A 461,373-nucleotide genomic window follows, 5' to 3' on the forward strand; every position below is an offset into this window, starting at 1 on the left:
GAATCCAATAAAGGGGGGATTAAAGATCCTCTTTAATAAAACTAAGCTTAAGATCTTTTCTCTTTTTTCTTGAGTATCCAAGATAATCCCATAAACTCCAAAGCTCCACCATATGGTAGTATTCGCCATGTAGTAGAGAAGGGTATAAGGTGTAGCAATATCTCCAAAAAGAGCTTGGGACATGGGAAGCCCTATAAAAATAGAGTTAGAAAGAGAGAAGATTCCTGCTAAAAGTCCTCTCCTTCCTTTTCTTGTTTTAAAGATTATGGCTAAAAGGTATCCCAAAAAGTAGGATATAAGGATTGATAAAAATGGAATAATAAGTCCTTTTGCAGAAGAAATAAGGTCATTTTTTGTGAAAAAAGAAGAGATATTTACAATCATGCTTAGAGGAAGACTGAGATTTAAGACTATTTTGGCAAAAAGATCTGCGGTTTTTCCCTCAAACCATTTTTTATGGGTGAGTATATATCCTATGGCTATAATAATAACTATTTCTAATACTCCTTGTAGAGCAGAGAAAAATACCCTCATAACTTCCTCCGTTTTTTTTAATAAAGAATAACACAGATTGTTTTTTTAACTAAGATGAAAAACTTAAATTTGAAGTATGTAATATAGCTTTGCTCCTTTCATACATGTTGCAATTTTGTGTTTTGAACAAGCCTTGCTTATTTTCATTGGGAAGCCTTTTTAGGAGGGAGTCTGATCTTATTACTGCAAGTAAAGAAAATTTTCTAAGGAAAATTTAAGCTTCTTCTAAATCTCCTTTAAGAGTGTCCATTTACAATTAAAACCGAACTCAAGGGAAACCTTGAGAAAAAAATAAAAAGTGGAGGTGGTATCATGAAGTTTAAAGGATTTGCAGTTTTGAGTTTAGTGATTTTAGGATTGCTTTCCTTAGCTTATGCTTATGGCCCTAGGTTTGGAGGATATCTTGCTCAAACTAATGTACAACTTACCAAAATATCGGGTACAGTTAGTAAAATACTAAATACTCCTGCGTTGACAATAACAGTAAAGACAGCAAGTGGAGATAAAGAAGTAATTCTTGGACCCGCATGGCTACAGATAAAGGAACTGAAAGTAGGAAGCAAGATAGAGATAGAAGGATTTGAGTCTCCAGTAAGCAAGAATTTTAAAGCAGTTAAAGTTGTAGTGGATGGAAAAGAAGTTTTGAATTTATCAAAGAGTGTAAGTTATGGAAATCCAGGCTTTGGTAGTCCAAGAGGAAGAAGAGGTTTTAAAAATTATCAAAATTGTCCATGTTTAAGTTTACAGACTAATTAAAGAATAAAAATGAATTACAATTCTTTGGGGAAGCCTAAAAAGCTTCCCCTTTTTTTTAATTTTCAGAGAGAGCTTTTTTAATAGTAGAAATTGCCTCTTCGGTATTCATGTTTCTTATATCCACACCTACATGTCTTGTTCTATCAAAGCCTGCTTTTTCAAAAGCATCTCTAAACATTTTTGCTTGCATTTTAGGGTCACATCCTGCAATAACTAATTTTTCAATACTATCTCCATCTTTTACAAAAGTTGAAAGGAAATTGTCTCCATCATCAGCACAAAGCTGAGGATGAATAGCTACAAAATCAATAAGTCCCTCTCTCCTTAAAGTATTTGCTATCTCAAAAATGTTCATGTTCTGAAAAGATGGACAGGTTCCTTGACATACACAAAGAAGAAGTCCCTTCATTGTAGTTCACCTCCATCGGTCATAATTTTTACTTTATCTCCTACAAAACTTATTGCTCCCGTAGGGCATGCACCTTTTAAGCATCCCTTACAAAAATCTACACATTCTTCTGGTCTTACTACTATAGGTTTTTTATCTTTTACATCGTAAACTCCATGTGGACAAAAGTTTACGCAAGCAAGACAACCTATACATTTTTCATAATTAATAACAGGATACCAAGTTTTGGACATGCTTTTTAACCTCCCTTTTTATGAGTGTTTATTTATTTAAAACTTCCTTTGCAATTTTCTCTGCTATTCTTTCCACATCTTCATCATCAAAATCTAAAGTAGGAGCTTTTTCTATACCTTCTTTCGCTATGGTTATCTCGTATGTAGGCTCAATTCCCTGATTTCTTATTACTTTTGAGGCACATTCTAATTGACATCCATTTATAACTATTAATTTTCTTGCATTTTTAGCAATATTAATATGGACTTTTGAGCCTGCAGCTATGGCACTCAAACAGCACATTCTTGCTCCTTCATTTTCTTTTGTTAATTTAATTGCCACTTCATTTCCTACTTGTCCTACCGAGGAGGCACCATCACAGGCCACTATAATGTCAAGATTTTCAGCTTCCGAAGCACAGTGTGGTAAAATTTGCCACCCACCCTTAGACATAACTCATCATCTCCTTTCAAAATTTTCATTTCACTGCTTTTGCTATTTCTGACCAACGAGGATCATTTACTCCTATTACGCACTTATTTTCTTCCCTTAAAGATACCCTTAATTTTAAAAGCTCCATATTTCTTGAGATTAGTTCATTGGGAATACTTAAAACTGCTTTATATATATTTTTTAAAAACTCATCTTCAGGATCTTTTATGGAATAAAGTACTCCTCTTCCTACTCTCTTTTCTTTTACTAGCCCTTCTTTTTTAAGGTCATTTAAATATTTGGAAGTATTATAGTGAGACTCTTCAAGAGCATCGGCAATCTCGCAAACATAATACTCTTCTCCCATTTTAAGAAGAAGAGAAAAAACTTTTAATCTTTTTTCTTCGGAAAGGACTTTAAATATCCTCTCATATCTTTCCATTTATAACCCTCCATATGCTAATTTTTCCATTTGCCCATATTAGCATATGAAAAATTAAAATTCAAGTTAAAGTTGTGTTAAGACATTTTTTTGATATAATTTTTAAAAAGTATTTCCCAAGGAGGTGTTCTATTTCATGGAGAATACTGCTCTTTTGAAAAAGAGATAGATTCTTATATTTTTAGGAATAATCATCTATGTTTGTCTTGGGACTGTTTACTCATGGAGTGTATTTAGAAAGCCTCTTGAAAGTATTTTACAGATTTCGGCTTTTCAAAGTGGACTTCCCTATATGCTCTTTTTATTCTTCTTTGTTCTCTTTATGGCATTCTCTGGAAGATATATCAGTAGGTTTTCTCTCAAATTAATTATTTTCGTAGGAGGACTTTGGGTTGGTATTGGTTGGATCCTTTCTGGAATTTTTAAGAGCATAAATGTCATTGCCATAACTTATGGAATTATCGCAGGAAGTGGAGTAGGAATAGTATATGGGGTACCTATTTCAGTAATTTCCAAATGGTTTCCAGATAAAAGGGGACTTGCTATGGGGCTTGTAATTTCTGGATTTGGGTTATCTCCCCTTTTACTGCACCCTTAGCAAGGTATTGATAGTGCTTATTGGTATGGTATTTAAGCTTCCTCCAGCTAATTTTTCTGTGGGTTCTGTAAAACTTGAAAAGAAAAAGATATTATCAGAGTTAACCACAAAAGAGATGTTAAAGAACCCTAAGTTTTATGGGCTTTGGTTATGTTATACTGTAGGTACTTTAATAGGGCTAATGATTATAGGAATAACGAGTCCTGTAGGAGAAGAAATAGTAGGACTTGATCCTAAATTTACTGCAAGTTTGGTTTCCTTTTTTGCAATTTTTAATGCTGTAGGAAGACCCCTTTTTGGATGGATAACAGATAAGATTTTTCCAAGAAAAGCAAGTTTTATCTCTTATCTTATGGCTATAACTGCATCTTTCTTTATGATTATAACTGGTGGTAATAATTTGACATTGTATATAATTTCTTTTTCTCTTTTCTGGTTAATTTTAGGATCTTGGCTTGCTATTGCTCCTGCATCTACCGTTATTCTTTTTGGAGAGAAGAATTATAGACAAAATTATGGTATAGTTTTTACTGCTTATGGTTTTGGAGCAATTCTTGGTGGAATCATTTCAGTTATGTTGAGGGATATTTGGGGAAGCTATTTTTATGTATTCCATGTAATAATAGGATTGGGTATTATTGGTATGCTTATTGCAGGAATATTATTGAAAGAAGATTAAATTACCTCTTTTAAATACTCCTTTACTTCCCATAGAGAATTAAAGACTTTATAGGCTCTTTTGAGGGTTTCAGGATGGGGTGGCTTAAAGTCAATAATAAGAAGGGGGGTCATCCCAGCCCTTTTTGCTGCAAGCACTCCATTATCTGAATCCTCAAGAACAATACATTCCTTAGGGTTAGCCTTAAGTCTTTGAGCAGTAAGCAAAAATATATCAGGCTCTGGTTTGCTTTTTTCTACATCGTCTCCACACACAATCACGTCAAATTTATTTAAAATTTTAGCTCTTTCAAGAAGGGGAATAGCCCTTTCCCTCTCTGTAGATGTAGCTATTCCTCTTGGTATCTTCTTTTCATCAAGAAAATCTAAAAGTTCAAAGAATCCGCCCTTTACAGGTAGACCATTTTTCTCAATATATTCCTCTATAAGCTCCTTTTTTCTTTTATATATCTCGTCAAAGGGTATATCTCCTAAATACTTTTTAAAAATTCTTTCTGTCTCTAAAATGTTAACTCCCACAGTCTCATAATAAATCTCTTCGTTTATAATATATCCAAACTCTTCTAAGGCTTTTTTCCAGAAGATATAACCCAGCCTCTCAGTATCAAAAATGACTCCATCCATATCAAAAATTACTGCCGAAACCTTCATATTCTCCTCTTCAAAATTTTTATAATAAAAATAGTAAAACATATTGATTTTTGTTTTTCAAGGGTAATGGATATTACTGACTATGATTTAGAGGTTGAATATGCCCAAGAGATGAAGAAAAAGAATCAGGCAAAAAGTATGTGAAATTTGAAAACAGAATGATTTTAATATAAAAAGTTAAAATCTATCTTTTCAAGGCATGGAATATAGTTTTTGCATACATTTTAAGGGACAGTAAAGAGAAGAGCTATTCCATTAAGTGTTGATGAAGTTCTTATTTCCTTAAAAGGCAGGACAATACAAAATAGGATTTGGGTTATAAATAGAAGTAAGTCGTTGGACTGTTTTTTAAATCTTTGATCTTGAAGGAATTTTTTGTTTTTTCTATACTTTAATTGATAGATAAAAGTTGGGAGGCATTTATGGTTAAGTATAAATTTCCTGAGGGTTTTTTGTGGGGGACTGCAACCGCATCTCATCAAATTGAGGGCGACAATTTTTACAATGATTGGTGGGAATTTGAAAAACAAGGCAAGGTGAAAAATGGACAAGTTTCTGGAAAAGCTTGTGATAGTTGGAATAGGTATGAAGAGGATTTTGATCTTATTGAAAAGCTGAACAATAATGCCTATAGGTTCTCCATAGAGTGGAGTAGGATAGAACCCGAGGAAGGAAGGTTTGATGAGTCTGCTCTTGAAAGATATAGATCTATGCTTATTTCTTTGAGAAGGAGAAACATAGAGCCGTTTGTTACTTTGCATCACTTTACTAACCCCTTATGGATGGCCAAAAGGGGTGGATGGCTAAATCCAGATATTATTGATTATTATTTACGCTATGTAAAGAAGATTGTAAGTGAGTTTAAAGATCTAGTAAATTATTGGATGACCATAAATGAGCCCAATGCCTATGCTTTTATGGCATATCTTTATGGACAATTTCCACCCCAAGGAAAAAGTTTAATAAAGATGCTCCGAGTTTTGAATAACATGGCAAAGGCTCACGCTAAAGCCTATGAGGTTATCCATCAGATATCTCCTGACGCAAAGGTAAGCATTGCCTATAATGTGATCTATTTTGAACCTAAAAACCCTAATTCTTTTATAGATAGAAAATTTGCTAATTTTGGGGATAGAATTTACAATAGGGTATTCATAGAAACTCTTCTTACTGGGAAATTTTCCTCTCCCTTTATTAAAGAAGAAATTCCATACGCAAAGAATACCTTAGACTATCTTGGAATAAACTATTACACTAGGATACTTATGGGGCTAAAGATGGGATCTCCTGAGGGAGAAACTTCAGATTTTGGTTGGGAGATTTATCCTGAGGGAATTTATAAAGTAGTAAAAAGATTTTACGGTTTAACAAAAAAGCCTATTTACATTACAGAAAATGGGATATCTGATGCCAAGGATGAAAAAAGACCAAAATATCTCATCTCTCACCTTATTCAGCTTCATAGAGCTATAGAGGAAGGAGTAGATGTGAGGGGATATTTCCATTGGTCATTGATGGACAATTTTGAGTGGGCTGAAGGATTTTTACAAAGGTTTGGACTTTTTGAGACCGATTTTAATACCTTTGAGAGGAAATGGAGAGAAAGTGCCAGGATATATAGTGAGATTGCAAAAAACAATGGAATAACAGAAGCTATGGAAGAAAAATTTCTTAAATAGTATAGATTTTATCTTCGGGGATGTAATTTTTAACTTTTGAGGATATAAAATTTAAAAGTTCTTCTTTTGTGGAAGGAGAGTAAGTATAGGCATCTATATCCTCTACATAAGGGAAGAGAGTAATCTCATTTTCAAACTTTTTTCTCATCCTTTTTAAATACTCCTTAGGAATTCTAAATACACCTATGGTGATATCTTGAATTTTAGATGCTGGTATTTCACTAAATATATAATCTATAAATTTTTTATAAATCTCTTTCCAATTTTCCACGAGTATTATAGGATCAAAGCTCAATCTTACTTTCCATCCATCATGAATTGCCCTCTTTATGGTATTTATCCTTAAAGAAAGATTCGGAGTTTTCTCATACCTTTCAATAATCTCTTGGGGAAGGAGGGTCCAGGCTAAGATAATATTAGGGGACGGCTTTAAATTTTTAATTGCCGTATAATTGACACTTTTTGTTCTCACTTCAAGAATTAGATTTTCTTTTGAATAAGCATAATTTACAAATCTGCTAAAAAAGGGCACTATTTCTTCCATAGCTAAAAGATCAGTCTCATAAGAAGGAGACAAATAAAGGGGATGTTTTTTAAGGATTTCATCTATCTCTTTAAAGTAATCTTCTATATTAACAAATATAACTATGTTAGCAGAAGAGTACATGCCCTTTAAGAAACAATAATCACAGTTGAAAATACAATTTACTATAAGATTGGCGTAATAAAAATATGGGTGTCCAAAATTTTGGCAAAGGGATGATGCAGGGGAGAGGAATTTTTCTCTTTTTTTTGCAAGGATTAATTTTTTACTCAGCTCTTGTAATTTATAATTTTGTCTTGGCCTTGAAAATACCTCTTTATAATGGTTAACAGTGATTATTTGAGAATTGGGAAATTTTTTAAGGATCTCCTTAGTTATTTCATGAGATATTATCTCCTTTTCCACATATATATGGGAAAAGGGTTTAGAAAGTAAGGAAGTTCTTAAGCTTTTCAAAGTATTCTTTACCTTCCTTCTTTGAATTTACTTTTATATTTACAAACTCTTCTATTTCCTCAGGAATTTGTTTGTATCTTATAAGATATATTTTCAAAAGCTTTTTTAATTCTATCTCCATAGATCTTGTAAGATGTAAATTGCTTTTTAGCTTTTCTAAAATCTCTTTGATTTTTTTATCTTCTCTTCTTTGAAGATATTTTTCATTAAGAGTTAAAAGAGAATTAATAAAATTTTCTATCTTAAAGATATTTTTTATTATAATTTCTTGAACCATTTTGGGATCAATCTTATCAAAATCTAAAAGGTCATACACTATTTTTATACAGTGAATGTTATGGGAATACAAAAAAGAAGAAGCGGCCTCAAAAAATCCTGCCCCCTCCATATCTACAATGTCCCCCTCTATCTCTTCTTGATGACATTTTCTTACAGGAAAATCAAAACTCTCAAGGGATGCTTCCTTCATATCGTGGCTAATTAAAATGTCAGGATAAAATGCTCTTTTAGAATTGTGGTTGATTATTTTATTACATAAGATTAAATCTCCTTTCGAGAAACCACCGTCTTTTGCCCCACAAATACCTATATTTAATGCAATATCTTCATTTTTCCAGCCATATTTCGTTAATAAATAAGTAGTAGCTATAGCAGAGTTTATATTACCTTCTCCGCTTATTATTAAAAAAATCTCATCTTTATTGAAAATTTGAAATTTTGATGAATCATTTAACTTTTTAAGATTGAAGTAGTCTATAATAGGCTTTCCTTCAACATAAAAGGCGATAGTAATGTAGATCATAAGAAGCTAAGGAAAAGGGTTATATTTAGCAGAGTTACAATAATCCCGATGGTAATTAAGATAATATTATCTATCTTTGAGTTTTTAAATTTTCCCATAACTTTTTCCCAGGAAGTAAGCCTGATTAAAGAAAAGATAGTGAAAGGAAGTTGAATACTCAGCATTATTTGACTCCAGATTAATCCCTGAAAAGGATTAGAAATAAAAAATATTACAAAAAGTGCTCCTATTAAAGTAATTAATATTCCTATACGGGTATGATTGTCTTTGACATCAAAAGGCTCATTAGACATTCCAGCCCATGTGCTTCCTCCTGCCATCCCTGCGGTCATGGAGGAAGAGAATCCTGAGAAGATAAGAGCAATAGCAAAGACGTATGAAGCAAGGTGTCCTAATAGGGGTTTCAAAGTTAAATAAGCTTGAGGAAGCTCTGTGATCAAAATACCATTTTTATAAAAGGCTTCTGCAGCAATAAGGATCATGGAGCTGTTTATTGCCCAGCCTACAAGCATTGCTCCAATGGTATCTAAGTATTCATATTTCAGTTGTTTTCTTATGATGCTCTCATCTTCTAAATTCCATTGTCTGCTTTGGATAATCTCCGAATGCAAGAAAAGATTATGGGGCATAACTACAGCTCCTAAAACACTCATGATTATGGGAATGGAATTTTGAGGAAAAGAAGGAATTATCCATCCTTGTATTGCACTTTTCCAATTTATTTTCACTAATGAAAGCTCAAAAAGAAAAGAAAGACCTATAAGAGATACAAAGCCAATAATATATTTCTCAATTTTTCTATAGCTATTAGAAAGTAGCATCAGTATTACCACAATAGTAGTAATGAATGCCCCTATATTTATAGGAATGTTAAAAAGCATATTAAGCCCAATAGCAGCTCCTAATATCTCTGCAAGGGCAGTAGAGATAGAGGCAAGCATAGCAGTAACAAGGACAAAATAACGAAGAAATTTAGGGAAATATTTAGAGATAGCTTCTGAGAGACAAAGTCCTGTAGCAATTCCTAAGTGGGCTGCATTATGTTGTAAAAATATGAGCATTATGGTGGAGAGGGTTACCATCCAAAGTAATTTATACCCAAATTGCGATCCTGCTGCCATATTAGAGGCCCAATTACCAGGGTCAATAAACCCAACAGTTACTAAAAACCCAGGACCTATATATTTTAATATCTCAAGAGCTCCTAAAGTGGGCTTATGTCCTTTCAAAAATCTCTGCATAAATTTTCTCATATATGATATAGATTTTATTACATAATTTTTCTCTTTGCAATTAATGACAGTGGTTTCAATCCCTTATAGGTACGCTACAAACAAGTCTGGGACGTGGTCGAACTTGTTGAGATTTTGAAGTTTCAATCCCTTATAGGTACGCTACAAACAGAGTGCCCGGGGTAGGCTTCTACCCCGGGAGATCCTGTTTCAATCCCTTATAGGTACGCTACAAACTGGATGGATACATGGGTAGGCCAAAAAAATCTAACACGGTTTCAATCCCTTATAGGTACGCTACAAACCTCCTCGCTTTTTCTTCTTCTTTCTGTTTAATTTTGGTTTCAATCCCTTATAGGTACGCTACAAACTTGTGAATTCTGAAATGTATGTGTTCTCATTTCGTTGTTTCAATCCCTTATAGGTACGCTACAAACCAATAGCTACGTCATAAACATCTTGGTCTGTCGCTGGTTTCAATCCCTTATAGGTACGCTACAAACTTTAAAGGAATAACTGCTTCTGCTCCTTTTTCCCCGAGTTTCAATCCCTTATAGGTACGCTACAAACTGCTTTGCCAAGTGTCTTTTACAAGCATATCCCAAAGGTTTCAATCCCTTATAGGTACGCTACAAACAGCCGAAAAAGAATTCGACGAATATTTGGTAGAATTCGTTTCAATCCCTTATAGGTACGCTACAAACGTATACCCAATCCTCTTCTATGTGGAATTCCACGAGAGTTTCAATCCCTTATAGGTACGCTACAAACATGATCCTGAAATATGGCAGGAGATCCTCAAGGCAATGTTTCAATCCCTTATAGGTACGCTACAAACGAATACAAAGAGAAAAAGATGAACAGGCGGTCCAAAGTTTCAATCCCTTATAGGTACGCTACAAACTGTTTGAATGATACTGCTGCGGCAGACTACCCTGGTTGTTTCAATCCCTTATAGGTACGCTACAAACGTTTCCAAAGAATTTTTGGAAGGGGAGTGAAGAGAAGTTTCAATCCCTTATAGGTACGCTACAAACGATGTCTGAAACATTTGCTGAAATGGAAGCAGCGGCGTTTCAATCCCTTATAGGTACGCTACAAACACGGAGACTGGACGATATCGGAGGCGTAGTATGGAAGGTTTCAATCCCTTATAGGTACGCTACAAACTTCTCCTTTAGAAGTTTTAGGAGAAGTTAAAGATGTGTTTCAATCCCTTATAGGTACGCTACAAACATAACGGTTAAGGACTTAGGAGACGGTACTTACAAGTGTTTCAATCCCTTATAGGTACGCTACAAACCTGATGAAGAATACGAAAAACTCGAGGAGGAATTTTGTTTCAATCCCTTATAGGTACGCTACAAACGATGTCTGAAACATTTGCTGAAATGGAAGCAGCGGCGTTTCAATCCCTTATAGGTACGCTACAAACCTCCAACCTCTTGTACATAAGAAAATACGGATACAGTTTCAATCCCTTATAGGTACGCTACAAACTGATAAGACGATCGAAAAATCAACAGAGGCACTTACGTTTCAATCCCTTATAGGTACGCTACAAACATTGATTCCTCCAAATTTTCCATTCAAACAAAAGAGGGTTTCAATCCCTTATAGGTACGCTACAAACCTCCCTCCTTCACGTTTATCTTGGCCTCAAGCCTTTGTTTCAATCCCTTATAGGTACGCTACAAACGAAGCCCGTGCTGACTCACGAAGAGCATCCATGGCTGTTTCAATCCCTTATAGGTACGCTACAAACAGATGGAGAGAAGCTGTTTAAGTACGGCGTATGGGAGTTTCAATCCCTTATAGGTACGCTACAAACAGAGACAAGTACTGTTATTTTGAAAAGAGGGATAAGGTTTCAATCCCTTATAGGTACGCTACAAACCGTGAAAAAGAGCCAGTAGCCGATTTTGAGGTTGCTATAGTTTCAATCCCTTATAGGTACGCTACAAACCACTTGTGGAAATCACGAGCCAGGGAGTCTCACTCCTGTTTCAATCCCTTATAGGTACGCTACAAACTTGAGGAAGTTTCCACAAAGAATAAAATCGGCGTAAGTTTCAATCCCTTATAGGTACGCTACAAACAGATGGAGAGAAGCTGTTTAAGTACGGCGTATGGGAGTTTCAATCCCTTATAGGTACGCTACAAACAAATTAGGATGTGATAAACTTACATCTCCACTTGACAGTTTCAATCCCTTATAGGTACGCTACAAACTCCAACTTCTTGTGTAGGCTCATTTATTTCCTCCAAGGTTTCAATCCCTTATAGGTACGCTACAAACGGCTTTTCCATTGGCTGGCGCTAAAGCAAGATGGAAGTTTCAATCCCTTATAGGTACGCTACAAACTTAAGAAATTCATCCACATTTTTATAATGTTGGTTGGTTTCAATCCCTTATAGGTACGCTACAAACGTAATTGAGAAGAATCGTTATGGAGACAAGGGTGTCAGTTTCAATCCCTTATAGGTACGCTACAAACAGATTTTGTAAATATCAACGAACCTGAAAAAATTTTTGTTTCAATCCCTTATAGGTACGCTACAAACAAAGTAGCCCCCACAACTTTTTGGAAATATCCCAGGGTTTCAATCCCTTATAGGTACGCTACAAACACTTCATCTCTATCGATTACCAAAATATTTCCTATTTCGTTTCAATCCCTTATAGGTACGCTACAAACTAGCCAAAATCCTCATAAAAATCTGGGAAATCTTCTTTGTTTCAATCCCTTATAGGTACGCTACAAACTACTTTTTATCAACCAGACCGAACCAAAACTACTCCTGTTTCAATCCCTTATAGGTACGCTACAAACTTTACTCATCCTCAAATTCATAGGAAAGGAGGTGAAGTTTCAATCCCTTATAGGTACGCTACAAACTTAAACTAAAAATCATCGGGCAAATCTGGCAAATTAGTTTCAATCCCTTATAGGTACGCTACAAACTCAATACCCACTGCCCCAATAGTTTGAAAACAGGAAAGTTTCAATCCCTTATAGGTACGCTACAAACGTAAATAAACCATCCAACCATGAATTACTAGAAAATGTTTCAATCCCTTATAGGTACGCTACAAACGCAAAGAAGAAAGGCATTTCTATTTCAAGGGTTGCTTGTTTCAATCCCTTATAGGTACGCTACAAACTTTCTATGTTATCAAATATACTCCTTGCCCTTCAGCTTGTTTCAATCCCTTATAGGTACGCTACAAACATGTTATATAAGGAGATAAAATGAACAACGATGAATGTTTCAATCCCTTATAGGTACGCTACAAACGAAACCTTACTTCAAGCCTGTCTCCATAACGTCCATGTTTCAATCCCTTATAGGTACGCTACAAACTTTCTTTTAATTCGATATATAATTTCGCAAAATCTAAGTTTCAATCCCTTATAGGTACGCTACAAACGAAATTTTGGCTGTTTCTACAAGAAAAGTAATAAGAAGTTTCAATCCCTTATAGGTACGCTACAAACCTTCAATGGGATGCTTTTGTAGGTTTGCAAGTGCAAGTTTCAATCCCTTATAGGTACGCTACAAACCCGTAAAAAGGGCAAAAAAGCTACCGCTTAAAATTAACTACCCTTATAGGTACGCTACAATTTTGAGGATAATATAGCATAAAAAGAATAAGATGTAAAGAGGTATGGAATGGAAAATTTATAGGTCTGTCGATCCCCCGGGGTTTAGGGGGTTATTGGGGGTCGACGAAGAAATAAGCTTTTAAGAATAAAATTAAAAACTTTTAAATGAAGTATTTAAGAAGATTTTAGAGAGATTCTACTCAGAAAAGTTAGAAAATTTTTATGAAATTGAGTAATAATGAGGTTTTTCTTTAAAAATTTGCTTTGATTTTTTGTTACAATTTCTGTCGATCTTAAAAAGTTTAGATAAAATAATGTTTTTGTTGAATGGTATTATGTAACAAATTTAAAGCCTACCAGCTGAGATGAGTTTATGCCTCAGCTGGTAGATTATAAAGTTAGGAAGAAGTTTTTCCTGAGAGATTAAGTATTGCTTGAGACAATTCATTTATTGCTTTTGTAAGATTTTCAAGTCTTGTTTCTATTCTTATAAGAAGGATCAAGGAAACCACAATGGGAAATCCTAAATTACTTATAAGTTGAGTGATGTCAGTCATTTTTACACCTCCATATGGATATACTTTTTTAATTTATCGATCTTTACATAAGAAAATCCAAGTTTTTGCGCCATTTCGTAGGCTTTTTCAATATCATTGCAGGTTATATCACATGCCATTCCTTTCATATGTTTTGAATTTGGAACTCCTTTAACTTCCTTGTTATGCTTCTCACATCTATATCCGCTAGTAATTTTTATTTTTAGCCCACTGGCAATTAATTTTTCCAAATTTTCCAAAAGAGTGGGATGAAGCATTACTTTATTACAACATGGACATTCAAAATCCTTCAAATAAAAGTTTTTGGATACTTTTATCTCATTTATCCTAAGCATTTTTATCCTCCCTATGTTCCATGCTTAAAATAATCTTTGATATGAGAAGGGGAAGAAATTGCTTTTCTAAAAAAGTAGGAAAGCATTCTGGACATATTGGATTTTCGTCTATGAAAAATATGAAATTTTTCTTTTTACCACAGATTTTACAAGTGTAGGCAGGAAAAGCTTGGTAGAGGAAACTAAATTTGAATTGTACCTTTTTAATAATGCTCTCTAACATGGATTTTCCTCCCTTTTAATGGGGCGGATTCTCTCCGCCCCAAGTTTTATTTTTTATTAGTCATAATAATCACTTATATTGGTCTCTATTACTCTTGCATCAACTTTTTCTACCAAGTCTCCTGATCTTCCTTGGAATATATTTTGGCTTATAATAATATCCATAGCATTTAATATTTCTTGCTCCGTTATATTGTCCTTAGGTTCTGGAACTCTTATAGTAAAATTGCTTCCACCGCTGTCTTTAAAGATCATTCTTATGTATCTTCTTGAACTATAGGTTGCCATTTTTTCACCTCCTTTTAGGTTAATCTTTTAAAGAATTAGGCTTCTATAATCTCTTCGTCATTGGTTCTTACTACTTTTACTACAGGATACTTTTGTAAACTTCCTAAAACTTGAGCAACAGTATATACTGCTTCATCAGTAGCATCGGGCTTTATATTGTTAAAACTTCTGTTTCTTAATACTGGATTTCCAGATTGAACCCCAATCTGCACTCTTAAGATGAGACGAGAATTGTAAGGTAAAGATTGTACTGGCATTTTTTTCACCTCCTTTCTTTTTGATCTCCAATAAATAAATCCATGGGGTGGGTGACAAAAAGGAAAATTTTTATGTGATATAATGAGGTTAAAAATTTTATGGGGGGTAGAAAAGATGAAATATAAGCTTTTTATTTTAATTTTTTTGATTTTTATTATTACCACTGTTTTTTCCCAAACTTCTCTTGTGGTTTATCAACAAAATATAGGTGTTTTTTCTTTTGATAAAGAAGTGGAGTTAAAAAAGGGATTAAACTTTGTTTCTCTTGAAGAAGTTGGAGGTAGCGTCTCTTATAATAATTTATTTGTTCTTTCCACTTTTGGAAATACTATAAGAGAGATTGTTTATCCCTCCTTAGGGGTTTGGATTGAAGCAAAAGAGGACACTAAAGACATTTTAAAAATTTATATTATAGTTCCCAATATTAAGTGGAGCTCCAATCATATGTTTTTGATTGATGGAAATAAGATAAGATTTTTTACCGAGGTAATTATACAAAATTCATCAGATATGAACTTTCAAAAGGTTAAAATGGCTCTTCTTTTAGGAAGTTTAAGTATGGAAAGAGATTCGTATGGTGTTTCAAAAATGTCTCCTCTTTTAGCTGAAGCTACACCTTCGTTACCAGAGGTAGAATCTATTGAGGGTTATAAACTTTTTGAGATTCCTGGTGAGTGGAGTATATCTCGGGGTGCTATAAAGCTAATTCCTCTTATTGATACGGTAGTAGAGGACCCTATTAAAAGATATGTGTTAGGATATATGGGGAATATGAAAAATGTCTATATCCTCTGGAATATTGAGAATAAAAAAGAAAAAGGGCTTGGAATTCCAATTCCCTCAGGAAAAGTGAATATTTTTACTATGGAAAATGGCAGAGTTGTCTTCTTAGGTAGCGCCAATATTTCTGATGTATCGGAGGGAGAAAAGATAGAGGTTGTTCAGGGACAGGATTTTGATCTTACTTCTGAAAGAAGGATCCTTGAGGAGAAAAAGAGGATAGAGGGTAAATATGAAATTACTGAAAGATCTGTTTCTATCATTATAAAAAATGCTAAGAAGGAAAAAGTTTTAGTAGAGGTTTGGGAGTATATTTCAGGAGACGAGATAGAAATAAAGAGTAGTAATTTTAGATATGAGAAGATAGATAAAAACAATTTTAGGTTTTATGTAGAAGTGGAACCAGGTAAAAGTGCAGTTTTAAATTATACATGTAGTATTAGAAATTTGCGATAAAGCGATGTTCATTTTTTCCTAATAATGAGTTATAATTTTTCTCATGAAAAGGAGGCGATTTTTCAGCTTAAGAAGTTTATGGCAAACCATAAGCTTAATTGTTGTTAATTCCTATTTTTTAGCGCCTTGGGGCAAGTATATTCCTGTGCCAGTTTTTAATTGTTATTCTTGTCCTTTGGCAAATTTTGCATGTCCTATTGGTACTTTGCAGCATTTTATTGTTCTTCATAAATTTCCCTTTTTTACCTTAGGAGTTTTATTTCTTGCTGGCATTCTTTTAGGAAGATTTTTCTGTGGATGGATATGTCCTTTTGGATTTATTCAGGATCTTCTTTATAAAATTCCCACAAAAAAGCTTGCAATTGAGAATAAATTTGCTACTTTTATAAGATGGAGCATTTTTATAATTTTAGTGATAATTATTCCCTATATAACCCTGGAGCCTTGGTTTTGTAAACTATGTCCTGCTGGAACCCTTGAGGCAGGTATTCCTCAAATACTTCTTCATCCTCCTTTAAGAAGTTTAATCGGATTTCTTTTTGGGATTAAAATCCTTATCCTCATAGGTTTTATTATCTCTAGTATATTTATCTCAAGACCTTTCTGCAGGTTTGTATGTCCTCTTGGAACGATTCTTTCTGTATTTAATAAGATTTCTTTTTATCATCTTGAGGTGAAACCAACCTGTCCGGAATGTAGCCTTTGTAAGCCTAAGTGTCCTATAAATATTGAAGTGTATAAGGATCCAAATTCTCCTCATTGTATAAGATGTCATGAGTGTTTCTCCTGTGGACAGGTTAAATTGAAAATTAGATAAAAGAAGGTGAGATTTTATGAGAATTACCTTTTATGGGGCTGCAGGGGAGGTTACTGGATCATGCTATCTTTTGGAAAATAATTTTAAATATCTTGTGGATTGTGGTATTTTTCAAGGGAGGTCAGAAAAAGAAAATGAAAATCCGTTTTTATTTGACCCTACGGAAATAAAAGCAGTTATTCTAACTCATGCCCATTTGGATCACTCAGGAAGGATTCCTAAACTAGTTAAAGAAGGCTTTAAAGGTAGAATTTATGCTACTTACCCTACTATAGAGCTTTGTGAGATTCTTTGGCTTGATACTGTAAAGTTAATGAAGGAAGAAACAGAAAGGATAAATAGGAAAAATTTAAGATCAGGAAAGCCTCTTGTAGAACCCCTTTATACCGAAAAGGAAGTAGAGATGGCAATGAAACTTTTTGAGCCAGTCCCCTATGATGAAATGGTAGATCTTTCTGATATAAAAATAAGGTTTAGAGATTCGGCTCACATATTGGGAGCTTCCTCTTTAGAGCTTTGGAGTAATGATACAAAAATTGTTTTTTCAGGAGATATAGGTCCTCAAAATAATGTAATGGAAGGACGGCCCTCTATTATTGAGGATGCTGATTATGTAGTTATAGAGTCTACCTATGGAGATAGATTGCACAAGACTTTAGAGGAGACTCGAGCAGAATTTGAAAAGGTAGTGCTTGATGCAATAAATTCTCAGGGTAAAATTCTTATACCATCCTTTGTGGTAGATAGGGCTCAAAGGGTTATGTATGAGCTTATGCTCCTTTCCTATAAATATCCTTTTTTTTCTAAAATTCCCATATTTTTTGACAGTCCTATGGGCAAGAAAGTTACAGCGGTTTATGAAAAGCATAGCAATCTTCTTTCAGGAGAAATACAAAAGTATTTTCTTGAAGGAATAAATCCCTTTGAACTAAAAAATTTAAGATATTTGACAACTCCTGATGAGTCAAAAAGTATAAATGAGCTTGATACAGGGATTATTATTGCAGGGTCTGGAATGTGTACTGGAGGAAGAATTTTGCACCATCTAAAACATAATTTGTGGAAGGAAAATACTCATGTCATATTTGTGGGCTATCAAGCACAAGGAACCTTAGGAAGAAGGATTGTGGATGGAGAAAAAGTGGTTCATGTGATGGGAGAAGAAATTACTGTTAGAGCAAAAATTCATACTATAAATGGTTTTTCTGCTCATGCCGATCAAAAGGATCTTATAAAGTGGACAGAATATTTTAAAAATGATCCTATATTTTTAATAGTTCATGGAGAACCTCAAGCCTCTCAAGCCTTAAGTCAGCTATTGCAATTAAAAGGGAGGAAAACCATTGTCCCATCTTATACCCAGAGTTTAGATCTGGAAAAGAAAGAGATTATAGCGCCTAAAGTTGCTCCTTCTTTTGATATAGAATCTTTACTTGATGAGCTTAGTTCTTATATAACTCAGCTTAAAGCTTCTCCTATTCTTCAAGATTTAGAGAATTATTCTTTATTAAAATCTGCTCTTCATCTTTTAAAAGAGGTAAGTGATAGGAGTAAAAATTTATGAGAAAAATTAGTAAACTAATTGCTTTTTTAGTCATCTTACTATTACTACTTTCTTCGATAAGATCAGATGTTAGGGGAGACTATGCTCTAATGGTTATAAGGGAGCTTTCTGGAGTAGAGTATAAAGGAAGGCAGGCAGGAACTTTTGAGAACTTAAGAGCTTTGAAGTTTATTGAGAGAGAATTGAAGAAGTTAGGTTTGAAAGATGTTTTTTATCAAGAATTTCCTGTAGAGGTTTTTTATTATGATGGAGCTCCTGAATTAGTTTTAAAGGGTAAGGGAAAAGTTTTGAAAAAGTATATTTATAGAAAAGATTTTAGGGATAGATTTTCAGGAAGCTACGACTTAGAGGCAGAAATAAAGAATAATTTAAAGGATATAAAAGGTACCTTTTATTTTGTTAAGGATAGATATGCAGACAAGTATATTCTTTTGGCTCATGCCTATGGAGCAAAGGGAGTAATTCTTGGACTTCCCGAGGATAGGGCTGAGATTATACTACAAAAGTCTATGTTTTTTCTTAAGGAAGATTTGCCTGTAATTTATATAACTCCTGAAGTTTTTGATGAGATATCAAATTATATGCATAGTGAAGGAAGACTTAAAGCTTATTATAGAATTAAGTATAAAAAAGAGATGGCAAAAGCATTTAATTTGTACTTTTTTATCCCTTCTTTGACAAAAACTGAAAAAACTATAGTTATCACTGCTCACGTGGATCATGTGGGGGAAGACTATGATGGTAGCTATTTTCCTGGGGCAAATGATAATGCATCGGGAGTTGGGGTACTTTTAGAGATAGCTAAGGAGATCTGGGAAAGAGGTAATTTTTCTCCCTATAATCTTTTATTTTTAGTAACCAATGGGGAGGAGAAAGGTCTTCTTGGCTCGGAGTATTTTGTAGATTATCCTCCTATTCCTATGGATAATATAGTGTTAAATATAAATTTTGATTGTGTAGGAAAAGGCGAAAATCTTATTATAAGTTATAATACTTATGCAAGTAAATTAGTAAGTAATCTTAGGTTTACTAACAATAATCTGTATTTCGTAAGGGAGTATTATCTTAATGAATCGGATCAATATGCCTTTCATTTGTATGAGAAGCCATTTTTATTTTTCATAGCCATAGATAAAAATGAAGATATTCCAGATCTTCATAAAAAAACCGACACTGTTGACAAAATTTCAAAAAATATGCTCTCTTTTACTATAAATACCTTTTTTGAGATTCTTGATATTCTGTCCCATAATTCTTTAAATTAGTTTTAAATTTTAAAAAGTAAAATTATAATAGGATAGAATAGTGAATAGGATATATGAGGAGAAATTTTGGGGATATAATATTTAAAATAATAGCTATTTTGTCAAGCTTGATCTTAATTGCGCTTGTAGTCTTTCTGTTTATAGAACTTCTTATCTATTCCTTTCCTAGTATTGAGAAATTTGGAATTAAATTTTTAATTGAGAAAGTATGGGATCCTGTGGCTGAAAAATACGGTGCCCTTCCCGCTATTTACGGAACCCTTGTTACTTCTTTCCTTGCTCTTTTGATTGCTTTTCCTTTGAGTATAGGAATTGCAATTTTTATCTCTGAGCTTTCTCCTCCTCTTTTGCAGAGACCTCTTTCTTTTATTATTGAACTTTTAGGGGCGATTCCAAGCCTTATATATGGAATGTGGGGACTTTTCTCTCTTGCCCCTTTGATTCAGCTTAAGGTTGGCCCTTTCTTGCAGAAGATTTTAGGATTTTTGCCCTTTTTTCAAGGTTATCCTATTGGAGTTGGATATTTAACTGCAAGTTTGGTTCTTTCTATAATGATAATTCCTACAATCTCTTCTCTTTCCAGGGAGATTTTAATGGCAGTTCCAAAGGATCAGAGAGAAGCAGGTTATGCCTTAGGAATGACAAAATGGGAAGTAATTTGGAGGGTAGTTCTTGGTAATGCAAGGTCAGGAGTTTTCGCAGCGGGGATATTAGGTCTTGGGAGGGCTCTTGGGGAAGCAGTAGCGGTTACAATGGTTATAGGTAATTTTTATGATATAGCTATATCTTTATTTTCTCCAGGAGTTACCATAACCAGTGTTATCATAAATGAATTTGCTGAAGCAACAGGAAAACTAAAGATTTCTGTTCTTATGGAACTTGCCCTCATACTCTTTTTGATTACTTTTTTAGTTATGGGTTTTGCTAGGTATTATATTCTTAAGAGGACTGAGAGAAGATGAGTTATAAAAAGAGAAAAGCTATAAACAAAATAATGTTATTTATAAGTATCTTAACCTTTTTTATAGGAGCTTTTTTTCTTTTTTGGATTCTTGGAGATATATTTTTGAAGGGTGTAAGGTATATTAACTTTAGAATGTTTTTGGAGCTTCCCAAACCACCTGGAGTTCCTGGAGGAGGAATCGGTAATGCCCTTTTAGGAACTTTTATTCTTACCTTACTTGCAAGTATTATTGGTATTCCTCTTGGAATAATGGTAGGAGTCTATGTAAATGAATATGGAGCGGGAAGACTTGCTTGGTGGACTAAATTTCTTGCGGAGGTTTTAACAAGCTTTCCTACCATTATTATTGGTGTTTTTGTGTATCTTGTAGTGGTAGTTCCTATGAAATCTTTCTCGGCTCTTGCTGGTGGAATAGCCTTATCAATCATTATGTTACCTATTGTTGCAAAAGCTGCCGACGAATCTATAAAAATGGTTCCAATATCTTTAAGGGAAGCTGCTTATGCTCTTGGTGTTCCTAAATGGAGAACTATTTTAAAGGTGGTAATTCCTTCTGCCTCAAGTGGAATTATTACAGGTATAATGATAGCTATAGCTAGGGCTATGGGCGAGACTGCACCTTTACTTTTCACTTCTCTTAATAATGTTTACTGGAGTGTAAGTTTAACAAAGCCTATAGGAAGTCTTACAGTGACTATTTTTAACTATGCCACATCTCCTTATGATGATTGGAGACATATGGCATATGCATCTGCTCTTGTTTTAGTATTTATTGTGTTAGTGTTAAATATTATTGCAAGGTTTTATGGAGGAAGGAAGAAATAGATTTAAGGGAGGAATAGAAGTTGGATAAAATAAGGGTTGAAAATCTCAATGCCTGGTTTGGAAATATGAGGGTTTTAAAGGATATTAGTCTTTCTATAAAAGAGAGACAAATTACTGCTATAATTGGACCCTCAGGATGTGGAAAGACTACCCTTTTGAGATGTTTTAATAGGCTTCATGAATTAAGTCCAGGGGCAAGGGTGGAGGGAAAAATATTTTTAGATGATCTAAACATATATAATAAAAATGTGGATCCTGTTATGGTGAGAAGAAGAATTGGAATGGTCTTTCAAAGACCTAATCTTTTTAATCATATGAACCTTTATGATAATGTGATTGCTGGATATATTCTTAATAATAAAAAATTGCCCAAGGAAGAATTGGATAAAATAGTAGAGGAGAGTTTAAAGCTGGCAGGAATTTGGGATGAGGTTAAAAACAGGCTTAAGGATTATCCTTCTGCCCTTTCTGGTGGTCAACAACAGAGAGTTTGTATTGCAAGAGCTCTTGCAGTAAAACCAGAGGTACTTCTTATGGATGAGCCTACATCAGCTCTTGATCCCATTTCTACTTACCGAATTGAGGAAACTATAAAGGAGTTAAAAGAACATATAACTATAATCATTGTTACTCACAATATGCAACAGGCAGCAAGAGTTTCTGATTATACTGCCTTTATGTATATGGGGGAGTTAATTGAAGTAGGTCCAACCCCTCAGATATTTACTAATCCTAAGCAGAAGCTGACTGAAGATTACATTACAGGAAAGTTTGGCTAATTATTCGTGGAGTTCTTTTAATTCTCCCGTCTCCATGTAATATATTCTTTCAGCTACGTTGGTTACGTGGTCGGCAACTCTTTCTAAGAATCTTGCAATCATAAGTAGTCTTATTTGCTGCGGGGCAGTTTCAGGAGCGTGTTCTATTTCTTCTACAATTTCGTCATAAATTTTATAATAAGTTCTATCTATGGCATCATCTTGCTCAACTACACTTATTATGAAGTTTACATCCCTATTTACAAAGGCTTCAAGGGAATCGCAAAGAATCTTTTCCACAAGCTCAAACATTTTTATTAAGGCTTCATTAATGGGAAGAGAAGGCATTTTTATGAGTTCTATGGTAAATTTCGCTATATCAACACAATAATCTCCCATTCTTTCAATATCACTTATGATCTTCATGGCAGCAGCAATTACTCTTAGATCATGAGCCATAGGCTGTTGAAGGGCAAGAAGCTTTAAACATTTATCCTCAATATCCCAATTATATTTATCTACTATATCATCCATTTCAATTACTTTCTTTGCTAATTCTTCATCTCTTTCTAAAAGCGCAGTTTTGCTATTTTCAAGCATTTGTTTTACCACATTCCCCATTTCTAATAATGAATTCTCTAACTTTTTAAGCTCTTCTATAAAACTCTGCCTTAGCAAAACTTTCCCTCCTTTTTTAAAGCATTTAAAAATTATAACAAAAAATTTTACCCCTAAGCAACAAGATGTAGATTGTTGACCCCTGTAATCAGTATTATACCTCCTCAAACATTAGGACTAATCTTTGGTAAACCCAAATTTATTAGGCTGATCATTCCCTTCTCTAACTCTTTTAGATCCTTCCAACCCTACTTGTTGCCTCACATAATTTTCTATATGAAATAGGTATTCGTTGCCTCATTAAAATTCTATACGAAATCATTCTTCTCTTCCTTGTATCTGTGAGCCTTCCATAACTTTCCCCATGCTTTCTCTATATCCCTCTTTTATTTCTTCTATCTCTTCACATTCCAATACTCTCTCATAAGGGGTCTTTGGTTTATCATAACTCTTTATTACCTTACTACCTCTTCTTTCCTTCTTAACAAGCTTTACTACAGGAAGAAAAAAGTTTACAAATAATCTATAATACTGATAAAGCTCATTTAGAAATTTTAATTCTTTCTCTGTATTATACCTAAAATATCCTACAGCCCTTCTCACTACACTATAATTCTTCTGTTCTACAAAACAATTATCATTTTTCCTATAAGACCTTGTCCTTGTAAAACTTATCCTTTCAGCCTTACAATACCTTAAAAGATGAGCATTGATAAATTCAGAGCCATTATCAGAATCTATACCTAAAAGAGGAAAGGGGACTTGCCATATCTGCTAAAGGTCTATATGAATATGAGATAAAAGATGATGAAGAAAAAACCATTGCACTGACGTTAATTAGAGCTATAGGATGGCTCTCCAAGGAACTTCCATCAAGATATACGATAGCAGGACCTATTATTGAGACCCCTTCAGCTCAATGTCTAAGGAAACTTTATTTTGAATATGCTATTATTCCCTTTAAAGGAAGTTATGAGAATATTCTTAGAAATAGTTTAGATTTTATTGAGGATATAAAAGTTTTTTATGGGGGAAAGTATCCCAAAAGTTTATTCTCTTTTTGAAGTAGATAAACTTATCAGAAATACAATTTAAAAACCTCCCCAAAACAGATTTTGGGGAGGTGAACTTTCAATTAGGCACTTCTAAAAAACTTTGTTAAGACAAACTCTTTATGATTAAGTACTTCGGCACATGTTAGTTTCCCAGAAATAACTCTCAATAAATAATTCCAAAGTTTTTCTCCTGCTTCATCTAAACTTTCTTCCAAAGTTAGAACTTTACTTACATCTACATCTATATGTTCACTCATAGTACTTACAGTTTTAGGATTTCCTGATATCTTAATTACAGGAATAACAAGATTCCCTACCACATTTCCTTGCCCTGTAGGGAAAAGATGCACTACTGCCCCACCTGCAGCAAATAAAGTAATAGCCTCCGCCGCAGCGGAAGAGGTATTCATAAAATAAAGTCCTCTACCGGGAGGAGTTTCTGCCATCTCCAATACACCATCTATTTGAGCCTTTCCAATTTTTTGAATATTTCCTAAAGCTTTTTCTTCTATACTACTTAATCCCCCTTTTATATTTCCTTCGGTAGGTTGAGATCCCAAAAGATCTACCCCTTCATTTTTTATAAATTCTTGATACTCATTAAACATATCCCAAAATCTCTGTCTTTGTTTCTCATCTTTAATTCTCTGAGCAATAATATGCTCTCCTCCTGTTAATTCAGACGTTTCTCCAAAAAGAACTGTCCCTCCATAAGAAAGTAATTTCTCAACAACTTTTCCTACAGTAGGATTTGCAGCAAGCCCTGAAGTAGTATCCGATTCTCCACACTTAATACTCATTACAAGTTCTGAGATATCAACCTCTTCTCTTTCTATTTCAGAGGCATCTTGGACTAGTTTCATAGCAACTCTGGAAGCTCTTTCGATAGTCCTTAAATCACCGTAACCTTCAATATAAAATGCCTCTACAGGTTTTCCGGTTTTAGAAATTCCTTCTGCAATCTTATTTGCCCAATTTTCTTCTATTCCAATTACTATAGCAGAAGCTATGTTGGGATTAGCCCCAGTTCCTATCATGGTGCGAAAAAAAAGATCCAAGTCTCTACCAAATTGAAGTCTTCCATAAGGATGAGTAACAGGAAGTGTACCGGAGATTAACTTACAAATTCCTTCCACTGCGGTATTAGATATATCATCCACAGATATTATTGCCACATAATTTCTAACTCCTACTCTACCATCTGGTCTTCTATAACCTTTAAAAGTTATTCTTTCCATTTTTACCACCTCCTACTTTTTATATTATGAATATGCACATGTTCTCCCTTTTTAATTTCTTTTACTGCCTCACCTATTACTTCTCCATATTTGATGATCAAATCCTTCTCCGATAAATCTTGAAGAGCAATTTTATGCCCTAAGGGAATATCGTCCAAGGCTTCTAATTCTATCCATTTACCTCCTTCTAAGTAATATCCTTTCACTTTCTCCCCTTTTTTTATATCTGCTACTGCAACCCCCACGTTATCCTTTTCATGATGGACTAAAAATTTATGATTCATACTTATCTAACCTCCTTTATTTCTGATTTCTCAAGATAGTTTTTTAAAGCTACTTCCTTTGTATTTCTTATGTGGAGTTTCATATACTCTTCAGCAAGATTAGGATTCCTTTCTTCCAATGCTTTAAGTATGTTTTTATGTTCTCTGAGAGATTCTTCTGCTCTTCCTAGAATATTTACAGAGCTTGCCATAAGAAGTCTTATTTGGCTTCTAATATTCTCGAGAAATCTAAATAGCCTTTTGTTTTTACTCTTGTTCCAAATAGTTTTGTGGAATTTTTCATCAATATCTGAATATTTTTTCAGTTTGCCCTGAGCTATAAATTTTTCTCCTTCCTCTAAAAGTTCTTTTAGCTCTTTTAATGTTTCCTCATCTAAGTTTTCACAAAATTTTCTTACTGCAAATCCTTCTAAAACCTCTCTTAATTCATAAATCTCAATAGCATCTTCAATATCAATTCTTGCCACAAACATCCCTTTTCTTGGAATGTTTTCTACTAAACCTTCCCTTTCCAATCTTACTAAAGCTTCCTTTACAGGGGTTCTGCTTACTTTTAGCTCTTCACTCAACATATCTACTGTTAGCTTTGTTCCTGAAGGGAACTGTCCAGAGATTATTGCTTCTCTAATACTTTCATAAACTTTTATAGATATGAGTGATTCTTCGATAGGCTCTAAGCTTTTCATTTTTTCTCCCTCTTTTCTATATTTTAATTTATTTCAAATTATACATTTTAAATTTAAAATTTTCAACTTGACATTTTAAATTTAAACTGATAAAATTTTTTGCAAAAAGAAAAGTAAAAGGGGAGCGTAAAAATGGTAAAAACGATAAATGTTTATAATCCTTATGATGGAACTATTGTAGAGACTATTCCTGAGTCAACTCTTGAGGACGTAGATAGAGCTATAGAAAAAGCTGAAAAAGGCAAAAAAATTATGGCTGAGATGAGTCTATTTGAAAGATCTGAAATCCTTAGAAAAACTGCAGAAATAATAGAAAAAAATAAAGAAGATTTTGCATCAACCTTGGTTAAAGAAGTCGGAAAGACGATAAAAGAAGCAAGAATTGAAGTAAGAAGGGCTGTTGAAATTTTTAAATTGGCAAGTGAGGAGGCTAAAAGAATTCATGGAGAGACTCTTCCTTTTGATAGTATTCCAAATGGAGAAAAAAGAGTAGGTTATTTCATAAGAGTTCCTGTGGGTATTATAGCTGCAATAACCCCTTTTAATGTTCCTTTAGTTCTCGCCTCTCATAAAATTGCTCCTGCCATAGCAGGAGGAAATTCCATCGTATTTAAACCTTCTACAATAACTCCTTTGGCAGATATTAAATTAGCAAAGGCACTTATAGAAGCAGGACTTCCTGAAGAAGCTATAAATGTAGTGGTAGGACCTGGAAGTACTGTTGGAAATGCTATTGTAAAAGATCCACGGATAAGAATGATAAGCTTTACAGGAAGTAAAGATGTGGGTATGGAGATACTCAAAAACGCTGGCTTGAAAAAAATTAGCTTAGAGCTTGGTTCTAACTCTGCTTTAATCCTTTCCAAAAATGGAGACATTTCTTCTGCAGTTTCTGCTACTATTAAAGGTGGATATGCTGTAGCAGGGCAGGTTTGCATCTCTGTACAGAGAGTTTTTGTCCAAAAAGAAATATATGATGAATACTTAGAAAAATTAATTGAAGGAGTGAGAAATATTAAAGTAGGAGACCCTATGAAAGAAGATACTGATATGGGACCAGTAATTAGCGAAGAATCCGCAAAAAGAATAGAAGAATGGATAAAAGAGGCTGTAGATATGGGAGCAAAGGTAGTTTTTGGAGGTAAAAGAGAAAAAACATTATTTGAACCCACTGTAGTAATAAATGTTCCCACAGAGGCAAAACTATTTTCAAAAGAAGTTTTTGGCCCTGTTGTAGTTGTCAATTCCTTTAATAAGCTTTCTGAGGCTATTGAGATGGCTAATAATTCGGAGTACGGTCTTCAAGCTGGTATCTTTACAAACGATATTGAAGAGGCTTTTTACGCTATCAAGAAATTAGAAGTTGGGGGAGTAATGATAAATGATGCTCCTTCCTATAGAGCAGATTTTATGCCTTATGGTGGAGTTAAGGGAAGTGGCATTGGAAGAGAAGGAGTTAAGTACGCTTTAGAAGAGATGACAGAAATAAAAACTGTTTGCTTTAACTTGAGAGGAGGTGTAGAATGAAGCTTTTTCTTGATACTGCTAATATCCAAGAAATAAAGGAAGCTTGGAGTTTAGGAATTATTGATGGTGTAACTACAAATCCTACTCATATCTCTAAGGAAAATAAAAAATTTAGAGAGCTTATAGAAGAAATTTGTTCTATAGTAGATGGTCCTATAAGTGTGGAGGCTGTGAGCCTTAAAGCTGAAGAAATTGTTAGAGAGGCAGAGGAATTATCTAAAATCTCTCCTAATATTGTAGTTAAAATTCCAGCAATAAAAGAAGGAATAAAAGCTGCAAAAATCCTTTCTGAAAAAGGTATAAAAACAAATATTACACTTGTTTTTTCTCCCTCTCAAGCTCTTTTAGCGGGAAAGGTAGGAGCTACTTATGTAAGCCCATTTGTAGGTAGACTCAATGATATTAGTGAAGAGGGAATAAATTTAGTGGCAGATATAAAGAAAATATATTCTAATTATGGCTTTAAAACTCAAATAATTGTTTCCGCTATTAGAAATCCTATGCATGTGGTAAAAGCTGCTTTGATTGGTGCTGATGTGGCAACCATGAGATTTGATATCTTAATGTCTCTTTTCAGACATCCAATGACTGACCTTGGATTAGAACAATTTTTAAAAGATTGGGAAAAGGTTCCTAAGTAAAAAAAATGTTTAGTTATTACCTTCCATATGGCAAAAATAAAATAGAGATTATAATTCCATATAAGGCTGATATTCTTGAGCCTAAAAGGGTAAAGACTAATAAATCTAAAGATTTGTTGATCTATGAGGCCTTAGATAATCCTTTAGGTCTTAATTCTTTATCTGTTTTTTTAAAATCTAAAAATAATATAGCTATCAGCATAGAAGATGATACTCGGCCTATAAATAATAAGGAGATTCTTAGAATTTTATTTAATTATCTTCGTGAAAAAGAAATTAAAGGTAAAAATATAAAAATTATAGTAGCTACAGGTCTCCATCAGGATAAAACACTTTATGATTTCTCGGATATAAGTTATGATTTTTCTGTTGAAGTAATAAAGCATGATCCTGATAAAGGTTTGATCTTTTTAGAAGATGAAAATTTAGAAAGGGTAGGAATTAATAAAGAATTTATAGAAGCAGATGCAAGAATTATAATAGGAGATGTTGTTCCTCATCAAATTTTTGGATTTTCAGGTCCTCCTAAAAGTATAATTCCAGGACTTGCTGATAGAGAGACTATAAACAAGACTCATAAACAAGTACTTTTTCATGAGCTTAAAGCTGGCATTGAAGATAACATAGTTTTAAAGTGGGTTGTTAATTTTAGCAAGAAAATTCCCAACATTTTCTCTATTAATCTCATCCAAGATGTAGAAAAAAATATAATAAATGTTATAGCTGGAGAAATAACAGAATCATTTAAAAAGGCAATAGAAAAATCAAAAGAACTATATTGTATAGAGGTTAGCAAAGAGTACGATGTAGTGATCACATCTCCAGGAGGCTATCCTGAAGATCAAGACTTATATCAAACTCAAAAAGCATTTAGACATGCCAGTTATATTACAAAAGAGGGAGGAAAAATCATAGTCTTTGCTCCTTGCTCAAGAGGATGGGGCTCTGAAGACTTTAAAAGAATAACAGAAGAGCTATATGACGTTGACAAAACAATAGAAGAGCTTAAATTCAATTTTTCGGTTGGTAAACATAAACTTTTATTTTTTCTAGAACTTGCTAAAAAATACAAGCTATATCTGTATAGTGACTATGACTTTTCAAAAAATATATCTCGTTTTGTTACTGGAGTTACAAGTACAGATCTCGCAGAGATCTTAAATCAAGAAGATAAAAATATAGCAATATTGTATGGAGGAAACTTTTTGGTACCTGTATTAAAAAAATCTAAGGGGGGTGAAATAAGTTACATAGCTTAAACAATAAAAGTTTTTTTAAAAAGTTTCAGAAAATAAAAGATTCTAAGGGGGGTTATAAAAATGAGAAATAAAATAGGTTTTCTCTTGATATCATTAATTTTAATCCTAAGTTTTGTTCTGGCCCAAGCAACACCTTATAAAACTACAATAAATGTATTGGTTTGGGATGATGCTCATACTAAAGCTGTGAAAAGTTTAATTCCAGAATTTGAAAAAGTAACAGGTATTAAGGTTAATTTTGTAGCGCTTCCTACCCGATCTGTACTTGAAAAAGCAGCTGTAGGTATATCTTTAGATAGAACAGATTATGACTTAGTTGCTGTTGATGAACCCTTTGTTCCCCAATTTGGAGAACTGTTAATTCCTTATACTTTATGGCCTAAAGGTAGGGTTTTTGAAAAAGTAGATTTAAAAGACATTGTGGAAGGAGCTGTTAACGCTGCTATCTGGGAGGGAACTCCACGAGGCTTGCCTATAAATGGTAATGTTTATGTTTATATATACAGAAAAGATTTATTTGAAGATCCCAAAAATAAAGAGGAATTTAAGAAAGAATATGGTTACGAATTAAATCCACCAAATACTTTTAAAGAGCTTTTGGATGTTTCAAGATTCTTCTCTAAGAAACCCAATATGTATGGTTTTGGACCATTTACTATAAAAGCTGAGGGGGTAACAGCAGAAGCAGTATTCATTATGTCCTCCTTCGGGACAGATATTCTTAAAGCAAGTGGAAAAACTGTAAGATTAGTTCTTGATAAGAAAAAAGCTGTAGAGGCTATAAAATTCTATAAAGATCTTTTAGAAACAGCACCTCCAGGTAAACTTTCTTTTGGACACACAGAGAGAATTCAAGCATTTAACATGGGACAAATTGCAGTAATGTTTCAATGGCCTGCTTTAATTCCAAATCATGAAGATCCAAAACAGTCCTTAGTAGCGGGGAAAATTGGTTATATTGTTCCACCCGCAGGTCCTGCAAGAAGAGTTGCTGTTACGGGATGTTGGATTCTTGGAATTCCAAAGGCATCTAAGAATAAGACAGCAGCTGCAGAATTTGCTTATTGGTGGGCTTCAAAAGAGGCAGGGAAGAAGCTTATAGAGGCAGGAATGTCTCCTGTTAGAAAGGATCTTCTTTCTGATCCAGACTTACAAAAGACAAGAAAATGGTATCAAGCTACTTTAGAAGCCTTTAAATATGGAATAAGTAGGCCAAGATTTAAAGATTACGCAAAAGTATCAGAAGTAATTCAAGTTTACTGGACAAAAGGTATAAGTGGAGAACTAACCCCGGAACAAGCAGTAGATTCTATGTATAATGAAATATACAAGATACTAAAGGAGGGGGGCTATGTTCAGTAGAGAAAGTAAAATTGGCGGGGCAAAGCCCCGCCACCTAATAAATAATATCATATTTCTCGGCCCTACTATTACATTTCTAACTTTAATGTTAATTTATCCTTTAATATATTCTTTTTATATGTCCCTTCATAAATGGGAACTTACACAAACTAATCCTCCTTCCTTTGTTGGTTTTGGAAATTATCTAAATCTTTTTAAAGATCCTCTTTTCTGGCATGCTTTAAAAATTCAGATAATCTTTGTTTGTACTGCTATTCCTTTAGAATTAATTATAGGGCTTTTAATTGCATTGCTTTTTCAAGTAGAATTTAAGGGTAATAGTATCATGAGAACTTTACTTCTTCTTCCCTTTTTTATTCTTCCATCACTTTCAGGAACAACCTGGAGATTTATTCTTCACCCTACATATGGAGTTTTTGGAGCCATTTATAGATTTTTGGGGAAAAAGCCTGTAGACTGGTTAAGTAATGGAACATTAACATTTATTGCTGTTATACTCCAAGACATATGGAGAACATGGCCTTTTATGTTTATAACTTTATATGCTGCTTTATCAAATTTCCCTCAAGAGCTTAAAGAGGCTGCAGCTATTGATGGTGCAAACAAATTTCAAATCTTTTTCCGCATCATTCTTCCTCTTTTAGTTCCCGCAATAATAGTTGCAGTTTTTTTAAGATTAATTGATGCCTTGAGAATTTTCTCGGAAGTCTACGTAATGACGGAAGGTGGACCGGGTAATGCAACTACTTTTTTATCAATCTTTATTTATAAAAATGCCTTTAGATTTTTTGACATGGGATATGCAAATGCTGCGGGTTATGTATTAACTACTATTGCTATGATTGTAAGTGCAATTGGACTCACAAGAATATTTAGTAGGGAAGTCTATGAATATTGAGGTGATAATGTGAGAAAAAAATTAATTAAAAGCTTAATATTTATTCTGGCATCGGTTATACTCATAATTGAGCTTTTTCCTGTAATATTACTCTTTCTAACAAGTATAAAAACAAACATGGCTATTTGGACTTCACCCACCCCGTTTCACCCTTTCAAACCAACAATAGAACAATACGTAGGAGTATTTCGAGAAACAACCTTTTTTAAGAATATTTTTAACAGTACTTATATAGCTCTCTGGACAACCTTCCTCTCAGTATTAGGCGGCTCTTTAGCTTCTTATGCTTTAGCAAGATTCCCTTTAAAAAAGAGAAGAGAAATAAGTATGGGAATAATATTTACTAGAATGATACCTCAGATTGCTTTAGCAGTGCCTATTTATTACTTGTTTAGAAGAATAGGATTATTAGATACTTACACTGGAATGATTTTAGCTCATACAACTTTCAATCTTCCATATGTAGTCTGGCTTCTTTTGCCCTTTTTCCAACAAATTCCTAAGGAATTTGAAGAGGCAGCTTTAATTGATGGTTGTTCCCATGTAAAAGTATTCACTAAAATATTTCTTCCTTTAGCGTCTTCAGGCATTATTGTTGCAATAATATTCTGTTTCTTAGGATCATGGAATGACTTTATATATACCTTGGTTCTAAGTAATGTTAAAACTACAACTGCTCCTATGTTAGTTACAACTTTTGTAGGGATGTATGCTCCTGAAGTAGGCAAAATGAGTGCTGCTGGGATTTTAATAATTTTGCCTGTTTTTATACTCGCATTAGTATTACAAAGATACATTATCATGGGGCTTTCGGGAGGAGGTATAAAAGGATAGATGTATATAAAAGTAAAAAGATTAAGGGAATACAAAATTGAGAATGGAATCTTTTCAGGGATCTTAGAGTTAGAAGATCAAACACTCTTAGGAATAAAAATAACATTATATGAAAATAACATTTGGAGATTACAAATTTATAGCGATAAAGATAAAACTTCAAATATTAATCTCCCTACAAAATCTATAGAAATAAAAAGAGAAGATGAACTGATTAAATTGTCCGGAATACAAACAGAGCTTATAATTCTTTCTGAGCCTTTTTTCTTTGGTTTTAAGAAGGGTGATAAATTAGTACTCTCTTTAGATAATCATAGAAATGTAGGGCTACTTCATTTAACTCCCCCTTTAGCTAAAAAAGAAAGAGGATTTTGTGGCACTTTTTCTTTAAGTTATGAGGAAAAAATATTTGGATTAGGGGAATTCTTTACACCTTGTGAAAAACATTCCCAATTCTTAGAAATATGGGTAAATGATGCTTATGGGACTTTTACACAAAGAGCATATAAGCCTCTCCCTTTTCTTTGGAGCACAAGAGGGTGGGGTATTTTATTCAATACTAGTTATAAGACAAGGCACTATATAGCTTATCCCTATAAAAATCTTGTAGGGTATTACTGGGAAGATCTTTCTTCTAATTTAGATCTCTTTATATTTTTAGGTAAAGATCCTAAGGAAATCATACAAAAATATCATGCAGTTACAGGAGAACCTGAAATTCCACCGTTTTGGAGCTTTGGACTTTGGATTTCTCGTTGCTATTATTGGAATGAAGAGGAAGTTTTAAAAGTAGCAAGAACTTTAAGGGAAAAAAATATACCTTGTGACGTTATAAATTTAGATGGAAGAGCTTGGCTTAGACATGGATATCAGACTGATTTTCAATGGGATTTAGAAAGATTTCCTGATCCTAAGCGACTAATCTCAGAATTAAAAGAATTAGGATTCAAAATTTGTCTATGGGAAAATCCATATATTTCAGAGAAATCGCCACTTTTTAAAGAAGCAGAGGAAAAAGGGTTTTTTCTTAGGGACTTAAAAGGTAATATAAAGAAAATTAAATGGGTACCTGAAGAATTTCAAGGACTTCATAATCCTCCATTAGCAGGTATCGTAGATTTGACAAATCCTAAGGCAAAAGAGTGGTATAAAGATCTTCATAGACCTCTCCTTAGAATGGGAGTAGATACTTTTAAAACAGATTTTGGAGAAGAAATTCCCGAGGATGTAATTGCATATAATGGAATGAGAGGAGACGAATTGCATAATTATTATGCTTTTCTATATAACCAGACAGTTTATGAGGTGGTAAAAGAAGAAAAAGGAGAAGGAATTGTTTGGGGAAGATCGGGTTATATAGGATCTCACAAAATTCCAGTACAATGGGCAGGAGATACAGAGAGCTCTTATGAAGGAATGTTTACATCTCTAAGAGGTGGCTTAAGTTATATGCTCTCTGGGGGGAATTTATTATGGGCTCATGATCTTGGTGGATTCTATGGAGCAAAACCTAATAGTAAACTCTATATAAGATGGGCTGAATTTGCTTTGCTCAATTCTCTAACAAGAGCTCATGGTACTACCCCAAGAGAACCATGGGAGTTTGGAAAAGAAGCAGAAGTTGTTTTCAAAAAATTTACATATCTTAGGTACTCTCTCCTTTTTTATCTTTATTCCTTTGCAGTCTTAGGGAAGAAAACCTCTGTTCCTGTTATGCGTCCCCTAATATTAGAATTTCCTGATGACTATTTATCACCATTTATAGAAGATGAGTATCTTTTAGGCGAAGATCTTTTGATAGCTCCAGTATTTAAAGAGGAAGATGAAAGAATTGTTTATCTTCCTCCTGGCATTTGGTATAGTTTTTGGGAGAAGGAACGTTTTGAGGGAGGTAAAGTTTATAATTTAACTGTAGCTTTGCATAGAATACCAATTTTTGTAAGAGAAGGGGCAATTATACCAAGATTATTAAAAATAGGAAGAAACACTGAGGAAATTAAGGACTTACTCATAGAAGTATGGTTTCCTAAAAATCAACAAATAAAAAATTTCTATTCTCCTTTTGGTGAGCTAAGTGTAAATTATAAATACGTTGACAAAGACTATTTATATATCCAAGTAAAAAATGCTACTGAACATAAGAACATTTATTTACATGTTTTAGGAATAAATGAGGTTAAACACTTAGAACCTTTAGAAGAGTACAAAATTACTCCTTATGGCTTAGTTTTAAAACTCAAAGATCAAACTACTAATGTTCTGATAGAATTTTAAGGAGGAAAAGTAAAAAATGCTTAAATTAGGATTTTTAGGAGTGACTCAAAAGACTTTTAAAAGTCAAAAAGAAGATATTTATAACAGATCTATAGATGTATTATTGAAACTTTCCCAAAAACTTTCTTTTGAACTAATATACTCTCCATCTCTCATAGAGGATCCTTTTATATTGCAGAAAATTTTAGAGGAATGGCAAGACAAAATTGATTTTCTCTTGTTTCAAACTACAACTTTTGCGGGAGGTTTTTTAGGAGAAATATTGGCAAAGTCAGATTTACCTGTAATTTTCTGGGCTATCCCAGAACTAGAGATAAAGGGAAATCTCAAATGGAATTCTCTATGTTCTCTAAATTTCTTTGCAAGTCTAATTAAAAAATTTAATCCTAAGAAAAAATTTGATTGGATATATACATTTCCTGAAGAAGAAAATAAAGAGCTCATAGAAATACTGAAAGTGTTAAAAATACTAAAAAATCTTAAGAGTCTGAAAATAATTCATTTAGTAGGAACTGCTCCTGGTTTCTTTAATTTAGAAGTTTCTTATGAATTATTAAAATCTAAATTTGGAATTGAAATTAAGAATTATCCTTCCCTTGATATTATTGTAGAAATTATAAAATCTTTAGACAAAAATGAATTAGAAAAAACAAAAGAAGAAATTAAAAAAATTATAAACATTCCAATAGAGGAGAAATGGTTAGATGAAGGGTTAAAAATTGCAATAGCTCTAGAAGAACTTGCTAAAAAAGAGAATGCAAAAGCTATTGCTTCCCGATGTTGGCCCGATTTTAGAGAAACTTTGTCTATATTTCCTTGTTTCAGCTTTGCAATTGTTTCAGAAAAGATTCCCGTTTCCTGTGAAGGAGATATATTAAGTGCCTTAGGAATGTATATATTGAAAGAAATTTCAGAAAAGCCAACATCTGTTTTAGATTTAGTCTATTATGATAATAAGAGTATAATTCTCTGGCATTGTGGAAATACATCACTTTCCCTTACAAAGCCTCCTATAAGTTTAGACTATCAATTTAATCATCCAGGAATGGGATCAACTATTGATAGTAAATTCAAAGAAGGAGAGGTAACTTTATTCTCCTTTAACCAAGACTTGAAAAATGCTTTAATCTTTTCTGGAAAAATTTCCTATCCCTTCGAGAGCAAATTTAAAGGAAGCTTTGCATACATAACAGACTTACCTATAAAGCCAAGGGAATTATTTGATACTATAGTGAAAGAGGGTTTTCCTCATCACTTGGTACTCTCTTACGGGAATTTTGTGGCTTTGATAAAAAAAGTTTTATATTGGTTAGAAATTCCAAGTATAACTTTTTAAATTTTACCAAAAGATTCCAATCTTAACTGGCAAAATTCTACATAATCGATATCTTCCACTTTAGTAATGGTGGGGTTCTCTCCACAAATAGGTCAGGATCTATCCTTAGGAACTTTCACTATGTGGAAACTTCCCTCTAAGGCGTTAAAGATTAAGAGTCTGTTGTAAAAAGTTCTCCTATACCCAAAATATATTTTAAAACTTCATTAGCTTGAATTATTCCTATTATTCCTGCGGTAGTACCTAAAATTCCTGCCTCTTGACAGCTGGGTATCAGACCTGGAGGGGGAGGAGAAGGGAAAATGCAACGATAGCAAGCACTTTTACCAGGCAAAATAGTAATCACCTGACCATCGAATCTTAATATACCTCCGTGGACCAAAGGCTTACTCAACAAAATACAGGCATCATTTACTAAGTATCGGGTAGGAAAATTATCAGATCCATAATAGTAGGGAACAACTTCCACATCGGGATTTATCGCATTAATTATGTCTTTTGCAGATTCTACCTTCTACTTCGGGTAAAATAATTTGTTGTCTTGAAGATCTTTCTATCTGATCTTCTCTTAATAACATCTTATTATCCCTCCCGCTATAGCTAGAATTATAGAAAACTCATCACCATCTTTTAGTGGGGTCTTTTCCATTTCTAAAAAGCGAATATATCTTCTTCGTTCACATAGATGTTAATAAATCTTCTTAAATTGCCATTTCCATCACAGAGTCTTTCTTTAATATCTGGAAATTTTTTATCTAAGTTTTCAATGAGTTCTTGAATGTTTCTTGCCTCTATTTACACTTCATTTTTGTTATCAGTATATTTTAGTAAAGGATTAGTAATTCTAACTTTGATAGACATTTTCCACCTCCAGACTTAATTTTTCTTCAAAAGAGGAAAGATTTGGCTTTATTTTTACTATCTCTCCAAGTTTATCCAAGACTACTTCTTGAGTTTTTAAGCCATTACCCGTTATACAGATCACAATAGATTCATCCTTAGATATTATTCCTTGCTCAATAAGTTTCTTGGCTACTCCTAAAGTAACTCCTCTTGCAGTCTCTGTAAAAATCCCCTTTGTGGACGCTAAAAGTTTTATTGTCTCAACCACCTCTTCATCAGAGACACTTTCTGCCCATACTCCTTCTGCATAATAGGGGCGAAGATTAATGTTTACAAAAGCCCACTTGTATTTTTGTGAAATTTCTGTACATAATCTATTTACTTGGTCATAGTTCCCTTCTACAGCTATTACTCTTGGTTTGTACACAAGGCTTGCTACTATCTTGCCTGTCTCAAGATTTGCAGGAATAAAAATATAACTCTTAAGTTTTGCAATGGCAGCCTGAGCAGATACAGAGTTTGCTAAATTCCCAGTAGAGGTACAGGCAACAGTATCAAATCCAAATTCCTTAACCTTTGAAAGTGCCACTGCTACAACTCTTTAACCCCTAAAACCTTTTCCAAATTCCTTGTTCTTATCAATGGGGTAAAGCCTGAATATAATCCATCAGTAGGCTCTCCATCTATGGGCAAAAGCTCTTTATAACGCCAAAGATTCTTTGGTCTTTTTGAAATGATATCTTTATTAAGCACCTTTTTTTATTTCCTCATAATCATATTCCACCTCCAAAGGGCCAAAACAATCTTCACAAAAATATAAAGGCTCTTTTTGATATGTTTTACCACACTCTACACACTTTAAACCCTTAACATAACTCATTTTCTAATCCCTCCTTCCTTATTTCAATTTTTTGACTTTTATGGAAAAATAATTATTTACTCTTTTAATTTCTAAAATTTCTTGCCCATTATTTTCTAAGCTCCTAGGAACATTTCCTATGGGTTCTCCATCATCAAGAAATATTTCCACCATATCTCCAACATTAAGATTTTCTAAAAATAGCTTTGCCTTCACATAATTTATGGGGCAAGGAATTCCCTTCTTCACTCTCTTCAGATTTTCTCGTTGGAAAATTAAAGTTTGAATCCATGTTTTTATATAACTCTTTTATATGTTCAAAAAACTCTTTTGCATAAGAGAGCTTTTCTTTTCTCTCCTCTAAGGAGGTTTCTTCCTTTAATAGAGATCTTGCTGAGAAAAGTAGAGCTTTTTTAATTTTTTGAGGAGAATAGTCTTCCTTCTCTGCTTCTTCCAGGGTTATTTTTGCATCATGAAGGTCTGCCTCTATCATGTCCAAAACTCCCGCTCTACATTCTCCAGGGCCTATTCCTGCTAAAGGGAATTCTTCTTCTCTTCCCCAATCTATATAGGAAATCTCTATTCTCCTCATAGGGGGAACATAACTATATTCCTCCAAAAGCTCATATATCTTTTTCTCTCTATTATCAAGAAATTCGTAGATCTCGTCATCTTCTTTAACTTCTTCTTCTATCTTCTCTAAGAAACTCTTTAAAAAAAGAGGAACATTTTTAGCAGGGATTAATTCCCACTTCTTTTGCTAATCTTGTAAGTTCCCTTCTCTTCTTCCTCCTAAAAGAAACATATAGAAGGGAACAGATCTACCATAAACTCTTATTACCAAGCCATAAAAGGCAATTTTTCCTATGGGATGTTGTCCACAGGCATTGGGACAACCATTAATTTTAATATCCAATTTGTTAAAAACCTTTTTACCAATAAATTCCTCTACTACCTTTTCAAGCTCCTTGGCAAGTCCCACAGAATTACACAAACCCAAATTACATGTCAAAGCACCCTTACATACAGTAATGTTCAGTAAAGTTTTGGGATATAAAAAGTCTGTAAAAATAGTTTTTAATCTTGAAAAAAAGCTTATAAAGATCTTTCTTCCTTACCCAGGCAATTATCAGATTCTGGTTCTGAGAAGTGCGAAATTATATTCCTTCAAACTCCTGCTCTAAATCCGCCAACGCATGAATCTTTTCTGCAGATATATCTCCTCGAAGAATGCGAAGTTCTATGAAGGCAAAACCCTTCTGTTTTTTGAGAGTAAACATTATATTTTAAGAACTCTTTATAATCTTCCTCTTCCCCATTAGGAATCTCCTCGTCTATTTCTTCTCTCTCCTGAAGATCAATTTTTCTTAATACGACATACTCCTCTTTTAATCTTCTAAACTCATCTCTATAAAGCTTCTTAAGCTCTTCTATTCCTATGTCTTCTATTAAAAATCTTAAACGATTGTGATGCTTATTGCGTCTGAATTTTATCATAAGAAAGAATATTTTAAAAGTATTTTATATTATGAAGATAAAAAGTATTGAAACGTTTCCAAAATATTTTTTGTGTGATATAACACCAATTTGTGTATTTTCTTTTCAGGAGGTTGACTTTTATGAAGGAGGTCTCAACGGAGAGGTTAAATCGTGCTCTTTCTCTTTTAAGTAAGGTAAACCAAAACCTTTTGAAAATTGAAAGGGAAGAGGAAGTATTTAGTAAAGTTCCAAGGATCATAGAAAATATAGAAGGGTATATAGTTTGCATACTTATTATATCTTCCAAAGATTCTCCATTTAAAGTAGTACTAAAAATGAAAGACCCTGTTATTGTAGAAGGGTTTGAAAATATTATAAAGGAATGTAGCGGTGTTCTTCCTAAATCTTTGATCAGCAAAATTAATGAGAAAAAGATAAGCTCCGCTATATTTTCTTTCCCATGTATTTTAAGGATGAATGGATAGGAATTTTTATACTTTTTACTCCCCCCTCCAGAGTGAAGAAGAATTCAGAATTCTAAAGGATCTTTCTGAGGACCTCTCTTATGTGATCTATTCTTTAAGAGTGAGAGAGGAAAAGGAGAAAATAAACAAAGCTTATGAAACAATATTCAAAATCTCACCTATAGGACTCATAGAGGTAGATCTTTCAGAAATAAAAAATTTCATGAAAGAACTTCTTAATGAGAAATTAGATTTTCCTTCAGAAGAAGAGTTCCTTCAGTTCTTTGAAGAATTTATGAAAAAGTTAAGAATTATAAGAATGAACGAAGAAGTGTACAAAATTTTTGAAATTGAGGATAGAACTGATGCTGAAAAGAACAGAGTAGGGTTTATAAAAAATAACTTAGAAATTCTGAAAGAAAATTTATTTTATATTAGTCTTCCTCCTCTTCTATATGAACGGGAAATAACAATATATACTTTAAAGAAGAATAAAAAGACATTGAAAATAAGAGCAGTCCCCTTCCCTGGCTGTGAGGAAGAGCCTTCCCATGTTATCCTTGTTATTATGGATATTACAGAAGAAAAAGAAAGTATTCAAAAGATTAATAGACTCCTAAATCAAGTAGTAGAAACCCTCGCAGAGATAGTAGAGAAGAGAGATCCTTATACCGCAGGACATCAGAAGAGAGTAGCAAAACTTGCATTTTTCATTGGAAAAGAGATGGGGCTTTCTGAAGAAAAATTAAAGGGCCTCTACATGGCAGGACTTCTTCATGATATAGGAAAGATTGCTGTCCCTACAGATATATTAAATAAGCCTGGAAAATTGGATCCTATTGAATTTGAACTTATAAAGAAGCATCCAGAAGTAGGCTATGAGATACTAAAGAATATAGAATTTCCATACCCTGTTGCTGAAATAGTTCTTGAGCATCATGAAAGAATTAATGGGTCAGGTTATCCTAAAGGACTGAAAGATGGTGATATATTAATTGAGGCAAGGATACTTGCTGTTTCGGATGTGGTAGAGGCCATGTCTTCTCACCGTCCATATCGTCCTGCCTTTCCTCTTGAAACTGCTCTAAGGGAAATCTCAGAAAAGAAAGGAATTCTTTATGATGAAGAGGTGGTAGACGCTTGTATAAAACTATTTAAAGAAAAGAATTTTAGGTTTGAATAGAGGCACTTGGTATAGACATAGATACCACTTTTAAGGAATAAAGATAAATTCTTTGTAAATAGACCATATTGGGAGAGAAGAAAATAAATTAGTAGAGATTAACATTTCATAAGGAGTTTTACCATCCATACCTATACCAAAGCTTGGTCTTACCATATTCCATCATATCCATAAGATATTTAGCTTCTTTCACTTCCTATACAAAACTCTTGTCCGTTGTCTTTCTCAACCACAGAGCAACAAAGATGATAAAGGAGAAGCCATTCATATTGAGGAAGATTGTATTTAATCATGTGCTTATACACATCAGGAGGGAGAGAATTTTTATCAAGAAGATGTTTAGTATCCAGCTTTTCAGGGTTCTTCTTACGGTTTTTCTTGATATACCAAGGATTTTAGCAGTTTTAGATATGTTGCAATTATTTTGTTGATAGAATTTGATCTTTGTCTCCCCTCCTTTGGGAAAGGAGTAAGAAAATTATACCAAGGAGAAGGGATACAGCCTCAATTCTTTTTATCTTCTTTATTATTCCTAATATTCTTCATACTGGTACCTGTCTCCATATACCTAATATGGTGAATACTCTTAGGAACTGACCTGTAATCAGTATTAAAAAAGAATACCTCTTTTACCTCTATCAGAAAAGAGCAAGGAAGTTTTTTCTCTTCCTATTCAAGTTAACTTAGCTGGTTCCTTCATAAATGAAGAGTTCTTTCTTTTGCAATTCCTATAGGAGGTAGAGCCTTACCTGTTCTCAACACATCTTTACTCCTTCCTATTGATAGCTAATGAAATTCCTTACGAATAAGAAGATGTATTTCATCATAAGGTTAAAGGGGAAATTAATATTTCCACTAATATTTTTGTGAGAGGATATATTTCAGAGGAGAGATAAGCTGGGAGCTTTACAGAGAAAGGTCAGGTGGTATAATAAAAAATTAAGGACATTAGGAGGATAAAATATGGCGGGGATTCTTACTGGAAGAAGAATGGTTATTACAGGGGCATCAAGGGGTGTTGGTTTTGAAATATGTAAGTTATTCCTTAAAGAGGGAGCAAGTATAATTGGTGTAGGAAAGGATGAGAAAAGGTTAAAAGAAGCAGAGAAATTTTTAAAAGAGATTGGAGATTTCGAAGGGGTAGTTGCTGATTTGGAGGATGAGAATTTTACATCAAAGATAGTAGAAAAGGTAGAAAAAAAGTGGAATGCTTTGGACATATTGTTTAACAATGCAGGAGTTATGCTATCTTATGGTGGATTTTTGGAGGAAAGTGATGAAATTTTTGAAAAAACTATGGGGGTCAACCTTTATGCTCCTTATAAACTTGTAAAGGCATTAATTCCCTTCTTACTTAAAGGGAAAGAGCCAAGGATTATTAATACAAGTTCTGGGGCTGGCACTTTTGATGATATAAGGAAAAAATATGACATTGCAAGTTATAGGTTAAGTAAGTTTGCCTTGAATGGTTTTACCGTTATTCTTGCTAATGAGCTTAAGGATAAAGTAGCGGTGAATGCTTTTGATCCAGGATGGGTAAAGACAGACTTAGGAGGACCGAATGCTCCTGGATTGCCTGAAGATTCTGCAAAGGGCGCTCTCGCTGTAGTGACTTTACCTTTTGAAATAACAGGAAAATTTTTTAAAGATGGCAAAGAGATAAACTTTTAATTTTGCAAATGTATTAAATTAAGTAGGGGAAGGGGATATTTTTTATGAAATTTCCTTTGGGGCAGGAAATTTATAAAAGGACACCAGTCTACCTTATAAACCTAAAAGAGCTTATATCCTGGTTTAGGCTTGAAAGGTTTAATGGTGTATTGGTAGAAGAAGTGTCAAATGTTAATACTCAAGTTCTTGTTTATGATGGCATAATTCCTAAGGCTTTTACGGAAAGAAATGGGGAGATATTGGCTGAAGATAGTAATGCAATAGAGATATTTGTAAATGATTATTTGGCAAGGAACGGATTTTTATCTCTCTTTTCTTATGATAAGGAATTAATACCTCCTTTATTAATTTTGTACTTTTCAACTCCTAATATTTTTCGTGAAGAAAGTTATCTATTTATTCCTGAAAGGTTAATTGAGGAGAGTAAAAAAGAAAATAGCATTTCTCATATTTTGATTGAAAATTCTGAAGATAAAGTTCATTTTCTTTTTTATGATGGAAAGTTTAAAGGATATTATTCGGAAAAGGATGGAATTATTAAAGAGGATATAAGTTTTCTTTCTGAGTTGTTTAATAAAAGTGATTCTTTTATTAGTTTTTATCAAATATCTTGTGGAGAATTTCATAAGTTAAATATTCCTTCCTTAAAATTTTCTTTCATTGAAGAGGAAATAACCAAATGGGTAGAAAAACTTTTAGAGTATGTCAATTTTATTATGAGATATTATGAAAGTCATGGTATGTATATTGAGAATACTAATAAAATTTTGGATGGACTCAATATTTTATGTAGTTCATTAGTGTGTTTAGATAACAAATTTATTATTAAAAAAGAGATAATGGGAAGTTATGAGGAAGTTGAAGGAGAAATCGTGGAGGTTATAAGGAGAATAAATAGAGAGCTTTCAGATCTTTGGGGAGAGAAATTTGTACATCAAAAGTACATTCAGGGATATAAAAAGTTTATTGAGGAATATAAAAATGATAAGAAAATAATAGAACTTCTTGATAGAATAAATCCAGAAAATATTGAATTTTAGGGGGAGGGGAAGTATTATGAGTATGAGTTTAGAAAGAAGGATTTCCATTTTCTTTCTTATTCTTTTTATGGTTCCTTTTTTAATCTTTTTGTCTATAGAGGGTAAACTTTTAAAAAATGAATCTCTATATCCTCTCTTTTACCAGATAGCAGAAATCCTTTCCTTAATTATTGCTATTTATTATTTTTCAAAAATTGGGAGAGTATGGCGTGGATGGCTGGGTTGGCTTTTTGTTGTTTTAAGCTTGGTGCTGCTTTTTATTGCAGACTCCATATGGAATTTTTATGCCATATTTAAAGGGGAGGAAGCACCTTTTCCTGGAATATCTGATATTTTCTATATGCTTTTTTATGTATTTGCTTTTGTCTTTCTTATTTATTTTATAAGGCTTTTGAGGCTTGAGTTTGATGTTTCAGAGAAGTTTTTAATTCTTTTAATTTCTCTAATATTTCTTGTCCTTTTGGTGCAAGGTATTTTAATTCCCGTGTTAAGGTCTCAAGAAATGACAATTTTAAGTAAAATCTTAAATATATTTTATATTGTAGGAGATTTTATCCTCATAATTCTTGCCTTTATGTTAATAGTAAAACTTTGGGGTGGGAAGGTCGCAAAAAACTATTCTTACTTTATTCTTGCTGTTTCTTTGACTACCATTGCAGATATTTTATTTGTCTATATTTTTAGAGATTATGGAATCTCCAATTGGGCGGATATATTTTATCTTGCTTCTTTCTTACTTCTTGCTTATTCGATTGTAAGAGAGAGTTTGCTCCATATTTCTAAATGATTATTAAAAGAGGGGGATAAAATGAGAAAGATTTTAATAATTTTTTTAATGGTTTTGCTTTTCACCATCATTTATGCTCAGGAAGATGAGAAGGCAATTTCAGAAAAATTTATCTATCTTCTTGTAAGTGGTAGGTATGAAGAGGCAAGAGATTTTTTCGACCCTTCTGTAAAATCTATGATTTCTGTTGAAAAATTGGAAGAATTATGGAAATCCCTTGAAAAACAAGTGGGGGATTTTAGGAGCATATTAGGATATAGGACGGAAGGATCAGGAGTATATAGAATAGTTTTTGTTACTTGCGAGTTTAATCTTATGGATGTGGATATAAGGCTTGTTTTTGCTAATAAAAAAATAGTGGGTATGTTTTTCCAGCCTGCGCCTCCTCGCAAGTCCTATACTCCTCCATCTTATGTAGATGTTAATTCTTTTGTAGAAAAAGACATTAAGATTGGAAAAGAATTTTCTCTTCCTGGAAAACTGGTAATTCCGAAGGGAAAAGGTCCTTTTCCAGTAGTTATTTTAGTCCATGGGAGTGGACCCAATGATATGGATGAAACCATAGGGCCCAATAAGCCTTTTAGGGATATTGCTTGGGGACTTGGAACCTTAGGTATAGCAACCTTAAGGTATGATAAAAGAACAAAGATTTACCCAGAAAAATTTAGTGAATATAAAGATGGGTTTACAGTTTGGGAAGAGGTAATAGAGGATGTACTTTTTGTTATAGAATTTTTGAAAACTCAAGAAGAGATTGATAGTAACAAGATATTTATCTTGGGGCATAGTCTTGGAGGAATGCTTGCTCCAAGAATTGCAACTTACACCAAAGATGTAACAGGATTAATAATAATGGCAGGTCCTACAAGATCTCTTGAAGACTTAATTCTTGCTCAAACAGAGTATCTCTTTGGTATTGATGGAACTATTGATGAAAAAGAGAAGGCTCAACTTGAGATTATAAAAGGTGAAATTCAAAAAATCAAAGATCCGGATGTTTCTAAGAAATATCCACTAAGTTTTATGATTCTTGGAGCGCCTGTAAAATATTGGGCAGATCTTAAAAGTTATGATCCTGTTCTTACCCTTTCAAGCTTAGAGATTCCTGCATTAATTCTTCAGGGAGAAAGGGATTATCAAGTAACTTTAAAAGATTTTGAAGGGTGGAGCAAGCTTTCTCCTTTTGAGAGAATTACTTTAAAAACCTATCCTAAGCTAAATCATCTATTTATGGAAGGAGAGGAAAAAAGCATTCCTCAAGAGTATTATGTGGAAAGCCATATTCCTGAGTATGTGATAAAAGATATTGCCAATTGGATAAAATCATTTTAGGGGGAGGAAATTACTCCTCCCCTTTATGCCTTTCTTATCCATACCTGCATAGGACCCTGTTCTCTATTTGCCCATGCATAATAGGGTATTAAGGTAAATTCTATCTCAATTCTTTTTGAGTTAAGGACCTTTTTAGGTAGGTATAAATTCTTTTTCCACAGATCCTTCTCAGGAATATATCCTTTTCCTTTTATAGTTACGACTCCTTTAAGTATTTCCGAATATATTGGGACGAGGTCTTTTTCTATATCTACTTCTAAATCACATATAGGGAAATTGTTATCTATTTGCTCTATGCAATAAACAATAGGGCCTCTTTTTACCGCAATTTTTCCAATATTGTCTTTTACTTTTGGATTAGAAACTATAATTTCTGGCTTCATATCTAAACTTATTCTTATATTATCTCCTTTTTTCCAATCCCTTTCTATCTTTGCATAACCATTTACTATTTGTGGTTCTTCATCTTTATGGTTTACAAATATGGAATATCCTTTTGCCCAACCAGGGACTCTTAAAAAGAGTGAGAAGTGAGCATCACTATTTATTGTTATATCAATCTCTCCATCCCATGGATAATTGGTTTTTACTTCCATTTCTATAATACTGTTATTCCATTCAATTTTGGCTTTATTGGGTGTATATAAATGAAGCCATATACCTTCATAAGATTTTGTGTACACATATCCTGGAAGGCTTGCAATAAGCCTTGCAATGTTAGGAGGACAACAGGCACAGGCAAACCATTTTTGTCTTCTATGCTTTCCATTATCAGCAAGAGGATTTACATAAAAGTAATGCATACCGTCCAAGGAGATTCCTGAAAGTAATCCATTGTAAAGGGTTTGTTCCATGATATCTGCAAATCTACCTTCGGGTATGGCAAAGAGCATTCGGTAGTTCCACATGAAGCTTGCAATGGCTGCACAGGTCTCTGCATAAGCTGTTTCATTGGGAAGCTCATACTCTTCTCCAAAGGATTCTCCTTCGTATCTTGCTCCAGCACCTCCTGTGATATACATCTTTCTTTCAGTAAAGTTTCTCCAAAGTCTCTCTAAGGCATTTAGTATGGAGATATCACCAATCTCTAAGTAGAGATCTGTAGCTCCACAGTTTAAGTAAAGGGATCTTACTGCATGACCTACTATCTCATCCAAATCTCTAAAAGGCTTATGATCTATGTGATATAAATCTCCTCCGACAAGACCTTTTCCTCTTTCATCTATAAAGAATTTTGCTAAATTTAAGTACCTATAGTCTCTTGTTTCTAGGAAAAGTTCCACAAGTGCCATCTCAATTTCAGGATGTCCACTAGTACCTTCTCTTTTCCCAGGACCAAAAACCGAGTCAATATGATCTGCAAACTTTATTGCTACTTCAAGTAGATTGGTTTTCCCTGTTGCTCGGTGATGGGCTACAGCTGCTTGAATAAGATGTCCTGCGCAGTATAACTCGTGCATATCCTTAAGGTTTGTCCATCTTTCCTTTTTTCTTTCAAAGGTAAAATAGGTGTCTAAATATCCATCCTCATCTTGAGCCAATTTAATCTCTTCAATTACCTGATCCAATAGTTTGTCTAAGTCGTCGTCCCATTCCCATATTAAAGTATAGGATACTGCTTCAATCCATTTATAAACATCAGTATCGTTAAAGAAAAACCCAAAATAATCTCCTTGGGTTTTCCCTGCAGCTCTTCTAAAATTAAAAAGCCTTTGAGTCTGCTCCAAAAGTTCGTATTGGGTTGGTATGGTGATTTCTTTTATGGTTCTTAATCTTTCTGCAAGAAGCCCATCGGTAAAGCTTACTTCTGATATGGCTACAGGGAGTAGCTTTGAATAGGGACTATTTGTGGTATTTATAATGAAAGTATCGGGCATAGTTTTACCTCCTTATCTTATTAACGATACCTTTTTTCAATCTCTTCTTGCCAGATTTTGTAAAACCTATCAATTAATAAACTGATTTTGTTTAGATCTTTATTTTTTATAGCTTCAAATAACTCTCGATGATAAGAATAAGTTTTTTCTGCGAATACTGGATTCTCTTGTGGATCAATCCATGAAAGATAAATATTTTTTAAGCCATCTAAAAAACTAAACAGGAATTTATTATTAGAAAATTGGTAAATTGTACTATAGTAATTCCAAATTTCTTCTAAGCCTGAATCCCCTCTTCTTATTGCTTCTTCAAGAGTTGTTAATAACTTTTCCAGTCTACTAAGTTTTTCTGGATCGATATTTTTTAATGTTTCCTCAATTGCTAATTTTTCTAAAACTTTTCTTACTTTTAATGTCTCTAATAATCTCTCTTTTTCTTGTAAATCAATATGCAAGACTAAATAAGAAAAATCTGGCCCTAAGGGATTTTTAATGAATATTCCACTCCCTGGCTTTACTTCTATTAAATTTAGCCCCTCCATTACTCTTATGGCCTCTCTGAGTAGAGGCCTGCTTACTTTAAGGGCTTTTGAGAGATCTCTCTCTGAGGGCAGTCTATCTCCAACCTTTAAATTTTGAGAGTTTACATATTCCATAATGGCTTTTATTATACTTTCTGTGAGCTTTGTTCTTGTTACAGGCTTCATTTTAAACCTCCTTTAAATGTTTTCTTACTTGATGTCTGAGAATATTCTGCTTCTGGAATAAGTGTGAATTCTACTGTGCATACTTTATAACTACAACTTCTGCTGATGGACTTACAAAAACTAAACTAACAATGAGAATCAAAAGAATTAATAATACTCTTTTCATCTTTGATCCCCCTTCCTAAAAGTTTACTAAAAAGGAAATTTTTAATTTCACCTCCTTATTGGTAAAGTGGTCATACCACTTTAGGTTTAAGTATACCTTAAAAAATTTTTTTTGTCAAGAAAAGGAATAAAGAGAATATTTAGGAATGTGAACTTCTCACAGAGCTAAAAAGGGGCAGTTTCAAAACGTATTGCAGAATACAAGTATTTTAGTTAGAGAAGGGCATTTAAGCCCTTCTCTTTTTGTTTTACCCCTCAAGGATTAAAACCTCTCTTGGGTGAATATCAATTAAGCCTTCAAATTCTTTTCCTGAAAGTAAATCTTTTCTCTTAGAACCTATATTTATAGTTTTTATTTCTTCCGTGTGGTTTAGTACAAAGGTAAAAGTTTTTCCATCTTTTACCCTTTGAGTTATTTCTAATCCATATGGAACATCTTTTAAGATAGGCTCTATATTATGTGTTTTTGATAAATATTTTACAAATTCTTTCAAAAAATCCTTCGATGGGAATGTGCCAATATAGTACGCATATCCTTCCCCATATTTGTTTACCGTTATACACGGATATCCTTGATAATAATCTTTACTGTAAACTCCAATGGCTTTAGCATTATTACTTTCCAAGTGAATTACGTCAAATACTAAATTGCATTCATACTTTTCTTTTGAAAATTCTTTTTTGAACTCATCTTGTATTATAATTTCATTTTTCATTTCAGGAGGAAGGGCATCAAATTCTTCTACCCAAATTCCAAGAACATCTCTTAAAGGCTTAGGATATCCACCAATATAAACTAAATCATTTTCATTTACAAGTCCACTTAAGGTTGTGGTTATAAAAATTCCACCTTTTCTAACATAATTCTTTATTTTTTCTGCCCATTCTTCTTTTACCATATATAAAAGAGGAGCAACAATTAATTTATATTTTTCAAAGTTGTCTTCTACTCCTATCACATCCACCCCTAAGGTATTTTCAAAGATGGCTCTAAAATATTTTTCAACTCCTTCTACATAATTTATGGCAGTACTTGGACCTTGAGAATTTTCAAGAGCCCACCAATTTTCCCAATCAAAAACTACCGCTGTTTGAGATTTTACTCTACTTCCAAGGATAGTATCTCCTAATTTTTTAAGTTCTTCCCCTAATTCTTTTACTTCTTTAAAAACCCTTGTATTTTCGTGTCCTGCATGAGATATTACCGCACCATGGAATTTTTCTGGTCCACCCCTTGATTGTCTTAACTGAAAGAACATTACAGTATCTGCTCCTTGTGCTATGGCCTGATAGCTCTGAAGCCTCATTACTTTTGGCCTTTTTATATAGCAGTAAGGTTGCCAGTTAGTTTGGCTTGGGGTTTGTTCCATAAGCATAAAGGGTTCACCTTGCTTTAATCCCCTCATAAGGGAGTGCCTAAAGGCGATGTTTACGTAATCATCGGTAAGGTATGGATAACTATCCCAGGAAACTACATCCATATGTTTTGCCCATTCAAAGTAATTAAGGGGTTTAAAGGCACCCATAAGATTTGTGGTTACAGGTATATTAGGGTTATATTTTTTGATGATATTGTATTCGTTGAGATAACATTCTAAGATACTTTCCGACATAAAGCGATAATAATCAAGAACCATTCCTTGGGCTACTGTGGATAATTTTCCTGTCCACCAATGATGAAACATTACGCTTCTTAGAGTAGGTGCATTAATCTCATTCCAATCATAAAAGGTCTGACTCCAGAAGGTAGTGTACCATCTTTTGTTAAGTTCTTCTAAGGTTCCATATTTCTTTTTTAGCCAATCTCTAAATTCCTTCACACAATTTTCACAGAAACAATAAGTCCCATATTCGTTAGCTATATGCCATGCTACTATTCCTGGATGGTTAGCATATCTTTCGGCAAGTTTTTCTACAAGTTTTCCTGCAAAATACCTATATATTTTGCTGTTAGGACAAAAATTTACTCTTCCTCCATGTTCTCTCTTATGCCCGTTAATGTCCACAGGAAGAATTTCAGGATATTTTACCGACATCCAATGGGGTTGAGAAGCTGTTGAAGTTGCAAGACATATATGAATACCATTTTCCCATAAATTGTTTATGATTTCATCAAGCATAGAGAAGTCATATATATCTTCTGATGGTTGTAAAAGTGCCCAGGAGAAAACGTTCACTGTGGCAATATTTATGTTTGCAAGCTTAAAAAGTCTTACATCTTCTTTCCATACTTCTTTGTCCCATTGCTCAGGATTGTAGTCTCCACCATACCAAATGTAGGGCAGTTTCGGATTTATCATAAAAAATACCTCCTCGTTTTTTTTATATATGATTATTATGATAGAGCAAAGTATGTTTTGATGTAAAGCTTTTCTTTATTGTTTCATGGAACCTAAGATGCTTTGTATAAAGTAATTTTGTAAGGTAAAGAATACAATAATCATTGGTAAAGTAGCTATAACTACAGCAGTCATTATTACGCCAAAATCTGGCGTGTAGCCAGAGGCTAATGTGGATATAAGTAAGGTCATAGTTTTCTTCTCTTCGCTCTGTAGAATTACTAAGGGCCAAAGGTAAGAATTCCAGCTATTCATAAATGCCCAAATAGCACCTGCTGCATAAGCAGATCTCATAGAAGGAAAAACAATAGAGAAAAATATTTGTAATTCGTTTGCTCCATCAACTCTTGCTGCCATGATAATTTCTTTTGGATACATCTTGAAATTTTGTCTAAAGAAGAAGATAAGGAATACTGAGGAAAGCATGGGTAGGATAACTCCCCAATGGGAGTCAATAAGATTGAAGGAGGTCATCAATTTAAAGAGTGGAACCATGAGAGCTGCAAAGGGAATCATCAGGGTTCCAAGGATTATAGAGTATATTTTTTCTCTAATGTTGGATGCATAGATTTCAAATCCATAGGCTGCTAAGGAGGAAATCAATAAAGCACCCACAGTAACTATTAATGATATCTTTAGAGAATTTATGAGAATTTTTCCTAAATTATAACTTGCTAAAAGATTTTGAAAATTTTCTAATAGATTGTTTCCAAAAGTAAACTTGCCTCTCAAAATATCTACTGATTTATTAGTAGTTCCGATGATCATCCATATAAATGGAAAAAGAGAGATAAAAGATACTATTATGAGAAATAAATAAGTAAAAATAGTACTTGTTTTTAACCTTTTCATTCTCTTTCACCTACCGTTCTTAATTGGATGAAGGATAAAATAGCAACAATTAAAACTAAAATATAAGAGACTGCTGAGGCATAACCAAAGTTTGGTGCATACTTAAAGCAAATATTATAAATATATACCGAAGGAGTAAGAAGTGAGTTTCCTGGTCCTACACTTGATCCGGTAACTACACCTGCTGCAAGGTTCATAGGTTCATCAAAAAGTTGTAAAGTACCTATAGTGGACATTATAGATGTAAATATGATAATTGGTTTGAGCAGAGGAATAGTGATTTTAAAAAATTGAACAGATTTGTTTGCACCATCTATTTCTGCTGCTTCATATATCTCGGTAGGGATGTTTTGAAGGCCAGCAAGATAAAAAATCATATTATAGCCTGTCCATCTCCATGTAAGCGCAAAAATTAAAGTTACCTTTGCCCAAAAAGGATCCAAAAGCCATGGAATAGGCTTAGATATTAGTCCTAAGGAGATTAAAAATCTATTTATCAGGCCGTCGGTGGTAAACATCATTTTAAAAAGCACTGTATAAGCTACTAAAGAGGTTACTGCAGGAAGAAAAATAGCGGTTCTAAAAAATCCATTAAACTTTATCTTCTGATTATTCAATATGACAGCAAGAATTAAAGCTAAGAAAAGCATTATAGGAACTTGAATTATTAAAATGATAAGAGTGTTTTTAAGAGCAAGGATAAAATTTGAGTCTTTAATTAGTCTTAGGTAATTTCCAAAGCCGACAAAAGTTTGAACTATTCCTCTTGTGGTAAAAGTAGAAAGATATAAAGAGTAAAAAATAGGATATAAAAGAAAAAGAGTTAATAAGAATAAAGCAAATATGACAAATAACCATCCCCATAGGTCAAGATATCTTTTATATGTAATTTTCATTTTTTAAATTCCCCCCTTTTGGAAAGGGGGAAGTTTAAACTTCCCCCCAAATATTACTTACCTATGGTATTCTTAAGTTGTTCTTCTGCTTTTTTGAGAGCTTCATCAATTGTCAATTTCCCATTGTACACATCAGGCATTACTCCCATTATAGCTGCATCTGCTTCATAGGTGTAAAGTCCAAAATTAATAGCAGGAACCTTCCTCATCCATGTAGAGAAGTAGGTGAATACTTTTTGATTTCCAAAGAATGGATCAGCTGCAGTATAGGCGGATCCTCTTTGAGCAGGCAGCCATGTTCCTACAGCTCCTCTTTCAATTAATATCTTCTGATAGAAATCCACATCTTTTGCATATATTTGTTTTAAGAAGTCTATAGCTACGTCTCTATACCTGGAGTTTTGGAGCACATACCAACTAGATCCACCAAGGTTAGACGCATTTACTGCTCCAGGAACGTTAAGTCTTGGAATAGGAAGTACGCCCCATTTACCAGATTGATCTTTTGCAGCCTTAATAGAACCTATGATCCATACTCCGGTGATTACAGAAGCAACCTCACCACTATTAAAAGATGCAACCCATTCATTCCATCCGCTAACTTCTTTTGATATTCCAGAATCTCTTAGAGTCTTGTAAAGTTTTACAGCTTCTTTTAGTACTTCGTTATTGGATATGGTGATATTTCCATCTTTATCAAAGTACCAGCTTCCAGCGGAGTGCAATAATATTCTCATTAATCCTCCATCAAATGGATCTCCAGATATCATGTATTTTCCAGTTTTTTGTTTTAAAGTTCTTCCGATTTCTATGAATTTTTCCCAAGTTATATTTTGAAGTTTTGCTGGATCAAGTCCTGCTTGTTTGAAGTAATCTCTTCTATAGAACCAACCTGTAACTCCTGAGTCAAAAGGAACACCATATACTCTTCCTTTTACAGTCATAAGTTGTACTTTATATGGGGCAAATTCTTTATAGTTGAAATGGTTAGTAAGATCTGCAAAGGCACCTGGATAAGAGGTTAAATATTTTTGGGCATTGTAGTCTTCTATTAATACTATTTCTGGGAGATTAGTTTTTACTCCAGAGGCAAGAACAGTATTTAATTTTTGCTCTACATCTGCTTTAGCCATACTTACTATATCAAAATCTACATTAGGATTAATTTTCTTATATCTTTGTGCAGCTTCTTGCATTATTGGGATGTTAAAGTTAGGATCCCATGCCCATATGGTGATTTTTGGTTTCTCCTGAGCCCCGCCAATACTTAAAAGAACTAAAACGAATAAAGTAATTAGAATAATTGAAAATTTTTTCATACCTCACTCCCCCTTAAAAGATTTTGAAAAGAGAAAATTGAAAATTTTTGACTTTAAACTTTTTTAAAGTATCACCTCCCTTAGATAGTACTTTTTCTTATTACTAACTCTTCAGGAATTACAATTTTTAGAACCACATCATAGGGATTAATAATTCTGTTATATAAGTGATCTACTGCTACTTTGCCAAGAGTTTCTCTAAATACCCTTACAGTGGTCAATGGAGGATCTAAATGTTGAGCTATATCTATATCATCATTTCCCACAATAGATATATCTTCTGGAATTCTTAATCCCTCTTCTTTAATAGCTCTTATAGCCCCAATAGCAGAATGATCGTTGGTGCAATATACGGCTGTGAATTTTTTTCCTTTTTCTAAAAGTTTTTTCATGGCTCTATAACCACCTTCTGGCAATAAATCACTATATTCAATAAGGTCTGGATCTATAGGATTTCCCATTCTTTCTAAGGTAAAGATAAAGCCTGCTGCTCTTTGAACTACATCATATTGATCTTGAGGCCCATCAATAAAGGCAATTTTTTTGTGTTTTTCTAAGAGAAATTTGGCGACTTTACATGCTCCGTCAAAGGCATCAGTAGTTATACAATCTACCTCCAATTCAGGGAAATAGTCTTCCATTACTACTGAGGGTATGGATAATTTTAGTATTTCTTCTACTAATTTAGCGTTGGATAAATTTACTAAGAGTAGGGCGTCTACCTTTAGGCTTTTAACTTTTGAAACCACTTCTCTAATTTTATCGTCGGTGTTTTGAACTACTGTGTATATTAATCTTCCCCCTAATTCTTCAGTTCTTTTTTGCGCTCCTCTTAATATGGCTGAGAAGTAAACGTTTTGAGTAGGATCGTTTTCCAGTTCCCTTATTACAAATCCTACTGTCCCAAGAGTACCTCTCCTTTTTATCTCCATTTCATATCCTAATGTAATTGCAGCTTTTAACACTTTTTCTTTTATTTCTTCGTTTACATTGTCTGCCTTATTCAATACTCTTGATACAGTTCCTACAGAGACTCCTGCCTTTTTAGCTATATCGCTTATGGTTACTTTCTTTTTACTTCTTGACATCTATGTCACCCCTCTACTTTAAAATTATAAAAAATTTTTATGAAAAATTCAATAGAATTTTTAAGTTATTTTTAATGAAAATTTCATGAATATTTTTATCGAACATTTTACTTCTAAATATTTTAATCTAATTTTTATCAAATTTTATTAATTATATTAATATCTTGACTAATTAAATAAGCATATTTATAATATATCGTTAAAGTTTTAACGATTTGGAGGTGATTTTTTATGGATGTAAAACCTAACTATACCCTTGACGTGAGAGGAGAGGTTTGTCCAGTTCCTGATGTGGAAACCAAAAGAAAGCTGAAGACAATGCAGTCTGGAGAGATTCTTGAGGTTCTTATTGATTATCCTCTCTCTAAGGAAAGGATTCCTCAAGGGATTAAAGAGGTAGGAGGAGAAGTTTTGGCTATTGAGGAAATAGGACCAAGCGAATGGAGAATTCTCATTAAGAAATTATAAGTAAAATTAACTAAAGGGGAGGGATTATAAATGATTTGGCAAGGTTTAATAGTGGGTATTCTTTTTGGCGTAGTTTTGCAGAGATCAAGGATGTGCTTTAACTCTGCTATAAGGGATATTAAGTTTAATAAAGACAATTACCTTGCTAAGATGGCTGCTGTAGCTATTCTTTTAGAAACCCTTGGTTTTCATCTTGTGGCGTCTTTGGGATGGATAAAGCTTAACCCTCTTCCCTTTATTCCATTGGCTCAAATTATAGGTGGATTTTTATTTGGAATGGGTATGGTTCTTGCAGGTGGATGCGCCAGTGGTGTGACTTATAGAATTGGAGAGGGATACATTACTGCAATTTTAGCGGGTCTTTCCTTTGGAGTTACTGCCGCAGCAGTGAGAGGTGGGGTCTTGAATTTTGTTAATTCTTGGTTTGGATCTCCTATTACTGTAACTATGCAAGATCCAGGTATATACAACGCAGTAGAAGGAAAGGTTAGTCCAACTATTGCAAATGTTTTTGGTATTAATCCCTGGATTGTAGCTATTATTTTTGCAATTCTTCTTGCTGTTTATATTTGGGGCACTAAGACTACCGAAAGGCAAGTTTCGGGATTAAACTGGCTTACAGGTGGAATTGCCCTTGGAGTTGTAGGGATCCTTGGATATTTATCTCAAAAGACTTATGCCCTTGGGATTACTGGTGGATGGGTAAATCTTTTGAAAGGTACTGTAGCAGGAGTTCCCTATAATTGGATTGGAATGGAGGTTCTTGGAATAATTATAGGTGCATTTATATCTGCTGTTGCTTCTAAGGAATTTAAATTAAGAGTTCCCAAGGATCCAAAGACATATTTACAAGTTATTCTTGGTGGGATCTTGATGGGTTTTGGAGCAGGGGTTGCTGCTGGTTGTAATATAGGTCATATATTATCTGGACTCCCCCATCTTGCTTTGAGTTCTATCCTTGCTACAATCTTTTTTGTACTTGGTAATTGGTTCATGTATTGGTATTTATATGCAAGAAAATAGGAGGTTAAGATTATGTATATTGTTATTCAAGTAAATGTTCCACCTTATACCTATGAGGATTTGGATACAGCTATTCATCTTGCAGAAGCAGCACTTAAAAGGGGTCATAAAGTATCCATCTTCTTGTTTGCCGATTCAGTGCTTTCGATAAACTCAAAGGTAAAACCTTTAAGGGTTGATAGGAATATTCCTTTGAAGATGAAAGAACTTTCTGAAAAGGGAGTTGAAATACATATTTGTGGCCTTTGTGCTGAGTATAGAGGTATTAGTTCTGAGAATGCTGTAGAAGGTCCAAAATTCTCTGGTGTTCCAGAGATGGCTTCTTTAATATTTAATGCAGACAGATATGTAAACTTGATGCCGTAAGGGAGGAAATATTTATGAAAAGAGTTCTCTTTGTAGTTTACCAGAGTCCAGCTGGATCTATATGGGTAAATGAGGCACTAAGAAGTGCCTTTGGTATGTATGGAGAAGATCTGGAGCCTTCTATTCTCTTTATGGAAGATGCAGTGGTAGCAGTAAATAAAAATACCCATCCTGAAAATTTAGGGTGTCTCTCTTTGAGTATGTCCTTTAAATATCTTGAAAGATATGGAACTCCAATTTATGTAGTGAAAGAAGATTTGGAAAAGAGAAAAATAAAAGAAGAAGATGTTGAGCCCACATGGAAAGCAAAGATTATATCTCAGAATGAAGTTTCAGAATTTATCCATTCCTTTGATAGGGTAATAATCTTCTAAAGGGGTGAAAAGATATGGCATTAATAATTATAAAGAAAAGTCCAAGGGAAGAAATTAGTAAAAGAATTATAGAACTTGCAGTAGAGGGAGACACTATTCTTTTTGTTCAGGATGGGGTTTTATATGCTATAGATGAGACTACAAAAGAGTTTATTAAAAGTGGAGTTTCAGTTTTTGCTTTAAAAGAGGATTTAGAAGCAAGGGGATATTCTGAGAGTTTAAGCCTTTTCCCTTGTATAGACTATGAAGGATGGGTAGAATTAATAGAAAAGAATGAAAAAATAATTTCGTAGGAGGATTAAAGGGGATGGAAAAGTTTGATGTGATATTTTTAGGGGCAGGATCTGGAGGTTATGTGGGAGCTATAAGGGCAGCAGACTTAGGGAAAAAGGTATGTATCATTGAGGCAAGGGAGCTTGGTGGGACTTGTCTGAATAGAGGTTGTATTCCTACTAAGGCTCTTCTAAAGAGTGCAGAGGTATTTCGTACCGTAAAGGAAGCAAAAACTTTTGGTGTAAATGTAGACTCTTATTCTTTTGATGTAAATGGTATCTACTCTTGGAAGGAAAATGTAGTAAAAAAACTTGTATCAGGGGTTGAATACTTGTTAAAGTCAAGAAAAGTAGTAATAAAAAAGGGAAGAGGTAGAATAATTGACAATGAAACAGTAGAAATAGAAACTTCCGAAGGTAAAGAAATAGTTCAAGGAGAAAATATTGTAATTGCTACAGGCTCAGAACCAGCTATGATTCCTACCTTTAAAATTGATGGAAAAAATGTCTTAACTTCTGATGATGCTTTGACTCTTGGAGAAATACCTAAGGATATAGTAATCATAGGAGCAGGTGCTATTGGTATTGAATTTGCAACCTTTTATAGTACTTTTGGTACTAAGGTTACCATAGTAGAAATGATGCCTCAAGTAGTTCCAACTTTGAAGGATAAAAAAGTAGCAAATTACCTTCAGAGAATATTAAACAAAAAAGGTATTGAGGTTAAGGTAGGAGCAAAAATAGAAAGTGTGGAAGTAAAAGATGGAAAAGTTTATTCTACTTTATCTACAGGAGAAGTTTTGGAGAGCGAAAAGGTTTTAGTTTCCATAGGAAGAAAATTAAATTCAGACAATATAGGGCTTGAAAACATAGGAGTTAATGTGGATAGGGGAAGAATAGTAGTGGATGAATATCTAAGGACAAATGTTAAAAATGTATATGCTATAGGTGATGTTATAGGTGGACTTTTGCTTGCTCACAAGGCAATGAAGGAAGGAGAAGTAGTAGCAGAGATCATTGCAGGAGAAAATAAAAAGATGGATTATAGAGTAGTACCCTGGGCCATATTCTCATCTCCAGAAATTGCAGCCTGTGGTCTTACCGAGGAAGAGGCAAAAGAACAAGGTATAGATGTAATAACAGGAGAATTTCCATTTTCTGCTAATGGAAAAGCAGTATCCATGAATGCTACCGATGGTTTTGTAAAGGTGGTTGCAAGAAAAGAAGATAAAGTAATAATAGGAGCTCAAATTATAGGCCCTGAGGCTTCAGTAATGATCGCTGAACTTGCCCTTGCTATACAAAATAATCTGACCCTTGATGATGTAGCGGATACTATTCATACTCATCCCACACTACCCGAAGCTATAATGGAGGCTGTAAAAGTGCCCCTTGGGAGTGTGGTACATATTTACTTAAGGAGATAATTTTAAAAATTTTTTTTCGGACCCCTTGACAATTTTTAAAGTTGTGTTAAAATTATAATTGCCACAGGCATCAAGGGGTCCGAAAGGCTCCTGAGTGCACTTGGCTGGGACTAAGTAAGTCCCGGAGGCTCAAGGAAAGGTAAGGGGTAAAAACCCTTACTAAGTACTTGAGATCTAGAAAGTAACAGGGGTATTGATAAAGCTCGGTACCTCTGTGAAATCTGGAAGAATCTGGGATGAAAGGTCTCAGAGGGTGCAAGGGAGAGGCTGAGTAGGGTCCGTTGAGCCTGTGGCACCTTTTTTATTGGGAACTTTTGAAATGGATATTATCATATCTTTGGGAAGAAGGGACTTCTTTTTTGTATGCACTCTCTGAGGAGAGAATATTTCTATAGAGGGGAAAGGAATTAAAATTTCTCAATCTCAGCCTATTTTCCTTTATGATTGCCAAAATATCAACCTTTTTTATAAATTCTTGCTCTTAATGTAGAGATGAGTGTATTGCCTTGACAGGAATTACTAATTGGGAGAGGTTTTGTGAAAAGGTCATTATAGAAAATTGTATAATGGAGACAAGGTCAGCAGGGATTAGTTCTTATGATAAAATTGATGATATAGATTTTCAGATCCTTGTACATGTATGATTAATTATCTTTTTTGGATTATTTCATCAGGGATAACGATATATTTACTCCTCTACTCAAGAGGTTTTTATCTAAAGGTCTTTTCTTTTCTAATGCGGGATTTTTATCTTATAAATGTGATAGATAAGTTTTTATTTATTGCTCTTTCTTTTATTGCTCTTGGTTTTATTGTTTATCTTGAGAGTTTTTATAGAAAGAATAAGAAAGTTTTTTATAAGTTCTTGCTTATAACGGGGATCCAGTTAATAATTTTGTTTGTTTTTCAATTTACCCCTTATTTACTCTTTGGAATAGTGCTGTCTTATAAGGAAATTTTCTTTTTGATATTGGAAATAATTCTTGGCGGATTTTTTATAGGAATTTATATCTCTAATCAACGATACCGCATTTTATAGCTATTAAATTTTTTATAAAACTAAAACTTCTTTATACTCATTTTTTAAGGGACCAATTTTGACCCCTATATTTTTTATTATATGGTTAGCCTAAAATTTGGAGGTGAAGGTTTATGAAGAGGTACTCTAAAATTTTTCTTAGTGCTTTTTTAACTTTAGTCCTTCTTTTTAGCCTTAATTTTGCTCAAACAAGTCCTAAGATTTACATTAACAAAATAAACAGTCCAGATGGTGGATTAATTGAGCCTGCAAGAGCAAAACTAATTGATATCTTGATGTCTAAGGGATATGTGGTTACAGGAAATAAGGATGAAGCAAACTATATGCTTGATCTTATAATTGTAAGCGCAAACAGTAGAAGAAGTTTTAATTGGGTGTTTCTTATTTTACCTATATGGCCTATAGTTCCAATTACTACAGTTCAAGGAGAGGCAGTAGTAGCTGTAAGAGTATTTGATCAACAGGGAAATGAAGTATTATTTGACCAAACTGGAGTTGTGAAAAATGGAATGTGGTTTTTCGGAGATTTTGTCTCAGGAAGCTCTGTAATAAAAGGAGCAGTAATTGATTGTATAAATATTCTTACCTTCAGGATGAATTTGAGGTAATTAATTAAGCTTTAAGAGGAAGGCAGCAATGCCTCCCTCTTTTATTTTTAGTTTATAGAAATAATTTCTTTTTGCGTAAAAATTGCCGTTTTAAAATATCCTTAGTTAATTCTTAATAAACCTTTATATGTCTTCATTCTATCAGGTTTTAGGCTTTATGAAATTAATTTTTAGGACATATTTTTAAACTTTTATCAACATGGTATACTTAATTAAAAATAAGTGGGAGGTGTCTTATGAGGAAGAAAAGTATTCTTTTTGTGATCCTAACCATAACTCTTTTATTTTTGATGATTGCTAATTTAGGAGCTCAGACTAAAAAAGTAAGACTTAGTATTATAGATGTGGCAGGTAATTTACAATTAACAAAAACAGCCATTGAAGCTTTTAAAAAAGCTCATCCCGATTTAATCGAAGATATCGAATATCTTAAAGCTACAGCTCCAGAACTTCCAGCAAAGATAAAGGCACAGCAAATGGCAGGAAATGTTACAACTACTATGGTGCTTACTGGATATGATGCTATGGCTTCTGGTCTTGAAATGGATCTTTGGGAGAACATTTACCCCACTTATAAACAATATTTTCCAAACTTAGAAAGTAGATATTTACCTGGAGCAAAAGCTGCTTTTGATCTTTTTAAAGGTTATGGAATAGTAGTAACCTATTGTCCTGGTGGTCCTATGTTTACTTATAATCCTGAGAAGGTTAAAAGGGTTCCACAAACTGCCGAAGAATTACTTGAATGGGCTAAGCAAAATCCAGGAAAGTTTATGTATGCAAGACCTGCTAATTCTGGACCTGGAAGAGCTTTCTTGCAGGGTTTACCTTATATTCTTGGAGATAAGAATCCAAAGGATCCTAAAACTTGGGAAAAGACATGGGCATACCTTAAAGAGCTTGATAAATATATAGATTATTATCCTACAGGGACAGCTATAACTTTTAGAGAATTAGCGGAAGGTACAAGATGGATTATAGCAAGCCATCTTGGTTGGGATATGAATCAAAGAATATTGGGTGTGATTCCTTCAAATTTTAAGGCATTTTTCTTAAAGAATACTACTTGGGTTACAGATGCCCACTTCATGTGTATGCCTAAGGGGCTTGATGAGGCAAGAAAGAGAGCTACACTACAACTTATGTCATGGCTTTTGAGGGCTGAGATGCAAGCACTAACCTATGATGATGGCTATTTTTATCCTGGCCCTGCAATTAAGGGTGTACCATTAAGTGCTGCTCCAAAGGAGACTCAGGATAAGATAAAAGCAGCCATGAGAACAGAGTATGAAAGGGCTATAAAGGAATTTCCATCAACCACACAACTTGGTGCAAAGGAGCTTGTAGAAGCATTTGATATGTGGGATAGAATGATAGGAGCAAAGGTTAAGTAAAAGATAAATTGACGAGTAAGGAGGGGGGTAAAAGAAAAAATCTTGGAAATATAGGGGGCAAAAATGAGGGAATTTAATGAGCTTAGAATTACAGGATTAAATAAATATTATGGAAACAAAAAGGTTGTAGATAATTTTAATCTGACGATTAAAAATGGAGAATTTGTAACCTTATTAGGTCCTTCTGGCTCTGGTAAATCCACTGTTTTAAATTGTATTGCTGGATTAGTTCCTATAGATGGAGGGAGTATTTATATTGATGATGAATGTCTTGATGATGGAAAGAAATTTGTTCCTCCTGAAAGAAGAAATTTTGGGATGGTATTTCAAAATTATGCTTTATTTCCTCACTTAAGCGTTTTTGATAATGTTGCTTTTGGTTTAAAATTGAGAAAACTACCTAAGGATATAGTTAAAGAAAAAGTTATAGATGCCTTAAAAATGGTCCATTTAGAGGAGCATATCAACAAATACCCAAGACAGCTTTCAGGAGGAGAACAGCAAAGAGTTGCTCTTGCAAGATGTATTGTAATGGAACCAAGGGTGATGCTTCTTGATGAGCCTTTATCTAATTTAGATGCCCTTTCAAGAATTGAAATGAGATATGAGCTCAAAGCTCTGCATGAGAGATTGAAAATAACTACAATTTATGTTACTCATGATCAGCAAGAAGCTTTAGCTTTATCCGACAGAATTGTAGTGCTTAATAAAGGTAAAATTCAGCAAATAGGAACTCCTGAAGAAATTTATTCTTACCCTGCTAACTTATTTGTGGCAAATTTTTTGGGATTTAGAAATATCTGGGAGGTAAAGATTTCAAGATTTGAAGGAGATAGAGAAGTTCATATTAATTTGGGGAATATAAATCTAAAAGCTATTCTTCATGAGAAATACAAAGTCCATGTAAGAAATATCTTTGAAAACAATAAAAAACCATATATATCTGTAAGACCTGAAGATATAGAGTTAGGAGAAGGTCCAGAAAACAATATAGAAGTAAAGATTGATGTTATAGAATATTTAGGACAACATAAGCAGTTTTGGGGCATAACTTCTGATGGAATAAATATAGAAATTTCTAAGGATGCAGATATAAGTCTAAAACCTGGAGATAATGTGAAAATCTGGATACCTCCTGAAAGAATTCTCGTCTTCTCCGGGGAGGATTAAACTATGGGAAAACGTAATATTATTACTATACTCTTGTTTCTGCTCCCTGCCTTTTTTTATTTATCCTTCCTGTTTATTTATCCTTTTTTATATGGACTAAATCTTAGTTTAACTGATGAAAAGGGCAATTTTACTTTAGAAAATTTTATACGCTTTTTTAGTGATCCTTGGGATGCTAATACCATATGGATTACATTAAAAATAGCCATTCCTGCTACTTTGTTAAGCATATTGATTGCTATACCTCTTGCTTATTATATGAGGCATGGAGTAAGAGGCGAAAAATTTGTTACCTTGTTGCTGATTCTTCCTATAACCTTAGGAAGTGTATTTATTGCTGAAGGTATGCTTACTTATATGGGACCTAATGGATGGTTGAATAAACTTTTGATGTTTTTAAGAATTACTGATAAACCTGTGAAATTGACCCATAATTATTGGGGGGTTTTGATAGCTCTTATTATTCAAGGTTTTCCTTTTGTCTTTCTTATGCTTCTTGGTTATATCTCCGGTATAGATCCTAATTTGGAGAAGGCTGCAAGTGTGCTTGGAGCAAACAGGTGGCATATATTTTGGAAAGTTATACTTCCTCTATGGCTTCCTGGGATTACTATGGCTATGTCTTTAAATTTTGTGATGAATTTTACAGTTTTTCCTTCTGCGGTACTTCTGGGCCAGCCTTCTGGACCTACAAGGGTAATATCTATTTCCGCTTTTCAATGGGCTTTTGAAAAATTTAATTTTCATATGTCTTCAGCTGTGGCTATAATTATGGGGATAGTAGAGCTAATATTTATACTTATTGTCATGTTTATTAGGCAAGGATTATACAGAGGCTCTACAGTAGCAGGAAAAGGATAGGGGGAGTAAAATGAAAAGAATGGGTTTATCAAAAGCACTTTTTTGGTTTACTATAATAGTATATTCTTTTAATATTCTTGGGATTATACTTACTGTAGTCTTAAACTCTTTAAGTAAAGAGTGGTATGGAGAATTATTTCCCAAAATATTTACCTTTGAATGGTACGCCTATATGGCAAGAGAACATGATCTTCCTCAACTTCTTTACGCCACTTTCATAGTAGCGATCTCAGTGGCTTTAATAGCTCTAATAATTGGACTTCCTACAGCCTATGTTTTAGCAAGATATGATTTTAGACTCAAAAATGTAATCTTATCCTTTTTATTACTTCCTATGTTGATTCCTCCAATGACCTATGGCATCCCTCTTGCTGCACTACTTTATAAATTGAGACTTGCAACAAAACTCTCTGGGGTTATACTTGCAAACCTTGTGCCGGTAGTCCCCTATGTAACTCTAATTTTGACGCCTTTTATTGAACAGATAGATATTAGTTATGAGTCTGCAGCAAGAATTTTAGGAGCTAATAGGTTTCAGACATTTTTTAAAGTACTTCTTCCTTTAATAATACCAGGAATTTTTACTTCTGCTCTTTTGTCTATTGTAAGAACAATTGCTATGTTTGAGTTAACCTTTTTAGTAGCAGGCCCCAAGTCTCAAACGGTAGTAGTAGCCCTTTATTACGATGCTTATGCTGCTGGAACTCGTCCGCCCCAAGCTATTGATGCTCTTGCAGTGGTATATTTCTTGATTACTATGACCTTTCTTGTGATTGCTTTAAGGTTTGCAAGTCCTACTCAGTTTGTTTATAGAGGAAAATAGGGGGAACAAAATCCAAAGTTCCCCCTTTAGAAGTTATATACCATTTATTTTAGAGTTTCTACAGGCTAAGGTAATTGTTACATTATCCTCTTTTGTAGGGACAGTCCTCCATTTAACAACGAATTTATAGGCGACAAAAGAAGAGTTAGCAAGAGAATTAGGAGCAACAAGATCTGCTTTTTTTTAAAAGTAATCCCAACAAAAGGTTGGATATTCTGGGAATAGATTATTGAATTTATGAAGAGAATTAAAATTATTGACCTCTATGTATCCAAGCTCATAAGCTTTTTGAGATGAAATGGTTCCTGCAATTATCTGAGATAAAATATTTATATTGAGTTCTATCTCGGGTTCTAAATTTTCTTTTTTCTCTAATTTTACTTTTCCATTTTCTATTTCTATTTCCCATATGCCATGATTCCAGTTAGCATGCTCGTCTTTAATTTTTATTACAATCTTATCTTTTATATTCTCATCATATTTTAACGAGGAAAGAGCTTTTTCCACATCAATGACCCTTATCATAAAAGTTGGTTCAACAAGACATTCACCTCTTGGATTTGGAAGAATGAAAGGTAAAAGGTCATTGAGAGGAACGGTCCATTCAACTTCTTCTATGGTCATGGCTTGTCTTGAAAAAAGGCTTAAAAATCCTCTATAGGCAGAGTTATTCAGGCATATCATTTCTCTAACCACAACTTTGTTTATATTTGTCTTTTCTACACTATAAAGAAGATATCCTTCTATATCTTTGTCCTCATAGATGTAAAGATAGGTTAAAGTACGAGTTCTAAAAATTATACTTTCCCATCTTTCTTCAGTTCTTTTTATGGTACCTGAAAAATTTTTAGAGTGTTTGTCATATACAGGTTTTATAATTTTCCAGTCTTCAAGAGGTATCCTTTTTACTTTTTCCATCTCAGAAAATTTAGGTATAGAGTAGGTTTTTATTTTATATCTTTTTTGGAATCCTCCAAGCTCCCAACCAAAGTTTCTGTAAAATTCAAAAGAAAAGGGATATAAAGAAGAAAAAGCACTACCACTTTCCTTAGAGATTCTTATAGACTCTTTTAGTAGATAATGTACATAATTTTTGCCTCTTTTTTCTGGGAAAGTTGCCACTCCCCCTATTCCTGAAAAAGAAAAAAGCTCTCCTCTTACATAACCCTCCATAGGGATGATATTTAAGGCTGAAACTAATCTATTATTTTCAATGGCTCCTATACAATTTCTTATGCTCTTTTCATTTACCCATGTGCTTACCTGCTCATAGGGAAAAGCAAAAGATTGGCTCCAAAGCTCAATTAATTCATCCATATAAGAAGGATTTAATCTTATGATCTCCATCTTTATCCCTCCCAAAATTTTTGGTGAATGAGCTTTACTAAGGTATGTCCCTTGAAGGGATAGTCTTGAGTTACCTCCCAGAACATGATTCCCCCAAGATTATTCTTGATCACATAATTGCATTTTTCTAAAATAGATTCTTCATCGTCATAGGAGTACATAATTTTTTCTTTTGGATTCCAAAGCCAAGGAACTTTTGCATACTTATCTCTGAACTTGATGTAGTTGGGGTCATTTTCAATAACTCCCTTTATGAAAAAGAAGGGGTTACTTCCTGAAGGATGATCCTCGTTATCAAATATTCCATAAGGGATTCCTTTTACTTTTGCAAAAAGTCCATTATGTCCATCATCTTCACATATCCATCCTTTTCCATAAAAAGGTACCCCAAGAACAATCTTCTCTGGAGGTATGCCAAATTTTAAATACTCCTTCACTGCAAAATCACAATTTGCCCTTTCTCTACTTTTTTCATCAGGGTCTTTAGGATTTCCATAAAGGGGAGAATGATGGTTAGTATATTTGTCCCATATACCATGAAAGTCGTAGGTCATAAGGTTTATGAAATCAAGAAATATGTGGTATTTATCTGGTTCTGTATTATGGATTTGAGTATAACTTGCTGGTGCTGCTATGGTAAGGAGATAATTCTCGTTTTCTTCTTTTAGTACGTCTCTTAAAGTCTTTAAAAGTAGGGTAAAATTTTCTTTATCTTCAGGACGAGCTTTATTAGTAGGAAGTCCTCCACTCACAGGAAATTCCCAGTCAATATCTACCCCGTCAAGATTAAATTCTTTTACTAATTCTAAAGCGCTTTTTGCAAATTTTTTCCTATTTTCCTCATTTAATGCTACATCAGAAAATTCTCCAGAATCTGTCCATCCCCCTACAGAAATCAACACCTTTACATCTCTATACTCTTTTTTATATTCTTTTATCTTTTCCATGTTGGAATAAAAAAGATCTTCCTCAATGGGATGTAATTTTCCCTCTACGATTTTGGCGAAGGCATAATTTATGTGAGTTAGAAGTTTCCAAGGAATATCTTCTACGGAGTAATTTAGGTATTCATCCTTTACTTTCCACTCGGGGAAGTAGGCAATTATTCTTTTTGGAGACATTTGTAAACCTCCCTTATAAAATGTTAATCTTATTTTAACACACATTCTCTTAATTTTTATTTTACTTTAAATGCTATTTAAATTTTATTGTATATGCTCTAATCTGGAAGAAAAATTTGAAAGGGGGTCTCTAAGGATGAAAATGGATAGAATTATTTCTAAAGCACTGCTACTCTCAGTTCTGATCCTAACTTTTGTTTTCTTTTCCTCTCCTTTAGGGATAGCTCTTCAGTCTTCCTCCTCCCTTTACAAAGGGAAACCTGTAAAATATATTTTTTGGTTTATTGGAGATGGAATGGGTTTAAATCATGTTTATTTAACTGAGACTTTTCTTAGTAGAAATTCTCAGTCTCCCTCTATTCAAAAATTAAGTTTTACTCAATTTCCCAATACGGGATTGATGACTACTTATGCGGCCGATAGCTATATTACCGACTCCGCTTCTGCTATTACTGCTATGGCTTCAGGAAAAAAGACCAATGATGGAGTAATTAATATGGATCCTCAACTTAAGTTTAAGTATAAGACTGTAGCTGAAACAGCAAGGGATTTAGGGTATAAGGTAGGAGTTTTGACCAGTGTCTCTATAGATCATGCAACTCCTGCAGGTATGTATGCTCATCAACCAAGTAGAAATAAATATTATGAAATAGCTCTTGAACTTTTTGAGAGTAAATTTGATTATTTTGGAGGAGGAGGTTTCTTGCAGCCAAAAGGAAAGGATGGAAAGCAAAAGGATGTATATGAAATAGCAAAGGAGAAGGGATACAGAATTGTGGATAAGATTGATGAGTTTTGGAAGTTAAGAAAAGGAGACAGTAAAGTAGTTGCCATAAATCCAATATTAGACTCTTCCAAGGCATTACCCTATGCAATAAACCGCTTGAGAGGAATAGATATGGGACTTTCTCTTGCAGACTTTACAAGAAAAGCTATAGAACTCTTAGACAATCCTAATGGTTTCTTCATAATGGTAGAGGGTGGAAAGATAGATTGGGCTGCTCATGCTAATGATGCTGCTACGGTCATTTATGATGTTTTAGATTTCAATGAGGCTATAAAGGTGGCATTAGAATTTTATAAGAAGAAGCCTTTTGAGACACTAATCATTGTAACCGCAGATCATGAAACAGGCGGTTTGAGTATAGGTTATGCTGGAACAAGATATGAAATTTACCCCGAAGTTCTTTCTTACCAAAAGATATCCTACGATGAGTTTTCAAAGATAGTTAATGATTATAGAGGTAGGGTAAAGAAAGAAGAAGCTAAACTTTCTGATCTTCTTCCTCAAATTAAGGAGTATTTTGGACTTGAGGTGCTGAGCCCTGAAGTTAAGAAGGAGCTTGAAAATAAGGCAAAATCTGGAGACAAAGAGGCAAAAATTAGGTTGCAACTTGCTCTAAATGATATGGAACTTGATGAGCTTGAAAAAGCTTTCAGACTTTCCATGATGGATCCTAAGGAAAGACCAAATGATTATAAGACATATCTCTTATATGGTGGATATGATCCTTTAACGGTAACTATAACTCATATCCTAAATCAAAAAGCTGGAATATCTTGGACTTCCTATTCTCATACTGGTATGCCTGTTCCTGTATATGCTGTTGGTGTTGGATCCTATATTTTTGCTGGATATTATGACAATACCGATCTTTACAAAAAACTCATGAGTTTAATAGGAGCAGATCCCTATAAAGATAATACTCTTTCCTTGGCTAACATTAAAGAATTAGCATTAAGCAAGTAAAATTTTAGGGGAGGGCTCTCCCTCCCCCTTTTTGAAGGAGGGATTTTATATGATTATTGAAGGATATTTGGAGATTTTTGATCTTCTTATGTTGATAAGTTTTCTCTCCTACTCTAATAAAAGTGGTATTCTTATGTTGGGGGTGAATCATAATGAGGGTGTCATATTTTTTAATAATGGAAATATAGTAGATGCTTTTATAGATGGAAAGCAAGGTGAAGAAGCTCTAATGCATCTTGTTTTAAATTACCCTGTGTTGAGCTTTAGTTTTTATCAAGGGGAAATTTTGCGAGAAAACAAAATTAATAAATCTTCTGAAAAATTAATACTTGAACTCCTGAAGGTTTTTGATGAAAAAAATAATAAAGATATTCTTTTAGTTGGAGGTTAAAGGTGATTAAGAAGAGAATTCTCTTTATATGTACCCATAATTCTGCAAGGTCTCAAATGGCAGAAGGAATTGTGAATGCCTTATATAGAGATAGATATGAAGCTTATTCTGCAGGAACAGAACCCAAAGGGGTAAATCCATTGGCAATAGAAGTTTTAAAAGAAATAGGGATTGATATTTCTCATCATAGAAGCAAAAGTATTGAAGAATTCAAGGGGCAGGAGTTTGACTATGTAGTTACCGTTTGTGATAATGCCAAGGAAAATTGTCCCTTTTTTCCAGGAGGTAAGAGATATATTCATAGGGGGTTTATGGATCCAGCAAGCGTAGAGGGAAGTTATGAAGAAAAACTTTCTGCTTTTAGAAAAGTTAGAGATGAGATTTTAAATTGGGTAAAAGAGTTTTTTATTGAGAATAAAGAGGAAGGAGTATCCTTCTTTACCCCATTGAATAAAATTTAAAAGGAGAGGTCTCTTATGATTGTCAAAGATAGAGTGAAAAAACTTGAAGAAATTATCAATACTCTTGAGGAACTCAAAAATAGATTCTCCTTAGAAGATATAAAAAGGAATAAAATAACTCAATGGGCATTAAAATATGGGATTTATCTGTGTATAACCGGAATAGGCGAGATTGCTTGTGGAATTATAGACGAAAGAAAATTAGGTAATGCTAAAAACTATAAGGAATGTATTGCATTATTAGGAGATAATAACATCTTGGACAAATCATCCGTTGAGAAATTAATAAGCTATATAAATATAAGGGAGATGTTGAAACGCTCTTATATTGATGTGGATCTCGAAAAGCTCTATCTTCTTACTGAAAAGCTTGATTTTTTTAAGGATCTTATCAGCAAGTTTAAGAACTTTGTTTGATCATTATTTGTTCTTGCTAAGAAATTCTAATATCTCATTTACATCAGGAAGTTCCCTTATAGGATATATTTTGAAGAAAACTATTTTGCCATTTTCGTCTATTATTATGTTTGCTCTTTCTGAAAATCCATCTTCCTCTTGGAAAATGTTATACAGCTCTGCTACCCTTCCATGGGGCTAAAAGTCAGAGAGAATTTTTAGGTTTTTTAAGTTTAGGTTTTCGGCCCATGCTTTTTTAGATGGTACAGGATCAACACTTATACCCACGGGTATGGTATTGAGTTCTAAAAACTTATTATAGTTTTCTTCAAGAGAAAGCATTTGTTTAGAGCATACAGAAGTCCATGCAAGAGGGTGAAAAGAAAGAAGTATTTTCTTCCCTTTATAATTTGATTGCCTATTTCTAACTCTCTTTTATTCATTTTTAAACCTCTTTAAAAAGAGTAGATAACTCAATGTATTAGAGCAAAAAGGCTGAAAAAAATTTATACACAATCTCTTGACAAATATATTTTTTAGGTGTATATATGTATGTAGCATATATATGGAGGTGAAATGATTGAAAGGTTTTGGACGTGGATTGGGAATGGGAAAAGGAATGGGATTTGCTCCTGGATTTTGGCTTAGGGCTTTTGTTCTTTTTGCTCTTTCTAAGAAAGAGCTCCATGGGTATGAACTTTTAAATATGATGGAGAAATATTTTCCAGAGTTTAGTTTTTATAAAGGACCTTCAGGAATGGGAACAGGATACAGGATTTTAAGAATGCTTGAGATGGAGGGTCTTATTGGATCTCGTTGGGAGACAGGGGAAGGACCTGCTAAAAGGGTATATTTTCTCACTCCATTGGGAGAAAGGGTTAAAAATGAGATTATTGAATATATCAAAGATATGAGAGATAGAATTGAAAAATTTTTAGAATTTGCAGAAGGAAAGGAGGTGTAAAAAGATGAGATGGTGGTATGGCCGTGGTTGGGGTCGTGGATGGGGCTTTGGTGGTTATGGCGCTCCTTGGTGTCCATGGTCTTACTGGAACTTAGGTCGTAGATGGTGGTGGAGAGGCCCTGGCTATTATCCTTATGGGCTTACCAAGGAAGAGGAAAAAGAGCTTTTGGAAGAATGGAAGAAGGATCTTGAGGCGGATTTGGAAGACATAAAGAGACGTTTAGATGAAATTAAGTAAGAAATGGGGCGGGATTTTTCCCGCTCCTCGAATTAGAAAGAAGATTTAGAAATGGATGTTGGAGATATTTACCTTATACGAGAAGAGTAAAGGGGGAGATAATATGCAAAATTGGATAACTGGTTTTATATTATTTGGTTTTACCTTAAGTTTATATATTGTCTACTTTGGAAAAAAATAGAAATAAACTCACAAAAACTTTTAAAAAGTCTCTAAGAATGTTTATCCAAAATTCAATTAGAATTTTTGCCATATTTGTAATAATAGGTCTTTTAGAAAATTTTCTTTCTAAAGAAGCAGTAGGAAATTTTCTTTTAAATTTTTCAGGGTTAAAGGGGATTCTCTTAGGAGATTTAATAGGAGCTATAATGATGGGACCTATTGCGTCAGGATATCCTATCAAAGGAAAGTGGCTTTAAAGGTATGCTAATAGGTGCTATCTGGGGAACTTTAATGGTAGGGCCTGCTTATGCCTTCTTTCCATTTTTCAGGGAGATGATAAATAAAGGAGCAAGAGTAGGGGTGATAGCAACTACAATAGGTGCTTGGGCAATAAAAGTTCCTTGGATACCTTTTGCTATAACTCTTCTTGGGATAAAATATGTACTTTTGTTAAATCTCTTTGTTTTTGTATATGCTATGCTTTCAGGTTTATTTGTTGAGTATTTTATGACTCATTTTGGGAAAGGAGGTCAAAAATGAGAGGATTTCATAATCATGAACATCATGAACATAGAAGTGGATTAGGACCTGAGGGTTATTGCATATGTCCTAAATGTGGGTATAAAAAAGTTCATACCCCTGGAATTCCTTGCCGAGATGAAAGATGTCCCAATTGTGGTGTTGCTTTAATTAGAGAGGGTTCTGAACACCATAGGGTGATAGAAGAGAGGAGAAAAAAGAATGAGAAATGAAGATATTTTAAAACAAAAAGAGAAGATCAATGAAAGAATGAGCAAAATTAAGAACAAGATTGTGGTAATGAGTGGAAAAGGTGGAGTTGGTAAAAGTACTGTTGCAGTAAATCTTGCTATCTCTTTTGCCTTAAGGGGATACAAAGTGGGACTTCTTGATGCTGATATTACAGGTTATAGTGTACCTAAACTTTTAAATTTAACTTCTGAAAGACTTTATAACGCTGATGACGGGATACTTCCTGCGGAAACTAATATGGGAATTAAAGTGGCATCTGCGGGTTTTCTTGTGGAAAATGAGGAAGCGCCAATAATATGGCGGGGTCCTTTAAAGGTTTCATTGATTAGAGAATTTTTATCAAGCATTATTTGGGGAGACCTTGACTATCTTATAATTGATCTTCCTCCTGGAACAGGTGATGAGCCATTAAGCATAGCACAAGATATACCTGATATAAGTGGAGCGGTAATCGTCACTATACCATCAGATCTATCTCAGAAAGTAGTAAGGAGAGCTGTAAATTTTGCAAAGGCATTAAACATGCCTATTATTGGAATAATTGAGAATATGAGTGGTTTTGTATGTCCTCATTGTGGAGCAAGGGTTGACATATTTAGTAAGGGGGGAGGAGAAAAGATTGCAAAAGATTTAAACGTACCGCTTCTTGGGAAAATCCCATTGGATCCAAGGGTAGCAGAAAGCGGAGATAATGGTATTCCATTTATTATCACTCATAAAGATTCTGAAGTATCAAAGGTATTTATGGAGATTGTGGAGAAAATTGAAAATTTTTTAAAAGGGAGGTAGAGAAGATGAAGATTGCAGTTGCGTCTAATGATGGAAAGAAAATTTCTGCTCATTTTGGAAGAACAAAAGGTTTTGTTATCTTTGAGATTGAAAATGGAGAGATAAAAAGTAGAGAGTATAGATTGAATACTTTTACAGGACATGCAAGAGGCTTTAGCCATGATGATCCAGAGCACCATAAATATACTCATCCTGCAATAATAGAAGCCCTAAAAGATTGTAAAGTAGTAATATCTCATGGAATGGGAAGAAGACTTTATGATGATTTGACTTCTGCAGGAATAGAGGTATATGTCACCGATGAAACTGATGTGGATAAGGCAATAGAGCTTTATCTTAAAGGAGAACTTACTAATGTATCAGAACTTCTTGACTAAGATTACAGTACTTTGTGATGATAGGCTATCTCCCCCTCTTTTTTCAGAGCATGGGTTCTCAGTGCTTATTGAGAGAGAGGGGGAGTCCCCTATTCTTTTTGATACAGGAAGCTCTGATGTATTTATTAAAAATGCAGAAGTTTTAGGAAAGGATCTATCAAAAGTAGAAAATATAATTATAAGTCATGGACATTATGACCATGCAGGGGGCCTAAAATATCTTTCTAAATCTCATAGGAGGTTTAGGATTTTTCTTAGGGAAGAGGCTTTTTTACCTAAGTATAGTGATGAAAGATTTACTGGAGTAGATTGGGAAAGTTTAAAAAGTTTTTTAGAATTTGTAATAGTTAAAGATGAAGTATTAAAAATATCAGATTCCATTTATATTTTTGGATCCGTCCCATTTCAAAATGATTTTGAAGAACCAGATCCTCATTTTTATGTAGTAAAAGAAGGGAGAAAATTAAGGGACTTTTTTGATGAAGAAATAAACTTAATAATAGATGAAGGAGACGGCATTATTCTTATCACTGGGTGTGCTCATAGGGGAATCGTAAATATAGTAGAATATGCCATAAAAAAGTTTAATAAAAAGATTAAACTACTTATGGGAGGCTTTCATCTTTATAAGGCACCAAGCTCAAAAGTAGAAAAAGTAATAAATATCTTACAAAAATTTAACATCGATAAAATTATTCCTTACCATTGTTCAGGGGAGGAAATGATAAAAATTTTAAATGAAAGAGAAAACTTTAGAAAAGCTTAGAGATTACTTTGCTAAACAAAGAATATACTTAGGAAATATCCTTATGCTAACAAGTTATTGGCTCTTAATAACTTGTTAGCATAAGGATATATTTAGTTATCCTTTTATCTTGAAAGGACTGCGATGAAATACATTCCACCTCCTGTAGGAAAATTACAACTTATTAAAAGTCCAGAATTAGGATCATATTCAAACTGAGCGATAGGGGATCCACTAAACTGCACCTGGGTTAAAATTCCTCCGTATTGCCCTCTCCCTGCAACAGTCCACGAAAATCCTATTTGGGGAATATTTAAAATAGAATTTGTTTTAAGCAGTTGAGGATGGATATAAAAAGGACCTACATATTGATTACCATAGCTTTTAGATGCTTTAGAACCATATGAAGTATTCATTTGGCTTGAAAAAGTGAGAATAGAACCTGTGCTTTTAGCTAAACTATATGATGTTGTTCCAAAGGGAGTAGGGTTTGAAAGACTTGTTGTTCCTCCAAAAAGACTTACTGAGGAGTAGAGCTGATAACTAGGTGATGCTTTTACAGCAGGAGGCATGGTATTTATGGAGGGTAATGAGGTCTGGTACACTCCTAATAGGTCAACGTTTATTACTGTAGAAGAACCATCTCCATATTTTTCTAAAATTCTTACTTGTTGTATCAAACCATTTTTGTCGTAAACAAAAAAGTACCTAGTCATGGATTGATAATCTGAAGATTCTAAAAGGTAGTAATACAAGTTATTTCCTGCAGTTCCTGTTTCTTGCCTCATTCCTTGTGGAAATCCTGCAGCTTGAGCTTTTCTAACCTCATCTTGTACTTCCTTAGGGTCTAAATATACAACACCTTTTAAGGGTTTAATACTGGAACTATATGAGGGATATCCTGCTGCAATAAATATGTCAAAGCCAATGCCATAAGCCATATTGTTTTCAATATTGGTTATAACGTAAATTTGATATCCTTGACCAGTACCTGCTGATGTTTGATCTCCTGATCCTCCCTGGAATTTATAAACTGCAACTAATCCAGGCTTTATCCAAGAAGGAACTTTGTTAGATTCAGGTAGCAGATCTTGTAACGTTAGTCCTTGCTGAGCAGAAGCTGAAAAAGACATTAAAAGAAGGGAGATTAAAAGGAAGATTAATATGAGTTTTGTTTTCATATTATTTCCCCCTTAAATTAGACTTATAACTATTATAATCTTTATAAAATTAAAAATCAATGATAAAGAATAAAAGGTATCCTCTCCTCTTAAAGAGAAAATTTTTCTCTTATTTCTTTTGTAGTATAATTTTTAACATGAAAATATTAATAATTGAGGATGAGAAAAAGTTAGGGACAGCTCTTAAGAAGGGATTAGAAAAAGAGGGTTATGTAGTAGATTTAGCTTTTGATGGCGAAGAGGCAAAATATATTATAGAAAATAATTTTGAAGGTTATGATTTGGTAATATTGGACATTATGCTACCTAAAATAGATGGCATTTCTTTATGTAAAGATTTGAGAGCAAAAAATTTTCAAGCCCCTATATTAATGCTTACTGCCAAAGATAAAGTAGAGGATAAAATCTTAGGACTTGAAAGTGGGGCAGATGATTATTTAGTAAAACCTTTCTCTTATGAAGAATTGTTAGCTCGGATTAGAGCTCTTCTTAGAAGACCTAAGAATCTGATGCCTACAGTCTTAAAAGTAAAAGATATTTCCTTAGATACAGTTTCTAAAAGAGTTTTTAGGGGAGATATAGAGATCTTACTAACAAACAAAGAATTTGCTATCTTGGAGTACCTTATGAGGAATGTGAATAGGATTATAAGTAAAGAACAAATTATATCTCATGTATGGGGCTACGAATCTGATACTCTTAGTAATGTAGTAGAAGCTCATATAAAGAATTTGAGAAAAAAATTAGAAAGGAAAAGGGATGAAAATATTATTGAGACCATTAGGGGAATGGGTTATCGGATTAAGGAGTAATATATTTATAAAATCAAGGATAAAGTTGACATTAGTTTATATAATAATTACTTTATTTATTCTTATCTTTTTTAGTTACTTGCTTTATACCAATTACTCTAGAGAGGTAGAAGGAGATTTTGAGGGAGATATTAGTGACAAAGAGCAATTAGTTTTGGCTCAAAGAAGCTTGGAACGATTAAGAATTCAAATAGTAATGGTAAGTGGAATTACTTTAGGATTAGTTGGAATTGTTAGCTTTATTCTTTCAGGAATTACTTTAAAGCCTATAAAAGAAAATATGGAAAGGGAAAGAAAGTTTATATCTGATGTAGCACATGAATTAAGGACTCCTCTTGCTATTATGAAAACTGAGTTAGAAGTTAGTTTAAAAGATCCTAAAATAAATAAAAAACAATTATTGTCTGTTTTACAGAGTAACTTAGAAGAGGTAGAAAGACTTACTAAGTTGGCTGAAGATCTTTTGTACATTTTTAGGTTAGAAATCAATGAAGTCGATTCTAATCTTGAAAGAATTTCTATCAAAGATATATCAGAAAAAGTAATAAAACTAATGACTCCCTATGCTAAAAAGAAGGAAATAGATATAGAGTTACAAGCTTCGGAGGATCTTTATATATTAGGAAATCCTGAAGAGATTCGAAGGATTCTTTTTAATCTTATAAAAAACGCCATTGATTACAATAAATATAAAGGAAAAGTAAAAGTAAGGTTTATAAAAGATAATAAATATTTAGTATTAGAAATTGAAGATACAGGAATAGGAATACCTAAGGATGAGATTCCTCTTATATTTAATAGATTTTATAGAGTAGATAAATCCCGTTCTTCTCAGATACAGGGGACAGGATTAGGATTATCTATAGTTAAAGGTATTGTTGACAAATATAATGGAAAGATTATAGTAGAGAGCAAATTAGGAGAAGGCACTATTTTTAAAATACTTCTTCCTATTTAATCTGAATCTTCATCTAAAATTCATTTTATCTTCATTTTGTCTTCATCCTCCTTTCCTATAATCTTTCTTGAAATTGAACGGAAAGGAGGTGAAAAAATGAAAAAATTACTTATCTTTTTAGGAGTGGCTATTCTTACCTTAGTGGTAGTTTTTGGAGTATCCAATATAACAAAACAAAAGGTATATGCTCAAACATCAACACTAACTCAGACCTCTACCACAATTCAGACTCAACAAAAAGCTGTAGATAACGATCAAGAAATAAAAGATGATCAAGAGATAGAAAAAGGAGAAGTAGAAGAAGCAAAAGAAGTAAAAGAGATTGAGGATGACAATCTTCCAAACGGTGGGCATCAAGATCCTGAAGGAGTAAATGTGGATCACCAATTTGAAGGAGTAGAGTAAAGGATTAGTAGAACCCTCCCAGTTTGACCCTCACCAAAGTCTTTTTAATGGGACTTTGGTGAGGGTTTTTTATTTTTTATGTTGACTATTTTCATTTTTTATATATAATTAGTTTAAGCTAATAATGTTAGCTCAAACTAATTTAGAAGGTGAAAAGATGTATGAATTAATAATTTATCTTGCTAAAAGTAAAGGTGTTTTAAGTTTAAAAGATTTAGAGGATATTACAGGTTTAGATAAAGAGGAACTACAGGAATATATAAAAGATTTTCATGTGAGACATGTCTCTTGAGAAGCATATGTGGAAAAGGAGGAGAGGTTAGAGATGAATCTTTTTCTTACAGAAAGTCTTGAAGATTATATTCTCTCTATTTATGAATTGCAATCTCGAATTGTGAGAATAAAGGATATTGCAAGACTTAAGAAAGTAAAACTCCCATCAGTTGTGAATGCTATAAAAATTCTTTCTGATATGGGTTTGGTTGAACATGAAAAGTATGGGTATGTTACTCTTACTGATTATGGTATAGAGGTTGCTCAGGAACTTTATAGAAGAAGAAAATTACTTTTTAGATTTTTTACAGAAATACTTGGGGTAGATGAAAACACTGCTTTACAAGATAGCCATAGAATAGAGCATGATTTATCTCCTAAGTCTTTAGAAAAGCTTACAGAGTTTACAGAAAGATTTATTAAATCCAGAAAGGAGGAAAAAGACATGCCTTTAACCCTAAAGGATTTAAAAGTAGGCGAGGAAGGGAAAATTGTAGAACTTAGAGGGGGTGGAGGAATAATTAGTAGACTTCTTTCTATGGGAGCTGTTCCCGGCACTATTGTAAAGGTGGAAAAGATAGCACCCTTAGGAGACCCTATAGAGATTTTAATTTTAGGATATCATCTTTCTTTAAGAAAAGAAGAAGCAGAAAAGATTTTAGTGGAGAGGATATGATGGCTTTATCATTTGTAAAAGAGGGACAGGAAGTAAAAGTTATAGCCATACGTGGAGGAAAAGGTGCTGTTCAAAGACTTGCAGAGATGGGGATTTTGCCAGGGGTAAGGATAAAAGTAATTTCAAATTCTGGAGGACCTATAGTTATTGCCTTGGGAAATTCAAGAATAGCCTTAGGAAAGGGTTTAGCTTCTAAAATTATTTGTGCTTAAAAGGAGGAAAATCTCTATGGAGAAAAAAGTTGTAAAAGTTGCTTTAGCAGGGAACCCTAATAGTGGGAAATCTACAATTTTTAACGCCCTTACAGGAGGGCATGCTCATGTGGGAAACTGGCCAGGAGTTACAGTGGAAAGAAAGGATGGTACCTTTAGGTATAGAGACTACGAGGTGATAGTTACTGATCTTCCTGGAACTTATAGCCTTACTGCCTTTTCTATTGATGAAAGGATAGCTCGGGACTTTATACTTAAGGAGAAACCTGATGTGGTAGTTTGTGTGGCTGATGCTACAAATCTTCTAAGAAGTCTTTATCTTTTTGTTCTTTTAAGGGAGTTGGGAGCTAATGCTATATTAGATTTAAATATGGGAGATTTAATAGAGGGAAAAATAAAGGTAGATATAGAAGGAATGGAAAAAGCTTTAGGAGCTCCTGTGGTTATAACTTCAGGGATAAAGGGTACTGGAATTAATGAACTTAAAGAAGAAATTGTAAAGGCAAAAGATAGGGAGGTAGCTCCCTTTAGAATTAACTATGGAGATATTGAAGAAGCCATAAGAAAATTAGAGGATAAGCTTTCTGGTTATTCTTTACCTTATGATAAAAGATTTTTAGCTATAAAGCTCTTAGAAGGAGATCCTATTTTCAAAGAAGAGCTAAGAAGTTTGGGATATGAAGAAATAGTAGAATTAGCAGAAAAAGAGGCTTTAACATTCGAACAAAAATTTGGATATGATTTGGAGACAGCAATTATTGAAAAAAGATATGGTTATATTGATGCTATTGTAAGAAAATATACTCAAAGAATTGCACCTATAGAGGAAAAACTTTCTATTTCAGATAAAATAGATAAGATTGTTATTAATAAGTATTTAGGCATTCCTATTTTTGCTTTGTTTATGTGGATAACCTTTGAACTAACTTTTAGAATTGGAGGCTTCTTCTCAGATTATATAGATTCTTTCTTTAGTGGTTTAGGAGGAATTCTTGAAAATTATCTTACCTCTATTAATGCTCCTTTTCCATTAATATCTTTTATAAAAGACGGTATAATTGGTGGATTAGGGTCTGTGATTGTTTTTCTACCGAATATTTTAGTTCTATTTCTATTTCTCTCATTCTTAGAAGATGTGGGATACATGGCAAGAGCTGCTTTTGTGGTGGATAAAGCTATGTATACTATAGGGCTTCCTGGGAGATCTTTTATACCTATGATTTTAGGATTTGGCTGTAATGTTCCTGCTATTATGTCTACAAGAACTATTCCTGAGGAAAGGGATAGAATATTAACAATTCTTATAAATCCCTTCATGTCTTGTACTGCAAGGTTGCCTATATATGTTCTTTTTACAGGAATATTCTTTGAGAAAAATCAAGGTCTAATCATACTATCTTTATATGCTTTAGGGATTTTTGTTGCTATTTTCTCAGCAAAGATCTTTAGAACTATCATTCCTTCTCTTAAAGGTCCTATTTCACCGTTAATTATGGAACTTCCTCCTTATAGGCTTCCTACCTTAAAAGGGGTATGGATTCATGCTTGGGAGAGGAGTAGGGAATTCTTAAAAAAAGCCGGAACTATAATTTTCCTTGGAGTTGTATTGATTTGGTTCTTAGCAAGTGTACCTTTTTCATCTGAATACGGTAGTGAAGAAAGTATTATTGGAAGATTAGGGAAAATAATAGCTCCTCTTTTAGGACCTGCAGGATTTCCCTATTGGCAAATAGCAGTAGCTTTGCTTTTTGGAATTTTGGCTAAGGAAGTGGTGATAGGAACCTTAGGTACCTTATTTGGGGGAGAAGAAAATCTTGCGAAGACTTTACAAAATCTTTTTACTCCTCTTTCTGCTTACTCTTTTATGATAATGTCACTGCTTTATATGCCATGTTTGGCTACTATTGGAGTAATTAAGAGGGAAACCAATTGGAAATGGGCTCTATTTTCTGTATTTTACAGCATTTTGGTAGGATGGACTATAAGTGTACTTTTTTACCAGATAGGTAGAGTTTTTGCAAAATAAAGGTTATTGATAAGAAATTTTTAAATGGTAAAATATAATCCAATATGGAGATTTTTAACAAATATTTTAAAGAATATGATTGGTGGTATGAAGAAAATAGGTGGGTCTACCTTTCAGAGGTAGAAGTCCTAAGGAAGGTAATTCCAAAAGGCAAAAAGGGTTTAGAGATAGGTGTTGGTACAGGAAGATTTGCAAAAGAGCTTGGTATTGAATACGGTATAGATCCATCTGAAAAGATGCTTTCAATTGCTAAAGAGAGGGGAATAAAGGGTTTTGTGGGGAGGGGGGAGAGCTTACCTTTTTCTGATAAAGAATTTGATTATGTGGCTCTGATTATTACATTGTGTTTTGTAGAAAACCCTGATAATGTAATAAAGGAATCAAAAAGGGTTTTGAAAGATGGTGGGAAAATAATTATAGGGATAATAGACAAAAATAGTTCCTTAGGAAAACTTTATTTAGAAAAGAAAAAAGAAGGACATAAATTTTATAAATATGCTACTTTCTTTTCTGTAGATGAAGTGGTAGACTTATTGAAAAGGCATGATTTCAGGGATTTTGTTTTTTATCAAACTCTTTTCAAGCCTTTAGAGGAGATAAAAGAGATAGAAGAACCTAAGGAGGGTTTTGGGGAAGGAAGTTTTGTAGTTATTTCAGCAGAGAAAAGTGGAAAAATAGATTAAATACGTGATATTCTCTAAAAAGTTTTATAAACTAATGGGTATGACTTTATGGACCTTCCTATAGATATAAAAAAGAAGTTAAAAGAATTGAACATAGGTATAATATATCTTTTTGGATCTACAGTTTTAGGAATAGCAAAGGAACATAGCGATATAGATATAGGAGTTGTATTTATAGATCCTTCTGTATTAGAAGATGTTAGATTATCATTGGAAATTTACAATACTCTTTATGGAATTTTTTCTACCCTCTTTCCCAAAAAAGAGATAGATATAGTCTTTCTGGATAAAGTACCTTTAACATTGAAATTTGAAGTTGTTAATTCAGGAGAAATTTTATATAGCATATCTAAAGACTTTCTGGCAAACTATAAGGAAAGAGTATTAAAAGAGTATATAGATTTTAAGCCCTTAATGGATGAACAGGATAAAATTTTGCTAAAAAGGTTAAAATGATTATTCCTTTAAATAAAGAAGTAATTCTTTCAAGAATAAGGGAAATAGAGAAAGGAAAAGAGAAACTTTTGAGATTTAAGGATTATTCCTTAGAGGAGTTTAAAAGTGGAGAAAATTTTGCTATTGCCGAACATTATTTAAGGAGGGCATTAGAAGCGGTTTTTGATATTGGCAACCATATTCTATCAAGAATTCCAGGAATAAGAGTTTCTACTTATAAAGATATTGCTTTAAAATTGGGGGAGTATGGCATTATTCCAGGAAAATTTGCAAAAGAAGTACTTGTGAAAATGGCAGGATATAGAAATAGACTTGTCCATTTTTATGCTGAAGTTTCAATAGAGGAGTTGTATTATATAATTCAAAATAATTTAAACGATTTTGACGAATATTTGAAATATATTAAAGATCTACTGGAAAATCCTGAAAAATTTGGTCTTACTCTTGAATAAAAAGATTAAGAAAATTGTACTAATCTTTCTACTTATGTGGTAACTCTCTCAAAATCCGACCTGTAATCAGTATTAAAAAAGGATGCCTCATCATAAATAGGGAGTTCTTTCCTTTGCAGTTCCCATAGGAGGTAACTAATATGTCTTTACTCCTTCTTGTTAAGAGCTAATGAGATTCCTTAGATTAGTCCTAATGTTGAAGAAATATAAGAATGGTTACAGGTTAGGTCTTGATTTTTGTTGCAAAATTTTAAGATTCAATATATAAAATAATAACAAGTAACCTAAACAATAGGAGGTTTCTAAATGGCAAGTATCAGGGATGTAGCAAAACGTGCGGGAGTAACAGTGACAACTGTTTCAAGAGTATTAAATAATAGGGGTTATATAAGTGAAGAGACAAGAAAAAAAGTTTACAAGGCTATGGAAGAACTTAATTATCAGCCTAATGAGCTTGCAAGGGCGTTATATAGAAAGCGATCATATTTTATTGGCTTGATAATACCTGATGTTTCTCATCCTTTTTTTGGTGAAGTTGCAAAATACATAGAGTATTATGCTTACTTAAGAGGGTATAAAATCCTACTTTGTAATTCATATTTAGATGAAAAAAAAGAAAAAGAATATATCAATATGTTGAAAAGACACCAAGTAGATGGAATAATCATGGGAAGTCATACTTTAGATGTGGAAGATTATAAAAAGGTTAATTTACCTATAGTTGCTTTGGACAGAGTTTTGTCAGAAGATATACCTTATGTTACCTCTGATAACTATAGAGGCGCTGTTATGGCTACAAATCTTTTAATAGAAAAAGGATGCAGATTTTTGGCACATATTAGTGGGCCTTTACAATTAAATACTCCTGCCAATGATAGGTATTATGGATTTATGCATGTAGTTTCTCAAAGGAGTGTAAAACATGTAGTAGTAGAGACCAGATTAAACAAATTTGACATAAACGAATATAAAGACATTGTTAGTCAACTGTTTAAGAAGTATCCAGAGATTGATGGGGTTTTTGCAAGTAGCGATTTAATAGCAGCAGTAGTTATTAGAGTTGCTGAAGATTTTGGAAAAAAGGTTCCTGAGAGTTTGAAGGTTGTTGGTTTTGATGATGTTAATATTGCTTCTATTATGAAACCTTCCATAACTACTGTGAGGCAATATAAAGATAAAATGGCTCAGAAGGCTATCGATTTAATTATTAACAAAATAGAAGGAAATAATGTAGAAGTTAGCAATGTTATTCCAATTGATTTGATTGAAAGGGAGTCGACCTAATCATAGTTTTTTTTGTTTTCTCTGTTAACCGGTTGACATATAAAAATTTTTACTGTAAAATTTATTCTGTAGATTTTTAATGAATTTATATGTTAACCGGTTGACATGCAATTATTTGTAAGAAAAGTTGGTTTTAAGCATAAAAGGAGGTGATTTAGAGGGGTTAAATGACGAGAGCCACTTAGTCTTCTCTTATTTTAATATAAGTCTAGTGGGGAGGTGTTTATAAATGAAGTTGAGGAAGGTTTTAAGTTTAATTTTAGTTTTGAGTTTTATTATCTTTTTGAATTTGGGAGGTCTTAATGCAGCTGAAAAGGTAAAGATTACATTGTTAAGTACAAAAGGGGAAATTAATGCTGCTTTGGAAGGAGTAGCAAAGGATTTTTCTAAGGATTATCCTAACATAAGTTTAGAGATTATTCCTGTTGGGGTTGGCCAGTCTCCTTTTGAAAAACTTTCTACAATGTATGCATCAGGTAATGCACCTACTCTTGCAATGATAGATGTAAATGATGTGCCTAAGTTTAAAGAAAATTTCTTAGATCTGTCTAATGAAGAGTGGGTAAAAGATGCAGTAAAAGGAGCCTTGAATGATATAACCTTTGACAAGAAAGTGATGGCTTTTCCTTTTACTATTGAAGGGTATGGCTTAATATATAATCAACAGGCTATTGAAAAAGTCATAGGTAAATTTGATCCTAAAACTATTGATACAAGAAACAAATTAGAAGCTTTATTTAAGAAATTAGAAGAGAAGGGTTTAACTCCTATTGTGGTATCACCTTTAGACTGGTCTTTAGGGGCTCATTTTTTAACTATAGGTTATGTTACCCAATCTTCTGATCCTAAAAAGATTGATAAATTTATTGAAGATCTGAAAGCAGGGAAAATAGATTTGAGTAAAAACAGAAAGATGAATGGCTTATTAGATACTTTGGATATGTGGAAAAAATACAACTATCTAAAGAGGTCACCTCTTGCAGGAACCTATGAACAAGGAGCTCAGCTTTTAGCAACTGGAAAGGTTGCATTTTGGTTTATGGGAAATTGGGCATGGCCGTTAATTAAAGAGGTTAATCCTAATAATGTACAATATGGTTTCCTACCTGTTTTTGTAAGTAATATTCCTAATGACTATGGTAATAGAGAAATTCCTGTAGGAGTAACTAAAGTGATAGGAATAGATATGAAACAGAATAGCAGAGAGCAACAAGAAGCAGCTAGGACATTTTTAAACTGGCTTGTTTATAATAAAAACGGACAGAATGCTTGGGTTAACAAACTTAGTGTTATAACTCCATTTAAAAATGTAAAATTGACTCCTAACGATCCTCTTGCGAAATCAATATTTGAGTATATGAATCAAGGAAGAACTTTAAGATTTTTGGTCACATTGCCTCCAGATCATTGGCCTACTGTTGGTGCTTCTATGCAAAAATACTTAGCTAATGTTATTAGTAGAGAACAGCTTTTCAAAGAAATAACTGATTATTGGAGAAAAGTTAAGTAATTTAAGTAGTCCTCAGGGGAGAGGGTAGTTTAGATTTTAACTATCCTCTCCCTAAGAATATTTTTGGGAGGAAGAAAGAATGATTAAACCTAAAAATATTAGAAATCTTAGGACTTATATAATCTTTGCCGGTATACCTACATTAGCTTTTCTTACAGTAGTAATTTTACCGTTTATATATGGAGTTTATCTAACATTTACCGATTTTAATGCTGTTGAAACTGTGAACCAGTTTTTAAGTAAGTTTGTTGGCTTATCTAATTATGTGAAGGCAATTTCTGACTCTGCTTTTAGAGAATCGTTTTTAAAGACCTTTAAGTATGTATTTTATACTATGGTATTTACTAATCTTATAGCTTTCTTTTTAGCTTATATACTGACAAGTGGGATTAAAGGACAGAATTTTTTTAGGGTTGCCTTTTTTACTCCAAACCTTATAGGTGGAATTATATTAGGCTTTATCTGGCAGTTTATATTCAATAGTGCATTTCCTTATATAGGGTATAAACTAAATATTCCTCTTTTTTATGATTCATGGCTTGCTACACCTCAAAAAGCATTCTGGGCATTGGTAACAGTTACTGTGTGGCAATATGTGGGGTATATGATGATGATCTACATAGCAGGGTTTGTTAGTATACCTCAAGATTTATTAGAAGCTGCTACCATTGATGGTGCTGGAAAGTGGCATAAGTTAGTAAGAATTATCTTACCCCTTATGGTTCCGTCGTTTACAGTTACAATATTTTTAACTTTACAAAGGAGTTTTATGGTATATGATTTAAATCTTGCTTTAACTAGGGGAGGTCCCTTTAAAAGTACTGAGCTTGTATCGATGCATGTCTATAATGAGGCTTTTTTATATCAAAGGTATGCTATAGGTCAAGCAAAAGCACTTATTTTATTTATTACTGTAGCTTTAATAACCATGATTCAAGTTTATTTCAGTAAGAAGGCTGAGGTGGAGATATAGATGAATATTGTCCAAAAGTTAACAAATTTTTTGAAATTCGCAGCTATTCTAACTATAGCAATATTTTATATGTCTCCTTTTCTAATGGTTATTGTTAACTCATTTAAGCAAACCTCTGAGATTATATTAAATCCCTTTAAATTACCGGAGAGTTTTTCTTTTGCAAATTATCTTAGTGCTGCAATCAAAATGAAGTATTGGAATGCCTTCTTAAATACCTTGATAATTACATCTTTTAGCATCACCTTAATTGTTATTTTTTCCTCTATGGCTGCGTATATATTTGTTCGTAAGAATTGGAGTATAAATAAAATTGTATTTTCTATGATGATTGCTTCTATGATAATCCCGTTTCAGTCCATAATGATTCCTCTTGTTAAAATATATGGATCACTTAACCTACTTAATAACAAGTGGACTTTAATTTATATGTACTTAGGCTTTGGTACTTCTTTTGCGGTTTTTATGTATCATGGATTTATTAAAGGGATACCTTATGAATTAGAGGAGGCAGCGTTAGTTGACGGAGCTAGTGAGTTTCAAACCTTTTGGAAAATAGTTTTTCCTTTATTGAAGCCGGTTACTTATACGATTGTAATACTTGATAGTTTATGGATATGGAACGATTTTTTATTACCAAGTCTTGTATTGATATCTGCTGAGAAAAGAACACTGCAGCTTTCTACTTTTTATTTTTATGGAACCTATAATACAGATTATGGTTTAGCTATGGCTGCGCTTATGTTAGCTATAATTCCAATAATTATTATATATTTATTATTGCAAAAATATATAATAGCTGGTATAATGAAAGGAGCGATAAAATAACATGGCTTTTGAAAGAAGTTTTAAAAAAGTTGACAAGAAAAATGCTTATTCTCAATTGGAGAAGGCAAATCTTTTTGTTAAGGAGCATAAGAAATATGTAAATCCTAAATATAGACTTGTATATCACCTGATGGGAGAATATGGATGGATTAATGATCCAAATGGATTTATATATTTTAATGGGATTTATCATTGTTTTTATCAACATAATCCCTTCAATTCTTGTTGGGGACCAACTTATTGGGGACATGCAATAAGTGAGGATTTGGTTAAATGGCAATATTTACCCATAGCTTTGGCTCCGGATTCGGAATATGATAAAGATGGATGTTTTTCGGGGAGTGCTATTGAAAAGGACGGGAAAATATATATCCTGTATACAGGACATGTCAAGAAGAGTGACGAAGAATATATGCAAACTCAATGTTTAGCATGGTCTAATGATACTATAAATTTTATCAAGTATGAAGGGAATCCTGTAATAGGTCTTGACAAGATTCCAGGGGGAGCAAGTAAAAAGGACTTTAGGGATCCTAAGGTTTTTAAAAGAGGAGATAAATATTATGTGCTTGTTGCGTCTAAGGATTTAAATGGGAAAGGACAAATTTTATTCTATGAATCTCATAATCTTATTGACTGGAATTTTGTTAATATCTTATTTAAGAGCGATATAGATAGGGAACACATATTGGAATGTCCCGATTTTTTTTCAATTGATAATAAAGATGTTTTGATTTTCTCTATTCAGTATATTGAAAATAATAAAGTAATAAGGAGTGAAACTCGTTATTGTACTGGATTAATAGATTGGAATAAAGGAGTTTTTAATTTGGAATACTGTGATCTGATAGATTATGGTACTCATTTTTATGCTCCTCAAACGACTTTGGGAAAAAATGGTTGTAGAGTAATGATTGCTTGGATGGATGTATGGGAAAGAGAGTTTCCTACCCATAAACTTGGACATAATTGGGCTGGAGCCCTTATCTTGCCAAGAGAAATTTATTTAAAAGGAAACAAATTGTTTTTTAGACCAATAAAAGAAATTGAGAAATATAGAAAGAACGAGCAAATTTTTGAAGGGGTTTTAGAAGGTGAACATATAAGACTTCCTCTCGAAGATAATTGTTTTGAGTTAGATATGACTGCGGAGTTTTTTGTAGACACTGAGATGAACTTAGAATTACTTTCAAGGGAAGATTCTGGGAATGACCTAATCAAGTTAACCTTCAAATACTCCTTTGGAGTCTTAGAACTTACTGTGACTATTAGAGATAGTGTCAATAATAATGAAAATCAATCACTTCTTATTGATTCTTTGAGTTCAAGATTAAATTTAAGACTCTTTATGGATAAATCATCCTTAGAGATGTTCATTAACGAAGGGGAGAAAGTCATAACTAAAAGAGTGTATCCATTTAAGAAATATGACTTAATAAATATTAGTTCCCAAAATGCTTGTAAAGTTCGATTAAAAAAATGGAATTTGCAAATCACTTGAGATTAAAAAGAAGACTAAAGATCTTTTTTCAACTAGGTTTTCTTTTATCAAAGGTCATGGCTCTTTCTTAGGAATTCAATTCATATTTTTTCTTAGTTAAGGAACAATATCGTTTGAGCCTAAGATCTCAAAAGTTTCTGAATAAGTTTTAGAGGTGATTTGAGATATTTATGCCCATTATAGGTTCATATTCTAGGCTAAAAGAGCCAAAATATAAATAGGACAACGATAATTTCTCAACTTTGTCTTGGATCTTTGAAAAATCTCTCATGGTATAGTATAGCTTTTAGTTTGATATAATTTAAAATATCCTTAGGACAAATACTGAAAGGAGGCTAAAAAGGGAATGTTTGATGTTTTAAGGGGGATCATTTCAAAAGTTCCTGCTGATTATGTAGATATCCGATATGAAAAAATGAGTGAAACTAAAATTGTGCTAAACAATAGAGAGATATTTCAGCTTGGCACCAATACAGGGGATGGATTTGTGGTAAGGGTGCTTAAAAACGGTGGATTTTCCTCTATAGCCTTTACTAAGGTTGAAGATGTCGAAAAGGCTATAAAGATTTGTCTTGAAAATGCAGAATTGATTTCAAAAAATTCAAAGAAAAAGGTTAAACTTGCAGAAGTAGAGGTTATTAAAGATACTTTCATTCCTTCTTTAAGGGAGGATCCAAGAAAAGTCTCCATAGATGAGAAACTTGAACTTTTGATGCATTATAACGAAATTCCTTTAAAGTTTGAAAATATTACTACTAATATGCAGTATACAGAAGTTATAAGGGAAAAGTATTTTGTAAGTTCTGAAGGCACAGAGATAAGGGAGGATTTAATAACCACTGGAATAAGGGGAATGATCATAAGTAGAGATGGATCTTTGGTGCAAAACGTAAGGGTAGGGATTGGAGGAAGCGATGGCTTTTATAGGTTAAGAAATAGAGAAGAGGAGTTTGAAAAAAAGACTAAAATTGTTCTTGATCTTTTAAAAGCTGAGCCAGTAAAAGGTGGAGTTTATAACGTTATATTGAATCCCGACATGACGGGAGTTTTTACCCATGAAGCCTTTGGACATTTTTCTGAGGCAGATTTGATAGAAGATAATCTCTCCATGAGAGAAAAAATGAAGATAGGGGCAAAACTTGGCAGTGACATTTTAACCATAATTGACGATCCTACTATACCTAATCAACTTGGATTTTATAAATATGATGATGAAGGGGTGAGAGCAAGAAGAACCTATTTATTAAAAGATGGGGTACTTTCTGGAAGACTTCACTCCAGAAGAACTGCAGCGGAGTTTGGTGAACCCATAACTGGTCATTGTGTGGCTGAAGATTATAGGTATGCTCCTATTGTAAGAATGGGAAATATATTCATTGAGCCTAAGGATAAGTCTTTTGAAGAGCTTTTAGATCTTCTTGGAGATGGCCTTTACATATTAGATGCAAAAGGGGGACAAACATCTGGTGAAAACTTTACCTTTGGAGCTCAATATGCCTTTGAGGTGAAAAATGGAAAGATAGTAAAGATGCTTAGGGATATAAATATTTCAGGTAATCTTTATAAAACTTTAATGGATATTGTGGCTATAGGGAGGGACTTTGAGCTTTCAGAGGTGGGGGGATGTGGTAAAGGACAGCTTAATATAAGGTCTTGTCATGGAGGACCACATATATTGGTTAAGAATGTGGTGATAGGAGGTGTTAAGTAATGCTTGAAAAGTTAGTTGAAATAGGGAAAAAGTATGCTGATGAGGTTGAGATATATCAAGTTAATAATTTCTCCTCAGGAGTTTCCTTTGAAAATGGAGTGTTAAAAGATGTTGAAACCTCAATTCAATCAGGGATATCTTTGAGGATAATTAAAGATGGAAAGTTGGGTTTTTCTTATACTAAGAATCTTCTTGATCCTGAAGGATTTGTTAAGAATGCTATTGACTCATTAAAAGGGGATATAAAGGTAGAGTTTTCTTTTCCTATAGGAAAAGAATTGAAAACCCTTAATACTTATGATCTCGAAATAGAAAATCTCACTAATACCAAGATGGTGGAAGAAGGTCAAAGAATCTCTGATATATTATCTCAGGCTACAAATACTCAAGTTAATGTGGGTTTAGTAAAGTCAGTTTCGGAGATAAGAATAATAAATAGCAATGGGGTAGATTATAGCACTAAAAATTCCTTTTATATGTGCTATGCAGCAGCAATGTATCCTGGATCTTATTCTTCAATTACAAGAGTGGTTGCGGATAAAAAATTCAAGGAGTTTTCAAAGGAAGATTTTGATTATATTACCTTTCTTTATAACAGTTCCAGAAAAGAGGTAAAGCCAAAGAGCGGAAAGATGAAAGTAATGTTTCTTCCTAACACCATGTATGTACTGATATGGAGACTTGTCTATGGTACTAACGGTAAAAATGTGTACGAAAAGACTACTCCATTGATTGATAAGATAGGCAGTCAAATTTTTGATCCAGCAATAAGCATATACAATGATCCTTTTGATGATACTATTCCTGGGTCAAGGGCTTTTGATGATGAAGGAGTAGAAAGCAAAATTCTTCCTATAGTAGAAAATGGAGTTTTAAAGAATTTTTACTATGACCTTTATTATGGGAGCAAGATGGGAGTTGGATCTACAGGAAATGGATATAAAGTCTCTGACTGGGGTGGCGAAATTATTAGGGTAAGACCTACACCATCCCTTGAGCATCTTCATATGAAGCCAGGAGATAAAGATTTTTATGAGATGATTAAGTCTATGGATAAAGGGATAATAGTAGCACAAGCTCTTGGTGCTCATAGCGGAAATATTCCTAATGGAGATTTTTCCATTGGGCTTTCTCCAGGTTTATATGTAGAAAATGGAGAAATTTTGGGACATGTAAAAGATGCAATGGTAGCTGGAAATATTTATGAGGTTATGAGAAATGTGTTAAGTCTTGAAAATAAAACTTATATGGCTAATATGGGAGTTTTTCCATCGGCTATTTTTGAAGATGTTAGTGTAGCCATAAGAGAGTAAAAGGAGGCTTTTAAAAATGATTTATGTTGCAGATTCTAAAAGGTATGAGGTTATGATTTATAGGCGGTGTGGGAAGAGTGGTCTTAAGCTTCCTGCCATATCCTTGGGTTTTTGGCATAATTTTGGATATAATGACTCCTTTGAGAATATGAGAAATATGGTAAGAAAAGCTTTTGATTTAGGAATTACTCATTTTGATCTTGCAAATAACTATGGCCCACCACCTGGATCTGCTGAAGAGAACTTTGGGAGGATTTTAAAGTTTGACTTAAAGCCCTATAGGGATGAAATTGTGATCTCTACAAAGGCAGGATATAAAATGTGGGATGGACCCTATGGAGATTTTGGTAGTAAAAAATACTTGATAGCAAGCCTTGAGCAGAGCCTTAAAAGGATGGGACTTGATTATGTAGATATTTTTTATCATCATAGACCAGATCCTGAAACTCCTATTGAGGAAACCATGGAAGCCCTTTACCAAATTGTAAGACAAGGAAAAGCTCTCTATGTAGGAATTTCTAATTATGGACCTGAAGAGACAAAACTTGCTTATGAAACTTTATCTAAAATGGGAGTAAGGCTTATTGTAAATCAAATTTTGTATAACATGTTTTTTAGAAAACCAGAAGAAAAACTTTTCGGTGTTATGGAAGAGCTGGGTATAGGAGCTACCATATTTTCTCCCCTTGCTCAAGGGCTTCTTACAGAAAAGTATCTTAACGGAATTCCTGAAGATTCTCGGGTAAAAAGATCTGGAATTTTCTTAAAGGAGAGCGATATAACTCCTGAGAAAATTGAAAAGGTTAGAAAACTTTCCCAAATAGCAAAGGAAAGAGGACAAAGTGTAGCTCAACTTGCCATATCTTGGATTTTAAGAAATAATGTGGTCTCTTCAGTAATTATTGGGGCAAGCAAACCCGAGCAGATAGAGGAAAATGTCAAGGCAATTTCCATCTTAAAATTCTCTGAAGAAGAATTAAAGAGAATAGATGAAATTTTAGAATAAATTCTTAAAAAAGGGGGAAGCCTAATAACTTCCCCCTTTATTTTACTCTTCTACTAACTCCACATTGGCAAGATAAATGGTAGTTGCAATACTTTTCTCACTAACTTTCCCCATATCAAACACTACAATATGTCCATCTTTCTTAGGAGTAAATTCCCATTCAAACTTTTGCATTTCGGTAGTTAAATCAAAAACCTTGCTTTCCACAATTTCCCAAGTTTGATCTTGAATTACTCTAACTTGTAGGTCTCTTGCTGCATCTGCTTTTGCTTCAAAGGTGATTTTGTATTTCTTTCCTGCAGGGATAGGTACATGGGTTCCAAACTGTATATGCCAGAAGGCATCTCCAGGATTTTTAATTTTAACATAAAAAGCTCCATTTTTAGCCCCATATTCTTCAACCTCTGCTGTACCCTGAATCACAATATACCAGTTAGAAGGTGCGGAAAACATCAAATTTTCAGTAAAAACTCCCAGTTTAGTAACATTAATAACCTGGGCTTTTCCTTCGGGAGTGGTTACTTCAACTACACCAGAGGTAGTTTCTTTTTGAGATACTTGAGGAGCACTTGCACATCCTGCGATAAAAATAATGAAACTAATTAATAATAAAAGAAGATAAAATTTTTTCATAAATAAACCCCCTTTTATGAAATTTTTTTGAAATTAGTTACAAAACATCATAAAAAATTAAATAAAAATACCCTTTATACCCTTTTTGTTAATTCACCTCCCTTTTTAGGTTTACCCTTTTAAAGTATATTACGTTTTTAAACTTTCTTCAATCTTATTTTAACAAAATTTTAATTGAGGAAGTAGATTTTTATCTTTAGAATATATCGTGAAAAATATAACGTTAAAAATAGAACGATATGAGGAGAGATTATGAAAAAATTGATTTTAACTCAGGAGATAAGTTGTCAGTATTGTTATAAATGTCTTAGAAATTGTCCCGTTAAGTCCATAATGTTTAATAAAGGTAAATCCTATGTTATTGATGATGAATGTGTATTGTGTGGAGTATGTATAGAGGTATGTCCCCAAAAGGCAAGAACTTATGTAAAAAGCACTCATTTATTAGAAAACTTTAAAGGTAAACCCTTTTTAGTATCCATTGCTCCATCTTTTTTTGCTCATTTTGACGAGCCTTTTAAAGTTATTACTTTTTTGAAAAACTTTGGTGCTGCTGTAGTACAGGAAACGGCTGTAGGGGCAGATATAGTTTCTTACTATTATAAAAAATTTATTCAGGGTAAAAATAAGACAGTTATAACTACTGCTTGTCCAGTTGTTTTTGAACTTGCAGAGAAGTATTATCCCGATGTAATTCCTTATTTAATTCCCTTTCTTTCTCCCATGAATGCCCATGCTCTTTTTATGAAAAAATATTTTGGAGATTTCCCTGTAATCTATTTGGGACCTTGTATAGCTAAAAAACGAGATGGAGAAAACTATGTAGACCTTGTCTTAACCTATGAAGAACTCTCTTTATATATGGAGAGAAGTGGGATCAATATAACAGAACTCGAGGAAAGTTTACCTACTCCTCCATATCCTGAGAGAGGGAGAATTTATCCTGTAAGTGGCGGGATAAATTCAACCCTTGATGGATCTTGGGAAAACTACCTTGTAGTTGAGGGGATAGAAAATATCATAAAAGTTTTTGAAAATATCTCTTCCTATGGAGAGGGTTTTGTGATTGAAGCTTCCTCTTGTTTTGGAGGATGTATAAATGGTCCAGCCATAAGAAAGGATATAGGAATATTGGAGAAAAGAAAAAGGATTCTTTCCTACATGGAGAAGTTAAAGGAGATAAATGGGGAAATTATAAAGCCCGAACTTATCAACTTGGATTTAAAGAGAAACTTTTCATCCCAGAAGAAAATTATTGAAATTCCAGAGGAGAGAATAAGAAAGGTTTTAAGAGAGATGGGAAAGGATAACCCTAAGAAGGAGTTAAATTGTGGGGCTTGTGGTTATCCAAGTTGTAGAGATAAAGCCATAGCAGTTATTCTTGGAAAAGCAGAAAAAGAAATGTGTATTACTTATCTTATTGATAAGGTAAGTTCGGTAAGCAGTGCCATAATTGAAGAGTTCCCTAATATTGTCATTATATATAAGGATGGAAAACCCATCTATTTAAATCCAGCAGGAGAAGACTTCTTCTTGAATAAAGAGGCTTTACTGGGTTTTATTATTGATGAGATTGAAGAAGGGAAAAATCCCTTGGAGATATATATAGATAATGAAGAATATTACTTCTTTGTAAAAAAATTTAACCTCCCCGATGATAACGGAAAGGTGGCTCTCCTTCTTGATATTACTAATGAGAAAAAGAGGGAAGATGAACTTAACAAATTGAAAAAGGAAAGCGCTGAAAGAATTGAAGAGTTGATTAATCGCCAGATGCTTCTTGCTCAGGAGATTGCAAGTCTTCTTGGAGAATCTATTGCAGAAACCAAGAGTCATTTTGCCCAATTTAGGAAGGTGTTGGAAGAGGATGCTCACCTGTGATGTGAATTTTGCTTTTAAGAGTAAAGAAGGAGAAGAAGTTTGTGGTGATTCTATTAAAATTAAGAGAAGCGAAGATAAGGTAGTGGTTACCGTTTCGGATGGTCTTGGAAGTGGGATAAAGGCAAGTATTCTTTCTACCCTTACTGCTTCTATGACTACTACTATGCTTTTCAATGACATGCCCATGGATGAGGTAATGAAAAGCGTCCTTGCAACTTTGCCAAAATGCAAAGTAAGAGATATTAGTTATGCTAATTTCTGTAGTGTACTTTTCAAAGCCAAAGAAAACACTTGCTATATAGCAGAATATGAATTTCCAGTAGTTCTTTTATTTAGGAAAAATGAATTTATAGATTTTGAAAAGAAAAGACTATTAGTAGAAGATAGAGAGATAAAAGAAAGTTATTTTGTTCCTCAAGATGGAGATCTTCTGTTTGTAATGACCGATGGAGTTTCCCAAGCTGGTCTTGGCACCAGACTTTATCCTCTGGGATTAGGCATTGAAAATATAAAGAGAGAGATCTTCAATCTTACAAGATACAAAGTTCCTCCTAAGGAGATTGTGAACTACCTTATTGAAAAGGCAAAAAGGTTAGATAAGGGGATAAAAGGTGATGATGCTCTTTTATGTGTTTTGTATTTTAGAAGCTTTAATAGGTTAAACATCATGGTAGGTCCACCCTCCGATCCTAATCTTGATGAATACGTAGCTTATAAATTCTTAAACATGCCTGGAAGGAAGGTGATATGTGGGGGTACTACTGCTCAGATAGTAGGGAGGATTATGGGAAGTGAAGTTTCTCTTGATTTAAAAACCGTCTCTGAAGATTCTCCTCCTGTAGGATATATGGAGGGGGTAGATTTAGTAACCGAGGGAATTATCACTCTTACCCAGGTTTTTAGATATCTTGATGGTCAGATAGAGAAGGTAGGTTATGGGGCAAGTCTTATCATTGATCTCATAGAAAAATCCGACGAGATATGTTTTATAGTAGGGAAAGCTATAAACCCTGCTTATCAGAACCCTCTTTTCAGTTATGATATGTCCCTCAAATTCAAGATCGTTAAAGATATTATGGATATTTTGAAGAATAAAGGAAAGATTGTGAAAATTGAAGCTTATTAAAAGGAGGTAGAAAAGTGAAGCTAAAAAGAAATTTTACAAAAGTAGAGGAGATTCTTAAAAAACATGAGTATCGTAAAGACAATTTAATAAAGATCCTTTTAGATATTCAAAAAGAATATCGTTATATTCCAGAGGATGTAATCAACTATATTGGGGTTGCTCTTGATATTCCTCCTGCCAAAATTTATGGTGTTGCTACTTTCTATGCTCAATTTTCCTTAAAGCCAAAAGGTAAATATACCATTCTTGTCTGTGATGGAACTGCATGTCATATGGCAGGATCTACGTCCCTTATAGGAGCTATAAAGGAAGAACTGAATATTGGACCTGGGGAAGTGACAGAAGATTTGATGTTTAGCTTAGATCAAGTAGGATGTCTTGGTGCTTGTGCCCTTGCTCCTGTGATGGTCATAAATGAAGAGGTTTATGGAAATCTTACTCCTGAAAAGGTGAAAGAGATTTTGAAAAATTTAAAAGAAAGGGAGATGAAAAATGCTTAGGAGTATGGATGAAGCTATTCGGTATATTGAAGAAAAGAAGATTGAAAGAAAAAAGAAATTAGAAGATCTTAATATTTATGTATGTGTGGGAACGGGTTGTGCTGCAAAGGGATCAATAAAGGTCTATGAAGAATTAAGGAGGATTTTTAAAGAAAATAATGTAAAGGCTAATTTACAGAAATTGGAAGAAAAGGAAGAAAGGGTTAGAAAAACAGGGTGTTGTGGTAGATGCTCTTCAGGACCTTGGGTAATAGTTATGCCTTATGGATATTTTTACTCCGAGGTAAAGCCTGAGGATGTAAAGGAGATTTATGAGGAGACAATACTCAAAGGCAGACCTGTGGAAAGACTTCTTTTTACAGATCCTGCAACAGGTGAAAGAGTAGAAAGGCTTGAGGATGCAAAATTCTATAAAGTTCAATCCTTCTATATTATGGAGGATATAGGAAAGTGTGAATGCGATAGTATTGATGACTACATGGGAAGGGGAGGATATCTATCCTTTATTAAAGTCCTCAAAGAGGGAAATCCTGATAATGTTATAAAAACCATTAAAGATTCTGGACTTCGTGGAAGAGGTGGAGCAGGATTTCCCACAGGAGTAAAGTGGGAGATAACCAAAAACAGTAGGGGAGATAAAAAATTTGTGGTATGTAATGGAGATGAGGGAGATCCTGGAGCCTTTATGAATAGGACTCTTTTAGAAAGGGATCCCCATGCAGTATTAGAAGGGATGCTTATTGCAGCATATACTATTGGGGCTCAAAAGGGTTATGCCTATATTAGAGCGGAATATCCTGTAGCGGTAGAGATGTTCCGAAAGGCTATAGAGGATGCAAAGAGATTAGGACTTATAGGAGAAAATATTTTAGGAACTGGTTTTTCTTTTGATATAGAGATAAAAGAGGGAGCGGGAGCTTTTGTATGCGGAGAAGAAACCGCCCTTCTTGCCTCTATTGAGGGAAAAAGAGGAGTTCCTCGTCCTCGTCCACCCTATCCTGCTCAGGCAGGTCTTTGGGGGTATCCAACCCTTATAAATAATGTGGAGACTTATGCCAATGTACCTAAGATCATAAGAGATGGGGCTGAAAATTATAGAAAAAGAGGAGTTCCTAACTCTCCTGGCACTAAGATGTTCTCAGTGACAGGTCCAGTAAAACTTACTGGAATAATAGAAGTGGAGTTTGGGACTACCTTAAGACAGATTGTGTATGAGATATGTGGGGGTCTTACTGGAGACAATGAGTTTAAAGCAGTGCAAATAGGTGGACCTTCAGGGGCATGTCTTTCGGAAGCTTTTCTTGATTTGCCTTTGGATTATGACTCTTTAAAATCTGCTGGAGCTATGGTAGGTTCTGGAGGTATTGTGGTTCTATCAAAGAAAGCCTGTATGGTTGAGGTGGCAAGATTTTTCCTTGATTTTACCAAGAGAGAATCCTGTGGTAAGTGTATTCCATGTCGTGAGGGTTTGATGCAAGCTTATCGTATCCTTGAGAGATTCACACAAGGCAAAGGAACCTATGAGGATTTAGAGAATCTGGAATTTCTTGCAGGTCTTATAAAAACTGCTTCTGCTTGTGGGCTCGGGCAAACAGCTCCAAATCCTATATTAAGTACATTAAGACTGTTTAGAGATGAATATATTGCTCACATCGAAGGGATATGTCCTAGTGGAATGTGCACTGCCTTTAAGAGATATGTTATAAATCCTGAGCTTTGTAAAGGATGTGGGCTTTGTGCGAGATTCTGTCCTCAAAATGCCATCTCTGGTGAAAGAGGAAAACCTTATGTGATTGACCAAGAAAAGTGTGCTAAATGTGGAGTTTGTGTTGAAAAATGTAAATTTAAAGCCATTGAAATTAGGTAAGGAGGAAGATAGTTATGAAGATATTTGTGGATGGAAAAGAAGTAATAATAAAAGATGATGAAAGAAATCTTCTTGAGGCTTTAAAAAATGTAGGTATTGAAATACCAAATCTATGTTATCTTTCGGAGACATCAGTTTACGGGGCTTGTAGGTTATGCCTCGTAGAAGTGGATGGAAAAAGTATAGTTACCTCTTGTAATCTAAAGCCTTATGAAGGAATGGTTGTTAGAACAAATACTCCTGAGATATATGAAATAAGAAAAGGAATTCTTGAACTTCTTCTTGCCTCTCATAATAGAGATTGTACCACCTGTGAGAGGAATGGCAGCTGCAAATTGCAGGAATATGCAGAGGCTTTTGGTATAAGAAAGATAAGATTTGATAATATTCTCAAAGATGGTGGAATGGACAATAAGTCGCCTATAGTAAGGGATAATACAAAATGTATCTTATGTGGTGATTGTGTTAGGGTTTGTGAAGAGGTTCAAGGAGTTGCTGCCATAGATATAGCAGGAAGGGGTTTTCTATCAAAGGTTACTCCTGCCTTTGGGCATAGCCTTTCTGAGGTGGAGTGTGTATATTGTGGGCAGTGTGTTGCTTATTGTCCCACAGGAGCTTTATCTATAAGAAATGATATTGATAAGCTTTATAAGGTTTTAAAGAGTAAGAAAAAAGTAGTCATAGGAATGATTGCGCCAGCGGTAAGATCTGCTATTCAGGAAGAGTTTAAGTTAGAGTCCGATCTTTTTATTGCAGGAAGGTTAAATACTTTCTTAAAAATGCTTGGATTTTCAAAAGTCTTTGAAGTACCTTTTGGGGCGGATCTTGTGGCTTATGAAGAGGCTCATGAGTTTCTTAATAGATTAGAAAAAGGAGAAAAACTTCCTCAGTTTACTTCTTGTTGTCCTGCATGGGTTAAATATGTGGAGGAATTTTATCCTTCATATATTGATAATCTATCCACGGTAAGATCGCCCCAACAGGCTATGGGAAGTGTCATAAAAGAGATTTATTCTAAGGAAATAGGAGTTTCCAAAGAGGATATTTATTTAGTATCCATAATGCCTTGTACTGCTAAAAAGTTTGAGGCTGAAAGGGAAGAACATAAAGGGGTAGTTGACTTAGTAATTACTACTAAAGAGCTTGCCCAAATGATTAAGGCAAGTGGTATTGATATATCCTCTACAAAGCCTGAGCCCTTTGACAAACCCTTTAACCTTTACTCTCAAGGAGGACTTGATTTTGGAAAGACAGGAGGAGTTCTTGGGACAGTTCTTGCAGTAATAAATCACAAAGTAAAGGTTAAAAATGTGAAAGAGGAAGAGATAGATAAGGGGATAAGGCTCTTTAATGTGGAACTCGCCGATGGAAGAAATATAAAAGCTATGGCTGTACATAGCTTGGGTAAGGCAAAAAGAGTTTTAAAGGATATAAAGGAAGGGATACTTGATGTGGATATAATAGAGGTTATGGCATGTAGTTTTGGTTGTATTGGGGGAGGTGGACAACCTTATCCTAATGACAGCAAAATAAGGCAAAAGAGAGCAAAGATACTTTCTGATATGGTAAATATAAATCCTATAGCATCGCCTCAAGAAAATCCATATCTTATGGAGCTTTATGAAAAATATTTAGAGCATCCTTTAAGTCACAAAACTCATGAAATCCTTCATACATCCTACTCTCCCAAAAGGAGAGTTCCAGAACAAGATATAGAAATTCTCCCACTTCCTATTCCAGAAGAAGAGAAGGTTAAAGTAAGAGTATGTCTTGGAACATCCTGTTATCTCAAGGGTTCTTATAAAATTCTTTCTGATCTTATTGAAATTGTAAGAAAGGAAGAATGGGCTAAAAACATAGAAGTAGTAGGTACTTTTTGTACTGAAAATTGTAGTAATGCTCCTAATGTACTCATAGATGATATACTTATAAGTGGGGCTGATACTAATAAAGTAAAGGAGATGTTGAGGGAGTATGTCAGGAGAAAACAGGAAGGAGTATCTGATGTTTCCTAAGGCAACTCTTGAAAGGCTTAAGCTTTATCATAGACTTCTCTCTGAGGAGAAAGAAGAATACATATCGTCGGAAGAGATTGGGGGAAGACTTGGCATTCCTCCAGAGCAGGTAAGAAAAGACCTATCATATCTTGAGTATAAAGGAAAACCAAAGGTGGGATATCACGTCAAAAGTCTCTTGGATGAGCTTAATAGACTCTTTGGGTTGGACAAAAAAGTCAAGGTAATAATAGTTGGGGCAGGAAACTTAGGTACTGCTCTTACCAATTATCCTGGCTTTTCTAATTACAATATTGAAATAGTGGGAATATTTGACAAAGATCCTGCAAAAATTGGCAAAAAAGTTGGCGATCTTGTGGTTTTGCCAATGGAATATTTGGAAAGGGTCATAAAAAGATTTAATGTGGAGATTGGAGCAATATGTGTGCCTAAGGAATCAGCACAAGAGGTAGCAAACCTCCTTGTGGAAAATGGGATAAAAGCCATATGGAATTTTGCTCCTGCCTTGATAAGTGTCCCTGAATATGTAATAGTAAGGAATGAGGACATTACCTTAGGGCTTCTTTCTTTAAAGCATATGCTTGAGGTAAAAAATACTCAATCTAAGCAAGGTTAAAAATTCGATCTGCAATTTCTCTCTCTTCTTCCTCCTGGTGGCTTACCATCAGGAGGGTTATTTTTCTATCTTTTAGGTGATCTTTTAAAACTTCCTTTACTCTTTTTTTTCTCTCTGGATCGAGAGATTTAAAAGGCTCGTCTAAGATAAGCAAATTGTGGGGTATAGAGAGGGCTCTTACAAAGGAAAAAATTTGTTGATATCCCCCACTAATTTCTGAGGGGTAGAGGTGAAAAAAATCTCTTAGGGAAAAATATTCTATTAAATTTTTTAATATTTCTTTGTCTCTGACAAAAAGTTCTAAATTTTCCATCATGGAGAGCCATGGAAAGAAGACTACATTTTGAAATTGAAAAGATATCTGAGGCTTTACCAAAAAGTCAATACTTCCTTCATCGGGAAGAATAATTCCTGCAATAATTTTAAGTAGTGTGGTTTTTCCTACACCATTTGGTCCCTTTATTATTACTCTTTCTCCTTTGTAAACCTCCATAAAGACACCATCAAGGACCTTCTTTTCATCAAAGCTCTTTTTTATATTATTAACCCTCAGAAAAACCATAGTTTTTGTCTCCTTTTAAAATCCCAGATTTTATAAATATTAGTTCAAGAATTTTGCTTAAGATAAATAAAATCACTGCGTAAGCATAAACCTCTTCAATATTTAGAAAGGCCTTTGCATAGCTTAAAAGAAACCCAATTCCACTTTCTCCTGATAAAAACTCTGCCATTGCGGTTATTTTTAAAGAGGAAATTGTTGAATTTGCAAGGTTAGGAAGTATAAAAGGCTTAAGGTATGGGATTAAAAATTTTATTAAGTAATTTTTTCTACTTATGGGATATATTTTAAAAAGTTCAAGGTATTCCTTAGGAATATTATTTATAGCATTATAAGTAACAAGATAAAAATTGGGGAAGAGAACTATAAATACAGTAAATATTATAGTTTTATTCCCAAAACCAAACCAGAAAAGGGCTATGGTGATCCATACAATCAATGGATTGCTCTGAAAAATATCAATGATATTTCTTATAGTACTATAAAAAAACTTATTCTTAATATATCCAAGAAGAAAACCTGAAAAGAGAGCAATAAAAAGCCCTAATGTTGATCTTATGAAGGTTATAAAAAGATGGCTATAGAAATCTTTATGTTTAAAAAGATCTAAAACCTTATAAAGTACCTTATGGGGAGGGGGAAGAATAAGGTTAGAGTTTATGATAGTCCCCATAAGGTACCATATAATAATAAAGGATATCCAAAAAATTAATTTAAAGAGTAAAGAATTTCTCATCAGGAATATTTCCTATGGTCTGGGGATTTTTTTCGTATATAAATTCTAAGTACTTTATTAACTCATTTTTTATTGAAATTCCTTGATATAAAAAAGAAAGTCTTTTAAGAGAAAGCTCTATGATTTTCTTATCCAATTTTAAGATCTCCGATGCCTTTTCTATATAGTCCTTAGGGTCCTGAGAGAATTTCTTAAAATTTTCTCTAAATATGGAATCAATTTTTTGAGCTTCTTTTTTATCTATATTTCCCCTTACTGCTATAGAGGTTATAGGAAGAAATCTTCCCTTGGAGATTTCTCTATAAACCCTTTGAATATCAAGAATAATTCTTCCTCCATTATTTACACCCATGGATACATAAGGCTCTGGAAGTAGGGCATTGTTTACTTTTCCTGCTATAAATAAAGATGTGATCTCTTGAGGAGTAGAATAATAGAGATTAATTTTATCTTTTAGATTTCTTTCTTGTAAATAGATGTTAAAAATTATATCTTGAGTAGATCCCTTTTGGGCAATGTAAAGGTTATCTCCGATAATCTCATTAAATCTTTTAGCTTTGTTGCTTATCAAATAAAAGGAGGCAAAATTAAAGGTAGAAAGATATTTTATATTAACTCCCTTATTATATAAATTAACTAAGGTAGTAAAGGGTGCGATTATTACATCATATTTATTATCCCTTGCTTTTACCACGAGTTCGTCTAAAGTTCTCCATATGGTAAAGTTAAAATCAGGATTTTCCGAAATCATAGTAGAAAAGGGAATAATAGTTGGTCCTAAAGGTATTAATACTTCAATCTTTTTATTTTGAGAAAAGATTGGATTCATAATGATGAGTAGAGCAAGCATTATTAATATGAATACTTTCTTTTTCATCTTTTCACCTCCTATAAATCGTTAATTATTTCACGATAAATTATAGCAAATAAATTTTTAAAACATGTTAAACTTTAACCTTTATTTTTCTTTTGATATAATTACTTTTGTTTATGGATGGAAATAATATTGTTCAAAGGATAAAAAGAATATTTATAAAGCAAAGTGTTACTGAGGCAGCAATTCTCATTACCCTTCTTGCTGCAATAAGTAGGGTTATGGGATTTTTAAGAGAAATGATGATTGCTGCCTTTTTTGGTGCGAAAAAGCTCACCGATAGTTTTGTAGTAGCACAGGCAGTACCAGGAGTTCTTGCAGGACTTGTTTCAGGGGCTTTGTCCTCAGTATTCATCCCTCTTTATGCAGAGTGGAAAGAGAAAAGAGGTAAAGAAGAAGCAGAAAGATTTGCCTCTATATTAGTTTCAGATCTATTTGTAATCCTTCTTGGGGTTACCATTTTTTCCTACGTCATTTCTCCTTTAATAGTTGAAATTCTTGCTCCAGGATTTTCTCAAGAGACAAGAAGATTAACCCTTGATTTTACCTATATAATGCTTCCTGGAATTATTTTCTGGGGTACTTATGGTCTTATTACGGGCTTATATAACTCTAAAAAGAGTTTTGTGATTCCAAATTTGGCTGGTGTTCTCGGAAATGTAATTTTCATAGTTTCAATCTTCTTTCTTCATAATGTCTTTGGGGCTTATATTCTTCCTTGGGGATATCTTGCTAATGTAGTTGTTCAATATATTTTGTTACTTCCTTTTCTGAGGAGGATAGGAGTAAGAATAAATTGGGAACTTAATTTTAAATATGATGGACTAAAAAGGGCTCTAATCCTTATAGGACCTATTTTTCTTGGACAGAGTGTGGGAATCTTAAATATGGCTGTGGATAGAATTTTTGGATCTTTCCTTCCCGAAGGAAGTATATCTGCATTAAATTATGCAAGCAGGCTTTATCAACTTCCTATAAATCTTTTTGTAAATGCCCTTGCCACTGCCATATATACCGATCTTGCCTTTCAGGCTCAAAGTGATGATTTGGATCAGTTCAAAAACTCTCTTAATAAAAGTTTAAGAGCAGGGCTCTTCTTTTTAATTCCAGCTTCCTTGGGACTTATACTTCTTGCCAAACCCATTGTTCAACTTGCTTTTGAAAGAGGAGCCTTTGATGCTCTTGCCACAAAAAGAACCTCAGAAGCCCTTATATTTTACTCCTTGGGTTTGACTTTTATGAGTATTAATATCATCATTGTAAGAGGATTTTATGCCTTACATGATACAAGAACTCCTACGATGAATTCTATAATTGCTCTTTTATCAAATATTGTTTTAAATGCCATATTTATAAAACCTCTTGCTCATATGGGGCTTGCCCTTGCCACATCCCTTGCATCTTTAATTTCCACTATCCTTTTAGTAAGGTCTTTAGAAAATAAAGTCCCAGGTATATTTTCAAAAAATCTCCTCTCTAATACTCTTAAATTTACCTTAGGAGGTGTATTTATAAGCCTTCTTGCTCTTTTATCTTTTAATTTTATTTACAGCCATATTTCCCGTGGACAATTAGGACTTGCTGTTTCTTTACTTATATCTGTAATTATAGCTTTAGTGGTTTATCTCCTCCTTGGACTTAGGTGGGGCGTTGAGGAAGCAAAAAGGATATTTGGTATTATAAGAAAAAATATAGAATTAATTGCTCATTTGATTAGATAATTTTATAAGGATTTTTTCAAAAGGGGAGAGAGGGTGTGAGTAAGAGGTATATGGCTGTTTTTATATCCTTTGCATTATGTATTATGTTTACCGTTATTTCTAATGTGAGTTTTAAACTTTCAGTGCAAAATAAAGATCTTAAGAACTTTATCTTTTGGCAGGTAATAGGCAACTTAACTGGGTTTTTCTCGGTTATTGCTTATACCTATCTCCTTACATTGGTACCTTTTTATATAGGCTATGCTTTAACTACTGCTTTTGGGCAAATTTTTGTTCAAGTTTTTGGAGCAAAGTGGTTTTTCAAAGAGGAGATATTGCCTTCTCAATGGATTGGAATAATCCTCATAATGATTGGAACTCTTTTCCTTGTTAAGACTAAATGATGGGAAAATTATTTCGTTTCATAATAATAAATTTTGATCATTTCTTGAGCAAAATTCAAGGAGTGAAGATTTTTACTGATAATCCTGAATGTATTTTAAGGTATAAATTGGTAAGAAAAAAGAGCAAAACTTTTGTTGAGCTTCATCTTTGGAATGAACATCTACCTCAAATACCTTCGGAAGGTATAGATCTTTTTTGGGGAAAAAGATTTCAGAGATTATTTTTTAATTCTTTAAAGGAGCTTTTAGATTTTGTAGAGAGATCTTCTTTTAGTGATGTGGAATGGTTTATGGGAGAAATTGCCTTTTTCTTTAAAAATCAAGATAAGGTAGTAAGGTTCTTGAAAAAATTGGGATTTATGGTCTATCCAATAGAAGGTAGGAATATTTTTCAAAGATTTTTTATCTTTCTCAAAAATGGATATAGCTTTTGTTTAATTTATGCCTATAATCCTAATAGTTTGCGAGGAAAAGATTTTTTCTCAAGAAAAAGATATCAATTATGGATTGAAAAAGATAAAATAAGGAGTGTATATGAAGAGGCTAAAAAAGTATATAAAACATAATTTGCACTTTTTTATATCTGCCATATTTTGTGCTGTTTTTGCCCTTTCCCTTGATATGTTTAATCCTAAAATTGTGGAGATGATTATAGATAGAGTAATTTTGAAAAATAACATGGATCTTCTTCCACGTCTTCTTTTATTTATGGCCTTAATTACCTTTTCTCGGGTTGTTCTGGGCTATTTTAAGGAATATTTTATGGATCTTGGGGGATCAAGGCTTGCCTACGAATTAAGGGTGGATCTTTTTGAACATTTGCAAAAACTTCCTTTCTCTTTCTTTGATAGGATAAATACAGGAGAGCTTATGTCAAGGATAAAGGAAGATATTGATAATATATGGTTTACTTTTGGTTTTGGCTTAGTCTTTTTTATAGAACAACTCTTTTATTTTCTAATTGCAAGTGTTATTTTGTTTTCCATAAACTGGAGATTAACTCTCATAGTTCTTACCCTTGTGCCCTTTATAGGATATATAGCCTATAAACTTGAGAGGGAGAATGATGAAATTTATGGAGAGATATCCGATCAGGGAGTAAGATTAAATACTACTGCTCAAGAGGATATAGCTGGAATAAGGGTGGTTAAGTCTTTTGGTAGGGAAAAGTATGAGATAGGGAAATTTTTTGAAGAGAATAGAAAAATTTTTGAGTTGAACGTGAAACAGGCAAAGATATTTGCCAAGTATTTTCCATGGATGGATTTTATTACTAATATATCTATTGCCCTTACTATAACTCTTGGAGGTTTATGGGTTATAGGAGAAAAAATGTCCATTGGTACTTTAGTAGCTTATTCAGGATATGTTTCTATGATTGTTTGGCCTGTAAGGCTTGGAGGATGGATTGTTAACATGCTTGCTCAGTGTGTTGCTTCTTTGAAAAAGATTGAAAGGCTATTTAGGGAAAAACCAGAAAAAGAGGTCATAAAGGAAAGGGTAGAAATCAAAGAAATAAGAGGGGAGATTATCTTTAAAAATGTTTCTTTTAAATATAAAGATGAGTATGTATTAAAAAATATAAGTTTTCATGTAAAGCCAGGAGAAACTCTTGCCATAATGGGACTTACGGGATCTGGTAAAACCACCATAGTAAATCTCATTGGAAGATTTTACGAGCCTTGGGAAGGAGAAATATTAATTGATGGGGTAGATATTAGAAAGATTGATCTCAAAACTTTAAGGGAAAATATAGCTTATGTACCTCAAGATGTTTTTCTTTTTTCCGATACTGTTAGGGAAAATATTAAGCTTGGTAAAGAAGTGGAAGAAAATGTAATAAAAAAAGCTTTAAGGGATGCAAGGGCACTTCAGTTTGTAAAAAACCTTCCTGAAGGTCTTGAAACCATAGTCGGAGAGAGAGGATTAGGACTTTCAGGAGGTCAAAAACAAAGATTAACTATTACAAGGGCTCTTGTAAGAGCTTTAATTGGATCTGCAAAAATTCTTATTCTTGATGATGTAACATCAGCCCTTGATATGGAGACAGAACTTTATATTCAAAAAGCTCTTGAAAAGTACCATCTTACAAAAATTATCATAGCTCACCGAGTTTCTTCAGTCAAAAATGCTGATGAGATTATCCTCCTTGATAATGGAGAAGTTGTGGAGAGAGGAACTCATGAATATCTTTTGTCTCTTAAGGGAAGATATTATGAGATATATCAGGAACAATATGGAAAATATGTATTCATGGAGGAGACTGTATAAATGCCATATAGTTTGAGAGAGGATGAAAAGTTAGAGGAAAAAATAAGTATTGATATCTTAAGAAGACTCTTTAGATATTTAAAGCCCTATAAAAAGGAGATATTAATTGTACTTTTTTTCATCTTCGTAGTTATGACTGTAGATCTTGCGAATCCTTATCTTATGAAGATTGCTATTGATAGATTTATAAAGAATAAAGATCCAAAGGGGCTTATTACTGTAGGATTTATAGTGCTTCTTTTGAATTTAATATCAGCCCTTTGTGCTAAGAAGCGAACAGAAAGGATAGCAAAAATAACCCATAGGATAATTTTAAATATTAGACAGGATCTTTTTAATCATGTTCAAAAGCTTTCTTTTGCCTTTTTTGATGAAAGACCTGTAGGAAAGATACTTGCAAGGATTATAGGGGATGTAAATTCATTGACTAATCTCTTCAACATGAGTGTGACTAACCTTATTCCTGACACTTTCACCATAATTGCCACTGCAACTATCATGTTTTATCTTAATGCCAAGCTTGCCTCTTATGGACTTTTGATGTTTCCTTTTCTTTTAATCACTCTTTTCTCTATTCAAACCATAAGCAGAAGGAGATGGCAATTAGTAAGAAAGAAGAACTCTACTTTGAATGCTTTTACTCATGAAAACTATTCAGGAATAAGAATAATAAAGTATTTTAATGCAGAGAATTATAGGAAGAATATTTTTACTGAGCTTGCTTGGGATGTAAGGCAGGCTTTTGTAAGGGCAGTAAGAATTAACGACCTTTTCTGGCCCATGGTAGAATTTTCTTGGGGGGTAGGATCCATAATTACTTTCTATTTTGGGATAAAAATGATAAAGTCAGGAAGTATTACTGTTGGTCTCCTTATAGCTTTTTCCAATTATATTGCCATGTTCTGGAGGCCTATTATGAATCTTAGCAATTTTTATAACAATTTAGTTACTAGTATGGCAAGTGCAGAGAGAATCTTTGAAATCATGGACATTAATCCTAATATTGTGGAGGATGAAGAGGCTGTAGAGCTGGATATAAAAGGAGAGGTGGAATTTAAAAATGTATCTTTTTCTTATGATGGAAAGAAAAAAGTTCTTGAAAAGGTGAGCTTTAAAGTATATCCAGGAGAAAGAATTGCTCTTGTGGGGCATACAGGTGCTGGGAAAACTACTATAGTGAATCTTATTTGCAGATTTTACGATCCTGATGAGGGTGAGATATTAATTGATGGGGTGGATATTAGAAAGATAAAACTTGAGAGTTTGCGAAGGCAACTTGCAGTAATGTTTCAGGATACTTTTCTCTTTTCAGGAAGTATAATGGAAAATATAAGGTATGGAAGACTTTCTGCTTCAGATGAAGAAGTAATCAATACCGCGAGGGAGGTCTATGCTCACGATTTTGTAGTGTCCTTAGAAAAGGGCTACGATACAAGAGTGCAAGAGAGGGGACTTAGACTTTCCACAGGACAAAGGCAACTTGTTTCCCTTGCAAGAACTCTTATTGCAAACCCCAAAATTCTCATTCTTGACGAGGCTACCGCAAGTATTGATACCCATACAGAGAGACTTCTTCAGAAAGGAATTGAGAAACTACTACAGGGAAGAACATCCTTTATTATTGCTCATAGACTTTCTACCATTCAAAATGCTGATAGAATTTTTGTCATAGAAAACGGAAAAATAGTGGAAGAGGGAAATCATGAAGAACTTATGAAAAAGAGAGGCATTTACTATAACATGTTTATATCTCAATTTAAGCTTTGGAGTGAAGAGAAGGAAATTGTCTCTTAAAAAAAATAAAACCCCCTGAGAGGGGGGACTCAGGGGGAGGGGGTGAGAGGGGGAGGTGTCTTTGCTTACTTATTTATTTTTTACACTTTTTTAGACTTTCAAACTTTATTTTTTATTCCAAACTTTTTTATTTTTTCCTTTTATATTTCCGTCAACTTTCGTTAAGTAAGATATCAAATATTAATAGGGGTGTCAATAAATTGGAGTTAAAGTTATATTAAATATTTTAAAAAATTGTTAACAACTATAAATTAAGACCCATAAGCTGTAGAATTAATACAATCTGACCCGCATGATAACAATCATGGCTTATTATACCATAAAGATTGTCCTCTAAAGTTCCGTATTCGCCTAAACTTTTGTCCAGATCTTCATCGGTTTTGCCCTTTAAAATTTCTATAAGCTTATTATGAACTTCTTCCAATTTTTTAACAGTGTTTTTCCAAGCCTCCTCCGAGGTATCATCAGGGGTTTTAAAATCATCCTCAGATGGAATTTCCTTACCTTCTAAGATGTTTATTAAATACTCTTTCCCAAAGATTAAATGATTCACAATTTCCCAAATGCTGTGTATATTTTATAATACATCCATAACCGAATGAGACCAAAGACCCGCATCCCTCTTAAAGGCATCATTCATATACTTTATGATCCTCTCAATTCTCGTAGCCATTTTTCAAACCTTCCTTTGGAGTTTTATACACAAAATCCTTTGTTAATAGTTTAGCATGTATGGCTTAGTAATTGTTTTAAAATTTTATTTTTTGTAAAATATTAAATCATGAAGAGGGAAATATTTCTTTTAAAGCTCTTCTTTTTTATATATTTTTCTGCATGGGTATTTATTTTCTCCTTTATCCCTGTGTATTTGAGAGAAGTTAAAAATTTTTCCATAGGAATGATTGGAGTTTTATCTGCTATTTCTTCTCTTTCGGGTGCCCTTTTTCAAGTTTATATAGGATATCTTTCTGATAAATTTGGTAAAAGAAAGCCTTTTATTCTCATAGGTTTTATTGTACTTATATTGATATATACTTTTATCTTTCCATCTTTAAAAAATTTTTGGTCCTTTCTAATAGTCTATTTTATTGTAGGAATATTTACAAGCACTATCACTACTATGGCGAATGTTCTTGTTATGGATTACGCAGTGTCAGAGAGAACAGGCTCTCATTATGCCTCCATAAGGATATGGGGAAGTATAGGATTTCTTCTGGTTATGCTTGCAACAGGATTTTATCCAAAATTGGTGGAACATAAGGTAATGTTTTTGATGATTGGCTTAATATACCTATTGGGATTTATTTTAAGTATTGTAATAAAAGAGTCTCCTGTTAAGACTGGCATCTCTAAAGTGGATTTTAGAAGTGTAAAAAAAATAATATTAAAGCCTGAAGTAAGGAACTTTTTAATCTTTTATGTGATTTATTTTATTGCTCTCTTGGGAGCATCCTCCAATGTTAACCTGTTAATAAGATCCTTGGGTGGAGAAAGTAAGCATATAAGTTTTGCTTATTCTGCAAGTTCTTTTTCAGAGATCCCCTTTATGCTTATTTGGGGTTATCTGTCAGACAAGTTGGGAAGAAAACCCATACTTATATTCACTTCTATTGCTCTTCCTATAAGAATTTTTCTATATACTTTAACTAACAATCCATGGCATATCATTCTTATTCAATTTATGCATTCCTTAACTTTTGCAGTAATAGGGACCATACCTATTGTTTATATGAATGATCTGGTGCCTCCTGAGGAAAGAGCAACAGCTCAAGGACTATTAGGCATGGCTATGGCACTTTCATCTACTTTAGGTCCTGCTATTTCAGGATTTGTAGCTGATCTTTTTGGACTTCCTGGAATGTATCGCTTTTTAACCTTTGTATCTCTAATCTCTACAGTACTTGCTATAACTTCTTTAAAGGAGTCAAAAAATAGGGTGTCCTCTTAAATCTGAGGACACCCTACCAAGATTTTTCTTTTTTTACTTTTCTACTTTGTTAATTTCTTATGGCAGAACCACCAGTCAAAGCATTCAATTTCACCTTTCTTAGCTGCTTCAAGTCTTGCTTTAACAGTCTCCACATCACCTGCAGGAGGAATAATTACATGATCCTTTCCTACTACTTCACTGTCGGGCCATTGAGCTGGAGTTGCTACTCCATATTTATCGGTAACTTGTAGTGCCTCTACTGCTCTCAAAATCTCGTCAATATTTCTTCCTACCTCTTGTGGATAGTAGAGGATAAGCCTTACTATGCCCTTGTCATCTACCACAAATACTGCTCTTACTGTGTTGGTTCCTTTTCCAGGGTGAATTAATCCGAGCTTTTCTGCTACCTTTCCTGTATCATCAGCGATAATTGGAAATTCAATTTCTACTCCTAATTTTTCCTTAATCCATTCTACCCACTTAATATGGCTAAATACTTGGTCAATACTAAGCCCAATAAGCTCGGTATTTAGAGCTCTAAACTTATCATATCTCTTTTGAAAGGCTACAAATTCAGTGGTACATACAGGTGTAAAGTCTGCAGGATGGCTAAAAAGTACGAACCATTTTCCTTTGTAGTCATTAGGAAGAACTTTCTCACCATGGGTAGTTTTAACTTTCATCTCTGGAAAAGGCTCTCCTAAAAGGGGAATTCCTTTTCTCTCTAAATTTTCCATTTTTATCCACCTCCTAATAAAAATTATTATTATTTAGAATTATTATTATTTTCAAGTATATATTACCATAAATGAAAAATTTTTGCAAGAGGAGATTATAAGAAAGGCTTCTAAAAACATAGGGTTTAGTTACTAATAAAAATTAATTATACTAAAGTACGTTGAATGTCTCAATGATATTTATTTCTTTAAGAACCTATATTTTTATGGTATATTATGATGTAAGGTAATGAGAAGAAAAAATTTATTAGAGATTTTGAGGGAATGTTTTTGAGGAGAAGAAATTTATTTAAGATACCACGTTCAACAATATTTAGGATATTTGTAGATTTTGCATTTTTTATTCTATCTATTTATTTTTCCTTTTTGTTAAGGTTTGAATTTATACCTCCTTCTAATTATATTAAAATACTACCTCTTGTTATATTTAGAGAATTTCTTATTTTCTTTATTATTTATTTCTTTGCTTTTAAGCTCTATCGCACTTTATGGGAATATTTTAGCCTTGAAGCCCTGAAAGAGTTGACCCTTGCGATTACACTTGAAAAAATAATATTTTATTTATCTTATTTAATTTTTCCAATTCAAGGACTTCCAAGATCAATAATTCTCATCTCTTACTTTACGTCTCTTTTACTTTTATTCTCAGTAAGGGCTTTTACTCGCTGGGTTTACGAGAGTAAAAAGAGTATAGATAAAGTTAATTATGCTCAAAAAAAGAGAGTAGTTATTATTGGAGCTGGTGATGCTGGAGAAAAGATATTAAGAGAGATAAAGACACATAAAAACCTAAATTATGATGTGGTAGGATTTTTGGATGATGATCCTAAAAAAATTGGAAAAACAATTCATGGAATTAAAATATTAGGACCTATATCTTCTTTGCACAAAGTTGTTAGGGGGAATGGAGTTCAGGAAATTCTTGTTGCAATTCCTTCTGCACCTCCTTCGCTTTTGAAAAATATTTTGAGTATGGCTTCTAAGTTGAAACTTCCTGTAAAAACCCTTCCTGGAATATGGGAGCTTATAGATGGGAAAGTGACCATAAGTAAAATTAGGGACGTAAAGATAGAAGATCTTCTTGAAAGGGACGTTATAGATTTGGATTCTGAAAAAATAGGTGAATACTTAAGAGGAAAAAAAGTACTTGTTACTGGAGCTGGAGGATCTATTGGGGCGGAAATTTGTAGGCAGGTTGCAAGATATGGACCACAAAAACTTATTCTTCTGGGAAGAGGAGAAAATAGCATATTTAATATTGAATTAGAACTTAAGAATACTTACCCTAATTTAAATATCTGCTCTTATATTGCAGATATAAAGGATAGAGATAGGATATTTTACATATTTTCCATGGAAAAACCTGAGATAGTCTTTCACTCTGCTGCCCATAAACATGTGCCTTTAATGGAGGAAAATCCTGACGAAGCGGTGTTTAACAATGTTTTTGGTACCATTAATGTAATGGATGCTTCAAAAGAATATGGAGTAAAAAAATTTATCTTTATTTCTACCGATAAAGCAGTGTATCCAGCAAATATAATGGGTGCGACAAAAAGAGTTGGAGAAATGTTAGTAAGGTATTATAATTCTCACTCTCAAACGGAGTATATAGCAGTAAGATTTGGAAATGTCTTAGGAAGTAGGGGAAGCGTCCTTGAAGTATTTAAAAAACAGATTGAAATGGGCGGTCCTATCACTATAACCCATAAGGATATGGAAAGATATTTCATGACAATACCCGAGGCGGTAGGACTTGTGCTTCAGGCAGGGGCTATTGGGAAATCGGGTGATCTTTTTGTTCTTGATATGGGAAAGCCAGTTAAAATTATAGATCTTGCAAAAAACTTTATAGAGCTTTCTGGATATTCGGTGGAAGATATAGAGATAAAGATTATAGGTCTTCGCCCTGGAGAAAAGTTAAAGGAGGAACTTTGGGAGGAAGAGGAAAAGGTTCTAAAAACCTCGCATCCTAAAATATATAAAATAATTTCTAACAATGATCTTGATAAAAATAGTTTTGAAGCATTACTGAGAGAGCTAAAGCTTTCTGCTGAAAAAAGGGATAAAAATGAGATTGAAAAAGTGCTTAAAAAGTTAATTCCTACTTATAAAAAAGCTCAAGAAAATGCAAAAGGGAAAGAACAATGGGAAGCTTTAAAGTAATTTCCATAGTAGGAGCCCGCCCTCAATTTATAAAACTTGCTCCTTTTTCAATTGAGCTTAGAAAAAGCGGAATAAAGGAAGTTATTCTTCACACAGGTCAGCATTACGATGAAAACATGAGTGATCTCTTCTTTAAAGAATTGGAAATTCCAGAGCCAGATTATAACCTTGGGATAGGTTCAAGCTCCCATGGTGAGCAAACAGGAAGGATGCTTATAGGAATAGAAGAAGTCTTAATAAAAGAAAAACCTGATGTAGTAATAGTATATGGAGATACAAACTCTACTTTAGCTGGAGCTTTGGCAAGTTCTAAACTTCACATTCCTTTAGCCCATGTAGAAGCGGGACTTAGAAGTTTTAATAAGAAGATGCCTGAGGAGATAAATAGAATTGTAGCAGATCACCTTTCGGATATTCTTTTTGCACCTACAGAAACTGCAGTGGAGAATCTTAAAAGAGAAGGTATAGAAAAAGGCGTATACTTAGTAGGGGATATAATGTTTGATGCTCTTATGCATTTTTCTAAATTAGCAAAAGAAAAAAGTAAAATTTTAGAGAAGCTTTCTCTTTATCCTAAAGGTTATTACTTAGTTACAATTCATAGAGCTGAGAATACTGATAATCCTGAAAGATTAAAAAGTATCTTTTCAGCCCTCCAAGAATTAGATAAAGAAGTGATCTTTCCTATTCATCCCAGGACAAAAAATAAAGTAAAAGAATTTGGTTTAGAAGATTATTTAAAGAGCAGAATTAGAATAATAGATCCAGTTGGATACCTTGATATGATACAGCTTGAGAAAAATGCGTATGCAATTTTGACAGATTCTGGAGGGGTCCAAAAAGAAGCTTTTTGGCTTAAGGTTCCATGTATTACCTTAAGGGAAGAAACAGAATGGGTAGAAATAGTGAAGCTTAAATGGAATAGATTAGTTGGTGCAAATAAAGAAAAGATATTAGAAGCTGTAAGAAATATAAAAGAGGGGGAAGATGTAAATTTTGAAGAAAATTACTCGGCACCTAAAATGAGAGAAATTTTAGTAAGAGAATTGGAAAAGAGAGGAGGAGAGTTTAAGTGAGTTTTAAGAAGATCTCTATTGTGGGACTTGGATATGTAGGACTTCCTTTAGCCTTAGAGTTTGCAAAGGCTGGATTAATAGTACACGGCATTGAGCAAAATCCTAAAAAAGTCGAGATGGTTAATAAAGGAATTTCATATATTGACGATGTAAAAAATGATGAACTTTTAGAAGTTGTAAATAAAGGAAATCTTAAAGCTTTTATAGATTTTGAGCCAGTAAAAGATTCTGATGCTATAATTATTTGTGTACCTACACCTTTAGGTCCTCATAAAGAACCTGATATTTCCTATATTATAAATGTTACCACTGAGATTTCTAAATATTTAAAAAAAGGACAATTAGTAGTATTAGAGAGTACCACTTATCCCGGAACCACCGAAGAAGTTTTAGTTCCTATATTGGAAAAAAGTGGGCTGAAAGCTGGTGAAGACTTTTATGTGGCTTTTTCTCCCGAAAGGGTGGATCCTGGAAATAAAAATTTCACTACTAAGGATATTCCAAAAGTTGTAGGAGGAATAAATGAAGTTTCCACAGAAAAGGCGATGAAACTTTACTCCATAATTATCCCCAAGATCCATAAGGTATCTTCTCCAAGGGTCGCTGAAATGGAAAAACTTCTTGAGAATATCTTTCGCCTCGTAAATATATCTTTCATAAACGAACTGGCGATCCTTTGTAGAAAGATGAATATTGATATTTGGGAAGTAATATCTGCAGCTTCTACAAAACCTTACGGATTTATGCCCTTTTATCCTGGGCCAGGATTGGGGGGACATTGTATACCCATCGATCCTTTTTATCTTTCCTGGAAGGCTAAGGAGTACGATTTTGATGTAAGATTCATAGAGCTTGCGGGTGAGATAAATGATAATATGCCAAGGTATGTGGTCCAATTGGTAATGGAGGCATTGAATAATCATAGAAAGCCGGTAAATGGATCTAAAATACTTATAATTGGTGTTGCCTATAAACCCAATATAGCAGATCCCAGGGAATCACCCGCTTTGAAAATTATTCCTTTACTTGAAGATCTTGGAGGAGAAGTTGAATTTTATGATCCCTATGTATCAGAGATCAAGATTGAGAATAGCAAAACAAAAGAAGTTAAATATATGAAATCCTGTGCATTAGATGAAGGTAAAGTTAAAAATACTGATTGTGTTCTTATTGTAACTGACCATGATAACATTGATTATGAGATGATATACAAGAATGCAAAATTAATAGTAGATACAAGGAATGCTTTGAGAAAAAGAGGACTTAGTATAGATGAAAGGGTAATTTTGTTATGAATAAATAATTGAGGGAGGAGAAAAATGGATAAATTTATTGGACTCATAGGGCTTGGATATTGGGGAAAGAATATATTGAGAAATTTATATGAGCTTAATGTTCTTCGTTCTGCGTGTGATTTTGATAAGAGGGTTATTGAAGAAAGAAGAAAAGATTTCCCAGATGTAAATTATACTCAGAAAATAGAAGATATTTTGCAAGATCAAGAGATAACTGCTGTAGTTATAGCAACCCCTGCAGTTACCCATTATGATTTAGCTAAAAGGGCTATTCTTTCAGGCAAGGATGTCTTTGTGGAAAAACCTATGACAGTCTCACTAAAAGAAGGAGAAGATTTGGTTAAGTTGGCGGAGGAAAGAGGAAAAATTCTTATGGTGGGACACATTTTAAAATATCATCCTGCAGTAGTAAAAATGGAAGAAATGGTAAAGAGAGGTGATTTGGGAGACATAATGTATATCTACTCCCACAGATTAAATGTGGGAAAGGTAAGGACCGATGAAAATGCATGGTGGAGCCTTGCTCCTCATGATATATCCTTAATTTTAGAACTTACAGGAGGGATGCCTGTTAAAGTATATTCTCAAGGATTTGGATTTATTACAAAGGGAATTGAAGATGGAGTACTTGCGGCCTTGGAGTTTGAAAGTGGTATTAAGGCGCACATCTTTGTAAGCTGGTGGCATCCTTTTAAGGAGCAAAGATTAGTAGTAATTGGTAAAAAGGGTATGATAGTTTTTGATGACAATACAAGGGAAAAATTATTCTTATATCCTCATAAAGTGGAATATAATAATGGTTTTCCTATGCCTAAAAAAGAAGAAATGCAAATTATTCCTGTGGAAAATGAAGAACCTTTAAAATTAGAGCTTCTCCATTTTATAGAATGTGTAAAAGAAAGGAAAAGACCAAAGACAGATGGATATGAAGGATTAAGAGTCCTGAAAATACTTGAGCAAGTAATGGGCTAAAGGAGGATTATAAATATGTCTAAAGATCTTCATTATTTTGTTCATGAGAGCTCTTATGTAGATGAAGGTGTAGAGATAGGTGAGGGTACAAAAATTTGGCATTTTTGTCATATATTAAGAGGTAGTAAAATAGGGAAAAATTGTGTTCTTGGACAAAATGTCATGGTAGGACCAAATGTAAAAATAGGAAATAATGTAAAAATACAAAACAATGTAAGTGTATACGAAGGAGTAGAGATAGAGGATGATGTATTTTGTGGACCATCTTGTGTATTTACCAATGTCATAAATCCGAGGGCATTTATAGAAAGAAAGAATGAATTTAAAAAGACCAAAGTTAAAAAAGGTGCTACCATAGGTGCAAATGCCACAATAGTTTGTGGAGTAACCATTGGAGAATATGCTTTTGTAGGAGCGGGAGCGGTAGTAACAAAGGATGTCCCTCCTTATGCCCTTGTGGTAGGAGTTCCCGCAAGACAGATTGGTTGGGTATGTAAGTGCGGAGTAAGATTAGAATTTGATGATAATGGAAAGGCAGTTTGTAAAGCCTGTGGAGAAAAGTATAGATTAGAAGATGGGAGATTAGTAAGTGATGGATGATGAAAGATAATGTAAGATTGTAATAGAATAGTCTAAATATTGAGGTTTTCACATTTGAGGAGCTTGAGAAAAATTTATAGTTAGGATATCTTGATATGATAAATTTAGAAAAGAATGCAGAGGTAATCTTAATAGATTCAGGAGGTATCTGAAAAGAAGTCTTCTTGGATAAAAGTTCCTTGTAGTACTTTAAGGGATAAGGCAGAACGGGTGGAGACAGTAAAGTTTGAGTGGAATAGAGTTGTAGGAGCGGATTGTGATAGAATAAAATCTGTAGTGGTTTCTATAAGACTAAGGATAGAGGTAGATTTTAAAAGATGAATATTCAGTGGAGAAGATGGTGAAGATGTTAGTAAAGGAGCTACAAAAATATTAAATGATGGGAGGAAGTATAAATGCTTTCGCAAGAGTCACATATACTTTGGTTAATTGAAGAAGCTTTAAAAAAAAGTTCAGGAATTTAATTATAAATCATATACAAGTGAACTTTATCAACTGTCTTAAAGTATGAGAAATAAATGGGTAAGGGAATATAAATATATAATTAACCAGATTTTGGAAAAATTTGGCTTACATAAAGAAAGAGGCTCAATATGTTTAGAGTGTTGGTGACAAGTGGAAGTTATAAACATTCGATTGCTATTCAGAAATATCTCAAAATTTCTATACCTGATATTTATCTAATTGTTCAAGATGATTCAAAGTTGAATTTCTCTAGGCTATACGGTTATGCTAATGTTATTAAAAGATGTTCATTGGAGGAAGCTTTACTTGCTAACGATTTTGACATGGTAATTCCAGTAGGTGCTAAAGATATTCTACCTACTTTGAAATATGTCAGAGAGAAGGCAATTTTGCCCTCTGAAGAAAGTATTAGAGTATGTTTCAATAAATATCAAACTATACAATTGGCTAAAACTTGTGGCGTACCTGTTCCGTTCTCTATACATCTTAAGTCATTGAAAGAAATTGAGAAAGTAAAGGGAATAGTGAAATTTCCTTGCGTAATAAAACCATCTTCTGAACTTGAGGCAAAGTTTGTTTTTTATGCTAATAATCAAAAAGAATTAAATTATTATTTAAATCAGTCATTTAAGATACTTGGAGAGAATTCTCAGCATGGTGTTATTCTTCAAGAATATATTTCTGGAATGGGGGTTGGTTTTTTTGCTTTATATAAGAAAGGAAATCCTGTAAGAATTTTTATGCACCAACGTCTGAGAGAATGGCCAATTTCAGGGGGAGCAAGTACTGCTGCGAAAGCATTTTATAGTGATAAGTTAAAAAACTATGGTTTAACTTTGCTTAATACTTTAAATTGGAATGGTGTAGCCATGGTTGAGTTTAAATATAAATATGATGAGGAAGAATTTTATTTAATAGAAGTAAATCATAAATTCTGGGGATCTTTAGAGTTGGCATTACGTGCAGGAGTTAATTTCCCTGCTGATTTGGTTAGAATTTTTAGAGGGGAGTCTTTAAGCTATTCAGAGAATTATAACATTAATCAACATTTTTATTGGCCTTTAGATGGTGACATCTTGAATCTTGTGAAAACGAAAAGATTATATCTTATTAGAGAGTATTTTAACCCCAATGTATCAACCTGTTGAGGTGAGTCAATATTAGCAGATATTTTAAAAGTATTAATACTTTTAAAGGACCTAATCTTGAAATAATGAAAGCGATATGTCATATTCATACAAAATATTCATTTGATGGTATGATGTCTCCTTCAAAGATCGTAGAATATGCTAAAAGGAGAGTAATAAATATTCTCTTAATCTGTGACCATGATAGCTTTGAAGGAGCAAGACAAGCTCTGGATTATGCTTACAGTAAAAAAATAGATATATATATTCCTTTCTCTGCTGAAATCAAAACTGAATATGGTGATATAATTGTTGTTTTAAATGATTTTGACGAGAACTTAAATATTTCAGAGTTGAAGAAATTTGAGACCCTTATTCATGTTGTAAAAAATAAGGGTGGAGTAATTATATTGCCTCATCCATATTGCCAACATAGAGATATAGAACGAATTGCTATGAAAGTAGACTGCATAGAGGTTTTTAACTCTCGCTGTAGCGAGCAACAAAATCAAAAAGCTCTAAATCTTTGTATGCAACTTAATAAGGTACCTATTTATGGGGCTGATGCGCATCTTTTTTCTGAGTTAGATAATGTAATAGTTTCTTATTCAAATTTTGATAGAAATTTCCCATTCTTATCTTCCTCAGTATTGTTGGCTGGAAGGCAAACTCAAAATTATAAGATTCGTATCTCAAGTCTTATTAAAGCAGTTAGAAAACGAAACTTTTATGAGATTGTAAATTTAACCCTTTCTATGATTAAATGGTTATTGATAGAGGAAATTTTTGCAAATAGAAGAAAGAATATAGGGAGGAAGTAATGAGCACTCTAATTGTTAGTATTCCAGAAAATTTCTATTTACAAGAGTTCAACTATATCATAAAAGTGCTCTTGATAGATTTTCTTGGTTTGGATTATACACTTGAAATGTATGATGGTGATAAAGTAAAGATTAGACTCAAAGGGGACGAATCAGATAAGGCCCTGAGTATTGAAAATATATTATTTAATACACCCACCGAAGAATGGCTGAAAGAATCATCCTTGCCACTATCTCCTCTTCCTCGATGGAATATATTAGATGATTTACCAGAAGTTAGATTATGCAAGAAAGATTTACCTATAATTTATGGAAGATTGTTATCTAATGGAAGATATTTTGATCAGGGGAAAAATTTTATACATTTAGGTGTTGATATCTTTGGTTCTTGTTTCTTTATGCTAACAAGATATGAAGAAATAATAGTTTCGGAAAGAGATGAGCATGAAAGATTTCCAGCAAAAGCCTCATTAGCTTATCGAGAGGGATTTCTTTCTCGTCCTATAGTAAATGAGTATGTTGAAATCTTATGGGCTTTGCTAAAACGGCTTTGGCCAGGTTTGGAAAGAAAGCAACATAGTTATAAAGTTTTATTAACACATGATGTTGATCATCCTTTTGTGGTCTATGATCAAAGTTGGTATCAAATACTCCGTAATGTTAGTGCTGATTTAATTAATCGCAAGAATATTAGTCTTAGCTTTCAAAGAATAAAGTGTAAAGTCAAAAATGACCCTAAACTTGATCCAGCTAATACTTTTGATTTTATTATGGATCTAAGTGAAAAAAATGGATTACAAAGCGAGTTTTATTTTATTACTGATCATCCTGCAGGGACTTTAGATGGAAGTGATTATTCTCTTGAATCACCCTATATACAAGTTTTAATTGACAGGATTTATAAGCGTGGCCATCGGATTGGGTTACATGCAAGTTATAATAGTTATTGTGATTCTCAACAAATAAAAAGGGAGTTTGAAAAGTTAATTATGTTAGCGGAAAAACTTAGCATTAAGCAAGATTCTTACGGTGGAAGGCAGCATTATTTACGCTGGAAAAATCCAACTACATGGCAAAATTGGGAAGACACAGGACTTAATTACGATAGTACTTTATCATTTGCTGATTATGCAGGATTTAGGACAGGGGTTTGTTATGAATATCCTGTTTATAATCTTGTTACACGTAAAAGCTTGAATCTTTTTGAGAAGCCTCTTATAGTTATGGATGTAACTCTCTTTGGGAGTAGCTATATGAACTTGAAAGTAGAGGAGAGTTTTAGATATGTAGAACATTTATCTAAATGTTGTCGCCTTTTTGGAGGAACTTTTGTTTTACTTTGGCATAATACTTCTCTTATAGAAAAATGGCAAAAGAACATTTATAGAGATGTTCTTTATAATATTATTTAGGATTAAAAGCCTATGAGAAATACTTTTAAAAATGAGAGTTGGGTATGTATAAATAAAGGGAAAGTTTACGGCAGAAACTTAATTAAAATTATTTTGGTTGTAGGCGTAAGACCTCAGTTTAGAAAACTTGCTGAAGAGGAATATAATAAAGATGTATGGTCTTAAAAAGTTGAAAGTCAATATTAATAACTCTACTTTAAAAGTTTTTAATTCTATTTTTACGGTATTAGTTTATTGTTTAATTTTATTGTCCGAATCTCTGTTTAAGTATCCTGAAATCTATTTTGCGCTTTTTCTAACAGCGGGTGTTTATAAGGCAGATCCAAGATTAAATTTTCTGCCTAAATTTCTCGATCTTACAGTATTTTTTGGGTTTTTAACTACTCTGGGGGTTTTGTATAATATTTTGAAAGGAGAATTAAAACCCATTCTACCCCCTATAAAAATTTTTTTATCATATATATTTATAGTTCTATTAGGGATTTTAAGTCTTTCATATACTTTAGCTCCTATTTATGGAACTGAAAAAATTCTCAGATTCATAATTATTACATCGCCTGCTTTCTTTTTTCCTATAATGCTTTTCCAAAAGAAAGAAGTATATGTGAGATTCTTTGCTGTGTTCGTTATTATTGCTATTATTATGAGTTTTGATATCATAACAGGTGGATTAGCTCCTGGAGAGACTGGTTTTCACGAAGCACTTGGTTCAAACTATTTAGCAGTTGGGAGAATTAGTGGAATTGCGATATTATCAGCCCTATCGCTCTTTTTTGTGATAAAACAAAAATTATATAAGTTTTGTCTTCTCTTTATTATGGGACTTTTTATTTTTAATATGTTCATATCTGGTGGTAGAGGTCCTTTAGTAAGTCTTGCTTTTAGTTTTGTTTTTATCTTCATATATCTGGTAATAATGAATTTATTCAAAATTAAAGAAAACAAATTTACAATAAATAAAAGAGATTTCAAGTTACTATCATACATATTTTTAATTTTTGTATTTGCTTTATTTGTCGTTGTATATTTTAAAGATTATTTCTCAATTATTTTTTATAGACTAATGTTATTAGAAAATTTAGAAGGTACTTCGATAGAGACAAGGTTAAAATTGTATAATACAGCAATAAATTCTCTTAAGGACTTCCCAAGAAATATAGTGGGTTTAGGAATAGGGGGCTTTAGTGTGTTTTACAATGGATATGATGCACCCAGGGGTTTGTATCCTCATAATATCTTTTTAGAAATTGGTTCTGAATTAGGTATTTTAGGACTTTTTGCCTTTATTTTTGTTATATGTAAAAGTATTATAGTGGCTTTTGATAATATAAAAAAATCGAAATTAGAGTGGAACTATTACATAAACATTAGTTTACTGATGAGTCTTATTTTTATGCTTATTAATTCTTCGGTATCTGGAGATATAAATGATAATCGATTGCTATTTACTACTTTGGGATTAATTTGGGCAAGAAGGAGGATTTCAAATAATGAAAGCTAAAGTTTGTCACATAACTACCGTACATTCTCCATTTGATGTTCGTATATTTCACAAGGAATGTAAAACTCTTGCAAAATCGGGTTATGAGGTTTACCTTATTGCTCAGCATGATAAAGAAGAGATTGTAGATGGAATACATTTAATCCCTTTGCCTATAGTGAGAAGTAGGATTAGGAGGATGATTTATTTACCTATTAGAGCTCTCAAAGAGGCATTGAAACTAAAAGCAAACATTTATCATTTCCATGATCCTGAGCTGATTCCTATAGGTGTCTTGTTAAAAGTCTTTGCTAAAGGAAAGGTTATATATGATGTTCATGAGGATGTTCCTAAACAGATAATGTCAAAATATTGGATACCTAAAAAATTAAGAGGTATTATTTCTTTTATAGTAAATCTAGGAGAGAAGAAATTTTCTTTTTTATTTGATGCTATTATAACCGCTACAGATGATATATTGAAAAATTTCTCTTTTTATAGAAACGCCATCTCGATAAAAAATTACCCAATGTTGTCAAAATTTTTAGAGGTTAAAGGCAAAGAAAAAAAAGATGATGTGTTTAAAATAATTTATATAGGAGGACTTTCAAAAATAAGAGGAATAAGTGAGGTAGTAAAAGCCCTTGAATATGTAGATTCTAATAAAGAAGTTCGCTTGATTTTATGTGGAAAATTTTCCCCAATTGAATATGAAAAAGAAGTTCGAAATCTTAAAGGCTTTGAGAAAGTAGATTATCTTGGATGGTTAGAGCCAGATGAAGTAGTAAATAAGCTTGTAGATGTAGATGCAGGTATTGTATGTTTACATCCAATAACAAATTATGTTACTGCGTTACCTGTTAAACTCTTTGAATATATGGCTGCTGGGCTTCCTGTTATTGCTTCTAATTTTCCTCTTTGGAGAGAAATTGTTGAAGGAAATAATTGTGGTATATGTGTTGATCCTCTTAATCCAAAAGAAATTGCAGAAGCAATAAAATATTTAATAGAGCATCTAGATAAGGCTCAAAAAATGGGAGAAAATGGTAAAAAAGCTGTTTTAGAGAAATATAATTGGGAAAAAGAGAGTGAAAAACTCATTAAATTGTATGAGGATTTACTACATGGCTAACAAAAATATCTGGCTCTTCAATCATTATGCTATAACTCCAAATCTTCCTGGGGGAACAAGGCATTTTGATTTTGGAAAAGAATTAGTAAGGAGAGGTTATAAAGTAACCATATTTGCTTCTAGCTTTCATTATAGCTTACTTAGAGAAACTAAAGAATATGAAAAGGAGAAATTTATTATTGAAGATTACGAAGGAGTTAGATTTGTATGGTTAAAGACATTTTCATATTCTGGCAATGATTGGAGAAGAGTAGTCAACATGCTTTCTTATGCTATTAGAGCTTATGAAGTAGCTCAAAAAATTAATACAGAGAAACCTGATATTATAATAGGATCTTCTGTACACCTTTTTGCAGTGTTCACTGCTTATTTACTCTCTAAGAAATATAAAACCCCATTTATAATGGAAGTAAGAGACCTTTGGCCTCAAACATTAATGGATATGGGAGTTTCTAAATGGCATCCTTTTGTAATTTTGTTAGGAATACTTGAAAAATTTTTATATAAGAGAGCAGATAAAATAATAGTATTACTACCAAGGGCTAATGAGTATATAGAAAAATTGGGAATTTCCCCTGAAAAGATTGTTTGGATTCCCAATGGGGTAGATTTCGAGAGGTTTCAGTTTAAGAACGGAGGAAGTTTGAGAGATGAAACTTATACTTCTGATGAATTTATAGTGACCTATACAGGTGCCATAGGAAAGGCTAATAATCTTGATGTTGCGGTAGAAGCTGCCAAAATACTTCAAAAAGATTATCCTAATATTAAATTTCTATTCGTGGGAGATGGACCAGAGAAAGGAAGATTATTAGAAATAGTGAAAAAAGAAAAAATAAATAACTTAGAATTTAAGGCTCCTTTGCCCAAGGATAGAATAGTAGAAATAATTCAAAAAGCTGATGTTCTTTTTCTAGCGCTTAAAGACTCCCCTCTTTATAAGTATGGTATAAGCTTAAACAAACTCTTTGATTATCTTGCTTCAGGGAAGCCTATTATTTTTTCTTCTAACTCTATCAATAATCCTGTGGATGAGGCTAAAGCGGGTATAACTGTTCCGCCAGATAATCCTCAAGCTCTTGCGGATGCTATAATTAAATTGTATAAAATGTCTCCTGAGGAAAGAAGAGCAATGGGATTAAATGGAAGAAAATATGTAGAAAAGTATCACTCTATACCTGTTCTTGTGGATAAGCTTGAAAAGATATTTGAAGAAGTAGGAGTTATGAAAAAGGGTTAGGGGTGCCAGAGAAATGAGGAGTTATTTTTTAAAGCGTATCATAGATATTATTGGCTCCTTAATAGGGCTTGTTGTAGCGAGCCCTATTATAGTGGTTATCTCCATAATAATTTACATTACAATGGGAAGACCTATATTTTTTAAGCAGGTTCGTCCTGGGTTAAAGGGAAAGCCTTTTGTGATATATAAATTCAGGACTATGCTGGATTTAAGAGATGAAAATGGGAATCTTTTGCCTGATGAGAAGAGACTTACAACAATCGGTAAGTTTTTAAGAAGTACTACTTTAGATGAGCTTCCTGAGTTTTGGAATGTGTTAAAAGGAGATATGAGTCTGGTGGGTCCAAGACCTCTTCTTATGGAGTATTTAGATAGGTATACTCCAGAGCAGGCAAGAAGACATAATGTAAAACCAGGTATGACAGGTTGGGCACAAATAAATGGTAGAAATGCTATAACTTGGGAAGAAAAATTTAAATTAGATGTATGGTATGTAGATAATTGGAATATTCTTCTTGATTTAAAGATTATCTTTCTTACCATTTTGAAGGTATTAAAGCGTGAGGGTATAAGTGCAGAAGGTCATGCTACAATGCCTGAGTTTATGGGAGAAGAAGTTATAAACTCATTATGAAAGATTTTTAAAGGGAGGAATATAATTTGTGTATAATGATATTAAAATTCTCTTTTTGTCAAAATATCTTAATCCAAGTGGAGTTACAGTTTTTATGTTCAATTTAGGTAAGAAGTTAATTGAGAATGGATATTCAGTGGGGATAGCTACAGGGAAGGAAACAGGTGAGCATAGTTACTCACTTAAAAAATTTAGAGAGGCTGGTTTTGAAACATTTGAAATTCCGTTTCCTGGTAAGGGTTATGGTGTAAGCAATATACTTAGGTTATCTAAGTCTATATTAAAATATTTAGAAATTATTAGAGAGTATAAGCCAGATTTAATTCATGTCCATTGGAGAATTACAAGTTTATTTGCAGAGTTATCATATAAATTATTTGGTATTCCTTATATAGTTACGCTTCATTTAGAGGGAATTCCCAATAATAGAATATCAAAGTTGTTATCATTCTGGGGAGAATATGCTATTGCTATTTCAAGAGAAACTTATGATTACTTACATTCTGCTTTTAATCTTCCATTGTCAAAAATAAAACTAATATACAATGGGGTAGACGAGGATTATTTTTATCCACCTAACGAGAATGATAGAATAGATGCAAAGAGAAAATTTGGAATATCACTTGATGATAAGGTGGTCTGTCTAATTGGAAGATTTTCAAAAGTTAAGGGGCATGATTTATTGATTAAGGCTGCTTCTTTATTAAAAGAGAGAAATGTTAAACCAATCTTTATTTTGGCAGGTAGCGGTGATGAGTCTTGGATAAGAGCTATGATCGAAGAATATGAGCTTCAAGATCAATTTATCTCAACTGGGTTTTTAGATAGTAGAGATGTTTTGTGGGCTTCTGATATATTAGTACTTCCAAGTAGAAAAGAAGGTTTTCCTTTAGTAGTAGTGGAAGCAATGTTATGTGGGGTTCCTACTATCAGAACTCCAGCTGCTGGAGCTTATGATCAGATTGAAGATGGTATTAATGGGTACATAATTCCTTTTGAAGATGAAAAATCTTTGGCTGATCGGATTCAACTTTTGATAGAGGATGATGAATTGAGAAGAAAAATATCAAAAAAAGCTTTTGAAAAGGCTAAACAGGTTTTTACTCTTCGGGAAATGGTCAGTAATTATATAAAGGTCTATGAGGATGTATTATCCAAAAAGAAAAAGATCTATCGGTATATGGAGAGTTAGAAATGAATATTTTGTTAACATCTGTAGGAAGAAGAGTTTCTCTTGTAAAGTTTTTTAAAGAAGCCCTTAATGGAGAGGGATATGTTTATACTGCGGATTGTGATCCTACGGCTCCAGGGCTTTATGTGGCAGATAAAAGTTTTTTGGTTCCAAGAGTAACCAGTGAGGATTATATTCCCCTTCTTTTAGACAAATGTGGAAAAGAGAACATAAAATTGATTATTCCACTCATCGATCCAGAACTACCTATATTGGCTTGGGAAAGAGATAAATTTTTGGAGAAAGGAATTATACCTCTTGTCTCTTCTTATGAGAGAGTAATGATAGGCTATGATAAGCTTTTAACATATGAATTTTTAGTAGAAAATTCTTTCCCTTCTCCTAAAACATTTTCTTTTGATAAAGATCTTGCAGAAAACAAGCTTGACTTTCCTCTTATAATAAAACCTCGCTTTGGTTCCGCAAGTATTGGTGTACAAAAATGTGAAAATTATCAAGATTTAGAGTTTTATGCTCGGAAAATTTCTGAACCAATTTTACAGGAATTCTTGCAAGGAGATGAAATAACTTTGGATATTCTTTGTGATTTTGAAGGAAACCCTATCTCTATTGTTCAGAGAAAGAGAATTAAAGTAAGGGGAGGAGAAGTTGAAAGAGGCATTACTATAAAAAATTATGAATTACTATATCTTACTTTAGATCTTGTTAAGAAGCTAAAACCATTTGGTGTTATCAATATTCAATGTTTTTTGACCTCAAGGGGATTTTATTTTACCGAGATTAATCCTCGTTTTGGGGGAGGCTATCCTCTTACCCATTATGCAGGTGTGAATTTCCCTCAGTTGATTATTAAACTGATAAAAGGAGAGAAGGTCGAACCAATCATAGGAGAATACAAAGAAGGTGTTTTAATGTTAAGATATGACGAAGGAATTTTTATAAGTGAAGAAGAACTTTTAAAATGATTAGACTTATTATATTTGATTTAGACGATACACTTTATCCAGAGATAGAATTTGTAATGAGTGGTTTTAAAGCAGTAGCGAAAGCTATTTCACAAGATTTTGATTTTGACACTAATAAGATTTATGCTTTACTTATAGAAGCTTTTAAAGAAGATAAGAAATTTGTTTTTAACAGGGTATTAAAGTATTTAAAAATTTATAACGAAGATTACCTTAATAAACTAATCTTTTTATATAGGACTCATAATCCTGAAATACATCTCTATAAAGATGCTGAAGAGATGCTTCCTTATTTAAAAGAGCATTTTCTATTGGGACTTATCACTGACGGATTTCCCACTACTCAAAGGTTAAAAGTTGAGGCTTTAAATATTGAAAGGTATTTTGATGGTATTATATATACTGGAGAAAAAGGTGAAAATTATAGTAAACCTTCTATATTTCCTTTTATAGATATGCTTAATGAGTTTCACATTCAATCAGATGAGGCTATCTACATAGGAGATAATATAGAAAAAGATTTCAAAGGGCCAAAAGCCCTTGGAATGGTTTCTATAAGAGTCATAAGGAATGGAATATATAAGAATTCCATTTCACCCGGAAAAGATTTTGATCCAGATTATGTTATAAATTCACTTTTTGAGCTCGATAATCTATTAAACAAGTTATAGTTTTTCAATGTAAAGGAATTAGAACGAGAAATTTGAAAGAAAAAATTGCTCTACTTATCAGGAAGGATAAAAGGTCTAATTGATATGGTATAGTGTAGTTTGAGGTGAGAAGGATGGATAATTAGAGTGATAAATTATGAGTTATGAAGAATAGGTTAATATAATACTATAGGAGGAATCAGAAATATGGAGTATTTGGATATAAAAAATCGTATTGAAAGGATTTCTAAAGAGATCACTGAGTTAAGAAAGAGGTTGATCTTAGAAGGTGTTATAGATAAAGAGAAAAATGAGATTTCTTCCTCTTGATAGTTCAATTATAATAGCTGCTCTAAGAGAACAGGAAGAAAAGCATAATACATGACACAGTACTTGTCGAGGTTACTGCTGCAATTAGAAGGAGGACCGGTTCAAAAGAACTTGCTGAAAAGGTTAGGTTTTATCTAGGAGATATCGATTCAATCCATTTTTTAGAGCTTGAGTCTTACAGAGCAGAAGAGGCTTCTAAAGTTGCAGAAGAACTCAGTGTAAGAGGAATGGATGCAATAGTCATTCAAATTGCTAGAGAATTCGGTTCTGTCCTTCTAACCCTTGATAATGAGATGGCAGAGAAATCTAAAAACTTTGTTTATGTTGGTAAAATAGAAGAGATTTTATGAATACTATTCCCCAACTTTTAGAACAGAAGAAGAATAGAAGGAAATAAAAAATAGAATAATTATGGAGTAATAGGACTTATGAGTCTTAAAATTCTGAATGCAAATCCCAATTTTTCTACTCTTATAACTCTTATCTTTGTTTATAGTGTTCCTATATATGATTCAGCTTTAACAGTTATACGAAGATTTATCTCTGGAAAATCTATATTTACTCCAGATTTGGGACATTTCTATAACAAGCTTTATAATATTACCAGAAATTATGTAGGAACAGGTTTAATAATATATCTTTTTTCTATTGTTCTTGGAATTATAGGAATTTGGTTATATTCTTTAACTCCTATTTTGAGTCTTGTATTAGGAGGATTAATCTGGATTATTCTCGTATATTTAGGATATAAGTTGGGATTTTTAGAAGGCTAATTTATATAACGAGTACTATAGCCTGAGCTTATGGAACTACGCGAAACATTTGGAAAAATTTTTACGTCTGCGAGAGGAAGATTTTAATATGGTATAATGTTAGCCAGAGATATTCAAATAAAGAAGGAGAATTTATTTGGGTTATGGATATTGATATTTACGATAAAGTAAAAAACTAGAGCGTGAAATTTGGAAGATAAAGATTGCTCTGTTGAAATCAGGAAGTATAAAAAGGTCTAAGAAGCCCATCTCTTTAGAGGGTATTTGGAAAGGGGTTGAGATTACAGAAGAAGACATTGAAAGAGCTAAGAAGCCCCTTTTTCCTCAAGATTATGAGGTGTAGGGATTCTTAACAGATGAGCCTCTATGTAGCTGATACCCATTCTCTTGAAGTGAAAAGCTTGGGCAGAAAGCGCTTTAAGTATTTAGAGATTCAATTTTAGGAGAGGTTGTAATAATTATTCCGCCCATTGTGTTGGCAGAAGTGATAGATATTGCTGAAAAGAAACGCATTAGCATTGATTATGAAGAATTAATAGATAAAATTGAGGAAAACAGTAGTTTTGAAATTTATCCTCTTGATATAAATGTTTTGAGAATGTTAAAAGATGTTCCCAATATTTACGAATTACATGATAAAATTATAGTTGCAACAGCTAAATTATTGGATGCAAAGGTGATTACTAAGGATGTAGATATACAGAATTCTAAATTAGTTGAAACAATCTGGTAGAAAAAGACCTCACTAATACAGGAATTAATCTACAATAAACTAGAAGAATTAGAACGAGGAATGTGGAAGAAAAATTGCTCTAATTAGCAGGAAGGATAAAGGGTCTAAGTAAAGTTATATAATTTAATTTGAGGTGAGAAAAAATGGAAAAAATTCCTATGTCTGCTCCTGATTTGGATGAGACTGATATTCAGGAAGTATTGGAAGTTTTAAGATCAGGGCGTCTTGCTTTAGGTCCAAAGGCAAGAGAATTTGAGGAGATGATGGCAAATTATATTGGGGTAAAGTGTGCAGTAGCGGTGAGTTCTGGTACTGCGGGACTACATATTTTAGTTAGAGCATTAGGTATTGGTCCTGGTGACGAGGTATTGGTGCCATCCTTTACTTTTGCTGCATCGGTTAATGTTATTTTATATGAAAAAGCAATACCTGTTTTTGTAGATATAGAGCCAGAAACTTACAATTTAGATCCTGATGATTTAGAAAGAAAGATTACAAAGAAAACAAAAGCAATAATGGCAGTAGATATTTTTGGACATCCTGCAGAGTGGGACAAAATTTTAGAGATTGCTGACAAGTATAATCTAAAAGTGATAGATGATTCTTGTGAGGCATTAGGAGCGGAATATAAAGGTAAGAAAATTGGGCAGTTTGGAGATTGTGCATGTTTTGCTTTTTATCCAAACAAGCAGATGACAACGGGGGAAGGAGGAATAATTGTAACAAATAACTCTGAAATTGCTAAAATTGCAAGGAGCTTGAGAAATCAGGGAAGAGGAGAGATGGGGTCATGGCTCGAGCATGAAAGACTTGGATATAACTATAGAATGGATGAGATGTCTGCTGCCCTTGGGGTATCTCAGCTAAAAAGAATTGAGACTTTTTTAGAAAAAAGGGAAAAAGTTGCAAAGATGTATACGGAAAAATTAAAAAATTATTCATGGGTAAGGGTACCTACAGTTAAGCCATACGTGAGAATGAGTTGGTTTGTTTATGTGATTACATTGGAAGATGGTCTTGACAGAGATATAGTTATAAGGGAACTTGAGAAGGAAGGAATTCCCGCAAGGGGATATTTCTCACCTATTCATTTACAGCCGTATATAAGAGACATGTTTGGAACTAAAGAAGGCATGCTTCCTGTTACTGAAAATATTTCAAAAAGAACTCTTGCTCTTCCTTTTCATAATAATTTGAAAGAGGAAGAGGTAGATGAAGTAGTTTCTACACTCAAGAAGGTAGTAGAAAAGGTTAAAAGTTAGAGCTTATAGGGAAAAGTTGTTTTATAATTCTATTTGGCGAGTATAATTTTATTAATCTTGGAGGAAAGATAAGTATTCTAAAAGAAGTTTCAGAAGAGGAATTAAAGAGAGCTTTATTAAATGAATATAGATGTAGACTTCTTAATATCTTTTGCTCCTTTCAGGGCTACAGTAAAATGATATAATGTGAATAGAAAGGACATAAGGAGGAAAGTTAGTTGGCAAAGCTAAGTGACAGAGTAGATAGGCTTGAGAGTTTGCTTGGGCAGTTTATTGTAAACACTGATGTAGCTTTGAGAAGATTGGAAACATCCTTGGAAGTTTTCAAAGATGAGATGAAGGTTTTTAAGGAGGAGATGATAGCATTTAGGAATGAAGTAAATGAGGACAGAAAAAGAATAAACAAGATGTGGGGAGAACTTGCTAACAAAATGGGGACATTAGTGGAAGATATTGTAGCACCAAACATTACAGGGATTGCAAAAAGATATTTTGGGGTTGAGGAATTAGATTATTTTGCTGTAAGGGTTAGGAAAAGAAATGTAAAAGATAGGAGTAAGATAAGGGAGTTTGATGTTATAGCGGTATGGGATGATAAGGTAATAATAAATGAGACTAAGTCAATACCAAGAATAGAATATATAAATGAATTTATAGAAGTTTTGAAGGAGATAGGCGATTATTTTCCAGAGTATAAGGATAAGGAAATTATCCCTATTTTTTCCTCCTTATACCTTTCTGATGAAATAGTTAAATACTTAACAAAGAGAAAGATATACGCCATGGCAACGAAAGATGATACCATGGACCTTCTTAATTTTGAAAAGATTAAAAGGTAAATTTAGAGATATGGAATTAGAAAAAAATGTATATAAAAAGTCGTATTGAAAGAATCTATAGAGAGATTACTGAATTAAAAAAGATATTGATCTTAGAAGGTGTTATAGATAAAGAAAAAAGCGAGGTTGCATGGAGAAATTTGTTAATCCTTTCTAAGGAAATTTCAGCAAGATGGGAAGGTTTTTCTGCAGTTGAAGAAATAAGGAATCAAAGAGAAAAATGAGGTTTCTTACTCTTGATAGTTCAATTATAATAGCTGCTCTAAGAGAACAGGAAGAAAAACATGATATATGTTTGGGAGTTTTAGAAAAGATAAAAAATGGTGAGTATATTGCTATAGAGCCATACATAGTACTTATTGAAGTTACGGCTGCAATTAGAAGAAGAACCGGGTCAAAAAAACTTGCTGAAAAGGTCAGATTCTATCTAAAGGATATCGATTCAATACATTTTTTAGAGCTTGAGTCTTACAGAGCAGAAGAGGCTTCTAAGGTTGCAGAGGAACTCAGTGTAAGAAGAATGAATGCAATTGTTATTCAAATTGCTAAAGAATTTAACTCTGTTCTTCTAACTCTTGATAATGAGATGGCAGAAAAGGCTAAAGACTTTGTTTATATCGGTAAAATAGAAGAATTTTTATAAATTTTATCTCGGATTTGCATTCAACCCTATAGATTATCAGCAAGAAACAACTCCAAACTATAAAGTGGTTCTATAATAGCAGATTTTTCCTCTCGGAGTGAAATGATTTTTTATTTATGACTTTTAAAGATTTGGTGTATTCTGAGGTCTTAAAAGAAGTTTGAAGTTTACTAAGGATGATGAAGAAAAGGCAAAATCTGTTAAAGTATCTAAAGAAGAGATAAGAGATTTGCTTACTCCTATTTGATGAAGATTTTGATAAATTAGAAGGAATTAAAATAGTTGTTCCCTAAAAACTTACTAAAAAAATTATTTTAGTATGGATTCTAATAAGGCTTTTTGAAAAAAAGAATAATAGGAAAAACTTTCAATTTTTATGAAAAGGCAAGAAAAACGAAATAGTTTCTTAGTTAATAAAGAAGATACATGTCATGGCTATGATGGATGATAGGGGGTTTATTCTTCTGTTGAAAATATGCTAAAATTAAAAGAGGTGCTTTTTTAGGAGGTTTTTTATGAAAAGGCTGGGAATTATTTTAATTGTTGCTTTATTTCTTTTCTCAAATATTTTTGCGCAGACTGGTGAAGGAACGGTCTCAGGAGTAGAAAGGATATACTTTGGAAAAGTTATAGATCCAGATAAATATGTGCTTGGAGTAGGAGATATAGTAAGAATTTATATAATTCTGGAGACAGAAGATCCTATTTCTTTTAACGTGACAGTCTCTCCTACAGGGTCTATTAATCTGCCCATGGTTAGAGCGATAAAAGTTTCTGGTTTAACTCTTACCGAAGCTACAAGAGAGATTTCAAAGCAACTTTTAAAACTCTATCCACGAAGTAATGTTATTGTGGACCTTGTATATCCAAGAAATATGAAGATTTCTATTACTGGTGAGGTAACAAATCCAGGAATATATAGTGTTTCTGCTATAAGTACTTTAGATGATGTTATCAAACTTGCGGGATTAAAATCCTCTGCATCTTTAAGAAATATTCAAATAAGAAGAGAAGATAAAGTTATAACAGTTGATTATTTTAGATTTTTGAAGTATGGAGATATAAATGCTAATCCATATATTCAGGAGGGAGATCTTATATATGTACCTCTTATGGGGAAAAGCGTGAAGGTGCTTGGACAAGTGAAAAATCCCGGAATATATGAGATAAAGGATGGAGAAAAATTAAAAGATGTACTTGATATGGCAGGGGGACTTACAGCGAAAGCAGATCTTTTAGGTGGATATATAGAAAGACAAAGTGATGGAAAAAAACAAGTGATAAGTATAGACCTTTTTAATTTGATGTATGGAAAAGATAATAAAGAGAATATAGTTCTTAAAGATGGAGATTCTATAGTTATACCTTTAAAAGTTGATAAAGTTTACGTAATAGGATATGTAGCTAAGCCTCAGGTTTTTACTATTGTATCTGGAGAATCTAAAAGTGAGGTTGGAGGACAGCCTACTTTAGGAGAAAGTGAAATAAAAGAGGGGGCAAAGATAAGTGAGCTTATCCAAAAGGCTGGAGGAGTGCTTCCTAATGGAAGTAGGAGAAGGATTCAAGTTATAAGGGATGGACAGATAATAAAAGAGGTAGATCTATTTAGAGTGCTTGTAAAGGGGGATGCCGAAGAAGAAAAGGTCAAATTGGTTCCTGGAGATATAGTGTATGTGCCTTTGGTGGAGAAGACTGTTAAGATTCTTGGTGAAATAAAAGATCCTGGAATATATGAAATTAAGCCTGGAGAGAAGATAAAGGATATCATAGATATGGCTGGAGGGTTTACTGTGAGAGCATCCCTTAAAGATGTAACTATTGAAAGATATATTACTGAGAAAAAGCAGATTATTAAACTTGATTTGACAAAGCTTTATAAAGATGGAGATGAAAGTGTAAATATATCTCTTGAAGATGGAGACATAATAAATATACCTATCAGAAGTGAATAGGTTATTAGGGAGGTAGAGGGAATAATGAGAAAAAAACTTTTCTCAGTCTTTCTTCTGATTTTTATTTTTGCTTTGACCTTTGCTCAAGAAGGGGTTTATTTTGGAAAAATTATTGATCCTGACAAGTATATATTAGGACCTGGAGATAAGTTGAGAGTTTTTATTATAAGAGAGACAAATCAGACTGATAGCTTTGATGTTTTGGTTTCTCCTACAGGTTACGTAGTACTTCCTTTAGCAGGAAGTGTAAAGGTTTTAAATATGACTCTATCTGAAGCAGGAAAAGAAATATCAAAACAACTTTTAAAATTTTATCCACGAAGTAATGTTATTGTGGACCTTGCATATCCAAGAAATATGAAGATTTCTATTACTGGTGAGGTAACAAATCCAGGAATATATAGTGTTTCTGCTATAAGTACTTTAGATGATGTTATTAAACTTGCAGGAGGATTAAAATCCTCTGCATCTTTAAGAAATATTCAAATAAGAAGGGGAAATAAAATTTTAGAAGTAGATTATTTAAGGTTTTTAAAATATGGAGATGTTAATCAAAATCCTTATATAGAAGAGGGAGATCTTATATATGTACCTCTTATGGGGAAAAGCGTGAAGGTGCTTGGACAAGTGAAAAATCCCGGAATATATGAGATAAAGGATGGAGAAAAATTAAAAGATGTACTTGATATGGCAGGAGGACTTACAGCACAGGGATCTTTTTTTGGAGCTACTTTAGATAGAATAGATGGCACAAGAATTGAACTTAACTTATATGATTTATATTATGGAGATGAAAATAAAAAAGAAAGTGCTAATATTGCCTTGCAATCTGGAGATACTATCACTGTATTTCCCGAGATAAAGAGGGTTTATGTGCTTGGATTTGTGAAAAATCCTGGTCCTATACAGCTTGTTGAGGGGGTTAAGGTTAATCCTGAAGGGATTGAAGTTACCGGACAGGCGTCTATGGGAGCAAAGATAAGTGAGCTTATACAAAAGGCTGGAGGAATACTCCCTAATGGGAGTTTAAGGAATATAGAATTGAGGATAAAAGGTGATCCTAATAACAAGATTATTGTAGATCTATATAGAATACTTGTTTTGGGAGAAGAATTAGAGGAAGAGATAAAAGTGAATCCTGGAGATGTAATATATGTACCACCTATTTTAAGGTCTGTAAAAGTATTGGGGCAGGTAAAGATTCCTGGTATTTATGAGTTAAATCCAGGAGATAGAATAAGAGATATTCTTCTTAAGGCAGGTGGAATTACTGAAAAAGCTTCTCGTGAAAGTGGAGAGCTGGAGAGGATAGAAAATGGTAAAAAAGTGGTTTATAAATTTAATGTGACAAATGCTATACAGGGAATTGAAAAGGATAATTTGGAACTAAAGGATGGAGATACCATCTACATAGGTGAATTAAGAAGGTTGGTATATGTCCTTGGACAGGTGAATAATCCTGCTGCTTATGAATATAGGGAAGGAAGAAAGCTTACTGAATATATTAGTATGGCAGGAGGTCTTAAAGATAGGGCGGATCTTTCTAGGGTTGCTGTAGTGAGAGAGTTAGATGGTGAGACAAAGGTTATACCCATAAACATGAATGAGATAATAAATAGGGGAAGGAGCAATCTTGATATTGAAATAAAAGAGAACGATATTATTTTTGTTCCTGAGGTATTTGTAAAGGGATGGCAGGATATTGTAAATATATTAAGTGGAATATTCTATGTTTATTCCCTACTTAAGCCCATCGTAGGGTGGTAAATTTCACAGGGAGGTGAGAGGGTTATGATTTATTCTTTTAGAAGAGGTGAGCCACAAAAGGGTTGGGTTGTAGTGGTACATGGACTTGGAGAGCATATTGGAAGGTATGAGAAGTTAATAAATGATCTTGGGGAAAGGGGTTATGGAGTTATAGGATTTGATCACCCAGGACATGGGAGAAGCGATGGTAAAAGAGGGGATACAACCATTGAGGAAATTATCTCAGTGATTGATAATTTAACTTCTGATATTGATAAGTTTCATCTTTTTGGACATAGTCTTGGAGGACTCATTGCCACAAGATATGCTGAGGAAAGACAAGAAAAAATAAAGTCTCTTGTTATTTCTGCTCCTGCTTTGGGTGTTGAAGTAGATCCCTTGACAAATTTTATTGCAAAAACTTTTGGAAAAATTCTTCCCAGGGTGACCATAAATAATAAATTAGATCCTGAATATTTATCTAGGAATAAAAAGGTGATTGAAAAATGTATGAATGATCCTCTAATGCATAACAAAATTTCCTTTAGGTTAGGACTCTCTATGATGGAAAATATTAAAAAAGCTCATGAAAAGGCTCCATACCTTAAAGTACCAGTGCTTATACTAGTTCCTACTGAGGACAGATATGTGGATCCCAATGGTGCTCGGGAATTTTTTAAGAAGCTAACTTATGAAGATAGAAAAATTGTAGAGTTTCCTGGTGGATATCATGAGCTTTTTGAAGATGAAGAATATAAAGATGAATTTTATAAAAATATTTACGATTGGATAGAAAGACATAGTTAAAGATCAAAACTGGTCTGATCTTTTTTGATGATATAAATTTTGACGGGCTTTATGAGTTCTTCAGAGTCATAAGAAGGATTATTTACTTTCTTTGATACAGGATATGCCTCCATCTCCTCTGCTGGATATGGGGCAAGGAGAGATTGGAGTTTTTTAATGTCACTTTCTTCTTTATTTACCCATATCTCCTCGTATTCCCTTCTTAAAATAACGGGCATACGATTATGAATTTCTTTAACCAAATCATTAGGCTCAGTAGTTATTATGGTGAAAGTCTTTATTAATTTTCCGTCTGGGCTTTTCCATATGTCATAAAGTCCTGCAAAGGCAAAGAGTGATGAATTTTTCATTTTTATATAATACGGAATTTTTTCCTTTTCCATTTTCTTCCATTCATAAAATCCATCGGCAGGAATCAAACATCTTCTTCTTAAAAAGGACTCTTTAAAGGCGGGTTTTTTAAGAAGACTTTCTGCCCTGGCATTTATCAGACTATTTCCAATTTTAGGATCCTCTGCCCAGTGGGGAATAAGTCCCCATATCATCTCTTCTACTTTATTAGGACTTTCCTGAAAAACAATAGGTACCGGTTGATTAGGAGATATGTTGTATCTTTTTCTTAGGTTTATTTCTCCAATTATTTGGGCATTAAATCTTGTAGGAATTTTTTCTATTTGAATAAGAGTAAATCTTCCACACATTTTTACTTATATCCTCTTCTTTATTACAGATAAATTCGAGTATTCCAATGACATTAATAATTATAGCATATAAAAGAAAAAAAGCCTCCCCTTTTTATTGGGGAGGCTTTTCAAAAATTTTATTAATATTTTAGAGAGAGGCTAAATATGTGTTGATTTGACATATCTTTTGTATAAAGGAAAGCATAATTAAATTCTATATTTTTTGTATTTAATCCAACTCCAAAACTTAAAGTATTTTTCTCTCCATTGTACCCCGTTCTAATAATTACTGGAGTTTTGGGTATTTGGGTTTCTAAGCCAAAATGAAGTCTCTGATAGAAATATATTTTGTCGTAGAAACTAAAATCAAAGGCAATATTTAAAGGAAATTCTCCTAAGAATAGCTTATAGTTAACGCCTAACACAAGATCTTGTCTTCCTGGAGTCTCTATGAGGCCTGTGGTCCATTTAATGTAACTTATAGGGTTGTACCATACTGCTCCAAGCCTTAGAACTGGAGTTATCTCATAGATTGCTCCTATATCTATTCCTAAACCATTTGCCTCTTCGGTATCTAGTTTGGCTACGTATAACCTTAGAGATGTCCCAAGACTTAATTTATTATTAAGTTTTTTGGCTAAGGAAATTTGAGCTATTCCTTCATAATATGGAAATAACAATTCATCAGGATTGGTTACCCCTACAGCTTGGAGTCCTGCTCCTAAGCTAAAAATTCCAAGATTAATTGCTCCCCCTATAAATTCTACCCTTGTAAAGCTTTGAGGAATTTGTAAATGGGTAAAGCCAAGGGTTACCTCATCTATATAAGTTAACCCTGCAGGATTATAAGTTAATCCAGAAAATCCTTCTGATATGGCTGTAAAAGCCTCTCCCATTCCTCCCGATTTAGCATCAAGGATCAAGGGGGAGAAGACTCCCCCAGTATCACTGGCAAAGGTTAGAGAGATAAGAAATGTTATTGTTAAAAAGGATATTAAAATCTTTTTCATTTTATTCTCCTCCTATCACTTCAAAATTCCTATGAATCTATTTATTCTTGCTTCGCCTTGAGAGGATGTTGCTACAAGCTGGAATACATAAAGCCCATTTTTCAGAATTTCGCCCTTTAGATTGACTCCTTCCCATACTATACTGTATTCTCCTGCTGGAAGATATCCAAGATCTCTTTCATAGAGTTTTACTCCAGCAAGGCTGTATACTATGAATTTTACATGGGCATCTTGGGTTAAAGTAAACATAATTTGTGCAAATTCTTTGTTAGGATTAAAGGCTTTTGAGAATTTAGTCACATCTATGAAAGATAATGGAACCCCATAGGGAATTGTGGTGTAATATGTTTTTGTAATGCTGTTATTTAGTTCATCTTTTGCAAAGACTTCCACCATGTATCTTCCTGGATTGACTTTTCCATTTTCGTCCTTTCCATCCCAGGTAAGTTCATATGTACCATTGTCAACTTTTGTATTATCTGCAAGAGTCTTCACAAGATCTTTCTTTTGATTATTCAAAGTGCTGTAGATTTTTACTGTGAGATATGAATAGCCTATATTGTCTTTTACTGTTAACTTAATACTACAATTTTCATTGTTGTTAGGGTTGAAGCTTTGGGTTACTGTAGTGGTAATTTCTGGAGATGAAAGTAGTGCATATCTTACTCTGCTTAAAACCTCTCCACTTATATTGGGAGATAGTCCTTCAAGCCCAAAGGCAAAATATACTACTCCATAGTGTTTTGTAGGATCTGCATAGAATATTCCAGCTGTCCCAGAGGATGCAATCTCTTTATTTATAATTATGGATTTTTGCTCTTTTATCTTTTCGGGAAGCTTAATATTTGGAGTTATGGGGGAAATTCCAGATGGAGTATATACTAAGATTGCTCTTGCTCCCTCTAAGGGATCTATTTCGTCAGGATATCCTTGGTTTTGAGCAGAATCCTCGGTATTTAACGAGAGGGACAAACTCTCAAATTCACTTCCGTTTGCACCTTTTATGGAATAGATTCCTACATCATCCTGTACAAACTCAGCTCTTAAGTAAGTGTTATAGAAAGTACTACTTATATACCCTGCTGAATATCCCCAGCCTAAATCCTGGCTTGAGATGAAGAGTTTTCCACCATTATCAAGATAATTCATGATCTCATTTTGAACTGATGGATCATAGATTGCTCCCCAATCTCCGCCCCAAATCACCCAATCAAAATTGCTCATAAAAGAAGCAGGTGGAACTGCATTGTCATAAAATACATCCACGATAAAGTAAGATACATTTATATCTTGTAGAGCTTTTTCAAAGTACGGGGCTATTCCAAACTCTCCACCATCATCGGAGACAAGAAGAGCTTCAAAGGTATTTGGTGTGGTAAAAGATATGGTAGTCCATGGAGATACACCACTTGCATTTTCTGCTCTAACCCTTGCAAAGTAAGTTTTGCCAGGTTCAAGGAATTCCTCAAGGGTAGGTCTATATTCGTTCTTTTCTGTGCTTACATTTATTATGATACTATTGAAGTTGCTATCTGTTGCAACCTGCAAAGTGTAATTCACTGCGTAAGGTATAGGCTTCCATTTGAAGAGAGGTCTTATAGTGAGAGGGTTTTCTCCTGTCCATGCCAAATGCTTTACAAAGGATGTGGTTTGTGGTGCACTGAGAGATTTTACATAAATATCACATATAATATTTTCTCCTGAGGCGGTTATATTCTTGACTGCGACTCCTGTTGGAATTTCTCCATAAGCATTGCTATTGGGAGTGCTATTTTCATCAAAGGTTGTATTATTAGTACTTCCCGGATATGGATCTCCCGCATCTCCACTATTTCTTCTTTTTTCTAAATCCCATTTTCCATCGGCTTGCTCTAATGCTACCAAATAGTGCCTTGATGGATCAAGTCCTGGATACCATTCATTATCGTTTTGAAAGTTTCTCATATTTTCATCTACATGATAAATAAGCAAGCCAAAACCTCTTAAATACTTATCAAATCCAATGGGTTGTCTATTTTCAATTAAAAAATATTGAGGACCTTCTGCCCCATCGGTCCAAAGTTTATATACTACAGGATTTGTTTCTACCGGTGGAATATTTACATTAGTTAGATCATTGGTAGGAACAGTTGGGGTTATCCATCCAAGTTGAATCTTACTCCAAGCATCAAAATGAGATGGTCCTCCTCCTATGGAATATCCACCTGGACCTTGAGGCCCATTCCAAGATCCTGCTGCCATTAAGCTCCACCTACCAAGCCCCAAAGATGAATAGTCTCTATCATAAAGATCTGGAAGGTGTCCAAAAGAATGTCCCATCTCATGCACAAATACACCTACAGTTTGAGGCATTATTACAGGATTTCCTTGAGTATCATAATCTTCCATATATTCTGGTTCAATGGAATATCTTATAGGCACATTTTTTCCACCAATATTAACATATACTGTAGAGGCATGGGACCAAATATCATTTGGATATCCTGTCCACTCGGCACCTTGTCCACTATGAATTACAAAAACTACATCATAATTTCTTAGATCATATCCAATATCTACTGCATGCTGTAGTACTTCTTTTACTAATACAAATACCCCTCCATTAAATCCATTATTACCATCGTTTATATAGTAGGAGTAGGTATTTTGGGCAGTATACCAGGGAAGTACTGTTGCAGTTATATCAAATTGTCCATAGGAATTTTCTAAATAAAATTCTCTTACACTACCTACGTTGTATGGGTTTATATTGCTCCAATCTGCCTTTACACTATTAAAAAGTATGTCAAAATAGTTTGAAGGTATAATATCTTCGGGCTGTCTTGGTTTATCGGTAAATTCTACAGGTATTACAATTGCTTTACCTATACCTTGGGCTTTTTCAATAGTTCCATAGATTTTTGTTCCTTGGGGTATATTTTGAGGAGTAATTTCAGGGAGTTTTGGAAGTTTTACCTTTTTTTCAATAAGCTTTTCGTGGGGTGGCATTATATGTACTTTGGTTAATGGGAAGACTTGGGCAAAAGAAATGTTTATTATAAGGACTAAAAGGATAAAAAGACTAAGGGTTAGTACAAGTTTTTTAGACATATTTCCCTCCCTCTATAATTTGTTTTATTTTGCCTAATATTATACAATAAAAAAAATAATAATAAAGATGTATTTTGATGAGGGGTAATTATGGATATATTAAAATATTTTTTGATTTTGCTTTTAATTTTAATCCTCTTTCAAGTTACCTTTGCTAATATGGTGCCGGTGGTGGAAAATAGAAGCAAAGTAATTGCGAGGGTTAGGGCTGTTTTTCTTAAAGACTTTCCTTTTTCTGAGATTGTGCTGGAAATTTTAAAAAGCGAAAATGTGGAAGGATTTAAAAATTTTGCAGAAGTTGGAGATATAATTCTTGTTTATCCAATATCATTAAAACCCAATATAAGTAGTGCTGGTGACTTTGAGCGAAGGATTCTTTACACTTGTTATTTTTTAAAACCAGGGGATATGGTAAGGGCAGAGATTGAGTTTATAGGAGACGAAGTAATGAGAGGATGGGTTGTAAGAGATGTGGAGAGGATTGTAGAGGTAAGGGAAGATTTGTTGAAAGATGTGATTTATAGCTTTTTAAAGGCAAAAGGAGTAATAAAGGAAGGGGAAAGATTGGAGTATAAAGTTGTTAAAGATGGAAAATTTTACAAAGTTAAGGCAAAGGTAGAGGAAAAAGAGATTAATATAATTCTTGATGAAAATTTAGTTATTTTGAACTATTTTTAGCTTTTTCATATAAAAATACCAAATCTCCCTCTTTTACCCCCAAGTTTTCTGCTACTACTTCACATTTTGCCTTGAGAAGGAAAAAGATGTTATATCCTCTTCCTTCTAAGCTTTCATAATTTGCCTGTCCTTTTGATATGATAAGTTTGGCACTATTAAATGTTTTCTGATACTCTTCTCCTCCAAGCTCTGGAGGTTTTCCTACAGAACCAGAACCTGTGGTTATAATTTTAGCGCATTTATTCAATCCTACTTCAATAGCGTCCTCCATAAGGGCATCATTTATTACAGGATTTTCGTTTACCACTGCTATAACTTCCTTTTCCTTAGATAGTTCTTCAATTAGGATCTTATCAAATACAATCTCTCCTGCATTATCTAAAAGGTAGAGTATTTCGTTGGTCTTTGAAAGTTCATTTTTGAAATAGAAATAATGATCTATGGCAAGAGGAATATTTATAATCTCTTTTATGTATTCCCCAAGATTTAATTTTGATATGTTCAAAATTCCCAAATCAATTACATTTCCTGCTATTGCTACTTTTATTGCTGTATAAAGAGGGTCTTCTGAACTTAGTACTATGTTCCTTAGAGCTTCATAAAGTTTTAATCCCTGCTGATTGTAATATTTCTTTTCCTCAAAATAGGGATCTTCCACTCCAGAAAGTTCGTATATCTTTTTAAAAATAAAATAAGTGTTGTAGGATGGTGTATCCTCAGGAGAAAGTTTCTCAAGATCCTTTGCTATTTCTTTAATAATCTCTATTTTTTTCTCATTTGGTATATTTATTCTTTTTAGAGCTGATTCTGCTTGTCTGAAAAAGCAAGTATAACATTCCCATCGCGTCTTCATAGTAAGATAATTTCTACCTTAAAACTCTTTAAAAGTCAATTAATATAATTTTAAAGTTAATTTAGGGTTTTTCTGATATGGTAAAATAGTTTCAAGGATTCTTTAAAGAGGTCATTGAAATCTTCAAAATTTCTTATGATAGATTGAGTTTCTCTTATGTTCCCATGCACCGAAGAGTTTCTTACTCTTTCAAAATTATCAAAAATTTCTCTCATCCAATCTTCGGGGAGCACTTTTATATAAACCTCTTTTACCTTTTGTCTCCTATTTTCTATCTTTGTTAAGTCTCTATATCCTGCTTTCTTTAAGATTATAATTGTTAAAGCTTCATATAAGAGTATAAGACTCTTTAGATATTGCTTTTTCTCAAAGAAAAATTCCGCTCTTTTAGTCATACGGTCTTCTAAGTATTCCTCTGAATAAAGAGGGGTCAGATCTTTTATTAAGCTTTCTGCACATATTTTTTTGTATTCTTTCTCTACTTTTTTTAAGCTTTCTATTACCTCTTTCAGCTCTTTTCTTGGTCTCAAATTCATTTCAATCATGAAATATAAATTTTCCTTTCCATGTATACCTAAATTTTTTAAGAGTTCTGAAAAGTAGCCAGAATTTCTATAGAGTTCAAAGGCTGTAGAAATTTGGAAAAGTTCATTTATGTGATCAATTTCTAAAACGGGTGCCTCATTATTTTCACTCATCTCAAGGGCTCCATAATATATTTTTAACTCTTTTATACTTTTGAAATTTTTAACGTACATAAGGGAAAAACTCAAAATTAGAGGCAAATATCTATAACCGTGAGTTATGTCAAGGATTATTTTTAAATCTTCATCGGGTAGATTTTTTAGCAAGAATTCTGAGAAAAACTCGTAATTAAAAGGATCAATTAAAATAAGTTTTATGCCAGGAATCTCTGAAGATAGAGCATCCTCCCAAGTTTTTAGAAGATTTTCAGCTATTCCTGTGATTTCTGCCTCATATACTTCGTAAGAGAGATGATAAAAGTTGTTTCTTTTTGATTCCTCTAAAGCATAGATTATTTCAGACCAAGAAGATTTTGTAGTGCCAAATATGTACCAGTGATCAATCTTTTCCTTGTGAGAGACATATTTCCAAAGGGCAGATCCAAAAAAGCCAGTCTCAAAAATCTCTCCTGTTCTAAACCTATATTTAGTTTTTACATAGCCTTTTAATATATTTTCTGATGTTCTTCCTTTTCCAATTAACGATATTAAAATGTTTTTCATTTTTTATGTTCCAAAAAATATTCGATATACTTTTCTATTTTGTCTTTTTTAGTCTCATTAAACCTGTATGATATAGAGAAATTTTGAGGATTTTGATCAATAAATTCACAGATTAATCCTGCATGAGCATTGAAGTTTCGCTCATAGTTAGGAGATCTTCCTGTCTTTTTAATCTCTCCTTTTTTAAAAGTCTGCTCAAAGTCATTTATCTCTCTTGAAAGTATAATACTTGCAGAGTTTTCTTGAAATAGCTTTTTAATTACATTCTCATTGAAGTTTTTTAAAGTGCTAAGAGGGACCCATTTTCTATTTTCTTCATATGTTATTTGGTTTTCATAATCTTTATATATCTCATAAAAGGTATTTAAAAGATGCACGTAAATCCATAAATTTCCCAAAGGATAATTCATTTTAAATTTTACCTTTTTTTGATTTTCATTCTCATAGGAGAATTCTTTAACAAGCTCTTTTAATCTTTTAAGGGAAAGTTTTTCATGGGAAAGAGAAATAAGATCTTTTATCTCACTCCATGGAATAAAGGTAAGATAGGCGAGGGCAAATCCCCTTTTTATTGCTGTAATACAACTATTTACATGGCTTATTATATTTTTTGTAAAATTAAACTCCTTAAAATAATCTAATTTTTCAGCTTCAAAGTTAAAAGGTATTCCCTTTTTAGTGAAAAAATCAAAAAAGAAGGGTGCCGATGCTTTTTCTAATGAGATTTCTCCCTCCTCGAAATTTGGCTTTTTGGGAGTAAGATATACATAAAAATATTCTAATTTATCTAATTTATTTTCTTTATTGTAGTATCTTGCTTTTTGGGCTACAATAAACCTTCTAAAGGCATCTACTGCAGTAAGAACTAAAAAGTTTATTCCTCGTGAGACATCTAAAATTACTTCTTCTGCTTTATCATCGGTGTTTTCATTTAAGGTTAGGAATATGAAATCAGCAATAATAGTGTTGTCTATATCATAGTATTTGTTTTCATAAAAGCCTTTCATGGGAATTTCTTGGGTTATAATTTTGTCTTCATTAACTCCTAAGCTTATTAATTTTTTTCTTAGCTCTATCTCTTCTTTAATATCTATGGTTTCAGGCTTTATAAGAATTACTTTAATATCTTCTTCATTAGATAAATAATAGGAACATAATGCCTCTATGGTAGATTTTCCTTTGTATATTTTGCCCCCAATGTGATATGGTATCTCTTTACTATCTTTGGGAACAAAACTGCATAGAATTTTAGTCATTTCTTATAATATAAACTCCTCCTAAGGGGAAAAGTTTTTTTCCTATTTGTACTGCCCATCTAGTGGAAGGATAAATTTGGGGATCAACATTTCTTCTAATAATACCTAAGTTTTTTAATTGTTCTGTTTTTATGAAATATCCAAGGGAATTATAGTAATAGGTTTTTCCAAATCCAATGGGTAGATATATTACTTCTTTATTCTTTTGTTCCTGTTCTTTTAATTCTTGCTGAACTTTATTATAGTGTTCTATAAGGTCATTTATAGTATTCTTAGCCTCTTCGTTATTTGAATATTTTTTGGAGGAAAGTTCACTTAATAACTCTTGTTCCTTTTTAGAAAGTTTAAGAGAGTAGTTTTTTAGAGCACTCCAAAGCTTTTCCTCTGGTTCTTTTTCAAAAAAGTCTTTCCATTCTGTAGGAATGTTTGATATCATATCTTTCTTTATAATTATTTCGGTATCAAATTCTTTACCAGCAGGTATGGCAATTACATATTGGGAAAGCTTTTGATGAGGAATTCTTCTAATAACATATACGTTGAGCTCACTTAAAGGGACTAAACTACTGTCTCTCACTATTATGTATTTCATTATATCTGTGTGTATATCTTTTTCATTTGTTCTAAGTATATCTTCTCCTATGTAAGGTTTATTTTTTTTTGGTATTTCTGATTTAATTCTTTCTGCTGTTTTTTCTAAAAAGGCGTTTTGTTTTGATTTATCTTTTTCAAGAGCATAGAAAAGAAGAGCATTTCTTATTACTCCCTTTAGGGTGCTTCCTGGAATATAAGCATTCTCTCCTGTAAGAATGGGCATGTAAATATTTCTTGATGGCTGTCTTGAAGATTCATTATTTCTCTCTATTTTACTTTTTATCTCTAAAGAATATTTGATTACCTCATCGATAGGGATTTTATATTTGTTAAGCAGATCTTTTATATTTTCCCTTTGGTTTGTAATCATAGATGATAATTCATTAACAAAATTTTTTAGATTTTTATCTTTAAACATATTTAGGAGTTTTTCTTTATCTATGATTTTTAGTCTATTATCTTCTATTACACATTCACTTACGTTTGATATAACTTCTCCACTCCTTATCAAAGTGGGAGTTATAACTTGAATTTTTATCTTCATTTTTTATCCCCTTCCCTTAAGATATTTTAAAGCCTAAAGATTTTCCATAGGATATAACTTTCATTGAACTTATAGGGGAAACGTTTATGTTTTCGCCCACATATGGAGATCTTACTAAGGCACCTTCTGCTATCTTATAATGAGTCTTTTTCCTGTATCCTGTGGGTTTTTGATAATATATAAATCCATCCCTTTTTACTAATTGATAGTAAATTAAATTATTTACTTCTTCTCTTTTTGGAAATGTTAGAGAAAGACTTATTTCAAATTCTCCATTTTCTGGAACTTCAAGCTCCTCTTTTTCAAAGGTATCAAATATACCTTTACCTGTGGTTCTTTCTCCTCCTAACCCTTCTTCAAGGGTAAGACTTAAAGAAGGTGTGAATAACTCTTCAATTTCATTATTTTTCATCTTTAGGAAATAGAGAAATGGGATAATGGTTTTTCTGTTTGAGAGTTTTATAGGATGAAGTTCTAAATTCTCTTGAAAGTAAAGTGTAGTATAGGAATTTTCCTCATCCGCCTTTGCTTTATAATAAGTCTCTCTGCTAACTCTTACCTTTGGCTCAAGAGTTGTACCCATGAAATATATTTCTTCTCCTATTTCTTCAAATTCAGACTTTGTAATTAAAGTTCTTGGGTTTAAAAATTTAAACTCTTCTACATTTTGTATAAAGATTTGTTTTGAGTTTTTATCAAAATTTGCCAATAATTTTTTCAGAGCATCAAGGGATATCCATTGAAACTTTTTATATTTTTTGTGATCCTCTTCAGAAGTTTTTATAGGGATTTCAGGCTTTGGTAAAAGTAGGATGTCTTTTGAAAGACGTAAGCCTGGAAAAACCGATGATATAACTAAATTTTTTTCAAAGAGATCAAATTTTTCTTCTCCAAAAAGCTTAATAAGTGAATTAGATAAAGCAGAGAAAAGGGTATCAGAATGAATTATATTAGATGTTCTATCTAATCTCCTAAGACCTATATGTAAGAGTAATGGTCCCTCTTTAAGAAGTTTATAAACTTCTACCTTCATTTAATGCTCACCTACTTATTTATTCGATAACTTATCTTCAATTTTATTGGTTAAATCTTCCATCTTTATTTCGCTTAAAGCTTTGCCCTCTATAATAGTCTTTTTAGTGTTATCCCCTAAATAGTCTTTAATACTTTTGATAGAAATATTTAAATTTTCAAATCTTACTTGTCCATATCCCCTTGTTCCACTTCCACCAAGATAATCATCTTCCAACATTCTCATGCCCTCTACAAAGGTCATAAGAAGTTTTTGGATATCATCCTTTTCGTATATGCTTATAGCGGAAGAAAATTTAAACTTTGCTCCCGCAGGAACCCTTTCCATAATTCTTGGATCCTTTGCTGTTCCCTTTATTCTGTCTATAATGTTTTCTACTTTTTCTTCAGTATATCCTCCTTCAAGAGCATTTCCAAATTTTTGTTGAAAATCCTCCTCATCTAAAAAGGAATCTCTAATAATAAGTCTTGAAATGGTTTTATTTTCTGTGGAATGAGAGCCAAAAAGTTGGCAAATTTCGCATTCTCCACATCCACATGGTTCTCCTGGTTCTTTAGGAGGTTTAATATCATAGGTTCTTTCAAGTAAACTTCTTATTTTCCCCTTTAGGGATGAGCCAGGTATATAGGGTATGCCTTCTACCGTTTTTATTACAGGATTATCAAGTCCACCTATTTCTCCTGTTTCCTTAGAGCCTCCGATATGAAGTCCTGTAACAAGGACAATTTCTCCCTCAATAAATATTTTGCCTATGAATTTATCCACCGATATCCCCCCTTAATCCTTTCCATAAAATTTTTGATATGCTACAAGAGCTTCGGTAAATTTTTGAATATTCTTTACGTGTTTATCATTTTCTGCTTTCTCAATAGCCTCTTTAAGGACCACATATAGCTCTCCAAGAGCTTCTTTTCTTCTTTTGCTTTCCTCTCTTCCTACCATATAGGCAAGATATGGTATGGTATATAGAAGTTCTGAGATATTCTTAGCCTTTTTAATAAGGTCATAAACTTTTCGAAGTCTTGAAGAAGTAATCCCTTCTGTTCTTTCTCTTATAAAGTTTTGTATTCTTTCATTAAACTTTTTAAATTCATTAATATCTAAATCTTCACCAAAGGCCAATATTTTTTGTACATAATCTTTTCCAAGCACACTTTCTACCCTTTCCCTCCATAATTCCTCAGGAGTTTTTGTATTTTGTTGCCTTGAGGATTGATTATCTCTCATTATTTTCATCCCCCCTTGATTTTCTTGTTTTCATCTTTGCAATTTTGGTAGCTACAAGGATAAGTCTTGGATTTCTTATTTTATCTTCCCCCTTTCTTAAGACATTTTCAAGAATTATATCGGACAATCTTTCAGCAATATCAGGATATAATCTTAAGTAATACTTAAATCTCCATATAGCTGGAGGACTTATTTTCCCTTTTAAACTTTGCTCTAATAGTGGATTAAATCCTTTGAGAGAATTTTCTATTTTTGTTATAACAGCACGAGAAGCTTTATCTTCTTTAGTTTTTTTAGTTATTTTGTCCGCAATATCTTTGGCAATCTCTTTAGCCTCTTTAAACTCTCTATAAGTTAGTACTTCATCTTCAACACATATTTTGTCTTTTTTGGGTTTTTCCTCTTCGGGATATTTAAATTGTTTTGCCTTTTCAAGGGCATTTTCTACAAGACTTGCTCCTCTTATAAGCGGGAAATTATCTGGAAGGTAGTAAAGCCCTGAAGATAGTGAGAAAACTTTAGAATCTCCTGTATATCTCTTAAATTCCTCTCTAATTTTTAAGGCAAGTTCATTTATTTTTTCATAAGTTCCAATAATGAATAAGTCATCTCCTCCTACAAATACGGGATAAATTTTATCATTATTTTTTATCTTTTCCATAACTATTTTTCCAAAGAATAACTCTATTCTTCTACTTAAAACTCCGTATCTTGTTAGAGATAGTCTTTCCTTCGTTTTCTCTTCATCAGCCAATTTCTTAAAAATATTTCCCATATTGTCGGCATCCATTTTCAAATAGGCAAGTTTTTGATCTCCATATCCATTTTCTATATTTTTCTTTGCTATGGATTCAAAATCACTTTCCTCAATGGTATAACTTCCTAATAAAAATCCATGAGGGATAAAATTATCTTTAATTATTACCTCTTCCAATAGGTATATTTTTTCATTGTTATATCCCGTGGATTTCATCTCTTTGATAAAGTCTAATTTATAACCTAATTTTTCAAAAAACTCATTCCAAGTTTGGGGTACTCCTTCAAAGGAGGATTTCTTTTCTATAAGAAATTTAGCTCTTTTTAAAGAATTTGTTAGCTCAACAAAAGAGTTACAGGTTTTACATAATCTTTCTCCCTCTTTAATTTCTTTTGCCATCCTTTTTCCACATATGATACAATACTCACTTTCTCCTACATTTTCCTCTTTAGGGTATAAAATAAGGTCATAGAAGTTTTTAAGCTCACTGAATTTTCTTCTCTTCCTTTCATCAAGCTTATTAATTAGCTCTTGTCTTTTGTCAAAAAAGTTAAAGAGGTCATTTATGGAAAGATGGATCCACTCAATAGCAAGGTATAAATCTTCTCCTGTTAATTTGAAAATATTTTCTGATATAAATTCTCTCAACTCTTCTAACTTTTGGTCTTCTATGAAAGATAAAAGTAGATCAAAATTACCTCCACCTATGTAAATAGCATTAGCCTTTGTAAAATTATTATTTTCCAATATAAATTTTGCTGAGTATCTGGAGAGAAGATCTAAAAATACAGATTTGCCTTTTAACATTCTTCCTGCTCTTTCAGAAGAAACATTAAAAATGAATGACTGTATTCCAGATAAATCTCCTGAGATTAGAGTAAAAAGAGGCTTATCAAGTAAAGGAGAGTAATTCTTTTCTTTACTTCTTAAATCCTCTCTTATTTCAATCAGATCTTTACTTGTTATTCTCTGATTTTGATAATCTTTGTATAATGCATGAGCAATAGCTCCTGTAATTCTTGCGTGATCATATATGGAAATATCTGTAATAAACCCTGTAGTTTGTGCTGGAACTTGAGAAAAATAATACTCCATTAAGGTTAAAAGCTGTTCTATGTCATTGACTTTTGGAAAGCTTCTTAAGAAATCTTTTGTTAAATTTTGATAATTAATCTGTGTAATTTTTACATCATCTTTTTTGGGAAAAAGATCTTCGCTTTTTTCTAAGGAAGAAAGTTTGTAATAGAATCCTCTTGTGCTCTCATCTATTTTATAGAAAGGATTGTGTAGAGGTATAGTTAGGTAAAGATCTTTTTGACTTTCATCTTCTTCTCTTTCCGAAGAAGATAACCAGTCGGCAATTTGAATTATTAATCCATAATCATTTTTTGGATCATGGTGATTTAGAACAAGCTCAATTACTTCTTCGGTTAAATTTTCTTTTAAAAAAGGTGATAGGTCTTCTTTTCGTTGAAGTAGTGTGTTTAGAAAAAAGGCTGAAAATTTAGGATGAGCATATTCAACTTTTTGAAATTCCAGGGGTAAATTTTGAGACCTATATTCTTTTGTTCTTTCAAGAACCTTTCCTAAATCATGAAGAAGGGCAGAAAGTAGAATTTTGGCATCATTCAAAATTTATCCCTCCCCATCTAAAGAAATATCTATCACATCCCCCACATTAATACTTTTTATATGTGATTGAATAACAACAGCACCTATTCTTGGATCATAAATAGCAATAAAAGGAGTAGGATGATAATAATGAACTAAATAGGCATAAAGCCATATAGGTCCTCTTCCAGAAATTATTAAGCCTCTTCTCAGGTTGATTTTAGGTGGAGAAATTTTTTTGAGTATAGAGGGGTCAAGATTACTTTTTAATTTAAAGTAAAGAATAGTGTAATCATCTTTCTCTGTTATTTCAAGGCTTATATCCTCAACTTCCATTATTAAATATTTTAACATAAATTTTTTTATTTAAGTAAAATATTTTTCTAAATTTATTTGTAGCCCTTGAGCTTTGTTAACGATATATCATCTAATTCTGAAAACTTTTTCTTTAAAGTAGAGATTTCTTTAATGGGGCAGATTAAAAAACAATTACAATGAAAATTAGAACTAATAAAATTAGTGCTATAAACAATGAGAAAGCTAATGTAGATTTCAGTGAAAAGCAAAAGTAAAAAATATCACAATCAAGATATTCTCTTTACCCCCTCCTCGTTTCAATCCCTTATAGGTACGCTACAAACATGCCGGGGTAAAAAATTTAAAGATCTATGAAAGAAGTTTCAATCCCTTATAGGTACGCTACAAACGGGCCCATTCCTCAGGGTCATACTCATATGAGTACTCGTTTCAATCCCTTATAGGTACGCTACAAACGGACTCCCAAAAATTCTTTTGAAGGGGAGGGTTTGAAAGTTTCAATCCCTTATAGGTACGCTACAAACACTCTACATCCGTGAACTCAAAAAAGCGAGCGAATTGTTTCAATCCCTTATAGGTACGCTACAAACAAAAAAGAGGGGATTCTCTTAGAAGTTTATTCAAACGTTTCAATCCCTTATAGGTACGCTACAAACACAAATATCCCTGAGGGGTACGAAAGGGAGGTTGTATAGTTTCAATCCCTTATAGGTACGCTACAAACTCCCTTTTTTATTTTTTTTAAGAATCCCATTGGTCGTTTCAATCCCTTATAGGTACGCTACAAACCTTTCTACGACATAGATAGCATGAGTGATGAGGAATAGTTTCAATCCCTTATAGGTACGCTACAAACCCTTTTTAGTCCTGTTCTTAAGTGGGCAGTAGACTTGTTTCAATCCCTTATAGGTACGCTACAAACTAGACTACAAGAATAAACCAGACGCCCAACTATATGTTTCAATCCCTTATAGGTACGCTACAAACAAAGCAGGGGAAGGAGGCGAGAGGGTTGAAAAAGGCCAGTTTCAATCCCTTATAGGTACGCTACAAACATGTACACATGCTTCCAGTGGAAAGAGAGATTTGGGAGTTTCAATCCCTTATAGGTACGCTACAAACGGCAAGTAGTTTTGTCTGTATCAAATGAGAAGAGTGTGTTTCAATCCCTTATAGGTACGCTACAAACTTAGCAGAAGCTTTGTATTTTATTGCCTCTTCAGGCATGTTTCAATCCCTTATAGGTACGCTACAAACATTTCAACAAAATTTCAATGTTTTGCATCTATGTGGGGTTTCAATCCCTTATAGGTACGCTACAAACGTAAAGCTCGTTAAGAACATCGTTATCCCTGACGTACCGTTTCAATCCCTTATAGGTACGCTACAAACCAATTTGGAAAGTTTCTCAAGTCAGGTATCTAAAGGAGTTTCAATCCCTTATAGGTACGCTACAAACGGATCTCTATGATAATCTTCTTAATTTCTTTATCATGTTTCAATCCCTTATAGGTACGCTACAAACGGATAGTACCTCCAGAAACGTCATAGACAAATCCATCGTTTCAATCCCTTATAGGTACGCTACAAACGAGTAGTAATGAACACTCCGATTGAACCTGATTGGGAGTTTCAATCCCTTATAGGTACGCTACAAACGTGAATTGAATATCCCTGAAATTGAAGAAAAAGAAAAGTTTCAATCCCTTATAGGTACGCTACAAACGAATAGCGCCAGACCTACTAATGGGTTTTACAACGATGTTTCAATCCCTTATAGGTACGCTACAAACGAGTAGGTAAAACCCATTTATCCTATGCATTGCTGAAGTTTCAATCCCTTATAGGTACGCTACAAACTTCTAAGGGCGCGTGAGATCTCTCTCCAGTACCATCAGTTTCAATCCCTTATAGGTACGCTACAAACTTCTTTGGCATATTCATAAAAAAAAGGATTTGTATCTGTTTCAATCCCTTATAGGTACGCTACAAACGGAGATAATCAACAATTACAAGACACTTGTTCTTAGTTTCAATCCCTTATAGGTACGCTACAAACTTCTTTGGCATATTCATAAAAAAAAGGATTTGTATCTGTTTCAATCCCTTATAGGTACGCTACAAACGGAGATAATCAACAATTACAAGACACTTGTTCTTAGTTTCAATCCCTTATAGGTACGCTACAAACCAACTTACGTTTCCAGATGTCGGCTTGGGTATTACATGTTTCAATCCCTTATAGGTACGCTACAAACAGAAAAATTTAATCCAGGGAAGAGCTGGAGATTTGGGTTTCAATCCCTTATAGGTACGCTACAAACGTTGTAGACATAAGGGGGGTGAAGATGTGATGAAGAGTTTCAATCCCTTATAGGTACGCTACAAACCCGTAAAAAGGGCAAAAAAGCTACCGCTTAAAATTAACTACCCTTATAGGTACGCTACAATTTTGAGGATAATATAGCATAAAAAGAATAAGATGTAAAGAGGTATGGAATGGAAAATTTATAGGTCTGTCGATCCCCCGGGGTTTAGGGGGTTATTGGGGGTCGACGAAGAAATAAGCTTTTAAGAATAAAATTAAAAACTTTTAAATGAAGTATTTAAGAAGATTTTAGAGAGATTCTACTCAGAAAAGTTAGAAAATTTTTATGAAATTGAGTAATAATGAGGTTTTTCTTTAAAAATTTGCTTTGATTTTTTGTTACAATTTCTGTCGATCTTAAAAAGTTTAGATAAAATAATGTTTTTGTTGAATGGTATTATGTAACAAAATGGTATTTTTTTAAAGATTTTTAAACAGAAAATTCCATTTAGTTTCTCATTTTAAATGATATAATTTACAAAAAACTTAGGGAGATTTGAGATGTTCCTTATACGTGAGTTTAAATTTGACGCAGCTCACAATTTAGAAAGTTATAAAGGTAAGTGTGAAAAATTGCATGGACATACTTATAGGTTGGTAATTGTTGTAGAGGGTGTTCCAGATTCGGAAGGTATGATTATAGATTTTGTAGAATTAAAAGATATTGTAAAAGAAGAGGTAATTAATGTTTTAGATCATTCTTATATAAATGAAATAATGAATCAACCTACTGCAGAGAATATAGCTATATGGGTCTGGAAGAGGTTAGAAAAAAAACTGCAGAGAGATAATTGTCATCTTTATGAAGTGCAAGTGTGGGAGACAGAAGATAGCGGGGTAATTTATAGGGGTGAAAAGATTGAAGGATGTTCAAAATGAGAGAGACTATAGAGGTATATATTTGAGAAAAGTGGGAATTAAAAATATACATTGGCCTATAAAGATTATTACAAAGAGTGGAGAATATCAAAGTACTGTTGCTAATATTGATATTTCTGTGGATTTAAGAGAAGATTTAAGGGGAACCCACATGAGTAGATTTGTTGAAGTTTTAAATGGAATTGACTTTCTTCATCCAGAAAATCTTGGCAAGATATTGCAAGAGGTCAGAGAAAAGTTAAAAGCAGACAGCAGTCATATAAAGATAACCTTTCCTTATTTTATCTTTAAAAAGACTCCTGTATCTCAGATAGCTTCTCCTAATATGATAGAATGTGTTATTGAGGCTGAACTTAGTAAAAAGCTCTATATGATTATTGGAGTCAAGGTGCCTATTCATACTTTATGTCCATGCTCAAAAGAAATAAGCGAATATGGGGCACATAATCAGAGGGCTATAGCAGAGATCTATATTAAATCTAAAAAGTTAATATGGTTTGAAGATCTAGTGGAGATTGCTGAAAGATCTGCTAGTGCTCCTATCTATTCTCTTTTAAAAAGACCCGATGAGAAGTACATCACTGAGACTGCATATAACAATCCCAAATTTGTTGAAGATGTAGTAAGAGACATTGTTTCAGAGTTAGAAAAAGAACCTAAAATTAGTTGGTATAGAGTTGAGGTCACAAGTTTTGAAAGTATTCACAATCACAATGCTTTTGCATGCGTAGAAAAGGGGTGGATTAAGAAGTGATAGTAGAGCTTAGTCATGAATTTTTAAGAAAAGAGATATTAAAAGTAGGAGCTCATCCTGCTTCTCTTGAAATTTTTGAAAGAAAAGCTCAAATTATTCCTCTAAAAATTTTTAATATTTCTTCTCCAACTGCAAATGTAATTAAGCAAGAGATGCTTTCTCTTGGTGGGGATGTAGTGGTGCATAAGAACGTTGTAGATTGTAAAATTGAAAAAAGTGATGTTATTCTTCTTGGAACCAAAAAGCATTATGAACTTTTTATTAAAAAATTAGAGAACAACAAATATTTTGAAATTCCACTGGTTCTGCAGGAATTAAAAGAATATTTATTAAAGCAAAAACCTGAAAAAATTGTCTCTCCATGGGGTAGAGTTTTAAACTTAAGTAGAACTTTAGTTATGGGGATAATAAATGTAACTCCTGACTCTTTTTATAGTGGATCAAGAAAGATGCAGATTAATGAAGTTTTAAAGACTGTTGAAGATATGGTAATAAATGGTGTAGATATCATAGATATAGGGGGTCAATCTACGCGTCCTGGTGCTGAACCAGTAAGTATAGATGAGGAGATGTCAAGAGTTATTCCGGCTATTGAGAGTATTAGAAAAAGTTATCCCGATGTAGTGATCTCAGTTGATACTTATTATTCTAAGGTAGCAGAGCTTGCTGTTGATAGAGGGGCAGACATGATAAATGATATAAGTGCCTTTAGATTTGATAATGATTTAGTTAAAATAGTTGCAAAATATAAAGTTCCTTATATACTTATGCATATGAAGGGAACCCCTAAGGATATGCAGAAAAATCCATATTATGATGATGTGGTTAGAGAAATCATGGAATTTTTTGAAGAGAGAATTAATTATGCTAAGGAAAATGGTGTTGATCCTGAGAAAATAATTGTCGATCCAGGAATTGGTTTTGGAAAGAGATATGAGGATAATCTTGAGATTATGGCAAGATTAAAGGAATTCAAAAGTCTTAGAAAGCCTATACTCATAGGGGCTTCAAGAAAGAGTTTTATTGGAAAAGCTTTATCTGATCTTCCACCTGAGGAGAGGCTTGAGGGAACTCTTGGAATTACTGCACTGTGTGTGCTAAATGACGTGGATATCGTTAGAGTTCATGACGTTAAAGAGAATAAGAGAGTAATAAAGGTACTTGAGGAGATAAAATGCATAAGGTCTTCATCGCTATAGGAAGTAACATAGGGGACAGAAGAAAGAATATTGAGACAGCCTTAAAGAAAATGGAAGAGTTAGGGTTGAGAATTATTAAGAAATCATCAATTATTGAAACAGAGCCCTATGGATATAAGGATCAGGATAAATTTTTAAATGGAGTAGTACTAGTAGAGACAGGTTTTGATCCCTTTGAACTTCTTGAACTTCTTTTGAATATAGAGAAAGAAATGGGAAGAGAGAGAAAAATAAAATGGGGACCAAGAAATATTGATCTTGATATAATCTTTTACGATGATTTAGTAATTGATACTGAAAATCTAAAAATACCCCATCCTGATGCTCATAATAGAACCTTTGTTATGGGTCCACTTTCGGAAATAGCTCCTGATTTTGTACATCCTGTTCTAAAAAAAAGAGTAGAGGAAATATATAAAGAATTGATTGAGAAAAATGCTTAATTCTTAATTTACTTATAATATTTGTTCTCTTTTATTTTTTTCAATACCGAGTATTTGTCTTTCCGAATATTTGGTAGTTCTCATTATGTAGAAAATTACTGAGTCTTCTTCTTCATTTATTATGATTTCGATTTCTCTTTTTAGCATCTCAAATTTAGCTTCGGTTATTTCTCCCTCAAGAACTGAATTTTGTATCCATTCAAGATACTTCCTAGCAGTATTCAATACTTTGTTTATCCTTCTTTGGTTCACATCATATACCATTATTACATACATGGAAAATAATTACCAAGAGGATATGTAAGGTTCGTATTCTTCCTCTCCTATTAGGTGTTTCTCAAGTTTATAAAGCTCAAGTCTTATAAGTCTTCTATACGAGACCTTGCCAAGATTTTTATACTGTATTGTAGTTTTCATTCTTTCTTCAAAATTTTGTACAAAGATTTTCATGCCTTTTTCATTCATGTAAACTCCATCTAACTTTTCTTCAAAATCCTTAGGAGTAATCTCTCCTTTATTTACAAGGCTAAATATTATTCTATCCACAATGATAGGTTTAAATATCTCAGCTACGTCAAGATTTAATGTGAATCTACGGAAATTAGTAGTATGAAGATATCCAATTCTTGGGTCAAGGTGAGTTTTGTATATTTCAGAGAGTGTAGTAGTATAAAGGAGGGAATTTCCAAAACTTATGAGAGCATTCATATAGTTTGAGGGGGGTCTTTTGGTTCTTTCATCAATAAAGAATTCTTCTTTTTCTGTTATTATGTTGAAACAGGAGTAATAAATATCTCTTATATTTCCTTCTATTCCCATAAGTCCGTCCACATTATTAGTAATATCTATTTTTTCTTCCAGTTCTTGAATTCTCTCAAGATAATCTTCTAACTCTTTCTTTTCGCGATTTAGATAATAATTAATCACTCTTTTTATATTTCCCGAAGCTCCTTTTACAATTTTTGTTGCTATCTTTAATCTTTTTTCATTATCTAAGTAGTGCTCTGCTTGTTTTAGAACCATAAAACCAGAGTTATAATGTTCCCTTGGGTAAAAGCTTCCTATATAATATTCATAATAGTTATAGAAGTGCAATATTATTTCTTTTTGAGATATTAACTCTAAAAACTCTTTATTAAGGGTTACCTCACCAAAAAAGTGTATATCCCTAATGTTTTCTATGGGAAGATACTTCTTTTGACCGTCGGACGTTTCGAAAAATATTGTATTGTGCTTTCTTTTTAGTTCCCCACTTGAAAAAATATAAATACTTTCGCTCATGACCAACAAAGCTCCCTGTATGCACAGTGTATACAATAATTTATTTTTTCTGGTGCAGGAGGAAGATTTTTATAAATGATCTCAGTTATCTCATAGATTATTTTTTCTATCTTTTTCTCTTCCTCTTCGGTAAGATCTACCTTTATTCTTTTCTTTTCCTTTGGGAAAAGGAGTATTCCTTTAGCTTCTATGCCGTAGTTATATTTTAAGTTATATAGGTAAAAAAGAAGTTGGAGTTTTGCACTCTCTTGAGCTTTTGAGGTCTTCTTTATTTCTCCTATAAGGAGCGTGTTATTTTCAGTTTTTATAAGGTCAATTATCACATTTTCAAGGTTTACTTTTTTCTTTTCTTCATTATAACTTTCCATGTCAATAAATCTTCCAAGTTCTAAGTATGGATGATCTTGATCAGGAGTAATCTGATGAGACATAAGCCAACACTGTCTTTTGCAGATAAGAAAACTTTCTACTAATGTTCCTGTAATTAATCTTGGAACTACCATAATAGGATCTCTGCCTTTGCCTGGTAACCTGTAATCTTGCTATAGAAATCCTCTAAGTTATCTTTACTTACATAGCCAAAACCGTTTACTATTGGAGGTAAATTCTCTATTTTAGTGGGTACAGATATGACGTATTTGTAAAAATCTCCTTTTATTTTTTGAAATTCAGTCCTTCTTTCATAAATATCTTTTATCTCTTTTAAATTGCAATATTTTTTCCATAATTCTTCAGCGTATTCGTCAAGTTCTATAAAAACATCTATTTTGGGATAATCCTCTTCAATGAGTTTAAAATTCTCAATACCTACTTGTTCTTTATCTTCGGTTTCTGTCCATCCAGAATATCTTAATGTGTAAACAGCATTGAGCAGATTTTTGGAGATATCATGAGATTTTCTGTCGTTTATTTCTAAAAAATAGTCTTGAATAAAGTTAATGAATTTGATCTCTTCTATTTTTTCTTCCTTTTTGAGTAGATCCGTGGTGACCTCTAATAAAATCTTGTCATAGATATATGAGGCGTATTTTCTTCTTTCATCTTTTAAGATAAATATATCTACTTCTCCTATATCTTTTTCCCAATTTCGATTACATCTTCCTGCAGATTGATTTATAGAATCAAGAGGTGCTATGTCTCTATATACTATATCAAGATCAATGTCTACTCCTGCTTCTACCAGTTGAGTGCTTATTACGATTCTTGACTTTTTATTTCTAATCTTTTCTATTCTTTCTAACCTTTCTTTAGGAGTAACGTGGCTTGAGAGAAAAATAATGTCCTCTTTTGTTTTTTCTCTTAAAAGTTCATAAAATGTTTTTGCAGAGTTTATGGTATTTAGTATAAACATATAACTTTTGTCGGGTTCAAAATTAATTCTTTCAACGAACTCTTCTAAACTTAATACTTCAGAAAGATTGGGAATTAATATAGTACGATTTAATTGAACAAAATAATCTTCACCTTTTACTAAGTTAAACATTTCATCTTTTTGGAATATTAAGGGTTGAGTTGCAGTAGAGAAAATAATGTAACAATTAAATTTTTCTACAAGACCTATAAAGATCTCCCTAAGAAGTAACCAATATTTCATAGGAATTGATTGTACCTCATCAAGAATTATGATACTTCCAAATATTCTGTGTAGTTTTCTTAAATTACTATTTCTGTTAGATAGAAGAGTTTGGAAAAGTTGTACAAAGGTAGTGATTATTATTTCAGAGTTCCATCCTTCAATTAAGATTTTTGCATCATCTGGTTCTAATTCTTTTTCGTCAATTTTATAATATATATCCGCTAAGTGATGGTGTTTTAACAAAATCGTTGTGTCTATTTTTCCAAAGTAATCTTTAAGTATTTTCTCTATTACTTCTGCATTTTGTTCAATAATACTTAAGAAAGGTAGTGAATAAATGATTCTTGGGGTATAATTCAGCTTCTTCTTTATTTTTTCTCGAAGTTTTAATGCAAAAGCAAGAGATATGAAGGTTTTGCCAAGCCCAGTAGGAAGATTAAGAGAGTAAATCTTTTGAGAAAGATCTATTTCTTTACTTAAAGCCTCATTATAAGCTTTTTCTCTGAGATTATTAATTGGTTTTTTTTCTATTTTAATAGTTTTTTTGAAGGCATCGACTATAATATATGGTATTTCTTGTAAATTTCTTTCGGGTTTACCAATAGTTACTTCACTTTTATCACTATCTATTAGAAGGGAAAATAATAGATTATTTAAAAAGTAGTAGTCTAAGGATTTTTGTTTAGAGAGTCTTTTCATACTTAGCCTAAGAATTTTTATATCCTTTGAAACTTCTTCAAGAATTGAATATAGTTTTTCTTTGGAAATTTCTTGAAAATTGGGATCTTCTAAATTTTTTATTAATTTCCCAAATTTTTCTTCATCTATAGAGTCTATTTGCTTTTTCAAGAGATTCTTTTCTTCTTCATCCAAGTCTAGTTCTATGGTTATGTCTGAAAAATTTCCATGGTGCCTTTTAACGGTGAGAAAAGCAATTACAGGAAAAAAGATCTTAACATCTTCTGGAATATTTTCCCTAGAAAAAGAGTTTTTAGTTATGTAGTAAGCAATAATAGAGGAGAGGAGAGAATGTCTGGTCTCTTTCTCTCCTCTCTTCTCTCCTTTAAGAAGATAATCTTGGAAAAATGTAGTAGACTTTCCTATATCATGGGAAAGGGTTATGATTTGAGCTAACTTTTTTATATGTTCTTTTTTAATTGGCAGTTTTTCTATGGGAATGTCTTCCAAAAATTTCCAGGAAAGCTCCTTTACATTTTTCAAATGTAATTCTAATGGTTTTTCAGGATGGGAATAAAGTTCAGAAAAAGATGACATTTAGATTCTCTCCCTTATAATAGGAGTTTACAAAAGCCTTGATAGGTTTTCCATTACTTTCATATATTACATCTTCGTATTTTTCTACCACTCTTTCTTTGTTCATTATTACGGGTATTCTCTCTCTAAAATAGCTCTTGCCTTCTTCAAATATGATCTTGCTTTCGGAGATGTAAGACATGGGGAGAAGGGAGTGAATATAAACCTCTTCTTTCTCTTTTATTTCAATAAACTCAGCCACTTTTATAAATTGAAAATCCCCAATAAGCTCTGAAAGCCCTAAGGAAAAAGTGAAGAAAGTTTCATGGTTTTTAATCTTGTTTATTACATCTTCAAAGATGTTTTCATCCTTGTGGTAAAAATAGACCCTATATCTTGGATCTTTTATAAATTCAGTCTTTACTTGAGTTCTAGCATTATGATTTTTAGTTTTAACGGGTTGCCAGAAGTTGTCTTTTGTGTTTATTAAGTTAAGCCCCAGTCTTATCTTCTTTATAGGATTCATTATTTGTAGAGAGATTTTACAATTTTCTGGACAAAGTACTTCCAGATATTTTTTTCTATCTATTCCAGCAATGGCTCCTATCATCCCTAAGATGGTAGGGGGAGGAGGAAAGGAAAAGGATAGGGGAGAGGATGTAGTATAGAATCTTCTAAAGTGAGCTAAATCTCCAAATATATCAAATACAAGAACTTTCATTTAAGATCATCTCCTAAAAAGAAAGTTCCTCAAGAGAAAGCTGTGATAAAGCTTGAGTTAAAGATGTGTCCATACCGTCTTTTACTAATCTTAATCTTTCATCTACTTTATATCTTATTTTTTCAATTTTTCCTTTATTCTCCTCAAGGGCTTTTGCAAGATCAGAGATGTCAATCTTTACCTGAGAGATATCTCTTATTTTTTCATCCTCTATATCAGATATTAACTTTATTCTTCTATTTAGTTCACCAATGTAGAAATAAGAATCGGGTTTATATACAATTTGTATGAGAAGTCTTGGAACTTGGCCGAATTTAGAGCCTGAAATTAAATTTTTGGTTCCATGCCACATAGCTTCAAGCATATAATCCACATCTTCCTGAGTAAGAGGAATATTCTGTACTTTAGCAAGGTTATCGTTTACTATTCCATAAAAGGCTATAAGAGAATAGGGAAGTATATACTTTTCAGTAAAGGTGCCTTGAGTTTTCTCTGCTCCAGAGGGCATTACAGTTGTACCTTTAATATAAGTTAGATCAACCCTATGGAGAGATCTTCCATATTTGAATTGAACAGGTCCAGTTAAAGCCATAGTTTTTCCTTCCACCGCTGTAGTTGCCCCAAAAAGTCTTATATCAATGCATTTTTCTATCACTTCTTGATTGCTCTTGAATTCTTCAAGCCTTTCTTCTTTAGTTTTTAGTTTTCCATCTTCTTTTCTTATTTCTCTTATAAATACCTCTAATCCTTTATACTCATATAGATAATCTCTTATGGTTCTTTTTAATCTTACATCGGTGACAATGTTTACTCCTGTCTCTTCATCTATTCTTGGCTTATTTTCATCAACGGGATCTCCATTAGGGTTTGCATCGGTCACATCATAGAGAAATAATAGTTCAGACCTATTTTTTAACTCAGTCATTTTTAAACACCCCCTAATTAGTTTTTTCATAAACTATAGAAGTAATTTCTGGTAAAAGATTCATACCACAAACAAAGTAAAAGTTTAGTTCGTCATTGGATAATTTCCAATTGTCTCCTGCTTGAAGGAGATAGTAGGATGCTTCTTCTGCTATTTTCTGTTTGCCTTTATCAAAGGCATCATATTCTTGAAGTTTATTGATTACCTTTGGAAGGAGCCCTTTAAAGTCCTTTTCTTCCATTTTTAAGCTTTTAAGTTGTTTTCTAAATGGGGTACTTTCTCTTTGGGAGTATTGTATGTTTAGGAGCATCTGGGTCAATGCACCCAAAAGGAAAAGACCCTTTTTCACTGGATGGTCAAAGGTGGGAGAGAATCTTTTAAATACAGGATCAAACAATCTCTCTTCATCCATGAGTTTCACCTCCATTTGTATTAAATTTAAATATGTTAAGAATAAGAGGGACATAATAGCATCTTTTACAACCTGTGGAAAATATTCTTCTCTTACGAAGGCAATTCTTACTCTTTTCATAATAAATTGCATAAGGAAGTTTTTATCTATAGGTCTTGCTTTAAATATTCGGTCCACAATATCTAAAAAGTAGTTAATTAAGTCTTGATCTCTATTATTAGGATCAGATTTGGAGAAGAAGGTCCATAGGTTTCTAAAGGTAAAATCGATTTCAAATAATTTGTCAATTTTGTCTTTTATATTAAATATGGTTCTGAGTCTTGAAGGAAGTACGTCTTCAATTAGAGCAAGTATTTTTTCAGCGCTTTGTCTTCTTTCTATAAAGAGAAAGTTTAAGGTTAAGTTATCCTCAACAAAACTTAAATAATTTAAGATATCTTCCTCATCAGTTAGGTATTTTTTAGCTTCTCGTTTTCTTAAGTTTATAAGTTTATTTGTCTCAAAAAAAGTATTTAAAACGTCTTCTTTTACAAATTCTTTTCCAATTACAAATTTAGGTATAAGCTGATAGGATAAACCTCCTAATTTAAAAGTTAGTTCTTTGTTAATATATTCTTTTCCTTTTTCAAGGCTTCTTCTACAGTCCTCGCAAAGAGGAAAATTTTTCCAGGCTTCCTTTTCTTTAAATCCACCAGCTATAAAACCTGGTTTGTCAACAGTAAAGAAAGTGTAAATACCGTCCCCTACACTTACTTCCTTTTCCTCAAGACAGATAGAACATATACCTATGGTGCTACCTTTTTTACCCTCTCTTATTCTAAGAAGATCCTGTAAGATTCTTACAAAAACTTCTTTATCCCCGAGATATTCAATTTTATGAGGACTTCTAAATTTAAAAGTAAGGAAAATTCCTCCCTCCTTTTTTGGAATTTCTTTGATGAGCTCATTATATTCCTTTATAAGTTTCTCTGTGTTATTCATGATTTCTTTACTTAAGTTTTCTAGAAATGCTCTTTCTTCGGTGCTGAGTTTAATATTTTTATTCGATAAAACCTCCTTAAACCATCCTATAATTTTATTTTTCAGGGTTTTATCAATTTCAGTAACCTTAGTTGAAGGTGAAAAGTTGGCTCCGTTATTTGGTCCACCTCTGTATAGATATCTTACAAGTTTATCTGTGGAATATTCTTCTCTTTCTATTCCTTTATACTGGTATTTTCCCTCCCTCTCCTCAAAAGTAAGGCAAAATACATTTTTATATTTTCTCTCTGCATTAGGATCTTCTAATAAAGTCTGTAAGGGATCCGAGATTTTCTTACCTAAAATAATATCTCCGATTTCTTTCACTGCATCAAGCATTTTCATCCTCCTCCTTTTCTCTCCATATTTCCCACATACCAAATCCTCCTGAGTTTTTGTTTCCCAATCCTGCCTCGTAGGTTACGTAGATTAATTCAGGACTTCCAGTAAGCTCATATACTCCGGTATATCCCTCAATTATTGTGTCTTTAAATTTAACAAGTTTTAAATTATCTTTTACAGAAAACTTCAGGGGTTTTATTTCTAACTTTAGTTCCTCTGGGTCTTTTCCATATATTAGGTGAAATTTCTTTTTAGCATTATTTTCTATTAGTTTGGAAAATTCTTTATCTATGGGCTTGTAAAAATGTACAATTTTGCTTCCATCCGCCTTCTTTAATGTACTATATATGGTGATAGGAGATATGGCTTTTATTTTTACTTTTTCTTCAATTTTAGGAGTTGTGATTATTTGAAGTTGAGATATGTATATTTTCTTTCCACAAAGTTCAAATTCTCTCTCTTTAAAGCTTCTTTCTGCAAGATTTTCAACAATATCTTCTATTGGGGAAGAAAAATAGAATGTAATTTTCCTTTTAAAGATTAATTTTGTGTCATCCTTAGTAGGGATACCCTTCTCAAGGATACGAGAGAAGGTAAAAAGCTTAAATCTTCTTTTCCCATATGGAAAACCAATATTGTGAAGATTTGTGGCAAGCTGCGGGGAGAAGGTTTTGTAAATAAGAGCCTGGATATGATGATTATAGTGCTTAGGAAGTACTATATCTCCGTCAAGAGTCTCATATGTTATTTTTATTCTCACTTTTTCTTCCCCCTAATTTTTAAATAATTTTAACATATAAACCTTTTGTTTAAATATTACCATATTGATGGGGTCAAAATAAGTCACTTTTCTTTTTAACACAAAAAGAAATTTTTAAAGGATAAAATTAAAGGTAAAAGTAAAAAGTTATGGAGGTTGAAGGTATGCTTAAGTATAGGTATGAGAGCATGTTTCCTTATCATCTTAGAGAAGTTCTTGAAAAGAACCCTATAGTTTATCTTCCTGTAAGTCCTCTTGAGTGGCATGGAGAACATCTTATATTTGGTACTGATCCTTTTAGAGCAAGAAAATTATTGGAGCTTGTATGGGAAAGATTAGGAGGAGTGCTCATGCCTACTTTGTATGTGGGGACTGATAGTACTTTGGTGGAAGATGGAGAAGAATTTTGGGGAATGGAGATGTTTGCAAAGGAGAGAATACCTGGAAGTATTTTTGTAAGAAAGGAAACTTTTTACAATCTTCTTAAAGATATACTTAATTTTCTTGAAAGGACTGGTTTTAAGTTATGTATTTTATGTACAGGACACATGGCAAAACCTCAAATAGAAGTAGTAGAAAGGTTAGAAGAAGAACATAAAGAAAGGAATATGAGGGTGCTTTCATGGCATTGGGGAAAGGTAAATTACCCTAAGGAGCTTATGACCCCAAATCCTCTTCATGCAGGAGTTGAAGAAAGTAGTGAGATTTTAAGTATTGATCTTTCCTATGTAGATCTTGATAGGATAGGAAGTATGGAGGTGGATAGGAAAGTTAGTTTGCTAAAAGAGAATTTGAAAGGTATTAGTGAAACTTTAGGGATAAAGAGGTTTAACTTTGAGGTTGAGGAACTTATTAAAGAGATTATGAAATGTTATAATAAAAATAGTTAGTTAAAAACTTTAATGTAAAATGGATTTTCTTTTAGAGAATTTAAATCATATTGAAGAGCTTTTAAAGAGGGAACCTATAATATATTTAAACCTTCCAAGGGGAAGTGGAAGAACCTATTTATTAAGATCTCTTTTTGAGAGAAATAAGTCTTATTCTCTTTTTACCCATTATGCATCCCATAGAACTCCAATTGGTGAATTCTTTTTAACTCTTCTTTCTTTAATAGATAAGAGGGCTTTTTTTAAAGAAAAGGGAGATTTAGTGGGTCCCATATTAGTAAGATATATTCATCCTAGGTTCTTGTCCTATCTGGAAAAGTATAAATCCGAAGAAGTGATATCTTCAGATTTAGAGATAGGTCAAATAGCTGATATAGCCTCATATATTTTAGGGCAGAAAAAGATAAAATATTGGATTTTTGATAATTGGCAGGAATATTTAAATTATAACGAGATTTTTAAAGAATTAATACCCTATTTGAATAAAAAGCACAGTGTAAATTTTGTTGTTGCTGGTGAAGATTTTGATGCAGAAGCTTATGAAATAAGTTCTGAGGCCTTATCGGTTCCTATAAGTGAGAAGACTTTTATAGAAGAAATAAAAAAGGCATTTAATTTGCCCCATAAGGATGCATTAAAACTTTTTGAAATGAGTAATGGAAACTGGAATAATGCTTTAATAGTATATAAGAACAATTTTAAAACCCTTCAAGAGATTATTAATGAAAAAGTCAATTCTTTAACAGATAGCGAGAAAAAAGCTCTTTATACTCTTACTTTTGTTGGAAAGACTTTTTCCTCTACTTCCATAAAGGCATTAAAGGAACTTTATGGTCCCTTAAATTTTATTATGGATTTTGTTAAGACAGGATTAATAAGGTGGGAATATCCTCTTTGGAGATTTGGATCCGAAGAGGTTTTAAATTATATAAAAGAGAATATGTCTCATGATTCATCTCAATTAAAAGAGGAATTTATAAAAAAACTTTCTTCTTTTAACTATTGTGATATATGGGGAAGAATAGGAGTGTTAGCTGAGGATAATAGGAAATATTGGAAGTATGCAAAGATAAGGGAGTTTAGAACCTCTTATAACACTCAGAGGAAAATGGAAATTTTGGAAGAAATTATTAAAAAAGATGAGGACAGTAGAAATATATATAAACGAAGGTTGATAGATCTTCATATAGATTTCCAGAAGTTTGATAAAGCCCTTATTATAATTGACTCTATTGAAGATAAAAATGAGCTTGATCTTGCAAATAAAATTAGATGTTTATCATATTTAGGAAGGTATGAGGAGGCAAGAAAAATAACAGAGGAAATTGTTGGTAGACTAAAAGTGGATTATACTCTTCCTCAGGTTCTTTCTAGGTTGGTTAGTTATTACTTTCTTACTAAGGAAAGTCTTGATGGTTTAATTCTATTGAATAAATATTTAGAAGATATTTTACGCTTGAGGAGTTCTCCTAAATACCTTGCTAATTTTTATAATGCCTTAGGACTTTTGACTCTTACTGATAGTAAATTTGAAAAGGCTCTTTCCATATTTGAGAATGGGCTTATTTTTGCCGAAAAAACAAGAGACAAAATAATATTGCATAAATTAATAAACAATCTTGGCGATTTGAGGAATTACCTTTATGGTCCTAAGAGTGCATTAGTACTTAATCAAAGGGCATATGAGATATCAAAATCCCTTTCTAAGAATTTAATGGTTATTAGCCTTGGAAACTTGATTAAAAGTAAAATGCAATATGCTGATTTCTCTGAAGTAAAAAACTTATTAAATGATCTGGAAGAGCTACTGTCTGAAGTAGAATTAGAATATTTTCTTTACTCGGGATATAGAAGATTAGCGATTGCATATCTTAGTTATAGAGAAGTGGAAAAATTAGAAGAAGTTATGAAAAAATTGGATAGTCTAAAGACTATTCCAGAAAGTAAAGTTCTATTGAAGATTTTAAAGAGTTTCTTAGGGGAGATTGAGATAAGCGAAGATGAAGTAATGTGGACAAAAGAAGAACAGATAATGACTCTATATATGAAATTAGTTGCTGAAAAAAGCTTAAAGATTTCTAAATCTTTAAGAGATTATCCTACCGATTATCCTATTCACAATTTTTTGAAAGGATATATTCTCAGGGAAAGTTTTTTTACACTTCTCTCTTACATAGACTTGATGCTTGAGAGATGGGAATTTTTAGATGCTCTTTATTCTTATAAACTTCTTATTAGATTCCTTGAAAAGGATAAAAATTTAAATGTCTTTATTCCCTATATAAGACTTGAGATTATAGGACTTGCTACCCTTTTAAATCTTCAAAAGGAGTTAGAAACTCAGATAATAGAGCTTTCTTCAGATTATGTAAACCTAATGAAGGAACATTCAAAGGTAAAAGCTCTGGAAGGTTATGTGGGAAAAGCTATTATAGATTCTGAAGATGAGAATGAAGCCTTAGAACTAATATATAGGGTTATTTCAGATTTTGTAGATGATTTTCTGTTAGTATTGAAAGTTGGAGAAAAAACTTTAGAAAAAGGCAATAAGCTTATTTATAGGAATAGATTTAGATTCTTCTATAAAAAGCCTCCTTTTTCCATAACTGTCTACTCCCTTAAAAATCTTCCTCCTTCTCTATTCTTTGTTATACGAAATCTTCTTAAGAGTTTTATTGTCTTTTGGGAGAGAAAGTATGGTATGTTTGATCCATTGACAGGACTTTTTAATAGATCTTATGGGGAGAGAAAGCTTGAAGAAGCTTTTTTGGATTTCTTGCGTGAAAAGGAAGATTTTAGTGTGGTTTTTGTAGATATAGATGGATTTAAAAGAATAAATGATACCCTTGGGCATTCCTATGGAGATTATGTATTGAAAGAGATTGCAACTGCCATCAAGAATTCTATAAGGCAAAGTGATTCTGCGGTAAGGTGGGGTGGTGATGAATTTTTAATTCTATTAAGGAAAGCTGATTATAACGAGGCACTAAAAGTGGTAAATAGAATTAAGGATAGAATTGAAGATATAACTAGGGGAGAAATAAGGATTAGTTTTGGTATAGAGACAACTTCAGAGGAGATATCTTCTTATAGGGAACTTGTGGATAAAGCAGATATGAAGATGTACGCTCAAAAATTTAGAAAGGCAAAGGGTTTAGAAAATACTAAAAGAGATTAGTTATAAAGGGACCCAATACTGGGTCCCTTTTCTTTATTTAGATTCAATGTTAAAGTTTGAGAAGGTCCACCCAAATTTTGCTTCATTGGTGTAGGGATCTCCAAATTCAGTTCCAATTTCCCAAACCGTTACATACATCTGGTCATATTTTTCTGCAGTTATTCTACTGGAATTATTAGCTATAACTGTTCTTAAATGTTTTATAAAATCCTTTATTGGTATTTTTACTTCTCCTTGGATAATGTTTTCTTTTGATTTATAAGCAATGTAATCCCAACTCCCTGGTGAGAAATATACTTCCCATACAATGTCTTTTTGATTTCCATTGAGAATAATTGGTATTTTTACTTCTGCTACTTTTCTTCCTGCAGGAGAGAGTCTATTGGCATAAAGCCATACCATCATCTCAATATCTCCTGCGGTTACTGTTTTTTGATATGGTTCTTTTGTTATCCAGGTCTCCATTGCAAAGTTTATAGAGAGATTTCTCTCATACCATATATTGTATTTTAAGTTAAATAAAACATCGGGAAATTCTAATACTTTTCGTGGAAGAACTAATTTTTCAATGGAGTTTCCATGGGCAGACCATGGCTTGTATCCATAATAAACCTCAGGATACCCATGTACCCATGAGTTTTTATCCTTTAGTATTATATTTTTTATATCTGCATAATATTCTACTGCATCTTCTTCTTTATAAAATGCCATCCACGTATTTCCTTCATACTTTGCAATATTCCAAAAATTAAGCTCTATGGTAAGGGGAAGATTTTTGGTTATCACATCCCCTGAAGATGGTTCTTTAAGGATAAATGCGTCCTTATACTTTGGAGTTTGGCTAAAGGAGAGAGTAATAAGAAGCAAAAGAAATACGATTAAAAGTAGATATTTTTTCATAGGTTTCCTCCCCAAAAATAGTTTTTTTTTGAAATTATTTTAGCATGATAAGAAAAGATGAGTCAAATTTTTTAAATTTTCCAGAGTGATTACTTTTTCGTGATTGTAAACCTTTTTAAAATGTTCTTTAGAATTGAAGTTTTCATTAAAGACGAAATCTCCAAACCAGGGCATAAACCATAGGAAGTAAGCTTCATACTCAAAAAGAAGATCAGGATCTGGAATGGGTCCATTTTCTGTTAGAGCTACGAGTTTTTCATTATCGGTAAGTCTTAATAAGAGATCATAAGAAAACTTCATGGGTCCATAATTTCCAGGTGGTGCATAATGGTCAATACCCGCTATGTCGTATAGGTCTTTCTCAATTTTCCATTCGGGATGAGGAGCATTCCATATCCATATTAAGTTGTTTAATCTGTATTTCTCTGTAAATATCTCATAAAGAAGCATGTATAGTTTTTTGTAGTTTTCAGGACCTTTTGCACCCCACCAAAACCATTTTCCATCAGCTTCATGAAGGGGTCTCCATAAAATTGGAATATCAAGATCTCTAAGTATGGAAAGTTTTTCTGCAATAATCTCTATATCTCTCAATAGAGTTTTATTCTCTTCAGTGCCATTTAGGAGGGCTTCTTCTAAATTAAAGTCAGTGTTAACGGTGTAAAAGGTTTTATCCTTTCCTCCCAAGGGTGCATACCAGTGCCAACATAGAGTGATAATGCCTCCAAGGTCTTTTGCCCATTCTATGGCTTTTTCTATAGAACCTTTATTCCCTTCAATCTCAATTAGGGCATGGGGAGTCATATCTTGAGTCCTTACGGCTGGAGTATAACTTAAAAGATCAAAACCACGAAGGGCAGGTTTTTTCCCTGTGAAATATTCTATGTAGGCTATCTCAGGACCTAAGGCAGTGTTTGTATGTTGTCCAGCTATTATGTATTTGGAATAAATCTTTTGTAAGAATTCTAAAAGTCTTTTAGCATTATCTGAGAGATTAGGCCTTATTTTATAATTTGTGATCTTTGTAGTAGAATAATCTTTCTCTTTAATTTCTAAGGAAATTATTTTAAAGTCTTCTTGAGGAAGATTTATTTTAAAAGAGTATTTTCCAGGTTTAAGTTTTAATTCTCCTATGTAGGAATGAGTTTCTCCCTGTGGAAATTGTATTTCTCCAAAGGCAAGGTTGTTTATGAAAACGTGAGTTTTTGAAAATTGATTTAAAGGAGTGTGATTTAAGTAGAGATCGTAATATTTTTGTTTCTCAATTATAAATTCTATTTCTATAATTTTCATCTTATTTTCAATACCTTTGCCCCTCTAATTTTTCCTTCTTTTAGCTCAAGAAGGGCTTTATTAGCTTCTTCCAAGGGATATATTTGAATCTCAGGTTTAAAATTTAGTTTTTCTGCTATCTTTAAAAATTCCTCTACATCTTTTCTTGTTACATTGGCTACACTTTTTATTTCCTTTTCCATCCAAAGATCTCTTTCATATTTTAAGTTCAAAAGAAATTCTTTATCTCCCTCTTCCTTTCTTATGGCATTTATCACCAATCTTCCACCTTTTTCAAGGTTTTTTAGTACTGAAATTATGGGCTTCCATGCTGGAGTAGTGTCTATTATGGCTTTTAGTTTTTCAGGAGGATCTTCATCGAAATCTCCTGTCCAATAAGCTGAAAGTTCCTTTGCAAAATTTCTTTCTTCTTTGCTTCTTGCAAAGACAAAAATTTTTGAACTAGGATAGAGAAATTTTATCATTTTTAATACCAAGTGTCCCGATGCTCCAAATCCAGAAAGTCCAATATTATCTCCATCTTTTATGTTGGTGAGTTTTAAAGATCTATATCCTACAGCACCTGCACAAAGAAGGGGAGCCGATTCTTCATCGGAATAATTCTCAGGAATCTTGTATGCAAAATCTTCTGAAACCACTGTATACTCTGCATATCCTCCATCCACATCTCTTCCTGTAGCCTTAAATTCATCGCATAGATTTTCTTGCCCTGATAAGCAATATTTACACTTTCCACAAGAAGAATTTATCCATGCAATACCTACCCTTTCTCCAATGGAAAATTTATTTGCATTTTTACCCTTTTCCACAACTCTTCCCACGATTTGATGTCCTAAGATTATGGGAAATTTTGATGGAAGAGTTCTTCCTTCAATAATATCTAAATCGGTTCTGCAAACTCCGCATGCATATACCTCTATTAATATTTCTTTCTCCTTTGGGGTTGGAACTTCTATTTCCTCAAGGGTTAGAGGATTTCTGTCTATGGATAGATTTTTTATCTCTTTTAAAAGCATCGCCTTCATCTTCATAGGAGATATTATACACCAAAATTGTTGACAAGATTAAAGTAATACTGTATTATATAGCTAATACAATAGTATAGAAAGGTGGTGAAGATGATTAATTTTGATGAGGAAATTCCCATATATTTGCAGATTATGGATTTTATTAAAAAAGAAGTAGTAAAAGGAAAGCTTAAAGGGGGTGATAAATTGCCATCGGTGAGGGAGCTTGCAGAGATGTTGAAGGTAAATCCTAACACTGTTCAGAAAGCTTATCAAGAACTTGAAAGAGAGGGTATAACTTACACATTAAGAGGGATTGGTTCCTTTGTAACTCAGGATGGAAAGAAAATAGAAGAACTTAAGAAAAAAATGGCAGAGGATGTTTTGGAAAGATTTTGCAAGGATATGAGAGATTTAGGTTTTTCTGATGAAGATATTATTGCTTTGCTACAAGGTTATTTGAAGGAGGTTAAGTAAATGGAGATTCTTGAGATTTCTAATCTCTATAAGGATTATGGTAAAAAACTTACTTTGAAAAATATTAACCTATCTTTTAATCTTGGTGAGATTGTAGGACTTTATGGACCTAACGGGAGCGGAAAGACTACCTTTTTAAAAATCGTAGTTGGACTTTTAAAACCTTCAAAAGGAAAAGTATTGGTAGATGGCAAAGAGGTTGGAGTCTATTCAAAATCTATAATTTCTTATCTTCCCGATAGAAATATTTTTCCTTTGTGGATGAAGATTAAAGATACTTATAAATTTTACAGAGATTTTTTTGATTTTGATGATAAAAAATTTAAAAATCTTCTTGACTTTTTTAGTTTAAAAGAAGATTTATCTCTTAAAGCACTTTCTAAAGGTGACATGGAAAAATTACTCCTAAGTCTTTCCCTTTCAAGAAAAGCCAAAATTTATCTTTTGGATGAGCCCCTTAGTGGCATAGATCCATCTACAAGAGACAAGATTATTACAAGTATTTTAAAAAATTACTATGAAGAAAGCTTAATGATTATAGCTACTCATCTTATAAATGAGATTGAAACTATAGCAGATAGAACTATTTTCCTATACCAAGGTGAGATTGCTTTAGATGAGAATACAGAAAAAATAAGGGAACAGAAGAAGATTTCTATAAATGAACTCTTTAAGAGTATGTTTTAGGGAGGAGAATAAGATGAGGAATGTAATAAATATTGTAAAATATGAAATTTTGGGGAAAAAGAACGCTTATCTAATTTCTCTACTTACATTAATAGGGTTGGTTTTTACTATTTATGCAAGGTTAAATTCTACTGTTATGAATAGAGATGATCTAAGTCTCATAATTTTTGTATTTCTCTTTTTGGTGTTTTTGGTAGGCATAATACTCATAGCAATTAGTAATCTTATGGATATTAATTCTAAGGATCTTAACTATTTGAGCTTTACTTTACCCCTGAAACCTTCTGTTTTGTTTTTAAAAAGGATGATTATATATTTAATTGAGCTTTTAAGTTTCTTAATTGTCATAATATTTTTAACATTTTTCATTTTAAGACTTTACAATACTTCTTTCTCTCATGCTGTAATTAATTATTTTTCCAGTTATGGAGCTATCTTGTTTTTGGATTTTCTCTTTGGTAACGTTATTGCCTTTTTCCTCGTTTCTCTCATGATTATTGCTAAAAAACTCCCCTATGAAAATAGAATTTTGAAAATAATCATTTATATTGGATGTATTTTATACCTATTATATAAGGGTCATTTAAATAATTTTCTAATCAAGATTTTTCCTCAAAAACTTCCTATTTTTATCCCTGCTTTTGATTATAATATTAGTGGAAAGTTAGGAATAGGATTTAGTGTTCCTAAGATAGAATATTTTGTGGTGGAGGTAATATTAAGAATTTTGATACTTGCAATTATTATTTTTCTTTACAATAGGCTATTAAATAAGATGGAAATCAGGAGGTAGGAGAAAATGATAAAGGTGGAAAATTTATATAAATATTATCTTATTTATGCTTCCTCTAATATTTTCAGAGGGTAATAACAGGGAATTAAGGGTAAAGGAAGCTATTGAGAAGGTTGGTCTTTCTCATAAACTAAAAAATAAGGGAAACGAGCTTTCTGGGGGTGAAAGACAAAGGGTTGCTATTGCGAGAGCTATTGTTAATAATCCATCAATTTTACTTTGCGATGAGCCTGCAGGAAATAAGTAAGATGTGAAGATCTTTAAAAATATAAATGGAGTGTCTGCAGTAAGGGCTGTTGTAGAAGTAATTTTGAGCGAGATTAGGATCAATAGTAAGAAATTAGCCTTTGTTTATGGCTAAGGAATACTCAGTAGGAGATGAGAGTTATTTTGAGAGATATGGATATGAAGTAGTCTATATTAGAGCAGAGTCTTTTAGAGAAGTAGAGGAGATTGCAAAGAAGATAAAAGATATGGGGTTTACGGTTAACACCTTTAAAGAAGCCTTAGACGAATTAAATAAGTATTTTAGAATTTTTTAAGGAATTTTAGGGGGATTTTTGGGAATTTTCATGGGATGGTTTTTAAATAATCTTTTAAATTTCGCTTTAAATAAAATGTTAATTAAAGACTCGTCAAATTTTGTAAGAATCTTTTATGTTCCTCTTCCTTTGGTTATTGCCACCTTACTTTTTGCTTTACTGCTTTCTGCTGTAGCAGGGCTGTATCCTGCAATAAGAGCATCAAGACTTGATCCTGTGGAGGCTTTAAGGTATGAGTAAAAAATAGTAAAATATATTTACAAAATTAAAACTTAGAAGGTAAAATGAAGTCAAAAGCAATAGTGTTTAGAGGACCCTTTCAGTTAGAGATTAAAGAGTATGATTTAAGAGAATTAGAAGAGGGGAAGATTTTGGTAAAAACAATTTACACGGGAGTAAGTCCAGGTACAGAGCTTAGAGTTCTTTCTGGAAAGCAGAAAGGAGAAAAATTTCCTCTAATTCCTGGTTATGAAAATGTGGGAAAAGTAGTTGAAGAAGGTAAACAGAATATTCCATTCTGTTTTAATTATCATCCTACCCTTTTTGATCACGAGATAGATATTTTGGTCTCAAGAGATTGCACTTATTTTGATCTATTGGAAGGATACAAAAAGCTGATGAAAGAGGAAATAATTAAGGCAATATTCAAATGGAGCTAACCAAGGGGAGAAATTAATTTCTCCCCCTTGGTTTTTCTCTTACTTATGGGAGTTTAGATTTGTCTTTATCTTAGGAGAATAAACTTCTTCTGCAGATGGTGGAATATCGGGGCTTACGTCTAAATTCATAATATATCTTAAAGATCTAACAAGCATTAATTTGAATAAATCTTTATATGTAGTAGTATATCCTTCAGGACAGGATGTTGGTCCATTTACCACATACCATTCTAATGGAGTTGTAGTAGCTAAAACCTTTCCCATATTATATCGGTACTCAATGTATGTTGGATATTGACTACTTCCGTCTCCGTAATTTTCTTTTACATATACCATGAGATTAGATATATTAATAGAATCAAGGTTATTAAAACCACCATGACTTGCGTAGTTTCCATAAAGTTGTGCAGGAAAGTTTTTAGTAATGGGATGCTCAAAATAGACAATATCATTGTAATTTTCGTAAGCATCTCTCCAGCTTACTCCACCAGGAAGGGTAGAAGAGAAGTTTCCATTTTCCCATCCCATATCGCAAGCTATCCAAAAGATGGTCCCACCGTTATATACAAAGTTGTCAAAGGCATTTTTATTGTTAGTATATACATCATAAAATCCTTGGGGCTGATCCCCCTCAATTATTACTAGATTGCCAAGATTGAAGTCTAAATTAGGATTTTCTATATTTAATTCTCTGTATTCGTATTGATTTTGTCCTGTCCCCTCGGTCATACCAATTGATGAGAGGATATCTCCTATAACTGTTGTGGGTACTCCTGCTTGACTCCAAGCTGAGCTGTTTTCTCGAAAAATTATTACGTGTTTAATTACCTTTGTTAAAATCATCATCTCCGAAGTTTTAACTTCATTTTCTCCTACTGTGATAACTAAGTTTGCTGGCTGATATTCCTTATTAACATCTTGAGCTAATAATAAATAGGTGCCTGAAGGTATGTTCTGGAATTTGTAAGATCCGTTGTTTCCCGTTATGACATAGTATGAGTCGAGGTTAAGTGGAGATTCTTCACTTTCGGGGATTAATGTCACTTTTATGTTTGCACTTTGGTTAGTTGGTTTATCAAAATAGTTTACTATTCCCTGGATAATGCTATCTCCTAAACCCACATTGATTTCTCCCGGATTTGTTGTTGCTTTTTGGGTACATCCTGAAAGGAAGATGCCTGAGGTGATTAATATTAGGGAAAACAAAGCCAATTTTCTCATAAAGGCCTCCAGTTGATTTATTGGGTAAATAGATTCAGTTTATTTAAATTAGAGGGTTAGAGACAAATTAATAAACTAAATTTATTTACTCTAATAAATATTATACCATAAATATTTTTTAAAATAATTATAAAAGTGACTTATATCACACTTTGAGAAGCTATTTCTTTTTTAATGTATAATCATGAAGGATAACAATTAGAAGGGGTGATTTTATGCCTGCTAATTTGCCACCTCAATATTTTGAGGCAGAAAAGAAATTCCGAGAGGCGAAAACTATTGAAGATAAGATTCAGGCATTAAAAGAGATGCTTGCTATATTACCTAAACATAAAGGTACCGATAAGATGAAGGCAGATTTAAGAAGAAAACTTTCCCAACTTATGGAAGAGGCAGAAAAAAGGGCTAAAAAAGGAGGTGGAAGGGGACTTGATTATATTGAAAAGGAAGGAGCAGGTCAGGTGCTTTTAATAGGTCCCCCTAATACTGGAAAATCTAAATTTTTTACCCTTCTTACAGGGGTCGAGAGTTTAGTTGCTGATTATCCTTTTACTACCATGAATCCTGTGATTGGTATGTTACCTTATGAAAATATTCAAATTCAACTTGTAGATCTTCCTCCTCTTTGGGAGGAATCGGAAGGGTGGATGTATAACTTAATAAGAAATGCAGATTTAATAATCTTATTTTTAAGCATGGATCTTGATTCCATAGTGGATGAATATATAAAGATAAGAAATCTTTTGGAAGGAAAAAAGATAAAGCTTGTAAGGAAAAATCCTGATAGAGATCCTTATTCTCCTATTAAGGAAAATAGGGGCATTGTAATATTGAATAAAATTGATATTTTTGCTCCCGAGGAAAGAAAGGAGGAAATAGAGATTATAAAAAAAGATCTAAATGTATTTTGTGTATCAGCTGAAGAGGGTGTAAATATGGAGGATATTAAGAAGAGCATATTTGATGCTCTACATATAGTAAGGGTTTATACAAAAAAGCCCGGGTATCCTCCCGACTTATCAAAACCATATATTCTTGAAAAGGGAAGTACTGTATTAGATGTAGCAGAGATGATCCATAAAGATATTGCAAAAAATTTAAAATTTGCAAAGCTTTATAAAAAAGACGGTTCAGTAAAAGGACTTCCTGTAGAAAAGAGTTATGAGGTAAAAGATGAAGATATTTTGGAATTTCACACTTAAGGAGGGAAAATTTATGAGATGGGGAATAGTGGGAACTGGAAGGATTGTAAGGGATAGGTTTTTGCCTGCCTTAGAGCAAGTTCCCGGGGCAAAGTTGACAGCTATTGTGACCACAAATCCAGAGAGAGCAAAAGATCTTTCTGAGAGATATGGGGCAAGAATTTATTCTAATTTAGAAGCTGTAGAAGATGTAGATGTGATCTATATTGCAACGCCAAATAAATTTCATAAAGAGCAGACAATAATATGTGCTAAGATGGGAATTCATGTGCTTTGTGAAAAGCCTATGGCGCTTAGTGTGAAAGAGGCTGAGGAGATGGTAGAAGAGTGCAAAAGAAATAAGGTTATTCTTGGAATTGCCAATATGGGAAGATTTAATCCTTTTAATATTGGAGCTAAAAAGCTTCTTGAGGAAAATATTGTGGGGAAAATTGGAATTATAAAGGCAAGCTTTTCTTTTGTAAATAATGAGAGGAATGCCTGGAGATATAGTTTAGATCTTGCTGGGGGTGGAGCCATAATGGATATTGGAGTTCATGTGATAAATACCCTTCATTTTTGGTTTCCTAATAATAAAGTTGAAGAGATTGTGGCTATCAATGAGCATTATGGGTATGAGGTAGAGCAAAATGCAGGTGCAGTGGTACGTTTTGATAATGGTATGATGGCACTTTTGGATGTAAGTTATGATACTATGCTTTCTGTGTCCTTTGAAATACGCGGAGATGAAGGTATTTTATATATTCTTGACACATTATATCAGGAGTATGATGGAAAAGTAATCCTAAGAAGGTTTAATAATTACACCTTTTATAATTTTTATGGAGAGAATCAATATGTGGCTGAGATAAAAGACACGGAGGAGGCTATAAAAGAAGGAAGAGAGCCTGCAACTTCAGGAACTGATGGGCTGAAAGATATGAGGGTAATAGAAGGTTGGTATGAATCGGCAAAAGAGAAAAAGTTAGTATACTTGTAAAATTTATAGTGGAGTGATAATATTTAGATAGCTAATTTTTGGAGAGAAGTATGGAGAAGAAGAATATATATGAAATATTTAAAGAAGTGATAAGGGAGCACTTTATAAGGAGAGAAAAACTTCTTAGTGGTTTGAAGCTTTATCGGGGACAGGCGCCTATACTTCTTCTTTTATCAGAAAGAGATGGTTTAACCCAAAAGGAGATTGTAGAAAATATGAAAATAAAGCCTTCTACCGTTGCTATAATGATAAGGAGAATGAAAAAAAGAGGTTTAGTAATTACAAAGAGGGATGAAAAAGATAAAAGGTTCTCAAAGGTTTATCTTACCGATGAGGGAAGAAAATTTATCTGTAAACTGAAGAAAACTTATAAACAGCTTGAAGAAGAATGCTTTGGGAACTTTACAGAAGAGGAAAGAGAGACTTTAAAAAATTATTTAGAAAGGATCAGAGATAATTTGAGAATACTTAACGAAGAAAAAGGGTAAAAATATGAGAAAACTTTTGAAGTTTTTAAAACCTTATACTTATGCAGTTATTCTTGCACCTCTTTTAATGCTTGTGGAAGTTATTTGTGATCTTTATCAGCCTAATTTGCTTGCTAAAATTGTAGACCAAGGAATTTTGAAAAATAATTTTCAAGTTATTCTTAACACAGGACTTATTATGTTAGGTATTGCTATGATAGGTATGATTGGAGGTGTTGGCTGTACCATTTTTTCTTCTATTGCAAGTCAGAATTTTGGTAAGGATTTAAGAAATGAGTTATTTAAAAAGGTTCAAAAACTTTCCTTTCATAGTATTGATAAATTTAAATCATCTTCTCTTATTACACGTCTCACCAATGATGTAACCCAGCTTCAGACCCTTGTCATGATGGCTTTAAGAATAATGGTAAGAGCGCCTTTACTTTTTATTGGTGGGATAATTATGGCTATATCCCTAAATAAAAATCTTTCTTTCATATTTTTATTATCAATTCCTGTCCTTATTGCTCTCTTTTTGTTTATTATGAAAAGAAGCTTTCCTTTGTTTTCAGAAGTACAAAAAAGAATTGATTATGTGAATAGTGTGGTGAGAGAGAATTTAGTTGGGATAAGATTAGTAAGGGCTTTTAGAAGGGAAGATTATGAAAGGGAAAGATTTAAATATGCTAATACTGCTTTGATGAATGCTATTATAAAAGCGCTTATGCTTATGATAATTGCCATGCCTCTCTTTATGCTGATTATGAATTTTAGCATTTTAGCTGTGCTATGGTTTGGAGGACTTCTTGTGGAAAGAGGAAATATGCAAGTTGGAGAGGTGATGGCTTATATAAACTATATGGGACAGATTCTTTTTTCTTTAATGATGATTGGAAATATTTTGATTTTTATCTCAAGGGCTTCAGCGTCAGCTTCAAGAGTGGTAGAAGTACTTGAGGAGAAAATTGACATTGAAGATAAAGAGGAGAGTGATACAAGATCTATAGAGAGCGGGAAGGTTAAGTTTGAACATGTTTATTTTAGTTATTTCAAGGATAGGGAGCCTGTACTTATAGATATAGATTTTGAGGCTGAAGCTGGAGAGATTATAGGAATAATAGGTACAACGGGTTCTGGAAAATCTACCTTAGTAAATCTTATTCCAAGGCTATATGATGCCACTTCTGGAAGAATTCTTGTAGATGGTAGAGATGTGAGGGATATAAATTTGAGGGTTTTAAGAAGTGCTATTTCCATGGTTCCCCAAGATATAATTTTGTTCTCTGGAACTATAAAAGAAAACATTTGCTGGGGAAAAGAGGATGCTACTGATGAAGAAGTGATAGAAGCTGCCAAAATTGCTCAGGCTCATGACTTTATAATAAGGCTTCCTAATGGATATGATACAGTAATTGGAGAGCGTGGGGTGACTCTTTCTGGGGGACAAAAGCAGAGGATTGCTATTGCAAGAGCCCTTATCAAAAAACCAAAGATTTTAATTCTGGATGATGCTACTTCTGCGGTAGATTTTGTAACAGAACAAAAAATAATCAGAGGGTTAAAGGAGATAATGAAGCATTGCACTACCTTCTTAATAGCTCAAAGGGTAAGTACTATGATGAATGCTGATAAGATTATAATTCTTGACAGAGGGAGAATTGTAGGTTTTGGTACTCATTATGAACTTTTAGAGAAGAATCCTATTTATCAAGAGATTTATAGATCTCAAATAGATGAAGAGGTAGTAAAACATGCGTAGAGATGATAGAACTTTAAGAAGCCAAATTCCTCAGAGAGGTTTTGGTCCGAGACCTTTCGGTGGTCCTGGGAGGGGAGGTCCTCGGTTTAGTTTTGAAAAGATTGAAATAAAAGATCCTTTGGGCACATTGAAGAAGTTATTAAGATATATAAGTCTCTATAAATGGGGATTTGTCTTCTCATTTTTATTGGTATTTATCTCCTCGGTTTTAGGTATAATTGGTCCCTACCTTATAGGTCGTGCCATAGATTTGTATATACTACCTAAGAAATTTGCAGGCTTTCTTAATTTTCTCATCCTTCTTGGAGGAATTTATCTTTTATCTTCTTTTCTTGCCTGGCTTCAAGGTTATATAATGTTGAAAACTACTCAAAAGTTAGTATTCACATTAAGAAGCGATTTATTCAACAAATTTCATTCTTTGCCTGTTAAATTTTTTGATCTTCGCCCTTACGGAGACCTAATGAGTAGGATAACCAATGATATTGATAACCTTAGTATGGTTTTGTCTAACAGTGTGATACAATTTTTCTCTGCTATTACTACTCTAATTGGCATAGTAATTATGATGCTTAGAATAAGTATTCCTATGACCTTTGTAAGTTTAATAACTATTCCATTGACTGTATTTTTAACTGACTTTATCTCAAAAAGGACTCGAAATTATTTTTATGCTAATCAGACTCTTCTTGGAAAGTTAAATGGAATCATAGAAGAGGATATTTCGGGCTTAAAGGTAATTAGAATATTTGGTAGAGAGGAAAAGGAGATTAAAAAATTTGAAGAAGTGAATAATGATCTTACTCAAGTTGGTATAAGAGCTCAAATATTTTCTGGTTCTATAGGTCCTCTAATGAACCTTTTAAATAACTTAGGATTTGCAATTATAGCTGGAGTAGGAGGTTTTTTTGCTTATAGAAGATTAATTACAATAGGAGATATTACAGTTTTTATTAACTACTCAAGGCAATTTACAAGACCTATAAATGAGCTTGCTAACCAATACAATATGATTCAGTCTGCTATTGCGAGTGCTGAGAGAATTTTTGAGGTTATGGATGAAGAAGATGAGAAGGATGTCATGGATGGAGCAATAGAGCTTAAGGATATTAAAGGTGAAGTGGAGTTTAAGAATGTTTGGTTTTCTTATGTTAAAGGTAATCCTGTAATAAAAAATGTGAGTTTTCATGTAAAACCAGGAGAAGTTTTTGCTCTTGTTGGACCTACTGGGGCAGGAAAAACTACAATTGCGAGTTTGGTGGCAAGATTTTACGATGTGGATGATGGTGAGATTTTAATTGATGGAATAGATATTAGAAGAATAAGAAGAAAGAACTTAAGGGAATTTTTGGGGATTGTTCTTCAAGATACTCTCCTCTTTTCTACAACAATTAGGGAAAATATAAGGTATGGGAGACTTTCTGCTACCGATGAGGAGGTTGAAGAAGCGGCAAAATTGGCTCATGCCCATGACTTTATAATTAAACTTCCCCAGGGCTATGATACAGTGCTCTCTGAAGATGGAGGGGGTCTTAGTCAAGGGCAAAGACAGCTTATTGCTATTGCGAGGGCTATTCTTGCAGATCCTAAGATTTTGATTCTTGATGAGGCTACCAGTAATGTGGATACGGTTACAGAAAAATATATACAAAAAGCTATGTTAAATTTAATGTCAGGAAGAACGAGTTTTGTGATAGCTCATAGACTGTCTACAGTAAAAAATGCTGACATGATTTTGGTGATAAACAATGGGGAAATAATAGAGATGGGAAGTCATGAGGAGCTTATTAGAAAGAAAGGTTTTTATTATCGCCTTTATATGAGTCAATTTGCCGATGAAGTAGAAATAAAATAAAACTTACTAATAAAAAAATTGACTCTTTTTAAAATTAATTTTATAATACAACCACAATTAAAATTTTACTTAAGGGGGTGGATCTTTTGTGAGAAGGTCAAGACTTTTTATCCTCATTACTCTTTTGGTTATCGGGCTTTTCCTATCCTTAGCTTTTGGTCAAACTTTAACTGCTACTGCTAAATATGGTAAACCTAAGATTGATGCAGAGATGGACGAGGTTTGGAAAAATGCCGAGGAATATATTACTGATCGTTATGTACAGGGGGTAAAGGGGAAGGTAGCATATGCTAAATTCAGAGTACTCTGGGACGAAGAAAGTATATATGTTTGGGCTGAAGTGTATGATTCACTTCTAAATAAGGATAGTACGAATCCATGGGAACAAGATTCTTTAGAAATATTTGTAGATGAGGGTAATGAAAAAGCAACCTCTTACGATAAAAATGATGCTCAGTACAGGGTAAATTTTGAGAATGTACAAAGTTATGGTACTAATGCTTCCCGTGATTACTTTGTGACAGCTACAAAAAAGACTGACTTTGGCTATATTGTAGAGGCGCAAGTAAAGATGAGAACAAGAAAACTTAACGAGGGAGATGTAATTGGATTTGACGTGCAAGTAAACGATGCTGATAGGTTTGGAAGCAGAGTTGGAATTATTGCATGGAATGAGACTGAGAATGAAAACTGGAGAAATCCATCCTATCTTGGGAATTTAAAACTTGTGAAGTGATATTTGGAAAAATTAGCCTGCCCTCGTAAAGAGGGCAGGCTTTTTATTTTGAGGATGATATGCTTACCCCTAAAATGATTAGCACTCCACCAATTATCTTTATAAAAGTTAAAGACTCATTGAGGTAAATTACTCCCCATATAGCTCCGAAAAGGGGTATCAGATTTAAGATATTAACTACTTGGCTTACTGATAGGATTTTTAAACCATGGTTGTAGAAAAGATATCCAAGCCCTGAACAAAAGAAGGCAAGAAAGAATATTCCTATAAATGCATCAAGGGTTTTTGGAATTTTTAATCCTGTAGAGAAAAGGAAAGGAATAAACAAAATAGAACCCCATATCATTTGGAAGGTAGTTATTACCTCATGAGGATAATTTTGATTAACCCTTTTAATCTCCCAGTTGTATATGACCCAAGAGATTCCAGAAAGTAGGATTAAAAAATCTCCAAAAAGGTTGTTAAATTTTAAATTTAATCCTGAATCGCTCATGATGAGAAATACACCAAGAATGGAGAGAAGAACTCCTAATATCCTATTTAAAGGAAGTTTTTCTCTATGAAACAAGTATTCTACTAAGAGTCCTAAGGCAGGAAAAGATCCTACTATAAGAGCTCCCTCTGAGGCATCAGTAAATTTTAAACCACTATTTTCGAATATGAAATATAATGTAACTCCAAGAAGACCAGCAATAAAAAGAGGCTTTTGATAATTCCAACTTAAGGATGCCTTTCTTATTTTGGGAAAGAATACAATTAGTGAAAAGATGGAAGCAAGAAAGAATCTAATAAAGGCAAGTTCAAAAGGAGAAAGAATTTTAAGAAGGAGTTTTGACACTGAGAAGGATATACTCCAAAACAGGCACGCTATTATAACTAATGTTAATCCAATTAGTTTTTCTTTCATTTAATCTATTTTAATCAATATTTGACAAATTTTTATTACCATATTATTATAATATTAGAAAATTTCAAGGGGAAGGAGGAAAATTTTATGAAGAAGTTTATTGTTTTAATGCTTATTATTTTTTTTGTTTTTTTTGTTTCTGGCTGTGTAAAGCAGGAGCCACAGGCAGATAAAGATTTAAGTAGTACTGAACTAAACAACATTTATGATTTAGTTAATAGTGGGGAGTACAACAAAAGCATTCAAATCTATATGTCAGATTTACCAGGAAATTTATGGCCTACCTCTCCTGTTTCAAAACCAGAGCTTAGTAAATTAATTGAGAAGGCTCCGATGGCTAAATCCATAGATAAGGTCTCTATTGAGCTTAATTGGCAAGGACCCGATGCCGATGGATGGTATACTTTAACTTTAGATAGTTCTTCTTATCTAAAAATTAGATATTACTCCTCTCTTAAGAAGTTAGAGCTTAAAGCATACTTAGATTCTACAGATACATTGAGATTTGTAGTAGTTGAGGAAGGATATTTTGTCTTTAACAAAAATATTAGGGTAGATACCATAAATGTTTATCCTGTAAGTGGAAAATTTTCTTTCTACTTTTTAGCTCCATCTAAAAATGATCCAAATAAAATGAATAAATTTGGACTTACATTGTCTTGGGATGATATTAGCATAACTTGTCTTTCTCAGTTTAATAACATAGGTATTCTTACAGGAAGTATGGGTTTATATATGACATATGTCGATTATGATCAAAATATTAACGTGAATAATAAATTAATGGCAAATTTTACATCAAGTGTTAATGGCGCTGATACTACTGATCCAATTTTAATAATTTCAGGTACTAAGGATAGTGATGGAGATCCCACTACAGATGGATATGACAATTTCGATTTAGAGCTTCCTCTTGCTGATCTGCTTGGAACTTAGTTAAGACTGAAAATAAAGATAGAAGAGTAAAAAAGAGCCCCCACCTCATAGGGGCTCTTTTTTGATTTATATTTTTTTCTTGACATAAAAATTTATTGTCTTTATTCTCTTAAATAAGGATAAATATTTTTTTTAGCAATAAAAAAGGAGGATCTTAAAGTATGTTTAGAAAGGTTAATCTGCAATGGGGATTAAATATTCTTGTTAAGCCTGGAGAGATGCAATTTATAGAGCTTGATATTTTTAAGGGCCAAAAAGGAGACAGTTATAATTTTAACTCTCGAGATTATGAGATTGGACTTGTGATTCTTACAGGTAAATGCAATGTGGAGATTGATGGGGAGATGTATAACTCCATTGGAGCAAGGAGAAATGTTTTTGATGGTAATGCCTATGCTTTTTACGTACCCAATAATAGGGAAGTAAAAATTGAGGCATTAGAGCCTCTTGAGGTTGCTATTTGTAAGACAAAAGTAAAGACTGACGAGGAGGTTAAGTTGATTAAGCCTAGTGATGTGGTGGTAAGGGATGTAGGGGTATATAATTGGAGAAGGGATGTAAAGGATATTATTGATGGAAGGATTAAGGCAAAGAGACTTCTTATAGGAGAGACCATAAATCCACCTGGGAATTGGTCTAGTTATCCTCCTCACAAGCATGATACTGACAATTATCCTGAGGAAGTGAGGATGGAAGAGGTTTATTTTTACAGAGTAAATCCTCCATCGGGTTTTGGACTTCAAAGGGTTTATACTGAGGAGGGTGATATTAATGAGGTATTTCTCATAGAGAATGATAGTTTACTTCTAATAGCTAAGGGATATCATCCTGTTGTGGCTGCACCTGGATATCAGTTATACTACTTGTGGATACTTGCGGGAGAGATTAGAGAATCAGTAATGTACGATGATCCTAAGCATAAATGGTTAAGAGCTGTGGAGAAAATTATGAAAGAAGCTAAGAAGTAAGGAGGTTTATTATGGGAGATAGGTTTGATATTTTACAAAAGATGATTGATTGCGGAATTGTAGCAGTGATAAGGACTGATTCTCCTGATGATCTTATACCAGTTACGAAAGCCTTAAAAGAAGGTGGAGTTATAGCTTTGGAAGTTACTATGACAGTTCCTTCTGCCATAGAGTATTTGCCAAAAGTGAAAAAAGAGTTGGGTAAAGATGCCATAGTGGGAATGGGAACTGTCCTTGATCCTGAAACTGCCCGATTAGCGATTCTTGCAGGTGCCGATTTTATAGTTTCTCCTGTTTTGAAGAAAGAGATCATAAATCTTTGTCATCGCTATGATAAGATAGCTATTCCTGGGGCATATACTCCTACTGAGATTTTAACTGCTTGGGAAGAGGGTGCCGATGTAGTTAAGTTATTCCCCGCAGATACTCTTGGACCTAAGTATATAAAGGCTATACATGGACCTATGCCTTATATTAGGATTTCTCCTACAGGTGGGGTAAGTCTTGAGAATGTGGGTGAGTTTATTAAAGCAGGAGCATGTTTTGTGGGAGTTGGAGGAAATCTTGTAGATAAAAAGGTAATTGCTGAGAAGAAGTTTGAGATTCTTACCGAGAGAGCAAAGGAATATATAGAAGCAATAAAGAAGGCAAGAAGCTAAGCTGATTTTAAATTATATTCTCAGGATTGTTTTTAGAAAGGAGAAAGATAAATAGTCTTTCTCCTTTCTATTTTATATTTTTTTGTAAATAGTTACTTAATGCTTGACATAATGGTTTAAAAATTATAGTATACTTATTAATTAAAAGTTTCTTTATGAAATTATAAACGGTTTCTTAATAAAAATCTTTAAAAGGTAAGGGGGTCATTCAATGAAGTTTGGTTATTTTGACAATGAAAAGAAAGAGTATGTAATCACAAGACCCGATACTCCCCGTGAATGGACTAATTATCTTGGATCCTTAGAATACGGAGCTATTATAACCAATAATGCTCAGGGATATAGTTTTGTAAAATCAGGTGCTAGTGGAAGAATATTAAGAGGTAGGTTCAATGTTCCTCCAACCACAGCTCCTGGAAGATATATTTATTTAAGAGATATGGAAAATGGGGATTTTTGGTCTGCCTCTTGGCTTCCAGTAAAAAAGGATTTATCAAAATATGAATCAGTATGTAGGCATGGAGTTCTTTACACTATCATATCTTCAAGATATGATGGAATTGAGACTGAAACTCTTTATTATGTACCTCTAAATGCTCTTTATGAGGTATGGGCTATAAAGGTAAGAAATAAAAGTGGAAGAAAAAGGAAGATATCCCTCTTTAGCTATGCAGAGTTTACTAATGAACCTAATGAAAATCAGGATTTAGTAAACATGCAATATACCCTTTTCATATCTCGCACTTATTACAAAGATAATCTTATTATTCAGACCATAAATGAAAACTATTCTGAACTGGGAAGAAATATTCCTCAGGAGAAAGGAATAAGTGGGAGAAGGTTTAATAGATTTTTTGGAGTTATTGGAGCAGAAGTGGTATCCTTTGATGGAGATAGAGATGTATTTATAGGGAATTATAGAGATTATTCTAACCCTATAGCAGTGGAAAAAGGAAAATGTAGTAATAGTCTTAACTATGGCAAAAATAGCTGTGCAGGAACTCAAGTTATTCTTGAACTTGATGTGGATGAGGAGAAAGAAATAATTTATGTTCTTGGGGATGGAGCAGAGGAAACAGGAAGGAAGGTAATGGAAAAGTATAAAGAAAAGGGAAAAGTAGAGAGAGAATGGGAAGAGCTTAAGAGGTATTGGCATTCAAGGATTGAGAATTTTAAAGTAAAAACTCCTGATGAATCCTTTGACAGTATGATAGGAATCTGGAATGCTTACCAGTGCTTTATAACCTTTTTCTGGTCAAGGGCAGCCTCTATGATCTATGTAGGACATAGAGATGGCTATGGATATAGGGATACGGTTCAAGATATTCAAGGGATAATTCATCTTGATCCTCAAAGTGCAAAGGATAGACTAAGACTTATGCTTGCGGGTCAAACTTCAAAGGGGGTAGCTTTACCTCTTGTATTTTTTGATTACGAAATTAAGCCCAATCAAGGTTTATCCTTAGATAATCCTTATTATGTGAAGAGAACTGGTTATACTGAATATAGATGTGATGACCATTTGTGGTTATATATTACCACACGTCAATATGTGAGAGAAACAGGAGATCTCGCATTTTTGGATGAAGTAATACCTTATTCTGATTATGGAGAAGATACGGTTTATGAGCATCTAAGAAAGGGAATACTGTTTTCTTTAAGCAAACTTGGGAAACATGGTCTTACTTATGGACTTGATGCAGACTGGAATGATACTTTAAGATTGGGAGAGGAAGGAGAAACAGTTTTTGCATCTTTCCAACTATATTTAGCCTTAAAAATCTTTGCTGAATTTGCGGAAAAGAAAGGAAAAAAAGAAGATTTGGAATGGGCAGAGAAAGAAGCAAGTAAATTATATGAAAACCTTCAAAGATATGCTTGGGAAGGGGATAGGTTTGTAAGAGGATTTATGGGAGACGAAGTAATAGGCTCAAAGAATAATTCTGAGGCAAGTTTCTGGCTTAATCCTCAGGTATGGTCTGTACTTTCAGGAGTAGCAACTTCTGAGCAGGCAAAGATTGTTATGGATAATGTGGAGAAAATACTAAATACCGATTATGGCGCTATGATTATGTATCCTCCTGTAAGAACCTTAGGGCTTCCTGTGTTTAGGATGATACTTTTTAATCCTGGAATGAAAGAAAATGCTGGAATTTTCTGTCATCCTCAGGGTTGGTTGATAAAGGCTGAAACTATGCTTGGAAATGGGAATAGAGCTTATAAATATTTCCAAGAGATAAATCCAGCTAATATGAATGATAAAGCCGAGATAAGAGAAGCTGAACCTTATGTGCATTGTCAATTTGTAGAGGGTAAAGATAGTCCATTCCATGGTAGAGCTCATGTGCATTGGCTGACAGGTACTGCATCCAGTGTTATGGTAGCATGTGTAGAAGGTATTCTTGGACTTCAACCCGATTATGAAGGGCTAAGAATAGATCCATGTGTTCCTTCTCATTGGAAAGAATTCTATATGGAAAGGATGTTTAGAGGAAAAAGGTTAAAGATCAAAGTTGAAAATCATAGTGGGTTTCAAAAGGGAGTAAAAAAGATAATAATAAATGGGAAGGAGATAAATGATAATTTTCTCCCCGAATCCGAAATGAAGGATGAAAATGAAGTATTAGTCATTATGGGCTAAGAGGAGGTAAAAGTATGAGATTTGGTTACTTTGATGATAAAAATAGAGAATATGTTATTACTGATCCTAAGACTCCATTTCCATGGATAAACTATCTTGGAGTTGATAACTTCTTTTCTTTAATATCTAACACAGGTGGAGGATACTGTTTTTATAAAGATGCAAGACTGAGAAGAATATTAAGGTTTAGATATAATAACGTTCCTATTGATAATGGTGGGAGATATTTCTATATATGGGAAAACGGAGATTTTTGGTCTCCTACTTGGAAACCAGTAAGGAAAGATCTTGATAAATATGAATGTAGACATGGACTTTCTTATACTAGAATTCTGGGAGAGAGAAATGGAATCTCCGCACAGGTTCTTTATTTTGTTCCTCTAAAAGAAAACTGTGAGATTCATTATCTGAAATTAAAGAACAATACTAATTTAAAGAGAAGTTTAAAACTTTTCTCTTTTGTAGAATGGTGCCTCTGGAATGCTTGGGATGATCAAACTAACTTTCAAAGAAACCTTAGTACTGGAGAGGTAGAGATAGAAGGATCAGTGATTTATCATAAGACTGAATATAGAGAAAGAAGGAATCATTATGCCTTTTATTCAGTAAACGTTCCTATTCAGGGTTTTGACACCGATAGGGATATTTTTATAGGTATGTATAATGGATTTGAGGCTCCAAGAGCTGTGGTAGAGGGAAAGTCCTATAACTCAGTAGCTGAAGGTTGGTCTCCCATTGCATCTCATTATATTGAGATAGAACTTGAGCCTGGAGAAGTAAAGGATTTTGTTTTTATTCTTGGTTATGTGGAAAATCCTGAAGAGGAAAAATGGGAAAGACCTGGGGTTATTAATAAGAAAAGGGCTTATGAGATCATAAATAAATTCAAGACTTCTGAAGATGTAGAAAAAGCTTTTTGGGAATTGAGGAATTATTGGAATGATATTTTGTCAAAATATCAAGTAAATCACAATGATGAGATTTTATCTCGTATGGTTAATATTTGGAATCAATATCAATGTATGATTACCTTTAACTTGGCAAGAAGTGCCTCCTATTTTGAGTCAGGAATAAGTAGGGGGATTGGTTTTAGAGATTCTAATCAAGATATTCTTGGTGCAGTACATATGATTCCTGAGAGAGTAAGGGAAAGAATTCTTGATCTTGCATCTACTATGTTTGAGGATGGTAGCTGTTATCACCAATATCAACCTTTGACTAAGAGAGGAAATAATGAAATAGGAAGCGGTTTTAATGATGATCCTTTGTGGATAATTTTATCTACAGGTGCTTATATAAAAGAGACAGGGGACTTTAGTATACTGAGGGAGGTTATCCCATACAATAATGATGAAACTAAAAAAGGAACTTTGTTTGAGCATATCAAAAGGGCTTATCATCATGTAACCGATAACTTAGGCCCTCATGGTTTACCTCTCATTGGGAGAGCAGACTGGAATGATTGTTTGAATCTTAATTGTTTCTCTAAAAATCCTGATGAGTCTTTTCAGACCACATCTAACGTAGAAGGTGGGACGGCAGAATCTGTATTTATAGCTGGTTTGTTTGTATATGCAACTCCTGATTATATAAGAATGTGCGAGGAAATGGGAGAGAAGGAGGAAGCAGAATGGGCTAAAAAGGCTGCTCAGGATATGATAAATGCAATTAATAACTATGGATGGGATGGAGAGTGGTTCTTAAGAGCTTATGATTATTTTGGAAGGAAAGTAGGAAGTAAAGAATGTGAGGAGGGTAAGATATTTATTGAACCTCAAGGAATTTGTACCATGGCTGGAATAGGAAAAGACGACGGAAGAGCAAAGTTGGCGTTGGATTCTTGTATAAAGTATCTGGATACAAAATATGGAATGGTACTTCAGCAACCTGCATATTCTAAGTATTACTTGGAGCTTGGCGAAATATCTTCTTATCCACCGGGTTATAAAGAGAATGCAGGAATATTCTGCCATAATAATCCTTGGGTTGGCATAGGGGAGACCATGATAGGTAGAGGTTGGAGAGCTTTTGATGTTTATAGAAAAATTACACCTGCTTATTTTGAAGATGAAAGTGAAATTCATAAGATGGAGCCTTATGTGTATTGTCAGATGGTGGCTGGAAAGGATGCAAAAAGACATGGAGAGGGTAAAAACTCTTGGCTTACAGGTACTGCTTCTTGGGCTTTTGTATTGATCTCCCAGTACATATTGGGAGTAAGACCTGATTATGATGGGTTAAGAGTGGATCCCTGTATTCCTGAGGATTGGAAAGAATTCAGAGTGGTAAGGAGATATAGAGGTTCAGTTTATGATGTAAAAGTGATAAATCCTGAAGGGAAGTCTAAAGGGGTAAAGAGGATAGTTGTAGATGGGAAAGAAATTTCTGGGAATCTACTGCCTGTCTTTAATGATGGAAAGATTCATGAAGTGGTTGTAGAGATGGGTTAAGAGTAAAGGGTAATATTAAAGGGTACATTGGGGACAAGAAACTGAATCTTGTCCCCTTTTTTTTCTTGGTATATTATTTAAGTATATTTAAAAATTTTGGGGGGGTTAGAATTTGGACGAGAAAGTTTTGAGAGTAAAAGATGAGCTTTTGAAAATACATTTTATTACTCCTAAGATTGTTAATTTCCATTACTCAAAATATGGAAAATTTGATAAAAATTATTCGCTCTGTGTGGATTATGAAAAGATAAAAGATTCAGGGGTGAGGGTAACTTATGAAGAGGGAGAAAATTATTATCGTTTATCTACAGATTATCTTGAAATTATTGTTTCCAAAGAGTTAGGAAAGGTTTCTATTTATGATAAAGGTAAAAATTTGATTTTGTCCGATTATGAAGATAAAGGTTATGTAAAAGAAGGCAAAAAAATATATACCTATAAAAAGATTAGGCATGAAGAGGCTTTTTTGGGATTTGGGGAGAGGTTAGGTCCACTGAATAAAAGGGGTCATGTTTTAATCAATTGGAATACCGATGAATCTGATCATAGTGTTGGAAATGATCCTCTTTATCAATCCCATCCCTTTTTTATTGCTTGGCATCCTACTGCAAGTTATGGTTTATTTTTTGATAATACTTTTTTAAGTTATTTTGATATGGGGAAGGGAGATAAAGATTATTATTATTTTTGTGCTGAAGATGGAGACTTGGACTATTACTTTATCTATGGGTCATCTCCAAAAGATGTGATAGAAGGTTATACTTATCTTACAGGTAGATATTATATGCCTCCTCTTTGGAGTTTAGGTTTGCATCAATCTCGTTGGAGTTATGATTCGGAGATAAAACTTTATAATCTTGCAAAGGAATTTAGAAAAAGAAATATTCCTTGTGATGCTTTGTATCTTGATATTGATTATATGAGAGGGTATAGAGTCTTTACGATTAATAAAAAGAGGTTTCCCCATTTTGAAAAGATGGTTAAAGATCTTAAAAATCTTGGATTTAAGTTAGTAGTTATTATTGACCCAGGAGTCAAATGGGATAGGAAATATGAGATTTTTAAAGAAGGATTATCAAAGGATTTCTTTTGTAGAATGGAAAATGGAAAAGTTTTTACGGGATATGTCTGGCCTGGAAAATCAGTTTTTCCTGATTTTTTAAGAAAAGAGGTAAGGAATTTTTGGGGAGAAAAGCTTAGAGAATTTATAAACATGGGAGTTAGCGGGTTTTGGAATGATATGAACGAGCCTTCTGTTTTTTCCAGAATAGAATATTGGGCAATGAAAATTCTCTTTCATATCTTAAAATTCAAAGAGCCCCCAAAACTTCCAAAGCCTAAAAATTTTGAAGAAAAGATAAAACAAATAAAAAGAAAAACCGTGCATGAAAAAGTAATTCATAAGGAAGATGATAAAATTTTTTATCATTCTGAGATCCACAATCTTTATGGACTTTTGATGAATCAAGCAACTTTTGAGGGTTTTTTAAGAGCCAATCCTCATGAAAGACCCTTTATTTTAACAAGGTCAGGATTTTCAGGTATCCAAAAGTATTCTGCAGTTTGGTGTGGAGATAATAAAAGTTCTTGGGAAAATCTTTTTTCCTCGATTATAACTTTACAGAATTTATCTATTTCAGGTGTTCCTTTCATAGGGGAAGATGTAGGAGGTTTTTGGGGAGACTGCGAGAGAGAACTTTTTGTGAGATGGATGGAGCTTGGTATTTTCTATCCCTTCTTTAGAATACACACGGCTAAAAATACAAGGAATCAAGAGCCATGGAGTTTTGGGGATGAAGTAGAAAAGATTGCAAAAGATTTTATTTCCCTAAGGTATAGACTTATACCTTACATATATTCTCTATTTTACGAGGCAAAGGAGAAAGGAATTCCTCTTATAAGGAGTTTGATTTTAGAGTTCCCAAACTCAAAAGAGGTATTGAGTTATGAGGACGAATTCATGTTTGGTCCTTTTATTCTTGTAGCTCCTGTTTATGAAAAAGAAAAAAGGGAAAGAAAGGTTTATCTTCCTGAAGGTTTTTGGTATGACTTTTATACTGGGAAAAGATATAGAGGGGGAACTCTTGTGAAAGTTAATGCTCCTCTGAATAAAATTCCCTTATTTTTAAGAGAAGGGGCAATTATTCCTATGTGGAATACGCAAAGTTATGTTGGAGAGAAAAAACAGGAAATGTTAAACTTAGAGGTATATCCAGGAGATGGAAAATTTCTATATTATGAGGACGATGGAATTTCTTGGGATTATGAGAAGGGTATGTATAATCTAATAGAGTTTTCTACCTTCAAAAAGGAAGAAAAACAGTTTTTAAGGATTCGTTTTATCCACAAAGGGTATAAGGATGGTACTAAATCTTTAAAGGTGCATTATTGTAAGAAGGAAAAGAAATTAGAACTTATGGAAGGAGAGTTTGAGATAAATTAAAACTAGTTTATTCCTTTTTTATCAAAAATAGAGTATATATGTTTCCTTAATAGAGGGAGTCTTATTCTATAAATAAAACTACAAATAATACATAATATTCCACTTAAAAGTACCGTACTTACAGCTCCTATATGCTTTGCGAAAAGACCACCTATGTAACTTCCTATAGGCATAGATCCCATAAAGAACATTACGTATATACTCATTACTCTTCCCCTTACATGATTATCAATGATACTTTGTATTAAGGTATTACTACATACAGAGTTTAGCATAAAGCTAAGTCCTGTAATGAATAGAGCAAAGAGAGAAAAATAAAGATTTTTTGATAGGGAGAAAAGAATAAGTCCAATTCCAGCAGTTCCAAAAGAATAGGATATTATACTTTCTATTCCTTTGACCTTTGATCTTCCTGCAAGATAAATTGCTCCTATAAGGGCTCCACCGCCGATTGCTCCCGTCAAAATTCCAAGGGTTTCTGGTCCTCCGCGAAGGATGTCCTTAGCAAAAATAGGCATGAGTACGCTATATATTGAGGCAAAGAGGCTGGAAAGGGAAATAAATATAAGGATATATTTTACAACTATAAATTTAAAGGCATAATTAAATCCAGCTTTTAGATCCTTAATAATGTTTTCCGAAACAACCAAAATTTGGGACTTTATTCTCATAAAAAGCAATGCAATGATTACTGCTAGAAAGCTTAATGCGTTTATCAAGAAGCACATGCCTTCGCCTAATAGGGCAATAAGAAATCCACTTATGGTGGGTCCTATAAGCCTTGCAATATTAAAAAGAAGAGAATTTAGAGCGATGGCATTACTTAAGTCTTCTGGATTTTCTACCATCTCAATTACAAAGGATTGTCTTGTAGGTGCATCAACGGAATTAAGAATTCCAAGAATTAAACTTAAGAGTAAAAGGTGCCATATTCTTATTGTATTTGTAAGAGTTAAAAGAGAAAGAGTAAAGGCCTGAAACATAAGGAGGGTTTGGGTAAGTATTAGGATCTTATGTTTGCTAAATCGGTCGAGAAATACCCCCACAAAAGGAGAAAAGAATAGGTTTGGTATTTGGGAAAGAAAGGCGGTAGTTCCGAGAAGAACAGAGGAATTAGTTAACCTATATACGAGCCAACTCATAGCTGTAGATTGAATCCAGCTTCCTATTAAGGATATAGCTTGACCTGAAAAGTATAGTTTGTAATTTCTGCTTTTTAGTGCTCTAAATAAGTTCTTCCTCATTTTAAATCCTTTTTATTACCTCAAGACACATTCTCCCATTGTGATATGGGCACTTCCATAAGTCTACCTCAGGCATAGGAGATGGAATATAGTTTTCATCAAGTTTCCAAAACCATTCCCCTTGGGCTCTTTTATCTACAAGAAAGTCTTTTATAAATTCCCAAAGTTCGAAAACAGCTTTTAAGAACTTATCTAATTTTGATTTTTGATATGCATTTAAGAAACCCACTAAGGCTTCTGCCTGAACCCACCAGATCCTGTTTTTATCCACTATTCCCCTTACCCTTTCATTTAGTAGGCTTCCGCTCTCAAAAGCTTCCTCTAATACTTTTTCTGCTATTTTAAGGTTTATCTCACTCATTTCTTTTATTAATTTATTGTTATCAATATATCTTAAGGCTTCATCTATTAACCATGTAGCTTCAATATCATGTCCATAAGATATGGCATCTATAATGGGGTTCATCTTTTTGTCGAAAAATACATAAAGATGATTAGTCTTAGAATCGTAGATCTTTTCTTTAAAAAGTATTATTAAATCTTCTATCTTTTTTTTAATACTTTGATCATAAGTAGCAGTAAAAAGGTTTGTATATGCTTCCAAAATATGAAGTAGAGTATTCATACTCCTCTCACATATAATTCCATATTCACTCACAATTATGTTTTCTTTTGGATTCCATTTTTCATCAAATTCTTCTTTGTAGCCTACATCATTTTTACATACCTCTTCAATTATTTTGTAAATCTCTAAAGCCAAATCAAGGCTTTCCTTTTTTTGAGTGGCTTTATAGTATTCCGAGAGTCCATAGAGAACAAAGGCTTGCCCGTATAAATGTTTTCTTTTGTCTATAGGCTCTCCTTTGTAATCTACCATCCAGTAAAAACCTTTGTTTTCCTTATCTAAAAAGCTTTTAATAAGAAATTTGTATGAGTGATCTGCAAAATTTATAAATTCCTCTTTTCTCAATTGATTGTAAAGTCTGGAGAAAAACCATAAAATTCTTGAGGTTAAGACCAATCCTTTGGGAGCATAGGGGTCGGGTTTTAAATCAAAACCCACATAACTTATGTATCCTCCATTATTTTCGTCCTTTAATTCTTCCCAGAAGGGGATTATTTTGTTGTTTAGATGTTCAAAAATCTCACTTTTTAAAACTTTTAAATCCATCTTTTTATACTCCCTTTTAAATATTTAGATAGCTATGTAACTATTATATATTGTGTTATCTTAATTTCAATACTATAATGTTTAAAAAGCTTGAAAGTCTTTCTGGAGGAGAAATATGGGATATAAAAATTTTAAGCTTGCTATTTATTGTACTGCTCCCTTCTTAAATAACACATCTATTTATAGTCTGGAAAATGATTTGAAATTTTTTCAAAGGTATTTGCATTTGGATAAAGTTTATCTTGAAACCCATAGAGGGAAGGAGGATGTATCAAGAGAGAAATTACTTGAGTTTAAAAATTTTTTTGAGAGCCAAGGAATAAAAGTTTCGGGAGGTATTACTACTACTATTGATCTTTTGGATGATCCTGTACATAATTTGAGAATTTTTCATACTTTTTGCTATTCAAAAGAAACTTTAAGAGAGAAATTAAAAGAGATTGTTGAATACACTGCTAGCATATTTGATGAGATAATTCTTGATGATTTTTATTTTACCAGTTGCGCCTGTGAAGATTGTGTTAGGGCAAAGGGAGATAGATCTTGGAGAGACTATAGGCTTAGTTTGATGACTGAAATTTCCCAGGGATATGTGGTAGAGCCTGCGAAGAAATTAAATCCAAAGGTAAATATAATAGTAAAATATCCTAATTGGATAGAATCTTATCACGAAAATGGGTATAATCCAGAAACTCAGAAGGATATATTTGATGAAATGTATGTGGGTACTGAGACCAGGGATCCTAGGTATACTCAACAAGATCTGCCAAGATATCTAAGCTATTCTCTTATGAGATGGTTTGAGAATGTAAAGCAGGGAAGGATTAAAGGTGGTTGGTTTGATTCCTTTGAGTGTGATTTGACTCAGTATTTGGAACAAGCTCATTTAACTTTATTTGCCAAGGCAAAGGAGATTACTCTTTTTGATTTTAGCTCTTTGAGGAACACTGTATATATTCCTCCTTTAGGATTTGAATTAGAAAGGATTGATGATATGCTTTCTTTATTGGGCAATCCAGTAGGGGTTAGTTTTTATCATCCTTTTCACTCTGATGGAGAGAATCATTTAGAGGATTATCTTGGAATGATGGGAATTCCTTTTGAACCTACTCCTTACTTCTCCTATGAGGAAAGCCCTGTATTTATAACAGAGACTTCTTGTGGCGATAAAGATATAATAGAGAAGTTAAAAAATACACTCTTAAGGGGTAATACTGTCATAATCACTTCAGGAGTTTTAAGAAAACTTAGCAGAAGAGGGATTGAAGAACTTACCTCTATAAGGTACACTGACGGTAAAGCTTATTTAGACTTTTTTGCTATTGACCCAGCTATGACTGGCTTTACCAAGTATATTCATTCAAAGGAGATATTATTCCCGATTCTTGAGTATTATACTAATTCTTCTTGGCCCCTAATTGTGGGCATAAAGGGAGAAAAGAATTTTCCTATTCTTTTGAAAGATTTTTATGGGAAAGGGAAATTATATGTTTTAAATATACCCGATAATTTTTCTGACCTATATAATTTTCCTGTAGATGTTCTAAATGAGATAAGAAAAGTTTTTATGGAAAAGATAAATATATATCTTGAGGGGAAGGAAAAGATAGGGCTCTTCTTATATGATAATAATTATGCCATTCTTGAGTCTTTCTTACCCTATAGAACAGAAGTGTTCCTAAATTATAAAGATAAAAGGATTAAAATATTACTTAGTCCACACACTTTCAAACTGATAAACTTAAGTCAATGAAGGGAATATATGTATTAGTGTTAGAAGTAGAGGAAGATATAGAGGTAGAAGTGGGAAGCCTTGGAAAACTAACCTTTAAAAAGGGGATATATTTATATGTTGGATCTGCACAAAATAATTTGGAAAAGAGGATAAAAAGACATTTATCAAAAGATAAGAAATTTCATTGGCATATTGATTATCTTTTGGCAAATAGAAAGGTAAAAATTGTTGAGGTTTTATATAGAGAGCTTAGCAAGGAGTGGGAATGTAAGATAGCAAAATCCATAACTGGTGAGATAGTGTCCAAGTTTGGAGCTTCCGATTGTAATTGTCTTTCTCATCTTTTTAAGATAGACAAAAGTCAGATACAATTTTTGAGAGAATTGAGATTTAAAAATCTTATTATAGGGGAGACAAGACTATGAGTTTGGGAATTTGGGGTATATTCATTACAAGTTTTCTTGTAGGTTTTTCAGGGGCATCTTCACCAGGTCCTATGCTTACCATGGTTCTTACTCAAAGTAGCATAAAAGGTTGGTTTGAGTCGGTAAAAATAGTTACTGGGCATGCTATTCTTGAAGGAATTCTTGTGATACTTCTTCTCTTAGGTTTACAGCCTTTTTTACAAAATCAGGTTTTTCTTAAGATTTTTTCTTTTCTTGGAAGCTTATTCCTTCTTTACATGGGAATAGGATTATTTGTCTCTCTTTTGAAAAATAATATTCATATTAAAAATGCATCTTCTTTAAAAATTCCAAGTATTCTCGGTGGTATTTTGGTTTCTTTTTCTAATCCCTACTGGCTTATGTGGTGGATTACTATTGGTGTTAGTTTTCTTACTCAAGCAAAAGATTATTTGATTTTCGGAGTTTTGAGTTTTTATTTTGGGCATATCCTTTCCGATTATGTATGGTATGCCTTTATCGGGCTTATAGGACAAGGTTTATCCCTTCCTTTTTGGAAAAGGATATACAAAGTTATTTTATACTTTGCTTCTGTGTTTTTAATATTCTTTGGAATCTATTTTATGCGGTATGTTTTTGTAGGCTAAGAATTATTTTTGATGTCTGAAAAGTAAAAATACTCCAACAATTATAAGGACTATTGGTATGAGATATCTTAAGTAGTCGGGGAAACTTTGGATTAGGCTAATTAAAATACCAATTATAATTAATATTATTCCAGGATATAAAGACCAATATTTTTCTCCAGGACTAATATCTCTTTTTCCAAAATAATGAATAAAATATATTCCTAAGAAGCCTATTCCTATAAAAGTTAGACTGTGAATTGGGTTTATATTAAAAAGATTATTTACTGTGTTAAAGAGAAATATAGAAAAAAGAATGCATCCTGGGATCAAGAATCCAATATTTCTATTCATTCTAAAATATAGAATTAAAAAGATAGCGCTCAAAAGCAATAAAAATATTTCTCCCCTAAGAAGATTAAAGTTTGCAAGAAGAAGGAAGACACCTACAAGGAGTAAAAGAATTCCTATGGATTTATTTCTCATATTTGTTCCTCCTCTAATCTAAGAATTTTCTTTACCCTTTTTAAGTATATTTTATCCTTAACATCAATATTTGATAAGTATTTAACCTTCTCTGCCTTTAAAAGCTTGTATTCATATTTACTTCCTAAACTTTTTCTCCAAATGAATATGGGGATTATATCTTTTTTAATAATGTTTACTCTCTCTTTGTATTTTAAAAGGTAAAGGTTTAATATATACCCGTATTTTACCTCCGGTCTATATACCCCATATTGGTCAGTAAAAAAGTTGCCGAGAGCATAGAAACACCATTTTCCCTCTATGTTTTCATAGGTTTTAATGGCGTGAGGGTGGCTTCCTACTATAAGATCTGCACCATAGTTTATAATTTCTTTTGCAAGTCTTTTTTGCCATTCTTCTACTTCGTCTAAATACTCTATATTCCCCCAATGTAGGTAAACTATTTTGAAATCACAGAGATTTTTTACCTTACTAAGATCTTTTTTGATTTTCTCTCTATCTATTAGATTAACGAAGTATTCCTTACCTTTGGGTAAAGGAATACCATTTGTGCTAAAAGTATGTGCAAGGACTCCAATTTTTATATTATTTTTCTCTAAGATGAGATACTTTTTACTTTCCTCTTTTTTACTATTTGTTCCTACATAATATAAATCTCTTTTTCTTATATTTTCTATAGTAGCAATAAGTCCTCTTTCTCCTTTATCTAAGGCATGATTTCCTGAAGTGATCATTATGTTAAATCGAACCCTTTTTAAAGTGTCCAGAATCTCTATAGGAGCATTATATGAGGGGTATCCTGAGGGAGGACAAAGATTGGTGGCCACAGGAGTATCAATGACAATATAGGAAAAATCTTTGTTTATGTATTCTCTTATATCTTCAAATATTTCTTCTGGGAAATAATAAGTTTTCCTTTGGGGATCATAATATGAATTGAATAATTGTCTTTGAATAAAAAGATCTCCTACAAAGGATAGGCTTATGGTCTCAAGGGAGTTTTCTTGAGAGTGTAAGTCAATAAGAAAGGTAATTAATGGGAATATTTTTTCTCCTTGATTTTTTTCTTTAATTTTATATCATATTTACCTTGGAATAACAAAAACCAATGAAAGAAGTAAAAATTGGTAGAGGGAGGAAATAGGTTATATGGTTTTTACAAAAGGCGATGTAATAAATGTGATAGGATTTAATGATTTCCTAACTCCAGTTATAAATTACTGGGAAGAGGAAGGATATAGGGTGGAAATATCCTACGATTATAGAATTAGAAATAAGGATTACAAATTGTATCTTGTCATAGACACTCCTAAGGCTCAGGTACCATGGAGGATCCTCTTAGAAGAATTAAAAGAAGTAAAGGGTAAAGTATTATTTTTGAATTATCCAAGAGCTTACAAAATGCCTGATCATCCCCTTTGGAAACATCAATGGGATGGGATTATTGCTTTCTTCTGGGAAGAATATCTACCAAAAAACATCTACCTTGTTAACTTTCCATCGTATCCAGTAGTAGAGAAGCAGGTTACAGTATCTAGAGAAAAGTTTAGAATTCCAGAGAATAAAAAGGCAATTCTTGTCATAGCTGATTATAGTTTTGAAAATATTCTTTTACAACTCTCTGAATTAAAGAGAAAGCAAGATTTTTACTTTATGGTTTTTGTGTCCACAGCGGAGAGGGAAGTCCTCGTTAAAAGATTTATTGAAAAGCAGGGTATTGATGTAAATAGTATAACCCTTGGAGGAGTATGGTATGATGAATTACAACTCATATCTGCTGTAGATCTTGTGATTATTGATGGAGGAAAAGATGTGGAGCCCTTTCACGTATATAAGCTTATAGGTTGTAGAACTCCTGTGATAGTTAAAGACAAGATTTTTACAAATTTTCTATATAACGAAGTTATAAAATTTGATGGTAAGGAGAAGACAGAAATTAAAGGAATTACTCGTACAGAACTCAGTACAGGTGTGATGAAGTTTAGAAATAAGGAGGAGTTATTTTATAAGATAGACCTTATTTTTACTAATGACTATTTTAGAAATCTAATCCTTGGGACTTCTCGGGCTTTTGCTTATGCTCATTCTCCTGAGAGGGTGGGAAGTCAGTTCATATTTATATTTAGAGATGTACTTAATCCTCCTCTTTATATCTCTTCTAAAAAGGCTATAAGATATATGAATAATCCTCTATTTAAAGCAAGACCAAAAGTTTATATTAATGTGGGAAGGAAAAAAGTGGCTTGGGAAAAATTAGTTTATAATGCTGGAGCTATAAGAATAAAAGGGACTACTTATGTTTTATACAGAGCCTTAGGAGAGGATGGGGTTTCCAGGATTGGCCTATGGTGGTCAAGGGATGGATATACTCAGGAGGGGAGATTGGATTATCCCATATTTGGACCTAAGGAAAGCTATGAGATGCCTAAAAATCCTGAGCAAAGGAGAAGATTTCATAAAAGGACTTTTGGAATGATAAGAGAGGTTGGGGGAACTGAGGACCCAAGATTGAGCTTGATAGACAACAATTTGTATATGACCTATACTGCATATGGGGATGTGGTACAACTTGCGCTTGCCAAGATTCCTGTTGAGGTGTTTTTAAAAGGAGTAAAAAGTTTTAGAAGTTATGAGGAATGGAATAATGCATGGATTAGGAATGGACCAATTTTTAAATATTTAGAAGATAAAGATGCGGTTTTATATTTGGTAGATGAAAGGCAGGAAGAATATTCAAATGGGAAGAGAGTAGAGGATGATTTTGTGAACATCTTTCCTGAACTTTTAGAAAAGAAGATTGCTCTTATTCATAGAATTCCTCCTGATATGCAGATTCTTTACACTGATGAATTGAAGAGAAAAAGTATTAAAGTAGGAAGAACTTTTTTAATGCCAACTCCTAAATTTTGGGATAGTATAAAGATTGGTGCAGGAGCTCCTCCTTTGAAGACAAAATATGGTTGGCTTCATATTTATCATGGGGTAGGAGATTGGATGGGTAAAAAGGCATATGGTTTGGGAGTGGTTTTGACTCCTCTTGATGATCCAGAAAAAATTATATATAGATCTGCAGAGCCCATTCTTCAACCTGAGGAAATTTATGAAGTTGAAGGATGGGTTCCTAATGTAGTGTTTACCTGTGGAGTAGTTCCAAAGAATAAAGATTCCACTGAAACTCTTGATTTAAATGACGAAATACTTATCTATTATGGTGGTGCCGATGAAGTGATGGCTCTTGCCGAGATTAAGGTTGGAGATTTACTGCCTGAGGATATCATAGCTAAGACTTATTAGTTTTTAATTGTTTCTTTAATCTCTGCCATATAAGATAGGAGATTAAAGCCTTTGCAAAGTCATAAGGTATAAATGGGAGTACTCCTGTAATTAGGGCTTTATAATAACTTATTTTTAGTGAGTTGGAAAGCCATATACTGCCAGTTAGATATATTATAAGAATACCTAAAAATAGGGCAAGGATCTCAGAGTATTTTTTAACCATAGAAATAATAATTCCTCCAATTAGGAATCCAAAGAGGTATCCTCCGGTAGGTCCAAAAAGTGCATTTAGACCTCCTTTTCCTCCTGCAAAAACTGGGAGACCAATTCCTCCAAGAAGTAAGTATGCAAATACGATAAAAAAGGTTTCTACTGGAGAAAAATATAGGGTAATAAGGAAAAGAAAAAATACTTGTAAAGTGAAGGGAATTTGAGTAAATGGAAGATAAAAGCTTAGATAACTTCCTAGAATTAATAAGGCAAGTCCCAAAGCAAGGTAGGGAATTTGTCTTACCTTCATATGCTATCTTCACCTCCGGTTTTAGGGATTTTAGAAAGGGATTATATCATCTTTATTTTAAAGAAAATTTAAAATTTTGGTTGCAACTTTTAATGGGGTAATAGAGTATTTACAAGTGAGTAAAAAGGGAGGAGGTAAATTTATGGAGAAAAAGCTGTATAGAAGTAGGAAGAACAGAGTCATTTTAGGAGTTTGTGGAGGAATAGCGGAATATTTAAATATTGATCCTACAATAGTTAGGCTTATTTTTATTTTTCTTCTCATACCCTTTAATTTTACTCTAATAATATTATATTTCCTTTCAGCCTTTGTTATTCCTGAAGAGCCTGAAAACATAGAGAGAAAAGACGATACTATAACACCTTCGGGTCCAGCGCAACATCTATAAAGGGAGGAAGAAAATATGGAAAAAAAACTTTATAAAAGTAAAAAAGATAGGATTTTTTTAGGAGTTTGTGGAGGAATAGGTGAATATTTGGGTATAGACCCTGTTTTAATAAGACTTATTTTTATATTTTCAATTCTTTTTTTAGGTCCTTTAAGTGTTCTTCTTTATATTATTTGTGCTCTTGTTATTCCTGAAGAGCCTGAATATAGTGAACCTCGCTCTTATAGGAGTGATGGAGAACTTTTGGGATGGTTATTTCTTGCTATTGGAGTTTATTTTCTAGGAAGGACTTTTGGGATTTTTCATGTCTCTTTTGGTTTAATGCTTGCTTTACTTTTTATCTTTTTGGGTATTTTACTTCTTTTTAAAAAATAAAGGGGTGATATTATGAAAAGACGAATCTCTTTATTAGGTATTTTTCTAATTCTGAGCGGGTTATTATTACTTTTATCAGAATTGAGAGTGATCCATTTTTACTGGAAAGATCTTCTTATGCTGTGGCCCTTAATTTTCATCTTTTGGGGACTTGATTTGCTTATTGGAGAAAAAAGATGGGGAAGCTGGGTGACCATTTTAATTATTTTCCTATTAGTCTTTTTCATTGTATTTTTATCTACTTATGGAAGGCCCTTTTTTAGAGGTAGAGGACACGATTTTTACTATAAGGAATGGAGATATCCTTTTAAAGAGAATGTAAAGGTACTTAATTTAGATATTTCTACTGGGATAAGAAGTGTGATATTAGAAGGGGTGAAAAATAAAGAAGATTTAATCTACATAAAATCTAATTCAGATTTTTATATTAATAAAATAAAGGAAGAAGAGCAAAATGGGGAATTAAGTCTTTCTTTAAAAATTGAGAATAAAGAATTGGAATTTGGCTTCTTTTATATGTCAAATGCAGATCAAATTAATCTTAATATTTCGTCTGATATCTTTCTTAACTTAAATTTTGAGAGAGGAGTGGGAAATGCAGTTTTGAATATGAAAAATTTTAAATTAAGAAATTTGTCAGTTAAAGGTGGAGTTGGAAATTTAAAAGTATATCTACCAAAATTCTCTTGTTATGTGGAAGTAGAAGGCGGAGTAGGTAGTATAGAAGTATACATACCTGAAAATGTGATTTTAGATCTTTCCACAGAAGCAGGAATAGGAAGAATCTCTGTGGATAAAAACATAGAACAGGGAAAGGGTGGAGAAAAGGAGATAATACATTTGCGGGTAAGGTCAGGAATAGGGAATATAAAAATTCTTTCTGAAAAGAAAGAAGTAATTTAATCTTATCCTGCTGATCTTCTCCATATAAAGGTAGCAGGAAGGATTATGGGTTCAAAGTCTATAGGGTTGTCAAGAATATGCAGAAAAAGTTTTGCTGCTTCTTTTCCCATTTCTTCTATTTCTTGTCTTACCGAGGCAAGAGGTGGTTCTATTTTCCCATCAATATATAGATCATCAAATCCAATTATAGCAACATCTTCTGGGATTTCCCATTTTTCTTCCAAGATAGCATCCATTGCTCCTATGGCCATGTAATCGCTGCAGGCAAGAACTGCCGTAGGAGGATTATTTATTTTTAATAACTTTTTCATGGCTTTATAGCCACCATCTATAGTAAGGGTATCTTCTACTATTAATTTAGGATCTGGTTTTATTCCATATTTTTTAAGAGCAAGTATGTAGCCTTCATATCTATCTTGAATAAAGTTATAGTTACTATTTCCTTTCAATAGAGCTATTCTCTTATGTCCTTTCTCTAAGAAATAAGTAGTAGCTTCAAAGGCACCTTTTACATTGTCAGTGTCTACGTAAGGATATTTCTTAAGCTTTGATGATACTCTTCCCACGCTTACAAAGGGAATATTTTCTTCATAGAGAATTTCTGGAAAAGGATCATCTTTTTTCACGTTTGCTAAGATATATCCATCTACAATTCCTCTTTTGTATAGAGAGACATATTTTTGTGGTATGTAAGGAGATTCAATCATTGATAACATAATATTGTATTCTTTTTTGTCAAAAACCTCAGTCATACCCTTTATTAATGGTGGGAAGAAGGCATCTGATAATATAAAGCCTCTTTCATAAGGAATTAAAAGGGCTACAATTTGAGTTCTTGCCTTAGATAATTTTTGAGCAAAAGCACTGGGATGGTAGTCGTACTCCTGAATAATTTTCAGTACTTTTTTCCTTGTTTTTTCACTTACATTAGGACTACCATTAATAACCCTTGAGACTGTAGCTACAGACACATTAGCAAGTCTTGCTATATCTCTTATATTAATCTTAACCTTTCTCAATATACCTCACCTCAAAGTTTTTTATTTCTTGATATTATACATCAAACTGGTTAAGTAAATAAAGGGTATGGTTTCAGTTTGAAATCATTAAAACCCTTTAAATCATTTAATTTCAGTTTAAAATTATATTGACATCTGGAAATGCCTATTATAAAATCATTAACGAAATTAGTTCCAATTAGGAAGGAGGTGAAGGGTAAAATATTAATTCTTTTAAAAATCGTTTTCCTTTAAAAATTTTTAAAATTTTTGGGGGAGGAGTGATTAAATGCGTAGTAAAAAAGGTTTAATTATTTTGTTGGTTTTAGTTTTAGTTTTCCTATTTTCGGGGGTAATTAATGGACAAAAGGAAAAAGTTGTGAGTTTGCCTTTCTGGGATACCCCTGGATTGATTCCTTACTATTGGCAAGCTCAACATATATTAGCACAGGGAACAATTTTTGAGGGACTTTATGGGTATGCTCCCGATCCTAAAGGACTTGGTGGTGTAAAAGTCGTTCCAGTTATTGCACAAAGTTATAAGGTTTCTAAGGATTACAAGGTATGGACTTTTAAATTAAGAAAGGATAAGAAGTGGTCTAATGGTGATCCGGTGACTGCAAAGGATTTTGAATGGTCCTTCAAATACTACGCAAGTCCTAAGATTCCAGATCTTCCTGCATGGGCAGGTCCACTTCAATTTATTGAGAACTTCTGGGCAGTAAAATCTGGAGCATTGGATCCTGATAAACTTGGGGTAAAGGCTCTTGATGATTATACATTAGAGATTAGGCTCACCACTCCAAGATATGATATGAAAGAATGGCTCTGCGTAGCTCAAGGAGTGCCAATTCATAGAAAGAGTGTTGAGGCAGATCCTCAGAACTGGTGGAGACCTGGAAAAATAGTAGTTAATGGACCTTATATTCCTGTATCTTGGACACCTGGAAAAGACATGACCTTGGTGAAGAACCCCAACTATGTAGGTGAAAGAGGAAACGTAGATAGGATTGTGCTTAAGTTTGGTGGACTTGGAATCCAGCAATATCAAGCAGGAGAACTTGATGCTGCAATGATTAACAACGTAGCTGAGTACAGATTTGTAACATCTGATCCTAAACTCTCCAAAGAATTTCATGAAGATGTGATGGATTGCTTCTGGAATGGATATCAATGGTCTCGTGGATTTGATCCAATAATGGATAACGAAAAATTAAGACAAGCTCTTGCTATGGCTATAGATAGGGAAAAACTTTGTAAGGATGTTCTTGGTGGAAGAGCATTACCCCTTAATAAATATTGGCCTGATGGTAACCCCATTGGAGACAAACTAAAGGGAATACCCTTTGATGTAAAGAAGGCTCAACAATTACTTGCAGAAGCGGGATATCCTGGTGGGAAAGGCTTGAAGACTCTTGTATTCTACATCACTGGTGGTGGCGATCCAGTGGTAGAGTTCATAGTAGATCAATGGAAGAAGAATCTTGGAGTTAACGTAATAATTGAGAATATAGAGTCTGGATTATATTGGAACTCCTATGTATGGCCAAGCTTCTCACCTGATTCTAAGGCTGGATTCACTGTGATAGGTGCTCCAATGAATAACTTAGAGATTGGTGCATTGTTTAAGAACTCTGACCATACCGTTTGGTTCTATGATTTTCCAACTTCTGCAAGAAAAAGATACTATGAGTTACAACAGGAGCAAGATGCATGGTTGAGAAAAAGTGGTGGATTAACTGAGGCAGATTGGAAACCATTACTTGAAGCAAGGAAGACATTATATGAAACTTACAAGAAAATTGTAAGCACAGAGCCTGAGAAATTATGGGTAGCAGATCTAACTACCAAACCGGAATGGTATGAGAGATTTGATGAACTTTATGAAAAATGGAAGGCTGCAAAGACTGATGCGGAGAAGACTAATTATTGGAGACTTGCAGGAAGAGAGATTGTAGGACAACAGATATTCCAAAATTGGTATCTTAATCTTACTGAGAGAGCAAAGAATGCATTAAGATGGAGATATAGAACAGTTAATAGGCCATTCAGTGAGGCAGTAAAAGTAGCTCATTATGGACTCCAACTTATGCAAGATGCATACTACATGGTACCAATTTATCTTGCAAAGGCACAATGGATACAGAATCCAAAACTTGAGGGCTTGATGCTCTACAAGTTCTCTTGGGGTCCTGGATTCTTTAACTTTAAGTGGCTTAATCTTAAAGACTAACTTGTAGTAAAATACCAGGGGGAGAGTATAAAACTCTCCCCCTTTTAAATTATGTAAAGGAGGTAGAAAATGGGCCTTTTAAAGTACATTTTACGAAGACTCTTTACTATTTTCGTATCAATCGTAGTAGTAATAATCATAACCTATGTACTTATGTGGCTTGCTCCTGGTGAATTTTTTAATATTGCTCAATTCCAGGCAAGTGCTGGTAAAGTTGCCACTTTGACTCCTGAACAACTTCAAATATTAATAAAAGGATTTGAGGAAAAGTATGGACTAAATGTACCTTTGTGGAAACAGGTTTGGAATTACCTAAAAGATGCCTTTAGATTTAAATTTGGTCCATCCTTTTCTAATCCTAACGAGCCTATAGAAGTGCAAATAGCAAGAAGATTTCCTGTGACCTTTACCCTTGCAATTCTGGCTATGGCTCTCGCTGTAATTGTGGGAATACCTCTTGGGGTGCTTGCTGCTTTAAGGAGGAATACATGGGTAGATTATATTACCATGTTTTTCTCAATGATAGGAAGTATTATTCCTGCCTATCTTATTGGTGTTATAATGGTTATAATATTTAGTGTTTATTTGAGATTGCTTCCTACCTCAGGTTGGGAAACTCCAAAACAGATGATTATGCCTGTTATTACTGTTGCTTTGGGTCCTATGGCAATAATTGCGAGGTTTACAAGATCAAGTCTTCTTGACGTATTGAATCAGGATTATATAAGGACTGCTTATGCAAAGGGTGGAACAGATAGGGCGGTAATTATGAGACATGCTTTAAGAAATTCACTTTTGCCTGTAGTTACTGTTATTGGTCCTCAACTTGCATTCCTTTTTACAGGAACAGTGTGGATTGAAAACTTATTTAGAGTTCCTGGCCTTGGGCAACTTTTTGTGAATGCTGCTTCTATGAGGGATTATCCTCTCCTTGTAACCTCAACTTTTATTCTTTCTTTGTCAGTTATGTTAATGAATCTTTTAGTGGATATTATCTATGCCTTCTTAGATCCTCGAATTAAATATCAATAACAAATGGGCTTTATGAATATAGAAGGAGGTTTTGCTAAATGGAAGTCGCATTAAAGCAGAAAACAAAGAGGGTAAGTTATTGGTCTGCTGCTTGGAGAAGGTTTAAAAGAAATAAAATGGCTGTTGCAGGATTAATTTATATTATAATAATCACCATAGCAGCCATATTTACTCCCTGGATTGCCCCATACCCTTATGATGAACCTCATTATGCTCATACCTTTGAACCGCCAAGTGCAAGATTTTGGTGGGGTACTGATGATTTAGGTAGGGATATGTTTAGTAGAAACTTATATGCTATGAGAAACGCACTGTTAATAGGATTTGGCTCCCAAATAGTAGTACTAATAATAGGTGTTATAATTGGATCCATAGCTGGATTTCGAGGTGGTGCGGTAGATACATTCCTTATGAGGATTACAGATATCATGTATGCTTTTCCAACATTCCTTTTTAACGTCATATTGGTTACCGTTATGGGAAGAGGACTTTTTACTATTCTTGTAGCGGTGGGTCTTACGGGATGGGCTGGTATGGCAAGGCTTGTTAGAGGAATGGTTATGTATCTTAAACATGCTGATTTTGTGGAAGCAGCAAGAGCTCTTGGGGCAAAAGACAGTTATATTATCAGAAGATACATTTTACCTAATATGTTGGGTCCTATAATTGTTAGCCTTGCCTTTGGAATACCTAATGGAATATGGGTAGAAAGTGGTTTAGCATTAATTGGTATGGGAGTAAGACCACCTATGCCTTCTTGGGGAAATATGATTGGTGCAGGGATAGGATATATTATGGCTTTCCCTCATATGGTTATTTTCCCAGTCTTGACTTTTGCTATTACTCTTCTTGCCTTCACTTATGTAGGGGATGGTTTGAGAGATGCATTTAATCCAAGGAGTGAGGTATAGAGCCATGGCAGAACTATTAAGAGTTAATAATTTAAAAACCTATTTTGATAGATATGATGGTGTGGTTAAAGCTGTGGATGGTGTTAGTTATAAAGTGGATTATGGAGAAACCTTAGCTATTGTGGGGGAAAGTGGTTCTGGTAAGACTCAGTCAGTTCTTTCCCTTCTAAGACTTATTAAGGGAAATGGAAGAATTGTAGATGGAGAAGCCATATTTGAGGGTAAAGATCTATTAAAATTGAGTAAGGAAGAATTAAGACAGATAAGAGGAAAAGATATCTCTATTGTTTTTCAGGATCCAATGACAAGCTTGAATCCTATTATGAGAATTGGTATCCAGATAATGGAGCCTATCTTGTGGCACAAGATTATGTCTGACAAGGAAGCAAGGGAAAGGGCTATAGAGCTTTTAAGGGTCGTAGGAATTCCAGAATACAAAACCAGAGTATGGGATTATCCATTTCAGTTTTCAGGTGGAATGAGACAAAGGGTTATGATTGCAATTGCTCTTGCATGTAATCCAAAGCTTGTTATTGCTGATGAGCCAACAACAGCATTAGATGTTACAGTGAGAGCTCAAATATTGAATTTGTTATCAGACATGAAAGAAGAGTTTAAAACCAGTGTTATATTTATAACCCATGATGTTACCCTTGCAATGAATTTTGCAGATACTATTATGGTAATGTACGCAGGAAAAATTGCCGAGTATGCTCCTATAGATAAATTTATAAGAAATCCACTACATCCATACTCCAATGGCTTAATAAGTTCCACCTTAGATATAAACGCAAAAGAGGGTACTTTAAAGCCCATACCTGGAAACCCACCAAGCTTAGTTAATCCACCATCTGGTTGTAGATTCCATCCTAGGTGTCCATATGCTCAAGATATTTGTAAAGAAGTTGAGCCAGAGTATAGAGAGGTGGAAGATGGACACTATGTAGCTTGTCATCTTGTGAAGGGAGGAAAATTCAATGCCTGAATTATTGGTAGTTAAAAACTTAAAAAAATATTTTCCTGTAAGAAGAAAGTTTTTAAAGGCTGTAGATAATGTGTCTTTTTCTTTGGAACAAGGAGAAACTTTGGGCCTTGTGGGAGAGAGTGGATCTGGCAAGTCTACCCTTGGAAGAAGTATATTAAGACTTATAGAACCTGATGATGGAGAGATAATATTTGATGGGGTAGATATAAGGAAACTTCGTGGAGAAGAATTAAGACAGAGAAGAAGATTTATGCAAATTATATTCCAGGATCCTCTTGCATCTTTAAATCCCATGATGACTATTGGGCAGAATATTGAGGATCCTTTAATAATCCATAACATAGGTACAAAAGAAGAAAGAAGAAGAGCTGTGGAGGAGCTTCTTGAAATAGTAGGTCTTGGAAGAGAGGTTATAGATGCCTTTCCTCATGAGTTTTCTGGGGGACAACAACAAAGGGTAGGAATAGCAAGGGCTCTTGCATTAAATCCTAAATTCATTGTGGCAGATGAGCCTGTTTCGTCCTTAGACGTGTCAATTCAGGCACAGATTGTCTCTCTCCTTTACGAGCTTAAGAGAAGATTTAAGATATCTTACCTATTTATATCCCACGACTTAGCTGTAGTAAGATATCTCTCTGATAAAGTTGCTGTTATGTACTTAGGAGCAATAGTAGAGATGGCTCCTAAGGAAGAGTTATACCAAAACCCATTGCACCCTTATACCAGAGCACTACTCGCTTCGGTACCTAAAATGCCAAGGGATGGGGAAAGACAAAAGAGATTCCCTGCTCTTAAAGGTGAGATACCATCCCCAATCGATCTTCCTCCTGGGTGTAGATTCCAGAGTAGATGTGAATATGTGATGGATGTATGTAGAAAACAAGAACCTGCTTTTAGGGAGGTATCTCCCGGACATTTTGTGGCTTGTCATTTGGTTTAAAAAATGCCTTTGGGGTGAGAGGGGAAAAGTAATTTAAAGGAGGAAAGAGGGAATGAGGAGGATTTTGTGGATAATTTTGTTAACTTTATTTATTTTTAACATCAATGGATATACTCAAGAGAAACTTCCTATTAGAAGAGGAGTAAATCTAACAGGGCTTGAGGCTCCTTTTGAAGGGTCCTGGGGGGTTTATGTAAAGGATGAATATTTTGAATTAGTGAAAAAGGCAGGTTTTGATCATATAAGGGTTCCTATAAGGTGGAATGGGCATGCCGCTTATGAACCTCCTTATACTATTAGAGATTATCTTTTTGAGAGGGTAGACCATATAATAGAAATGGCATTTAAAAATAAATTATATATAATAATTAACATTCATAATTATGAAGAGCTAATGCAAAATCCAGAAAAGCATAAAGAGAGGTTTCTTGCTCTATGGAGACAAATAGCAGAACACTATAAAAATTATCCTGATACCTTGTGGTTTGAGCTTCTAAATGAACCAAATACTAATCTTACTCCTCAACTTTGGAATGAGTATTTAGCTGAGGCAGTAAAGGTTATAAGAGAGACTAATCCTACAAGGAAAATTGTGATAGATACTGCTAATTGGGCAAACTATAATACTATATCTTTTTTGAAGCTTCCTCAAGATAGAAATTTAATAGTAAGTTTTCATTATTATAATCCCTTTAATTTTACCCATCAGGGTGCAGATTGGGTTCAACCTCAACTTCCTGTAGGAGTAAAATGGACCGGTTCTGACCAAGAGAAAAAAGCTATTGAGAGAGAACTTGATTTTACTTTGGAGTGGGCAAAGAGAAATGGTAATGTTCTCCTTTACATGGGGGAGTTTGGAGCATATTCAAAGGCAGATATGGAGTCAAGGGTAAGGTGGACAGATTTTGTAGCAAGATCTGCAGAAAAAAGAGGTATTGCTTGGTCATATTGGGATTTTGCCTCGGCAGGCTTTGGAGTTTATGATGGGTTAAATAAGATGTGGAGGATCGAACTCCTCAAAGCATTGATTCCTGAAACAAAAATAAAATAGATAGGAGTGGGGAGAGAATGAACAATCTTCCTATTAAGAGAGGAATTAATTTTGGGGATGCTTTAGAAGCTCCTTATGAGGGGGCTTGGAGTGGTTATATAATTAAGGATGAATATTTTAAAATTGTTAAAGATGCAGGTTTTGATCATGTAAGAATTCCCATAAAGTGGAGTGTTTATACTCAAAAAGAAGCCCCATATTCTATTGAGAAAAGAATTTTTGACAGAGTGGATCATTTAATAGAAGAAGGACTTAAAAATAATCTCCATGTTATTATAAACATTCATCATTATGAAGAGATAATGGAGGATCCCTTAGGGGAAAAAGAAAGATTTCTAGCTATATGGAGACAGATTTCTGAACACTACAAGGATTACCCTAATAATCTTTATTTTGAACTTTTAAATGAGCCTACTCAAAATCTGAGTAGTGAATTATGGAATCAGTTTTTAAAAGAGGCTATTGAAGTTATAAGGAGAACGAATCCTGAAAGGAAGATTATTGTAGGACCAGATAATTGGAATAGTTTATATAATCTTGAGAAATTGATAATTCCAGAAAATGATGAGAATATCATAATTACTTTTCATTATTACAATCCTTTCCCTTTTACTCATCAGGGGGCAGGGTGGGTAAAAATTGATTTACCTGTAGGAGTAAAATGGTTAGGTACTGAGGAAGAGAAAAGGGAAATAGAAAGAGAACTTGATATGGCAGTAAGTTGGGCAGAAGAGCATGGCAATATACCCCTTTATATGGGGGAGTTTGGAGCATATTCAAAGGCAGATATGGAGTCAAGGGTAAGGTGGACAGATTTTGTGGCAAGATCTGCAGAAAAAAGAGGTATTGCTTGGTCATATTGGGAATTTTATTCTGGATTTGGAGTGTTTGATCCTGAGAAAAATGAATGGAGAACGCCTCTTCTTAGGGCATTAATACCTGAAAGGAATATATGAACTTATTTTAGATAGGAGGTATAGTTTTGAAGATAAAAAATGTTATTCCGAGATGGAAGGGTTTTAATCTGACAAATATGTTTCTTTTTCATCTTGCGAAGGATTTTGATGAGGAAGATTTTAAGTGGATTAGTGAGTGGGGTTTTAACTTTGTTAGAATTCCCCTTTGTTATAGGCTATGGATAGAAGATGATAATGTTTACAAAATAAAGGAAGAAATTTTAGAGAAAATAGATAAAGTGGTGGCATGGGGGCAAAAGTACAATATTCATGTTTCTTTAAATTTTCACAGAGCACCTGGCTATTGTGTAAACAATGAATTTACAGAAAAATTTAATCTCTGGAGGGATGAATCTGCTCTTGATGCCTTTTGCTTTCATTGGGGTATTTTTGCGAAAAGATATAAAAGGGTTTCATCTAAGTATTTAAGTTTTAATTTGGTAAATGAGCCTTTGCATCCTTCTCCTGAAGTCATGACAAGAGAGGATCATAATAGAGTAATTAGGCGCACAGTAGAATATATAAGAAATATTGATTCAGAAAGGCTGATCATTATAGATGGTATTTCCTATGGAAATTCTCCTCTTCCAGAGCTTTCAGATCTTAATGTAGTCCAAAGTTGTAGGGGATATCTTCCTATGGGGCTTACCCATTATAAAGCAAATTGGGTGGGGGGAGAAAATTGGCCAGAGCCCAAGTGGCCAGGCGCCTGGCATTATGGAGAAATATGGGATAGGGAAAAACTTGGAAGACATTATGATGAGTGGGCAAAACTAATAGGAATGGGAGTAGGAGTTCATTGTGGAGAGGCGGGGGCATATAAGTTTACACCTCATAAGGTAGTAATCGCATGGCTTAGAGATCTTCTTGAGATTTTAAAAGAAAGGGATATAGGTTTTGCACTTTGGAATTTTAAGGGACCTTTTGGTATTCTTGATTCTGATAGATCAGATGTGGAGTATGAAGATTGGTATGGACATAAGCTTGATAGGGAGATGTTAAAACTTTTGCAGGAGTACTAAGGAGACTTTTTGTAGATCTCTATTTTATAGCCATCTTTTCCTGATAGCATTATTATTAAAAAGTTTTCGTTTTTTGAGAATTGAATATCTTCCACAAAATAGTCTTCTTTAAGATTGATTCTTTTTTGCTCATTGTTTTCCCTATTTATAATGAGGATTTCCCTTGAAAGAGAAGCGAAATTCTTGCTCAAAGCATAAGCCATATAGGTTTGGGAAGGAGATAGAGAAGAATTAGATCCTAAGTAGGTTGCTATTAATTCTTTATTTTTAATATCAAATATATTTATACTTCTGTTTCCTTCTACTATTAGAAGGTTCTCAAGAGGACTAAATTTTACATAGCCTGAGATTGGAAGTGTAGAAATTTCATTTAAACTTTTTAGATCAATAATTTTTGTGCCAGTCTCTTCTGTGGAGGCTACAAGAAGTTTGGCACTTTTGGTTGTGTCAAAATCTATAACTGTGGTGTTTGGAAGAAGATTGTATTCTTTTTGTTTGTTTAGATCATATAAAGTAAGTCCATAGAATTTATTAGAGTCTTCTATATATTTTGTATTTTTAAAGATCAAAAAATTATCATCAGGTGAAAATACTGCATTTTCAAAGTTTATTTCCTTAAGGGTAATAAGCTTTTTGAATTCAGGATAGGATAGAATCGTGTATTCATAGTGGTCTTCAATGGGTATAAAATTTAGGAACAATTTAGTTATGTGTTTCTTAGTAAAAATGAATTTAGCGGTGTTGGATATATCTAAATCCTCGATAATTTCAAGCTGAGAGATAAAAAGGTTATTTTTTTCATTCTTATTGTATTCTATATTAAATGGTAATTCTATTTTGCTATTTTTAACAGGATTCCATATTGTTAGGTATGGCTCGTTATTTATTAAGGCTACATCACCGTTGGATAGCAACTTAAATTTTAGGATATAAGTATTAAAATCTTGAGCTTTTGAAGACTTAACTCTTAATCTTGTCTCTTTAAAGGTATTAAGATCGAGAAGAACAATCTGATCTTGATAAGCATAAATTAGAGAATCGTTATAAGTGATAAAATAATTAAGAGCTTCAGTACCTATAAATATGGATTTAGCAGGTACCGTATCAAAACCTTGGGAAAAGATATTTCCTACAGTTAACAAAGCTATACTTCCTATGATGACTTTTCTCACTTTTTGTGTCTCCTATAAGTTTCTATTTGTTAGCATAATTTAAACTTTGTAATTTGTAAAGATGGTAATATATTCCTCTTTTTCTTATTAGTTCTTGATGATTTCCTTTTTCTACAATTCTCCCTTTATGCATTACATATATAGTATCTACTTTTTTAATTGTGGAAAGCCTATGGGCAATTATTATGCTTGTTCTACCTTGAGTTACTTTTTCAATGGCATCTTGTATGAGTTTCTCAGTCTGGGTATCTATATTAGCAGTGGCTTCGTCAAGAATAAGAATCTTAGGTTCAAAGACAAGGGCTCTTGCAAAAGCAATGAGTTGGCGTTGTCCAGCAGAAAGCGTTGCTCCTCTCTCTTGTACAGGTGTATAGTATCCTTGAGGAAGCTCTCTTATAAATTTATCAGCATTTACTAATTTTGCAGCTTCTATTACTTTTTCCTCAGGTATATCATTTCTATTAAGTCTAATATTTTCTAAGATGTTAGTTGCAAAGAGATGTACATCTTGCAGTACAACACTTATTTGCCTTCTTAAATCATAAAGATCAACATCCTTTATATTTATGTCGTCAATTAAAATTTCACCTTTTTGTACGTCATAAAATCTTGTAAGAAGGTTTATTATGGAAGTCTTTCCTGCACCTGTTGCTCCTACGAAGGCTACCTTTTCTCCTGGCTCTATTTTGAAGGATAAATCCTTTATAACCCATTCTTTGTCGTAAGCAAACCATACATTTCTAAATTCTATCTTTCCCTCTATTCGGGTTAATCTTATAGGATTCGAAGGTGAGTCTATGCTTATTTTTTCGTCCCTCAGAAGAAAAATTCTCTCTGCTGATGCCATGGCATCCTGTAATATATCATATTTTTCTGCTATGTCTTGAATGGGTTGAAAGAAACTTCCTAGATAGGAGATAAAGAGAAATAAAGTTCCAAAGGATATTTGGTTATTCATAATTTGCCAACCACCAAAAAAGATTAAAAGAGCTGAGATAATACTGCCAAGAGCACTTACTACAGGTCTAAAAATAGCATTTACAAAGACATTTCTTAACTGTGCCTCTAACAATTTATCGTTTATTTCTTTAAATTCTTTTTCATTTTCTTTCTCTCTTGCAAAAAGTTGGGTTACTCTTACTCCACTTATATGTTCTGCTAAATAGGCATTAAGTCTTGCAAGTCTTATTCTAAAGTTGCGATAGGCTTCCCTCGCATATTTTCTAAATACAAAGCTTATATATCCTACTATAGGAAGAGAGCCAATACATATTAAGGCTAATTTCCAGTTTAAGAGAAACATTACTATGGAAAGTCCGAAAATTAGAAATGTATCCACAATAAAACTAGTGATTACAGAATTATACATTTGTTGGAGAGTTTCGGTATCGTTAGTAACTCTTGTAACAAGTCTTCCTACCGGGTTCTTATCAAAGAAGCTTATGGGAAGTTTAAGAATGTGTCCAAAGAGTTCTTTTCGCATATCAAAAATGATTTTTTGAGAGGTTAAATTTAGAATATAAACTTGAGCATAAGTTAGCGTAAATATGAGAAGTATGATTAAAAAATAAATTAAAGCTGATTTTTTAAGATTATTTATATCTTTAAATCTAACAATAATTCTGTCCTTAGAACTTAATTTATTTAAATCTTCAAGCAATATATATTTTCTACTTTTAAAGTCTTTTATTATATTTTTATACCTTTGCAGTATATCCTTAGGTATTTTTTCGTCTAAATAGTAAACTCTTAACTCTTGGTTATTTATTAAGATTGTCTCTATTGGATTTATACTTTTATCAATGGAATTTTTGATTATATATGGGTTTACAAGTTTTAATACAGTTACAAGAATAATAAGAAGGAGAGCAAAGAGAATATAGCGCAAATAAGGTTTTGCATATTTGAGAAGTCTTCTCATTATTCTTGAATCATAGGCTTTTCCTAATATTTCTTCTTCATAATATTCTTTCATCTTCTCTCCTCTCAAGTTCTGATTCTATCTTTTGCTGCTCAAATAATTCCGCATAAAATCCACCAAGCCTCATTAATTTATTGTGGTCACCTCTTTCTATTATTTTCCCTTCCTTTAATACAATTATTTCATCCGCATCCTGAATTACAGAAAGTCTTTGAGCAATTACTATGAGGCTTTTGTTTTTTCTTATCTCTAAAAGATTTTCAAGAATTTGCCTCTCTGTTTTAGCATCCACAGCAGATAAGGCATCATCAAATATAAGAACAGGAGGATTTATGGCTAAAGCTCTTGCAATGGCAACTCTTTGCTTTTGTCCTCCAGAAAGGGTTACTCCTCTTTCACCTACTATAGTGTGTATACCGTTAGGAAATTCTTTGAGATCTTCCTCTAATGCTACGATTTTGATGAGTTTATAGATTTCATCATCACTTAGGTCAGGTTTTCCAAATCTTATATTGTTTGCAATGGTATCCGAGAATAAGAAACTGTCTTGGGGAACAAATCCTATGTTTTTTCTAAGGTAATGAAGGGATAGATCCTTTATAGGGATATTATCAATAAAGATTTCTCCCTTTTGTATGTTGAATAATCTTGGTATAAGACTTACAAGGCTTGTTTTTCCTGAACCAACAGGACCTGTTATACCTAAAAATTTTCCTGGTTTGATTTCTATGGAGATATCTTCAAGGATCCATTTTGGACTTGATGGATATTTAAAATACACATTTTTAAAAGTTATATAACCCTCTAATGTTTCCTTTTTTATAGATTTAGGGGAGTCTTTTATATCAGGAATTTCATCAAGAACTTCATTTATCCTCTCAAGGGAAGCTCTACCTCTTTGGAAATTGTTAACTACCCATCCAAGGGCATTCATAGGCCAAATAAGAAGCCCTAAATATGAGTTAAAGGCAATGAAATCACCAAGACTAATATTTCCCTTTATAACTTCAAGGCCTCCTAATAAGAATACGAGAAGAATAGAAAGATTTGCCAGAAGTTCAATAGTGGGAAACATAAATCCCCAAGCCTTTACCAAGTGAATATTTTTACTTAATAAATCTTGAGCTTTTTCTATAAATTTTTTTAATTCTGCTTCTTCTTGGACATAGGCTTTTACTACTCTTATTCCAGCTATGGTTTCCTCTGCCTTATCAGTTAGTTTTGCAAAGCTGTCCTGTACAAGTTTGAATCTTTTATGAGTTATTTTCCCAAAGAAGGCAATAGTTAAGGTTATTAATGGGAGAGGTATAGCAATGTATAAAGTAAGTTTAGGGCTTATGCTTAATAAAAAGAAGATAGAAAGGGTGCCAAGGAAAATTGTATCCAGTAGCATAACTACTCCAAAAGCAAACATTTCTCTTACAGCTCCTAAATCGTTTGTGGCAAGAGCCATTAATTCTCCCGTCTTTTTGTAGTTAAAGAAGTTAAGGGATAAAGTTTGTAGGTGAGTAAAATATTTTTCTCTTATTTGGGCTTCTAATTTTCTTGCTGTTGCGAGGATTTGTATTCTCCAAAAAAAGCGAAATATGGCCGTAAGTATGGCAAGAAGTAGTAATGATGAAAATACTAATAGTAGGCTTTTAAAGGTTAAGGATCCTTTATTAAGGTAGTCTACTCCCCAACCGATTAATCTTGGAGATATGAGTTGGAATATGTCTGTAAGGAGTAGAAAAAATGCTCCTGTTATGTATTTCCATCTGTATTGTATTAATAGCTTTTTAATATGTCTAAGTAATGGTTTGTTCATAACAGTAAATAATTTTATAGCTAATTATTTTTTTTGTAAACAAGAATTATAAAAAATAAAAGCGGGGAGGAAAAATCCTCCCCGCTTTTTGATTGGTTACTTTATTGAGACATTAAAACCCTAAGGGGGATCAAGGGTAATTCTACATAAACATTTTCTTCCTCATCTTCACTACTTACCCATTTAGACAGTATATCCTCTTGTTTCATTCCAGGGGGAACAATCATATCTATGATATTAGGATCGCCGTAGAAGTCGTCCCCACCGCCAAATCTCCATTGTTTAGCTTCTTCTTCTACTTCTCTTACTCTCCAGCTTCCAGGTCTTGGGTATCCTTCTTGTCCACATAATATCACGAGGATTTTCCAGTCAGGTGTTACAGGACCTAAGTATTTTTCAGGTACTGAGATTATTATAGTTCTTTCTGTAGGATCGGTGCTTAATTGTACTACTCCTTTTATCTCTTTTAGTTGTACTTTTCCTTTCTCATCTAATGTAGGAATTATTAATTCTTGTATCCATCCTTCAGCCCAAATTGCTTTGTTCCAACCCTCAGGAATATTAGCTTGTCTTCCAGGTAAGGCTTGATAGTAATAGGTGCTCTCTTTTCCATCATTAATATATATGTCTATGGTTTGAACTGAGACTCCTGTGGGCGAACCCCATGGATTTTCTAAATCTCCTCTAATCTTAATTTTGAATACAATATCATCTTTGCTTTTACCCATTTCTACATGGATTATGTCGAAAACACCGGGTTTAAATACTGGAGCTGTTGGATATACAACTTTGCCCCATCCATAGTCATCCCCAGTTGGATCATCAATAGAGAAGTATGTTATTTCTAACTTCTTCTCAGGAACAGTTAAGTAAATAGGAACATAGTAAGGTACCACATCTATCGGTTCTTCTTTCCCAAATATCACATTCATTGCTATTTGTTCTCTTCCTTGTACTTTAATTTCCTTGAAAGGTACGCCTACTTCTATGTATTTCTCCGATACTCCTGCTTTTAGTGTAGATTGTTGTCTCCAGGAATTATTACCAGTAGCTTGATTTAATATGGCATCTACTTCTCCAAGGGAGCTGATCTTTGAAAAATCAATTAGAAGTTCGTAAGCTATTCCATACCCGAGAGTCTGACTTCCCTTTCTTGGATACAAATTATATTCCTTTTGGTTTGGATTAGAAAAGTACACTGCTAAGAAATAAGGCTTTCCTAAATAGTCTTTGAGATTTGTTTTTGACTCTATAAGAAAGTATACATTATCATTGTCAAGACCTAAGTATACTTTTTCAATAAAATCACTTGGCTTTGTGGAAAGTCCTGTTCCTTTTTTAGCAAGGTAGATTGCAGCGTTCTTCCATTCGTCTTCGGGATTAATCAGTCCATCAATCTTAGGTGTGAATTTTGCTTGTAAGCTTTGTACTGGTTTTTCTTCACCTATTTTTACTATAGGAAGGAACAATTCTTGAGGAACTTCTTTACCAATTAATTTGTAGACATTTATAAGATGTTTCCTAAAGAGTTCATCAAAGGCAAGGTCATTTGTGGAGTCTTGATCATCTCCATACCACCAGAACCAGTCACTACCTTCTGCTGCATATAGTTCAAACCATGCTTTTTCGATATTGTTTCTTAAGAGATCTGGATTTAATACGGGAGATATAGTTTTCTTCTGTTTCACTGTTTCATATATTAACTCTGTCCTTGCTTTATCTAAGATTTCCCATGCTTTGTTTTCTTCTTGTTCTCCTACCCAAGTTAAGAAAGTGCCATCTATCCAAGATCCTGAATGGAGCCTTTCTATCTTCTTAGTGGGAGGGAATTTATTTAAGTAGTCTGTTAGCCTTACTGTTTCAATATAAGGACTGTCTGTGAGTAATTTATAAAGAGTGTTTAAAAATTCCTTTCCATCGTTTTCATAATATTCCCAACAGTTTTCACCGTCAAGTATTACTGTTACGAGATATGACTTTTTGTCATCCTTTACTCTCTCATAGATATTCTCTAAGCGGTTTACAAAGTCTTTTGCTGCATTTTCTCCTTTCATTCCACTATAGACAAAACCAATTTTATCTGAAAGATTTTTGTCTCTAAACACCACATAAACCTTTTTACCTTGTTCTTCCACTATGTAAGGTTGATAAAGTACATCAGGATTCGTTACATTTCCTCTTGAGTCTCTGAGGATAGGAGTGTTTAGAGATTTTGAAAGCACATCCTCATCACTTGCCATCCATAAAAAGCCTGAATTTCCTACGATGGGAATAATGTCTTGGCTTACGGATCCTTCGGAAGGCCAAAGACCCTTTGGTGTATCTTTGAAAAATTTTTTATAGTAGTTAACAGCCATTGAAAGTTGAGCTGATGTATCATCACTGTAGTTTATTGTGGCATTAGGTAGAGCTATGTCTTGTACTGCAATTTTGGCAGATTTTATGTCCACTAATAATGGCATTATTGGATGGAAAAATGGAGTAGTAGTTACTTCTATTTGTTTGGTTTTTTGTAGTTCCGCATAAAGAGGAATAATCTTAGACATAATTTCATATTGTTTGTTTATTACCACTTTTTTATCTTCTTCAGTAAAGTTTTTACCTTTTTCTATAAGTCTTGATAGATCTTTGTCATACTTTTGAAAATCAGGATCAAACCATGCTAAATTGAACCATACTTGTAGATCTCTAAAATCTTGAGTTGTAAATTTCTGAATTGCTTTTGCTATTACCACATCGTCAACAGATTGGCCTCTTTTATTCAAAAGTTCCCAATATCTTGGGAATTTTTTGATTATTCTATCCCAATTAACGTCAAAGAATCTTCTTAATATAAATTCTTTATCTTCAATGGTAAGTTGATCTGCAGGTTTTTCTGTGAGAATTAGATATTTATCCTTTATGCCCTTCTTGGTATAAAGTTCTAATTGATATAAGAGAGATGGAACCATGTTAAAATTAGCTTTTATTTGGGGATAGTTTTTTAATATGTATGCCATGTCATAGTAATCTTTTATTGCATGCATCCTTACCCAAGGAAGGATATTTATATTTTGATCTGGATCATAATATAAAGGCTGGTGGTTATGCCATATAATGGCTAAGTATAATGGTCTTTCTACTTTTTGTACCTTTGGATCATAGATATTTAAAGGAATGTCTTGGGAAAAGCTTAAGGAGATTAGGGAAATTATAATAAAGAGTAGAGAAAAAGCTAAAATTCTCTTCATAGAGAATCACCTCTTACTTTACGTATATGAAAGGTACTTGAGCATATACATTTTTCTCAAATTTAGCATCACTCTTATACTTGCCTAAAACTTCAAATTGATTAATTCCCTCGTAATCTAACATGTCTATAATATTAGGATCGCCGTAGAAGTCGTCCCCACCACCAAATCTCCATTGTTGAGCAGTGGAAAGTACCTCTCTAATCCTACAAGAAACAGGGTCTTGAGTCGGGAATCCTTCTTGTCCCATTATGAATACCTGAAATCCCCAACCTTTCTGGAAATCATCTCCAAGGGTCTTTTTAGAAACAGGGATGATGATAGTATTGCCATCAACAGTCACACCTTTTGAGGGGAAGACGCAATATTTGTACATTTCTGGAGCTGCATTCTTTACCGAGCTTTTAAGTTCTGTAGGCCAGCCTTCTACAAGTATAGCTAAATCCCATGCACTTTCTGGAGTGGTTTGAGCTCTTACTCCTGGTATAAAATCTCTAAATCCTGAATCTTTCTTATGATCTTTGTCAATATATATGTGGATTGTTTGAAGAGAGAGTCCTATTGGACTTCCCCAAGGATTTTCTATAGGTACTCTGAAAGAGATTTTAAAGTATACATTATCATTGTCAGCATCTATAACTACTTTTGTCATGTCAAAGGTTCCAGGTTTAAATACCCCATCTGTGGGATAAGTATATGTTCCTGGTCCTTTGTCATCATTTGTAGGATCATTAAAAACTAAAGGATATTTAACAGGTTCTGCAAAAATAAGAGTGGAAAGAAGAATTAGAAATATGAAAATCAAAAACTTTTTCATTTTACTAACCCCCTTTAAAATCGGGGAGGATTTATCCTCCCCGAAATTTTAAATTCATTAGAAATCAAAAGAAATTTTTGCTCCTATTTGCTTTACAAAATCTGCGGGAGTTCCTTCTTCTGGAGCATTACCAAAGTATAAAGAAGCGTTGGGGAGTTCAAGAGCTAAGTAATAAGTGTTATGTTTTGTTCCGTTATCGTTAAATAGTTGAGAGATACCTCTTAGTTTGAGATTTTTAGCCAAGTCATACGCAGCATTTAAGAAAAGATAGGATTTATTTGTTGTATAATTACCAGCTAAATAAATGCTTAAATTATTGTAGATGGTAGATAGATTTCCATAAAGCTCAGTATTTCCACCTATTGGTTGATATAATTTACCATATACAGAAAGATCTTTTAGTGGTACAAAGGTTGCTTCAAGGGTAACATTAGTGGAATTGGTGCTATCAACTGTTGAATTATTCACGGTTCCTTTGATGGTTAAATTCTTGCTTACTATATATGTGACTATACCTGTTAGGTTGGTAGTTTTTTGGCTTATATCTTCTCTATTTATTAACTCAACAATGGGCTCAAAGGATAAGTTGGAAATTGGAGCAATTACTGATCCAAGCTTAAAGTATGTACCGTAAGATTTACTTGTTCCTGGAATAAGTTGAGTTTGGTCAGTTTTGAACCAATCAAATTGGTTAATATAGCCCTTATCAACTTTCTTTCCAATTCCATAAAGCTTTATAACAGGTGTTAATTGGGTTGAGAAGTCCCCATAAAGGACCATTCCGCCCTCAGAATCGGTAGGATTTGGACCCCATACGCATTTACCATATATTCCTTCTGCTTTTATGTCCACATTAGCTACTTTTCCAGTAACATCTACTCCAAATAGGCTCTTTCCTACGTTAGCTTGTCCCCAATTACTACCCATAGCAGTAAATCCAACCATGAGTGGTGGGAAAGCTCGTTTTAGTCTCACATAAGAAATTTGATCTGAGGAATTAATTCCTGCCAAGAAATTTGTATCAAATGCTTTTCCAGAGATCTCAATTCCGTTTCCCCATATCCAGGAAGATCCAGGAAGATCTCCAGGTTTATTTAAGAGAAGAGGATCATCAAAGGGAGTTGCATCTTCTTTATAATATACCCTTAAGTTCATAACAGAGCTTTTTGCTATTAAGTGTGCCTTTTGTACTTCTATGATGCCAGGCCCAAAAAGGTTGCTATAATTTGGATATAGATGAAGTTCGAAATAGCCTTCAAGAAGGCTTGAGGGTTCTGCTTTTATTTTAAAGTAGGTATTCCAATAATCCAGATTAACTGGTCCTAAGGTATTAGAGTAATTTCCATTGGAATCTTTTAAGAATTCACTATGAACTCCTATTTCACTATAACCATAGAAATTGACCTCTTGAGCATACACAAAGGTTAACGTTAAGAGAAGAGCAAGAATTAAAAACAATACTTTTTTCATCTCTATACCCCCTTTAGATTTTTAAAATTTTTAAGAAGTGAAGTTAACTTGAATTAGTTTTTGTTTTTCTGTATTCTTATTCCTTATATCACCTCCTAAACACGTGTTAATTTTCTTTAATAAAAATTACACGTGTTAGTATTCCTTGATGATATTTTAAGAGAAGATGGTTAAATTTGTCAAGAATATTTTTAAACCAATCTTAAAGTATTTTAAAATCTTTTAATCTTATCTCTGTAACCTTTCGGGAAACATAGAAAATACTAGAGATCTTTTCAAGAGAAAGATTTAAATATCTACCAAGAAGAAAGTCTGGAAGAAGTAGAGATGCTGCAAAGGTATTAGCTTCTCTTTCAATTTTAGAGTTTTCTATTGGGTAGTCAAGATAGATTTTGTTGTTGGAATAATGAAGTAAGAAATGTCCAATTTCATGGGCAATTGTAAATCGCTGTCTTAAAAGGTTGTCATTTTTGTTAATAAGCATTGTGGGACTATTTTTGCGGTTATACAATATTCCAGAAATCTGTAAGGGTAATTCGTAGAAGTATAATTCTACTCCTAATCCGTAGGCTATAATCTCGGGTTTTATGGGAGGCTTATTTATATAAAAAAGGGATAACAGTTCTTTAATCAGTTCTTCGTACACCTTTTTTCTTCTCCAAGGATTTAATGAGTTGAATTATCATCCTTCTTTCATCTTCATCAAGGGAGGTTTTTGTTCTTAGAAAGGTCTCTATGGTTTCATCATTATCTTCTGAGAAAAAGTAGGAAGTAGGAAGGTTAAGAGCTTGAGCTATTCTTTCTAGGGCTTTTAGAGACGGGTTTTTAAGCCCTCTTTCAATGAGGGATATATAAGATAAAGAAAGACCTGTTTTTTCTGCCAGATCTTCCAGTTTCATATTATGCTTTTTTCTAATTTCCCTTATTCTCTTCCCCACATTCATGGTTACTTATATTTTATTATCAATTTGGTATTTTGTTAATAAAAGGGGGACTTTTATATTGTCCCCCTAAAAATTAAAAAAGGCTTTCTTCACTTTCTACTAAGAGTTTTAATATTTTAACTGCATTTTCTACGTCTTTTATGTCTACCATTTCATGGGGTGAATGCACATATCTTGTAGGTATAGATAAGGTTCCTGCAGGAATTCCTTCTCCTGTCCTTTGTAGAGCAGCAGCATTGGTACCACCACGAAGTAGAATCTCAATTTGGTAAGGGATATTATTCCTTTCTGCTATATTTTTCAACTTTTCAACTATTCTTCTATCACTAATAGATGCGCTGTCTTTTATTTTTATGGCAGGTCCTTTTCCTAATTCGAGGGACATTCTTTTTGGTCCTTTAGGAGTATCAGAGTGGGCTGTAACATCAACAGCTATGGCAAGATCTGGTTTTATATTAAAGGCAACCACACTTGCTCCTACAAGTCCTATTTCTTCTTGAATAGAAAAGGTTCCATAAAGGGTATAGTAAGGATTAGATTTTTTGAAAACTTCAATTATTATAGCACATCCAATTCGGTCATCCATGGCTTTAGATACAATTCTTTCTCCTAAGTCTTTAAAGCTTGCTGAGTAAACTCCAAAGGTTCCTGGTGGAACAAGCTTTTCTGCTTCTAATTTATTTTTTGCTCCAATATCTACAAAGATTTTATCAAAATCAAGATTTTTGAGGTTTTTTGAAAGTTCCTCGGAAGTTTCTCCTTCAACTCCTACAAATCCTTCTATATTTGGAAATGCTATGCTACTTCCTAACAAGTTATAAGGAGAAACTCCTCCGATAGGTTCTATTCTGATAAATCCTTTTTCATCGATATGAGTGGCAAGGACTCCAATCTCATCCATATGAGCATCAAGAAGTATTTTTCCTTCTTTTTTTCCTTTTTTCCAAACTATTAAGTTTCCGAGTTTATCTATCTCATAGCCATCAATGTATTCTTTTAATTCTTCAAGGATTGCACTTCTTATATTTTCTTCTCTACCACTTGGAGATTTTATTTCTGTTAATTTTTTGATAAGTTCTTTCATCTTATAAGACCTCCTTTATAAGAATTAGGGAAAGAAGCTTTAGAGTATTTTGATAATCACTAATATTTACTACACTCATGGGGGAGTGAATATATCTGGAAGGAATAGATATAACTAAGGATGGTGTACCTGTAGTTATGGCTATTCTTGCCGCATCAGTACCCCCTACAGTTCTTCTTTTTATTTGATAGGGGATGTTATTTTCTTTTGCTACTTTTACCGCAAAGTTAAATAATCTTTCATCGTTTACATATCCCCTATGGGCAGGTGTAATAACAGGTCCTTTTCCAAGTTCTGAAGATCTTCTGTCAGGAGGGAATTCTGGATTATCCCCCGAAGTGGTGGTTTCTACCACAATTGCAAAATCAGGGTTTATCTTAAAGGCACAAGAGCCAGAGCCTCTCAGTCCTGTTTCTTCTTGTATTACGAAGGCAAAAAATGTGTCGTAATATAGATCTAAACCTGAAAGGATTAAGTCCATGAGAATTGAACATCCCCCTCTATCATCAAGGGCTTTTCCAGATATCCATTCTTCGTGTACCATGGCGTTTGGCGCAAAACTTACAAAATCACCAATTTTTACTTTTGATTCAGCCTCTTGTTTTTTTGTGGCTCCAATATCTACTTTTATATTCTCAAAGGATACTTTTTCGTATCCCTCCATAAGGTGTACAGGTTTTGAACCTATAACTCCCAATATCTGTTTTTCTCCTATTACTACCTTTTTCCCTAAGACTACTCTTGGATCAATGGTCCCTAAAGGTATTATGCTTATCTTTCCATCTTCTTCAATATTACTTACAATAAACCCTACTTCATCCATGTGGGCGGTAATCATAAGTTTTTTATTTACTTTACCTTTTTTAAGAGCTATAAGGTTTCCTAATTTGTCTGTCTCTATATAATCTACTTTATCTTTTATCTTTTCTTTAATAAATTCTCTTACTTTTCCCTCAAACCCAGAAACCCCAGGTATATCTGAAAGTTCTTTTAAAAACAATTTTATTCACCTCCTCTTGCAAGGAAAAAGCTCAGAAGTCTTGCGGTTTCCTCCATATCTCTTATGTTTACTACTTCATATGGGGTATGCATATATCTTAGGGGGATAGAAATAAGTAAAGTAGGAATGCCTTCTCTCGTTATTTGTATTCTATCGGTATCGGTATGGCTATGATCACCATTAGGTTCTATCTGATAATTTACTGAAAGTTTTTCGGCAAGATTTTTAATTTTATCGAAATACTCATAATTCACCATAGGGCCTATATCTAATACAGGACCTTTTCCTGTCTCAATTTTAGGATATGATGGTCTTAGGATGTCTCCGTGAGTCACGTCTAAAACTATAGCAAGATCAGGATTTATTTTATATGCAGCATTGACGGCGCCAGACACACCATCTTCTTCTCTCACTGAAAAAACGAAATAAATATCAGCATTGACTATAAATTGATTTAGTAGTTCCAATGTATAAAGGAGAGTGGCACAGCTTGCTCGGTTATCTAAGGCTTTTCCTGCGATATATCTTTCATTCAAATCAAAAGCTTCTGAGTCAAAAGTAGCAAGATCACCTATTTGGACACTATCACTTTTGTCGAGCACATCTATAAAGAGGTCATCGAAAGTAATGTTTTTTTGTCTTATTTCCTCATTCTGTAGATGGGGTTCTAACATGCCTACTATACCGTACGAAATGCCTTCTTTAGTGTGAATTCTTAGCCTTTGAGAGATTACAACCTTAGGATCTACTCCTCCAAAGGTGTGGATACGAAAATAATTTCCAAATTCCTTTTTTGTTATCACAAAAGCAATTTCGTCGGTGTGAGCAAATAAGGCTATTTTTCTTCCATCACCCTTTTTCCTCACAATAAGATTTCCATGATTATCTATGAGGGTTTTTACAGGGGCAATTTTTTCTGCCACATCTTTAATATACTTAATCACTGGAAACTCGTATCCTGAGGGTCCATCCAAATTTGATAGATTCTTTAATATCTCTTTGACTTCCACCCTGAAGCCTCCTTTCTTTTAAAGTTATATTTTGATTATACATGTTTATGCTAAACTTTAGTAGTTTGATTATGGAGGTGGGAGATAATATGGATAAAAGGGAGCAAGTAATAGAGATACTCAAAAGGTTGAGAACTATTTATGAACCTAAAATTGCTCTAAAATTTTCTAATCCATGGGAACTTCTTGTAGCTACAATACTTTCAGCACAAACCACCGATGAAAGGGTGAATATGGTTACAGAAAAGCTTTTTAAAAAATATAGAAGTCCAGAGGATTATTTAAAAGTTTCTTTAGAAGAGTTAGAACAAGATATAAGGTCGGTAAACTATTATAAAACGAAGGCTAAAAATATTAGAGCCTGTGCTCAAATAATTGTAGAAAAATACAATGGTAAAGTTCCAGATACTATGGAGGAACTTTTAAAGCTTCCTGGAGTTGCGAGAAAAACCGCTAATGTAGTGCTTTCCGCGGGTTATGGAAAGAATGAAGGTATTGTGATAGATACCCATGTAAACAGGCTTTCTAAGAGGCTTAATTTAGGGAAGGAAAAAAATAGGGACAAGTTAGAACAGGAATTAATGAAGATTGTCCCAAAAGATGAGTGGGCAAATTTTTCCTATCTTTTGATCCATCATGGAAGAAACGTATGTAAGGCAAAGAATCCAAAATGTGATGAATGTATATTAAAGGATATCTGTCCTTCAGCATTTAATGAGTAGGAGGGGAACATAAGAGTTCCCCTCCTAAATTTTAATAAGATAATGTATTATGAACCATTTCTAAGAGATCTCTTATGGCAAGACCCTGAGGACATTTAGTCTCACATTCTCCACACTTCTTACAATTTTCAGCTCTCTCTTCAGGTTTCATAGCATTATTATATTCCCATCTTGGGGCGCCCCAATCATCATATCTTACACCTTCATTGTAAATATAGAAATTCCTTGGTATATCTACCCCATATGGACAAGGCATACAATATCTGCATTGAGTACAATCTATAGCCCTTCTTCCTAAGAAGGCAAGTCTAACTTTTTCTATAAATTCAAGATCCTCTTTAGAAAAGATATTTACTTCTGCTTTATCTGCGATTTCTAAGTTTTCTTTGACTTGGTCTAAGGTGCTCATTCCGGAAAGAGCAAGCGAAACTTCTTTGTGGTTCCATACCCAAAGTAATGCCCACTCTACAGGAGATCTTTTTGTAGGATATTTTTCTATGAGTTCCATCACATCCTTAGGTGGTCTAGCAAGCCTTCCGCCTCTTAGAGGTTCCATTACTATGACTCCTATCCCTTTTTTACCTGCATATTCTAATCCTTCTTTTCCTGCTTGGTAGTCTATGTCCATGTAATTATATTGAATTTGGCAGAAATCCCAATCATGAGTATCGATTATTTTCTTAAAGGTTTCAAGGTCATCATGGAAAGAAAAACCAAAATATCTTATGAACCCCTTTTCTTTCATTTTTTCTCCCCATTCAATGGCTCCGAGGTTATATATTTTTTGCCAGCTATCTTTGTTCAAAGCATGAAGGAGATAAAAATCTATGTGATCAGTATCGAGTTTCTTAAGCTGCTCATTTAATAATCTATCCATATCTTCCTTCTTGTTTACAAACCATACAGGAAGTTTTGTGGCAAGGTAGGTTTTTTCTCTATAACCATTCTTTAATGCTTTTCCAACTAATATCTCACTCTGCCCTCCATGATATCCATAGGCTGTATCTACATAATTTACTCCGTGATCAATGGCGTATCTTATCATCTCTATAGCTTTTGGTTCATCAATTTGAGATTCTGTTCCTAGTGTGGGGAGTCTCATTGCACCAAACCCAAGTACTGAAACGGTTACGTCAAGCTTTCCCATTTTCCTGTACTTCATTCTTATCCCTCCTTAATTTTGTGATAATTTCTTGCTGATTTTATATCAGTGGAAATACTATAAAGTAAATGTTTTTTACAATTTTAAATTTTACTATATCATGTTTAAATTGTAAAATATAATCGATTAATTTATTTTTTAGCGGGGTATGTTAGTATGATTGCAGCAGTATGGAAGAATAGAAGAATATCCTTAGAGAATTTACCTAATCCTATCATTGAAAAAGGTGATGAAGTTATTATTAAAGTTCTTGCTTCGGGCATATGTGGCACTGATCTTCATGTGTTTTCAGGAAAGGCATATGGCAAAGATGGAATAATAAGGGGACACGAATTCTCAGGAAGAGTGGTTGAAGTAGGTAAAGAAACTAAAGGGATAAAGGTAGGAGATCTGGTAGCTGTTGACCCTAATATAACTTGTGGCTATTGTTATTTTTGTAAGAGGGGAGAAGTAAATCTTTGTGAGAATCTTATTGCTTTAGGTGTAGATATAGATGGAGGTTTTGCAGAATACTGCATAGTGCCTTATAAACAGCTTTATGTTTTTTCTAGCAAAATCTCCCCTGTAGAAGGAGCAATGATGGAACCTGTGGCATGTGCTCTTCATGGAATTGAGAGATTAAATATTAAATCGGGGGATGTAGTGCTTATTGTAGGAGGAGGCGCCCTTGGATTGATATTACTGCAACTTGCAAAACTTTCTGGGGCTTCTAAGGTCTTTTTGGTGGAAAAGGTAGAATGGAAAAGAGAGATTGCAAAAGAGCTTGGGGCTGATGTGATTATAAGCCCTGAGGAGAATGTGGTAGAGATTATTAAAGAGAATAATAAAGGGAGAGGGGTAGATGTGGGAATTGAGGCGGTAGGAAAAGGGGAGACTGTGAGACTTACCTTGGAAAATGTAAGAAGGGGAGGAAAAGTTTTAATATTTGGAGTATCCTCTCCTGAGGATTTAATTAGCATTTCTACCTATGACATATACTTTAAAGAGTTAACTATTATGGGCTCTTTTGTTAATCCTTTTACCAATTCAAAGGCTCTCTCCCTTATTGAAGAGGGGAAGATAAATGTGAAAAGAGTTGTTTCTCATGAGTTTCCTATAGAGAAGATAGAAGAAGGAATAAAGATGGGGCTTTCTGGGGATGCTTTGAGGGTAATGATAACTTTTAAGGAGTGATAAAATGGTATTTGATATTATATGTACGGTTACTATTTTAGGGCTTGCTTTAAAGGGAATAAAAGAATTATTTTTTAACAGGCTTGCCTTAATTGTTTCTTTAATAATTGCTTTTTCTTTATCCTCAGTGCTTATGCCTATTTATGGGGAGTATATAAGACTTCCCATAAATCTCTCTTCTAATATATCAAGTTTTATATTAACTTTTATTCTTGCATATCTTCTTCTAACTCTTCCTGGATTCTTTTTAAAAGTGGCTGTTGGAGGTATTATTCTTATAATAATTTATGGGGTTATTTTGAACTTTATTCCTTTAGAATATCAGAAAATGATTGTCCAAAACTCTTATATTTATTCTTTTATAAAGCCCATAGTTTGGTATATATTGATTCTCTTTAGGTTTTTGAGAATTATTAAATGAAGATCTTTGCAATTTCTGATCTTCATATTGATTATCTAAGAATTCGGAGAGGGCTTAAGATTTTTGAAGAGAGGGAATTGCTAAAAGATTTTTTAAAGGAACTAACAAGTAAAGATGTTGATGTTTTTGTCTTTGCTGGAGATATCTCTGCTAAGTTGTGGGAAGTAGAATTATTTTTAGAGGTATTTAGAAAATTTTCAGGATTAAAGATCTTCGTTCCAGGAAATCATGATATCTGGAGGGAAGGTGAAATTACCAGCGATCAAAAGTATTACAAAATTCTTCCTGAGCTTTGTAAAGGGTATGATTTTATATATTTGCCCTTTAAACCCTTAGAATTTAGTAATTTAGCTATAATAGGGACTATGGGTTGGTATGATTATTCTCTTGGGGATAGTTATTATAGTAAAAGGGACTTTGAAAGGGGAGAGTATAAGGGTATTAGATGGAGAGAGACCTATTGGAAGCTTGTGAATTTTTATAACCATGAAAAAGTACTTAGAAATGAGGAGATTTGCGAGTTAATATATGAGGAGTTTCAAAATAGTCTTTTAAAAGTGGAAAAAAGTATAGAAAAAATTGTTATAACCCATTTTATTCCTTTTGAAGAAATCTTGCCTATTAAGAATTTCTTTTCGGCTTATCTTGGGAGCAAAAAATTTGGAGATGTCATTGTTGCAAATAATGTAGGCAAAGTTATATGTGGACATGAGCATAAAAGTGGAGTCTTTTATGTGAGCAATATAACCGTATATAAGCCTGCTATTGGATATGCAGATTCCATTGAGTCTTTAATTTCTAAGTATAGACAAAACTCTATACTGATAGAGATATTAGATAATCACAGGCTTAGTATGATATAACTCTAAGGCTCTATATATGGCTCCATAGACTACTGTTTTTGGATAGAGAGCTGAAGGTATGATTTTTACAGGAACAGGCAAATAATATTCTATAGTTGGCTTTATCTTCCGCATTAAAATATTTAGGAATTTTCCTACTATTCCACCTACTATTATGACTTCAGGATCAAGTACACTTACCATGTTTACTATAGCCTTTCCAAGGTATTCCCCGATCCTATCAATTAATACTTTTATTTCTTCAACCTTGTTGTAATCATCGAAGATTATTTCCAAAAGAGTATATTTGGAGTCGAAGGATTTTGCTTTTTCAATGATTCTTGCTCCCGAAGCAACCCATTCTAAGGCACCTAAGGGAGTATATTCTACGCCAGGAAAGTTTTCATGGTGACTATCCACTACCATATATGAGATTTCACCAGCAAACTTATTACTTCCTTCATAAAGTTTACCATCTATGACAATTCCCGCACCTATTCCTGTACTTAGGCTTAAATATACTATATTTTTAAGACCTTTTCCTGCTCCTTTCCACATTTCACCCATTACAGCCGTATTCACATCATTCTCTAAAATTACCTGAGTTTCTGGAAAAGCTTCTTTTATTAAATTCTGAAGAGGAGCATGATTCCACTCAGGTAGGTTTGGTGCGAAGATTAGTTTTCCCTCTTCTATAATACCAGCAATTCCTAAGGCAATTACTCTTATATTCTTCTCTTCAACACTGTTTTCTTTTAGAAATTGCTTTATTATGTCAATAAAGTTTTCTGGTTTCATCATATTTTTTTGCCGTAAATCATTAAGAGATAACACCTTTTCATATAAAATCTCTCCACACAGATCTGACAAGGCAAAGCGCATGATAGATCCTTCTATGTCTCCTGCAAGAAAATATCCATGTCTTGCATTATACTTTAAAAGAATCCCTTTTCTTCCTTTAGAACCTTTTCCTTTTCCTACTTCAATAACTAATCCTTCTTTTAATAACTCTTTTATATGGGTAGAGACAGTGGGACGACTTAATCCTAATCTTCTTGCAATTTCTGCACGGGATATAGGGCCTTCTTCTCTCAATAATTTCAAAATTTGTCCTTTATTAACTTCATCAATTAATTGAGGTCTTCCTATCTTCATATTTTCTTCTCCCCATAAATAAAATTTTTAAATTAAAAATATAACGAAAGAAAAATTTTGTCAAGGAAAAATAAAGATATAATTTAAATTATAGTATTTAACTTATGTTTATTTGTTAAGTTTGACTTTTCAATGAAAAAATCTTATAATTTATAAAAAATCCATACTTAAAAGGTATAAAATGTCTATTAAAGTAGCAGTAGGAATGAGTGGCGGTGTGGATAGCTCCATAACTGCATACCTTCTTAAAAAAGAAGGGTATGAAGTTATTGGTTTAACTATGAACATTGCTTATTCTTCTTCTATTAAAGATGCAAAAAAAGTTGCAGAATATCTTAATATACCTCATTTTTTTGTAGATCTAAAGAATGAATTTGAGGAAAAGATAATAAAATATTTTGTGGAATCTTATAAGCATGGTTATACTCCAAATCCGTGTGTCTTCTGTAATAAATTAATAAAATTCGGACTTCTTCTTGAAAAGGCTAAGGAACTTGGGGCAGATTTTCTTTCAACAGGTCACTATGTAAGAAAGGTCTGGGATGAGGAAAGGAAAACATATCTCCTTATGAGGGCTAAAGACCTAAAAAAGGATCAGTCTTATTTTCTTGGGATGTTAACTCAGGAACAAATTAAAAAGACTCTTTTCCCTTTAGGGGAGCTAACAAAGGAAGAAGTAAGAAAAATAGCTGATGAGCTTGGGATTTTTGTGGCTAATAAAAAGGAAAGTCAGGATATTTGCTTTTTGCCTGATAAGGATTATAAGAGATTTTTGAGTAAATATCTTGAAGATAAGCCAGGAAAAATTATTACGGAAGATGGAAAAGAAGTGGGTTATCATAGTGGAGTTTTCTCTTTTACTATAGGTCAAAGAAGGGGTTTAAGGGTTGCTTTAGGAGTGCCAGTTTATGTGAGAGATATTGATCCTAACACGGGGAATGTTACCGTAACAGATAGAGAGAAAGTATTTGGAAAAGAAGTTTATGCTGTTAATGTAAATTATCCTTCATATTTTCCAGAGAAAAGAGAATTGAGGGCCTATGCTATGATAAGGTATAATATGAAACCTTCTCCTGGAGTATTGAAGATTGTTTCAGAAAAAGAAGTTTTATTTATATTTGATGACCCTCAGTGGGCTATTACTCCAGGGCAAATCCTTGTCTGCTATTTAGATAATCATGTTCTTTGTGCAGGTATAATTGAAAGAAAGTAAATTTTTGAAAACCTATGATTTGAAAATTTTTTATTTTTGTATTATAATTTATGACACAATTTAAGAAAGTTTTGTTTTAAAGGCTGAGAACAGGAGGAGTAGCTCCCAAGCGGGATCCAGAGAGGCCGGGTAAGGTGGAAGCCGGCTATCTGCGCAGGGAGTGAATGGGCCTGGGAGCTGCATACTGAAAGGGAAGATAATGTTCTTCCTGAGTAAGCTATGCCGGAGTAGCCACCGTTATCAAGGCGAAGGGTATCGGAGGCGATGTGGTACTCCCGTACCCGAGAACGAGATGGGCAATGTAGCCCAAGAAAGGTGGCACCGCGAGAGTAAACCCTCTCGCCCTTTTAAAAGGGCGAGAGGGTTTTTTATTTGGAAGGTTTTTAAAACTCTTTTAGGGAGGTGGTCCCAATTGTGGAGAAGATTTTATCAACAAAAAACTATGTACCGATAATTTATGATTTTCCAGGAGATTTTGAAACTCCGTCTAGTTTGCTTTTTAAAGTAAGGGATGAAGACTTTTTATTTCTTTTAGAAAGTGCAGAGGGTGGGGAGAGAGTTGGTAGGTATTCTTTCATAAGCTGGAGGCCCAAAGAAGTTTTAACCTTTAATAATGATGTAAATTTTGACATTTTGACATATCTTTCTGAAAGATTCCCTGTGGTTAATGTTAAAAATGGGAAAATTTTACCAAGATTTGTTGGAGGATTGGTAGGTTATTTTGGTTATGATTTGGTTAGGCAGTGGGAAAAGCTCCCTAATTTAACCCATGATCCTATTGGATTTCCCTTGGCAGAATTTCAGGTGGTAGATTTTTTAGTGGTTTTTGATCATCTTAAAAGGAGAATAAGCGTGATTTTTCTTATACCCGAAGAGGAAATAGGTAATTTTGAGGTAAAAGATAGAATAGAAGAAAAAATCTCAGAGATTAAGGAAGTTTTAAAGAAACCAGTAGGAAATCTTTGTAAAGCAAACATTAATGCACAAATAGAAAATTTAACTTCAAAGGATGAATACGAGGAGAATGTTAAAAAAGCTATAGAATACATAAAAGCAGGAGAGATATTTCAGGTGGTATATTCCCAAAGATTTTACACGAGATATGAGGGAGACCCTTACCTTCTTTATAGGGCTTTGAGGTTTGTAAATCCTTCTCCTTATATGTTCTTCTTAAAGTTTAAGGATAGATATTTAATTGGTTCTTCTCCTGAAGCTCTTGTAAAAGTTGAAGAAGGGAAAGCAGAGATAAGACCTATTGCTGGTACAAGAAGAAGGGGGAAGGACGAGGAAGAAGATATATCTCTTGAAAAAGAACTTCTTAGGGATGAAAAGGAAAAGGCTGAACATACTATGCTTCTTGATCTTGCAAGAAATGATCTTGGAAGGGTTGCAAAGATTGGTACTGTAAGGTGTGAAAATCTGATGCATGTAGAAAAGTACTCTCATGTAATGCATTTAGTAAGCACTGTTACTTGTGATGTTAGAGAAGGCATTCACCCTCTCGAGGTTCTAAGAGCTTCCTTTCCTGCAGGCACAGTATCTGGAGCTCCAAAGGTTCGAGCTATGGAGATAATAGAAGAACTCGAGAAATATCGTAGAGGTCCTTATGCAGGAGGAGTTGGTTATTTTTCTCTAAATGGTAATTTAGACACTTGCATAACTATAAGGACATATCTCTTAAAAGGGAAAGATCTATTTATCCAGACAGGAGCTGGTATTGTTTATGATTCTATTCCAGAAAGAGAATATAAGGAATGTATAAATAAAGCTAAGGCTCTTTTTGAAGCCATAAAGATTGTGGGGGATATTTAATATGGTGCTTTTAATAGATAATTACGACTCTTTTACTTACAATCTCTATCAGTATGTAGCTGAGTTTTGTAAGGTAAAGGTATATCGAAATGATAAAATAACTATTGAAGATATTTATAAATTAAATCCTCAGGCAATTATCATCTCTCCAGGACCTTCTATTCCCGAAAATGCTGGAGTAAGTATTCCAGTAGTAAAAGAATTTAAGAATAAATTGCCAATTCTTGGAATCTGCCTTGGACATCAGGCTATCGCTGCGGCTTTTGGAACCAAGATTGTAAGGGCACCTGTTCCTGTGCATGGGAAAGTTTCTTATATTTATCACTCTCAAAATCCTATCTTTGAGGGTATAAATAATCCTTTTGAAGCAACAAGATATCATTCTCTTGTAGTGGACATAGATTCTTTGAGCTCTTCTTTAAAAGTTATAGCCTGGACCCAAGACAAACTTATCATGGGGATTCAATATGAGGATAAACCAGTGTATGGATTGCAGTTTCATCCTGAATCTATATTTACAACTTTTGGAAAAAGAATAATTAAAAATTTCCTAAAAATAGGGGGTGTCATATATGGTTAAAGAATTTTTGAAAAAGATATCTGAAGGAAAGCATTTAAATTTTGAAGAGGCAAGAGAAATAGTACTTAGTATTGATAGGGAAGAGATTACAGAGGCACAGCTTGGAGCTATTCTTCTCGGTTTAAGGTTAAAAGGAGAAAATCCAGAGGAGATAGCTGGTTTTGTGGATGTACTCCATGAAAAGGCAAAAAAAGTACCTAATAAGACTCCAGCTATAGATGTCTGTGGTACAGGAGGAGATAAATCAAATACTTTTAACATCTCCACTGCTGTAGCTTTTACTCTTGCAAGCTTAGGAATTAAAGTAGCAAAGCACGGTAATAGAGCTATGTCAAGTAAAGCGGGTAGCATTGATGTGATTGAGGCTTTGGGCTTCAAATGTAGCGATAATCCTGAAGAAATTGCAAAGGACATAGATGATAAAGGAATAGGCATAATCTTTGCACCCTATTTTCATCCTGTGGTAGGTAAAGCGGTAAAGGTGAGAAGAGAACTTGGTATTGGAACCATATTTAACATGGCAGGTCCTATGTTAAATCCTGCTAATTTATCTGGACAAATTCTTGGGGTTTACTCAGAAAAAGTTATGCATAGAATGGCAGAAGCGTCTTTAATCTTGAAAAAAGATAATATTTTATTCTATCACGGTAAAGATGATGGAATTGATGAGATCTCTTTGTCTGGAAAAACTGTTTTTGCCTATTTAAAAAATAGTAAAATAGATTATTTTGAATTTTCTCCTGAGGATATTGGAGTAAAGAGATATCAAAGAGAAGATTTTAATGGTGGAGATGCTCAGGAAAATGCCAAGATATTAGAGAACATTTTTAAGGGTAGAGCAAAAGAGGCTCATATTGACATTGTGGCAGTAAATAGCGCTTTTGCCCTTTGGGTTTTAGGAAAAGTAAAAGAGGTAAAAGAGGGCTTTGATATGGTAAAGGATCATATCATGAAAGGAAAAGTATATGAATATATTGAAACCTTGAGGGGGAAGACCGCATGAATATTTTGGATAAACTTGTAGAGGAGAAGAAAAAAGTAATTTTCAATAAAATATATAAAATACCTAATAGCTTTCCTGAAAAGGAAAAGGACTATTTTTATAAAGTTTTAAGCAAGGATAGATTCAATATAATAGGAGAAATAAAACCTGCTTCTCCTGTGAAGGGAAAACTTCTTTCTCTAACCGTTTCTGAGATGGCAAGGATATACGATGGCGCTAAGGAAATATCTGCTATATCGGTCCTTACTGCTGAGTCTTTTTCTGCAAGTATGAATAATCTATCTTTGGTAAGGAAGATTACTCAGAAACCTTTGTTACAAAAGGATTTTATTCTTATACCTGAGCAAATTTACGAAGGAAGACTCCTTGGTGCTGATGCAATCTTACTCATAGCAAGGATACTTTCTCAGAGTGATATTAAGGCTTTGTACAATCTTTGCTTGAGGCTTGATATGGAACCCATAATAGAGGTTTACAATGAAGAAGATTTAGAAAAAGTAATTGATTTAAAACCAAGAATTATTATGATAAACAATCGAGATCTTACAAGTTTTAAAGTAGATATTAATAACACCTTAAGGTTATTGCCTCATATACCAGCAGATACTTTTGTGATAAGCGCCAGTGGTATAAAAGATGGAGAAGAAGTAAAGATTCTTTATGAGCATGGAGTAAAAGGTATTCTTGTTGGAGAAAGCATTGTGATCTCACAAGATCCTCAAAAGAAAATAGAGGAACTTTTTGAGGGATGTGGATTAAAATCTGTGGAATAACAGATATAATAAGTGCTTTGCATTGCGAAATGGAGAAGGTGAATGCCATAGGTTTAGTTTTTGTTCCATGGTCTCCCAGATTTATATCCATGGAACAGCTTAAAAAAATGTCCCCCCATCTTAAGAGAATTAATATAATGAAAATAGGGGTATTTGCAGGAAATTCTGAAGAAGAAATAAAAGAGGTTTTGGAAATTCTTCCTCTTGATGGGATTCAATTTCATGGGAATGAGGATCTTTCTTTTTTAGAAAAGTTTAAAGAATATTTCTTGATTAGGGCTCTAAATATAGATGAAGAAGTTGACTTAGAAGAGAATATAGAAAAATTTTCCAAATTGGCTTATATTTTGCTAGATAAAAGCAAGAAATCAGATATGAGTTTTGAAGAATTTATAAGAAAGGTAAAAAATTACGTGGATAAGAAGGTGATTATAGCAGGAGGTATAAATGAGAGTAATGTAGATATGGCTTTAGAGCTTGATCCGTTTGGTTTGGATCTTTCCAGTGGTGTTGAAATAGAAAAAGGCAAAAAAGATCTTATTAAGATATCAAATTTTATGAGAAAGGTGAGAGATTATGAGAAAAATAGACTTTAAAAATCTTCCCGATGAGAGAGGATACTTTGGAGAATTTGGAGGAAGGTTTGTTCCTGAGACTTTAATGGAACCATTACTTCAGTTAGAAGAAGCTTATAATAAATACAAAGATGATGAAGAATTCAAAAAGGAATTAGGTTATTATCTTAAAACCTATGTGGGAAGACCAACTCCTCTCTATTTTGCAAAAAATCTCTCAGAAAGGCTAAATGCAAAGATATACCTAAAGAGAGAAGACTTATGCCATACAGGAGCTCACAAAATAAACAATGCTGTAGGACAAGCACTACTTGCTAAATACATGGGAAAAAGGAGACTAATCGCAGAGACGGGTGCAGGACAACATGGTGTTGCTACTGCTACTGTAGCTGCACTTTTTGGTTTTCAGTGCACAGTTTATATGGGAGAGGAAGATTGTGAAAGACAAAAGATTAATGTCCTAAGGATGAAACTCTTAGGTGCAGAAGTAGTTCCTGTAAAGGTTGGTTCAAGGACTTTAAAAGAAGCAATAAATGAGGCATTGAGGGATTGGGTAGCACATCCTGAAGATAGTTATTATCTTTTGGGATCAGTAGTTGGTCCTCATCCTTATCCCATTATTGTAAGGGATTTTCAAAAAATAATAGGCGAAGAAGCCAAGAATCAGATATTAGAGATAGAAGGAAGACTTCCTGATTATTTGATAGCCTCCGTAGGAGGAGGAAGCAATTCTATAGGACTTTTTTATCCTTTTCTTGAGGAAGATGTAAAGATAATAGGAGTTGAGGGAGGAGGAAAGGGGTTAGGATCTGGCTTACATTCTGCAAGCATAAATTTTGGAAAAGTAGGGGTTCTTCACGGGGCTAAGATGTATCTTATACAAGACGAAAATGGGAATGTTTCTCCTACTCATTCCATATCTGCTGGTTTGGATTATCCTGGGGTGGGTCCTGAACATAGTTTCCTTGCTCAGATTGGAAGAGTAAAATACGATATAGCTACTGATGATGTGGCATTGAAGGGTTTTTTGACTCTTTCGGAGTTGGAGGGAATTATTCCTGCTCTTGAGAGTGCTCATGCCATAGGATATGTAATAGAGCATAGAAAAGATTTTCCTGAAGAAGAACCTATTATAATAATCAACCTTTCGGGAAGAGGAGACAAGGATTTAGGAATAATAATAAATTACATGGGGGAGAAAGAATGAGCAATTTATTAGAAAAATTCAAAAATAAAAGTAAATCTCTATTTTTTATTCCCTTTTTTGTTTCAGGATTTCCCAGTTTTGATTTTTTGGAGGTTTTTTTATTGAAGAACAAGGATAAGATTGATATACTTGAGCTTGGGGTTCCTTTTTCGGATCCAGTGGCTGATGGTCCCGTTTTACAGGAGATAAATTACAGGGCGATGGTAAGGGGAGTAAATTTAAATAGTACTCTTGATTGGCTTGTGAGGTCGGGAGTTTCGAGAAATATTGATGTTATTCTTCTACTTTATTTTAATTTAATTCAGAATAAGCTTGAAGAGAATCTGAAAAGATTCAAGGATACGGAGATTAAAGGATTAGTTATACCTGATCTTCCTATGGAAGAGGCAGAAACTTTAATTCCTCTATTTAATAAATATAACCTTGATCTTATTCTTTTTATTTCTCCTACCACAAGGGATGAAAGGATGAAAAAGATTTTAAAAATGGCTCCAAGTTTTCTTTATTGTATCTCTGTCAAAGGAGTGACAGGAGAAAGAGACAAACTTCCTGAAGAGGGAGTGTCTTTTATAAGTAGGATTAAAAAAGAAACTGATAAACCTCTTGTTTGGGGTTTTGGTTTAAGTAATAGTTCTCAAATAGCTGCTTTAAAAGGCTTAGTTGATGGAGTAATTGTGGGAAGTGCTATAGGGAAGAGACTTTTAAATAATGAGGATATTCAGGAATATTTTGATGAGCTTTATAGAGCTACATTATGAATTTTTAGGAGGACTAAAAATATGAAGGCAGTGTGGTTTGAGGAAAGTATACCGAGATATTTAATAAGTAAAGCTTTAGGAAAAGTGCATCATTCTTTTTATTACAATATTTTTTCCTGTATAAGATATGGAGAATATCCTGAGCCAAAACTTCCCAGCGGTAAATGGGTAAAGATAAAAACTTTGATGGGAGGAATTTGTGGCAGTGACATAGGTCTTATTAGATTACATGATAGTCCTTCTACCTCTCCTTTTGCTTCTTTTCCTTTTGTTATAGGACATGAAAATTTAGGAATTATAGTAGAAAAAGGAGATGAAGTTGAGGGATTTGAGGTAGGAGATAGGGTTATAGCAGATCCTACTTTGTCTTGTAATGCCAGAGAAATATATCCTCCATGTGAGAAATGTCAAAATTTTGAATTTTCCCAATGTATGAATTTTAATGAAGGTATAGTTTCTCCTGGTCTTATGATTGGATCTTGTAGGGATACAGGCGGAAGTTGGGGAGAATACTATGTAGCTAATCAATTTCAGCTCTTTAAGGTGCCTGATAAAGTTTCTAATGAGAATGCTATTCTTGTGGATGCTTTTTGTTCAGCTTTACATCCTGTAATGAGAAACTTCCCAAAGGATAGCGATACAGTGATTGTGGTTGGATCTGGAAGTATAGGCATAAATGTAGTTAGTGCTTTAAGGGCGTTGGGGAGTAAGACAAGAATTATTGTTCTTGCAAGATATAAGTTTCAAGGAGAGTTTGCAAAACATTATGGGGCAGATGAAGTGGTATATACAAAAGGTTTGAATAAATGGGAACTTTATAAAAAAGTGGCTGAATTAACCTCTGCTAAGCTTTTAAAACCTCTTCTTGGAAAGCCTGTAATGGTGGGTGGAGCAGATGTAGTCTTTGAGTGTGTGGGAAGCGATGACTCTATAGATGATGCTTTGAGGTTTACAAAGCAGGGAGGAACAACTGTTCTTGTGGGGCTTGCAGGGGTTACCAAGAGGGTAGATTGGACTTTTGTTTGGTTTAAAGAATTAAGAGTAGCAGGTACCAATAGTAGTAGTGGAGAAATTTTTAGGGGTGAGAGGAAAAGAGGATATGGCATAGCTTTACAGTTAATGGAAGAAGGTCTTGATCTTTCCCCGCTCTTGACCCATACTTTCAAGCTTGAGGAATATAAAAAGGCAATAGAGATGAACTTTTTCCGAGGAAAATATGGTTTGATAAAATCGGCTTTTGTGTTTTAAGTTATTTGTAATATACTTTCTACTTCCTCATAAATTTTGTCAGAAAGCAGAATCCCGTCTTTCAAAAGGGATTCTGCTTCTTTTTGTATATTTTTCACAAAATCTTTATCTCTTATACTTGCTAAGTTAATCTTTACGTTAAGCCAAGCTCCTTGAAGAGCAGCTTTAAGACATACTGCTCCAACTCCTATATCACTTACTGCATTGGGATTAGAGTTTCCAAGGGATTTTTCAAGGAGTCTTAGTGCATTTATACTTTTTCTTATGATCTCAAGGGGAACAAGGGCTGCTTCTTTTAGTGCAGTTTCTAATGCTTCTTTTCTTTTATTTTTTTCTTCTTCTGTACCTTTAGGCATTTTTAGAGCTTTTGCTACCTTGGAAAAGGCTTCGGCATCTTTTTCTATTAATTCTAAAAGTTCTTTTTGAATTTTCTTGTTTTCTTCTATTATTTCATTCATTAATTCCTCTTTATCTTTAAACTTTTCCTTCCCCACGGTGAGATTTGCCACCATTGAAGAAAGAGCAACCCCAATAGCGCCTACCAAAGAAGATGCAGCTCCCCCTCCTGGGGCGGGTTCTTGAGAGGCTAAGAGTTCAATAAATTCTGTTATGGCTCGATTAATGAGTTTTATTTTACTATATGATTCCAACTTTCTTCCCTGCCTTTTCAAAAATTTCTAAGGCTCTGTCTATTTGTTCTTCAGTGTGAGTCGCCATATAGCTGGTTCTAAGTAGGGATTGATTAGGAGGAACACCAGGAGGAAGTACAGGATTGCAATAGACTCCAAGATCAAAAAGTTCCTTCCACATGTAGATTGTCTTCCAACGGTCCCTAATGTATATAGGAATAATTGGAGTACAACTGTTTCCAATATCAAAACCAAGGGATTTTAAGCCCTCTCTCATCCTATTTGCTATCTTCCAGAGATGGTCAATTCTTTCAGGTTCTTCTTGCATGACTTCTAAAGCTGCGAGGGCTGCTGCAGTATTTGCTGGTGACATACTTGCAGAAAATATAAAGGATCTTGCAGTATGTTGTATGTAGAATATTACATCTTCATCTCCCGCTATGAATCCACCAAGGCTTGCAAAAGATTTACTAAAAGTTCCCATAATTATGTCTACTTTGTCCTCAAGTCCAAAGTGATTTGCAGTTCCTCTTCCGTGATCTCCCAGCACTCCAATGGAATGAGCATCATCTACCATTAGTCTTGCCCCATATTTTTCACATAACTTTACAATTTCAGGAAGGGGTGCTATATCTCCAGCCATAGAAAATACCCCATCTACAATGACTAATTTTCCTGCATTATCAGAGCAGGAAGCAAGAACTTTTTCCAAATCTTCCATGTCATTATGTTTAAATCTTTTCATCTCTCCCTGAGAAAGTCGGCATCCATCAATTATGGATGCATGATCTTCTTTATCAGTTATAGCGATATCCCCTTTGCCAATTAAGGCAGAAATAGTGCCAAGATTTGTCTGATACCCTGTTGAAAAAACAAGAGCTGCTTCTTTGTGTAAAAACTCCGCAAGTTTTTCTTCTAATTTTTTATGAAGCTTTAATGTACCGTTCATAAATCGGGAACCGGTACAACTAGTACCATATTCTTTTATTGCCTTTATTGCTGCCTCTTTCACTTTGGGGTGGGTGGTTAAGCCAAGGTAGTTGTTAGAACCAAGCATTATCAATCTTCTACCATTTATAACCACTTCTGTTCCTTCAGTCTCTTCAAGCGGTAAGAAAAAGGGATAAATCCCTTGGTCAATGGCTATCCTTGCTTCTTGTAAATATTCTACTTTCTTTATCTTATCAAATAAATCCATACTCCTTCACCTTCTTTAAAATTATAAATTTTTATCTATGAATATAGCACTTTTATATGGGATTTTTCAATAACCTTGGTTTGTTGAGATTTTTAATTTCTTAATATTTCTTTAATTGACTTTTTGGAATAGTATTGATTTAATTATATTTAGAATTCATACTAAAAGGGTAGGTGATTTAAATGAAAAAAGTATTAATCGTAGGTGCAGGTGCTGTTGGAACATCCTTCGCTTATAGCCTTATTCATAAAGGTCTAATAGAAGAAATTGTACTTTATGATATAGATGAAAAAAGAGCGATAGGGGAGGCTTTAGATTTAGCTCATGGAATATACTTTACAAAGCCTGTAGAAATAAGAGCAGGAGATTTGAAGGAAGCTAAGGATTCAGACATGGTAGTTATCACCGCTGGAGCTAAACAAAAACCAGGAGAAACAAGGTTGCAGCTTTTAGATAGGAATATCAATATTTACAGGAGTCTTATTCCAGAAATAGTTCAGAGTGGTTTTAATGGAATATTCTTGATCGTGACCAATCCTGTAGACGTTTTAACTTACTTTACTTATAAGTTCTCTGGTTTCTCCAGGAATAAAGTGATAGGTTCGGGAACTGTTCTTGATAGCTCAAGGTTTGCTTATCTTCTTTCAAGACATTGTGATGTAGATCCCAGATCTGTAAATGCTTATGTAATAGGAGAACATGGAGATACTGCGGTTTTAGCCTGGAGTTTGACTCATATTGGTGGCATTTCTCTTTCGGAATTCTGTCCTGTTTGTGGTAAGAGATGTTTTGAGGATAATGTGAAAGAGGCGATAATAAAGGAGGTAAGGAATTCTGCTTATAAAATAATTGAATATAAAGGTGCAACTTACTATGCTATAGGACTTGCCCTTGTAAATATAGTAGAGGCAATAGCCCGAGATGAAAATAGGATTCTTCCTGTCTCCATAGTTCATCCGGAGATTTTTGGGTTTAAAGATATACCTTTAAGTTTACCCTCTATAGTCGGAAGAAATGGGGTGAAAAAGGTTTTACAAGTGAAATTATCAGAAGAGGAAGAAAGAGAGCTTTATAAGTCAGCGAAATTGATAAAGGAAGTAATAGATTCTTTTAGTTCTCTCTCCCTCTCCTCACTATAACCTCAGCCTCTCCTTCTAACCCAGAGCCCCGGGTCCCCCTTCCCGGGGCTTTAAGTTTTATATTTTAATTTAAAATTTTTGATATACTTTAATAAATTTCTCTTTAAAAAGGGGAGATGAGAGCATGGAAAAAGAGGAAAGAAGTTATCAGCAGACTCAGTATGAGGTAGTAGAAGATGCAATTTTATCTTTGAAAGACATAGGTGATAGGGCTGTAGAAATAAGAGGTATTCCTACTGGAATAGAAGGACTTGATAATCTTTTTTTTACAACAAAAATTGAAAAAGGAAAAACAAGAGTTGTACCTTTAGGAGGAATTCCTCAGTATAGCGTATTCAACCTGACGGGAATTTCTGATACAGGTAAGAGTCTTATGGGAGAGCAATTTGCAATAAAACAAGCTTCTTTAGGAAATGCGGTGGCCTTTATTACAGTAGAGTCTCCAGCTCATTTTGTGGCTACATCTATGAAGTCAAGAGCTGCTGCAATGGGTGTAGAAGAAAGTGTAATTGATGAGAATATTGTGTTTATTGATGCAGCTTCTTACTCCAAACTTAGGGAAGATGTGCCCACTCTTCTTGCAACCCTTGCCCATGCCATAAAAAAGTATAAGATAAAATATACGGTAATAGATTCTATAACTGGACTTTATGAGGCTAAGGAAATGATGGCAAGGATTATTGTACGGCAACTTTTTAATTTTATGAAGAAATGGTATCAAACAGCTATATTTATTTCTCAAAAAAGATCTAGCCAAGAAGAATTTTCAGCCGAAGCAGCGGGAGGTTTTGCCATATCTCACATAGTGGATGGAACTATGGTCCTTTCAAAGGTTTTAATTAGTAGTCAGTATATGGAGAGGATGTATAAAAGACCTATGGGAGAGTTGGTCAGACTTTTTAGAATAGATGGTTGTAGGATGTGTGGACATAGTACTGATACCTATCTTCTTGAGATTGACAGGAATGGTTTAGTGAGAATTGGTCAATCTTTGAAGGAACTTTCTAAGGGGGTGAAGGCTGATGCCAATACTTAGTGGTGATGAGATCCCTATAAAAGAAGATGAGCTCGATAGTCTTGCTATGAAGACCTTTTTAAAGACTCTTGATATTCTGGGTGGACCAAGGAAATTAATTCTCTATAGAAACCTTACTTGGGTTCCAAGCCTTATTGAGGCTTGTTATGCAGTAATATTGAGGGATAGGTATATGAAGACAGAAGCAGAGATAGCCGAGTTTCTTGGACTGACAAAGCAAACAGTAAGGAATATTCTTAAAGCAGATCCTGATATAGTTCTTGATGTCCTTGAAGATGAGTTAAAGAAGAAAGAGATAAAAACTCATGTGGCAGGGGGGCTTGCTAAATTAGCCTATAGAAAAGTAAAAGAGGAGCTTGGTATAGAATAAAGGTATATGGTTAAAGTCGGAGAAGAATATCAAGTAAAGATTGAGAAAATAAATTCTCAAGGACAGGGGATTGCTTATATAAATAGTTTTGTAGTGTTTGTAGATTATGCTCTTCCTGGAGAGGTTGTTAAAATCAAAATTCATACAGCAAAAAGGGATTATGCTGTTGGAAAAATTGTGGAGTTTATAACAAAGGATCCTCAAAGATGTGAACCTGCTTGTAATGTATTTTATCAATGTGGAGGATGTCATTTAATGCATGTTAATTATGGTTATCAATTAGAATTAAAAAGAATGATTGTAGAAGATGCTTTTAAAAGAATTGGAAAGATTGAAAAGGAGATAAGTCCTGTAATAGGTATGGAAAACCCTTACAGATATAGAAACAAGGCAAAAATTCCTGTAGGAAAAAGAAGAGGAAAGGTAGTTTTAGGATTTTATAAGCCCAATACTCATCACATCGTAGATATAAGTGGTTGTATAGTGCAACATGAAGATGCGGATAAAGTTATAGAAACCACAAAAGAAGCTATAAAAAAATTTCATATAGAAGTTTATAATGAGCTTCAACACACAGGACTTTTGAGGTTTGTAGTGGTAAGAAGATCTTTTGCCTTTGATGATCTTATGGTGGTTCTTGTTTCCAAAGGGATGATTGATAATGCCAAAAAGATTGCAAGATTTTATAGATATAGACTTAAGAATTTAAAGTCTTTTTATATAAATATCAATCCTAAAAGGACAAATGAGATCTTTGGGGAAGAGAGTAGACTTATATGGGGAGAGGAGGTAATAAGAGATAAAATTGGAGAATTTATATTTGAGATATCTCCTGTTTCCTTTTTTCAGATAAATTCTATTCAAACGGAAAAACTTTATAACAAGGCTTTAGAGTATTTATCCCCTAATAGTAAATTGGTTTTTGACGCTTATTGTGGAATTGGAACTATTTCTCTTTTTCTCTCTAAAAAAGCTGAAAAAGTGTATGGGATAGAAGTAGAAAGATCAGCTATTGAAGATGCTTGGAAGAATGCGAGAATAAATAAGGTTAAAAATGTGGAGTTTATTTGGGGAAGATCTGAAGAGGTAATACCTAGATTAATCGAGGATGGGAAGATTCCTGATGCTATAGTGTTGGATCCACCAAGAAAGGGATGTGATCAAAATCTTCTTGAGGCTATAATCCGTGCTAAGGTTAAGCAGATTATATACATCTCTTGTTATCCTTCAACCTTAGCAAGGGATGTGAATATTCTTGTGGATGCTGGTTATAATTTGGTGAATATTCAGCCTGTAGATATGTTTCCTCAAACTTTCCATGTGGAGAATATTGCCTTACTTGAAAAGGGATAAAAAATTAGTTAGGAAAGTGATAAAATAAAAAACAAAAAGTTGTTTATGAGGATCTTTCATGGATGTTGATAGATATGTAGAGTTTAAGGAAAAAGTGGTGAAAAACGTTTCAAAGGCCATAGTAGGGAAGGAAAAGATAATTGAGCTTATAGCAATATCTTTTATATGTGGAGGACACGTTTTATTAGAAGATGTGCCTGGACTTGGGAAGACTCTTATGGTAAAAGCTTTTGCTAAAACTATTGGAGGAAGTTTTAAGAGAATTCAGTTTACTCCAGACCTTCTCCCTTCAGATCTTACAGGGATTAATTTTTATAATCAGAAAAAAGGGGAATTTGAATTTAGGCCTGGACCATTGTTTGCTAATGTTATTCTTGCTGATGAAATAAATAGGGCAACTCCAAGGACTCAAAGTAGTTTATTAGAAGCAATGGAAGAAAAGCAAGTTACTGTAGATGGAGTTACTTGGAAGCTTCCTGATCCTTTCATGGTGCTTGCAACTCAAAATCCTGTAGAAACTTACGGAACTTTTCCTCTTCCTGAAGCAGAACTGGATAGATTTTTTATGAGAATAAAGATTGGATACCCCACGAGAGAAGAGGAAATAGAAATTATAAATAGAAATAAAAAGAGGGACATGCTTGAAGATGTGGAAAGTGTAGTAAATTTTGATGAAATAGAGTATTTAAGAAATAATTTTAGTAATGTAAAAATCTCGAGAGAAGTACTGAATTACCTTCTTGACATAGTAGAGTATACTCGAAATTCCGATACTATTCTTCTAGGAGTAAGTCCTAGAGGGAGTATTGCCCTTTTTAAGGCAAGTCAAGTTTATGCTCTCTTTAATGGTAGAGATTACGTAATACCTGAAGATATAAAGTACCTTGCTCCTTTTATACTGAATCATAGGATAATCTCTATGGGTGCATCCAGAACTAAGGATATATATGAGAATATCAATATTATTGTTGACAATGTTAAAGTCCCATTAGAGGAATTTTAAGAGGAATTTTAAATGGTATATCTCTTACTTTTTTTAATATTAATTGGTATTTTGTTAAACGAATTATCAAAAAGATATATCCTTGACAAGGTATACTTCAATAGAAATTTTTCGAAGAGAGTTGCTGAAATAGCAGAAGATATATATATTGAAGTAGTGGTTGAAAATAGAAAACTTATACCTGTTACGTTTCTTCAGGTTATTCAAGAACTACCCTCAGTCATTGAGTATAAATTTCAAGTAAATAAGGTGAGAACAAAGGACTTTTTATATCATACTATGACTTTTTTTCTTCTACCTTATCAGAGAATAAAAAGAAAATACCTTGCTACTTGTACTAAAAGAGGAAGATACGTGTTTGGAAATGTAGAGCTTTGTGGAGGAGATTTTTTAGGATTGAATTTAAAAACTAAGTCCATTTCTCTTGTTCAAGACTTAGTAGTTCTTCCTAAAAGAAAAGATCTTGAGAAAGATTTGATCCCCTATGGAAATTTTAATGGGGATACTTCAGTAAAGAGATGGATTATAGAAGATCCTACCATGATTATCGGAGTTAAGGATTATACAGGAAGGGAGCCAGCCAAAACCATTCATTGGCCTCTTTCTTTAAAACATAACAAGATTCTCGTAAAAAATTTTGATTTTACCTATGAGAACAATGCCATGATATTTTTAAATGTGGAATGCTCTAAACCTTACTGGATCAAAATGGATGAGAAAAGTATTGAGGAATGTATATCGGTAGCGAGAAGTGTAGGGGAGATATTTCATGAAAGAAAGATTCCTTTTGGTTTTACTACTAACTCTTTAATCTATGGATTTTCAAGAGATGAGAATACAGTCTATCCAGGTATGGGCGATGCTCATCTTCAACTTTTCTTGGAATATTTAGGGAGGCTTTCTTATAATGTTAATGTTCCTTTTGAGGAAGTGATAAAGGCTTTTATGAGGAATAATAACTTCATGATCTCTACCTATGTAATAATTACGCCCTATCTTTTAAGGGAATATATTCCATATATCTCTGCTCTTGATACTGATTTAACGAAAGTGATATTAATAACGTATTATGATGACAATCTTAGCTTTCTTTCGCCAAAGATACTGAAATATTCCTTGAGAAGGGAGAAAAATGTGGCTTCTATATCTTGATTTAATAACCAGAATATCTTTTATATTTTCTCTAATTATGGCGGCGGTTATTATAATGTATAATCCAGTTGTTCCTTTTTATTTCTTTCCCCTTCTTATTTTTCTTTCTTTTATGGCCCATATATTAAAGAATTTTCTTTCGGAAAAATTAAGATTTTTTGTATTAATTCCTTATATCTCAATTATCTTCTTACCTTTGGGAACATATGAAAAGATATTAATTCTACTCATTTCCTTAATATCTACATATCTGCTTTTAACTCAAAAGTCAGTAAGCTATGGTCTTGCGGTAGATCATTATAGAAAAACCAGTCCTATAGCTATTATTATTTTTATAATCTCGTTTTTTATGAGATATCTTTCTACAAGTAGGTTTACGAATTTTGAGCTTACAGTTTTACCCTCCCTTTTAGTGTACTTTGTGGTTAGTGTTTTTCTTCTCAGAACTTTAAGATATATGGAGCATAAGATTGAGGATAAGAAATTAGTTTCTTTAAATCTAAGATATGCTTTTGGAGTAATTTCTTTGTCGGCTCTTTTGAGTATTCCTGGGGTTAGAGATAAAATATTTTTCATAACTAGCAATATCTTTTCAATAGTTTATTTTCTATTCACCACAATTATAGCAGTAATTTTTATAGTAATAGGTTATATTCTTTCTTGGATCTTTTATTTAGTTTTGAATTTTATGGCCAAAAGAGGACTTATTGGAAGTTTGAATACTCGAGATTTTAGAATGGATCCTAATTTGAGTAGACTATTAAGACTTCTTTGGGATAGGAGAGAGTCTCATTCAGAAATAATTGATATCTTGCTTGTGATTTCTTTTTATATTTTAGTTACAGGATTAATAATATTAATAATTTTGTGGGTAATAAGAAGGGTATTTTCTTCTCAAACAAAAGGTGAGAATTATATAGAGGAGAGAGAATTTTTATTTTCTCAGATAAACCCATGGAATGCAATAAGAAGGTTTCTTGAAGGGAGAAATTTAGGGATAGTGAGGGAGTATTATAGGAAATATCTTATGAGGAGTAAAAATCTTGGGGTAGATCTAAAACCTTCAGATACTACTCAAGATGTCTATAAGAAGACTTTTCAGCTTTTTGATTCTGAAGTTTTAAGAAGAATAAGAGAGATTTATATATATGTGAGGTATAATAGGATGGAAAGCTCAAGGGATTTAGATAAAGAGTTTATTTCTCTCTATAGGAGATTGTTTAAAAAGTGAATAGGGGAGGGTTTGAAAATGAAGAGGTCGGAATATGAAAGGGCAAAGAAGAGGGCTATTGAGTTTCTAGAGAGGGCTCATATTGTTATTACTGATGAGGAGAAGAATAGAATTGAAGTAGCTGATTTTGGACTTGGGAAAATTGATGTATTTGGCCTACAAATTCTGACCTATGTGAGTACAGAGAGGGTTTGTGCTAAAGAACTTATTCTATTTCCAAGACAAACTTGTCCAGAACATAGGCATCCTCCTTTCGGCGGAGATCTTGGTAAGGAAGAAACCTTTAGATGTAGATGGGGAAAAGTTTATCTTTATGTTCCTGGCGAGCCTGCGGAGAATCCTAAAGCTACTGTTCCCGAAGAAAAGAAAAAGTATTTTACTGTTTGGCATGAGATAGAACTGAATCCGGGGGAGCAATATACTCTTTACCCTAACATTCCCCATTGGTTTCAAGCAGGAGATGAAGGCGCTATTGTTTCAGAATTTTCTACCCGAAATTCAGATGAATATGATATCTTTACAGATCCTGAAATAAGAAGAATTCCTGTGATTGAGGAAGATTAAAATTGTATGGGAGAAGTTGGAAGTTAGATATTAATGAAAGTGAGAAAATAAAAAGTTATTTGATAAAAATGGGAGGTGTGGAGGAATCTATTAAAAATTCTTATGAATTATGGAGAATAAAATTAGGAGGTAGCACTTTTATATATTATACTTCTGGTAAGTTGTATAGTACTCCTTCAGCCAAGGTCATAAATATTTGGGATGAAATAGATAAACTTGTTAGTAAGAGCTATGATTTGAATAAAGACTATGTTTTAGGATTTGACGAAGTAGGTAAGGGAGAAGTATTTGGACCAATTATAACTTGTGGAGTTCTTATAAGAAAAGACGTTATCTCCCAGATACCCTCCGAGTTAAAAACTCCTGATACAAAAAAATCTCATGGTTTTGAGTACTGGACAAGGATACTAAAGGTACTTGAGGATCTTATATCCGATGGGTTTTATTATATTATTGATATTATTCAGCCTCGAGAAATTGATCGTTTTAATATTAACCAGCTCTTGGACTTGTCTTATATGAAACTCATAAAGCAGTTAATTACTGATTTACCTTATAGAAAAGAAGTAAGAATCGTAATTGACGATTATGGAGTAGGAGAGGGATTGCAAAGGTTTTTGGAGATTATAAAGGGAGAAAACAATTTTGAAACTATTATTGTCACAGAGTCGGAAGATAAATTTTTAGAAGCTAAATTGGCATCTTTAATTGCAAAATCTTACAGGGAGAGCATATTAAAAAATTTGCAGGAAAGATATGAAATTCCAGAAAGTTTAATCAAGGGGAATATGTCTAATAAAGCCTTGGAATCCTTCTTAAAAAATTATTCCAAGGATGATCTGTGGTTTATCAGAAGATCTTTTGGAAAAAGGATTAAGAAGGAAAAGCCTTCTTTTTATAATTTAATATCCGAGGATAATTTTAGATGCTTCTTTTGTGGTAAAGAAAGTAGTAAGGTAATTTTAAAAGATTATAGATTTCTTTGTTCCTTTTGTGGTAAGGAGATAAAAGATCTTGAGCTGGCTATGAAATATCATAGTGGAATTATTAAGTTAGAAAAAGAGAGCTTTTACTCTTTTTTTGAAATTATTAAGAATTCCTACTTATTTGATGGGTTTAGTTTTTTAGTTGATAATTCTTTAAGGAATCTTCTTACTCCCTACGAGGATATAGGAAGAATACTAATTCTTAAAAGGGCTTTTTCAAAGTTTTTAACCCTAAAGATTGAGGGAGACAGTATAGCTTTTTCCTTTTTCAGGAATATCTACAATGTTTAATTTATAAGGAGTATTTGATTTATTAATTTCAAAGATTAAATATCCTTCCATTAACTCTCCAGGTTTTATATATTTCTTAAAAAAGACATTATAGTCCCTTAAGGCATAATATACGGAGGCAAAGGTGCTTACAGGATTTTTTCTTCCATCATCGTCGATTAAACTAAAATTATTGTGGGTAAGTAATATCTCCTTTTCGGTTTTATTCCATATAAATAAATTAACCATATAGAAGATTCCTTCTGGGAGATATTTGAAATCCAAGTATAAGGGAAGTTCTTCTATTTTTTGAACTTTAAGAATGTATACTATAAGACCGTCAAGATTTTCTCCTTTTACTTCCTTTCCTTGAATTATAAGAGGTGTGGTTTCTCCAAAAGAGAGGCTAAAGAATAAAAGCCATATTATTATAAGAATTACTCCTTTTCTCATACCTTACCCTCTTAATTTTTTTGTTTAATTATAGCATATTTTAAAGAGTAAGGTAGGATCTCCCTACCTTACTCTTTAACAGCACCACGGGTTAAACCTGAGACTATAAGATTTTGAAGGGATAAAAATAATATCACAATGGGTAAGGCTCCAACAATGGAGGCTGCAGCAAAATCTCCCCATCTTACATCATACATCCCTGATATAAAGTTTCTTAAGCCAACTGCAAAGGTATATTTTGATGGATCCTTTAAAATAATACTTGCTAATAGAAAGTCAGAATATGTTCCTATAAAGGAATTTATTGCTACTACCGCTAAAACAGGAGTAGCAAGGGGAAGTATTATTTTATAGTAGGCTTGGAATCTTGTGGCTCCATCAATTAAAGCAGACTCTTCTAAGGAGTCAGGAATGCTGTCAAAAAATCCCTTCATAAGCCATATGTTATAGGGTACGCCTCCTCCAAGATAAACCATTATTAATCCTGATAGAGTATTCAACCCTAAAAAAGGAATGTATTTACCAATATGAAAGAGTAATAGATATACTGCTACCATTCCCATTACTGCTGGGAACATTTGTAAGATAAGAAGAGTAAGAAGGGAGTATTTTTTACCCCAAAAGTTAAATCTTGAGAATGCATATGCTGCAAGAGATACAAAAAAAACTGTAAGAATGGCAGTAGTTAAGGATACTATTAGGGAATTTTTAATCCAATTAAAAAATCCTATAGCTTTTAGATTTGAATAGTGCTCTAAGGTTAAAACCTCAGGAATTAGTTTTTGACCTACAAGCCCACCACCAGCTCTTAATGAGGCTGATACAGTCCATGCTACTGGAAAAAAGGTAAACACTAAGATGATCCATATGAGTAAGTGTTTAGGAATATGGTTTAAAAAATTATTTTTTTTCATTCATATCTCACCTCTTGTTTAAACATTCCAGAGATCCAGAAGTTTAGAAGACTTAACAATGCGACAATTAGAAATACAATTATGGATATGGTGGCTGCAAGTCCGTAATCTTGCCCTCTTCCTCCTTCAAAGGCAAGTTTATAAGTATAGGAGATTAAGATATCAGTTGTACCTGCTACCGATGATATATCAGCCATAGGGGGTTTTCCACCTGTAAGAAGATATATCACATTAAAATTATTAAAATTGAAGGCAAAAGTACCAACAATAAGTGGTCCAATGGCAGTAAGTAATAAGGGTAGGGTTATGGTTTTAAGTTGTTGGAAATAACTTGCTCCATCTACTTTTGCAGCTTCATATAACTCTTCAGGAATACTTTGAAGAGATCCAAGACATACGGTCATAGCATAAGGATATCCTAACCAAAGGTTAACTACAAAGAGAGCAAGTCTTGCCCACTTAGTCTCCAAAAACCATGGTATTTTTACCCCAAAAATAGAAAGAAGTATTCTGTTTACTACTCCTACCTCTGTATTCAAAAGACCAACCCAAATAAGTAAAGAAATAAAAGAAGGAATAGCCCATGGTACTATGAGAAGGGTACGATATATACCTTTAAATTCTAAGTTTTTGTCATTCATAAGTAGGGCTAAAAAGAGTCCAAAGGCAAAGTTAATAAAGGTAGTCAAAGTTGCCCATAATACGTTCCAGATAAAAACTCTTAAAAATGGTTTTGAAACCCTTTCATCCTTAAAAAGTCTTATAAAATTCTCTATCCCCACATTTGTGACAAAACCTGGCAAAATTTCTTGCCCATTAGGTCTTACAAAAAATCCATTCTTAGGAATTAGTTTTTCTCCTGTGAGATTGTCTATTAAAACATCTTCTGTTGATATATACTTATATCTTTGTCTATAAATGGAAAATGTGTTTAAGTCTGACATTTGTAAAAAGGTATCATTCTCAAGTTCTATTTTGATATTTTGTAGTTTTGAGATTTCTCCATATTTTTGAGTTTGAGGAACAATTTTGTAGTTAGAATACTCCTTAGGAAAATCTCCTTCTCCTATTTTGATAAGTTTTTTATCTTCAATCTTGTAGATATTTTTGCTTTTATCTCGAAAAAGGAGTAATATTTCCCCAGTTTTTGCCTTATAGATCTCATACTCAAAGTTCTGAGTATTTTCTGGCAAGAAAGTTTCCTTTTCCAACTGTTCTATTACTTGGGTTTTTGTAAGAATATGACCTGTTCCATAGTTTGTAAAAGCGATCTGGATTGTATATATTATAGGATAAATCATGAACATAAACATGAGTAAGAAAGATGGTACTATGTATCTCCAGGGATAGCTTTTAGGATGAACAATTAAGAGAGCAAATAAAAATACTACGAGAAAGAAAATTAAACCCCAAACAAAGCCTGCAATTATGCTTAGAATATAGCTGAAAAATGTTCCAATTGCTACTATAATTCCAGCATATATTATGGGAAGAAAAGGCATAAGAAGGTTCATACATTCCCTCCTTTTTCAAAGGGGGAGAGAGTTTCTGCTCTCTCCCCCTAATTTTTTACTTTCTTGCCTTTAAGATAGCATCCTTAATTTGTGCTACAGCTTCCTTAAGAGCTACATCAGGAGCTTTCTTCCCAGATGTGATCAAAGTTAGAGTATCTCCCATATAGCTCCATACAGGACCCATTTCAGGAATATTCGGCATAGGAATCCCGTCAGCTGCGCTGGCTCCAAAGGCTTTTATATCAGGATTTGAAGAAACCACTTTATATGCGTCTTTTCTTGCAAGGATTCTGGGATCAGTCTCGAATAATTTAAGTTCTAATTCTTTTGTGGCGAGAACTTCAAGGGCAAAGGTTTTTAAAATAGCAATATTGGGTGATCTTGAGTTTATCATAAAGCCTTGTACTCCTACAAAAGGTCTCATGGGTTTTCCATCTATCTTGGGAAGTTTGGCAACACCATAGTTAATATTTGCCTTTTTAATATTATCAATCTCCCATGGACCATTTATCATCATACCCAATTTTCCTTCTGAGAACAAACTTGTAGTGGTTTGGTAATCTACACCTTGTTTTAAGATACCTTCTTTAAATAAATTCACAAGTTTTTCTACTCCTTTTATGGCTCCTTCATTGGCAAGCCCGATATCTAATGGATCGAGCCCATTAGGTGTTTCTTTGAATACATAACCACCTAAAGCAGAAAAGAATGGAAAGCTGAAGTAGAAATTGTTGTAATCATAGAGGAATCCATAGATTCCTCCTTTTGTAAGATTCTTAGCTGTTCTTACTAATGACTCATAGGTGGTTGGAGGGTTAGGAACTAAGTTTTTGTTGTATATTAAGGCTACTGCTTCCATAGAGTAGGGGATACCATATAGTTTTCCACCATAGGACATAGCTTGTAGAGTGACAGGTGTAAATTGATCTAAGATACTCTTGGGTAGGAAATCGATAGGAAGGAGTAATCCGTTAACTGCTAATTCTCCAATCCAATCGTGGGCTCCAACAATTATATCTGGCCCCTCTCCTGTAGGAGCTGATGTAATAAATTTTGGCTTTATGTCACTGAAACTTACTTCGCTAACTTCTACTGGAATGCCATATTTGGTGCTAAAGTTTTTTACAAACTCTCTTAGTCCTTTTACTTGTGCTTCTGAAGTCCATATGGTGATTTTTCCGGGCACAGCAGCTTTAGAAAGAGAGAAAACCATCATTAGTAAGAGCACTAAAATTAAAACTTTTTTCATAAAACTTTACCCCCTTTAATTTTTAATTTTAAAATTTAAAGAGATATGATTTTTATGTTATTTCCTCTCTTTCACCTCCTTACCTAACTCGTGTTAATTAAATTATATCACAAATTAAAATTTCTTTAAAGATATAAGAGAAAATTTTTTGTGATATAATTTTTCTTGTTTAATGGATATATTTTAGGAAGGAGAGGTAGAAAAGTATGAGGTTAAAAATAAACGTTTTTGATGTTGTAGTGTTTCTTGTTATTCTACTTGGAATTCTTGGTTTTTTCTTAGTAAGAGAGGGTAAAACTCCTCTTGCAAGGGTTCAGGGGGTTGAGAAAGAAATAGAAATAGATATGATAGTGAGAAATTTGCCTCTTAATGATAAAGAGGTTATAAAGCCAGGTGATAAAGCCTTTATAAGAATTAAAAATCAACCTTTTGCTTGGGTTACTGTTAAAGATGTAAAAATTTATGAGAAAAAAATGCTTATTCCTAATTTTAATGGTACTTATACTTTCATAGAAGATGTTAACAATCCTTTTAACGTGGATATGCTTATAACTTTTACTTCAAAAGGGTATATTACTGAGGATGGTGTGGTTCTTGGAGTAAAGGTAAAGGTAGGTATGCCTATTAGTATTGAGAGCTATAAACTTGATGTAAATGGAGTTATCTCTGCATTAAGGTATTAATTTATGGATAGGTTAATGCAGGTTTGGAAAGAGAGTTTAATATTTAAGGTTCTAAATTTATTAGAAGATAAGATAAAAACCAAGCTTGAGCCTATTATTTCTACATCCTTCTTTTTTCCTTTCTTTCATCTGGTTTTAGAATATTATCTTTACATTTTCCTTTTTTTGCTTCCTTTTTTATCCTCAGGAAAGATTGCTGTTGGAATTTTTATAGCTTTTATTTTATGGGTTGTTGATACCTTTTTGGCTAAGGATAGAAAATTTTTTGAAAGTCTTGATACTTTTACTTTGCTTTATATTTTATTCATGTTGATAAATCTTGTGGCTACGTTCTTTTCCCCCTATTTGATGCCTGCCATAAAGGGTTATTTAAAATTCTGTGTTTATTTTGGAATATTCTTAGTCTTCAGAGATGTATTTAAAAATAAAGAGAAGGTTAAAAGAGCTATTTTTGCTATACTTTTTTCTACCTTTTTATTGTCCCTATATTGTCTTTATCAGTGGATAATAAAAGTTCCCCCTCTTGCAGGTTGGGAAGATGTGGAGTTTGTTGGTGAGAATGTAACAAGGGTTTATGGGACCCTTCAAAATCCAAATCTTCTTGGAGGATATTTAATTGGCATTTTTCCTTTTATCCTTTCTTCCATCTTTATTTTTAGATTCAAAAGTATTCCTCTTCTTGCAAGTTTACTTTCTTTCCTTTCTATAATTTGGACTTATTCAAGAGGAGCCTATTTTGGCTTCTTTGTTTCTTTGATTTTGTATTTTTATTTCGTTATTCATATGATTTGGGGATTTGCAAATAGGAGACAGAGGAAAATTTTATTAACCTTCATTATAGCTTTAGTATTCTTAGGAGTGGGAATTTTCTTAAAATCTTCTTATCTTCAAAAAAGGATATTCTCAATTTTTACCCTTTGGGGACATTCCTCTAATGCTACAAGGATAGTTATATGGGAAAGATCTTTTAAGATATTTAAGGACTTTTTCTTAACAGGAATTGGGCTTGGAAATGATGTTTTTAGGAGAGTTTATGCCTTTTATATGGAGCCTAAATTTACTGCTCTTGCATCTTACAATCTTTTTATGGAAATAGGAATCGAAGGAGGAATATTTGCTCTTATAGTATTTCTTCTGATGCTATATTATCTCTTTAGTAGGTTTATTAAAAGGTATGATTCATGGGATATGGAACAAAAGTTAATTGGGATAACTTCATTATCATCAGTTGTTGCTCCCATTTTCCATGGTTTTGTAGACACTATTTGGTATAGACCTTATCCTCAAATTATTTTTTGGTTTTCTGTTAGTATACTTGTGAATTTATATAAAGATAAAAAGGAATCGAAAATACTGCTTTTTAACTTAGGAGGATTAGGTGATCAAATACTTTTTCTTCCTGTGATAAAAGCTCTTAAAGAAAAGCTTAATCCTAAAATAACTATAATTACAGAGAGAAGAGGTAGAAAAATTTATGATCTTTTGAAAATGGATGTAATAGAATTTAATCCTAAGGAAAATTTTTCATTAAAAGATACAGTGTATCTTTTAACAAAACTTCATAGAGAAAATTATGATATCTCAATTTCTACGGGAAAGTCCCTCTTTATACCTATTTTTATGTATCTTGTAGGAGCACCTATAAGGGCAGGATATAAAGAGAATCCTTTGAGCTTTTTGTATACTCATAAGGCTTCTTCAAAGAGAAATGAATATATGGCAAGGGTTCATTTCAGGCTTGTGGAGGCAATCTTTAAAGATGCTTCTTATGCTAATCCTGAAATAGAACTTTCAGAAGGTATAAAAGATGAGGTCGAAAGGAGAATTATAGAATATGGATTGAAGCCTTTTGAATATACGCTTTTGCATCCTGGTGTAAGTAAGATGAGTATTAAAAGGGGTATAGATAGAAGATGGTCTGAGGAAAATTGGGTAGAGTTAATAAAGAGATTAAAAGAGCACAATATAGATTATGTGATTATTTATGGACCCGATGAAGAAGATAGTATAAGGGAATTAAAGGAAAAAGTTCCTGATGGCAAATTTGTTTCTCCCAAGTCCTTAGAGGAATTCTTAGGATGGATATATTATTCAAAAGTCATGGTTTGTTTAGACTCTGCTCCTCTTCATCTTGGTGTTGCTCTCAAAAAACCTATTGTGGCTCTTTTTGGTCCTACAAATCCTGCTGAGATCTTGCCTATAGATCCCATTTATCAAGTGGCAAAGATTGATCTTCCTTGTGAGCCTTGTCTTTGGGATAAAAGAAAAAGGGTTTGCGAATCTTTAGATTGTATGAAAATACCCGTGGATTTGGTATGGGAAAAATTAATGATCTTTGTAAAGAGCTAAAATCTTATTTATTATCTGGGTAGTTGAAAAACCTTCTATAAGTGGAACTATTATAATTTTGCCTCCATAACTTTTTACAATTTTTGCTTCAGGAAGATCTTCTTCTTTGTAATCTCCTCCCTTTACATGAATGTGAGGTTTTATGATACTTATTATATTTTCAGGAGTTTCCTCATTAAAAAGGACTGTATAGTCAACACATTCTAAGGCAGATATTATTTTTAATCTACTTTTCTCATCAAATATAAGCTTCTTTTCTCCTTTGATTTTTTTTACCGATTCATCACTGTTGATACCAACTATTAAGATATCTCCAAAGCTTTTTGCTTTTTCAAGAAGCGTAATGTGACCTGGGTGTAGTATTTCAAAGCATCCGTTAGTAAAAACAATAGTCTTTCCTTCTTCTCTAAACCTCTCAGCTATGTTACATATTTCTTCTTTTGTTTTAATTTTCCTTTCAGAACTCCACATAATTTTTGTCTATGTTTATTTTTTGAGGAATTACTTGAATGATTTCTTCGGGAGATAGGGTGCTGGTTCCTAATTTTCTTACCACTACGCTACCAGCAAAGTTAGATATAAGAGCAGCTTCAAGAGGATTTGCATCAGAAGATATTGCCAAGGTCAGGGCGGATATTACAGTATCTCCAGCTCCCGTAACGTCTCTGACCTCTGCTTTAAGGGCAGGGATAAAATAATAGGAATCTTTTAAGTAAAGAAACATGCCCTTTTCTCCTCGAGTAATAATTACACCTTCTCCTTCTATTAACTCCAAGAGTTTTTGGGCACAAATTATAATGTCAAAATTTTCTTCCATATCTGTAGCAATTTTTGCCTCTTTTTCATTAGGAGTGATATAGCTTGCTCCTTTATATTTTGTAAAGTCTTTTCCTTTAGGATCTACAAGTATTTTTTTTCCATAGGTTTTGGCAAGCTCAATAATTTTCTTAGTAAAGGAATAAGTTAGTACTCCTTTTGCATAATCTGACAGGAGAAATATATCTATTTTTTCAATGTTTTCCTTTATTTTTTCTAATAAAAGCATCTCTATCTCTTCTTTTATGGGATTTCTTTTTTCTTTATCCATTCTTACTACTTGCTGGCTCAGAGCAATGAGTCTTGTCTTAGTAGTAGTAGGTCTTTCTTTATCTTTCACAAGAAAATTTTTTATTTCCCTTTGATTTAGGAGGTTTAATATCTTTTCTGCTCCTATATCTTCTCCCACTACTCCAAAAAGCAAAGGTTCTCCTCCAAGGGCTTTTATGTTATTAGCCACATTTCCTGCACCCCCAAGTACATATTTTTCTTCTTCAATCTCAAGAACAGGCACAGGAGCTTCTGGAGAGATTCTTTCTATTTTCCCTATTATATATTCGTCAATCATTATGTCCCCAATTACTGCAATTTTTTTCCCTTTCCAAGAATTAATTATTCTTATAAGTCTTTCTCTAATATCCATTGGGCTGCCTCCAATAAATTTTTTGCCGAGAAATCTGCAAGAGAATTTTCTTTTCCTATAATTATAGTTTTACATCCAGCCTTTTTACCTGCCTCTACATCGGTAATTTTATCTCCAATCATATAAGATTTTTCTAAATCTATATTCCAGTCCTTTGCTGCTTGAATCAGCATTCCTGGATTTGGCTTTCTGCACTCTCCCTCAAGATAGGGACAGTAATAAAAGTCGTCTATGTATACTTTCTCCTTTGCTAAAGTGTAGTATAAATGTCTGTGAAATTTATCTACATCCTCTATGGTATAGTATCCCCTCTCTACCCCTGATTGATTAGTTACTACGATGATAAGAAATCTTTTTTGTAATAATTTTAAGCCTTCTATAACATGGGGCAAAATTACTAAGTCCTCTGTTTTATAAACATATCCTTTATCTTCATTAATAGTTCCATCTCTATCAAGAAAGATAGCACGATTCTTGGAAGGAAATAGTTTCTCCTCTATTAGATCACATAGGATATGTCCTATGGTTATGTGAGCTTCTTGGACATGAGGGGTCATATGAAAAGGTACAGTAATAGATATGTCAGCATACTTAATCATTTCTCCCCCATCTCTTCCTGAAAGGGCTATAGTTACCCCTTTAAGCTCCTTTGCCTTTTTAAGTGCTTTTACTACGTTGGGAGAGTTTCCTGAGGTACTTATCCCAATAACTACATCCTCTTCCTCTAATAGAGCCTCAACTTGTCTTTCAAACACTTCATCAAAACTATAATCATTAGAAATGGAGGTTATATTTGAGGAATTTGTAGTGAGAGCAATGGCAGGAATTCCCTTTCTTTCTTTTAAGAACCTTCCTACAAGTTCCGCAACTATATGCTGAGCATCAGCTGCACTTCCGCCATTTCCAAAAATAAGTACTTTTTTACCTTTTTTGTATTTTTCTATGATTATCTCAGCTGCTTTTTTAATATCAGAAATCAAATATTCTTCTACAAGTTTTAAAGTAAAATCATGCTTCCTAAGCCGTGCTTTTATTCTCTCTTCCATTATTGCCTTCCCACCCCTTTGTATATAAATCCCATATTTTTAATAATTTGGGGATCAAGTAGATTTACACCGTCAATTATTATGGGAGCTTTCATCACCCTCTTTATTTTTAAAAAATCCAATTCTTTAAATTCTTTCCATCCCGTGAGGATAACAAGACAATTAGAATCTTGAGCTACATCATAGGGATTATCACAGTATTCAACATCATTAATTTCTTTTTTGGCCTCTTCCATTCCTAAGGGATCAGAGGCTTTGATTTTTGCCCCATCATTTTTAAGCACTTTTGTAATCCTTAAAGCTAAAGAATTTCTTACATCATTTGTATCAGGTTTAAACGTGAGTCCTAATACTCTTATAATTTGTCCGTCCAAAAATTCTCCTAAGAAAGACTTAATCTTATAAATAATTTGTCTTATTTGATGTTCATTCTTTTCAAGAATACTTATAAGTAAATTAGGTTGATAACCTTGTTTTTCTGCCATTTTGATAAGTCCCATGAGATCTTTTCCTAAGCATGGTCCTCCAAAGCCAATTCCAGGCTGTAAGTAATCCTTGCCTATTCTTTTGTCATACTTCATTCCTTCTATCACTTCCTGTATATCAATTCCGAATCTTTCTGCGATATTTGCAATCTCATTTATGAAAGATATTCTCATGGCAAGAAAGGCATTAGATGCGTATTTTATTAGTATAGCTGCATTAGGTGATGTTATAATAAAGGGTGCGTTTAAAGGAGAGAAAAGTTTTTTTAACTCTTCTATGGTTTCAGGGTTTTCTGCTCCTATAACTATCCGAGATGGATTATAAAAATCATATACTGCATTTCCTTCTCTCAAAAATTCAGGGATAAAGGCTATCTCAAAGTCTTGATTTTTCTTTTTTCCATAGTTTTCAAATATCTGATTTATTTTTTCCAAGGTTCCTATCGGAATAGTGCTTTTAATAGCTATTATTTTTTTATCTTTTAAATTCTTGGCAAGGCTTTCAGAAACCGATATTACTTGAGATAAATCTACACTTCCATCTTCTTTTGGGGGAGTATTTACACATATAAAAATTATTTCTGAATTTGAGATAAGTTCTTGAATATCTTTAGTGAATTTTATCCTATTTTTTTCTATATTTCTTCTTAACAGTTCATCTATGTCCTTTTCTTTAATTGGAGAAATACCTTTTCTCAACTGCTCAATCTTTTCGTCGTCTATATCAAGACATATTACTTGGTTTCCAAAATCAACAAGACCAAGCACTATTACCAGACCTATGTATCCTATTCCTATAATGCCTATCTTTTTCAACGCTTCCTCCTTTAAATAGGTTTTCTTAAAAATTTTATCATAAAAATCTTAACTTTTCTTATTTATCTTCCACTCTTGCTTATATGGGGAGATAGTTCTTAATTTTTCTATGATTCTTTCCAAGACATCAAGGGTATAATTAAGATCCTCTTTGGTGGTATATAATCCGAGGGTAAATCTTATGGAGCCATGGGCAAGTTCAATAGGTACATTAATTGCAGAAAGAACATGGGATGGCTCTAAGGAACTGGAACTGCATGCAGATCCTGTAGAGACCTCAACCCCCTCTAAATCTAAATGAAGAAGAATAGATTCTCCCTCTACATAAGCAAAACTAAAGTTTATATTATTAGGAAGTCGATTTGATCTGGGACCATTTAAATAAACATCTGAAATCCTTTTTTCTACCTCTCTTATGAAATAATCTCTAAGCTCTGTTAATCTTTCTATCTCTTTATCCATTTCCAGAATTGCTAACTCTATAGCTTTTCCCATACCTATAATTCCTGCTACGTTTTCTGTTCCAGCTCTCTTATTGTTTTCTTGTGATCCTCCATGAATTAATGGATGAATTTTTGTGCCTTTTCTTATGTATAAGGCTCCTACTCCTTTGGGACCATAAAATTTGTGGGCAGAAATGGAAAGAAGGTCCACCCCTAATTCATCCACATTTACAGGTATATGTCCTACGGTCTGTACCGCATCGGTATGAAAGTAGATATCATATTCTTTAGCAATCTTTGAAAGTTCTTGGATGGGTTCAATAGTTCCTATTTCGTTATTGGCATGCATTATAGATATCAATATGGTATCTTTTCTTAAAGCTTTTTTAAGATCATCTGGATCCACAAAGCCCTCTCTGTCGACAGGAAGATAAGTTATTTCAAACCCTAATTTTTCAAGAAAATGGCATGGTTCTAATACTGCATGATGCTCAACTTTACTTGTGATTATATGTTTTCCTTTGGTTGATAAAGCAAAAGCAACCCCCTTGATAGCCATATTGTTTGATTCTGTTCCTCCGCTGGTAAAAATTATTTCGTCAGATTTTGCCCCTATGGCTTTTGCTATTTTTTCTCTTGCTTCCTCAATGGCAGTTCTTGTTTCTCTTCCAAAATGGTGAATACTGGATGGATTTCCGAATTTTTCCTTTAAGAATGGTTTCATTGCTTCATATACTTCTTTTCTTAAGGGAGTTGTAGCTGCATAGTCTAAATATACTTCTCTTTTCATTTAATTTACCTCCTTTTTTATAAAGAATTGACTAAGATACAAAAAAGTATTATAAAAATTATACTAAAATAGTCGGAAAAATAAAAAGAGGGATTAAAATGTTGAGATATACGGATATAGTATTGGAACATTTTAAAAACCCCAGAAATGTAGGAGTCATAGAAGATCCTGATGGATATGCTATAGAAGGAAGTCCTGCTTGTGGGGATCAAATTGTAGTTTATATAAAGGTTGATCCCAATACAAAAGTCATAACTGACATAAAGTTTCAGTCTTTTGGTTGTGCCTCAAATATAGCTACAGGTTCTATGATGACGGAGATGGTAAAGGGGAAAACTATTGAAGAAGCTTTAAAACTTACTTGGAAGGATGTGGTAGATGCTTTAGGAGGGCTTCCTCCTGTAAAATTACACTGTTCAGTTCTTGCAATAGATGGTCTTAAAGCAGCAATTAGAAATTATTTGGGAGAAAAAACTGAAGGAAAACTGAGTAAAGAAGAGGTAGTCAATGTTTTATCCAATGTTTTATATCCCAGCTTGGCTGTAGATATAGTAACTTTGAAACTTTTAAATTTTTTAAAAATTACAGAGAAAGGAAAAGTTATTATTGAGCTATTATTAGGTGAGGAAGATCCTTTTAAGGAGCATATCAAAGAGGAGATTGTTGAGAAGTTATCAAAAATAAATGGAGTTAAGGAGGTTGAAGTGAATTTTGTCAAGTAAAAGTTATTTACCGTCACTTATATGTTTGATAAAAATATTATCATGAAGAGTTTGGATGTTTCTTTAGTGATACCAGTCAAAGACGAAGAAGTTACTTTAGAAGCCTTATATGAAAGAATCACAGAAGTATTAGAAGGGTTAAATCTTACTTTTGAAATTATTTTTATTGATGATGGAAGCACTGATCAGTCTTTTGATATTATGAAAAAGCTATCTCAGAGGGATTCAAGGGTTAAGGTTGTGAAATTTAGAAAAAACTTTGGAAAAGCTGCAGCTCTTTCTTGTGGGTTTGAAAAGGCAAGGGAAAATATTGTTATAACTATGGATGCTGATTTTCAGGATGATCCAAAAGAAATTCCCAAATTTATTGACTTGATTAACAATGGTTATGATGTGGTTTCTGGCTGGAAAAAAATAGAAAAGATCCTTTGAGTAAAAGACTTCCTTCAAAGATATTTAATAAAATTACTGCTTGGCTTACAGGTGTAAATATTCATGACTTTAATTGTGGATTTAAAGCCTATAGAAATGAGGTTATAAGAAATCTTGAGGTATATGGGGAACTTTACAGATATATTCCTGCTCTTTCTCATAGTAAAGAATTCAAAATTGGTAAGGTAGTAGTAGAACATCATCCGAGGGTTTATGGAAAGTCAAAATATGGATGGGAAAGATTAATAAAGGGATTTTTAGACCTATTTACGGTAGTGTTTCTTAAAAGATTTTTGAGGTGTCCTATGCACTTTTTTGGTGGTGTTGGATTAATATTTTTCTTTTTAGGGTTTCTCATAAACTTGGGACTCACCATATACAAATATACTACTGGTGTTCTCATAGGAAATAGACCGCTACTTCTTTTTGGAGTACTTTTAATGATTTTAGGAGTTCAATTTTTATCTATAGGTCTTCTTGGAGAGATGATAAATAATGTTACTCATGGAAGAAAAAAGGAATATCTGATTTCAGAGGAGATTGGTTTTGAGTAATGTATATTTTAAGGTCATCATTGATGAGATTCCAAGGCTTCTTGGACTTTTAGATAAGAACCCTATATAAGTCCTACTTTTGGTTCTTTTGATAGAAACTATCGGCATTATAATATTTCTGACTTTTCCTGTGCCAGATTTCAAGAGGCGACTTTGACTTTGGCTTTGCTATATCTTTTGAATTACGATAATAATCCTTATTATAACTCAGAGGATATTTTGAAATTTATTAACGGGGGAGTTAATTTTTGGTGCAAAATCCAGAGGAAAAATGGATCTTTTGATGAATGGTATCCTTATGAGGGTAGTTTTGTAGCAACTGCTTTTTCTACTTGTGCTATTTCAGAGGTTTTACTTCTTTTAAAGGAAAAGATAGCAAATTTTGACAATTCTTTAAGATGTATTAAAAAGGCGGTGGATTTTCTTTCTAAAAATGTAGACTATACTGCTTGCAATCAAGAAGCAGGTGCTATTCTTGCTATATATAATTGCTATTTGCTCACCTCGGAGAGTAAATATAGGGATTTGGCTTATAAAAGACTAAATGATCTCTCTAAATTACAGAAGGAAGAAGGATGGTTTCCCGAGTATGGAGGACCTGATATAGGTTATTTATCTCTTACCATAGACTACCTTGCTAAGGTTTACGAAAAGTCTAATTGGGATCTTGCAAAAGAAATGCTAACTAAAGCTATAGATTTTTTATATTATTTTTCCCATCCTGACGGGAGCTTTGGTGCAGAATATGGCTCAAGAAATACTAAATATATAATTCCTTCTGGAATAGAATTTATAGCTCCATGGAATAGGAAAGCTGGATATATAGCTTTCAATTTGAGAAGAGCCCTTTTTGAGAAAAAAACCATAGGACCATATAATTTAGATGATAGATACCTTGCTTATATTGGTTATACTTATCTTCAAGCATCTTTATATTTTAGAGAGGATTTAGAGGTTGAAGAAAGAGGTCATGTAGACAAATATTTTGAGGAAAGTGGAATATGGGTTTTCTCTAATAGCAGTTTTTATCTTGTTTCAAATTTCAAAAAGGGTGGAGTCTTAAAGGTTAATTTCAAAAATGGCAGTTCTTTTAAAGATAAGTGGGATTATTTTAAAAACTAAAAACAAAATCTATACTTCTTCTTGGTTAAATTCTTCTGAGGAAAAGATAATTAAGGATGGTGGATTTAAGGTTTCAAGAGAAATGAAGCTAATTTCTTTTTACAAAATGAGCATTATTAAAGGCATTTCTTTAAGAGTTTTTCAACTTTTACTGGGAAGATTTGAGTTTATAAACAAGCTGGTGAAAAAATTCTTGAGAGGCATATTAATTACGAAGCAAAAATCTTCAGGAATAAGATTTTTTAGGACTATAAAAGTAGTAAATGAAAAAATTGAAATGGAAGATCTAATTCTTTCGTCAGAAAACATAAATAAAGTATTTTGTGTGGTGGAGAACTCTTATATTTTCATACCGTCTTCTCGATATTTTGAGATAGGAGATTTGAATAAGTATTTTCATGAAATTGAAGTAGGTTCTAAGAAAGTGATAATTAGGAGGGTATTTGATGAGGAGGGGAATGAGGAATTTGATTATAAATCTGATTAAGTTAGGATTAACTTTTCTTGTTTTCTTAGTAATCTTTAAAAGAGTTTCCTTTCCTTCCTTGATAGAGATTTTACAAGGAGTTAAGTTTATCTATTTTATTCCTACTTTTTTGTTAAGCTTGGCTTTTACGATTTTGAAAATTTATAAGTGGCATTTATTACTAAAAATCTCTTGAGGATGTAAGTTTTTCTAAATCCGTGGATAGCTATCTCATTGGTATGACTCTTGGGATTGTTACTACTGGGAGGATTGGAGAGATTGGTAGAGTGAGTAATGTAAGTAAAAAGTTAGAAGGTATAAGTATTGCTCTTTGGGATAAAATTTTTGATCTTTATGTAGTATTGCTTCTTGCTTTACCAGGGATTTATTATTTTAAAGGGTTGTTTCTGAGTATTTTATATGTTCTCTTTTTGATAGTAATCTTCTTTCTTCTAATAAAGCCTGAATATCTTGAATCTTTAAAGAGGTTTCCTATCTTAAGAAGTTATCCTCAACTTGTTAATGGTTTAAAGGCTATTGAGAGAAAAATCTTTATAGTTAATCTTCTTATTACTTTTGTGGCTTATTTTCTTGTTGTTTTTGAGGGATATTTTTTAGGTAAGGCTTTTGATATTGATAATTTCTTTGCTTTTCTTTACGGATATCCTCTTGTGATGCTTGTAAATTTAGTTCCTATGACCATTGCAGGGCTTGGATTAAGAGAGGGCACTGCTATCTTACTTTTGAATAAATTTTCTATTCCTTCTAATGTGGCGTTTAATGTTTCCTTTTTGATATTTCTTCTAAATACTGCCTTGCCTGCTATTTGGGGAATTTTTGCCATGTACCTAGAGGAAATTAAAAAGAGTATTTATAAAACTGATGTATGGGCTTACTTGATTACTCTTTTTGGGGGATTTTTGAGATTCTATAAAATTGGAGTTATGGATAGACATTATCTTGAATAGAGCCCTCACAGGTATTCATCCACCTTTGTATTTCATTGTTATGCATTTTTGGATAAAGATTTTTGGGGGTTCAGAGGTTGCTTATTAGGTCTATCTCAGCTTTTTTGGAATTTCGTGTATCTTTATGATATATAAACTTGCTTCGAAGCTTTTTGATAAAGCTACAGGGCTTATTTCTAGTATCCTTTTTGCTCTTTCTCCTTTTCATATATATTTTGCTCAAGAAGCAAGAATGTATCCTATGGTGATTTTTCTTGTACTTTTTTCTCTCTATTATCTTGTTAAAGGAATAGATAAAACTAAGAATCTTTTCTTTATAACTATCGCTAACGTCCTTATGCTTTATACCCATATTTTCTCAGCTTTTGTAGTACTTGTTGAAAATCTCTATGTTATTACTACAAGCTTTAAAAATAAAAAACTTTTAAAGAGATGGGTTATTGCTCAATTTATAATTTTGATTTTTATCTCTCCATGGTTATATGTGATTATTCAAAGCAGGACTCCAGAAGTTTATCAGGGTGCCCAAAAAGTTTCTTTGATTAGTCTTGCCTATACCTTTTTAGAAGTAAACCTTGGAGCTGGAAGATCAGTTTTTAGGAATAAAGCTCTTATTGCAATTGTATTCATTTTTCTTTCTATTATTGGATTGTTGCCTCCTTGGGATAAGAAAAGGGAGCTTTTTCTCTTGATTTTGTATCTTTTTGTTCCTATTTTACTTTTACTATTTCTTTCCTTAGGGAAAAGTTTCTTTAGTGCGAGATACATTTCTATATTCATACCTGGATACTTAATTCTTCTTAGTAGAGGTATCAGAAGATTTAAGTATTATTCATTGATATTACTTCTTCTTATTGGAATTCTTGGAGTATATTTTCTGTCTTTAAATTATTATTATAGCAATCTTGCTAATTTAAATCGTCCATGGAGAGAAGCTGTGAGATATATACATGAGAATGTGGCAAGCGAGAAAGTCTTTATTTTTGCTCCTTATATGTGGAGACCTTTTGAATACTATAATAGAGGAAAAATAAATTATGAGACTCTAAGTATTTCTCAATTAGAGAGTAAATTGTTTAATTTGTCTCAGGGTGAAAAGTTCTGGGTAATAATTGCAAATGAAGAAGTAGAAGATCCTGAAGGAAAACCTCTGAGGTTTCTGGAGAGTAAGTTTATCCTGCTAAGAGAAGTTAAATATTATAGAATTGTTATTAAGCAGTGTAAAGTACCAGAAAGTTAATTTATATTTATAAGAAGCATGCCTTTGTCATAGTTTATTATTTCTTCCATATCTTTTTTGTATTCTTTAAAATCTTGAGCAGGAATTAATATTTCTTTTTGAGTGAAGACCCTTTTTAGGGATAGGATATTATTCTTTTCTTCAATTTCCACGGAATATTTTATCCATTTATTTTCTTTTGTTACACTTTTGATTGTCGTATCTATGTTTATTCCCTGAGGAATGTTTATGCTTATTTCTTCTATCTCTTGATAAGGTAAATAGTATTCTATATCGTAATTTCTTTCTTCTCTTGTTATCTCTTCTGCAGACTTTATACTGGAAAAGGGGAACATGTTTAATAGGTTTATTTCTTTTTTATAAGATGTAATATATGGATTCTCAAATTTTAATTTAATTATTAATGGTTCTTCTAAGTTACCTATATTTTGGACATCCCAATCCGTCAACTTAGAATTGGGAATATAGTAATTCAAGAGTCTTGATAAGAAGTTTTCTTTTTGTAATGTAGTCATAGTCTTAAGATAGTACCGATAAGAGTTTGCAAAATATCCTGTAAGAGTTATCTGAGTTTCTGCTACCAAATTCTTCTCTTCAATGTTAATTTTTGTGTTATATTTTCTTAAGTTGTTCTCTGGTTTACTCATAGGGATTGTGGTAAGAATTGGTTTTCCATCTATGATGATCATAGCATCTGCTCCTTGATCCATGCCTGGAACTTCTCCAAAGGGAGTGTCTTCTGCAGTTCCATCTAAAAAGAGATAGGAATTTTTATAGGGGAGTGCAACTATAGCATGATCAAATTGAAATCCTGGAAGTTCCTTTTTCAAAGGCGATGAATATCGGGTAGAGACTAAAGTATAATAAGCTTTTATTCCTGCCTCCTTTAACATAGTAAGAAGTAATACTGCTTTATCCTTACAATCTCCATATTTAGCTTTAAAGATCTCAGGAGCACTATGGGGCATGATTCCTCTTATTCCATATTCTAATCCCACGTATCTTATTTGATTGGTTACAAAGTAATAGATGGCTTTTATTTTTTCTTCTTCCATTTTTGCACCCAAAACAAGTTCTCTTACCTTTTCTTTTATTTCCTTATTACTTCTGATCTGAGGGTAGGCAAGAGAGTAGTACCAATCTGCAAGATCCTCCCAACTTCTAAAGGTGGTTATCCATAATTGAGGCACCAATTTAGCAAGGTCTGGCATATAGGGTTCTTCTGTGATGCCTGGAACGTTCTCCATCTTCCATGTGAATATTTTATAATCTTTATTCTGGTTTACCTCTGGATCAACTTTACCATTGTATACTTTATATTTAAAATCTATGGTAGATGGTATCTTCAAGATATATATACTCCTTAGAGTTGGAACTTCATTTTGGAAGAAGAATATATCTTGAAAGTTTTTTCCGAATATACTTCGTGTATATTCATCAATTACATAGAAACACTCAAGAATGGCTCCTTTTTCTACTGCTGGCATAGAGATAATAATTTGTCTTTGATCAGTATAAAGGGGATAATCGGATGCTACCGAAAAGTCCTGTATGGAGGTTGCCTCTAATTCCTTTCCATCGGGTTTTATGGTTCTTGCTCTTAATATTCTTACATCTTCAAAGCTTGAATCATAATTTATAGTTATCTCTCCATATTTGTCTTTTGCTTCATCTTTTAGAATTTTTATTATTTTGTGGAAAACTACGGTAAAAGATCCATCTTTATGCATCGTTCTTTCTTGCCAATCTAATAGATATATGGCGGGAAAGTCTAAAAATTCTTTTGGAATGTCCTTTGATAGATATTCTGAGATATCCGGAATCTTAATTTGCTCACTTCTCAGATAGTTTAGATATTCTCTTATTCCCTTATAAGATGGATCAATTTCTATAGCTTTTTCATAGGATTCTATAGCAAGCTCTTTTTCATCTTTCAAGTGATGTATTTCTGCTTCATAGATAAAAATTTCTGGATATAAGTAAGTTATCTTTTTCGTTTTTTCTATTAATCTTTGAGCCTCTTCTATTTTCTCTTGAGAGAGATATATTCTTATGAGTTGAATGTATGCCCATATATCCGTAGGATCTTTTTCTATTAGATTTTTGGCTAAGTTTTCTATTATGTCATATCTGTGTAGATCTCTAGCAAGATAGAAGAGACTATAAAATACTTCCCAGTTTTCCCAATTCATAGATAGGGCGGTTAAGTAGTTTTCTATGGCTTTGAAGGGCATATTTCTTTTTTCATACATTTTACCTTTTAAAAAGTAAGCTTCTTGACTCGTTTTATAACCCTTCTCAAAAATACTTATTTGATTTTCTACCTCTTTAGTCCAGGAGAGAGCATTAAAGAGTCTTATAAGTAGACTTCTCAAAAGAAAAGAATTTTCGGGTATATCTTCTTTTTCTAAGTTTTTCAGTGCTTCCTCATATCTTCCATGCTCTAATTCATAGAGGGATAGGTAATAAAGATTCATTTTCAGATTTTTTGAGAGGGAATAAGAATCAAGAAGGTATTTTCTTCCTGTTTCTACATCTTGAGAGCCTAAGTAGAATTTTCCGAGAATAAACTTTATAACTTCAGAATCCTTTTTTATTTTCTCTGCTCTTTTAAGGTACTCTTCTGCCTCTTCCGAAACCCCTTTTTCAGAGAGTAAAAATCCATAAAAGGTATAAAAGATTTCAGAAGAGTCACTCTCTTTTATAAGCTCTTTTTCAGGTAGAATTCTTTCAAAATATATTTGGGTTTTTCTATAATTTTGAGGTTTCACTGAAGTTTTTAGTCCTGATATTTTATTTCCTTTAGAATCTGTTATTCTTAAAAAGAAGCCAAAATCTCCTTCTTGATTGCAAAATTTTAACAAAAGTTTATGCCAGCCTGAAGATAGAGGAATTCTATATATTTCTTGGTCCCAAATTGCTCTTCTTTGGGTTTCTATTTCATATATATGGCAATCATCTAAGAAGAGTTTATAAGAACTTGTAGTTCCTATTCTTATGTATATCTCTTGATTTTGAGGTATATAAAAATAACAGAGAGCATAAGAAGTAGACCATTGATTTGGATAAATTAAATTATAGAGGCTTATATATGCACTTTTACTTTCTTCAGGGGAAAACCATCTTATATCAAGTCCATTTTTCCCTTGATATGTCTTTTCAAGTTTTATCTCCTTCTCGGGAGGATATTCTTTGTAAAGTCCAGAATTCCCTATGTTTTCAAAGGGGCCTATAAAAATGAAATCTTTTATAAAGCCTTTTTCCTCAGAATACTTTTCTGCTTTAGAAATAAGATTTTGAGAAAGAAGAGCTTTCCAATATAAATATTCTAAATAAGAGTTATTAAATTCTCTTCCATCTAATAAAGATACTATTTCTTTATATATGGGAAGACTATCCCAAAGATCATAACCTAAAAGTCCTATTACTTCATGCCAGAGAGAATTTGGGTTTATTTCTATGGATTTTTTCCAATGTTTCCATGCTTGAGAAGCATTATCTTCAAGGAGGTAGTATATACTAATTATGGCATTTGAGTAAGCATCTTCTTTATAAGAACTTTTTAAAAGCTCAAACTTATTCTCTAATAGTAGATTTCCAACTTTTATACTTTGAGCAGAGGTAGATATAATAAGAAGGGCTAAAGTTATAAATAGAAATATTTTTTTTCTCATACTCTTCTCCTTTATCTCTGGATTCTAATTAATTATACAATATAAAAAGCTTGAAAATATTATCAAAAAGAGTGTAAAATTCTTAAAAATAACTTGTGTTAGTAAGTAATTATTTCTCAAAGCGGAGGGAGGATCTATGACAAAGAAGAAAAAAGCACCCACCAGTTGGGATGTGGCAAGGCTTGCAGGAGTTTCAAGATCTACAGTCTCTTTTGTGCTTAATAATACTCCCGGAATAAAGATAAGTGAAGAGACAAGAAGGAGAGTTCTTGAGGCAGTAAAGGCTCTTGATTATAAGCCCAATGCTATAGCTCGAAGTCTTGCAAAACAAAAGACGGAGGCTATTGCATTTTTTGTTTTAGATATTGCAAACCCTGTTTTTCCTAATATGGCAAGAGGTATAGAAGATGTGGCAAGACAAAATGGCTACACTTTGTTTCTATGTAACACCGATGGGAAAACTTTAAGAGAAGTAAGATATATGAATATAATGCTGGAAAGAAGGGTGGATGGCATAATTGCTGGAGCTCTTTCTAACGAGGAAGTGAGTAAGATAGCTCAGAAGAAAAATATACCTCTTGTTATTCTTGAACATCCAAGACTTCCAGAGCATGATGTGGTTTATGCGGACAATGTTAAAGGAAGCTATGAGGCAGTGATGCATTTTGTAGAGTTGGGACATAAGCGGATTGCTCACATAACTATAAACCCTGAAAGTATAATTGTTCAAGAAAGAATTGAAGGGTATAAAAAGGCTCTTGAAGATGCTGGAATTCCCTTTGATGATAATCTTTTAAAAATATTTTACGACAAAGTTGACGAAGAGAAAGCAATAAATGAACTTTTTTCATTACCTGATCCCCCAACTGCAATCTTTACCTTTAGTGATTTTATGGCAATCCAGGTTATGAAGATATTGATAAGAAGGGGCTATAGGATCCCGGAGGATGTTTCCGTAATAGGCTTTGATGATACCCTGGCAAATTTGACGATACCTGCTTTAACTACGGTTTCTCAACCTTTTTATGAGATGGGGGCAAAAGCTGCTGAAATTTTAATTGAAAGATTGAAAAATCCTAATATGCCAATACAGCATATAAAATTACCAACGAAATTGGTAATAAGAGAGAGTACTGCAAAAAGAAGATAGGTTTTTAGCTTAACTTTTTAAGTAAGATGATATGTTATAATATCGTCAAAATAGAAAAACGTTTTTTTAGGAGGTGTAAAAATTAAATGGTAGATTTAGAGGAGATTGCCAATGCTGTTATAGCGGGAAATAGAAAAAAGGTTCAAGAACTTGTAAGTAAGACTTTGGAAAAGGGCTTAAATCCTGAGGAAATTATAAATAATGGACTTCTTGCAGGAATGAGTGTTATTGGGGAGAGATTTAAAAATAATGAAATATTTGTACCTGAAGTTTTAGTTGCAGCTAGAGCAATGCAAGCAGGAATGGATATATTAAAACCTTTAATTGCTAAAAATTCTGGTATTATAAAAGGAAAAGTAGTAATTGGGACGGTTAAAGGTGATTTACATGATATAGGAAAGAATTTAGTATCTATGATGCTAGAAGGAGCTGGATATGAGGTTATTGATCTTGGAATTGATGTTCCCCCTGAAAAATTTGTGGAGGCTATAAGAGAGTATAATCCTGATATAGTAGGTATGTCTGCTTTACTTACTACAACTATGTCTTATATGAAAGTGACCATAGATGTTCTTGAAAAAGAAGGGGTGAGGAGGAAGGTTAAAGTAATTGTAGGGGGAGCTCCTGTAACAGAAAGCTTTGCCAAGGAGATAGGTGCTGATGGTTATGCTCCTGATGCTCCATCTGCAGTGGATCTTGTAAATCAGCTTATGGGTTTAGGATAAATGTATAAAATTAGGATAGGCAAAGATAAATTAATTTACTCAGAAAAGGGAGAAAATCTCCTCAGGGTGTTGAGGGATAACAATGTAAGTGTACCTTCCATATGTAATGGGGCAGGATGGTGTGGAAAGTGTAAAGTAAGGGTTTTGAAGGGCAATAGTTTAACTTTGACTGAGGAAGAGAAGAGACTTCTTTCAGAGGAAGAGATTAAAAATAATATTAGGCTTGTTTGTCACCTAACTATTGAAGAGGACTTAGAGATAGAAGTTTTAGAAGAGATTAGTACTTTCAATTTTTCTAAAGAGATAGAATATAAAACTTCTTTAAATCCCTTAGTAAACTTAGAGAGATTCCGGAATAAAATAGATTCTAAAGATATAGATATCTCTTATATAGAGTATATAGAAAAAAGGAAATATGTCGTAAGAAATTTAGAAATAGTTAGAAGATTACCAAGCTTTTTAAAGGATGGATACTTGGAAGGGACCATAGTAGTGTTAGATAATGAGGTCATAGATTTGAGGGAGAAAGATTTAGAAAAAATTTATGGATTTGCTATAGATATCGGAACTACAACTTTGGTTGTTTCTCTTTTAGATATTACCACAGGTAAAAGAGTAGGAGTTAAGATGGAGATTAATCCTCAGGTTTCTTATGGAGCTGATGTTCTTTCACGAATTAATTATGTAATGAGTGATCCTCATGGGCTTTTTGTTTTATGGGATCTGCTCATTTCTAAACTTGAGGATATGATAGGTAGTCTTTGCAAGGAAAAGGATATAAGTGTTAATGATGTTTATGTTGGTTCTATAGTTGGTAATTCTATAATGACACATATTTTTCTTGGAGTAGATCCTTCAAGTATTGGGGTTTTCCCCTTTACTCCAGTCTTTAAGAAGAGTTTTCTAATTTCTTCTAAAGACCTTTTTAAAAGCATTAAAAATGCAAAAATTTACACTTTTCCTCTTATTTCTGGCTATATAGGTGGGGATATTGTATCAGGAATTTTAGCTTTAGGTATGCATCGTAAACCTGAAAATAGTCTCCTTATAGACATAGGAACTAATGGGGAAATAGTATTGAAGCATGATAACAAATTATTTTCCTGCGCTACTGCAGCAGGTCCTGCTTTTGAGGGAGGAAATATATCTCAGGGAATGATAGCAGTAAGTGGTGCTATAGATCATGTGTGGATTGAGGACGGTAAGGTAAAGTATAGTGTCATTGGGGGTACAGAGGAAAAAGGTATAACGGGTTCGGGTTTGGTAGATGCTATAGCGGTAATGCTGGATTTGGAGGTATTAGATAAAACAGGAAGAATGAGAAAAAATGAGTTTAACGTAGGAAAGGTGAGGATAACCCAAAAAGATATAAGAGAGTTTCAATTGGCAAAGTCTGCTATAAGGGCTGGAATAGAGGTATTACTTAATAAAGCTGATATTACCTATGAAGATCTCGATAGAATATATGTGGCAGGAACCTTTGGAAATTACATTAATTTAGAGAATGCTATTAAAGTAGGGCTTTTACCTCCTATTGAAATTAAAAAATTTGTTATTTCAGGGAATACAGCTTTAATGGGCGCAGAGATATTGCTTCTTAATAAGGAGTTAATAGAAGAAGCAGAGGAGATAATTAAAAAAGTTAAATATATAGATTTATCGTTATCCTCTGAGTTTCAAGAGTTATTTGTGAAATTTATAGGGTGGGGTTAGAACATGATGATTTCTGAAAAGAAGAGACTTGTAATTCCTCTTTTAGGAGCTCCAGGAATTAAACTTACAGGTACTACTCTTAAGCAAAATTTAATTGATCCCTCCATTCAATTTAAAACCCTTTATAAAATTTTAGAGAGATTTAATCCTGATGGAATCTTTCCCTTTATGGATCTTACTGTGGAAGCAGAAGCTTTAGGATTAAAAATTGATTTTCCAGAAAATGAGAATCCATCAGTAAGAGAACATCCTATAAAAGATAGGGAGGCTTTAGCTGAGTTAAAAAGAAAATGGAATGGTATTTCTGGAAGAATGAAAGTTTTTATAAAAGTCTGTGAGATGATGGTAAAGGAGTTTGATAGAATTAAAGGAGGATATGTTATTGGTCCCTTTACTCTTGCTGGAGAGCTTATGGGTGTAAATGATTTAGGGATTAATGTATTAGAGGAGCCAGAGTTTGTTAAAGAGGTTGTGGAATTTACTACAAAGGTGATTTTAGAATATGCTAAGGTCCTTTTTGAGACAGGAATAGATGTAGTTGCAGTCCTAGAACCTACAGCGGTAATTCTTTCTCCTCAGCTTTTTAAAGAGTTCTCAATGAAATATTTCAAATATCTTTCCTCAGAGATTAAGAGACCTCTTATTTATCATATATGTGGGAATACTAAACACTTGATTGAGGATATGGGTAAAAGTGGCGCTTGGGGATTAAGTCTTGATAGTGCTGTGGATTTAAAATGGGCATCTGAGATTGTTCCTTCGAAGGTAAATTTGATAGGTAATTTGGATCCTGTAGGGGTGTTTTTGCAGGGAAGTCCTGAGATGGTGTATGAGAGAACTTGGAAACTCCTGGAAAGGATGAAAGATGTGGAGAATTTTATATTAAGTTCTGGATGTGATATTCCTGTGGGGACCCCTCTTGAGAATATTGATGCATTTATGCAAGCTGCTAAAAATTTTTGAGTAGTTATTGAAAAACTCCGACGATTTTGGTATTATATCTGATAAATTTTATGGTTTTGAGGAGGTGATGAAATTGTTATGGATCATGCCTTGCCCGAAAAGGGCGGTTCATATAGAAGCAAACATATCAAAATTCGAAAAAGGGAGGTATAGAGAATGGCAAAGACAATTGAGGAAATAAATGAGAAGATCCGCCAGGGTAAGGCAGTGGTGGTTACTGCCGAAGAGATGATTGATATTGTGAGAGAAAAAGGAGTAGAAAAAGCTGCAAAGGAAGTTGATGTGGTAACAACGGGAACTTTTGGTATTATGTGTTCATCGGGAATATATTTTAACATAGGACATACAAAACCAAAAATAAAACTTGGTGGAGGAAGGGTTTATTTAAATGGTGTTCCAGCTTATGCAGCATACGCAGCAGTGGATCTTTTCCTTGGAGCAAATGCTCTTCCCGATGATGATCCCAGAAATAAATATTATCCTGGTGATTTTGAGTATGGTGGTGGACATGTAATAGAGGATCTTGTTTCAGGAAAAGAAATAAGAATCACCGCTCAAGCTTATGGCACTGATTGTTACCCAAGAAAATTTCTTGATGCATATATAACTATACATGATTTGAATGAAGCAGTGCTTTTTAATATAAGAAACGCTTATCAAAACTATAATGTAGCTGTAAATTCATCAGATAAGACTATATATACCTACCTAGGAATGCTGAAGCCCCGCTTTGGGAATGCTAATTATAGCAGTGCAGGACAACTCTCTCCCCTATTAAATGATCCTTACTATAAAACCATAGGAATAGGCACAAGAATATTTCTTGGAGGAGGAATAGGATACGTAGCTTGGCATGGGACTCAACATAATCCGAATGTAGAGAGAACGGAAAGAGGAATACCAAAGGGGGGCGCAGGAACTCTTGCAGTAATAGGAGATTTGAAACAAATGAGTAGTGAATGGCTTAGAGGCGTTAGCATGAAGGGATATGGCGTGTCTCTTGCAGTGGGAATTGGAGTTCCTATTCCTATTTTAAATGAGGAAATTGCTTTTTACACTTCTGTAAGTGATGAGGATATATTAGCCCCTGTAGTGGATTATGCTACAGCCTATCCAAATAGAGAATCGGACGTTATAGCTTATGTAACCTATAAGGAATTGAGAAGTGGAGAAATAGAATTGTTTGGCAAAAAAGTTCCTACAAGTCCTCTTTCTAGCTATTTTAAGGCAAGAAGAATTGCTGAAATTCTTAAAGAATGGATTAAAGAAGGTAAATTCTTACTTACTTCTCCATCTGCCCCAATTCCTGGAGTTGAGTCAGGAATCAAATTTAAACCCTTTAGCGGGAAAGAGGTATTGGAGGAGGTGGAGAAGAGATGAGAACTGAAAGGATTGTCTTACACTTTCCTAAAGAGCTTGCAGATAAACCCATAATTGTAAACTTGGTGAAGAAGTTTGATCTTGATTTTAATATATTGAAAGCCACCATTACTCCTGATGCAGAAGGGGTTATGGTTTTGGAAATATCAGGAGAAGACGATAATTTTTTAAAGGGTATAGAGTATTTAAAAGATCTTGGAGTATCTATACAGCCCTTGTCTAAGGATGTGATATGGCTTGAAGAAAAGTGTGTCCATTGTGGGTATTGTGTAAGTTATTGTCCGACAAAGGCCTTGTATAGAAATGAGAAGACATTGATGGTTGGTTTTGATTCTCAAAAGTGTACCGCATGCGGAGTATGTATAGAGATTTGTCCATATAATGCTATGGAGATGAAAATTTTTGTATAAAATTAAGACTTGATGAAATAAAATGGGGGAGATGGTTTTTACTTTCTCCCCCATTTTCAATTGTGGAAATGTCATCGGATAAGTATATAGAGAGAACCTATAGAAAATATATGAGAGCTCCTGACCTTGTGTCTTTTCAGGTAAAGGTACAAGAGAGTGATCTATACATTCTTGCTAAAAAAGATCTAAGAAAAGAGGCAGAAAAACTTTTAATATTTTATAGAAGACAGATTGAAGACTATATTTTAAAAGATCCAGTATTTAAATTAACCTTGACTCCTTATAAACCCAAAGGTAACGCTCCTGAGATAGTAAAGGAAATGAGTTTTTGGTCAGAAAAGGCAGGAGTTGGTCCTATGGCTTCGGTGGCTGGAGCTATAGCAGAGTACATAGGAAAAGAGCTTTTGAATTATTCTGACGAAATTATTGTGGAAAACGGTGGAGATATATTCATCTCTACAAAGAGAGAGAGAAAAGTAGCTATATTTGCTGGTGAATCACCTTGGAGTAACAAAATAGGTGTTTTAATTCCTCCTGGAACAACCTTTGGAGTATGTACATCGTCAGGAACGGTTGGTCCTTCCTTAAGTTTTGGAGTGGCTGATGCGGTAATGATTGTGTCCCCTTCAGCAATTTTTTCAGATGCCTTAGCAACAACCCTTGGAAATATGATTAAAACTGATAAAGATATAGAAGTTGCTCTTGAATTTGCCCAAAGGTTTCCCGAAGTAATACAGGTAGTAATAGTTTATGGTAAACATCTTGGTGTATGGGGAAATCTCAAACTTATAAGATTGTAATTATACAATCTCAATTATAACTTGTACGTTATCTTCAGGAGTATTTATATCTACAAGTTTTCCTCTAAAATCAGGGTCATTAACGAGGTTTTCTATCTCTTCAGGAGATATTTCTACTTTTTCTCCATACTTTTCAGCATAGGTGTTAGCAAACTTTAATCCCCACTTTAATAAGGAAAGAGGTACATTTATATTTACAATATTCTTACCATTTTCAATAACGTTTACTCTTAAATATCTTTTCTCCTTTTTACTAGTTTCCTCCAATGTTTTTATTAGTTCTTCTGCTTCGTCAGCTTTTATTCTTCCTTCTTCTACAAGTTTTAAAATTTTATATCTCTCTTCTTTCATCCTTAAACTCCTCCTTTTTTTAGGGAATATCAACTTTAGACCAATATACACAAAAATTAGGGGCCATAATTTCCATAAATCCTTCAGTAAAGGGATATCAAAATTGTTCGCTAAAAGAGATAGCCCTAAAATTATTAATACAACACTCCAAAATATCTTATTAAACATCTTCTCCCTCCTCTAAAATTTTCAGAGCATCCTGTACAGTTATTTCTCCTCTTTCAAGTTTGTTTATAATCCATTTTACTTTATCCTTAGGTTCTTCCTCTTCCTCAGAAAGAAGTCCAAGTTTCTTGAGAATACTATCTAATTTACTTCTTACCGTAGGATAGGAAAGCTTTAAAATTCTTTCCATTTCCTTAACATTTCCTCGGGTTTTTAAGAACAATTCTAAGAATTCAAGCTCTTCTTGAGGAAGACTTGCTAAGCGGTTTACCCAAAATTCACCCTCTATGGTAATTTTACAATTAGGGCATTCAAGCTTTTTAATTACCATTTCATTACCGCATATAGGACATCTTGGTAATGGATGTGGCATTCCCTTCCTCCTTTAAAATTTCTATGAATAAGTTTATAAAATTTAAAATAAAAAATCAATATATTGAAAAAAGAAATTTTAAAAAATAAAAAATTTTACTCTGAGCGCAAAGCTTGAATGGGATCTAAATTTGCTGCTCTCATGGCAGGTAAAACTCCAAAGATGAGCCCAATAAAAAGGGAAAATAGAAAGCCTAAAATTAGGGTTGAGTAAGAGAGATTATAAGGTACCTCAAATCTGGATAGTATTTCTCCTGTGATGATAGATAGGCCTATTCCAAGGGTTCCACCAATCATTCCTAAAAATCCAGATTCGGTTAAAAATTGTATAAGAATATCTTTCTTCTTCGCTCCAATTGCTTTTCTAATTCCTATCTCTTTATATCTTTCCGTTACAGAAACCAGCATTATATTCATGATACCTATTCCTCCCACAATAAGGGAGATAGCTGCTATTCCAGCAAGGGTTAAAGTCAGTATGTTTAATATATCGTTCATAGCAGAGAGTAAATCTTCTTGCTTTGCAATGACAAAATTTAATTTTCCTCTTCTTTGCTTTAGGACAAATATCAATTTTTGTCTATATATTTCTATGTTTTTGCTATCTCTGACTTGTACGATAAGGAAATTCAAAATTTGGTCACCTTTTAACATCAAAGCAGTAGTTAGGGGGATTATTATTCTTGAGTCTAAATCTCCTAAGCTTTGATTATATCCTCTCTCTTTTAAGACGCCTATTATTCGAAAGTTGTGATCTCCAATTTTTATTATTTTATTTATGGCTTCCTTGTAATTAATGGCTATGTTTTTTGCTACCTTAGGTCCTACAATACATACTTTCTCTTTTGCATTTTGCTCATAGGAAGTAAAAAATCTTCCCTCACTTATGGAATCTCTGTTTATTAAGAGTCCATCATTATCAGTACCATGAACAGTAGCTTCAAGGGGAAAGATTTGGTAGTAAACATTGTAGTAAGAGGATATTAAAGAAGAAACTAATAATTCATTTTTAAAGAGAGCCCTTAGATATAATAGGTCATTATAATTAAATAGCTGAGGTATTCCTCTTCTTGTCCTTTGTATTTGTATGGAAGTGAAAGTTCCTCCAGTTTCCAAAGCCGATGGAAATATTATTAAGGTATTACTACCAAGATTTTCTATTATTTGAAGAGTTTGATTTTTAGCGCCCTCTCCTATAGATATGAGGAGTACCACAGAAAATACTCCAATGATTATTCCTAATATGGTTAAAAAAGACCTAAGCTTGTTAGATTTCAAGGAATAAAGAGCTAATTTTAAGTTTTCCTTAAGCTGTGTCTTCATTTTATGCTATTTTCTATTTTTACTTTCATATTATTTGAGATCTTATCAATAGGTGATATTATTACAAGGTCTCCCTCTCTTAGTCCTTCTTTTATCTCAATCTCATCAAGGGTCATATCTCCAATCATGATTTCTTTCTCTTTTGCTCTTCCATTTTCATATAGATATACATAGGTTTTTCCCTCCTTAAAGGTTATGGCATTTAAGGGAATAGTAAGAATATTCTTCTTTTCTCCGATATTTATGGTGGCTGAAATGGTCATTCCTTCCACAACCATTTCTCCCAATTGGGGAAGAGGGATATAGATTTCATATGAATAGGTCCCATCTTTGTTTAGAGATGGAATTTTGCTTATAGAGGCAACTTTTCCTTCCCATGGGTTTTGATCAAGGGCATCCACATTAACTACCGCCTTTTGCCCCTCTTTAATCTTTAAAATATTATTTTCATCCACTTTTAATATGGCATTCAATGAAGTGGGGTCAATTACAATAAAAGCTGGATTATTTTGAGGCAAAGATAAGTTAAACATATTAAGTAAATTTGCGAAGTTTCCTAAAAGATTATTTAAATTTAAGTTGTTTTGAGAGGCCTGTACTGTTTCTAATGGAGAAATATTGATCTTTGCAATAATCCCATTTATGGGAGATCTTATTATCCTTTCTTCATACAGTTTGTTTAAAGATTCATAATATGACTCCAAGGTTTTTATCTGATCTTGACTTATCTTAATTTCTGATTGGGGATTAAAGGTACTAAAGGCACTGCTGATTTTAGCAAGTTCAATTATATTTTTAATCTGTTCTATTTGTTTTTTTAGATCTTCTGCATCTATTATTGCTAAAACTTCTCCTTTTTTCACCTTATCTCCTGGTTTTACTCTTACTTCTCTAACGGTTCCTGAGATCTTTGGATAAATCTCTATTTTCCTTAGAAAGGAAAGATTACCACTTAAGTTAATGGTTAAATTCAAATTTTTTCGGTTAACTCTTTCTACTTTTACGGAAAGAGTATTGTTTAATTTATAGAAAATAGTTAAAGCTAGTGCTATGATTATAAAAACTACTATCAATATTCTTTTCATATTCTACTTCCCATCTTCTATTTTTTCTAAAAATTCTTTCAAGAATTCCAAATATCCTTTAGTATATCCTGCAAAATTTTCTAAATTACGAAGAATAATTTTATCATATTCTTCTTTAAGAGTAGAATTATTTCCTTTAAACAATTCTTTTGGAGCCTTATAATTTTTAGTGTTGTTAATGCCCGGAAAATACTTTGATTGAATTTCAAATAATTTTCCTGCATCATTTCTTGCTGTCCATGCTGCTTTAATTCCTGCTTCCTCAGGATTTTCTATTTTATAGGGTTTTGCTTTCTTTAAGGTATCAATATATAAGGGATTTTGATTTAAGATTTGATATTCTTGGTAATCTTCAAGGGTATAGTGGTGATTTTCTCCTTGAGCAATTACTTTATCAAGATTAAAGATATTTTTAATTACATTTCCAAGGGGCATAGGATAGGCATGAAAGGGTTGAGTTAGGTCTTGGAGATAATGGAGACTGTAGGCAAAGAATCTAAATCCCCAATAATAATCTTTCTTTTGAAAAGCTTCCTTTGCTAAGTTCCAGAAATGTATTATCCTTTTTGGAGCTTCCCCCAGTTTTAATGCTCCTCCAAGGGCAATGTAGTATTGGTGTCTCCATCCTGAGCTTCCTCCTGTGAGTTTTTGCATGGAATTTAAGTTGATGTTATCATCCATACCATTGTCTGGTTCTATTACATATCTTGTAATAATTGTTATAGCATCTATGGTATCTCCTATTTTTTCTCCCCTATAAGGTATGGCATAGGCTGGATTATAGGGCGAAGGATCGTTATAGGTATACGGTGTAACTTTTATTTTATTATATTTTCCAAGCCATGGATAATCTTTCAATATGAGCTCTGTCATTTCTCTGTGAGCTGACCAAGAGAAAATTGGAGAAATTAAAACAAGAAGTAAAATTCCTAAAAAGATAATTCTTTTTCTCATAGATTTAACCTCCTTTATACTACTCTCTCACCTGTACTTTTTTTAAAAAGATAAATCCTCTTTGGTAGAGAGAAAGATATATTTTCTCCACAACGGTATATTTCTCCTGATTTAATCTCAATTTTTATGGAAGTGTTATCTTCTAATTGTATGTGTAATATTTTAGAAGGATCTGCCGGAGTACCATCAATAAAATATATCTCGCCTTTAATATCTCCATCGGGATTTATTAGTACATCCCTCCCATGAAATCCTAAAAGATATTCTCCATCTTCTATTGGTTTTTCTAAGGGTATACCCTTGTTTCTCCATATAATCTGAGAGTTAATTACTTTTACTTCTATCAAATTCATGGAAGGTTTTCCAAAAAAAGATGCTACAAAGGCATTTTGTGGATTATTTGCTATTTCATCATAGGTCCCTATTTGAATTATTTCTCCATTATTCATGATTCCTATGAGATCTCCTATACTTATTGCCTCGGTCTGGTCATGGGTTACATACACAGAGGTTGTATTAAACATTACAAGAAGCCTTTTTAGTTGAGCTCTTGTAATAACCCTAAGTTTTGCGTCAAGATTAGAGAGAGGTTCATCAAAGAGCATAATTGATGGATTTCTTATTATGCATCGCCCTATGGCAACTCTTTGTTGCTCTCCTCCAGAAAGCTCCTTAGGTTTTTTGTCTAATAGATATTCAAATCCTACACCAAGAATTTTTGCTGTTTCCTTTATTTTTTCATCAATCTCTTTTTCAGGGGTTTTTTTAATCCAGAAAGGAAAAGCTAAATTTCCTCTTGCTTTATAGTGGGGATAAAGGGCATAGTTCTGAAAAACCATGCCAATTTTTCTTTCATAAGGAGAAAGTTCTGTTACGTCTTCATTATTAAAAAATATTTTTCCTTCATCGGGTCTTTCTAAACCTGCAATTATCTTTAAAAGGGTAGTCTTACCACATCCTGAAGGCCCTAATATGGATATGGTTTTGCCAGGGGGTATTTTAAAGTTTATGTTTTTAAGAGCATATAAGATTTCATTTTTTGTTTTAAAAGTTTTTGTGATGTTTTCTAATCTAACTTCTATACTCATTTTTTATATGTTAAAAATTTTCTCATCTATAGGTAAGTTTATTTTAAAGTTTCTATATATTCTTTTATGGACTAATTCGTTTTGTCCATTTATATTTTCGTATTGCTCCAATTGAATTGGGACGAAGGTATTCTTTTCTACATATATTCTCTGCATGGAATAATTATATAAACGATCTTTGCTTTCCCCAATTTCAATAACATAACAATTGTATCCAAATATACTTACCTCTTTTATAGATTTGGGCTTATATTTACTCAGTATGTCAAGAATGTAGTCAAAAGTTAGCTCATTTATTCTTCCCTTTCTTATAGAAAGCACAATGGGGTCGTCTATGTTTAGAGATAAAGGTATAAAGCTTAAAACTCCTCCTTTTTTATATCTTATTCTATTGTTTTGGTACACAATGGTGGTTCCTTTGTCTTTTCCTTCAAGGACTTCCAGTCTTAATTTATCTGGTTTTTGAAAGTAGTATTCATAGGTTACGTTTTCTTCAGTATTTCCAGCTTTATTATAGACTTCGAGGATACAGTAAAAACTTTGAAGATTCCTGTAGAAAGATGACATCCTTTCCAAAATCTCTTCGTAAGATATAGCATACGATAAGCTTATTACTAAAAGGAGGAGTAGGAGGATTAAAGTTGTAAACCTTGCAGTCTTCATTTCAAAACTCCTCAGTTTTAATATGTTCATAAGTGTCTATAGTCCCATAAATGTCCTTTCCAAAATATAAAAGGGGTTTAAATTTTTCAGGAATGTAGGTATTTTTGAAAAATTCTTCGTGGGCTTGAGCATACTGTACTCTGCCAATTATAATATGATGATCCGCAGGAAGATCAATGATTCTCTCAAGGGTACATTCAATATGAGCTAAACACTCTTTAACTATAGGAGATCTTATTTTCTTTGCGGGTATAGGCGTAAGATTTGATTTTTTGAATTTGTTTATCTTTCTTCCCGAGTATCTTCCACAAATAAATACCGCTTTTCTTAATGAGTAATCTGGTATATTTATTGCAAAATCTCCTGTTTCTTTAATTAGTTCGTAGGTATATCTTTCAGGTCTTAAGCTTATACTAATAAGAGGAGGATTTATGCTTATAGGGGTTATCCATGAAGCCGACATTACATTTGGATTGTTATTTTTTCCAATACTTGTTATAAGTATTCCTGGCAATGGATGTATTAGATAGACGAAATTTGATTTTACCTCGTGATACATAGATTCCTACCTCTATAATTTTAAGATCCATTCAAAGTCATAATTTTTAGAGGAAAAAACTCCATTTTTATATTCTAATTTTTCAGTTTCTAAGAAAGCTATTATTTGAGCTCCAAATTTATTTAAATCTTTTGTCTTAGCATATTCTTTAACTGCAGAAAGGGCGAAGTTTAGAAATAATGTTTTTCCGTTATATAAGTCTTTATCGTCTTGGGTATAAAGTACTATGTTTATACCGGTCTTTTCAGGAAGATTAGAAGAACTTAGGGGAGCTACTAAATTTTTAAGGATTCTGTTTATCATAGACGGATAGGGGAGTCCTTTTTGGTGAAGTTTGGTGTAAAAGGATAAGTTTAAACCAATTGCAGGATGGTATATAGGTATACCCATTCTAAAGGTGTCATCAAGGGCTTTTAAGTCTTTTTCCAAATTTGTTTTTGACAAGCTATCAAAGGTTAGTACATGTAAAATAAAAATTGTAGCCTGCCTTTTAGGGGGTTGAGTTTTTGTGGGAGTTTGAGTTTGGGCAAAGACTAAGGTCAGCAAGAAGCATAGCAATAATAGCATTACAAGAATGTTATTCTTTTTCATTTTATCCTCCTCTGTAAATTAATTTCAGCTTAAACTATTATATAATAGTTTATCATGAATAACCAATTTGATGGTGAAAAGAAAATATTCATAATACCCTCAAAGAAGAAAAAAGAATTTCTTGAGAGAGTTGAAAGGGATCTTAATGAGGAACAAAGAAAGATAGTCTTAGAATCAGATGGCCCCTCTTTAGTTATTGCTGGGCCAGGATCTGGAAAAACAAGAACTATTGTCTATAGGGTAGGGTATCTTGTAGCCTTGGGTTATTCTCCTCAAAATATAATGCTTTTGACCTTTACTAACCAAGCTGCAAGACACATGATTAATAGAACCCAAGCACTTATAAGAGAGGACATTGAAGAAATTTGGGGTGGAACGTTTCATCATGTGGGAAATAGAATATTGAGAATTTATGGGAAAAGAATAGGTATTGGTGGACAATATAACATTCTCGATAGGGAAGATTCTTTGGATCTTATTGATGAGTGTCTTGAAGAATTATTTCCTAAGGAAGATGTTGGTAAGGGAATGTTAGGTGAAATTTTTAGTTATAAGGTAAACACGGGAAAAGATTGGGAAGAGGTTTTAAAGATAAAAGCACCTCAAATAATAGATAAGATTGAGATTATTCAAAAATTATTTGAGAGGTATAAAGAAAGAAAAAGAGAGCTTAATGTCCTTGATTATGATGACTTACTTTTCTTTTGGTACAGACTTCTTTTAGAGGATGAGAAGACAAGAAAAGTTTTGAACGATAGATTTTTATACATCCTTGTGGATGAATATCAAGATACAAATTGGCTTCAAGGAGAAATTATAAAACTTATGAGGGAAGAAAATAAAAACATATTGGTAGTCGGCGATGATGCTCAAAGTATATATTCTTTTAGAGGAGCAACTATTGAGAACATTTTGTCTTTTCCAGAAGTTTTTTCTGGAACAAGAATTTTTTATTTGGTATTTAATTATAGAAGTACTCCTGAGATAATAAATCTTGCCAATGAGATAATAAAGAGAAATACAAGGCAATATTTTAAAGAAATAAAACCTGTCCTAAAAAGTGGAAGCAAACCAAAACTTGTATGGGTAAGGGATGAGGAGGAAGAAGCTCAATTTGTAGTTGAAGTTATAAAAGAATTGCATCGAGAAGGTATTAAATACAAAGATATAGGGGTGCTCTTTAGATCTAATTATCATTCTATGGCTGTCCAGATGGAACTCACCATTCAGGGTATACCATACGAGGTTAGAGGTGGATTAAGATTTTTTGAGCAAGCTCATATAAAAGATATGCTTTCTCTTTTAAAAATTATTTTTAATCCTCAGGATGAAATCTCTGCTCAAAGGTTTTTTAAGTTATTTCCTGGTATTGGTAGATCTTATGCCAAAAAACTATCCCAAGTTTTGAAAGAATCTAATGATTTTGAAAGAATTTTCCAATTGCCATTCAGTGGTAGGACTCTTGAAGGTATAAGAATATTGAAAGTTCTTTGGGATAAGATTAAACCTATTCCAATTCAAAGGTTTTCAGAGATTTTAAGAATTTTTTTCCATGAGTATTATAAAGATTATTTAGAAAGAACTTATCCTGACTTCAAAGATAGAGAAAAAGACGTTGATCAGCTTATTCTCTTTTCAGAAAGATATGATGATCTTGAGAAGTTTTTGAGTGAACTTACCCTTTATACCTATGCAGGAGAGAAACTCATAGAAGAGGGGGAAGAAAAGGATTTTGTAGTTTTGTCCACAGTCCATCAGGCTAAAGGGCTTGAGTGGCATGCTGTATTTATTTTAAGGCTTGTTCAGGGAGAATTTCCTTCTTACAAAAGTATGGAAAATATAGAAGAGGAAAGAAGGCTTTTTTATGTGGCAGTTACAAGAGCAAAAAAGGAACTATATGTGATTACGCATCTTACAAAAAGAGTAAAAGATATGAACATTTTTAGTAAACCGTCTATTTTTATTGAAGAGCTCCCTGTAAGGGAGCTCTTTGAGGAATGGATAGTTCAAAGAGAAATTTAGTCTATTGATTTTTTAATAATTCATTAGCTTGTTCTGCAAATATGAAATCTACTACTTCTATATCCACATTCTTTACTCCCTCTATTTCTTTAACTGCCTTTTTGATGGAAAGAGCAAGTTGTATTCCTAAGGGACAGAAAGGAGTTGTCGGTCTGAACACTATTTTTACATTTCCATCATTATCTACTTCTAACTTGTCTATGGTATTTAGAGTAACTAAGTCAAGTCCAACCTCTGGGTCTATTATCTCTTTGAGCTTGTTTTCTATAGCTTCCTTTAAATTCATACCATTCACCTCGTAATTTTTTTGTTAGTATAATATAATAAAATATCCTAAGATAAAATTAAAGAAATGTTAAATTTGATTTGGGAGGTAAGTAATGAAGAAAATATTAATTGTAGAAGATGAAGAAAATGTAAGGGGACTCATTAAAGAGACCTTAGGGTTTTTGAATAAGTATGAAATTCATGAGGCTGGTACGGGTAGAGAGGCACTAGAAAAAATAAAGGAATTAAATCCAGATTTAGTGATTTTAGACATAATGCTTCCTGATATTGATGGATATACCATATGTGAGCAGATTAAAGAGGACCCTTCTTTAAATTCTCTTGTCCTAATATTGACCGCAAGATCCAGCAATCTTGACAAGAAGGTAGGTTTTAGTATGGGGGCTGACGATTACATGACTAAACCTTTTGGACTTGCTGATTTGATTACAAGGGTAGAAAATCTTTTAGGAGAGTAGAGAGATTAAGAAATAATTTTTAATATCTTATGAAAACTTATTATAACGAGAAGAAAGAAAAATTTCTATCTTTATTTAGAGGGTTACTTCTTTTTACAGCCTTACTTCTTGTAAAATTTGACATAATTCCTCCAATAAGCCAAAGCATTTTTAACATATTCCTTATAATCTCCTCTGTTTATATATTGATTACAACGGTTTTTCCTATTTATAAATATTCTCTTTTTTATAAATACGAGATTTTTTCTGCAATAGATGTGATTATTGTAGCCATACTTGTGTATCTCACGGGAGGCATTTCCAGTGATTTGTATTTGTTCCTTATTTTTCCCATAGTCTCATCGGCTTTTAGGTATGATTTTAGATCTGCCATACTTTCTGCAATATTAGTTACTCTTATTTTTACTCTCTTTGGTATTGTTCAAGGAATCAATATAATTTTAAGTTCTACCTATATTAGGGTTATTGAACTTGGTATTATAGCTATAATTCTTGCTTTGTTCTTAAACTATATAGGCAGAGAAAGCTTAAGGCTTGAGCAGAAAATTAATGAGATGAAGATTTTTTCGGAGATAATAAAGACTGTCAATTCCTCTTTAGAGACTAAGGAGGTATTATCTTTAATCTTAGAATCTGCAGTAAAGCTCTTAGGAGCCGATGGTGGGACGATCTTTTTAAAAGATAAGGAGACAGGAGATTTAATATTTGAAAAAGCTATAGGGGAAAAAGGGGAATTATTGGAAGGAAAAAAACTATCTAAGGGAGAAGGGGTAGTAGGTTGGGTTGTAGAGAATGGATCTCCTGTAATTATCAATAATCCTCAAAAAGACCCACGTTTTTCAAGTTATTATGATAAACTTTCTGGATTTAAAACAGGATCCATAATTTGTGTACCATTAAAGGTGGAAGATGAGGTTCTTGGAGCTATAGAGATTATTAACAGTAATAGAAACAGAAAATTTACAGATTATGACCTGGACATGCTTATGAACTTGGCATATGAGACTTCTATAGCCTTGAATAAAGCATTACTCTATAGCCAGGTTAATTTAGAAAGGGAAAAGATGAAAAAGATTCTTGAAAATGTAGGGGATGGGCTTGTCATTTTAGATGGTAGAAAAAGACTATCCATGTTCAACAATGTGGCAAGTGAGATTTTTCAGCTTTCATTTGGGCAAGCAGGCAAGAGATGTACAGAAGTTTTAAAATGTAGGAATTTATCGGGAGAAATAATGTGTTCTGAGTGTCCGTTGGACAAAATGGTTTTTCAAGGACTTTCTTTGATGCAGTATGAGATGAAGGTTTGGAATGGGGAGAAAGAAATTATCTTAGGATGTAATCTTTCGGGCACTTGGGAAGGAAGAAAAGTTACCAATTTTATCCTTGCTCTTAGAGATATAAGCTTGGCAAAAGAACTTGATAGAATGAAATCAGAATTTGTTGCCAATGTATCCCACGAATTGAAGACACCATTAACAGCTATAAAGGGTTATAGTGAACTTTTAATGAAGATGAATCTTCCTCCAGAAAGGGTGAGAAACTACTATCAAATAATTTATAAAGAATCGGAAAGACTAACTCAGCTTGTAAATGATTTGCTTGAGGTATCAAGGATAGAATCAGGTAGAATTGAGTTAAAAAAAGACATGGTAGAAATAAGAAAGATAATAAAAGAGAGAGCTACTTTCTTTCAGACTCGGACCTCAAAACATACTATAGTTTTACAATTTCCTGAATATCCTACCTTTGTTCTTGGTGACTCTGCAAGGCTTACTCAAGTTTTTCATAATCTTTTAGATAATGCTATTAAGTATTCACCTAACGGAGGGAATGTATGGGTTAGGGTTGCTGATAAGATGGAGGATATATTAATAGAAGTACAAGATCAGGGAGTGGGAATTCCGCCAGAGCATCTTCCCCACATTTTTGATAGATTTTACAGGGTAGATAGTTCTTTGAGAAAGTCTACAAGTGGGACAGGTCTTGGTCTTTCTATAGTAAAGAGTATTGTTGAGGCACATGGTGGAAAGATTTCAGCGACAAGTAAGGTGGGAGAAGGTACCACATTTACCATAAGGCTTCCAAGAAGATTTTCTCTTGTAGATCCCCTTACAGGGACCCTTTCACTGCCATACTTTTTTCCCATATTATGGAGGGAGATGTATAAGACTCAAGGTCCTTTTGCGTTTGGTAAGATCTCTTATGAGTTTGAGGGGCTTATTTCAGATAATGTGAGAAAGAATACTGTTTATAACCTTGCAAACAGGTTAAAAGAGAGATTGAAGCCTAATGATTTAATTGGGCATGGTTTTGACAGATTTTACCTTTTTACAAGGACTGTTATGGATATAGAGGAAAAAATCTCCCATATCCCTTTAGGAGATATAGGAGCTCTAAAGGTACATTTTAAGTTTTTATCTTCTGTTAACAGTAGTATAGAAGAAGTAGTTAAGGTTATAAACGAAGATTTTCAATGATTTTCCCATGTGGAAATACTATAATTAGGCGCCTCCCTTGTGATTATTATGTCGTGAGGATGGCTTTCCCTTAATCCTGCATTGGTAATCTTTATGAATTTTGTCTTAGTTCTTAGTTCTTCAAGATTTTTAACTCCACAGTACCCCATCCCAGATTTTAATCCACCAACGAGTTGAAATAGTACTTCCGATACAGGTCCTCTATAGGGTACTCTTCCCTCAATACCTTCGGGTACTAATTTTTCTGAATTTTCTTGGAAATATCTGTCTTTGCTTCCTTCTTTCATGGCTGATAAAGATCCCATTCCTCTATATACCTTAAAACTTCTTCCTTGATATATCTCTATTTCACCAGGGCTTTCTTCGGTTCCTGCAAGTAGACTTCCTAACATTACTGCATGAGCACCTGCTGCTATAGCTTTGGTAATGTCTCCAGAAAATTTTATGCCTCCATCGGCAATAATAGGTACATTATGTTTTTGGGCCTCCTTAGCACATTCCCATATGGCAGAAAATTGTGGTACTCCTATTCCTGCTACTACCCTTGTGGTACATATAGATCCTGGCCCAATTCCTACTTTGACCACATCTGCACCTGCATCAATTAAAGCTTTCGTACCTTCTGCCGTAGCCACATTTCCAGCAACAATGACAACCTCTTTTGAGAATAATTTCTTAAGTTCCTTTACCGTTTCTAACACCTTCTTATGGTGACCATGAGCAGTATCAATTACGATTACATCTACTTCTGCCTCTACAAGGGCTTTTGCTCTTCTTATAGCCTCATCTCCAACACCTATAGCTGCACCTGCAAGAAGCCTACCTTTTTTATCCTTTGCAGCATTAGGATATTGTCTCATTTTTTGTATGTCTTTGATGGTTATAAGTCCCTTTAATTTGAAGTCTTTATCTACAATGGGAAGTTTCTCAATTTTATATCTTTGAAGTATCTCTTGGGCGTCTTTTATGGTTATTCCTACCTGAGCTACTATAAGGTTGTCTTTAGTCATGATCTCAGATACTTTTTTGTTCATGTCTGATTCAAACCTCAAATCTCTGTTTGTCACAATACCTACTAATTTCCCGTCTCTTTCTACCACAGGAAGGCCCGAAATGTGATATTTTGCCATTATACTTAAAGCTTCACCTACTGTTTGATCAGGGTATAAGAAAATAGGATCTGTGATCATACCATGTTCAGATCTTTTTACCTTATCTACTTCTTCCGCTTGTCTCTCAATACTCATATTTCTATGGATTATACCAAGACCACCCTCTCTTGCTATAGCTATTGCCATTCTTGCTTCTGTTACGGTATCCATAGCAGCACTTAATATGGGTATATTTAAATGAATTCTATCAGTAAGATAAGTATCTACGCTTACTTCTCTAGGAGTCACTTCACTATATGCTGGTACTAATAATATATCGTCGAAAGTTAAAGCCTCTCCTAAAAACCTTTCATCGAAGTTCATAGCAAAATTCCTCCTTTTGGTTTGTGAAAATTTTCAATTATTTTATTTAAGGGAACCTTAAAAGTCAAATTTATTTTTTGTAAAATTATTAATCATGAAATACAAGATAGTATTTTACGATGTTAAAGAGAATAAATATAGTATAAATGCTCTGCTTGGAGCTTTAGAAAAAGACTTTAAAAATTTTGAGATAGGTTTTGTAGAAAAAAGCCAAGTTGATTTTTGGTTAGAAAATATAGAAAAGGATGTATTTTATATTTTTTGTGTATCCTTCTTTACTACTCAGTTTTTTGAAACAGAGGCTCTTTTAAAAAGGATAAAAGAAAAAATAGAAAATGTAAAAATTATTGCGGGAGGACCTCATGCCTCAGGCGATCCTTATAGTACACTTAAAATTGGAGCAGACATTGTAGTAGTGGGAGAAGGAGAGAAGATCTTCCCCGAGATTATTAAAAGAATTATTTCTGGGGAAGATGTTAAAGGAATTTTTAAAGGAGAATCTTTTGTCAAGCTTGATGATTATTTTCCTTTCTCTCTAAGATTTAAAAGGTTTGGCCCTATTGAAATAAGCAGAGGATGTCCTTATGGATGTTATTTTTGTCAAACTCCAAGAATTTTTGGGGGAGTTATGAGGCATAGGAGTACGGAAAAAATTTTAGATATCGTTAAAATAATGAATAAGCTTAATTTGAAAGACATAAGATTTATAACCCCTAATGCTTTTGCTTACGGTTCTCTTACAGGAAAAGATGTTAATTTAAGAAGGCTTGAAGAGTTACTTTATGGAATAAGAAATATAATTGGAGATAAGGGAAGAATATTTTTTGGATCTTTTCCTTCGGAGGTAAGGCCCGAACATGTTAGAGAAGAAATTTTGGAGCTTCTTAAAACCTATGCTGATAATGATAATTTAGTAATAGGAGCCCAATCTGGAAGTCAGAGGATTCTTGATTTAGCTCACAGAGGACATACTGTTGAGGATGTTTATAGAGCTGTTAGTTTAACTTTAAGATATGGTTTAAAAGCTAATGTGGATTTTATTTTTGGGCTTCCTTATGAAGAAGAAAGAGATATTGAAGAAACTTTAAAATTTATAGAAGAATTAGTAAAAATGGGAGCAAGAGTGCATGCTCATACCTTTATGCCTCTACCAGGAACTCCTTTTGCTAAATTTCCTCCAGGTAAGCTTGAAGGAATGTATAAAAAAATTATAAACAGGCTACTTCCTAAGGGAGTTATCTTTGGTAATTTTAGAGAACAAGAAAAAGTAGCTTGGGAAATTTACAATTATTTTTCTTTAAGGGAAGAGTAAATGATTCCAATAATAATAAGAAGCATTCCTAAGGTTTGGAGGAGGGTTATTTTTTCTTTAAGAAAGACTAAAGCAAGGAGTGTAGCTATAACTGTTTCACCTATTAATATGATGGAAGTTGCATTAGTAGAAAGAATTCTTATAGCATAGTTTGCTGATGTATGTCCTATAAGTTGAGGAATTAGTGCAAGTAGAAAAACATTGAAGTATATTTTGAGAGGGTACACTATAAGAGGTGTTTTTGTTAGAATTGCAAATACTAAAAGGATTATCCCTCCTGTGAAATAGACTAATGTGATATATGAAGACACACTTAAATTGGGAGATAAATACCTTCCCGTATAAAGATAGATGGCAAAAGTAATAGCTCCTAATATAGCAAGTAGTTCTCCCTTTCCAAATTTTAAAGAGATTTTGTTATTAGTTATTAAAACTATACCCAGAAGTATAAAAAATAAAGAAAGAAAAAAACTTCTTGTAGGTTTTTTCTTCTCAAATATATAAGAAAGAAGAGAGATAAAAATGGGACTTGTATTTACAAGGACTACTGCATTAGCAACAGTGGTCAAGAAAAGGGAAGAAATCCATGAGTAGAAATGCATACCTAAGGAAAGTCCTGCAATAAGTAATATAGGGAGATTTTTAGGCAATTTTAAGGTTTTTCTGTTTAATAAAAGTAGAATTAAAGATGCAATAAGTAACCTATAGGAGGCTATGATTATAGGTGGAGCAGAGGTGAGTCTTATTATTAAAGAAGCTGAAGCCATAGCTGTTATGCCAATTATAAGAAATATATAGGCTTTTTCTTTTTCTGTCTTGTTTTTCAGCATTTAGAGTAGTTCTAAGCTTAAGTCTAAACTTTTGTAAGAGTGGGTAAGTTTTCCTATTGATATAAAGTTTACACCTAATCTGGCAATCTTTTCCAAATCCTCTAAGGAGATATTTCCAGAAACCTCAATCATTACTTTTCCCTTTGCTATACTTACTGCCTCTTTAAGAGTATCATAGTCCATATTATCTAAAAGCACAATATCAGCTTTACTTTCAAGAGCCTCCTTTAGTTCTTCTAAGTTAGTCACTTCTACTTCTATTTTGTAAACATGAGATACTCTTTCTCTTACTCTTTCTATCGCCTCTTTTATGCTTCCAACAGCTCTTATATGATTATCCTTTATTAGGACCATGTCATAAAGTCCAAATCGGTGATTTTCGCCACCACCTATTTTTACTGCATATTTTTCAAAAATACGCAAAGTTGGAGTAGTTTTTCTTGTATCTAAAATCTTGACCCCATAAGGCTTTACAACATCCACACATTTCTTTGTATAGGTTGCTATACCTGAAAGCCTTTGAAGAAAATTTAGAGCAGTTCTTTCTCCCATCAGAATTGTTTTTGTTTTTCCTTTTATCTCTAAAATTACATCTCCCTTTTTGATTTCATCTCCATCCTTTTTAAATTCTTTAAATTCTATTTTACTATCAAGGAGTTTAAAAACCTCTTCTGCTACGGGTAAACCTGCAAGTATTCCTTCCTCCTTTGCTATAATTACTGCTCTTGAAATCATATCTTCAGGGATAGTGCTTTCTGTAGTAATATCTCCAAAGCCTATATCTTCTTTTAATGCTTCTTCAACAATTTTTCTTAAATGAAGGTAAGGAATTAACCTCACAAAATATCACCTCTTTTTCTCTTTCCCAGATTATATGTTTTTTCCATTCTTCCTTAGATTTTGGATAATCTATTCTAAAATGTGCTCCACGACTTTCCTTTCTTATTAAAGCAGAATTTATCATAAATTTGGATATTAAAAGCATATTTTTAAGTTCCACAAAGGATCTATCTAGAATAAAGGAATTATGCAGTTTTTCAATTAAGTTATCAATAATATTTTCTGCATCTTTTAATTCTGTTTCATTCCTTATAATTCCTACTTTATCCCAAAGGATTTTTTTAAGAATTTTTATTCCTTGATTTACCTCGTTAAGAGAAATATTCAGGAGGTTATTTTGATGTTTTGGAATAGAGTGATTCTTAGCTGGATCTTCATTCAATATGGCATCAATACATCTTTTACCAAAGACAAGTCCCTCTAAGAGGGAATTACTTGCTAATCTATTAGCACCATGCAGTCCTGTACATGCAGTCTCTCCACATGCATAGAGATTTTTTAAATTTGTCCTTCCATATTCGTCGGTTTCAATTCCTCCCATAAAATAATGAGCAGCAGGGGAAACTGGTACTAATTCCTTAGTAATATCTATGCCGTGTTCCATACATTTTTTGTAAATATTGGGAAATCTTTCTTTTATCTTTTTCTCCCCAATGGGTCTAAGATCCAAATATATTCTATCTTGAGTTTCTAACATTTCGAAAAATATTGCCCTTGTCACTACATCTCTTGGGGCAAGTTCCGCGAGGGGGTGATAGTTTAACATAAATCTTTCTCCAAAGGCATTTAAAAGATAGGCTCCTTCACCTCTTACTGCTTCAGAGATGAGAAATCTTTGTGGAGAAGCCACATCAAGAGAGGTGGGATGAAATTGAAAGAATTCAAGATCCATTATTCTTGCACCAGCCCTAAACGCGATTGCAATGCCATCCCCTGTTGCAGTGAGAGGATTTGTAGTATGTAGATATAGTTGACCTGCACCACCTGTGGCTAATATAATGTATTTTGAAGTAAATATTCTAATTTTCCTTTCTTTTGTGTCGAAAAAAACGCCCCCATATACCTCATCTTCATAGGTTAATAGATCTATCAACACGTAGTGCTCGTAGATATTCGTATTCTTTCTGTCTTTTACAATGTTTATAAGGGTTCTTGCTACTTCATATCCTGTGGCATCTCCTTGGGCATGAATTATTCTTCTCTTGCTATGGGCAGCTTCTTTTGTAAAGGCGAGACCATCAATTTTATCAAAATTTACCCCTAATTTAATAAGGTCTTTTACTCTCTCTATGCCTTCTTGTACTACTATTTTTACAATTTTTTCTTCGTTAAAGTCTGCTCCTGCACTTAAAGTATCCTTATAGTGGAGTTCTGGAGAGTCTTCAGGATTTAGAGCTACAGCAATTCCACCTTGAGCATAGTACGTATTACTTTCTTCTAATCTATCTTTAGAAAATAGGGCTATTTTGAAATTTTCAGGAGCATAATATGCTGATATAAGTCCTGCTATACCGCTACCTACTATTATTAAATCGTATTCTTTTTCAAAATCTTTCTCAGAAAAAGGCAATATAAACCTTTCTATCATAAACTAAGCATTCTTTCTATGGGTTTTATAGCTTTCTCTCGGGTAGACTCTTCTACTTTAACCTCTGGCTCTAAATTCTCAAGACTCGTTAATATTTTATCAAGAGTGATTTTTTTCATATTGGGACATATTGCAAGGGGGGATGCAAGGTAAAATTCCTTTTCAGGGTTTTCTTTTCTTAAGCGGTGTAAAAGTCCAACTTCTGTTCCTATAATATAGCGTTTTCCGTTATCTTCTTTTACAAATTTAATTATCCCACTGGTACTTGCAATTTTGTCTGCGAGATCTAAGACTTCTTTTCTACACTCTGGATGAACTACTACTTTAGCGTCTTTATATTTTTCTTTAAGGGCAATAATGTCTTGAGGAAGTATTCTTTGATGGGTTGGGCAAAAGCCATTCCATATGATTATCTCCTTTTTAGTATGTTTGCTAACATAATATCCTAAATTTCTGTCAGGTATAAAAATAACTTTTTCTTCTGGAATTTTCTCTACTATGAAGGTGGCATTAGCAGAGGTGCAAATGTAATCACTTTCTGCTTTTACTTCTGCTGATGTATTTACATATGCTACTACTGCATAATTAGGGTACTTTTCTTTTAGTTCCTTGACTTCTCTCGGAGTAATAGTATTGGCAAGGGGACAACCCGCAAAAAGATCGGGAAGTATAACTTTTTTGTCCGGAGCAAGGATAGAGGCTGTTTCAGCCATAAAATGCACGCCACAAAATATGATGACTTCTTCCTTTACTTGGGCGGAAATTCTTGCAAGCTCTAAGGAGTCTCCTACAAAGTCTGCTATATCTTGAACTTCTGGAAGCTGATAATTATGAGCTAAAATTATAGCATTCTTTTCCTTTTTTAGTTTTTGTATCTTCTCTTGTATAGTCATTTTAAAATCTCACCTCTAAAAGAAGAGTCATATAGAATTATAAGTTAATGAAATATTAAGCTCTTGTCAAATGTTATTTATTTCTCACTACTCTGCTCAGGTATATTCTCCTTATTGATACTTTTTTCTAACTCTTTTATTTTTTTGTTTAACTTTGCTATAGTTCTTTTATCTTTGATGATAGTTGGCAGTACGCTTATAAAAGCAAGAATTACACCAGAAGCAAAGGTTAAAAATAAAACAGTAAATATTTTTTCTTGAAAGGACCAATTTAGAAAATAAATGGTTATTAGAGCTTGATTTTGAAAGGAAAGTAAAAGAGCAATAATTACTCCTATAAGGAGTACTATTATTATAGTACTCATTACTCTTACCTCCTAAAAAAAGAGGGAGAATCAAGTCTCCCTCTTTGAGATTTTGGCTTAATTTTTTAAATTTATACTTTTAAGTTATTTGTGGTATTTTGACTGGTTCAAAAATTACTATTGCCTTATCACCTGTCTTCACCATTGCCGCATTTGCTTCGTCGGTATCAATATGGAATTCCCAAGCAAATTTATTGCTTATCCTTATTAAGACATTTTCAAAAGTAATCGCTCTTACTCCTTCTACTTTAACTTTTACTAATTGTTTGTCTACAAGCCCTAATTCTTGTGCTATATTTTCTGGCGTATGAATATGTCTCCAAGCAATAATAACTCCCTGAGGTATTTCAATCTCTCCTAAGGGTCCTCTCATTTTTATTCCTGGAGTCCCCTCAATATCTCCGGAGTCTCTTACTGGAGGGATTGTGGGAAGCCCAAGATAAATTACATCAGTTAATGCTAATTCTACTTGGGTATTTTTTCTTACTGGGCCAAGAATTCTTACTTTGAGAGATCTCTTAGGTCCAATTAGTTCTACCTCTTCTTCTGCTGCAAATTGACCTGGCTGAGACAATGGCTTCAAGGGGTGTAGTTCATAATTCTTTCCAAATAACCTCTCCAGATCATCCTGAGAGAGGTGGACATGGCGTGCAGACACACCTATTGGTACTTTTACCTCCTTCATTTTATATTCCTCCTCGAATATAATCGTTTTAATTTTTTCTTTCAATTTATGTTATACCACTTTCGATATATTTTTTAAAGTAAAAAAAATTTAAAATCTCTTTTATCTTCGAGGAGGAATAAGTTTTATATAGTCTTCTAAAGTACCGTCCGCAAGACAACACTCTATAATTCTTTTGCCTAAGGGATCAAGATCTAAAGAGAGGAATTTTTGTAATTCTTTTTTGAAGAATGCTTTGAGCATTTCTGCCCCTTTGTCATAAGCTTCAGGTCCTACTTCAGGTTGCTGATCTACTTGTAGAAGAGCCTTAGGTATATAATGTCCTTCCACTTTTAGGGTTTCAAGGGCAAATCCTAAAAGTGAACATCTTGCAGGCTTCAGATTATCAGGTTTAATCCTTGCGCTGCCTCTTTTAGCTAAATACTCTCTTACTATCCATTCAGGCATAAATCCTACTCTATATGCTCCGATATATTGATTGGGTATAAGTATATACTGAGTACGAGGATAATCTAAAATTTGTTGCAATAAAAGATTGGCTTGTTTTACCATTTTTCCTGTAGCAAAGGGCCAATATGATCCAACTCCTTCACTGCTCATGAGATCTCCATCAGTTATGCTTGGGTTATCATATCCTCTTGGACTTACTAATCTCCATAGCCAGGCTAATGCAGGTGGAAGTACATGGAATAACCCTACTATTCCGTAGGTAGGTTTTTCCTTTGTGCAAGGAGGGGTTCTAAATCCAAAGCTTCTTACATCTACCTCAACAGGTTCATTTATGATGTTAGGTACAAATCTTCTTGGCAATATTACCCTTGGATTAGGACAGGGCTTTCCTGGTTCGTCCATAGTGTGTTCCCATATTAAGGCTGTAGCTCCAGGATGCCCCTCAATATTTAGGAATATAAGAGGCTCTGGGGGATGGATAGTAATTCCTTCAAGTTGCGGATCAGTCCCATATCTTTTTATTTGGTCTACCCTTACAAACCATCCTTGTTCTGCATCTTTTATAACCATTTTGCCACTTCCATTTTGAAGTCTTGGATGACATAAAGCCATGTCGTCAGTTATAGGAAATATTTCACATGATTCCTTTATCTCAATGTAATATCTTTCTCCTGTAATTATATTTTCTCCTACCAGGATTCTGTTATCTTTTTCTCTATGCATTTGCTGGATCATTTCACTCTTTCCACCACCACTTGCTCCTTCGTGCATAATTACTAATTCATTATCATAAGGAGTAACTATCTTTACTGTAGAAGCATGAGCAGTAACCCATCCTTCCATTTCACCTATATTTATAAGCACCCCATAGATACCCTTTTTAGCACTTGGCCCAGGATATAAATTATAGGAAAATACCTCGTGTCTTCCGTTGGACCTATAGTGTACCACTATCTGTTTGCCTGAAAAATGCGTATGCCTAAAGGGAGGTGCTACATAAACGATGGCCATAGGTTCAAATTTTTCTCTTAACTGATTTCTTGGTATGAAACCTTGAATATCTGCAAGAGCCCATGCAAAAAATCCTGCATTAGAAGGAGCAATTAAAAGAGACGGATATCCCAATTCATGCCCTCCAGACATAAAGGGCATGACAATTAATTCCTGTCCTTTAAGCCAATTAAAGGTTTTTTCTCTTAAAGAGTCAAAATCCTCTCCAAATCTTTCTTTAAATGTAGGTTTGTCAGTATCTCCCTCGTCCCCTACAACCAAGCTATCTGGGTCTCTTCTTCTCATGTAGACATCTGGATAATTTACTACGATACCATTTTTAGCTCTTGTGATTACTGCTTCTACCACTTCTCCCTTTCCAGATACTTCGTATTTTACTTCAAACTCCATATTGTCCTTCCCGCCCATAGCAAGTTCTAAGAAATGTTCTCTACTTTCAGGAATTATAATTCCTTTACAGGATATAAGAATATCCTCTACTTCTTTTGGGATGACTAAGTAAGAAACCTCTTCCCTTATCATATATAGACAACTCCTTTCTAAAACAATTATAATAAAAAGAAATTATGTTAAATTCTTCATTGGAAACTTTGGTCACCGTTGATCCAGATTTTACGGAAATAAATTTAACACAAAAAGATGTTAAAATCAATAAAAATTGTGTTAATAAAACTGGGAGGGATAAAAAAGTGTCATACTTTGAGAGATTAAATTACCTTAATAGCTTTATTAATTATGAGAAACGTCTTGACAACATAACCTATGAAGAAAAAAAATTTTATCTCGAACGAATGAGATACTTATTGAAATTAATGGGGAATCCTCAAGATAATCTCCAGGCTTTTCATGTGGCTGGCACAAAAGGCAAGGGATCTACCTCAGCTATGATTTTTTCAATCTTGAAGGAGGCAGGTTATAAGGTAGGTCTTTACACTTCTCCTCATCTTCAATCCATAAGGGAAAGAATATCTACCCATAAGGGTTTCATCTCTCAAGAAGAATTTATTGATCTCATTGATTACGCAAAGCCCTATATAGAAGAGGCTAAGAAACATCCTATTTTTGGCCCTCCAACCTTTTTTGAAGTTTTAACTGCTCTTGCTTTTTTATATTTTTACATAAAAAAACTTGATTATGTGGTTATAGAAGTGGGACTTGGGGGGAGATTAGATGCAACAAATGTTATTAATCCTCTTGTCTCGATCATAACTCCCATAGGTTTTGACCATATGCATATATTAGGTAATACAATCGAGAAAATTGCCTTTGAGAAGGCTGGAATAATTAAGGAAGGAAAATTTGTCATATCTTCTATTCAAAAAGAGGAAGCAGAGAAAGTTATCGCAAAAGTTGCAAAGGAGAGAAATGCTATTTATTATAAAATAGATAATCTTTTTAAATGGGAAAGAAAAGATTTTAGTCTTAACGGACAGAGGTTTTTATTGAGTGGAAAAGATATAAATGAAGAGTTTTTTATTCCCCTTCTTGGAGAACATCAAATTGTTAATGCTATTACTGCCTTTGGAGCCATATATTTACTAAGGGATAAATTAAGTATAGATTATGAAACTGTGAGAGAAGGATTTAAAAAAGTACAATGGATGGGGAGATTTCAAATTGTTAGTAAAAGTCCTTTGACAATCATAGATGGAGCCCATAATGTGGAATCTGCTATAGCTTTAAGAGATACTTTAAAAAATTATGTAAACTTTAATAGGTTATTCTTAATATGCGGGCTTATGAAAGATAAGGATGCTGAAGGTTTTCTTAAAATCTTGAATCCTTTGGTTTATAGCTACAATTTTGTTCCCTTATCTTCTCATAGAACTAGAAGTCCAGAGGAGCTTGGTAATATAGTTAAATCTTTTAATGCCGATGCTAATATAAATCTACATACTAACTTTTATGAGGCAATAAATTTTGTCAAAAAAGAAGCCTCACCTGAAGATTTAATACTTATCACAGGGTCTCTATATCTTGCAGGTGAGGCTTTAAATTATTTTTATGGAAACTTAGACTAAGCTTTTAAAGCAGACTTGAAATATTCGAGAAAGACATTTTCTGGTACAGCTCCCTCGATTTCTACCTTTTCATTTATTATGGTCTTGGGAACACCAGTCACATCGTATTTCTCAGCAAGATGTGGAAATTCAATGGCCTCAATCATATCTGCAGTAATTAGTGGATTTTCCATGGCAAATTGGTGGGCAAGTCTTACTGCTCTTGGACAATAGGGACATGTAGGGGTGACAAATACCTGAATATGTACTGGTTTATCAACAGTGGCAAGAAAGGCTTTTGTATTTGGTGAAAGTTGAGTTTCACCACGAGATATATCAATAATATCCTCAATTAGACTTGAGAATTCATAACCTGATGGAATACCAAAATATCTTACTCCCAGTACATTATTATTCTTTTCGAAAAGAATTGCAGGAATTTTGTCCAAATTGTATTTTTTAGCAAGTATTTCGTCGGTTAAGAAGTCATGAATTTCGAGTTCTAATTTGTCTGAGAGAGACACAAGCTCTTCTAAAATTTCTCTTGTTTGTTGACAATAAGGGCATTCAACTCTTCCTGGAACAACTAATTTACTTCCTGCAGCTTTATCGCTGAAAAGTATAATTTTTAACTTGTCCTTGAGATTTTCTCTAAATAGATTTTCCAAATATTGACGGTCCTCTTCTTTTAATAGAGCCATTTGTTAAACCTCCTTGTAATTTAATTCTTCTAAAAATTTGCTTGCTTCCATACCAGCTATTGCTCCATCAGCGACCGCAGTTACTATTTGTCTTAAAACCTTACCTCTTACATCTCCTGCTGCATATATTCCAGGCATAGAAGTATGCATTTTCTCATCTGTTATTATAAAACCATTTGGATCTAAATTCAAAATATCTTTAAAAAGCTCTGTATTAGGAATTAAACCTACGTAGATGAATACACCATCTACAGGAAAAATTTTGGTTTCTCCTGTTTTAAGATCTTCTAATACTAATCTTTCAACTTTTTTCTCTCCTTCTATGGCTTTTACTACATGGCTCCATAGAAATTTAATTTTAGGATTAGAGAAAGCTCTTTGCTGAGTTATCTTTTCGGCTCTTAGAGTATCTCTTCGATGAATAATTGTTACTTCTTCGGCAAATTTTGTTAGGTAAATTGCCTCCTCAACAGCAGAATCTCCTCCTCCAATAACTGCTACTTTTTTCCTAATAAAAAAGGCGCCATCACATACTGCACAATAGGAAACACCTTTCCCTATAAAGTCTTCTTCTCCAGGGACCTCTAATTTTCTTGGTCTTGTTCCAGTTGCGATAATAAGAGTAGGAGCTCTGAAAGTTCCCTGTGATGTTTCAACTATTTTCCAGTTTCCGTCTATTTTTAAGGATAATACATCAGATTCTAATATTTTGGAACCAAATTTTTTAGCTTGAGTTTCCATTCTTTTTACTAACTCTTCACCCGTTATTCCTTCTGGAAAACCAGGATAATTGTCTATTTTTTCTGTAAGAGCTGCATTGCCTCCTAATATACCCTTTTCAATAATTAGGGTTCGCCATAGATTTCTTCCAGTATATATTCCTGCTGTAAGCCCTGCTGGTCCTCCTCCTAAGATAATTACATCTTGTACTTCTTCAATCTTTTCTATAGGTTTTGTTATGGATATAAACTCCATTTTTTCACCTCCCTTTTAATATACCATATGGAGTATATCAAAAATTGATAACATTTCAATAGATTTTATGTTAAGAAACTTTAAAGATTGGTTCTAAGTCTTGAGCTTTTTGTTTAAGAATATTTAACTCCTCATCAGTTAGTGGTTTAAAGTTTTCTCCAACTTCTACTGCCCATTTGAAGAATTTATATTCCCCAGGGGGTATAGCTGCTGTTATGGGTTGAGATAAGGTAAATCTTAATGCCAGTTGGGCAAGTTCTTTGTCATCTATAGGGTCATACCAACATTTGGGATATCTTCTTTCTTGTCCTTCTGGAATTATAGTCTTTGCCATCGCTTTTAAGGCAAGTATGGTTACGTTTTTTTCTTGCGCTTTTTTTACTACCTGAGGACCAAAATTTCCGTTAAAGAAATTTACCCAATTTATAGGGAAAAGAATAGAATCAAAATCAAAGATTTCAAGAAGTTTTAAGGCGACTTCAACAGAATGAGCTGAAAATCCTATATATCTTATTATTCCATCTTTTTTAGCTTTTATAAAAGCTTCTAAAGCCCCATTAGGACCTGTAACTAATTGGAAATCTTCTTCTGTAGTCATGGCATGTAACTGATATAGATCAAAATGGTCTGTTTCAAGTTTTTTTAGAGACCTTTGAAGTTCTTCCCAAGCTTTGTCCTTGATTCTTTCCATGGTTTTACAAGCGAGAAAAATATCTTTTCTTTTTCCACGAAGGGCTGGTCCAAGTTTATCTTCAGCATCTCCATAGGATGGTGCCACATCAAAGTAGTTAATTCCAAGATCTATAGCTTCAGCAACTCTCCTGTTGGCTTCCTTTTGTTCTTCGTTCATTACTAATATTCCACCAAATCCAATAATAGAGAGGAGTTCTCTATTTTTGCCATAGGGTCTTTTTTGGATCATAAAAGACACCTCCTAAATTTTTATACTTTTATTTTAGCTTATCTTTTCATTGCAAAAAAGTATGCTTTCGAATATAATATATTCACACACCCCCCTCCTTACGAGAGGCTGGAGAAATAACCATGAAACTCCAGCCTCTCTTTTTTAATGGGGTTATATAGTTGGAGGAAAAGCAAAGATGCTTGAAGATGAACGGGGTAAAATAGGTAAAAGAGTTCTTGCTCTTGCTATACCCGTTTTGTTAGAAAACCTATTTCAGCTTGTCTTTAGTTTTGTGGATATGATTTTTGTAGGGTTTTTAGGAGCGGTTGCTCTTGCCGCGGTGGGATTAGGGATGCAAGTTATTAACGTAATTCTTGCTATTATTGCGTCTCTTACTGTGGGTACTATGGTTACAGTGGCTTATAGTGTAGGTGCTAAAAAGCATAATGATGCTGCAAGGTATTTGGAGAACTCATTAGTTTTAGGCTTTTATCTCTCAATTTTGATTCTTCTATTTGGTTTATTTGGAACCGATAAACTTTTACAGATTTTAGGTGCAAAAGGAGAGCTTCTTTATAATTCTTCTCTTTATTTAAAATACATTCTTATTCCTAGCTTTTTAATTGTGTATATGTCTATAATCTCTTCTGCTTTGAGGGGGTCAGGTGATACAAAAACCCCCTTATATGTAAGTATAGTTTCAAATGCTTTAAATATTTTCTTGGATTATGTGTTTGTTTTTGGCAAATTTGGATTTCCTAAGATGGGGGTTGCAGGTGCAGCTTTGGCAACAACTTTGTCTCGCTTGTTAGGTATGGTTATTCTTTTTTATATTATTTATAAGAGAAATGATTTTTTAAGCTGTAAGTTTTCCTGCAAGATTGTTCCTGAGAAAGATGTCAGTACCCAAATACTAAAGATAGGTATTCCTACATCTCTTGAGCAACTCCTCTTTAACATGGGAGCTCTTCTTTATGCTACTATTGTATTAAGCTTGGGTACTAAGGTTTATGCAGCTCATAGAATAGCATTAAATGTAGAATCTCTTTCTTTTCAGCCTGGTTTTGCTTTTGGGGTTGCAGCAACAACTCTTGTGGGGCAGTATAAGGGGGCAAGGGAAGATGATTTGGCAAGATTAGCCTCTATTGAATCATGGAGGAAAGCTGTTATCTTCATGGGAAGTGTTGGCGTCCTTCTTTTTTTCTTTCCGGAGTATCTGGTTCAAATATTTACAAGAGATATGGAAGTAATTAAATGTGCTTCATCAGTATTAAAAATTATTGCCGTGATTCAACCACTTCTTGCAACTGCAAATGTTATGTCTGGATCCTTAAGAGGAGCTGGTTTTTCTAAGATTCCTATGGTAATAAGTGGCGTAGGTATGTGGTCTATTAGGATACCTCTCGCTTATGTGTTAGCTTTGAAGATGGGTTTAGGACTTACTGGAGCATGGATTGCTATGGCCACAGACATATCTTTAAAAGCAGTTGCTAATTATTACATGTTTATAATCAAAAAGTATTATAAAAAGGAAAGTTTTAAACTAAGGTATGAAGAAGCTATTAGTAATTGATTTTAAAGAGAAAATAAAATATGAAGACGCATGGAATTTTCAGAGAAAACTTCATGATTTGAGGGTAAATAATATTATTTACGATACCTTGATACTTTTAGAACACTTTCCAGTAATAACCTTGGGAAAGTTCGGAAATGAGAGTAATTTACTTAAGAGGAAGGAAGAGCTTGAAGATATAGGGATAGACTTTTTAAGGGTTGATAGGGGAGGAGATATTACTTATCATGGTCCCTTACAACTTGTAGGTTATCTTATTTTCAGGGTTGAAGGGGTAAAAAATTTTGTTTTAAAAATTGAGAGATCTATCATAAACGTCCTTAATGAGTATGGTATAGAGGCAAAAGAGAATCTAAAATATCCAGGAGTTTGGGTAGGTGATAGGAAAATAGCTGCTATAGGTATTGCTATAAAGAAAAAAGTCTCTTATCATGGATTTGCGTTAAATGTAAGTAACGATTTAACACCTTTTTCTTATATAATTCCTTGTGGTTTAAAGGATAAAAAAGTTACCTCAATACTAAAAGAGGCAGACTTTTCTCCTTCCATGGAGGATGTTAAGAAAAAAGTCTGCCTCTCAGTAGTTAGAGAATTTGGCTTTGACTCGTTTAAGGTTTTTAATTTTTCTTCCTATAAGGAACTGTCCAATTTTGATATGCTTTTGGAGGACCAATAATTTCTATAAGTGCTATAATCTCTGGTAAATTATTTTTTAGGCTTTTTTCAATATATGTTTCTTCAATCTTTTTTTCCTTTTTAACTTTTTCTTCTATTTTTTCCTTTTTTTCAACTGTTTTCTTAGGGAGTAAAATCTCTTTTGGAACTTCTTTTTTAATCTCTTCTTCTTTAGGTATCTCAGCTTTTTTTATGATAATTTCTCTTTTATTCTTTACTTCTTTTGCAGTGTTTAATATGGCAGAAACAATAACAAAGAGTATATATAAAATTATCAGCCATTCAAACATTTAGTCTTTCCTTCCCTCTTCTTCTTTTTGTCCTAATTTAGAGATGGCTTCTCTCATTGCAGTATCTGCTATTATATTCTTTAGGGTATAGTAATCTAAGACTCCAATTTTTCCGCTTCTTAATGCTTCTGCTATAGCAAGGGGTACTTCTTTTTCGGCTTCTATTAATCTTGCTCTCATCTCTTGAGTAAGGGCTTTCATTTCCTGTTCTCTTGCAATGGCAAGGGCCCTTCTACTTTCAGCTTGAGCTTGTGCGATTCTCATATCAGCTTCTGCTTGATCCATTTTTAACCTTGCTCCCACATTATTTCCTACATCTACATCAGCTATATCAATAGATACTATCTCAAAGGCAGTTCCCGCATCGAGTCCTTTTGCAAGTACTGTTTTTGAAATGCTATCTGGATTTTCTAAAACTTCTTTATAACTTTCTGCAGAACCAATAGTGGTTACTATTCCTTCTCCAACTCTTGCTATAATTGTAGCTTCTCCTGCTCCTCCTACTAATCTTTCAATATTTGCTCTTACTGTTACTCTTGCTTTGGCTTTTAATTCAATACCGTCTTTCGCTACAGCAGCTACCACAGGAGTTTCAATAACTTTTGGATTAACACTCATTTGTACTGCTTCTAATACATCCCTTCCTGCAAGGTCTATAGCTGCTGCTTTTTCAAAGGTCAAGGGAATACCTGCTCTCTGGGCAGCAATTAAAGCATTTACTACTTTATCTACATTTCCACCAGCTAAGTAATGAGCTTCTAATTTATCAAGAGTCACCTCTGAAAGTCCAGCTTTATGAGCTTTGATTAAGGAGTTTATTATTACTCCAGGTGGAACCCTTCTAAGCCTCATTCCAATTAGATCGGTAATTCTTATGGAAACTCCTGCAGCAAGAGCAGAGATCCATAAACCTAAAGGTACGAAGCTAAAAAATACTCCAAGAAATATCAATACTAAAATTAAAATTAAAAAACCCCAAATCAAATTCATTTCTCACTCCTCCTTACAAAGATTTTATTCCCCTCAACCTTAAAGACTAAAACTTCTTCACCGGGCTCAATAAATTCTGATTCTGAATAGGCCTCAAATCTTTCCCCGTCAATCTCTATAATTCCTGTGGGACGTAACATGGTAATAGTTTTTCCCTTTTTTCCAATCAAATCTTTTCTCTCTTGAACTGCAGTATAACCTAACTCTTTCTTTTGACTTCCAGAAAGGCCAAACTTTTTCCAAACACGGCTTCTTGGTAGATAAATTGCTAAAAATATTATGAGAGAAAGCACTACAAAGATTCCTGTAAGTAGGGCTTGAAAGGTACCTCCTTTTTGAACTATAGTCCAGTATATACTAAGGAACACTGAAATACTGCCTGCTATTCCTGGAATTCCGAATCCTGGCGTATGCATTTCTATAAATATGAGTATAAGCCCAAGGATAAATAGGATTAAGGGTTCTAATCCTGCAAGACCAGCAAGATAATGTCCTCCAAAAAAGAGTCCCAGACATATCAAAGCTAAGAGCTCAGGTAATCCAAGACCAGGGGTAAAAATGGCCACATATAAGGATAGCATTCCAATGGTCAAGATAATACTTGATACAGTAGGATCAGTGATAAATCTTACAAAATTTTCAGCCCAATTGGGGTGTAAGTTTGTTACTTTAGCTTTCTCCAAGCGAAAATACTTTAATACAGAGTCTAAGTCTTCTAATATTTCATCAGCAATTTTCCACTTTTTGGCCTCTTCAGCATAGAGAGTTAATATCTTTCCTTTCTGTTTTAATCCTGGAATTACTTCATCAGCATCTACCATTGCAGCAGCAATTTTAGGGTTTCTTTGTCTTTTTTTAGCTGTACTTTCAAATTCGGCTTTAAGGGCTGAAATGGTTTTCTCTTCTGCTGGACGCGGCTCTGCAGCTCCAATACTGCCTGAGGGAGAGATAATAATTTTTTCGCAGGATAATGCTATTAAGGCTCCAGCTGACCAGGCTCTATCTTTTATAAAGGCGATAGTTAAATTAGGTGTAGATAATATAGCATCTCTTATACGGATAGCTGCATCTACTCTGCCCCCAAAGGTGTCTATTTCAAAGATGAATGCTTTAGCGTTAGGATTTTCTTTTAAACTTCTTTCTACGAACGAGGCAAGACCAAGTTCAATAGTTCCTTTTATAGGTATAACATAGACATTTTGGGGTTGAGCGTTTAGAAAAGATAACAATAAAAACGAAAAGAGAATGGTGTAAAGAATCTTTTTCAAATTAAGATCCCTCCATTTCTTTTAAATAAGAGGAAGAAAGATAGGGGAGAAGAAAAGAGATGGGAATAAGGGAAGTGGTTATTTTTAAGGGTAAACTCTCTTTTAATATAAAGGATAAAATTATAACCCCTAAGTTTCCTAGGAAGCTTATCATGTAGGCATTTTTAATTCTTCTGTAGAGAATTTCTTTTATTGTGGGAAGATAAATAAGAAATAAAAACTTTACTGCTATAGCATCTATTAAGAAAAGATAAAGTAGTATGACAAAAAGATCTATAAGAGATAGTACAAAACTCTCTTTTACCTTTTCCCTTGCTGAAAAATAGTACATGACTGAGCTATAAAGTATTGCAAAGATCATTAAGATTAATATTCTAAAATCATCAAAAAAAGCATTTGTTAGGAGATATATAGTCATGAACAAGAAGGTTAAAATTCTCAATCTACTTATTACTAAACTTTGCAAGATCTTATTCCTCCCTTTTATTTTTAAATTATAACATTATTCTTCCTCTTTTTGAACATTTACTAAGAGCTCAGAGGTTTCAGGTAAATATAGTTCATCTCTGTCATCGTCATATTCAAAGAGCTCTGCATATCTTCCCCAATCTATAAGTATATCTAGTTCTCTTTCTGCTTCCTGGGGTGAAAGGTGCTGTTTTAATAAATCTAAGAAGAAGGAACGTGGTACTTTATGATTTGATTTTGATTGTAAAACCTTTACAATTTGCTTTAGAAATGGTACTTTTTCTATAGCGAATTCTTTGAAAATCTCTTTTCTTTCTAAAACATCTGCTTCTGAAAATTTTTTACCTGCTTCTGTAAGGATTAAATCTCCTTCTTTGACTTCAGCAAAGCCTAATATCTCGCAAGCTTCAATGATAGGTAAGAGGTCTTCTACGTCCATAAGAAGTTCTTCTCCTAATTTATATATGTCAGCCTTTCCATCAAGGTCATTTACTAATTCTACAAGTCCGGTTATGGATCCAACACTTGCTTGAGGTATATGAAGAGGTCTCTTTTCTCTTGCTATAATTCTTTCTACAGGTTTTCCAGTTAATACTCCATATATTTCGTCTACGATATCCAAAAACTCCTGAGATTTTTTATCTCTCCAATGAGGTAGATCGATTCTAACTTCTTTTATTATCCTTCCTGGATCTTTGCTAAGAAGTATTATTCTGTCTGCCATATATACTGCCTCTTCAATGCTGTGAGTTACAAGAATTATAGCCTTTGTAGGAATTCTTTTTTCTATCCAGAGTTCTATTAAGTCATTTCTTAAGTTCTCAGCGGTTAAAACATCAAGAGCAGAAAAGGGCTCATCCAGTAGTAATATATCAGGCTCCATAACCAAGGCTCTTGCAAAACCAACCCTTTGTTTCATTCCTCCAGAAAGTTCTTTAGGATAGGCATTCTCAAAACCATCAAGCCCAATAAGATCTATGGCTTTAATTGCTTTTTCTTTTCTTTCCTCTGGTGGTACTCCTTTTGCTTTAAGACCAAGTTCTACGTTCTCAAGTACTGTAAGCCATGGAAATAATGCAAAATTTTGAAAAACCATGGCAACTCCAGGATTTACCCCTTTTATCTCTTCACCCTTGTAATATACTTTCCCCTTGTTTGGTTTTAAAAGCCCAGCAATTACTCTTAAGATGGTAGATTTTCCAGAACCTGATGGTCCAAGTAGAGCGATAAAATCTCCTTCGTTTACTGTAAAGTTTATATCATCGAGTACTGTTATTTCTCCTTCAGGGAATGTAAAGCTAACAGTTATATGTTCAAGCCTTAAAAGCTCCATTATTATCCCTCCTTAAACTTTAAGATAATAACTCTTCGGATTTTTTAAATAGTCTTTTCCAGAATAATCTATTTATAGTGACCACCATAATAGCCATAACCAGGGTACTTGCTGCAAGAAGTGCGTTATCACCTTTGCTTGACGCTTCGGTAATAAGAGCTCCAAGCCCTTTTATTTTGTATATTTGATTTTGAAACTCTATATATTCGGAGACTATACTTGCATTAAAAGCTCCTCCCATAGCAGTGATACCGCCGGTCACAACAAAAGGCAAAATGGATGGAAGGATAAGTATTCTCCATCTATCTATTTTACTTAATTTTAATAATGCACTTATTTCTATGAGGTCATTGGGGATGGACATACCTCCTGCAATAGTATTAAAAAGTAAATACCATTGGGTACCCAAAAGCATTAATATAATGCTTGCTATATTTAACCCTCCTGGGAGATTTATAAGGTACATGACTATTACCGGGAAAATTGCTGTTGCTGGGACAGAGGCTACTATTTGAACTACAGGTTGGATTAATCTTGATAACTTTGGATTCATACCAATCCTTACCCCTAAGGGAAGAGTCCAGGAGAGGGCAATTAATACTGCAGTAGTAACTCTTAAAAGAGTGAGAAGGGCTGAATAAATTATGTTTTTCCACATAGGTAAGGGTAAGGTTATAATCAACCTTAAAAGTCCAATAAAGCCTCTTAATACTAAAGCGATCGTAATAAGAGAGATAAGGGTGATAAATAATTTCGAAACTATACTTGCTTTTCCTTCTTGAGTTCCTCTTTTGTTATAGTAAAGCACAAAAAAGTTTTCTAATTTTTCTCTTAACGGGAAAATAACCTTTTTATATAAAAAATCAAAAATGCGTGATCTTCTATACCATAAAAGTACTCTTGAAGAATAATATCCTTCTGCCTGAACATATTCTACTTTAAATTTTTGACTCCAGGCAAGAAGGGGTCTCCAAACTAATTGATCTAAGAGTACTATAACAGTAATTAAAGCAAATAGCCCATAAAATATCTTTAAAAGATCCCCTTTTAAAGCTGCGAAGGATAAATAGGATCCAAGTCCTGGCAGAACAAAGTTTTGATTAGTTAGAGTAAACATTTCGCATGCCATTAAAAAGAACCAGCCTCCAGCCCAAGACATCATACTATTCCAAATTAATCCGATAGCAGCATAAGGAAGCTCTAAATACCAAAATCTTTGCCAAGGATTTAGCTTAAGTAACGAGGCTGCTTCTCTTAGATCTTTTGGAATAGAAATTAGGGATTGATAAAAACTGAAGACCATGTTCCATACTTGTCCTGTAAAGATAAGAATTATAGAAGTAATTTCAAGTCCTAATTTTGAACCTGGAAACATAGCAATGACCGCCATAAATACTGGAGGAAGAAAAGAAAGTACTGGAATAGATTGTAATATATCAAGAAGGGGTATAAGAATTTTCTCAAGACTCTTTTTGTAAGCAGCAGTGTAAGCATAAACAATGGTAAAGACTAAAGAAATAAAGTATGCAAAAATCATTCTTAATAAAGAGAAAAGAGAATAAAGGGGAAGTTTTTGAGGAGATAAATCTAAACTAATTATTTCTGTAGGCTTTGAATATATGGTATTGAGGGAGGATATAGCATAGATAATACTCCCTATGAAGAGGAGTATTATTATATCTCCAAAGGAAAACCTCCTGTACTTTACTGGAGACCAGATTACCCTGGACATTTTCTCTGGCCTCCTTTAAATAAGGGAGAGAGCTTTCTTCTTTCCATGTTATTTTTTCTCCTTTCTTTTTATTCTTATAAACGAACAAGAAGTATCTCGGGATAGTGTCCTCACTGCTACTCATATATCTTTCTCTCTCCCTCCCTTCCTTTTAATGTTTTTTTTGTTATAGCACTATAGACTTTTAGCGTCAATTAGAATTGAAAAAAATTAAATTAAAATGATATGATATTTAACAAAATTAACACCTTTTAGTAGGAGGCAAGACAAAAATGAGCAAATTATATGTCAGTTTTATATGGCATATGCATCAACCTTATTACAAAGATAATTCTGAGAATTTATCCATGTTTCCCTGGGTTAGACTTCATGGCATAAAGAATTATTACAATATGGTATCCATACTAAAGGAATTTCCCAAGATAAGACAGACTTTTAATTTGGTTCCAGGTTTGCTTTTACAAATAAAGGAATATTTAGAAGGAAAAACCACCGATTTGTGGTTGGAGAAAACCCTTAAAAGGGTTTCTGAATTAGATGACAAAGATAAGAAGTTTATTTTAGATAATTTTTTTCTCCTTAATAAGGAAAAAATGGGATTTATATTTCCACGCTTTAAAGAGCTTTATCATAAAAAAATAAACCGAGAAGAATATACTCCTCAAGATTTTTTAGATTTGCAAGTATTGTATAATCTTGCATGGTTTGATCCTGACTTAAGAAAAAGGGATTCTTTTTTAAATCATTTAGTAGGAAAGGGTAGAAATTTTACCGAGGAGGAAAAAAGAAAACTTATAGATAAGCAATTTGAGATATTAGGGAAGCTCTTTTCTCTTTATAAAACCTTACAGGAATCTGGACAAATTGAGATAATTTTTTCTCCCTTTTTTCATCCCATTATGCCTCTTTTAATAGATATTAATAGTGCTAAAGTGTCTACCCCAGAACTTCCTCTTCCCTTTGATTATTTTTCTTTTATAGAGGATGCTGAAAAGCAGCTTCTTCTTGGAAAGGATTATTACAAGGAGATATTTAATAGAGAATCTTTGGGGATATGGCCCTCAGAACAGGCGATAAGCCCTGAATTTATAAAGCTTATCTCAAAATTTGGTATTAAGTGGTTTGTGTCTGATGAAAAGGTTCTGTTTAAAAGTTTAGGGGAAAAAATAATAAGAGACAGAGAAGGATTTATAAGTGAACCAGAAGTTCTTTATAAGCCTTACAAGATAAATTTAGGAGGTAAAGAGGTATTTGGAGTTTTTAGAGATCAGTTTTTGTCAGATAGAATTGGCTTTGTATATATGAATTATTCTCCTGAAGATGGAGCTAAGGATTTATATTCTCGACTTTTAAAAATAAAAAAGAGTCTACCTCAAAATTTAGAATTTCTTGTAACCATTGCTTTGGATGGTGAAAATTGCTGGGAATACTATGATAATGATGGAAGAGAATTTTTAAGAAACCTTTATAGTTTGCTTTCTGATTCTGAAGAGATTGAAACCACAACGGTAAAAGACTTTATTGAAAAAACTCAAAACTTTGGAGAGCTTAATAATGTCTTTACTGGTTCTTGGATAAATGCGGATCTTACTACTTGGATTGGAGAGATCGAGGAAAATGTAGCATGGGAATATTTAACTATTACGAGAAAGCTTGTGGAGAAAAGGGAAGACCAAGTAGACTGGATAAGCCTTATGGCTGCAGAGGGTAGTGATTGGTTTTGGTGGTACGGGGATGATCAGGAATCAGGATATGACGAAATTTTTGATGATATCTTTAGAGCTCATTTGAAGAACGTATATAGATCTATTGGTAAAGATTATCCTTCATTTCTTGATTTTCCTATTGTTTTTAGAAATCCATTATGGAGGAATAGAAAATCCTTGATTTTTACCCCTCATATTGATGGAATTATAACTTCCGAAGATGAGTGGGCTCTTTCTTCTTTAAATCTATTGAGAAATAATAAGGGCAAATTGGTAACGGGATTGTATTTTGGATATGATTTTAAAAATCTTTATTTTCGGCTTGATTTAAAAGATAAAGCAATAAATTATCTTAGTGAGGATTATCGAATTTTTATCAATTTTTATTCAAAAGATAAAACTGATTATACTTTGAGTCTAAAATTAGAGAAAAACCCCACTGATAATGTTCTAATAGGGGTAAAAGATATAATTGAAATTGGTATTCCTTGGGAAAAATTTTCTGGATTTGATAGAAGGTCAAAGATTTATTTTGAAATTGAGTTATATAAAAATACTGAAAGAGTAGAAAAGCTTGAAGATGAAGAAAAGTTCTTTTTTAGAATTCCTAATTTAATGGATGAAATTATCACAAAGCTATTCCTTTCAAAAAATCCTTCCCAAAAAGTTGAAATTTCAACTATACTTATCAGTAGAAAAAATTTATATAATCTTTACTCCAAGATAAATGTCACTCAGGATATTCTTCAAAGGGATTTTACGGAGGTAGAAAATAGGGATAAAATTTTAAAAGTCACAAAACATATATCTCTGAGGGAGCTTTTATTCCTGATTCAATCCATTAATGATCTTAGAGCTTTTGGTTTTTTAAATGGATATGTTCTTTATCCTATAGGAAAGGTTAGTAAAATAGATGGTATATATGTATTAGAACCTAAAAATATTTTGGTTAAATTTTTAGAAAAGTATGTGGAAAAAGAAAAATTAGTTATTCCTGTTGAGAAGAACAAATTTGGGAGAATAGAAATATATGGATTGGGGACGGGAATTTTTTAAGTGGAGAGGATACGAAGAGACAGTAAAGCTTCAAGAAGAGCTGAGTAAAAAGATAATTTTAGAAGATAAGTTTAAGGAGTTAAGATATATTGGAGGAGTAGATACTTCTTCCTTAGGGGAGAAGATAGTAGGGATAATCACTATACTGGTTTTTAAAACTTTGGAGCTTGTAGAAATTTCGGTAGCTCTTTCTGAGGTTAATTTTCCATATATTCCAGGTTTTTTGAGCTTTAGAGAAGGTCCGGTAATCTTAAGGGCTTGGGAAAAATTGAAGATTAAACCTGATCTTCTCATTTTTGATGGACAAGGTATAGCCCATCCTCGAAGATTAGGAATAGCATCTCACATAGGTTATGTTCTTGATGTCCCTTCTATTGGTTGTGCTAAGAATATACTTGTAGGGTTTTATAAAGAGCCAGATAAGAGAAAAGGCTCTTTTGAGTACATTTATCATAAGGGTGAAATTGTTGGGGCTGCTGTAAGAACCAAAGATAATGTAAAACCCGTATTTGTATCCTTAGGACATAAGATTTCTTTAAATACCTCTATCGATATTATTCTAAAAACCTCTACAAAGTATAGAATACCAGAGCCTGTTAGGTTAGCCCATCTTTATAGTAAAAGAATGTTAAATTCGGAAATAGAAGGAGAGCCTTTTTAGCGTTTCAAGTTCTTCTCTTCTTCCTAATTTTGCATTTTTAATTGCTCTTTCTAATATCTCAATGGTTTTGTCGTAATTTTTTTTATCTACTGGGTATGGGTGTCCATCTTTTCCACCATGAGCAAAAGAGAATCTTGCGGGGTCTTTAATACTTGCTGGAGCATCATAAACTAATTCACTTATCAGGGTTAAAGCTCTCAGAGTTTTTGCTCCTACTCCTTCTTTAAGAAGAACTTCCTGAAAATCCTTTGGTGGAGCCTCGTAGGTTTTTAACAAAATTTTTTTTAGGTTTTCAGATTTTATTTCTTTAGGGGTTATGGGATGATAAGAAGGAAGTTTCAGAGAAACTTTATTCCATAAGCTTATTACTTTATTGGGGTCTTCTTTCATAAGAGTTGTAATAATTTCTTGAGTTTGTTTACTTTCTTTTGCTACTAAGTTTACAACATAGTCCTCAAATTTCTGAGTAATTATTCCTTTGTGAGGCTCTTCTGTAAAGCTTTTTAGCTCCTCCCCAAGCCAATGATACCTTCTTGCAAAGTTATTTTTATTATTCATGCCTTGTTGTATGACACACCAAGTTCCTTTCTTTGTGAAAATTAAAAGATGGTGATATAACTGGTATCCATCTTGAATAGCGTTATTATCCACCCTTGCTACAATTCTACTTATAAAAATCCACTTTTGAGGATCAAAACCCTCCTTTTCCGCTAATTTTGTTATCTCTTCAGGGGTATTAAGAGCAGTTTTACCTTTTCCTCCTACAATATAAAGTCCTATTTCATGGGACAGCTCTCCTAACCCCTCTTTAAGGGCGGCACCAGTAGTGGTAGTAAGACCACTTGAGTGCCAGTCAAAACCGAGAATACACCCTAAGGCCTGAAACCAAAAAGGATCTGATAATTTTCTTAAGAATTCATCTGTTCTGTTTTCTATGGCAAAAATAAGAATGATCTCTCTTGCAAGCTTTTTCATTCTCTGAAAAAGCCAGGCAGGAGCTTTTCCTGAATGAAGAGGCAATTCTGCAATTTCTCTTTTGAACATAATCAATTATAATTATAGCTGAAATATTTAGTAAAAAGAAGAAGGGAGAAAATTATATGAAAAAAAGAACAGTTCTTTTCTTTATTGTTTTTATAGTTTTATTAGTTATAACCATGTTTTCTCTCTTTTCCTTCGGGAAAGGAAATTTAAGTAAGTTTCCTCGTGGGAAACTTTTAATAACTCAAGAAGGAAGATCTCTACAAATACCTATTGAAATAGCAGATAAGGAGGAATTGTGGACATTGGGGCTTATGTATAGAAAAAGTATTCCGTGGGAATATGGAATGCTTTTTGTATTTCCTTATGATACAAATGCTGGATTTTGGATGAAAGATACCTATGTACCCTTAGATATAGCCTTTATATCAGCAGACGGAATTATTTTTAATATACAAAGAATGGAGCCGTGTAAAGATCAGGAGAATTGTCCTGTTTATTACAGCCCTAAACCTTATAGATATGCTTTAGAGGTAAAGGCTGGATTTTTTGAAAAGTATGGTTTTTCTTTGGGAGCAAAAATCAAGTATTGGAAAGATGGTAATTGACTTTTAAATTAAAATTTTCTATGCTTTAAGAGATATTTTTGAGATTTTTAGAAGGGAGGTTTAGAAATGAGTGCACCAAAAGTAGACAGAGATCTTTGTATTGGATGTGGAGTTTGTGCTTCCTTATGTCCTGATGTATTTGAAATTGATGAGGAAGGAAAAGCAATAGTAAGAGAGGGAGCAGACTGTGAATCTGCAGGATGCTGTCAAGACGCTGCAGATTCTTGTCCAGTAGGAGCTATAACTCTCTGAAATTTAAACTTGAAATTAATTTAAAGGAGGGAGGGAAATTTTTCCTCCCTCCTATTTGATTTTGGGGGTAATAAAAGGTGATATCTAAAAGTGCGTTGGAAGAAATTCTTGACATTTCTTTAAGCAAAGGTGGGGATTTCTCAGAACTATTTTTTGAGGTAAATAATTCTCTTTATTTCTATTTTGATGATAATAGATTGGAAGAAGCAGTAGTAGGAGAAGATATAGGCGTAGGACTTAGAGTTATTTTTGGGGATAGAACTTTTTATGGTTATACTACTGACGTATCTTTATTGGGATTAAGAAAACTAGCTCAAAATTTGGCTGAAGCTGTATTCTTAAGAGATCAGAATATAAAAGTTGTTTTATCGGATAAAAAGGAGTATGGAATAAGACCCTTGAAGGATAAGGGAAGTTTTGAGATAAAAGAAGTATATGATATTTTGAGAATGATGAATGAAAAGGCAAGGAGTTATGATTCAAGAATAGTACAATTTACCTCGGTGATAAGGACTGTGGATCAGAAGGTTCTTATTGCAAATACAGATGGGGATTGGGTTGAGGATAGGAGAGTAAGAACTGTGGTATATGGACTTTCTGTCGGATCTTATAATGGGGTTATTCAAACAGGCTATGAATCCATAGCAGGAATGGTAGGTTGGGAGTTATTTACCGAAGAGGTTATTAACAAAATTCCTTATGAGGCCTCAAGAAGAGCTATTTTGCTTCTTGAGGCAAAAGAAGCTCCAGCAGGTGTCATGCCTGTAGTTATATCTTCTAAGGCTGGTGGTGTTCTAATACACGAAGCGGTAGGCCATGGTCTTGAAGCAGATTTGGTAGATAAAGAAGTTTCGGTTTATAAGGACAAAATTGGAGAAAAGGTGGCTTCAGAGCTTGTTACTATGGTAGATGCGGGAGTACTTGAGGGAATGTATGGATCTTCAGGTGTAGATGATGAGGGAGTTAAGACTAATTATAATGTTTTAATCGATAGGGGTGTTTTAAAAGGGTATATGCATTCAAGGATTACTGCGAAAAAATTTAATGTGCCTCCTTCTGGTAATGGAAGAAGACAAAATTTTCGTTATCCTCCTATTCCTCGAATGACTAATACTTTTATTTTGCCTGGAGAAAGTAAATTGGAGGACATGTTACAGAGATTAGAAAAAGGGATATATGTAGTAAAAATGGGAGGGGGTCAAGTAGATACGACTTCTGGAGACTTTGTTTTTGCGATAGAAGAAGGGTATTTTGTTCTCAATGGGGAGATTAAATATCCTATAAGGGGAGCCACATTAATAGGAAATGGACCTAAGGTTCTTGAAAAGATTGAGATGGTAGGGAATGATATTGGTTTTGCACCTGGGACTTGTGGCAAGGATGGGCAAGGAGTGCCTGTAACTGATGGTATGCCTACCATACTCATATCAGAGATTACTATTGGTGGCACTGAGAAGGGAGAGTAATCTTTATGAATGTGGGTTATTTGTTTGGGTTTATTGAGAGTTTAAAAAAACAGAAGATAGACTGTGAGGTATTTTTTCAGGAAAAAGAGAAAAGCACTTTGATAATTTCAAGACAGGAAGTAGAAAATTATCAAACTTCCAAGGAATACGGGATTGGTGTGAGGGTTATAAAAGAGGGAAAACATGGTTTTGCTTATACTACGAATTTGGAGGAATTAAATGAGATAATACAAAAAGCGATAGAGGTTTCTCAAATAATGGAGGAGGATAGAAATTGGCAATTCTCTAAGGAGTTGATTTTGAAAGATACCAAATGTTACCCTGAAGAACCCTCTCTTCAAGAAAAAATAAGTAGGTTATTGGAATTAGAAAGAGAAATTTATTCAAAAGACAAAAGGATTAAAACTGTAAGGAATGTGGTTTGGGAAAAAACTCATGAGAACAATAAAATATTGAGTACTACAGGTTTATTCTTAGAGTATAATCAGCAATATCAGTATGTTTATACGGAAGTTGGGGCTTCTGATGGGATAAATGAGAGAAGTGGTTTTGATTTTGATGTGGCAAGAAGTTGGCAAGAGCTTGAATTGGATAAATTAGTGGATAAGGTAGTATGGCAAGCTACAAGTTTGTTAGGAGCCTCACCTAAGAGAACTCAGAGTGTAGATATAATTCTTCCTATGGAGCGGGCTGGAGAGTTCCTTGAACTTATATCAGAATTATTTTCTGCTGATAATGTACAAAAGGGAAAATCCATATTAAAGGGGTTTTTGGGAGAGAGAGTAGCTTCTTCGGTTTTGAATATTATAGAAGATCCCTTTTGTGGAGAAGCTTTAGTTCCAAGGGCTTTTGATGATGAGGGAATGAAAACCTGTCGTAAATACTTTGTGAGAAATGGTATCTTAGAAAATTATGCTTATAACATTTATACCGCAAATAAAGAGGGTAAAATTTCTACAGGAAATGGAGTTAGGGGATCATTTAAAGCTTTGCCTCAGGTAGGATATTTCAATTTGTATATTGAGCCTGGGGAAAAGAGTGAGAGGGAACTTATAGAATCAGTAAGAAACGGTGTTTATGTGATCTCTTTAATGGGACTTCATCTTGCTGATACTATTTCTGGGGATTTTTCTTTGGGGATTGAGGGTTTGTGGATAAGGAATGGAGAATTTTTAGACCCTGTAGCAGAAATGACCATTTCAGGCAATTTAAAAGATTTTCTAAAAAATATTTCTGGAATTGGGAATAAATTAAATTTTAAGGGGAATATAAATTCTCCTATGTTAAAGCTTGAAGATATTATCTTAGCAGGAAAATAGTTTAAAGGGAGGAATTGTTTATGTTAAGGATGTTTTCTTCTCAAGATTTACTTGAAATGGCAATGCATATTGAAGAGGAGGGAGAGAGATTTTATAAACTAATGGAATCAAAAGTAGAGGATGAAAACTTGAAAAGACTATTTAATTATCTTGCTGTGGAAGAACAGAGGCATGCTTTAACCTTTAAAGAGATTTACTCCCAAATAGAAAAAGAAGGTTTTATCTCTGCTTATCCCGACGAAGAAGCTAACAAATATCTACACGCTTTTGTGGATTCTCAGGTCTTTATTGACTGGGATAAACTTTCATCAAGGACTGTGTGGAATTTGATGGAAGTTTTAGACCTTGCTATAGGTTTAGAGAAGGATTCTATTCTCTTTTATTATGAGATGGAAAAATATATTCCTGAGAAGGATAAGGTAGTCCTTCATGAGATTATTAAACAGGAAAAAGCACACCTTTCTCAACTTACTGAATTTAAAAAAGGAATAAAGAGTTAAGTTTTTAACTTAAAAAGAAATTCTTGAGAAAGTTCTCCTTTAAATACTTCTTCTGCAGGTCCAACAAGGTTTACGGACCAATCAGGATTAATTTTTACATGTAATACCCCACCTGGCATTATTACCTCAACTTGATTATTTACTAATCCTTTCTTATATGACGCTGAGGCGGCTGCGCAGGAACTACTTCCTGAAGCAAGGGTATATCCTGCTCCTCTTTCCCATATTCTTATTTCTATTTTATCTGGACTTAAGACTTTTACCATTTGTACATTTATTCTGTTGGGAAACATCGGATGATTTTCTATTTTGGGACCTAAGGATTTAATTTTTTCTTCATTAATTTCATCCACAAAGAATACACAATGAGGATTTCCAATAGAAAGACAGGTAACTTTTATTGTCTCATCATTAATTTTTAATTCTTCATCTATTATCTCTCTTTCTGAGCCTAAAACAGGAATTTCGGAGCTTTTAAAAGTTATTTTTCCCATTTCAACCTCAATACTTTTTGCTCTTCCTTTTTGTTCTTCTACTATAGAGACTTTGACCTTTCCTCCAAGGGTATATATATAGAATTCTTTTTCTGTAGTATATCTGTAATCGTATATATACTTTGCCAGTATCCTTATGCCGTTTCCGCTTTTTTCAGCCTCACTCCCATCTGGATTAAATATTCTTACTTTAAATTCCTGATTGTTTATTTTTTCAAGGATAAGTATTCCATCAGAACCAATTCCATAATTTCTATCGCATATAAGACGTACATTTTTCTCAGTTAAGGGAAAGTTTATTTTTTCTTTATCAAATACAATATAATCATTTCCAAGACCATGGCTTTTTATAAACTCCATAACTTACCTCCTATTTGTAGTTTTTTAAACTTAAAATACAACTTTATTTTTACCATATTCTTTTGCTTTGTAAAGATTTTTGTCTGCTCTTTGAATTAAAGAATCAATACTTTCATTGTTTTCTATATTTGCAACTCCAACACTAACAGTTATTTTCTCGTCTATTCCAAAGTTTGCTTCTTCAATTTTCCTGCGAAAAGCTTCTGCAACAAGGGTTGCATTTTGGAGATTGGTTTCTGGAAGGAGAATTAGAAATTCTTCTCCTCCCCATCGGGAAGCAATATCGGATTTTCTTATATTCTCTCTTATAATTTTCGAAATTTTTTCAAGAACCATGTCTCCTGTTAAATGTCCAATAGGTGTCGTTTATTTTCTTAAAATCATCAATATCTATTATGATTATAGAGAAAGGACGATTATATCTTTCCCAAATATAAAGGCATTTTTCTAATTCTTGATCCATTTTACGTCTGTTGTAAAGACCAGTTAAATCATCTTTTATTGACAATTCCTCAAGTTTTTTGTTAAGGTTTGACAACTCTAAATTCTTTTTATACATTTCCTTTTCAGTTATCCCTTCTATCTCTTTTGCTATACTTCTAATTTCATTATCAGGATACTTATAAACATCCTTTTCATAAGTTTGATTCAAAATATTTTCTATTCTTTGTTTTAAGTGCTCTACAGGTTCTATGACTTTGTTTATAGTAATTCTATTTACAATAACTCCTAAGATAATCGAAAGCAATAGAGCAAAAAATAAAGGAGGAATTATTCTTCTTAAAACATTATCCATGACTTCTGATTTATTAACAACTGTGATAATAGTCCAATTGAGATCGTTAAGCTTTGTGTAATAGGCTAATTTTTGTATGTTATCAAAGGTATATTCAAATTCTCCTTTAGTTTCATTTAAGTTTGGAATAGGAGTAATTAGATCTTTTAATTTTTTGAAAAGGAAATTTGTGTTAGGATGGAAAATTATCTCTTCATAGTTATTTACAATATAACTATATAAGGAGTTATATTGGCTTTTTTGAGTATTTAATAATTGGTTTATCTTATCAATATGAGTATCCACAGCAATGACTCCTACTATTTTATTATCATCATATAGAGCTTCACTCAAGGAGATAAGCCATTCTCCTGTTTTTGCTTCAGTGTACGTTAGACCCTTTGATATATCAGGAGCGCTTTCAACTGCTGCTAAATACCAAGGTCTTATCATAGCTACATATCCTGGAGGAGGAGTATAGTTATATATAATCAAAGTGTTAGTAAAATAACCGGAGTATAGGTAGTTTATATCCGGATCGTGCCTTTCGAAAAGGTGATAGAGCCTTGCTAATTCTTCTCTCTCTACTACTGAGCTTATATCCTTTTCTAACTTTTTCAGGCTCACTTAAAAAATCAATCACTATTTGGAATTTTTTAAAATACCCATTTATGGAATTTGCTATCGCTTCATTTTCAAGTCTTAATATCGTTTTTACATTGTTCGTTTCATTTTGATACAAAAGGTAACCTAAAGAAATTCCCAAGAGAATCGTTATAAAAAGATTTACTAAAATAATATTAATATTAAATTCTCTTTTGAGGCTTTTCTTCATAATTAACATTTAATTATAACTTTAAATTATACGAACGTCAAACGTTTTCAAATTGTGGTAAAATTATGAAAGGGATAAACTTTTGCCAGAAAGGAGAAAATAATATGCTTTTTGGAGAACTTGCTCAATATTTTGAAAAAATAGAGAAAACTACTAAAAGAAATGAGATGATGGAGATTCTTGCTGATCTTTTTAAGAGAGTTGATAAAGAGGAAATTGAAAAGATCATTTATTTGTTAAATGGTAGAGTTGCACCTGATTATGAAAAGATTGAGTTTGGAATGTCTGAGAAGTTAGTTTTAAGAGCCATGGCTTTAGCTTTAAAAGTTCCTATATTTGACCTTGAGAAAGTGTATAAAGAAGTGGGGGATTTAGGGGAATTAATAATCAAGTATTCCCAAAATGAGGGAAAGGACTTAACAGTGGTTGAGACCTTTAACACTCTGTTTGAAATTGCAAATTTGTCTGGAGAGGGAAGTGTGGATGCTAAAGTAAACAGACTTGCTTTTTTGATAAACTCTTTGACTCCTCAAGGTGGGAAGTATTTGGTGAGAATTGTTTTAGGAAAATTAAGGCTTGGTGTTGGAGAGCCAACGGTTATGGATGCTCTATCTTTTGCAAAGGTGAAAGATAAGAGTTTAAGACCTTTCATTGAAAGAGCTTTTAATATTACTTCTGATTTGGGATATGTGGCAAAGGTTTTTTGGGAAGGGGGAATCGAAGCTTTAAAGAAGATTAAAGTAGAAGTAGGAAAACCTATAAGAATGGCTTTAGCAGAGAGGGTTTCAAAGGTAGAGGAAATTGTAAAGAGGTTAGGAAAATGTGCTATAGAGCCAAAATTTGACGGTTTTAGATGTCAGATTCATAAAAAAGAAAATAATGTGAGAATTTTTTCAAGAAACTTAGAGGACAACACCCACATGTTTCCTGATCTTGTGGAGGCTGTATTAAAGCAGTTTTCTGATAAAAATGTTATTATAGAAGGAGAGGCTATTTCGTATAATCCTGAAACAGGGGAGTTTTATCCTTTTCAGGTCACAGTGCAAAGAAAGAGAAAATACAATATCTCTGAAATGGTAGAACTTTATCCTTTACAGCTTTTTGCCTTTGATATTTTGTATCTGAATGGCGAAGACATTACTTCACTTCCTTATATAAGAAGAAGGCAAAAATTAGAAGAGGCTATCTCAGAAGGAGAAAAGATATTTGTTACAAAAAACATCATTACTAATGATCCTAAGGAAATTCAAGCCTTTTTTGAGGAATGTATTACCGAAGGATTAGAAGGCATAGTCGCAAAAAGATTAGATGCTCCTTATCAAGCAGGGATTAGAAATTTTAATTGGATTAAATTGAAGAGATCCTATCAAGGACATTTAGCGGATACTGTAGATTGTGTGATTTTGGGATATTTTAAAGGAAGGGGACATAGGGCTAAATTTGGTATAGGTGCTCTTCTTGTAGGAGTTTATGATGATGAAAGGGATCTCTTTAAAACCGTAGCCAAGATAGGTACAGGACCAACCGAGGAAGAGTGGGTAAGATTTAGAGAAGTACTTGATGAAATAAAACTGGAGAGTAAGCCTAACAATGTAGAATCATTAATTGAACCTGATGTTTGGGTAGAACCAAAGTATGTAGTGGTTATTCAAGCAGATGAGATAACCAGAAGTCCTGTACATACTTGTGGTAGAGAATTAGATGGGTTAGGCTATGCTTTAAGATTTCCCAGGGTAATTGGTTTTGTAAGGGAAGATAAAGGTCCTTATGATGCTACTACCGTAAAAGAGATATTGGAAATGTTTAGGGGTCAGAAGAAAGAGAAGGTTGAGGAAGATTCTGATAATTTGTAGATCTAAATATTTATATTAAAAAAAGATCCCAATACCCTCTTGCAAAGTTAGAGGGGGATGTGGTAGAATTTAAAGCGCCCGATGGAAAGGGGCGGCTGAACCTTAGACAAAGGGAGAGAGAAGGAAGAAGGAGAAAGAGGAAAGGGAAGCGGTCGAGAGAAAAGAGCGAGGATTAAACCTTCCGAGGAGGAAGGTTATAGTTATTATAACCGGATGGAGGGTTTGATCCTGGCTCAGGACGAACGCTGGCGGCGTGCCTAAGGCATGCAAGTCGAGCGGTAGCTCCTATTGGTTAAAGCCGATAGGAGTGAGAGCGGCGCACGGGTGAGTAACACGTAGGTAACCTACCCCAGAGAGGGGGATAACACCTCGAAAGGGGTGCTAAACCCCCATATACTTACCGAGCGAGATGCTCAGGTAAGGAAAGGGTATAGAGGGGTAACCCTCTATGCTGCTCTGGGATGGGCCTGCGGCCTATCAGCTAGTTGGTGGGGTAAAGGCCCACCAAGGCTAAGACGGGTAGCCGGCCTGAGAGGGTGGTCGGCCACACTGGGACTGAGACACGGCCCAGACTCCTACGGGAGGCAGCAGCCGGGAATCTTCCGCAATGGGGGAAACCCTGACGGAGCGACGCCGCGTGAGGGAAGAAGCCCTTCGGGGTGTAAACCTCTTTTCTCGGGGAAGAAGGCATGACGGTACCCGAGGAAAAAGCCCCGGCTAACTACGTGCCAGCAGCCGCGGTAAGACGTAGGGGGCGAGCGTTGTCCGGATTTACTGGGCGTAAAGGGCGTGTAGGCGGCTTAGCAAGTCAGATGTGGAAGCCCCGGGCTCAACTCGGGGAGGACATCTGATACTGCTAAGCTAGAGGGCAGGAGAGGAGAGCGGAACTTCCGGTGTAGCGGTGAAATGCGTAGATATCGGAAGGAACGCCGGTGGCGAAGGCGGCTCTCTGGACTGTCCCTGACGCTGAGGCGCGAAAGCTAGGGGAGCGAACGGGATTAGATACCCCGGTAGTCCTAGCCGTAAACGATGGGCACTAGGTGTGGGGAGTTAGACTCTCCGTGCTGCAGCTAACGCGATAAGTGCCCCGCCTGGGGAGTACGGCCGCAAGGCTAAAACTCAAAGGAATTGACGGGGGCCCGCACAAGCGGTGGAGCGCGTGGTTTAATTCGATGCTAAGCGAAGAACCTTACCAGGGCTTGACATGCAGGCTGTAAGCTCACCCGAAAGGGTGAGTGCCAAATAGGAGGTTTCTCCTATTTGGAGTCTGCACAGGTGGTGCATGGCTGTCGTCAGCTCGTGTCGTGAGATGTTGGGTTAAGTCCCGCAACGAGCGCAACCCCTGCCCTTAGTTGCCAGCGGGTAAAGCCGGGCACTCTAAGGGGACTGCCGGCGAAGAGCCGGAGGAAGGTGGGGATGACGTCAAGTCAGTATGCCCCTTATGCCCTGGGCTACACACGCGCTACAATGGGTGGTACAGAGGGGAGCGAAGCCGCGAGGCGGAGCGAATCCCTAAAGCCACCCCCAGTTCAGATCGCAGGCTGCAACTCGCCTGCGTGAAGGCGGAATCGCTAGTAACCGCAGATCAGCCACGCTGCGGTGAATACGTTCTCGGGCCTTGTACACACCGCCCGTCACACCACGAGAGTCCGCAACACCCGAAGTCAGGCGAAGAGCCTGCCGAAGGTGGGGCGGATGATTGGGGTGAAGTCGTAACAAGGTAGCCGTACCGGAAGGTGCGGCTGGATCACCTCCTTTCTTACGGAGAGAGATAGGAGCTTTCCTTTCTTCTCCCTTCTTCCTCTCCTCCCTGAATTTTTGTTTTGCACCTTAGAAAATTAAAGATAAGGGGAAAAGAGATCCAAGAGGGATGATACAGTAATCAGCCGGGCGTCAAAGTAGAAAGGGCGTACGGTGGATGCCTAGGCACCAAGGGCCGAAGAAGGACGCGGCAGGCGGCGAAACGCCCCGGGGAGCTGCGAGCAAGCTGTGATCCGGGGGTATCCGAATGGGGAAACCCACTCCGGGTAATGCCGGAGTATCCCTAAGGGGAAACTCTTAGGGAGGGGAACCAGGGGAACTGAAACATCTTAGTACCCTGAGGAAAAGAAAGAGAAATTCGATTCCCTGAGTAGTGGTGAGCGAAAGGGGAGGAGCCTAAACCTGTGTGGTGTAGAAGCTCGCGGGCGTTGCCACACAGGGGTAGAGGGATAAGGTCGGGGAAAGCCGCGACTTTCCCGTAGGCGATGTACACATAGCCGAATGGTCTGGGAAGGCCAGCCAGAGAGGGTGAGAGCCCCGTAGGCGAAATGTGTACTAAGCCTATGGACCTTACTCCCGAGTAGCGTGGGACACGGGGAATCCTGCGCGAATCTGGGCGGACCACCGCCTAAGGCTAAATACCCTTGGTGACCGATAGCGCATAGTACCGTGAGGGAAAGGTGAAAAGAACCCCGGAGAGGGGAGTGAAATAGAACCTGAAACCGTACGTCCACAAGGAGTAGGAGAGCGATGCTCAAAGAAGGTTAAACACCTTCTTTGAGCTGGCTCGACTGCGTGCCTGTTGAAGAATGAGCCGGCGAGTTGATGCGTGTGGCGAGGTTAAGGGAGTGGAGTCCCGGAGCCGAAGTGAAAGCGAGCCTGAATAGGGCGCTAAGTCACACGCATCAGACCCGAAACCAGGCGAGCTACCCATGGCCAGGATGAAGCGGGGTTAACCCCCCGTGGAGGTCCGAACCCGTTAGCAGTGAAAAGCTATGGGATGAGCTGTGGGTAGGAGTGAAAAGCTAATCGAGCCTGGAGATAGCTGGTTCTCCCCGAAATAGCTTTAGGGCTAGCCTCAGCCGAAGAAGCTCAGGGAGGTAGAGCACTGGTTGGGCGAGGGGCGGGGATCCGCTGCCGAGTCCAGTCAAACTCCGAATGCCCTGAGTGGATGGCTGGGAGTCGGACTGTGGGGGATAAGCTCCATAGTCGAGAGGGGAACAGCCCAGATCAACAGCTAAGGTCCCAAAGTCCGGGCTAAGTGGTAAAGGAGGTAGCTTGGCGAAGACAGTCAGGATGTTGGCTTAGAAGCAGCCATCATTCAAAGAGTGCGTAATAGCTCACTGATCGAGCCAAGCTGCGCCGAAAATACACGGGGCTAAAGCCCGGCACCGAAGCTTTGGGTTCTACCTATCTTCGGGTAGGTAGGGCGGTAGGGGAGCGTTCCGCTGTAGGGAGAAGGCGGACCGGAAGGACCGCTGGACGAGGCGGAAGTGAGAATGCCGGCATGAGTAGCGAAAAGGAGGGTGAGAATCCCTCCCACCGAAAGCCCGAGGTTTCCTGGGTAAAGCTCGTCTTCCCAGGGTTAGGCGGGAGCTAAGCCGAGGCCGAAAGGCGTAGGTGATGCACAGCCGGTTAATATTCCGGCCCCACCTACTGACCGTTATTACCGAAGGAGGGACGCAGGAGGGTAGGTGCGCCTGGTGGTGACATACCAGGTCCAAGCCCCAAGGGAGGGAGTGTAGGCAAATCCGCACTCCTGTTGAACTGAGGGGTGATGGGGAGTCCTCGAGAGAGGGCGAAGGCATCGAGCTCACACTGCCGAGAAAAGCTCCTAGGGAGGTCAGTGGGTGCCCGTACCGCAAACCGACACAGGTGGGCGAGGTGAAGATCCAAAGGTGCGCGGGATAACCCTCGTTAAGGAACTCGGCAAAATGGCCCCGTACGTTCGCAAGAAGGGGTGCCCGAGTAAGGTGAATAGCCTGAAAGGGCCGCAGTGAAGTGGCTCTGGGGACTGTTTACCAAAAACACAGGTCTCTGCTAAGGCGTAGAAGCCGATGTATAGGGGCTGAGGCCTGCCCGGTGCTGGAAGGTTAAGGGGAAGGGTTAGGGTGAAGAACCCGAAGCCCTGAACCGAAGCCCCAGTGAACGGCGGCCGTAACTATAACGGTCCTAAGGTAGCGAAATTCCTTGTCGGGTAAGTTCCGACCCGCATGAAAGGCATAACCACTGGAGCGCTGTCTCAACGAGGGGCCCGGTGAAATTAGAGTGTCCGTGAAGATACGGACTACCCGTGGCAGGACGGAAAGACCCCGTGAAGCTTTACTGTAGCCTGGCATTGAACTCTGGCACTGCATGTAGAGGATAGGTGGGAGGCAGAGAAGCGGGGGCGCCAGCCTCCGTGGAGCCGCCGGTGGAATACCACCCTTGTGGTGTTGGGGTTCTAACCCCAAAAGAAGAGCCTTTTGGGGGACAGTGCTTGGTGGGCAGTTTGACTGGGGCGGTCGCCTCCTAAAGGGTAACGGAGGCGCCCAAAGGTAGGCTTGGCACGGTTAGAAATCGTGCCTGAAGTGTAAGGGCGTTAAGCCTGCCTGACTGTGAGGCCGACGGGCCGAGCAGAGACGAAAGTCGGGCCTAGTGATCCGGTGGTCCCGAGTGGAAGGGCCATCGCTCAACGGATAAAAGTTACTCCGGGGATAACAGGCTGATCTCGCCCGAGAGTCCACATCGACGGCGAGGTTTGGCACCTCGATGTCGGCTCACCGCATCCTGGGGCTGGAGAAGGTCCCAAGGGTTGGGCTGTTCGCCCATTAAAGCGGTACGTGAGCTGGGTTCAGAACGTCGTGAGACAGTTCGGTCCCTATCCGCCACGGGCGAAGGAAACTTGAGGGGAACTGCTCCTAGTACGAGAGGACCGGAGCAGGCGGACCTCTGGTGTACCAGTTGTGCCGTCAGGTGCAGGAGCTGGGTAGCCAAGTCCGTACGGGATAAGCGCTGAAAGCATCTAAGCGCGAAGCCCACCCCAAGATAAGGTTTCCCACGGGGGAAGCCCGGTAAGGCACCTCCGAGAAGAGGAGGTAGATAGGCCGGAGGTGGAAGCGCAGCAATGCGTGGAGCCGACCGGTACTAATATGCCGAGGCTTTGACGCCTGGCTGGTTACTGTATGATTCTTCTTGGGAGTTATGGAAGAAGGAGAGGGAGGAAGGCTACTGGTGATTAGAGCGGAGGGGAAACGCCCGTTCCCATTCCGAACACGGAAGCTAAGCCCTCCAGCGCCGATGGTACTACCCTGGCGACGGGGTGGGAGAGTAGGTCATCGCCAGAGAGCCTTCCTCCCTTTTTTTGTTACTTCATCTCATGAGGGTAAGGTACTCTGGGATGTCTAACTTCTATTAAGGTCTTAATGAAGCTTTGGGATATCTTTTCTAACTCTTCAAGAGTAAGTCTACTGTTTTCTAATTGTCCATCATTTAGTTTTTCTCTTATTACATCTCTAACTACTTTTTCAATGTTTTCAGGGGTAATATTTTTAAGGCTTCTTGTTGCAGCTTCAACACTATCCGCTAACATTACAATTGCAGCTTCTTTTGATTTCGGTTTAGGCCCTGGATATCTGAAATCTAATTCAGGCACTAGTTGATTTGGGTTTAATTGTTTTTGTTTCATGTAAAAGTACGAAAGTAGACTGGTTCCGTGATGTTGTTCCACGATATCTATGATGTTTTTAGGAAATTTGTGTTTATTTAGTATTTCTGCTCCATCCTTGGGATGAGATTTAATTATGATGGCACTGAGATAGGGGGAAAGGTCATCATGAGGATTCTTTTGATTAGGTAGGAGATTTTCAATAAAATATTGTGGCCTTTTCATTTTACCAATATCGTGGTATAAAGAAGCAATTCTTACAATTTTCTGACTTGCTCCAGACGCTTCTGCGGCTCTTTCGGCAAGATTTCCCACAATTAAGCTATGATAGTATGTTCCAGGTGCCTCCATAATTAATTCTCTTAATAATGGATGATTGGGATTTGTTAATTCGAATAACTTTAATGGACTTGCAAGTCGGAATAGATCCTCTATTATAGGAATAAGTCCTATGGCGAGAATACCAGAGATTATGGGATTTATTACGCTATAAATTGAATCAGAAAGATTTATATATACTTCTTGATAGGCATACTTGATGAGTAGAATTGCAAAAATTCTCAGGAAGGTTAATACAAAAGAGGTTTTAAGATAGGTTACTCTATCTTCTAACCTTCGTAGTCCTCTATAAATAAAAACAAAATCAAAAATCAAAAGAATAGGTATTATAAACGATCTTAGAAAGATTGAAGATAGTAGTATCAGAGAAAGACTAAGAATTGCATAATCGGGGAAGTCTGTTAGGCTCAATACTATAAAGAGGAGAGTGTTTATAGGTGCAAGATATATGGAATAAAAGGAGAAAACTTTTGAAATGATTAACCCAGATAAGAATATGGTATTTATAAAAAGAAAGATGTTTAAGTCTTTTACATTTACTTGTCCAAAGTAGAATATAAGAGCAATTAGAGATAGATGGAGAAAGGCGGTAAGTAAAAATAAGCTTAGAAATCTTAAGATGTTTTTAGGGGATAAAGTATATCCTAAAGCTTCTAATATTTGAAACTTTTCTTTAGTTACTTTTTCACCCTTTTTTAAGATTATTTCTCCTTTCGAAATTATCCTTTCGATAGGTTTTATTGACTTTATAAGTTCTGCTTTTTTATTTTCCGTTTCTTTAATATCTATGAACATATTTGGAACAATAAGGGTATCACTCAATTTTTTACTTATATCTTGAGGAAGCCTTAACTCATAGACCAAGAATCTAATAAATTCTTGTTTCTTAGTACCTATTTCTTCCTCTTTAATTCCTTTTGAATAATTTTCAATAATCCAACTTTCAATTTTTTTTCGAAGGGTATTTACCGTAGATAACTGTAATCTAGAGATGTAGCTATAAACTTCTGGATGTTCAGAGTTTTGAGAGAAAAGTTCTGAGAGTTTTGATAACATTTTTATAGTGATATTTTGATCCACAGTATATATGGGTTTAAATTGAGAAAGTAACAAATTTTTAATTCTTTCAGTTTCGGTTTCGTCTCTATATATCACTGTTCTTAGAGCTATGATATCTTTAGGGGCTATGTTATTGATTTTCAATGGAGGAATAAAAATAAAATCAAGGGTTAATACTAATAGGTCCCCTAAAAGGAATAAAACCAGGATTAATAAAAGATTATGTTTGAGATTTTTGCTTATTTCTGTTTTGAATTTTTTAAAATACTTATATAAGTTTTTATAGTCAGTAAACTCTTTTTTCATGATGTTAAATATTTTATCATTTATTGACCTCTTTTTCACTATAATATATAATAAACTTGGCTTTGGGGAGTAGCCAAGCTGGTAAGGCAGCGGACTTTGGATCCGCCATTCGCTGGTTCGAATCCAGCCTCCCCAGCCAATTTTTTATTATCCCTTTTAATGTTTATGAATGATTTTAAGGCTATTATTTTGGCTGCTGGTCAAGGTAAAAGGATGAAGACTGATTTACCTAAGGTTCTTCATCCCCTCTATGAAAACACCCTTTTAGAATTTCTACTCGAAACAGTAAAAACTGTCTTTGAAAAGGAATATATTTTGGTGGTAAGTCCAAAGGTAAGGACTTACTTAAATTCTATATCGGAGGAGAACGTCGTAATTCAAGATGTCCCTTTAGGAACAGGAGACGCTGTAAAAAGGTTAGAAAATTGGTTAGACGCTTATGAAGGAGATGTATTGATACTTCCAGGAGATATGCCTCTTATTAAAAGTGAAACCTTAATAAAAATTTGTAATGTACATAGAGAAAACAATAATATTTGTACCTTGGTTACAACTTTTTTAGATAATCCTTGTGGATATGGGAGAGTAGTAAGGGATAAGAGTGGAGAGGTTTTGAAGATTGTTGAGGAAAAAGATGCTACGGAAGAAGAGAAAAAAATTAAAGAAATAAATACATCGGTCTATGCTTTTAAATGGAGAGAACTAAGAGAGGTTTTACAACTTTTGAAAAACGATAATGCTCAAGGAGAATTTTACCTCACCGATGTGATAGAAATCTTTAATAAAAGGAATTTAAAGATTGGTACGGTAGTTGTCGATCCTGTTGAAGTTTTAGGCGCAAATACTCAGGAAGAGTTAAGCACTTTAAGAAAGATATTGAAGGAAAGAATAAATAAAATTAATATGAATAATGGAGTGATAATTATAGATCCGGATACAGTTATTATTGGACATAAGGTCTCAATTGAAAAAGATGTTATAATACAGCCTGAAGTTTTTATATTAGGAAATTATGTAATTAAAAAGAATTCTTATATTGGTCCCTTGTCTTACATAAATTCTAAGACTGAATAAGAAGGAGAATGGAAGATGGGACAGAGATGTTTAGCTCTTTATAGTGGTACTTCAAACAGGGAGCTTGCCGAAGAAGTTGCGAAATACTTAGGGATTGAATTAGGAGAGATTGAGATTAGAAGATTTTCAGACGGTGAGATTTATGCAAGAATTGCAAAGAGTGTGAGGGGAGCAGAGGTTTATGTTATTCAATCTTTGGGAAGTAAAGTTAATGAGTATTTTATGGAACTTCTTATAATCATTGATGCTTTAAAGAGAGCTTCTGCTGATGAGGTTACCGCAGTTATTCCTTATTATGCTTATGCAAGGCAAGATAGAAAGACTAAATCAAGAGAGCCCATATCTGCGAAGCTTATAGCTAATCTTTTAACAGTTGCAGGAGCTTCTCGTGTTGTTACTATGGATCTTCATGCTGGACAAATTCAGGGATTTTTTGATATTCCTGTAGACAATTTGTCAGCTTTACCTCTTTTTACAAGATATTTTCAAGATAAAAATCTTAAAAATCCGGTAGTGGTCTCTCCGGATATAGGGGGAGTAACAAGGGCAAGAGCTCTTGCTGATAGGTTACATACACCCTTAGCTATAATATATAAAAGAAGACCAGCACCTGAAGTTGCGGAAGTGGAAGAAATTATTGGAGAGGTAGAGGGGAGAGATGTTATAATATGTGATGATATTGTTACTACTGGGAACACATTGTTTTCAGCTGCTAAACTTCTCAAATTAAAAGGGGCGAGGGATATTTATGCAGCGGTGACTCATGGTATATTAACTAATGATGCCCATAAAAAATTGCAAGAATCTGAAATAAAGGAATTGGTAGTAACTAATACAATACCTATACCGTTAGAAAAGAGGGTACCAAAGTTAACTATTATTTCTATAGGAAATCTACTTGGAGAAGCCATAAAGAGAATTTCTAACAAAGACTCTCTAAGTTCATTATTTGATTAAAAACTCATAAGGAGGTAAGAAAAAATGGAAATAACCGAGATAAAAGTAAAGAAAAGAGATAAAATAGGTAAACAGTTTGCTAAAAAATATAGAAGGTCTAATTTAATACCTGGAGTCGTTTATGGGGCTCACTTAAAAGAAAATATTCACATATTAGTAGAAAAAAAAGATTTATGGAGCTTAATAAAGAAAGGGCATGCTAAGGAACAACACCTTCTAAGGCTTATAATAGAGAATGGAGAAAATACCATAACTGAAAATGCTATTTTGCAAGATTTACAAATAGATCCTATAAAAGATGAATTTCTTCACGTAGATTTTCATGCTATAACCCTGGAAGAACTGGTCGATGTTTATGTCCCTATATTACTTGTAGGAGAAGCTAAAGGTATAAAGCAGGGTGGTATATTGCAACATGGAGTTGAGGAGATCTTGATAAGAGCTCTCCCCTTGGATGTGCCTCCTCATATAGAGGTAGATATAACGGATCTTGAAATAGGCGAATCCATAACTGTTGGAGATCTTAAGTTTCCTGAAAATATTAAAGTTTTGACTCCTTTAGATGAAGTGGTTGTAGGCATAATTCCTCCTAAGGGATATACTGAGGAGGTTACTACTGGGGAAGCACAAACAGAGTCTCAAACTTAAAATTTTTATAAGGAGTGAGAATTAAAATGATTAAAATTGTAACTGATAGTACTGCTGCGCTTCCTAAAGAATATGTAGAAAAATACGACGTAACGGTTGTACCACTAAAAGTTGCTTTTGGAGATGAAGTTTATAGAGATGGAGTAGATATTACCCCTGAAATATTTTTCAAAAAGGTAAAAGAGAGTACTGTTTTTCCTAAAACCTCTCAGCCTTCTGTGGAAGAATTTTATCAAGCTTATCAAAATATTTTTGAGAAACATCCAGATACTGAGGCAATAATTTCTATTCATATTTCAGCAAAGTTAAGTGGAACTGTGGGATCTGCTAATGCTGCAAGGGAAATTCATCCTCAAAAAGATAAGATATTTGTTGTTGATTCAAAACTTACAGAACTTGCTCTTGGTGTTGTGGTAATTGAACTTGCAAAGGCTATAGAGAAAGGTGCAAAAGTAGATGATCTTATAAATCTTGCTGAGAAATTGTATCTAAATAGCAATATAAAATTTACGGTAGACACTTTGGAGTATCTCTATAGAGGTGGGAGAATTGGGGCAGCTCAAGCATGGATGGGAAGCATCCTGCAAATTAAACCCATCTTGGAATTGAGAGAAGGGGCTATTGAACCAGTGGAAAGGGTAAGAACTAAGCAAAAATTAAGGGCAAGAATTATTGAGCTTATTAAGGAATATGCAGGGAAAGATCCTGTAAAAATTGCTGTTGCTTACTCAGACAATTATGAAGAAGTCTTAGAGATATCTCAAGAGGTAAAAAATACTCTCAATATTACTGATTTTTATATGGGATTCTTTAGCTGTACTATTCTTTCTCATATTGGTCCTGGCTCCTGGGGAATAATAGCTTTTAAAGAAGTTTAAGAAGGAGATGATGAATAAATTGTTACAACAGATAGTGGATGACTTAGATAAATTTTTGGCCATATTTCCTAATGATATAAAAAATAGATTAGAGCAAGATCCTGATATAAAGGATCTTATAGAAGTAGTGCTTGACCTTGGAAGAGAAATTGAGGCAAGATTTTACAAAAAGACTGTTATTTTCGAAGGAAGATTTACCACTGAGGAAGATCTAAATTATATTATCGCAAGAGTAGGGGAATTTAGTGGGGATAAGAGGGCAGGTATAGAAAGGACTCTTCATAGGATTTCTGCTATAGAGAATAGACATGGGAGGATAATTGGGCTAACCTGTAGAGTGGGAAGAGCTGTATTAGGAACGGTAGATATAATAAGAGATGTTATTGAAACAGGCAAAAATATACTTCTTCTAGGTAAGCCTGGTGTAGGTAAGACTACTCTTTTAAGAGAGACTGCAAGGGTTCTTGCTGATGAGCTTGGTAAAAGGGTTATTATTATTGATACTTCTAATGAGATTGGTGGAGATGGTGATATTCCCCATCCTGCCATAGGCAGAGCAAGGAGAATGCAAGTTCCAAATCCATCAAAACAGCACGATGTTATGATTGAAGCGGTAGAAAATCATATGCCTGAGGTTATTGTAATTGATGAGATTGGAACAGAACTTGAAGCGAAAGCTGCAAGAACTATTGCAGAAAGAGGTGTGCAGTTGATTGGGACAGCCCATGGTATAACTTTGCAAAATTTACTTCTCAACCCAACTCTTTCTGATCTTGTAGGGGGAATTCAGGTAGTTACTTTAAGTGATGAAGAAGCAAAAAGAAGAGGTACCCAAAAAACTGTCTTAGAGAGAAAGGCTCCTCCTACTTTTCAAGTGGTAATAGAGATTCAAGAGAGAGATAGGCTTGCTATTCATCATGATGTGGCAAAAACCGTTGATGCATTACTTAGAGGATATATTATAAAACCAGAGATAAGAGTAAGAACCCCTGAGGGAGAAGTTAAAAAGGTTGAAGCTCCTACTATTGAACCTGTGGAAGAAGAGGAAGAAGTATCGGTTTTTGGAAAGCCTGAGAAAATAGAGAAAAGAACAGAACCTTTAAGGATATTTCCTTATGGTATAAGCAGAAATAGATTGGAGAAAGCAATACGCAATTTAGGTGTTCCTGCTTTTGTAGTTAAAAATCTTTCTGAAGCTAATTGTCTTTTGATTCTAAAAGCACATCAAAAGAGAGCAAAGGATCTTTTGAAGGAGGCGGAGAAAAAGGGTATTAAAATTGCTGTATTAAGAAGCAATACTGTAACCCAGATAGAAAGATTTTTAAGCGAGGAATTTGGAATAGCTATAAGCAGTAAGAGTGATGCTGAGGAAGAAGCATTAAGAGAGGCTCAAGAGGGTATAGAATATGTATTAACTCATGATGAGCCTTACGAATTATCACCTCAACCTGCTTATATAAGAAGATTACAACATCAACTTATTCAACAGTATGGTTTACACTCCGAAAGTGTTGGAGTAGAACCTTTTCGCAAGGTAAGAATATATCCTTCTCATTAAGGAATATGAAAAATAATCTTTTTATAACCTTTGAAGGAATAGATGGCTCTGGAAAGACTACGCAAGCTTTACTTTTAAAGGAGCATTTTGAAAGTAAGGGTTATAAAGTTCATCTTACGAGAGAGCCTGGAGGAACAGATGTGGGAAATAAAATAAGAGAAATACTTTTAAACCCTGCTTTTTCAATAAATTACTGGACAGAAGCCTTTTTGTATTTAGCATCCAGAGTAGAAAATACTATTAATATTATTAAAAAACTTAAGGAAAATTATGTAGTAATCTGTGAAAGGTATGCTGATTCAACCCTTGCTTATCAAGGATACGGAAGAAATTTACCTTTGGAACTTCTTGTAGAGATGAATCAGATAGCTACTTTTGGATTAAAGCCAAATCTTACTATTTTGATTGATTTAGATCCTGAATTGGCTTTGAGAAGAAAAAAAAGTTTTGATAGAATTGAAAGAGAAAACATAGAATTTTATTATAAAGTAAGAAAAGGGTACTTGGAGATTGCTAAAAAGGAAAAAGAAAGGTTCATAATAATACCTGGAGATTTGTCAAAAGGAGAGATTTTTAAAAGAATTGTTGAAGAAATAGAGAGAAAAAACCTTGGAGAGGTGCAGAAATGAAGTTAGTTTTTGCCATTATTCAGGAGGAGGATTGGAAAAAGGTAAGGGAGATTTTTATAGAACATAATTTTTCTCTTACCTTTTTCAAGAGTAAAGGAGGTTTTTTAGAGGAAGGGTCTGTAACACTGATGACAGTGGTAGATGATGATAGGTTTGAAGAAGTTTTGACTATTTTAAGAGAAAATTGTAAAGAAAGAGAAAAGATGATTATTCCTCCTCTTCCCTCCGTAGAGTTACTAAGAACTGTGCCTATGCCTGTTAAAATAAAAGTAGGCGGAGCGGTAGTTTTTGCTGTAGATGTAAGCTATTTTGAAAAGATATAGTTATGGCATTTAAGGAAATAGTTGGTCAAAGACAAGCAGTAGAAATATTGAGAAAAGCTATTCATGAAAATAGGTTATCTCAAACTTATCTTTTTGTAGGACCCGAAGGCGTTGGTAAAAAACTAACTGCAATTTCTCTTGTTCAAGCCTTAAATTGTAAGATAGAACCCTTTGAGGGATGTGGTAAATGTGATATTTGTGAGGCTATTAAAAACCTTTCTTATCCTGACCTATTCTATATTGAGCCCGAGGGACAATGGTATAAAATACAACAAGTAAGAGAATTGAGAAAAGAAGCATATGTAAAGCCATACATAGGTGATTTGAAAGTGTTTATATTAGATGAAGCACATCAATTAAGAAATGAGGGGGCTAATGCTCTTTTGAAGATATTAGAGGAACCTCCAGAGCATACATTGTTTATTCTGATAGCTTACAGACCTGAATTATTACTACCTACAATTATTTCAAGAAGTCAAATCATAAACTTTACGTATTTGACTTATGAAGAAGTATGGCGGATAATAGAAGATAAAGTTCCTGAAGATAGGCTTGAAGTTCTTGTAAATTTATCCCAAGGAAGTGTAGGAAAGGCTTTTTTTTGGAATGATGAAAATAATTGGACAAAAAGGGTAGAACTATTTAAATATCTTACCCTTCTTAAGAAAGACAAATTATATTCTCCTTTTGACCTTGTTGATTTTTTAGCAGAAGAAAAGGATAATGAGAAGATCATAAGCTTACTTGAGCTTGTTCTTTTTTGGTGGAGAGATCTCTTTTTCTGGAAGCTTACAGGAGATGAAAAATATATCACTCAAAAAGATTTTTCTGTAGAGATAGCAAGAAAATCTCAGGAATATTCAATTTCAGAGTTAAAAACCTTTTTTAGATTAACTCAGGATGCTATAAGAGGTATTAGAAATAATGCTAATTTATTGTTGACTTTAGAGACTTTATTTTTGAGAGTAGGTTTGGGCTCGTGATGATGCTTGAGGATAAAGAAAGTATATACGTGGTAGGAATAAGATTAAGAAGTTTGAAGGTTTATTATTTCTCAACCACTGATCCTGATCTGAAAGTGGGAGATGTGGTAATAGTAAAGACTGTTCAAGGGATGGAAGCGGGAAGAGTAGTAATTCCTCCTTTTGTTCCTTCAGAAAATTTTGAACCCCCTTCTCCTCTAAAACCTATATTGAGAAGAGCAACTGAGGATGATTTAAAAAAAATAGAAGAGTATAGAGAAAAAGAAAGAGAAGTTCTTCGATTTGCACAAGAAAAAGCTAAGACTTTGAATTTACCTATGAAAATGCTTGCTTGTGAGATTAATTTTGATTACAGTAAAATTACTATACATTTTGCATCTGAAGAGAGAGTTGATTTTAGGGAGTTAGTAAAGGAACTTGCAGCTCAATATAAGACCAGGATTGAATTGCATCAAGTGGGAGTAAGGGATGAGGTAAGGTATTTAGGAGGTCTTGGAATTTGTGGAAGAGAAGTTTGTTGTCATCTTTATCTTCAGGATTTTGAATCTATTTCGGTAAAGATGGCAAAGGAACAGGGGCTCGCTTTAAACCCGTTAAAAATTTCTGGTATTTGTGGAAGATTAATGTGTTGTTTGTCTTACGAATATAAGACATATCAAGATATAAAAGCGAATTTACCTCCTAAGGGTACAGTAGTGGAGACGAGACAAGGAAAAGGAGTGGTTGTAGATCATCATGTACCGTTAAATAAGCTGGTTGTGGAGTTTGATGAAGAAAGAAGAGAGTTAGTCTCTTTAGACGAGATTGAGAAAATCTATACGAAAGAGGAAAAAGAAAGGGATAAAGATAAAGTTCTTGAGAAGATACTTAAGATGTTAGAAGAAGATGATGAGCAAGGCTGATGGAAGCTGTTTCTCTTGAGGAGATTAAGCTATTTTTTTGGAGAAGGGGTTATCAAATTGACGAATGTTGTCAAAAAGAAAGGATAATATTACCCAAGGATTTATCCTTAGAAGGGGACTATTTTAATTTCCTCTCTCATTATAGGTTTAGAAGACTATTAAGTGATATAATTCACTCTCAGGATAATGGAAGGGTCAATCTTGAAAAACTATTTTCCCGATGGAATTTAGAAGAGATAAGAGAATACTGGGAATTTCTAGTTAAAAGCGGAATTTTAACTTTAGTTAATGAGAATTATTATTTTTCCTATCCCTATATTGATAATTTTGGGGAAACTCTTGAGTGGTATATATCTGGTTTATTAGTGAAGGAGTTTAAGATGCCTACAGTTTGGGGTGTAAAAATCAGAGAACTAAAGGGTGGAGGAGACTTTGACGTCCTTTCTATTCTTGAGGGATATTTACTATATATAGAATGTAAAACCAGTCCTCCTAACAATGTAAGATTAAGGGAAATTTGGGAGTTTCTTCGAAGAAGGGAGGAATTAAAACCTAAGATTACTATACTTTTTATTGATACTACTCTTAAAATTGAGAGAAATATAACGGAGAATGTGAAATATCTTCTTGATAAGAGATTTGCTAAAGACAAAAATAATGTACTTTTAAAATTAAAAGAAGGGATATATGCGTTTGATAAAAGTTTATATATAATGCAAAGTAAGGGTGAGATGGTTAAAAATTTTCAATTAGTTTTTAGAGATTTTTTGAATGGATAAGCAGGAAAGATTATTTAAAGAGGATAATAGTTATGAACCCCTCTCTTTTAGGATGAGACCAAGAACTCTTGAGGAGTTCCTTGGGGCAGAGGATATTATTGGAGAAAAATCTTTTTTGAGGAAAGCTATTAATAAAGGGTATCTTCCATCTCTCATCATTTATGGCCCTCCTGGATCTGGAAAAACTACTTTATCAGTACTTTTGGCAAAGGCTATAAATGCTGAATTTATAGAACTTAATGCTGCTATTGTGGGGGTACAGGAGTTAAAGGAAGCTTTGCAGAAAGCAAAAAGAAATCTTGAACTTTATAATAAAAGAACAGTACTTTTCCTTGACGAAATACATCATTTTAATAAGCTTCAACAAGATGTGCTTCTTCCTTTTGTAGAAAGGGGAATAATGATTCTTATAGGGGCAACTACAGAAAATCCCTTTTTTAGCCTAAATACTACTTTACTATCAAGGTGTAGATTAGTAGAATTGAAGCCTCTTTCTAAGGAAAACATTGAGAGAATTATAAAGAGGGCTTTAGAAGATAAGGAGAGGGGACTTGGAGAGAGGGATTTAGAGATTAACGAGGATGCTATGGAAGAAATTGTTAGATTTGCAAATGGTGATGCGAGAATAGCTTTAAATACTTTAGAACTTGCTTCTTTTATGGTCGCTCCTTCTGAAAATGGAAAACTAATTATTACTCGGAACATAGTAAAGGAAGTTATTGGAAAAAGGATTTTTAGGTATGATCAAAGGGGAGATGAACATTATCATACTATTTCTGCCTTTATAAAAAGTATAAGAGGATCCGATCCTGATGCTGCTCTATATTATCTTGCAAAGATGCTCCTTTCAGGAGAAGATCCAAGATTTATAGCAAGAAGGTTAATTATACACGCAGCTGAAGATATAGGCATGGCTGATCCTTTTGCTCTTGTTATCGCTCAATCAGCTTATTATGCTGTGGATGTGGTAGGTATGCCTGAAGCAAGAATACCTCTTGCAGAGGCAACGGTATATTTAGCAACTGCCCCTAAGAGTAACAGTATCATTATAGGAATTGATAAGGCCATGAGATATATTGAAGAACATGGCATATCAGTAATTCCAGAACATTTAAGGGGCAATTCTCCTAAATATATTTATCCTCATGATTATCCAGATCATTTTGTAAAACAGAAGTATCTTCCAGAAGATATAGGGGAAATTTTTTATAGTCCTTCAGATCAAGGCAAGGAAAAAATGATAAGAGAAAGGTTAGAGAATTTATGGAAAGAAAGATACAAAAAGTAATTCTTTTAATTTTGATTTTTTTCCTTTTGTGGTTAGGAGGGTGTGGAGAGGATAGAAAAATAGAAAAAGGAGAGGAGATAAATAAAGGTGAAGTTGTAAGGGAAAAATTATCTTTAAATCTTGATACAAAGATTGCAGAAGAGATTATAAAGGTATATGAGAAGGAAATAGATAAGTACCTTGTTGAAGATAAAAATGAAGAGTTTAGAGATTATGTGTTAGGGTATAAAGTTTACTCTATTTATTATAAAAACTTAATGATTAAATATTTTCTCTTGCCAACCTTAAAGTCTGAAAATTTAATTATTAGAAAGGTTAAAAGTTCCGATAAGTTAGTTGAAAAATATCAAGTTTATAAAAAATACTCCCTTCCTTCTGGAGAGACAAAGGATGTTAAAATATTGAATCTTTATTTCCCCATTAGTAGAATAAGTGGAGTTCTTCCTAAAATCGCTTTCGTAGTAGATGATGTAGTAGAAGACAACTATTGGGTTCATGAACTTTTAAGTTTTCCGTACACCCTTAATATATCTATAATTCCTACAAGGAAAGCTGAAAAAGTAGCAGAAAAAATTTTTGAGCGAGGTTGGGAGATTATGATGCACCTTCCAATGGAGTCTATAACTTATCCAAAAGATGCGAAATATTTAGTAGCAGAAGCGATAATGGTTGGGATGAATGAGGATGAAATTGATAATATAGTGAGGACCCATCTTAAGAGATTTGGGAATATTAAGGTTTCTTGGGTTAATAATCATATGGGATCAAAGGTTACAAAGGACCCTGAAACTATGGAAAAAGTAATAAATGTTTTTAAAAAGTATAATTTAGCTTTTCTTGACAGTAAAACCATTTTAGGTAGTGTAGCGTATAAGATGGCAAATAGCTCAGGGATTCCTTCTCTTGAAAATATGTTATTTATTGATCATGAGAACGATGAGAATAAGATAAGACTAAGATTTTTAAAAGCAATTAATATGGCAAAGAGTAAGGGATGGGGAGTATTTATTTTGCACCTCAGACCTAAGACAATCAAGGTACTCAAAGAACTTGAAAAGGAGGGATTTTTTGCTGACGTGGATTTGGTAAAGATTAGTGATTTATACGAAGCAATAAATGAGCATTCATTGGATTTACCTTTAAAGAATTAGTATAAATGTTCCCACTAAATAAGTCTTTATAAATTCCGTTTAGATTAAAAATTTCCTCCTTATGGTTTGGGTTTATTAATACCAGTATAGATTCCTCTTCATCCTCTTTAATGAACGAGACTAGATTTGATAATATGGGAATAAATCTTCCTTTATAAAGAGAGGGATGTTTTTTTCTAATGTTGATCAATTTCTTGTAAAATTCTATAAGCTCTTTATCTTGTTTACCCTCATCCCAAGGTATAGGAAGTCTTGTGTACTCATGTAGGGTTTTATTTCCTTCTATTATGTCTCTAAATTGGTTACAACCCATTTCTTGACCATTATAAACTATAGGAATGGGGTTTAAAGAGAATTGAAAGATAGAGGCTAATTTAAGTAAGTTTTTGTCTTTAGCAACCCATAAAAATCTATTTGAGTCATGATTCTCGAGGAAAGAAAGCCTCTTAAACTTGTCTCCGTAGAATTTGTTTTCTAAGTCAATTATTCTTAAAAACTCCTTAGGTTCCCAACTTTTACCTATGAAGAAATCTCTAATGATTTTGAAAAGATAAAAATCTAAAGTCCCATCAAATTTATCTATGTATTTTTTTGTTTCTTTTGGAGTTTCAACAATCTCTCCAAAATAAAAAGTATCTGGAAACTCCGACTTCATCCTGTAATAGAAGATAGTCCAGAAGTTAATATCAGGTCCTGTAGCATGATCCATTCTATATCCAGAAATTCCAAATTCCTTTATCCAGTATTTTGCAGCATTTATAATATATTCCATTGCTTCTTTGTTCCTTAGGTTTATCTTTGGCATTGATTTTACTCCAAAAAAGCTTTCGTAATCATCTCCTTTAAATAGAAACCAGTCTCTTAACTTACTATTTTTATTATTTAATGCCTCTTGAAATAATGGATTATTGTGGGACATATGATTAGGAACAAAGTCTAAAATCACCCTAATACCTCTTTTAAAGGCTTCGTTTACAAGCCTCTTTAAATCCTCCTTTGTTCCCCATAAAGGATCAATTTCAAAATAATCTTCGATATCATAGCCATGATAGGAAGTGCTTTTAAATATGGGAGAGATCCATATAACGTTTACTCCAAGATTTTCTATATAATCTAAGTGACTTATTATTCCCTTCAAATTCCCTCCCAATTTCTCTTTGAGATTTTTAGAAAGAATCACCTCTTTGTCATCCTTAGCAAATCTATCAATGAATATGTGATATATAATGCTTTCATCACTCCATTTGGGGGGTTCGTGATTATCTATTGGAAAGTAATATTCATAAAATTTTTTATCTATACTAAATAGCCGAATTTGGTATACGCCTTTTTCTTTTAAAGCAGGTATTTTTATTTTTACGACTTCACTAAAGTTAAAAACACTGTCATTCCATTGAGTCTCTCTGTCATATACATTGAGAGTATATAATTCTTTATCTTCTCTAATAATTTGGACTGAATTAGGATAAAAATTTATTGGACAACTAAAAGTAATTTCTATTTCATCTTCTGGTTTTGGATCTTCAGGGAAAATTTCTTCTAAGTTTACCTCTTCAAGCTTTTTAGCTTCTCTCTCAGCTAAGAACTCTCTATGAGATAGATCTCCAAATATTTTGTCGTCATATATCATCTTTATACCTCCAATAAATTAACTCGTGTTAATTATTTTATCATAGTTTATCATAGTTTATAATGATTATACAAACATAATCTTAGGAGGGTAATAAAAAATGATTTTGGCATGTGGAGAGGCTCTTATAGACTTCACCCCTATAGAAATAAATAAAGAGGTAGCTTACGTACCTAAGGAAGGTGGATCGCCCTATAATGTGGCAATCACTCTTGGCAGGTTAGGAACACTTTGTGGATTCTTTGGTAAAATTTCCAAGGACTTTTTTGGAGAGATGTTAATTGAAAAATTAAGAAATAACCATGTGGATACATCTTTTGTGTTAAGATCTGAGAAATCAACTACTCTTGCCTTTGTCATTCTAAAGGAGGGAGAACCTCATTTTGTTTTCTATGGCGAAAATACTGCTGATACATCCTTAGAAGAGAAGGATATGCCCTACATAGATCCTGAAAAAATCAAGCTTATTCATTTTGGATCAATTTCCATGATACGAGAACCAGGTTGCTTTGTGTTAGAAAAAATGATGAGTCAAAATCATGGAAAGGTATCAATTTCTTTTGACCCTAATGTAAGATCTAATCTAATAAAAGATAAAGTTAATTACTTAAAAAAATTTGAAACTTGGATTGGATATGTAGATATTTTAAAGGCAAGCATTGCAGATCTTACTTGGCTTTATGAGACAGAGGATACGGATGAGCTTGCTAAATATTTTCTGAGAAGAGGTGTAAAGATCTTTCTTGTAACCTTAGGTAAGGAAGGATCAAAAGGCTATACTAAATTCTTTTCTGCTTTTTCTAAGGGTAAAGAAGTAAAAGTTGCTGATACAGTAGGAGCAGGAGATGCTTTTATGGGAGGATTTTTATATTATTTAAATTCTATTGGGAAACTGAATAAGAATTTTTTAGAAAGTATAACTAAGGAAGAGCTTGAAAATGCCTTGGATTTTTCTAATACGGTCTCGGCGTTAACCTGTACTAAGAAGGGCGCAGAGCCACCATATTTGTCTGAAGTTGAAAATTTTATGCTTAAAAGGTATTATTGAAGGAAAAGTTTTTAAGAAATTTGTGGGTTAAGGAGAGATAGAATATGGATTTAATATTTTTTTTGATATTATTTGCCTTACTTACTATACCCCATGAGTTTGGACATTTTATTTTTGCAAAGGTTTTTGGAGTTAGGGTTTATGAATATGCCGTAGGTTTTGGTCCTAAGATTTTAGAGATAAAGGGAAGGGAAACAAAATTCGTACTAAGACTTATTCCTATTGGTGGATTCGTAAAAATGGCAGGAGTTGATGATATTAATATTCCAGAGGTGGAAAGTGTTCCAGAGGATAGGAAGTTCTATAAAAAGGCACCTTGGCAAAGATTTTTAATTCTTTTTGCTGGTTCTTTTATGAATTTTATTTTTGCGATAATTCTCTTTATGGCTATTTTCCTTATAGGGATTCCTCAGCCTATTCCTGTGGTGGATAAAGTTTTGGAAAACAAACCAGCCAGCGTATCGGGAATCTTGCCAGGAGACAGGATTTTATACATTGATGGAAAAAAGATTGAGGATATTTCTGATGCGGTTAAGTTAATTACCGGATCTATAAAATCTCCAGGAGAAAAAAGAGAGATTGAAATTAAGGTAGAAAGAGATGGAAAAATTGTGAATATCAAAGTTGTACCTGAATGGAGTGAGGAAAGAAAAGGAGGAATAATAGGAATTGTTTTTAAAACTGTTCCTAAGAGATATTCTCTTCCCACTGCTGTTAAGAATGGCTTTTTGATGTTTATAAATGCCTTGATTTTAATATTTTATGTTTTCAAAGCATTGTTTAATGGGGTACAAGGTGTATCTATTGCAGGACCCATTGGAATTGCTAAAATGACAGGAGAGGTTGCTTCTATGGGGTTAATATATTATTTGAACTTTCTTGGTGTTTTGAGTGTACAGCTTGGAGTATTTAATCTACTTCCTATACCTGCTCTTGATGGTGGGAGAATTCTTTTCGTAATAATTGAAAAAATAAGAGGAAAGCCTATAGAAACAAAAAAAGAAGAGATGGTTCATTGGATTGGCTTGCTGATATTGTTGTTTTTAATGATAATTGTGACCTTTTTTGATATACTAAACTTAAGGAAATGAAGAGAAAAATAACAAGAGTTGTAAAGGTTGGTAATATAGAGATAGGTGGTAATAATCCTATAAGGGTTCAGACTATGACTAAGACACCTACGGTGGATGTTAAAGCTACCGTAAGGCAAATAAGGAGACTTGCTAAAAAGGGTTGTGAGATTGTTAGGGTTGGAGTACCTGATAAAGAATCGGCTCTTGCACTGGGAAAGATAAAAAAGGAAAGTCCTATCCCTATTGTAGCTGACATACATTTTGATTACCGTCTTGCTCTGACAGCTTTAGAACAAGGGGTAGATAAGTTAAGACTGAATCCTGGTAACATTAAAAATCCCAAATATGTTTCTATTATTGCCAAAGAGGCAAAGGCTCGGGGGGTGCCTATAAGGGTTGGTAGTAATGCTGGATCCTTACCTAAGGAAATTCTGGAAAAATATGGTGGACTTACTTCAGAGGCATTAGTAGAAAGTGCTCTTAATGAAGTTAGGCTTTTAGAGGACAATGATTTTACGGATATTGTAATATCTGTAAAAGCCTCCTCTGTACCTTTAACAGTAGAAGCCTATAGGCTTTTATCAGAAAAGGTAGATTATCCTCTGCATATTGGTATAACGGAGGCAGGTACTTTATTTCCTGGAACTATAAGATCGTCGGTGGGCTTGGGCATCCTTCTTTATGAGGGTATAGGTGACACTATAAGGGTCTCTTTGTCTGCTCCTCCTGATAAAGAGGTTGAAGTTGCGTATGAAATTCTTGATAGCCTTGAGCTGAGAAGGAAGGGATTAAGGGTTTTGGCTTGTCCTATGTGTGCTCGGTCGCATTTTCCAGTTCAGGAGGTAGCAAAGGAAATTGAAAAAAGGTTTGGGGATTATCCTTTAAACTTGGTAATTGCTGTGATGGGCTGTGAAGTCAACGGTCCGGGAGAAGCCAAATGGGCTGATATTGGTATTACAGGATCTAAAGAAAGAGTTATAATTTTTAAGAAAGGGAAAATAATCAAAGAGACTAGTTTCGAGAGAATAATTTCCGAATTAGAAGAGGAACTAACTAAGATCAAGGAGGTGAACTCAAATTAGCACTTTAATAGTAGCTGTGTTACTGTTCGTTATAGGTATAGGGATGGGATATTTTGTTAGAAAGTACATAGAAAGCAAAACTGTTCAACTTGCTGAAAAAAGAGCTGAGGAGATAAAAAAGAAAGCTGAGGAAGAGGCTGAGGAGAAGAGAAGAAGAGCTCTTCTTGAGGCAAAAGAAGAGATTTTTAAATTAAGAAGTGAAGCTGAGAGGGAGATAAGAGAGAGAAGAAATGAGCTTATAAATCTTGAGAGAAGGATTCTTCAAAGGGAGGAAAACTTAGAGAGGAAAGAGGAGATTCTTGCTAATAAAGAAAAAGAGATAAATCACAGACTTGAAAATATTAAAAAATTGGAAGAAGAAGCTATAATTGAGCTTCAAAAAGTGGCTCAAATGACCAAGGAAGAGGCTAAGGAAATATTATTAAGGCATGTAGAGGATGAGATTCAAAAAGATATTGCATTAAGGATAAAAGAGGCTGAAGCAAGATATAAAGAAATAGCTGAAGAAAAAGCGAGAGAGATAATAATGGAAGCAATACAAAGATGTGCGGTAGATCATACTGTGGAGTCTACAGTCTCTGTAGTGAGTTTGCCCAGTGAGGAGATGAAGGGAAGAATTATTGGAAGAGAGGGAAGAAATATTAGGACTTTTGAAACCTTAACTGGGGTTGACTTAATTATAGATGATACACCTGAGGCTGTAGTTCTTTCTTCCTTTGATCCTGTGAGAAGAGAAATAGCAAGGATTGCTTTGGAAAGGTTAGTAAAGGATGGTAGAATTCATCCTGCAAGGATCGAAGAAATGGTAAATAAAGCCAAGAAAGAAGTAGAGAATAGAATAAGAGAAGAGGGAGAAAGGGCATTGATAGAGGTTGGTATTCAGAATATTCATCCTGACCTAGTAAGAACCTTAGGAAGACTTTATTATAGAACCAGTTATGGGCAGAATGTTTTACAACATTCTATTGAGGTTGCTAAGATTGCAACAATAATTGCTGCTGAACTTCATATGGATGTAAATCTTGCTAAGAGGGCAGGACTTCTTCATGACATAGGAAAGGCAATTGATTATGAGGTAGAGGGATCTCATGCTGTATTGGGTGCTGAACTTTTAAAGAAATACGGGGAGCATCCTGATGTAGTACATGCTGTGGCAGCTCATCATGAAGAAATTCCATTAATTAAACCATTAGATGTTATAATACAGGTGGCTGATAGTATATCTGCAGTAAGGCCTGGAGCAAGAAGAGAAAGTATTGAGATATATATAAAGCGACTGGAAAAATTAGAGGAAATTGCTATGTCTTTTCCTGGAGTAGAGAAGGCGTACGCTATTCAAGCTGGAAGAGAGGTTAGAGTACTAGTGAGTCCAGAAGAAGTAGATGATCTTACAGCCACAAGGCTTGCTTATCAAATTGCAAAAAAGATTGAAAAAGAGATGGAGTATCCTGGGCAAATTAAAGTTACTGTGATTAGAGAAACAAGAGCTGTAGAGTACGCAAAATAGTTATGAATATACTTTTCTTAGGAGATATAGTGGGAAGGATAGGCAGAAGAGGGGTTGGACTTCTTCTGCCTCAAATAAAGAAAGAGTTCAATATTGACCTTGTAGTTGCAAATATTGAAAATGCTGCCTCAGGGTTTGGTATAACTGAAAGTGTAGTAAAGGAGCTATTTGAATATGGTATTGATGTTTTTACCAGTGGCAACCATATTTGGGATAAAAAGGAAGGTATACCCTTATTGGATATATATGAGAGAATATTAAGGCCAGCTAATTATCCCTTAGGGGTTCCTGGAAGAGGATATTTGGTTTTAACACATATGGACAAAAAAGTGGGTATAATTAATATACAAGGTAGAATATTCATGGAGCCTATTGAAAATCCCTTCTATGTGGTTAAAAATATAGTTGAAGAAATGAAAAAAGATACTAAAATAATAATAGTGGATGTACATGCTGAAGCAACTTCAGAAAAAATAGCTATGGGTTATTTTTTAGATGGAATGGTAACAGCAGTGGTAGGTACACACACACATGTACAGACAGCTGATGAGAGAATTCTACCAGGGGGGACGGGTTATATAACAGACCTGGGGATGTGTGGGGCTTATGATTCGATTTTAGGGGTTGAAAAGGAGGCTGTTCTTAAAAAATTTCTTCTCCAAATACCTCAAAAATTTAATGTACCAGAGAAAGGACTTTTTAAAATGGAAGGGGTGATTATAGAGGTAGAAGAAGAAAGCGGAAAAACAAAAAATATTATAAGATTACAAAGGAGGGGAGAGATTAAATAATTTTAAAAGTCAGCCATGGGAAGAACATATAAAGGAGGTAGGTTTATGGTAGAGGTATTAAAAGTTTCAGCTAAATCTAATCCCAATGCAGTGGCAGGTGCATTAGCTGGTGTAATTCGTGAGAAAGGTCGCGCAGAAATTCAAGTAATAGGGGCTGGAGCTGTAAACCAAGCTGTTAAAGCAATAGCTATCACAAGAGGATATGTAGCTCCAAGTGGTATTGACTTGATTTGTATTCCAGCATTTACTGATGTACAGATTGATGGAGAAGAAAGAACAGCCATCCGTTTCATTGTAGAGCCCCGCTAAATTCTACTGAGTCAGAAAAGAAAGGATCAGGAGGCAGAAGGGAATTTCTCCTTCTGCCTCATAATTTTTTTATGGTATAATTCACAAGGTATAAATATGTAGAAAGGAGAGGTTAAAAATATGAAGAAAGGAATTCATCCTGAGTTAAAGAAAGCAAAAATTGTTTGTGCGTGTGGCGCGGTTTATGAGACTTTATCTACAAAAGAGTATATGACTGTAGAAATCTGCTCAAAATGTCATCCATTCTTTACAGGCCAAAGAAAGTTCGTAGATACCGAGGGAAGAGTAGAAAGATTTACTAAAAAATATAATTGGGAAATTAAGTAAAATTGAAGGTTAAATTAATTTCTTATACGCCAGAGCCAGAAAAAGTATGTGCTCTGGCAATGCGTCTTTGTCATTATCAAGGAAGTATTGAGGAGTTAGAAGAAAAGCTAACTCCAGAAGAAATTGTTCGTTTGCTTAATAAAGCTAAAAAACTCCAACATATGTCTATATTTGAACACGCCTCTTTTACTTTTTATATCGAAGGAGTTTCAAGGGTGACCACTCACCAATTAGTAAGGCATAGAATTGCTTCTTATTCTCAGCAGAGTCAAAGGTATGTAAAGATAAAGGATGAGTATGTTATTCCTGAAACCATAAAGAAAGAAGAACAAAGGCTAAATGTATACAGAGATCTAATTGAAAGAGCTTTTGATGCATATGAGGAGTTGGTAAAGCTAGGGGTTCCTAAGGAGGATGCAAGGTATCTTTTACCACAAGCTATAGAGTCCAAAATAATAGTTACTATGAATGCAAGAGAATTGATGCACTTTTTCACTTTGAGAACTTGTAATTCTGCTCAATGGGAGATAAGGGAACTTGCATGGAAGATGCTTGAATTGGTGAGAAATGTGGCACCTACAATTTTTTCTGATGCTGGTCCTCCATGTTTTAGAGGTCCATGTCCAGAAGGGAAGACTTGTGTTCCAGAGAGAAGGTGAGAAAAATGGAGATTGTTAGTGGAGCATCGGGATGGATAGAGGTAATATGTGGAGGAATGTACAGTGGCAAGAGTGAAGAATTGATAAGGAGAGTAAGAAGAGCTCAGATAGCTAAGCAGAAGGTTCAGGTTTTTAAACATAGTTTAGATATAAGATATGATAAAGATTATGTAGCTTCTCATACAGGACTAAAGATCGAGGCAATTCCTGTGAGTAGTAGCGCTGATATTGAGAGATTAGTAAAGGATGATACTCAAGTGGTGGCCATAGAAGAAGGACAGTTTTTTGATATGGGGCTTGTAAAGGTTTGTCAGAGACTTGCAGATAGAGGCAAGAGGGTTATTGTGGCTGGGCTTGATCAGGATTTTAGAGGGGAACCTTTTGGTCCAATGCCCTATTTAATGGCGGTAGCAGAGTATGTGGATAAGCTACATGCCATATGTATGAAGTGTGGAAATGTGGCAAGTAGAACTCAAAGAATAATAGATGGTAAACCAGCTTATTATGATGATCCTATAATACTTGTAGGGGCTTTTGAAACTTATGAGGCAAGGTGTAGACATTGCCATGTAGTATTAAGGAGAGAGGAAGATGAAAAATAAGAAAGATTTAGTTGGTGGACAAGCGGTATATGAAGGGGTAATGATGAGGAAAGGAATAGATATAGCAGTTGCTGTGAGAGACCCTGATGGGCAAATTGTGGTCAAAAAGGAAAGGCTTCAGCCTTATTTTAAAAAGTGGACTCAAATTCCCTTTTTAAGAGGGTTAATGATATTGATGGATTCTCTTTTTTGGGGTATTAAGGCATTAAACTACTCAACACAGGTAGCCTTTAAAGAGGATGAAAAGATTGATAGTAATTGGGAGATTGGTTTAGCATTGCTTCTTGGATTTGTCTTTTTTGTAATTATTTTTATTGTTTTACCTTTATTAGTGGTGAAGCCCATCGAAAAACATATATCATCTCAAATAATTATAAGGCTTCTAGAAGGAATAGTCAGACTTGTCATTTTTGTGTTTTATTTGTTCAGTATAACGAAAATTAAAGAAATCTATAGAGTATTTCAATATCACGGTGCAGAACATAAGACTGTTTTCTGTTATGAGGCGGGAGAGGAGTTGACTGTTGAGAACTGTAGAAAATACTCTCGTTTTCATCCAAGATGTGGTACTTCTTTTTTGCTTGTGGTAATGATTGTAAGTATAGTTATTTTCGCCTTTTTAGGACAGCAAACTTTTTTACTTCGAATTATTTCCCGAATACTATTGATTCCTGTAATTTTTAGCCTATCTTATGAGATAATAAGATTAGGTTCTCAACATACCGATTCATGGTTTTGGAAAATAGTTCTTACTCCCGGATTATGGATGCAGTATTTTACTACGAAAGAGCCTGATGATTCTCAACTTGAGACAGCTATTGTTGCCTTAAAGGAGGTGACAAAGGAGGACTATGCTTCAGAAGTTAGTCATTGATAAATTGGAAGAGATAGAAAAAAGATTTGAAGAGATAGAAGGTCTTCTTGCTAAAGAGGATGTTATCTCTGATTTTAATAAATATCAATCTTTATTAAAGGAAAGAGCAAAGATAGAAGAGATTGTTGACAAATTTAGAGAATATAAGAGGTTACTAAAGGAAAAAGAAGATCTTGAGGAAATGGTTAAAGAGGAACAAGATGAAGATTTGCGTTCTCTTGCAGAGACAGAATTAGAAGATATTCAGGAAAAACTTGAAAAAGTTGAATTTGAGTTGAAAGCCCTTCTTTTACCTAAGGATCCTAACGACGAGAAAAACATCATTATGGAAATAAGAGCAGGAACCGGAGGAGAGGAGGCTGCATTATTTGCTGCTGATCTTTTTAGAATGTATTTGGGATATGCTCAAAAGAAGGGTTGGAAAGTTGAAATTGTAAGCTCTAATCCTACAGGACTGGGTGGTTTTAAAGAAATAATATTTATAGTAGAAGGAAAAGGAGCATATAGTAGATTAAAATTTGAGAGTGGAGTACATAGGGTTCAAAGAGTACCAATAACGGAGTCAAGCGGGAGAATTCATACCTCTACTGCTACAGTAGCTGTACTTCCTGAAATGGAAGAGATAGAGGTTGAGATTGATCCCAAAGATCTGAGGATAGAAACCTTTAGATCTGGTGGGGCTGGTGGTCAGCACGTTAATAAGACTGAGTCAGGTGTAAGAATTACCCATATTCCTTCGGGTATTGTAGTTCAATGTCAAGATGAGAGATCACAGCATCAAAATAGGGAGAAGGCAATGAAGGTTTTGAGGGCAAGACTTTATGAATATTATCAAAGGGAAAAAGAAAATGAGATAGCTTCTCAGAGAAGACAGCAGGTTGGAACAGGGGAGAGAAGTGAAAAAATTAGAACTTATAATTTTCCACAAAGAAGAGTTACAGATCATAGAATAAATTACTCCTCTTTCCAGTTAGAAGAAGTTTTATCAGGAGAATTAGATGAGTTTATTGATAGGTTGATTCTTGCTGAGAAAGAAGAGCAAATTAAGAAACTCTTTGAAGAAGTTGGCGCAACCTCTTAGAGAAGTTCTTGTATGGTTGAATAATAAGATTAAAGAAATTAATCCTGAATCAGCATGGTTAGAAGCTGAGTTATTAGTAGCTTTTGTATTAAATAAGGATAGAGCCTTTATATATACTATTGATTTTTTAACTGACGAAGAAGTAGAAAAGCTTAAGAAGCTTTTAGATTTAAGAAAGAAGGGAATTCCTTTAAATTATATAATTGAAAAGAAACAGTTTTATGACATTGAACTTTTTGTTGAAAGAGGAGTCCTTATTCCAAGAAGTGAAACGGAGATACTAATTGAGGTGGCAAAGGATACTATTTTAAAAGAAGGATATAAGAAGATAGTAGAGATAGGAGTTGGTAGTGGAAATATTTCTATAACCCTTGCTAAGGAGTTTAAGGATATTAAAATATACGCTTGTGATATTTCTCCAGAAGCAATAAAAGTGGCAAGATTTAATGCTAAAAAGCATAAAGTCTCAGATAAAATTGAATTCTTTTTTGGTTTCCTTCTTTATCCAATGGTTCATAGAAACGTTGATTTTGAACTCATAATTAGTAATCCTCCTTATATAGCCTCTTGGGAATTTCCTTTTTTACAAAAAGAGGTCAAGAAAGAACCCTGGAAGGCTCTTTATGGAGGCTGGGACGGATGTGAGTTTTATAGGAAACTTTTTACTCTTTTGAAAAAAAGAGGTAAAAACTTTACTGCTATTTTAGAGATATCTCCTTATATATATCATAAAGTTTTAAACATTCTCAAAAATTTTTTTGATAGTGTAATAATAGAATCTTTTAGAGATTACTTAGGACATGAGAGGGTTATAAAAGTTATATGGCATTAATATATAAGGTGGATAAAGAAAATCCAGATATAGAGGTGTTAAAAAAAGCTGCTCAGGTACTTGAGAAAGGAGGACTTGTAGCTTTTCCTACAGAAACAGTTTATGGACTTGGAGCAGACGCTCTGAATCCAGAGGCGGTTAAGAAAATTTTTATAGCAAAAGGAAGACCTCCAGATAATCCTATTATTGTTCATGTGGGTAAAAAGGAGCAAGTTTATAGTCTTACTGAGAATGTTCCTTCTATAGCGGAGAAGCTTATGGAGGAATTTTGGCCTGGTCCTTTAACACTCATATTTTATAAATCTAATCTTGTAGATGATGTTGTTACTGCTGGAAGCCCTAAGGTTGGTATAAGACAACCTATGAATAAAGTAGCTCTTAAGCTTCTTGAAGTTTTTGGTAAACCTATTGCAGCTCCTTCAGCTAATGTTTCTGGAAGACCAAGCCCTACAAAAGCTGAACATGTCATTGAGGATTTAGAGGATAAAATTGACATAATTATTGATGGGGGTGATGTGAATTTTGGAGTTGAGTCTACTGTACTCGACATAACTACTGATACTCCTATTATTTACAGGCCAGGAGCATGTCCCAAAGAAGAAATTGAAAGAGTAATTGGTAAAAAAGTGATGGTTTGGAATAAAGAGAAATCAAAAGAAGATGTTCCATCTCCTGGTTTGAAGTATAGACATTATGCTCCAAAAGTTCCCTTGTATATTGTTGAAGAGTTTAATGAAATATGGCAAAATAAAATAAATGACTGGTTAAAGGAAGGGAAAAAAGTGGGTGTTTTGGTCTCTAAGGAGAACGAAAACCTTTATTCTGATAAGATCAAGAAATATGTTATAGGAAGTAGAAAAAATTTGACAGAGATTGCTTTAAATTTATTTTTTTATTTACGTAAATTAGAGAAAGAAGTAGATATAATAATTTCTGAGTCTTTTCCTGAAGAAGGACTTGGACTTGCAGTAATGGATAGATTAAGAAGAGCTGCAGGGGAAAAATAGGCATGAAGATTGTATTTGTATGTACTGGAAATACCTGTAGAAGTCCTATGGCAGAATATCTATTTAAAGATATAATGGAAAAAATGAATGTTTACAATATAGAAGTAACCTCTGCAGGTATTTTTGCTTTTGAAGGTAGAGAGCCTTCTCAGTTTTCGGTAAAGGTGATGTTGGAGAAAGGCATAGATATTTCTTCTCACAGATCTAAAAGATTAACTATTGACTTGGTTAAAGAAGCATCGATAGTCTACACCATGACTAAGGATCAGTTATTTATTTTGAAAGAGATGTATCCTAATTTTAAAAATAAAATCTTGACTCTTGGGGAAGAGGATATTGAGGATCCTTTTGGCTTAGATATTGAAAAATATAGAGAGGTTCGTGATAAGATAGAAAAAGAAATAATAAAAATTATTGAAAATTTAAAAGAGAGGGTAGAGATATGAAGATTGCTATAGGAGCAGATCATGCAGGCTATATGTTAAAAGAGGAGTTAAAACGTTGGCTTGAGGAGTGGAATATATCTTACCATGATTTTGGAACTTATTCTCCTGAAAGGGTAGATTATCCAGATTATGGAATCATTGTTGCGAGAGCAGTAGCAAAAGGTGGTTTTGAAAAGGGGATTTTGATTTGTGGGACAGGAATAGGTATGAGTATTGTGGCAAACAAAGTGAAAGGAATAAGAGCTGCATTATGTAGAGATCCTTATGAGGCAAAATTAAGTAGAGAGCATAATGATGCCAATATACTAACTTTAGGAGGTAGAATTCTTGGTTTTGACTTGGCAAAGGAGATAGTAAGAGTATGGTTAAATACTGAGTTTACTGGAGGCAGACATAAGGTAAGGATAGATAAAATCTCAATGATTGAGGAGGATGAGCTGTGAGGTATTTACCAGAGGTTGATCCTGAAATTTATGAGGCTATTAAAAGCGAGGAGTACAGGGAAGAGTATCATTTAGAACTTATTGCTTCTGAAAATTTTGTGAGTAGGGCGGTCTTAGAGGCTCAGGGTTCGGTTTTGACTAATAAATATGCTGAGGGATACCCTGGAAAAAGGTATTATGGTGGATGTCTCTATGTGGATAAAGTAGAAGATATAGCAAGAGAGAGGGTAAAAGCTATATATGGAGCTGAACATGCTAATGTCCAACCTCACTCTGGTAGTCAAGCTAATATGGCTGTTTATTTTGTAGTTCTCAATCCTGGGGATAGAGTCTTAGGAATGAATTTAGCTCATGGAGGGCACTTAACTCATGGAAGTCCTGTTAATTTTTCTGGAAAGTTATATAATTTTTATTTCTATGGAGTAGATAAAAATACAGAAATGATAAATTACGATTCGGTTTGGAATTTAGCTAAAGAACTGAAACCTAAGTTGATAGTAGCTGGTGCAAGTGCTTATCCTAGGATTATAGATTTTGAAAAATTTGCTCAAATAGCAGAAGATGTGGGAGCATATTTCATGGTAGATATGGCTCATATAGCTGGACTTGTTGCTGCAGGACTACATCCTTCTCCTGTTCCATACGCACATTTCGTTACAAGCACCACTCATAAAACCTTGAGGGGTCCAAGAGGTGGATTTATTCTGTGTAAAAAGGAATTTGCTAAGGAAATTGATAAGGCTGTATTTCCGGGTATTCAAGGTGGACCTTTGATGCATGTAATAGCTGCTAAGGCTGTGGCTTTTAAAGAGGCAATGAGTCCTGAATTTAAGGAATATCAAAAGCAGATAGTTTTAAATGCGAAGGCTATGGCGGAGGAACTTATAAAACTTGGATATAGGCTTGTTAGTGGAGGAACAGATAATCATTTAATGTTAGTGGACCTTAGAGATAAGGGAATAACTGGAAAAGAAGCAGAAAAGGCTCTTGAGGAGGCAGGTATTACGGTAAATAAAAATGCTATTCCTTTTGATCCTCAACCTCCTACAATAACCAGTGGGATTAGAATAGGAACTCCTGCTTTAACTACTCGGGGTATGAAGGAAGACGAGATGAGGTATATAGCGAGATTGATTCATGAGGTTCTCTCTAACTTTAAGGATGAGAGGGTGAAAGAGAAGGTTAAAAAAGAGGTAGAAGAACTTTGTAAGCAATTTCCAATTTATAGAAAGGAGAATTAAAAATGGTTATAGTGGTAGATCATCCATTAGTACAACACAAATTAACAAAACTAAGAGATAAAAGTACAGAACCTAAGGAATTCAGAGAACTTCTTTCTGAGATCTCAAGCCTTATGTTATATGAGGTTACAAGAAATTTACCCACAAAAGAGGTGGAAGTTGAAACTCCATTAGGTATAGCAAAAGGTAAAGTTCTTAATAATAAGGATTTGGCTATAGTTCCAATTTTAAGGGCTGGTCTTGTCATGGCCGAAGGTATGTTGCGGATTCTTCCCTCGGCAAAAGTAGGTCATATTGGTCTCTATAGAGATCCTAATACTCTTAAACCTGTTCAATACTATACAAAACTTCCAGAGGATATAGATAAAAGAGAAGTTGTAGTCGTAGATCCCATGCTTGCAACGGGTGGTTCTGCCATTGCAGCTATTTCAATTTTAAAGACAAAGGGAGTTAAAAACATTAAGTTTGTTTGTATTATAAGTGCTCCTGAGGGGATAGAGGCTTTGAAAAATAGTCATCCTGATGTGGATATATATACTGCTGCTATAGATGAAAAATTAAATGATCATGGATATATAATACCGGGGTTAGGCGATGCAGGAGATAGACTTTTTGGCACAAAATAATATGGTAGGTGATTTACATGTGAGAAAAGATAAGTTTGTTATTGAAGGAGGACATAAACTTAGAGGAGAGTTAGAGATATGGGGAAGTAAAAATGCTTCTCTTCCTATAATGGCTGCTTCTGTACTGAATTCGGGAGATCTAATCTTGGATAATGTTCCTCCAGTTAAAGATAACATTACTATGGCAGAGATTTTAAAGGTTTTAGGTATGGAAGTAGAGTTCTTAGAGGGTGATAAAGTACATATAAAAGGAGAACCTAAGGGATATAGAGCTCCCTATGAGCTAGTCTCTAAAATGAGGGCATCTTTTGAATTGATGGGACCTCTGCTTGCTCGTTTTGGCGAGGCTGAGATTCCTTATCCTGGTGGATGTAGAATAGGTTTAAGGCCTGTAGATCTACATATTAAGGGTTTTGAGAGTTTGGGTGCGGAAGTTACTGTGGAAAAGGGATATGTGTGTGCAAGAGCTAAAAAGGGTTTAAAAGGCACAAAAATTCATTTAGACAAGCCCAGTGTAGGTGCTACAAGAAATATAATGATGGCTGCAATTATGGCGGAAGGTGAGACGGTTATCGAGAATGCTGCCTGTGAACCTGAGGTTGTGGATTTGGGAAATTTTTTGAAGATGATGGGAGCAGAAATTGAGGGTTTAGGCACATCTACTATTTATATAAAGGGAAAGAAAGATTTAAAACCTGTAGATTACTATAAAGTTATACCCGATAGAATTGCTGCGGGAACCTTTATTATTGCTGGTGTAATGTTAGGAAAAGATTTGATTATAAAAAATGTCGAACCGGAGCATCTACAAAGCTTATTTATAAAATTAAAAGAAGCAGGAGTGGAAAGTTTTCAAATCAAGGATAAGGAAGTAAGAATTAAAGCAGCAAAGAATTGGAAAGGTATAGAGGTGACTACTATGCCATATCCCGGCTTTCCTACTGATTTGCAACCTCAAATGATGGTATTTTTAAGTCTTGCTCAAGGAAGTAGTTTAATTGTAGAGACAGTGTTTGAGAATAGATTTCTTCATGTAGGAGAATTATTGCGCCTTGGCGCCAAGATAAGCATAGATGGTAGAACAGCTTTAATTCAAGGTGTAGAGAAGCTTAAAGGTGCACCTGTGGAGGTTACTGATTTGAGGGCTGGCGCTGCTCTTGTTCTTGCTGGTTTGGTAGCGGAAGGAACTACAGAGGTATTAGATGTGGGAGAACACATTGATAGAGGTTATGTGGCTTTAGAAGATAAGTTATCAAATTTGGGTGCTAAGATCAAAAGGGTTTACTATGAAGAAGCTAATTAAAGGTTTTCTAATTCTTTTTCTTGTGATTTTTTCCATAGTAATACTTTTGGCTCTCACTTCTCCTTGGTGGGCAAAGTCCTTAGTTTCTTATATCCTAGAAAAGAATTTTGGAAAATATGCTAAAGCGGAAGATGTAAAATATATTTTCCCAAATAAAGTGGAAATATCTACTTTGGAAGTAGCAAATTTTGCTACTTTTTCTAATGTAAGTATTTCTCTTCAAAATCCTTTAAAACTTTCTCCCATTAATATTGAACTTACTAAGCCTAAAATGATTATTATTCATAATGAAAAGGGAGAATGGACTTTTCCTCAGATACCTGGGATTGATACTTCAAAGTCTAATAATGCAAATAATATTAGTATAGAAATAAAGGCAAAGATTAAGGACGGGATAGTAGTTGTTAGGGACTTAAAGACTGAAAAAGATATAGAAGTCCAAAAAGTAAACGGTAATTTGTATTGGAAGAATCAAATGATTACCTATAGTGTGTCTACTTCTATTAATAATCAAGAGATAAAAAGTTATGGTACTTATGACTTTTCAAAAGAGGAGGGTAATCTAACCTTTGAATTTAAAAATGCCTTAGCAGATGTATGGGCGGGAGTGTTTTTACCCAATATATTTTATATTGAGAAGGGTTACTTTACGGGCTGGATCAATACCAAGGGAGATAAGAATGACTGGGTTGTATCTGGAGAGATTAATGCTTTTAATGTGGAAGGTAGAATTGCTTCTTTTACTCCTAAATTTGTAAATGTGAGTACAAAAGTTAAGATTGATGGGGAAAATATAAATATTCTTGATGGGAGAGGAAATCTTTGGGATGCGGATATAAAGTTCTTAGGCAAAGCTACTCCTAAACCTGAAATGAACATAAGTTTTGAGAGTCTAAATTTGGAGAAAATAGACAAAGAATTTTTTAAAGGTAGCATTAATTTGAGGGGAAAGGCAAAGGGGGAATTTTCTATTTCCGAATCTTGGGAAAATGCTATTATAAAGGGTTATATTATTGCGGAAAAAGGGTCTATTTATAATTTTGACTTTAATAATATAAAGATAGATATAGATTCTAAATTGCCTTTAGTAAATGCAAAAATTTTAGGAGATCTTGATCTTGGTAATTTAAATGGAAAAATTTCCTTTGATCTAAAGAGTACTCTTATCAATTTAAATCTCGAGGCTAATAATGTTAAGATAGAGAAAATAGCAGAGATTTTTAATCTTCCTAAGATGGAGGGAAAAGGAGACGTTACTATAGAAGCTAAGAAGGATAAAAAATGGAAAATTTCAGTGAGTGGTATTATTGAGAATGGTAAACTTGGAGATTATTCTGCTGAGAGCATAGAATTTAATTTTGAAAATGAAGATATAGATTTTAATTTGCCCTTTGGTGATAGTTTTTTTTTCCAAAAAGGTTAAAGGTTGAGATTTTAGGTTTTTCTTACAAAGACTTAAAGGCTAAAGGGAATTTTGTTTTTTCTAAACCTTCTACAGCCTCTAATATATATAATCTCAATGGTAAGATTATTTCTAATTTAGGCATATTGTGGATCTACGGTAAGTATGATCTGAAAAAAAATTATGGGGATATATCCTTAATTTCCTCAAACTTTAATCTAAAGGATATTAAGTCTTTGTTAGGACTAAATATACCAGAGATAAATAGTAGTACTTATTTCAGAGGAAAAATTACAGGGGATATTTTTCACTCTCCCAATTATACTTTGAGTTTTTATTTTAAATATATTAAGGTAAATAGTTTTAATGTTGATAGGATAACTATTCATCTAAAAGGGAAAGACATAAATAACTTAGACCTTTCAGTAAGTGGAAAATATGGAGAAAACATCTTATGGGGTAAAGGAAAGTTCAATTTTAGTGGTTTTAGATTTGATGTTAGAGGGAGAATTAATTGGCAGGATCAAATTAGGATTAGCCCTTATTTTAGCTTGAATGGTGATGCTTCCTCGTGGAACTTGGAAATATATCTTAAAAATTCAAGTCTAAAATATAATAGTTACTCGTTTAATATTTCAGATTTTAATGTAAAAACTGGAAGCGATGGGAATTTGGACGGGTATGTCTTTTTTGTTGAAGGGGATCGCTTCATGTATATTAGTATTGGAGGGAGTTGGGAGAAGTGGAGTTTAACTTTTTGGGGAGAGAATATTGAGGTATTAGGTGAAAAAATAAAATTGATAAAGTTAAATTTAGATAATAATCTTTCTGGGTGTTTTGATGCTAAGATTAGAGACTATTTCGTAAAGGGTAATTTAGACATATCTTTGGAAAATAGGACTATTATTATTAAAGACTTGTATTTTAATGAGTATTATTTGGGGGATATGAGATTGGCACTAGAAAATAATTTTATAAAAGTTGAGGGAAATATTTTTCAGGGTTCTATTAAAGGATACTATGAGTTAGGAAAAAGGGGAGAGATTAATTTTTCAGAATTAAAATTTAGTAATTTAAGCCTTTCAGGAGGAGTTGGTATTGAAAAAGATTATTTTGTGTTTGTAATCCCTCAGTTGAGTGCAAATAGTTTAGTTTTTGAAAACATTAAAGGAAGAGTGGATTTTAAAGAGCCTAATCATATAAAGAATTTTTCTTTGGAGATTCCTTCTTACATTAAAATATATGGAGATATTTTTTTAGAAAATGACTCTGTTAATTCTCTCTTACATATAGGATTAGGAGAAAAAGAAATTGGTTTGTTAAATCTTATAGGAAATTTTAGCAAATTTGATTTTTCGGGTAATATATTTGGTGGGAGCCTCAAGGGATATTATGAAATTGACAAAAATACCGCTGTTTTTAATGTTGAAAATTTGGATTTATCTAATATTGATAATAATCTTGACGGTAGGATTGAGATTCTTTCTGGAGTCTTTAAGGAGGGAGGTTTATCTTTTGAAGGAAATATTCCTAAAATAAATCTTAAGGGAAATAGTATTGACAATGTTTCTTTTAGGGGTATTTATAAGGAAAATTTGAATTTTAGTTTTAATGCTTCTTATTCTGTTTTTGATTTTTCTATTCGTGGAGCTTTTGATTTTAAAGATGAAAACAAGTTCACTTTATTTATAAAGCCAAAGAATAGTGTATTTTCTGGATCTCTTGTCAAAGTTCTCACTTTAAGTTTTAGTGGAGATGTGGATAAAGAGTTTAAAAAAATAAGACTTGTTTTGAGTAAAGAAAGTAATGAGTTTTTTAAGTCTGGTATTATGACGATAAATATCCCTGAGGGGCTTATTATAGGGAATGCATTACTAAAGGATAATGGAGAGATAGGATGTAATTTAAGTCTTTATGGAGATGGGACAATAAATTTGAAGAAAATTTCTCTTTCTGTTCTTGAAATTTTAAATATTCCTAAGTTTGAAGGTTTAATTTATGGAGATTTAAAGCTTGAGAAATGGAACATAATTGAAGCGAATCTTCGTGCAGAAGAAGTTGAAATTAAAAATTTTCCTAAAAAAGTTGGCTTGTCTTTGAATATAAAAAAGCTTGAGAATAAATATTTGTTGGACGGAAATATCTCTAAACTTTCAGAAAAACCAGCAGAGTTTAGTGGAAGTTCTGATTTAAAAGCTTTTGATTTACAGGTAAAATTCTTAGATCTAAAATTTTTAGAAGATCTTGTTAGTAAAGATTTGATTGAAGAAGGTAATCTAGGGGATGGAAAGGCAGTATTAAATATAAATGGGGATTTTAATGAATTGACTATTTATAGTGACATAACCTGGAATAATCCTTTAGTGTTCAAGTATATTAAAGATAGAGTTTACGGTGGAAATTTTTCTCTTAACTATAGAAATGGTGAGCTAAAATTGAAGGACTTTGAGATTAGGACTTTCTCTAACAGGATGAAGATTTATGGTATAATTTTCCCTTCATTTAATATTTATGGTAAATTTAATAATATTTGTTTATCTATTCCTGGTTTAGCTAATGGTTATGTGGACGGAGATCTCCAATTGATTAAAGAAAAAGATATATATATTGCGAGGGGAATTATTAAAATTAATAACTCTCATATCTATCTCCTTAAGAATGTGAAGATGAATTTTAAAAGTACAAAGATGAATTTTCCTTTAAAATTAGACGTAAAAATAGAGATAGGAGATAATGTAGTATTTTCTGAGCCTAATCTTATTTATATATCTCTTTTGGGAAGTGTCTCTGTAAAGGGTGATATCAATACTCCTATTCTTGATGGTAAAATAGATTTTATGAATGGGAATTTGAATGTTCTTGGAAATGACTTTTTGGTAGATAGTGGATATATTAAGTTTCCGGGTTTAAGTCTTAATGAAAATATATGGGAGATATCTGCTTCAAGAATAATTCAGGGTTATAATGTGATTTTAAAAGGTATAAGCTTTATGGGAAATTCTTCCTTTGTTTTTAGTTCTGAACCTCCTCTTTCTTTGAGGGAAATATTGTTTTTACTTTTAGGACAGAAGAACCTTCCTATTGCAAGAGAAGAAAGTTGGACATTGTCAACGATTCTTGAAAGTATTCCTCAAAGTGTAGAGGGTGTGGTAAGCTCTGCTTTTAGTAGCTATATCCTTTCTCCTTTGTTAGGAGAACTTGAAAAAGCACTAAATGTAGATAGGATAAAAGTTGATTATATATTAGAAGGATTAATTCCTAAGTGGAAAAGTGTCTCCTTTGAAAAGTCTTTACTTAGTAATTTAAGTTTAAGTATAGTTTATTATTGGGAAGGAGATAAATTATGGAGTACTGAGTTAACATATAGATTTAATGAAAATCTTTACTTCAAAATCTATACCTCTCCTAAAACAGAGTTCTCATTTAGTTTTGAATATAGTACTCAATTTTAAAAAAGGAAGGTGATGGGATTGGATAAAAGATTTATCTTTATTCTTGTCTTAATATTTGCTTTAGTCTGTGCTACTTTTGCCCAGAGCGAGTATAGAATTGCGGACATTATAATAAAAGGGAATCAAAAGATTTCTAGTCAAGAAATATTAAAAATAGCAGGTATTAATAAGGGGATGAATATAAGGGATGAGCAAATTGATAAAGTAAAAGAAAAACTTGATAGTTCTACCTATTTTATTTCTGTGGTGATAAACAAGATTTCTGGAAAAGATGGAATAATCCTTGAGATAAATGTAGTAGAATCTCCTTTTCTCATTTTTATTAGTGGGATTTCTTTTCAAGGGTTGCAAAAGATTAGTATTAAAGATCTACAAAACCTTATAATTTTACCTACTATTGGGTGGGTCACTGATGAATTGGTTTGGGAACAAAGAAGAAGATTCATGTCCACGGGATATTTCTCAAAGGTAGATGTTAAAGAGGTGAAATCAGACGGGAGTATAATAGTTGTTTTTAACTTTCAAGAAAATCCTATTTTGGAAAGGATAGAAATTAAGGGAATACAAAGCCTAAAAAGGGAAGATGTATTGTCTATGATTGGAATTTCAGAGGGAATTTTAATATCAGAAGATGATTTAATGGCTAAAAGAGATGTTCTTTTAAAATCAAACATATTTTCAAAGGTGGAATTTAACATAGATAAGAAAGATAATAAGCTTTGCCTAATAATTGATTTAGAGGAGAATCCTCTTATTTCAAGAGTTATCTTAGAGGGTAATAACAAGTCTAGCATAAAAGATATTCAGAATATCCTTTTCATATCAGGAGATGTTTCGGAAAATTCAATTCTTTTAAAAGATAAGGTTTATTATTCTGAAGATCTGATGGGTTTATGGAAAAATAAATTGCTAGACTCAGGGTATTTTAAGGGGGTTGAAATTACTTCTAAGAGAAACGATAAGATTGTGGAGGTCAAAATTGTAGTTACAGAAAATCCATGGGTTGTTTCAGTAGATGTTAAAGGATTAATAAATGCTAAAAAAGATAAAGTTATGGAGATAATTTCAAAAAGGGGTAGGGGATTTTTGAGTGACAAATATTTAAATAATTTAAAAGGAAAACTGCTAGATACAGGTTGGTTTTCTTCTGTGGATGTGAAGATTATTATAACTCCTAATAATTATGCATATCTTACCTTCATAGTTAACGAGTATCCTATTTTAAAAAGTATTGAATATTCAGGTTTGAAACTTCTTTCTCAGGAAGAAATTAAGAAATATTCTATATTGAAAGAGGGAGATTTTGTTTCTGATGATAAGGTAGAAGAACAAATCACAAAATTTGAAGGTGTAGGATACTTTTCCAAAGTAAAGGTGGAGAAGAACATAGAAAACGATAAAATATCTCTTAATTTTATCTTTACTGAGAATCCAGAGATTAAAAAAATTGTCTTCGATGGACTTTTAGGTATATCAGAAAGGGAGATTAAGCAGATTCTACTAAATAGAGAAGGACAACCCTTTAATCAGATATTTTTAGATAAAGATGTACAGAATATTTTGGCTTTATTACAAAACAAGGGATATGTTTTTGCCTCTATTGAAAATGTCATTTTCAATGAGAAGGGGGAGTTAATTTTCTATTTTAAAGATTATAAGGTAGAGGATATTCAAGTGGAAATTATACCTCCTACTGAAACTTCTTCTCTAAGTTTTCTTGCCATATTCAGAAGACCTACGGATAAAAATGTGATAAGTAGAGAGATATCACTATCTGTTGGGGAATCTGTTAACATAGAAAAGATAAAAGCTGATCTTCAGAGAATATATAATGTGGGGATATTTGAAGATGTTTCGGTAAGGTTCGACAGAGGAAGCACAGAAGATAAGGTTAAAGTGGTATATGTGGCGAAGGAAAAACTTTCAGGATCTTTTAACTTTGGTGGTGGATATGCTACTGATGTGGGGCTATACGGGTTTGTGGAATATAAAGAAGGAAATTTATTTGGAAAGGCTCAACAGCTGAGTTTACAGCTTTCTCTAACTTCTTCAGCTAAGATTAACTATCAATTAAGCTTCAAAGATCCATGGTTTTTAGGTGGAAGAAATGCTTTTCAACTGGATCTTTATGACAGGAAGGTAACGGTCACTGATGCTACAATATCCTCCACTTCTACTTTGGAAAAAGCAGGAGGAGCTTTCTCTTTCTCCTATCCTCTTGAGAATTTCTGGAGTATAAGCCTGGGTTTTAAGTATGAAAATATTATTCCCATAGAGTCAGCTACTATGACTTCTTCTACTACTGTGGCAAGCTTTAATGTGGGAATATGGAGAGATACTCGAGATTTCTATGTAAATCCTACGCAGGGCTCAAGGCAGTATCTTAATATTGAATTTGCAGGGGGAGGAAGCGAATCTAATTTTACAAAATACAATGCAGACTTTCAATGGCATATTCCCTTAACAAACAGGGAAGATTTGATTTCTATTTCAAAACAGAAGGAAAGGCAAGTTTTGTCTTTGAGAATAGGTTTTGGTTTTGAGGAGGGTAATTTCCCATCCACAGAACTTTTTACCCTTGGTGGTGCGGGAAGCATAAGAGGATTTTCAGACAATATTTTTAAGGGAGATACTTATGTCCTTCTTAATGTACAATATAGAATTCCATTAGGGAATAATCTATATGGTGTATTATTTGTGGATTCTGGAAATGCTTGGTATAGACAAGATTTGAGTTCTTTCTCCGATATTAAATTATACACAGGTATTGGTTTTGGATTAAGGTATGATACTCTTATCATACCTATAAGATTTGACTTTGGATATAACTTTGGAAATGATCCCTCAGATCCTAATACAAAATGGAGGGTGCATTTTAGTTTTGGTGATATTTTTTAAAAAGGAATGGAGGGGTATAAATTGAGAAAGATCATTGCTTTTCTAATAGTTAGCATAATACTTTTGGGTGTAATGTATGGAGAAGAAAATTATCTTATTCAGGGAATAGTGTTTGATGGAGTGAAAAATGTTCCATATGACATCTTACAAAATACTCTTAATATAAAGGTTTTTAGCTCTTATTCTAAGGACTACATTGAGAGAGAAGTACAAAAACTTAAAAATACTGGTTATTTTAGAGCTTTAACCTATGAGCTTGTTAAGAGAGATGTGGGATATGAATTAGTGATTCATGTAGAAGAATTGCCTGTTATATCTAAGATTATATTTCCTGATACTAAACTTATTCCTATTGAAGAAATTAAAGGTATTCTTTATAGTAAGGAACGGGGATTTTTTAGTGAAGAAAAGGCTAAAGAAGATTGTGATAAAATTGAAAAATATTATATTAAAAAAGGCTTTGTTTTAGCCCAAAGTCCTGAATATTCTTTCAAAGATAACATACTGACCTTTAACTGGAAAGAGCTTCCTCCTATAGGAAGAATTGAGATAAAGGCAAAGGGTTATTGGGAAGAACCTCTAATAAGGAATTTTCTTAAATTAAGAATTGGTGAGTATTTAGATATGAGGAAGATTGAAGAATTAAATGATTTTTTCTATAAGAAGAATATAAAAATTAAGGTTGAACCTGAGTGGAAAATTGAAGATGAGAATACTGTTCTTTATCTTAACGTGGTGTACTTATCTCCCCGAGAGGTCTCCCTCTCTTATAACTACAATAAATCTATTGATCTAAAAATGGGCTACTTTTTAGGAAGCATTGGCTATCTTGAGACATCACTATCTTCTGACCTTCAAGGGAATTTAGATTATGGAATTAATTTACAAAGTTATTATTTTGATTTAGACATAAATAATAAGGGCTACAGTATTGCCTTAAAAAGATTGATGTCAAAAACAAATAACATAGAAGCTGAATTAGGCTATAAAGGGAGCTTTGTTTTAAATGATAAGGCTTTGTTTATCTATTTTACTCAAGATTTAACAAAGACTTATAAAGGGATACCTGAATCTGGAAGGTATATAAGGTTAGGCTTAGATTTTCATGGGGGTGGATCTTCTTATAACTTCTCTATTTTATCTTTTGAGGGTAAGTACTATTTAAGCTTAGGTGAGGGTTTAGATAGGAAGATAATTGGAGTTGAAGGTGAAATAGGGTACTCCTTTGGTGATTTACCAGATGGCGGATATTTAGGAGTAAGGCTTTTATATATAATGCCTTTGGAATATCATACATATTTGAGTTTAAAGATTGGAGGTGATAGCAATTTTAGCAGTTTGAGTTCTTTTTCTGAGTTAAACTTTAACATCTTAGGTGGTTTTTGTTGGTATAGCATAAACGAACCTGTAGAGTATCTTATGAATTTAGAAAGTGATTTTGTGAGGGTTTTAAATTTAAAGCTTGAAACAAAAATAAAATTTTAGGAGGCGTATAAGAAATGAAAAAGTATGGAATTTTAGCTTTAGTTCTATTAGTTTCTGTAGCTTTTATTTTTGTGGGTCTGAAAATAGTAGGGGCTCAAACTCCACAACCCAAAATAGCCTATATTGATGAAGATAAGCTTCTTAGGAACTATCCACCCTTTATGAGTGCTTATAATAAATATCAGCAAGAATATCAGGATAGATTAAATAAGATATCAGAGGCACAAAAGGCAGGAAAATCTCAGGATGAGATTAAGAAGCTATCAGACCAATATGATAAAGAGTTAGAACCTTATAAGCAAGCAGTACAAAAGGTTTTGGAGAATTTAAGAAAAACCTTAGATGGAATTTTTGCTGATCTTTCTAAGAAGGAAGGATACATAGCAGTTTTGACTAAATCAGTGCAGGGACAAGATATAGTTATATGGGGTGGGGTAGATATTACTGATAAAGTTATAAAAATACTTTCAGGTAGTAAGTAATTATGAGAATTAAATGGTTTTTAATTTCAATTTTGGCTTTAATTTTCACTTTTAATGTTATATCTTCTACTCAAACATTGAATGTTGGTGTTTTGGATTATTCTAAGGTCTTTCTGGAGTATAAAGAAACTAAAACTGTCCAGAATGAGATAAAGAAAAGGCAAGAGTTAATTCAAAAAATGGTTGAAGACTACAAAAAGAAGGGGATGAATGACAAACAGATTAATGAGTTAAGAGCTAAGGAGGAGAAAAAGTTAGGCGATTTTGTGGAAGAGGCAAGGATAAGGATAAGGGAAAGGATTTATAAAGAAGTTGAGAAAGTAGCAAAAGCTAAGAATTTGTCGGTAGTTTTGGAGAAAAGAATAAAAATTTGGGGTGGTATTGATATTACAACGGAGGTCTTAAATAATTTGAATAAATAAGGTGGAGGATATGCTTTTAAGTGAAATTGCTAAGATTATTGAGGGAGAGTTGATTGGCGAGGATATGGATATAGAGAAGGTAGCAGAATGGGAGATTGCTACTGAAAAAGATCTTATCTTTGTTTTTAACAGTAAGGATATAGATAAGATTGAAGGCAAAACAAAGGCAAGGTCTCTTGTGATTCCCTTGGATGGAAAATCTAATAAGACTCATATAAAGGTGGAGAATCCAAGACTTGCTATGGCAAAGCTTTTGAAATTTTTTGACTTTAGAATTTATCCATCAGGGGTTCATGACACTGCCATTTTAGGAAAAAATGTAGAATTGGGCGAGGACATAGGTATAGGTGCTTATGTGGTTGTAGGAAACAATGTAAAGATAGGTAAAGGTACAAAGATTTTTCCAGGAGTTGTGATAGGAAATAACATAGAGATTGGAGAAAACTGTATAATATATCCTCGGGTCACTATTTATGATCATGTGATAGTTGGAAATAATGTGATAATCCATTCGGGATGCAGTATTGGGGTAGATGGGTTTGGTTATGTCTGGAATGGAAAGGAGCATTTCAAAATTACTCACATAGGAAAGGTAGTTATTGAAGATAATGTAGAGATAGGTGGAAATACCGTTATTGAAAGAGCTACCTTGGGAGAAACTAAGATAGGAAAGGGCACGAAGATAGGATCTTTAATAATGATAGGTCATAATGTAAAAATTGGTGAAAATTGTGTAATAGTAAGTCAGAGTGGAATTGCAGGAAGTAGTGAACTTGGTAATAATGTGGTAATGGCTGGACAAAGTGGGGTTTCTGACCATGTAAGGGTGGGCAATAATGTGGTAATCTTGGCAAAGAGTGGAGTTACAAAGGATATTCCAGATAATATGGTGGTTTCAGGATTTCCTGCAAGACCTCATAGGGAAGAGATGAAAATTCAAGCCATTTTGAAGAAACTTCCAGATTTATGGGAAGAGATAAAGAAGCTGAAAAAAACTTAAGAAGACAGGCAACAATAGATAAACCTTTTACCGTTGAGGGAAAGGGACTCCATACGGGAGGTATTTCCAAGGTAACCTTTGTGCCTGCTCCTTCTGATACAGGAATAGTTTTTATAAAGGAAGGAGTGAGGATTCCTGCTCTTTATAACTATGTCTCGGATACAAAAAGAAGAGTGATTTTAAAAAATAAGGATAAATCAGTATCTACTGTGGAACACTTACTTTCTGCTATTTATGCTTTAGGAATTTCAAATCTTTTTATTTATATAGAAGGAGAAGAAATTCCAATTTTAGATGGAAGTGCTCTTAAGTGGTGCGAGCTTTTAGAAAGTGCTGGAATTAAAATACAGGATACGAGAAGAAGGACCTTCTATTTAAAGGAAAATCTTGTAGTAAGAAGTAATAATTCTCTTTTACTTCTTTTTCCATCAAATAGATTTGAGGTTTTATGTGTCATATCTTTTCCTAAATCGTTTATTAAATGGCAAAGATTTTATTTAGAGTCTTTAGATAAATATTTTACTGAGATTGCGCCTGCGAGGACCTTTGGATTTTATTACGAGGTAAAAGATTTAATTGAAAAAGGATTAATATCAGGTGCAGATTTAGAGAGTGCTCTATTAATTGGTGAAGAATGGTATGTAAATTCGCCAAGATTTTGGGACGAACCTGTAAGGCATAAGATTTTAGATATTATTGGAGATTTTTCTCTATTGGGAATAGATTTGAAAATGAAAATTATCTCCATAGGTTCAGGTCATTCTCTACATGTAAAGGCTCTTGAGATTTTGACTGATAAAATAGAGGGAGGGAAGGGACTTTGAGAGAAATTGACATATTAAGTATTTTACCCCATAGATTTCCATTTTTATTTGTAGATAAAGTTATAGAATACAAAGAGGGAGAAAGTCTAAAGGCTGTAAAGAATGTCTCTTATAATGATTACTTTTTTATAGGACATTTTCCTCAAAGACCTGTTATGCCAGGGGTTTTGATGGTAGAGGCTTTAGCACAGGCAAGTGGGCTTTTACTTTATCTTACTTACGGTGAGGGCAAAGATCCAAATAGTTTTATGGCCTATCTTGCTGGCATTAATAATTTTAAATTTAGGAGAAATGTATTTCCCGGAGATGTTTTAATCCTTGAAGTTAAGATTAAGCAGACCTTAAGAAACATTTACAAATTAGATACAAAAGCTTTTGTAGATGATAAATTAGTGGCTGAAGGGGAAATTACTATAGCCTTGGGAGGCTAAGTATGAACTCCATAATTAGTGAAAAGGCGGAAATAGGTGAAAAAGTTGAAATAGGTCCCTTTTGTGTTATAGAGGATGGAGTTAAAATAGGGAATAACACAAAGATTGAGAGTTTTGTTCACATAAAAAAGGGAACTATAATAGGGGAGAATTGTCATATACATTCTGGATGCATTTTGGGAGATATTCCTCAAGATTTAGGTTTTAAAAATGAAGAAAGTTTCCTGATTATTGGTAATAATGTGGTTATAAGGGAAAATTGTGTGTTCCATCGTGCTACAGGAGAAGGTAATGCTACTGTGATCGGCGATGGTTGTTATTTAATGGCATATGTTCATGTGGCTCATAATGTTAGGATAGGGAACAATGTAATAATAGCTAATGGTACGCAAATTGCAGGATATGTAGAGGTAGAAGATAAAGCTTTTATAAGTGGACTTGTTGGAATTCATCAGTTTGTGAGGATTGGAAGGTATGCTATGATAGGGGTCTCTACAAAGCTTGTTAGGGATGTGCCTCCTTACTCCCTCTGTGATGGGAATCCTGCAAGAGTATATGGTATAAATGTTGTGGGATTAAAAAGAAATAATTTTTCTCCTGAAAAAATAAGAATAATAAGATCGCTATTTCATTTAATATACGATAAAAGTATTCCTTTTGAGGAAAGGCTGAAGTTATTGAGAGATAAAGAAGAGGAAGAAGCAAAGATCTTATATGAATTTATTACAAACTCAAAGCGTGGTATAACTGACGCTTCTTGGAGGAGTGAAGAATGAAAATATTTTTATCTGTCCTTGAAGTTTCAGCAGATGTTCATGGATCAAAATTGATTAATGCGCTAAAGAATAAAAAAAAGGATATATATTTTTATGGGCTTGGCGGAGAGAGAATGAAAGAAGAAGGAATGGAGGTAATGTATGATGTAACCCAATATAGTACTGTGGGGTTTATTGAACCCATTCCTTATATACCAAAGCTTTTGTTGGTGCAGGAGAAGGTTAAAAAGATAATAAAAGAAACAAAGCCTGATTTAATAATTTTCATTGATGCTCAAGGTTTTAATTTACCTCTTGCTAAATATGCTAAAAAATTAGGTATTCAAACAATTTATTATTTTGCCCCCCAATATTGGCTTTGGGGAAACCAAGAAAAAGCAAGAGAAGTTTTAGACACTGTTTCCTATGTTGTTGCTACTTTTCCTCAGGAGTATAATCTGTATAAGAAGTTTGGAGATAATGTAGTCTATTTTGGTCATCCTCTTGTCGATTATTTACTACCATATGAAAATCTTGAAAAGGAAAATGATCTCATTGGACTCTTTCCGGGAAGCAGAATTCAAGAAATTAAAAATTTGGTTCCTTTGTTTTTAGAAATCTCTGATAGATTAAAAGAGGAAGGCTATAGGTTTGTGATGCCCATTGCTTCAGAAAAGTTTTCTGAGATGATCTTTAGATATATAAGAGGGAAAAATCATATAGAATTGGTCTCAGGCAGAGAAAGTCAAAAATATTTAAAACTTTCCTCCTTAAGTCTTGTAGCTTCTGGAACTGTAACCTTAGAGGCGGCTATTTTAAAGACTCCCGTTATGGTCTTTTATAAAATATCCTCTATAACCTATAACATTGCTAAAAGACTTGTACATTATTCCTTTATAGCATTACCTAACATAATCCTTAACCAAATGATTTACCCCGAGTTTGTTCAAAAAATTGATATAAAGGAGGTAATGGATAGTATAAATAGAATTTTAAAAGATGAAGATTATAAAATAAACTTAGAGAATAAGCTTAGAGAATTGGAATTCAAATTAGGAGAGCCCGGAGTTTTGGAAAGGATTTCAAAATTTATTTTAGAAATAATATGAGCAAGATTTATTTTTTAGTAAACGGTCCAGGAGAGATTTCAGGATGGTTGTATCCCCTGATTAGATGGATTAAGGAATTTAAACCATCATGGGCTGAAAGCTTCTCTTTTAATTCTATTATTGTTCCTTGCCAATTTGCGTCAGGTGAGGAGGAAAAAGTACTAAGATCTTGGAATTTTTTTAAAGAAATTATTCCTTCCAATAAATATTGGGATTTGTTTAAAGATAGGGTAAAGGATGAAAATTCAGTCCTTTTCCACATAGGGGGAGACCTATATTTTAATTTTATCCTTTCTAAAAGATGGAATAGCATTCCTATAGCCTACGTGGAAAAATATTTTTGGATAGAAAAATTTTACAAAAAAGTTTATACCTTGAGAGATATAAAGCTCAAAAACTCTATATTTGTGGGAGACTTAAGATTTGATTTCTTGCCTAAGGATGCCTTTGCTGATAATAATAAAATTGCTTTATTTCCAGGAAGCAGAAGCTATGTTTTAAGGTTTTTTATTCCTTTTTATTTAGCTTTGGTTAAAGAATTGGTAAAAGATTTTCCAGATCTCAATTTTACTTTTTTTATCTCCCCTTTTGTTGATGAAAGGATAGTAAAGGATACTTTGAAAAAATTGCAAACCCTTATTAAAGAACTTCCCATAAATTTTGAAACTCTTGACGATATGAATAAATTGAAAGGATTTTTAATGGCAATAACTTTACCTGGAACCAATACCCTTCAGCTTGCTTACATGAAGATACCTATGATGATAATTCTTCCTTTGCATAAGCCTGATTTTATACCCTTGGAGGGATTAGCAAATTTTTTAAAGGGAAATCTAAGGGAAAAATTAATTGAGTTTTATTTGCGGAAAAATCCTTATCTTGCCTTGCCCAACCAAATATACCCTGGGATTGTTCCTGAGATTGTAGGAAAATTTCAGTTTAGGGAGGTCCTTAATTATATAAAGGAGATCTTATATAATAGAGAGAAATTAAAGAAAATCAATAAGATAATGGAGGAAAAATTTAATAAAGACTATTTGACTTCTGAACTTATATGGAAAGATTTATATTATGAGATACTTAGCAAGATTACTTAAATTACTAAAACCATATGCTGGCTATTTTATAATAGGTCTTCTTTGTATTCTAATTGGCAATGGAGCTCAACTTTATGCTCCTAAATTTTTAGGAGAGTTATTAGATCAACTTTCCAAGGTAAAAGATCTTTCTACCCTTAATAGACTCTCATTAATAATCATATTTCTTCTTTTCTTAAGAAGCCTTTTTTTGTATGGACAGATCTATGTTTTTTCCTTTATAGGGCATAGAATTGTTGCAGACTTGAGGGAAAAGCTTTTTTCTAAAATTCAATATTTATCCTTAGATTACTTAAATCGATGGAATAGTGGAGATTTAATTGCTAGAACTCTACAAGATACTCAGTTGATTCAAACCTCTTTTCTTTCGGGAATTGCTGATCTTTTTTATGCTATTGTGCTTCTTTTTGGCATTTTAATAATTGTAATTTCTACCGATTGGCAGCTTGCTCTTGCTACTTTTCTAGTTATACCTCTTTTTGTTTTTTCCATATCAGGAATAGGAAAAGAGATTCAAAAATGGTCTCTTTCAGTTCAGCGAAAGATTGCAGATCTTACTAGGATAATACAAGAGAGCATTAAAGGGGCAAGAGTGGTTAGGGTATTTTCTCAAGAAGAAACGGAGATAAAAAAGTTTAGAGAAGAAAATGAAAAGAACTTTTTTAGAAATTTAAAAATAGCAAGACTTACTGCAATCCAAATTCCCCTTTCTAGTTTTCTAACTGCTTTAGCTTTAGTTTTTATTTTATGGCTTGGAACAAGAAAAATAGCAAAAGGAGAAATGACTCTTGGGTCTTTTGTTGCCTTTTTGACCTATGTGGGAATGGCTATTGATCCCACTCAAACAATTCTAAGGGTTTTAGCAGGTTTAAGACAAGCTTACGCTGCTCTTGAGAGAATTTTTGAGATACTGGAAATGGGAAGAGAAGTTGTGGAGATAAAAAATCCCATAATTCTTCCTCCTATAAAGGGTTTTGTAGAGTTTGATAATGTCTCCTTCACTTATGATGGAGTTAATTGGGTATTAAAAAATATAAATCTAAAAGTAAAGGCTGGAGAGAAAATAGCTATTGTGGGAAGTAGCGGTGCAGGTAAAACTTCTTTAGTGAATTTAATACCACGTTTTATTGATCCCACAGAGGGAGTAGTGAGAATTGATGGATATGATATTAAAAGGGTTAGTCTTAGATCTTTAAGGTCACAAATTGGTTTTGTACCTCAGGAAACAATTATCTTTCATGGTACTGTGAAGGATAATATAAGTTATGGTAATCCTTATGTTTCTTTTGAGGAAATTGTGGAGGCAGCAAAAATGGCAAGAGCTCATGATTTTATAATGAAATTACCTCAAGGATACGATACTGTAATTGGAGAAGGAGGAGTTAATCTTTCTGGTGGACAGGCTCAGAGAATAGCTATAGCAAGAACTATTCTTTTAAAGCCAAAACTTATTATTCTTGATGAAGCCACATCTGCTCTTGATTCAGAATCGGAGGCTTTTGTTCAGGAGGCTCTCGATGAACTTATGAAAGGTAAAACTGCTTTTATTGTTGCCCATAGACTTTCCACTATAAAGAGAGCTGATAGAATTGTGGTGCTGGAAAATGGGGAGATAGTGGAAGAAGGCACTCATAATGAGCTGTTGAAATTGGGCGGGGTTTATTTAAGAATAATAAAATGGCAGATAGAGGAGAGTAAGTAAGAAGATGAGTAAAGTAAAAGTGGGAGTTGTAGGAGTAGGTTATTTAGGACAACATCATGTGAGAATATTTAATGAAATTCCTGACGTAGAACTTGTAGGCATTTGTGATATAAATCTTAAAAGGGCAAAAGAAATAGCATCCATTTATAATGTACCTTTTGTAACTGATGATTATAGGGATTTACTTAATAGAGTTGAAGCTGTAAGTATTGTTACTCCAACTACCTCCCATTTTCAAATAGCAAAAGATTTTCTTGAGAAGGGAATTCATACTTTTATTGAAAAGCCTGTAACTCATAGTTTAAGGGAAGCAGAAATACTTTTAGATATTGCCAGTGGGAAGGATTTAGTATTACAAGTAGGACATATTGAGAGGTTTAATCCAGCAATACAGGAGTTAAAAAAATATGTGAAAGATCCTTTCTATATTGAGGCAAGAAGAATGGGACCCTTTGATGGTAGATCAACAGATGTAGGTGTTGTAATGGATCTCATGATACATGATCTAGATATTCTTTTCTATGTTCTTGGAAAAAACAGAAGGATTCTTGAAATTAGTGGAATAGGTTATTCTATTTATACCCCCTATGAGGATTTTGCTACGGTGAATATTCTTTTTGAGGGAGAAATTTTAGTGAACCTTATAGCAAGTAAGGTTTCACCTAAAAAGTTAAGAAAACTTGATATTCATGAAAAAAATGGTGATCAAATAATTGTGGATTATATTGAGCAGAGCATATCTGTAGTTCATGGAGGAGCAAGACATATTGAGTCAGCTTTGGAGTCGCCAGTTTTAGAAAGAGAAGAGCCTCTGAGATTAGAGCTTACGCATTTTGTTAAGTGTATTATAGAAGGAAAGGATCCTGAAGTGACTCTTGAGGATGGAAAATTAGCATTGGCTCTTGCTACAGAAATATTAAAGGAGTTGAAGATTATTGATCTTAAAGCATAAATTGATTATTTTTATATTATTTTTTTTAATTCTAATTAATTTGGCATATTTACAAGATCTTAACTCATTAGTGGAGTATTATGAATTAAAACACAGGGAAAATCCAAAGGACCCTGATAATATTTTTAATTTACTTGTACTATATGGTGCTTTGGGAAATTTAGGTAAATTTTATGATTACTACAATCTTTTGAATAAAATTGACCCTAATTATTTAAAAGAAAAAGCAAAGGAAAATGTTAAAGAGAACACAAATAATGTTTTTGACTTATATAAAACTGCTTTTTCTTATTATTTTTTGGGTGAAATAGAAAAGTCAATTTATTATTTCCATAAGCTAAACTCTTTAAAGCCTAATGATGATTGGGTGATAAGCTATCTTGCATATTTATATTACTTAAAAGAGGACTATTTAAAGGTAGAAAGCTTAATTAACAGAGGTTTTGAAATAAATGAAGATAACGAAGCTCTTCATGCCTTAAGGTGCGCTTTGTATTTGAAAAAAGGTAATTATTTCTTAGCCTTAAAGGAGTACTTTATTACTATGAATATTGTTCAGAGAAAGGGATACAAAAATATATGGGAGATATTAAGAGGCCTAAGATAAAAATTGACATGAGATTAAAAATTTTTTAACATAAAAACATATGGCTTTAGAAACCGTAGGGATTTATAAATATTATGGTAGAAGGTGTGTAGTCAAAGATGTATCCCTCACTGTGAATCCTGGGTACGTAGTGGGTCTTTTAGGTCCTAATGGGGCTGGAAAAACTACTACCTTTTATACTATCATGGGAGAGGTTTATGCCGATGGTGGAAAAGTGCTTCTTGATGGAGAAGATATAACCAGTTTATCTATGCCCCAGAGAGCAAGAAAAGGAATAGGATATCTTGCTCAAGATCCTACCATTTTTAGAAAACTAACGGTAGAAGAAAATATCAAATTAGTATTAGAACTCACAAATTTAACTCCTAAGGAACAAAGAGAAAGACTTGAGGAATTAATTGATGAGTTTCAACTTCAAAAGGTTAGAAAGAACTTGGGATATACCTTATCAGGAGGAGAAAGGAGAAGGGTAGAAATAGCAAGGGTTTTGGCTCTTTCACCTAAATATATTCTTCTTGATGAACCTTTTGCGGGGGTAGATCCTATAACGGTTCAAAATCTCCAGGAGACTATTGCTTATTTAAAAGAGAAAGGGCTTGGTATTCTTATAACGGATCACAATGTACGTGATACTTTAGCTATAACCGATTATGCATATATTATTTTTTCAGGAGAGGTTTTAATTTCTGGAACTCCTGAGGAGATAATAAATAGTGATATTGCAAAAAGATTTTTTCTTGGAGAGAGGTTCAATCTCTGATGTCTGGAGTAATGCTAATAATCATATTGCTTGTTGCCAGTGGCCTGATAGCATATGCAGGGGATTATGTAGGAAGAAAAGCTGGCAAGAAGAAATTAACTATTTTTAATCTTCGTCCTAAGTATACATCACGGATTATAAGTGTTTTAACGGGGATTCTTATCATGGTTTTTGCCCTTATTGTTTTATCTGTTTTTTCTGAAAATGTTAGAATAGCTCTTTTTGGTATGGAAAAATTAAAAAAAGAGATTTCCACTCTCCAACTTAATATAAAAAGTAAGGAAAAAGAGTTTTCAGAGATTATAAAAAAATATGAAGCGGTAAAAGAAGAAAGAGGGAGAGCAATAAAAGAATTGGAGTCATACAAAATAAAACTTAACGAGTTAGAGGAGGATAGAGCTAAGATCCTTGAGGAACTTAATAAATTATCTAAGGAAAGAGAGATTCTTTGTAAAGAGAATGAAAAACTTCAAAGGTCCATATATGAAATTTCTCAAAAGATTTCCTCTCTAAGCAAAGAGAGGGAAAAATTATTGGAAGAAAAAAAAGAACTCCTTGATGAGATTCAGTTTTTAAATACTACGATAACTAATATGAGAACTGAAGGTATAGTTTTTAGAAGAGGAGAATTAATACTTAATTATATTTCTAAGGGAGATTTGACCGAAGAGAAGGCAAAAGAGGAAGCAAAAGTTCTTCTCTCGCTTATAGAGAACATAGCTAAGGAAAGGGGAGCTGGAAACGAGGAGAAGGGATTTATATGGGTTCCTGAAGCGGAGTGGATAAAATTGCTAAATGCTTTTACGACTTCTGGCGAGAAATTAATAAGAGTTTTTTCTCTTGCAAATATCTTTGAGGGTGAACCTGCTCTTATAACTTTTGAGATATATCCTTATAAACTTATCTTCAAAAAGGGTGATGTGTTAGTTTTGAAGGTAATTGATGGTAGTGAAGATCTTAATAAAATTGAATCAAAGCTTTTGGAAATCCTTTCTGAGGTGAATAAAATAGCGCAGCAGAAAGGAGTGTTGCCAGATCCTCTTACTAACACGGTGGGAGAAATATCTTTTGAAGAATTTTACAATATAGTTTATAAAATAAAAGAGAAGGATAAAAAAGTTCTTCTAAAAGTCATAGTTGACGAAGATACATATAATAGTGGTCCTTTAAAGATAAGATTTGAGTTATAGGAGGTAGGAAAACCATGGAAAAAAAGTTTGTAGAAGAGTTGACTTCTCAAAAAGAAGATTTTTCCAAGTGGTATACAGAAGTAGTTTTAAAGGCAGATCTTGTGGATTATTCTCCTGTTAAAGGATGTATGGTAATAAAACCTTATGGATATGCTATTTGGGAGAACATGCAAAGAATTCTTGACGAGAAAATAAAGGAAACAGGACACGTAAATGCCTATTTTCCTCTATTTATACCCAAAAGTTTCTTGGAGAAGGAAGCAGAGCATGTAGAGGGGTTTTCTCCTCAAGTTGCTTGGGTGACTAAGGGGGGAGATGAGGATTTATTTGAGCCTCTTGCTGTAAGACCTACCTCAGAAGCGATTATCTGTAGTATGTATTCAAAATGGATTCAGTCTTGGAGAGATCTTCCTATTTTAATAAATCAATGGGCAAATGTGGTTAGATGGGAAAAAGAGACAAGACCATTTTTGAGAACTACTGAGTTTTTATGGCAAGAAGGACATACTGCTCACAGAACTTTTGAAGAAGCAGAAGAGGAAGCCCTGAGGATGTTAAATGTCTATAAAGAGTTTGTAGAGAACGATCTTGCTATTCCTGTTATAGCTGGAAAAAAGACAGAGAATGAAAAGTTTGCAGGAGCTCTTCATACTTATTCTATTGAAGTACTTCTCGCAGATGGAAGGGCTCTGCAAGCTGGAACTTCTCATAATTTAGGGCAACATTTCGCAAAGGCTTTTGATATAATGTTTCAAGATGTAGATGGGGAGAGAAAATATGTATGGCAAACCAGTTGGGGCGTTTCTACAAGATTGATTGGAGCTCTGATAATGACTCATGGTGATGATTATGGGCTTGTATTGCCTCCAAGGGTTGCTCCTTATCAAATAGTTATTATACCCATATGGAAAAATGAAACTGATAAGGTAAAGGTCTATAATTATATAGATGAGATCTATGAAGTATTGAAAAAATATTTCAGAGTTAAAGTGGATAGAGATGAAGAACATACTCCAGGATGGAAATTTAATGAATGGGAATTAAAGGGAGTTCCTGTAAGATTAGAGATAGGCCCTAAGGAGGTAGAGAAACAAGAAATATATGTGGCAAGGAGAGATTTGAGAACCAAGATATCAATTAGGAGAGAGAACATGATTCAAGATCTTGAAAATCTTCTTAAAGATATTCAGAAAACTCTCTTTGAAAGGGCATTGAAATTCAGAGAAGAAAACACATATGAAATTAATAATTTTGAAGAGTTTAAAAAAATTATGGATACAAAGAGGGGTTTTGTGAAGGCAAGTTGGTGTGGAGATGGAGAATGTGAGCTGAAAATAAAGGAATTGACAGGGGCTACTATACGGAATATTCCCCTTGACTGGAAAGAGGAAGAGGGAAAATGTATTTTATGTGGAAGAGAGACTAAGATAAAAGCTTTATTTGCAAAAGCCTACTAATATGATTAGGGTTTTAATTGAAAGAATAGATAAAGATTTACCTCTTCCCAACTATGCTACCCATGGTTCGGCAGCATTAGATCTTTATTCTCGTATTGATTTTGAACTTCCTCCTTTTGGAGAAATTGGAGGAGGACTTGTAATTCCTACAGGTATAAGAATTGCTTTACCCGAAGGATATTTAGCTCTTGTTCTGCCAAGAAGTGGGCTTGCTGCAAGAGAGGGAATATCGGTTCTTAATACTCCGGGGCTTATTGATAGCGACTATAGGGGAGAGATCTTTGTGAATTTAATTAATTTTTCTAATAAGCCTTTTTTGGGGAAAAGAGGTATGCGAATTGCTCAACTTTTGGTCCTTCAGTATTCTCGTATAATTTGGGAAGAAGTAGAACAGCTTCCCCAAACGGAGAGAGGCGAAGGGGGGCTGGGAAGTACAGGATTATAATCTTCGGGTTTTTTATAATATAATTTTAAAAGCGATTAAAAAATATAAAAGGTAAGGGGGTTTTGAAAGAGAAATGAAATATGAAACTGAAAACTTAAGAAATGTAGGACTTTTTGGGCACGGGGGTGCTGGAAAGACAAGTTTAGCGGAAGCAATTCTTTATACTGCAAAGGTAATTGATAGAATGGGAAAGGTGGAAAATGGAAATACGGTATCGGATTTTGAGCCTGAGGAGATAAAAAGAGGTATATCTCTAAGTCTATCTATCTTACCCTTAGAGTGGAAGGGAAAAAAGATAAACTTAGTAGATACCCCGGGATATGCAGATTTTATTGGAGAAATTATAAGCGCACTAAGGGCTGTAGATAGTATGCTTATTGTCATAGATGCAATTTCAGGAATACAAGTGCAAACAGAAAAAGTATGGAGTATGGGAGAGGAGGAAAAACTCCCTGTAGCTTTTGTTGTGAACAAACTTGATAGAGAAAATTCAAACTTCTTTGAGATGGTAAAATCTATACAAGAGAGATTTGGGAGTAAAGCTATTCCCATATACCTTCCTGTAGGTAAGGAGAGTAGTTTTAATGGTGTTATTGATTTATTAGAAGGTAAGGCATATATTTATAAAGATGAGAAAGGAGAACCTGAAGTAACGGAAGTTCCTGTTGATTTAAGATCTGATTATGAGAAGTATAGGCAACAGCTTATTGAAACTATTATTGAGTTTGATGAGGAACTTTTACAAAAGTACTTGGAGGGAGAAGAGATATCTGGGGATCTAATTGCTAAGACCCTTAAAGAAGCTTTTAAGAATAGAGAAATCTTTCCTATCTTTCCCGTATCATCTTTTAAAAATGTTGGGGTTTCAAAACTTCTTGATAGTGTAGTATCCTTCTTCCCAAGCCCTAAGGATCGCCCTGCCATACCTGTAGAAGATACCAAGACAGGGGAAAAGAGGGCCATGTCCATCGGGGAGAAAAATGGTCTTTTAGCTTTTGTATTTAAGACCTCTGCTGATCCTTTCGTGGGTAAGATAAGTTATGTTAGAGTTATTTCTGGTGTTTTAAGACCAGATTCTAACTTATTTAATGTGAATAAAGGAGTTCAAGAAAAGATAGGAGGGCTCTTTTATCAGAGGGGAAAGAACCAAGAGCCTGCTACAGAGATAGGTCCAGGTGATATTGGAGTTATTACTAAATTAAAGGAAACTTCTACAAATGAAACCTTAGGAGATAGAGATAATTCAGTGAAAGTTATTCCGGTAGAGTTTCCTGAGCCAGTTTTTGCAGTTGCTGTGGTTCCTAAGACAAGGGCAGACGAAGATAGAATGAGCACTGCAATTGCAAGAATTCTTGAAGAGGACCCTACTTTGAGAGTGCAAAGAAACATTGAGACTAATGAAACCTTAATCTATGGATTGGGAGATTCTCATCTTGAAGTGGTAGTTGAAAGAATGCAGAGAAAGTTTGGAGTTAATGTTACCCTTGGTACCCCTCAAGTAGCATATAGAGAAACCATAAGAGCTACAGCTAAAGCAGAAGGTAAGGTTAAGAAACAGACAGGCGGAAGAGGACAGTATGGTCATGTATGGCTTGAGCTTGAACCTTTACCAAGAGGTGCAGGATTTGAATTTGTAGATAAAATTGTGGGAGGTGTAGTACCAAAGAACTATATACCAGCGGTAGAAAAGGGTGTAAGAGAGACTATGGAGAAAGGAATTCTTGCTGGGTATCCTATTGTAGATGTTAAGGTGACACTCTTTGATGGATCTTATCACGAAGTGGATTCTTCTGATATGGCATTTAAGATTGCAGCCTCAAAGGCGTTTAAAAAGGGTTTCTTGGAAGCAAAGCCTGTTCTTCTTGAACCTATAATGAGTGTGGAGATTACTGCTCCTGACGAATATACTGGGGATATAATTAGTGATTTAAATGGTAGAAGAGGAAAGGTGACTTCTATAGAAGCTTTAGGAAAATTACAGGTAATAAAAGCTCTTGTTCCTCTTGCTGAAATGTTGAGATACTCTTCAGTTTTAAAGTCTATAACCCAAGGCAGAGGGTCTTATTCTATGAAATTTTCTCATTATGAAGAAGTACCTGCTAAGATACAAGAAGAAATAATTGCTAAAGCTAAACCAAGAGCTGAAGAGGAAGAGGAATGATAGACAAAATTCAGGTAGGAGACATTTTGGAGCTTCCTAAAAAGCATCCCTGTGGAGGAAACAGGTGGATAGTACTTTTCTCAGGAGTTGATATAAAGCTTAAATGTGAAAAATGTGGGCGTATTGTGATGCTTCCAAGAATAGAGGTGAGGAGAAAGGCAAAAAAGGTTGGAGAGGTAAACTTAGAGGAGCTTTTAAAGTATGAATAATTGGAAAAGAATTGTAGTAAAAGTAGGTACTTCAAGTATTACCGATGGAAGAGGAAGCCCTTCTGGGGAGAAAATTTTGTCCTTAGTTAAGGAGTGTGTAAAGCTTATAAGGGCAGATAAAGAATTAGTTCTTGTGTCCTCGGGTGCTATAGCTTCGGGAAGAGAGATTATACAAAAGCTCTCTAAAAGGAAAGATCTTCCTGCAAAGCAGGCTCTTTCTGCAGTAGGACAAGTAAGATTGATGCAGTATTACTCTCAGCTTTTTTCTATCTTTAAGCAACCTATTGCTCAAATCCTTCTTACTGCAGAAGATCTTAGAGATAGAAAGAGGTATATAAACATTTCTCAAACCTTTGAGACATTGTTAGAAGAAAAAATTATCCCTATCGTAAATGAAAATGATACCGTAGCTGTCGAGGAAATAAAAATAGGTGACAACGATACTCTTTCTGCAAAGGTAGCTTGTGCTATTAATGCTGATCTTCTTGTAATTTTATCTGATGTTGAGGGTTTATATTCAGAAGACCCAAATATTTCATCAAATGCATTACTGATAACTGACGTATATGAAATTGACGAGAGTATAGAGAAAATAGCTGGTCCAGGGAAAGGTACAGGAGGAATGTTTACTAAAGTACAGGCTGCTAAAATAGTAACCGAAGCTGGCATTCCTATGATTCTTGCCAGAGCTGATGTGGAAAATATCCTTGAAAGAATTGTTTTAAAGAAAGAAAAAGTTGGAACCTTCTTTTATCCATCAGAAAAACATTTAAACAAAAGAAAGCATTGGATGCTTTTTATGGCAAAGCCTGAAGGCAGAATTTACATAGATGACGGAGCAAAGGATGCGCTCCTAAAAAGGGGAAAAAGTCTTCTTCCTGTGGGAATTAAAAAGGTAGAGGGAGAATTCACAAGGGGAGATACGGTAAGTATTTTTGATCTTAGAGGGGAGGAAATTGCCCGAGGAATAACAAATTATGATAGTTTGGAATTAGATAAGATAAAGGGTAAGAATACCGAGGAAATAAGAAACATTTTAGGGGAAGATTTTTACGAGGAAGTAATTCACAGAAATAATTTAGTATTAACCAATAGAGGGGACCTTTAATGTCCCCTCTATTTATTTCCAATTTTGGTGGAGGCGATGGGATTTGAACCCACGACCTCTTGCATGCGAAGCAAGCGCTCTCCCGCTGAGCTACGCCCCCACTTAATCTCCATTTATCAAATGCCTATTAAGTTTATAAGTGATAAAAATATTTTTGTCAAATACTTTTAAAAGGAAATAAAATTATTGAAAAAAGCGTCTCATTAAAGAGAAATCTTCATAAGAAAGGGTGTGAGAAGGAAAATGGAAGATGTTTTTGTTTTGGATAACGTGGTTAAAATTTATAAGATGGACAGTGTAGAGACTATAGCCTTAAATGGTGTTTCTTTAAGAGTTGAAAAGGGAGAATTTATAGCCATAATGGGACCATCTGGATCAGGTAAATCTACTATGATGCATCTTATGGGATGTCTTGATAGGCCTACATCGGGGAAAATCTATTTTGAGGGAAAAGATGTCTCAACACTTTCTGATGATGAACTTGCAGAGATAAGAAATAAAAAAATAGGCTTTGTATTTCAAAGTTTTTATCTTCTTCCCCGTTATGATGCTCTTCAGAATGTGGAACTACCCCTTATATATAGGGGTGTTCCTCCTAAGGAGCGAAGAGAAAAAGCAAAGTTAATACTTGAGAAAATAGGGCTTGGAGACCGATTACATCATAGGCCAACTCAGCTTTCAGGAGGTCAACAGCAGAGAGTAGCTATTGCAAGAGCTTTAATTGTGGATCCTGTTGTTCTTCTTGCTGATGAGCCTACTGGAAATTTAGATTCTAAATCCAGCCATGAGATAATGGAGCTTATTAGCAGATTACATAAAGAAGAAAATCTGACTATAGTGCTTGTTACTCACGAGGCTGATATTGCAAGTTATGCTGAGAAAATTATTAGGATGCAAGATGGTAAGATAGTGGATATTGAGGATAGGAAAAGGGAGATAAGCCATGTATAAGAAAACCGTATTTTATCTTCTGCTAATTCTTATTTTTATTGTGACTCTTAGCTTTTCTGAGGACTATTTAACTCTTGAAAGCCTTAAACCTTTGTTAATAAAATCTCCTCTTTATAAAATTTACCAGGTGCAATATAATAACGCTTTACAAGAATATAATCTTGCCTATTCTAACTTAAAACCTCAACTCTCTTTACAGTTTTCTTATAATCAAGGTGAGACGAGTGTGACCTTAAATAATGTCACCTCTATGAGCGAGACAAAATCAGGGAATCTATCTCTTAGTTTTTCCCAAGTTCTTTTCCTAAAGGGACAGGCAGGTATAAGTATAAAATTAGCTGAGCTAAATTTGGAACAAGAGAAGAATAATTTTAAAACTAACTGTCAAAATCTATACTACCAATTTATACAAAGCTTTTACAATTTATATCTTGCCCAAGAACAGTTAAAAATTTACGAAGAAAGTTATAATCTTAGCAAAAAGCAAGAAGAGGTAGCGGAAAAGCAATTTAAAGACGGTGTAATAAATGAAATTACTCTTTTAGACTATAAGCAGAAAGCAAAGCTTGCAGAGATAAATTACAATTCTGCAAAAAATAACTTGGAGTTAAGTTATAAATCTCTTGAAAATTTGTTGGGAACCACTCTCCCCAGAGTACCTGTAAAACTTGATGTAAATTATGAACCCATTACGTATTCTGCTGATGAATTAATATCAAGGCTGTATTCAAATAATTTAACTATTAAAAATTCAACCCTTGATCTTGAGAAGGCGAAAGTAAATTTGGAGAAGGCAAATCTCCCGTCTTGGAATATTGGTATAAGTGGAAGTTATAGTTCGGGGAATATTACTTATGCTTTGTCCTTTGATACTCAAAATTATGCTCTTAATGCTTCGGTAAGTCCAAGCTGGAGTACTTCTCAAAAAAGTACTGAAAATATATGGAACTTTAAAATATCCTTCAGCACTCCTATTTTAGATGGTGGAAGTAAAAACATTACTAAATCTCAAGCTCAAATCTCTTTAGATCAAGCCCAAATAAATTATGAAAAAACTAAAAAAGATGTGGAACTCAATTTTTGGAAAACCTATTATAATCTCTTGACAGCTCAAGAAACTATAGAGCAAAAGAAACTTCTTTTAGAACAAAAGAAGACCAATTTAGAGGCTCAGAAAATAAGATATAACCTTGGTTTGATTACAGATCTTGATCTTAAAAATTATGAGATTGACTATATGCAGGCTCAGTATGATCTTAAAAATGCAATTTTAAATTTTAATCTTCAAAAAATTCAGTTAGATATTCTTTTAGGAAACTGGGAGGTAAATTAAGATGAGAAGGCTATTCATAATTTTTGTATCTTTTGTGCTATTACTCTCCATCTCTTTTTCTCAAGAAGCAAAAGTATTATCTCTTGAAGAGGCTATAGATATTGCGTTGAAGAACAATGGAGATCTTTTGGTAGCAAAAATCAACTTAGATAATGCTTTTGTTGATTATGAAAATAAGAAAAAGGATCCTACAACTTTAATATTGGCGTTAAAACAGGCAGAGTTAAACTTAAGTTTAGAAAAGGTTAGATATGAAAATACAAAATTACAAGTTATTCAAAATGTGAGAAATGCATATTTTAACGTCTTGGAGGCACAAACTCAGGTTAAATTATATGAAAAGCAATTGGCATATTATGAAGAGACCTTTAATGCTACAAAAGCCAAGTATCAAGTAGGGAATGCCACAGCAACTGATGTAAGTCAGGCTGAGTTAAACTATCTTTCTGCAGTAAATTCCTTAAAGACTGCACAAAATAATCTAACAATTTACTGGAGCCAGTTTTGGCAAACTCTTGGAATATCACCCATAGAAAAAGTGGTATTAAGAGAGCCAGAGATGAAGGTATATAATTTTAATCTTGATGATCTGTTTAATATAGCTAAGGAAAACCTATCTTCTTTAGTTCAAGCCAAGAATAATGTTGAACTTTACGAGCTTCAAGTTAAACTTTGTGACAATGATTATACACCTAAAGCTACACTAATTTCTGCGATGAATTCTCTTGAAAGCGCAAAGAAGTCCTATGAACAGACTTTAAATAGTACAAAGATCACTATTGCTCAAAGGTTAGAACAATTAAACGCAAGTTTAAAGGATATAGAAGTTCAACAGAAAAATTTAGATCTTGCTAAGGAAAATTACAAAATAATCCAGCTTAAGCTTGACGCTGGCTTAGTGACTAAACTTGATCTGATGAATGCTGAAATAAATGTCATAAAAGCTGAAAATAATTATTATTCTTCCCTTCATAATTACTGGAAAAGTTTGGATAGCTTATCCTTAGCAGTAGGAAAGGCTCTTTATTAATTGGAGGTTGAAATTATGAAAAAGAGGCTGATTATTATATTCATAATAGTAATTCTAATAGGAATTGGGGTTTGGTGGGGGTTTGGAAGATCTAAGAATAATGAGAAAAATAGTTCTATTCTCAATACTTATACAGTAAGAAGAGGAGATTTGCTTGTTACGGTCTCGGGAAGCGGAACTTTGGAGGCTGAAAGAAGTCTTGATATTACAAGCAAGGTTTCAGGAACAGTTATATACGTAGTTGAAGAAGGCACAAGGGTTAAGGAAGGAGATATTTTAGTAAAAATTGATCCAACAGATTATCAAAATACCTATCAACAAGCTTTGATCACTTACAAGAACTACGAGAATTCTTATGAGCAAGCACGATTAAATTATGATACCCAAAAGAGGCAGCTTGAGAAAAATCTTAAAGATGCTCAAATAAGTAGGGATAATGCATACATAGAGTATCAGAATGCAAAAAATAATTTAGAAAGAACTGAAGAATTGTTTAAGAAAGGTTTTGCTTCTCAAAGCGATTTAGATACTGCGAGATTTAATTTTGAAAAAGCTAAAAACTCTATAACTCAGGCAGAGAATAACCTAAAATTAATAAAAGAAAATTATGATACTCAATTAAAAACTTTACAAAGGGATCTGGAGGCAAGCAAACTTTCTTTAGAAAAAGCGAAAATAGATCTTTCGAATGCTAAGAGAAATTTAGATAATACTATAATTAGAGCTCCTTTTTCAGGTATTGTGGCAAATGTAAATGTAGTTAAGGGCCAGAATATATCTTCAAATGTCACGTTGATGACCCTTCTTGATACTAAAAATGTGGAACTTTCTCTTGAAGTGGATGAGACCGATATAGGTAAGGTTTTTGTGGGGCTTCCTGTGAGAATATCCTTAGATGCTTTTCCTGATGAGGAATTTGAGGGTAAAGTTATTAGAATATCTCCTACAGCAACAATTTCCAATAACATCCCTATCTTTAAAGTGAGAGTTAGAGTTCCTAATAAAGATTTTAGGTTAAAAGTAGGAATGAGTGCCGATGGAGATATTATCCTTTTAGAAAGAAAGAATGTTCTTCTTGTTCCTCTTAAGGCAGTACAGAAAACCGAGAGGAGAAGTTATGTGGAGGTATTGAAACCTAATGGATCAAGGGAGTTGGTCAGAATAACCCTCGGAGAAGATGATGGGACAAATGTGGTGGTGGAAAGTGGACTGAAAGAAGGTGATGTAGTTATTGTTCCATCTTCAAGTACATCCTCTAATACTAGTAGGAATCAACAATTACAAATAAGGATTCCAGGAGTTCCTTTAAGGTAGGTGAAAGATATGTTCTTAGAAATAATAAAAATGGCTCTTCATAGTTTTTCTACAAATAAATTAAGAACATTTCTCACTACCTTAGGAATTATTATCGGAGTTGCCGCTGTGGTCACTCTTATGTCTTTGGGGGAAGGAACAAAAGCTACCATTGAGAAGCAATTTACTTCTTTGGGATCAAATTTATTAACAGTCTTTCCAAGATTCGGAAGAGGGATAGGTCTTGTAAGAGGTGCTCCAAGAAGCTCTATTACTAATGATGATTACGAGGCTTTGTCGAAAGAATTAGATCCAAATAAGGTTGTAGCTATAGTACCTTATAGTTCCAGAAATGTTCAGGTGAAATATAAGTCTGAAAATACAAATACCCAAGTAATTGGGACGTCTCCTGATTATTTAAAAGTGAGAGAAGTAAAGGTTGCTAATGGATCTTTTTTCTCTGAAGAGGAGTATAAAGCCAGCAAGAAGGTAGCGGTTTTAGGAGCATCGGTAGCAGAAACTTTATTTGGTAATGATGATCCTATTGGACAGAGCATAAAAATTGCAGGTGTTACTTTCAAAGTTGTAGGAGTACTTGAACCTCAGGGACAACTTGGAGGCTTTGCTAATCTTGATGATATGATATTTATTCCCTTAACCACTTTTCAAAGAAAGATCCAAGGTGGAAATTCTTTAAATAATATATACATTTCTGCCATAAGTCCCGATGTAATGAATGACTTGCAATCTCAAATAGAGGATATTTTGAGAAAGAGACATAAAATAACAGATCCTAATAATGATGATTTTATGGTGCAAAATCAGCTCACTATACTTTCGTCATTAAACCAGTCTATGCAGACATTAACTTTGTTTTTAGCAGGGATTGCTGCTATATCTCTCCTTGTGGGAGGAATTGGGATAATGAATATCATGCTTGTTAATGTAACGGAAAGAATAAAAGAGATAGGAATAAGGAAAGCAGTTGGAGCAAAAGCAAGGTACATATTATATCAATTTTTGACGGAGTCAGTTATTGTATCCGTTGCTGGGGGTATATTTGGAATATTAGTTGGAATTGTACTTTCTCAAGTTATAAAATCTCTATCAGGTCTTTCCGCTGTTGTAACTTTGTATCCTGTGGTATTGTCTTTTACAGTTTCTGCTCTTGTGGGAATATTCTTTGGATATTATCCAGCTTATAGGGCATCAAAACTGAATCCTATTGAAGCCTTAAGGTATGAATGAGGAGGTGGAAAGATGAGAAGGATAAAAGCGGTTTTAGGTCTTGTATTTATAATTCTTTTTTTTGTCTCTGTAGTTAATGCTCAAACAACTCAGACCCAAACTCCAAGAAGAGGTTTTATGTCTCAAGAGGTGCAATATTTGACAAGATTGATAAGAGACTTGAGAGAACTGGATAAGGATAAAAAAGTTGCCATAACAAAAGATCAGGCTAGGAAGCTTATTTCTATTCTTCAAGAGCTTGGGAAAATGAGTGAATTACCTAAAAAAGAGGCTGATAAATTTATTAGTCGCATTGAGGGGACACTTACAGATGCACAATTAACTTATCTTGATAAACTACAGATAGAGAGGCAAAAGAGAATAGAAGAAATGAGACAAAAAATGTCTCAGCAACAATCTTCCTCGCAACAGCCTCAATTTAACCCTCAGTTGAGAAATCAACAGAATTTTCAAATGAGTGAAAGAGAAAGACAAGAATTTCAAAAATTTATGGATGCTTGGAGTAAAGGAAAACCATTAAATCCTTTTTATCATTTATCTATTTATAAGAAACAACTTAACGATCTTATTGATTACTTAAAGAAAAAATAAGAAAATTAAAATGGAAAAATATTTGAGGGGGAGGTTGATGTTGATGTATATTCTTGCCTTGGATCAAGGTACTACAAGCTCAAGAGCTATTATTTTTGACCAATTGGGAAATGTTATAAGTGTGGCTCAAAAGGAATTTCCTCAAATTTTTCCGAAGTCTGGCTGGGTAGAACACAATCCATGGGATATATGGAATTCTCAAAGGGAAGTAATGATTGAGGCAATAGAAAAGGCAAAAATAAAACCTAAAGAAATTTCTACTATTGGAGTTACAAACCAAAGGGAAACTACTATTGTGTGGGACAAACATACAGGACAACCCATATATAATGCTATAGTCTGGCAATGTAGAAGAACTGCAGATTACTGTGAAGAATTAAAAAGAAATGGACTTTCAGAGGTTATTAAAGAAAAAACTGGACTTGTCATAGATGCGTATTTCTCAGGTCCTAAGATAAAGTGGATTCTTGATAATGTACCCGAGGCAAGAGAAAAGGCTGAAGAAGGAAGATTGCTTTTTGGTACTGTGGATACATGGCTTATATGGAACTTAACAGGAGGAAAAGTGCATGCTACAGACTATACTAATGCATCCAGGACTATGTTATTCAACATAAAAAATTTAGATTGGGATGATGAACTTTTGGAGATAATGAATATTCCAAGAAGCATGCTTCCTAAAACCTTCCCCTCCAGTTATTTTTATGGAGTCTGTAATATTTTTGATGGTGTGGAGATTCCCATAACAGGAATAGCGGGTGATCAGCAGGCAGCTTTGTTTGGACAGTGTGGCTTTGAAGAAGGAGTTGTGAAAAACACCTATGGAACGGGATGTTTTATCCTTCTTAATACGGGTGAAAATATTAAATATTCTTCAAAGGGATTAATAACTACTATTGCTTATGGAATTGGAGAAAAAGTTAACTATGCATTGGAGGGTAGTATTTTTATAGCAGGAGCGGTAATTCAGTGGCTGAGAGATAATCTTGGACTTATTAAGAGTTCTTCAGAAAGCGAAATCTTAGCTAAGATGGTTGAGGATAACGGTGGGGTATATTTTGTTCCAGCCTTTGTAGGGCTTGGAGCACCTTATTGGGACATGTTTGCAAGAGGTTTAATTATTGGACTTACCAGAGGGGCAAAGAAGGAACATCTGGTGAGAGCTGCTTTAGAATCCATAGCATATCAAACTAATGATGTAGTAGAGCTTATGGAGCAAGAGACAGGTATTAAAATAAAAGAATTAAGAGTGGATGGAGGTGCTTCAGCAAATAATTTTCTCATGCAGTTTCAATCAGATATTTCTAATTTAAAAGTTATAAGACCTTATATTACTGAAACTACCTCTCTTGGAGCAGCTTTTCTCGCAGGTCTTGGAGTAGGGATATGGAAAGATCTTGATGAAATTAAGAGAATTTGGAAAGAAGAAAAGGTATTTACTCCTTGTATGCCTGAGGAAAAAAGAAGATATTATTTATCAAAATGGAAGGAAGCTGTGAATAGGTCTAGAGGTTGGGATAAGGAATGATATTTTTGGAATAAAAAATAGAAAAAGCACGTCAAATGCAGTAAGAAGGTGTAAAAAGGGAGGTGGTAGACATGAAAAAGGTTGTAAAAATATTGGGGGTAGTTTTAGTACTGCTAACAATGATGTTGGCTTTTTCGTATGCTTCTTCATTTAGAAGTACGCCTGTGGTGCAAAGAGAAAGGATAAGAGTGATTGAGAGAGATAGATTAATGCTCCAAAATAGTTTGCAGTTCTCTCAGGAATTTAGGAATCTGATAAGAGAGAGGGATAGGATCCAAGCTCAGATTCAACTTCTTTTAAGAAGTGGAAAGGTAAATTCTGATGAACTTCAGAAATATTTGACTCAGTTAGAAGATATAGAGAACAAGCTTTTTGCTGAATTTAAAAAGGATCTTATAAATAATCTTTCTAATGCTCTGAAGCTCAAGGAAGAGCAAAGACAAAAAGTAGCGGAAATATTAAACAAGTATATGGATGATATTAGAAATCTGAGGATAGAATTAAGGAATAAAAATTTAGAGATGAGGGCTTTAGGTATTAATGAACAAAGTAAGCAAAGAGAGATTAAAGATAAGATACAGAAGCTAAGAAATGAGATAAGGGAAAAAAGAACTGCTATGCTCAATGAGTTGAAGCAAGTACTTGACCAAAATCAATTTAGGATCCTTACAAGAATAATGTGGAGATATAATATAAAGATTAAAGTATTCTAAATTTTTGAAAAGAAGGGAAAAATATGGAAAAAAGTATAATTAATGTAATTAAAGGAAAGTACCCCCTTTCAACTCATACCTCCCAGCCGTCTCCCCTCGGCTGGGAGGAGAAAAATAAGCTTTCTGATCAGTCTTTGATATCTTTGATAAAGAATGGAGATAAAGAGGCCTTTAATATATTAGTAAAAAGGTACGAAAAGAAGGTCTTGAACATTCTTTATCTACAATTGGGGAATATTCCTGATTTAGAGGATCTTGCTCAAGAGGTTTTTATTAAAATTTTTAAGAATATCAAGGGATTTAGAGGAGAGGCAAAGTTTTCTACTTGGATCTATAGGATTACTATGAATGTGGCTTATGATTATAAAAGGAAAAATAAAGAAATGTATTCCTTAGATGAGCCAATGAAGGAGGATGAAGAAGACACCTTTGAAAAAGTTATTCCCAGCGAAGAAGAAGATCCTCTTTCGGTAGTAGAGAGAGAGGATATAAGAAGTAAATTACAAAAATTGATAAGAGAACTTCCTAAGGAATACCAAGAGGTTTTAATTTTGCGAGAGTATGAAGGACTATCTTACGAAGAGATCTCAAATATTCTTAAATGTCCTGTGGGCACTGTAGAATCTCGCCTTTTTAGAGCAAGAAGGGAGTTAAAAGAAAAGTTGTTAAGGGAAGTAGGGAGTTATGCGTTGTAAAGAGGTAAGAAGACTTCTTTCCGCATATATAGATGGGGAAGTATCTCCCGCAAAAAGGATGGAGATAGAAGAGCATCTTTCTTATTGCCTTGAGTGTAAGAAGGAGTTGTTAACTCTTGAAAAATTAATAAAAGAACTTCATGAAATTCCTGAGATAATACCCTCGGAAGATTTCTCTAAAAGGTTATGGACCAAAATAGCCCTTGGAGATGAAAGAAACACATCTTATATCAATTGGAGGAAAATTTTTATAGTTTTGGGTACTGCTGCCATATTTTTGGGTTTGATTTTTGTTATTCAAAGCTATTTTAATCAGTTTTTGAGCAAACAAAATAATACTTATGTATATTATGAATTACATGGAAAAATGATTAATTCTACTTTTACCCGTGAAAATAACTTAGTTGAATTGGTTATATTTAGAGAATAACAATGAATAAAATTCTCTCCACCACATTAGTTGTCTTATTTTTCATTCCTATATTTGCTATTGACCCTATGGAAATAATCAAAAACTATGGTTTAAATAGTGGCAAGATTTCCTATGAGGGGATAGAAGTGTCGATCTTGTTTGATAATCCTGATTTTCCAAAAACAAGTATGGCAAAGGTTATTGCTAACGGCAAATATATGGTCAGGAGAGATTTTCTTTCTCCTCCCTTTATGCTCGGAAGAATCAACATAGATGATGGAAAGTTTCAATATGATTTTGATCCTAAGAAGAATTTGGTTAAGATCTCTCCCTCAAGTACTATCTTTTTAAATAAAGACGAAATAAATAAGAGGTTAAATCTTATTAAAAAGAATTTCTCTACTAAATTAGAGAGAGAAGAGGTATATCTTGGAAGAAAGGTTTATGTTTTGACTATTAGTTCTGTATATACTAAAAAGGTTGTTTTAAGGCTTTGGATTGATAAAGATAAGTATATTCCTTTAAGAATTGACAAATATAATAGTGATGGAGTTTTGATTGGAAGAATAATGTTTGTTGAGATAGGCTTTAATCCTAAATTGCAAAATGATCTATTTGATTCGAATATCCTTAAGGATAAAAATGTGAAAATGGAGGAAACAAAATTAAGGGAAGAGAAATTAGAAAATGCAAGTGTGCCTTCGGAACTTTCCTTAGGATATTCCCTTATTAAGTATTATACCATATGGGAGAGAGATGATAAGTTTACTCATTACTTCAAGTATACTGACGGCTTAAATGATGCGTCTCTTTTTAAGGGATTAATGCCTTTTAAGCTTCCAGGAAAACCTACGGATATAGATAATTTTCATGTCTTTTATGATTCTAATGTTTTGTGGAAGTCTATTTCTTGGGTTGATGGAGATAATTTTTACTTGCTCATAGGCGATTTTCCAAAGGATTATTTAAGTAAAATAATTTCTACTTTTATAAAAGATCCTGTTGTTAAATAAATACCTCCTAAGGAAACAATGGTTTGGACATTTCTTGCAACTTCTCTTTCCGTGTTCTACAATTAAAGCATGATATTCTTGAAAGAGCTGATATATGGGAAATAGAGAATTGTGAAATATTTTTTGCCAATCCTCATAAGGTAGGTCAAAGCTACCTATTCCTAAGCATGAAAAAATCCTCTTTGTATAATTGTCTATCACAAAGACAGGCCTGTTGAAAACGTAAAGTAAAATTGAATCTACAGTTTCTTTTCCTAAACCTTTTATCTTAAGTAACTCTTCTCTTAATTCTCTGGTAGGATTTCTATTCATGGCTAAAAGATCTCCGTGGTATTCTTTTACAAAATAATTGATAAAATTCTTTAATCTTTGAGCCTTTATTTTATAGAAACCTACTGGTTTTATTAATACAGAGAGTTTTTCCTCGTTAAGGGAATAAAGTTTAAAAGGATCAAGCAAATTTTCCTCTTTGAGATTTCTTATAGCTTTTTCCACGTTTCTCCAGTTAGTAGCTTGAGTCAAAATTGCACCAATGATTACCTCAAAAGGTGTATCTGCAGGCCACCAGTATTGAGGTCCATATTTGTCAAAAAGTACTTTAAAAATGTCTTCAATTAGGTTCAATGTCTAAAGTGTCTTGAAGATATCATTACTAAGATGATTCCGTGTCTTTCGGCTGCTTCTATGACCTCGTTGTCCCTTATAGAACCTCCAGGTTGTATTATGGCTTTTATTCCGTATTTTGCTGCTATTTCTATAGAATCTGGGAAAGGAAAGAAGGCGTCTGATGCAAGGTAGGCTCCTTTAGCTTTTTCTCCTGCTTGTTCTAAAGCAATTTTTACTGAATTTACTCTATTCATTTGTCCCGCTCCTATGCCTAAGGTTTGCTTCTCTTTACTTACTACGATAGCATTTGATTTAACATGTTTTACCACTTTTAGTGCAAATATTAATTCTTCTATATCCTTTTCTGTGGGCTTATGGGATGTCTTAACCTCATGGTTATCAAAGAGGATTCTGTTAAAGGTCTGGATTAAAAATCCCCTTCTAAGGGATCTTATCTCAAAGGGGTTTTCTAATATATCTTCTCTATATCTTAAGACCCTTAGATTTTTCTTTTGAGAAAAGATCTTTAAGGCTTCTTCTTTGTAAGAAGGCGCTACTATGACTTCAAAAAAGTGTTTTATAACTTCTTTTGCCAAATCCTCTCCCACTTCAAAATTACATGCTATGATTCCTCCATAGGCTGAAACAGGATCCCCTTCAAAGGCTTTAATAAAAGCCCTTAAAGTATCATTGTCAGAAGCAACACCACAAGGGTTATTATGTTTTATTATAGCTACAGTAGGTTCGTTAAATTCTTTTATTAGGTTCCAGGCAGAGTCAGTATCTAACAAATTATTGTATGAAAGCTCTTTTCCCTGGTATTGAATAAAAGGTGGGTCTTCATCATCTAACATGTAAAATCCTGCTTTTTGTTGGGGATTTTCCCCATACCTTAGGTCTAATTTTTTAGTGAGATAAAGGGCAATATTCTCTTCTAAATTTTGAGCAAGATAGCCTGATATAATATTGTCATAAATACTGGTTAAAGAAAAGGCTCTTATAGCCATTTTTCTTCTAAATTCTATATCATCTCCACCCTTTTCTAAATAATCTATAACTTCCTCATAATATTTGGGGGATGGAACTACAAGTACATGAGGAAAATTTTTAGCTGCAGCTCTAAGAAGTGAAACTCCACCAATATCTATATTCTCAAGAGCTTCTTCTAAGGTTACATTTTCTTTTTTTATTACTTGCTGGAAAGGATATAGATTGCATACTACTATATTAATAACAGGTATACTTTCTTTCTCAAGATCCTCTATGTCCTTTGGATTATCTCTTCTTGCTAATATTCCTGCAAATATTTTGGGATGTAGGGTTTTAACTCTTCCTCCAATAAGTTCAGAGAAGCCTGTAATTTCTGAGGTTTCTTTTACTTTAAAGCCATATTCCCTAAGATATTTTGCAGTAGAGGATGTGGCAATAAGACCATATCCTAGATTTACTATTTTGTTACAAAGTTTTTCAAGGTCTGTCTTATCCCAAACGCTGATAAGAGCGTACTTCATTTTTCTACAGACCCTCCTATAACTCTATTTATTGTTTTTTAAATTCATCAGGGTTTAAATCTTGAAGAAGCTTAGTTAATTCTTCTTCAGCACTATACTCCTCCACAAAGCCTGCTTCTTCTATGAGTTTTGAATCCACATAGATGGGAGAATTTGTTCTTAAAGCAAGAGCCATGGCGTCCGATGGTCTTGAGTCTACCTCTAAGGTTTTATCATCTATATTTATATAAATAGTTGCGTAAAAAGTGTTTTCTTTTAAAGAGTGAATAAATACTTTCTCTACTTTAGCATCTAATGCTTCAATTATGTTTTTCATAAGATCATGAGTAAGAGGTCTTCCTATATCTATCTTTTCAAGGGCGATTGCGATAGCATTGGCTTCAAAAGGACCTATCCATATAGGAAGAAATCTTTTGCCTTCGCTCTTTTCACGGAGTATTACGACAAACTGGTTTGTTTGTGGGTCTAAACTTAATCCTGCTACGTAAACCTCTACCATCATAAAGTTCACCTCTTTTTGGTAGATGTTTCTTTTATATTAACTTAAATATCTTGTTTTGTAAATTATTGTGGTATAATTCAATTCTGTATGGAAAGTAAAGAAATTAAAGGGTTCTTTATCCTTATACTGGTAACTTTTATTTGGGGTAGTACTTTTTCTTTTACAAAGATTGCTCTTAAGGTGTTCACACCCTTTTTTCTTCTTTTCCTTAGGTTTCTTTTTGGAGCTTTATTTTTATTTTTATTTTTAAAACTTAAAAAACAAAGAATATCTGTAAACCGGTCAGGTATTATTCTTGGATTGATAAATTTTAGCGCTATTGCTTTTCAAACCTTTGGACTGCAATATACCACTGCTACTAAAACCGCCTTTATTACTGGTATTTCAATTCTCTTAGTACCTTTCTTTGAGAAGTTCATTTTTAAGAACAAAATTTATTGGAATTTATGGCTTGCTGTAATTATAGGGTTTATAGGGCTTATTTTTTTAACCACAGATTTTTCAGTGGTTTCTAAAATTAATTGGGGAGATTTCTTGGTGTTTATATGTGCTGTATTATATGCTCTCCAGATTGTGTATATTTCTTATGTGGTGGAACATAGAGAAGTATTTGATCTGGCTTTTTCTGAGATTTTGTTTACTGCCATATTTTCTTTTTTGTTTTTTTTGTTCTTTGAACCAAGAAATCTCCCCTTATATTTTATTTTTCAAAATTCTTTGCCTATTGTTTACTTAGGAGTTGTTGCTACAGCTTTTACTCTGACTCTGCAACTTATTGGTCAAAAGTATGTACCTCCTACTAAATCTGCTTTAATATACAATTTAGAACCAGTTTTTGCTACATTATTTGCCTTTATACTTCTTTCTGAAAAATTGACTCATCTTCAAATCATAGGAGCTCTTTTGATACTTATGTCTTTATTTATCTCTATCCCTTCATCTTTTCAAAATAAGTCCTGATGAGGGATATGGATAACAATATATAAGTTATTATGGAGTTTATTCCTGCTTTTATTAAATTAAAGGGAATAATGACAGGAAAAATTAATGGATAAATAGTATTTCTTGGTACCCCTAAATATATAGGGGTGAATATGATATTTGCCACAGCCATAACTATAGCCATACTAATGGTTCCAAATGTAAGACCTAATATTAAATTCTTAGTCTTTGTGTAGACATAGCCTGATACGACAATTAATGTGCCTGAGGCTAAAAAATGCATTAATGCTCCAATGGGACCTCCTTGTCCAGTTAGAACTGCCATTAATATAGCTACAATTAGGGTTGCAAGTATACCGTGAGATATTCCTACTTGGGTTGAGATTAGTATTAATGGAATATCTCCTGGATCATAGAGTAGATATGGGGCTTGGGGAAGAATGGGGAAATAGATAGTGATGGAAAGAATGATTGATAATGCAGTAAGGATTGACACAAATACAAGTTTTTTAGTACCCATGATCTTACCTCCTTTTTGTTTTTTATATAAAAAAAGCCCTGAAGGTATATACCTTCAGGGCTTTTTTATCAAAAAATTAAATTACCTTCTCCCATCCGGACTATACCGTCGGCTCTGGATTCTCACCAGATCTGCAAGCCCTTTAGGCTTGCTCGCAGGCTTAGGTATCCCCATATTTGGAGATACCATCACTGCCGGTCGGGAATTGAGAGGAACTTTTATTGTTCCTCTCTCACCCTGCCCCGAAGGTAATTTTTTAAGATTATATACAAAAATTTATCTCGATTCAATATCAAGAGACAGACTTAAGGGGTAGGCTATTACTCCTATCGTTCCTGGTCCTGAGTGTACGCTTAGTGCTGCACTTAGCTTATTCACTATTATGTCTCTTAACTCAAATACTTTTGAAATCTCTTCTTTTATTTTGTTTATCTCTTCCATGGCATTTGCATGTAAAAATCCCACATTTAAAACTTTATTATCTTTAAAAAAGTCTTGCATATGAGAAACTATTCTTTGATATGTTTTTAATCTTCCTACGGCTTTATCTAAAGCGACCAAAACCCCTTCGGGATTCACCGAGATTATGGGATTTATTTTCAAAACTTCTGCAAGAAGATATTGGGCTTTTCCTATTCTTCCTCCAGCTGCAAGAAATTTAAGAGTGTCATTTGTAAAAGCATGGAATAAATTTTCTCTGATTTTACTGATATGTTTTATAGTCTCTTTAATATTCCATCCGTTAAGAGATGCTTTTGCTGCTTCTATTACCATAAAGCCGGTACCCAAAGATACACTTTTTGAATCTATGACTTCTATTTCGTAATTTGGATTTTCTTCTTTAAGGATCTGCTTTGCAGTATTTGCTGATTGAAAGGCTCCGCTTCCCCATGAAGTCATGTGGATGCTTAACACTTTTTTTCCTTTTTCCAATATTTTTTTAAAAGCCTCATAGTACTCTCCAACTCCAGGACAGGCGGTCTTAGGTAATTTGGATAAATCTTCAAGGTTCTCCATATAATTCCAAATATATTCCGGAGTTATATCTACATTCTCCTGAAAAGCTTTTTCTTGCAGGTGTATGTAATAGGGTATTACTTCTATTTCCAATTCTTTGCTAATTTCTTCTGGTATATCGGCAGTACTATCGGTTACCACTTTAAATTGTATTTTTGTATTATTGTTCATTAAGTATCCTCCTAAAACTAATTTTTAGAATTGTCTTATTATATTATATATTTGGGTATATATAAAGCATTGCTTTGAAAATGTTTAAATTGTCTCTTTCATTTTTATATGAGTTTGGATATAATTACTAAGTGTAAAAACGTTTTTCTAAGGGAGGTAAAGCAATGGAGGAAAAAGAAATCTTAAAGAAAGTTAGAGATTTAATTTCAAAAATGACCCTTGAGGAAAAAATTGCTCAGCTACAGTCGGTTTTTGGGAAAGAGTTAGTGGATGAGAGTGGCAATTTTTCTGAGGAGAAGGCGGAGAAACTTTTAAAGAATGGGATTGGACAAATCTCTCGAGTGGCAGGAGAAAAAGGAATGGATCCAGAAAGGGCTGTTGAACTTGCTAATAAAATTCAGAAATTTTTAAAGGAGAAAACAAGACTTGGTATTCCTGCAATAATTCATGAAGAATGTCTTAGTGGATTTATGGCAAAGGGGGCAACAGTATTTCCTCAGGCTATTGGTATGGCAAGCACTTTTGAACCTGAACTCATAAGAAGAGTAAGTGATGTTATAAGACAGCATATGAGAGCAGCTAATGTGCATCAAGGGCTTTCCCCTGTTCTTGATATTCCAAGAGATCCAAGATGGGGTAGGACAGAAGAGACCTTTGGAGAAGATCCTTATCTTGTGTCCAGAATGGCTGCAGAGTATGTAAAGGGGCTTCAAGGAGAAGATTGGAGAGAAGGAATTATTGCTACAGTTAAACATTTTACAGCTTACGGTATTTCTGAGGGGGCAAGAAATTTGGGCCCTGCTAAGGTTGGAGAAAGAGAGCTTAGAGAAGTATTTTTATTCCCCTTTGAGGTAGCAATAAAAGAGGGTCAAGCTGGTTCTTTGATGAATGCATATCATGAGATAGATGGTGTACCTTGTGCTTCATCAAAATTTTTGTTAACAAAGATTCTAAGATGGGAATGGGGTTTTAAAGGTTATGTAGTATCTGATTATATCGCTATAAGAATGTTAGAAAATTTTCATAGAGTAGCAAAAGATGCAAAAGAAGCAGCTGTTCTTGCTTTAGAAGCTGGAATTGATATTGAATTACCAAGCGTGGACTGTTATGGAGAGCCTTTGATTCAAGCAGTAAAAGAAGGACTTATTTCTGAAGAAGTTATAAATGCATCTGTTGAAAGAGTTCTAAGGGCAAAATTTATGCTCGGATTATTTGATGGTGATTTAGAGAAGGATCCTAAGAAAGTGTATGATATTTTTGATAAACCGGAGTTTAGAGAATTATCAAGAGAGGTTGCAAGAAGGTCTATAGTGCTCCTTAAGAATGACGGAATATTACCTCTTTCTAAGAATATTAGAACAGTTGCAGTGATTGGCCCTAATGCAGATAATCCCAGAAATCTACACGGAGATTATAGTTATACTGCTCATATACCATCAGTATCGGAAACCCTTGAGGGAGTAAAGATACCTGAGGAATGTGCGGTAAGAACAGTAAGTATTCTTGAAGGAATTAAGAATAAAGTATCAGCTGAAACTCAAGTTTTATATGCTAAGGGTTGTGAAATTCTTAGTGATTCTAAAGAGGGATTTGACGAGGCAATAGAGATTGCTAAGAGGGCTGATGTGATTATAGCGGTAATGGGTGAGGAAAGCGGTTTGTTCCACAGAGGAATCTCTGGTGAAGGTAATGATAGAACAACTCTTGAACTTTTTGGAATACAGAGAGACCTGTTAAGAGAACTTCATAAACTTGGTAAACCTATTGTTCTTGTACTTGTTAATGGGAGACCTCAGGCATTAAAGTGGGAGCATGAAAATCTCAATGCGATATTAGAAGCATGGTATCCAGGTGAAGAAGGTGGAGATGCTGTAGCTGATGTAATTTTTGGAGATTATAATCCATCTGGAAAATTACCTATTTCTTTTCCTGCTGTAACAGGACAGGTACCTGTTTACTATAATAGGAAGCCTTCAGCCTTTACCGATTATGTGGAAGAATCAGCCAAACCCTTGTATCCTTTTGGACATGGTCTCTCTTACACCACTTTTGAGTATTCTAATCTGAAGATTCATCCAGAAAAGGTGAATGCTTTAGAGAAAGTAGAAATTAGTTTTACTATTAAGAATACAGGAGTCAGAGAGGGAGAAGAAGTAGTTCAATTATATGTTCATGACCAAGTAGCGAGCTTAGAAAGACCTGTTAAGGAGTTGAAAGGATTTAAGAAAATACATCTTAAGCCTGGAGAGTCAAAAAGAGTAACCTTTATTCTTTATCCTGAGCAGCTTGCTTTCTATGATGAGTTTATGAGATTTGTTGTAGAAAAAGGTATTTTTGAGATAATGATTGGAAGCTCTTCTGAAGATATAAGACTTACAGGAACCTTTGAAGTACTTGAGACAAAAGTAATAACAGAAAAAAGAAAATTTGCAAGTGAGATTAAAGTAGAGTAGGTATAAAAAGGGGGAGAATTAACTCCCCCTCTTCTTTTTTCTTATATCCCCTAGAAATATGGTCTTGATCCTCTATTGACTATTTGTGTTAAATATGATACCTTTTAATTAAAAGTGGTATTAAATTGGTTGAAATATGAAAATTTCCCCTTTGATTAAAGAGAAAATTAAAGAGGAACTCTTAAAGATAATTGAAAAGAATAGGAAAGAGGATTATGTAAAATTATCCTCTGAGAGGGAACTTGCTCAAACTTTTAATGTAAGTAGAACTACCATAAGAAGCGTAATGAAGGAACTCATAGAAGAAGGGATAATAGTACAATTTCAAGGAAAAGGAACTTATATTGTCCCCAAAAAGGAGAAACATGTGTATGTTTTGAATTCTCCCGATTTAAAAACTGAAGATCCTTTTTATTCTAAATTTTTTGTGGCTCTAACAAATAGGCTTACTGAGAGGGGTTTTAGCTTGAATTTTATATCTATGGACAAGGTAATAAAAAACCGAAATAGAGACATTCCGTTATTACTGGTAGGTTTGATTAATGACGAATCCATTGAAAAACTCAAAGAGAAATTCCAATATTTAATTTCTATTGAGCAGTACTTCAATCATGATAAGATTATTCAAATTTCTGTAGATGATTATAAGATAGGCTGGTCTGCGGCTGAAGCCTTTATTAAGAGAAAACATAATTATATTATACATCTTTGTGGTCCAGAAAGATATACTGCAGCTCGTTTAAGGAAATTAGGTTTCTTGGATAGGGTGAAAATTGAAGAAGGTATAAAGTATGAGATAATTGAAGGTAAAATGAACTATAAATCTGGTTATGAGCTTGGAGAGAAAATCTTAGACATTTTTAATAATGAGAGGAAGAGTAAAATTGGCATCTTTGCGGCAAATGATTGGATGGCTATAGGTTTAATTCAGAGATTAAAAGAATCTGGAATTTTAGTGGGTAAAGAATTGAGCATAATTGGATGTGATGATATTCCATTAGCCAAAGAGGTTGTTCCTAACTTAACTACTTTTAAGTGGGATGTGGAAAAAATTATAAGCGAAATAATAGAGCTTTTGGATGATATAATAAACAAAAAGAAAATTATTTCTAATAAACGAGTTTTAGTATCTGCTAAGCTTATTATAAGAGAAACACTGATGAATTGATAGGTGGTTTTAAATTGGTACAAGGGGAGGTGAAAAGAAAAAAATTAAAAAAATAAATAGCTTTTCCAATAAACCTTTTGAAAGGGGGTTCACTATGAGAAAGTTAAGTTATGTGCTAATGTTGATTTCTTTGATGCTTCTTTTCCTTAGTTTGACAGGTGCTCAAACTAATAAGATTACTGTCTGGTGCTCTGAAAAACAAGTGGATATCCTCCAGAGATTAGGAGAGGAGTTTAAGGCAAAATACGGTGTCAGTGTTGACGTTCAGTATGTGGAATTTGGTTCTATTAAGCCTAACTTTTTGACTGCTGCCCCTCAAGGTAAAGGTGCAGATGTGATTGTAGGTGCCCATGATTGGGTAGGAGAACTTGTAGTAAACGGCTTATTAGAACCAATAGCTCAATTTAAAGACCAAAATCAATTTTACACTACTGCTTTGAATGCTTTTTCTTATGGTGGTAAGCTTTATGGATTACCCTACGCTATGGAGGCTATTGCACTAATCTACAATAAAGATTATGTAAAACTGCCTCCTTCAACCTTTGATGCTTTAATCTCAACGGCTAAAAGGATAGATACTGCTTATAAAGGAAAAGTAAGAGGCTTTATAACCAGTGGAGCAGAATTCTATTATGTGGCACCTGTTCTTTTCGGTTATGGAGGATATGTATTTAAGGAAACATCAAAAGGCCTTGATGTCTCTGATATTGGGCTTGCAAATCCTGGTGCTATAAAGGGTGCAAAACTTTGGAAGAGGCTATTTGACGAAAAGATTTTGACTCCTGGAGATAACTATCAGATAATGGATTCAATGTTTAAAGAAGGAAAAGCAGCAATGATAATTAATGGTCCATGGGCAGTGAAAGCTTATAAGGATGCGGGTATAAACTATGGAGTAGCAGTAATTCCAAGCTTAGAAAAAGGGGTTGTAGCAAAACCTTTCGTAGGAGTTCAAGGTTTCATGATAAATGCAAAATCTCCTAATAAGATTCTTGCAAGGGATTTTGTACTCAATTATATAGCCACAAAAGATACCATGTATAAGATTTATCTTGCTGATCCAAGAATTCCTGCAAGAAAAGATGTTCTTGCTATGATTAAGGATAATCCAGATATTGTTGGTTTTACAAAGAGTGCAGCAAATGGTATACCTATGCCTAATGTTCCTGAGATGGCCTTTGTTTGGAGTGCTATGAATGATGCTCTTAATCTAATTGTAAATGGTAAAGCAACTCCTGAGGAAGCTTTAGAAAATGCAGTAAAAGCTATAAAAGCTCAAATTAAGAGATAGAAAAAAGGCCCGGGGTATTCCCGGGCCTATTAGGAGGTAGATAGTTTGACTTCAAAAGTAATAAAACTTATTTTATGGTTTATATTAGCATTAATTAATGGTCTTCTTTTTTGGTCAGGAGTCTATCTAATTCAGAATTATTATTATGAACTTGGTATTGTTGTTATAATTGCCTTACTTCTTATTGACTTTTTCATCTTTAATCCAAAAGCGTATCCATACAGATACACAATTCCTGCTCTTATTTTTTTATTTTTACTTGTTATTTATCCCATATATTTTACTATAAAAACTGCCTTTACTAATTATGGGACTGGACATATATTTACTCGTGAAGAGGCAGTTGAGAGATTGTTGTATGATCCTAACTATACTTATGTGATAGAGAAAAACCCTATAGATTTTAAGATCTTTACTGTATATGAGAATTTAAAACCCACAGAAGACTTTCTTATTCTGTTTAAGATAAATGGGGAAAACTATTTAGGAAAAACTCCTATTCCTACTATTAGAAAAGGTACCGAGGTTTTACTTAGAGAAGGTAGGCTCTTTAAAGTGAATTCTTCAAAGATAGAGAGAGATGGAATGGTTTATGAATTTCAACCTTCATTGGAGAATGCAGAGAAAATAATTTTAGATAATAAAGTCTACAGATTGATGTATTCTTCTGAAAGTTCTGATTTGGAAAAAAATACTTATTATTTTGTTCTGTTAGTTCAAAAGTATCTTTCTAATACAGAATATTTAGATCAGGAAAGAGGAAGAATAATAGGAATAAAGGTTGACACTGATGGTAAGTGGAAGTTCTTTTTTATAAATAGATTGTATAGACTTTCCTTTGAAGATTTAAGAGAAGGAGATAAATTTTATAGAAGAAGTGTGATAATAAACACCAAAACCCAAAAGCCATTAATAGAGGAAAAAGGTTCCTTTTACGACCTCGACGAGAGTGGTAATAGAATTTTCTTGATAGGTTATACCACTTTTGTAGGTTTAGAGAATTTTGGAAGAATTTTTAAAGATGAGAGAATTTCTAGACCATTTTTGAATATATTTATGTGGACAGTGGAATGGTCTTTATTTACCGTATTATTGTCTTTTTCCATAGGTCTTGCTTTTGCTCTTGCTTTGAACAATAGGAGATTAAAGGGAAGAAATATTTACAGAACTCTTCTAATAATTCCATGGGCAATTCCTTATTTTATATCGGTTTTGACCTGGAAAAACGGTATATTTAACGAAACTTATGGAATTCTTAACAAGATAATTCTTCCAATGATGGGATTAAATCCAATAAAATGGTTTAATGATCCCTTCTGGGCAAAGGTAATATGTATAGTTGTAAACACATGGCTTACTTTTCCATACATGATGACCATATCTCTGGGTGCTTTACAGTCAATTCCCGATGAACTCTATGAGGTGGCCGCGATTGACGGGGCTGGTAGAATAGCAAGATTCAGATATATAACCCTTCCTATGCTTTTGACCATTGTAGCACCGCTTTTAATAAGTAGTTTTGCTTATACTTTTAATAATTTCACTTTAATATATCTTTTAACAGCAGGTGGTCCTCCTATGGTTTCTGCGACTACCCCAGCGGGTCATACCGATATTTTAATATCTTATGTATATAAACTTGCTTTTGAGGGAAGGGGACAAGAATTTGGTTTTGCAAGTGCTATTTCTATTTTAATATTCTTCTTAGTAGCTGGTATAAGTTTGGTTAATTTTAAAATATCGGGTTCTTTTGAAGAGGTAAGAGGTGAATAGTCATGGTTGAGAGAAAGACCTACTTTTTAACTCATATTATTCTTTGGATCCTGATTCCTCTTATATTGTTTCCTGTGGTTTGGGTGGTTAGTACCTCTATAAGGAGGGATGAAGCTGCTTTCTCTACTAAAATTTTCTCATCAAGGATATCTTTACAAAATTATAAAGATCTCCTTGCTCCTGAGAAAAATATGCCTGCCCTTGTTCAAGAACTTCAAAATCTTATAATGTTAACTCCTCCTTATGATACTTGGGATAGAGGGAGAGTTGAAAGGGAAATAGAAAAGGACATTTCTAACTTGAAATCCTATATAGACGAAACTAAGAGTAGATATGATAAAGCAGAAAAAGGCTATAGAGACTTGAATAATTATTTAGCTTTAAAAACTAATGAAATAAAAAATAACATATACCTACAATTGGAGGCTTTAAAGAAATACTTGGAGGAAAATCTTCCCAAAAAAGGAGAAGAGAGTAATTTGTCTATAAAGTTATCAGAGTTGAAAATTTTGAAAGAAAGAATTAACAATTTAAACTATAAAATATCTCAGAATAGAGAAGAATATAATAAAGTTTTGGTAAAAATTGATGCTCTTCAAAGAGAAATACTGGAGATAAATAATAAGATTAATGCTTTGAACAACGAAATTACATTCCTCAACAACAAGCTTGATCAATATTCATTAGTAAGTTATAAAAAGGCCTCCTCTCTTGACAGAGTGTTTTCTTCTCTAATCGACAGACTTTCAAAATATTTAGACTTTGATTTGCTATTACAGAATATTAGAAGCCTTTCTCGAAAGATAAAATATTTCACATCTGACAGTAAATACTTGTATTTTCAAGCTTCTTTCTTAAAGGTTTCTGAAAATCTTAACAATCTAATTGATCAGCTTGACGCAAAAGTTTCAGAATTAAATGCATACAATAGAAAAGTTGCCATATTGAATCAAGAGAATGAATTTCTTGAGATGCAAAAGGAACTTCTTCAAAATCAAGAAGAGAACATAAAGGAAGAAGTAAGACCATTGACAAAAGTTGACCAGTTGAAAGAATTTATCTCGTCTCTTGATGCGAAATTAGATAAGCTTCAAACAGTAGATGGTTTGGATGCCTTAATTAATGAGGTTTCTGTCTGGGAGGGTGAATTTAGAGATTTTGTTACTTCCTATATTATTGAGTATGGAAGAGATAATTTAAGTTCAAGGATTGAGAATACAGCAGATAAATTTAAATGGTTTAATGACTATAAAACGTTAAAAGATAGATTTGAAAACCTTTCTTCCTATTTAACTAAGAATCTTCAAAAGGCTAATGAATTGACATCTATTATAGAGAGTAGGTGGAGAAGCTTTTTTGAAAAGAGTCTTCAGGGAGATAAAACATATCTTCCTGAACTTGACAGTTTGTACAATCTGATAAAGACTGATTTTGTTAATTTCGTAAGTGCTAACATGAATATTGTATCTAAAAAAGCTGGAGATTTGATGGATAATGTACCTTTTAAAGAGACAAAGAGATGGCTTAATGTGATCGATAGTGAACTATTTAGAATAGATCAGATTTGGAAACAAAAGACAAAGCATTACTTTTTGAAATGGGTTAGGAATTCTATCGTGGTTTCGGGGATTGCTGCTATTATAACTACTTTGATATGTTCTCTTGCAGCTTATCCCTTTAGCAGGATGAGATTTTGGGGTAGAAGATATGGTATCTTGACTCTGCTTCTTATTCAAATGTTTCCCAGCGCAGTATATATGATTGCTATATATAGCTTGCTTAACATTTTAGGTAGATTTATTCCTTTTCTTGGGCTTGATACTCTTTCAGGTCTTACCTTTGTTTATTTAGGAAATATTGCCTATAATATGTACCTCATAAAGGGATATTATGACACCATACCTGATTCCCTTGAAGAATCGGCAATGATCGATGGTGCTACTAGATTTCAAACTTTTTACAAGATTGTGTTGCCCTTAGCAAGACCTATACTAACTGTTGTAGTAATTCTCACGTTTATGAGTATTTTCAATGAATTCATTTTTGCACGTATAATTCTTCAAGATGCCCAAAAGTATACCTATGCTATTGGATTATGGACTTTCTCTTCAGGACCTTATCAAACAGAGTGGGGATTATTTACTGCAGCTGCTCTTCTTGGCATGTTACCTATGACTATATTATTCTTATCATTGCAAAAGTATATTGTCAGTGGTTTAACGAAGGGAGCAGTTAAAGGATAAAAACTTATTGAATTTAGAGTATAAAGGAGTGATATTATGGGGAAGAAAAAAGTATTGTTAATATTATTTTTACTGGGGGTTTTTATGACAACTTCAGGATATGGAGAGAGTAAAGTGTTAGTAAATCCCATAGAAAATATATCGAAGGATTTTATTAAGGGTGTTGATATATCAATGGTATATGAGGTTGAGAAAAATGGAGGAAAATACTTTGATAATGGGGTTCAAAAAGATCCACTTCAGATATTAAAAGATCACGGTGTTAATTGGGTAAGGGTTAGAATATGGAATGATCCATATGATGAAAAAGGAAATCCCTATGGAGGAGGAAACTGCGATTATAAAAATATGACTGAGCTTGCCAAAAGAGCAAAATCTATTGGTTTAAAAGTGCTTGTAGATTTTCATTACAGTGATTTTTGGGCTGATCCTGGTAAACAGGAAAAACCAAAAGCATGGAAAAATTTAAAAGGTAAGGCTCTTGAGAAAGCAGTTTCTGATTTTACTTATCAAGTTGTTAAATACATGAAGGATAACAAAGCTCTACCAGATATGGTACAGATCGGTAATGAAGTAAACAATGGATTTTTGTGGCCAGATGGAAAACTTGTTGGAGATGATGCAGGGGGTTTTGAAAATTTTGTCAAACTATTCAACGCTGGAGTCAATGCTGTAAGAAGAGTAGACAAGAATATTAAAATAGCAGTACATCTTGCTGAAGGAGGAAATAGTGCCTTATTTAGATGGTTTTTTGGAAATGTTTTAAGTTTAAAAATGGATTTTGATGTTATTGGAGTATCCTATTATCCTTATTGGCATGGTACCATAGATGAGCTTAGGGAAAACTTAAACAGTATTGCTCTTTGGCTAAATAAGGAAATAGCAATTTTTGAGACCGCCTATGCTTGGACCTTAGATGATGCTGACGGCCATCCAAATATCTTTGGCGGAGATTTATGGAAAATAGGAGGATATAAACCTACAATACAGGGGCAAGCTACAGCCATAAGGGATATTATGGATGTGGTGGCTCATATTCCAAATAATAAGGGGATAGGAATATTTTATTGGGAAGGGTGTTGGATTCCTGTTAAAGGAGCAGGATGGAAACAAGGAGAGGGTAATCCATGGGAAAATCAAGCATTATTTGATTTTAAAGGTAATACTCTTCCATCCTTAGATGTTTTTAATCTTGTTTATGGAAAAGAAAAGATAACTCCTAATCCAATAGAGGTATTGTCAGAAGTAAATATAAAAGTTTCTACAGGAGAAATTCCAAATTTGCCTGAAAAAGCTAAAGTGTTGTTTGATGATGATTCAATTAGAAGTATTAAAATTAAGTGGGATAATATTGATCCCAAATTCCTTACAACTCCTGGAGAGTTTAAACTAAGAGGGATTATTGAGGGGATTCAGAAAGAGATATATGCAAATATTTATGTAAGTGGCCAGAAAAACTATATACAAAATCCAAGTTTTGAATCTGGTACCCTTTCTCCTTGGAAGGTTGAAGGAGATATCTCGGCTGTAAAAGTTGTAAAAGCAACCCCACCTCAAAACGCAAAGTCAGGGGATTATGCTCTTAATTACTGGCTTGATAAACCCTTTAAATTTGAACTATACCAAGTTATTAAAAATCTTAGTCCTGGTAAATATAAAGTAAGTTTTTGGATACAGGGTGGAGGTGGAGAAAATTTAATAAGATTTAAAGTAAGTGGGTATGGTGGTGAAGATAAATTTATTGATATAATTAATACTGGTTGGCTAAATTGGAAGAATCCTACTATAAGTGATATTGAAGTTACTACAGGAGAAATAAAAATAAGCATAATAGTAGATGGAAATACAGGTAATTGGGCTTGGATTGATGATTTTGAATTAAAAGAGCAAGAGTAAATAGGCAAGGGGGCCTTCGAATAAAATAAATCTGATTAATTTATGGGGAGGTTAGGATGAGGAAATATCTTATTTTTTTGTTGATCTTGGTTCTTTTTGTAAATTTTGCTCACTCTCAAACTCCCAAGAGAGGGGGGACGTTAGTTTTTGGGAGAGGAGGAGACTCGGTTAAATTAGATCCAATAAATGTTACTGATGGTGAATCTTTGAGAGTTACTCACCAAATTTTTGATACCCTGGTGAAGTATAAACCCAATAATACAGAAGTAGTACCCTCATTAGCTGTTAAATGGAGTGTTTCAAAAGATCAAAAAGTTTGGACCTTTTATTTTAGAAAAGGGGTAAAGTTTCATGATGGTACTCCCTTTAATGCTCAGGCGGTGAAATTTAATTTTGACAGATGGAGAGACCCTAAGAATCCTTACCATATCGGAGGAGAGTTTGAATATTGGGGGTACATGTTTGGAGGATTTCCAGGAGTAGTTAAATCTGTAGATGTAGTAGATGATTATACTGTGAGGATTACTTTGACAAAGCCTTTAGCTCCATTTCTCTCTAATCTTGCAATGCCCTGTTTTGCAATAGCAAGTCCTACAGCTATTAAGAAGTATAAAGAAGATTTCTTCAAAAATCCTGTAGGTACTGGACCATTCAAATTTGTCTCTTGGAGTAAAGGGGATAAGATTGTTTTAGAGGCAAATAAGAATTATTGGGATGGTCCTCCTTACTTAGATAAGATAATATTTAGATCCATTCCAGATAATTCAGCAAGATTTATGGAGCTTGAAGCAGGAACCGTAGACATCATCGATGGTATTAATCCAGAGGATGTGGAAAGAGTAAAGCAAAATAAAAATTTACAGCTTTTTATAAGACCAAGTTTAAATGTGTGCTATATCGCAATGAATATGGATAAAAAACCTTTTGATGATATAAGGGTAAGGCTCGCTATAAATTATGCTATAGATAAAAAAGCCATAATAGATGCTTATTATCCTAAGGGGCTTGCTATGGTGGCTAAAAATCCTATTCCTCCTACCTTATGGGGGTACAATGATAAGATTCAAGATTATCCATATGATCCCAAGATGGCGAAGAAATTGTTAGCAGAAGCAGGATATTCTAATGGATTTAAGACTACATTGTGGGCAATGCCTGTTAACAGACCCTATATTCCACAACCCATGAAGGTGGCAGAAGCGGTACAAAGTTATTTGAAGGCTGTAGGTATTGACGCTGAGATTGTGACATATGATTGGGGAACTTATCTTCAAAAAACTGAGAATGGCGAACATGATATGGCATTTTTAGGGTGGACAGGGGATAATGGTGATCCTGATAATTTCTTCTATGTTCTTTTAGATAAAGATAATGCTGTAAAAGGAAGTGCAGGAAATATTGCTTTCTATAGATCCGATGAATTGCATGATATACTTATCAAGGCTCAAACCATATCTGATCAAAGGGAAAGAGCTAAACTTTATGAGAAGGCTTGTGAGATAGTTCATAGAGATGTGCCATGGGTAATATTAGCTCATACGATGCCTCCTCTTGCTGGTAAAATAACTGTGCACAATTATATTCCTCATGCTACTGGAAGTGAACCACTTAATAAGGTTTGGAAAGAATAAAATTATGGGGGAGAGTCCTCTCCCCCATGTTTTAGGGGTAATAAAGTAGATGAGGGAATATATAATAAAAAGATTGTTGCTTCTAATTCCTATTGTAATTGGAGTTTCTTTCTTTTCTTTTATATTAATAAGGTTAATACCAGGAGATCCTGCGAGGATAATTTTAGGAGAAAGAGCAACTCCTCAGGAACTCGAACGAATAAGAGAAGAACTTGGCTTAAATAAGCCAATTTTAGTTCAGTATTTAATTTTTTTGAAACAAATTGCTAAGGGAGATCTTGGAAGGTCTATTATAACAAGGGAAAAGGTAATTAAAGAGATTATGAATAGATTTCCTGCTACCATTGAATTAACTTTTTTCTCTATGTTTATAGCAGTTTTTTTTGGCATATTTTTTGGGATTTTAGCATCATTAAAACCTGGTTCTTTTATTGATTCTTTTGTAATGTTTCTTGCACTTATTGGAGTTTCCATGCCTATTTTTTGGCTGGGTCTTATGTTAATATGGTTCGGATCTCTTTATTTAGGATGGTTTCCTCCTTCAGGAAGATTAGACGTGGATATAAACCTCAATGTTATAACAAATTTTTATTTAGTTGATAGTATATTGACAGGTAACTTTAAAGCTTTTTTTAATTCTTTATATCACCTTATACTACCAAGCATTGCGTTATCATCAGTACCTATGGCGACAATTGCAAGAATGACAAGGTCAAGTATGTTAGAAGTTTTAAATCAAGAATATATTTTAGCAGAATACGCTAAAGGCTTACCTAAGAGAAAAATTATTCTAAGGTCTGCTTTAAGAAATGCTCTTATACCTATAATTACAGTTATTGGATTAGAATTTGGCTTTTTGCTTGGCGGAGCTATTATGACAGAAACTATATTTTCATGGCCTGGGATGGGGAGATTAGTATATGATGCTATAATGTCCCGTGATTACCCCTTGATTCAAGGAGCCATATTGTTATCAGCTTTTTTGTTTGTGATGATTAACCTCGTAGTAGATGTTATCTATGTTTTTATTGATCCAAGAATACGTTATTAGGAGAAGCTTATGATGAGAACCGAAAATTTTTGTCAAAAACCCACAAGAAGAATGTTTAAGAAATTTTTGAGGCATAAAACAGGGCTTTTAGGTAGTTTTTTGCTTTTTTCTTTTATTTTTTTGGCAATTCTTGCTCCTATTATAACTCCATATGATCCGTACACTCAAAATTTAACCGAGAGACTGCTTCCTCCATCTTCTAAACATTTATTTGGAACCGACTACGCAGGAAGAGATATTTTTACAAGGATAATTTATGGGGCAAGAATCTCTCTTATTATAGGATTTATATCGGTCTTTTTTGCTTTATCTTTTGGGGTTTTTTTAGGACTGATCTCAGGATATTTTGGAGGAGTATGGGATGTTGTGATAATGAGATTAATTGACATAATGCTGGCTTTTCCGACGATATTGCTTGCTATTGGTATTGTAGCTGTTTTAGGTCCTAAGTTGGAAAATACAATGATTGCTGTAGGTATTGTCTCTATACCAACCTTTGCAAGAGTGGTTAGGGCTTCGGTTCTTTCAATTAAGGAAAAGGATTTTATTGCTGCAGCAAAAGCTGTAGGAGTGAGTACAGGAAAAATTTTGTTAAAACATATTTTACCTAATATTGTTGCTCCTATAATTGTACAAGCAACTTTAGGGATAGCTTCTGCTATTCTTGAAGCGGCAGGTCTTTCCTTTTTGGGACTTGGTGCAAAACCTCCTACTCCCGAATGGGGTGCTATGCTTTCCGAATCAAGGCAATATCTGAGATCTGCTCCTTGGACTGTTGTATTTCCAGGTCTTGCTATAATGTTATTAGTTCTTGCTTTTAATCTTTTTGGTGATGCTTTAAGGGATGTATTTGATCCAAAGTCTTATAGATGAGGTGCAAAGATATGGGGTATAGAGAGATCATTATGGGGAAGCAAAAAAGAATTGCCTTAGTAGCCCATGATAATAAAAAACAAGAATTATTAGAATGGGCAAAATTCAATAAAGGGACTTTAGCTAACCATATCTTATACGCTACAGGAACTACAGGAGATATTATAGAAAGAGAGCTTGGACTGAAGGTGATAAAATTTTATAGTGGACCTCTTGGAGGAGATCAACAAATTGGAGCAAAGATTGCAGAAGGAGAAATAGATTTCCTTATATTTTTCTGGGATCCATTGGAACCCCTTCCTCATGATCCTGACGTAAAGGCTCTTCTTAGAATTGCCGTAGTATGGAATATACCTATAGCATCAAATAGAGCAACAGCAGATTTTATTATCTCATCTCCATTGATGAATACAGAATATGTAAGACTTGTTCCTGATTATCAAGGATACATTCATAGAAAAATAAATTTGTAAAATTTTATCACAAATATATTGATTTCATTATGTTGACATCTAATTATTTTAAAAGTATAATTTAATTGAGTTTTCATGAAGGGAGGTGGAGAGGGAAATTCTAAATTAGCCTCTTTAACCGGTCTTAATTGGGAATTTAGAGAGGAAGCTCTTTATCCCTTTTGGGGTAAAGGTAGCTCTCTCTAAAAAATAATTTATTATGGGAGGGTCGTATGAGTAGGAGGATTTTAGGCTTAATATTAGTGGGGTTTTTAATCTTCAGTGTCTCTTATGCTCAAGTAGGTAAATTCAAGGATGTACCATCTAATCATTGGGCAGCAGAAGCAGTTAAATACATGACAGATTTAGGGATAATTACTGGAATTAAGCCTGATACCTTTGGTGGAGATCTGTATGTAACAAGATATCAAGTTGCAGTATTACTTTACAAGTTAATACAAGCTCTACAGAGTGGTAAGATTGTTTTGCCCGCAGCAGATGTTAGTGAACTTAAAGATCTTGTTTCTCAACTTCAGGATGAATTACAACTTATTGGCGCAAATGTGGAAGATTTAATGAGTGCATTGCAAGATCTTGATTCCAGAGTTTCTGACTTAGAGGCAGCAATAACCGAGAAGGTAGGAGTAGAAGATGTTGAGAATATGATTAATGAAGCACTATCAGATGTAAATGCAAGACTTGATGACTTAGAGGCAAAGGTAGAATCCATAGAAAAAGTAGAAGTTACGCCTGAGCAGATTGAAGCAGTGGTGGGAGAAAGGTTAGAACAGCTCGTAGAATCTAAATTAGAAGATTTAACCAATAGAGTAACTGATCTTGAGGGGTTTGTAACTGATTTAGACTCCAGGCTTGCGGATGTTGAGGCAGCATTAGTAGATAAGCCATCCTTAGATGAAGTACAGGCGATGATTGAGGAGAAGATGAGTGAGATTCAAGTTCCAGATGTTGAAGATTTAACCAATAGAGTAACTGATCTTGAGGGGTTTGTAACTGATTTAGACTCCAGGCTTGCGGATGTTGAGGCAGCATTAGTAGATAAGCCATCCTTAGATGAAGTACAGGCGATGATTGAGGAGAAGATGAGTGAGATTCAAGTTCCAGATGTTGAAGATTTAACCAATAGAGTAACTGATCTTGAGGATAGAGTCTCAGCTGTAGAAACAAGACTTGATGATGTAGATAGTGCAATTTCTGATATTATGAGTTCTGTAGATGATCTTAATGCAAATCTTGTGGATCTTTCTGGAAAAGTTGACGAAGTGCTTGCACTGAAAGATCAACTTGATCAGTTGATTTTAAGGATTGAATCTATACAAGGCATAGAAGTTCCTGCAGAGCTTGATGAAATTAAATCATTCATAATGGATTTAGATTCAAGATTAAGTGAACTTTCTACTGCAATTGATGATGTTAACACTGTAGTAAGTGAATTGCAATCTCAAGTTGATGATGTTAATGCAAAAGTTGATGAGATTAATACTAATATTGAGAATATTAATTCTACTTTAGATGCTCTATCCACCAGTGTGGATGATCTATATCTACTAAATGATGGTGTATCCACAAGATTAGATGAGACAGTAGATAGATTATCTACTTTAGATGAGAGAGTAACAAATCTTGAGAAAGCTGTAGAAAAGAACTTTACAGTAACATTAGGGTTCGATACAAGTATAAATATAGCCACAAGAAAGCCAGAAAATAGTAGTACTGTAGCAGTAACTTTAAATAATTTGAACTTAGGTTTCGGAACAACAAAACTTAATTTACAAGCCACAAATAAAGCGAGCGAAGTAGACTTAACTGTTACCCTTTCTGGTTCTATGGACAAAGTAGCCTATAGTGTATACGGAGTATTAACAGGTGATATAGGTCCATTAGGTATAGATTTAAGCATGCCAGTTAGCAAAGATATAGTAGGATTTGCAGGAGCTTCATATAATAATGCAAAATTCTCAGTATATGGTGGAGTAGAATTATCGATGTTAAAGAATACTGTAATTGATATTACAGTTGGAGTTCCTGATATTTCTGCACTTGGTACTGGAGAATTAAAGGATACAGTATCTTTAAAGCTTGGTGCATCCTTCAAGTTAAGTGATAAGGTTACCTTAACAGGCTATGCCACAAACCTTGAAAATGGAGCAGCAGCTGCTAAATTAGCAGTAGTTTACACTCCTGTTTCTAACGCTAATCTATCAGTTGGAGTATACTTATATGGATTAGGAAACCTTATTAGTGGTAACTTTGATGCTATTGATAAATACCTAACATTCTCTACAGGAGTTTCCTTCTAATTGAAGTTAAATAAGAAGTTTATGGGAGGAGAGAATTCTCTCCTCCCCTCTTTTATTTTTTAAAATAAAGAGTCTAAAAGTTTTGGTGTTAATTTCAATACTCTATAGAAATCTTTATTTTTAAGTAACTTAGGAACTATTTTCAATATTGATGTCTGATATGCAGTATCTCCAAAATTCTCAATGGTTCTTATAATTTCCTCAGAGTTAATTATCTTGTATATTTCGTTTAAATTCTCATCACTCAGTTGGTCTAAGAATTTTCTTGCTATTTTTGTAAATTTTAATTCTTTTCCAAATTTTTTATAAGTTAGTTTAGGAAATACTTTTAGGTGATTAATATTGCTGTCTTTAAGGTATTTTTTTACCTGCTCTATAGCTATTTGAGCTCCATAAAGACCAAAATATATTCCTCCACCTGTGGTGGATTTGTTATAACCTGCAGCATCACCAATAATAATGATATTAGGGTATAAATATTCTTCGTAAGGACCAAGAATGGGTATAATTCCACCATAAGTTCTTAATATTTCAGGTTTTAAATTTCGAGTTTTTTTAAGAGTATTTATGAATTTGTCAAGATATATTTTAGGATTTTCAGAAGGTTTTACAGCAACTCCGATCTTGGCCATATCTCCATAGGGAGAGATCCAGAGAAAGAATCCTTTAGAATACTCTAATCCAAGATAAACTTCAACGCATTCATTATCGAGAAGTTCTAATCCTGTAACCTCGTATTGAAGGGATACTAAATAAGGGTTTATTCTAAGACCTAATTTTTTAGCAAATTGTCTTTTGGCTCCTTCAGCGTTAATTATTACTCTTGTTTCAATCTCTTTTCTTTTACCTTTTTCTTCTACAATTAATTTTGTCTTATTATTTTCTTTTTCAATTCCAATAGCTTTTGCTGACATTAAAAAGGTACAGCCATTTTTTTCAGCCATTTTTGCAAGCATTATATCAAAAAGAGATCGATCAAGAATATAAGAATCAGGATTTGCTTTTTTTAACTTTATAAAATTTCCATTAGGAAAGAAGAAATAGCCACCTTTTAAATTGCTTCTTATAGGTTCGTGAGGAAGAGGAAATTCTTCAAAAGCATGTACACTTAATTTTCCTAAACAATGCAGAGGTTCACCTATCTTGTTATGTTCTTCTACTATAAGGGTTTTTAGATTATGATTTCCTGCTAAATACCCTGCAAAGCTTCCTACAGGTCCTCCACCAATAATTACCAGGTCCCAAATCATATAGTTATTTTCTCTTTTTCTTTCTCTTTATATTCCTCCCATGCTCTTATGAGTCTTTTGACGCCTTCTTCGACTTTATCTACCGGAACTTGAGAGAAAGATATTCGCGCAGTGTTTTTTCCCTCTTGAGATACAAAAAACTCTTCCCCAGGAACAAAACTTGTTTTGTTATTTAATGCATACTCTGCAAGTTTATATGCATCCACCCATTCTGGAAAAGTTAAGAAAAAGAAAAAGCCTCCCTGAGGATAGTTCCATTTGGCAATAGTCTTAAATGTATTCTCTAAAGCTGTTTTCAATGCATCTCTTTTTTCTTTATATGATTTTCTAAGTTTTTCCACATGTTTTTCAAGAAAGCCTAATCTCCAATATTGATATATCATTTTTTGATTTAAAGTACCAGAACAAAGGTCAGAGGCTTCTTTCAATCTTATAAGAGCATTAATTACTTCTCTATTAGCAATGATGAATCCTGTTCTAAGTCCTGGAGATAAGATTTTTGAAAAGCTTCCTATAGTAATGATTTTCTCACTCTTTGAAATAGTAATAAGGGGAGGAAGAGTATTAGTATCATATGAGAGCAAACTATATGCCAAGTCTTCTACTACAAAGAAGTCATATTTTTCAGAAAGCTCTAAGATTTTTTTCCTTCTTTCTATGACAAGGCATGTACCAGCAGGATTAGAAAAATCGGGAACTATGTAAAGTACTTTTACCCTTTCATCTAAGTTTCTCAGTACATCTTCTAAGTAGTCTGTATTGATACCATATTCATCTTGAGGAATTCCTATAAGTCTACTGGTAAACATGCTCCATGCCTGTATAGTACCAAGGTATCCTGGTTCTTCTATTAATGCAATATCATCTTCATCAAGGAATAATTTTCCAAGTAAATCTAAGGCCTGCTGAGATCCTTCTGTTAAGATTATATTTTCAGGATTTATGGTCAAACCCCATTTGCTGAAAAATTGCTCTCCAATTAACTCTCTTAGTTTCAAATCCCCCATAGTTGAAGAATATTGGAAAGCACAGTTTCCTTCAGTTCTCAGTACTTCTTCATAAGCATATTTTAATTCTTCCACTGGGAAGAGATTGTTGTCTGGGAGACCCCCTGCAAAAGAAATAGTTTCAGGATCCTGGGCTAATACAAATTTAGACATAGCATCAGAGGTTCTTTGGGAGATTCTTTTTGAAAATTTTCTATATCCCATTTTCCCACTCTCCTTAACTTTTTCACAAAAATTAGCATAATTATTCCATTAAGTCAAGATTTATCTAAAAATTTTTTAACATAATCTTTTCACTTTTACTTTATCTTTTAAAATAAATATTTCCTTAATTTGTTGCTTATCTATTATCTCTGGATATTTTGTTTTTACATATCCTGAGGCACAAGCTAATTTTATTGCCTCAAAGGGATCTTGATAATTTTTGAGACCAAAGATAAATCCTGCTAAGAATGAGTCTCCTGTTCCCCATTGGATACCATCGTTAGGAGGCAGTGTGGCCTTATATATACCCTCTTCTATTCCAATCAAGGCTCCTTTTTTACTAAGAGAGATAAGGGGATATTTTATATTGAAACTTCTGAGATAACGAATTGCATAAATATAATCATTTTTATTTTTTAATTTTTTGCTTAATAAATTTTCCATTTCTTCTTTATTTGGTTTTACAATATCTGGTGATTCTTTTAGAGCTTCTTTTAGTACGTTATCTCTTGCATCTAATACTCTAAGTATTTTGGGATTTTTAATCTCCTTTAACATTAAAGCATAAATTTCTGTGGGAGTTTCTGGAGGAATACTTCCTGAAATTATTACTATTTTAGCGTTTTCTAGATTTTCTTTGAAGATTTTAAAAAAACTATTCCATTCCTCTTCGTTTATCTTGTCTCCAGATCCATTTAAAACAGTGAATTCTTTCTTCTTATCTTCCTTTATTCCTATGGCAAATCTCGTTTTACCTTTGATCTCCACAAGTTCATAATCAATGTTTCTCTTTTTAAGTTCTTCTTTTAAGATTATTCCCGTTGATCCTCCGCAAAAACCAATTACTTTAACTTCTTCTCCAAAAGCCTTTAAAGTTTTTGCCACATTTATTCCCTTTCCGCCTGGAACAATTTCTTCCTTATAAGATCTGTTTACCTTACTTTTGTGAAAGCCTTTTGTGTAGAATATCACATCTAAACTGGGATTTATATTGACTATCAATATCATTTTTCGTCTCCTTATTTGATTTTAGTTTTAAATATATTATACTTTTAACTATGAAAAAAGACTTTACTGATTTGTTAAGAAAAGCAGATGACCTTAAACAAAGAGGTAAACTTTATAAAGCTATAACTCTCTATGAAGAGATTTTGTCAGCAATTGATGATAACGAACTCTTGGAATGGCTTAGGATAACCCTTGCAGATCTTTATTTCTGGGTGAAAGAGTTTGATAAAGCAAAAAACTTAGTAATGGATAATATTAATCAGAATCCTCAAGAAGCCTTTAACTATTACTTTATGGGGTTTCTTTTAATAGGAGAAGGTAAATTTTGTGAGGCTAAAGAATACTTTAATATGGCTTGTGAAATTGAACCTGAGAATCCTGAGTATTTAAGAGGATTGGGATTAGTTGAATTTTTATTAGACAATTTTGATACTGCTGAGAATATTTTAAGAGAGGTTTTGAAAAGAGATCCTGAAAATAGTGCTGCAAGAGATAATCTTATTGAGTTATTGATAAGAATTGGGAAAGTAGAAGAAGCAGAAAAAGAAATCTCCGAATTTAGGAGAAAGGATCCAAAGGATTGGCAAATTTTATATAGGGTTCAAGAATTGAGAAATAAGAAAGAGGAAATAAAAAAAGGAGGAAGCTCATAAAGCTTCCTCCACCTTTGAGGTATCTTTAAATAGATATTTATCAATTTCACTTCCATCAAGAGTTTCCTTTTCCATAAGGATTTTGGAAAGCTCTCTTAATGTGTTTTCATGATTTTTAAGTAAATCAAGGGCTTTATTGTACGTTTTATCTATTATGCTTTTTATCTCTTCATCAATAATCTTTGCTGTATCTTCAGAGTAGTTTTTGATTTGCATCAAATCTTTTCCTAAGAATATTTCTGAGTGGTTTTCTCCTAAGGAAAGGTTTCTTAATTTTTCACTCATTCCATATTCACAAACCATTTTTCTTGCAAGTTCGGTGGCTCTTCTTAAATCATCGGCAGCACCAGAAGTGGGTTGTCCGAAGATTAATTCTTCAGCAGCTCTTCCCCCAAGAAGTACTGTAATTTCTGCCTCTAATTCTTTTTTAGTTAGTAAGTATCTATCTTCCTCTGGTAGTTGAAGAGTATATCCTAAGGCAAGTCCTCTTGGAATAATAGTGACTTTATGGACAGGAGTGGCATCAGGAGTTAATTTTGCAACTAAAGCATGTCCTAATTCATGAAAAGCTACAAGTTCTTTTTCTTGAGGTCTCAAGAGCCTATTTTTCTTCTCCGGTCCTGCAATGACTTTTTCAATGGCTTCCTCAAATTCTTCCATATTGATTTCTCGCTTGTTTTTTCTCGCAGCTAAAATGGCTGCTTCATTTACTAAATTAGCAAGATCTGCTCCTACAAAACCAGGAGTACTTTTAGCAATTATATCAATGTTTACATCTTTCCCTGTAGGCTTTCCTCTTAAATGTACTTCTAATATCTTCTTTCTGCCCTCAAAGTCAGGTCTATCTACTATCACTCTTCGGTCAAAACGCCCTGGTCTTAATAGAGCGGGATCTAATATGTCAGGTCTATTTGTGGCTGCAAGTACTATAACATTAGTGTTTTCATCAAAGCCATCCATTTCTACAAGAAGTTGGTTCAATGTCTGTTCTCTCTCATCATGGCCTCCACCAAGTCCGGCCCCTCTATGTCTTCCCACAGCATCTAATTCATCAATAAAGATTATTGAAGGGCTTAATTTTTTGGCTTGAGTAAATAAATCTCTTACCCTTGCAGCTCCCACTCCAACAAACATCTCTACGAACTCTGAGCCACTTATGGAGAAGAATGGCACATTAGCCTCTCCGGCAACAGCCCTTGCAAGTAAAGTTTTTCCTGTTCCAGGAGGTCCTACGAGTAGTATTCCTCTTGGTATTCTTGCTCCTAATTGTCTATATTTTTGAGGAAACTTAAGAAAGTCAACCACTTCTTTAAGCTCTTGCTTAGCTTCGTCAGCTCCAGCCACATCTGCGAAAGTTACTTTTGGCCTGTTATCAAGAAATAGTCTTGCTCTGCTTCTTCCAAAGGAAAAAGCTTGGTTATTGCTACCTTGAACCTGCCTAAACATCATCCAGAAGAAGAATATAAGGATAAGGTAAGGTGCAAACCCCAAAAGAAAACTTATCCAAAAAGAAGTAGTCTCTGGTGGTCTAACTTCAACTTCCACGTCATTTTTTACAAGGATAGGTATAAGATTGGGATCTTGACTTGGAATATAAACCTTAAACTTGGTCCCATCTCTAAAAAGACCTGTAGCATCGTTTTCTCCTATCTCCACTTTATAAACTTCCTTGTTTTCAACATATTTCAGAAATTCTGAGTAAGAGATCTGTTTTTCCTTATTGTTAAGATTAAGAGAATTTGGATTTATAAAAGTATATATTAAAAATATAATTAGAAAAACTATTATAATTCTTTGTATCAGACTTTTCCAGTTCAATTATTTAGCCCTCCTTCTTTAGACTCAAATGTAGTATTGTTTTTGTATCATTAGTAATTTTAGCAATATCGGATCTTATTATTCCTGGAATCCATAATATTTCATCTTTATAGAGTACCAAGGGAACAACTGTTCTTTTCCATCTTGGAATTTTTTTGTCCACAAAGACGTCTTGTACTTTTTTACTCTTTCCGCCAAGCCCAAAAGGTTTTATTTTATCTCCTTCTTTCCAGTTTCTAACTATCAACTCCTTAGCTTTTATTTTATCATAGTCAAAATATGCCTGCCATAAGTTGTTAAAATTAAATTCAGTTTTTTTATTTTCCAACAATTTTGCTTCTATAACCTCCCCTGTTGGGAGATTAATCTTTCCAGGTATGGGAAGTATCAGTAAAAACTCATTCCTCTCTTTTTTGTAAACATATATTTTTTTATTGTAGATATAGATTTCAACATTTCCTATATTTATAGTTTTTCCCTCTTTTATCTCGGACACTTCTTTAAGAATATAAAATATTCCTTCGTTAGATAATTCTTCATTAAAATCTTTAAATACCTCTTTTAAAACTCTAATCTTTATAGCATCATGCATAGTATTCCAATCTTCTCTTTCTATCTCTATCATAGTATTAGATCCTTTTAACTTATTGAAATATTCCAGAGAGATGTTTTTTAGAAAATCATTTTCAATGTAAAGTATTTTGCTTTGAGAAATAACACTTTGAGGAAATTGCTGTATGGTCTCTTTCAAAAAGGGAACTATTTGATGTCTGATTCTATTTCTTAAGGTTATAGGTAGAAGATTTGTGAAATCATCAATGTATTTTAAGCTCTTCCTTTCGCAGTATTCAATGACTTCACTTTTGGAAAGAATAATAATAGGTCTTATAAATTTATCCCTTTTTACAGGTATTCCACACAATCCTTCCATTCCATAGCCTTTAAAGAAATTCATAATAATGGTTTCTATCTGATCATCTAAAGTATGACCCAAAGCAATTTTATTAAAGTTAAGCTCTTCCGAAAATTTTATAAGCGCTTTATATCTTTCATCCCTTAGGGTTTTCTCAGTAAAGTCTTTTGGATAAATATCAAGAAAAGAATAAGGGATATTTCTTGAGGTTGCATAATCTTTTATTAGTTCTTTCTCTTTATAAGTATTTTTGCGAACATGATGATCTATGTATACAATATGTAATTTTAAACCAAGAATAGGAGATAAATTATATAAAATTTCAGAGAGGGCTATAGAATCGCTCCCTCCAGACACACTTAAAATAATAGAGTCCCCCAAGGATATGAGGGACTCACTTCTTGTAAAATTTAAGACTTTTTTTTCAATGTAATCTAAACTATTTATGTCTTTAATCACTTTTTATTGGTGGCGGTGCAGGGATTCGAACCCTGGACACCACGGTTATGAACCGTGTGCTCTAACCGCTGAGCTACACCGCCAAATTTTCTCTTCAAACTGAATTATAATAAAAATTTTTGTTTTAGACAATACTTTACGAACAATAAAACTTATGATAAACTTTTAAACCAAGAGAGGTTTAGGAATTACCGCCGGAGTGGCGGAATGGCAGACGCACTGGACTTAAAATCCAGTGGGGAGCAATCCCCGTGCCGGTTCGAGTCCGGCCTCCGGCACCATTCCAACCCCTCTTAAATATTTAAGTAAAAGAGGTGTTAAGTAATGCCAGACAAAGATTACGAAGAAGATATAATTGTTTTAGAAGGGGAGGATGGAAATACTTACGAGTATGTGGTAAGGGATTTTGTGGAAGTGGACGATAAAACTTATGTTCTTCTCACACCTAAGGATTCCGAGGATATGGAAGAAGTGTATATATTTCGCTGCAGGCTTGCAGAGAAAGATGGCGAATTATATATAGAGGCTCTTGAAGAAATAGAAGATGATGACGAATATGAAAGAGTTATTGAAGCACTTGAGGAAGAGGAAGAGTGGGAAGACGAGGATTGGGAAGAGGACGAATTGGAAGAGGAAGAAGATTGGGAAGAAGATCAATAATTTTTCTTTATATTTCCTACTAATTTTCTCTCTCTTAGTTTTTATAGGCTTTTTAGTATATTTATATCTATCTTCGCCTAAAAGTAAAATAGAGAGGGAGATAGAAGTATATATTCCGGAAGGTTCTTCTGCATATAAAGTTGCAGACATTCTTTTGGATAATAGTTTGATAAAGTCTAAAGAAGTATTTATAGCAACTCTTAAATTAATGGGGAAAGATAAAGGGCTTAAGAGTGGATATTACATATTATCTCCCTCATTTTCTATGTTTGATATAATTGATATACTTACCCAGGGGAAGGGGTTAAGAGTAAAAATAACAATTCCTGAAGGTAGCAGTCTAAAAGATATGGCTCATTTATTTTCAGAAAAGTTAGCTCTTTCTAAAGAAAAGTTTATAACTTTATGCAAAGATGAAAATTTTATTGACAGTGTAATGAAGGATTATAAAAATTATTTTAGCTCATATAAATCTTTAAAAACCTTAGAGGGATATTTGTATCCTTCAACTTACTATTTCAACAAAGGAATAAAAGAAGAAGACATAATAAAATTCCTTATAAAAGAGTTTTTTAATCAGATAAATGTTCATATACCTGAATACAAAGAGAGGTTGAAGAGTTTGAATTTATCTTTCAATGATTGGATTATTCTTGCATCAATCGTAGAGAAGGAGGCTAAAGTTGATCAGGAGAGACCTCTTATTGCAGGTGTATTTTTAAATCGTTTAAAGAAAGGATATAAACTTCAGTCTTGCGCAACAGTAGAATACGTTTATGATTTTAAAAAGTCGGTGCTTTTATATAAAGATTTAGAGATTGATTCTCCTTATAATACCTACATATATTATGGTCTTCCACCATCTCCTATTTGTTCTCCATCTTTAAATTCTTTGAAGGCAGTGCTCTATCCTCAAGGGGATTATCTTTTCTTTGTGGCAAAAGGAGATGGGACTCATATCTTTACCAAAACTTATGAAGAACATTTAAAAGCTCAGGAATTTAAAAAATGAGACTTCCTATGTTGGATATATTAAAACCTAAAAGATTTGTTGACTCCATATTTGATATCAATTTCGAAGATTTATATAAAAGGGGCTATAGAGGTATAATTTTTGATCTTGACAATACTATAGTTCCATGGGATGGTAATGAACTCGATCCTAAAACTAAGGATCTAATTGATCATATTAAAAATATAGGTTTTAAAGTGGTTATTTTGTCAAATAACTGGTCTCATAGAAGGGTAAAATATTTTTCAAAAATTATGAAACTACCTGCTTTAGGCTCTGCTTTCAAGCCGAGAGTTAGATCTTTTAAAAAAGCCATGAAGTTGATGGATACAGAACCTGAGACCACTTTAGTTATTGGTGATAGAATATTAACAGATATATTTGGAGGTAACAAAATTGGAATGTATACTATATTAGTAGCACCTATTAATAAAAACGAGATGTGGATAAAAAAGTGGACAGTAAGGAAATTAGAAAATTGGCTCTTAGATTTATGGATTAGAAGAGGAGAAATTACTAAGGGGGAATGAAATGGATTCTATTAATGTTAACGAAAGATTAATAGAGATTTTAAAAAGTAGAAATCTTATTCCTTCAGGAATATTGGATAATATTCTTTCTAATTTGAAGGGGAAGGATTTTCAGGAGGTTTTATTAGAAGAGGGTTTAATCTCTAAGGAAAAGTTAACAGATCTACTTTCTGAAATATTAGGTTGGAAAGTACTTACAGGTAAGGAATTTAAACCTGATGAAGAGGCGGTTAAAAGTATCCCTCCGTTTTTAACTAAATTTCATAATTTTGTTCCCCTTAAAATTGAAGAAAAAACCATGAAAGTTGGTTTCTTTCCTCCCGTAAAGCCTACTGCAATTGAGGATATCAGGCTCCTAACTGGTTATGATGTAGAACCCTATTTATTAAAGATCACTTTAGAAGAAAATGAAAATTTAACGTCTTTAGATCTTTTATCTACGAATAGCAATATGGAGACTAAGACTGAAAGTAAAAATAGTGAAGGTGAGGGGTTGGTAAAAGGTATTGAGATAGGTAATTGGGATGAGTCTGAGCTAAATAAAATAATTGAAGAATTAACCCCTGAAGGAGGTATTTTTGAGGAAGGCTCAAGTAGTTCTTTAGTAAATAATGAAGAGGTTATGGAAACTAAACAGGAAGAGCCTATACCAACTATAGAGGTGAAAGAAGAATCAATTTCAGAAGTACTATCTCAAATAGAGGGGGTTGAAATTTTAGAAGAGGGAAAGATAGAAGAAACAGAGGAAAAAGGTGTGAGAGTTGAAAGGGTGGAAGAGAAAGAAACAAAGAAAGAGGAGATTTCTAAAAAGACTGAGAAAGATTTAGCGGATAAGATTATTGAAAGTATTAGGAGTAGCTTATCCTCTACTGAAAAGAAAGGAATGGATGATAAAAAACTTATGAAGTCTCCTATAAGAAGGGTAGGAAGAAGAAAATTATTAGGAGAGGTTTTACTGGAAAAGAATCTTATAACAAAAGAACAGCTAGATGAGGCATTAGCTCTTTCTTCTAAGAAAGGTATAAGGCTTGGAGAAGCTTTGTTAGAATTGAAACTCCTTGATGATGTTCAACTTGCTAAGATTTTAAGCGAGCAATTTGATATTCCTTTTAAATCTTTAAGGGAAGTAAGAATTGATCATGACCTTGCCCGGTTACTTTCTCCTCAAAAGGCAAGGGAAAATTTGATTCTTCCCTTGTATAGAGAGAATGGGAGAATTATAGTAGGAATTGTGGATCCAAGCAATATTTTTGCCCTAGACGATTTACGTATGGTTACAAAGAGTGAGGTTTTTCCTGTTATAGTGCCAAGAAATGAGCTTGTAGAAGCTATAAACCAGATATGGGGCAGTGAAGAGGTGGAAAAAGTTTTAGAAGAAATAATTGTTCAAAAAGAGGAGGAAGAAAATCAGTATCAAGAAGTTTCTCTTGAGGAAATATCATCTCAAGAGGGTCCTATTGCAAAATTGGTAAATAGTATTCTTGTGGATGCTGTAAGGAGAGGAGCCAGTGATATACATATCGAGCCTACAGAAAAGAATGTGAGAGTAAGATTCAGAATTGATGGTGTTCTTCATGAAATAATGTTTATTCAGAAAAGATACCAAGCAGCTATAGTTTCAAGAATTAAGATCATGAGTGATATGGATATATCTGAAAGAAGAATACCTCAAGATGGAAGGATAAAAGCAAATATTAGAGGAGAGGTGTATGATTTTCGTGTATCCACGCTTCCTGGGGTTTTTGGAGAAAAAGTAGTGCTGAGAATCCTTGGAAGAGGTTCTATTTCTTTGACTCTTGAGAGCTTAGGATTTTCTGAACATAATTATGAAAGATATTTGAAGATGTTAAAAACACCTTATGGAATAATATTAGTAACTGGACCTACAGGAAGTGGTAAGTCAACCACCCTTTATGCATCTTTAAATATGATAAATTCTCCTGATATAAACATAATTACGGTAGAAGATCCAGTGGAATATCAGCTTCCTGGAATTCATCAAGTACAAGTAAATCCCAAAGCAGGACTTACTTTTGCTTCAGCTTTAAGATCCATATTAAGACAAGACCCTGATGTGGTGCTTGTAGGTGAGATCCGTGATGAGGAGACTGCAAGAATTGCTATTCAAGCTGCATTAACAGGTCACTTGGTACTTTCAACCTTACACACTAACGATGCTCCTTCTGCTGTAACAAGATTGATAGATATGGGAATTGAACCTTTCTTAATTAGTTCTTCGCTTCTTGGAGCTGTTGCTCAAAGACTTGTAAGGACTATATGTCCAAACTGTAAAGCTCCCTATGAACCTACAAAAGAAGAGATAGAAGCCATAAAAGCTACCTTAGGAGATATTGACCTTTCTAACATAACCTTTTATAAGGGTAAAGGGTGTCCTAAATGTAATGGAAAAGGCTATAAAGGAAGGACCGCTATTCATGAGATTATGTTGATGAATGATGAGATAAGAGAGTTGGTTTTGAAAAAAGCGTCAAGAGAAACTATAAAAGAGGTTGCAAGAAAATATGGTATGGTGACGTTGAGAGAGGATGGTATGCAAAAGGTTCTAAAGGGTATTACCACTGTTGAAGAGGTAATGAGAGTTACTGCTGCAGATTAAAGGGGGTAGAAAATATAATGAGAGATGATCTTTCCATAATTGAAATTCTTCAAAACGCTCTTCAAAAAGAGGCTTCCGACGTACATATAACTTCTGGAATTCCTCCAGTTTTCCGTATAAAAGGACATTTAATACCTCAAACCCAATATCCTGTTTTAACTCCTCAGCTAACTTATAGACTTGTCTTTAGCCTTTTGACCGAAGAGCAAAAACAAAAATTACAAGAAAATAAGGAATTAGATTTTTCAGTGGGAATTAGTGGGGAGGGAAGATTTAGAGTAAATGCTTTTTGGCAAAGAGGAAGTCTTGCTGCTGTATTTAGATTGATACCTTGGAAAATTCCAACTATAGAAGAGCTGAGACTTCCTCTTGTTTTAAAAGATTTAGCTGCTCTCCCAAGGGGATTAATCCTTGTTACTGGCCCTACAGGAAGTGGTAAGTCCACAACCCTCGCTTCTATGATTGATTATATAAACTCAAACTTCAGCAGACATATTATTACCATTGAAGATCCTATTGAATACTTGCATACCCATAAAAAATCTATTGTCAATCAGAGAGAAGTAGGAAGTGATACTTATTCCTTTGCGAATGCTTTGAGATCTGCATTAAGAGAGGATCCTGATGTGATTCTTGTGGGTGAGATGAGAGATTTAGAAACTACAGCTATAGCCATAACTGCAGCAGAGACAGGACATTTGGTTATGGCAACTCTACACACTGTGGATGCGGTCCAAAGTATAGAAAGAATAGTAGACCAATTTCCTGCCCATCAACAGCAACAAATAAGGCTTCAACTTTCAGGAGTCATACAAGGTATTATATCTCAACAGCTTTTACCAAGAAGAGATGGTACAGGAAGAATTGTTGCCACAGAGATTTTAATTGGAATTCCAGCGGTAAGGAGCCTCATAAGAGAAGGCAAGACTCCCCAAATATATAGTGTGATTCAAACGGGTGGAAGATATGGAATGCAGACTATGGATCAAAGTCTTGCAGATCTTGTGAAAAAGGGACTTATCTCTCAAGAAGTAGCCTTTGAAAGAGCGGTAAATAGGGAAGAATTGATACGTCTTTTGGGGGGAGAAGTGAGGAGGTGAGGGGATAGATGGCAAAGGTTTATGTTTATCAGGCACGAAATATGAAAGGAGAGCTTATCACGGGAGAGTATGAAGCTGAAAATATAAGAGAAGTAGCTATAAGGTTAAGGGGAATGAATTTGTATCCTGTAAGAATAGAGGAAAAAAGAACGCCGTCTTCTTTTTTCAGTTTGACATTAGCACCTAAAAAGGAGAAGGTTGGTAAGGTAAAATTAACAGACCTTACAGTATTTACCAGACAGTTTGCCACGATGATTAATGCAGGACTTTCTCTTTCTACCTGTCTTAATATTCTTTCTGAACAGAGTGAAAGCAAGGCATTAAGGCAAATTTTAAAAGAAATTCAAAGAATGGTAGACGAAGGAAGTTCCCTTTCTGAAGCTTTTGCAAAATTTCCTAATGTGTTTTCTCCTTTATATATTAATATGGTAAAGGCAGCAGAGTCTGCTGGAACCCTTGATGAAACTTTGGAGAGACTTGCTGTAACCCTGGAAAAGCAACAGGAATTAAGGAGAAAAATAAAATCAGCTATGACCTATCCAGTTATAGTACTTATTATTGCAATTGGGGCTGGATTTGGTATGTTGACCTTTCTTGTTCCTATCTTTGCAGGCATGTTTGAGAGTATGGGAGCCCAATTGCCATTGCCTACTTTAGTACTTCTCAAGATGAGTAAATTTATAACCAGTAATATACTTTTAATCCTCCTTGGAACAATAATTTTGATACTTGGAGCTATAAGAGCTTGGAAAAATCCTAAGATAAAAGATAAGATAGATGAAATACTCTTGAAAATTCCAGTTTTTGGAGGATTAATCCAAAAAACTTCTGTGGTGAATTTTGCAACTACCCTTGCTGCACAGGTAAGAACTGGAGTACCCATACTTCAGGCTCTTCAACTTGCTGGTCAGACCGCAGGAAATAGTGTATTCAGAAAAGCCATAGACTTAACAAGGCAGAGAGTAAGAGAAGGAGAAAGAATTGCTCCTGTGTTAAAGGAGACAAAAGTATTCCCTCCCATGGTGGTACATATGATATCCATTGGAGAAGAATCAGGTTCCTTGGAGCAAATGCTAAACAAAATTGCAGAGTTCTATGAAGGAGAAGTTGCAGCAGCAGTTGAAAGTCTGACCTCTCTTATTGAACCTTTGATGATGGTATTTGTAGGTGGTATAGTTGGTGGGATGTTAATTGCATTATATCTTCCTATTTTTACCATGTTCCAGTACATAAAATGATAAGGCCTGCTTTAGACCTTTGGTTGAAATATAAAGAGACAGGAGATAAAAAATTTCTTGAGGAGCTTCTTAATGTTTTTGATGATTTAATACACTACTGGGCTTCAAAATTTACTTCTTATGGAGAACCTCTGGAAGATTTGATACAAATTGGATATTTGGGATTTTTAAAAGCTATTGAGAATTATGATCCTAAAAAAGGAGAACTTTCTACATACATCTCTCACTATGTATTAGGAGAGATAAGACATCATTTGAGGGATAAGATAGATAAAATAAAAATTCCAAGAAGTGTAAAGATCTTAATAAATAAAATGGATAATTTTATAAAAGAAGTATGGGAAAAGGAAAATAGATCACCCTCTTGTGAGGAGATTGCAAAGCATTTAAATATTACTGTGGAATCAGTAGATGAACTTTTTAAAATTAAAGAAGCTATGATGACAGTGTCTATTGAGGATTTAGAGATTGAGGTGGATAGGATAAGAACTGAGAGATTAGAATCTTTTAAACTTCCTATTGAGGAGAAGATTGCTTTAGAACAGGCAATATCAAAGCTTCCCGAAATACAGAAAAAAATAATTGAATATATTTTCTACCAAGATCTAACCCAAACTGAGGTTGCTAAAATATTGAAAATTTCTCAAACTCAAGTCTCAAGGCTTTTGAAAAGTGCCTTAGAGAAATTGAGAGAGATGCTTTAGTTGGCTTTAATATTCTAAATGAATGATTTTTATTTAAGAAGGGTATAATATAAATCAAAAAGGAAAATAAATTGTGGGGGAAGGAGGACTGAAAGATGAGGAGAGAGAAAGGTTTCACGCTCATTGAGTTGATGGTGGTTATTGTGATCATTGCCATCTTAGCGGCAGTAGCTCTTCCAAACTTTATGGGAGCAACTGAAAGGGCAAGAGAGTCTGCAGTAAGAAGCGCAGTAAAGAGTATACAAACAGCTCTTGAGATTTATGCAACTGACAATCAAGGATATTATCCTGACTACATTTACACCCTAAAGAATGGCAATTACTTACCAGGAGGGAAATTCCCTAACAACCCTGCTACAAATACAGAATATGGTTTTACTGCTAATAATAATGACAGTGGTGAAAGCGCATATAAGATTGTTTATACAGTATCCACTGACCATGCCTCTTACACAATCACTGGATATGGGAAGGATAACCAAAAAATTGTAATCCAAGTATCCAGCGCTGGTACAATAAAGTAATAAAAAATAACCCTTGAGCTTTAGGAGGATGAGAAGGAATCTTCTCATCCTCTTTTATTTTTTATTTGTTTCAGAATGAAATTGATTAAAGTTATGAATAGAAAAAATTTTTATGGGTATAATATTAATTAGAAAAACTAATTAAAAAAGGAGGTTAGATTATGAGGAGAGAGAAAGGTTTCACGCTCATTGAGTTGATGGTGGTTATTGTGATCATTGCCATCTTAGCGGCAGTGGCTCTTCCAAACTTTATGGGAGCAACTGAAAGGGCAAGAGAGTCTGCAGTAAGAAGCGCAGTAAAAACACTGCAGACAGCCCTTGAGATGTACGCAACTGACAATCAAGGATATTATCCTGACTACATTTACACCCTAAAGAATGGCAATTACTTACCAGGAGGGAAATTCCCTAACAACCCTGCTACAAATGCAGAATATGGTTTTACTGCTAATAATAATGACAGTGGTGAAAGCGCATATAAGATTGTTTATACAGTATCCACTGACCATGCCTCTTACACAATCACTGGATATGGGAAGGATAACCAAAAAGTTGTAATCCAAGTATCCAGCGCTGGTACCCTGAAGTAATATAAAGTATAAGTTAAGGTTTTTACTTAAAAAGGGGCAAGATTAAATTTCTTGCCCCTTTTTTATAAATTTTTTATGGGGGCTTGAAAATTATGAATAAGGGGGGTTTTAGTTTAATTGAACTTCTTGTGGTGATAGTTATTATATCTATTCTTGCCCTTATAGGAGTTTCAGGTTATTCCATGTATTTAGAGAAAGCAAGAGAAAGTTCTGCAAAAAGTGCTCTCAAGGCTATACAGGTTGCAGTAGAAATGTATTCTACAGACAATAAAGGAAAATATCCTATTGCAAATAGTTTGAATGAGTTAAAAGCGCAGATACTGAACTATTTACCAAACAGAGAGTACCCAAATAATCCTTACAATAATATGCCTTACTCAGATGAGAATAATGATCATTATAAGATTACATATACCTATGATGCCTTAGAAAATTCTTACGTGTTGACAGTGATGGATAGGTATAATATAAAAAGAATATATCTTCTTTCTAATAAAATTACTTCTATAGGAGAGTGATTAATATGTCCGAAGATAGATGGAAAAAACTGTGGGAAAGTTTAAAGCCTCAAATAGCATCTATGGTTCAGAAAGCAGGAGAAACCGCCCAAAAGGCTGGAGAGGTAGTTTCGGAGATGGCTAAAACCCTTGGAAAAGAGTCTGCTAAGCTTGCTAAGATTGGGAAATTAAAGGCAGATATTCTTATTCTTGAGGGAAATAAAGACAGTCTTTTGAGAAATCTTGGAGAAAAGTTATATGAATTACATAAAAATAATGAGGAAATAAGAAAGGAATTGTTTGCTGATCTTATAACAGAAATTGAAGGGTTAGAAAAGAAAATTCTGGAGAAGCAAAGAGAAATTGAGAGCATTGCAAGAGAGGAGAATTTGAAACCAGAAGATGTAGAAAAAATTCCTGCTGTTGAAGATGAAGAAAAGAAAGATTAAAGATTTTCCTAAGTCAGAAAGACCAAGAGAGAGATTACTAAATTATGGAGAAAAAGCACTTTCCGATGCTGAGCTTCTTGCTATCATTTTGAGGACAGGGAATAAAAATTACTCTGTTTATGAACTTGCTCAAAATTTAATAGTTGATTTTGGAAGCTTGAAAAGAATTGCTGAGGTAGGAATAGGGGAGCTTATTAAATATCCTGGGATTGGAATTACAAAGGCGGTTCAAATAAAGGCAAGTATTGAACTTGGAAGAAGAATATTTTCTGAAAAAAAGAATTATTTTGGAGAAAGTATTTTGAATCCTCACGATGCCTTCTTGATTTTTAAGGAAGATATGTTTGACCTAAAAGAGGAACATCTTTTTTGTATTTATATGGATGTGAAAAACAAATGCTTAAATAAAAGGCTTATTGCGAAGGGAGATTTAAATATTGTATATGCTTCTCCAAGGGAGATCTTTAAATATGCTCTTCAAGAAAATTCTTCTAAGTTAATTCTTGCCCACAATCACCCATCAGGAGATCTTACCCCTAGTGAGGATGATATAATCTTTACAAAGAGGTTAATTGAAGCTGGAAAGATTTTGGGACTTGAGATTCTTGATCATCTTATCATTTATAATGAAGATTATGTAAGTTTAAAAGAGAAAAAGCTTATATAAAATCTATGGAACAAAAAACCCTTTGGGATCTTTTCCAAGAAAATACAGAAAGAGCCCTTAAGAAGATTTTAGTTATTGATGGTTCCAGCATCATATATAGGGTTTATTATGCCCTTCCCCCATTAAAGACAAAAAATGGGGAGCTGACCAATGCCCTTTATGGTTTTATAAGGATACTTTTAAAGGCTGTAGAGGATTTTAAACCTGATCTTTTAGGTATTGCCTTCGACAGACCTGAGCCAACCTTTAGGCATGTTATCTATAAAGAATATAAAGCAAAAAGACCACCAATGAAAGATGATTTGAAAGCTCAAATTCCTTGGATAAGGGAATTTTTGAGGTTAAATGATATACCTATATTGGAGGAGCCTGGGTATGAAGCTGATGATATCATTGCTACTATAATAAAAAGGTATAAGGACGATTTAAAATATATTCTTTCCGGAGATTTAGATCTTTTACAATTAGTCTCTGATAAAACTTTTTTAATACATCCTCAAAGAGGAATCACAGAGTTTACGATTTATGATCCAAAGGCTGTTAAAGAAAGATTTGGTGTAGAGCCTAAAAAAATTCCTCTTTATAAGGTCCTTGTGGGAGATGAGTCGGATAATATTCCTGGAATAAACGGAATAGGACCTAAGAAAGCATCAAAAATTCTTGAAAAGATCTCAACTTTAGAAGAGTTTAAAGATAAAGTGAGGTTCTTAGAGAGCGATTTAAGAGAGATTATTGAGAAAAACTGGGATATTATTGAGAGAAATTTAGAGCTTGTTACATTAAAAAATATAGATAAAGATTTTGTTCTTAAACCTTTTGAAATAAAAAAGGATGAAAAACTCATAGAATTTTTGAAAAGATATGAATTAAAAAGCATTCTTCAAAAACTTTTTCCTGATCTTGAAGAAAGGGAAAATATAGAAATTAAAGATGTAAAGGAAATCAATTTTGAAGAGGCAAAAAAGGAAGGTTGTTTTGCTTTTAAATGCCTTGGAGAAAAAGGCTTTGAAGGAATATCCATCTCCTTTAAGGAAGGAGAAGGATATTTTATAGCTTCCTTTGACTTTAATGATGAAGTTAAAGGGAAAGTTAAAGATATTATTTCTTTCGAAAATATTAAAAAGATTGGAGCTTATATACAGAGGGATCTACATTTTCTGGACTGTAAAATAAAAGGGGAGGTGTTTGATGTTAGTCTCGCATCCTATCTTTTAAATCCAGAAAGACAAAATCATTCCCTTGACATACTTATAAGAGAGTATTTAAATAGGACCTCTTTTATTCCTCAAAAGTATGCTGCTTATCTCTTTCCTTTAAAAACTATTCTAGAAGAAAGGATAAAAAAGGAAGAATTGGAATTTGTGCTTTTTAATATAGAAACACCGCTTATTCCTGTACTTTACTCCATGGAAAAATGGGGAATAAAGGTAGATAAGGAGTATTTAAAAAGTCTCTCTGATGAATTTTGTGAGAGAATTAAGAAATTGGAAGAGGAAATATATGAACTTGCAGGTATGAAGTTTAATCTTAATTCTCCAAAACAACTTTCTGAGGTTTTATTTGAGAGATTGAAGCTTCCTTCTGGCAAGAAAGGAAAAACAGGATATTCTACATCATCTTTGGTGCTTCAAAATTTACTGAATGCTCATCCTATTGTGATAAAAATCCTCCAATATAGGGAGTTATATAAACTTAAAAGCACCTATATAGATGCTATTCCTAATCTTATAAATTCACAAACAGGCAGGGTTCATACTAAATTTAACCCCACAGGTACAGCCACAGGAAGGATAAGTAGTAGTGAACCCAATCTACAAAATATTCCCATAAAAAGCGAGGAAGGAAGAAAGATAAGGAGAGCCTTTATAGCAGATGATGGATATTATTTTGTATCTCTTGATTATTCCCAAATAGAGCTTAGAATTATGGCTCACCTCTCTCAAGAACCTAAATTAATATCAGCCTTCCAAAAGGGTGAAGATATTCATAGAAGAACAGCAGCAGAAATTTTCGGAGTGCCTGAAGATGAAGTAGATGATCTTTTGAGGTCGAGGGCAAAGGCGGTTAACTTTGGAATTATTTATGGCATCTCTTCCTTTGGGCTTTCTGAAACTGCAAGTATCACTCCGGAAGAGGCTGAAAAATTTATAGATTCATATTTTAAACATTATCCAAGGGTAAAGCTCTTTATAGATAAAACTATTTATGAGGCAAGAGAAAAGTTATATGTAAAGACTTTATTTGGAAGAAAAAGATATATACCTGAAATTAGAAGTATAAATAAGCAGGTGAGGAATGCTTATGAAAGGATAGCTATAAATGCGCCTATTCAAGGAACAGCGGCGGATATAATAAAACTTGCCATGATAGAGATTTATAAAGAAATAGAGGAAAAAAATCTTAAGTCAAGAATACTTTTACAGATTCACGATGAACTTATTCTTGAAGTGCCTGAAGAAGAAATGGAGTTTACCCCTTTGATGGCAAAGGAAAAGATGGAAAAGGTTGTAGAACTTTCTGTTCCTCTTGTGGTTGAGATTTCAGTGGGTAAAAATCTGGCTGAGCTGAAATGAGCTATAAAATTGGGATAACAGGTGGCATTGGTACAGGAAAAACCCTTGTAATTAATACTCTAAAGGAGCTTGGAATACCTGTTATTAGTGCAGACGAAATTGTAAGAGAGCTTCAAAAAGATCCCTACTATTTGGAGAAAATTAGAAAAATCTTTGGGGATAAGGTTTTCGAAGAAGGTCAACTTAATAGGAAGAAACTTGCAGAGATAATTTTTTCTGATGATAAGGAAAGAAAAAAATTAGAAAATCTTCTTCATCCTCCTGTTCTTACAGAAATAAAAAAAAGATTAGAAGATTTTAAGGATAAAGAGATAGTTGCAGTGGAGGTTCCTCTTCTGTTTGAAGTTGGAATTGAAAACTGGTTTGATGAGATCTGGGTTGTATATGCTCCTTTTGAAATTCAACTTGAAAGAATCATAAAAAGAGATAATATATCACAGGAGGAGGCTATTAAGAGAATAAAAGCCCAAATCCCTATAGAAGAAAAGGTTAAAAAAGCTGACTTTGTAATATACAACGATAAAGATTTAGAGAGTACTAAAAATCAGATTAAGAATAGGATTTTAAGTATATATAGGATGATATATAATAAAAATCTGTAGAGTATGAGTGGATTTATATTAGTATCAGAATTTAAACCCTGTGGTGATCAACCTCAGGCAATAGAGAAGCTTACTGAAGGAGTTAAGAGGGGTCTTAGATATCAGACCCTTATAGGGGTTACTGGTTCTGGAAAGACTTTTACCATGGCAAATATTATTGCAAATGTTCAGAAGCCTACCCTTGTTATTGCGCCTAATAAGACCCTTGCTGCGCAGCTTTATAGTGAATTCAAAGAGTTTTTCCCATATAATGCAGTGGAATATTTTGTGAGTTATTATGATTATTATCAGCCTGAAGCCTATATTCCGCAGACTGATACCTATATTGAAAAAGATGCGGACATTAATGATAGAATAGATAGACTAAGACATAGTACTACAAGTTCCTTGTTGTCCCGAAGGGATGTAATAGTAGTTGCGAGTGTTTCGTGTATTTATGGTTTAGGTTCCCCTATGGATTATGCAGAGATGATTCTTAGAGTAAAAAGAGGAGAAGATTTACCAAGAGAGACTTTGCTTAGAAAACTTATTAAGCTTCAGTATGAAAGAAATGATTACGAATTTACCCGAGGAAAATTTAGAGTGAGGGGAGATATAGTGGAGGTATTTCCAATAGGGGGAGAGACTGCTATAAGAGTTGAGTACTGGGGAGATAATATTGAAAGAATCTCCGAGATTGACCCTTTAAATGGGAAAAGAATTATTGATTTTAATGAGGTTTTTATATATCCTGCAACTCACTATATAGCACCTACAGAAAAAATGGAAAGAGCTATAGAGTCAATAAAGAGGGAACTTACAGAGAGACTTGAGGAATTAAGAGCTCAGGGTAAATTCCTGGAAGCAAAAAGGCTTGAAGCGAGAACTCTATATGATATTGAGCTTTTAAGAGAAGTGGGCTATTGCAAGGGAATTGAAAACTATTCAAGGCATTTTGATGGGAGAAAGCCAGGAGAACCTCCTTACACTCTTCTTGATTATTTTCCTGATGACTTTCTTGTATTTATTGATGAGTCTCATCTCACTATTCCTCAACTCCGGGCCATGTACCATGGAGATAAGTCAAGGAAGGACAATTTAGTAGAATATGGTTTTAGATTACCCTCTGCCTATGATAACAGACCATTAACCTTTGAGGAATTCTGGGAGCGAGTTCCACAAGTAATTTTTGTTTCTGCTACTCCTGCAGAGTTTGAACTTTCGGTTTCAGAACAGGTTGTAGAGCAACTTATAAGGCCTACTGGCCTTCTTGATCCTGAGATAGAAGTACATCCTACTGAGGGACAAATAGATCATTTGATATCTGAGATAAAGAAGGTGGTGGCTCGAGGAGAAAGAGTACTTGTTACTACTCTTACTAAGAGAACTGCAGAGGATCTTGCTGAGTATCTTTCAAATCTTGGTATTAATGTAACTTATTTGCATTCTGAGATAGAAACCTTAGAAAGAACAGGAATTTTACAGAATTTAAGGCTTGGAAAATTTGATGTTCTTGTGGGGATAAACCTATTGAGGGAGGGGCTTGATCTTCCTGAAGTGTCCCTTGTAGCAATTCTTGATGCAGATAGGGAGGGATTTTTGAGATCCGAAAGATCTCTTATTCAGGTTATGGGAAGGGCTGCAAGGAATGTAAATGGAAAAGTAATAATGTATGCCGATGTAATCACTGAATCCATGAGAAAGGCTATTCAAGAGACGGAAAGAAGAAGGAAGATACAGATGGAATATAATAAGGCTCATGGGATAATTCCAAAATCCATTAAGAAACCAGTAAAAGAGGTCTTTGATTTTGTTGAAGCAGTAGCAGAAAAGAAAGCTGATTACAGAGCAATCTCTAAGAAGTTATCCATAGATGAAATTGAAGAGGTAATAAGACAGCTTGAAAAAGAGATGTATGAGGCAGCAGCAGAACTTGATTTTGAAAAGGCTGCATATTTAAGGGATCAGATTAAAGAGTTAAAAAATGAATTGAGAAAGAAGACAAAATTATGAGTGAATATATTAAAATCCGGGGAGCAAGAGAGCATAATTTAAAAAATATAAATATAGATTTACCAAGAAATAAATTAATAGTGTTCACCGGCATCAGTGGTTCAGGCAAGTCATCTCTTGCTTTTGATACCATTTATGCTGAGGGACAGAGAAGATATGTGGAATCTTTATCTACTTATGCAAGGCAGTTTTTGGGGCAATTAAATAAGCCTGATGTAGACGTTATTGAGGGGCTTTCACCAGCCATCTCTATAGATCAAAAGACCGTTATAAAAAATCCGCGATCTACTGTGGGTACTGTTACGGAGATTTATGATTATCTCAGACTTCTTTTTGCAAATATAGGTAAACCTTATTGTCCTTTTTGCGGTATAGAAATTTCTGCCCAAACATCCCAAGAGATTGTAGAAAAAATATTAGCATTGCCTGAAGGAACAAGAATTCAAATATTATCACCATTGGTTAGGGGAAGAAAAGGTGAATATAAGAAACTTTTAGATAACCTAAGGAAAGAAGGTTTTCTAAGGGTAAAAATTGATGGTGAGATGTATAGTCTTGAGGATGAGATAGAATTAGATAAAAATAAGAAACATGATATTTCTGTAGTTATAGATAGGTTAGTTATAAAACCTGATATTAAAACAAGACTCTCCGATTCTATAGAACTTGCTTTAAAACTTAGTGAAGGACTTGTTATAGTAGAAGAATACTTAGAGGATGGAAGAATCGAAGAGCACATATTTAGTGAAAATTTCTCTTGCCCTATATGTGGTTTTAGTTTTGGAGAAATAACTCCAAGACTTTTTTCCTTCAATAGCCCCTATGGGGCATGTCCTGCTTGCTCTGGACTTGGAGGTAAAAAAGAATTTGATCCTGATCTTATTTTAGATTATGAAAAATCTATTTCTGAAGGTGCAATCATTCCGTGGGGTAAAGAAATCTCTCCTTATTATAAAATATTGCTTGCTAATGTAGGAAAGAAGCTTGGTTTTAATCTTGATACCCCTTTAAAGTACTTTACTGAAAATCAGTTAAAGGCACTTTTGTACGGAGTTCCCTTTGCTGTTGAGGTTCATTTTCCTGACTGGGATATCGATGGTTATAGACATTTTGAAGGCTTAATAAACATTTTTAACAAAAGATATGAAGAAACAGAGTCGGAGGATGTAAAGAATTTCTATGAAAGATTTATGGTGTTTTCTCCATGCAATGTGTGCAATGGTACAAGACTTAAGAAAGAAGCCTTGTCAGTTTATGTCAATGGTAAAAATATTGCAGAAGTTTCTGCGATGAATATGTTTGAGCTAAAGAATTTCCTTGAAAATTTGAATTTGGATGGGAGGGAAAAAATAATTGCCTCTCCTATATTGAAAGAGATTCTTCAGAGAGTAAATTTTCTTATTGAAGTAGGAGTTGACTATCTTACCCTTGATAGATCTGCAGATACCCTCTCCGGAGGGGAATCTCAAAGGGTTCGTCTTGCAACTCAGATTGGTTCAGGACTTGTAGGAGTCATATATGTATTAGACGAACCAAGCATAGGTTTACATCCTAGAGATAATGAGAAATTAATTAAGAACCTCAAGAGTTTGAGAGATCTTGGTAATACAGTGATAGTTGTGGAACACGATGAAGAAATAATGAGATCTGCGGATTTTATTGTGGACATTGGTCCAGGAGCAGGAGAAAAAGGAGGAGAAATTGTTGTAGCAGGACCTCTGAGTGAAGTTTTAAAACACCCTACCTCTATTACTGCTCAATACTTGAGGGGTGAAAAGAATATACCTATTCCCAAAAGGAGAAGAACTGTAGGGGGAAGATGGCTTGAGATTAAAGGAGCAAGGGCAAGAAATTTAAAAAATATAGATGTAAAAATTCCTCTTGGAACTTTTGTTTGTCTTACTGGAGTTTCAGGTTCTGGTAAAAGTACCCTTGTGGAGGAAATCATATATCCTGCTCTTCAAAAGGCAATCCATGGAAAGAAGATAAAAAGTGAGTATTACGATGAGATAAAAGGAACAGAGTATATTGATAAAGTAATTGTAATAGACCAATCTCCTATAGGAAGGACTCCTCGTTCTAATCCTGCTACTTATACTAATCTTTTTACCGAAATCAGAGAACTTTTTGCTCAGCTTCCTGAAGCAAAAATGAGAGGTTATAAACCAGGTAGGTTTAGTTTTAATGTGAAGGGTGGAAGATGTGAGGCATGTAAAGGAGAGGGGATGGTAAAAGTTGAGATGCATTTTTTGCCTGATATTTATATTCCTTGCGAAGTATGTAAAGGGAAGAGATACAATAGTGAGACTTTAGAAATAACTTATAAAGGAAAAAATATAGCTGATGTTCTTGAGATGAGTGTTGAGGAGGCGTTAAAATTTTTTGAAAACTTTCCTTCCATACGGAGAAAATTAGAAACTCTATATGATGTGGGTCTTGGATATATAAAATTGGGACAGCCTGCCACAACCCTTTCAGGAGGAGAGGCTCAGAGAATTAAGCTTGCTGCTGAACTTTCCAGAAGAAGTACAGGGAAGACTTTTTATATCCTTGATGAGCCCACCACAGGTTTGCACTTTGCTGATGTAGAAAAGTTGTTAAATCTCCTTCATAGACTTGTAGATCAGGGAAATACTGTTCTTGTTATAGAACATAACTTAGATGTGATAAAAACTGCAGATTATATCATAGATTTAGGACCAGAAGGTGGAGATAGAGGTGGAGAGATTATAGCTGAAGGAACTCCGGAAGAGGTTGCCATGAATGAACGATCTTACACAGGGAAATTTTTAAGAAGGATACTTTCTAAAGAGGAGGTTAAAAGTGAAAGGGGCCCTTAGGGTAAATAACGGATTTATAATGGTTGAATATGAAAAAAGTGTAATTAAAAGAATATATTGGACATATAAGTGTGAAGAAGAAAAGGACTTTCCAGGAAAAGAGCTTTTTATTGATTACTTTTTAGGTAAAAAGGTGGATTTTGGAGATTTAATTATTGATTTAAAGAGAGTTCCATCTATTTTTAAAAAGATTTATGAATTTACCAGAGAAATTCCTTATGGAAAAGTTATAAGTTATAAGGGTATTGCAGAATTTCTTGGTAATAGTAAACTTCAAAGGGTTGTGGGTAATGCTATGAAAAGTAATCCCTTTTTAATTGTGGTTCCTTGTCATAGGGTTGTAAGGAGTAATGGTAGTATAGGAAATTTTTCCCTTGGAAGTGAATTTAAAAAATACCTCTTAAACTTGGAGGGGGTAAAAATAGAGAATGAAAAGATATCTTGCCTTAGATATTGGTGGCACTAAAATTGCCTGTGGAAGATTTACGGAAGATGGAATCTTAGAGGAAAAAATTGTATCTCCCACAAAAGCTGAAAGGGGATATAGAAAAGTTTTAGAAGATATAATTTTAAATCTTTTGAAGTTAAAAACTGAAGATACAATAGCACTTGGGATTGGTACTGCAGGACCTTTAGATAGGATTAAGGGAGAAATATACTCTCCACCTAATCTTCCAGGATGGGACGGAGTCCCTTTGAAGAGAGATCTTTATGAGAGTTTAAAAATTCCTATTTTTATGGATAATGATGCTAATGCTGCCTGTTTAGGGGAATACCTTTTTGGAGCTGGAAAAGGAGTAAAAAATATGGTCTATATCACAGTAAGCACTGGAATAGGTGGAGGAATTATTGTTAATGGTGGTTTACTTCATGGGGTAAGAGATAGTGCGGGTGAGGTAGGGCATCAAACTATACTTCCCGATGGACCTTTATGTAATTGTGGAAATAGGGGATGTTTAGAAGCTCTTTCTTCTGGAACAGCTATTGCTAAAAGAGCAATGGAAGAGATTAAGCACAATAAAGATACCATATTAAAAAGGTGGGCAGAAAGAGAAGAGTTAACTGCAAAACATGTCAGGGAAGCCATGCTTATGGGAGATAAGGTAGCAAAGGAAATTTGGGATTCTGCTATGGAGTATTTAGGAATAGGTGTGGGAAATATTATCACCATAGTTTCACCAGAAAAAGTGGTCATAGGTGGAAGTGTAGGACTTTCTGGGGAAGATGTAATTGAGAAAATAAAAGAGGTCATTAAAAAAAGAGTTTTTCTTGTTCCTACGGATAAAGTAGAGATAGTTCCAGCAAGGTTAAGAGAAGATGTAGGTCTTTATGGAGCCTTTGCAGTAGCTTTAACAGAAATGAGAAATAAAGAAGGGGGTTAATTTTACCCCCTCCCCATTATTTTGATGGAGCCATGAAGGGCATAGTTGTATTGAAATTTAGTGGTTCTTTCTGTTTTATTATCTTTCCTGGAGGAAAGGTTCTTAAAGTATTTGGAGACAAATTGGAGTTAATTTTAATATTCTGCCATGCTATTTCAATGTAAGGTCTATTTTGAACATCATAAACTATTAACTTTATAGGGGTATAATCCTTGGTGATATAAAACTCAAAGGAGGAATAATTAGCCTTTAAATCTGCCTTTAGCGGTACCCCTGTAATTTTATAAAGTTTTTGATTCTTATCTATAATTTCTTCTACTTTAAGGGAAAAATCTTCTTTATTTCCTACCATAGGAAGGCTTGAAAAAGACATGGTTGAGGTTTGGGTCATAGTATAGGGCGCTTCAATTATTTGTTTTGTGGAAGGGGAATACATCCTTGTGATTTTTTTCTCCCCATCAATTAGAATGATCTGTCCTGCCATGAGAGCTGGCTCTGTAAAGTCTATCCTTAATATTTCAGGATTTTTTATTGCTTTCATTTCCATAGACATCTTTGTAGGTAAGCTTTCTCCCTTGCTTGAATAAGAGTATACTGTTATGCTCATTTTCATACTTATATCCCTTGCTAAGCTCCATTTTTGTTCAAGGTTTTTTAGGATATCTTCTCCTGTTTGGGCATATATCATGGAAAAGCCCAAAAAGAAAATTATAAGAAAACTAAAGATCCTCTTCATTTTTTAAGCCTCCTTCAGAATTGGTATGTTATTCTGAGCCCAAGACTGGTATCTTCTTGGGTTATGCTTTTCTCATACTTGATATATATGCTGTTCCACATGGTACCCTCAAGGGTTGGAAAATTCAATGCTATTTGCATATAAAGCCAGTTATTATTTTTGGAAGATAAAATATACCTTGCTGAACTTGTTAAATTCAAGTAATTGGACAAATTCCAACCCAAATTTATTCCAAGGTTGATTTTATGTTCCGCTTTTTTTACATTATAAAAATACCCAAGCATATATTCTGGGAATAGATTTGAGGATAAAGGTAAATTTAAACTGATTATTCCTCCAATATCTCCAGGATCCAATAGGTAAAAAGAGGGAGTATTAGGGTTGATATATCCAAAGAGTGCTTTTATAGATAAGCTTCCTATAGAGAGGTTTGTACTATTCAATGCACTTAAATAGAGAATAGAATTTTTTAAAAATATGCTGGCATCTTGAATTATGATTATATTCCCCAGAGGAAGACTGGTTTTGTTTAAGAAGGAGGCATCAATTAAATAATTTTCCTGAGAATCATTGATAGAAGTTAAAGATAAATTGATATATTTATTTTCCCCTATAGGCAAACTCCAACCCAGAATCTTTAAAGGGACATCATTAGTTAAGTGAGTATAGTAAGGGAGATCAGGAAATTTTCTTGCTCCATATCCTGACATATAAAATATCTCGTTGTTATAAAGATAAAAGCTAAGATGAAACCCTTTTAGCTGCAAGTTTTCTGATATTAGATTGATTTTTGGATAAAATTCTCCAAGAGTAAATCTTAAATATGGGGTTTGTAAAAAGGTTTTATAGGAGAAATTTTGGCTAGGATTATAAAATATGGAAAATCCAGCTCCTAAATTTTCACTCCACCATTTTTCCGCAGAAAAAATATAATCTTGTCCATAAATTGAGTTGACTTCAGTACTGAGTTCAAGATTCCCCCATTCTTGAGAAAAGGCTGGTGAAAGTATAAAAACAAGAACTAAAAGAAGTAAAATTGTTTTTCTCATAACTCCCTCCCTTTTTGACAATTTCTATAATTCTTTTTATAATCCAAAAAGGAATATTTAGCAAGTATTATGGATAAGCAAAGATTAGATGCTTTTTTTCTTTTAATATTGTTTATTTTGGATTTAATCCTATTAAGTCTTGCCCTTACTATTGCTTATAATATTCGTTTTAATCTTTTGAGTAAAATTAGGTATTTCTATGTGGAGCCAAACGAAGTGCCTGAGTTTTTCCCTTATTATCTTGGCATAAGTATTATACTCACAGTGTTATGGATTATTTTACTTATTCTTAACCGAGTCTATAGTGTTAAAAATATTTTTTCTTATTATCCCGTGGTTAATGCTATTACTGTTGGGATATTCCTTGTTTCTTCTTTATCCTTTTTTTATAGAGAGTTTTCTTACTCAAGGCTAGTTTTTATCTTGGCTTGGGGAGTTGCTCTTTTTTTGACTTTTATTTCAAGGGTAATTTTATATATTGTAAGGGCAGTAGTTTTAGGTAGAAGACTATCAAGAGCTTTGATTATTGGTAATAATGAATTTGCAAAATCTATAATTTCCTCAGGAAAGATTAGAGATTATGCTGAAATAGAAAAGGATAAAATAGATTTTGGAGAGCTTGAAAGTTTTGTTGATCAAAGGAATATTCAGGAAATTATTGTGACAGGAGAAATTTCTGATGATGAATTACTAAAACTAATATCTTTAAAGAGAAAAAGAAGTATTTCTATTAAAATAGTCCCCGAAGGGTATCTTATTTTTGCTAAAAGAATTTCTTTTGATGAGATTAGTGGCATTCCCATATTGGAGATAGAGATATCTCCTTTAGAGGGGTTCCAAGGATATATAAAGGAAATTATAGACTTTCTTTTGGGAACATTGGCTTTGATACTTTTTTCTCCTCTCTTTTTAATAATAGCACTTCTTATAAAATTGGATTCTCCAGGGCCTATTTTTTATAAACATCTGAGAGCTGGAAGATATGGTAAACCTTTTTATCTTTGGAAATTTAGGACCATGTATAAAGATGCGGATAAAATATTAGATAAGTATCCTGAATTAAAGAGGGAGTTTGAAAAAGAGTTTAAATTAAAAAATGATCCGAGGGTAACAAAAGTGGGGAAATTTTTAAGAAAATTTAGCTTAGACGAAATTCCTCAGATATTTAATATCTTAAAGGGGGAAATGAGTGTCGTAGGTCCGAGACCAGTGACTTTTAAAGAATTAGAAAAGTATGGAGAATATGCTGAAGAGATTTTGAGAGTAAAACCAGGTTTAACGGGACTTTGGCAGGTAAGTGGAAGAAGTGATGTAGACTATTCTCAGAGAATAAAATTTGATCTTTATTACATCCAGAACTGGAGTATTTTATTAGATATAAAAATTATATTAAAAACCATACCTTCAGTGTTACTTGGTAAAGGCGCTTATTAAATTATGCTATAATTTTTAATAGCTATGGAAGACATTCTTAATGAAATGGTATTAGTACTTAATAGTAATTATGAGCCCTTAGATGTATGTAAAGTGAAGAGGGCAATAATTCTCATTATGCAGAAGAAAGCTGAAACTATAGAGACCAATAGTGGAGTTATAAAATCTGCATCTATGGAAATAGAAGTACCCTCAGTTATTAGACTGCTTTATTATGTGAAAAGACCAAGGTTAGAGTTAAAACTGTCTAGAAAGGGAATTTTTCTAAGGGATAATTATACATGTCAGTATTGTGGTAAAAAAGGTGGTGAGCTAACTATTGATCACGTAATCCCGAAAAGACTTGGAGGAAAGTCTGTGTGGGAAAATCTTGTTACCGCTTGTAAAGAGTGCAATCACAAAAAGGGTGATAAAACCCTGGAAGAAGCTAATATGAAGCTTCTTAGAGAGCCCAAACCACCAAAGAATGTACATTATTTTAGATTGACAAGGTATTTGGATTACGATAAAAATGAGGGATGGAAAAAATATTTCTTTATAGATGAATAGCTACTTTAAAGGAGGGTCTTATTTGTGGTATAAACTTACAAAAGATGAGGTATTAAAGGAATTAAAGGTTGATCCTGAGCATGGTTTATCAGAAGAAGAAGTTAGAGAGCGAAAAAAGATCTATGGAGAAAATAGGATTCCTGAGAAAAAATCAAAAAGTTTTCTAAAAATATTCTTAAACCAATTTAAGGAGTTTCTTACCGTTGTTTTGTTAACTGCAACTTTAATTTCTTTTCTTCTTGGAGAAACAAAAGATGCCGTTGCAATTTTACTTATTGTTATGATAAATGCTATTCTTGGGAGTTTTCAGGAATATAAAGCTGAAAAGACCCTTGAATCTCTTAAATCTTATGTCTCCCCAAAAGCAAAGGTAGTAAGAGATGGAAAGATTTTGGAAGTGAATATCGAGGATTTGGTACCCGGAGATTTGGTTTTAATTGAAGAAGGAGAGAAAATACCAGCTGATTTAAGGCTAATTGAAACTAATAATTTACAAGTAGACGAATCTATTTTGACAGGAGAATCTGTTCCTGTGAGAAAGGATGCAGATTTTATTACTCAAGAGGATATAACCCTTGGAGACCAGATTAATATGGGATTTAAAGGAACCACTGTCATAACTGGAAAAGGAAAAGGAGTAGTGGTTGGTACTGGCTTAAATACAGCCTTAGGAGATATTGCAAAGATACTTTCAGAAATGGAGGAAGAGCCAACTCCTCTTCAGAAAGACCTTGAAAGACTTGGAAAGCAACTAACTTATGTTATTCTCTCTCTTGTAGCTATTCTTCTTTTTATTGGGATTATACAAGGAAGAGAATTCTTTGATATGTTTCTTACCGCAGTAAGTCTTGCTGTTGCAGCAATACCCGAAGGACTTCCTACGGTAATAACTATTCTTCTTGCCCTTGGAGTTCAGGAGATGGCAAAGAGAAAGGCAATAGTTCGTAAACTTTCTGCTGTAGAAGCTTTAGGAGCAACTTCGGTAATTTGTACGGATAAAACAGGTACTCTAACTGAGAACAAAATGGATCTTGTAAAAGTGGTGTTGCCATATGGAAAATTAATAGATAAAAGTAATTACCAAGAAAATAAAGAGGAGATAAAAGAGATACTTGAAACAGCCTTTCTTGCCAGTAGTGTTAGGATAACTCATGATGGTAATTATATAGGGGATGCCTTAGATGTGGCTATTTATAAAAACTTTAAGGAGATTTATGGGGAGATTGGTGAAAATTTAATAAAAATAGATGAAATTCCCTTTGATTCTGCAAGAAAAAGAGTAAGTGTTTTATATAAAGATCTTGTTAGAAGTAAATATAGGTTATGTATCAAAGGGGCAGGAGAGGAAATATTGAAAAGAAGTACTTATTATAAGGACAGAGATACTCTAAGGTTGATAAGTGATGAGGATAAAAAAAGATTTATAGAAATACAGGACTCTCTCTCAAAGGAGGGATTAAGGGTTCTTGCTATTGCGAAAAGG

At 33.8% G+C, this 461,373-nt stretch carries 437 protein-coding genes, 4 tRNA genes, 3 rRNA genes, 9 pseudogenes, 2 CRISPR repeat arrays, 1 riboswitch and 1 other annotated feature (2 of these 457 cut by a window edge); of the genes and pseudogenes, 303 read left to right on the forward strand and 150 right to left on the reverse strand.

The genetic code is table 11. From position 1 onward, the window contains the following. Positions 1–534: the 5' portion of an AEC family transporter gene (locus DTUR_RS02310; RefSeq protein WP_012582840.1), read on the reverse strand. 414 nt of this gene lie to the left of the window's left edge; the window shows 534 of its 948 coding nt (coding positions 1–534); its start codon is at positions 532–534; the stop codon falls past the left edge of the window. 312 nt (positions 535–846) lie between these two features. Between DTUR_RS02310 and DTUR_RS02315 the strand changes: the two genes are divergently transcribed. Next, a complete protein-coding gene (locus DTUR_RS02315; RefSeq protein ID WP_012582841.1) occupies positions 847–1,290 on the forward strand; it encodes a hypothetical protein in 444 nt (147 codons plus the stop codon). Positions 1,291–1,345: 55 nt separating this feature from the next. Here DTUR_RS02315 and DTUR_RS02320 read toward each other — a convergent pair whose 3' ends face one another. Genes DTUR_RS02320 through DTUR_RS02335 form a run of 4 tightly spaced genes read right to left on the reverse strand, consistent with a single transcriptional unit; the run spans position 1,346 to position 2,786 of the window. Next, positions 1,346–1,699, reverse strand: a complete 354-nt coding sequence (locus tag DTUR_RS02320; RefSeq protein WP_012582842.1) for a hypothetical protein — start codon at positions 1,697–1,699, stop codon at positions 1,346–1,348. Then, positions 1,696–1,932 carry a 4Fe-4S dicluster domain-containing protein gene (locus DTUR_RS02325; protein WP_012582843.1) on the reverse strand — a complete coding sequence of 79 codons (237 nt, stop codon included), beginning with the start codon at positions 1,930–1,932 and terminating at the stop codon, positions 1,696–1,698. The genes DTUR_RS02320 and DTUR_RS02325 overlap by 4 nt, the downstream gene beginning before the upstream one ends. Positions 1,933–1,960: 28 nt before the next feature. Beyond that, positions 1,961–2,365, reverse strand: a complete 405-nt coding sequence (locus tag DTUR_RS02330) for a putative zinc-binding protein (protein ID WP_012582844.1) — start codon at positions 2,363–2,365, stop codon at positions 1,961–1,963. Positions 2,366–2,390: 25 nt separating this feature from the next. Continuing rightward, positions 2,391–2,786 carry an ArsR/SmtB family transcription factor gene (locus DTUR_RS02335; protein ID WP_012582845.1) on the reverse strand — a complete coding sequence of 132 codons (396 nt, stop codon included), beginning with the start codon at positions 2,784–2,786 and terminating at the stop codon, positions 2,391–2,393. Between the two features lie 262 nt (positions 2,787–3,048). On the opposite strand from DTUR_RS02335, the gene DTUR_RS09530 reads away from it, so the two are divergent. Next, positions 3,049–3,384, forward strand: a complete 336-nt coding sequence (locus DTUR_RS09530; RefSeq protein WP_278007876.1) for an MFS transporter — start codon at positions 3,049–3,051, stop codon at positions 3,382–3,384. A gap of 25 nt (positions 3,385–3,409) precedes the next feature. Continuing rightward, positions 3,410–4,063: an MFS transporter gene (locus DTUR_RS09535; protein ID WP_207285086.1), complete on the forward strand. Its 654-nt coding sequence runs from the start codon at positions 3,410–3,412 to the stop codon at positions 4,061–4,063. Here the strand turns inward: DTUR_RS09535 and DTUR_RS02345 are convergent. Beyond that, on the reverse strand, positions 4,060–4,713 hold the full coding sequence (locus DTUR_RS02345; protein WP_012582846.1) for an HAD family hydrolase: 654 nt from the start codon (positions 4,711–4,713) through the stop codon (positions 4,060–4,062). The two genes, DTUR_RS09535 and DTUR_RS02345, sit on opposite strands and share 4 nt — an antisense overlap. 422 nt (positions 4,714–5,135) lie before the next feature. Here DTUR_RS02345 and DTUR_RS02350 point away from each other — a divergent pair, with 422 nt between their 5' ends. Continuing rightward, positions 5,136–6,392, forward strand: coding sequence for a glycoside hydrolase family 1 protein (locus tag DTUR_RS02350; protein WP_012582847.1), 1,257 nt, complete (start codon positions 5,136–5,138; stop codon positions 6,390–6,392). Here DTUR_RS02350 and DTUR_RS02355 read toward each other — a convergent pair. The 8 genes from DTUR_RS02355 to DTUR_RS02390 all read right to left on the reverse strand — a co-directional run bounded on the left by DTUR_RS02355 (position 6,385) and on the right by DTUR_RS02390 (position 14,693). Then, on the reverse strand, positions 6,385–7,392 hold the full coding sequence (locus DTUR_RS02355; protein ID WP_012582848.1) for an SPL family radical SAM protein: 1,008 nt from the start codon (positions 7,390–7,392) through the stop codon (positions 6,385–6,387). The two genes, DTUR_RS02350 and DTUR_RS02355, sit on opposite strands and share 8 nt — an antisense overlap. Then, the gene (locus DTUR_RS02360; RefSeq protein ID WP_012582849.1) at positions 7,361–8,194 is read right to left on the reverse strand and encodes a 5'-methylthioadenosine/S-adenosylhomocysteine nucleosidase family protein; all 834 of its coding nucleotides are present in this window, start codon (positions 8,192–8,194) and stop codon (positions 7,361–7,363) included. Before DTUR_RS02360 ends, DTUR_RS02355 begins: the two co-directional genes overlap by 32 nt. Then, the gene (locus DTUR_RS02365; RefSeq protein ID WP_012582850.1) at positions 8,191–9,435 is read right to left on the reverse strand and encodes an Nramp family divalent metal transporter; all 1,245 of its coding nucleotides are present in this window, start codon (positions 9,433–9,435) and stop codon (positions 8,191–8,193) included. Before DTUR_RS02365 ends, DTUR_RS02360 begins: the two co-directional genes overlap by 4 nt. A 64-nt stretch (positions 9,436–9,499) precedes the next feature. Beyond that, positions 9,500–12,992: a CRISPR direct-repeat array (repeat unit 30 nt; unit sequence GTTTCAATCCCTTATAGGTACGCTACAAAC). Between the two features lie 440 nt (positions 12,993–13,432). After that, positions 13,433–13,591, reverse strand: coding sequence for a YvrJ family protein (locus DTUR_RS02370; RefSeq protein ID WP_012582851.1), 159 nt, complete (start codon positions 13,589–13,591; stop codon positions 13,433–13,435). Positions 13,592–13,593: 2 nt separating this feature from the next. Continuing rightward, positions 13,594–13,926: a YcbK family protein gene (locus tag DTUR_RS02375; RefSeq protein ID WP_012582852.1), complete on the reverse strand. Its 333-nt coding sequence runs from the start codon at positions 13,924–13,926 to the stop codon at positions 13,594–13,596. Next, positions 13,919–14,149, reverse strand: coding sequence for a hypothetical protein (locus DTUR_RS02380; protein ID WP_012582853.1), 231 nt, complete (start codon positions 14,147–14,149; stop codon positions 13,919–13,921). Before DTUR_RS02380 ends, DTUR_RS02375 begins: the two co-directional genes overlap by 8 nt. Before the next feature lie 56 nt (positions 14,150–14,205). Next, positions 14,206–14,436 (reverse strand): DUF2922 domain-containing protein, encoded by a 231-nt coding sequence (locus DTUR_RS02385; RefSeq protein ID WP_012582854.1) that lies wholly within the window; start codon positions 14,434–14,436, stop codon positions 14,206–14,208. 35 nt (positions 14,437–14,471) lie between these two features. After that, entirely contained in the window at positions 14,472–14,693 is a 222-nt protein-coding gene (locus DTUR_RS02390; RefSeq protein WP_012582855.1) for a DUF1659 domain-containing protein, read from the reverse strand. A 115-nt stretch (positions 14,694–14,808) separates the two neighbouring features. Here DTUR_RS02390 and DTUR_RS02395 point away from each other — a divergent pair, with 115 nt between their 5' ends. From DTUR_RS02395 to pstB, 7 genes are read left to right on the forward strand one after another with little or no spacing between them, the layout of a single operon-like run. Beyond that, the gene (locus tag DTUR_RS02395) at positions 14,809–15,930 is read left to right on the forward strand and encodes a hypothetical protein (RefSeq protein WP_012582856.1); all 1,122 of its coding nucleotides are present in this window, start codon (positions 14,809–14,811) and stop codon (positions 15,928–15,930) included. A gap of 43 nt (positions 15,931–15,973) precedes the next feature. After that, positions 15,974–16,747, forward strand: coding sequence for a 4Fe-4S binding protein (locus DTUR_RS02400; RefSeq protein ID WP_012582857.1), 774 nt, complete (start codon positions 15,974–15,976; stop codon positions 16,745–16,747). Between the two features lie 16 nt (positions 16,748–16,763). Next, positions 16,764–18,311, forward strand: coding sequence for an MBL fold metallo-hydrolase RNA specificity domain-containing protein (locus DTUR_RS02405; RefSeq protein WP_012582858.1), 1,548 nt, complete (start codon positions 16,764–16,766; stop codon positions 18,309–18,311). Beyond that, positions 18,308–19,576 (forward strand): M28 family metallopeptidase, encoded by a 1,269-nt coding sequence (locus tag DTUR_RS02410; protein ID WP_012582859.1) that lies wholly within the window; start codon positions 18,308–18,310, stop codon positions 19,574–19,576. The genes DTUR_RS02405 and DTUR_RS02410 overlap by 4 nt, the downstream gene beginning before the upstream one ends. A gap of 53 nt (positions 19,577–19,629) precedes the next feature. After that, positions 19,630–20,538, forward strand: a complete 909-nt coding sequence (gene pstC, locus DTUR_RS02415) for a phosphate ABC transporter permease subunit PstC (protein ID WP_012582860.1) — start codon at positions 19,630–19,632, stop codon at positions 20,536–20,538. Beyond that, on the forward strand, positions 20,535–21,365 hold the full coding sequence (gene pstA / locus DTUR_RS02420) for a phosphate ABC transporter permease PstA (protein ID WP_012582861.1): 831 nt from the start codon (positions 20,535–20,537) through the stop codon (positions 21,363–21,365). The genes pstC and pstA overlap by 4 nt, the downstream gene beginning before the upstream one ends. 20 nt (positions 21,366–21,385) lie before the next feature. Next, positions 21,386–22,144, forward strand: a complete 759-nt coding sequence (gene pstB / locus DTUR_RS02425) for a phosphate ABC transporter ATP-binding protein PstB (protein ID WP_012582862.1) — start codon at positions 21,386–21,388, stop codon at positions 22,142–22,144. Here pstB and phoU read toward each other — a convergent pair whose 3' ends face one another. The 5 genes and pseudogenes from phoU to DTUR_RS02450 all read right to left on the reverse strand — a co-directional run bounded on the left by phoU (position 22,145) and on the right by DTUR_RS02450 (position 26,004). Next, positions 22,145–22,801, reverse strand: a complete 657-nt coding sequence (phoU, locus tag DTUR_RS02430; protein WP_012582863.1) for a phosphate signaling complex protein PhoU — start codon at positions 22,799–22,801, stop codon at positions 22,145–22,147. Between the two features lie 321 nt (positions 22,802–23,122). Next, positions 23,123–23,503 (reverse strand): annotated as a pseudogene (locus DTUR_RS09495) (transposase); the annotation flags it as partial. Between the two features lie 373 nt (positions 23,504–23,876). Then, positions 23,877–25,034: a UxaA family hydrolase gene (locus tag DTUR_RS02440; RefSeq protein ID WP_012582864.1), complete on the reverse strand. Its 1,158-nt coding sequence runs from the start codon at positions 25,032–25,034 to the stop codon at positions 23,877–23,879. Between the two features lie 2 nt (positions 25,035–25,036). Beyond that, a complete protein-coding gene (locus DTUR_RS02445; RefSeq protein ID WP_012582865.1) occupies positions 25,037–25,318 on the reverse strand; it encodes a UxaA family hydrolase in 282 nt (93 codons plus the stop codon). Between the two features lie 2 nt (positions 25,319–25,320). Beyond that, complete coding sequence (locus tag DTUR_RS02450) at positions 25,321–26,004, reverse strand: GntR family transcriptional regulator (RefSeq protein WP_012582866.1); 684 nt, start codon at positions 26,002–26,004, stop codon at positions 25,321–25,323. Positions 26,005–26,136: 132 nt separating this feature from the next. Here DTUR_RS02450 and DTUR_RS02455 point away from each other — a divergent pair, with 132 nt between their 5' ends. The 8 genes from DTUR_RS02455 to DTUR_RS02490 are packed head-to-tail and all read left to right on the forward strand — an operon-like array spanning position 26,137 to position 36,135. Continuing rightward, the gene (locus tag DTUR_RS02455; RefSeq protein WP_012582867.1) at positions 26,137–27,531 is read left to right on the forward strand and encodes an aldehyde dehydrogenase family protein; all 1,395 of its coding nucleotides are present in this window, start codon (positions 26,137–26,139) and stop codon (positions 27,529–27,531) included. Next, positions 27,528–28,172, forward strand: coding sequence for a fructose-6-phosphate aldolase (gene fsa / locus DTUR_RS02460; RefSeq protein ID WP_012582868.1), 645 nt, complete (start codon positions 27,528–27,530; stop codon positions 28,170–28,172). The genes DTUR_RS02455 and fsa overlap by 4 nt, the downstream gene beginning before the upstream one ends. Before the next feature lie 5 nt (positions 28,173–28,177). After that, positions 28,178–29,431 (forward strand): lactate racemase domain-containing protein, encoded by a 1,254-nt coding sequence (locus tag DTUR_RS02465; protein WP_012582869.1) that lies wholly within the window; start codon positions 28,178–28,180, stop codon positions 29,429–29,431. Between the two features lie 60 nt (positions 29,432–29,491). Beyond that, positions 29,492–30,793, forward strand: coding sequence for an extracellular solute-binding protein (locus DTUR_RS02470; protein ID WP_012582870.1), 1,302 nt, complete (start codon positions 29,492–29,494; stop codon positions 30,791–30,793). Next, a complete protein-coding gene (locus tag DTUR_RS02475; protein ID WP_012582871.1) occupies positions 30,783–31,691 on the forward strand; it encodes a carbohydrate ABC transporter permease in 909 nt (302 codons plus the stop codon). Before DTUR_RS02470 ends, DTUR_RS02475 begins: the two co-directional genes overlap by 11 nt. Positions 31,692–31,700: 9 nt before the next feature. Further along, a complete protein-coding gene (locus DTUR_RS02480) occupies positions 31,701–32,525 on the forward strand; it encodes a carbohydrate ABC transporter permease (RefSeq protein ID WP_012582872.1) in 825 nt (274 codons plus the stop codon). Next, positions 32,526–34,799, forward strand: a complete 2,274-nt coding sequence (locus DTUR_RS02485; RefSeq protein ID WP_012582873.1) for a glycoside hydrolase family 31 protein — start codon at positions 32,526–32,528, stop codon at positions 34,797–34,799. It abuts the gene before it with no gap. Between the two features lie 16 nt (positions 34,800–34,815). After that, positions 34,816–36,135, forward strand: coding sequence for an L-fucose isomerase-like protein (locus DTUR_RS02490; RefSeq protein WP_012582874.1), 1,320 nt, complete (start codon positions 34,816–34,818; stop codon positions 36,133–36,135). Positions 36,136–36,286: 151 nt separating this feature from the next. On the opposite strand, the gene DTUR_RS02495 is transcribed toward DTUR_RS02490, so the two are convergent. From DTUR_RS02495 to DTUR_RS09500, 7 genes and pseudogenes are all read right to left on the reverse strand, one after another. Then, positions 36,287–36,604 carry a HesA/MoeB/ThiF family protein gene (locus DTUR_RS02495; protein WP_164930988.1) on the reverse strand — a complete coding sequence of 106 codons (318 nt, stop codon included), beginning with the start codon at positions 36,602–36,604 and terminating at the stop codon, positions 36,287–36,289. A 99-nt stretch (positions 36,605–36,703) separates the two neighbouring features. After that, positions 36,704–36,996: pseudogene (locus DTUR_RS09615) on the reverse strand (MoaD/ThiS family protein). Continuing rightward, a pseudogene (locus DTUR_RS02505) lies at positions 36,980–37,858 on the reverse strand (threonine synthase). The pseudogenes DTUR_RS09615 and DTUR_RS02505 overlap by 17 nt, the downstream one beginning before the upstream one ends. 18 nt (positions 37,859–37,876) lie before the next feature. Then, on the reverse strand, positions 37,877–38,086 hold the full coding sequence (locus DTUR_RS02510; RefSeq protein WP_207285092.1) for a sulfurtransferase TusA family protein: 210 nt from the start codon (positions 38,084–38,086) through the stop codon (positions 37,877–37,879). After that, positions 38,022–38,429, reverse strand: a complete 408-nt coding sequence (locus DTUR_RS02515) for a hypothetical protein (protein ID WP_164930989.1) — start codon at positions 38,427–38,429, stop codon at positions 38,022–38,024. The genes DTUR_RS02510 and DTUR_RS02515 overlap by 65 nt, the downstream gene beginning before the upstream one ends. Positions 38,430–38,597: 168 nt before the next feature. Further along, positions 38,598–38,837 (reverse strand): hypothetical protein, encoded by a 240-nt coding sequence (locus DTUR_RS02520; protein WP_242603733.1) that lies wholly within the window; start codon positions 38,835–38,837, stop codon positions 38,598–38,600. Positions 38,838–39,004: 167 nt separating this feature from the next. Then, the gene (locus DTUR_RS09500; RefSeq protein ID WP_242603735.1) at positions 39,005–39,334 is read right to left on the reverse strand and encodes a hypothetical protein; all 330 of its coding nucleotides are present in this window, start codon (positions 39,332–39,334) and stop codon (positions 39,005–39,007) included. A 122-nt stretch (positions 39,335–39,456) separates the two neighbouring features. Between DTUR_RS09500 and DTUR_RS02530 the strand changes: the two genes are divergently transcribed. Both DTUR_RS02530 and DTUR_RS02535 read left to right on the forward strand, forming a co-directional pair. Then, the gene (locus DTUR_RS02530) at positions 39,457–39,801 is read left to right on the forward strand and encodes a hypothetical protein (RefSeq protein ID WP_164930992.1); all 345 of its coding nucleotides are present in this window, start codon (positions 39,457–39,459) and stop codon (positions 39,799–39,801) included. Further along, on the forward strand, positions 39,794–40,963 hold the full coding sequence (locus DTUR_RS02535; RefSeq protein WP_012582875.1) for an HD-GYP domain-containing protein: 1,170 nt from the start codon (positions 39,794–39,796) through the stop codon (positions 40,961–40,963). Before DTUR_RS02530 ends, DTUR_RS02535 begins: the two co-directional genes overlap by 8 nt. A gap of 30 nt (positions 40,964–40,993) precedes the next feature. Here DTUR_RS02535 and DTUR_RS09545 read toward each other — a convergent pair whose 3' ends face one another. Beyond that, positions 40,994–41,119 (reverse strand): hypothetical protein, encoded by a 126-nt coding sequence (locus DTUR_RS09545; protein ID WP_278007863.1) that lies wholly within the window; start codon positions 41,117–41,119, stop codon positions 40,994–40,996. A 29-nt stretch (positions 41,120–41,148) separates the two neighbouring features. Continuing rightward, positions 41,149–41,423 (reverse strand): annotated as a pseudogene (locus tag DTUR_RS09620) (helix-turn-helix domain-containing protein); the annotation flags it as partial. Positions 41,424–41,926: 503 nt separating this feature from the next. On the opposite strand from DTUR_RS09620, the gene DTUR_RS02545 reads away from it, so the two are divergent. Genes DTUR_RS02545 through DTUR_RS02560 form a run of 4 tightly spaced genes read left to right on the forward strand, consistent with a single transcriptional unit; the run spans position 41,927 to position 45,793 of the window. Beyond that, positions 41,927–42,634, forward strand: a complete 708-nt coding sequence (locus tag DTUR_RS02545; protein ID WP_012582876.1) for an SDR family NAD(P)-dependent oxidoreductase — start codon at positions 41,927–41,929, stop codon at positions 42,632–42,634. A 44-nt stretch (positions 42,635–42,678) separates the two neighbouring features. Then, positions 42,679–43,674 carry a hypothetical protein gene (locus tag DTUR_RS02550; RefSeq protein WP_012582877.1) on the forward strand — a complete coding sequence of 332 codons (996 nt, stop codon included), beginning with the start codon at positions 42,679–42,681 and terminating at the stop codon, positions 43,672–43,674. Positions 43,675–43,690: 16 nt separating this feature from the next. Then, positions 43,691–44,461, forward strand: a complete 771-nt coding sequence (locus DTUR_RS02555; protein ID WP_012582878.1) for a hypothetical protein — start codon at positions 43,691–43,693, stop codon at positions 44,459–44,461. Between the two features lie 21 nt (positions 44,462–44,482). Beyond that, complete coding sequence (locus DTUR_RS02560; RefSeq protein ID WP_012582879.1) at positions 44,483–45,793, forward strand: DUF3887 domain-containing protein; 1,311 nt, start codon at positions 44,483–44,485, stop codon at positions 45,791–45,793. Between the two features lie 23 nt (positions 45,794–45,816). On the opposite strand, the gene DTUR_RS02565 is transcribed toward DTUR_RS02560, so the two are convergent. From DTUR_RS02565 to DTUR_RS02595, 7 genes are all read right to left on the reverse strand, one after another. Then, entirely contained in the window at positions 45,817–47,670 is a 1,854-nt protein-coding gene (locus DTUR_RS02565) for a glycoside hydrolase family 127 protein (RefSeq protein ID WP_012582880.1), read from the reverse strand. Between the two features lie 20 nt (positions 47,671–47,690). Next, a complete protein-coding gene (locus DTUR_RS02570; protein WP_012582881.1) occupies positions 47,691–48,377 on the reverse strand; it encodes a FadR/GntR family transcriptional regulator in 687 nt (228 codons plus the stop codon). 413 nt (positions 48,378–48,790) lie between these two features. Next, positions 48,791–50,842 carry a beta-galactosidase gene (locus DTUR_RS02575; protein ID WP_012582883.1) on the reverse strand — a complete coding sequence of 684 codons (2,052 nt, stop codon included), beginning with the start codon at positions 50,840–50,842 and terminating at the stop codon, positions 48,791–48,793. Positions 50,843–50,917: 75 nt separating this feature from the next. Then, positions 50,918–51,733, reverse strand: a complete 816-nt coding sequence (locus tag DTUR_RS02580) for a carbohydrate ABC transporter permease (protein ID WP_012582884.1) — start codon at positions 51,731–51,733, stop codon at positions 50,918–50,920. Beyond that, positions 51,730–52,629, reverse strand: a complete 900-nt coding sequence (locus DTUR_RS02585) for a carbohydrate ABC transporter permease (RefSeq protein WP_012582885.1) — start codon at positions 52,627–52,629, stop codon at positions 51,730–51,732. Before DTUR_RS02585 ends, DTUR_RS02580 begins: the two co-directional genes overlap by 4 nt. A gap of 53 nt (positions 52,630–52,682) precedes the next feature. Continuing rightward, a complete protein-coding gene (locus DTUR_RS02590) occupies positions 52,683–53,948 on the reverse strand; it encodes an ABC transporter substrate-binding protein (protein WP_012582886.1) in 1,266 nt (421 codons plus the stop codon). Positions 53,949–54,028: 80 nt separating this feature from the next. Further along, a complete protein-coding gene (locus DTUR_RS02595; RefSeq protein ID WP_012582887.1) occupies positions 54,029–55,036 on the reverse strand; it encodes a LacI family DNA-binding transcriptional regulator in 1,008 nt (335 codons plus the stop codon). 231 nt (positions 55,037–55,267) lie between these two features. Here DTUR_RS02595 and DTUR_RS02600 point away from each other — a divergent pair, with 231 nt between their 5' ends. The 13 genes from DTUR_RS02600 (at position 55,268) to DTUR_RS02660 (ending at position 64,861) form a co-directional block, all read left to right on the forward strand. After that, a complete protein-coding gene (locus tag DTUR_RS02600) occupies positions 55,268–55,504 on the forward strand; it encodes a sulfurtransferase TusA family protein (protein ID WP_012582888.1) in 237 nt (78 codons plus the stop codon). Between the two features lie 30 nt (positions 55,505–55,534). Further along, a complete protein-coding gene (gene tsuA / locus DTUR_RS02605; protein ID WP_012582889.1) occupies positions 55,535–56,527 on the forward strand; it encodes a thiosulfate transporter TsuA in 993 nt (330 codons plus the stop codon). A gap of 12 nt (positions 56,528–56,539) precedes the next feature. Then, positions 56,540–56,893, forward strand: a complete 354-nt coding sequence (locus DTUR_RS02610; RefSeq protein ID WP_012582890.1) for a DsrE/DsrF/TusD sulfur relay family protein — start codon at positions 56,540–56,542, stop codon at positions 56,891–56,893. A 14-nt stretch (positions 56,894–56,907) separates the two neighbouring features. Next, positions 56,908–57,267, forward strand: coding sequence for a DsrE family protein (locus DTUR_RS02615; protein ID WP_012582891.1), 360 nt, complete (start codon positions 56,908–56,910; stop codon positions 57,265–57,267). Between the two features lie 14 nt (positions 57,268–57,281). After that, the gene (gene tusB, locus DTUR_RS02620) at positions 57,282–57,560 is read left to right on the forward strand and encodes a sulfurtransferase complex subunit TusB (protein ID WP_012582892.1); all 279 of its coding nucleotides are present in this window, start codon (positions 57,282–57,284) and stop codon (positions 57,558–57,560) included. A 14-nt stretch (positions 57,561–57,574) separates the two neighbouring features. Next, complete coding sequence (gene lpdA / locus DTUR_RS02625; protein ID WP_012582893.1) at positions 57,575–58,966, forward strand: dihydrolipoyl dehydrogenase; 1,392 nt, start codon at positions 57,575–57,577, stop codon at positions 58,964–58,966. A gap of 506 nt (positions 58,967–59,472) precedes the next feature. Next, positions 59,473–59,610 carry a hypothetical protein gene (locus tag DTUR_RS02630; protein WP_164930993.1) on the forward strand — a complete coding sequence of 46 codons (138 nt, stop codon included), beginning with the start codon at positions 59,473–59,475 and terminating at the stop codon, positions 59,608–59,610. Positions 59,611–59,702: 92 nt separating this feature from the next. Further along, complete coding sequence (locus DTUR_RS02635) at positions 59,703–60,005, forward strand: hypothetical protein (protein ID WP_164930994.1); 303 nt, start codon at positions 59,703–59,705, stop codon at positions 60,003–60,005. A gap of 113 nt (positions 60,006–60,118) precedes the next feature. Next, positions 60,119–60,613: a hypothetical protein gene (locus DTUR_RS02640; protein ID WP_012582895.1), complete on the forward strand. Its 495-nt coding sequence runs from the start codon at positions 60,119–60,121 to the stop codon at positions 60,611–60,613. Between the two features lie 236 nt (positions 60,614–60,849). Then, entirely contained in the window at positions 60,850–62,007 is a 1,158-nt protein-coding gene (locus DTUR_RS02645; RefSeq protein ID WP_012582896.1) for an ABC transporter substrate-binding protein, read from the forward strand. A gap of 63 nt (positions 62,008–62,070) precedes the next feature. After that, on the forward strand, positions 62,071–63,177 hold the full coding sequence (locus tag DTUR_RS02650; RefSeq protein ID WP_012582897.1) for an ABC transporter ATP-binding protein: 1,107 nt from the start codon (positions 62,071–62,073) through the stop codon (positions 63,175–63,177). 3 nt (positions 63,178–63,180) lie between these two features. Further along, positions 63,181–64,038: an ABC transporter permease gene (locus DTUR_RS02655; RefSeq protein ID WP_012582898.1), complete on the forward strand. Its 858-nt coding sequence runs from the start codon at positions 63,181–63,183 to the stop codon at positions 64,036–64,038. 10 nt (positions 64,039–64,048) lie between these two features. Continuing rightward, the gene (locus tag DTUR_RS02660) at positions 64,049–64,861 is read left to right on the forward strand and encodes an ABC transporter permease (RefSeq protein ID WP_012582899.1); all 813 of its coding nucleotides are present in this window, start codon (positions 64,049–64,051) and stop codon (positions 64,859–64,861) included. Between the two features lie 183 nt (positions 64,862–65,044). On the opposite strand, the gene DTUR_RS02665 is transcribed toward DTUR_RS02660, so the two are convergent. Both DTUR_RS02665 and DTUR_RS02670 read right to left on the reverse strand, forming a co-directional pair. Then, the gene (locus tag DTUR_RS02665) at positions 65,045–66,208 is read right to left on the reverse strand and encodes a GNAT family N-acetyltransferase (RefSeq protein WP_012582900.1); all 1,164 of its coding nucleotides are present in this window, start codon (positions 66,206–66,208) and stop codon (positions 65,045–65,047) included. Positions 66,209–66,210: 2 nt separating this feature from the next. Next, positions 66,211–67,329, reverse strand: coding sequence for a glycoside hydrolase family 18 protein (locus DTUR_RS02670; protein ID WP_012582901.1), 1,119 nt, complete (start codon positions 67,327–67,329; stop codon positions 66,211–66,213). 136 nt (positions 67,330–67,465) lie between these two features. Here DTUR_RS02670 and DTUR_RS02675 point away from each other — a divergent pair, with 136 nt between their 5' ends. The 4 genes from DTUR_RS02675 to DTUR_RS02690 are packed head-to-tail and all read left to right on the forward strand — an operon-like array spanning position 67,466 to position 70,348. Continuing rightward, positions 67,466–69,079, forward strand: a complete 1,614-nt coding sequence (locus tag DTUR_RS02675) for an alkaline phosphatase (protein ID WP_012582902.1) — start codon at positions 67,466–67,468, stop codon at positions 69,077–69,079. 49 nt (positions 69,080–69,128) lie between these two features. Beyond that, positions 69,129–69,470: a DUF4388 domain-containing protein gene (locus DTUR_RS02680; RefSeq protein WP_012582903.1), complete on the forward strand. Its 342-nt coding sequence runs from the start codon at positions 69,129–69,131 to the stop codon at positions 69,468–69,470. Between the two features lie 2 nt (positions 69,471–69,472). Then, the gene (locus DTUR_RS02685) at positions 69,473–69,931 is read left to right on the forward strand and encodes an arsenate reductase ArsC (protein WP_012582904.1); all 459 of its coding nucleotides are present in this window, start codon (positions 69,473–69,475) and stop codon (positions 69,929–69,931) included. Positions 69,932–69,946: 15 nt separating this feature from the next. Beyond that, a complete protein-coding gene (locus DTUR_RS02690) occupies positions 69,947–70,348 on the forward strand; it encodes a DUF86 domain-containing protein (RefSeq protein WP_012582905.1) in 402 nt (133 codons plus the stop codon). 3 nt (positions 70,349–70,351) lie between these two features. Here DTUR_RS02690 and DTUR_RS09625 read toward each other — a convergent pair. Further along, positions 70,352–70,741, reverse strand: a pseudogene (locus DTUR_RS09625) (redoxin domain-containing protein); the annotation flags it as partial. A gap of 166 nt (positions 70,742–70,907) precedes the next feature. Between DTUR_RS09625 and DTUR_RS02700 the strand changes: the two are divergent. From DTUR_RS02700 to DTUR_RS02735, 8 genes are all read left to right on the forward strand, one after another. Further along, positions 70,908–71,291 carry a PadR family transcriptional regulator gene (locus DTUR_RS02700; RefSeq protein ID WP_012582906.1) on the forward strand — a complete coding sequence of 128 codons (384 nt, stop codon included), beginning with the start codon at positions 70,908–70,910 and terminating at the stop codon, positions 71,289–71,291. A gap of 4 nt (positions 71,292–71,295) precedes the next feature. Then, a complete protein-coding gene (locus DTUR_RS02705) occupies positions 71,296–71,529 on the forward strand; it encodes a DUF5320 family protein (RefSeq protein ID WP_012582907.1) in 234 nt (77 codons plus the stop codon). Positions 71,530–71,747: 218 nt separating this feature from the next. Beyond that, a complete protein-coding gene (locus DTUR_RS02710) occupies positions 71,748–71,948 on the forward strand; it encodes a hypothetical protein (protein ID WP_164930995.1) in 201 nt (66 codons plus the stop codon). After that, positions 71,911–72,231, forward strand: coding sequence for a hypothetical protein (locus tag DTUR_RS02715; protein ID WP_164930996.1), 321 nt, complete (start codon positions 71,911–71,913; stop codon positions 72,229–72,231). The genes DTUR_RS02710 and DTUR_RS02715 overlap by 38 nt, the downstream gene beginning before the upstream one ends. Then, positions 72,228–72,443: a ferredoxin gene (locus DTUR_RS02720; protein WP_164930997.1), complete on the forward strand. Its 216-nt coding sequence runs from the start codon at positions 72,228–72,230 to the stop codon at positions 72,441–72,443. Before DTUR_RS02715 ends, DTUR_RS02720 begins: the two co-directional genes overlap by 4 nt. Continuing rightward, complete coding sequence (locus DTUR_RS02725; protein WP_012582908.1) at positions 72,433–73,251, forward strand: Mrp/NBP35 family ATP-binding protein; 819 nt, start codon at positions 72,433–72,435, stop codon at positions 73,249–73,251. The genes DTUR_RS02720 and DTUR_RS02725 overlap by 11 nt, the downstream gene beginning before the upstream one ends. A 5-nt stretch (positions 73,252–73,256) precedes the next feature. Continuing rightward, entirely contained in the window at positions 73,257–73,628 is a 372-nt protein-coding gene (locus DTUR_RS02730) for a NifB/NifX family molybdenum-iron cluster-binding protein (RefSeq protein ID WP_012582909.1), read from the forward strand. Continuing rightward, positions 73,606–74,394: an MBL fold metallo-hydrolase gene (locus tag DTUR_RS02735; protein ID WP_012582910.1), complete on the forward strand. Its 789-nt coding sequence runs from the start codon at positions 73,606–73,608 to the stop codon at positions 74,392–74,394. The genes DTUR_RS02730 and DTUR_RS02735 overlap by 23 nt, the downstream gene beginning before the upstream one ends. Before the next feature lie 104 nt (positions 74,395–74,498). On the opposite strand, the gene DTUR_RS02740 is transcribed toward DTUR_RS02735, so the two are convergent. Beyond that, the gene (locus tag DTUR_RS02740; protein WP_012582911.1) at positions 74,499–75,554 is read right to left on the reverse strand and encodes a hypothetical protein; all 1,056 of its coding nucleotides are present in this window, start codon (positions 75,552–75,554) and stop codon (positions 74,499–74,501) included. Between the two features lie 137 nt (positions 75,555–75,691). On the opposite strand from DTUR_RS02740, the gene rppA reads away from it, so the two are divergent. From rppA to DTUR_RS02825, 18 genes are all read left to right on the forward strand, one after another. After that, positions 75,692–76,366 carry a two-component system response regulator RppA gene (gene rppA, locus DTUR_RS02745; RefSeq protein ID WP_012582912.1) on the forward strand — a complete coding sequence of 225 codons (675 nt, stop codon included), beginning with the start codon at positions 75,692–75,694 and terminating at the stop codon, positions 76,364–76,366. Next, the gene (locus DTUR_RS02750; protein WP_012582913.1) at positions 76,314–77,324 is read left to right on the forward strand and encodes a sensor histidine kinase; all 1,011 of its coding nucleotides are present in this window, start codon (positions 76,314–76,316) and stop codon (positions 77,322–77,324) included. The genes rppA and DTUR_RS02750 overlap by 53 nt, the downstream gene beginning before the upstream one ends. A gap of 96 nt (positions 77,325–77,420) precedes the next feature. Next, the gene (locus tag DTUR_RS02755) at positions 77,421–77,729 is read left to right on the forward strand and encodes a hypothetical protein (protein ID WP_012582914.1); all 309 of its coding nucleotides are present in this window, start codon (positions 77,421–77,423) and stop codon (positions 77,727–77,729) included. A gap of 157 nt (positions 77,730–77,886) precedes the next feature. Continuing rightward, positions 77,887–78,021 (forward strand): hypothetical protein, encoded by a 135-nt coding sequence (locus tag DTUR_RS09550; RefSeq protein WP_278007864.1) that lies wholly within the window; start codon positions 77,887–77,889, stop codon positions 78,019–78,021. Between the two features lie 33 nt (positions 78,022–78,054). After that, positions 78,055–78,678, forward strand: a complete 624-nt coding sequence (locus DTUR_RS02760; protein WP_012582916.1) for a metal-dependent transcriptional regulator — start codon at positions 78,055–78,057, stop codon at positions 78,676–78,678. Further along, positions 78,675–78,890 carry a FeoA family protein gene (locus tag DTUR_RS02765; protein ID WP_012582917.1) on the forward strand — a complete coding sequence of 72 codons (216 nt, stop codon included), beginning with the start codon at positions 78,675–78,677 and terminating at the stop codon, positions 78,888–78,890. Before DTUR_RS02760 ends, DTUR_RS02765 begins: the two co-directional genes overlap by 4 nt. Before the next feature lie 16 nt (positions 78,891–78,906). Next, positions 78,907–80,916, forward strand: coding sequence for a ferrous iron transport protein B (gene feoB / locus DTUR_RS02770; RefSeq protein WP_012582918.1), 2,010 nt, complete (start codon positions 78,907–78,909; stop codon positions 80,914–80,916). A 44-nt stretch (positions 80,917–80,960) separates the two neighbouring features. Continuing rightward, positions 80,961–81,599 carry a class I SAM-dependent methyltransferase gene (locus DTUR_RS02775; protein ID WP_012582919.1) on the forward strand — a complete coding sequence of 213 codons (639 nt, stop codon included), beginning with the start codon at positions 80,961–80,963 and terminating at the stop codon, positions 81,597–81,599. A gap of 48 nt (positions 81,600–81,647) precedes the next feature. Continuing rightward, complete coding sequence (mntA, locus tag DTUR_RS02780; protein WP_012582920.1) at positions 81,648–82,055, forward strand: type VII toxin-antitoxin system MntA family adenylyltransferase antitoxin; 408 nt, start codon at positions 81,648–81,650, stop codon at positions 82,053–82,055. After that, positions 82,052–82,507 carry a type VII toxin-antitoxin system HepT family RNase toxin gene (gene hepT, locus DTUR_RS02785; protein ID WP_012582921.1) on the forward strand — a complete coding sequence of 152 codons (456 nt, stop codon included), beginning with the start codon at positions 82,052–82,054 and terminating at the stop codon, positions 82,505–82,507. Before mntA ends, hepT begins: the two co-directional genes overlap by 4 nt. A gap of 306 nt (positions 82,508–82,813) precedes the next feature. Then, positions 82,814–83,791: a LacI family DNA-binding transcriptional regulator gene (locus tag DTUR_RS02790; protein ID WP_012582922.1), complete on the forward strand. Its 978-nt coding sequence runs from the start codon at positions 82,814–82,816 to the stop codon at positions 83,789–83,791. A gap of 229 nt (positions 83,792–84,020) precedes the next feature. Next, positions 84,021–85,301, forward strand: coding sequence for an ABC transporter substrate-binding protein (locus tag DTUR_RS02795; protein ID WP_012582923.1), 1,281 nt, complete (start codon positions 84,021–84,023; stop codon positions 85,299–85,301). Between the two features lie 79 nt (positions 85,302–85,380). Next, positions 85,381–86,274, forward strand: a complete 894-nt coding sequence (locus tag DTUR_RS02800; protein WP_012582924.1) for a carbohydrate ABC transporter permease — start codon at positions 85,381–85,383, stop codon at positions 86,272–86,274. Next, positions 86,275–87,102, forward strand: a complete 828-nt coding sequence (locus DTUR_RS02805; protein ID WP_012582925.1) for a carbohydrate ABC transporter permease — start codon at positions 86,275–86,277, stop codon at positions 87,100–87,102. A gap of 1 nt (position 87,103) precedes the next feature. Beyond that, the gene (locus DTUR_RS02810; protein WP_012582926.1) at positions 87,104–88,603 is read left to right on the forward strand and encodes a glycoside hydrolase family 32 protein; all 1,500 of its coding nucleotides are present in this window, start codon (positions 87,104–87,106) and stop codon (positions 88,601–88,603) included. 346 nt (positions 88,604–88,949) lie between these two features. Further along, positions 88,950–90,314: a TldD/PmbA family protein gene (locus tag DTUR_RS02815; protein ID WP_012582927.1), complete on the forward strand. Its 1,365-nt coding sequence runs from the start codon at positions 88,950–88,952 to the stop codon at positions 90,312–90,314. Then, on the forward strand, positions 90,314–91,627 hold the full coding sequence (locus tag DTUR_RS02820; RefSeq protein WP_012582928.1) for a TldD/PmbA family protein: 1,314 nt from the start codon (positions 90,314–90,316) through the stop codon (positions 91,625–91,627). The genes DTUR_RS02815 and DTUR_RS02820 overlap by 1 nt, the downstream gene beginning before the upstream one ends. A gap of 16 nt (positions 91,628–91,643) precedes the next feature. After that, positions 91,644–92,633 carry an aldo/keto reductase gene (locus DTUR_RS02825; RefSeq protein ID WP_012582929.1) on the forward strand — a complete coding sequence of 330 codons (990 nt, stop codon included), beginning with the start codon at positions 91,644–91,646 and terminating at the stop codon, positions 92,631–92,633. Positions 92,634–92,675: 42 nt separating this feature from the next. Here the strand turns inward: DTUR_RS02825 and DTUR_RS02830 are convergent, their stop codons facing one another. Then, positions 92,676–93,266 (reverse strand): carbohydrate binding domain-containing protein, encoded by a 591-nt coding sequence (locus DTUR_RS02830; RefSeq protein ID WP_012582930.1) that lies wholly within the window; start codon positions 93,264–93,266, stop codon positions 92,676–92,678. Between the two features lie 252 nt (positions 93,267–93,518). On the opposite strand from DTUR_RS02830, the gene DTUR_RS02835 reads away from it, so the two are divergent. From DTUR_RS02835 to DTUR_RS02860, 6 genes are read left to right on the forward strand one after another with little or no spacing between them, the layout of a single operon-like run. Continuing rightward, a complete protein-coding gene (locus DTUR_RS02835; protein WP_012582931.1) occupies positions 93,519–95,147 on the forward strand; it encodes a [Fe-Fe] hydrogenase large subunit C-terminal domain-containing protein in 1,629 nt (542 codons plus the stop codon). Then, on the forward strand, positions 95,134–96,273 hold the full coding sequence (locus DTUR_RS02840) for a SpoIIE family protein phosphatase (protein ID WP_012582932.1): 1,140 nt from the start codon (positions 95,134–95,136) through the stop codon (positions 96,271–96,273). The genes DTUR_RS02835 and DTUR_RS02840 overlap by 14 nt, the downstream gene beginning before the upstream one ends. Positions 96,274–96,287: 14 nt before the next feature. Beyond that, positions 96,288–96,773, forward strand: a complete 486-nt coding sequence (gene nuoE / locus DTUR_RS02845) for an NADH-quinone oxidoreductase subunit NuoE (protein WP_012582933.1) — start codon at positions 96,288–96,290, stop codon at positions 96,771–96,773. Further along, entirely contained in the window at positions 96,766–98,640 is a 1,875-nt protein-coding gene (locus DTUR_RS02850) for an NADH-quinone oxidoreductase subunit NuoF (RefSeq protein WP_012582934.1), read from the forward strand. The genes nuoE and DTUR_RS02850 overlap by 8 nt, the downstream gene beginning before the upstream one ends. Before the next feature lie 14 nt (positions 98,641–98,654). Further along, positions 98,655–100,655 carry a [FeFe] hydrogenase, group A gene (locus DTUR_RS02855; protein ID WP_012582935.1) on the forward strand — a complete coding sequence of 667 codons (2,001 nt, stop codon included), beginning with the start codon at positions 98,655–98,657 and terminating at the stop codon, positions 100,653–100,655. Next, positions 100,615–101,271, forward strand: a complete 657-nt coding sequence (locus tag DTUR_RS02860) for a redox-sensing transcriptional repressor Rex (RefSeq protein ID WP_242603737.1) — start codon at positions 100,615–100,617, stop codon at positions 101,269–101,271. Before DTUR_RS02855 ends, DTUR_RS02860 begins: the two co-directional genes overlap by 41 nt. Here DTUR_RS02860 and DTUR_RS02865 read toward each other — a convergent pair. The 3 genes from DTUR_RS02865 to DTUR_RS02875 are packed head-to-tail and all read right to left on the reverse strand — an operon-like array spanning position 101,258 to position 103,443. Further along, a complete protein-coding gene (locus tag DTUR_RS02865) occupies positions 101,258–101,833 on the reverse strand; it encodes an ATP-binding cassette domain-containing protein (RefSeq protein ID WP_012582937.1) in 576 nt (191 codons plus the stop codon). The genes DTUR_RS02860 and DTUR_RS02865 overlap by 14 nt on opposite strands. Further along, on the reverse strand, positions 101,814–102,566 hold the full coding sequence (locus tag DTUR_RS02870) for an ABC transporter permease (protein ID WP_012582938.1): 753 nt from the start codon (positions 102,564–102,566) through the stop codon (positions 101,814–101,816). The genes DTUR_RS02865 and DTUR_RS02870 overlap by 20 nt, the downstream gene beginning before the upstream one ends. Beyond that, positions 102,544–103,443 carry an ABC transporter substrate-binding protein gene (locus DTUR_RS02875; RefSeq protein WP_012582939.1) on the reverse strand — a complete coding sequence of 300 codons (900 nt, stop codon included), beginning with the start codon at positions 103,441–103,443 and terminating at the stop codon, positions 102,544–102,546. The genes DTUR_RS02870 and DTUR_RS02875 overlap by 23 nt, the downstream gene beginning before the upstream one ends. A gap of 113 nt (positions 103,444–103,556) precedes the next feature. On the opposite strand from DTUR_RS02875, the gene murJ reads away from it, so the two are divergent. The 5 genes from murJ (at position 103,557) to DTUR_RS02900 (ending at position 109,609) form a co-directional block, all read left to right on the forward strand. Next, complete coding sequence (murJ, locus tag DTUR_RS02880) at positions 103,557–105,161, forward strand: murein biosynthesis integral membrane protein MurJ (protein ID WP_012582940.1); 1,605 nt, start codon at positions 103,557–103,559, stop codon at positions 105,159–105,161. A 35-nt stretch (positions 105,162–105,196) separates the two neighbouring features. Further along, the gene (locus DTUR_RS02885) at positions 105,197–105,544 is read left to right on the forward strand and encodes an SMR family transporter (protein ID WP_164930998.1); all 348 of its coding nucleotides are present in this window, start codon (positions 105,197–105,199) and stop codon (positions 105,542–105,544) included. Between the two features lie 62 nt (positions 105,545–105,606). Then, positions 105,607–106,110, forward strand: coding sequence for a hypothetical protein (locus DTUR_RS02890; protein WP_242603739.1), 504 nt, complete (start codon positions 105,607–105,609; stop codon positions 106,108–106,110). Then, positions 106,079–107,815, forward strand: coding sequence for an ABC transporter ATP-binding protein (locus tag DTUR_RS02895; protein WP_012582943.1), 1,737 nt, complete (start codon positions 106,079–106,081; stop codon positions 107,813–107,815). Before DTUR_RS02890 ends, DTUR_RS02895 begins: the two co-directional genes overlap by 32 nt. After that, on the forward strand, positions 107,816–109,609 hold the full coding sequence (locus DTUR_RS02900) for an ABC transporter ATP-binding protein (RefSeq protein ID WP_012582944.1): 1,794 nt from the start codon (positions 107,816–107,818) through the stop codon (positions 109,607–109,609). It begins immediately after the preceding gene. 244 nt (positions 109,610–109,853) lie between these two features. On the opposite strand, the gene DTUR_RS02905 is transcribed toward DTUR_RS02900, so the two are convergent. Further along, entirely contained in the window at positions 109,854–110,183 is a 330-nt protein-coding gene (locus DTUR_RS02905; RefSeq protein WP_337955237.1) for a DinB family protein, read from the reverse strand. Positions 110,184–110,390: 207 nt separating this feature from the next. On the opposite strand from DTUR_RS02905, the gene DTUR_RS02910 reads away from it, so the two are divergent. Continuing rightward, positions 110,391–111,557 carry an MFS transporter gene (locus DTUR_RS02910; RefSeq protein ID WP_012582945.1) on the forward strand — a complete coding sequence of 389 codons (1,167 nt, stop codon included), beginning with the start codon at positions 110,391–110,393 and terminating at the stop codon, positions 111,555–111,557. Positions 111,558–111,598: 41 nt separating this feature from the next. Here DTUR_RS02910 and DTUR_RS02915 read toward each other — a convergent pair whose 3' ends face one another. Beyond that, entirely contained in the window at positions 111,599–112,276 is a 678-nt protein-coding gene (locus tag DTUR_RS02915) for a peroxiredoxin (protein WP_012582946.1), read from the reverse strand. 264 nt (positions 112,277–112,540) lie between these two features. On the opposite strand from DTUR_RS02915, the gene DTUR_RS02920 reads away from it, so the two are divergent. The 27 genes from DTUR_RS02920 to DTUR_RS03045 all read left to right on the forward strand — a co-directional run bounded on the left by DTUR_RS02920 (position 112,541) and on the right by DTUR_RS03045 (position 138,588). Then, positions 112,541–114,442 (forward strand): polysaccharide biosynthesis protein, encoded by a 1,902-nt coding sequence (locus DTUR_RS02920; RefSeq protein ID WP_012582947.1) that lies wholly within the window; start codon positions 112,541–112,543, stop codon positions 114,440–114,442. Then, positions 114,424–115,518, forward strand: a complete 1,095-nt coding sequence (wecB, locus tag DTUR_RS02925) for a non-hydrolyzing UDP-N-acetylglucosamine 2-epimerase (protein WP_012582948.1) — start codon at positions 114,424–114,426, stop codon at positions 115,516–115,518. The genes DTUR_RS02920 and wecB overlap by 19 nt, the downstream gene beginning before the upstream one ends. Further along, the gene (locus tag DTUR_RS02930) at positions 115,515–116,813 is read left to right on the forward strand and encodes a nucleotide sugar dehydrogenase (RefSeq protein ID WP_012582949.1); all 1,299 of its coding nucleotides are present in this window, start codon (positions 115,515–115,517) and stop codon (positions 116,811–116,813) included. Before wecB ends, DTUR_RS02930 begins: the two co-directional genes overlap by 4 nt. A 24-nt stretch (positions 116,814–116,837) precedes the next feature. Beyond that, positions 116,838–117,785, forward strand: coding sequence for a Gfo/Idh/MocA family protein (locus DTUR_RS02935; RefSeq protein WP_012582950.1), 948 nt, complete (start codon positions 116,838–116,840; stop codon positions 117,783–117,785). Between the two features lie 15 nt (positions 117,786–117,800). Further along, positions 117,801–118,385: an acyltransferase gene (locus DTUR_RS02940; RefSeq protein WP_012582951.1), complete on the forward strand. Its 585-nt coding sequence runs from the start codon at positions 117,801–117,803 to the stop codon at positions 118,383–118,385. 593 nt (positions 118,386–118,978) lie between these two features. Beyond that, positions 118,979–119,998 carry an ATP-grasp domain-containing protein gene (locus DTUR_RS02945; RefSeq protein WP_012582952.1) on the forward strand — a complete coding sequence of 340 codons (1,020 nt, stop codon included), beginning with the start codon at positions 118,979–118,981 and terminating at the stop codon, positions 119,996–119,998. A 65-nt stretch (positions 119,999–120,063) separates the two neighbouring features. Further along, positions 120,064–120,798 (forward strand): PHP domain-containing protein, encoded by a 735-nt coding sequence (locus DTUR_RS02950; protein WP_012582953.1) that lies wholly within the window; start codon positions 120,064–120,066, stop codon positions 120,796–120,798. Further along, a complete protein-coding gene (locus tag DTUR_RS02955) occupies positions 120,798–122,210 on the forward strand; it encodes a polysaccharide deacetylase family protein (protein ID WP_012582954.1) in 1,413 nt (470 codons plus the stop codon). The genes DTUR_RS02950 and DTUR_RS02955 overlap by 1 nt, the downstream gene beginning before the upstream one ends. 12 nt (positions 122,211–122,222) lie before the next feature. Continuing rightward, positions 122,223–122,375, forward strand: coding sequence for a hypothetical protein (locus DTUR_RS02960; RefSeq protein ID WP_012582955.1), 153 nt, complete (start codon positions 122,223–122,225; stop codon positions 122,373–122,375). After that, complete coding sequence (locus DTUR_RS02965) at positions 122,362–123,711, forward strand: O-antigen ligase family protein (RefSeq protein ID WP_012582956.1); 1,350 nt, start codon at positions 122,362–122,364, stop codon at positions 123,709–123,711. Before DTUR_RS02960 ends, DTUR_RS02965 begins: the two co-directional genes overlap by 14 nt. Continuing rightward, entirely contained in the window at positions 123,701–124,822 is a 1,122-nt protein-coding gene (locus DTUR_RS02970; RefSeq protein ID WP_012582957.1) for a glycosyltransferase family 4 protein, read from the forward strand. Before DTUR_RS02965 ends, DTUR_RS02970 begins: the two co-directional genes overlap by 11 nt. Next, on the forward strand, positions 124,815–126,062 hold the full coding sequence (locus DTUR_RS02975) for a glycosyltransferase family 4 protein (RefSeq protein ID WP_012582958.1): 1,248 nt from the start codon (positions 124,815–124,817) through the stop codon (positions 126,060–126,062). Before DTUR_RS02970 ends, DTUR_RS02975 begins: the two co-directional genes overlap by 8 nt. Positions 126,063–126,075: 13 nt before the next feature. Continuing rightward, positions 126,076–126,696 carry a sugar transferase gene (locus DTUR_RS02980; protein WP_012582959.1) on the forward strand — a complete coding sequence of 207 codons (621 nt, stop codon included), beginning with the start codon at positions 126,076–126,078 and terminating at the stop codon, positions 126,694–126,696. 28 nt (positions 126,697–126,724) lie between these two features. Continuing rightward, positions 126,725–127,888: a glycosyltransferase family 4 protein gene (locus tag DTUR_RS02985; RefSeq protein WP_012582960.1), complete on the forward strand. Its 1,164-nt coding sequence runs from the start codon at positions 126,725–126,727 to the stop codon at positions 127,886–127,888. Positions 127,889–127,890: 2 nt separating this feature from the next. Further along, a complete protein-coding gene (locus tag DTUR_RS02990; protein WP_012582961.1) occupies positions 127,891–128,853 on the forward strand; it encodes an ATP-grasp domain-containing protein in 963 nt (320 codons plus the stop codon). After that, positions 128,850–129,524, forward strand: coding sequence for an HAD family hydrolase (locus DTUR_RS02995; RefSeq protein WP_012582962.1), 675 nt, complete (start codon positions 128,850–128,852; stop codon positions 129,522–129,524). Before DTUR_RS02990 ends, DTUR_RS02995 begins: the two co-directional genes overlap by 4 nt. A 186-nt stretch (positions 129,525–129,710) precedes the next feature. Beyond that, positions 129,711–129,833: a hypothetical protein gene (locus DTUR_RS09555; RefSeq protein WP_012582963.1), complete on the forward strand. Its 123-nt coding sequence runs from the start codon at positions 129,711–129,713 to the stop codon at positions 129,831–129,833. 47 nt (positions 129,834–129,880) lie between these two features. Further along, the gene (locus DTUR_RS03000) at positions 129,881–130,183 is read left to right on the forward strand and encodes a PIN domain-containing protein (protein WP_278007866.1); all 303 of its coding nucleotides are present in this window, start codon (positions 129,881–129,883) and stop codon (positions 130,181–130,183) included. Between the two features lie 78 nt (positions 130,184–130,261). After that, the gene (locus DTUR_RS03005; protein ID WP_012582965.1) at positions 130,262–130,606 is read left to right on the forward strand and encodes an MraY family glycosyltransferase; all 345 of its coding nucleotides are present in this window, start codon (positions 130,262–130,264) and stop codon (positions 130,604–130,606) included. A gap of 460 nt (positions 130,607–131,066) precedes the next feature. Continuing rightward, on the forward strand, positions 131,067–131,339 hold the full coding sequence (locus DTUR_RS03010; protein ID WP_278007867.1) for a PIN domain-containing protein: 273 nt from the start codon (positions 131,067–131,069) through the stop codon (positions 131,337–131,339). A gap of 143 nt (positions 131,340–131,482) precedes the next feature. Beyond that, the gene (locus DTUR_RS03015; protein ID WP_012582967.1) at positions 131,483–132,601 is read left to right on the forward strand and encodes a DegT/DnrJ/EryC1/StrS family aminotransferase; all 1,119 of its coding nucleotides are present in this window, start codon (positions 131,483–131,485) and stop codon (positions 132,599–132,601) included. Between the two features lie 218 nt (positions 132,602–132,819). Beyond that, entirely contained in the window at positions 132,820–133,440 is a 621-nt protein-coding gene (locus DTUR_RS03020; protein WP_012582968.1) for a DUF8196 domain-containing protein, read from the forward strand. A 26-nt stretch (positions 133,441–133,466) separates the two neighbouring features. After that, on the forward strand, positions 133,467–133,664 hold the full coding sequence (locus tag DTUR_RS03025) for a hypothetical protein (protein ID WP_012582969.1): 198 nt from the start codon (positions 133,467–133,469) through the stop codon (positions 133,662–133,664). After that, positions 133,661–134,083: a type II toxin-antitoxin system VapC family toxin gene (locus DTUR_RS03030; protein WP_012582970.1), complete on the forward strand. Its 423-nt coding sequence runs from the start codon at positions 133,661–133,663 to the stop codon at positions 134,081–134,083. The genes DTUR_RS03025 and DTUR_RS03030 overlap by 4 nt, the downstream gene beginning before the upstream one ends. Before the next feature lie 515 nt (positions 134,084–134,598). Beyond that, the gene (locus DTUR_RS03035) at positions 134,599–136,035 is read left to right on the forward strand and encodes an SLBB domain-containing protein (RefSeq protein WP_012582971.1); all 1,437 of its coding nucleotides are present in this window, start codon (positions 134,599–134,601) and stop codon (positions 136,033–136,035) included. A 24-nt stretch (positions 136,036–136,059) separates the two neighbouring features. Beyond that, positions 136,060–137,802 (forward strand): SLBB domain-containing protein, encoded by a 1,743-nt coding sequence (locus DTUR_RS03040; RefSeq protein ID WP_012582972.1) that lies wholly within the window; start codon positions 136,060–136,062, stop codon positions 137,800–137,802. 24 nt (positions 137,803–137,826) lie between these two features. Next, positions 137,827–138,588: an alpha/beta hydrolase gene (locus tag DTUR_RS03045; protein WP_012582973.1), complete on the forward strand. Its 762-nt coding sequence runs from the start codon at positions 137,827–137,829 to the stop codon at positions 138,586–138,588. On the opposite strand, the gene DTUR_RS03050 is transcribed toward DTUR_RS03045, so the two are convergent. The 3 genes from DTUR_RS03050 to DTUR_RS03060 all read right to left on the reverse strand — a co-directional run bounded on the left by DTUR_RS03050 (position 138,585) and on the right by DTUR_RS03060 (position 143,371). Continuing rightward, positions 138,585–139,289: an SOS response-associated peptidase gene (locus DTUR_RS03050; RefSeq protein ID WP_012582974.1), complete on the reverse strand. Its 705-nt coding sequence runs from the start codon at positions 139,287–139,289 to the stop codon at positions 138,585–138,587. The two genes, DTUR_RS03045 and DTUR_RS03050, sit on opposite strands and share 4 nt — an antisense overlap. 122 nt (positions 139,290–139,411) lie before the next feature. Beyond that, positions 139,412–140,281 (reverse strand): PorV/PorQ family protein, encoded by an 870-nt coding sequence (locus DTUR_RS03055; protein ID WP_012582975.1) that lies wholly within the window; start codon positions 140,279–140,281, stop codon positions 139,412–139,414. Between the two features lie 15 nt (positions 140,282–140,296). Continuing rightward, entirely contained in the window at positions 140,297–143,371 is a 3,075-nt protein-coding gene (locus DTUR_RS03060) for a M6 family metalloprotease domain-containing protein (RefSeq protein ID WP_012582976.1), read from the reverse strand. Between the two features lie 90 nt (positions 143,372–143,461). On the opposite strand from DTUR_RS03060, the gene DTUR_RS03065 reads away from it, so the two are divergent. Beyond that, positions 143,462–144,049 (forward strand): hypothetical protein, encoded by a 588-nt coding sequence (locus DTUR_RS03065; RefSeq protein ID WP_012582977.1) that lies wholly within the window; start codon positions 143,462–143,464, stop codon positions 144,047–144,049. On the opposite strand, the gene DTUR_RS03070 is transcribed toward DTUR_RS03065, so the two are convergent. Genes DTUR_RS03070 through crn3 form a run of 9 tightly spaced genes read right to left on the reverse strand, consistent with a single transcriptional unit; the run spans position 144,030 to position 153,525 of the window. Then, positions 144,030–144,902: a damage-control phosphatase ARMT1 family protein gene (locus tag DTUR_RS03070; protein WP_012582978.1), complete on the reverse strand. Its 873-nt coding sequence runs from the start codon at positions 144,900–144,902 to the stop codon at positions 144,030–144,032. The genes DTUR_RS03065 and DTUR_RS03070 overlap by 20 nt on opposite strands. 56 nt (positions 144,903–144,958) lie before the next feature. Continuing rightward, positions 144,959–146,149, reverse strand: coding sequence for a TIGR02221 family CRISPR-associated protein (gene csx2, locus DTUR_RS03075; RefSeq protein WP_012582979.1), 1,191 nt, complete (start codon positions 146,147–146,149; stop codon positions 144,959–144,961). Next, positions 146,146–147,405: a CRISPR-associated protein gene (locus DTUR_RS03080; protein WP_012582980.1), complete on the reverse strand. Its 1,260-nt coding sequence runs from the start codon at positions 147,403–147,405 to the stop codon at positions 146,146–146,148. The genes csx2 and DTUR_RS03080 overlap by 4 nt, the downstream gene beginning before the upstream one ends. Further along, the gene (gene csm5, locus DTUR_RS03085) at positions 147,398–148,543 is read right to left on the reverse strand and encodes a type III-A CRISPR-associated RAMP protein Csm5 (RefSeq protein ID WP_012582981.1); all 1,146 of its coding nucleotides are present in this window, start codon (positions 148,541–148,543) and stop codon (positions 147,398–147,400) included. The genes DTUR_RS03080 and csm5 overlap by 8 nt, the downstream gene beginning before the upstream one ends. Positions 148,544–148,559: 16 nt before the next feature. Next, complete coding sequence (gene csm4, locus DTUR_RS03090) at positions 148,560–149,576, reverse strand: type III-A CRISPR-associated RAMP protein Csm4 (RefSeq protein ID WP_012582982.1); 1,017 nt, start codon at positions 149,574–149,576, stop codon at positions 148,560–148,562. A 15-nt stretch (positions 149,577–149,591) separates the two neighbouring features. After that, positions 149,592–150,341 carry a type III-A CRISPR-associated RAMP protein Csm3 gene (csm3, locus tag DTUR_RS03095; protein WP_012582983.1) on the reverse strand — a complete coding sequence of 250 codons (750 nt, stop codon included), beginning with the start codon at positions 150,339–150,341 and terminating at the stop codon, positions 149,592–149,594. A 12-nt stretch (positions 150,342–150,353) separates the two neighbouring features. Continuing rightward, positions 150,354–150,803, reverse strand: a complete 450-nt coding sequence (gene csm2, locus DTUR_RS03100) for a type III-A CRISPR-associated protein Csm2 (protein ID WP_012582984.1) — start codon at positions 150,801–150,803, stop codon at positions 150,354–150,356. Then, the gene (gene cas10 / locus DTUR_RS03105) at positions 150,793–153,192 is read right to left on the reverse strand and encodes a type III-A CRISPR-associated protein Cas10/Csm1 (protein ID WP_012582985.1); all 2,400 of its coding nucleotides are present in this window, start codon (positions 153,190–153,192) and stop codon (positions 150,793–150,795) included. The genes csm2 and cas10 overlap by 11 nt, the downstream gene beginning before the upstream one ends. Positions 153,193–153,195: 3 nt before the next feature. Next, positions 153,196–153,525 carry a CRISPR-associated ring nuclease Crn3/Csx3 gene (gene crn3 / locus DTUR_RS03110; protein ID WP_012582986.1) on the reverse strand — a complete coding sequence of 110 codons (330 nt, stop codon included), beginning with the start codon at positions 153,523–153,525 and terminating at the stop codon, positions 153,196–153,198. Positions 153,526–153,782: 257 nt separating this feature from the next. Further along, a CRISPR array of direct repeats spans positions 153,783–155,879; the repeat unit is 30 nt; unit sequence GTTTCAATCCCTTATAGGTACGCTACAAAC. 479 nt (positions 155,880–156,358) lie between these two features. Here crn3 and queD point away from each other — a divergent pair. From queD to folK, 4 genes are read left to right on the forward strand one after another with little or no spacing between them, the layout of a single operon-like run. Continuing rightward, entirely contained in the window at positions 156,359–156,736 is a 378-nt protein-coding gene (gene queD / locus DTUR_RS03115) for a 6-carboxytetrahydropterin synthase QueD (RefSeq protein ID WP_012582987.1), read from the forward strand. After that, positions 156,717–157,490, forward strand: a complete 774-nt coding sequence (gene folE2, locus DTUR_RS03120) for a GTP cyclohydrolase FolE2 (RefSeq protein ID WP_012582988.1) — start codon at positions 156,717–156,719, stop codon at positions 157,488–157,490. Before queD ends, folE2 begins: the two co-directional genes overlap by 20 nt. Next, the gene (gene folP / locus DTUR_RS03125) at positions 157,487–158,689 is read left to right on the forward strand and encodes a dihydropteroate synthase (RefSeq protein WP_012582989.1); all 1,203 of its coding nucleotides are present in this window, start codon (positions 157,487–157,489) and stop codon (positions 158,687–158,689) included. The genes folE2 and folP overlap by 4 nt, the downstream gene beginning before the upstream one ends. Further along, complete coding sequence (gene folK / locus DTUR_RS03130) at positions 158,665–159,132, forward strand: 2-amino-4-hydroxy-6-hydroxymethyldihydropteridine diphosphokinase (RefSeq protein ID WP_012582990.1); 468 nt, start codon at positions 158,665–158,667, stop codon at positions 159,130–159,132. Before folP ends, folK begins: the two co-directional genes overlap by 25 nt. 12 nt (positions 159,133–159,144) lie before the next feature. Here folK and cas2 read toward each other — a convergent pair whose 3' ends face one another. The 8 genes from cas2 to cas6 are packed head-to-tail and all read right to left on the reverse strand — an operon-like array spanning position 159,145 to position 167,423. Further along, positions 159,145–159,408, reverse strand: a complete 264-nt coding sequence (gene cas2, locus DTUR_RS03135) for a CRISPR-associated endonuclease Cas2 (protein WP_012582991.1) — start codon at positions 159,406–159,408, stop codon at positions 159,145–159,147. Between the two features lie 9 nt (positions 159,409–159,417). Then, positions 159,418–160,413: a type I-B CRISPR-associated endonuclease Cas1b gene (cas1b, locus tag DTUR_RS03140; RefSeq protein ID WP_012582992.1), complete on the reverse strand. Its 996-nt coding sequence runs from the start codon at positions 160,411–160,413 to the stop codon at positions 159,418–159,420. Beyond that, entirely contained in the window at positions 160,410–160,916 is a 507-nt protein-coding gene (cas4, locus tag DTUR_RS03145) for a CRISPR-associated protein Cas4 (protein WP_012582993.1), read from the reverse strand. Before cas4 ends, cas1b begins: the two co-directional genes overlap by 4 nt. After that, the gene (locus DTUR_RS03150) at positions 160,910–163,264 is read right to left on the reverse strand and encodes a CRISPR-associated helicase/endonuclease Cas3 (protein WP_012582994.1); all 2,355 of its coding nucleotides are present in this window, start codon (positions 163,262–163,264) and stop codon (positions 160,910–160,912) included. The genes cas4 and DTUR_RS03150 overlap by 7 nt, the downstream gene beginning before the upstream one ends. Further along, positions 163,248–163,964, reverse strand: a complete 717-nt coding sequence (gene cas5b, locus DTUR_RS03155; RefSeq protein ID WP_012582995.1) for a type I-B CRISPR-associated protein Cas5b — start codon at positions 163,962–163,964, stop codon at positions 163,248–163,250. The genes DTUR_RS03150 and cas5b overlap by 17 nt, the downstream gene beginning before the upstream one ends. Before the next feature lie 13 nt (positions 163,965–163,977). Further along, on the reverse strand, positions 163,978–164,889 hold the full coding sequence (gene cas7b / locus DTUR_RS03160) for a type I-B CRISPR-associated protein Cas7/Csh2 (protein ID WP_012582996.1): 912 nt from the start codon (positions 164,887–164,889) through the stop codon (positions 163,978–163,980). A 13-nt stretch (positions 164,890–164,902) separates the two neighbouring features. Further along, complete coding sequence (locus DTUR_RS03165; RefSeq protein ID WP_012582997.1) at positions 164,903–166,660, reverse strand: TIGR02556 family CRISPR-associated protein; 1,758 nt, start codon at positions 166,658–166,660, stop codon at positions 164,903–164,905. Continuing rightward, positions 166,653–167,423 (reverse strand): CRISPR-associated endoribonuclease Cas6, encoded by a 771-nt coding sequence (gene cas6, locus DTUR_RS03170; protein WP_012582998.1) that lies wholly within the window; start codon positions 167,421–167,423, stop codon positions 166,653–166,655. Before cas6 ends, DTUR_RS03165 begins: the two co-directional genes overlap by 8 nt. A 164-nt stretch (positions 167,424–167,587) precedes the next feature. Between cas6 and DTUR_RS03175 the strand changes: the two genes are divergently transcribed. Further along, a complete protein-coding gene (locus DTUR_RS03175) occupies positions 167,588–168,313 on the forward strand; it encodes a creatininase family protein (RefSeq protein ID WP_012582999.1) in 726 nt (241 codons plus the stop codon). A 19-nt stretch (positions 168,314–168,332) separates the two neighbouring features. Continuing rightward, positions 168,333–171,491 (forward strand): GGDEF domain-containing protein, encoded by a 3,159-nt coding sequence (locus tag DTUR_RS03180; RefSeq protein ID WP_012583000.1) that lies wholly within the window; start codon positions 168,333–168,335, stop codon positions 171,489–171,491. A gap of 33 nt (positions 171,492–171,524) precedes the next feature. On the opposite strand, the gene DTUR_RS03185 is transcribed toward DTUR_RS03180, so the two are convergent. The 3 genes from DTUR_RS03185 to DTUR_RS03195 are packed head-to-tail and all read right to left on the reverse strand — an operon-like array spanning position 171,525 to position 174,709. Then, positions 171,525–172,391: a GH12 family glycosyl hydrolase domain-containing protein gene (locus tag DTUR_RS03185; protein ID WP_012583001.1), complete on the reverse strand. Its 867-nt coding sequence runs from the start codon at positions 172,389–172,391 to the stop codon at positions 171,525–171,527. 39 nt (positions 172,392–172,430) lie between these two features. Next, a complete protein-coding gene (locus DTUR_RS03190; protein WP_012583002.1) occupies positions 172,431–173,684 on the reverse strand; it encodes a glycosyl hydrolase in 1,254 nt (417 codons plus the stop codon). Beyond that, on the reverse strand, positions 173,681–174,709 hold the full coding sequence (locus tag DTUR_RS03195) for a zinc-dependent alcohol dehydrogenase family protein (RefSeq protein WP_164931000.1): 1,029 nt from the start codon (positions 174,707–174,709) through the stop codon (positions 173,681–173,683). The genes DTUR_RS03190 and DTUR_RS03195 overlap by 4 nt, the downstream gene beginning before the upstream one ends. 93 nt (positions 174,710–174,802) lie before the next feature. Between DTUR_RS03195 and DTUR_RS03200 the strand changes: the two genes are divergently transcribed. From DTUR_RS03200 to DTUR_RS03230, 7 genes and pseudogenes are all read left to right on the forward strand, one after another. Beyond that, positions 174,803–175,168 (forward strand): GntR family transcriptional regulator, encoded by a 366-nt coding sequence (locus tag DTUR_RS03200; protein ID WP_012583004.1) that lies wholly within the window; start codon positions 174,803–174,805, stop codon positions 175,166–175,168. Beyond that, entirely contained in the window at positions 175,169–175,855 is a 687-nt protein-coding gene (locus DTUR_RS03205) for an ATP-binding cassette domain-containing protein (protein WP_012583005.1), read from the forward strand. A gap of 13 nt (positions 175,856–175,868) precedes the next feature. Next, the gene (locus DTUR_RS03210; protein WP_012583006.1) at positions 175,869–176,648 is read left to right on the forward strand and encodes a hypothetical protein; all 780 of its coding nucleotides are present in this window, start codon (positions 175,869–175,871) and stop codon (positions 176,646–176,648) included. Between the two features lie 49 nt (positions 176,649–176,697). After that, positions 176,698–176,889: pseudogene (locus DTUR_RS09505) on the forward strand (ATP-binding cassette domain-containing protein); the annotation flags it as partial. Between the two features lie 112 nt (positions 176,890–177,001). Next, positions 177,002–177,190, forward strand: coding sequence for a hypothetical protein (locus tag DTUR_RS03220; RefSeq protein WP_164931001.1), 189 nt, complete (start codon positions 177,002–177,004; stop codon positions 177,188–177,190). A gap of 3 nt (positions 177,191–177,193) precedes the next feature. Next, complete coding sequence (locus DTUR_RS03225) at positions 177,194–177,430, forward strand: FtsX-like permease family protein (RefSeq protein ID WP_337955230.1); 237 nt, start codon at positions 177,194–177,196, stop codon at positions 177,428–177,430. Between the two features lie 44 nt (positions 177,431–177,474). Continuing rightward, entirely contained in the window at positions 177,475–177,849 is a 375-nt protein-coding gene (locus DTUR_RS03230) for an alcohol dehydrogenase catalytic domain-containing protein (RefSeq protein ID WP_164931002.1), read from the forward strand. 39 nt (positions 177,850–177,888) lie between these two features. Here DTUR_RS03230 and DTUR_RS03235 read toward each other — a convergent pair whose 3' ends face one another. Then, on the reverse strand, positions 177,889–179,070 hold the full coding sequence (locus DTUR_RS03235) for a hypothetical protein (RefSeq protein ID WP_012583007.1): 1,182 nt from the start codon (positions 179,068–179,070) through the stop codon (positions 177,889–177,891). 215 nt (positions 179,071–179,285) lie between these two features. On the opposite strand from DTUR_RS03235, the gene DTUR_RS03240 reads away from it, so the two are divergent. The 6 genes from DTUR_RS03240 to DTUR_RS03265 all read left to right on the forward strand — a co-directional run bounded on the left by DTUR_RS03240 (position 179,286) and on the right by DTUR_RS03265 (position 186,068). Continuing rightward, on the forward strand, positions 179,286–180,272 hold the full coding sequence (locus DTUR_RS03240) for a GTPase (RefSeq protein WP_012583008.1): 987 nt from the start codon (positions 179,286–179,288) through the stop codon (positions 180,270–180,272). Between the two features lie 13 nt (positions 180,273–180,285). Then, a complete protein-coding gene (locus tag DTUR_RS03245; RefSeq protein ID WP_012583009.1) occupies positions 180,286–181,251 on the forward strand; it encodes a Gfo/Idh/MocA family protein in 966 nt (321 codons plus the stop codon). Positions 181,252–181,301: 50 nt separating this feature from the next. Then, positions 181,302–181,739 carry a MarR family winged helix-turn-helix transcriptional regulator gene (locus tag DTUR_RS03250; RefSeq protein WP_012583010.1) on the forward strand — a complete coding sequence of 146 codons (438 nt, stop codon included), beginning with the start codon at positions 181,302–181,304 and terminating at the stop codon, positions 181,737–181,739. 4 nt (positions 181,740–181,743) lie between these two features. After that, on the forward strand, positions 181,744–183,477 hold the full coding sequence (locus DTUR_RS03255) for an ABC transporter ATP-binding protein (protein ID WP_012583011.1): 1,734 nt from the start codon (positions 181,744–181,746) through the stop codon (positions 183,475–183,477). Continuing rightward, entirely contained in the window at positions 183,470–185,332 is a 1,863-nt protein-coding gene (locus DTUR_RS03260; RefSeq protein ID WP_012583012.1) for an ABC transporter ATP-binding protein, read from the forward strand. Before DTUR_RS03255 ends, DTUR_RS03260 begins: the two co-directional genes overlap by 8 nt. An 88-nt stretch (positions 185,333–185,420) precedes the next feature. Continuing rightward, on the forward strand, positions 185,421–186,068 hold the full coding sequence (locus tag DTUR_RS03265) for a sugar-binding protein (protein ID WP_012583013.1): 648 nt from the start codon (positions 185,421–185,423) through the stop codon (positions 186,066–186,068). A 43-nt stretch (positions 186,069–186,111) separates the two neighbouring features. Here DTUR_RS03265 and DTUR_RS03270 read toward each other — a convergent pair whose 3' ends face one another. Next, positions 186,112–186,975, reverse strand: a complete 864-nt coding sequence (locus DTUR_RS03270) for a DMT family transporter (RefSeq protein ID WP_012583014.1) — start codon at positions 186,973–186,975, stop codon at positions 186,112–186,114. A gap of 87 nt (positions 186,976–187,062) precedes the next feature. Here DTUR_RS03270 and DTUR_RS03275 point away from each other — a divergent pair, with 87 nt between their 5' ends. The 6 genes from DTUR_RS03275 (at position 187,063) to DTUR_RS03300 (ending at position 197,072) form a co-directional block, all read left to right on the forward strand. Further along, the gene (locus DTUR_RS03275; protein WP_012583015.1) at positions 187,063–187,911 is read left to right on the forward strand and encodes a lipoprotein; all 849 of its coding nucleotides are present in this window, start codon (positions 187,063–187,065) and stop codon (positions 187,909–187,911) included. Between the two features lie 161 nt (positions 187,912–188,072). Beyond that, complete coding sequence (iolB, locus tag DTUR_RS03280; protein WP_012583016.1) at positions 188,073–188,879, forward strand: 5-deoxy-glucuronate isomerase; 807 nt, start codon at positions 188,073–188,075, stop codon at positions 188,877–188,879. Positions 188,880–188,890: 11 nt separating this feature from the next. Further along, the gene (locus tag DTUR_RS03285; RefSeq protein ID WP_012583017.1) at positions 188,891–189,538 is read left to right on the forward strand and encodes a bifunctional 4-hydroxy-2-oxoglutarate aldolase/2-dehydro-3-deoxy-phosphogluconate aldolase; all 648 of its coding nucleotides are present in this window, start codon (positions 188,891–188,893) and stop codon (positions 189,536–189,538) included. A gap of 211 nt (positions 189,539–189,749) precedes the next feature. Next, positions 189,750–192,179, forward strand: a complete 2,430-nt coding sequence (locus DTUR_RS03290) for a glycoside hydrolase family 94 protein (protein ID WP_012583018.1) — start codon at positions 189,750–189,752, stop codon at positions 192,177–192,179. A gap of 14 nt (positions 192,180–192,193) precedes the next feature. Then, positions 192,194–194,629, forward strand: a complete 2,436-nt coding sequence (locus DTUR_RS03295) for a glycoside hydrolase family 94 protein (protein ID WP_012583019.1) — start codon at positions 192,194–192,196, stop codon at positions 194,627–194,629. A 112-nt stretch (positions 194,630–194,741) separates the two neighbouring features. Next, a complete protein-coding gene (locus DTUR_RS03300; protein ID WP_012583020.1) occupies positions 194,742–197,072 on the forward strand; it encodes a glycoside hydrolase family 31 protein in 2,331 nt (776 codons plus the stop codon). Between the two features lie 2 nt (positions 197,073–197,074). On the opposite strand, the gene DTUR_RS03305 is transcribed toward DTUR_RS03300, so the two are convergent. Beyond that, entirely contained in the window at positions 197,075–198,316 is a 1,242-nt protein-coding gene (locus DTUR_RS03305) for an MFS transporter (RefSeq protein ID WP_012583021.1), read from the reverse strand. A 1-nt stretch (position 198,317) separates the two neighbouring features. After that, positions 198,318–199,487 carry a cellobiose 2-epimerase gene (locus tag DTUR_RS03310; protein ID WP_012583022.1) on the reverse strand — a complete coding sequence of 390 codons (1,170 nt, stop codon included), beginning with the start codon at positions 199,485–199,487 and terminating at the stop codon, positions 198,318–198,320. A 115-nt stretch (positions 199,488–199,602) separates the two neighbouring features. On the opposite strand from DTUR_RS03310, the gene DTUR_RS03315 reads away from it, so the two are divergent. The 3 genes from DTUR_RS03315 to DTUR_RS03325 are packed head-to-tail and all read left to right on the forward strand — an operon-like array spanning position 199,603 to position 202,273. Further along, the gene (locus tag DTUR_RS03315; RefSeq protein ID WP_012583023.1) at positions 199,603–201,240 is read left to right on the forward strand and encodes a permease; all 1,638 of its coding nucleotides are present in this window, start codon (positions 199,603–199,605) and stop codon (positions 201,238–201,240) included. 17 nt (positions 201,241–201,257) lie between these two features. Further along, on the forward strand, positions 201,258–201,647 hold the full coding sequence (locus DTUR_RS03320; protein ID WP_242603744.1) for a GIY-YIG nuclease family protein: 390 nt from the start codon (positions 201,258–201,260) through the stop codon (positions 201,645–201,647). Beyond that, complete coding sequence (locus DTUR_RS03325; protein WP_012583025.1) at positions 201,644–202,273, forward strand: LysE family transporter; 630 nt, start codon at positions 201,644–201,646, stop codon at positions 202,271–202,273. The genes DTUR_RS03320 and DTUR_RS03325 overlap by 4 nt, the downstream gene beginning before the upstream one ends. A 3-nt stretch (positions 202,274–202,276) precedes the next feature. On the opposite strand, the gene DTUR_RS03330 is transcribed toward DTUR_RS03325, so the two are convergent. After that, on the reverse strand, positions 202,277–202,738 hold the full coding sequence (locus DTUR_RS03330; RefSeq protein ID WP_012583026.1) for a hypothetical protein: 462 nt from the start codon (positions 202,736–202,738) through the stop codon (positions 202,277–202,279). Beyond that, positions 202,735–203,811 carry a CapA family protein gene (locus DTUR_RS03335; protein WP_164931061.1) on the reverse strand — a complete coding sequence of 359 codons (1,077 nt, stop codon included), beginning with the start codon at positions 203,809–203,811 and terminating at the stop codon, positions 202,735–202,737. The genes DTUR_RS03330 and DTUR_RS03335 overlap by 4 nt, the downstream gene beginning before the upstream one ends. Positions 203,812–203,887: 76 nt before the next feature. Between DTUR_RS03335 and DTUR_RS03340 the strand changes: the two genes are divergently transcribed. Next, complete coding sequence (locus DTUR_RS03340) at positions 203,888–206,032, forward strand: glycoside hydrolase family 130 protein (protein ID WP_012583028.1); 2,145 nt, start codon at positions 203,888–203,890, stop codon at positions 206,030–206,032. On the opposite strand, the gene DTUR_RS03345 is transcribed toward DTUR_RS03340, so the two are convergent. Next, positions 206,019–206,534, reverse strand: coding sequence for a biotin transporter BioY (locus DTUR_RS03345; protein WP_012583029.1), 516 nt, complete (start codon positions 206,532–206,534; stop codon positions 206,019–206,021). The two genes, DTUR_RS03340 and DTUR_RS03345, sit on opposite strands and share 14 nt — an antisense overlap. Positions 206,535–206,676: 142 nt before the next feature. Between DTUR_RS03345 and DTUR_RS03350 the strand changes: the two genes are divergently transcribed. The 3 genes from DTUR_RS03350 to DTUR_RS03360 are packed head-to-tail and all read left to right on the forward strand — an operon-like array spanning position 206,677 to position 208,200. Then, entirely contained in the window at positions 206,677–206,922 is a 246-nt protein-coding gene (locus tag DTUR_RS03350; protein ID WP_012583030.1) for a PspC domain-containing protein, read from the forward strand. A 15-nt stretch (positions 206,923–206,937) separates the two neighbouring features. Next, positions 206,938–207,297 carry a PspC domain-containing protein gene (locus tag DTUR_RS03355; protein WP_012583031.1) on the forward strand — a complete coding sequence of 120 codons (360 nt, stop codon included), beginning with the start codon at positions 206,938–206,940 and terminating at the stop codon, positions 207,295–207,297. Positions 207,298–207,309: 12 nt separating this feature from the next. Next, positions 207,310–208,200: a LiaF transmembrane domain-containing protein gene (locus tag DTUR_RS03360; protein WP_012583032.1), complete on the forward strand. Its 891-nt coding sequence runs from the start codon at positions 207,310–207,312 to the stop codon at positions 208,198–208,200. Between the two features lie 2 nt (positions 208,201–208,202). Here DTUR_RS03360 and DTUR_RS03365 read toward each other — a convergent pair whose 3' ends face one another. After that, on the reverse strand, positions 208,203–209,219 hold the full coding sequence (locus tag DTUR_RS03365; RefSeq protein WP_012583033.1) for a LacI family DNA-binding transcriptional regulator: 1,017 nt from the start codon (positions 209,217–209,219) through the stop codon (positions 208,203–208,205). 268 nt (positions 209,220–209,487) lie between these two features. On the opposite strand from DTUR_RS03365, the gene DTUR_RS03370 reads away from it, so the two are divergent. From DTUR_RS03370 to DTUR_RS03405, 8 genes are all read left to right on the forward strand, one after another. Continuing rightward, positions 209,488–211,431, forward strand: a complete 1,944-nt coding sequence (locus tag DTUR_RS03370) for a peptide ABC transporter substrate-binding protein (protein ID WP_012583034.1) — start codon at positions 209,488–209,490, stop codon at positions 211,429–211,431. Positions 211,432–211,500: 69 nt separating this feature from the next. After that, positions 211,501–212,463 (forward strand): ABC transporter permease, encoded by a 963-nt coding sequence (locus tag DTUR_RS03375; RefSeq protein WP_012583035.1) that lies wholly within the window; start codon positions 211,501–211,503, stop codon positions 212,461–212,463. A 38-nt stretch (positions 212,464–212,501) separates the two neighbouring features. Then, positions 212,502–213,374, forward strand: a complete 873-nt coding sequence (locus tag DTUR_RS03380; RefSeq protein WP_012583036.1) for an ABC transporter permease — start codon at positions 212,502–212,504, stop codon at positions 213,372–213,374. A 4-nt stretch (positions 213,375–213,378) separates the two neighbouring features. Then, complete coding sequence (locus DTUR_RS03385; protein WP_012583037.1) at positions 213,379–214,359, forward strand: ABC transporter ATP-binding protein; 981 nt, start codon at positions 213,379–213,381, stop codon at positions 214,357–214,359. Next, positions 214,352–215,299, forward strand: coding sequence for an ABC transporter ATP-binding protein (locus DTUR_RS03390; protein WP_012583038.1), 948 nt, complete (start codon positions 214,352–214,354; stop codon positions 215,297–215,299). The genes DTUR_RS03385 and DTUR_RS03390 overlap by 8 nt, the downstream gene beginning before the upstream one ends. Before the next feature lie 52 nt (positions 215,300–215,351). Further along, complete coding sequence (locus DTUR_RS03395) at positions 215,352–216,350, forward strand: glycoside hydrolase family 5 protein (RefSeq protein ID WP_012583039.1); 999 nt, start codon at positions 215,352–215,354, stop codon at positions 216,348–216,350. Positions 216,351–216,367: 17 nt separating this feature from the next. Beyond that, on the forward strand, positions 216,368–217,306 hold the full coding sequence (locus DTUR_RS03400; protein ID WP_012583040.1) for a glycoside hydrolase family 5 protein: 939 nt from the start codon (positions 216,368–216,370) through the stop codon (positions 217,304–217,306). A 26-nt stretch (positions 217,307–217,332) separates the two neighbouring features. Then, the gene (locus DTUR_RS03405; protein ID WP_012583041.1) at positions 217,333–218,328 is read left to right on the forward strand and encodes a glycoside hydrolase family 5 protein; all 996 of its coding nucleotides are present in this window, start codon (positions 217,333–217,335) and stop codon (positions 218,326–218,328) included. Here DTUR_RS03405 and DTUR_RS03410 read toward each other — a convergent pair. The 11 genes from DTUR_RS03410 to DTUR_RS03460 form a co-directional block, all read right to left on the reverse strand. Then, complete coding sequence (locus DTUR_RS03410) at positions 218,325–219,500, reverse strand: hypothetical protein (RefSeq protein WP_012583042.1); 1,176 nt, start codon at positions 219,498–219,500, stop codon at positions 218,325–218,327. The two genes, DTUR_RS03405 and DTUR_RS03410, sit on opposite strands and share 4 nt — an antisense overlap. A 22-nt stretch (positions 219,501–219,522) precedes the next feature. After that, on the reverse strand, positions 219,523–221,475 hold the full coding sequence (locus tag DTUR_RS03415; RefSeq protein WP_012583043.1) for an ABC transporter ATP-binding protein: 1,953 nt from the start codon (positions 221,473–221,475) through the stop codon (positions 219,523–219,525). Further along, on the reverse strand, positions 221,459–223,228 hold the full coding sequence (locus tag DTUR_RS03420; RefSeq protein ID WP_012583044.1) for an ABC transporter ATP-binding protein: 1,770 nt from the start codon (positions 223,226–223,228) through the stop codon (positions 221,459–221,461). The genes DTUR_RS03415 and DTUR_RS03420 overlap by 17 nt, the downstream gene beginning before the upstream one ends. Positions 223,229–223,329: 101 nt before the next feature. After that, positions 223,330–226,458, reverse strand: coding sequence for a glucodextranase DOMON-like domain-containing protein (locus DTUR_RS03425; RefSeq protein ID WP_012583045.1), 3,129 nt, complete (start codon positions 226,456–226,458; stop codon positions 223,330–223,332). Between the two features lie 13 nt (positions 226,459–226,471). Continuing rightward, entirely contained in the window at positions 226,472–227,275 is an 804-nt protein-coding gene (locus DTUR_RS03430) for a glucodextranase DOMON-like domain-containing protein (protein WP_012583046.1), read from the reverse strand. A 57-nt stretch (positions 227,276–227,332) separates the two neighbouring features. Then, positions 227,333–228,745 (reverse strand): hypothetical protein, encoded by a 1,413-nt coding sequence (locus DTUR_RS03435; protein ID WP_012583047.1) that lies wholly within the window; start codon positions 228,743–228,745, stop codon positions 227,333–227,335. A 202-nt stretch (positions 228,746–228,947) separates the two neighbouring features. Further along, positions 228,948–229,391 (reverse strand): ImmA/IrrE family metallo-endopeptidase, encoded by a 444-nt coding sequence (locus tag DTUR_RS03440; protein ID WP_012583048.1) that lies wholly within the window; start codon positions 229,389–229,391, stop codon positions 228,948–228,950. After that, complete coding sequence (locus DTUR_RS03445; protein ID WP_012583049.1) at positions 229,372–229,689, reverse strand: helix-turn-helix domain-containing protein; 318 nt, start codon at positions 229,687–229,689, stop codon at positions 229,372–229,374. The genes DTUR_RS03440 and DTUR_RS03445 overlap by 20 nt, the downstream gene beginning before the upstream one ends. Before the next feature lie 73 nt (positions 229,690–229,762). Next, positions 229,763–230,773 carry a M42 family metallopeptidase gene (locus DTUR_RS03450; protein WP_012583050.1) on the reverse strand — a complete coding sequence of 337 codons (1,011 nt, stop codon included), beginning with the start codon at positions 230,771–230,773 and terminating at the stop codon, positions 229,763–229,765. Between the two features lies 1 nt (position 230,774). Then, complete coding sequence (locus DTUR_RS03455; protein WP_012583051.1) at positions 230,775–231,773, reverse strand: M42 family metallopeptidase; 999 nt, start codon at positions 231,771–231,773, stop codon at positions 230,775–230,777. Positions 231,774–231,775: 2 nt separating this feature from the next. Then, complete coding sequence (locus DTUR_RS03460; protein WP_012583052.1) at positions 231,776–232,783, reverse strand: M20/M25/M40 family metallo-hydrolase; 1,008 nt, start codon at positions 232,781–232,783, stop codon at positions 231,776–231,778. An 89-nt stretch (positions 232,784–232,872) separates the two neighbouring features. Between DTUR_RS03460 and nth the strand changes: the two genes are divergently transcribed. After that, the gene (gene nth, locus DTUR_RS03465) at positions 232,873–233,505 is read left to right on the forward strand and encodes an endonuclease III (protein WP_012583053.1); all 633 of its coding nucleotides are present in this window, start codon (positions 232,873–232,875) and stop codon (positions 233,503–233,505) included. Between the two features lie 31 nt (positions 233,506–233,536). On the opposite strand, the gene DTUR_RS03470 is transcribed toward nth, so the two are convergent. Continuing rightward, complete coding sequence (locus DTUR_RS03470) at positions 233,537–234,667, reverse strand: aldo/keto reductase (RefSeq protein WP_012583054.1); 1,131 nt, start codon at positions 234,665–234,667, stop codon at positions 233,537–233,539. 156 nt (positions 234,668–234,823) lie between these two features. On the opposite strand from DTUR_RS03470, the gene DTUR_RS03475 reads away from it, so the two are divergent. The 3 genes from DTUR_RS03475 to DTUR_RS03485 are packed head-to-tail and all read left to right on the forward strand — an operon-like array spanning position 234,824 to position 237,124. Further along, a complete protein-coding gene (locus tag DTUR_RS03475) occupies positions 234,824–235,840 on the forward strand; it encodes a zinc-dependent alcohol dehydrogenase family protein (RefSeq protein WP_012583055.1) in 1,017 nt (338 codons plus the stop codon). A 4-nt stretch (positions 235,841–235,844) separates the two neighbouring features. Then, complete coding sequence (locus DTUR_RS03480) at positions 235,845–236,261, forward strand: hypothetical protein (protein WP_012583056.1); 417 nt, start codon at positions 235,845–235,847, stop codon at positions 236,259–236,261. Next, positions 236,258–237,124: a metallophosphoesterase gene (locus DTUR_RS03485; protein ID WP_012583057.1), complete on the forward strand. Its 867-nt coding sequence runs from the start codon at positions 236,258–236,260 to the stop codon at positions 237,122–237,124. The genes DTUR_RS03480 and DTUR_RS03485 overlap by 4 nt, the downstream gene beginning before the upstream one ends. Here the strand turns inward: DTUR_RS03485 and DTUR_RS03490 are convergent. Next, positions 237,095–238,258, reverse strand: a complete 1,164-nt coding sequence (locus DTUR_RS03490) for an ROK family transcriptional regulator (protein WP_012583058.1) — start codon at positions 238,256–238,258, stop codon at positions 237,095–237,097. The two genes, DTUR_RS03485 and DTUR_RS03490, sit on opposite strands and share 30 nt — an antisense overlap. A 163-nt stretch (positions 238,259–238,421) precedes the next feature. Here DTUR_RS03490 and mnmA point away from each other — a divergent pair, with 163 nt between their 5' ends. From mnmA to DTUR_RS03535, 9 genes are all read left to right on the forward strand, one after another. Continuing rightward, positions 238,422–239,471, forward strand: coding sequence for a tRNA 2-thiouridine(34) synthase MnmA (gene mnmA, locus DTUR_RS03495; protein WP_278007868.1), 1,050 nt, complete (start codon positions 238,422–238,424; stop codon positions 239,469–239,471). A 76-nt stretch (positions 239,472–239,547) separates the two neighbouring features. Continuing rightward, positions 239,548–239,821, forward strand: a binding site (T-box leader). Positions 239,822–239,885: 64 nt separating this feature from the next. Then, positions 239,886–241,283 carry an anthranilate synthase component I family protein gene (locus tag DTUR_RS03500; protein WP_012583060.1) on the forward strand — a complete coding sequence of 466 codons (1,398 nt, stop codon included), beginning with the start codon at positions 239,886–239,888 and terminating at the stop codon, positions 241,281–241,283. A 1-nt stretch (position 241,284) separates the two neighbouring features. Continuing rightward, positions 241,285–241,863: an anthranilate synthase component II gene (locus DTUR_RS03505; RefSeq protein WP_012583061.1), complete on the forward strand. Its 579-nt coding sequence runs from the start codon at positions 241,285–241,287 to the stop codon at positions 241,861–241,863. Continuing rightward, complete coding sequence (gene trpD / locus DTUR_RS03510) at positions 241,856–242,866, forward strand: anthranilate phosphoribosyltransferase (protein WP_012583062.1); 1,011 nt, start codon at positions 241,856–241,858, stop codon at positions 242,864–242,866. Before DTUR_RS03505 ends, trpD begins: the two co-directional genes overlap by 8 nt. Then, positions 242,863–243,639 carry an indole-3-glycerol phosphate synthase TrpC gene (locus DTUR_RS03515; protein ID WP_012583063.1) on the forward strand — a complete coding sequence of 259 codons (777 nt, stop codon included), beginning with the start codon at positions 242,863–242,865 and terminating at the stop codon, positions 243,637–243,639. Before trpD ends, DTUR_RS03515 begins: the two co-directional genes overlap by 4 nt. Beyond that, on the forward strand, positions 243,615–244,235 hold the full coding sequence (locus DTUR_RS03520) for a phosphoribosylanthranilate isomerase (protein WP_012583064.1): 621 nt from the start codon (positions 243,615–243,617) through the stop codon (positions 244,233–244,235). Before DTUR_RS03515 ends, DTUR_RS03520 begins: the two co-directional genes overlap by 25 nt. Beyond that, positions 244,216–245,421 (forward strand): tryptophan synthase subunit beta, encoded by a 1,206-nt coding sequence (gene trpB / locus DTUR_RS03525; RefSeq protein WP_012583065.1) that lies wholly within the window; start codon positions 244,216–244,218, stop codon positions 245,419–245,421. Before DTUR_RS03520 ends, trpB begins: the two co-directional genes overlap by 20 nt. Continuing rightward, the gene (gene trpA / locus DTUR_RS03530) at positions 245,418–246,179 is read left to right on the forward strand and encodes a tryptophan synthase subunit alpha (RefSeq protein WP_012583066.1); all 762 of its coding nucleotides are present in this window, start codon (positions 245,418–245,420) and stop codon (positions 246,177–246,179) included. The genes trpB and trpA overlap by 4 nt, the downstream gene beginning before the upstream one ends. Positions 246,180–246,200: 21 nt before the next feature. Next, the gene (locus tag DTUR_RS03535) at positions 246,201–247,427 is read left to right on the forward strand and encodes a zinc-dependent alcohol dehydrogenase (RefSeq protein WP_012583067.1); all 1,227 of its coding nucleotides are present in this window, start codon (positions 246,201–246,203) and stop codon (positions 247,425–247,427) included. On the opposite strand, the gene DTUR_RS03540 is transcribed toward DTUR_RS03535, so the two are convergent. Together DTUR_RS03540 and DTUR_RS03545 are read right to left on the reverse strand one after the other, a co-directional pair. Beyond that, entirely contained in the window at positions 247,424–248,077 is a 654-nt protein-coding gene (locus DTUR_RS03540) for a cyclodeaminase/cyclohydrolase family protein (protein WP_012583068.1), read from the reverse strand. The two genes, DTUR_RS03535 and DTUR_RS03540, sit on opposite strands and share 4 nt — an antisense overlap. Next, entirely contained in the window at positions 248,064–249,254 is a 1,191-nt protein-coding gene (locus DTUR_RS03545; protein WP_012583069.1) for an aminotransferase class I/II-fold pyridoxal phosphate-dependent enzyme, read from the reverse strand. The genes DTUR_RS03540 and DTUR_RS03545 overlap by 14 nt, the downstream gene beginning before the upstream one ends. Before the next feature lie 182 nt (positions 249,255–249,436). Here DTUR_RS03545 and DTUR_RS03550 point away from each other — a divergent pair, with 182 nt between their 5' ends. From DTUR_RS03550 to DTUR_RS03590, 9 genes are all read left to right on the forward strand, one after another. Continuing rightward, positions 249,437–250,393, forward strand: coding sequence for an L-lactate dehydrogenase (locus DTUR_RS03550; RefSeq protein WP_012583070.1), 957 nt, complete (start codon positions 249,437–249,439; stop codon positions 250,391–250,393). A 124-nt stretch (positions 250,394–250,517) separates the two neighbouring features. After that, complete coding sequence (locus DTUR_RS03555; protein ID WP_012583071.1) at positions 250,518–251,429, forward strand: KaiC domain-containing protein; 912 nt, start codon at positions 250,518–250,520, stop codon at positions 251,427–251,429. After that, on the forward strand, positions 251,416–251,799 hold the full coding sequence (locus DTUR_RS03560; RefSeq protein WP_012583072.1) for a hypothetical protein: 384 nt from the start codon (positions 251,416–251,418) through the stop codon (positions 251,797–251,799). Before DTUR_RS03555 ends, DTUR_RS03560 begins: the two co-directional genes overlap by 14 nt. Before the next feature lie 6 nt (positions 251,800–251,805). After that, positions 251,806–253,152 (forward strand): 23S rRNA (uracil(1939)-C(5))-methyltransferase RlmD, encoded by a 1,347-nt coding sequence (rlmD, locus tag DTUR_RS03565; protein WP_012583073.1) that lies wholly within the window; start codon positions 251,806–251,808, stop codon positions 253,150–253,152. Between the two features lie 58 nt (positions 253,153–253,210). Further along, positions 253,211–254,155: an AAA family ATPase gene (locus DTUR_RS03570; protein ID WP_012583074.1), complete on the forward strand. Its 945-nt coding sequence runs from the start codon at positions 253,211–253,213 to the stop codon at positions 254,153–254,155. 12 nt (positions 254,156–254,167) lie between these two features. Next, positions 254,168–255,307 carry a DUF58 domain-containing protein gene (locus DTUR_RS03575; protein WP_012583075.1) on the forward strand — a complete coding sequence of 380 codons (1,140 nt, stop codon included), beginning with the start codon at positions 254,168–254,170 and terminating at the stop codon, positions 255,305–255,307. Next, positions 255,288–256,538: a hypothetical protein gene (locus DTUR_RS03580; RefSeq protein WP_012583076.1), complete on the forward strand. Its 1,251-nt coding sequence runs from the start codon at positions 255,288–255,290 to the stop codon at positions 256,536–256,538. The genes DTUR_RS03575 and DTUR_RS03580 overlap by 20 nt, the downstream gene beginning before the upstream one ends. 18 nt (positions 256,539–256,556) lie before the next feature. Next, positions 256,557–257,102: a D-lyxose/D-mannose family sugar isomerase gene (locus tag DTUR_RS03585; RefSeq protein WP_012583077.1), complete on the forward strand. Its 546-nt coding sequence runs from the start codon at positions 256,557–256,559 to the stop codon at positions 257,100–257,102. Positions 257,103–257,104: 2 nt separating this feature from the next. Then, positions 257,105–258,379, forward strand: coding sequence for a ribonuclease HII (locus DTUR_RS03590; protein WP_012583078.1), 1,275 nt, complete (start codon positions 257,105–257,107; stop codon positions 258,377–258,379). Here DTUR_RS03590 and DTUR_RS03595 read toward each other — a convergent pair. The 4 genes from DTUR_RS03595 to malE form a co-directional block, all read right to left on the reverse strand. Beyond that, positions 258,320–258,811: a DUF4352 domain-containing protein gene (locus tag DTUR_RS03595; protein WP_012583079.1), complete on the reverse strand. Its 492-nt coding sequence runs from the start codon at positions 258,809–258,811 to the stop codon at positions 258,320–258,322. The genes DTUR_RS03590 and DTUR_RS03595 overlap by 60 nt on opposite strands. Positions 258,812–258,879: 68 nt before the next feature. Next, complete coding sequence (locus DTUR_RS03600; protein WP_012583080.1) at positions 258,880–259,725, reverse strand: sugar ABC transporter permease; 846 nt, start codon at positions 259,723–259,725, stop codon at positions 258,880–258,882. Then, entirely contained in the window at positions 259,722–261,239 is a 1,518-nt protein-coding gene (gene malF, locus DTUR_RS03605; RefSeq protein ID WP_012583081.1) for a maltose ABC transporter permease MalF, read from the reverse strand. Before malF ends, DTUR_RS03600 begins: the two co-directional genes overlap by 4 nt. A 55-nt stretch (positions 261,240–261,294) precedes the next feature. After that, positions 261,295–262,488, reverse strand: coding sequence for a maltose/maltodextrin ABC transporter substrate-binding protein MalE (gene malE / locus DTUR_RS03610; RefSeq protein ID WP_012583082.1), 1,194 nt, complete (start codon positions 262,486–262,488; stop codon positions 261,295–261,297). Between the two features lie 206 nt (positions 262,489–262,694). Here malE and DTUR_RS03615 point away from each other — a divergent pair, with 206 nt between their 5' ends. Together DTUR_RS03615 and DTUR_RS03620 are read left to right on the forward strand one after the other, a co-directional pair. After that, entirely contained in the window at positions 262,695–263,171 is a 477-nt protein-coding gene (locus DTUR_RS03615) for a DUF4330 domain-containing protein (protein WP_012583083.1), read from the forward strand. 3 nt (positions 263,172–263,174) lie between these two features. Then, entirely contained in the window at positions 263,175–265,520 is a 2,346-nt protein-coding gene (locus tag DTUR_RS03620) for a glycosyltransferase family 9 protein (RefSeq protein ID WP_012583084.1), read from the forward strand. Here DTUR_RS03620 and rfaE2 read toward each other — a convergent pair. From rfaE2 to nifS, 6 genes and pseudogenes are all read right to left on the reverse strand, one after another. Beyond that, positions 265,497–265,991, reverse strand: a complete 495-nt coding sequence (gene rfaE2, locus DTUR_RS03625) for a D-glycero-beta-D-manno-heptose 1-phosphate adenylyltransferase (RefSeq protein WP_012583085.1) — start codon at positions 265,989–265,991, stop codon at positions 265,497–265,499. The two genes, DTUR_RS03620 and rfaE2, sit on opposite strands and share 24 nt — an antisense overlap. After that, entirely contained in the window at positions 265,978–266,979 is a 1,002-nt protein-coding gene (rfaE1, locus tag DTUR_RS03630) for a D-glycero-beta-D-manno-heptose-7-phosphate kinase (RefSeq protein ID WP_012583086.1), read from the reverse strand. The genes rfaE2 and rfaE1 overlap by 14 nt, the downstream gene beginning before the upstream one ends. After that, a complete protein-coding gene (locus DTUR_RS09630) occupies positions 266,955–267,479 on the reverse strand; it encodes a D-glycero-alpha-D-manno-heptose-1,7-bisphosphate 7-phosphatase (RefSeq protein WP_423201564.1) in 525 nt (174 codons plus the stop codon). The genes rfaE1 and DTUR_RS09630 overlap by 25 nt, the downstream gene beginning before the upstream one ends. Continuing rightward, positions 267,453–268,025: pseudogene (locus tag DTUR_RS09635) on the reverse strand (D-sedoheptulose-7-phosphate isomerase); the annotation flags it as partial. The pseudogene DTUR_RS09635 and the gene DTUR_RS09630, both read right to left, overlap by 27 nt. After that, positions 268,025–269,326 carry a UDP-glucose dehydrogenase family protein gene (locus DTUR_RS03640; protein ID WP_012583088.1) on the reverse strand — a complete coding sequence of 434 codons (1,302 nt, stop codon included), beginning with the start codon at positions 269,324–269,326 and terminating at the stop codon, positions 268,025–268,027. The pseudogene DTUR_RS09635 and the gene DTUR_RS03640, both read right to left, overlap by 1 nt. Positions 269,327–269,374: 48 nt before the next feature. Then, entirely contained in the window at positions 269,375–270,559 is a 1,185-nt protein-coding gene (gene nifS / locus DTUR_RS03645) for a cysteine desulfurase NifS (RefSeq protein WP_012583089.1), read from the reverse strand. A gap of 98 nt (positions 270,560–270,657) precedes the next feature. Between nifS and DTUR_RS03650 the strand changes: the two genes are divergently transcribed. From DTUR_RS03650 to DTUR_RS03675, 7 genes and pseudogenes are all read left to right on the forward strand, one after another. Next, positions 270,658–271,281 carry an iron-sulfur cluster assembly scaffold protein gene (locus DTUR_RS03650; RefSeq protein WP_012583090.1) on the forward strand — a complete coding sequence of 208 codons (624 nt, stop codon included), beginning with the start codon at positions 270,658–270,660 and terminating at the stop codon, positions 271,279–271,281. Positions 271,282–271,323: 42 nt separating this feature from the next. After that, on the forward strand, positions 271,324–271,713 hold the full coding sequence (locus DTUR_RS09440) for a glycosyltransferase family 2 protein (RefSeq protein ID WP_207285095.1): 390 nt from the start codon (positions 271,324–271,326) through the stop codon (positions 271,711–271,713). Then, positions 271,710–272,267 (forward strand): hypothetical protein, encoded by a 558-nt coding sequence (locus tag DTUR_RS09445; protein ID WP_207285098.1) that lies wholly within the window; start codon positions 271,710–271,712, stop codon positions 272,265–272,267. The genes DTUR_RS09440 and DTUR_RS09445 overlap by 4 nt, the downstream gene beginning before the upstream one ends. A gap of 153 nt (positions 272,268–272,420) precedes the next feature. Beyond that, positions 272,421–273,389, forward strand: coding sequence for a prenyltransferase/squalene oxidase repeat-containing protein (locus tag DTUR_RS03660; RefSeq protein ID WP_012583091.1), 969 nt, complete (start codon positions 272,421–272,423; stop codon positions 273,387–273,389). Beyond that, the gene (locus tag DTUR_RS03665) at positions 273,346–273,876 is read left to right on the forward strand and encodes a hypothetical protein (RefSeq protein ID WP_012583092.1); all 531 of its coding nucleotides are present in this window, start codon (positions 273,346–273,348) and stop codon (positions 273,874–273,876) included. The genes DTUR_RS03660 and DTUR_RS03665 overlap by 44 nt, the downstream gene beginning before the upstream one ends. 188 nt (positions 273,877–274,064) lie before the next feature. Beyond that, positions 274,065–274,823 (forward strand): annotated as a pseudogene (locus tag DTUR_RS03670) (lysylphosphatidylglycerol synthase domain-containing protein); the annotation flags it as partial. Between the two features lie 118 nt (positions 274,824–274,941). After that, positions 274,942–276,063 (forward strand): glycosyltransferase family 39 protein, encoded by a 1,122-nt coding sequence (locus DTUR_RS03675; RefSeq protein ID WP_423201565.1) that lies wholly within the window; start codon positions 274,942–274,944, stop codon positions 276,061–276,063. Here DTUR_RS03675 and DTUR_RS03680 read toward each other — a convergent pair. After that, positions 276,060–279,737, reverse strand: a complete 3,678-nt coding sequence (locus DTUR_RS03680) for a DUF3857 domain-containing protein (RefSeq protein ID WP_012583095.1) — start codon at positions 279,735–279,737, stop codon at positions 276,060–276,062. The two genes, DTUR_RS03675 and DTUR_RS03680, sit on opposite strands and share 4 nt — an antisense overlap. Before the next feature lie 136 nt (positions 279,738–279,873). Here DTUR_RS03680 and DTUR_RS03685 point away from each other — a divergent pair, with 136 nt between their 5' ends. The 7 genes from DTUR_RS03685 to DTUR_RS03715 all read left to right on the forward strand — a co-directional run bounded on the left by DTUR_RS03685 (position 279,874) and on the right by DTUR_RS03715 (position 286,878). Next, complete coding sequence (locus DTUR_RS03685; RefSeq protein ID WP_012583096.1) at positions 279,874–280,887, forward strand: LacI family DNA-binding transcriptional regulator; 1,014 nt, start codon at positions 279,874–279,876, stop codon at positions 280,885–280,887. Between the two features lie 86 nt (positions 280,888–280,973). Next, positions 280,974–281,612 carry a cobalamin B12-binding domain-containing protein gene (locus DTUR_RS03690; RefSeq protein WP_012583097.1) on the forward strand — a complete coding sequence of 213 codons (639 nt, stop codon included), beginning with the start codon at positions 280,974–280,976 and terminating at the stop codon, positions 281,610–281,612. Continuing rightward, positions 281,613–283,325: an ASKHA domain-containing protein gene (locus DTUR_RS03695; RefSeq protein ID WP_012583098.1), complete on the forward strand. Its 1,713-nt coding sequence runs from the start codon at positions 281,613–281,615 to the stop codon at positions 283,323–283,325. Between the two features lie 3 nt (positions 283,326–283,328). Continuing rightward, positions 283,329–284,288, forward strand: a complete 960-nt coding sequence (locus tag DTUR_RS03700; protein WP_012583099.1) for a uroporphyrinogen decarboxylase family protein — start codon at positions 283,329–283,331, stop codon at positions 284,286–284,288. A gap of 156 nt (positions 284,289–284,444) precedes the next feature. Then, entirely contained in the window at positions 284,445–285,668 is a 1,224-nt protein-coding gene (locus DTUR_RS03705; RefSeq protein ID WP_012583100.1) for a homocysteine biosynthesis protein, read from the forward strand. Further along, a complete protein-coding gene (locus DTUR_RS03710; RefSeq protein ID WP_012583101.1) occupies positions 285,665–286,078 on the forward strand; it encodes an NIL domain-containing protein in 414 nt (137 codons plus the stop codon). The genes DTUR_RS03705 and DTUR_RS03710 overlap by 4 nt, the downstream gene beginning before the upstream one ends. A gap of 68 nt (positions 286,079–286,146) precedes the next feature. Then, positions 286,147–286,878 (forward strand): UPF0280 family protein, encoded by a 732-nt coding sequence (locus DTUR_RS03715; RefSeq protein WP_012583102.1) that lies wholly within the window; start codon positions 286,147–286,149, stop codon positions 286,876–286,878. On the opposite strand, the gene DTUR_RS03720 is transcribed toward DTUR_RS03715, so the two are convergent. The 10 genes and pseudogenes from DTUR_RS03720 to DTUR_RS03760 all read right to left on the reverse strand — a co-directional run bounded on the left by DTUR_RS03720 (position 286,879) and on the right by DTUR_RS03760 (position 294,029). Beyond that, positions 286,879–287,229 carry an SHOCT-like domain-containing protein gene (locus tag DTUR_RS03720; RefSeq protein ID WP_012583103.1) on the reverse strand — a complete coding sequence of 117 codons (351 nt, stop codon included), beginning with the start codon at positions 287,227–287,229 and terminating at the stop codon, positions 286,879–286,881. A gap of 21 nt (positions 287,230–287,250) precedes the next feature. Continuing rightward, positions 287,251–287,397 (reverse strand): annotated as a pseudogene (locus tag DTUR_RS09640) (LiaI-LiaF-like domain-containing protein); the annotation flags it as partial. Further along, a complete protein-coding gene (locus tag DTUR_RS03725; protein WP_012583104.1) occupies positions 287,390–287,767 on the reverse strand; it encodes a DUF2089 domain-containing protein in 378 nt (125 codons plus the stop codon). The pseudogene DTUR_RS09640 and the gene DTUR_RS03725, both read right to left, overlap by 8 nt. A 95-nt stretch (positions 287,768–287,862) precedes the next feature. Next, positions 287,863–289,089, reverse strand: a complete 1,227-nt coding sequence (locus tag DTUR_RS03730; RefSeq protein WP_012583105.1) for an ABC transporter permease — start codon at positions 289,087–289,089, stop codon at positions 287,863–287,865. Continuing rightward, positions 289,086–290,174 carry an efflux RND transporter periplasmic adaptor subunit gene (locus DTUR_RS03735; RefSeq protein WP_012583106.1) on the reverse strand — a complete coding sequence of 363 codons (1,089 nt, stop codon included), beginning with the start codon at positions 290,172–290,174 and terminating at the stop codon, positions 289,086–289,088. The genes DTUR_RS03730 and DTUR_RS03735 overlap by 4 nt, the downstream gene beginning before the upstream one ends. Before the next feature lie 3 nt (positions 290,175–290,177). Continuing rightward, positions 290,178–291,128, reverse strand: a complete 951-nt coding sequence (locus tag DTUR_RS03740) for a phospholipase C/P1 nuclease family protein (RefSeq protein ID WP_012583107.1) — start codon at positions 291,126–291,128, stop codon at positions 290,178–290,180. Positions 291,129–291,142: 14 nt separating this feature from the next. Further along, positions 291,143–292,216: an ABC transporter ATP-binding protein gene (locus tag DTUR_RS03745; protein ID WP_012583108.1), complete on the reverse strand. Its 1,074-nt coding sequence runs from the start codon at positions 292,214–292,216 to the stop codon at positions 291,143–291,145. Between the two features lie 3 nt (positions 292,217–292,219). After that, on the reverse strand, positions 292,220–292,879 hold the full coding sequence (locus DTUR_RS03750) for a LolA family protein (RefSeq protein ID WP_012583109.1): 660 nt from the start codon (positions 292,877–292,879) through the stop codon (positions 292,220–292,222). 1 nt (position 292,880) lies between these two features. Continuing rightward, entirely contained in the window at positions 292,881–293,438 is a 558-nt protein-coding gene (locus DTUR_RS03755) for a flavin reductase family protein (protein ID WP_012583110.1), read from the reverse strand. A gap of 12 nt (positions 293,439–293,450) precedes the next feature. Continuing rightward, positions 293,451–294,029, reverse strand: a complete 579-nt coding sequence (locus DTUR_RS03760; RefSeq protein WP_012583111.1) for a hypothetical protein — start codon at positions 294,027–294,029, stop codon at positions 293,451–293,453. A gap of 54 nt (positions 294,030–294,083) precedes the next feature. On the opposite strand from DTUR_RS03760, the gene DTUR_RS03765 reads away from it, so the two are divergent. Continuing rightward, positions 294,084–296,051, forward strand: coding sequence for an ATP-dependent helicase (locus tag DTUR_RS03765; protein WP_012583112.1), 1,968 nt, complete (start codon positions 294,084–294,086; stop codon positions 296,049–296,051). Between the two features lies 1 nt (position 296,052). On the opposite strand, the gene DTUR_RS03770 is transcribed toward DTUR_RS03765, so the two are convergent. Then, positions 296,053–296,337 carry a metal-sulfur cluster assembly factor gene (locus DTUR_RS03770; protein WP_012583113.1) on the reverse strand — a complete coding sequence of 95 codons (285 nt, stop codon included), beginning with the start codon at positions 296,335–296,337 and terminating at the stop codon, positions 296,053–296,055. A 94-nt stretch (positions 296,338–296,431) separates the two neighbouring features. On the opposite strand from DTUR_RS03770, the gene DTUR_RS03775 reads away from it, so the two are divergent. After that, complete coding sequence (locus tag DTUR_RS03775; protein WP_012583114.1) at positions 296,432–296,797, forward strand: response regulator transcription factor; 366 nt, start codon at positions 296,432–296,434, stop codon at positions 296,795–296,797. Between the two features lie 29 nt (positions 296,798–296,826). Then, a complete protein-coding gene (locus DTUR_RS03780) occupies positions 296,827–299,274 on the forward strand; it encodes an ATP-binding protein (protein WP_012583115.1) in 2,448 nt (815 codons plus the stop codon). Here DTUR_RS03780 and guaB read toward each other — a convergent pair. Beyond that, entirely contained in the window at positions 299,268–300,749 is a 1,482-nt protein-coding gene (guaB, locus tag DTUR_RS03785; protein ID WP_012583116.1) for an IMP dehydrogenase, read from the reverse strand. The two genes, DTUR_RS03780 and guaB, sit on opposite strands and share 7 nt — an antisense overlap. Before the next feature lie 94 nt (positions 300,750–300,843). Here guaB and DTUR_RS03790 point away from each other — a divergent pair, with 94 nt between their 5' ends. Then, positions 300,844–302,061, forward strand: coding sequence for a TIGR04013 family B12-binding domain/radical SAM domain-containing protein (locus DTUR_RS03790; RefSeq protein ID WP_012583117.1), 1,218 nt, complete (start codon positions 300,844–300,846; stop codon positions 302,059–302,061). Here the strand turns inward: DTUR_RS03790 and DTUR_RS03795 are convergent. The 7 genes from DTUR_RS03795 to DTUR_RS03825 form a co-directional block, all read right to left on the reverse strand. Next, on the reverse strand, positions 302,037–302,891 hold the full coding sequence (locus DTUR_RS03795) for a DMT family transporter (RefSeq protein ID WP_012583118.1): 855 nt from the start codon (positions 302,889–302,891) through the stop codon (positions 302,037–302,039). The two genes, DTUR_RS03790 and DTUR_RS03795, sit on opposite strands and share 25 nt — an antisense overlap. Next, positions 302,892–303,731 carry a carboxylating nicotinate-nucleotide diphosphorylase gene (gene nadC / locus DTUR_RS03800; RefSeq protein ID WP_012583119.1) on the reverse strand — a complete coding sequence of 280 codons (840 nt, stop codon included), beginning with the start codon at positions 303,729–303,731 and terminating at the stop codon, positions 302,892–302,894. It lies immediately after the preceding gene. After that, entirely contained in the window at positions 303,691–305,319 is a 1,629-nt protein-coding gene (nadB, locus tag DTUR_RS03805) for an L-aspartate oxidase (RefSeq protein ID WP_012583120.1), read from the reverse strand. Before nadB ends, nadC begins: the two co-directional genes overlap by 41 nt. After that, positions 305,316–306,212: a quinolinate synthase NadA gene (gene nadA / locus DTUR_RS03810; protein ID WP_012583121.1), complete on the reverse strand. Its 897-nt coding sequence runs from the start codon at positions 306,210–306,212 to the stop codon at positions 305,316–305,318. Before nadA ends, nadB begins: the two co-directional genes overlap by 4 nt. A gap of 77 nt (positions 306,213–306,289) precedes the next feature. Then, positions 306,290–306,577, reverse strand: coding sequence for a LapA family protein (locus DTUR_RS03815; protein WP_012583122.1), 288 nt, complete (start codon positions 306,575–306,577; stop codon positions 306,290–306,292). Between the two features lie 79 nt (positions 306,578–306,656). Next, positions 306,657–307,262 (reverse strand): phosphate propanoyltransferase, encoded by a 606-nt coding sequence (locus DTUR_RS03820; protein WP_012583123.1) that lies wholly within the window; start codon positions 307,260–307,262, stop codon positions 306,657–306,659. A 102-nt stretch (positions 307,263–307,364) separates the two neighbouring features. Continuing rightward, positions 307,365–309,245, reverse strand: a complete 1,881-nt coding sequence (locus DTUR_RS03825) for a DUF4914 family protein (RefSeq protein ID WP_012583124.1) — start codon at positions 309,243–309,245, stop codon at positions 307,365–307,367. Positions 309,246–309,412: 167 nt separating this feature from the next. Here DTUR_RS03825 and DTUR_RS03830 point away from each other — a divergent pair, with 167 nt between their 5' ends. After that, complete coding sequence (locus DTUR_RS03830; protein ID WP_012583125.1) at positions 309,413–310,744, forward strand: bifunctional folylpolyglutamate synthase/dihydrofolate synthase; 1,332 nt, start codon at positions 309,413–309,415, stop codon at positions 310,742–310,744. Here the strand turns inward: DTUR_RS03830 and pdo are convergent. The 3 genes from pdo to DTUR_RS03845 form a co-directional block, all read right to left on the reverse strand. Further along, entirely contained in the window at positions 310,741–311,424 is a 684-nt protein-coding gene (pdo, locus tag DTUR_RS03835; RefSeq protein ID WP_012583126.1) for a protein disulfide oxidoreductase, read from the reverse strand. The two genes, DTUR_RS03830 and pdo, sit on opposite strands and share 4 nt — an antisense overlap. Positions 311,425–311,427: 3 nt before the next feature. Then, positions 311,428–312,399 (reverse strand): thioredoxin-disulfide reductase, encoded by a 972-nt coding sequence (gene trxB, locus DTUR_RS03840; protein WP_012583127.1) that lies wholly within the window; start codon positions 312,397–312,399, stop codon positions 311,428–311,430. 70 nt (positions 312,400–312,469) lie between these two features. Further along, the gene (locus DTUR_RS03845; protein WP_012583128.1) at positions 312,470–313,321 is read right to left on the reverse strand and encodes an aldo/keto reductase; all 852 of its coding nucleotides are present in this window, start codon (positions 313,319–313,321) and stop codon (positions 312,470–312,472) included. A 178-nt stretch (positions 313,322–313,499) separates the two neighbouring features. Between DTUR_RS03845 and DTUR_RS03850 the strand changes: the two genes are divergently transcribed. Together DTUR_RS03850 and lipB are read left to right on the forward strand one after the other, a co-directional pair. Beyond that, positions 313,500–314,876 carry an MATE family efflux transporter gene (locus DTUR_RS03850; protein ID WP_012583129.1) on the forward strand — a complete coding sequence of 459 codons (1,377 nt, stop codon included), beginning with the start codon at positions 313,500–313,502 and terminating at the stop codon, positions 314,874–314,876. Further along, positions 314,854–315,552 carry a lipoyl(octanoyl) transferase LipB gene (gene lipB / locus DTUR_RS03855; protein WP_012583130.1) on the forward strand — a complete coding sequence of 233 codons (699 nt, stop codon included), beginning with the start codon at positions 314,854–314,856 and terminating at the stop codon, positions 315,550–315,552. Before DTUR_RS03850 ends, lipB begins: the two co-directional genes overlap by 23 nt. On the opposite strand, the gene DTUR_RS03860 is transcribed toward lipB, so the two are convergent. From DTUR_RS03860 to DTUR_RS03885, 6 genes are read right to left on the reverse strand one after another with little or no spacing between them, the layout of a single operon-like run. After that, the gene (locus tag DTUR_RS03860; RefSeq protein ID WP_012583131.1) at positions 315,494–315,841 is read right to left on the reverse strand and encodes a hypothetical protein; all 348 of its coding nucleotides are present in this window, start codon (positions 315,839–315,841) and stop codon (positions 315,494–315,496) included. The two genes, lipB and DTUR_RS03860, sit on opposite strands and share 59 nt — an antisense overlap. Beyond that, entirely contained in the window at positions 315,842–316,831 is a 990-nt protein-coding gene (floA, locus tag DTUR_RS03865) for a flotillin-like protein FloA (protein WP_012583132.1), read from the reverse strand. Then, positions 316,828–318,099: an NfeD family protein gene (locus tag DTUR_RS03870; protein ID WP_012583133.1), complete on the reverse strand. Its 1,272-nt coding sequence runs from the start codon at positions 318,097–318,099 to the stop codon at positions 316,828–316,830. The genes floA and DTUR_RS03870 overlap by 4 nt, the downstream gene beginning before the upstream one ends. 1 nt (position 318,100) lies before the next feature. Continuing rightward, positions 318,101–318,565 (reverse strand): hypothetical protein, encoded by a 465-nt coding sequence (locus DTUR_RS03875; RefSeq protein WP_012583134.1) that lies wholly within the window; start codon positions 318,563–318,565, stop codon positions 318,101–318,103. A gap of 36 nt (positions 318,566–318,601) precedes the next feature. Beyond that, positions 318,602–319,900, reverse strand: a complete 1,299-nt coding sequence (locus tag DTUR_RS03880; protein ID WP_012583135.1) for an ABC transporter ATP-binding protein — start codon at positions 319,898–319,900, stop codon at positions 318,602–318,604. A gap of 19 nt (positions 319,901–319,919) precedes the next feature. Continuing rightward, positions 319,920–321,632: an ABC transporter permease gene (locus tag DTUR_RS03885; protein WP_012583136.1), complete on the reverse strand. Its 1,713-nt coding sequence runs from the start codon at positions 321,630–321,632 to the stop codon at positions 319,920–319,922. Positions 321,633–321,904: 272 nt separating this feature from the next. Here DTUR_RS03885 and DTUR_RS03890 point away from each other — a divergent pair, with 272 nt between their 5' ends. Both DTUR_RS03890 and nfi read left to right on the forward strand, forming a co-directional pair. Further along, complete coding sequence (locus DTUR_RS03890) at positions 321,905–324,394, forward strand: glycoside hydrolase family 57 protein (protein WP_012583137.1); 2,490 nt, start codon at positions 321,905–321,907, stop codon at positions 324,392–324,394. Further along, complete coding sequence (gene nfi / locus DTUR_RS03895) at positions 324,369–325,055, forward strand: deoxyribonuclease V (RefSeq protein ID WP_012583138.1); 687 nt, start codon at positions 324,369–324,371, stop codon at positions 325,053–325,055. Before DTUR_RS03890 ends, nfi begins: the two co-directional genes overlap by 26 nt. Here the strand turns inward: nfi and DTUR_RS03900 are convergent. Continuing rightward, positions 325,023–326,099: a DUF763 domain-containing protein gene (locus DTUR_RS03900; protein WP_012583139.1), complete on the reverse strand. Its 1,077-nt coding sequence runs from the start codon at positions 326,097–326,099 to the stop codon at positions 325,023–325,025. The two genes, nfi and DTUR_RS03900, sit on opposite strands and share 33 nt — an antisense overlap. Before the next feature lie 56 nt (positions 326,100–326,155). Between DTUR_RS03900 and DTUR_RS03905 the strand changes: the two genes are divergently transcribed. The 5 genes from DTUR_RS03905 (at position 326,156) to DTUR_RS03925 (ending at position 330,181) form a co-directional block, all read left to right on the forward strand. After that, the gene (locus DTUR_RS03905) at positions 326,156–326,644 is read left to right on the forward strand and encodes a DUF192 domain-containing protein (RefSeq protein ID WP_012583140.1); all 489 of its coding nucleotides are present in this window, start codon (positions 326,156–326,158) and stop codon (positions 326,642–326,644) included. A gap of 66 nt (positions 326,645–326,710) precedes the next feature. Next, on the forward strand, positions 326,711–326,896 hold the full coding sequence (locus tag DTUR_RS03910) for a ferredoxin (protein WP_012583141.1): 186 nt from the start codon (positions 326,711–326,713) through the stop codon (positions 326,894–326,896). Positions 326,897–326,973: 77 nt separating this feature from the next. Continuing rightward, positions 326,974–328,362: a TldD/PmbA family protein gene (locus DTUR_RS03915; RefSeq protein WP_012583142.1), complete on the forward strand. Its 1,389-nt coding sequence runs from the start codon at positions 326,974–326,976 to the stop codon at positions 328,360–328,362. Positions 328,363–328,367: 5 nt separating this feature from the next. Further along, entirely contained in the window at positions 328,368–329,681 is a 1,314-nt protein-coding gene (locus DTUR_RS03920) for a TldD/PmbA family protein (RefSeq protein ID WP_012583143.1), read from the forward strand. Positions 329,682–329,701: 20 nt separating this feature from the next. Continuing rightward, positions 329,702–330,181 (forward strand): ferritin-like domain-containing protein, encoded by a 480-nt coding sequence (locus DTUR_RS03925; RefSeq protein ID WP_012583144.1) that lies wholly within the window; start codon positions 329,702–329,704, stop codon positions 330,179–330,181. On the opposite strand, the gene dapF is transcribed toward DTUR_RS03925, so the two are convergent. The 3 genes from dapF to DTUR_RS09455 are packed head-to-tail and all read right to left on the reverse strand — an operon-like array spanning position 330,178 to position 332,437. Beyond that, a complete protein-coding gene (gene dapF / locus DTUR_RS03930) occupies positions 330,178–331,035 on the reverse strand; it encodes a diaminopimelate epimerase (RefSeq protein WP_012583145.1) in 858 nt (285 codons plus the stop codon). The two genes, DTUR_RS03925 and dapF, sit on opposite strands and share 4 nt — an antisense overlap. A 30-nt stretch (positions 331,036–331,065) precedes the next feature. Then, positions 331,066–331,371, reverse strand: a complete 306-nt coding sequence (locus DTUR_RS09560) for a GGDEF domain-containing protein (protein WP_207285100.1) — start codon at positions 331,369–331,371, stop codon at positions 331,066–331,068. After that, entirely contained in the window at positions 331,361–332,437 is a 1,077-nt protein-coding gene (locus tag DTUR_RS09455; protein ID WP_207285102.1) for a sensor domain-containing diguanylate cyclase, read from the reverse strand. The genes DTUR_RS09560 and DTUR_RS09455 overlap by 11 nt, the downstream gene beginning before the upstream one ends. Positions 332,438–332,749: 312 nt before the next feature. On the opposite strand from DTUR_RS09455, the gene DTUR_RS03945 reads away from it, so the two are divergent. The 4 genes from DTUR_RS03945 to rrf all read left to right on the forward strand — a co-directional run bounded on the left by DTUR_RS03945 (position 332,750) and on the right by rrf (position 339,585). Then, positions 332,750–334,498, forward strand: coding sequence for an ATP-dependent DNA ligase (locus DTUR_RS03945; protein WP_012583146.1), 1,749 nt, complete (start codon positions 332,750–332,752; stop codon positions 334,496–334,498). 210 nt (positions 334,499–334,708) lie between these two features. Beyond that, positions 334,709–336,256: ribosomal RNA gene (locus DTUR_RS03950) — 16S ribosomal RNA — on the forward strand. A 133-nt stretch (positions 336,257–336,389) separates the two neighbouring features. Continuing rightward, positions 336,390–339,409, forward strand: a 23S ribosomal RNA gene (locus DTUR_RS03955). Positions 339,410–339,468: 59 nt separating this feature from the next. Next, positions 339,469–339,585 (forward strand): 5S ribosomal RNA (rrf, locus tag DTUR_RS03960). The 16S, 23S and 5S rRNA genes sit together here, the layout of an rRNA operon. Positions 339,586–339,605: 20 nt before the next feature. On the opposite strand, the gene DTUR_RS03965 is transcribed toward rrf, so the two are convergent. Further along, a complete protein-coding gene (locus DTUR_RS03965; protein WP_012583147.1) occupies positions 339,606–341,609 on the reverse strand; it encodes an HD family phosphohydrolase in 2,004 nt (667 codons plus the stop codon). Between the two features lie 63 nt (positions 341,610–341,672). On the opposite strand from DTUR_RS03965, the gene DTUR_RS03970 reads away from it, so the two are divergent. From DTUR_RS03970 to DTUR_RS04030, 13 genes are all read left to right on the forward strand, one after another. Then, a tRNA-Gln gene (locus tag DTUR_RS03970) sits at positions 341,673–341,748 on the forward strand. A 26-nt stretch (positions 341,749–341,774) separates the two neighbouring features. Then, positions 341,775–342,683, forward strand: a complete 909-nt coding sequence (locus tag DTUR_RS03975) for an NTP transferase domain-containing protein (protein ID WP_164931006.1) — start codon at positions 341,775–341,777, stop codon at positions 342,681–342,683. A gap of 15 nt (positions 342,684–342,698) precedes the next feature. Next, positions 342,699–343,640 carry a ribose-phosphate diphosphokinase gene (locus DTUR_RS03980; RefSeq protein ID WP_012583149.1) on the forward strand — a complete coding sequence of 314 codons (942 nt, stop codon included), beginning with the start codon at positions 342,699–342,701 and terminating at the stop codon, positions 343,638–343,640. Positions 343,641–343,664: 24 nt separating this feature from the next. After that, the gene (locus DTUR_RS03985; RefSeq protein ID WP_012583150.1) at positions 343,665–344,288 is read left to right on the forward strand and encodes a 50S ribosomal protein L25/general stress protein Ctc; all 624 of its coding nucleotides are present in this window, start codon (positions 343,665–343,667) and stop codon (positions 344,286–344,288) included. Between the two features lie 26 nt (positions 344,289–344,314). Continuing rightward, positions 344,315–345,166, forward strand: coding sequence for a DegV family protein (locus DTUR_RS03990; RefSeq protein WP_012583151.1), 852 nt, complete (start codon positions 344,315–344,317; stop codon positions 345,164–345,166). 10 nt (positions 345,167–345,176) lie between these two features. Then, on the forward strand, positions 345,177–346,724 hold the full coding sequence (locus tag DTUR_RS03995) for a R3H domain-containing nucleic acid-binding protein (protein ID WP_012583152.1): 1,548 nt from the start codon (positions 345,177–345,179) through the stop codon (positions 346,722–346,724). Positions 346,725–346,729: 5 nt separating this feature from the next. Continuing rightward, positions 346,730–347,353 carry a dTMP kinase gene (gene tmk / locus DTUR_RS04000; RefSeq protein ID WP_012583153.1) on the forward strand — a complete coding sequence of 208 codons (624 nt, stop codon included), beginning with the start codon at positions 346,730–346,732 and terminating at the stop codon, positions 347,351–347,353. Beyond that, a complete protein-coding gene (locus DTUR_RS04005) occupies positions 347,350–347,676 on the forward strand; it encodes a cyclic-di-AMP receptor (protein WP_012583154.1) in 327 nt (108 codons plus the stop codon). Before tmk ends, DTUR_RS04005 begins: the two co-directional genes overlap by 4 nt. Before the next feature lie 2 nt (positions 347,677–347,678). Then, complete coding sequence (gene holB / locus DTUR_RS04010) at positions 347,679–348,659, forward strand: DNA polymerase III subunit delta' (RefSeq protein ID WP_012583155.1); 981 nt, start codon at positions 347,679–347,681, stop codon at positions 348,657–348,659. Further along, positions 348,659–349,561 (forward strand): PSP1 domain-containing protein, encoded by a 903-nt coding sequence (locus DTUR_RS04015; protein ID WP_012583156.1) that lies wholly within the window; start codon positions 348,659–348,661, stop codon positions 349,559–349,561. The genes holB and DTUR_RS04015 overlap by 1 nt, the downstream gene beginning before the upstream one ends. Next, the gene (locus tag DTUR_RS04020) at positions 349,561–350,340 is read left to right on the forward strand and encodes a hypothetical protein (RefSeq protein ID WP_012583157.1); all 780 of its coding nucleotides are present in this window, start codon (positions 349,561–349,563) and stop codon (positions 350,338–350,340) included. The genes DTUR_RS04015 and DTUR_RS04020 overlap by 1 nt, the downstream gene beginning before the upstream one ends. Next, positions 350,333–351,628 (forward strand): replication-associated recombination protein A, encoded by a 1,296-nt coding sequence (locus DTUR_RS04025; RefSeq protein WP_012583158.1) that lies wholly within the window; start codon positions 350,333–350,335, stop codon positions 351,626–351,628. Before DTUR_RS04020 ends, DTUR_RS04025 begins: the two co-directional genes overlap by 8 nt. Further along, positions 351,604–352,779 carry a divergent polysaccharide deacetylase family protein gene (locus DTUR_RS04030; protein WP_012583159.1) on the forward strand — a complete coding sequence of 392 codons (1,176 nt, stop codon included), beginning with the start codon at positions 351,604–351,606 and terminating at the stop codon, positions 352,777–352,779. The genes DTUR_RS04025 and DTUR_RS04030 overlap by 25 nt, the downstream gene beginning before the upstream one ends. Here the strand turns inward: DTUR_RS04030 and DTUR_RS04035 are convergent. Beyond that, positions 352,721–354,409, reverse strand: a complete 1,689-nt coding sequence (locus DTUR_RS04035; protein ID WP_012583160.1) for an alpha-amylase family glycosyl hydrolase — start codon at positions 354,407–354,409, stop codon at positions 352,721–352,723. The two genes, DTUR_RS04030 and DTUR_RS04035, sit on opposite strands and share 59 nt — an antisense overlap. Positions 354,410–354,509: 100 nt before the next feature. Between DTUR_RS04035 and DTUR_RS04040 the strand changes: the two genes are divergently transcribed. The 40 genes from DTUR_RS04040 (at position 354,510) to proB (ending at position 395,608) form a co-directional block, all read left to right on the forward strand. Continuing rightward, positions 354,510–355,457, forward strand: coding sequence for a carbohydrate kinase family protein (locus DTUR_RS04040; RefSeq protein ID WP_012583161.1), 948 nt, complete (start codon positions 354,510–354,512; stop codon positions 355,455–355,457). Positions 355,458–355,501: 44 nt separating this feature from the next. Next, positions 355,502–356,548, forward strand: coding sequence for an RIP metalloprotease RseP (rseP, locus tag DTUR_RS04045; protein ID WP_012583162.1), 1,047 nt, complete (start codon positions 355,502–355,504; stop codon positions 356,546–356,548). Beyond that, complete coding sequence (gene ispG, locus DTUR_RS04050) at positions 356,545–357,612, forward strand: flavodoxin-dependent (E)-4-hydroxy-3-methylbut-2-enyl-diphosphate synthase (RefSeq protein ID WP_012583163.1); 1,068 nt, start codon at positions 356,545–356,547, stop codon at positions 357,610–357,612. The genes rseP and ispG overlap by 4 nt, the downstream gene beginning before the upstream one ends. Further along, the gene (gene rny, locus DTUR_RS04055) at positions 357,608–359,119 is read left to right on the forward strand and encodes a ribonuclease Y (RefSeq protein WP_164931065.1); all 1,512 of its coding nucleotides are present in this window, start codon (positions 357,608–357,610) and stop codon (positions 359,117–359,119) included. The genes ispG and rny overlap by 5 nt, the downstream gene beginning before the upstream one ends. Positions 359,120–359,121: 2 nt before the next feature. Next, a complete protein-coding gene (locus tag DTUR_RS04060; RefSeq protein ID WP_012583165.1) occupies positions 359,122–359,910 on the forward strand; it encodes a TIGR00282 family metallophosphoesterase in 789 nt (262 codons plus the stop codon). A gap of 45 nt (positions 359,911–359,955) precedes the next feature. Beyond that, positions 359,956–360,219, forward strand: a complete 264-nt coding sequence (locus tag DTUR_RS04065; RefSeq protein WP_012548757.1) for a stage V sporulation protein S — start codon at positions 359,956–359,958, stop codon at positions 360,217–360,219. A 120-nt stretch (positions 360,220–360,339) separates the two neighbouring features. After that, a complete protein-coding gene (gene rpmE, locus DTUR_RS04070; protein WP_012583166.1) occupies positions 360,340–360,546 on the forward strand; it encodes a 50S ribosomal protein L31 in 207 nt (68 codons plus the stop codon). Positions 360,547–360,548: 2 nt separating this feature from the next. Then, positions 360,549–361,205: an FAD-dependent thymidylate synthase gene (gene thyX / locus DTUR_RS04075; protein WP_012583167.1), complete on the forward strand. Its 657-nt coding sequence runs from the start codon at positions 360,549–360,551 to the stop codon at positions 361,203–361,205. A 5-nt stretch (positions 361,206–361,210) separates the two neighbouring features. Next, positions 361,211–361,807, forward strand: coding sequence for a thymidine kinase (locus tag DTUR_RS04080; RefSeq protein WP_012583168.1), 597 nt, complete (start codon positions 361,211–361,213; stop codon positions 361,805–361,807). Then, positions 361,797–362,681 (forward strand): DUF1385 domain-containing protein, encoded by an 885-nt coding sequence (locus tag DTUR_RS04085; RefSeq protein WP_012583169.1) that lies wholly within the window; start codon positions 361,797–361,799, stop codon positions 362,679–362,681. The genes DTUR_RS04080 and DTUR_RS04085 overlap by 11 nt, the downstream gene beginning before the upstream one ends. Continuing rightward, positions 362,659–363,762, forward strand: coding sequence for a peptide chain release factor 1 (gene prfA, locus DTUR_RS04090; RefSeq protein ID WP_012583170.1), 1,104 nt, complete (start codon positions 362,659–362,661; stop codon positions 363,760–363,762). The genes DTUR_RS04085 and prfA overlap by 23 nt, the downstream gene beginning before the upstream one ends. Further along, on the forward strand, positions 363,737–364,594 hold the full coding sequence (gene prmC / locus DTUR_RS04095; protein WP_242603748.1) for a peptide chain release factor N(5)-glutamine methyltransferase: 858 nt from the start codon (positions 363,737–363,739) through the stop codon (positions 364,592–364,594). Before prfA ends, prmC begins: the two co-directional genes overlap by 26 nt. Further along, positions 364,585–365,601 (forward strand): L-threonylcarbamoyladenylate synthase, encoded by a 1,017-nt coding sequence (locus DTUR_RS04100; RefSeq protein ID WP_012583172.1) that lies wholly within the window; start codon positions 364,585–364,587, stop codon positions 365,599–365,601. Before prmC ends, DTUR_RS04100 begins: the two co-directional genes overlap by 10 nt. A 2-nt stretch (positions 365,602–365,603) precedes the next feature. Beyond that, on the forward strand, positions 365,604–366,047 hold the full coding sequence (locus DTUR_RS04105) for a low molecular weight protein arginine phosphatase (protein ID WP_012583173.1): 444 nt from the start codon (positions 365,604–365,606) through the stop codon (positions 366,045–366,047). Next, on the forward strand, positions 366,044–366,490 hold the full coding sequence (rpiB, locus tag DTUR_RS04110; RefSeq protein WP_012583174.1) for a ribose 5-phosphate isomerase B: 447 nt from the start codon (positions 366,044–366,046) through the stop codon (positions 366,488–366,490). The genes DTUR_RS04105 and rpiB overlap by 4 nt, the downstream gene beginning before the upstream one ends. Then, positions 366,487–367,731 carry a serine hydroxymethyltransferase gene (locus DTUR_RS04115; RefSeq protein ID WP_012583175.1) on the forward strand — a complete coding sequence of 415 codons (1,245 nt, stop codon included), beginning with the start codon at positions 366,487–366,489 and terminating at the stop codon, positions 367,729–367,731. The genes rpiB and DTUR_RS04115 overlap by 4 nt, the downstream gene beginning before the upstream one ends. Before the next feature lie 2 nt (positions 367,732–367,733). Next, positions 367,734–368,357: a uracil phosphoribosyltransferase gene (gene upp / locus DTUR_RS04120; RefSeq protein WP_012583176.1), complete on the forward strand. Its 624-nt coding sequence runs from the start codon at positions 367,734–367,736 to the stop codon at positions 368,355–368,357. Between the two features lies 1 nt (position 368,358). Further along, entirely contained in the window at positions 368,359–369,660 is a 1,302-nt protein-coding gene (murA, locus tag DTUR_RS04125) for a UDP-N-acetylglucosamine 1-carboxyvinyltransferase (RefSeq protein ID WP_012583177.1), read from the forward strand. Further along, positions 369,644–371,083 (forward strand): AsmA family protein, encoded by a 1,440-nt coding sequence (locus DTUR_RS04130; protein ID WP_012583178.1) that lies wholly within the window; start codon positions 369,644–369,646, stop codon positions 371,081–371,083. Before murA ends, DTUR_RS04130 begins: the two co-directional genes overlap by 17 nt. Positions 371,084–371,298: 215 nt before the next feature. Then, entirely contained in the window at positions 371,299–374,514 is a 3,216-nt protein-coding gene (locus DTUR_RS04135) for a translocation/assembly module TamB domain-containing protein (RefSeq protein ID WP_242603753.1), read from the forward strand. A 12-nt stretch (positions 374,515–374,526) separates the two neighbouring features. Next, positions 374,527–377,412 (forward strand): POTRA domain-containing protein, encoded by a 2,886-nt coding sequence (locus tag DTUR_RS04140; RefSeq protein WP_012583180.1) that lies wholly within the window; start codon positions 374,527–374,529, stop codon positions 377,410–377,412. 21 nt (positions 377,413–377,433) lie between these two features. Further along, a complete protein-coding gene (locus DTUR_RS04145; RefSeq protein ID WP_012583181.1) occupies positions 377,434–378,897 on the forward strand; it encodes a POTRA domain-containing protein in 1,464 nt (487 codons plus the stop codon). 14 nt (positions 378,898–378,911) lie between these two features. After that, positions 378,912–379,379, forward strand: coding sequence for an OmpH/Skp family outer membrane protein (locus tag DTUR_RS04150; RefSeq protein ID WP_012583182.1), 468 nt, complete (start codon positions 378,912–378,914; stop codon positions 379,377–379,379). A gap of 2 nt (positions 379,380–379,381) precedes the next feature. Next, positions 379,382–379,801 carry an OmpH/Skp family outer membrane protein gene (locus DTUR_RS04155; RefSeq protein ID WP_012583183.1) on the forward strand — a complete coding sequence of 140 codons (420 nt, stop codon included), beginning with the start codon at positions 379,382–379,384 and terminating at the stop codon, positions 379,799–379,801. Positions 379,802–379,811: 10 nt separating this feature from the next. Further along, complete coding sequence (lpxD, locus tag DTUR_RS04160; RefSeq protein ID WP_012583184.1) at positions 379,812–380,801, forward strand: UDP-3-O-(3-hydroxymyristoyl)glucosamine N-acyltransferase; 990 nt, start codon at positions 379,812–379,814, stop codon at positions 380,799–380,801. Continuing rightward, the gene (gene lpxC / locus DTUR_RS04165; protein ID WP_012583185.1) at positions 380,768–381,625 is read left to right on the forward strand and encodes a UDP-3-O-acyl-N-acetylglucosamine deacetylase; all 858 of its coding nucleotides are present in this window, start codon (positions 380,768–380,770) and stop codon (positions 381,623–381,625) included. Before lpxD ends, lpxC begins: the two co-directional genes overlap by 34 nt. After that, positions 381,622–382,056, forward strand: coding sequence for a 3-hydroxyacyl-ACP dehydratase FabZ (fabZ, locus tag DTUR_RS04170; protein WP_012583186.1), 435 nt, complete (start codon positions 381,622–381,624; stop codon positions 382,054–382,056). Before lpxC ends, fabZ begins: the two co-directional genes overlap by 4 nt. Positions 382,057–382,058: 2 nt before the next feature. Beyond that, on the forward strand, positions 382,059–382,832 hold the full coding sequence (gene lpxA, locus DTUR_RS04175; protein ID WP_012583187.1) for an acyl-ACP--UDP-N-acetylglucosamine O-acyltransferase: 774 nt from the start codon (positions 382,059–382,061) through the stop codon (positions 382,830–382,832). Beyond that, a complete protein-coding gene (gene lpxB / locus DTUR_RS04180) occupies positions 382,829–383,920 on the forward strand; it encodes a lipid-A-disaccharide synthase (protein ID WP_012583188.1) in 1,092 nt (363 codons plus the stop codon). The genes lpxA and lpxB overlap by 4 nt, the downstream gene beginning before the upstream one ends. Then, positions 383,917–385,017 carry a glycosyltransferase family protein gene (locus DTUR_RS04185; RefSeq protein WP_012583189.1) on the forward strand — a complete coding sequence of 367 codons (1,101 nt, stop codon included), beginning with the start codon at positions 383,917–383,919 and terminating at the stop codon, positions 385,015–385,017. Before lpxB ends, DTUR_RS04185 begins: the two co-directional genes overlap by 4 nt. Then, positions 384,992–386,719: an ABC transporter ATP-binding protein gene (locus tag DTUR_RS04190; RefSeq protein ID WP_012583190.1), complete on the forward strand. Its 1,728-nt coding sequence runs from the start codon at positions 384,992–384,994 to the stop codon at positions 386,717–386,719. Before DTUR_RS04185 ends, DTUR_RS04190 begins: the two co-directional genes overlap by 26 nt. A gap of 4 nt (positions 386,720–386,723) precedes the next feature. After that, on the forward strand, positions 386,724–387,671 hold the full coding sequence (locus DTUR_RS04195; RefSeq protein WP_012583191.1) for a Gfo/Idh/MocA family protein: 948 nt from the start codon (positions 386,724–386,726) through the stop codon (positions 387,669–387,671). Beyond that, complete coding sequence (locus DTUR_RS04200; RefSeq protein WP_012583192.1) at positions 387,655–388,278, forward strand: tetratricopeptide repeat protein; 624 nt, start codon at positions 387,655–387,657, stop codon at positions 388,276–388,278. The genes DTUR_RS04195 and DTUR_RS04200 overlap by 17 nt, the downstream gene beginning before the upstream one ends. A gap of 40 nt (positions 388,279–388,318) precedes the next feature. Further along, positions 388,319–389,038, forward strand: a complete 720-nt coding sequence (gene lptB / locus DTUR_RS04205) for an LPS export ABC transporter ATP-binding protein (protein WP_012583193.1) — start codon at positions 388,319–388,321, stop codon at positions 389,036–389,038. Next, positions 389,038–390,228 (forward strand): DUF3084 domain-containing protein, encoded by a 1,191-nt coding sequence (locus DTUR_RS04210; RefSeq protein WP_012583194.1) that lies wholly within the window; start codon positions 389,038–389,040, stop codon positions 390,226–390,228. The genes lptB and DTUR_RS04210 overlap by 1 nt, the downstream gene beginning before the upstream one ends. Positions 390,229–390,242: 14 nt before the next feature. Then, positions 390,243–391,685: a proline--tRNA ligase gene (proS, locus tag DTUR_RS04215; protein ID WP_012583195.1), complete on the forward strand. Its 1,443-nt coding sequence runs from the start codon at positions 390,243–390,245 to the stop codon at positions 391,683–391,685. A gap of 1 nt (position 391,686) precedes the next feature. Further along, positions 391,687–392,130 carry a dUTP diphosphatase gene (gene dut / locus DTUR_RS04220; RefSeq protein WP_012583196.1) on the forward strand — a complete coding sequence of 148 codons (444 nt, stop codon included), beginning with the start codon at positions 391,687–391,689 and terminating at the stop codon, positions 392,128–392,130. A 73-nt stretch (positions 392,131–392,203) separates the two neighbouring features. After that, a complete protein-coding gene (gene fusA, locus DTUR_RS04225) occupies positions 392,204–394,291 on the forward strand; it encodes an elongation factor G (RefSeq protein WP_012583197.1) in 2,088 nt (695 codons plus the stop codon). Beyond that, positions 394,288–394,500: a DUF951 domain-containing protein gene (locus DTUR_RS04230; protein ID WP_012583198.1), complete on the forward strand. Its 213-nt coding sequence runs from the start codon at positions 394,288–394,290 to the stop codon at positions 394,498–394,500. Before fusA ends, DTUR_RS04230 begins: the two co-directional genes overlap by 4 nt. Further along, positions 394,493–395,608: a glutamate 5-kinase gene (gene proB, locus DTUR_RS04235; RefSeq protein WP_012583199.1), complete on the forward strand. Its 1,116-nt coding sequence runs from the start codon at positions 394,493–394,495 to the stop codon at positions 395,606–395,608. The genes DTUR_RS04230 and proB overlap by 8 nt, the downstream gene beginning before the upstream one ends. Before the next feature lie 25 nt (positions 395,609–395,633). Here the strand turns inward: proB and DTUR_RS04240 are convergent. After that, positions 395,634–395,708 (reverse strand) — tRNA-Ala (locus DTUR_RS04240). A 143-nt stretch (positions 395,709–395,851) separates the two neighbouring features. On the opposite strand from DTUR_RS04240, the gene DTUR_RS04245 reads away from it, so the two are divergent. The 11 genes from DTUR_RS04245 to DTUR_RS04295 all read left to right on the forward strand — a co-directional run bounded on the left by DTUR_RS04245 (position 395,852) and on the right by DTUR_RS04295 (position 406,415). Further along, positions 395,852–396,559, forward strand: a complete 708-nt coding sequence (locus tag DTUR_RS04245; RefSeq protein ID WP_012583200.1) for an ABC transporter ATP-binding protein — start codon at positions 395,852–395,854, stop codon at positions 396,557–396,559. Then, positions 396,552–397,892 (forward strand): TolC family protein, encoded by a 1,341-nt coding sequence (locus DTUR_RS04250; RefSeq protein WP_012583201.1) that lies wholly within the window; start codon positions 396,552–396,554, stop codon positions 397,890–397,892. Before DTUR_RS04245 ends, DTUR_RS04250 begins: the two co-directional genes overlap by 8 nt. A 1-nt stretch (position 397,893) precedes the next feature. Next, on the forward strand, positions 397,894–398,922 hold the full coding sequence (locus DTUR_RS04255) for a TolC family protein (protein ID WP_012583202.1): 1,029 nt from the start codon (positions 397,894–397,896) through the stop codon (positions 398,920–398,922). Between the two features lie 15 nt (positions 398,923–398,937). After that, positions 398,938–400,236 (forward strand): efflux RND transporter periplasmic adaptor subunit, encoded by a 1,299-nt coding sequence (locus tag DTUR_RS04260; RefSeq protein ID WP_012583203.1) that lies wholly within the window; start codon positions 398,938–398,940, stop codon positions 400,234–400,236. A gap of 9 nt (positions 400,237–400,245) precedes the next feature. Further along, positions 400,246–401,463: an ABC transporter permease gene (locus tag DTUR_RS04265; protein ID WP_012583204.1), complete on the forward strand. Its 1,218-nt coding sequence runs from the start codon at positions 400,246–400,248 to the stop codon at positions 401,461–401,463. 12 nt (positions 401,464–401,475) lie between these two features. Further along, positions 401,476–402,054 (forward strand): hypothetical protein, encoded by a 579-nt coding sequence (locus DTUR_RS04270; protein ID WP_012583205.1) that lies wholly within the window; start codon positions 401,476–401,478, stop codon positions 402,052–402,054. A gap of 37 nt (positions 402,055–402,091) precedes the next feature. Then, positions 402,092–403,582 (forward strand): glycerol kinase GlpK, encoded by a 1,491-nt coding sequence (glpK, locus tag DTUR_RS04275; RefSeq protein ID WP_273334319.1) that lies wholly within the window; start codon positions 402,092–402,094, stop codon positions 403,580–403,582. A 71-nt stretch (positions 403,583–403,653) separates the two neighbouring features. Further along, positions 403,654–404,295, forward strand: a complete 642-nt coding sequence (locus tag DTUR_RS04280) for a Spy/CpxP family protein refolding chaperone (protein WP_012583207.1) — start codon at positions 403,654–403,656, stop codon at positions 404,293–404,295. Positions 404,296–404,318: 23 nt separating this feature from the next. Further along, on the forward strand, positions 404,319–404,990 hold the full coding sequence (locus tag DTUR_RS04285; protein WP_012583208.1) for an RNA polymerase sigma factor: 672 nt from the start codon (positions 404,319–404,321) through the stop codon (positions 404,988–404,990). Further along, positions 404,980–405,420 carry an anti-sigma factor family protein gene (locus DTUR_RS04290; protein WP_012583209.1) on the forward strand — a complete coding sequence of 147 codons (441 nt, stop codon included), beginning with the start codon at positions 404,980–404,982 and terminating at the stop codon, positions 405,418–405,420. The genes DTUR_RS04285 and DTUR_RS04290 overlap by 11 nt, the downstream gene beginning before the upstream one ends. 2 nt (positions 405,421–405,422) lie before the next feature. Beyond that, complete coding sequence (locus DTUR_RS04295; RefSeq protein ID WP_012583210.1) at positions 405,423–406,415, forward strand: sigma-E factor regulatory protein RseB domain-containing protein; 993 nt, start codon at positions 405,423–405,425, stop codon at positions 406,413–406,415. Here DTUR_RS04295 and DTUR_RS04300 read toward each other — a convergent pair. Genes DTUR_RS04300 through DTUR_RS04310 form a run of 3 tightly spaced genes read right to left on the reverse strand, consistent with a single transcriptional unit; the run spans position 406,368 to position 409,034 of the window. Continuing rightward, on the reverse strand, positions 406,368–407,039 hold the full coding sequence (locus DTUR_RS04300; protein WP_012583211.1) for an endonuclease III domain-containing protein: 672 nt from the start codon (positions 407,037–407,039) through the stop codon (positions 406,368–406,370). The two genes, DTUR_RS04295 and DTUR_RS04300, sit on opposite strands and share 48 nt — an antisense overlap. Beyond that, on the reverse strand, positions 407,036–408,532 hold the full coding sequence (gene purH / locus DTUR_RS04305) for a bifunctional phosphoribosylaminoimidazolecarboxamide formyltransferase/IMP cyclohydrolase (RefSeq protein ID WP_012583212.1): 1,497 nt from the start codon (positions 408,530–408,532) through the stop codon (positions 407,036–407,038). Before purH ends, DTUR_RS04300 begins: the two co-directional genes overlap by 4 nt. 28 nt (positions 408,533–408,560) lie before the next feature. Continuing rightward, positions 408,561–409,034 carry a bifunctional nuclease family protein gene (locus DTUR_RS04310; protein WP_012583213.1) on the reverse strand — a complete coding sequence of 158 codons (474 nt, stop codon included), beginning with the start codon at positions 409,032–409,034 and terminating at the stop codon, positions 408,561–408,563. Between the two features lie 87 nt (positions 409,035–409,121). Between DTUR_RS04310 and DTUR_RS04315 the strand changes: the two genes are divergently transcribed. Continuing rightward, positions 409,122–409,994 (forward strand): DMT family transporter, encoded by an 873-nt coding sequence (locus tag DTUR_RS04315; RefSeq protein ID WP_012583214.1) that lies wholly within the window; start codon positions 409,122–409,124, stop codon positions 409,992–409,994. Here DTUR_RS04315 and DTUR_RS04320 read toward each other — a convergent pair. Beyond that, on the reverse strand, positions 409,963–410,496 hold the full coding sequence (locus DTUR_RS04320; protein WP_012583215.1) for an ECF transporter S component: 534 nt from the start codon (positions 410,494–410,496) through the stop codon (positions 409,963–409,965). The two genes, DTUR_RS04315 and DTUR_RS04320, sit on opposite strands and share 32 nt — an antisense overlap. A 79-nt stretch (positions 410,497–410,575) precedes the next feature. After that, a riboswitch (FMN riboswitch) is annotated at positions 410,576–410,750 on the reverse strand. 22 nt (positions 410,751–410,772) lie between these two features. Then, entirely contained in the window at positions 410,773–411,684 is a 912-nt protein-coding gene (locus DTUR_RS04325; RefSeq protein WP_012583216.1) for a DegV family protein, read from the reverse strand. 164 nt (positions 411,685–411,848) lie between these two features. Between DTUR_RS04325 and DTUR_RS04330 the strand changes: the two genes are divergently transcribed. The 11 genes from DTUR_RS04330 (at position 411,849) to DTUR_RS04380 (ending at position 428,833) form a co-directional block, all read left to right on the forward strand. Beyond that, positions 411,849–414,137, forward strand: coding sequence for a glycoside hydrolase family 3 N-terminal domain-containing protein (locus tag DTUR_RS04330; RefSeq protein ID WP_012583217.1), 2,289 nt, complete (start codon positions 411,849–411,851; stop codon positions 414,135–414,137). A 151-nt stretch (positions 414,138–414,288) separates the two neighbouring features. Further along, complete coding sequence (locus DTUR_RS04335; protein WP_242603755.1) at positions 414,289–415,305, forward strand: GntR family transcriptional regulator; 1,017 nt, start codon at positions 414,289–414,291, stop codon at positions 415,303–415,305. A 94-nt stretch (positions 415,306–415,399) separates the two neighbouring features. Continuing rightward, on the forward strand, positions 415,400–416,596 hold the full coding sequence (locus DTUR_RS04340) for a sugar ABC transporter substrate-binding protein (RefSeq protein ID WP_012583219.1): 1,197 nt from the start codon (positions 415,400–415,402) through the stop codon (positions 416,594–416,596). A 45-nt stretch (positions 416,597–416,641) separates the two neighbouring features. Continuing rightward, a complete protein-coding gene (locus tag DTUR_RS04345) occupies positions 416,642–418,369 on the forward strand; it encodes a DUF4896 domain-containing protein (RefSeq protein WP_012583220.1) in 1,728 nt (575 codons plus the stop codon). 2 nt (positions 418,370–418,371) lie between these two features. Continuing rightward, positions 418,372–420,612, forward strand: coding sequence for an ABC transporter permease subunit (locus DTUR_RS04350; protein ID WP_012583221.1), 2,241 nt, complete (start codon positions 418,372–418,374; stop codon positions 420,610–420,612). A 36-nt stretch (positions 420,613–420,648) separates the two neighbouring features. Then, positions 420,649–422,508, forward strand: coding sequence for a glycosyl hydrolase 53 family protein (locus tag DTUR_RS04355; protein ID WP_012583222.1), 1,860 nt, complete (start codon positions 420,649–420,651; stop codon positions 422,506–422,508). Between the two features lie 56 nt (positions 422,509–422,564). Further along, positions 422,565–424,139, forward strand: coding sequence for an ABC transporter substrate-binding protein (locus DTUR_RS04360; protein WP_012583223.1), 1,575 nt, complete (start codon positions 422,565–422,567; stop codon positions 424,137–424,139). 49 nt (positions 424,140–424,188) lie between these two features. Then, positions 424,189–425,190, forward strand: a complete 1,002-nt coding sequence (locus DTUR_RS04365; protein WP_012583224.1) for an ABC transporter permease — start codon at positions 424,189–424,191, stop codon at positions 425,188–425,190. 9 nt (positions 425,191–425,199) lie between these two features. Further along, positions 425,200–426,063 carry a nickel transporter permease gene (gene nikC, locus DTUR_RS04370; RefSeq protein WP_012583225.1) on the forward strand — a complete coding sequence of 288 codons (864 nt, stop codon included), beginning with the start codon at positions 425,200–425,202 and terminating at the stop codon, positions 426,061–426,063. A gap of 11 nt (positions 426,064–426,074) precedes the next feature. Beyond that, positions 426,075–426,536 carry a methylglyoxal synthase gene (locus tag DTUR_RS04375; protein WP_012583226.1) on the forward strand — a complete coding sequence of 154 codons (462 nt, stop codon included), beginning with the start codon at positions 426,075–426,077 and terminating at the stop codon, positions 426,534–426,536. A 212-nt stretch (positions 426,537–426,748) separates the two neighbouring features. Beyond that, positions 426,749–428,833, forward strand: coding sequence for an S-layer homology domain-containing protein (locus DTUR_RS04380; RefSeq protein ID WP_012583228.1), 2,085 nt, complete (start codon positions 426,749–426,751; stop codon positions 428,831–428,833). Between the two features lie 59 nt (positions 428,834–428,892). On the opposite strand, the gene DTUR_RS04385 is transcribed toward DTUR_RS04380, so the two are convergent. From DTUR_RS04385 to DTUR_RS04395, 3 genes are all read right to left on the reverse strand, one after another. Next, positions 428,893–430,083, reverse strand: coding sequence for a geranylgeranyl reductase family protein (locus DTUR_RS04385; protein ID WP_012583229.1), 1,191 nt, complete (start codon positions 430,081–430,083; stop codon positions 428,893–428,895). Further along, entirely contained in the window at positions 430,080–431,294 is a 1,215-nt protein-coding gene (locus DTUR_RS04390; protein WP_012583230.1) for an aminotransferase-like domain-containing protein, read from the reverse strand. The genes DTUR_RS04385 and DTUR_RS04390 overlap by 4 nt, the downstream gene beginning before the upstream one ends. A gap of 75 nt (positions 431,295–431,369) precedes the next feature. Then, complete coding sequence (locus DTUR_RS04395) at positions 431,370–432,302, reverse strand: 1-phosphofructokinase family hexose kinase (RefSeq protein ID WP_012583231.1); 933 nt, start codon at positions 432,300–432,302, stop codon at positions 431,370–431,372. Positions 432,303–432,352: 50 nt separating this feature from the next. On the opposite strand from DTUR_RS04395, the gene DTUR_RS04400 reads away from it, so the two are divergent. Beyond that, positions 432,353–432,955: a tetratricopeptide repeat protein gene (locus DTUR_RS04400; RefSeq protein WP_012583232.1), complete on the forward strand. Its 603-nt coding sequence runs from the start codon at positions 432,353–432,355 to the stop codon at positions 432,953–432,955. On the opposite strand, the gene ftsH is transcribed toward DTUR_RS04400, so the two are convergent. The 3 genes from ftsH to DTUR_RS04415 form a co-directional block, all read right to left on the reverse strand. Beyond that, positions 432,950–434,773 (reverse strand): ATP-dependent zinc metalloprotease FtsH, encoded by a 1,824-nt coding sequence (ftsH, locus tag DTUR_RS04405; RefSeq protein ID WP_012583233.1) that lies wholly within the window; start codon positions 434,771–434,773, stop codon positions 432,950–432,952. The two genes, DTUR_RS04400 and ftsH, sit on opposite strands and share 6 nt — an antisense overlap. A 4-nt stretch (positions 434,774–434,777) precedes the next feature. Next, a complete protein-coding gene (tilS, locus tag DTUR_RS04410) occupies positions 434,778–436,043 on the reverse strand; it encodes a tRNA lysidine(34) synthetase TilS (RefSeq protein WP_242603756.1) in 1,266 nt (421 codons plus the stop codon). A gap of 109 nt (positions 436,044–436,152) precedes the next feature. Continuing rightward, a tRNA-Met gene (locus DTUR_RS04415) sits at positions 436,153–436,228 on the reverse strand. Between the two features lie 110 nt (positions 436,229–436,338). Between DTUR_RS04415 and DTUR_RS04420 the strand changes: the two genes are divergently transcribed. From DTUR_RS04420 to DTUR_RS04510, 19 genes are all read left to right on the forward strand, one after another. Further along, a tRNA-Leu gene (locus DTUR_RS04420) sits at positions 436,339–436,426 on the forward strand. A 43-nt stretch (positions 436,427–436,469) separates the two neighbouring features. After that, positions 436,470–436,805, forward strand: coding sequence for a DUF1292 domain-containing protein (locus DTUR_RS04425; RefSeq protein WP_012583235.1), 336 nt, complete (start codon positions 436,470–436,472; stop codon positions 436,803–436,805). Then, complete coding sequence (mltG, locus tag DTUR_RS04430) at positions 436,723–437,817, forward strand: endolytic transglycosylase MltG (RefSeq protein ID WP_242603758.1); 1,095 nt, start codon at positions 436,723–436,725, stop codon at positions 437,815–437,817. The genes DTUR_RS04425 and mltG overlap by 83 nt, the downstream gene beginning before the upstream one ends. Beyond that, positions 437,814–438,347 (forward strand): YqeG family HAD IIIA-type phosphatase, encoded by a 534-nt coding sequence (locus DTUR_RS04435; RefSeq protein ID WP_242603760.1) that lies wholly within the window; start codon positions 437,814–437,816, stop codon positions 438,345–438,347. The genes mltG and DTUR_RS04435 overlap by 4 nt, the downstream gene beginning before the upstream one ends. 1 nt (position 438,348) lies before the next feature. Beyond that, positions 438,349–440,964 carry a type II secretion system ATPase GspE gene (gspE, locus tag DTUR_RS04440; protein WP_012583238.1) on the forward strand — a complete coding sequence of 872 codons (2,616 nt, stop codon included), beginning with the start codon at positions 438,349–438,351 and terminating at the stop codon, positions 440,962–440,964. 17 nt (positions 440,965–440,981) lie between these two features. Continuing rightward, positions 440,982–442,064, forward strand: a complete 1,083-nt coding sequence (locus DTUR_RS04445; RefSeq protein ID WP_012583239.1) for a type IV pilus twitching motility protein PilT — start codon at positions 440,982–440,984, stop codon at positions 442,062–442,064. Positions 442,065–442,072: 8 nt separating this feature from the next. After that, complete coding sequence (locus DTUR_RS04450) at positions 442,073–443,302, forward strand: type II secretion system F family protein (RefSeq protein WP_012583240.1); 1,230 nt, start codon at positions 442,073–442,075, stop codon at positions 443,300–443,302. A 23-nt stretch (positions 443,303–443,325) separates the two neighbouring features. Beyond that, a complete protein-coding gene (locus tag DTUR_RS04455) occupies positions 443,326–444,006 on the forward strand; it encodes a sigma-70 family RNA polymerase sigma factor (RefSeq protein WP_242603762.1) in 681 nt (226 codons plus the stop codon). A gap of 95 nt (positions 444,007–444,101) precedes the next feature. Next, positions 444,102–444,530, forward strand: a complete 429-nt coding sequence (locus tag DTUR_RS04460; RefSeq protein ID WP_012583242.1) for a type II secretion system protein — start codon at positions 444,102–444,104, stop codon at positions 444,528–444,530. 161 nt (positions 444,531–444,691) lie between these two features. After that, the gene (locus DTUR_RS04465) at positions 444,692–445,120 is read left to right on the forward strand and encodes a type II secretion system protein (protein ID WP_012583243.1); all 429 of its coding nucleotides are present in this window, start codon (positions 444,692–444,694) and stop codon (positions 445,118–445,120) included. Between the two features lie 92 nt (positions 445,121–445,212). Beyond that, on the forward strand, positions 445,213–445,638 hold the full coding sequence (locus tag DTUR_RS04470) for a type II secretion system protein (RefSeq protein ID WP_012583244.1): 426 nt from the start codon (positions 445,213–445,215) through the stop codon (positions 445,636–445,638). 5 nt (positions 445,639–445,643) lie between these two features. After that, complete coding sequence (locus tag DTUR_RS04475; protein ID WP_012583245.1) at positions 445,644–446,066, forward strand: DUF47 family protein; 423 nt, start codon at positions 445,644–445,646, stop codon at positions 446,064–446,066. Beyond that, positions 446,047–446,733, forward strand: a complete 687-nt coding sequence (radC, locus tag DTUR_RS04480) for a RadC family protein (protein WP_012583246.1) — start codon at positions 446,047–446,049, stop codon at positions 446,731–446,733. The genes DTUR_RS04475 and radC overlap by 20 nt, the downstream gene beginning before the upstream one ends. Before the next feature lie 5 nt (positions 446,734–446,738). Beyond that, the gene (gene polA, locus DTUR_RS04485; RefSeq protein ID WP_012583247.1) at positions 446,739–449,306 is read left to right on the forward strand and encodes a DNA polymerase I; all 2,568 of its coding nucleotides are present in this window, start codon (positions 446,739–446,741) and stop codon (positions 449,304–449,306) included. After that, positions 449,303–449,908, forward strand: coding sequence for a dephospho-CoA kinase (gene coaE, locus DTUR_RS04490; RefSeq protein WP_012583248.1), 606 nt, complete (start codon positions 449,303–449,305; stop codon positions 449,906–449,908). The genes polA and coaE overlap by 4 nt, the downstream gene beginning before the upstream one ends. A gap of 3 nt (positions 449,909–449,911) precedes the next feature. Continuing rightward, on the forward strand, positions 449,912–451,900 hold the full coding sequence (gene uvrB / locus DTUR_RS04495; protein WP_012583249.1) for an excinuclease ABC subunit UvrB: 1,989 nt from the start codon (positions 449,912–449,914) through the stop codon (positions 451,898–451,900). After that, positions 451,897–454,740 (forward strand): excinuclease ABC subunit UvrA, encoded by a 2,844-nt coding sequence (uvrA, locus tag DTUR_RS04500; protein ID WP_012583250.1) that lies wholly within the window; start codon positions 451,897–451,899, stop codon positions 454,738–454,740. Before uvrB ends, uvrA begins: the two co-directional genes overlap by 4 nt. Beyond that, positions 454,724–455,206: a methylated-DNA--[protein]-cysteine S-methyltransferase gene (locus DTUR_RS04505; protein ID WP_012583251.1), complete on the forward strand. Its 483-nt coding sequence runs from the start codon at positions 454,724–454,726 to the stop codon at positions 455,204–455,206. Before uvrA ends, DTUR_RS04505 begins: the two co-directional genes overlap by 17 nt. Next, positions 455,169–456,122 carry an ROK family protein gene (locus DTUR_RS04510; protein ID WP_012583252.1) on the forward strand — a complete coding sequence of 318 codons (954 nt, stop codon included), beginning with the start codon at positions 455,169–455,171 and terminating at the stop codon, positions 456,120–456,122. Before DTUR_RS04505 ends, DTUR_RS04510 begins: the two co-directional genes overlap by 38 nt. Before the next feature lie 16 nt (positions 456,123–456,138). Here DTUR_RS04510 and DTUR_RS04515 read toward each other — a convergent pair whose 3' ends face one another. Both DTUR_RS04515 and DTUR_RS04520 read right to left on the reverse strand, forming a co-directional pair. Beyond that, positions 456,139–456,858, reverse strand: a complete 720-nt coding sequence (locus tag DTUR_RS04515; protein WP_012583253.1) for a LolA family protein — start codon at positions 456,856–456,858, stop codon at positions 456,139–456,141. Positions 456,859–456,872: 14 nt separating this feature from the next. Further along, on the reverse strand, positions 456,873–457,907 hold the full coding sequence (locus DTUR_RS04520) for a hypothetical protein (protein WP_012583254.1): 1,035 nt from the start codon (positions 457,905–457,907) through the stop codon (positions 456,873–456,875). A 69-nt stretch (positions 457,908–457,976) separates the two neighbouring features. Here DTUR_RS04520 and DTUR_RS04525 point away from each other — a divergent pair, with 69 nt between their 5' ends. The 3 genes in view from DTUR_RS04525 to DTUR_RS04535 are tightly spaced (at most 24 nt apart) and all read left to right on the forward strand, a layout consistent with a single transcriptional unit that may run on beyond the window. Further along, positions 457,977–459,341 carry a sugar transferase gene (locus DTUR_RS04525; protein WP_012583255.1) on the forward strand — a complete coding sequence of 455 codons (1,365 nt, stop codon included), beginning with the start codon at positions 457,977–457,979 and terminating at the stop codon, positions 459,339–459,341. A gap of 24 nt (positions 459,342–459,365) precedes the next feature. Continuing rightward, a complete protein-coding gene (locus DTUR_RS04530; protein ID WP_012583256.1) occupies positions 459,366–459,890 on the forward strand; it encodes an HNH endonuclease in 525 nt (174 codons plus the stop codon). Between the two features lie 22 nt (positions 459,891–459,912). After that, positions 459,913–461,373: the 5' portion of a calcium-translocating P-type ATPase, PMCA-type gene (locus DTUR_RS04535; RefSeq protein ID WP_012583257.1), read on the forward strand. Its footprint extends 1,152 nt past the window's final position; 1,461 of the gene's 2,613 nt are visible here — the first part of the coding sequence; it begins with the start codon at positions 459,913–459,915; its stop codon lies off the right edge, out of view.

The sequence above is a fragment of the Dictyoglomus turgidum DSM 6724 genome (assembly GCF_000021645.1).
Lineage (GTDB): Bacteria > Dictyoglomota > Dictyoglomia > Dictyoglomales > Dictyoglomaceae > Dictyoglomus > Dictyoglomus turgidum.

Bases quoted from the DNA above. Each gene is read 5' to 3' on its own strand.
- DTUR_RS02315 (WP_012582841.1), top strand. From the start codon at position 847: ATGAAGTTTAAAGGATTTGCAGTTTTGAGTTTAGTGATTTTAGGATTG.
- DTUR_RS02320 (WP_012582842.1), bottom strand. From the start codon at position 1,699: ATGAAGGGACTTCTTCTTTGTGTATGTCAAGGAACCTGTCCATCTTTT.
- DTUR_RS02325 (WP_012582843.1), bottom strand. From the start codon at position 1,932: ATGTCCAAAACTTGGTATCCTGTTATTAATTATGAAAAATGTATAGGT.
- DTUR_RS02330 (WP_012582844.1), bottom strand. From the start codon at position 2,365: ATGTCTAAGGGTGGGTGGCAAATTTTACCACACTGTGCTTCGGAAGCT.
- DTUR_RS02335 (WP_012582845.1), bottom strand. From the start codon at position 2,786: ATGGAAAGATATGAGAGGATATTTAAAGTCCTTTCCGAAGAAAAAAGA.
- DTUR_RS09535 (WP_207285086.1), top strand. From the start codon at position 3,410: ATGGTATTTAAGCTTCCTCCAGCTAATTTTTCTGTGGGTTCTGTAAAA.
- DTUR_RS02345 (WP_012582846.1), bottom strand. From the start codon at position 4,713: ATGAAGGTTTCGGCAGTAATTTTTGATATGGATGGAGTCATTTTTGAT.
- DTUR_RS02350 (WP_012582847.1), top strand. From the start codon at position 5,136: ATGGTTAAGTATAAATTTCCTGAGGGTTTTTTGTGGGGGACTGCAACC.
- DTUR_RS02360 (WP_012582849.1), bottom strand. From the start codon at position 8,194: ATGATCTACATTACTATCGCCTTTTATGTTGAAGGAAAGCCTATTATA.
- DTUR_RS02365 (WP_012582850.1), bottom strand. From the start codon at position 9,435: ATGCAGAGATTTTTGAAAGGACATAAGCCCACTTTAGGAGCTCTTGAG.
- DTUR_RS02370 (WP_012582851.1), bottom strand. From the start codon at position 13,591: ATGACTGACATCACTCAACTTATAAGTAATTTAGGATTTCCCATTGTG.
- DTUR_RS02375 (WP_012582852.1), bottom strand. From the start codon at position 13,926: ATGCTTAGGATAAATGAGATAAAAGTATCCAAAAACTTTTATTTGAAG.
- DTUR_RS02380 (WP_012582853.1), bottom strand. From the start codon at position 14,149: ATGTTAGAGAGCATTATTAAAAAGGTACAATTCAAATTTAGTTTCCTC.
- DTUR_RS02385 (WP_012582854.1), bottom strand. From the start codon at position 14,436: ATGGCAACCTATAGTTCAAGAAGATACATAAGAATGATCTTTAAAGAC.
- DTUR_RS02390 (WP_012582855.1), bottom strand. From the start codon at position 14,693: ATGCCAGTACAATCTTTACCTTACAATTCTCGTCTCATCTTAAGAGTG.
- DTUR_RS02395 (WP_012582856.1), top strand. From the start codon at position 14,809: ATGAAATATAAGCTTTTTATTTTAATTTTTTTGATTTTTATTATTACC.
- DTUR_RS02400 (WP_012582857.1), top strand. From the start codon at position 15,974: ATGAAAAGGAGGCGATTTTTCAGCTTAAGAAGTTTATGGCAAACCATA.
- DTUR_RS02405 (WP_012582858.1), top strand. From the start codon at position 16,764: ATGAGAATTACCTTTTATGGGGCTGCAGGGGAGGTTACTGGATCATGC.
- DTUR_RS02410 (WP_012582859.1), top strand. From the start codon at position 18,308: ATGAGAAAAATTAGTAAACTAATTGCTTTTTTAGTCATCTTACTATTA.
- pstC (WP_012582860.1), top strand. From the start codon at position 19,630: ATGAGGAGAAATTTTGGGGATATAATATTTAAAATAATAGCTATTTTG.
- pstA (WP_012582861.1), top strand. From the start codon at position 20,535: ATGAGTTATAAAAAGAGAAAAGCTATAAACAAAATAATGTTATTTATA.
- DTUR_RS02440 (WP_012582864.1), bottom strand. From the start codon at position 25,034: ATGGAAAGAATAACTTTTAAAGGTTATAGAAGACCAGATGGTAGAGTA.
- DTUR_RS02445 (WP_012582865.1), bottom strand. From the start codon at position 25,318: ATGAATCATAAATTTTTAGTCCATCATGAAAAGGATAACGTGGGGGTT.
- DTUR_RS02450 (WP_012582866.1), bottom strand. From the start codon at position 26,004: ATGAAAAGCTTAGAGCCTATCGAAGAATCACTCATATCTATAAAAGTT.
- DTUR_RS02455 (WP_012582867.1), top strand. From the start codon at position 26,137: ATGGTAAAAACGATAAATGTTTATAATCCTTATGATGGAACTATTGTA.
- fsa (WP_012582868.1), top strand. From the start codon at position 27,528: ATGAAGCTTTTTCTTGATACTGCTAATATCCAAGAAATAAAGGAAGCT.
- DTUR_RS02465 (WP_012582869.1), top strand. From the start codon at position 28,178: ATGTTTAGTTATTACCTTCCATATGGCAAAAATAAAATAGAGATTATA.
- DTUR_RS02470 (WP_012582870.1), top strand. From the start codon at position 29,492: ATGAGAAATAAAATAGGTTTTCTCTTGATATCATTAATTTTAATCCTA.
- DTUR_RS02475 (WP_012582871.1), top strand. From the start codon at position 30,783: ATGTTCAGTAGAGAAAGTAAAATTGGCGGGGCAAAGCCCCGCCACCTA.
- DTUR_RS02485 (WP_012582873.1), top strand. From the start codon at position 32,526: ATGTATATAAAAGTAAAAAGATTAAGGGAATACAAAATTGAGAATGGA.
- DTUR_RS02490 (WP_012582874.1), top strand. From the start codon at position 34,816: ATGCTTAAATTAGGATTTTTAGGAGTGACTCAAAAGACTTTTAAAAGT.
- DTUR_RS02515 (WP_164930989.1), bottom strand. From the start codon at position 38,429: ATGAGGAGAATAGAGATTTCCTATATAGATTGGGGAAGAGAAGAAGAA.
- DTUR_RS09500 (WP_242603735.1), bottom strand. From the start codon at position 39,334: ATGATAAAATTCAGACGCAATAAGCATCACAATCGTTTAAGATTTTTA.
- DTUR_RS02530 (WP_164930992.1), top strand. From the start codon at position 39,457: ATGAAGGAGGTCTCAACGGAGAGGTTAAATCGTGCTCTTTCTCTTTTA.
- DTUR_RS02535 (WP_012582875.1), top strand. From the start codon at position 39,794: ATGGATAGGAATTTTTATACTTTTTACTCCCCCCTCCAGAGTGAAGAA.
- DTUR_RS09545 (WP_278007863.1), bottom strand. From the start codon at position 41,119: ATGGTAAGACCAAGCTTTGGTATAGGTATGGATGGTAAAACTCCTTAT.
- DTUR_RS02545 (WP_012582876.1), top strand. From the start codon at position 41,927: ATGGCGGGGATTCTTACTGGAAGAAGAATGGTTATTACAGGGGCATCA.
- DTUR_RS02550 (WP_012582877.1), top strand. From the start codon at position 42,679: ATGAAATTTCCTTTGGGGCAGGAAATTTATAAAAGGACACCAGTCTAC.
- DTUR_RS02555 (WP_012582878.1), top strand. From the start codon at position 43,691: ATGAGTATGAGTTTAGAAAGAAGGATTTCCATTTTCTTTCTTATTCTT.
- DTUR_RS02560 (WP_012582879.1), top strand. From the start codon at position 44,483: ATGAGAAAGATTTTAATAATTTTTTTAATGGTTTTGCTTTTCACCATC.
- DTUR_RS02565 (WP_012582880.1), bottom strand. From the start codon at position 47,670: ATGCCCGATACTTTCATTATAAATACCACAAATAGTCCCTATTCAAAG.
- DTUR_RS02570 (WP_012582881.1), bottom strand. From the start codon at position 48,377: ATGAAGCCTGTAACAAGAACAAAGCTCACAGAAAGTATAATAAAAGCC.
- DTUR_RS02575 (WP_012582883.1), bottom strand. From the start codon at position 50,842: ATGATAAATCCGAAACTGCCCTACATTTGGTATGGTGGAGACTACAAT.
- DTUR_RS02580 (WP_012582884.1), bottom strand. From the start codon at position 51,733: ATGAAAAGGTTAAAAACAAGTACTATTTTTACTTATTTATTTCTCATA.
- DTUR_RS02585 (WP_012582885.1), bottom strand. From the start codon at position 52,629: ATGAAAATTACATATAAAAGATATCTTGACCTATGGGGATGGTTATTT.
- DTUR_RS02590 (WP_012582886.1), bottom strand. From the start codon at position 53,948: ATGAAAAAATTTTCAATTATTCTAATTACTTTATTCGTTTTAGTTCTT.
- DTUR_RS02595 (WP_012582887.1), bottom strand. From the start codon at position 55,036: ATGTCAAGAAGTAAAAAGAAAGTAACCATAAGCGATATAGCTAAAAAG.
- DTUR_RS02600 (WP_012582888.1), top strand. From the start codon at position 55,268: ATGGATGTAAAACCTAACTATACCCTTGACGTGAGAGGAGAGGTTTGT.
- tsuA (WP_012582889.1), top strand. From the start codon at position 55,535: ATGATTTGGCAAGGTTTAATAGTGGGTATTCTTTTTGGCGTAGTTTTG.
- DTUR_RS02610 (WP_012582890.1), top strand. From the start codon at position 56,540: ATGTATATTGTTATTCAAGTAAATGTTCCACCTTATACCTATGAGGAT.
- DTUR_RS02615 (WP_012582891.1), top strand. From the start codon at position 56,908: ATGAAAAGAGTTCTCTTTGTAGTTTACCAGAGTCCAGCTGGATCTATA.
- tusB (WP_012582892.1), top strand. From the start codon at position 57,282: ATGGCATTAATAATTATAAAGAAAAGTCCAAGGGAAGAAATTAGTAAA.
- lpdA (WP_012582893.1), top strand. From the start codon at position 57,575: ATGGAAAAGTTTGATGTGATATTTTTAGGGGCAGGATCTGGAGGTTAT.
- DTUR_RS02635 (WP_164930994.1), top strand. From the start codon at position 59,703: ATGCGGGATTTTTATCTTATAAATGTGATAGATAAGTTTTTATTTATT.
- DTUR_RS02640 (WP_012582895.1), top strand. From the start codon at position 60,119: ATGAAGAGGTACTCTAAAATTTTTCTTAGTGCTTTTTTAACTTTAGTC.
- DTUR_RS02645 (WP_012582896.1), top strand. From the start codon at position 60,850: ATGAGGAAGAAAAGTATTCTTTTTGTGATCCTAACCATAACTCTTTTA.
- DTUR_RS02650 (WP_012582897.1), top strand. From the start codon at position 62,071: ATGAGGGAATTTAATGAGCTTAGAATTACAGGATTAAATAAATATTAT.
- DTUR_RS02655 (WP_012582898.1), top strand. From the start codon at position 63,181: ATGGGAAAACGTAATATTATTACTATACTCTTGTTTCTGCTCCCTGCC.
- DTUR_RS02660 (WP_012582899.1), top strand. From the start codon at position 64,049: ATGAAAAGAATGGGTTTATCAAAAGCACTTTTTTGGTTTACTATAATA.
- DTUR_RS02665 (WP_012582900.1), bottom strand. From the start codon at position 66,208: ATGGAGATCATAAGATTAAATCCTTCTTATATGGATGAATTAATTGAG.
- DTUR_RS02670 (WP_012582901.1), bottom strand. From the start codon at position 67,329: ATGTCTCCAAAAAGAATAATTGCCTACTTCCCCGAGTGGAAAGTAAAG.
- DTUR_RS02675 (WP_012582902.1), top strand. From the start codon at position 67,466: ATGAAAATGGATAGAATTATTTCTAAAGCACTGCTACTCTCAGTTCTG.
- DTUR_RS02680 (WP_012582903.1), top strand. From the start codon at position 69,129: ATGATTATTGAAGGATATTTGGAGATTTTTGATCTTCTTATGTTGATA.
- DTUR_RS02690 (WP_012582905.1), top strand. From the start codon at position 69,947: ATGATTGTCAAAGATAGAGTGAAAAAACTTGAAGAAATTATCAATACT.
- DTUR_RS02705 (WP_012582907.1), top strand. From the start codon at position 71,296: ATGAGATGGTGGTATGGCCGTGGTTGGGGTCGTGGATGGGGCTTTGGT.
- DTUR_RS02710 (WP_164930995.1), top strand. From the start codon at position 71,748: ATGTTTATCCAAAATTCAATTAGAATTTTTGCCATATTTGTAATAATA.
- DTUR_RS02720 (WP_164930997.1), top strand. From the start codon at position 72,228: ATGAGAGGATTTCATAATCATGAACATCATGAACATAGAAGTGGATTA.
- DTUR_RS02725 (WP_012582908.1), top strand. From the start codon at position 72,433: ATGAGAAATGAAGATATTTTAAAACAAAAAGAGAAGATCAATGAAAGA.
- DTUR_RS02730 (WP_012582909.1), top strand. From the start codon at position 73,257: ATGAAGATTGCAGTTGCGTCTAATGATGGAAAGAAAATTTCTGCTCAT.
- DTUR_RS02735 (WP_012582910.1), top strand. From the start codon at position 73,606: ATGTATCAGAACTTCTTGACTAAGATTACAGTACTTTGTGATGATAGG.
- DTUR_RS02740 (WP_012582911.1), bottom strand. From the start codon at position 75,554: ATGAAAACAAAACTCATATTAATCTTCCTTTTAATCTCCCTTCTTTTA.
- rppA (WP_012582912.1), top strand. From the start codon at position 75,692: ATGAAAATATTAATAATTGAGGATGAGAAAAAGTTAGGGACAGCTCTT.
- DTUR_RS02750 (WP_012582913.1), top strand. From the start codon at position 76,314: ATGAAAATATTATTGAGACCATTAGGGGAATGGGTTATCGGATTAAGG.
- DTUR_RS02755 (WP_012582914.1), top strand. From the start codon at position 77,421: ATGAAAAAATTACTTATCTTTTTAGGAGTGGCTATTCTTACCTTAGTG.
- DTUR_RS09550 (WP_278007864.1), top strand. From the start codon at position 77,887: ATGTATGAATTAATAATTTATCTTGCTAAAAGTAAAGGTGTTTTAAGT.
- DTUR_RS02760 (WP_012582916.1), top strand. From the start codon at position 78,055: ATGAATCTTTTTCTTACAGAAAGTCTTGAAGATTATATTCTCTCTATT.
- DTUR_RS02765 (WP_012582917.1), top strand. From the start codon at position 78,675: ATGATGGCTTTATCATTTGTAAAAGAGGGACAGGAAGTAAAAGTTATA.
- feoB (WP_012582918.1), top strand. From the start codon at position 78,907: ATGGAGAAAAAAGTTGTAAAAGTTGCTTTAGCAGGGAACCCTAATAGT.
- DTUR_RS02775 (WP_012582919.1), top strand. From the start codon at position 80,961: ATGGAGATTTTTAACAAATATTTTAAAGAATATGATTGGTGGTATGAA.
- mntA (WP_012582920.1), top strand. From the start codon at position 81,648: ATGGACCTTCCTATAGATATAAAAAAGAAGTTAAAAGAATTGAACATA.
- hepT (WP_012582921.1), top strand. From the start codon at position 82,052: ATGATTATTCCTTTAAATAAAGAAGTAATTCTTTCAAGAATAAGGGAA.
- DTUR_RS02790 (WP_012582922.1), top strand. From the start codon at position 82,814: ATGGCAAGTATCAGGGATGTAGCAAAACGTGCGGGAGTAACAGTGACA.
- DTUR_RS02795 (WP_012582923.1), top strand. From the start codon at position 84,021: ATGAAGTTGAGGAAGGTTTTAAGTTTAATTTTAGTTTTGAGTTTTATT.
- DTUR_RS02800 (WP_012582924.1), top strand. From the start codon at position 85,381: ATGATTAAACCTAAAAATATTAGAAATCTTAGGACTTATATAATCTTT.
- DTUR_RS02805 (WP_012582925.1), top strand. From the start codon at position 86,275: ATGAATATTGTCCAAAAGTTAACAAATTTTTTGAAATTCGCAGCTATT.
- DTUR_RS02810 (WP_012582926.1), top strand. From the start codon at position 87,104: ATGGCTTTTGAAAGAAGTTTTAAAAAAGTTGACAAGAAAAATGCTTAT.
- DTUR_RS02815 (WP_012582927.1), top strand. From the start codon at position 88,950: ATGTTTGATGTTTTAAGGGGGATCATTTCAAAAGTTCCTGCTGATTAT.
- DTUR_RS02820 (WP_012582928.1), top strand. From the start codon at position 90,314: ATGCTTGAAAAGTTAGTTGAAATAGGGAAAAAGTATGCTGATGAGGTT.
- DTUR_RS02825 (WP_012582929.1), top strand. From the start codon at position 91,644: ATGATTTATGTTGCAGATTCTAAAAGGTATGAGGTTATGATTTATAGG.
- DTUR_RS02830 (WP_012582930.1), bottom strand. From the start codon at position 93,266: ATGAAAAAATTTTATCTTCTTTTATTATTAATTAGTTTCATTATTTTT.
- DTUR_RS02835 (WP_012582931.1), top strand. From the start codon at position 93,519: ATGAAAAAATTGATTTTAACTCAGGAGATAAGTTGTCAGTATTGTTAT.
- DTUR_RS02840 (WP_012582932.1), top strand. From the start codon at position 95,134: ATGCTCACCTGTGATGTGAATTTTGCTTTTAAGAGTAAAGAAGGAGAA.
- DTUR_RS02850 (WP_012582934.1), top strand. From the start codon at position 96,766: ATGCTTAGGAGTATGGATGAAGCTATTCGGTATATTGAAGAAAAGAAG.
- DTUR_RS02855 (WP_012582935.1), top strand. From the start codon at position 98,655: ATGAAGATATTTGTGGATGGAAAAGAAGTAATAATAAAAGATGATGAA.
- DTUR_RS02860 (WP_242603737.1), top strand. From the start codon at position 100,615: ATGTCAGGAGAAAACAGGAAGGAGTATCTGATGTTTCCTAAGGCAACT.
- DTUR_RS02865 (WP_012582937.1), bottom strand. From the start codon at position 101,833: ATGGTTTTTCTGAGGGTTAATAATATAAAAAAGAGCTTTGATGAAAAG.
- DTUR_RS02870 (WP_012582938.1), bottom strand. From the start codon at position 102,566: ATGAGAAATTCTTTACTCTTTAAATTAATTTTTTGGATATCCTTTATT.
- DTUR_RS02875 (WP_012582939.1), bottom strand. From the start codon at position 103,443: ATGAAAAAGAAAGTATTCATATTAATAATGCTTGCTCTACTCATCATT.
- murJ (WP_012582940.1), top strand. From the start codon at position 103,557: ATGGATGGAAATAATATTGTTCAAAGGATAAAAAGAATATTTATAAAG.
- DTUR_RS02895 (WP_012582943.1), top strand. From the start codon at position 106,079: ATGAAGAGGCTAAAAAAGTATATAAAACATAATTTGCACTTTTTTATA.
- DTUR_RS02900 (WP_012582944.1), top strand. From the start codon at position 107,816: ATGCCATATAGTTTGAGAGAGGATGAAAAGTTAGAGGAAAAAATAAGT.
- DTUR_RS02910 (WP_012582945.1), top strand. From the start codon at position 110,391: ATGAAGAGGGAAATATTTCTTTTAAAGCTCTTCTTTTTTATATATTTT.
- DTUR_RS02915 (WP_012582946.1), bottom strand. From the start codon at position 112,276: ATGGAAAATTTAGAGAGAAAAGGAATTCCCCTTTTAGGAGAGCCTTTT.
- DTUR_RS02920 (WP_012582947.1), top strand. From the start codon at position 112,541: ATGTTTTTGAGGAGAAGAAATTTATTTAAGATACCACGTTCAACAATA.
- wecB (WP_012582948.1), top strand. From the start codon at position 114,424: ATGGGAAGCTTTAAAGTAATTTCCATAGTAGGAGCCCGCCCTCAATTT.
- DTUR_RS02935 (WP_012582950.1), top strand. From the start codon at position 116,838: ATGGATAAATTTATTGGACTCATAGGGCTTGGATATTGGGGAAAGAAT.
- DTUR_RS02940 (WP_012582951.1), top strand. From the start codon at position 117,801: ATGTCTAAAGATCTTCATTATTTTGTTCATGAGAGCTCTTATGTAGAT.
- DTUR_RS02945 (WP_012582952.1), top strand. From the start codon at position 118,979: ATGTTTAGAGTGTTGGTGACAAGTGGAAGTTATAAACATTCGATTGCT.
- DTUR_RS02950 (WP_012582953.1), top strand. From the start codon at position 120,064: ATGAAAGCGATATGTCATATTCATACAAAATATTCATTTGATGGTATG.
- DTUR_RS02955 (WP_012582954.1), top strand. From the start codon at position 120,798: ATGAGCACTCTAATTGTTAGTATTCCAGAAAATTTCTATTTACAAGAG.
- DTUR_RS02960 (WP_012582955.1), top strand. From the start codon at position 122,223: ATGAGAAATACTTTTAAAAATGAGAGTTGGGTATGTATAAATAAAGGG.
- DTUR_RS02965 (WP_012582956.1), top strand. From the start codon at position 122,362: ATGTATGGTCTTAAAAAGTTGAAAGTCAATATTAATAACTCTACTTTA.
- DTUR_RS02970 (WP_012582957.1), top strand. From the start codon at position 123,701: ATGAAAGCTAAAGTTTGTCACATAACTACCGTACATTCTCCATTTGAT.
- DTUR_RS02975 (WP_012582958.1), top strand. From the start codon at position 124,815: ATGGCTAACAAAAATATCTGGCTCTTCAATCATTATGCTATAACTCCA.
- DTUR_RS02980 (WP_012582959.1), top strand. From the start codon at position 126,076: ATGAGGAGTTATTTTTTAAAGCGTATCATAGATATTATTGGCTCCTTA.
- DTUR_RS02990 (WP_012582961.1), top strand. From the start codon at position 127,891: ATGAATATTTTGTTAACATCTGTAGGAAGAAGAGTTTCTCTTGTAAAG.
- DTUR_RS02995 (WP_012582962.1), top strand. From the start codon at position 128,850: ATGATTAGACTTATTATATTTGATTTAGACGATACACTTTATCCAGAG.
- DTUR_RS09555 (WP_012582963.1), top strand. From the start codon at position 129,711: ATGGAGTATTTGGATATAAAAAATCGTATTGAAAGGATTTCTAAAGAG.
- DTUR_RS03005 (WP_012582965.1), top strand. From the start codon at position 130,262: ATGAGTCTTAAAATTCTGAATGCAAATCCCAATTTTTCTACTCTTATA.
- DTUR_RS03015 (WP_012582967.1), top strand. From the start codon at position 131,483: ATGGAAAAAATTCCTATGTCTGCTCCTGATTTGGATGAGACTGATATT.
- DTUR_RS03025 (WP_012582969.1), top strand. From the start codon at position 133,467: ATGTATATAAAAAGTCGTATTGAAAGAATCTATAGAGAGATTACTGAA.
- DTUR_RS03030 (WP_012582970.1), top strand. From the start codon at position 133,661: ATGAGGTTTCTTACTCTTGATAGTTCAATTATAATAGCTGCTCTAAGA.
- DTUR_RS03035 (WP_012582971.1), top strand. From the start codon at position 134,599: ATGAAAAGGCTGGGAATTATTTTAATTGTTGCTTTATTTCTTTTCTCA.
- DTUR_RS03040 (WP_012582972.1), top strand. From the start codon at position 136,060: ATGAGAAAAAAACTTTTCTCAGTCTTTCTTCTGATTTTTATTTTTGCT.
- DTUR_RS03045 (WP_012582973.1), top strand. From the start codon at position 137,827: ATGATTTATTCTTTTAGAAGAGGTGAGCCACAAAAGGGTTGGGTTGTA.
- DTUR_RS03050 (WP_012582974.1), bottom strand. From the start codon at position 139,289: ATGTGTGGAAGATTTACTCTTATTCAAATAGAAAAAATTCCTACAAGA.
- DTUR_RS03055 (WP_012582975.1), bottom strand. From the start codon at position 140,281: ATGAAAAAGATTTTAATATCCTTTTTAACAATAACATTTCTTATCTCT.
- DTUR_RS03060 (WP_012582976.1), bottom strand. From the start codon at position 143,371: ATGTCTAAAAAACTTGTACTAACCCTTAGTCTTTTTATCCTTTTAGTC.
- DTUR_RS03065 (WP_012582977.1), top strand. From the start codon at position 143,462: ATGGATATATTAAAATATTTTTTGATTTTGCTTTTAATTTTAATCCTC.
- DTUR_RS03070 (WP_012582978.1), bottom strand. From the start codon at position 144,902: ATGAAGACGCGATGGGAATGTTATACTTGCTTTTTCAGACAAGCAGAA.
- csx2 (WP_012582979.1), bottom strand. From the start codon at position 146,149: ATGAAAAACATTTTAATATCGTTAATTGGAAAAGGAAGAACATCAGAA.
- DTUR_RS03080 (WP_012582980.1), bottom strand. From the start codon at position 147,405: ATGACTAAAATTCTATGCAGTTTTGTTCCCAAAGATAGTAAAGAGATA.
- csm5 (WP_012582981.1), bottom strand. From the start codon at position 148,543: ATGAAGATAAAAATTCAAGTTATAACTCCCACTTTGATAAGGAGTGGA.
- csm4 (WP_012582982.1), bottom strand. From the start codon at position 149,576: ATGAAGGTAGAAGTTTATAAACTTCTTAAAGAGGGACCATTACTCTTA.
- csm2 (WP_012582984.1), bottom strand. From the start codon at position 150,803: ATGAGAGATAATCAATCCTCAAGGCAACAAAATACAAAAACTCCTGAG.
- crn3 (WP_012582986.1), bottom strand. From the start codon at position 153,525: ATGTTAAAATATTTAATAATGGAAGTTGAGGATATAAGCCTTGAAATA.
- queD (WP_012582987.1), top strand. From the start codon at position 156,359: ATGTTCCTTATACGTGAGTTTAAATTTGACGCAGCTCACAATTTAGAA.
- folK (WP_012582990.1), top strand. From the start codon at position 158,665: ATGCATAAGGTCTTCATCGCTATAGGAAGTAACATAGGGGACAGAAGA.
- cas2 (WP_012582991.1), bottom strand. From the start codon at position 159,408: ATGTATGTAATAATGGTATATGATGTGAACCAAAGAAGGATAAACAAA.
- cas1b (WP_012582992.1), bottom strand. From the start codon at position 160,413: ATGAGCGAAAGTATTTATATTTTTTCAAGTGGGGAACTAAAAAGAAAG.
- cas4 (WP_012582993.1), bottom strand. From the start codon at position 160,916: ATGGTAGTTCCAAGATTAATTACAGGAACATTAGTAGAAAGTTTTCTT.
- DTUR_RS03150 (WP_012582994.1), bottom strand. From the start codon at position 163,264: ATGTCATCTTTTTCTGAACTTTATTCCCATCCTGAAAAACCATTAGAA.
- cas5b (WP_012582995.1), bottom strand. From the start codon at position 163,964: ATGAAAGTTCTTGTATTTGATATATTTGGAGATTTAGCTCACTTTAGA.
- cas7b (WP_012582996.1), bottom strand. From the start codon at position 164,889: ATGACTGAGTTAAAAAATAGGTCTGAACTATTATTTCTCTATGATGTG.
- DTUR_RS03165 (WP_012582997.1), bottom strand. From the start codon at position 166,660: ATGCTTGATGCAGTGAAAGAAATCGGAGATATTATTTTAGGTAAGAAA.
- DTUR_RS03175 (WP_012582999.1), top strand. From the start codon at position 167,588: ATGCTTAAGTATAGGTATGAGAGCATGTTTCCTTATCATCTTAGAGAA.
- DTUR_RS03180 (WP_012583000.1), top strand. From the start codon at position 168,333: ATGGATTTTCTTTTAGAGAATTTAAATCATATTGAAGAGCTTTTAAAG.
- DTUR_RS03185 (WP_012583001.1), bottom strand. From the start codon at position 172,391: ATGAAAAAATATCTACTTTTAATCGTATTTCTTTTGCTTCTTATTACT.
- DTUR_RS03190 (WP_012583002.1), bottom strand. From the start codon at position 173,684: ATGAAAATTATAGAAATAGAATTTATAATTGAGAAACAAAAATATTAC.
- DTUR_RS03195 (WP_164931000.1), bottom strand. From the start codon at position 174,709: ATGAAGGCGATGCTTTTAAAAGAGATAAAAAATCTATCCATAGACAGA.
- DTUR_RS03200 (WP_012583004.1), top strand. From the start codon at position 174,803: ATGATTAATTTTGATGAGGAAATTCCCATATATTTGCAGATTATGGAT.
- DTUR_RS03205 (WP_012583005.1), top strand. From the start codon at position 175,169: ATGGAGATTCTTGAGATTTCTAATCTCTATAAGGATTATGGTAAAAAA.
- DTUR_RS03210 (WP_012583006.1), top strand. From the start codon at position 175,869: ATGAGGAATGTAATAAATATTGTAAAATATGAAATTTTGGGGAAAAAG.
- DTUR_RS03220 (WP_164931001.1), top strand. From the start codon at position 177,002: ATGGCTAAGGAATACTCAGTAGGAGATGAGAGTTATTTTGAGAGATAT.
- DTUR_RS03230 (WP_164931002.1), top strand. From the start codon at position 177,475: ATGAAGTCAAAAGCAATAGTGTTTAGAGGACCCTTTCAGTTAGAGATT.
- DTUR_RS03235 (WP_012583007.1), bottom strand. From the start codon at position 179,070: ATGAGAAAATTGGCTTTGTTTTCCCTAATATTAATCACCTCAGGCATC.
- DTUR_RS03240 (WP_012583008.1), top strand. From the start codon at position 179,286: ATGCCTGCTAATTTGCCACCTCAATATTTTGAGGCAGAAAAGAAATTC.
- DTUR_RS03245 (WP_012583009.1), top strand. From the start codon at position 180,286: ATGAGATGGGGAATAGTGGGAACTGGAAGGATTGTAAGGGATAGGTTT.
- DTUR_RS03250 (WP_012583010.1), top strand. From the start codon at position 181,302: ATGGAGAAGAAGAATATATATGAAATATTTAAAGAAGTGATAAGGGAG.
- DTUR_RS03255 (WP_012583011.1), top strand. From the start codon at position 181,744: ATGAGAAAACTTTTGAAGTTTTTAAAACCTTATACTTATGCAGTTATT.
- DTUR_RS03260 (WP_012583012.1), top strand. From the start codon at position 183,470: ATGCGTAGAGATGATAGAACTTTAAGAAGCCAAATTCCTCAGAGAGGT.
- DTUR_RS03270 (WP_012583014.1), bottom strand. From the start codon at position 186,975: ATGAAAGAAAAACTAATTGGATTAACATTAGTTATAATAGCGTGCCTG.
- DTUR_RS03275 (WP_012583015.1), top strand. From the start codon at position 187,063: ATGAAGAAGTTTATTGTTTTAATGCTTATTATTTTTTTTGTTTTTTTT.
- iolB (WP_012583016.1), top strand. From the start codon at position 188,073: ATGTTTAGAAAGGTTAATCTGCAATGGGGATTAAATATTCTTGTTAAG.
- DTUR_RS03285 (WP_012583017.1), top strand. From the start codon at position 188,891: ATGGGAGATAGGTTTGATATTTTACAAAAGATGATTGATTGCGGAATT.
- DTUR_RS03290 (WP_012583018.1), top strand. From the start codon at position 189,750: ATGAAGTTTGGTTATTTTGACAATGAAAAGAAAGAGTATGTAATCACA.
- DTUR_RS03295 (WP_012583019.1), top strand. From the start codon at position 192,194: ATGAGATTTGGTTACTTTGATGATAAAAATAGAGAATATGTTATTACT.
- DTUR_RS03305 (WP_012583021.1), bottom strand. From the start codon at position 198,316: ATGAGGAAGAACTTATTTAGAGCACTAAAAAGCAGAAATTACAAACTA.
- DTUR_RS03310 (WP_012583022.1), bottom strand. From the start codon at position 199,487: ATGGATTTAAAAGTTTTAAAAAGTGAGATTTTTGAACATCTAAACAAC.
- DTUR_RS03315 (WP_012583023.1), top strand. From the start codon at position 199,603: ATGGGATATAAAAATTTTAAGCTTGCTATTTATTGTACTGCTCCCTTC.
- DTUR_RS03325 (WP_012583025.1), top strand. From the start codon at position 201,644: ATGAGTTTGGGAATTTGGGGTATATTCATTACAAGTTTTCTTGTAGGT.
- DTUR_RS03330 (WP_012583026.1), bottom strand. From the start codon at position 202,738: ATGAGAAATAAATCCATAGGAATTCTTTTACTCCTTGTAGGTGTCTTC.
- DTUR_RS03340 (WP_012583028.1), top strand. From the start codon at position 203,888: ATGGTTTTTACAAAAGGCGATGTAATAAATGTGATAGGATTTAATGAT.
- DTUR_RS03345 (WP_012583029.1), bottom strand. From the start codon at position 206,534: ATGAAGGTAAGACAAATTCCCTACCTTGCTTTGGGACTTGCCTTATTA.
- DTUR_RS03350 (WP_012583030.1), top strand. From the start codon at position 206,677: ATGGAGAAAAAGCTGTATAGAAGTAGGAAGAACAGAGTCATTTTAGGA.
- DTUR_RS03355 (WP_012583031.1), top strand. From the start codon at position 206,938: ATGGAAAAAAAACTTTATAAAAGTAAAAAAGATAGGATTTTTTTAGGA.
- DTUR_RS03360 (WP_012583032.1), top strand. From the start codon at position 207,310: ATGAAAAGACGAATCTCTTTATTAGGTATTTTTCTAATTCTGAGCGGG.
- DTUR_RS03370 (WP_012583034.1), top strand. From the start codon at position 209,488: ATGCGTAGTAAAAAAGGTTTAATTATTTTGTTGGTTTTAGTTTTAGTT.
- DTUR_RS03375 (WP_012583035.1), top strand. From the start codon at position 211,501: ATGGGCCTTTTAAAGTACATTTTACGAAGACTCTTTACTATTTTCGTA.
- DTUR_RS03380 (WP_012583036.1), top strand. From the start codon at position 212,502: ATGGAAGTCGCATTAAAGCAGAAAACAAAGAGGGTAAGTTATTGGTCT.
- DTUR_RS03385 (WP_012583037.1), top strand. From the start codon at position 213,379: ATGGCAGAACTATTAAGAGTTAATAATTTAAAAACCTATTTTGATAGA.
- DTUR_RS03390 (WP_012583038.1), top strand. From the start codon at position 214,352: ATGCCTGAATTATTGGTAGTTAAAAACTTAAAAAAATATTTTCCTGTA.
- DTUR_RS03395 (WP_012583039.1), top strand. From the start codon at position 215,352: ATGAGGAGGATTTTGTGGATAATTTTGTTAACTTTATTTATTTTTAAC.
- DTUR_RS03400 (WP_012583040.1), top strand. From the start codon at position 216,368: ATGAACAATCTTCCTATTAAGAGAGGAATTAATTTTGGGGATGCTTTA.
- DTUR_RS03415 (WP_012583043.1), bottom strand. From the start codon at position 221,475: ATGAAAGAATATTATGAAGAAGAAATATTAGGAAAAGCCTATGATTCA.
- DTUR_RS03420 (WP_012583044.1), bottom strand. From the start codon at position 223,228: ATGAACAAACCATTACTTAGACATATTAAAAAGCTATTAATACAATAC.
- DTUR_RS03425 (WP_012583045.1), bottom strand. From the start codon at position 226,458: ATGAAGAGAATTTTAGCTTTTTCTCTACTCTTTATTATAATTTCCCTA.
- DTUR_RS03430 (WP_012583046.1), bottom strand. From the start codon at position 227,275: ATGAAAAAGTTTTTGATTTTCATATTTCTAATTCTTCTTTCCACTCTT.
- DTUR_RS03435 (WP_012583047.1), bottom strand. From the start codon at position 228,745: ATGAAAAAAGTATTGTTTTTAATTCTTGCTCTTCTCTTAACGTTAACC.
- DTUR_RS03445 (WP_012583049.1), bottom strand. From the start codon at position 229,689: ATGAATGTGGGGAAGAGAATAAGGGAAATTAGAAAAAAGCATAATATG.
- DTUR_RS03450 (WP_012583050.1), bottom strand. From the start codon at position 230,773: ATGAAAGAACTTATCAAAAAATTAACAGAAATAAAATCTCCAAGTGGT.
- nth (WP_012583053.1), top strand. From the start codon at position 232,873: ATGGATAAAAGGGAGCAAGTAATAGAGATACTCAAAAGGTTGAGAACT.
- DTUR_RS03470 (WP_012583054.1), bottom strand. From the start codon at position 234,667: ATGAAGTACAGGAAAATGGGAAAGCTTGACGTAACCGTTTCAGTACTT.
- DTUR_RS03475 (WP_012583055.1), top strand. From the start codon at position 234,824: ATGATTGCAGCAGTATGGAAGAATAGAAGAATATCCTTAGAGAATTTA.
- DTUR_RS03480 (WP_012583056.1), top strand. From the start codon at position 235,845: ATGGTATTTGATATTATATGTACGGTTACTATTTTAGGGCTTGCTTTA.
- DTUR_RS03485 (WP_012583057.1), top strand. From the start codon at position 236,258: ATGAAGATCTTTGCAATTTCTGATCTTCATATTGATTATCTAAGAATT.
- DTUR_RS03490 (WP_012583058.1), bottom strand. From the start codon at position 238,258: ATGAAGATAGGAAGACCTCAATTAATTGATGAAGTTAATAAAGGACAA.
- DTUR_RS03505 (WP_012583061.1), top strand. From the start codon at position 241,285: ATGGTGCTTTTAATAGATAATTACGACTCTTTTACTTACAATCTCTAT.
- trpD (WP_012583062.1), top strand. From the start codon at position 241,856: ATGGTTAAAGAATTTTTGAAAAAGATATCTGAAGGAAAGCATTTAAAT.
- DTUR_RS03515 (WP_012583063.1), top strand. From the start codon at position 242,863: ATGAATATTTTGGATAAACTTGTAGAGGAGAAGAAAAAAGTAATTTTC.
- DTUR_RS03520 (WP_012583064.1), top strand. From the start codon at position 243,615: ATGTGGATTAAAATCTGTGGAATAACAGATATAATAAGTGCTTTGCAT.
- trpB (WP_012583065.1), top strand. From the start codon at position 244,216: ATGAGAAAAATAGACTTTAAAAATCTTCCCGATGAGAGAGGATACTTT.
- trpA (WP_012583066.1), top strand. From the start codon at position 245,418: ATGAGCAATTTATTAGAAAAATTCAAAAATAAAAGTAAATCTCTATTT.
- DTUR_RS03535 (WP_012583067.1), top strand. From the start codon at position 246,201: ATGAAGGCAGTGTGGTTTGAGGAAAGTATACCGAGATATTTAATAAGT.
- DTUR_RS03545 (WP_012583069.1), bottom strand. From the start codon at position 249,254: ATGGATTTATTTGATAAGATAAAGAAAGTAGAATATTTACAAGAAGCA.
- DTUR_RS03550 (WP_012583070.1), top strand. From the start codon at position 249,437: ATGAAAAAAGTATTAATCGTAGGTGCAGGTGCTGTTGGAACATCCTTC.
- DTUR_RS03555 (WP_012583071.1), top strand. From the start codon at position 250,518: ATGGAAAAAGAGGAAAGAAGTTATCAGCAGACTCAGTATGAGGTAGTA.
- DTUR_RS03560 (WP_012583072.1), top strand. From the start codon at position 251,416: ATGCCAATACTTAGTGGTGATGAGATCCCTATAAAAGAAGATGAGCTC.
- rlmD (WP_012583073.1), top strand. From the start codon at position 251,806: ATGGTTAAAGTCGGAGAAGAATATCAAGTAAAGATTGAGAAAATAAAT.
- DTUR_RS03570 (WP_012583074.1), top strand. From the start codon at position 253,211: ATGGATGTTGATAGATATGTAGAGTTTAAGGAAAAAGTGGTGAAAAAC.
- DTUR_RS03575 (WP_012583075.1), top strand. From the start codon at position 254,168: ATGGTATATCTCTTACTTTTTTTAATATTAATTGGTATTTTGTTAAAC.
- DTUR_RS03580 (WP_012583076.1), top strand. From the start codon at position 255,288: ATGTGGCTTCTATATCTTGATTTAATAACCAGAATATCTTTTATATTT.
- DTUR_RS03585 (WP_012583077.1), top strand. From the start codon at position 256,557: ATGAAGAGGTCGGAATATGAAAGGGCAAAGAAGAGGGCTATTGAGTTT.
- DTUR_RS03595 (WP_012583079.1), bottom strand. From the start codon at position 258,811: ATGAGAAAAGGAGTAATTCTTATAATAATATGGCTTTTATTCTTTAGC.
- DTUR_RS03600 (WP_012583080.1), bottom strand. From the start codon at position 259,725: ATGAAAAAAAATAATTTTTTAAACCATATTCCTAAACACTTACTCATA.
- malF (WP_012583081.1), bottom strand. From the start codon at position 261,239: ATGAACCTTCTTATGCCTTTTCTTCCCATAATATATGCTGGAATTATA.
- malE (WP_012583082.1), bottom strand. From the start codon at position 262,488: ATGAAAAAAGTTTTAATTTTAGTGCTCTTACTAATGATGGTTTTCTCT.
- DTUR_RS03615 (WP_012583083.1), top strand. From the start codon at position 262,695: ATGAGGTTAAAAATAAACGTTTTTGATGTTGTAGTGTTTCTTGTTATT.
- DTUR_RS03620 (WP_012583084.1), top strand. From the start codon at position 263,175: ATGGATAGGTTAATGCAGGTTTGGAAAGAGAGTTTAATATTTAAGGTT.
- rfaE2 (WP_012583085.1), bottom strand. From the start codon at position 265,991: ATGTGGAGTTCTGAAAGGAAAATTAAAACAAAAGAAGAAATATGTAAC.
- rfaE1 (WP_012583086.1), bottom strand. From the start codon at position 266,979: ATGGATATTAGAGAAAGACTTATAAGAATAATTAATTCTTGGAAAGGG.
- nifS (WP_012583089.1), bottom strand. From the start codon at position 270,559: ATGAAAAGAGAAGTATATTTAGACTATGCAGCTACAACTCCCTTAAGA.
- DTUR_RS03650 (WP_012583090.1), top strand. From the start codon at position 270,658: ATGTTGAGATATACGGATATAGTATTGGAACATTTTAAAAACCCCAGA.
- DTUR_RS09440 (WP_207285095.1), top strand. From the start codon at position 271,324: ATGAAGAGTTTGGATGTTTCTTTAGTGATACCAGTCAAAGACGAAGAA.
- DTUR_RS03665 (WP_012583092.1), top strand. From the start codon at position 273,346: ATGGCAGTTCTTTTAAAGATAAGTGGGATTATTTTAAAAACTAAAAAC.
- DTUR_RS03680 (WP_012583095.1), bottom strand. From the start codon at position 279,737: ATGAGAAAAAAAATATTTCTATTTATAACTTTAGCCCTTCTTATTATA.
- DTUR_RS03685 (WP_012583096.1), top strand. From the start codon at position 279,874: ATGACAAAGAAGAAAAAAGCACCCACCAGTTGGGATGTGGCAAGGCTT.
- DTUR_RS03690 (WP_012583097.1), top strand. From the start codon at position 280,974: ATGGTAGATTTAGAGGAGATTGCCAATGCTGTTATAGCGGGAAATAGA.
- DTUR_RS03695 (WP_012583098.1), top strand. From the start codon at position 281,613: ATGTATAAAATTAGGATAGGCAAAGATAAATTAATTTACTCAGAAAAG.
- DTUR_RS03700 (WP_012583099.1), top strand. From the start codon at position 283,329: ATGATGATTTCTGAAAAGAAGAGACTTGTAATTCCTCTTTTAGGAGCT.
- DTUR_RS03705 (WP_012583100.1), top strand. From the start codon at position 284,445: ATGGCAAAGACAATTGAGGAAATAAATGAGAAGATCCGCCAGGGTAAG.
- DTUR_RS03710 (WP_012583101.1), top strand. From the start codon at position 285,665: ATGAGAACTGAAAGGATTGTCTTACACTTTCCTAAAGAGCTTGCAGAT.
- DTUR_RS03715 (WP_012583102.1), top strand. From the start codon at position 286,147: ATGTCATCGGATAAGTATATAGAGAGAACCTATAGAAAATATATGAGA.
- DTUR_RS03720 (WP_012583103.1), bottom strand. From the start codon at position 287,229: ATGAAAGAAGAGAGATATAAAATTTTAAAACTTGTAGAAGAAGGAAGA.
- DTUR_RS03725 (WP_012583104.1), bottom strand. From the start codon at position 287,767: ATGCCACATCCATTACCAAGATGTCCTATATGCGGTAATGAAATGGTA.
- DTUR_RS03730 (WP_012583105.1), bottom strand. From the start codon at position 289,089: ATGAAGACACAGCTTAAGGAAAACTTAAAATTAGCTCTTTATTCCTTG.
- DTUR_RS03735 (WP_012583106.1), bottom strand. From the start codon at position 290,174: ATGAAAAGAATATTGATAGTAGTTTTTATAATCATAGCACTAGCTTTA.
- DTUR_RS03740 (WP_012583107.1), bottom strand. From the start codon at position 291,128: ATGAGAAAAAGAATTATCTTTTTAGGAATTTTACTTCTTGTTTTAATT.
- DTUR_RS03745 (WP_012583108.1), bottom strand. From the start codon at position 292,216: ATGAGTATAGAAGTTAGATTAGAAAACATCACAAAAACTTTTAAAACA.
- DTUR_RS03750 (WP_012583109.1), bottom strand. From the start codon at position 292,879: ATGAAGACTGCAAGGTTTACAACTTTAATCCTCCTACTCCTCCTTTTA.
- DTUR_RS03755 (WP_012583110.1), bottom strand. From the start codon at position 293,438: ATGTATCACGAGGTAAAATCAAATTTCGTCTATCTAATACATCCATTG.
- DTUR_RS03760 (WP_012583111.1), bottom strand. From the start codon at position 294,029: ATGAAAAAGAATAACATTCTTGTAATGCTATTATTGCTATGCTTCTTG.
- DTUR_RS03765 (WP_012583112.1), top strand. From the start codon at position 294,084: ATGAATAACCAATTTGATGGTGAAAAGAAAATATTCATAATACCCTCA.
- DTUR_RS03770 (WP_012583113.1), bottom strand. From the start codon at position 296,337: ATGAATTTAAAGGAAGCTATAGAAAACAAGCTCAAAGAGATAATAGAC.
- DTUR_RS03775 (WP_012583114.1), top strand. From the start codon at position 296,432: ATGAAGAAAATATTAATTGTAGAAGATGAAGAAAATGTAAGGGGACTC.
- DTUR_RS03780 (WP_012583115.1), top strand. From the start codon at position 296,827: ATGAAAACTTATTATAACGAGAAGAAAGAAAAATTTCTATCTTTATTT.
- guaB (WP_012583116.1), bottom strand. From the start codon at position 300,749: ATGAACTTCGATGAAAGGTTTTTAGGAGAGGCTTTAACTTTCGACGAT.
- DTUR_RS03790 (WP_012583117.1), top strand. From the start codon at position 300,844: ATGAAATACAAGATAGTATTTTACGATGTTAAAGAGAATAAATATAGT.
- DTUR_RS03795 (WP_012583118.1), bottom strand. From the start codon at position 302,891: ATGCTGAAAAACAAGACAGAAAAAGAAAAAGCCTATATATTTCTTATA.
- nadB (WP_012583120.1), bottom strand. From the start codon at position 305,319: ATGATAGAAAGGTTTATATTGCCTTTTTCTGAGAAAGATTTTGAAAAA.
- nadA (WP_012583121.1), bottom strand. From the start codon at position 306,212: ATGACTATACAAGAGAAGATACAAAAACTAAAAAAGGAAAAGAATGCT.
- DTUR_RS03815 (WP_012583122.1), bottom strand. From the start codon at position 306,577: ATGAGTACTATAATAATAGTACTCCTTATAGGAGTAATTATTGCTCTT.
- DTUR_RS03820 (WP_012583123.1), bottom strand. From the start codon at position 307,262: ATGAAGGAGGTAAAAGTACCAATAGGTGTGTCTGCACGCCATGTCCAC.
- DTUR_RS03825 (WP_012583124.1), bottom strand. From the start codon at position 309,245: ATGATAAGGGAAGAGGTTTCTTACTTAGTCATCCCAAAAGAAGTAGAG.
- pdo (WP_012583126.1), bottom strand. From the start codon at position 311,424: ATGGCTCTATTAAAAGAAGAGGACCGTCAATATTTGGAAAATCTATTT.
- trxB (WP_012583127.1), bottom strand. From the start codon at position 312,399: ATGGAGTTTATATCCATAACAAAACCTATAGAAAAGATTGAAGAAGTA.
- DTUR_RS03845 (WP_012583128.1), bottom strand. From the start codon at position 313,321: ATGATCCAAAAAAGACCCTATGGCAAAAATAGAGAACTCCTCTCTATT.
- DTUR_RS03850 (WP_012583129.1), top strand. From the start codon at position 313,500: ATGCTTGAAGATGAACGGGGTAAAATAGGTAAAAGAGTTCTTGCTCTT.
- lipB (WP_012583130.1), top strand. From the start codon at position 314,854: ATGAAGAAGCTATTAGTAATTGATTTTAAAGAGAAAATAAAATATGAA.
- DTUR_RS03860 (WP_012583131.1), bottom strand. From the start codon at position 315,841: ATGTTTGAATGGCTGATAATTTTATATATACTCTTTGTTATTGTTTCT.
- floA (WP_012583132.1), bottom strand. From the start codon at position 316,831: ATGAATTTGATTTGGGGTTTTTTAATTTTAATTTTAGTATTGATATTT.
- DTUR_RS03880 (WP_012583135.1), bottom strand. From the start codon at position 319,900: ATGGAGCTTTTAAGGCTTGAACATATAACTGTTAGCTTTACATTCCCT.
- DTUR_RS03885 (WP_012583136.1), bottom strand. From the start codon at position 321,632: ATGTCCAGGGTAATCTGGTCTCCAGTAAAGTACAGGAGGTTTTCCTTT.
- DTUR_RS03890 (WP_012583137.1), top strand. From the start codon at position 321,905: ATGAGCAAATTATATGTCAGTTTTATATGGCATATGCATCAACCTTAT.
- nfi (WP_012583138.1), top strand. From the start codon at position 324,369: ATGGATTGGGGACGGGAATTTTTTAAGTGGAGAGGATACGAAGAGACA.
- DTUR_RS03900 (WP_012583139.1), bottom strand. From the start codon at position 326,099: ATGTTCAAAAGAGAAATTGCAGAATTGCCTCTTCATTCAGGAAAAGCT.
- DTUR_RS03905 (WP_012583140.1), top strand. From the start codon at position 326,156: ATGAAAAAAAGAACAGTTCTTTTCTTTATTGTTTTTATAGTTTTATTA.
- DTUR_RS03910 (WP_012583141.1), top strand. From the start codon at position 326,711: ATGAGTGCACCAAAAGTAGACAGAGATCTTTGTATTGGATGTGGAGTT.
- DTUR_RS03920 (WP_012583143.1), top strand. From the start codon at position 328,368: ATGAATGTGGGTTATTTGTTTGGGTTTATTGAGAGTTTAAAAAAACAG.
- DTUR_RS03925 (WP_012583144.1), top strand. From the start codon at position 329,702: ATGTTAAGGATGTTTTCTTCTCAAGATTTACTTGAAATGGCAATGCAT.
- dapF (WP_012583145.1), bottom strand. From the start codon at position 331,035: ATGGAGTTTATAAAAAGCCATGGTCTTGGAAATGATTATATTGTATTT.
- DTUR_RS09560 (WP_207285100.1), bottom strand. From the start codon at position 331,371: ATGGTTCTTGAAAAAATTTCGAAAATTATAAGAGAGAATATAAGAAAA.
- DTUR_RS03945 (WP_012583146.1), top strand. From the start codon at position 332,750: ATGCTTTTTGGAGAACTTGCTCAATATTTTGAAAAAATAGAGAAAACT.
- DTUR_RS03965 (WP_012583147.1), bottom strand. From the start codon at position 341,609: ATGAAAAAAGAGTTTACTGACTATAAAAACTTATATAAGTATTTTAAA.
- DTUR_RS03975 (WP_164931006.1), top strand. From the start codon at position 341,775: ATGAATGATTTTAAGGCTATTATTTTGGCTGCTGGTCAAGGTAAAAGG.
- DTUR_RS03980 (WP_012583149.1), top strand. From the start codon at position 342,699: ATGGGACAGAGATGTTTAGCTCTTTATAGTGGTACTTCAAACAGGGAG.
- DTUR_RS03985 (WP_012583150.1), top strand. From the start codon at position 343,665: ATGGAAATAACCGAGATAAAAGTAAAGAAAAGAGATAAAATAGGTAAA.
- DTUR_RS03990 (WP_012583151.1), top strand. From the start codon at position 344,315: ATGATTAAAATTGTAACTGATAGTACTGCTGCGCTTCCTAAAGAATAT.
- DTUR_RS03995 (WP_012583152.1), top strand. From the start codon at position 345,177: ATGAATAAATTGTTACAACAGATAGTGGATGACTTAGATAAATTTTTG.
- tmk (WP_012583153.1), top strand. From the start codon at position 346,730: ATGAAAAATAATCTTTTTATAACCTTTGAAGGAATAGATGGCTCTGGA.
- DTUR_RS04005 (WP_012583154.1), top strand. From the start codon at position 347,350: ATGAAGTTAGTTTTTGCCATTATTCAGGAGGAGGATTGGAAAAAGGTA.
- holB (WP_012583155.1), top strand. From the start codon at position 347,679: ATGGCATTTAAGGAAATAGTTGGTCAAAGACAAGCAGTAGAAATATTG.
- DTUR_RS04015 (WP_012583156.1), top strand. From the start codon at position 348,659: ATGATGCTTGAGGATAAAGAAAGTATATACGTGGTAGGAATAAGATTA.
- DTUR_RS04020 (WP_012583157.1), top strand. From the start codon at position 349,561: ATGGAAGCTGTTTCTCTTGAGGAGATTAAGCTATTTTTTTGGAGAAGG.
- DTUR_RS04025 (WP_012583158.1), top strand. From the start codon at position 350,333: ATGGATAAGCAGGAAAGATTATTTAAAGAGGATAATAGTTATGAACCC.
- DTUR_RS04030 (WP_012583159.1), top strand. From the start codon at position 351,604: ATGGAAAGAAAGATACAAAAAGTAATTCTTTTAATTTTGATTTTTTTC.
- DTUR_RS04035 (WP_012583160.1), bottom strand. From the start codon at position 354,409: ATGATATATGACGACAAAATATTTGGAGATCTATCTCATAGAGAGTTC.
- DTUR_RS04040 (WP_012583161.1), top strand. From the start codon at position 354,510: ATGATTTTGGCATGTGGAGAGGCTCTTATAGACTTCACCCCTATAGAA.
- rseP (WP_012583162.1), top strand. From the start codon at position 355,502: ATGGATTTAATATTTTTTTTGATATTATTTGCCTTACTTACTATACCC.
- ispG (WP_012583163.1), top strand. From the start codon at position 356,545: ATGAAGAGAAAAATAACAAGAGTTGTAAAGGTTGGTAATATAGAGATA.
- DTUR_RS04060 (WP_012583165.1), top strand. From the start codon at position 359,122: ATGAATATACTTTTCTTAGGAGATATAGTGGGAAGGATAGGCAGAAGA.
- DTUR_RS04065 (WP_012548757.1), top strand. From the start codon at position 359,956: ATGGTAGAGGTATTAAAAGTTTCAGCTAAATCTAATCCCAATGCAGTG.
- rpmE (WP_012583166.1), top strand. From the start codon at position 360,340: ATGAAGAAAGGAATTCATCCTGAGTTAAAGAAAGCAAAAATTGTTTGT.
- DTUR_RS04080 (WP_012583168.1), top strand. From the start codon at position 361,211: ATGGAGATTGTTAGTGGAGCATCGGGATGGATAGAGGTAATATGTGGA.
- DTUR_RS04085 (WP_012583169.1), top strand. From the start codon at position 361,797: ATGAAAAATAAGAAAGATTTAGTTGGTGGACAAGCGGTATATGAAGGG.
- prfA (WP_012583170.1), top strand. From the start codon at position 362,659: ATGCTTCAGAAGTTAGTCATTGATAAATTGGAAGAGATAGAAAAAAGA.
- DTUR_RS04100 (WP_012583172.1), top strand. From the start codon at position 364,585: ATGGCATTAATATATAAGGTGGATAAAGAAAATCCAGATATAGAGGTG.
- DTUR_RS04105 (WP_012583173.1), top strand. From the start codon at position 365,604: ATGAAGATTGTATTTGTATGTACTGGAAATACCTGTAGAAGTCCTATG.
- rpiB (WP_012583174.1), top strand. From the start codon at position 366,044: ATGAAGATTGCTATAGGAGCAGATCATGCAGGCTATATGTTAAAAGAG.
- upp (WP_012583176.1), top strand. From the start codon at position 367,734: ATGGTTATAGTGGTAGATCATCCATTAGTACAACACAAATTAACAAAA.
- murA (WP_012583177.1), top strand. From the start codon at position 368,359: ATGGTAGGTGATTTACATGTGAGAAAAGATAAGTTTGTTATTGAAGGA.
- DTUR_RS04130 (WP_012583178.1), top strand. From the start codon at position 369,644: ATGAAGAAGCTAATTAAAGGTTTTCTAATTCTTTTTCTTGTGATTTTT.
- DTUR_RS04140 (WP_012583180.1), top strand. From the start codon at position 374,527: ATGGGATTGGATAAAAGATTTATCTTTATTCTTGTCTTAATATTTGCT.
- DTUR_RS04150 (WP_012583182.1), top strand. From the start codon at position 378,912: ATGAAAAAGTATGGAATTTTAGCTTTAGTTCTATTAGTTTCTGTAGCT.
- DTUR_RS04155 (WP_012583183.1), top strand. From the start codon at position 379,382: ATGAGAATTAAATGGTTTTTAATTTCAATTTTGGCTTTAATTTTCACT.
- lpxD (WP_012583184.1), top strand. From the start codon at position 379,812: ATGCTTTTAAGTGAAATTGCTAAGATTATTGAGGGAGAGTTGATTGGC.
- lpxC (WP_012583185.1), top strand. From the start codon at position 380,768: ATGGGAAGAGATAAAGAAGCTGAAAAAAACTTAAGAAGACAGGCAACA.
- lpxA (WP_012583187.1), top strand. From the start codon at position 382,059: ATGAACTCCATAATTAGTGAAAAGGCGGAAATAGGTGAAAAAGTTGAA.
- lpxB (WP_012583188.1), top strand. From the start codon at position 382,829: ATGAAAATATTTTTATCTGTCCTTGAAGTTTCAGCAGATGTTCATGGA.
- DTUR_RS04185 (WP_012583189.1), top strand. From the start codon at position 383,917: ATGAGCAAGATTTATTTTTTAGTAAACGGTCCAGGAGAGATTTCAGGA.
- DTUR_RS04190 (WP_012583190.1), top strand. From the start codon at position 384,992: ATGAGATACTTAGCAAGATTACTTAAATTACTAAAACCATATGCTGGC.
- DTUR_RS04195 (WP_012583191.1), top strand. From the start codon at position 386,724: ATGAGTAAAGTAAAAGTGGGAGTTGTAGGAGTAGGTTATTTAGGACAA.
- lptB (WP_012583193.1), top strand. From the start codon at position 388,319: ATGGCTTTAGAAACCGTAGGGATTTATAAATATTATGGTAGAAGGTGT.
- DTUR_RS04210 (WP_012583194.1), top strand. From the start codon at position 389,038: ATGTCTGGAGTAATGCTAATAATCATATTGCTTGTTGCCAGTGGCCTG.
- proS (WP_012583195.1), top strand. From the start codon at position 390,243: ATGGAAAAAAAGTTTGTAGAAGAGTTGACTTCTCAAAAAGAAGATTTT.
- dut (WP_012583196.1), top strand. From the start codon at position 391,687: ATGATTAGGGTTTTAATTGAAAGAATAGATAAAGATTTACCTCTTCCC.
- fusA (WP_012583197.1), top strand. From the start codon at position 392,204: ATGAAATATGAAACTGAAAACTTAAGAAATGTAGGACTTTTTGGGCAC.
- DTUR_RS04230 (WP_012583198.1), top strand. From the start codon at position 394,288: ATGATAGACAAAATTCAGGTAGGAGACATTTTGGAGCTTCCTAAAAAG.
- proB (WP_012583199.1), top strand. From the start codon at position 394,493: ATGAATAATTGGAAAAGAATTGTAGTAAAAGTAGGTACTTCAAGTATT.
- DTUR_RS04245 (WP_012583200.1), top strand. From the start codon at position 395,852: ATGGAAGATGTTTTTGTTTTGGATAACGTGGTTAAAATTTATAAGATG.
- DTUR_RS04250 (WP_012583201.1), top strand. From the start codon at position 396,552: ATGTATAAGAAAACCGTATTTTATCTTCTGCTAATTCTTATTTTTATT.
- DTUR_RS04255 (WP_012583202.1), top strand. From the start codon at position 397,894: ATGAGAAGGCTATTCATAATTTTTGTATCTTTTGTGCTATTACTCTCC.
- DTUR_RS04260 (WP_012583203.1), top strand. From the start codon at position 398,938: ATGAAAAAGAGGCTGATTATTATATTCATAATAGTAATTCTAATAGGA.
- DTUR_RS04265 (WP_012583204.1), top strand. From the start codon at position 400,246: ATGTTCTTAGAAATAATAAAAATGGCTCTTCATAGTTTTTCTACAAAT.
- DTUR_RS04270 (WP_012583205.1), top strand. From the start codon at position 401,476: ATGAGAAGGATAAAAGCGGTTTTAGGTCTTGTATTTATAATTCTTTTT.
- glpK (WP_273334319.1), top strand. From the start codon at position 402,092: ATGTTGATGTATATTCTTGCCTTGGATCAAGGTACTACAAGCTCAAGA.
- DTUR_RS04280 (WP_012583207.1), top strand. From the start codon at position 403,654: ATGAAAAAGGTTGTAAAAATATTGGGGGTAGTTTTAGTACTGCTAACA.
- DTUR_RS04285 (WP_012583208.1), top strand. From the start codon at position 404,319: ATGGAAAAAAGTATAATTAATGTAATTAAAGGAAAGTACCCCCTTTCA.
- DTUR_RS04290 (WP_012583209.1), top strand. From the start codon at position 404,980: ATGCGTTGTAAAGAGGTAAGAAGACTTCTTTCCGCATATATAGATGGG.
- DTUR_RS04295 (WP_012583210.1), top strand. From the start codon at position 405,423: ATGAATAAAATTCTCTCCACCACATTAGTTGTCTTATTTTTCATTCCT.
- purH (WP_012583212.1), bottom strand. From the start codon at position 408,532: ATGAAGTACGCTCTTATCAGCGTTTGGGATAAGACAGACCTTGAAAAA.
- DTUR_RS04310 (WP_012583213.1), bottom strand. From the start codon at position 409,034: ATGATGGTAGAGGTTTACGTAGCAGGATTAAGTTTAGACCCACAAACA.
- DTUR_RS04315 (WP_012583214.1), top strand. From the start codon at position 409,122: ATGGAAAGTAAAGAAATTAAAGGGTTCTTTATCCTTATACTGGTAACT.
- DTUR_RS04320 (WP_012583215.1), bottom strand. From the start codon at position 410,496: ATGGGTACTAAAAAACTTGTATTTGTGTCAATCCTTACTGCATTATCA.
- DTUR_RS04325 (WP_012583216.1), bottom strand. From the start codon at position 411,684: ATGAACAATAATACAAAAATACAATTTAAAGTGGTAACCGATAGTACT.
- DTUR_RS04330 (WP_012583217.1), top strand. From the start codon at position 411,849: ATGGAGGAAAAAGAAATCTTAAAGAAAGTTAGAGATTTAATTTCAAAA.
- DTUR_RS04340 (WP_012583219.1), top strand. From the start codon at position 415,400: ATGAGAAAGTTAAGTTATGTGCTAATGTTGATTTCTTTGATGCTTCTT.
- DTUR_RS04350 (WP_012583221.1), top strand. From the start codon at position 418,372: ATGGTTGAGAGAAAGACCTACTTTTTAACTCATATTATTCTTTGGATC.
- DTUR_RS04355 (WP_012583222.1), top strand. From the start codon at position 420,649: ATGGGGAAGAAAAAAGTATTGTTAATATTATTTTTACTGGGGGTTTTT.
- DTUR_RS04360 (WP_012583223.1), top strand. From the start codon at position 422,565: ATGAGGAAATATCTTATTTTTTTGTTGATCTTGGTTCTTTTTGTAAAT.
- DTUR_RS04365 (WP_012583224.1), top strand. From the start codon at position 424,189: ATGAGGGAATATATAATAAAAAGATTGTTGCTTCTAATTCCTATTGTA.
- nikC (WP_012583225.1), top strand. From the start codon at position 425,200: ATGATGAGAACCGAAAATTTTTGTCAAAAACCCACAAGAAGAATGTTT.
- DTUR_RS04375 (WP_012583226.1), top strand. From the start codon at position 426,075: ATGGGGTATAGAGAGATCATTATGGGGAAGCAAAAAAGAATTGCCTTA.
- DTUR_RS04380 (WP_012583228.1), top strand. From the start codon at position 426,749: ATGAGTAGGAGGATTTTAGGCTTAATATTAGTGGGGTTTTTAATCTTC.
- DTUR_RS04385 (WP_012583229.1), bottom strand. From the start codon at position 430,083: ATGATTTGGGACCTGGTAATTATTGGTGGAGGACCTGTAGGAAGCTTT.
- DTUR_RS04390 (WP_012583230.1), bottom strand. From the start codon at position 431,294: ATGGGATATAGAAAATTTTCAAAAAGAATCTCCCAAAGAACCTCTGAT.
- DTUR_RS04395 (WP_012583231.1), bottom strand. From the start codon at position 432,302: ATGATATTGATAGTCAATATAAATCCCAGTTTAGATGTGATATTCTAC.
- DTUR_RS04400 (WP_012583232.1), top strand. From the start codon at position 432,353: ATGAAAAAAGACTTTACTGATTTGTTAAGAAAAGCAGATGACCTTAAA.
- DTUR_RS04425 (WP_012583235.1), top strand. From the start codon at position 436,470: ATGCCAGACAAAGATTACGAAGAAGATATAATTGTTTTAGAAGGGGAG.
- DTUR_RS04435 (WP_242603760.1), top strand. From the start codon at position 437,814: ATGAGACTTCCTATGTTGGATATATTAAAACCTAAAAGATTTGTTGAC.
- gspE (WP_012583238.1), top strand. From the start codon at position 438,349: ATGGATTCTATTAATGTTAACGAAAGATTAATAGAGATTTTAAAAAGT.
- DTUR_RS04445 (WP_012583239.1), top strand. From the start codon at position 440,982: ATGAGAGATGATCTTTCCATAATTGAAATTCTTCAAAACGCTCTTCAA.
- DTUR_RS04450 (WP_012583240.1), top strand. From the start codon at position 442,073: ATGGCAAAGGTTTATGTTTATCAGGCACGAAATATGAAAGGAGAGCTT.
- DTUR_RS04460 (WP_012583242.1), top strand. From the start codon at position 444,102: ATGAGGAGAGAGAAAGGTTTCACGCTCATTGAGTTGATGGTGGTTATT.
- DTUR_RS04465 (WP_012583243.1), top strand. From the start codon at position 444,692: ATGAGGAGAGAGAAAGGTTTCACGCTCATTGAGTTGATGGTGGTTATT.
- DTUR_RS04470 (WP_012583244.1), top strand. From the start codon at position 445,213: ATGAATAAGGGGGGTTTTAGTTTAATTGAACTTCTTGTGGTGATAGTT.
- DTUR_RS04475 (WP_012583245.1), top strand. From the start codon at position 445,644: ATGTCCGAAGATAGATGGAAAAAACTGTGGGAAAGTTTAAAGCCTCAA.
- radC (WP_012583246.1), top strand. From the start codon at position 446,047: ATGAAGAAAAGAAAGATTAAAGATTTTCCTAAGTCAGAAAGACCAAGA.
- polA (WP_012583247.1), top strand. From the start codon at position 446,739: ATGGAACAAAAAACCCTTTGGGATCTTTTCCAAGAAAATACAGAAAGA.
- coaE (WP_012583248.1), top strand. From the start codon at position 449,303: ATGAGCTATAAAATTGGGATAACAGGTGGCATTGGTACAGGAAAAACC.
- uvrB (WP_012583249.1), top strand. From the start codon at position 449,912: ATGAGTGGATTTATATTAGTATCAGAATTTAAACCCTGTGGTGATCAA.
- uvrA (WP_012583250.1), top strand. From the start codon at position 451,897: ATGAGTGAATATATTAAAATCCGGGGAGCAAGAGAGCATAATTTAAAA.
- DTUR_RS04510 (WP_012583252.1), top strand. From the start codon at position 455,169: ATGAAAAGATATCTTGCCTTAGATATTGGTGGCACTAAAATTGCCTGT.
- DTUR_RS04515 (WP_012583253.1), bottom strand. From the start codon at position 456,858: ATGAAGAGGATCTTTAGTTTTCTTATAATTTTCTTTTTGGGCTTTTCC.
- DTUR_RS04520 (WP_012583254.1), bottom strand. From the start codon at position 457,907: ATGAGAAAAACAATTTTACTTCTTTTAGTTCTTGTTTTTATACTTTCA.
- DTUR_RS04525 (WP_012583255.1), top strand. From the start codon at position 457,977: ATGGATAAGCAAAGATTAGATGCTTTTTTTCTTTTAATATTGTTTATT.
- DTUR_RS04530 (WP_012583256.1), top strand. From the start codon at position 459,366: ATGGAAGACATTCTTAATGAAATGGTATTAGTACTTAATAGTAATTAT.